This window comes from Christiangramia flava JLT2011 (assembly GCF_001951155.1).
Taxonomy (GTDB): Bacteria; Bacteroidota; Bacteroidia; order Flavobacteriales; family Flavobacteriaceae; genus Christiangramia; species Christiangramia flava.
The window spans coordinates 632,672-1,094,044 of sequence record NZ_CP016359.1 but is presented as its reverse complement, the minus strand read 5'-3'; the positions used below and the strand labels follow the sequence as shown (position 1 = coordinate 1,094,044).

General features: G+C 41.6%; 412 protein-coding genes, 3 tRNA genes, 1 other RNA gene and 2 pseudogenes (2 of these 418 only partly in view). 230 read left to right on the top strand and 188 right to left on the bottom strand.

Features of this window, described 5'->3' with window-relative positions; genetic code table 11:
* The 5 genes in view from GRFL_RS04635 to GRFL_RS04615 are tightly spaced (at most 33 nt apart) and all read left to right on the top strand, a layout consistent with a single transcriptional unit that may run on beyond the window.
* A protein-coding gene (locus tag GRFL_RS04635) for a glycoside hydrolase 5 family protein (protein ID WP_083643512.1) crosses the window boundary here: on the top strand, positions 1 to 1,185 show its 3' portion. 111 nt of this gene lie to the left of the window's left edge; only the last 1,185 of its 1,296 coding nucleotides appear in the window; its start codon lies beyond the left edge, outside the window; its stop codon occupies positions 1,183 to 1,185.
* A gap of 31 nt (positions 1,186 to 1,216) precedes the next feature.
* The gene (locus GRFL_RS04630; protein WP_423738280.1) at positions 1,217 to 2,821 is read left to right on the top strand and encodes a sulfatase family protein; all 1,605 of its coding nucleotides are present in this window, start codon (positions 1,217 to 1,219) and stop codon (positions 2,819 to 2,821) included.
* A gap of 5 nt (positions 2,822 to 2,826) precedes the next feature.
* Positions 2,827 to 3,942, top strand: a complete 1,116-nt coding sequence (locus GRFL_RS04625; protein ID WP_083643510.1) for an ROK family protein — start codon at positions 2,827 to 2,829, stop codon at positions 3,940 to 3,942.
* 9 nt (positions 3,943 to 3,951) lie between these two features.
* Positions 3,952 to 4,953, top strand: a complete 1,002-nt coding sequence (locus GRFL_RS04620; protein ID WP_083643509.1) for a LacI family DNA-binding transcriptional regulator — start codon at positions 3,952 to 3,954, stop codon at positions 4,951 to 4,953.
* Between the two features lie 33 nt (positions 4,954 to 4,986).
* Positions 4,987 to 6,486: a glycoside hydrolase family 30 protein gene (locus GRFL_RS04615; RefSeq protein ID WP_083643508.1), complete on the top strand. Its 1,500-nt coding sequence runs from the start codon at positions 4,987 to 4,989 to the stop codon at positions 6,484 to 6,486.
* 105 nt (positions 6,487 to 6,591) lie between these two features.
* Here GRFL_RS04615 and GRFL_RS04610 read toward each other — a convergent pair whose 3' ends face one another.
* Positions 6,592 to 7,443, bottom strand: a complete 852-nt coding sequence (locus tag GRFL_RS04610) for a M57 family metalloprotease (RefSeq protein ID WP_083643507.1) — start codon at positions 7,441 to 7,443, stop codon at positions 6,592 to 6,594.
* A 209-nt stretch (positions 7,444 to 7,652) separates the two neighbouring features.
* On the opposite strand from GRFL_RS04610, the gene GRFL_RS04605 reads away from it, so the two are divergent.
* The 3 genes from GRFL_RS04605 to GRFL_RS04595 all read left to right on the top strand — a co-directional run bounded on the left by GRFL_RS04605 (position 7,653) and on the right by GRFL_RS04595 (position 10,579).
* Positions 7,653 to 8,186 carry a hypothetical protein gene (locus GRFL_RS04605; protein ID WP_083643506.1) on the top strand — a complete coding sequence of 178 codons (534 nt, stop codon included), beginning with the start codon at positions 7,653 to 7,655 and terminating at the stop codon, positions 8,184 to 8,186.
* 384 nt (positions 8,187 to 8,570) lie between these two features.
* The gene (locus tag GRFL_RS04600; protein WP_139839264.1) at positions 8,571 to 9,956 is read left to right on the top strand and encodes a tetratricopeptide repeat-containing sensor histidine kinase; all 1,386 of its coding nucleotides are present in this window, start codon (positions 8,571 to 8,573) and stop codon (positions 9,954 to 9,956) included.
* Positions 9,953 to 10,579 (top strand): response regulator, encoded by a 627-nt coding sequence (locus tag GRFL_RS04595; protein ID WP_083643504.1) that lies wholly within the window; start codon positions 9,953 to 9,955, stop codon positions 10,577 to 10,579. Before GRFL_RS04600 ends, GRFL_RS04595 begins: the two co-directional genes overlap by 4 nt.
* Positions 10,580 to 10,890: 311 nt before the next feature.
* On the opposite strand, the gene GRFL_RS04590 is transcribed toward GRFL_RS04595, so the two are convergent.
* The 3 genes from GRFL_RS04590 to GRFL_RS04580 form a co-directional block, all read right to left on the bottom strand.
* On the bottom strand, positions 10,891 to 11,247 hold the full coding sequence (locus tag GRFL_RS04590; RefSeq protein ID WP_083643503.1) for a hypothetical protein: 357 nt from the start codon (positions 11,245 to 11,247) through the stop codon (positions 10,891 to 10,893).
* Complete coding sequence (locus GRFL_RS04585; RefSeq protein ID WP_236995878.1) at positions 11,214 to 12,191, bottom strand: HNH endonuclease; 978 nt, start codon at positions 12,189 to 12,191, stop codon at positions 11,214 to 11,216. Before GRFL_RS04585 ends, GRFL_RS04590 begins: the two co-directional genes overlap by 34 nt.
* A gap of 194 nt (positions 12,192 to 12,385) precedes the next feature.
* Positions 12,386 to 12,622 carry a helix-turn-helix domain-containing protein gene (locus GRFL_RS04580; RefSeq protein WP_083643501.1) on the bottom strand — a complete coding sequence of 79 codons (237 nt, stop codon included), beginning with the start codon at positions 12,620 to 12,622 and terminating at the stop codon, positions 12,386 to 12,388.
* A 355-nt stretch (positions 12,623 to 12,977) separates the two neighbouring features.
* On the opposite strand from GRFL_RS04580, the gene GRFL_RS04575 reads away from it, so the two are divergent.
* The 4 genes from GRFL_RS04575 to GRFL_RS04560 are packed head-to-tail and all read left to right on the top strand — an operon-like array spanning position 12,978 to position 18,796.
* Positions 12,978 to 13,784 (top strand): TonB-dependent receptor domain-containing protein, encoded by an 807-nt coding sequence (locus GRFL_RS04575; protein ID WP_083643500.1) that lies wholly within the window; start codon positions 12,978 to 12,980, stop codon positions 13,782 to 13,784.
* The gene (locus tag GRFL_RS04570; RefSeq protein WP_139839263.1) at positions 13,765 to 14,514 is read left to right on the top strand and encodes a SusC/RagA family TonB-linked outer membrane protein; all 750 of its coding nucleotides are present in this window, start codon (positions 13,765 to 13,767) and stop codon (positions 14,512 to 14,514) included. Before GRFL_RS04575 ends, GRFL_RS04570 begins: the two co-directional genes overlap by 20 nt.
* A gap of 10 nt (positions 14,515 to 14,524) precedes the next feature.
* Positions 14,525 to 15,922: a RagB/SusD family nutrient uptake outer membrane protein gene (locus tag GRFL_RS04565; RefSeq protein ID WP_083643498.1), complete on the top strand. Its 1,398-nt coding sequence runs from the start codon at positions 14,525 to 14,527 to the stop codon at positions 15,920 to 15,922.
* Positions 15,923 to 18,796 (top strand): M16 family metallopeptidase, encoded by a 2,874-nt coding sequence (locus tag GRFL_RS04560; protein WP_083643497.1) that lies wholly within the window; start codon positions 15,923 to 15,925, stop codon positions 18,794 to 18,796.
* Between the two features lie 47 nt (positions 18,797 to 18,843).
* On the opposite strand, the gene GRFL_RS04555 is transcribed toward GRFL_RS04560, so the two are convergent.
* The 3 genes from GRFL_RS04555 to GRFL_RS04545 form a co-directional block, all read right to left on the bottom strand.
* Entirely contained in the window at positions 18,844 to 19,110 is a 267-nt protein-coding gene (locus GRFL_RS04555; RefSeq protein WP_083643496.1) for a DUF6520 family protein, read from the bottom strand.
* Positions 19,111 to 19,253: 143 nt separating this feature from the next.
* On the bottom strand, positions 19,254 to 20,174 hold the full coding sequence (locus GRFL_RS04550) for a helix-turn-helix domain-containing protein (RefSeq protein WP_083643495.1): 921 nt from the start codon (positions 20,172 to 20,174) through the stop codon (positions 19,254 to 19,256).
* A gap of 20 nt (positions 20,175 to 20,194) precedes the next feature.
* On the bottom strand, positions 20,195 to 20,563 hold the full coding sequence (locus GRFL_RS04545) for a DUF7793 family protein (protein WP_083643494.1): 369 nt from the start codon (positions 20,561 to 20,563) through the stop codon (positions 20,195 to 20,197).
* A 217-nt stretch (positions 20,564 to 20,780) separates the two neighbouring features.
* On the opposite strand from GRFL_RS04545, the gene GRFL_RS04540 reads away from it, so the two are divergent.
* From GRFL_RS04540 to GRFL_RS04455, 18 genes are all read left to right on the top strand, one after another.
* Positions 20,781 to 23,189: an aminotransferase class I/II-fold pyridoxal phosphate-dependent enzyme gene (locus GRFL_RS04540; RefSeq protein WP_083643493.1), complete on the top strand. Its 2,409-nt coding sequence runs from the start codon at positions 20,781 to 20,783 to the stop codon at positions 23,187 to 23,189.
* Positions 23,190 to 23,272: 83 nt separating this feature from the next.
* A complete protein-coding gene (locus GRFL_RS04535; protein ID WP_083643492.1) occupies positions 23,273 to 24,103 on the top strand; it encodes an RteC domain-containing protein in 831 nt (276 codons plus the stop codon).
* Between the two features lie 432 nt (positions 24,104 to 24,535).
* A complete protein-coding gene (locus GRFL_RS04530) occupies positions 24,536 to 24,826 on the top strand; it encodes a helix-turn-helix domain-containing protein (RefSeq protein WP_083645955.1) in 291 nt (96 codons plus the stop codon).
* On the top strand, positions 24,823 to 25,509 hold the full coding sequence (locus GRFL_RS04525; protein ID WP_083643491.1) for a hypothetical protein: 687 nt from the start codon (positions 24,823 to 24,825) through the stop codon (positions 25,507 to 25,509). Before GRFL_RS04530 ends, GRFL_RS04525 begins: the two co-directional genes overlap by 4 nt.
* The gene (locus GRFL_RS04520; RefSeq protein WP_083643490.1) at positions 25,493 to 26,155 is read left to right on the top strand and encodes a P-loop NTPase family protein; all 663 of its coding nucleotides are present in this window, start codon (positions 25,493 to 25,495) and stop codon (positions 26,153 to 26,155) included. Before GRFL_RS04525 ends, GRFL_RS04520 begins: the two co-directional genes overlap by 17 nt.
* A gap of 278 nt (positions 26,156 to 26,433) precedes the next feature.
* Entirely contained in the window at positions 26,434 to 26,724 is a 291-nt protein-coding gene (locus tag GRFL_RS04515; RefSeq protein ID WP_083643489.1) for a hypothetical protein, read from the top strand.
* Positions 26,725 to 26,738: 14 nt separating this feature from the next.
* The gene (locus GRFL_RS04510; protein WP_139839262.1) at positions 26,739 to 27,017 is read left to right on the top strand and encodes a hypothetical protein; all 279 of its coding nucleotides are present in this window, start codon (positions 26,739 to 26,741) and stop codon (positions 27,015 to 27,017) included.
* Positions 26,995 to 29,406, top strand: coding sequence for a TraG family conjugative transposon ATPase (locus GRFL_RS04505; RefSeq protein WP_083643487.1), 2,412 nt, complete (start codon positions 26,995 to 26,997; stop codon positions 29,404 to 29,406). The genes GRFL_RS04510 and GRFL_RS04505 overlap by 23 nt, the downstream gene beginning before the upstream one ends.
* Entirely contained in the window at positions 29,403 to 29,981 is a 579-nt protein-coding gene (locus GRFL_RS04500) for a conjugal transfer protein (RefSeq protein ID WP_083643486.1), read from the top strand. Before GRFL_RS04505 ends, GRFL_RS04500 begins: the two co-directional genes overlap by 4 nt.
* 15 nt (positions 29,982 to 29,996) lie before the next feature.
* Entirely contained in the window at positions 29,997 to 30,821 is an 825-nt protein-coding gene (locus GRFL_RS04495) for a hypothetical protein (RefSeq protein WP_083643485.1), read from the top strand.
* A 10-nt stretch (positions 30,822 to 30,831) separates the two neighbouring features.
* Entirely contained in the window at positions 30,832 to 31,449 is a 618-nt protein-coding gene (locus GRFL_RS04490) for a conjugal transfer protein TraK (RefSeq protein ID WP_083643484.1), read from the top strand.
* Positions 31,450 to 31,469: 20 nt separating this feature from the next.
* Entirely contained in the window at positions 31,470 to 32,393 is a 924-nt protein-coding gene (traM, locus tag GRFL_RS04485) for a conjugative transposon protein TraM (RefSeq protein ID WP_083643483.1), read from the top strand.
* A complete protein-coding gene (locus tag GRFL_RS04480) occupies positions 32,386 to 33,222 on the top strand; it encodes a DUF4138 domain-containing protein (RefSeq protein ID WP_083643482.1) in 837 nt (278 codons plus the stop codon). Before traM ends, GRFL_RS04480 begins: the two co-directional genes overlap by 8 nt.
* A 475-nt stretch (positions 33,223 to 33,697) precedes the next feature.
* Positions 33,698 to 34,045: a single-stranded DNA-binding protein gene (locus GRFL_RS04475; protein WP_083643481.1), complete on the top strand. Its 348-nt coding sequence runs from the start codon at positions 33,698 to 33,700 to the stop codon at positions 34,043 to 34,045.
* Between the two features lie 68 nt (positions 34,046 to 34,113).
* Positions 34,114 to 34,563: a JAB domain-containing protein gene (locus GRFL_RS04470; protein ID WP_083643480.1), complete on the top strand. Its 450-nt coding sequence runs from the start codon at positions 34,114 to 34,116 to the stop codon at positions 34,561 to 34,563.
* A 381-nt stretch (positions 34,564 to 34,944) separates the two neighbouring features.
* On the top strand, positions 34,945 to 35,298 hold the full coding sequence (locus GRFL_RS04465) for a BfmA/BtgA family mobilization protein (protein WP_083643479.1): 354 nt from the start codon (positions 34,945 to 34,947) through the stop codon (positions 35,296 to 35,298).
* Positions 35,299 to 35,303: 5 nt separating this feature from the next.
* A complete protein-coding gene (gene mobB / locus GRFL_RS04460; RefSeq protein ID WP_083643478.1) occupies positions 35,304 to 36,332 on the top strand; it encodes a MobB family relaxase in 1,029 nt (342 codons plus the stop codon).
* Between the two features lie 10 nt (positions 36,333 to 36,342).
* Complete coding sequence (locus GRFL_RS04455) at positions 36,343 to 37,947, top strand: type IV secretory system conjugative DNA transfer family protein (protein WP_083643477.1); 1,605 nt, start codon at positions 36,343 to 36,345, stop codon at positions 37,945 to 37,947.
* Between the two features lie 73 nt (positions 37,948 to 38,020).
* On the opposite strand, the gene GRFL_RS04450 is transcribed toward GRFL_RS04455, so the two are convergent.
* The 3 genes from GRFL_RS04450 to GRFL_RS04440 form a co-directional block, all read right to left on the bottom strand.
* Positions 38,021 to 38,437, bottom strand: coding sequence for a hypothetical protein (locus tag GRFL_RS04450; protein WP_083643476.1), 417 nt, complete (start codon positions 38,435 to 38,437; stop codon positions 38,021 to 38,023).
* Positions 38,438 to 38,459: 22 nt separating this feature from the next.
* Complete coding sequence (locus GRFL_RS04445) at positions 38,460 to 38,873, bottom strand: hypothetical protein (protein ID WP_083643475.1); 414 nt, start codon at positions 38,871 to 38,873, stop codon at positions 38,460 to 38,462.
* A gap of 65 nt (positions 38,874 to 38,938) precedes the next feature.
* Entirely contained in the window at positions 38,939 to 39,976 is a 1,038-nt protein-coding gene (locus GRFL_RS04440) for a serine hydrolase domain-containing protein (RefSeq protein ID WP_083643474.1), read from the bottom strand.
* Between the two features lie 174 nt (positions 39,977 to 40,150).
* Between GRFL_RS04440 and GRFL_RS04435 the strand changes: the two genes are divergently transcribed.
* Positions 40,151 to 41,299, top strand: coding sequence for a zinc-dependent alcohol dehydrogenase (locus GRFL_RS04435; protein ID WP_083643473.1), 1,149 nt, complete (start codon positions 40,151 to 40,153; stop codon positions 41,297 to 41,299).
* A gap of 60 nt (positions 41,300 to 41,359) precedes the next feature.
* Here GRFL_RS04435 and GRFL_RS18330 read toward each other — a convergent pair.
* The 8 genes and pseudogenes from GRFL_RS18330 to GRFL_RS04325 form a co-directional block, all read right to left on the bottom strand.
* Positions 41,360 to 42,096, bottom strand: a pseudogene (locus GRFL_RS18330) (DUF3891 family protein).
* Positions 42,097 to 42,187: 91 nt separating this feature from the next.
* Positions 42,188 to 42,673: a hypothetical protein gene (locus tag GRFL_RS04420; protein ID WP_083643470.1), complete on the bottom strand. Its 486-nt coding sequence runs from the start codon at positions 42,671 to 42,673 to the stop codon at positions 42,188 to 42,190.
* A 640-nt stretch (positions 42,674 to 43,313) separates the two neighbouring features.
* Positions 43,314 to 43,475: an OmpA family protein gene (locus tag GRFL_RS04415; RefSeq protein ID WP_083643469.1), complete on the bottom strand. Its 162-nt coding sequence runs from the start codon at positions 43,473 to 43,475 to the stop codon at positions 43,314 to 43,316.
* A gap of 486 nt (positions 43,476 to 43,961) precedes the next feature.
* Positions 43,962 to 52,487, bottom strand: a complete 8,526-nt coding sequence (locus GRFL_RS04410) for a PKD-like domain-containing protein (protein WP_158091644.1) — start codon at positions 52,485 to 52,487, stop codon at positions 43,962 to 43,964.
* 1,095 nt (positions 52,488 to 53,582) lie between these two features.
* Positions 53,583 to 55,469, bottom strand: coding sequence for an OmpA family protein (locus tag GRFL_RS04405; protein WP_083643467.1), 1,887 nt, complete (start codon positions 55,467 to 55,469; stop codon positions 53,583 to 53,585).
* Positions 55,470 to 55,485: 16 nt separating this feature from the next.
* Entirely contained in the window at positions 55,486 to 56,397 is a 912-nt protein-coding gene (locus GRFL_RS04400) for a PorP/SprF family type IX secretion system membrane protein (protein ID WP_083643466.1), read from the bottom strand.
* 11 nt (positions 56,398 to 56,408) lie between these two features.
* Entirely contained in the window at positions 56,409 to 65,465 is a 9,057-nt protein-coding gene (locus tag GRFL_RS18005; RefSeq protein WP_157492993.1) for an HYR domain-containing protein, read from the bottom strand.
* A 20-nt stretch (positions 65,466 to 65,485) separates the two neighbouring features.
* Positions 65,486 to 65,965, bottom strand: a complete 480-nt coding sequence (locus GRFL_RS04325) for a hypothetical protein (RefSeq protein ID WP_083643465.1) — start codon at positions 65,963 to 65,965, stop codon at positions 65,486 to 65,488.
* A 507-nt stretch (positions 65,966 to 66,472) separates the two neighbouring features.
* On the opposite strand from GRFL_RS04325, the gene GRFL_RS04320 reads away from it, so the two are divergent.
* The 6 genes from GRFL_RS04320 (at position 66,473) to GRFL_RS04295 (ending at position 71,853) form a co-directional block, all read left to right on the top strand.
* A complete protein-coding gene (locus GRFL_RS04320) occupies positions 66,473 to 67,255 on the top strand; it encodes a hypothetical protein (RefSeq protein WP_083643464.1) in 783 nt (260 codons plus the stop codon).
* A gap of 75 nt (positions 67,256 to 67,330) precedes the next feature.
* Complete coding sequence (locus tag GRFL_RS04315) at positions 67,331 to 67,798, top strand: hypothetical protein (RefSeq protein ID WP_083643463.1); 468 nt, start codon at positions 67,331 to 67,333, stop codon at positions 67,796 to 67,798.
* Position 67,799: 1 nt separating this feature from the next.
* Entirely contained in the window at positions 67,800 to 68,540 is a 741-nt protein-coding gene (locus GRFL_RS04310) for a CsgE family curli-type amyloid fiber assembly protein (protein WP_083643462.1), read from the top strand.
* 11 nt (positions 68,541 to 68,551) lie between these two features.
* Entirely contained in the window at positions 68,552 to 68,959 is a 408-nt protein-coding gene (locus tag GRFL_RS04305; RefSeq protein WP_083643461.1) for a curli production assembly/transport component CsgF, read from the top strand.
* Between the two features lie 5 nt (positions 68,960 to 68,964).
* Positions 68,965 to 70,350: a CsgG/HfaB family protein gene (locus tag GRFL_RS04300; protein ID WP_083643460.1), complete on the top strand. Its 1,386-nt coding sequence runs from the start codon at positions 68,965 to 68,967 to the stop codon at positions 70,348 to 70,350.
* A 6-nt stretch (positions 70,351 to 70,356) separates the two neighbouring features.
* Positions 70,357 to 71,853, top strand: a complete 1,497-nt coding sequence (locus tag GRFL_RS04295; RefSeq protein ID WP_083643459.1) for a carboxypeptidase regulatory-like domain-containing protein — start codon at positions 70,357 to 70,359, stop codon at positions 71,851 to 71,853.
* A gap of 185 nt (positions 71,854 to 72,038) precedes the next feature.
* Here GRFL_RS04295 and GRFL_RS04290 read toward each other — a convergent pair whose 3' ends face one another.
* From GRFL_RS04290 to GRFL_RS04275, 4 genes are all read right to left on the bottom strand, one after another.
* Entirely contained in the window at positions 72,039 to 73,676 is a 1,638-nt protein-coding gene (locus tag GRFL_RS04290) for a hypothetical protein (RefSeq protein ID WP_139839200.1), read from the bottom strand.
* Between the two features lie 728 nt (positions 73,677 to 74,404).
* Positions 74,405 to 75,148: a sensor histidine kinase gene (locus GRFL_RS04285; protein ID WP_083643457.1), complete on the bottom strand. Its 744-nt coding sequence runs from the start codon at positions 75,146 to 75,148 to the stop codon at positions 74,405 to 74,407.
* Positions 75,149 to 75,193: 45 nt separating this feature from the next.
* Positions 75,194 to 75,526 (bottom strand): RsbRD N-terminal domain-containing protein, encoded by a 333-nt coding sequence (locus GRFL_RS04280; protein ID WP_083643456.1) that lies wholly within the window; start codon positions 75,524 to 75,526, stop codon positions 75,194 to 75,196.
* Between the two features lie 125 nt (positions 75,527 to 75,651).
* Positions 75,652 to 76,128, bottom strand: a complete 477-nt coding sequence (locus GRFL_RS04275) for a cupin domain-containing protein (protein WP_083643455.1) — start codon at positions 76,126 to 76,128, stop codon at positions 75,652 to 75,654.
* Between the two features lie 311 nt (positions 76,129 to 76,439).
* Between GRFL_RS04275 and GRFL_RS04270 the strand changes: the two genes are divergently transcribed.
* The 4 genes from GRFL_RS04270 (at position 76,440) to GRFL_RS04250 (ending at position 81,569) form a co-directional block, all read left to right on the top strand.
* A complete protein-coding gene (locus GRFL_RS04270) occupies positions 76,440 to 78,791 on the top strand; it encodes a PAS domain-containing sensor histidine kinase (RefSeq protein WP_083643454.1) in 2,352 nt (783 codons plus the stop codon).
* The gene (locus GRFL_RS04265) at positions 78,792 to 79,133 is read left to right on the top strand and encodes a response regulator (protein WP_083643453.1); all 342 of its coding nucleotides are present in this window, start codon (positions 78,792 to 78,794) and stop codon (positions 79,131 to 79,133) included.
* Positions 79,134 to 79,382: 249 nt separating this feature from the next.
* Positions 79,383 to 79,919, top strand: coding sequence for a hypothetical protein (locus tag GRFL_RS04260; protein WP_341475766.1), 537 nt, complete (start codon positions 79,383 to 79,385; stop codon positions 79,917 to 79,919).
* Positions 79,920 to 80,807: 888 nt separating this feature from the next.
* Positions 80,808 to 81,569: a DeoR/GlpR family DNA-binding transcription regulator gene (locus GRFL_RS04250; RefSeq protein ID WP_083643450.1), complete on the top strand. Its 762-nt coding sequence runs from the start codon at positions 80,808 to 80,810 to the stop codon at positions 81,567 to 81,569.
* Here GRFL_RS04250 and GRFL_RS04245 read toward each other — a convergent pair.
* The 3 genes from GRFL_RS04245 to GRFL_RS04235 are packed head-to-tail and all read right to left on the bottom strand — an operon-like array spanning position 81,566 to position 85,433.
* A complete protein-coding gene (locus GRFL_RS04245; RefSeq protein WP_083643449.1) occupies positions 81,566 to 82,300 on the bottom strand; it encodes an MIP/aquaporin family protein in 735 nt (244 codons plus the stop codon). The two genes, GRFL_RS04250 and GRFL_RS04245, sit on opposite strands and share 4 nt — an antisense overlap.
* 6 nt (positions 82,301 to 82,306) lie before the next feature.
* Positions 82,307 to 83,794 (bottom strand): glycerol kinase GlpK, encoded by a 1,488-nt coding sequence (gene glpK / locus GRFL_RS04240; protein ID WP_083643448.1) that lies wholly within the window; start codon positions 83,792 to 83,794, stop codon positions 82,307 to 82,309.
* Entirely contained in the window at positions 83,787 to 85,433 is a 1,647-nt protein-coding gene (locus GRFL_RS04235) for a glycerol-3-phosphate dehydrogenase/oxidase (protein WP_083643447.1), read from the bottom strand. The genes glpK and GRFL_RS04235 overlap by 8 nt, the downstream gene beginning before the upstream one ends.
* A 258-nt stretch (positions 85,434 to 85,691) precedes the next feature.
* On the opposite strand from GRFL_RS04235, the gene GRFL_RS04230 reads away from it, so the two are divergent.
* The 9 genes from GRFL_RS04230 to GRFL_RS04190 all read left to right on the top strand — a co-directional run bounded on the left by GRFL_RS04230 (position 85,692) and on the right by GRFL_RS04190 (position 96,927).
* The gene (locus GRFL_RS04230; RefSeq protein ID WP_083645953.1) at positions 85,692 to 88,850 is read left to right on the top strand and encodes a SusC/RagA family TonB-linked outer membrane protein; all 3,159 of its coding nucleotides are present in this window, start codon (positions 85,692 to 85,694) and stop codon (positions 88,848 to 88,850) included.
* Positions 88,851 to 88,861: 11 nt separating this feature from the next.
* Positions 88,862 to 90,295: a SusD/RagB family nutrient-binding outer membrane lipoprotein gene (locus GRFL_RS04225; protein WP_083645952.1), complete on the top strand. Its 1,434-nt coding sequence runs from the start codon at positions 88,862 to 88,864 to the stop codon at positions 90,293 to 90,295.
* Complete coding sequence (locus GRFL_RS04220; protein WP_083643446.1) at positions 90,288 to 91,871, top strand: calcineurin-like phosphoesterase C-terminal domain-containing protein; 1,584 nt, start codon at positions 90,288 to 90,290, stop codon at positions 91,869 to 91,871. The genes GRFL_RS04225 and GRFL_RS04220 overlap by 8 nt, the downstream gene beginning before the upstream one ends.
* A gap of 172 nt (positions 91,872 to 92,043) precedes the next feature.
* Positions 92,044 to 92,823, top strand: coding sequence for a glycerophosphodiester phosphodiesterase (locus GRFL_RS04215; RefSeq protein ID WP_083645951.1), 780 nt, complete (start codon positions 92,044 to 92,046; stop codon positions 92,821 to 92,823).
* Entirely contained in the window at positions 92,813 to 93,739 is a 927-nt protein-coding gene (locus GRFL_RS04210) for an HAD family hydrolase (protein ID WP_083643445.1), read from the top strand. The genes GRFL_RS04215 and GRFL_RS04210 overlap by 11 nt, the downstream gene beginning before the upstream one ends.
* 19 nt (positions 93,740 to 93,758) lie before the next feature.
* Entirely contained in the window at positions 93,759 to 94,442 is a 684-nt protein-coding gene (locus GRFL_RS04205) for a GDSL-type esterase/lipase family protein (protein ID WP_086047653.1), read from the top strand.
* 779 nt (positions 94,443 to 95,221) lie between these two features.
* Complete coding sequence (locus GRFL_RS04200) at positions 95,222 to 95,470, top strand: SOS response-associated peptidase family protein (RefSeq protein ID WP_083643444.1); 249 nt, start codon at positions 95,222 to 95,224, stop codon at positions 95,468 to 95,470.
* Positions 95,460 to 95,591, top strand: coding sequence for an SOS response-associated peptidase family protein (locus tag GRFL_RS18380; protein WP_158091608.1), 132 nt, complete (start codon positions 95,460 to 95,462; stop codon positions 95,589 to 95,591). Before GRFL_RS04200 ends, GRFL_RS18380 begins: the two co-directional genes overlap by 11 nt.
* 220 nt (positions 95,592 to 95,811) lie before the next feature.
* Entirely contained in the window at positions 95,812 to 96,927 is a 1,116-nt protein-coding gene (locus GRFL_RS04190; RefSeq protein WP_083643442.1) for a glycosyltransferase family 2 protein, read from the top strand.
* Here the strand turns inward: GRFL_RS04190 and GRFL_RS04185 are convergent.
* The 4 genes from GRFL_RS04185 to GRFL_RS04165 all read right to left on the bottom strand — a co-directional run bounded on the left by GRFL_RS04185 (position 96,864) and on the right by GRFL_RS04165 (position 101,333).
* Positions 96,864 to 98,174: a bifunctional PIG-L family deacetylase/class I SAM-dependent methyltransferase gene (locus GRFL_RS04185; RefSeq protein WP_083643441.1), complete on the bottom strand. Its 1,311-nt coding sequence runs from the start codon at positions 98,172 to 98,174 to the stop codon at positions 96,864 to 96,866. The two genes, GRFL_RS04190 and GRFL_RS04185, sit on opposite strands and share 64 nt — an antisense overlap.
* Positions 98,171 to 99,226: an acyl-CoA dehydrogenase family protein gene (locus GRFL_RS04180; RefSeq protein WP_083643440.1), complete on the bottom strand. Its 1,056-nt coding sequence runs from the start codon at positions 99,224 to 99,226 to the stop codon at positions 98,171 to 98,173. Before GRFL_RS04180 ends, GRFL_RS04185 begins: the two co-directional genes overlap by 4 nt.
* A gap of 74 nt (positions 99,227 to 99,300) precedes the next feature.
* Positions 99,301 to 100,305, bottom strand: a complete 1,005-nt coding sequence (locus GRFL_RS04175) for a helix-turn-helix domain-containing protein (protein ID WP_083643439.1) — start codon at positions 100,303 to 100,305, stop codon at positions 99,301 to 99,303.
* Positions 100,306 to 100,643: 338 nt separating this feature from the next.
* On the bottom strand, positions 100,644 to 101,333 hold the full coding sequence (locus GRFL_RS04165; protein ID WP_083643437.1) for an NUDIX hydrolase: 690 nt from the start codon (positions 101,331 to 101,333) through the stop codon (positions 100,644 to 100,646).
* 161 nt (positions 101,334 to 101,494) lie between these two features.
* Between GRFL_RS04165 and GRFL_RS04160 the strand changes: the two genes are divergently transcribed.
* A complete protein-coding gene (locus tag GRFL_RS04160; RefSeq protein ID WP_083643436.1) occupies positions 101,495 to 102,742 on the top strand; it encodes an NAD(P)/FAD-dependent oxidoreductase in 1,248 nt (415 codons plus the stop codon).
* 215 nt (positions 102,743 to 102,957) lie between these two features.
* On the opposite strand, the gene GRFL_RS04155 is transcribed toward GRFL_RS04160, so the two are convergent.
* Entirely contained in the window at positions 102,958 to 105,357 is a 2,400-nt protein-coding gene (locus tag GRFL_RS04155) for a TonB-dependent receptor (protein WP_083643435.1), read from the bottom strand.
* A gap of 416 nt (positions 105,358 to 105,773) precedes the next feature.
* Between GRFL_RS04155 and GRFL_RS04150 the strand changes: the two genes are divergently transcribed.
* From GRFL_RS04150 to GRFL_RS04140, 3 genes are all read left to right on the top strand, one after another.
* On the top strand, positions 105,774 to 106,661 hold the full coding sequence (locus tag GRFL_RS04150; RefSeq protein ID WP_236995875.1) for a sensor histidine kinase: 888 nt from the start codon (positions 105,774 to 105,776) through the stop codon (positions 106,659 to 106,661).
* Positions 106,661 to 107,389, top strand: coding sequence for a LytR/AlgR family response regulator transcription factor (locus tag GRFL_RS04145; RefSeq protein WP_083643433.1), 729 nt, complete (start codon positions 106,661 to 106,663; stop codon positions 107,387 to 107,389). The genes GRFL_RS04150 and GRFL_RS04145 overlap by 1 nt, the downstream gene beginning before the upstream one ends.
* Before the next feature lie 59 nt (positions 107,390 to 107,448).
* Positions 107,449 to 107,523 (top strand) — tRNA-Val (locus GRFL_RS04140).
* Positions 107,524 to 107,556: 33 nt separating this feature from the next.
* Here GRFL_RS04140 and GRFL_RS04135 read toward each other — a convergent pair.
* Both GRFL_RS04135 and gldJ read right to left on the bottom strand, forming a co-directional pair.
* Positions 107,557 to 108,867: a UDP-N-acetylmuramoyl-tripeptide--D-alanyl-D-alanine ligase gene (locus GRFL_RS04135; RefSeq protein WP_083643432.1), complete on the bottom strand. Its 1,311-nt coding sequence runs from the start codon at positions 108,865 to 108,867 to the stop codon at positions 107,557 to 107,559.
* Positions 108,868 to 108,932: 65 nt separating this feature from the next.
* Positions 108,933 to 110,615: a gliding motility lipoprotein GldJ gene (gene gldJ, locus GRFL_RS04130; RefSeq protein ID WP_083643431.1), complete on the bottom strand. Its 1,683-nt coding sequence runs from the start codon at positions 110,613 to 110,615 to the stop codon at positions 108,933 to 108,935.
* 398 nt (positions 110,616 to 111,013) lie between these two features.
* Here gldJ and porV point away from each other — a divergent pair, with 398 nt between their 5' ends.
* From porV to GRFL_RS04085, 9 genes are all read left to right on the top strand, one after another.
* On the top strand, positions 111,014 to 112,168 hold the full coding sequence (gene porV / locus GRFL_RS04125; RefSeq protein ID WP_083643430.1) for a type IX secretion system outer membrane channel protein PorV: 1,155 nt from the start codon (positions 111,014 to 111,016) through the stop codon (positions 112,166 to 112,168).
* A 77-nt stretch (positions 112,169 to 112,245) separates the two neighbouring features.
* Positions 112,246 to 112,728, top strand: coding sequence for a cytidine deaminase (cdd, locus tag GRFL_RS04120; RefSeq protein ID WP_083643429.1), 483 nt, complete (start codon positions 112,246 to 112,248; stop codon positions 112,726 to 112,728).
* Positions 112,729 to 112,840: 112 nt separating this feature from the next.
* Complete coding sequence (gene pdhA, locus GRFL_RS04115; RefSeq protein WP_083643428.1) at positions 112,841 to 113,842, top strand: pyruvate dehydrogenase (acetyl-transferring) E1 component subunit alpha; 1,002 nt, start codon at positions 112,841 to 112,843, stop codon at positions 113,840 to 113,842.
* Between the two features lie 4 nt (positions 113,843 to 113,846).
* A complete protein-coding gene (locus tag GRFL_RS04110; protein WP_083643427.1) occupies positions 113,847 to 115,520 on the top strand; it encodes a pyruvate dehydrogenase complex dihydrolipoamide acetyltransferase in 1,674 nt (557 codons plus the stop codon).
* A 62-nt stretch (positions 115,521 to 115,582) separates the two neighbouring features.
* Positions 115,583 to 116,548, top strand: a complete 966-nt coding sequence (locus tag GRFL_RS04105; RefSeq protein WP_083643426.1) for a M28 family metallopeptidase — start codon at positions 115,583 to 115,585, stop codon at positions 116,546 to 116,548.
* Entirely contained in the window at positions 116,548 to 117,228 is a 681-nt protein-coding gene (locus GRFL_RS04100) for an SDR family NAD(P)-dependent oxidoreductase (protein ID WP_083643425.1), read from the top strand. The genes GRFL_RS04105 and GRFL_RS04100 overlap by 1 nt, the downstream gene beginning before the upstream one ends.
* Entirely contained in the window at positions 117,228 to 117,827 is a 600-nt protein-coding gene (locus GRFL_RS04095; protein ID WP_083643424.1) for a SprT-like domain-containing protein, read from the top strand. The genes GRFL_RS04100 and GRFL_RS04095 overlap by 1 nt, the downstream gene beginning before the upstream one ends.
* Position 117,828: 1 nt before the next feature.
* Complete coding sequence (locus GRFL_RS04090) at positions 117,829 to 118,920, top strand: mannose-1-phosphate guanylyltransferase (RefSeq protein WP_083643423.1); 1,092 nt, start codon at positions 117,829 to 117,831, stop codon at positions 118,918 to 118,920.
* A gap of 2 nt (positions 118,921 to 118,922) precedes the next feature.
* Positions 118,923 to 120,353, top strand: coding sequence for a DUF389 domain-containing protein (locus GRFL_RS04085; protein ID WP_083643422.1), 1,431 nt, complete (start codon positions 118,923 to 118,925; stop codon positions 120,351 to 120,353).
* A gap of 1 nt (position 120,354) precedes the next feature.
* Here GRFL_RS04085 and GRFL_RS04080 read toward each other — a convergent pair whose 3' ends face one another.
* A complete protein-coding gene (locus GRFL_RS04080) occupies positions 120,355 to 121,116 on the bottom strand; it encodes an ABC transporter ATP-binding protein (protein WP_083643421.1) in 762 nt (253 codons plus the stop codon).
* Position 121,117: 1 nt separating this feature from the next.
* On the bottom strand, positions 121,118 to 121,855 hold the full coding sequence (locus GRFL_RS04075; RefSeq protein ID WP_083643420.1) for an MlaE family ABC transporter permease: 738 nt from the start codon (positions 121,853 to 121,855) through the stop codon (positions 121,118 to 121,120).
* Positions 121,856 to 121,968: 113 nt separating this feature from the next.
* Here GRFL_RS04075 and pafA point away from each other — a divergent pair, with 113 nt between their 5' ends.
* Complete coding sequence (gene pafA, locus GRFL_RS04070; protein WP_083643419.1) at positions 121,969 to 123,609, top strand: alkaline phosphatase PafA; 1,641 nt, start codon at positions 121,969 to 121,971, stop codon at positions 123,607 to 123,609.
* Here the strand turns inward: pafA and GRFL_RS04065 are convergent.
* The 4 genes from GRFL_RS04065 to gcvP form a co-directional block, all read right to left on the bottom strand.
* On the bottom strand, positions 123,601 to 124,449 hold the full coding sequence (locus GRFL_RS04065) for a glycosyltransferase family 2 protein (RefSeq protein WP_083643418.1): 849 nt from the start codon (positions 124,447 to 124,449) through the stop codon (positions 123,601 to 123,603). The genes pafA and GRFL_RS04065 overlap by 9 nt on opposite strands.
* A 22-nt stretch (positions 124,450 to 124,471) precedes the next feature.
* Positions 124,472 to 124,993: a class I SAM-dependent methyltransferase gene (locus GRFL_RS04060; RefSeq protein ID WP_083643417.1), complete on the bottom strand. Its 522-nt coding sequence runs from the start codon at positions 124,991 to 124,993 to the stop codon at positions 124,472 to 124,474.
* Entirely contained in the window at positions 124,994 to 126,052 is a 1,059-nt protein-coding gene (locus tag GRFL_RS04055; RefSeq protein WP_083643416.1) for a 3-oxoacyl-ACP synthase III family protein, read from the bottom strand.
* Positions 126,053 to 126,145: 93 nt separating this feature from the next.
* Positions 126,146 to 128,995 (bottom strand): aminomethyl-transferring glycine dehydrogenase, encoded by a 2,850-nt coding sequence (gene gcvP / locus GRFL_RS04050; protein WP_083643415.1) that lies wholly within the window; start codon positions 128,993 to 128,995, stop codon positions 126,146 to 126,148.
* A gap of 139 nt (positions 128,996 to 129,134) precedes the next feature.
* On the opposite strand from gcvP, the gene GRFL_RS04045 reads away from it, so the two are divergent.
* Positions 129,135 to 129,953 (top strand): UbiA prenyltransferase family protein, encoded by an 819-nt coding sequence (locus GRFL_RS04045; protein ID WP_083643414.1) that lies wholly within the window; start codon positions 129,135 to 129,137, stop codon positions 129,951 to 129,953.
* Here the strand turns inward: GRFL_RS04045 and GRFL_RS04040 are convergent.
* The 5 genes from GRFL_RS04040 to GRFL_RS04020 form a co-directional block, all read right to left on the bottom strand.
* The gene (locus GRFL_RS04040; protein ID WP_083643413.1) at positions 129,937 to 130,203 is read right to left on the bottom strand and encodes a hypothetical protein; all 267 of its coding nucleotides are present in this window, start codon (positions 130,201 to 130,203) and stop codon (positions 129,937 to 129,939) included. The two genes, GRFL_RS04045 and GRFL_RS04040, sit on opposite strands and share 17 nt — an antisense overlap.
* Positions 130,204 to 130,205: 2 nt before the next feature.
* On the bottom strand, positions 130,206 to 130,757 hold the full coding sequence (locus GRFL_RS04035) for a sigma-70 family RNA polymerase sigma factor (protein WP_083643412.1): 552 nt from the start codon (positions 130,755 to 130,757) through the stop codon (positions 130,206 to 130,208).
* Between the two features lie 94 nt (positions 130,758 to 130,851).
* Positions 130,852 to 132,882 carry a M3 family metallopeptidase gene (locus GRFL_RS04030; RefSeq protein ID WP_083643411.1) on the bottom strand — a complete coding sequence of 677 codons (2,031 nt, stop codon included), beginning with the start codon at positions 132,880 to 132,882 and terminating at the stop codon, positions 130,852 to 130,854.
* Between the two features lie 221 nt (positions 132,883 to 133,103).
* Positions 133,104 to 133,589 carry a 5-(carboxyamino)imidazole ribonucleotide mutase gene (purE, locus tag GRFL_RS04025; protein ID WP_083643410.1) on the bottom strand — a complete coding sequence of 162 codons (486 nt, stop codon included), beginning with the start codon at positions 133,587 to 133,589 and terminating at the stop codon, positions 133,104 to 133,106.
* Positions 133,590 to 133,592: 3 nt separating this feature from the next.
* Positions 133,593 to 134,753, bottom strand: coding sequence for a 5-(carboxyamino)imidazole ribonucleotide synthase (locus GRFL_RS04020; RefSeq protein WP_083643409.1), 1,161 nt, complete (start codon positions 134,751 to 134,753; stop codon positions 133,593 to 133,595).
* A gap of 122 nt (positions 134,754 to 134,875) precedes the next feature.
* Here GRFL_RS04020 and GRFL_RS04015 point away from each other — a divergent pair, with 122 nt between their 5' ends.
* Genes GRFL_RS04015 through GRFL_RS04005 form a run of 3 tightly spaced genes read left to right on the top strand, consistent with a single transcriptional unit; the run spans position 134,876 to position 137,583 of the window.
* Entirely contained in the window at positions 134,876 to 135,991 is a 1,116-nt protein-coding gene (locus tag GRFL_RS04015) for an adenylate kinase (RefSeq protein ID WP_083643408.1), read from the top strand.
* 4 nt (positions 135,992 to 135,995) lie between these two features.
* A complete protein-coding gene (gene obgE / locus GRFL_RS04010) occupies positions 135,996 to 137,003 on the top strand; it encodes a GTPase ObgE (RefSeq protein ID WP_083643407.1) in 1,008 nt (335 codons plus the stop codon).
* Positions 137,004 to 137,061: 58 nt separating this feature from the next.
* Complete coding sequence (locus tag GRFL_RS04005) at positions 137,062 to 137,583, top strand: DUF4136 domain-containing protein (RefSeq protein ID WP_083643406.1); 522 nt, start codon at positions 137,062 to 137,064, stop codon at positions 137,581 to 137,583.
* 92 nt (positions 137,584 to 137,675) lie between these two features.
* Here GRFL_RS04005 and GRFL_RS04000 read toward each other — a convergent pair whose 3' ends face one another.
* The 3 genes from GRFL_RS04000 to GRFL_RS03990 are packed head-to-tail and all read right to left on the bottom strand — an operon-like array spanning position 137,676 to position 144,653.
* Positions 137,676 to 139,352 carry an OmpA family protein gene (locus GRFL_RS04000; RefSeq protein ID WP_083643405.1) on the bottom strand — a complete coding sequence of 559 codons (1,677 nt, stop codon included), beginning with the start codon at positions 139,350 to 139,352 and terminating at the stop codon, positions 137,676 to 137,678.
* Positions 139,353 to 139,364: 12 nt separating this feature from the next.
* Positions 139,365 to 140,297, bottom strand: a complete 933-nt coding sequence (locus GRFL_RS03995) for a PorP/SprF family type IX secretion system membrane protein (RefSeq protein WP_083643404.1) — start codon at positions 140,295 to 140,297, stop codon at positions 139,365 to 139,367.
* A 24-nt stretch (positions 140,298 to 140,321) separates the two neighbouring features.
* Positions 140,322 to 144,653 carry a T9SS type B sorting domain-containing protein gene (locus GRFL_RS03990; RefSeq protein WP_158091607.1) on the bottom strand — a complete coding sequence of 1,444 codons (4,332 nt, stop codon included), beginning with the start codon at positions 144,651 to 144,653 and terminating at the stop codon, positions 140,322 to 140,324.
* Positions 144,654 to 144,994: 341 nt separating this feature from the next.
* On the opposite strand from GRFL_RS03990, the gene GRFL_RS03985 reads away from it, so the two are divergent.
* The 8 genes from GRFL_RS03985 (at position 144,995) to GRFL_RS03950 (ending at position 152,953) form a co-directional block, all read left to right on the top strand.
* Positions 144,995 to 145,873: a tetratricopeptide repeat protein gene (locus GRFL_RS03985; RefSeq protein ID WP_083643402.1), complete on the top strand. Its 879-nt coding sequence runs from the start codon at positions 144,995 to 144,997 to the stop codon at positions 145,871 to 145,873.
* Between the two features lie 61 nt (positions 145,874 to 145,934).
* Positions 145,935 to 147,287: a UDP-N-acetylmuramate--L-alanine ligase gene (locus GRFL_RS03980; protein WP_083643401.1), complete on the top strand. Its 1,353-nt coding sequence runs from the start codon at positions 145,935 to 145,937 to the stop codon at positions 147,285 to 147,287.
* A gap of 51 nt (positions 147,288 to 147,338) precedes the next feature.
* Positions 147,339 to 148,034, top strand: coding sequence for a RadC family protein (gene radC / locus GRFL_RS03975; RefSeq protein ID WP_083643400.1), 696 nt, complete (start codon positions 147,339 to 147,341; stop codon positions 148,032 to 148,034).
* Positions 148,035 to 148,046: 12 nt separating this feature from the next.
* Positions 148,047 to 149,336, top strand: coding sequence for a DUF7033 domain-containing protein (locus GRFL_RS03970; protein WP_083643399.1), 1,290 nt, complete (start codon positions 148,047 to 148,049; stop codon positions 149,334 to 149,336).
* Positions 149,323 to 150,012: a YjjG family noncanonical pyrimidine nucleotidase gene (locus tag GRFL_RS03965; protein WP_083643398.1), complete on the top strand. Its 690-nt coding sequence runs from the start codon at positions 149,323 to 149,325 to the stop codon at positions 150,010 to 150,012. The genes GRFL_RS03970 and GRFL_RS03965 overlap by 14 nt, the downstream gene beginning before the upstream one ends.
* Positions 150,013 to 150,055: 43 nt before the next feature.
* Positions 150,056 to 150,607, top strand: a complete 552-nt coding sequence (locus tag GRFL_RS03960) for a hypothetical protein (RefSeq protein WP_139839199.1) — start codon at positions 150,056 to 150,058, stop codon at positions 150,605 to 150,607.
* Between the two features lies 1 nt (position 150,608).
* Positions 150,609 to 152,024 carry a DUF5723 family protein gene (locus GRFL_RS03955; RefSeq protein WP_083643396.1) on the top strand — a complete coding sequence of 472 codons (1,416 nt, stop codon included), beginning with the start codon at positions 150,609 to 150,611 and terminating at the stop codon, positions 152,022 to 152,024.
* Positions 152,021 to 152,953, top strand: a complete 933-nt coding sequence (locus GRFL_RS03950) for a hypothetical protein (protein ID WP_083643395.1) — start codon at positions 152,021 to 152,023, stop codon at positions 152,951 to 152,953. Before GRFL_RS03955 ends, GRFL_RS03950 begins: the two co-directional genes overlap by 4 nt.
* Here the strand turns inward: GRFL_RS03950 and GRFL_RS03945 are convergent.
* Positions 152,950 to 154,224, bottom strand: a complete 1,275-nt coding sequence (locus GRFL_RS03945) for a replication-associated recombination protein A (protein WP_083643394.1) — start codon at positions 154,222 to 154,224, stop codon at positions 152,950 to 152,952. The genes GRFL_RS03950 and GRFL_RS03945 overlap by 4 nt on opposite strands.
* Before the next feature lie 79 nt (positions 154,225 to 154,303).
* Between GRFL_RS03945 and GRFL_RS03940 the strand changes: the two genes are divergently transcribed.
* Positions 154,304 to 155,026, top strand: a complete 723-nt coding sequence (locus tag GRFL_RS03940; protein WP_083643393.1) for a rhomboid family intramembrane serine protease — start codon at positions 154,304 to 154,306, stop codon at positions 155,024 to 155,026.
* On the opposite strand, the gene rlmB is transcribed toward GRFL_RS03940, so the two are convergent.
* The 3 genes from rlmB to GRFL_RS03925 all read right to left on the bottom strand — a co-directional run bounded on the left by rlmB (position 155,027) and on the right by GRFL_RS03925 (position 160,512).
* Positions 155,027 to 155,755, bottom strand: coding sequence for a 23S rRNA (guanosine(2251)-2'-O)-methyltransferase RlmB (gene rlmB, locus GRFL_RS03935; RefSeq protein WP_083643392.1), 729 nt, complete (start codon positions 155,753 to 155,755; stop codon positions 155,027 to 155,029). It lies immediately after the preceding gene.
* A gap of 83 nt (positions 155,756 to 155,838) precedes the next feature.
* Positions 155,839 to 157,275 (bottom strand): SusD/RagB family nutrient-binding outer membrane lipoprotein, encoded by a 1,437-nt coding sequence (locus GRFL_RS03930; RefSeq protein ID WP_083643391.1) that lies wholly within the window; start codon positions 157,273 to 157,275, stop codon positions 155,839 to 155,841.
* A 15-nt stretch (positions 157,276 to 157,290) separates the two neighbouring features.
* Positions 157,291 to 160,512, bottom strand: coding sequence for a SusC/RagA family TonB-linked outer membrane protein (locus tag GRFL_RS03925; protein ID WP_083643390.1), 3,222 nt, complete (start codon positions 160,510 to 160,512; stop codon positions 157,291 to 157,293).
* Positions 160,513 to 160,902: 390 nt separating this feature from the next.
* Here GRFL_RS03925 and rpsL point away from each other — a divergent pair, with 390 nt between their 5' ends.
* The 39 genes from rpsL to ctlX all read left to right on the top strand — a co-directional run bounded on the left by rpsL (position 160,903) and on the right by ctlX (position 186,641).
* A complete protein-coding gene (gene rpsL / locus GRFL_RS03920; RefSeq protein ID WP_010230128.1) occupies positions 160,903 to 161,277 on the top strand; it encodes a 30S ribosomal protein S12 in 375 nt (124 codons plus the stop codon).
* A 23-nt stretch (positions 161,278 to 161,300) separates the two neighbouring features.
* Positions 161,301 to 161,777, top strand: a complete 477-nt coding sequence (rpsG, locus tag GRFL_RS03915) for a 30S ribosomal protein S7 (protein WP_083643389.1) — start codon at positions 161,301 to 161,303, stop codon at positions 161,775 to 161,777.
* Between the two features lie 9 nt (positions 161,778 to 161,786).
* Entirely contained in the window at positions 161,787 to 163,898 is a 2,112-nt protein-coding gene (fusA, locus tag GRFL_RS03910) for an elongation factor G (protein WP_083643388.1), read from the top strand.
* A gap of 10 nt (positions 163,899 to 163,908) precedes the next feature.
* A complete protein-coding gene (gene rpsJ, locus GRFL_RS03905; protein WP_010519396.1) occupies positions 163,909 to 164,214 on the top strand; it encodes a 30S ribosomal protein S10 in 306 nt (101 codons plus the stop codon).
* A 150-nt stretch (positions 164,215 to 164,364) separates the two neighbouring features.
* Positions 164,365 to 164,976 (top strand): 50S ribosomal protein L3, encoded by a 612-nt coding sequence (gene rplC / locus GRFL_RS03900; protein ID WP_083643387.1) that lies wholly within the window; start codon positions 164,365 to 164,367, stop codon positions 164,974 to 164,976.
* Entirely contained in the window at positions 164,976 to 165,602 is a 627-nt protein-coding gene (gene rplD / locus GRFL_RS03895; protein WP_083643386.1) for a 50S ribosomal protein L4, read from the top strand. The genes rplC and rplD overlap by 1 nt, the downstream gene beginning before the upstream one ends.
* A gap of 8 nt (positions 165,603 to 165,610) precedes the next feature.
* The gene (gene rplW, locus GRFL_RS03890) at positions 165,611 to 165,901 is read left to right on the top strand and encodes a 50S ribosomal protein L23 (protein ID WP_083643385.1); all 291 of its coding nucleotides are present in this window, start codon (positions 165,611 to 165,613) and stop codon (positions 165,899 to 165,901) included.
* Positions 165,902 to 165,910: 9 nt separating this feature from the next.
* Entirely contained in the window at positions 165,911 to 166,747 is an 837-nt protein-coding gene (gene rplB / locus GRFL_RS03885; protein WP_083643384.1) for a 50S ribosomal protein L2, read from the top strand.
* A gap of 6 nt (positions 166,748 to 166,753) precedes the next feature.
* Positions 166,754 to 167,032 (top strand): 30S ribosomal protein S19, encoded by a 279-nt coding sequence (rpsS, locus tag GRFL_RS03880; RefSeq protein WP_083643383.1) that lies wholly within the window; start codon positions 166,754 to 166,756, stop codon positions 167,030 to 167,032.
* An 8-nt stretch (positions 167,033 to 167,040) separates the two neighbouring features.
* Entirely contained in the window at positions 167,041 to 167,448 is a 408-nt protein-coding gene (gene rplV, locus GRFL_RS03875) for a 50S ribosomal protein L22 (RefSeq protein ID WP_083643382.1), read from the top strand.
* Between the two features lie 8 nt (positions 167,449 to 167,456).
* The gene (gene rpsC, locus GRFL_RS03870; protein WP_083643381.1) at positions 167,457 to 168,176 is read left to right on the top strand and encodes a 30S ribosomal protein S3; all 720 of its coding nucleotides are present in this window, start codon (positions 167,457 to 167,459) and stop codon (positions 168,174 to 168,176) included.
* Positions 168,177 to 168,195: 19 nt separating this feature from the next.
* Entirely contained in the window at positions 168,196 to 168,615 is a 420-nt protein-coding gene (gene rplP, locus GRFL_RS03865; protein ID WP_083643380.1) for a 50S ribosomal protein L16, read from the top strand.
* Positions 168,616 to 168,626: 11 nt separating this feature from the next.
* Positions 168,627 to 168,818, top strand: coding sequence for a 50S ribosomal protein L29 (rpmC, locus tag GRFL_RS03860; protein ID WP_083643379.1), 192 nt, complete (start codon positions 168,627 to 168,629; stop codon positions 168,816 to 168,818).
* An 18-nt stretch (positions 168,819 to 168,836) separates the two neighbouring features.
* On the top strand, positions 168,837 to 169,094 hold the full coding sequence (gene rpsQ / locus GRFL_RS03855; RefSeq protein WP_083643378.1) for a 30S ribosomal protein S17: 258 nt from the start codon (positions 168,837 to 168,839) through the stop codon (positions 169,092 to 169,094).
* Between the two features lie 2 nt (positions 169,095 to 169,096).
* Complete coding sequence (gene rplN, locus GRFL_RS03850) at positions 169,097 to 169,465, top strand: 50S ribosomal protein L14 (RefSeq protein WP_083643377.1); 369 nt, start codon at positions 169,097 to 169,099, stop codon at positions 169,463 to 169,465.
* A gap of 12 nt (positions 169,466 to 169,477) precedes the next feature.
* The gene (gene rplX / locus GRFL_RS03845) at positions 169,478 to 169,789 is read left to right on the top strand and encodes a 50S ribosomal protein L24 (protein WP_083643376.1); all 312 of its coding nucleotides are present in this window, start codon (positions 169,478 to 169,480) and stop codon (positions 169,787 to 169,789) included.
* A gap of 2 nt (positions 169,790 to 169,791) precedes the next feature.
* Complete coding sequence (gene rplE / locus GRFL_RS03840; protein ID WP_083643375.1) at positions 169,792 to 170,343, top strand: 50S ribosomal protein L5; 552 nt, start codon at positions 169,792 to 169,794, stop codon at positions 170,341 to 170,343.
* A 2-nt stretch (positions 170,344 to 170,345) separates the two neighbouring features.
* Entirely contained in the window at positions 170,346 to 170,615 is a 270-nt protein-coding gene (gene rpsN / locus GRFL_RS03835; protein ID WP_083643374.1) for a 30S ribosomal protein S14, read from the top strand.
* A 63-nt stretch (positions 170,616 to 170,678) separates the two neighbouring features.
* Positions 170,679 to 171,077 carry a 30S ribosomal protein S8 gene (gene rpsH, locus GRFL_RS03830; RefSeq protein WP_083643373.1) on the top strand — a complete coding sequence of 133 codons (399 nt, stop codon included), beginning with the start codon at positions 170,679 to 170,681 and terminating at the stop codon, positions 171,075 to 171,077.
* A 13-nt stretch (positions 171,078 to 171,090) separates the two neighbouring features.
* On the top strand, positions 171,091 to 171,633 hold the full coding sequence (gene rplF / locus GRFL_RS03825) for a 50S ribosomal protein L6 (protein ID WP_083643372.1): 543 nt from the start codon (positions 171,091 to 171,093) through the stop codon (positions 171,631 to 171,633).
* A gap of 12 nt (positions 171,634 to 171,645) precedes the next feature.
* Entirely contained in the window at positions 171,646 to 172,002 is a 357-nt protein-coding gene (gene rplR / locus GRFL_RS03820) for a 50S ribosomal protein L18 (RefSeq protein WP_083643371.1), read from the top strand.
* Positions 172,003 to 172,008: 6 nt separating this feature from the next.
* On the top strand, positions 172,009 to 172,533 hold the full coding sequence (gene rpsE, locus GRFL_RS03815) for a 30S ribosomal protein S5 (protein ID WP_083643370.1): 525 nt from the start codon (positions 172,009 to 172,011) through the stop codon (positions 172,531 to 172,533).
* A gap of 12 nt (positions 172,534 to 172,545) precedes the next feature.
* On the top strand, positions 172,546 to 172,728 hold the full coding sequence (gene rpmD, locus GRFL_RS03810; protein WP_083643369.1) for a 50S ribosomal protein L30: 183 nt from the start codon (positions 172,546 to 172,548) through the stop codon (positions 172,726 to 172,728).
* 8 nt (positions 172,729 to 172,736) lie between these two features.
* Entirely contained in the window at positions 172,737 to 173,189 is a 453-nt protein-coding gene (gene rplO / locus GRFL_RS03805) for a 50S ribosomal protein L15 (RefSeq protein WP_083643368.1), read from the top strand.
* A 12-nt stretch (positions 173,190 to 173,201) separates the two neighbouring features.
* Positions 173,202 to 174,539 carry a preprotein translocase subunit SecY gene (secY, locus tag GRFL_RS03800; RefSeq protein ID WP_083643367.1) on the top strand — a complete coding sequence of 446 codons (1,338 nt, stop codon included), beginning with the start codon at positions 173,202 to 173,204 and terminating at the stop codon, positions 174,537 to 174,539.
* A gap of 2 nt (positions 174,540 to 174,541) precedes the next feature.
* A complete protein-coding gene (infA, locus tag GRFL_RS03795; protein WP_083643366.1) occupies positions 174,542 to 174,757 on the top strand; it encodes a translation initiation factor IF-1 in 216 nt (71 codons plus the stop codon).
* A 115-nt stretch (positions 174,758 to 174,872) separates the two neighbouring features.
* Positions 174,873 to 174,989: a type B 50S ribosomal protein L36 gene (gene ykgO / locus GRFL_RS03790; protein WP_015361145.1), complete on the top strand. Its 117-nt coding sequence runs from the start codon at positions 174,873 to 174,875 to the stop codon at positions 174,987 to 174,989.
* Positions 174,990 to 174,991: 2 nt separating this feature from the next.
* The gene (gene rpsM, locus GRFL_RS03785) at positions 174,992 to 175,366 is read left to right on the top strand and encodes a 30S ribosomal protein S13 (protein ID WP_083643365.1); all 375 of its coding nucleotides are present in this window, start codon (positions 174,992 to 174,994) and stop codon (positions 175,364 to 175,366) included.
* An 8-nt stretch (positions 175,367 to 175,374) separates the two neighbouring features.
* On the top strand, positions 175,375 to 175,779 hold the full coding sequence (gene rpsK / locus GRFL_RS03780) for a 30S ribosomal protein S11 (RefSeq protein WP_083643364.1): 405 nt from the start codon (positions 175,375 to 175,377) through the stop codon (positions 175,777 to 175,779).
* A gap of 83 nt (positions 175,780 to 175,862) precedes the next feature.
* Positions 175,863 to 176,468, top strand: a complete 606-nt coding sequence (rpsD, locus tag GRFL_RS03775; RefSeq protein ID WP_083643363.1) for a 30S ribosomal protein S4 — start codon at positions 175,863 to 175,865, stop codon at positions 176,466 to 176,468.
* Positions 176,469 to 176,490: 22 nt separating this feature from the next.
* Positions 176,491 to 177,483, top strand: coding sequence for a DNA-directed RNA polymerase subunit alpha (locus GRFL_RS03770; RefSeq protein WP_083643362.1), 993 nt, complete (start codon positions 176,491 to 176,493; stop codon positions 177,481 to 177,483).
* 87 nt (positions 177,484 to 177,570) lie between these two features.
* The gene (gene rplQ / locus GRFL_RS03765; protein ID WP_083643361.1) at positions 177,571 to 178,080 is read left to right on the top strand and encodes a 50S ribosomal protein L17; all 510 of its coding nucleotides are present in this window, start codon (positions 177,571 to 177,573) and stop codon (positions 178,078 to 178,080) included.
* Between the two features lie 114 nt (positions 178,081 to 178,194).
* Positions 178,195 to 179,307: a glutamine-hydrolyzing carbamoyl-phosphate synthase small subunit gene (gene carA, locus GRFL_RS03760; RefSeq protein ID WP_083643360.1), complete on the top strand. Its 1,113-nt coding sequence runs from the start codon at positions 178,195 to 178,197 to the stop codon at positions 179,305 to 179,307.
* 128 nt (positions 179,308 to 179,435) lie between these two features.
* Positions 179,436 to 179,993 (top strand): DUF3575 domain-containing protein, encoded by a 558-nt coding sequence (locus tag GRFL_RS03755; protein ID WP_083643359.1) that lies wholly within the window; start codon positions 179,436 to 179,438, stop codon positions 179,991 to 179,993.
* A 198-nt stretch (positions 179,994 to 180,191) separates the two neighbouring features.
* Positions 180,192 to 181,481 (top strand): phosphopyruvate hydratase, encoded by a 1,290-nt coding sequence (gene eno, locus GRFL_RS03750; protein WP_083643358.1) that lies wholly within the window; start codon positions 180,192 to 180,194, stop codon positions 181,479 to 181,481.
* 157 nt (positions 181,482 to 181,638) lie between these two features.
* Entirely contained in the window at positions 181,639 to 183,186 is a 1,548-nt protein-coding gene (locus tag GRFL_RS03745; protein ID WP_083643357.1) for a glycogen synthase, read from the top strand.
* A 243-nt stretch (positions 183,187 to 183,429) separates the two neighbouring features.
* On the top strand, positions 183,430 to 184,716 hold the full coding sequence (locus tag GRFL_RS03740; RefSeq protein WP_083643356.1) for a citrate synthase: 1,287 nt from the start codon (positions 183,430 to 183,432) through the stop codon (positions 184,714 to 184,716).
* Between the two features lie 85 nt (positions 184,717 to 184,801).
* Positions 184,802 to 185,713, top strand: coding sequence for a dimethylarginine dimethylaminohydrolase family protein (locus tag GRFL_RS03735; RefSeq protein WP_083643355.1), 912 nt, complete (start codon positions 184,802 to 184,804; stop codon positions 185,711 to 185,713).
* 1 nt (position 185,714) lies between these two features.
* Positions 185,715 to 186,641: a citrulline utilization hydrolase CtlX gene (ctlX, locus tag GRFL_RS03730; protein ID WP_083643354.1), complete on the top strand. Its 927-nt coding sequence runs from the start codon at positions 185,715 to 185,717 to the stop codon at positions 186,639 to 186,641.
* Positions 186,642 to 186,657: 16 nt separating this feature from the next.
* Here the strand turns inward: ctlX and GRFL_RS03725 are convergent, their stop codons facing one another.
* Both GRFL_RS03725 and GRFL_RS03720 read right to left on the bottom strand, forming a co-directional pair.
* Positions 186,658 to 188,148: a BCCT family transporter gene (locus GRFL_RS03725; RefSeq protein WP_083645949.1), complete on the bottom strand. Its 1,491-nt coding sequence runs from the start codon at positions 188,146 to 188,148 to the stop codon at positions 186,658 to 186,660.
* A gap of 18 nt (positions 188,149 to 188,166) precedes the next feature.
* Positions 188,167 to 189,603, bottom strand: coding sequence for an SDR family oxidoreductase (locus GRFL_RS03720; RefSeq protein ID WP_083643353.1), 1,437 nt, complete (start codon positions 189,601 to 189,603; stop codon positions 188,167 to 188,169).
* A gap of 70 nt (positions 189,604 to 189,673) precedes the next feature.
* Between GRFL_RS03720 and GRFL_RS03715 the strand changes: the two genes are divergently transcribed.
* Positions 189,674 to 189,877: an LPXTG cell wall anchor domain-containing protein gene (locus GRFL_RS03715; RefSeq protein ID WP_083643352.1), complete on the top strand. Its 204-nt coding sequence runs from the start codon at positions 189,674 to 189,676 to the stop codon at positions 189,875 to 189,877.
* Here the strand turns inward: GRFL_RS03715 and GRFL_RS03710 are convergent, their stop codons facing one another.
* Complete coding sequence (locus tag GRFL_RS03710) at positions 189,878 to 190,510, bottom strand: MarC family NAAT transporter (RefSeq protein ID WP_083643351.1); 633 nt, start codon at positions 190,508 to 190,510, stop codon at positions 189,878 to 189,880.
* Between the two features lie 102 nt (positions 190,511 to 190,612).
* Positions 190,613 to 191,038, bottom strand: a complete 426-nt coding sequence (locus GRFL_RS03705; protein WP_083643350.1) for a hypothetical protein — start codon at positions 191,036 to 191,038, stop codon at positions 190,613 to 190,615.
* A 99-nt stretch (positions 191,039 to 191,137) separates the two neighbouring features.
* On the opposite strand from GRFL_RS03705, the gene argS reads away from it, so the two are divergent.
* From argS to GRFL_RS03690, 3 genes are all read left to right on the top strand, one after another.
* Entirely contained in the window at positions 191,138 to 192,916 is a 1,779-nt protein-coding gene (argS, locus tag GRFL_RS03700; RefSeq protein WP_083645948.1) for an arginine--tRNA ligase, read from the top strand.
* 111 nt (positions 192,917 to 193,027) lie between these two features.
* Positions 193,028 to 194,356, top strand: coding sequence for a signal recognition particle protein (ffh, locus tag GRFL_RS03695; protein WP_083643349.1), 1,329 nt, complete (start codon positions 193,028 to 193,030; stop codon positions 194,354 to 194,356).
* Positions 194,357 to 194,401: 45 nt separating this feature from the next.
* Positions 194,402 to 195,298, top strand: a complete 897-nt coding sequence (locus GRFL_RS03690; RefSeq protein ID WP_083643348.1) for a bifunctional 5,10-methylenetetrahydrofolate dehydrogenase/5,10-methenyltetrahydrofolate cyclohydrolase — start codon at positions 194,402 to 194,404, stop codon at positions 195,296 to 195,298.
* 35 nt (positions 195,299 to 195,333) lie between these two features.
* On the opposite strand, the gene GRFL_RS03685 is transcribed toward GRFL_RS03690, so the two are convergent.
* The 4 genes from GRFL_RS03685 to rluF all read right to left on the bottom strand — a co-directional run bounded on the left by GRFL_RS03685 (position 195,334) and on the right by rluF (position 198,143).
* Entirely contained in the window at positions 195,334 to 195,786 is a 453-nt protein-coding gene (locus tag GRFL_RS03685) for a YkvA family protein (protein ID WP_236995874.1), read from the bottom strand.
* A 17-nt stretch (positions 195,787 to 195,803) separates the two neighbouring features.
* Positions 195,804 to 196,823, bottom strand: coding sequence for an AI-2E family transporter (locus GRFL_RS03680; protein ID WP_083643347.1), 1,020 nt, complete (start codon positions 196,821 to 196,823; stop codon positions 195,804 to 195,806).
* A gap of 36 nt (positions 196,824 to 196,859) precedes the next feature.
* Positions 196,860 to 197,282, bottom strand: a complete 423-nt coding sequence (locus tag GRFL_RS03675; RefSeq protein ID WP_083643346.1) for a VOC family protein — start codon at positions 197,280 to 197,282, stop codon at positions 196,860 to 196,862.
* A 120-nt stretch (positions 197,283 to 197,402) separates the two neighbouring features.
* Entirely contained in the window at positions 197,403 to 198,143 is a 741-nt protein-coding gene (gene rluF, locus GRFL_RS03670) for a 23S rRNA pseudouridine(2604) synthase RluF (protein WP_083643345.1), read from the bottom strand.
* A gap of 134 nt (positions 198,144 to 198,277) precedes the next feature.
* On the opposite strand from rluF, the gene GRFL_RS03665 reads away from it, so the two are divergent.
* The 4 genes from GRFL_RS03665 to dnaG all read left to right on the top strand — a co-directional run bounded on the left by GRFL_RS03665 (position 198,278) and on the right by dnaG (position 202,803).
* Positions 198,278 to 198,841, top strand: a complete 564-nt coding sequence (locus GRFL_RS03665; protein WP_083645946.1) for an RNA polymerase sigma factor — start codon at positions 198,278 to 198,280, stop codon at positions 198,839 to 198,841.
* Positions 198,828 to 199,604 (top strand): hypothetical protein, encoded by a 777-nt coding sequence (locus tag GRFL_RS03660; protein ID WP_083643344.1) that lies wholly within the window; start codon positions 198,828 to 198,830, stop codon positions 199,602 to 199,604. Before GRFL_RS03665 ends, GRFL_RS03660 begins: the two co-directional genes overlap by 14 nt.
* Before the next feature lie 99 nt (positions 199,605 to 199,703).
* Positions 199,704 to 200,741: a hypothetical protein gene (locus tag GRFL_RS03655; protein ID WP_083643343.1), complete on the top strand. Its 1,038-nt coding sequence runs from the start codon at positions 199,704 to 199,706 to the stop codon at positions 200,739 to 200,741.
* A gap of 100 nt (positions 200,742 to 200,841) precedes the next feature.
* On the top strand, positions 200,842 to 202,803 hold the full coding sequence (dnaG, locus tag GRFL_RS03650) for a DNA primase (protein ID WP_083643342.1): 1,962 nt from the start codon (positions 200,842 to 200,844) through the stop codon (positions 202,801 to 202,803).
* On the opposite strand, the gene GRFL_RS03645 is transcribed toward dnaG, so the two are convergent.
* Positions 202,796 to 203,434, bottom strand: coding sequence for a response regulator (locus GRFL_RS03645; RefSeq protein WP_083643341.1), 639 nt, complete (start codon positions 203,432 to 203,434; stop codon positions 202,796 to 202,798). The genes dnaG and GRFL_RS03645 overlap by 8 nt on opposite strands.
* Before the next feature lie 114 nt (positions 203,435 to 203,548).
* Positions 203,549 to 204,340 (bottom strand): NAD(+) synthase, encoded by a 792-nt coding sequence (nadE, locus tag GRFL_RS03640; protein WP_083643340.1) that lies wholly within the window; start codon positions 204,338 to 204,340, stop codon positions 203,549 to 203,551.
* 106 nt (positions 204,341 to 204,446) lie between these two features.
* On the opposite strand from nadE, the gene gldB reads away from it, so the two are divergent.
* The 3 genes from gldB to GRFL_RS03625 are packed head-to-tail and all read left to right on the top strand — an operon-like array spanning position 204,447 to position 206,101.
* Positions 204,447 to 205,406, top strand: coding sequence for a gliding motility lipoprotein GldB (gldB, locus tag GRFL_RS03635; RefSeq protein WP_083643339.1), 960 nt, complete (start codon positions 204,447 to 204,449; stop codon positions 205,404 to 205,406).
* A complete protein-coding gene (gldC, locus tag GRFL_RS03630) occupies positions 205,406 to 205,741 on the top strand; it encodes a gliding motility protein GldC (RefSeq protein WP_083643338.1) in 336 nt (111 codons plus the stop codon). The genes gldB and gldC overlap by 1 nt, the downstream gene beginning before the upstream one ends.
* Positions 205,742 to 206,101 (top strand): GTPase, encoded by a 360-nt coding sequence (locus GRFL_RS03625; protein ID WP_083643337.1) that lies wholly within the window; start codon positions 205,742 to 205,744, stop codon positions 206,099 to 206,101.
* Here GRFL_RS03625 and yihA read toward each other — a convergent pair.
* Entirely contained in the window at positions 206,098 to 206,706 is a 609-nt protein-coding gene (yihA, locus tag GRFL_RS03620; protein WP_083643336.1) for a ribosome biogenesis GTP-binding protein YihA/YsxC, read from the bottom strand. The genes GRFL_RS03625 and yihA overlap by 4 nt on opposite strands.
* A gap of 11 nt (positions 206,707 to 206,717) precedes the next feature.
* The gene (locus GRFL_RS03615; RefSeq protein ID WP_083643335.1) at positions 206,718 to 207,482 is read right to left on the bottom strand and encodes an alpha/beta fold hydrolase; all 765 of its coding nucleotides are present in this window, start codon (positions 207,480 to 207,482) and stop codon (positions 206,718 to 206,720) included.
* 291 nt (positions 207,483 to 207,773) lie between these two features.
* Here GRFL_RS03615 and mraZ point away from each other — a divergent pair, with 291 nt between their 5' ends.
* The 13 genes from mraZ to ftsZ are packed head-to-tail and all read left to right on the top strand — an operon-like array spanning position 207,774 to position 223,225.
* Positions 207,774 to 208,241, top strand: coding sequence for a division/cell wall cluster transcriptional repressor MraZ (gene mraZ / locus GRFL_RS03605; RefSeq protein ID WP_083643333.1), 468 nt, complete (start codon positions 207,774 to 207,776; stop codon positions 208,239 to 208,241).
* Positions 208,228 to 209,124, top strand: a complete 897-nt coding sequence (gene rsmH, locus GRFL_RS03600) for a 16S rRNA (cytosine(1402)-N(4))-methyltransferase RsmH (protein WP_083643332.1) — start codon at positions 208,228 to 208,230, stop codon at positions 209,122 to 209,124. Before mraZ ends, rsmH begins: the two co-directional genes overlap by 14 nt.
* Before the next feature lie 7 nt (positions 209,125 to 209,131).
* On the top strand, positions 209,132 to 209,449 hold the full coding sequence (locus GRFL_RS03595) for an FtsL-like putative cell division protein (protein WP_083643331.1): 318 nt from the start codon (positions 209,132 to 209,134) through the stop codon (positions 209,447 to 209,449).
* A 5-nt stretch (positions 209,450 to 209,454) separates the two neighbouring features.
* On the top strand, positions 209,455 to 211,446 hold the full coding sequence (locus GRFL_RS03590; protein ID WP_083643330.1) for a penicillin-binding protein: 1,992 nt from the start codon (positions 209,455 to 209,457) through the stop codon (positions 211,444 to 211,446).
* A complete protein-coding gene (locus tag GRFL_RS03585; RefSeq protein WP_083643329.1) occupies positions 211,443 to 212,909 on the top strand; it encodes a UDP-N-acetylmuramoyl-L-alanyl-D-glutamate--2,6-diaminopimelate ligase in 1,467 nt (488 codons plus the stop codon). Before GRFL_RS03590 ends, GRFL_RS03585 begins: the two co-directional genes overlap by 4 nt.
* A gap of 1 nt (position 212,910) precedes the next feature.
* Entirely contained in the window at positions 212,911 to 214,143 is a 1,233-nt protein-coding gene (gene mraY / locus GRFL_RS03580; RefSeq protein ID WP_083643328.1) for a phospho-N-acetylmuramoyl-pentapeptide-transferase, read from the top strand.
* A gap of 1 nt (position 214,144) precedes the next feature.
* On the top strand, positions 214,145 to 215,482 hold the full coding sequence (gene murD / locus GRFL_RS03575) for a UDP-N-acetylmuramoyl-L-alanine--D-glutamate ligase (protein WP_083643327.1): 1,338 nt from the start codon (positions 214,145 to 214,147) through the stop codon (positions 215,480 to 215,482).
* Between the two features lie 18 nt (positions 215,483 to 215,500).
* Positions 215,501 to 216,709 carry an FtsW/RodA/SpoVE family cell cycle protein gene (locus tag GRFL_RS03570; RefSeq protein WP_083643326.1) on the top strand — a complete coding sequence of 403 codons (1,209 nt, stop codon included), beginning with the start codon at positions 215,501 to 215,503 and terminating at the stop codon, positions 216,707 to 216,709.
* A complete protein-coding gene (gene murG / locus GRFL_RS03565; protein WP_083643325.1) occupies positions 216,706 to 217,800 on the top strand; it encodes an undecaprenyldiphospho-muramoylpentapeptide beta-N-acetylglucosaminyltransferase in 1,095 nt (364 codons plus the stop codon). The genes GRFL_RS03570 and murG overlap by 4 nt, the downstream gene beginning before the upstream one ends.
* Position 217,801: 1 nt before the next feature.
* A complete protein-coding gene (gene murC, locus GRFL_RS03560) occupies positions 217,802 to 219,160 on the top strand; it encodes a UDP-N-acetylmuramate--L-alanine ligase (protein WP_086047647.1) in 1,359 nt (452 codons plus the stop codon).
* Positions 219,150 to 219,866, top strand: a complete 717-nt coding sequence (locus tag GRFL_RS03555; RefSeq protein ID WP_083643324.1) for a cell division protein FtsQ/DivIB — start codon at positions 219,150 to 219,152, stop codon at positions 219,864 to 219,866. Before murC ends, GRFL_RS03555 begins: the two co-directional genes overlap by 11 nt.
* Before the next feature lie 3 nt (positions 219,867 to 219,869).
* A complete protein-coding gene (gene ftsA, locus GRFL_RS03550) occupies positions 219,870 to 221,225 on the top strand; it encodes a cell division protein FtsA (protein WP_083643323.1) in 1,356 nt (451 codons plus the stop codon).
* Positions 221,226 to 221,251: 26 nt separating this feature from the next.
* Positions 221,252 to 223,225 (top strand): cell division protein FtsZ, encoded by a 1,974-nt coding sequence (gene ftsZ / locus GRFL_RS03545; protein ID WP_083643322.1) that lies wholly within the window; start codon positions 221,252 to 221,254, stop codon positions 223,223 to 223,225.
* 67 nt (positions 223,226 to 223,292) lie between these two features.
* On the opposite strand, the gene GRFL_RS03540 is transcribed toward ftsZ, so the two are convergent.
* The 5 genes from GRFL_RS03540 to dacB all read right to left on the bottom strand — a co-directional run bounded on the left by GRFL_RS03540 (position 223,293) and on the right by dacB (position 228,181).
* Positions 223,293 to 223,496, bottom strand: a complete 204-nt coding sequence (locus GRFL_RS03540; protein WP_083643321.1) for a hypothetical protein — start codon at positions 223,494 to 223,496, stop codon at positions 223,293 to 223,295.
* A 218-nt stretch (positions 223,497 to 223,714) separates the two neighbouring features.
* Positions 223,715 to 224,272 (bottom strand): hypothetical protein, encoded by a 558-nt coding sequence (locus GRFL_RS03535; RefSeq protein WP_083643320.1) that lies wholly within the window; start codon positions 224,270 to 224,272, stop codon positions 223,715 to 223,717.
* 16 nt (positions 224,273 to 224,288) lie between these two features.
* Complete coding sequence (locus GRFL_RS03530) at positions 224,289 to 225,809, bottom strand: helicase HerA-like domain-containing protein (protein WP_083643319.1); 1,521 nt, start codon at positions 225,807 to 225,809, stop codon at positions 224,289 to 224,291.
* Positions 225,810 to 225,815: 6 nt separating this feature from the next.
* On the bottom strand, positions 225,816 to 226,862 hold the full coding sequence (locus tag GRFL_RS03525) for a S66 peptidase family protein (RefSeq protein WP_083643318.1): 1,047 nt from the start codon (positions 226,860 to 226,862) through the stop codon (positions 225,816 to 225,818).
* A 5-nt stretch (positions 226,863 to 226,867) separates the two neighbouring features.
* Positions 226,868 to 228,181 carry a D-alanyl-D-alanine carboxypeptidase/D-alanyl-D-alanine endopeptidase gene (dacB, locus tag GRFL_RS03520; protein ID WP_083643317.1) on the bottom strand — a complete coding sequence of 438 codons (1,314 nt, stop codon included), beginning with the start codon at positions 228,179 to 228,181 and terminating at the stop codon, positions 226,868 to 226,870.
* Positions 228,182 to 228,303: 122 nt separating this feature from the next.
* On the opposite strand from dacB, the gene GRFL_RS03515 reads away from it, so the two are divergent.
* A complete protein-coding gene (locus GRFL_RS03515; protein ID WP_083643316.1) occupies positions 228,304 to 229,758 on the top strand; it encodes a M14 family zinc carboxypeptidase in 1,455 nt (484 codons plus the stop codon).
* 35 nt (positions 229,759 to 229,793) lie between these two features.
* Positions 229,794 to 230,426 (top strand): 7-carboxy-7-deazaguanine synthase QueE, encoded by a 633-nt coding sequence (locus GRFL_RS03510; protein ID WP_083643315.1) that lies wholly within the window; start codon positions 229,794 to 229,796, stop codon positions 230,424 to 230,426.
* A gap of 43 nt (positions 230,427 to 230,469) precedes the next feature.
* Here the strand turns inward: GRFL_RS03510 and GRFL_RS03505 are convergent, their stop codons facing one another.
* A complete protein-coding gene (locus GRFL_RS03505; RefSeq protein ID WP_083643314.1) occupies positions 230,470 to 231,033 on the bottom strand; it encodes a DUF2911 domain-containing protein in 564 nt (187 codons plus the stop codon).
* A 261-nt stretch (positions 231,034 to 231,294) separates the two neighbouring features.
* Here GRFL_RS03505 and asnB point away from each other — a divergent pair, with 261 nt between their 5' ends.
* The 5 genes from asnB (at position 231,295) to secDF (ending at position 240,340) form a co-directional block, all read left to right on the top strand.
* Positions 231,295 to 232,905: an asparagine synthase B gene (asnB, locus tag GRFL_RS03500; RefSeq protein ID WP_083643313.1), complete on the top strand. Its 1,611-nt coding sequence runs from the start codon at positions 231,295 to 231,297 to the stop codon at positions 232,903 to 232,905.
* A 179-nt stretch (positions 232,906 to 233,084) separates the two neighbouring features.
* A complete protein-coding gene (gyrB, locus tag GRFL_RS03495) occupies positions 233,085 to 235,025 on the top strand; it encodes a DNA topoisomerase (ATP-hydrolyzing) subunit B (protein ID WP_083643312.1) in 1,941 nt (646 codons plus the stop codon).
* Between the two features lie 113 nt (positions 235,026 to 235,138).
* The gene (locus GRFL_RS03490; RefSeq protein WP_083643311.1) at positions 235,139 to 236,146 is read left to right on the top strand and encodes a DUF6588 family protein; all 1,008 of its coding nucleotides are present in this window, start codon (positions 235,139 to 235,141) and stop codon (positions 236,144 to 236,146) included.
* Positions 236,147 to 236,231: 85 nt separating this feature from the next.
* Positions 236,232 to 237,158, top strand: a complete 927-nt coding sequence (mdh, locus tag GRFL_RS03485; protein WP_083643310.1) for a malate dehydrogenase — start codon at positions 236,232 to 236,234, stop codon at positions 237,156 to 237,158.
* A gap of 167 nt (positions 237,159 to 237,325) precedes the next feature.
* Positions 237,326 to 240,340, top strand: a complete 3,015-nt coding sequence (gene secDF, locus GRFL_RS03480; RefSeq protein ID WP_083643309.1) for a protein translocase subunit SecDF — start codon at positions 237,326 to 237,328, stop codon at positions 240,338 to 240,340.
* 760 nt (positions 240,341 to 241,100) lie between these two features.
* Here secDF and GRFL_RS03475 read toward each other — a convergent pair.
* Genes GRFL_RS03475 through folE form a run of 5 tightly spaced genes read right to left on the bottom strand, consistent with a single transcriptional unit; the run spans position 241,101 to position 244,894 of the window.
* Complete coding sequence (locus tag GRFL_RS03475; RefSeq protein ID WP_083643308.1) at positions 241,101 to 241,595, bottom strand: DUF192 domain-containing protein; 495 nt, start codon at positions 241,593 to 241,595, stop codon at positions 241,101 to 241,103.
* Positions 241,592 to 242,413, bottom strand: a complete 822-nt coding sequence (gene lgt / locus GRFL_RS03470) for a prolipoprotein diacylglyceryl transferase (RefSeq protein ID WP_083643307.1) — start codon at positions 242,411 to 242,413, stop codon at positions 241,592 to 241,594. The genes GRFL_RS03475 and lgt overlap by 4 nt, the downstream gene beginning before the upstream one ends.
* A 44-nt stretch (positions 242,414 to 242,457) precedes the next feature.
* Positions 242,458 to 242,706: a membrane protein insertion efficiency factor YidD gene (yidD, locus tag GRFL_RS03465; RefSeq protein ID WP_083643306.1), complete on the bottom strand. Its 249-nt coding sequence runs from the start codon at positions 242,704 to 242,706 to the stop codon at positions 242,458 to 242,460.
* A gap of 4 nt (positions 242,707 to 242,710) precedes the next feature.
* The gene (gene cysS, locus GRFL_RS03460) at positions 242,711 to 244,195 is read right to left on the bottom strand and encodes a cysteine--tRNA ligase (RefSeq protein ID WP_083643305.1); all 1,485 of its coding nucleotides are present in this window, start codon (positions 244,193 to 244,195) and stop codon (positions 242,711 to 242,713) included.
* A gap of 21 nt (positions 244,196 to 244,216) precedes the next feature.
* Complete coding sequence (gene folE, locus GRFL_RS03455; RefSeq protein ID WP_083645944.1) at positions 244,217 to 244,894, bottom strand: GTP cyclohydrolase I FolE; 678 nt, start codon at positions 244,892 to 244,894, stop codon at positions 244,217 to 244,219.
* A 147-nt stretch (positions 244,895 to 245,041) separates the two neighbouring features.
* Here folE and GRFL_RS03450 point away from each other — a divergent pair, with 147 nt between their 5' ends.
* The gene (locus tag GRFL_RS03450) at positions 245,042 to 246,877 is read left to right on the top strand and encodes a T9SS type B sorting domain-containing protein (RefSeq protein ID WP_083643304.1); all 1,836 of its coding nucleotides are present in this window, start codon (positions 245,042 to 245,044) and stop codon (positions 246,875 to 246,877) included.
* A gap of 26 nt (positions 246,878 to 246,903) precedes the next feature.
* Here the strand turns inward: GRFL_RS03450 and GRFL_RS03445 are convergent, their stop codons facing one another.
* Both GRFL_RS03445 and GRFL_RS03440 read right to left on the bottom strand, forming a co-directional pair.
* A complete protein-coding gene (locus GRFL_RS03445; RefSeq protein ID WP_083643303.1) occupies positions 246,904 to 248,409 on the bottom strand; it encodes an OmpP1/FadL family transporter in 1,506 nt (501 codons plus the stop codon).
* Positions 248,410 to 248,477: 68 nt separating this feature from the next.
* Positions 248,478 to 249,587 (bottom strand): hypothetical protein, encoded by a 1,110-nt coding sequence (locus GRFL_RS03440; protein ID WP_083643302.1) that lies wholly within the window; start codon positions 249,585 to 249,587, stop codon positions 248,478 to 248,480.
* A gap of 107 nt (positions 249,588 to 249,694) precedes the next feature.
* On the opposite strand from GRFL_RS03440, the gene proS reads away from it, so the two are divergent.
* The 4 genes from proS (at position 249,695) to rpsT (ending at position 251,742) form a co-directional block, all read left to right on the top strand.
* The gene (gene proS, locus GRFL_RS03435; RefSeq protein ID WP_083643301.1) at positions 249,695 to 251,173 is read left to right on the top strand and encodes a proline--tRNA ligase; all 1,479 of its coding nucleotides are present in this window, start codon (positions 249,695 to 249,697) and stop codon (positions 251,171 to 251,173) included.
* A 77-nt stretch (positions 251,174 to 251,250) separates the two neighbouring features.
* Positions 251,251 to 251,322: transfer RNA gene (locus GRFL_RS03430), tRNA-Glu, on the top strand.
* Positions 251,323 to 251,390: 68 nt separating this feature from the next.
* Positions 251,391 to 251,462, top strand: a tRNA-Glu gene (locus GRFL_RS03425).
* 31 nt (positions 251,463 to 251,493) lie between these two features.
* A complete protein-coding gene (gene rpsT / locus GRFL_RS03420; RefSeq protein ID WP_083643300.1) occupies positions 251,494 to 251,742 on the top strand; it encodes a 30S ribosomal protein S20 in 249 nt (82 codons plus the stop codon).
* A gap of 69 nt (positions 251,743 to 251,811) precedes the next feature.
* Here the strand turns inward: rpsT and GRFL_RS03415 are convergent, their stop codons facing one another.
* Positions 251,812 to 252,726, bottom strand: coding sequence for a glutaminase (locus tag GRFL_RS03415; RefSeq protein ID WP_083643299.1), 915 nt, complete (start codon positions 252,724 to 252,726; stop codon positions 251,812 to 251,814).
* Positions 252,726 to 253,427: a dipeptidase PepE gene (gene pepE, locus GRFL_RS03410; protein ID WP_083643298.1), complete on the bottom strand. Its 702-nt coding sequence runs from the start codon at positions 253,425 to 253,427 to the stop codon at positions 252,726 to 252,728. Before pepE ends, GRFL_RS03415 begins: the two co-directional genes overlap by 1 nt.
* Before the next feature lie 123 nt (positions 253,428 to 253,550).
* Here pepE and GRFL_RS03405 point away from each other — a divergent pair, with 123 nt between their 5' ends.
* The 7 genes from GRFL_RS03405 (at position 253,551) to GRFL_RS03375 (ending at position 259,818) form a co-directional block, all read left to right on the top strand.
* Positions 253,551 to 254,360 (top strand): carboxypeptidase-like regulatory domain-containing protein, encoded by an 810-nt coding sequence (locus GRFL_RS03405; protein WP_083643297.1) that lies wholly within the window; start codon positions 253,551 to 253,553, stop codon positions 254,358 to 254,360.
* On the top strand, positions 254,353 to 255,123 hold the full coding sequence (locus tag GRFL_RS03400) for a peptidase associated/transthyretin-like domain-containing protein (RefSeq protein WP_083643296.1): 771 nt from the start codon (positions 254,353 to 254,355) through the stop codon (positions 255,121 to 255,123). The genes GRFL_RS03405 and GRFL_RS03400 overlap by 8 nt, the downstream gene beginning before the upstream one ends.
* A complete protein-coding gene (locus GRFL_RS03395) occupies positions 255,116 to 255,934 on the top strand; it encodes a peptidase associated/transthyretin-like domain-containing protein (RefSeq protein WP_083643295.1) in 819 nt (272 codons plus the stop codon). Before GRFL_RS03400 ends, GRFL_RS03395 begins: the two co-directional genes overlap by 8 nt.
* 87 nt (positions 255,935 to 256,021) lie before the next feature.
* Positions 256,022 to 256,522: a DUF6702 family protein gene (locus tag GRFL_RS03390; RefSeq protein WP_139839198.1), complete on the top strand. Its 501-nt coding sequence runs from the start codon at positions 256,022 to 256,024 to the stop codon at positions 256,520 to 256,522.
* Positions 256,523 to 256,584: 62 nt separating this feature from the next.
* Complete coding sequence (locus tag GRFL_RS03385) at positions 256,585 to 258,888, top strand: M1 family metallopeptidase (protein WP_083643293.1); 2,304 nt, start codon at positions 256,585 to 256,587, stop codon at positions 258,886 to 258,888.
* An 80-nt stretch (positions 258,889 to 258,968) separates the two neighbouring features.
* Positions 258,969 to 259,250, top strand: a complete 282-nt coding sequence (locus tag GRFL_RS03380) for a Sec-independent protein translocase subunit TatA/TatB (protein WP_083643292.1) — start codon at positions 258,969 to 258,971, stop codon at positions 259,248 to 259,250.
* A gap of 10 nt (positions 259,251 to 259,260) precedes the next feature.
* On the top strand, positions 259,261 to 259,818 hold the full coding sequence (locus GRFL_RS03375; protein ID WP_083643291.1) for a phosphatase PAP2 family protein: 558 nt from the start codon (positions 259,261 to 259,263) through the stop codon (positions 259,816 to 259,818).
* Here the strand turns inward: GRFL_RS03375 and GRFL_RS03370 are convergent.
* Positions 259,815 to 260,462: an O-methyltransferase gene (locus GRFL_RS03370; RefSeq protein ID WP_083643290.1), complete on the bottom strand. Its 648-nt coding sequence runs from the start codon at positions 260,460 to 260,462 to the stop codon at positions 259,815 to 259,817. The genes GRFL_RS03375 and GRFL_RS03370 overlap by 4 nt on opposite strands.
* A gap of 88 nt (positions 260,463 to 260,550) precedes the next feature.
* Between GRFL_RS03370 and kynU the strand changes: the two genes are divergently transcribed.
* Positions 260,551 to 261,834: a kynureninase gene (gene kynU / locus GRFL_RS03365; protein WP_083643289.1), complete on the top strand. Its 1,284-nt coding sequence runs from the start codon at positions 260,551 to 260,553 to the stop codon at positions 261,832 to 261,834.
* 30 nt (positions 261,835 to 261,864) lie between these two features.
* Here kynU and GRFL_RS03360 read toward each other — a convergent pair whose 3' ends face one another.
* The 9 genes and pseudogenes from GRFL_RS03360 to GRFL_RS03325 all read right to left on the bottom strand — a co-directional run bounded on the left by GRFL_RS03360 (position 261,865) and on the right by GRFL_RS03325 (position 268,827).
* Positions 261,865 to 262,548 carry a hypothetical protein gene (locus tag GRFL_RS03360; protein WP_083643288.1) on the bottom strand — a complete coding sequence of 228 codons (684 nt, stop codon included), beginning with the start codon at positions 262,546 to 262,548 and terminating at the stop codon, positions 261,865 to 261,867.
* Between the two features lie 32 nt (positions 262,549 to 262,580).
* Complete coding sequence (locus GRFL_RS03355; protein ID WP_083643287.1) at positions 262,581 to 263,339, bottom strand: SDR family oxidoreductase; 759 nt, start codon at positions 263,337 to 263,339, stop codon at positions 262,581 to 262,583.
* Positions 263,340 to 263,401: 62 nt separating this feature from the next.
* Complete coding sequence (locus tag GRFL_RS18000; RefSeq protein WP_139839197.1) at positions 263,402 to 263,557, bottom strand: lmo0937 family membrane protein; 156 nt, start codon at positions 263,555 to 263,557, stop codon at positions 263,402 to 263,404.
* A gap of 141 nt (positions 263,558 to 263,698) precedes the next feature.
* A pseudogene (locus GRFL_RS03350) lies at positions 263,699 to 265,245 on the bottom strand (cryptochrome/photolyase family protein).
* On the bottom strand, positions 265,230 to 266,534 hold the full coding sequence (locus GRFL_RS03345) for a DASH family cryptochrome (RefSeq protein WP_083645943.1): 1,305 nt from the start codon (positions 266,532 to 266,534) through the stop codon (positions 265,230 to 265,232). Before GRFL_RS03345 ends, GRFL_RS03350 begins: the two are co-directional and overlap by 16 nt.
* A complete protein-coding gene (locus GRFL_RS03340; protein WP_083643286.1) occupies positions 266,513 to 266,653 on the bottom strand; it encodes a DUF2256 domain-containing protein in 141 nt (46 codons plus the stop codon). Before GRFL_RS03340 ends, GRFL_RS03345 begins: the two co-directional genes overlap by 22 nt.
* Complete coding sequence (locus tag GRFL_RS03335; RefSeq protein ID WP_083643285.1) at positions 266,653 to 267,303, bottom strand: flavin reductase family protein; 651 nt, start codon at positions 267,301 to 267,303, stop codon at positions 266,653 to 266,655. The genes GRFL_RS03340 and GRFL_RS03335 overlap by 1 nt, the downstream gene beginning before the upstream one ends.
* A gap of 76 nt (positions 267,304 to 267,379) precedes the next feature.
* Entirely contained in the window at positions 267,380 to 267,625 is a 246-nt protein-coding gene (locus GRFL_RS03330) for a hypothetical protein (RefSeq protein ID WP_083643284.1), read from the bottom strand.
* Positions 267,626 to 267,720: 95 nt separating this feature from the next.
* On the bottom strand, positions 267,721 to 268,827 hold the full coding sequence (locus tag GRFL_RS03325; protein ID WP_083643283.1) for an alkene reductase: 1,107 nt from the start codon (positions 268,825 to 268,827) through the stop codon (positions 267,721 to 267,723).
* 198 nt (positions 268,828 to 269,025) lie between these two features.
* On the opposite strand from GRFL_RS03325, the gene GRFL_RS03320 reads away from it, so the two are divergent.
* Positions 269,026 to 270,390 (top strand): FAD-dependent oxidoreductase, encoded by a 1,365-nt coding sequence (locus GRFL_RS03320; protein ID WP_083643282.1) that lies wholly within the window; start codon positions 269,026 to 269,028, stop codon positions 270,388 to 270,390.
* Positions 270,391 to 270,422: 32 nt separating this feature from the next.
* On the opposite strand, the gene msrA is transcribed toward GRFL_RS03320, so the two are convergent.
* The 4 genes from msrA to GRFL_RS03300 all read right to left on the bottom strand — a co-directional run bounded on the left by msrA (position 270,423) and on the right by GRFL_RS03300 (position 273,722).
* Positions 270,423 to 271,085: a peptide-methionine (S)-S-oxide reductase MsrA gene (msrA, locus tag GRFL_RS03315; protein ID WP_083643281.1), complete on the bottom strand. Its 663-nt coding sequence runs from the start codon at positions 271,083 to 271,085 to the stop codon at positions 270,423 to 270,425.
* 1 nt (position 271,086) lies between these two features.
* Positions 271,087 to 271,659, bottom strand: a complete 573-nt coding sequence (locus GRFL_RS03310) for a hypothetical protein (protein WP_083643280.1) — start codon at positions 271,657 to 271,659, stop codon at positions 271,087 to 271,089.
* Between the two features lie 187 nt (positions 271,660 to 271,846).
* The gene (locus GRFL_RS03305) at positions 271,847 to 272,626 is read right to left on the bottom strand and encodes a zinc ribbon domain-containing protein (protein ID WP_083643279.1); all 780 of its coding nucleotides are present in this window, start codon (positions 272,624 to 272,626) and stop codon (positions 271,847 to 271,849) included.
* 1 nt (position 272,627) lies between these two features.
* Positions 272,628 to 273,722 (bottom strand): Nif3-like dinuclear metal center hexameric protein, encoded by a 1,095-nt coding sequence (locus tag GRFL_RS03300; RefSeq protein ID WP_083643278.1) that lies wholly within the window; start codon positions 273,720 to 273,722, stop codon positions 272,628 to 272,630.
* Between the two features lie 102 nt (positions 273,723 to 273,824).
* Here GRFL_RS03300 and lpxK point away from each other — a divergent pair, with 102 nt between their 5' ends.
* On the top strand, positions 273,825 to 274,838 hold the full coding sequence (gene lpxK, locus GRFL_RS03295) for a tetraacyldisaccharide 4'-kinase (RefSeq protein WP_083643277.1): 1,014 nt from the start codon (positions 273,825 to 273,827) through the stop codon (positions 274,836 to 274,838).
* 97 nt (positions 274,839 to 274,935) lie between these two features.
* Here the strand turns inward: lpxK and GRFL_RS03290 are convergent, their stop codons facing one another.
* The 6 genes from GRFL_RS03290 to GRFL_RS03265 form a co-directional block, all read right to left on the bottom strand.
* Positions 274,936 to 277,170: a hybrid sensor histidine kinase/response regulator gene (locus tag GRFL_RS03290; RefSeq protein WP_083643276.1), complete on the bottom strand. Its 2,235-nt coding sequence runs from the start codon at positions 277,168 to 277,170 to the stop codon at positions 274,936 to 274,938.
* Positions 277,171 to 277,210: 40 nt separating this feature from the next.
* Positions 277,211 to 278,218 carry a type I glyceraldehyde-3-phosphate dehydrogenase gene (gene gap / locus GRFL_RS03285; RefSeq protein WP_083643275.1) on the bottom strand — a complete coding sequence of 336 codons (1,008 nt, stop codon included), beginning with the start codon at positions 278,216 to 278,218 and terminating at the stop codon, positions 277,211 to 277,213.
* Between the two features lie 3 nt (positions 278,219 to 278,221).
* Positions 278,222 to 279,103, bottom strand: coding sequence for a lipoyl synthase (gene lipA, locus GRFL_RS03280; RefSeq protein ID WP_083643274.1), 882 nt, complete (start codon positions 279,101 to 279,103; stop codon positions 278,222 to 278,224).
* 78 nt (positions 279,104 to 279,181) lie between these two features.
* Positions 279,182 to 279,751 (bottom strand): RNA polymerase sigma factor, encoded by a 570-nt coding sequence (locus GRFL_RS03275; RefSeq protein WP_169833967.1) that lies wholly within the window; start codon positions 279,749 to 279,751, stop codon positions 279,182 to 279,184.
* On the bottom strand, positions 279,742 to 280,845 hold the full coding sequence (locus GRFL_RS03270) for a glycosyltransferase (protein ID WP_083643273.1): 1,104 nt from the start codon (positions 280,843 to 280,845) through the stop codon (positions 279,742 to 279,744). The genes GRFL_RS03275 and GRFL_RS03270 overlap by 10 nt, the downstream gene beginning before the upstream one ends.
* A 5-nt stretch (positions 280,846 to 280,850) precedes the next feature.
* The gene (locus GRFL_RS03265; protein WP_083643272.1) at positions 280,851 to 281,057 is read right to left on the bottom strand and encodes a membrane or secreted protein; all 207 of its coding nucleotides are present in this window, start codon (positions 281,055 to 281,057) and stop codon (positions 280,851 to 280,853) included.
* A gap of 162 nt (positions 281,058 to 281,219) precedes the next feature.
* Here GRFL_RS03265 and GRFL_RS03260 point away from each other — a divergent pair, with 162 nt between their 5' ends.
* Positions 281,220 to 281,846 carry a fasciclin domain-containing protein gene (locus tag GRFL_RS03260; protein ID WP_083643271.1) on the top strand — a complete coding sequence of 209 codons (627 nt, stop codon included), beginning with the start codon at positions 281,220 to 281,222 and terminating at the stop codon, positions 281,844 to 281,846.
* Positions 281,847 to 281,901: 55 nt separating this feature from the next.
* Here GRFL_RS03260 and murB read toward each other — a convergent pair whose 3' ends face one another.
* The 3 genes from murB to GRFL_RS03245 form a co-directional block, all read right to left on the bottom strand.
* On the bottom strand, positions 281,902 to 282,915 hold the full coding sequence (murB, locus tag GRFL_RS03255) for a UDP-N-acetylmuramate dehydrogenase (RefSeq protein WP_083643270.1): 1,014 nt from the start codon (positions 282,913 to 282,915) through the stop codon (positions 281,902 to 281,904).
* A gap of 4 nt (positions 282,916 to 282,919) precedes the next feature.
* Complete coding sequence (locus tag GRFL_RS03250) at positions 282,920 to 284,110, bottom strand: pyridoxal phosphate-dependent aminotransferase (RefSeq protein WP_083643269.1); 1,191 nt, start codon at positions 284,108 to 284,110, stop codon at positions 282,920 to 282,922.
* Positions 284,111 to 284,258: 148 nt separating this feature from the next.
* Positions 284,259 to 284,669, bottom strand: a complete 411-nt coding sequence (locus GRFL_RS03245; protein WP_083643268.1) for a DUF1573 domain-containing protein — start codon at positions 284,667 to 284,669, stop codon at positions 284,259 to 284,261.
* A gap of 126 nt (positions 284,670 to 284,795) precedes the next feature.
* Here GRFL_RS03245 and GRFL_RS03240 point away from each other — a divergent pair, with 126 nt between their 5' ends.
* Positions 284,796 to 287,426: a valine--tRNA ligase gene (locus GRFL_RS03240; protein ID WP_083643267.1), complete on the top strand. Its 2,631-nt coding sequence runs from the start codon at positions 284,796 to 284,798 to the stop codon at positions 287,424 to 287,426.
* Between the two features lie 48 nt (positions 287,427 to 287,474).
* On the opposite strand, the gene GRFL_RS03235 is transcribed toward GRFL_RS03240, so the two are convergent.
* From GRFL_RS03235 to rsfS, 6 genes are all read right to left on the bottom strand, one after another.
* The gene (locus GRFL_RS03235) at positions 287,475 to 287,750 is read right to left on the bottom strand and encodes an acyl-CoA-binding protein (protein WP_083643266.1); all 276 of its coding nucleotides are present in this window, start codon (positions 287,748 to 287,750) and stop codon (positions 287,475 to 287,477) included.
* Between the two features lie 6 nt (positions 287,751 to 287,756).
* Positions 287,757 to 288,413 carry a phosphatidylserine decarboxylase family protein gene (locus GRFL_RS03230; RefSeq protein ID WP_083643265.1) on the bottom strand — a complete coding sequence of 219 codons (657 nt, stop codon included), beginning with the start codon at positions 288,411 to 288,413 and terminating at the stop codon, positions 287,757 to 287,759.
* Complete coding sequence (locus tag GRFL_RS03225) at positions 288,403 to 289,206, bottom strand: phosphatidate cytidylyltransferase (RefSeq protein WP_083643264.1); 804 nt, start codon at positions 289,204 to 289,206, stop codon at positions 288,403 to 288,405. Before GRFL_RS03225 ends, GRFL_RS03230 begins: the two co-directional genes overlap by 11 nt.
* 3 nt (positions 289,207 to 289,209) lie before the next feature.
* Positions 289,210 to 289,821, bottom strand: a complete 612-nt coding sequence (locus GRFL_RS03220; RefSeq protein ID WP_083643263.1) for an LUD domain-containing protein — start codon at positions 289,819 to 289,821, stop codon at positions 289,210 to 289,212.
* 97 nt (positions 289,822 to 289,918) lie between these two features.
* Complete coding sequence (ftsH, locus tag GRFL_RS03215; protein ID WP_083643262.1) at positions 289,919 to 291,973, bottom strand: ATP-dependent zinc metalloprotease FtsH; 2,055 nt, start codon at positions 291,971 to 291,973, stop codon at positions 289,919 to 289,921.
* A 24-nt stretch (positions 291,974 to 291,997) separates the two neighbouring features.
* The gene (rsfS, locus tag GRFL_RS03210) at positions 291,998 to 292,369 is read right to left on the bottom strand and encodes a ribosome silencing factor (protein WP_083643261.1); all 372 of its coding nucleotides are present in this window, start codon (positions 292,367 to 292,369) and stop codon (positions 291,998 to 292,000) included.
* A gap of 94 nt (positions 292,370 to 292,463) precedes the next feature.
* On the opposite strand from rsfS, the gene GRFL_RS03205 reads away from it, so the two are divergent.
* On the top strand, positions 292,464 to 293,198 hold the full coding sequence (locus GRFL_RS03205; protein ID WP_083643260.1) for a biotin--[acetyl-CoA-carboxylase] ligase: 735 nt from the start codon (positions 292,464 to 292,466) through the stop codon (positions 293,196 to 293,198).
* Between the two features lie 26 nt (positions 293,199 to 293,224).
* On the opposite strand, the gene GRFL_RS03200 is transcribed toward GRFL_RS03205, so the two are convergent.
* Together GRFL_RS03200 and pyrE are read right to left on the bottom strand one after the other, a co-directional pair.
* Complete coding sequence (locus GRFL_RS03200) at positions 293,225 to 293,617, bottom strand: SRPBCC family protein (protein WP_083643259.1); 393 nt, start codon at positions 293,615 to 293,617, stop codon at positions 293,225 to 293,227.
* Positions 293,614 to 294,261 (bottom strand): orotate phosphoribosyltransferase, encoded by a 648-nt coding sequence (gene pyrE / locus GRFL_RS03195; RefSeq protein ID WP_083643258.1) that lies wholly within the window; start codon positions 294,259 to 294,261, stop codon positions 293,614 to 293,616. The genes GRFL_RS03200 and pyrE overlap by 4 nt, the downstream gene beginning before the upstream one ends.
* A gap of 8 nt (positions 294,262 to 294,269) precedes the next feature.
* Here pyrE and GRFL_RS03190 point away from each other — a divergent pair, with 8 nt between their 5' ends.
* A complete protein-coding gene (locus tag GRFL_RS03190; RefSeq protein WP_083643257.1) occupies positions 294,270 to 294,893 on the top strand; it encodes an NUDIX hydrolase in 624 nt (207 codons plus the stop codon).
* On the opposite strand, the gene GRFL_RS03185 is transcribed toward GRFL_RS03190, so the two are convergent.
* On the bottom strand, positions 294,861 to 296,618 hold the full coding sequence (locus tag GRFL_RS03185) for a M14 family metallopeptidase (protein WP_083643256.1): 1,758 nt from the start codon (positions 296,616 to 296,618) through the stop codon (positions 294,861 to 294,863). The two genes, GRFL_RS03190 and GRFL_RS03185, sit on opposite strands and share 33 nt — an antisense overlap.
* Before the next feature lie 170 nt (positions 296,619 to 296,788).
* On the opposite strand from GRFL_RS03185, the gene GRFL_RS03180 reads away from it, so the two are divergent.
* Complete coding sequence (locus GRFL_RS03180; RefSeq protein ID WP_083643255.1) at positions 296,789 to 298,069, top strand: PQQ-dependent sugar dehydrogenase; 1,281 nt, start codon at positions 296,789 to 296,791, stop codon at positions 298,067 to 298,069.
* Positions 298,070 to 298,074: 5 nt separating this feature from the next.
* Positions 298,075 to 300,345 carry a TonB-dependent receptor gene (locus tag GRFL_RS03175; RefSeq protein WP_236995873.1) on the top strand — a complete coding sequence of 757 codons (2,271 nt, stop codon included), beginning with the start codon at positions 298,075 to 298,077 and terminating at the stop codon, positions 300,343 to 300,345.
* Here GRFL_RS03175 and coaD read toward each other — a convergent pair whose 3' ends face one another.
* Positions 300,346 to 300,798, bottom strand: a complete 453-nt coding sequence (gene coaD / locus GRFL_RS03170; protein ID WP_083643253.1) for a pantetheine-phosphate adenylyltransferase — start codon at positions 300,796 to 300,798, stop codon at positions 300,346 to 300,348.
* 30 nt (positions 300,799 to 300,828) lie between these two features.
* On the bottom strand, positions 300,829 to 301,806 hold the full coding sequence (locus GRFL_RS03165) for a D-alanine--D-alanine ligase (protein WP_083643252.1): 978 nt from the start codon (positions 301,804 to 301,806) through the stop codon (positions 300,829 to 300,831).
* Between the two features lie 104 nt (positions 301,807 to 301,910).
* Here GRFL_RS03165 and GRFL_RS03160 point away from each other — a divergent pair, with 104 nt between their 5' ends.
* From GRFL_RS03160 to GRFL_RS03145, 4 genes are all read left to right on the top strand, one after another.
* On the top strand, positions 301,911 to 302,546 hold the full coding sequence (locus GRFL_RS03160; protein WP_083643251.1) for a PASTA domain-containing protein: 636 nt from the start codon (positions 301,911 to 301,913) through the stop codon (positions 302,544 to 302,546).
* Positions 302,533 to 303,594 carry an RluA family pseudouridine synthase gene (locus tag GRFL_RS03155; RefSeq protein ID WP_083643250.1) on the top strand — a complete coding sequence of 354 codons (1,062 nt, stop codon included), beginning with the start codon at positions 302,533 to 302,535 and terminating at the stop codon, positions 303,592 to 303,594. Before GRFL_RS03160 ends, GRFL_RS03155 begins: the two co-directional genes overlap by 14 nt.
* A 106-nt stretch (positions 303,595 to 303,700) precedes the next feature.
* Positions 303,701 to 304,462 (top strand): peroxide stress protein YaaA, encoded by a 762-nt coding sequence (gene yaaA, locus GRFL_RS03150; RefSeq protein ID WP_083643249.1) that lies wholly within the window; start codon positions 303,701 to 303,703, stop codon positions 304,460 to 304,462.
* A 2-nt stretch (positions 304,463 to 304,464) separates the two neighbouring features.
* Complete coding sequence (locus GRFL_RS03145) at positions 304,465 to 305,130, top strand: uracil-DNA glycosylase family protein (RefSeq protein WP_083643248.1); 666 nt, start codon at positions 304,465 to 304,467, stop codon at positions 305,128 to 305,130.
* A gap of 62 nt (positions 305,131 to 305,192) precedes the next feature.
* On the opposite strand, the gene GRFL_RS03140 is transcribed toward GRFL_RS03145, so the two are convergent.
* From GRFL_RS03140 to GRFL_RS03090, 12 genes are all read right to left on the bottom strand, one after another.
* Positions 305,193 to 305,327 carry a 30S ribosomal protein THX gene (locus GRFL_RS03140; protein WP_083643247.1) on the bottom strand — a complete coding sequence of 45 codons (135 nt, stop codon included), beginning with the start codon at positions 305,325 to 305,327 and terminating at the stop codon, positions 305,193 to 305,195.
* Positions 305,327 to 305,470: a hypothetical protein gene (locus GRFL_RS18075; RefSeq protein WP_169833966.1), complete on the bottom strand. Its 144-nt coding sequence runs from the start codon at positions 305,468 to 305,470 to the stop codon at positions 305,327 to 305,329. The genes GRFL_RS03140 and GRFL_RS18075 overlap by 1 nt, the downstream gene beginning before the upstream one ends.
* Positions 305,471 to 305,541: 71 nt before the next feature.
* Positions 305,542 to 306,312, bottom strand: a complete 771-nt coding sequence (trpA, locus tag GRFL_RS03135; protein WP_083643246.1) for a tryptophan synthase subunit alpha — start codon at positions 306,310 to 306,312, stop codon at positions 305,542 to 305,544.
* A gap of 15 nt (positions 306,313 to 306,327) precedes the next feature.
* Positions 306,328 to 307,509, bottom strand: a complete 1,182-nt coding sequence (gene trpB, locus GRFL_RS03130; RefSeq protein WP_083643245.1) for a tryptophan synthase subunit beta — start codon at positions 307,507 to 307,509, stop codon at positions 306,328 to 306,330.
* The gene (locus GRFL_RS03125) at positions 307,506 to 308,219 is read right to left on the bottom strand and encodes a phosphoribosylanthranilate isomerase (RefSeq protein ID WP_083643244.1); all 714 of its coding nucleotides are present in this window, start codon (positions 308,217 to 308,219) and stop codon (positions 307,506 to 307,508) included. Before GRFL_RS03125 ends, trpB begins: the two co-directional genes overlap by 4 nt.
* 16 nt (positions 308,220 to 308,235) lie before the next feature.
* Positions 308,236 to 309,018 carry an indole-3-glycerol phosphate synthase TrpC gene (trpC, locus tag GRFL_RS03120; RefSeq protein WP_083643243.1) on the bottom strand — a complete coding sequence of 261 codons (783 nt, stop codon included), beginning with the start codon at positions 309,016 to 309,018 and terminating at the stop codon, positions 308,236 to 308,238.
* Positions 309,018 to 310,022, bottom strand: coding sequence for an anthranilate phosphoribosyltransferase (trpD, locus tag GRFL_RS03115; RefSeq protein WP_083643242.1), 1,005 nt, complete (start codon positions 310,020 to 310,022; stop codon positions 309,018 to 309,020). Before trpD ends, trpC begins: the two co-directional genes overlap by 1 nt.
* 1 nt (position 310,023) lies before the next feature.
* Positions 310,024 to 310,650 (bottom strand): anthranilate synthase component II, encoded by a 627-nt coding sequence (locus GRFL_RS03110; protein ID WP_083643241.1) that lies wholly within the window; start codon positions 310,648 to 310,650, stop codon positions 310,024 to 310,026.
* Positions 310,647 to 312,041 carry an anthranilate synthase component I family protein gene (locus GRFL_RS03105; RefSeq protein ID WP_083643240.1) on the bottom strand — a complete coding sequence of 465 codons (1,395 nt, stop codon included), beginning with the start codon at positions 312,039 to 312,041 and terminating at the stop codon, positions 310,647 to 310,649. The genes GRFL_RS03110 and GRFL_RS03105 overlap by 4 nt, the downstream gene beginning before the upstream one ends.
* Before the next feature lie 215 nt (positions 312,042 to 312,256).
* On the bottom strand, positions 312,257 to 312,826 hold the full coding sequence (locus GRFL_RS03100) for a YceI family protein (RefSeq protein ID WP_083643239.1): 570 nt from the start codon (positions 312,824 to 312,826) through the stop codon (positions 312,257 to 312,259).
* 18 nt (positions 312,827 to 312,844) lie between these two features.
* Positions 312,845 to 313,498: an NAD(P)H-dependent oxidoreductase gene (locus tag GRFL_RS03095; protein WP_083643238.1), complete on the bottom strand. Its 654-nt coding sequence runs from the start codon at positions 313,496 to 313,498 to the stop codon at positions 312,845 to 312,847.
* Positions 313,482 to 313,934 carry a MarR family winged helix-turn-helix transcriptional regulator gene (locus tag GRFL_RS03090; protein ID WP_083645941.1) on the bottom strand — a complete coding sequence of 151 codons (453 nt, stop codon included), beginning with the start codon at positions 313,932 to 313,934 and terminating at the stop codon, positions 313,482 to 313,484. Before GRFL_RS03090 ends, GRFL_RS03095 begins: the two co-directional genes overlap by 17 nt.
* A gap of 139 nt (positions 313,935 to 314,073) precedes the next feature.
* Here GRFL_RS03090 and GRFL_RS03085 point away from each other — a divergent pair, with 139 nt between their 5' ends.
* The 3 genes from GRFL_RS03085 (at position 314,074) to GRFL_RS03075 (ending at position 316,668) form a co-directional block, all read left to right on the top strand.
* Positions 314,074 to 314,385 carry a rhodanese-like domain-containing protein gene (locus GRFL_RS03085; protein ID WP_083645940.1) on the top strand — a complete coding sequence of 104 codons (312 nt, stop codon included), beginning with the start codon at positions 314,074 to 314,076 and terminating at the stop codon, positions 314,383 to 314,385.
* A gap of 181 nt (positions 314,386 to 314,566) precedes the next feature.
* Entirely contained in the window at positions 314,567 to 315,799 is a 1,233-nt protein-coding gene (locus tag GRFL_RS03080) for a S8 family peptidase (RefSeq protein WP_083643237.1), read from the top strand.
* Positions 315,800 to 315,966: 167 nt separating this feature from the next.
* On the top strand, positions 315,967 to 316,668 hold the full coding sequence (locus GRFL_RS03075) for an outer membrane beta-barrel protein (protein ID WP_083643236.1): 702 nt from the start codon (positions 315,967 to 315,969) through the stop codon (positions 316,666 to 316,668).
* Between the two features lie 51 nt (positions 316,669 to 316,719).
* Here the strand turns inward: GRFL_RS03075 and GRFL_RS03070 are convergent, their stop codons facing one another.
* The 5 genes from GRFL_RS03070 to GRFL_RS03050 form a co-directional block, all read right to left on the bottom strand.
* Positions 316,720 to 318,300, bottom strand: coding sequence for a DHA2 family efflux MFS transporter permease subunit (locus GRFL_RS03070; RefSeq protein WP_083643235.1), 1,581 nt, complete (start codon positions 318,298 to 318,300; stop codon positions 316,720 to 316,722).
* 4 nt (positions 318,301 to 318,304) lie between these two features.
* Positions 318,305 to 319,387 carry an HlyD family secretion protein gene (locus GRFL_RS03065; protein ID WP_083643234.1) on the bottom strand — a complete coding sequence of 361 codons (1,083 nt, stop codon included), beginning with the start codon at positions 319,385 to 319,387 and terminating at the stop codon, positions 318,305 to 318,307.
* Positions 319,388 to 319,397: 10 nt separating this feature from the next.
* Positions 319,398 to 320,723, bottom strand: coding sequence for a TolC family protein (locus GRFL_RS03060; RefSeq protein ID WP_083643233.1), 1,326 nt, complete (start codon positions 320,721 to 320,723; stop codon positions 319,398 to 319,400).
* Positions 320,713 to 321,336 (bottom strand): TetR/AcrR family transcriptional regulator, encoded by a 624-nt coding sequence (locus GRFL_RS03055; RefSeq protein WP_083643232.1) that lies wholly within the window; start codon positions 321,334 to 321,336, stop codon positions 320,713 to 320,715. The genes GRFL_RS03060 and GRFL_RS03055 overlap by 11 nt, the downstream gene beginning before the upstream one ends.
* 103 nt (positions 321,337 to 321,439) lie before the next feature.
* Positions 321,440 to 322,417 carry an acyltransferase family protein gene (locus GRFL_RS03050; protein ID WP_083643231.1) on the bottom strand — a complete coding sequence of 326 codons (978 nt, stop codon included), beginning with the start codon at positions 322,415 to 322,417 and terminating at the stop codon, positions 321,440 to 321,442.
* 746 nt (positions 322,418 to 323,163) lie between these two features.
* Here GRFL_RS03050 and GRFL_RS03045 point away from each other — a divergent pair.
* The gene (locus GRFL_RS03045) at positions 323,164 to 324,039 is read left to right on the top strand and encodes a DUF808 domain-containing protein (protein ID WP_083643230.1); all 876 of its coding nucleotides are present in this window, start codon (positions 323,164 to 323,166) and stop codon (positions 324,037 to 324,039) included.
* 4 nt (positions 324,040 to 324,043) lie between these two features.
* Here GRFL_RS03045 and GRFL_RS03040 read toward each other — a convergent pair whose 3' ends face one another.
* On the bottom strand, positions 324,044 to 325,384 hold the full coding sequence (locus GRFL_RS03040; protein ID WP_139839196.1) for a hypothetical protein: 1,341 nt from the start codon (positions 325,382 to 325,384) through the stop codon (positions 324,044 to 324,046).
* Between the two features lie 3 nt (positions 325,385 to 325,387).
* Positions 325,388 to 326,401, bottom strand: a complete 1,014-nt coding sequence (locus tag GRFL_RS03035) for a c-type cytochrome (protein ID WP_236995872.1) — start codon at positions 326,399 to 326,401, stop codon at positions 325,388 to 325,390.
* A 326-nt stretch (positions 326,402 to 326,727) separates the two neighbouring features.
* Between GRFL_RS03035 and GRFL_RS03030 the strand changes: the two genes are divergently transcribed.
* A complete protein-coding gene (locus GRFL_RS03030) occupies positions 326,728 to 330,792 on the top strand; it encodes a hybrid sensor histidine kinase/response regulator transcription factor (protein ID WP_158091606.1) in 4,065 nt (1,354 codons plus the stop codon).
* Between the two features lie 68 nt (positions 330,793 to 330,860).
* On the opposite strand, the gene GRFL_RS03025 is transcribed toward GRFL_RS03030, so the two are convergent.
* The 5 genes from GRFL_RS03025 to GRFL_RS17995 form a co-directional block, all read right to left on the bottom strand.
* On the bottom strand, positions 330,861 to 333,050 hold the full coding sequence (locus GRFL_RS03025) for an endo-1,4-beta-xylanase (protein ID WP_086047644.1): 2,190 nt from the start codon (positions 333,048 to 333,050) through the stop codon (positions 330,861 to 330,863).
* A 25-nt stretch (positions 333,051 to 333,075) separates the two neighbouring features.
* Positions 333,076 to 334,434, bottom strand: a complete 1,359-nt coding sequence (locus GRFL_RS03020) for a glycan-binding surface protein (protein ID WP_083645938.1) — start codon at positions 334,432 to 334,434, stop codon at positions 333,076 to 333,078.
* Positions 334,435 to 334,447: 13 nt separating this feature from the next.
* Positions 334,448 to 336,085: a RagB/SusD family nutrient uptake outer membrane protein gene (locus GRFL_RS03015; protein ID WP_083643226.1), complete on the bottom strand. Its 1,638-nt coding sequence runs from the start codon at positions 336,083 to 336,085 to the stop codon at positions 334,448 to 334,450.
* A gap of 10 nt (positions 336,086 to 336,095) precedes the next feature.
* Entirely contained in the window at positions 336,096 to 339,263 is a 3,168-nt protein-coding gene (locus GRFL_RS03010; protein ID WP_236995871.1) for a SusC/RagA family TonB-linked outer membrane protein, read from the bottom strand.
* A 394-nt stretch (positions 339,264 to 339,657) separates the two neighbouring features.
* The gene (locus GRFL_RS17995; RefSeq protein WP_157492992.1) at positions 339,658 to 339,801 is read right to left on the bottom strand and encodes a hypothetical protein; all 144 of its coding nucleotides are present in this window, start codon (positions 339,799 to 339,801) and stop codon (positions 339,658 to 339,660) included.
* 236 nt (positions 339,802 to 340,037) lie between these two features.
* Between GRFL_RS17995 and GRFL_RS03005 the strand changes: the two genes are divergently transcribed.
* The 4 genes from GRFL_RS03005 to GRFL_RS02990 all read left to right on the top strand — a co-directional run bounded on the left by GRFL_RS03005 (position 340,038) and on the right by GRFL_RS02990 (position 343,905).
* Positions 340,038 to 340,451 (top strand): HYC_CC_PP family protein, encoded by a 414-nt coding sequence (locus GRFL_RS03005; protein ID WP_083643225.1) that lies wholly within the window; start codon positions 340,038 to 340,040, stop codon positions 340,449 to 340,451.
* Between the two features lie 64 nt (positions 340,452 to 340,515).
* Entirely contained in the window at positions 340,516 to 342,846 is a 2,331-nt protein-coding gene (locus tag GRFL_RS03000; RefSeq protein WP_083643224.1) for a multicopper oxidase domain-containing protein, read from the top strand.
* Positions 342,847 to 342,866: 20 nt separating this feature from the next.
* Positions 342,867 to 343,406: a DUF3347 domain-containing protein gene (locus GRFL_RS02995; RefSeq protein ID WP_083643223.1), complete on the top strand. Its 540-nt coding sequence runs from the start codon at positions 342,867 to 342,869 to the stop codon at positions 343,404 to 343,406.
* 28 nt (positions 343,407 to 343,434) lie between these two features.
* On the top strand, positions 343,435 to 343,905 hold the full coding sequence (locus GRFL_RS02990; RefSeq protein WP_083643222.1) for a DUF305 domain-containing protein: 471 nt from the start codon (positions 343,435 to 343,437) through the stop codon (positions 343,903 to 343,905).
* Between the two features lie 66 nt (positions 343,906 to 343,971).
* Here the strand turns inward: GRFL_RS02990 and GRFL_RS02985 are convergent, their stop codons facing one another.
* The 3 genes from GRFL_RS02985 to GRFL_RS02975 all read right to left on the bottom strand — a co-directional run bounded on the left by GRFL_RS02985 (position 343,972) and on the right by GRFL_RS02975 (position 346,527).
* Positions 343,972 to 344,217 (bottom strand): hypothetical protein, encoded by a 246-nt coding sequence (locus tag GRFL_RS02985; RefSeq protein ID WP_083643221.1) that lies wholly within the window; start codon positions 344,215 to 344,217, stop codon positions 343,972 to 343,974.
* Positions 344,218 to 344,284: 67 nt separating this feature from the next.
* Positions 344,285 to 346,000 (bottom strand): serine hydrolase domain-containing protein, encoded by a 1,716-nt coding sequence (locus GRFL_RS02980; RefSeq protein ID WP_083643220.1) that lies wholly within the window; start codon positions 345,998 to 346,000, stop codon positions 344,285 to 344,287.
* A gap of 98 nt (positions 346,001 to 346,098) precedes the next feature.
* On the bottom strand, positions 346,099 to 346,527 hold the full coding sequence (locus tag GRFL_RS02975; protein ID WP_083643219.1) for a VOC family protein: 429 nt from the start codon (positions 346,525 to 346,527) through the stop codon (positions 346,099 to 346,101).
* Between the two features lie 157 nt (positions 346,528 to 346,684).
* Here GRFL_RS02975 and GRFL_RS02970 point away from each other — a divergent pair, with 157 nt between their 5' ends.
* From GRFL_RS02970 to GRFL_RS02950, 7 genes are all read left to right on the top strand, one after another.
* A complete protein-coding gene (locus GRFL_RS02970; RefSeq protein ID WP_083643218.1) occupies positions 346,685 to 347,554 on the top strand; it encodes a helix-turn-helix domain-containing protein in 870 nt (289 codons plus the stop codon).
* An 87-nt stretch (positions 347,555 to 347,641) separates the two neighbouring features.
* A complete protein-coding gene (locus GRFL_RS18325; RefSeq protein ID WP_139839195.1) occupies positions 347,642 to 348,100 on the top strand; it encodes an LbetaH domain-containing protein in 459 nt (152 codons plus the stop codon).
* Positions 348,051 to 348,194, top strand: a complete 144-nt coding sequence (locus GRFL_RS17990) for a DapH/DapD/GlmU-related protein (RefSeq protein WP_139839194.1) — start codon at positions 348,051 to 348,053, stop codon at positions 348,192 to 348,194. The genes GRFL_RS18325 and GRFL_RS17990 overlap by 50 nt, the downstream gene beginning before the upstream one ends.
* 18 nt (positions 348,195 to 348,212) lie before the next feature.
* Complete coding sequence (locus tag GRFL_RS02960; protein WP_083643217.1) at positions 348,213 to 348,752, top strand: cupin domain-containing protein; 540 nt, start codon at positions 348,213 to 348,215, stop codon at positions 348,750 to 348,752.
* A 23-nt stretch (positions 348,753 to 348,775) separates the two neighbouring features.
* Positions 348,776 to 349,174, top strand: coding sequence for a (R)-mandelonitrile lyase (locus GRFL_RS02955; protein WP_083643216.1), 399 nt, complete (start codon positions 348,776 to 348,778; stop codon positions 349,172 to 349,174).
* On the top strand, positions 349,174 to 349,296 hold the full coding sequence (locus GRFL_RS18195) for a tautomerase family protein (protein ID WP_236995870.1): 123 nt from the start codon (positions 349,174 to 349,176) through the stop codon (positions 349,294 to 349,296). The genes GRFL_RS02955 and GRFL_RS18195 overlap by 1 nt, the downstream gene beginning before the upstream one ends.
* Positions 349,297 to 349,425: 129 nt before the next feature.
* On the top strand, positions 349,426 to 350,283 hold the full coding sequence (locus GRFL_RS02950; RefSeq protein ID WP_236995869.1) for an aldo/keto reductase: 858 nt from the start codon (positions 349,426 to 349,428) through the stop codon (positions 350,281 to 350,283).
* Between the two features lie 83 nt (positions 350,284 to 350,366).
* Here GRFL_RS02950 and GRFL_RS02945 read toward each other — a convergent pair whose 3' ends face one another.
* Complete coding sequence (locus tag GRFL_RS02945) at positions 350,367 to 350,978, bottom strand: superoxide dismutase (protein ID WP_083643215.1); 612 nt, start codon at positions 350,976 to 350,978, stop codon at positions 350,367 to 350,369.
* An 84-nt stretch (positions 350,979 to 351,062) separates the two neighbouring features.
* Here GRFL_RS02945 and GRFL_RS02940 point away from each other — a divergent pair, with 84 nt between their 5' ends.
* Positions 351,063 to 351,695: a helix-turn-helix transcriptional regulator gene (locus GRFL_RS02940; RefSeq protein WP_083643214.1), complete on the top strand. Its 633-nt coding sequence runs from the start codon at positions 351,063 to 351,065 to the stop codon at positions 351,693 to 351,695.
* 5 nt (positions 351,696 to 351,700) lie between these two features.
* On the opposite strand, the gene GRFL_RS02935 is transcribed toward GRFL_RS02940, so the two are convergent.
* The 6 genes from GRFL_RS02935 to GRFL_RS02910 all read right to left on the bottom strand — a co-directional run bounded on the left by GRFL_RS02935 (position 351,701) and on the right by GRFL_RS02910 (position 356,114).
* Entirely contained in the window at positions 351,701 to 352,222 is a 522-nt protein-coding gene (locus tag GRFL_RS02935; protein ID WP_083643213.1) for a hypothetical protein, read from the bottom strand.
* 75 nt (positions 352,223 to 352,297) lie between these two features.
* Complete coding sequence (locus GRFL_RS02930; RefSeq protein WP_158091605.1) at positions 352,298 to 352,651, bottom strand: nuclear transport factor 2 family protein; 354 nt, start codon at positions 352,649 to 352,651, stop codon at positions 352,298 to 352,300.
* 31 nt (positions 352,652 to 352,682) lie between these two features.
* A complete protein-coding gene (locus GRFL_RS02925; RefSeq protein WP_083643211.1) occupies positions 352,683 to 353,249 on the bottom strand; it encodes a GNAT family N-acetyltransferase in 567 nt (188 codons plus the stop codon).
* A complete protein-coding gene (locus tag GRFL_RS02920) occupies positions 353,246 to 354,091 on the bottom strand; it encodes a bifunctional transcriptional activator/DNA repair enzyme AdaA (protein ID WP_083643210.1) in 846 nt (281 codons plus the stop codon). Before GRFL_RS02920 ends, GRFL_RS02925 begins: the two co-directional genes overlap by 4 nt.
* Before the next feature lie 121 nt (positions 354,092 to 354,212).
* Positions 354,213 to 355,379, bottom strand: coding sequence for an alpha/beta hydrolase-fold protein (locus GRFL_RS02915; protein WP_083643209.1), 1,167 nt, complete (start codon positions 355,377 to 355,379; stop codon positions 354,213 to 354,215).
* Between the two features lie 63 nt (positions 355,380 to 355,442).
* Positions 355,443 to 356,114 carry a carboxypeptidase-like regulatory domain-containing protein gene (locus GRFL_RS02910; protein WP_083643208.1) on the bottom strand — a complete coding sequence of 224 codons (672 nt, stop codon included), beginning with the start codon at positions 356,112 to 356,114 and terminating at the stop codon, positions 355,443 to 355,445.
* 368 nt (positions 356,115 to 356,482) lie between these two features.
* Between GRFL_RS02910 and GRFL_RS02905 the strand changes: the two genes are divergently transcribed.
* The 12 genes from GRFL_RS02905 to GRFL_RS02850 all read left to right on the top strand — a co-directional run bounded on the left by GRFL_RS02905 (position 356,483) and on the right by GRFL_RS02850 (position 382,165).
* On the top strand, positions 356,483 to 359,455 hold the full coding sequence (locus tag GRFL_RS02905) for a SusC/RagA family TonB-linked outer membrane protein (protein WP_083643207.1): 2,973 nt from the start codon (positions 356,483 to 356,485) through the stop codon (positions 359,453 to 359,455).
* Positions 359,456 to 359,466: 11 nt separating this feature from the next.
* Complete coding sequence (locus GRFL_RS02900; protein WP_236995868.1) at positions 359,467 to 361,062, top strand: RagB/SusD family nutrient uptake outer membrane protein; 1,596 nt, start codon at positions 359,467 to 359,469, stop codon at positions 361,060 to 361,062.
* Between the two features lie 153 nt (positions 361,063 to 361,215).
* Positions 361,216 to 363,468 (top strand): S9 family peptidase, encoded by a 2,253-nt coding sequence (locus tag GRFL_RS02895; RefSeq protein ID WP_236995867.1) that lies wholly within the window; start codon positions 361,216 to 361,218, stop codon positions 363,466 to 363,468.
* A gap of 57 nt (positions 363,469 to 363,525) precedes the next feature.
* Complete coding sequence (locus GRFL_RS02890; protein ID WP_236995866.1) at positions 363,526 to 366,552, top strand: beta-L-arabinofuranosidase domain-containing protein; 3,027 nt, start codon at positions 363,526 to 363,528, stop codon at positions 366,550 to 366,552.
* Positions 366,553 to 366,578: 26 nt separating this feature from the next.
* On the top strand, positions 366,579 to 368,273 hold the full coding sequence (locus tag GRFL_RS02885) for a DUF885 family protein (protein WP_083643204.1): 1,695 nt from the start codon (positions 366,579 to 366,581) through the stop codon (positions 368,271 to 368,273).
* A gap of 15 nt (positions 368,274 to 368,288) precedes the next feature.
* Positions 368,289 to 370,610: an alpha-L-arabinofuranosidase C-terminal domain-containing protein gene (locus tag GRFL_RS02880; RefSeq protein ID WP_083643203.1), complete on the top strand. Its 2,322-nt coding sequence runs from the start codon at positions 368,289 to 368,291 to the stop codon at positions 370,608 to 370,610.
* Between the two features lie 2 nt (positions 370,611 to 370,612).
* Positions 370,613 to 373,312, top strand: a complete 2,700-nt coding sequence (locus GRFL_RS02875; RefSeq protein WP_083643202.1) for a DUF5695 domain-containing protein — start codon at positions 370,613 to 370,615, stop codon at positions 373,310 to 373,312.
* A gap of 15 nt (positions 373,313 to 373,327) precedes the next feature.
* Entirely contained in the window at positions 373,328 to 375,007 is a 1,680-nt protein-coding gene (locus tag GRFL_RS02870; RefSeq protein WP_083643201.1) for a M1 family metallopeptidase, read from the top strand.
* A gap of 25 nt (positions 375,008 to 375,032) precedes the next feature.
* On the top strand, positions 375,033 to 377,276 hold the full coding sequence (locus tag GRFL_RS02865) for a S9 family peptidase (protein WP_083645934.1): 2,244 nt from the start codon (positions 375,033 to 375,035) through the stop codon (positions 377,274 to 377,276).
* 5 nt (positions 377,277 to 377,281) lie between these two features.
* Positions 377,282 to 378,622, top strand: coding sequence for a DUF6055 domain-containing protein (locus GRFL_RS02860; protein WP_139839193.1), 1,341 nt, complete (start codon positions 377,282 to 377,284; stop codon positions 378,620 to 378,622).
* The gene (locus GRFL_RS02855) at positions 378,612 to 380,564 is read left to right on the top strand and encodes a glycoside hydrolase family 97 protein (RefSeq protein ID WP_158091604.1); all 1,953 of its coding nucleotides are present in this window, start codon (positions 378,612 to 378,614) and stop codon (positions 380,562 to 380,564) included. The genes GRFL_RS02860 and GRFL_RS02855 overlap by 11 nt, the downstream gene beginning before the upstream one ends.
* Positions 380,565 to 380,602: 38 nt before the next feature.
* Positions 380,603 to 382,165 (top strand): M61 family metallopeptidase, encoded by a 1,563-nt coding sequence (locus GRFL_RS02850; protein ID WP_158091603.1) that lies wholly within the window; start codon positions 380,603 to 380,605, stop codon positions 382,163 to 382,165.
* Here the strand turns inward: GRFL_RS02850 and GRFL_RS02845 are convergent.
* A complete protein-coding gene (locus GRFL_RS02845; RefSeq protein WP_083643197.1) occupies positions 382,162 to 383,004 on the bottom strand; it encodes an AraC family transcriptional regulator in 843 nt (280 codons plus the stop codon). The two genes, GRFL_RS02850 and GRFL_RS02845, sit on opposite strands and share 4 nt — an antisense overlap.
* A 128-nt stretch (positions 383,005 to 383,132) precedes the next feature.
* Here GRFL_RS02845 and GRFL_RS02840 point away from each other — a divergent pair, with 128 nt between their 5' ends.
* Genes GRFL_RS02840 through GRFL_RS02820 form a run of 5 tightly spaced genes read left to right on the top strand, consistent with a single transcriptional unit; the run spans position 383,133 to position 389,100 of the window.
* Entirely contained in the window at positions 383,133 to 384,050 is a 918-nt protein-coding gene (locus GRFL_RS02840) for a dihydrodipicolinate synthase family protein (RefSeq protein ID WP_083643196.1), read from the top strand.
* A gap of 51 nt (positions 384,051 to 384,101) precedes the next feature.
* Positions 384,102 to 385,601, top strand: a complete 1,500-nt coding sequence (locus GRFL_RS02835; protein WP_083643195.1) for an aldehyde dehydrogenase (NADP(+)) — start codon at positions 384,102 to 384,104, stop codon at positions 385,599 to 385,601.
* A 22-nt stretch (positions 385,602 to 385,623) separates the two neighbouring features.
* Positions 385,624 to 386,631 (top strand): 4-hydroxyproline epimerase, encoded by a 1,008-nt coding sequence (locus tag GRFL_RS02830; RefSeq protein WP_083643194.1) that lies wholly within the window; start codon positions 385,624 to 385,626, stop codon positions 386,629 to 386,631.
* Between the two features lie 4 nt (positions 386,632 to 386,635).
* The gene (locus tag GRFL_RS02825) at positions 386,636 to 387,883 is read left to right on the top strand and encodes an NAD(P)/FAD-dependent oxidoreductase (RefSeq protein WP_083643193.1); all 1,248 of its coding nucleotides are present in this window, start codon (positions 386,636 to 386,638) and stop codon (positions 387,881 to 387,883) included.
* Between the two features lie 2 nt (positions 387,884 to 387,885).
* On the top strand, positions 387,886 to 389,100 hold the full coding sequence (locus GRFL_RS02820; protein WP_083643192.1) for a M24 family metallopeptidase: 1,215 nt from the start codon (positions 387,886 to 387,888) through the stop codon (positions 389,098 to 389,100).
* Between the two features lie 507 nt (positions 389,101 to 389,607).
* On the opposite strand, the gene GRFL_RS02815 is transcribed toward GRFL_RS02820, so the two are convergent.
* The 4 genes from GRFL_RS02815 to GRFL_RS02800 are packed head-to-tail and all read right to left on the bottom strand — an operon-like array spanning position 389,608 to position 398,552.
* A complete protein-coding gene (locus GRFL_RS02815) occupies positions 389,608 to 390,273 on the bottom strand; it encodes a DUF4391 domain-containing protein (protein ID WP_083643191.1) in 666 nt (221 codons plus the stop codon).
* Complete coding sequence (locus GRFL_RS02810) at positions 390,274 to 393,507, bottom strand: helicase-related protein (protein ID WP_083645933.1); 3,234 nt, start codon at positions 393,505 to 393,507, stop codon at positions 390,274 to 390,276. It abuts the gene before it with no gap.
* A complete protein-coding gene (locus GRFL_RS02805) occupies positions 393,494 to 396,649 on the bottom strand; it encodes a type III restriction-modification system endonuclease (protein WP_083643190.1) in 3,156 nt (1,051 codons plus the stop codon). Before GRFL_RS02805 ends, GRFL_RS02810 begins: the two co-directional genes overlap by 14 nt.
* 1 nt (position 396,650) lies before the next feature.
* Positions 396,651 to 398,552, bottom strand: a complete 1,902-nt coding sequence (locus tag GRFL_RS02800) for a site-specific DNA-methyltransferase (protein WP_173850089.1) — start codon at positions 398,550 to 398,552, stop codon at positions 396,651 to 396,653.
* Positions 398,553 to 398,929: 377 nt separating this feature from the next.
* Between GRFL_RS02800 and GRFL_RS02795 the strand changes: the two genes are divergently transcribed.
* Complete coding sequence (locus GRFL_RS02795; protein WP_083643189.1) at positions 398,930 to 399,826, top strand: DUF5655 domain-containing protein; 897 nt, start codon at positions 398,930 to 398,932, stop codon at positions 399,824 to 399,826.
* A 32-nt stretch (positions 399,827 to 399,858) separates the two neighbouring features.
* Here GRFL_RS02795 and GRFL_RS02790 read toward each other — a convergent pair whose 3' ends face one another.
* The 6 genes from GRFL_RS02790 to GRFL_RS02765 all read right to left on the bottom strand — a co-directional run bounded on the left by GRFL_RS02790 (position 399,859) and on the right by GRFL_RS02765 (position 405,185).
* Positions 399,859 to 400,539 (bottom strand): hypothetical protein, encoded by a 681-nt coding sequence (locus GRFL_RS02790; RefSeq protein WP_083643188.1) that lies wholly within the window; start codon positions 400,537 to 400,539, stop codon positions 399,859 to 399,861.
* Entirely contained in the window at positions 400,536 to 402,140 is a 1,605-nt protein-coding gene (locus tag GRFL_RS02785; protein WP_083643187.1) for a type IV secretory system conjugative DNA transfer family protein, read from the bottom strand. The genes GRFL_RS02790 and GRFL_RS02785 overlap by 4 nt, the downstream gene beginning before the upstream one ends.
* 11 nt (positions 402,141 to 402,151) lie before the next feature.
* Positions 402,152 to 403,177, bottom strand: coding sequence for a MobB family relaxase (mobB, locus tag GRFL_RS02780; protein ID WP_083643186.1), 1,026 nt, complete (start codon positions 403,175 to 403,177; stop codon positions 402,152 to 402,154).
* A gap of 12 nt (positions 403,178 to 403,189) precedes the next feature.
* Positions 403,190 to 403,717 carry a BfmA/BtgA family mobilization protein gene (locus GRFL_RS02775; RefSeq protein ID WP_083643185.1) on the bottom strand — a complete coding sequence of 176 codons (528 nt, stop codon included), beginning with the start codon at positions 403,715 to 403,717 and terminating at the stop codon, positions 403,190 to 403,192.
* Positions 403,718 to 404,300: 583 nt separating this feature from the next.
* On the bottom strand, positions 404,301 to 404,750 hold the full coding sequence (locus tag GRFL_RS02770) for a JAB domain-containing protein (RefSeq protein ID WP_083645931.1): 450 nt from the start codon (positions 404,748 to 404,750) through the stop codon (positions 404,301 to 404,303).
* A 75-nt stretch (positions 404,751 to 404,825) separates the two neighbouring features.
* Complete coding sequence (locus GRFL_RS02765) at positions 404,826 to 405,185, bottom strand: single-stranded DNA-binding protein (RefSeq protein ID WP_083645930.1); 360 nt, start codon at positions 405,183 to 405,185, stop codon at positions 404,826 to 404,828.
* Positions 405,186 to 406,152: 967 nt separating this feature from the next.
* Here GRFL_RS02765 and GRFL_RS02760 point away from each other — a divergent pair.
* The 5 genes from GRFL_RS02760 to GRFL_RS02740 all read left to right on the top strand — a co-directional run bounded on the left by GRFL_RS02760 (position 406,153) and on the right by GRFL_RS02740 (position 410,380).
* On the top strand, positions 406,153 to 406,362 hold the full coding sequence (locus GRFL_RS02760) for a helix-turn-helix domain-containing protein (protein WP_083643184.1): 210 nt from the start codon (positions 406,153 to 406,155) through the stop codon (positions 406,360 to 406,362).
* A 7-nt stretch (positions 406,363 to 406,369) separates the two neighbouring features.
* On the top strand, positions 406,370 to 406,696 hold the full coding sequence (locus tag GRFL_RS02755) for a HipA N-terminal domain-containing protein (protein ID WP_083643183.1): 327 nt from the start codon (positions 406,370 to 406,372) through the stop codon (positions 406,694 to 406,696).
* Position 406,697: 1 nt separating this feature from the next.
* The gene (locus GRFL_RS02750; protein ID WP_083643182.1) at positions 406,698 to 407,681 is read left to right on the top strand and encodes a type II toxin-antitoxin system HipA family toxin; all 984 of its coding nucleotides are present in this window, start codon (positions 406,698 to 406,700) and stop codon (positions 407,679 to 407,681) included.
* A 655-nt stretch (positions 407,682 to 408,336) separates the two neighbouring features.
* Complete coding sequence (locus GRFL_RS02745) at positions 408,337 to 409,707, top strand: sensor histidine kinase (protein WP_083643181.1); 1,371 nt, start codon at positions 408,337 to 408,339, stop codon at positions 409,705 to 409,707.
* Positions 409,708 to 409,723: 16 nt separating this feature from the next.
* Positions 409,724 to 410,380: a response regulator transcription factor gene (locus GRFL_RS02740; protein ID WP_341475765.1), complete on the top strand. Its 657-nt coding sequence runs from the start codon at positions 409,724 to 409,726 to the stop codon at positions 410,378 to 410,380.
* Between the two features lies 1 nt (position 410,381).
* On the opposite strand, the gene GRFL_RS02735 is transcribed toward GRFL_RS02740, so the two are convergent.
* The 5 genes from GRFL_RS02735 to GRFL_RS02720 all read right to left on the bottom strand — a co-directional run bounded on the left by GRFL_RS02735 (position 410,382) and on the right by GRFL_RS02720 (position 416,288).
* Positions 410,382 to 412,985 carry a carboxypeptidase-like regulatory domain-containing protein gene (locus GRFL_RS02735; RefSeq protein ID WP_083643179.1) on the bottom strand — a complete coding sequence of 868 codons (2,604 nt, stop codon included), beginning with the start codon at positions 412,983 to 412,985 and terminating at the stop codon, positions 410,382 to 410,384.
* 61 nt (positions 412,986 to 413,046) lie between these two features.
* Entirely contained in the window at positions 413,047 to 413,841 is a 795-nt protein-coding gene (locus GRFL_RS02730; protein ID WP_083643178.1) for a GLPGLI family protein, read from the bottom strand.
* Positions 413,842 to 413,901: 60 nt separating this feature from the next.
* Positions 413,902 to 414,075 (bottom strand): hypothetical protein, encoded by a 174-nt coding sequence (locus GRFL_RS17985; protein ID WP_157492990.1) that lies wholly within the window; start codon positions 414,073 to 414,075, stop codon positions 413,902 to 413,904.
* Positions 414,076 to 414,418: 343 nt separating this feature from the next.
* Complete coding sequence (locus GRFL_RS02725) at positions 414,419 to 415,516, bottom strand: hypothetical protein (protein WP_083643177.1); 1,098 nt, start codon at positions 415,514 to 415,516, stop codon at positions 414,419 to 414,421.
* 1 nt (position 415,517) lies between these two features.
* Positions 415,518 to 416,288, bottom strand: a complete 771-nt coding sequence (locus GRFL_RS02720; RefSeq protein ID WP_083643176.1) for an RNA polymerase sigma factor — start codon at positions 416,286 to 416,288, stop codon at positions 415,518 to 415,520.
* Positions 416,289 to 416,723: 435 nt separating this feature from the next.
* Between GRFL_RS02720 and GRFL_RS02715 the strand changes: the two genes are divergently transcribed.
* The 4 genes from GRFL_RS02715 (at position 416,724) to GRFL_RS02700 (ending at position 421,275) form a co-directional block, all read left to right on the top strand.
* A complete protein-coding gene (locus GRFL_RS02715) occupies positions 416,724 to 416,978 on the top strand; it encodes a hypothetical protein (RefSeq protein ID WP_083643175.1) in 255 nt (84 codons plus the stop codon).
* A gap of 153 nt (positions 416,979 to 417,131) precedes the next feature.
* Positions 417,132 to 418,580 (top strand): P-loop ATPase, Sll1717 family, encoded by a 1,449-nt coding sequence (locus GRFL_RS02710; RefSeq protein ID WP_083643174.1) that lies wholly within the window; start codon positions 417,132 to 417,134, stop codon positions 418,578 to 418,580.
* 156 nt (positions 418,581 to 418,736) lie between these two features.
* Positions 418,737 to 420,785, top strand: a complete 2,049-nt coding sequence (locus tag GRFL_RS02705) for an ATP-binding protein (RefSeq protein WP_083643173.1) — start codon at positions 418,737 to 418,739, stop codon at positions 420,783 to 420,785.
* 76 nt (positions 420,786 to 420,861) lie between these two features.
* Positions 420,862 to 421,275 (top strand): hypothetical protein, encoded by a 414-nt coding sequence (locus GRFL_RS02700; protein ID WP_206601048.1) that lies wholly within the window; start codon positions 420,862 to 420,864, stop codon positions 421,273 to 421,275.
* Between the two features lie 190 nt (positions 421,276 to 421,465).
* Here the strand turns inward: GRFL_RS02700 and GRFL_RS02695 are convergent, their stop codons facing one another.
* The gene (locus tag GRFL_RS02695; RefSeq protein WP_083645929.1) at positions 421,466 to 422,725 is read right to left on the bottom strand and encodes a site-specific integrase; all 1,260 of its coding nucleotides are present in this window, start codon (positions 422,723 to 422,725) and stop codon (positions 421,466 to 421,468) included.
* 248 nt (positions 422,726 to 422,973) lie between these two features.
* Positions 422,974 to 423,372: a transfer-messenger RNA gene (gene ssrA / locus GRFL_RS02690) on the bottom strand.
* Between the two features lie 373 nt (positions 423,373 to 423,745).
* On the opposite strand from ssrA, the gene GRFL_RS02685 reads away from it, so the two are divergent.
* The 3 genes from GRFL_RS02685 (at position 423,746) to GRFL_RS02675 (ending at position 427,853) form a co-directional block, all read left to right on the top strand.
* Positions 423,746 to 424,975, top strand: a complete 1,230-nt coding sequence (locus GRFL_RS02685; RefSeq protein ID WP_083643172.1) for an NAD(P)-dependent oxidoreductase — start codon at positions 423,746 to 423,748, stop codon at positions 424,973 to 424,975.
* On the top strand, positions 424,959 to 425,795 hold the full coding sequence (locus GRFL_RS02680) for an endonuclease/exonuclease/phosphatase family protein (protein WP_083645928.1): 837 nt from the start codon (positions 424,959 to 424,961) through the stop codon (positions 425,793 to 425,795). Before GRFL_RS02685 ends, GRFL_RS02680 begins: the two co-directional genes overlap by 17 nt.
* A 69-nt stretch (positions 425,796 to 425,864) precedes the next feature.
* Positions 425,865 to 427,853, top strand: a complete 1,989-nt coding sequence (locus tag GRFL_RS02675; RefSeq protein ID WP_083643171.1) for an alpha/beta hydrolase family protein — start codon at positions 425,865 to 425,867, stop codon at positions 427,851 to 427,853.
* Here GRFL_RS02675 and GRFL_RS02670 read toward each other — a convergent pair.
* The 15 genes from GRFL_RS02670 to kdsA form a co-directional block, all read right to left on the bottom strand.
* On the bottom strand, positions 427,821 to 428,216 hold the full coding sequence (locus tag GRFL_RS02670) for a ribosomal maturation YjgA family protein (RefSeq protein ID WP_083643170.1): 396 nt from the start codon (positions 428,214 to 428,216) through the stop codon (positions 427,821 to 427,823). The two genes, GRFL_RS02675 and GRFL_RS02670, sit on opposite strands and share 33 nt — an antisense overlap.
* Positions 428,203 to 428,844 (bottom strand): DUF1361 domain-containing protein, encoded by a 642-nt coding sequence (locus GRFL_RS02665; RefSeq protein WP_158091602.1) that lies wholly within the window; start codon positions 428,842 to 428,844, stop codon positions 428,203 to 428,205. Before GRFL_RS02665 ends, GRFL_RS02670 begins: the two co-directional genes overlap by 14 nt.
* 1 nt (position 428,845) lies before the next feature.
* Complete coding sequence (locus GRFL_RS02660) at positions 428,846 to 429,568, bottom strand: DoxX family protein (protein WP_083643168.1); 723 nt, start codon at positions 429,566 to 429,568, stop codon at positions 428,846 to 428,848.
* A 2-nt stretch (positions 429,569 to 429,570) separates the two neighbouring features.
* Complete coding sequence (creD, locus tag GRFL_RS02655) at positions 429,571 to 430,947, bottom strand: cell envelope integrity protein CreD (protein ID WP_083643167.1); 1,377 nt, start codon at positions 430,945 to 430,947, stop codon at positions 429,571 to 429,573.
* A gap of 18 nt (positions 430,948 to 430,965) precedes the next feature.
* Positions 430,966 to 431,739 carry an oxygenase MpaB family protein gene (locus tag GRFL_RS02650; RefSeq protein ID WP_083643166.1) on the bottom strand — a complete coding sequence of 258 codons (774 nt, stop codon included), beginning with the start codon at positions 431,737 to 431,739 and terminating at the stop codon, positions 430,966 to 430,968.
* Entirely contained in the window at positions 431,736 to 432,035 is a 300-nt protein-coding gene (locus tag GRFL_RS02645) for a hypothetical protein (protein WP_083643165.1), read from the bottom strand. Before GRFL_RS02645 ends, GRFL_RS02650 begins: the two co-directional genes overlap by 4 nt.
* A 12-nt stretch (positions 432,036 to 432,047) precedes the next feature.
* Entirely contained in the window at positions 432,048 to 432,332 is a 285-nt protein-coding gene (locus GRFL_RS02640; RefSeq protein ID WP_083643164.1) for a hypothetical protein, read from the bottom strand.
* Positions 432,329 to 432,538 carry a hypothetical protein gene (locus tag GRFL_RS17980; protein ID WP_139839191.1) on the bottom strand — a complete coding sequence of 70 codons (210 nt, stop codon included), beginning with the start codon at positions 432,536 to 432,538 and terminating at the stop codon, positions 432,329 to 432,331. Before GRFL_RS17980 ends, GRFL_RS02640 begins: the two co-directional genes overlap by 4 nt.
* Before the next feature lie 64 nt (positions 432,539 to 432,602).
* Positions 432,603 to 432,920: a winged helix-turn-helix domain-containing protein gene (locus GRFL_RS02635; RefSeq protein WP_083643163.1), complete on the bottom strand. Its 318-nt coding sequence runs from the start codon at positions 432,918 to 432,920 to the stop codon at positions 432,603 to 432,605.
* Entirely contained in the window at positions 432,921 to 433,559 is a 639-nt protein-coding gene (locus GRFL_RS02630) for a hypothetical protein (RefSeq protein ID WP_083643162.1), read from the bottom strand.
* Between the two features lie 118 nt (positions 433,560 to 433,677).
* Complete coding sequence (locus GRFL_RS02625; RefSeq protein ID WP_083643161.1) at positions 433,678 to 435,606, bottom strand: TlpA disulfide reductase family protein; 1,929 nt, start codon at positions 435,604 to 435,606, stop codon at positions 433,678 to 433,680.
* A 119-nt stretch (positions 435,607 to 435,725) separates the two neighbouring features.
* On the bottom strand, positions 435,726 to 436,580 hold the full coding sequence (locus GRFL_RS02620; protein WP_083643160.1) for a universal stress protein: 855 nt from the start codon (positions 436,578 to 436,580) through the stop codon (positions 435,726 to 435,728).
* Positions 436,577 to 438,205 (bottom strand): BCCT family transporter, encoded by a 1,629-nt coding sequence (locus GRFL_RS02615; protein ID WP_083643159.1) that lies wholly within the window; start codon positions 438,203 to 438,205, stop codon positions 436,577 to 436,579. Before GRFL_RS02615 ends, GRFL_RS02620 begins: the two co-directional genes overlap by 4 nt.
* A 16-nt stretch (positions 438,206 to 438,221) precedes the next feature.
* The gene (locus GRFL_RS02610; RefSeq protein WP_083643158.1) at positions 438,222 to 439,364 is read right to left on the bottom strand and encodes a hypothetical protein; all 1,143 of its coding nucleotides are present in this window, start codon (positions 439,362 to 439,364) and stop codon (positions 438,222 to 438,224) included.
* 128 nt (positions 439,365 to 439,492) lie between these two features.
* Complete coding sequence (gene kdsA, locus GRFL_RS02605; protein WP_083643157.1) at positions 439,493 to 440,311, bottom strand: 3-deoxy-8-phosphooctulonate synthase; 819 nt, start codon at positions 440,309 to 440,311, stop codon at positions 439,493 to 439,495.
* A gap of 114 nt (positions 440,312 to 440,425) precedes the next feature.
* Between kdsA and GRFL_RS02600 the strand changes: the two genes are divergently transcribed.
* From GRFL_RS02600 to GRFL_RS02590, 4 genes are all read left to right on the top strand, one after another.
* On the top strand, positions 440,426 to 440,911 hold the full coding sequence (locus GRFL_RS02600) for a DinB family protein (protein WP_083643156.1): 486 nt from the start codon (positions 440,426 to 440,428) through the stop codon (positions 440,909 to 440,911).
* On the top strand, positions 440,901 to 441,068 hold the full coding sequence (locus GRFL_RS17975; RefSeq protein WP_157492989.1) for a hypothetical protein: 168 nt from the start codon (positions 440,901 to 440,903) through the stop codon (positions 441,066 to 441,068). The genes GRFL_RS02600 and GRFL_RS17975 overlap by 11 nt, the downstream gene beginning before the upstream one ends.
* An 88-nt stretch (positions 441,069 to 441,156) precedes the next feature.
* Positions 441,157 to 442,959 (top strand): translational GTPase TypA, encoded by a 1,803-nt coding sequence (gene typA / locus GRFL_RS02595; protein WP_083643155.1) that lies wholly within the window; start codon positions 441,157 to 441,159, stop codon positions 442,957 to 442,959.
* A 62-nt stretch (positions 442,960 to 443,021) separates the two neighbouring features.
* Complete coding sequence (locus tag GRFL_RS02590; protein ID WP_083643154.1) at positions 443,022 to 443,264, top strand: YgjV family protein; 243 nt, start codon at positions 443,022 to 443,024, stop codon at positions 443,262 to 443,264.
* Between the two features lie 96 nt (positions 443,265 to 443,360).
* Here the strand turns inward: GRFL_RS02590 and GRFL_RS02585 are convergent, their stop codons facing one another.
* The 3 genes from GRFL_RS02585 to GRFL_RS02575 form a co-directional block, all read right to left on the bottom strand.
* Entirely contained in the window at positions 443,361 to 443,858 is a 498-nt protein-coding gene (locus GRFL_RS02585) for a carboxypeptidase-like regulatory domain-containing protein (RefSeq protein WP_083643153.1), read from the bottom strand.
* A gap of 220 nt (positions 443,859 to 444,078) precedes the next feature.
* Complete coding sequence (gene ppgK / locus GRFL_RS02580; RefSeq protein WP_083643152.1) at positions 444,079 to 444,825, bottom strand: polyphosphate--glucose phosphotransferase; 747 nt, start codon at positions 444,823 to 444,825, stop codon at positions 444,079 to 444,081.
* Between the two features lie 75 nt (positions 444,826 to 444,900).
* Positions 444,901 to 445,584, bottom strand: coding sequence for a cell division ATP-binding protein FtsE (locus GRFL_RS02575; RefSeq protein ID WP_083643151.1), 684 nt, complete (start codon positions 445,582 to 445,584; stop codon positions 444,901 to 444,903).
* A gap of 159 nt (positions 445,585 to 445,743) precedes the next feature.
* Here GRFL_RS02575 and GRFL_RS02570 point away from each other — a divergent pair, with 159 nt between their 5' ends.
* Together GRFL_RS02570 and GRFL_RS02565 are read left to right on the top strand one after the other, a co-directional pair.
* Positions 445,744 to 448,764 (top strand): tetratricopeptide repeat protein, encoded by a 3,021-nt coding sequence (locus GRFL_RS02570; RefSeq protein ID WP_083643150.1) that lies wholly within the window; start codon positions 445,744 to 445,746, stop codon positions 448,762 to 448,764.
* A gap of 28 nt (positions 448,765 to 448,792) precedes the next feature.
* Complete coding sequence (locus GRFL_RS02565; protein WP_083643149.1) at positions 448,793 to 450,514, top strand: TonB-dependent receptor; 1,722 nt, start codon at positions 448,793 to 448,795, stop codon at positions 450,512 to 450,514.
* A 63-nt stretch (positions 450,515 to 450,577) separates the two neighbouring features.
* Here GRFL_RS02565 and GRFL_RS02560 read toward each other — a convergent pair whose 3' ends face one another.
* Both GRFL_RS02560 and amrB read right to left on the bottom strand, forming a co-directional pair.
* On the bottom strand, positions 450,578 to 451,954 hold the full coding sequence (locus GRFL_RS02560; RefSeq protein ID WP_083643148.1) for an amidohydrolase family protein: 1,377 nt from the start codon (positions 451,952 to 451,954) through the stop codon (positions 450,578 to 450,580).
* 9 nt (positions 451,955 to 451,963) lie between these two features.
* Positions 451,964 to 453,019 carry an AmmeMemoRadiSam system protein B gene (amrB, locus tag GRFL_RS02555; protein WP_083643147.1) on the bottom strand — a complete coding sequence of 352 codons (1,056 nt, stop codon included), beginning with the start codon at positions 453,017 to 453,019 and terminating at the stop codon, positions 451,964 to 451,966.
* Positions 453,020 to 453,151: 132 nt separating this feature from the next.
* Here amrB and GRFL_RS02550 point away from each other — a divergent pair, with 132 nt between their 5' ends.
* Genes GRFL_RS02550 through GRFL_RS02535 form a run of 4 tightly spaced genes read left to right on the top strand, consistent with a single transcriptional unit; the run spans position 453,152 to position 457,489 of the window.
* On the top strand, positions 453,152 to 454,282 hold the full coding sequence (locus tag GRFL_RS02550) for a hypothetical protein (RefSeq protein ID WP_083643146.1): 1,131 nt from the start codon (positions 453,152 to 453,154) through the stop codon (positions 454,280 to 454,282).
* Between the two features lie 9 nt (positions 454,283 to 454,291).
* A complete protein-coding gene (locus tag GRFL_RS02545; RefSeq protein ID WP_083643145.1) occupies positions 454,292 to 455,923 on the top strand; it encodes an amidohydrolase in 1,632 nt (543 codons plus the stop codon).
* Positions 455,924 to 455,954: 31 nt separating this feature from the next.
* Entirely contained in the window at positions 455,955 to 456,887 is a 933-nt protein-coding gene (locus GRFL_RS02540) for a peptidylprolyl isomerase (RefSeq protein ID WP_083643144.1), read from the top strand.
* 59 nt (positions 456,888 to 456,946) lie between these two features.
* Positions 456,947 to 457,489, top strand: a complete 543-nt coding sequence (locus GRFL_RS02535; RefSeq protein WP_083643143.1) for a YfiT family bacillithiol transferase — start codon at positions 456,947 to 456,949, stop codon at positions 457,487 to 457,489.
* A 14-nt stretch (positions 457,490 to 457,503) separates the two neighbouring features.
* Here GRFL_RS02535 and GRFL_RS02530 read toward each other — a convergent pair whose 3' ends face one another.
* The 3 genes from GRFL_RS02530 to GRFL_RS02520 form a co-directional block, all read right to left on the bottom strand.
* Positions 457,504 to 457,779 carry a YciI-like protein gene (locus GRFL_RS02530; RefSeq protein WP_083643142.1) on the bottom strand — a complete coding sequence of 92 codons (276 nt, stop codon included), beginning with the start codon at positions 457,777 to 457,779 and terminating at the stop codon, positions 457,504 to 457,506.
* A 2-nt stretch (positions 457,780 to 457,781) separates the two neighbouring features.
* The gene (locus GRFL_RS02525; protein ID WP_083643141.1) at positions 457,782 to 458,423 is read right to left on the bottom strand and encodes a peroxiredoxin; all 642 of its coding nucleotides are present in this window, start codon (positions 458,421 to 458,423) and stop codon (positions 457,782 to 457,784) included.
* A gap of 90 nt (positions 458,424 to 458,513) precedes the next feature.
* Entirely contained in the window at positions 458,514 to 459,071 is a 558-nt protein-coding gene (locus GRFL_RS02520; RefSeq protein WP_083643140.1) for a thioredoxin family protein, read from the bottom strand.
* Positions 459,072 to 459,111: 40 nt separating this feature from the next.
* Between GRFL_RS02520 and GRFL_RS02515 the strand changes: the two genes are divergently transcribed.
* The gene (locus GRFL_RS02515) at positions 459,112 to 459,453 is read left to right on the top strand and encodes a tRNA-binding protein (RefSeq protein WP_083643139.1); all 342 of its coding nucleotides are present in this window, start codon (positions 459,112 to 459,114) and stop codon (positions 459,451 to 459,453) included.
* Here the strand turns inward: GRFL_RS02515 and GRFL_RS02510 are convergent.
* Together GRFL_RS02510 and GRFL_RS02505 are read right to left on the bottom strand one after the other, a co-directional pair.
* Entirely contained in the window at positions 459,450 to 460,157 is a 708-nt protein-coding gene (locus tag GRFL_RS02510) for a potassium channel family protein (protein WP_083643138.1), read from the bottom strand. The two genes, GRFL_RS02515 and GRFL_RS02510, sit on opposite strands and share 4 nt — an antisense overlap.
* 10 nt (positions 460,158 to 460,167) lie before the next feature.
* On the bottom strand, positions 460,168 to 461,373 hold the 3' portion of the coding sequence (locus GRFL_RS02505; RefSeq protein WP_083643137.1) for a TrkH family potassium uptake protein. It continues 585 nt past the right edge of the window; the window shows 1,206 of its 1,791 coding nt (coding positions 586-1,791); its start codon lies beyond the right edge, outside the window; the stop codon is at positions 460,168 to 460,170.

Here is a 461,373-nt window from a genome sequence, read left to right as displayed (position 1 = left end):
CACTATTTAGGCACCAATTTCTGGTACGGTATGAACCTTGCCGTGGCGGATGAGCAAAGACTAATTCGTGAATTAAACCGACTTGACAAATTGGGAGTGAAGAACTTACGAATTATGGCGGCTTCAGAAGGTTCTATAAATGCTCCCTGGCGTATGCAACCGACCGTTCAGATCCGACCGGGAACGATAAATGAAGACATGCTTCAGGGACTTGATTTTCTTCTTAATGAAATGAAGAAAAGAGATATGCTTGCAGTGGTATGTTTGAATAATTTTTGGCCCTGGTCTGGTGGGTTTTCACAATATGTGTCCTGGGCTAATGATGAGGAAGAAATTCCTTTTCCACCACCCGCAGCATTGGGAGATTGGAGAGTTTATCAGGAATATGCTGCACAATTTTATCAAAATGAACAAGCACAGCAATTGTTCATGCAGTTTCTGGAATTGATTCTGGAGAGAAAAAATTCTGAAAATGGCCTGCTTTATAAAAATGATCCTACGATTATGTCCTGGCAATTGGCGAATGAACCGGAGGGGGTCAATAAACCGGAATTATATCGAAAATGGATTTTTGAAACGGCTGACCGGATCAAGGAATTAGATGCAAATCATTTGGTATCTATTGGGAGCGAAGGTAATACCCCATCTGCCAAAAACGGAACGGATTTTTATAAAGATCATGATCACGCGTCAATCGATTACTGCACTTTTCATTTATGGGTACAAAACTGGGGATGGTATGACCCACTAAATGCAGAGAAAACTTACAGTTCCGCAATTATAATGGCTTCGCAATATATTTTGGATCATCTCAATACGGCCAAAAAATTACAGAAACCACTGGTTTTGGAGGAATTTGGAATTTCCAGAGACCAGAATAGTTATAGTGATACCTCCAAAGTTACGTATCGCAATCGGTACTATGCCTTTATTTTTCAATCGCTATTAAACTATTCTGAAAACCTTCCACAAATGGCAGGAGCGAATTTTTGGGCCTGGGGAGGAGAAGGTCGACCGGAAGAGCCAAAAGCGATATGGAAACTTGGAGCAGATTTTATTGGAGATCCACCGCACGAATACCAGGGTTGGTATTCTGTATACGATCAGGATATTACGACCCTGTTAATCATCCGGGAGTTTGCTGAAAAGTTTAGTGCACTGGATCAAAATAAATCTTTGAAATAAAAATGCCATGAATAACTTGAGCAACTCGAAATTGAAATGTCCAACCAGGACCCACAAAAGGTGCTGGACATTACTTCTGCTTTTATTAGGTATTGCCTGCAAGCCGGTAAAAACGGATTCAGCGTCTGAAAAAAATCAGCAAAATAGACCAAATATCCTTTATATTATGGCAGATGATTTGACCATACAAGCCATTAGCGCCTACAAAGGCATTTACCAAGAATTGGCGCCTACCCCTAATATTGACCGTATTGCTCAGGAAGGCATGCTTTTTTATAACGTGTTATCGACTAATGCTATCTGTGGTCCGAGTAGAGCTTCGATCCTCACAGGCAATTACAGTAATGTACACGGATACTATAAAAACGAAAGTGGAGGAAAGTTTAATGCAGATCTTTGGACCTTTCCTCAGGAATTTCAGAAGAACGGTTACAAGACGGCCTTGTTCGGTAAATGGCATTTAGGTTCCAAACCAAAGGGTTTTGATACCTATGCTTATCACAATGCAGTAGTACAACAAGGAACCTATTGGAATCCAGTTTATAATGAGAATGGGGAAAACCGGATAGAGAAGGGATATGCGACGAACCTAACTACTGAATTTGCGTTGGACTGGATGGAAAATGTAAAAACGGATAACCAGCCATTTCTCCTGATGCTTCAGTATAAGGCACCCCATCGGCCCTGGCGGAGAGATACAGTGTATTCCAGTCTGTGGGAGAACCAAGATTTTCCCTATCCAGCAAGCTTCAATGATTCCTATAAAGGAAGAGAATTAACAGCCGGGGATACAGAAATGACGCTAGATTATCTTACTAGAAATGATTTAAAACTTACTCCACCACCTGATTTAGAAGGAGAGTCGCTTAGGGTTTGGAAGCTCTATGGGTTAAGGTCTTCCGAAGTAGTAAAACCCGACTCACTGAATGTGGAGGAAGGTAAAAGATGGCGTTACCAAACTTATATAAAGGATTATTTAGCCTGCGTCAAATCGGTGGACGATAATATCGGGAAGGTGTTAAACTACTTGGAAGAAAATCAATTACAGGATAATACCATCGTGATACTTACCTCCGATCAGGGTTTTTATTTGGGAGATCATGGTTTTTTCGATAAACGATTTATTTATGATGAATCCATTAAAATGCCTTTTATGGTTCGATATCCTGAAAAGATTCAACAAGGTAGTGTGAATAAAATGCTTATTGCAAATATCGATATTGCGGAAACTTTACTGGATCTGGCGGATATTCAGAATTATCCCGATACTCAGGGAGAAAGCTTTGCACCAATTCTTTTTGGAAAGGATTTATCTCAATGGAAGGAAAGCGTGTATTATCATTATTACGAATTCCCTTACTGGCATCATGTCCAGCCTCACTACGGAATACGAACCCAGAAATATACGTTGGCTCACTTCTATTATAATATGGATCAATGGGAACTTTATGATCTCGATAAGGATCCTAATCAATTACACAATGTGGCTAATGATCCTGCATATAATGAGGTCATGGAACGATTAACAAAACGATTGAAGAAAGACATGATTCATTATCAGGATTATCAATCCTTGACCAATTTTAAAACGATTACTGACACTGATTTTGGTGCAATCACCAAGGAAAAAAATTAAAAATTATGAATAAAGAAGCACCTATTGTTTTAACGTTGGATGCCGGAGGGACTAATTTGTCCTTTATGGCTATCCAGGATGATTTATTTCTAACCCAGACGGTTACTAAAGAAACGGATTCAAGTGATCTTGATAATTGTCTACAAACAATTACCGAAGGATTTTACGAACTAATTGCTTTGATCGGTAAGCAACCTGACGCAATAAGCTTCGCCTTTCCCGGACCTTCAGATTACCTCGGAGGAGTCATTGGAGACTTGATTAATATACCATGTTTTAAGGGAGGGGTTGCCCTTGGTTCTTATCTTGAAAATCAATTTAAAATTCCAGTCTTCATAAATAATGATGGCGATCTTTTTGCATATGGAGAATATATGAAAGGTTTTCTTCCAGAGTTGAATGCCGAAATTCAAAATACCAACAGTCGTAGAACATATAAAAGTTTATTTGGTATCACACTGGGAACAGGATTTGGCGGGGGGCTGGTGATTAATGGTCAGCTTATTACCGGTGAAAATTCGGCTTCCAGTGAAATATGGTTGATGAGGCATTTTCAAAACCAGAAGGTTTATGTTGAGGAGGGCGTTAGTGTGCGTTCGATTAAATCTGATTACGCTGCTTACAGTGGGGATCATCGAGAGCTATCACCAGAGGATATTTTTGCCATAGCCAAAAAAACCAAAGATGGAAATCAAAAAGCCGCTTGGAAATCCTTTGAGAACACCGGAATTAATATCGGGGAAGCCCTGGCTAATGTGATCGCGCTGTTGGACTGTCCAATAGTTATTGGCGGAGGTCTGTCCGGAGCTTCTGAAATTATTCTTCCTACCATTATCCGACATTTGAATGGTGCTATTGAAACAAAAGATGGCAATAGAATTCCGCGCCTGGTTTCTACAGCCTACAATTTCGATAACAATGTAGAACGCACAAAATTTCTTAAAAACTCTTTTAGAAAAGCAAAGGTTCCTCACTTTAATAAAGAGGTAGGATATATAGAAGAAAAGAAAATTCCCCTGGGGCTTAGTAGATTAGGAACCAATAAGGCCACCGCACTAGGTGCGTATCATTTTGCCAGGAATATTCTTACTCAGGACTTACAACTAAATCGTTTTATTTAGTTCACGATTATGCAGCGGAAAACAACCTTGAAAGAATTATCGAAATCGCTGAACCTATCCATCAGTACGATTTCCAAAGCTTTAAACAATAGTCCGGAAATCAGTAAAGCTACAGTAGAGAAAGTAAAACGGTCAGCTGCCCTTCATAACTATATTCCCAACTTTGCAGCTAGAAATTTGAAGGCCGGGAATAGTGGAACTATTGGTATAGTATTACCCACCATGAGCAATCCTTTCTTTTCCAGTGCATTTGAAGGAATAGAAGCCGCATTAATGAAGAGAGGCTACAAAAGTCTGGTTTTTCTTTCTCATGAATCTTTAGACCTAGAGCGAACAGGAATTCAGAAACTGGTAGAAACCCAAATTGACGGACTGATTATTTCCCCTGCCCACGAAACCATTAATTCAAAGAGTATTCAGCACTTAACACAATTAAAATCTCTGCATATCCCTATTGTCACTCTGGACAGAACCTTGCATGAAATAGCCTGCGATTCCATTACTACCGATGAAGAACTAAAAGCAGAAATCGCCATTAGTAATATGCAAAAAAGTGGATGTAAAAACATCATTTTTCTGTCTGGTACGATAGGTGCCACACGAAAAACAGGTTATAAACAGGCTTTGAAGTCAGTAGGCCAGGTTACCCGTATCATGGAGTACCATAGTGATTTTCCAAAAGATGAACTCTTAGAGATGCTGCTTGCAAAATCAATTGATGGCATTATGGCCTGCAGTGAACATTGTGCGATTCAAGTCATGAGCTTTATCTTACAAAATGGGTTTTCTATACCACAAGATGTATCAGTAATCAGTTATCATAACAGCTCAATAGGACAGTCTTTCTGGCCGGCACTCAGTACCATTGATTTAAAACCTGAAGAACAAGGAAATCTCGCCGTCCAAACATTATTTGATAGAATAAATGGCCTGCTTCCCTCTGGGAAAATAAATTATCAATTGGATTCAGAAATTATTCAACGCAGCTCTACCAAACCGATAAGAAGTTAATTGAAGCAATTGTAACCCAATAACAAACATATCATGAAAAAACAAAAAACTATAAAGTACCATTTGGTACTTATTTGCTTCTTAGCTATTCCTTTCTTGCACTTTGCTCAGCAAAAACGAGTAATCCATTCTTGGATTACTACCCAAGATCGAAGCATGCTTTTTCAAGCGCAAGATTCTATTATTCCATTCTCCAAGTCAACGAATCCAAGGTATCCGGCAATAATCGTGGATCCAGTCCATCGTATGCAAGAGGTGGATGGATTTGGGTTTGCCCTTACCGGAGGTAGCGCAGAATTGCTGATAGGTATGAATCCGGAGAAACGAAAAGTCATCCTGCAAGAATTATTTGGAATGCATAATGATGATATTGGCATCAGCTTTATCAGGCTAAGCATTGGCTCTTCTGACCTAAATAGTTACACTTTCTCCTATGATGATCTGGAGAACCGTGAAACCGATACGGAGTTAAAAAGCTTTAATCTGGGGCAGGATCTTCAGGATGTGGTACCCGTCATGAAAGAAATTTTAGCGATTAATCCAGATATAAAAATCATGGGATCACCCTGGTCAGCTCCAGTATGGATGAAAACCAATCAAAATATTCGCGGTGGAAAGCTTAAAGAAACCTATTATGAAGTGTATGCTGATTATTTTGTGAAGTATATCTTAGAAATGGAAAAGCAGGGTATTCCTATACACTCGATTACCATCCAGAATGAGCCGATGAATTCGCGTAATACTCCGAGCATGTCTTGGTACTGGTATGAGCAGGCGGGTTTTATAAAAAATTATCTGGGCCCCAAATTTCAAGAGTATCAGCTCGATACGAAGATTATTATTTTTGATCATAATACCGATCGACCAGATTACCCCTTAAGTATATTGCAGGATAGTTTGGCCAGTAAATATGTCTATGGTTCTGCATTCCACAATTATCGCGGCAACATGGAAACCATGTCTATGGTACACCGGGCACGTCCCGATAAACATATTTTCTTTACTGAACAAATGGTGACTGAAAAACCTAATAATAGTACTATAGGAATTACAGATCCCTTTAATCGCCTCATTATTCAAGGAATGAACAACTGGAGCCGAAATGTCATATTATGGAATCTTGCAGCAGATCCTAATAACGATCCGCATACCGATAACGGCGGTTGCTCCATGTGCCAAGGTGCCCTCACCATTGCAGGGAATACAGTTTCCCGCAATCTGGCTTACTACACAATTGCGCATGCGTCCAAATTTGTAAGACCCGGGTCCACCCGTATTCATACGACTCAACCTACCGATCCAAGTGTGTATTTATATGAAGATGAACAAAGAGCTAAGGTTAACAGAGTATGGGAAAGTCAGAGCAGCCCTCTATTGCCTAATGTGGCTTTTGAAACACCGAAGAACAATATCGTGCTGATTGTTTCAAATACTAGTTCCGATCAACACTCGGTGAAGATTCAATACAAGGGAGAATATGCAAACGTACCTCTTGAACCAGGATCTGTCGGTACATTTGTATGGAACCAATAAATAAAAAATTTTCTTTTTAAAAATATCAATTAAAAATGCCACCATTTCTGGTGGCATTTACGCTTGCTTACGGTTAATAGATCAAAAAATATTCAAGCGTGATTTTTAATATAGGTAGTCAAAAGCAACTGTGTCATAATATCCGAAGTTTCCATCTTCATTTGCACCAAAGCATGCAAGCATAATGGAATTGGAGTCATATCCATAAGGAGTGCCAGGAATATGTACAGCTCCATCATTACCGGCTGCTTCACCTGATTGTCCACAACTGGCCCTAGTATCCCAATCAGTATGTCTCATTCCAAGAGTGTGACCAATTTCATGGGTAATAACGTGTTGATTTGTTGCAGTACTATAATTTTCCATTCCAGAGAAAATTTGTACATATTTATAAGGGTTTCCATTAGACGGGAAACCGGCTACTCCACCAGCTTCTCCATTCGGTTCTTGAAATACTACAATATCATAAGGAGAAATGTTTGTTCCAAACGTCAGGGTGAAGTTCAATCCTATATTTAGGGAGTTATAATTTGCAACAGCTGCCTGTAAAGCATTTCTTTGTTTAGCAGATAAATTTTGACCATAACCTGTACCGGTATAGCCAATAACATTTATCGTTCGGGGACTGCTTACAAGATTGTATGTGCGATATTGCTTTGAATCAATACGAAGTGGCTTCATTTCTTTGAGCTGTTGAGGTGTCATGGCAATATCCCCTTCAATTAAAATACGCATTTCACTCTCACCACCTGGTAAAGTAAAAGATTCGTATTTAACTTCATTTGCATTTAAATGGAGATCACTGATTTTTTGTAATTCAGTATCGGATAGTTCTCTTACTTGTTTTTTAGCTGATGTTGGTTCTTCATGAATTTGGTCCATTTCATCTTTATTACATGATGATAGTGAAACAAACATAACTGCTAAAAGCAGGAAGTTGATTTTTTTAAAATTCATAATATTGGTGTTTAGGGTTATTAATGATCTCAATTTACCTCCATTGCTTATTTAATCAAATTGATTGACCGTAAGGATTTTACGGGATTACCGTAAAACGTCCTTAAATACCCTTGACTGGGTATTCTTCGGTATGGATATGGTAAGTACTTTAGCTGCCAACAAATGAAAATTTGTAAATTACGGCACTAACCAATTAAAACTTGATTATGGACTCTTACCCGATTCTCGGTTCTTTTACTGAATTTAATTCTAGCTTTAAATTTGATATAGCTTTAGCGGTGCCGCCCTTCAGTAATGATAGAAAACCAGGAAAATTGATTCTATCTATTGTTGGATCCTATGAATCAAGTGTGAGCGACGGTGTGCCAAATAAAATGACGCTTCCTGTGTTGTTTTTAATCGTAAATGGAAATAGACAAATTCCGAGAAATGCTAATGAGGTACCAGATAATTCGCTTCCTGATTGTTTGGATTTTAGTGAGATTAAGACTACCAGAAATAAATCTACAGTTTTAAAAGCAAATACATCCCAGGTGCTTACTATTGTTTTTCACTCTGATCAAGATCCTGATAACATTATTGATTGTTTTAAAACCTATTTGGATAAGGAGCTTTATCAGTTTTATTTAGGGAAATCAGTTGGAGAAAGTTTTGCATCCTATTATCGGGCAAATTGCATGAAAGGCCTGGAACTTGCTCAACCGGAGACTTCTGGAGGGGGAATTTTAGTTGGAGGATAATTGAGATTATCTATTCGTTATATTGTTTTCAATGCAGCAAGTTTGTTACTTGCTGCTTTTTGCTATTCACAGCAGCCAGATTTATCTACGGTTGACAGTCTAGTATCTGTTGGGGACTATTCGCAATCCGAGCTATTATTACAAGAAATCGATACCACTAAATTATCCAGGACCGAACTGGCGCAGTTTCATTTTCTTTTCGGACAAATACAAATTAATGTCAATAGTTCTGATGAAAGCCTAGATCAATTTTTAAAGGCTAAAAGAATATACTCTAGTCTGGATAGTCTTAATAATGTTGCTATTATTAATCTAAAAATCGCCGAATCCTTAAATGCCTTAAACAACCCGGATCTCGATCCGCAACCTTATATAAACGAATATTTGGAATACGCAGAGGATAATGGAGATCCAGCGCTACTATCAAAAGCCTATATGCAACTAGGTAAGATTTATATTAATTCAGACCCGGACAAAACCATTAAATTTTTCAATAATGCACTGGATCAAAACTCACGGATAAATGATAGCCTGATGGACGCAAAAATCCATCATAACCTGGGTGTGGTATATGGTGAAATACTGAAACAAAAAGATTCTGCCCTTTATCATTACGATATAGCTTTAAAGCAATATCAAAAGGAAAATCTGGAAGATTATATCTCTTATATCTTTAATAATAAGGCATCACTATATCGGAATCTTGGAGATTATGATGCTGCAATCGCCTGGTATCAAAAAACTGATAGCCTGGAGATGCGACAGTATGAATTGGGTACCCGCCAGTTTTTATATAAAAATATGGCCGAGACCTATGAGCTCAATCAGGATTACGAAAATGCGCTTCGCTATCGCAAATTGGAAAACAGCTATCGGGACAGCATTAACCAGGCAGAACAGGATAAGGCCTTGTTGGATGTCAATACTAAATACCAGGTAGAAAAAAAGGAGAATGAGAATTTAAAGCTCAAGCAGCATCAAACCATTCTCTGGATTTTATCTGGAATTTTACTATTGCTGTTTCTGATTGCATACCTCGCTTACCGCAATGCCCAGTCCAGAAAGAAATTGCTGGTAAAAGATCATGAGATAGAAAAGGAGAGACTGGAAAAGTCTTTGAAAGATCAGCAGCTATCCGGATTGGATGCCATGATTGAAGGTCAGGAAAAGGAACGCCAGCGTATAGCAAACGATTTGCATGACAACCTGGGCAGTTTATTGGCGACACTAAAACTTCATTTTCAAAATTTAAAAGTCAGAAAGGACAGACTGAAAGAGGAGGAAGATCGATTGATGAAACAGACTGATGAGTTACTCGATGAAGCCTACCAGGAGGTGAGAAAAATTGCCCATGTAAAGAATGCCGGTATGAAAGGACAGGAAGGTTTAGTGCCGGCTATAATGAATTTTGCCAGTAAGGTGTCTGCTTCCAGTAAATTAATAATTGAGGTGGAAGATCACGGTATGGATGAGCGGATGGAAAATAGCCTGGAAATCATGATCTTTCGATTCATTCAGGAGCTTGTAACCAATATTATAAAACATGCAGAAGCAAGTCGTGCGATCATTTATCTGACGCATCATGGCGATTCTTTAAATATAATGGTGGAAGACGATGGAAAAGGTTTTGAACGAAATCAGATCAAGCCAAAAGATGGCATGGGAATCCACTCTATCCAAAAAAGGGTGGAATTGCAGGAAGGAACGGTCGATATTGAATCGGTTCCGGGAAAAGGAACTACAGTTATTATTAATATTCCAATACAATGATAAGACTAGCCATTGCAGAAGATCATACTTCGCTTATAGACGGGATCAAAGTTTTCTTTGAATATGAGGAGGATATTGAATTCCTGGGATTCGCGACAAACGGCAAAGAATTGTTAGAATTGGCAAAAAATAAAAGGATCAATTTCGTGATTACAGATATTCGGATGCCAATAATGGATGGGATACAATTAACCAGAGCCTTAACAGAACAATATCCAGAAATTAAGGTTTTGGCTTTTACCATGTTTGACCAGGATGAGGCTGTAAAGCAAATGCTAAATGCTGGAGCCAAGGGTTACATACTAAAAAATGCAGGCCTGAAGGAGTTGTTATACGCCATACGGACAATTCACAAAGGAGAGAATTATTTTGACCATAACATTCAGGTGCCAGACGATGAAAATTTAAAATCAGGCCGACGAGAGAAAGGCTTGCTTACAAAACGAGAGCTGGAGATCTTAAAGCTAATTGGTGTTGGGAAAATCAATCAGGAAATTGCCGATGAGTTATTCATAGGGAAGACCACAGTTGAAACACACCGCAAAAATATGATGAGAAAGCTAGATCTCTCTGGTTCCGGTGAGTTGTTGAGGTATGCGCTTCAGCACAAGTACGATTTCTAAAATCTACCCTTGGCAGGGTATGTTTTTCGTTGTGATTCGGGGATATATTACAACTATTAAACTCTCGAATTCATGAAACGCTTTATACCAATTATTCTTTTTGCTTTATTCCATTCTAGTACCTTTTCTAAAAGGATTCGAGTTCGAGGTGAACATAATTATCGAATGATTGAACCAAAAGGTGAAATATCTACTAGAGATGAATCTAAGATTATTACAAGTGATTGCATGTACTTAATTTGTCTTTAAGACTGGATTGATTAATTTGAAATTCTAATGAATTCGTCAGGAAAGTGTGGTGATCCTGATATTTAAAAATCTCCTTGTACGATATCTTCTTTCGAAAGCTGTACAGCTATACTTAAGGTCTCAAGATCATACTCTTGTTTAATCGTTGTAACATCGCTTTGAATGACTTCCAAAGCTTTTTCTCTTGAAATGCCGTCATTAAAACTTGAAACCCAGGTATGATCCATGGATTCTATTTTTGACCATTCTTTTTCCTGCATCGCTTCATTAAAATGATTTATTTTTTCCGAAGAGTTCGTTTTTAGATCAATTGAAATTAGTGCATTCAGCCCCATAAAATTTTCATTTTTGAAGTTAGATAAGGTTACGTAGTAAAACTTCTTTACTATTCGTTTATAAAAATGTTCTCCTGGTGCCATTTTATTGATTGAACAGATGGAAACCAAGATTTCTTACTGGGCAATAATAAATCTTTCCCATCAAACTGGGTTAAAGTGAACTTGGAATCTTTGTCATTAACGAGGCTTGAAACCTTTACTTTATAATCTTCGGTAATACTAATTAGACCACGATCGAAAGCCCGGTGAAGGGTAGGAGAGAGTGCGATACCATTACTTACTGTGTCATCGTTGGAAAGACTGAAAGGATGAATATGGCAGGCATCAATCATCTGAATGTTTGGTGGCCCCATAATGCGCATACCCGAGATACTGCATTTATAATCGTAAATTCTTGGAATACTCCGCTTAAACAGACCACCACGTATAAAAATTTCTTCTTGGTAGCTGCTATCGTCCAGTTGTGATTTTAGTGAAAGTAATCGTTCCCTGTATTCCTTTCCCGATTCATTTTGGATTTGGTACTCCAGCAACGATTCTTCGGCTGAATTTAAATCATTCCAGTAGTTACTCCGGGTATCATAAAAATAGTACTGTAGCAATTGTTCTTCCAGAACCTGGCAGGTTTCTGACTGTTGTAATAAAAGAAATAACTCGGCATCAATAACTGCAAAGGCAACGGTTTCCCGTAAATTTTTAAAGCTGCGGATGCTTCCCGACCGTGTAATCCCTATCTCCATACCGGGTTTTGCGATCAAATCCCAGAACGGCTCTGACCGCAAATGGAAAAAAGGAAGGGCAAAATTCTCAGTATGGCCGGTATCTACAAGCTGTTTCCAGGTCTCGCGGAAATTTAAAAGCAACTCGGGTGTTATGAAAACTTTGTTGTTAGTAATATGACCTTTTCTAATGCCATTTATTATGGCGAGAAGCATTATCGGTTTATGAGGAGCTTTAGTAAGATTTGCACTAACTCCACGTTTTAATTTTTTAAAATACCACAAGTATTTACTTAAATTAGGCAATGGTGCTTTTTTATATATTGTGAAAAATTAAGGGTAAAATATTAACTCTAATAATTTACGTGACTTGTCAGAATTGTAAATCTATGAAATACTCAAAATAATTGACAAGCGTAATTCTATATTTAAATCAATTATTTCTTTGTGGTAAATTTTTTACTAACTAAGAATTTGAAAAAACATAGTATTAAATTATTTCAATCAAGTTGAAAGTGAAATAATTCCTTTGGATGAAGTTCTAATCCTTTTGCAAGTTCTAAAACGGTAGATAGTTGAATATTTATTTCACCTTTTTCTATTCGGGAAATGTGACTGTAATCAATATCACATCGTTGGGCTAGTTGGCGATAGGAAAGTTTTTTTTCTAATCTAGTTTCTTTTAAGTTGTTTCCAAAGACTTTTAAAAAATCTTCTTTTGATATTTCTTTAGCCATTTCCACTGCTTTCTCGAAGCAATCTGAAAATATTTAACATATTTATTGTGGCATTAAAATACCACACAGGAAAATTTTATTTATATTTGATTCATAATTAATATATTGCGAACTTCTTAAAATATTAGAAGCATTCGCTTTGAGTCTCGCTATCAAAAACTGGTAATTTTTAAGCAACGAGATGATAAGTGTGAATGCTCACGACCCGGGCGTGGGCTCTCTTATCGTTGTGCGGTATACCAGTACCTTGATAGCATAAGTTGAGTTTCGCGCCTGTTTTTTTGCGCTTTATTCTTCTTTGCTCCAGGCGTTTTACTTCCTAAAGACATTTCGCTAGTACCACAGTAATGAGTTATTGAAGCGTCCGAAAAGATCATTCAGTCCGGCTAGTCAGGCTAATATTGAAAATCGTTCTAATCATTTATTCCTTGAAAGAAAATCATTTATCGCAGAACCACAATTAGATTACCATCATACTATCGGTAAGGCAAACTTTAATATGTTGATTGGTACGACCTTCCAGGAAAGTCGATCGGGGCTTACAAATTTACAAGGAACCGGTTATGCATCGGAGGGCCTAATCGGAAATTTAAATGCTGCACAGAATATAATATCACCTGCTGATGAAAATACGGAATATCGCTATAGCGCAATTTTCAGCCGGATCGGATTGAACTGGGATAAACGCTACTTTTTAAACCTTACCGGAAGACGTGATGGATCATCAAGATTTGGAGACGGAAAACGACTGGCCAATTTTGGCGCGTTAGGTGCAGCTTGGATTTTCTCAGAAGAAAGTTTTATTCCTAATTCATCTTCGTTTTTGACATTCGGAAAATTGAGAGCGAGTTATGGAACAACTGGAAGTGATCAAATAGGTGATTATGGATATTTAGATACATATTCTCCAACTTTGGGACCTGGAGGTTTATTTCCAAACCAATTGTCCAATCCTGATTATTCATGGGAGGTGAACAAAAAACTGGAAGCTGCGATAGAACTTGGATTTTTTGATAATCGAGTGAATATTTCAGCGAGTTGGTATCGCAACCGTTCTTCTAACCAACTGGTTGGTTTTTCTTTACCGGCAATTACCGGCAATTACCGGATTCACAAGTGTACAGGCAAATTTACCGGCTACTGTGCAAAATACGGGCTTTGAGATGGTACTCGCTTCAAATCTGGTTTCAGGCCAAAATTTTGAATGGAACACCAATTTTAACTTCAGCATTCCGAAGAACGAACTTTTGAGATACCCGGGATTACAAGAATCTACCTATGCTAATAAATATGTCGTAGGAGAGCCACTCAACATAGAATTACTTTACCAATACACAGGTCTGGATCCCGAAACAGGTTTTTACAGTGTATTAGATAGGAATGACGATGGAAGCCTTGACTATGAAGATAGAAAAATCGCCTTGGATAAAAGCCCAAGTTTCTTTGGGGGTTGGAATCATGAATTAAACTTTAAAAACTTTAGCCTGCAATTCTTATGGAGATTTGTAAAGCAGGAGGGTACTCTTGAATTATTTAAAGCAGGGTTTCTTCAAAATCAACGCGCAGAGGTAATTGATGCCTTAAACACTAATACCCAATATCAGCTGGTTTCAAGAAGCACTGCGGCTTCAAGGGCTTATAACAATGTACTTAATTCAAATTATACCATAACCGATGCCTCTTTTTTGAGATTACAAAACCTCAATTTGAGCTATGATGTACCAAAGAATTGGTTGAGACCACTGGGTATGAAAAGCGCTACGCTCTTTTTTACCGGGCAGAACCTAATTACTCTGACCTCCTATAAGGGGCTGGATCCAGAAATACCAAATGGAGGAATTAATTTCAATTCTTTGAGAAGTATTACAACCGGCCTTAATCTCAAATTTTAAAATTTTAGCAATGAAAAATCTATATAAAAAAATTAGCATAATGATTCTTTCAGGTTTCCTTACCATTTCCTGTGAGGATTATTTGGAAGTGGATTCCCCAGCGTATAAAATAGGGAGAAGGGAAGTTTTCGATGAAGACGCCACCGCTGAAAGTGCCATGAAAGGTATTTATAATCAACTTTTTACAGCAGCCTTTAGTAGTGGATATGAGAATAGCGTCACCGTATTAGCAGGATTGTCTTCTGATAACATTCAAAGTCTTCGGGAAAATGATCTGCTTCTAAGGGAATTTGATCAGCATTCGATTTCGCCGAATAATGAAAGAAATCTAGCCCTTTGGTCCAGTACCTACCAGGTGATTTATATGACAAATTCATTGCTGCAAGGCCTGGAAGATTCTCAAAACTTAACTCCTGAGATTGGTGACAGGCTTAAAGGAGAAGCCTTAACAGTTAGAGCCTTTACCTATTTTTATTTGGTAAATCTTTATGGACCTGTTCCATTAATCCTTTCGACGGATTATAGGGACAACTCGACGGCTTCCAGAAATTCGGTTGAATTAGTATATGATCAGGTACTATCTGATCTAATGGTTGCCCGGGACTTGCTTACTGACGAATATCCAAACGGAGATCGAACCCAAATCAACAGAAATGTTGCCAATGGATTATTGGCAAGAGTTCACTTATTTCTTGGAGATTGGCAGGAAGCAGAAATTTATAGCACACAAGTAATAGAAAGTAATTCTCAATATGAGTTATCGGATGACTTAAACGCTGTATTTCTAGCGAACAGTAAAGAAGCGATTTGGCAGCTAACTCCTGAGGGTAGAGGAGGGCCAATAGGCTATACTAACGAAGGCAGTATCTTTATATTTCTATCTTTTGCACCTTGTTTTACAAAAGTTTCACTGACAGATGACTTGGTAGTGACTTTTTCTGAAGCAGACCAACGTCTACAAAACTGGATTGGTTTTAATGAACAAACCGAAAAGTATTTTCCTTTTAAGTACAAGGATAGAAGCTCCTTTAATGAAATTAAAGAGTTTTCTATGGTTCTAAGACTGGCCGAACAATATTTAATTCGCGCTCAAGCCAGAAATATGCTTAATAATTCTTTGGGTGCTCTGAATGATTTAAATAAAATAAGGGAAAGAGCTACAGTTGATCTCCTTTCAAACGAGCAATCCTATTCTCAGGAGGAACTTAGCGATTTAATCTTTCAAGAACGCAGCAAAGAATTATTTGCCGAATGGGGACACCGATGGCTGGATTTAAAAAGAGAGAAAAGAGCAGAATCTATTTTGGGTGGTGTCGGTAATGATTGGAGTGCTGAGGATGCATTATACCCAATTCCGGCACAGGAGAGAGCTAAAAACGTGAACCTAACTCAAAATCCGGGATATTAAATGAAACTATATATCAAATTAATACTCGCACTTTTCATAAGTAGCCATATTCTCGGGCAAGAAAAATTACTGACAGAATCTAAGGTTCAGTTGGATGAAAGTATCCGTCAGGGAAAGTTGAAAAATGGAATGAATTATTTTATTAAGAATTTACCCGCTTCGAATAACAAATTAGCTATGAGGTTATACGTTAAAGTAGGCAGGTATCAACAACAACAAGATGAGTTCGAATTCATTCATTTTTTGGAACATATGGCTTTTAAGAAAACGAATAATTTTCCAGATGGGATATTTCAGTATCTCGAAGAAAATGAGAATTTAAATCTTAGTAAATATGCTGTCAATGGTCATACGGGTATTAATCATACGGAGTATGTTTTTGATGGCAATTCGGACGATTTTAATTCCATAAAGACCGGCCTTATGTGGTTTAAAGATATTGTCGATGGACTAGCTCTTGAAGCGGAAGAAATAGAAACTGAAAAAGGTGTCATTATACAGGAAACGATTATGAGGTCAGGTGATAATTTTCCCAAATTCTATAACGATCTCAAACTGCAAAGAATTTTCTACCCCTGCGTTACGGATGGCTCAAATTTTTTAGGAAAAATAAGAGGTATTAAAACTCAGGCTATACGAAATTTTTATACCAAGTGGTACCAGCCAAAAGATATGGCTATAGTCCTGGTAGGAAATATTCCAGATATTGAACGGGTCGAGAAAAAAATCAGATCTGTTTTTTCAGAAACTGAAAATAATTCTCATCAAGTTCAAAAGAATAACTGTGACTCACTCTTTTTGAAGCGACCACCTCAATTTAAAACCTTTGTAAAAGAAACCGATGAAAGGTTGAATTCAGATAGTCAAATTAACATTTTGTACAGGAGTACAAAAAGGAGTATTAAAAGAAGTAATCTCGAGGCACAATGGAAAATGCAATTTGAACTATTCTTAATGATATTAAATCAACGTATTACGGAGAATAATAGGAATTATCATAATTTTTTTAATGCTCTATGCAACCATACCGAGAATGCTAACAGATTCCCTGATGCCCTGGAAATAAAACTATCAGTTGAACAGGGAAAGGAAAGGATGGCCTTGGAGGATGTTTTTGCTGATATAGGTCAGCTTATTCGTTATGGGGTTTCGGAAGCGTATTTTGAAAAGGCTAAGAATGAATTTTCAAAAAACCTTCAAGACAAGGATTTGAGTGATTCAAAGTTTTGGTTAATGGGAATTCAGGATTATTTCATTGATGATATTCCATTTAATAAAAATCAAATTCAAATTGTTCAGAATTGGCTTGCTGATTATGATCTACATTCTTTTAATCGATTTATAAAAGAACTTGAACTAGGTGTCCCGGATGATATTGCAGTTATGATTTCTACTAATGATCCAGTGCATAAATTCCAAGAAGATGAAATTCGAACCTTGATATACGAGTCTTATAAAAATCCTGTAGGTCCGTATGTAGTCCCAAAAACTCCTGAGAGTTTGATGAGTGATCAGGCTAAAAGAAATTTGCAAGAGAAGGGAATACTATACATGAACTCTGGTCGAAAGAATATTCAGGAATTTAGATTGGCTAATAATATTAGGATAATCCTTAGTTCATTTAAGTCAACGCCGGGAAGTCTTCAAAATAGCATTTATATTCATGGGTATAAAAAGTTAGGAGCTTCTAGCCTTAAACCTGAAGATTATTTCTCAGCCGTATCTGCACCGGACCTTATTAAAAACGGAGGAATAGGTGATCTTGATAAGTTTGAATTTCAGCGATATGCAGAAGGAAACAGTTTAGTTTGGCAATTGATACAACCATATATCAGTAATTTAGAATCTGGAATTACAATTAGTGGGTCAGAAAAGGATTTTGAAAAAATGCTTCAGACAATTTTTTTATTACTTACCAAACCGATAAAAAATGAAAAAGTTTTTAATGACTGGTTAAAAGATGAAAGCAAAAAACTGAATAATGCGATCGCTAATATCAACGATTCCTATATGAGGTCGAGTATCGAAAGATTAACCGGGAATTATACTTTACGCGGGGATATGGTTGAAAGACTTCAAGGACTTGATAAAGTGAGCTATGAAAAATCCTACGATATTTTTTCAAATATTCTGGGAAATGCTAATGGATACACTTTTATTATTACAGGAGACTTTTCAAGTAGTAATTTGATACCACTGATAAATAAATATTTAGGAAATATCCCAAAAATAGATAACAATCAATCGTCATTTGAAAACCTAAATAAGTCTCCGAAGTTACCAAAGGGTCCGGTAAAAGTAGAATTACCAGTTCAAGAAGCCAAAACCAATAATAAACAATATGCAGTAAAATTTATATCTCCCGGGAATAAAAATAATTGGAAGGAACATATTAGGGTTAAAGCCCTCGGCTTTGTAATATATAATGAACTCTACAAATTACGGTTCGAGAAGGATCTATCCATCTACTCTGTAAGCTCAGGTGGTCAATTCGATTTTAATACGAATCAATACATTATTGGACCAAATTTGGATGTTATTCCTGAAGATTATGAAAAAATAAAAAAAGAGTTTTTTAAGATTGTTGAAATGCTGAAAACTGATTTAATTACGGAAGAAGCTTTAAGCCAAAGTTTACGAATTTTACAATCCTTCACAGATGAAAAATTAAGAGCTGGAAATAATTTAGCTAAAAGTCAAAAAATATATGATCACTATTATTATGATCTTGATTGGGTTGATAATAGAGAACTTGTTGAATTTATAAAAACTATTAAACCCGAAGATATCAAGTTAAGCGCTCGAAAATACCTGAAGGATGAGAATTTATGGGAATTTGTTCAAAAAAATAATACTGGCAAACTTGAAAATTAAAATAAAACAAACCGGGATTAACCCGGTTTGTTATTTTTAAATTACAATTAAAGTTGCTTTATACTACCATCGCCTAATTTAGGCATCGAAAGGGCTGCATCATCATAAACTTTATAAATTGGACCATCTTCTCCGAATTGAACCCTACATTGGGTGCTTCCGGTACTGCAATTCTGCTCTGGAATGATAACTAACCCCTGCGGAGTTTGTACATAATCATTGTTTGGATCACTTTGTGGCTTTGAAAATGCAAATAGCATTCCCAATGAAAAAATGAAAGCAATCATCGGTAATATGATTTTTTTGAAATTCATAATATTAAGTTTTACATTAAACAAATACCTAGTTTTATACAGGTAGGCTGCTCCTGTACCTTGCGCAATAGTGTTATAAAGTTCACTATTTATATCCCTGGGTATTTGCCTTGGCAGTATTTAAATTAGTCTTTGCTGGTCTTTCATTCGGATTTTCGCGCTTCGGTGGGTGTCATACCATATTCCTTTTTAAAGGATCTGGAGAAGTGAGGAAAGCTTATAAAGCCACATTCCTCTGCAATTTCATTGATTGGTAGACTGGTATCCTTGATCATGGAATAAGCATTTTCTAGCCTTTTTCGCAAATGATAAGCGTAAATTGTATCACCATACACCCTTTTGAAAATCACTTTTATCTTACTTTCACTGGCACCAACCTCTGTAGCAATCACGGATAGTTTCTGCAATTTTCGGTCTAGTCGTTGCGTAATATACTTGTGGATTTTTCTGGCCAGCTTGCGCTGATCCTGCATTAATAAACTGCGGTATTCGCTAGGATATGTTTTGAATCCATAATCTTTACTACCCGATTTCTTTTTTAGCTTTTCATTCTGGTAAACCGATTTGAAAACAGATAGAATATAGGAGGTGTTACCATTGCCTTGAATATAATGTATGTAAGCATTTCCAGTCCAGTAGTATCCATTCTTGTGCTGTAATTCAATAGGGAAAGATTGGTTTTGTGTTGTTCTACTTTGGAGTATCTCCTCTATCTTTTCATATAGTTGTGTTTCTTTTCCCAGAAGCACTTCAATGGATTGATGAAGCATTTCTTTTTTTGTGAGTCCCAATACTTCTTCAACGTTATTAGAGTAGGCTTTGATAATGAAACTACTGTCCAGGTGGAAAATAAGGTTTTGAATAACCTCCCTGCTCTTATCATGGTTGATCTGGTGAACTACCGTATCTATTTCTTCCACCATGGTATTTAACGAAACGACGATCTGTTCCAACTCGTTTTTCTGGTTTCGTAAGGGCAGGGTGTAAGTGTATTTTCCCAAGGTGATTTCTGTTATAAAATCAAGAATTTCCTGCACCCTGTTTTGAGAGTATGAATTATACATAGTATTTAGATTTTCGATGCTTAGTTGTAACGACTCAAAAAGCTCAATGCCTCCGCAATGGTGGTAAACGCTTTTGTAGGGACAGAGGGATTACTGATGGTGATAAAAGCTTTAATAAGGGTTCCTGAGTATGCCTGATCAATGACAAATGCTACGGCAAGGGTGTTAATACAACCTTTTTCCGCCAGGTATTCTCTTGCTCCTTTACTGGCGGTTTTCATCAGCCTTACATCACATAAAATGGGATATGGGGTTCCGTTTTGAAAACGGAGCCTGGTCTTGACAATTGCCCTGGCAGCTTCAAGATCAATGACGGTATTCGGTTTGTAAACAAAGTGGAGTATACCCTCTTCGATCCAGAGATGTGCATAATCTTCACCTCGTATCATAAGGAACCCTATTAGTAATCCTAATTTACGGAATAAAAGCTTATGCCTGAACGTGTTTAAACTCCTTTAAAACAGTTATTGCTTTGTGAGTCATTGTATTTAAAGCTGTTTGCATCAATTTGCCTTTAAATTCAATCATTTGCCTTAAAAGGCTAAGGAATTAGTATTACTCAATTTTACTAATTGTTTTTAGTAGCTTAAATAGAAATATGGAATTATGGCAAAGATCAGACACAATAATATACTCAATACGGTTATCGATGTAATGACCAATGCTAAAGACTCTGGTGCGTTACATTTATACGCGGAAGATGAAAACCTGGACGGCAGGCACATTCAGATCAATAGGAGAAAATTGTTCCATTTTGGTACCACTGGTTACCTCGGACTGGAACATGATCAGCGGCTAAAACAGGGCGCAATAGAAGCCATTAACGCCTACGGTACACAATTCCCGCTTTCTAAATCATATATCTCGAATCCATTATACGCGGAGCTCGAATCACTACTAACACAAATATATAATTGTCCGGTGGTGCTAACAAAGAATAGTACACTCGGTCACTTAGGAGTCATACCAACTGTAGTCAATGATGGGGATGGAGTAATCCTTGATCATCAGGTGCACTGGAGCGTTCAAAGTGCAGTAAATCCATTAAAGCTGCGCTCCGTGCCGGTGGAAATGATCCGGCATAATAATCTGGACATGTTGGAAGATAAGGTACGTAAGTTACAATCAAAATGTAATAAGATTTGGTATATGGCAGATGGAATGTATTCCATGTTTGGGGATTATGCCCCAATACAAGAATTAATGCAGCTCATGGATAAATATCCACAGCTTCATATTTACTTTGATGATGTACACGGTATGAGCTGGAAGGGTGCTAACGGTAGCGGTTATGTAATGAGCGTATTGAAGAAGTTACCAGACAGAGTTATTCTATTTGGCACATTAAGTAAAACGTTTGGTGCGAGTGGTGCGGTCGTAGTTTGTAACGACAAAAAAATACATCAACGTATTAAGAATTTTGGTGGGCCATTGACATTTTCAGTTCAGTTGGAACCGGCATCTATCGGAGCCGCTATCGCATCAGCAAAAATTCATCTCAGTGATGAGATCTACCAATTGCAGGAAGACTTGTCTAATCGTATTGCATATTTCAGTCAGTGTGTCAGAAATACAAATTTGCCATTGATCGTTGAAAATGACTCTCCTATATTTTATATAGGTGCGGGCATGCCGGACACAGGATTTAACCTGGTGAGGAGGCTCATAGATGCAGGGTATTATGTGAATACCGGAATTTTCCCAGTGGTTCCGGTTAAAAACACCGGTCTTCGAATAACCATATGCCGAAATAACGAACAGGAAGAAATGAAAGGTCTCGTGGAGGCCATAGTTGAGAACTTTCCAAAAGCCTTGGCAGATACTCATACCACCCTCGACAGGGTAAACTTCGCATTTAGAAGAGGTATGTCAAAGAATTTAAAAGTGGTTGGTAACAAATCAAATCTTTCAATTGAATGCTATTTAACCATTAAAAAGATCCCCTCTGATTTATGGAACAAAACAGTGGGAGATCATGGATTCTATGATTGGGATGGTCTTCGGGAGATGGAGGATATTTTTTGTGAAAATGACTTGCCTGAACATAATTACAAGTTTTTCTATTACCTGGTTAAAGATGTGAATGGAAAATGCAATCTGGCAACATTTTTCACTTTTGGCCTATGGAAAGAAGACATGCTTGCACCGGACTCAGTTTCAAAAAAAATAGAAAAGCAACGGGAAACTAATTCCTATTACCATACCAGTACCTGTCTTTGTATGGGATCAATGATTACAGAGGGAGAACATTTGTACCTGGATCGAACCAATCCTAACTGGCAGGAAGCTTTTGATCTTCTTCTATTGGAAATTGAAAATATTGAAAAGAAATTGCAACCTCAGTATGTGATTTTGAGAGATTTTAAAAGTGATGATGAGACCCTGAAGGAATACCTCCACCAGAAAGGTTTTGTACAGGTGGCTATGCCCGAAGCTGCCGTTTTATCGAGTTTAAATTTTACCACCACAGAAGAATATATTAATTCGCTTAGCAAAAGTTCCAGAAAGCATTTTAGGAAGGATATTGAAGCCTTTTTTAATATACTGGACGTATCCGTTAAATCAACTTTGAAGAAAGACTTACTGGATGAATGTTACCAGCTCTATCTTGAAGTTAAAGGGAATAACATAGGGTTAAATACGTTTACTTACCCGTTCCGTTTGTTTGAGCATATGAGTTCCTGCGAAAACTGGGAGTTTATCTTAGTGAAGCTTAAAACCGAGAGTTCAGTAATTATTGGCGTGATGTGCTGTTATCGTAATAGCAATAATGTCTACACACCAGCAATTATCGGGATGGATTATAACTATTCCAGAAAATTTAATACATACCGACAGCTGCTTTTTCAAACCGTTATGCGAGCCAATCAACTAGGTTGTAAGCGGATTGATTTTGGCCTAACCGCCGGTTTTGAGAAACGAAAAATAGGTGCTACCGTTATAGAGAAATGTGCCTATCTGCAAAGCCGTGATAATTTTGCACTGGAAAGCCTGGAATGGCTTAGAACAGATTAAATTCAGATTGCCCTGCCATAATCCTGTACATATTGAAAAAAGCCCAACAAAGGTTTTACCTGTTTTCAATTAATACTAACCCAATGTTCGAGGAGGTGATGACGTTGTTTTCGAATAAACTGGACCTGATTGTCAGGTCTGCAAACTCCCATTTGAAGAAGTCGGAGAAGGGGATACAACTGTGTAATAACACCATTTCGCAATTACAGCATTTAGTGGAACAGGAAGACTTTGAGAATACAGGCGAGGAAATTAACTTTTTTAAAAATATCAAACCTTTTCCGATGAGTTACCTAATTTACTTTACGGAAATCAGAACTTGTGAATTGAGTATCCCGAAGGTGGGCAAAACGCATAAAATTAGGTACCTGGAGAAAGAGGTTAAAAAGGTGAACAAGTTTTTTGCCCGCAACAACGATTTTGTGCACTATATGGAGCAGGATTATGGGTATCTTGATCACCAGTTTTTTTGCAGAAACTACCGGAATAATTTTCCATTTACTCCAACGATTAACTATTATCAGTATCCGGAGTTTACCACCTCCCATGATATGCTATGGGCGAAAATTCAGGCTTTATACAGGTTCATTCATTATTTACGAGAAAGATTACAGGAACTCGAACCAGGAAATGACTATCTGTATCAGGAAAAAAGACCGACTGTACTTGTATGGTCCGGTTCTAAAACAGCCCTGGTGGAACTGGTCTATGCATTATATGCTAGCCAGGATATTAATCATGGAACTGCAGACATCAAAACCCTGGTTGCTGCTTTTGAAGACTTTTTTAATATCCGATTGGATAATTTCTACAAGACCTATTCGGAAATTAAAGCCCGTAAAAAGGACAGAACAAAATACCTCGCTACTCTTATGCTGAAACTTGAGGAGAGAATCTATCGGGACGATCAATGAAAAAGGCGACAGTAGGGTGCCGCCTTTTTCCAAACAAACTATTCTTTTTTCTAAAACTATTTCTGTGGAGGTTCTTATAACCAGGTAGAAATAATACCAATTATAGTTATGACCGTTAGAAATTAAAAAGGTTTAATAGCTATCATACAAATTACATTTTCCTCCATTCATCTTTTAAATGCCAGGTTCGAATTTTAGAACGTGCAAATCTTTTTTATACCCTTTTTTCCTCTCCATTCTAAGCTGCCAGCTGACAAATGCCGCTAGTGCATGAAAGCCAGCCTGTTAAACTTTTTCGTAGTACGCGGGCTATTGGGAATAAATATGCCTGTAGCTTTTCAAATTTGTCATGAAAGTCAATTCAACTCAATCCCACTGCTATTTTATGGAGATCGGAAATCCTGGCAGTGGGATTATTTAAAACAAAAAGTTATGCCAACAAGTATTATTACAACCGATGATCTTCGAGAGTTTAAAATCGAACTGCTGGAAGAAATTAAATCCTTAATGGAAAAACAATCCGAAGGTACACTGAAAAAGTACCTGAAGTCCGCTGATGTTATGGAATACCTCCAGGTCAGCCCTGGTACCCTGCAAAACCTTCGCAATAACGGAACCTTGCCGTATACCAAAATCGGTGGAATTATTTATTACGAAACCGCAGCTATTCTTAGGGTAATGGATCAGAATAAGGTCCAGCACAACATCGGTTTTGGAAGATGAATTACATCAGGCAATTAAACGAAGTCTTTAGCCTGTTCGATAAGGATGATCGCCTGAATCCCTCTCATATCAGCCTTTATATGGCGCTGTTCCAGGAATGGAACAGCTCCCGGTTTTCAAGAGGCTTCTGGATTAACCGTCGGGAAATGATGAACGCCGCTAAAATCGGTGCAAAATCCACCTATCATCGGTGTATTTGGGATCTCCATAACTGGAATTACCTGGTGTATATTCCTTCTAATAACCCTTATAAGGGCAGTAAGATCAACATGTCCGTATTTGGGACAACTGCCGAACCGGTGGAGGAACAGTGCCGTTCCACTGTAGGACAGCTCATGAACCGCAGCAGTTCCAATAACGGACAGGTACAGGGACATAATATAAACAGTTACAAAGAAAAAAATAACCTAAAAGAGAAAGAGCCCATGCACCCGGAGGAAATGATTTTATTTTTTAAAAATAGAAAGCGATCCAAAAATGAAGCGTTGACATTTTATAATCATTATGAGGCCATTGGCTGGAAAATGAGCAGTGGCATGACCATCATCAACTGGAAAAATGCCGCGGAAAAGTGGATTCTTAAACTGGAAAATAGCCAGGCGTCCCAGGAGAGAACAGGTTTAGCACGGCCATCCGAAAACCTGCGAACAACGAAGATCAAGAATTATGGAGAACCGCTCTAGCATACGGGAGGGGGGCGTGGAATACAGCCTCGGACATTTCGATGGCCGGTTTATGCAGTATGATTTTAATAAGATGCTGATTTACCTGGACGCCAAAGGTAAATTACTCTTTGGAAAAAAATTCTGTATTCATAAATCTGACAGACCGATCATCAAAAGGTTATGTGCCTATATCATTGGAGATAAACATAGTTGTAAAGTTTATGAAATCGACCTTGAGAAAGGGATCATGCTTACCGGCCCGGTCGGGTGCGGGAAGACCAGTCTGATGAAATTGATACCTCACTTAGTTCCTTCGAGACCAGCTTATGAGTTGATTTCTACGCGTAACGTGGTATTTAGTTTTCAACACCTGGGGTATAAAACCATTGAAGATTATGGGGACAGTGGGACCTTTTGTTTTGACGATCTCGGGGCGGAGCCCATTGGCCGTTTTTATGGAGAAAATTGTAATGTACTAGGGGAAGTCCTGTTGTCACGATATGAACTTTTTCGAACTACCAAAGGAAGAATCAAAACGCATGCAACGACCAATCTGAATGCCGACGAACTGGAGGATCTGTACGGAAACCGGGTCAGAAGCCGTATGCGGGAATTATTTAATCTGATCGATTTTGATAAAAATGCATGCGACAAAAGAACATGATCTCCCCGTTGAAAAATGAATTGACAAGCAGGCTTTTCAACGCATTTTTTTCCAATTAGTAAGGCGATCTGACTATTTCTGTTCATTTTTTCCATGCCCGATTTTCTTTTATGAACACCGCCCGGAGGTTGTTGCCTGAAAATCATAGCCATGTATGCCATTTTACAGGCAAATGATTTCAAAGTAAATGATATCTACAAAATATTAATAACCAGGTTTTTAGGGGTTTATTTTCATACTTTTTTAGGTGTAAACATTACTCACTAAAATCTGATAAAATGAAAAAGTCACCTCACTTTTTATGGGCTGTATCACTGATCTATTCAGCTTCTGCATTTGCCCAGATCGGGGGAATTGAAGATTCTGTATCCGATATATCCGATACTATCCGGGCGATATTCCCAATCCTTCTGGGAGTCATTTTCTTAGTAGGCTTCCTATTTAATGCCGGCCATTTTTTTGGTGAAAATGCTGACCTGAAAAAAGGAATCAGCAGGGTGCTGGTATTCGTTTTAATAACCGGGGCCGTGGTTGGAATTTTCACGTATCTCATAAGTATGTCTGTTTGATGAAACGTTATACGATGTATAGGGATATACGAAAGGAAGCTTTGATTATGGGACTTCCCGTGATGCTCTTCGGTGTCCAGATCGTGGCCTTAGTGCTATCACTGTTCCTGCTGATTTTTTCTTTTTCTCTGGTCGTGTTATTAGCCATTCTGCTGGGAAATATTGGTTTGTATCTCGGTTTATTGCGGTATGTCAGCCGGAACAAGAGCGTAACTTTTTTCCGGGTCTTTCCTAAAGAGATCAGCAATAAGGCTATTAATAAATTACCTTATGAAAAGAATAAATTTATATAGTTTTCCACCCCTTGCAGATGTCTCAGGGAACCATGCCTTTATTAGTAACGGCAACATGATTCTGGGTTATAAGGTAGTACTGCCCGAGGTGTTTTCACTCTCGGAAAAAGACTATGAATCTCTCCATGCAACCTGGTTCCGGGCTTTTAAAAACCTACCTGCACATACCGTCATACATAAGCAGGACATCTACCTGAAAACAGCATTTGATGCGGAAAACCTTCCTGATACATCCTTCCTGGAAAAAGCTACACGTAATCATTTTTGCGGAAGACAATACCTTGGTCACCAATGTTTTCTATTCTTTTGCTGGCCGGCTAATAGAAGCTTTCATAAAGCACGATTTATAAACCCTTTTACTCAGGCAAAGAAAAAGACTGTCCATGCGGAAAACGAGAAACTTCGTCGTTTTTCCCAGGCTATTCAGGAGTGTGTGAATTTTTTAAATCAGGATCGAAATCTGCAATTATTTCCATTAGAGGAAGCGAAGATTCAAAACCTGACCGGTCAATACTTTAACGGTTATAACGCAGATATTGATACGGACGTGATCCTGGGGGATCATTCCATCCGGATAGGGAAGAACTATTGGGATGTAATGGCACTGCAACATGAAACAGCCTTTCTCGAGGAAGTGCAGACAAGTCGGCCGGCCAGCAGGTTTACTTCTGATGAATTTAGTTTCCATCAGGGATTTATTGATGGGATTGGGCTGGAGTTGTATGAAAATCATATGGTCAACCAGATACTGGTGATGGATGATAATACCCGTTGGAGAAAACAACTGGAAAAGAAGCGTGAAACGCTGAAAAAAAGTGCCGGCTTTGGAACGCAGAATCTGGTAGTACTGGAAAAAATTGAAGCTGTATTACAGGCGATGAACCAGGATGAACAGGCGCGGATTGTTCGGGGCCAGCTGAATATTCTCTACTGGGATCAGGATCCTGCCAGGTTATCTAGTATTGCCGGTGAGATTAAGACCTGTTGCAAACAACTGGATATTCGTCCGTATGCGCCGCAGGGAGAAGCCAGGAAACAGTATTTTCTCAACACGTACTTTGGATTTACTTCTAATTTCACCGATGAAGATCTCTATGTATCCGACCTGAAACATGCCTTATGTATTTGGTTGCATAGTGCTAATTATAAATCGGATGACCATGGAATCATTATTAACGACCGGCAATTTAATATTCCGGTTATTAAGGATGTATGGGATGAACGTAAAAAGAGAATAAAGGCGCGCAATTTTGCCATTTTCGCTCCTACCGGTGAAGGAAAATCCTTCCTGGCCAATAGTATTTTACGACAGTTCTTTGAACAGGGTGTACGGCTGGTCATTATTGATCTTGGAGGTTCCTACACAAAATTTGCCGGTTTATATGCGGATGCATCTGTTGTATTAAGATATCAGCCGGGACAATCCCTAGGTATAAATCCCTTTTATCTGCCCGTGGGTGCCGTTCCTACTGCAGAACACCTGGAAGAATTGGCCATTTTTCTTTTTGAACTGACTTCGCCGGGTGTAGCGGTAAAAAAGGAAGAAAACGTAGCCCTCAAAAAAATGCTCCAGGTCTATTATACAACTACTGCCTGCGGGTATGACCTACAAGGGTTCTATAATTTTATTGACAAAGAGCAGGATCTCATACTGCAAAAAGCCGGAATAAAACCGGAATATTTTGAGGTAGCCCGATTTCTTCACATTCTCTCGGAATATGTCGGAGATGGAATCTATGGCTACCTGTTCCGGGATCAGGGTGAACATACCTACCGCATGGAAGACAAGCGCCTGATCATTTTTGAACTGGATGAGGTAAAAGATAATCAGGAAATTCTATCGGTTATGCTGAAGCTTATAAAATCAGCAATCCAACGTTCCATCTGGCGTAACAGGGTTGAGAAAGGGATCATCCTATTTGACGAGTTTGCCAAGCAATTAAAATTTTCCAATGTATTGGAAAGCGTAGAATTTTATTACCAGGCGATCCGTAAGCAAAATGGAGCCATAGGCATTGTCCTGCAATCGATAAACCAGCTTCCGGAAAATAGCACGGCGGCAAGTATTCTTGAAAACACCCAGGTGATTTACAGCCTGCGGAATGAAAAAGGCTATGACGACTTGGTTTCCAGGTTGAAACTCTCCGCGCATGACCTGAACCAGTTAAAGTCCATCACGAATAACCTTAGTGGCTCCCAGAAATATACCGAAGTATTTATCAAAATAGGGAAACAGAGCAATGTCTATAGGCTGGAAGTGCCGGCGGAGGCATATGCGGCTTACCTCACAGACGGTCCCGAAAATGAGACTATCCTAAAATTATTCAAGGCTTCCGGGAATATGGAATCTGCTATACGGAATTACCTAACTCAAAAAAAATCACGATGAAAACAAAAGCTACGATGTTGATCATGGGTATCTTCTTACTGATAGGTTCCTATAGGGCATCCGCACAGGGAATGCCAGTATATGACAATACCAATTTTATCAGCCTGGCCAAACAGCTGATTGAATCCGCTAAACAAACTTCGCAATTATTGAAGACAGTACAATTCCTTAAGCAGCAAAAGGAAAATATAGAGAAAGTGAATGCTGTGATCAAACAGCTGAAAGCCGTTCGTCAACTGACACAAAACCATGAAAAACTCTATAATCGGATACATCAGGATGTCAGAAGTTTATTGAATTCTCCCTATATACGACCGGACGAGTTTGACAGAATCTCAGGTTCCTTTGATGCCATGATAGACCTTTCTCTCAAGGATCTGGAGTTTATCGACCAAATCCTGTCGAGCGATCTCTTGCGAATGACCGATACGGAACGAGCGACCCTTTTACTAGAAAAAACGAAGCAATCCGATCTGTTACTATACCAGGTAGAGCAGCAAATTCAGCGCTATCGCGATATTATCAGTTTTCGACAAATGCAGGAGCAATTGAATACCAGGAGCTCTGGATGGTAGGTCAATTTTAAGATCATGGAAATAGGTTTAGAATACATCAATGCAGTATTTGAAACTATAAAAACGGATGTTTTTATGGAATATACGCTAGTGGGAATGAAAAGTCTTGCGGTACTGCTCTTCCTGATTAATATTTTAAAAAAATACCAGGAGGGGATGACTGAGCAAAATGGAGTAACCTGGGGACTGCGCCCGATGGATCTGGTTCGGAATATCACCGTGATCTTATTAGTTTTTAGTGCACCCCAGATCCTTGGATTCTTGGACCAGGTACTGGTGAGTATCGAATCCCGATTTGTAGATACGGCTCCGGCTTTAATTCCATTACACCTTAATGAACTGGAAATCGAAAATGATCCCGGAGTCCTGGATGTTATGACCAAGGCGATGTCGGCGCTTTACGAAGCGTTGCTTACACCGCTTTATTCCGTTAAAATGCTATCCTTTATACTCAGTATATTTCTGTGGATGCTGGACCTTTTTATATACCCGCTGTTCCTGGCAGAACGATTTTTTATTCTAGGAATTATGCAGGTGTTTTTTCCACTCATCATAAGTCTTTCCACTTTTGAAAGATTTCGGTCAATGGCTTATTCCTTTTTTCGTTTGTATGTAGCAGTGTATATGCTGGTACCGGCCTTTTTCCTGGTGAATATATTCGTGAATGCGCTGTATGGCCAGATCAATACAAACTTCTGGAGCCACCTGGTCGGAAGTCCTTCCGATAATCAGGTTATTCTTAACCTCATAGAAGCTGGATCTATAGGCTTTATCATACTGCTGAAATTTAAACTGTATAAACGGGCGACCTCCTTTACACTGCGCTTGTTTACTTCATAATCATATCCTTATGGCTGAAAAGACATCAATTTATCGAAATATCTACCAGGTTTTAGGACTCAATAGAATGATTAGTATCAGTGTGAGCATCGGAGCATTTTGTGCCTGTATGTTTTCCTCTTATCTCGTCTATAAAATGCATCGTGAGGTGGTAGAACATGCATTTGCCATCAATACCAGTGGAGAAGTGATTCCCCTGGCCTGGAAACTTCGCAGGGATAACCTGGAAGTGGAAGCCAAGGCACACCTGCAACTGTTTCATCAGTACTTCTATGGTTTGTCTCCCGGTAATTATGAACAAAATCTGGAGAAGGCGCTCTGGTTGGGGAATAGCTCGGTGGATAATGTATATCGACAAAAAAAATCGGATGGGGTCTATAATCGAATCATCCAATACGCACTCGTACAGGAGATCGATACAATTTATTCGGAAGTGAGTCTGGATACTCTGCCTTATCCATTCCGAACCCGTATGGTTTTTCGAATCAATAGGGGGAGTGTGGAAGATACGTATGAACTGATTACCACAGGAAAATTACTTCCAGTAGAACGACAGTTCCCGAAAAATACCCATGGCTTATTAATCACGGACTTTTTTGAAAAGCGTCTTCGAAAACTGAATCCCTAACTATATAAAACCCGTTGATAATGAAAATAGACAAAAAGAAAGTGGTTTTTGGATCTGTGCTGGTCTGTATACTCGCTTTTATCATCGCTTATTACCTGATGATGTTTGCCAGTGATCAGGATTCAGACAAGAACCTGGATTCTAATCCGCAGGTTCCAGGAGTTCAGGAGCCTGACAGAACATATCAATCCCGGATTCAAGCGGTTAATGATTTGGAAGCGCGCAAACCGCTGACCGCACCGAGCCTGTACGAAGACATAAATATCGACTCCCTGCCGGAAGCCGAGGAGCGTGACAAGTCTATGGATAGTCTTTCCTGGACCATGAAGTCCTGGTCATTTAATACCGAACAACAGCGAGATTCTGTGCCTGTAACCTCGGATGGTATGGATAAGAATCTTTTAAAGGATTCTATAAAAGTTGGACCCGATGTGTCATCCGAGGTATTGGCACTGGTTCAGGAAGGCTTTTTTGCGATAAACCATGCAAATATGCCTGGTTCTAATCCTGACAAGGCGATACGAGTATTTGTTGATGGCGATCATATAGTACGAGAAAATTCACGGGTACGGATGCGGTTGGATACCGCCATGGTGATTCAAGGGACATGGTACGAAAGGCTTACTCCCATTTATGCCTTTGTTCGCTTCGGGCCGAACCGCGTGTTCCTGAACATTGAATATATCCAGCATCACCCCGTCACTTTGCAGGCCTATGATCTGGCAGATGGTAATAAAGGGATATATACCGAAAACAATTTTAGGGCCGATCTTTCTCGACAAATACTGGACGATGCCATTGATGAAATTAATATTCCCAGTCTCCCACAAGTCAATGGGATAAGTAGGTTGTTCCGAAAAAGTAATCGCCAGGTCAAAGTGAGTATTCCAAGTCAGTATACACTTCTGTTAAAACGCGATCTTAAAAATCAATCTTATGAATAATAAACTTCAAATTATGGTATGGGTAGTCGTACAGCTGGCCTTAGGGTGGATTCCACTTCAGGCCCAGGAAACGCGAATCTCAGACACCCTGTATGCGAATGATCAAAACCAGGTGGCACTATTTTTTCCCTTCCCGATACGACAGGCGATAACTGGAAATTCACAGGCGATCTTTACCTATAATAAGGATCGGTTACAACATTTTGGTTTGCTCCAGGCCCTGGAGGGGACAGAAACAAACCTGCTGGTGATAGATCAGCAGAACCTGATCTATTCTTACTATGTGAAATATAAAACTCAGCTTCCACAATACTTGCATTTTTTTCGCTCCAAAGATGCTGTTGGCTCAGCTATTCCCCTGGATCAGAAGCGTGATTCATTACCTGCCAGGGAAGATACTGCCAACTGGAAATCGGTTGCTGAAGGATTTTTAAAAAGCACGAACGGCAGGCTGCGTAGCAGCCAGAAAGCTGGTATTGTTCTTAGAACCTCCTCCATGATCTTGCACGAGGAAAGGTTCTTTTGTATTCTTGAAATAGAAAATAAATCGGCGATCAGCTACCAACCGGATCGCCTATTTGTGAGCCGTATGACCAGGAAGCAGGGAAAACGGGAATCTTCCCAAAACATCCCTTTAAAAATTTTGGAAACCTATTCGTTTCCGGATACAGTAGCGGCGGGGGACAACAAGCGGTTCATTATCATACTACCAAAATTTACCATCCCATCAAATTATAAACTCCAACTCAGCCTCTTTGAAAAGAACGGATCCCGGGAAGTGAGACTCAATTTGTATCCTAGGCATTTTAAAAAGGTTTTGCCTCAATAGCACCGTTTTGTGTGATGGTTTGAAATGACCCGGAATGGCGGCGTAGGTTACTGGCATTTCGGGTTTTATATTCGGAATGGGGACCTACCGGTATGATATATCTTGATCCACTCAATTAGATTATAACAGGAATTTTACTGCCTGCTTTTGAAGACTCTTCCATGACTTTTAGCATACCTCCGGGCGAAGTCCCTCTTTCCCTTTTTTGGTTCGCAAAGATACCAGGCTTTAGAAGTTAGACGCACTGCATAAGCCGCTTGCAGGCTCGCTTTTATAAGTGCTACCTAATTCTAAACCCTGTGATTGTATCTGCAACAAAAAAGGGAACAGCGACGGCACTACGGGAAGTAAATCTAAAATAATGGTCATGAAATCGAATTCAAACTCCAATAGGCAAATAAAATCCGGAAAATACAAAATGGGAAACGCTCCGGATACAATAAGTAAATCAATGTTTAATATAAATTTTTTAGTTATGAGTACGCTTAGAAACAATGTTCAGTTAATTGGGAATGTAGGAAACACCCCGGAAATTAAAAACCTTGAAAGTGGAAAGAAAGTGGTCAACTTTTCTTTGGCTACCAATGATTTTTATCGAAACTCCAAAGGAGAAAAAATGCAGGATACCCAGTGGCATAACCTCGTGGCATGGGGCAAAACCGCAGAGATCGTAGAGAAATATGTGAGTAAAGGTAAGGAAATTGCCATCGATGGAAAATTGACTTCCCGATCCTATGAGGCCGAAGATGGAACCATTAAATATGTGACTGAAATCGTGGTTAGTGAAATCCTGTTGTTAGGAGGAAATTCCGCTGCGGAATAGTAATTAAAAAAAGAGGGCTTGACCCAACATCTTGCCCTCTTTTCATTTAACCCTATAAAGATTAAACTATGAAAACCAAAGTTAATGAAATTTCTATTCGATACCGTGAGAAATTGTCCATGAAAGAGGCCCCGAAAATTACGTCCTCGCAATCCGCCTCCGATTTGTTTTACCAGAATTGGGATATTGATCAGCTATACTTACAGGAATCTTTTAAGGTAATGCTCCTCAATAACGCCAATCGGGTAAAAGGCATTTTTGAAGTCTCCAAAGGAGGAATTACCGGTACCCTGGTGGATGTCAGAATCATTTTTGGTGTTGCACTTAAATCCATGACGACCGCTATGATCCTGGCTCATAACCATCCTTCCGGCACTTTAAAACCCAGTATGCCCGATCGCACGTTAACTGTGAAAATTCAAAAAGCTGCCGAGTTTCTGGATATTAAACTCCTCGATCACCTGATTATTTCTCCCTACAGCGAGTATTTCTCCTTCGCAGATGAAGGAATACTGTAAATAATGAGCCGGTTCTTACCGGCTTTTTATTTAAAAAACGTATCTTTATTTAGATACTTTGTATCATTCCGATCTTCACAATTTAGTGCCTTTCTTACTGACTCTCGAAAGGCTGTTAATCATGTTGAATAATTCAACGGGAATTTAAAAAGCGACAGGCTGAGGTCTGGACCGCAAGGTTTTTCATCCGGCACGCCGGGGAAAAAGGATAAGCAAGAGGGTAACACGCTGCGCGATGTTACATTTTTGACCCTTTATTTAAGTAACTGATTATAAGTTTCTTAGATGCTGATGTGGTTGTTTCCATTTAAAACGATCATAACCTTTTTTACTAAAAACTCCTGCAAGGCCTGATTCCTTCGTTGATTTTTTACTAAAAAAATGGATAGGTCATACCGTAAAGAGCCCTTTGAAACCTTTAAGATCAAAGCCTCAGTAGGGAAAAGATTTCGAAAATATGCCAGGCAACTGGGATGCTCTCAGTCTGAAACGCTACTGCTGATGCTTGAATTTTTTGAACGGAATAAGCTTTCTCCACAAGAACAACTGGGGCCGCATATGCAGACACTGGAACAAAACCTGAAAAAACGAATAGATGCTTTAGTGGCTATTATTCGCAGTATTGAAAAAAGCCAGACAAAACCAACAGCGCTTATGTTGCAATCATTATTTGAAGAAACCCATTCCGAATCAGAACCAAAATTCCGTGAAAAGAAAATTATCGATAATACCTAAGTTCTATGTATATCACCATTTCACCTCAGAAAATAGGCGGTGCCTTTCCCAAAAGCTGCAGCGGATTCGTCCAGTATCTCGAAAAGGAAAATGAAGGGAAAAATCACACAGACCTGGAATATTTTTTTAATCAGACCCATGATCAGATAAGCGCCGAAACCGTTGTCCGTGAAATTGATGGGAATACCGCAAAACTTAAAAATTCGGAACCGAAATTTTATTCCATAACGCTCAACCCTAGTCAAAATGAACTGAAACACCTGCAGTCACCAGACCAGCTAAAAGAATATACCAGGGAAGTCATGAAAAAGTATGCAGAATGTTTCAATCGCCAAATAGAGGGTAGAAAAGTGCAGGTAGATGATCTGAAGTATTTTGCCAAATTGGAAACAGTACGTACCTATAAAGGTCATGACTGGAAAATAAAAGAAAACCAACCTTATGCCACCCGAATTTTAGAGCTTAAGAATGAGATGCGACGCATTAGCCACGGGGAAAGTACCGGGAACCTGAAGGTGCTCCAACGAGAGATGGATCAGTTGGAAGGGGCAGCGCCCCACCAGTTAAATGGAAAGCGTATCGTTCAGGGAACACTCAAAGAAGGTAATCAACAACATATTCATATTATCATTAGTCGGAAGGATGCCTCTAATCGCTACAGCCTCTCTCCGGGGAGTACCTACAAAGCCTCTCAGGTAACGATGAATGGGAAAATAGTCCATCGAGGATTTGATAGGGATCGCTTCTTTCAGGAAGCAGAAAAAGTATTCGATAAACAATTTGGATATCACAGGAACTTTGGAGATTCCTACCACAGTAGAAAACTATGGCGTCAAAACCCAAAAAGTTTTCTCCAGCAATTATCAAAACTGCCCACCCCGGAAAAAAAACTGGCCTTTAGCCTTATGCGAGCCAGTGGCTTTCCTAACCTGCCATCCATCCCTACCAGTAAAGTACAAGTAGCCCTGAAGACCTTTAAGCTTCTGAAAAGAGGTTTGGAAATCTCCGGAAAATCATCGGGAATAGGAATTTAAACCAAGCGTTATGACCATAGATCTGTTTCATCCACTCGTTATCCTGGCACTCTGGTTTTTTGCAGCTGGAGGGTTTTTTGTCGTTTTTCAATATTCTAAATACGGGTTTTGGTTCAACCTGGTGGTGCTCCTTATGCTATTGTGGCTGATCAGCTTGAGATATCCGTTGGAGGAACAACAGTTCCTGGTGATCATATGCTATGGCTGTCCTTTACTGTTGATTAATACCGCGATGTTCGCATTTCATGAGAAACAATTTTATAATCTAAAGGATCAAAAATATCGAGTAGTATTCCGAACAACCAAAGGTAAATTTGCAATTGAAAATGTGAGGAGAGGTGTTTCTATAATCGGAGCAGCCGGAAGCGGAAAAACTGAAAGTATCGTGTATCCCTTTTTACAGCATTTCAGCAAATACGAATTCTGTGGGATCATTCATGATTATAAGGATTTTGAACTAACCGAAATAGCCTACCCGCTCTTTAAAGATGGTCATCTTCCATTCTTCATTATTTCTTTTGATAAGCTCATCCATAGAGTAAACCCCATTGCACCACGATACCTGCCCAGTCAGGAAAGTGTCAACGAGGTGTCCAGGGTTTTGCTGGAGAATCTACTGGAACTTAAAGAAATTGGAAATTCTGGGACATCCCGCTTTTTTAACGATGCCGCAGAAGGTCTGATAGGCGGAATAATCTGGCGATTACGTACGGACTATCCGCAATATTGTACCTTGCCGCATTTAATTGCGTTATACCAGCTACTGGATACGGAGAGTCTTGTGGCATTTCTTTGTGGGGATCATACATCTAAAGCCATGGCCAGTGCTTTCATACAGGGGAAGGATTCCGACCGGCAAACCGCAGGTGTGAGAAGTACGCTGGCCAATGCTCTCAAAAAAATTACTACTGAGAAGATTTTTTATGTGCTCTCTGGCGATGAGGTCCCCCTGGATGTGAACAATCCGGAAAACCCAGCGGTGATTTCCGTGATCAATAACCCAAAATATGATGCGGCTTACAGCCCGGTGATCGCTACGATTATGCATACGGTAATCAAACAAATGAGCGTGCGAGGACAGGAATCTTCCTTTATCCTGCTGGAAGAGGCACCGACCATTCGACTTTTAAATATGCATCGAATCCCTGCTACACTTCGGAGTTACGATATTGCTACGGTTTATGTGATGCAGGATAAGATCCAGAATGATCTGATGTATGGTGATAAGGCGAGTAAAGCTATTCTTAGTAACCTGTCCTACCAGTTTTTTGGCAAAGCCAATGATCCCGATACTGCAAGGTATTATGAACGCTTTTTTGAGTTGGTCAAACAACCAACCAAGAGCATCAATAGAAGTCATAGTCTGGATTTTGATACACGTGTGACCACCGGAGAACGAGAAGTTTCAAAAATCCGAGCCAGTCGTTTTTTTAATCTCCAGACTGGGGAATTCGTCGTGTTTAAGGATGGTAAAGAAGCGGCGTATAAATTCCAACTACACCGCCGTTCAAAAAATAATTTGAAAATATCCGGGAAGAGTGAACAGTACCTAAAGAAATATTATGATCAAATTTTTGAGGATATCAATCAATTGTTTTCTTCGGATCCAGATTGATCATGGAAGTAAAATATGGTTTTGAAATAGTGCGAATTTCTAAAAGATGCTGCGAGGGTCACTAAAAAAGCGTTCAGTTTATAAAATACTTAACCGTAACCATGGGGGAATCCTGAAAAATATGGGAGATAGATGGAGCCTTTTTATGTATGATCGTTCGGAGTTTTCCCTCGGTATTGTAGATGAATTGGAAATTCCCCATTTCGGAAAAATCCCTACTCATCGATTGGACGTGAAAGATTTCCTGAGACCCCGAATGGTATTCAAAACTTTCCCGGTCAGTAATTTTCCATACATTCCGGCCTTGGGCCTGATCACTATAACGCGTAATAATAATGCGGTCTTTTTCCAGTTCAATTAAATGATCAGTCCATTCCAGAAAGGAATCATGATGATGCAAAGAATTATATTCCACTGCATTCGAGGTGAACGATTGAGCGGTAAGCTGGAAAGGCAACAGAATGATGAATGGTAGTAGCCTAATAATCATGTTGTTAAAATAAATATTTTATTTAAGAAAAACGATCTTTTCGGATATATAAATTGTTGCTTCCATCAATGCCGATCCTGTCACCCACGCATTCTGCCTTTGATGAAATAAGATGTCCTTCCTTTTCGACTATTAAGTCCCGTGTAATTCTTCGTATGATCAGATTATCATAACCCAAATGTGCTAAATGTTGACAAATTCTGTTGGAAATCACTTCTTTCCAGGGCTCAAAATGCCCGTGATGGCGTGTTAATAAACCGTAGGCATATCCCTGCTCATCAACTATTATAGTCCAGAGAGATAAAAAAATTTCTGATGATCTCCAGGCTTTCTTCGCAGTGAAGTAATAATCAAATTCAACTTCTCCTAATAAATTCTGTGGCTTTTGAAATTGCCGGTACTCTATGGTATTACCATTTCTATTATGTAAGCTCATCTTGGATTATTTCCAACAAAAATAGGAAATATTCCAAATGATAACCGAAGATGAGGTAGGGTTTTTTAATTTGATTTTTCCTGTCGTTTCAAAATGTTTAAGATTTTATGATACATGATTTCATGTAAACTCCAGTTGTATCCATCGAAATTGACCGTATTTGTAAACTGTATCATCACTATATCCAAATCGGGATGGTATTTGGCAATCGTTTGGTAACCTGGAATCAGTCCGGTATGTTCAAATTTATACAGGGAAGTGTATAGTGCTAACTCCTGTTGGTCCCGAAAAGCTGTTCCGTCATTTAAGGCTCTTATAAATTTGCCTAAATCCTCTGCAGTAGCTAACATCAGTCCGGTATCATCTGTTTTTAAATCCTCCTGATAACCTTCGTAATAGCCGCTCATTACATCATCGAGCCTGACATCATGAATAGATCCATAGGTATGGGTAAGCCTTAATGGAGTAAGAATAGTTCGTTGGATATATTCAAATTTTTTTTCCTTGGTGATCTTCTCGATTAACATGGATAGTAGTAAGTAGTTCGTATTACTATACTCATAATCGCTGTCAGGATTAAAATCGGCAGGTAGATCAAGAACTAAACTAAGTCTCTCCTGGTCTGTTTCCTTTGGATGAGCCCAATAGTTATTTACTGAAGTGTAATTAGGAATGCCACTACGATGCTGTACCATCATTCGAATTGTAATGTCCTTTGCATTTTCAATTCGTCCTATTAATTCAGGAAAATAATCTCCTAATGTGGCTTCTAGGGATAGTTCGTTGTCATAAGCCAGCTTGGTAATGGCTAAAGCAGTGTAAAGCTTGGTGACACTGGCTATTTTAAACAGGGAATTTGGATCTGCAGCCTCTTTGGAATCTCGGTCTTTATAACCGGCAGTATAAATTTTTGAGGAACCATCACCCTTGCCTATGTACACAATTATTCCATCAAATCCATAGTCATGAACTTTATCCACCTGTTCTTGAATGGATTTTGGACTAGGTGTGAGCCACGCTTTTAAGATAGGCCAGGGAATAAACCATAGGGATATTGCTGTCGCAATGAGTAATACCGCCTGTAAGATTTTTTTTCTCTTCATGTTGTGGTGGTTGCTAAATAGAGTTAGGTTCTCGACATTTTTCAAAATTACTCAATAATTTTTTTTAAGAATTATGCGTCTTTTTCATTCTAACATTCACAAAACCTTGGGAGCACTTAACATTTAGTTTATACAACCTCTTCCTACCTTTTTACCAACCTAAAAAATCAAATTATGAAAGCACTATGTTATCATGGAAAAGAAGATGTGAGAATTGATAATGTTCCAGATCCAAAAATTGAAGATCCCGGAGATATCATTATTAAGGTAACATCCACAGCTATTTGTGGATCAGACTTACACATTTATGGAGATCTTGTTCCTACTATGCAGGATGGAGATGTCCTGGGTCACGAATTTATGGGTGAAGTCGTGGAACTGGGAAAGGATGTGAAGAAATTCAAAAAAGGAGATCGAGTAGTAGTTCCCTTTATTATCGCCTGCGGTAGTTGTGAATATTGTAATCGTCAGGAATACTCACTTTGCGATGATTCCAATCCCAATGAAGAACTCTGTAGAGAAAATTTAGGACATCCTCTTGCAGGCTTCTTTGGATATTCCCATATGCTTGGCGGGTTCTCGGGAGGACAGGCTGAATATGTACGCATTCCGTATGCAGATATCGGACCGGTAAAAGTACCAGATTCGTTGACGGATGAGCAAAGCTTATTTCTTTCTGATATTTTTCCGACTGGATATATGGGCGCAGAGAATGCGGAAATTAAAGATGGAGATACGGTAGCCATATGGGGCTGTGGTCCAGTTGGACAATTTGCTATCCAAAGCGCCTGGATGTTTGGAGCAAAGAGAGTGATTGCCATCGATATTATTGAAGAACGCCTGAATATGGCTGAAAAATATGGGAAGGCTGAAGTTATTAGAACAGTCGATGCAGATGAAGTCTATGAGAAGCTCATGGAAATGACCAATGGACGAGGACCCGATTGCTGTATCGATGCAGTAGGAGCAGAGGCTCATGGAACAGAAGGATTTAACAAAGATCTCGATATGTCCCAACCTAACGCCCTGGCCCAAATATTTAAAAGCTGTAAAAAAGGGGGGAATGTTTCCATTCCGGGTGTGTATGTCGGAAAGGTGAAAGAGCTACCCTTTGGGATGGCAATGAACAAAGCCTTGAACCTAAAAATGGGGCAAACTCATATGCAAAAATATATGGAGCCGCTTTTGCAGAAGGTAGAAGAAGGTAAAATAGACCCCTCCTTTATAATTACTCATCGCATGAGTCTGGATGAGGCCCCGGAAGCCTATAAAACGTTTAGGAATAAAGATGATAAATGTATTAAAGTGGTTCTAAAACCTTAAAATAAAAACCAGTTGCCAATAATCCCGGTGAATAATACATCATCGGGATTATTTTTTACCTTATTTAGCAATAACCCATTCCCGGATTTTGACATCGCTTTTATTTAAAAGTGATTCAAACTCTTTATTACTGCCAAAAGAGGGTTGGGCTAGCAATTTATATTCCGCTGTGACGGAAAATTGTTCATTCTTAAAAATCCATGGGTCTATTTGAACAGTACCATTTTCTTTTTCCCGAATCCAATAGGTTTTGTTATTGATACTATGATTGATTTCCAGAGATCGTTGCATAGCCGGAATAGCGTTTTGACAGAGAATTAAGGAACACCTGTCTGCAAAAACCATAAGCTGATACATTTTCTGAACGTCCGTTTGAGTCAAACCATAACACTTCATGTAGGTTCTTTTCTTGCTTTCAAGAGTATCAAGATAGGTGGCCAGAGTTTTTTTTCTTTCGCCACATCTTTATAGATAAATTGCAAATGATGGATGATTAACATGGCAACCCATATAGATTTATCTTCTGCTTGCCGTAACAATCGATTTGACCGCTCAGTAATCTCTCCAACTTTTCGCTTTTCTAACAGAAAATCTCTAGGAGTACCCAGATCTGTCAGGTAATTCTTTTCACTGAAATGCAACTGCCTGTCATCGTGTTCGATGATGGCTGTTAAAGTCGCAGCCCAATTGTTACATTTATATTGGTCTTCAATTTCATTCGCTATTTTTCCGGCAAGTAGCCCATGACTGGAATGTGAGAATATTTCCCAACCTTCATTTACCTGGTTCACTATCATGATAAAGCATTTGATAATTTAAAAGACATTACAAAGAAACGAAAGCAAAATTGTAGACTAGGTAATATTGGGAGTTATATAACAAAACTGCCTATACCGCGCTGATCATTTTTAAATAAAGATTTGCCGCATATCCGCAGTAAATGACCAGTTCATTATAATTTATTGTTAGATTCGAATTTAGAATATCAATATGGAAATCATAGTTTAATTTACTCCATTTGTTTTCAGAACTCATAATTAAGATGCAATGACCATCACTGTCAAATAGCTCCATTTTAAATTTCCATATTCCTGAATTTTTTAAATAAAATGAGTGGGGAGTCTGATCTCTCCGGAAAAGATTGATGGTAATAAATCCTTTCGGGTTATAGGAGATATCACCGATTAACTGAAGCTCTTTTAAAATTTTTACTCTCCTGGTCCATAGGTTGGCTGGAGTGAGCTCTAGCTGGTGGCCATCTATAAAGGTACATGCAGAACCTTTTAGCCAGTTAGTATATATTACTTCACAAATTTCTTCCTCCTTATGGAATAGTTTAAAATTTCCCTTGATTCCGTTCGAAACTAATTTCATTTTGTTGTAAATTAAGTGGCTTCAACGTTCTACCAGTCAATCTTATCCTTTACAGTTATTGGTTCAAAATTCAGTAACAATCGAATGTACATATTGGATTGATACATGATTTAAGCTGTCTTTGGAACAATATTAATATAAATGAATAGTTTTGATCTTATTCCATGCATTCGATTTCTGCAAAAAAAATTAATTTAATTAATAAATCATGTAAAAATTTATTAATTAAATTTACTAGGGGAATTGAATAATTGTTTATTAATTACTATTTTTACCTTATAATACCTTCAAGTATAATTGTTAAATTCATTCAAAAACTTAAGGTTAGTAGATTTATATCGGTTCATATCGATAATTTGGTAAAAAAAAGGGAACCTGATGGGTTCCCTTTTTGTCTGTGAGGGGTACAGACAAAAATTTGGGGTTTCTACTTTGAATTATAGTTGAAATTTACTCAAAATTATTTTTTTACAAAACTATTCCATTTTACAAAACTATTCCATTTAGATGGGTTGAACATAGAATGATGGTTCATTCTGTAAGCCTATTCTGTACAACGTACACAGTTTAATCGCGGCTCGGTTTCTCTGTGAGCTTTATAATCTGCAATCCATTCCGGAGCAATTCTTTCAGAGATCAGTTAATCATAAGTTGATTTAACACGACGCTCGGCCAGTTTTTTGTTATAGGCATTAGTTCCTATGCGATCGGTATGTGAGTTGATTTCGATCAAGAGTTCCGGATATTCGGTTTGCATAAGGTCTACCAGTTTATCCGGTTCCTGAGCAGCGTCCGGACAAATATTCGTTTTTTTTTTATTTCACTAGGAGTCGTTTAATTATTAGCAATCTCAGTTTCATGATTTCCGTTCTGATTGTAAGGAATTATTCTTAATGGAACTCCAATCATGGCCAAGGAACAATGGCTTGCTTACATTCGTAGAGGTAATGGCGAAAATTTTTAAATGATAGAAATGGTCAGAAAAGTATATTTCTGGCTTCTCCAATAATAGAGGAGCCAGTTAACAACTAAAATACTTGTTTTTAGTAGAACAAAGGATGAGATAACCACTTGATTGATGAAAAAACAAACAGAACGAATTTCCATTCTAAATGTATCTCACTTCTAAAATGATAAATATCAAGTTTTTAGTGATCTTTGCTGAGAACTTAAATCCGGAAAATCCTAGGGAGTAAATTTTTAATCAGGATAATACAACTGACTATTAGTAAAATTAACGAGATCTAATTCTAATTTTTTCTCGATGATAAACACCCCAGAAAGTTTTCTATTTTTTGACTAAAAACTTTTTATTCAGTTCACCATTCTCTGAATACAATTTGATGATATATGTACCTATTGGAACATCTTCCATTTTAATGTTTACTTCTTTATTCGGCGTTATATCCTGATATCTTTTCAGTAGTTTACCGGTCAAATCGTATATCAAAATTTCATATATGGCCAACTGTTCCGGATTTTTCAGTTGTAAGATATCCGGATCATTATAATAGCCTATATCAAGTCTAGAATCAAGCTGGGGTAAAGGATCCTCGTTTTCTTCGAGGTTCGGATACTTAAAGATTATCGCAAAGCGATCATTAACCTCCCCGATACTATCTTTCGAGATATATTCACCATCTCTCAAATTGTGAACCGAATCAAGTTTTGTATCTTCTAGTAAAATTTCTTTGTATGCTCTCCAGTTTTCCAGGCTGTCAATTCTTATTGAAAAATCTTTATTCTCAGCAATCCTAACACCAATTGGCAATTTAATCTCTGGTTCAAAATCAGATACTCCCTGAATAACATATTTGGAATTTTCGATCAGCCAGTACATATCCTCCTTATTATTTTCGATCAATGGAGCGTCGTAACCCAAATCAAAGTCTTTGGAAGCGTTTAGATCAGCCGTGGCTAAAATTTGTCGGTGATACCCTTTTGGGGACTCAAATTTTAACCGGATCTTTTGACGTACATCACTTGTATTTTTCTTCGTCTGAATTCCTAGTTTATTGTTTTGCTCGGGAGCAAGAAATTGTGAATTTCCCGGATTTTCCCTGGCATACACCCGTTGATTATTTTTGAAGGTTAGTAAGCCACCGTCTATCCCAAAGTTATAGTTAGAATTTTCATCGATTGTGGCATTTACAAAAAATCCCTGGCCTACCGGTATGAACCTGTTTGGGCTCTTACTTCCTGCCTGGCCATTATTATTGATCCTGGTATCGTTGGATACTCCAGGAATACCTCCAGAAAGATTTAGTACCGCGTAACCTCCGACATACTCTGCCAGTATATGAGTATTTTGTTGACCAAAATGATCCCAAAAATAGAGACTACCATTGAAAACATTTTTGGAATTTCTTCCTCCACTGACATCTTTGATGTTATCTCTGATAAATTCTGTTGCATCAATAGCAGAAGGGTAAGGATTGCCTAAAAGCCTGTTTTCACCTTTAGAAATATTTAGAGATATATCCCCATTATTAGGCATTCCCCTGAAGGTATAGTTCTGTATATCTCTGATGTTAGCAAAGCCATGCGTACCTTTCATTGTATAACCTTCTCCGGTCTTAAGATGCGTGTTCTGATCTATTCCATGCCATTCGCTATAGTTATTGCCTCCACCATGAAAAACGTACATCCAGTAGGTGCTTAAGCGTAAATTTCCGCTGTAATTGTAATCTGCGTAATGGTATTGATTATTAAAAGAAATAGCACGATCATTTGCGTCACCATCTTTTAATACATGGTAGATATCAAAGCCCTGGTTCGATTTGTTACCAATTGAACTTACCGGGGATGTCCAGTAGTTATAATTAAAACTGTTCTTGGTCCCTTGTTGGTCACGATCTATATATCCGCTACTTTGAATATCAATGATACTGCCCTCTGGTTGTAGTAACTGGGACTCACCATTAAAATCAATGTAACCATTCAGCAACAGGTAATTAGAAATTTCTAGTGCATTACCACTGAAATTATTCTCCCCGTTCATTTGGAAGGTTCCTGATTCAGATAAAAGTCCTAAAAGTTTGATATGATTTTTATCATTTGGAGTGCCTTCATTTTTGATGTTATTCTTTAGAATCACAATATTCCAGTCAATTTTTACAGATGGTTTTACTCCATTACTATTTGGCGGATCCCATACATTCCTTTGAGTAATAGTTCTGCCATCGAGACTGGAGGGAAGTTCCCAGGAATTTTGGTCATACCATTCCCCAGCACTTGTATTGTACAGCATATATGGCAAAGGAGCAGTATTTTCCTGAAGGGTCTCGATATTTCGGAGCAATCCTGGGATTGGGTTAGATGAAACATCAGGAGTCGCCCCATTTGTCAATTCATCAATGTCCAGTTGGTAATATGCCTGCAGATCACTCCAGGAAATATTTCCTGGAATGTTAATTGGAATGATTTCGCCACGAACAGCACCATTGTTATTCAGAATTTTTTGATTCATCATAAAATGTAACTGATCCTGGGTCAGTGCTTTGTTCCAAATTCGTAGTTCCTGGATCCAACCATGATAGTAATTTACAGGTTTAGCCGGCTGATCTGCCTGAAACATAGCGCCTAGAAGGAAGGGAGCGGATTGGGATATGATATTTTCACTATTGAATGACTGAATCTTTATACCATCAATAAATAACGTTACTTCAGAATCATCTCCAGTAATCGACAAGTGATACCATCTATTTGTATCCAGTTTAAATGGTGATGTAACAGAGCGGCTATTATACCTGAATTCCGGTTTTCCATTGTTCAGAATAAGATCGTACCCACCCTCGTTGATATTTGCGGCATTTCTTTTGGATAAAATGGTCTGGATTCCCTGGATACCGTTTGGTTTTACCCATACCTCAATGGTGAAGTTTTGATCTAGTGCATAATGATCGCCCATGGTGACATAATCATTCTCACCATCAAAATCGAGTTTGCTGCATCCACTGGTTAAAGTGACTATCAACTGATCGGAAATAGGGGCGCATCCATTGGCGGGAGTAACTTGCCATTCCAGTTCATAGGTCTCGCCTGCTATTCCGGAAAACTGAGTGTATGGGTCCCCTGTAACTTCAAACGAGCCACCCTCACCTGAAACAATTGACCATTGTCCACTTCCCAAATTGGGATCGACAGGTAGTGCTTTCAGTTGAACAGAGGAAACTCCGCATTCGTCTGGGTTAATATCCTCACCAGCACTTACAACAATTTCAGCCGGCTGAATGAGGGTAATATTTCTGGATATGACGCTACACTCATTTTCCGTGGACACCAAAACAGTAAATGCTCCTGCCGGTAGGTCAGATATTTCGAAATACCCGTCCGCATTTGATTGATCTGCAAGTGTCGCACCGTTCTCCTTCAGGATCTTTACAGTATACACCACCGGGTCCTCTGGGAGATTCCCGCCAGATACTTCCAGGCTAATTATTCCGTCTGAAGCATCATAACAGCTAATATTTTCCGAAGTAAGAGTGATCAGTTGCAACGGACTTGGATCTTGTATGGTAAAAGCCTGAGAAGTACTACAACCCAATGCATCCGTAACAACTAACTCGTAATCTCCTGCAACCAAATCCGTTGCTGTTTCACCAGTCTGACCATCACTCCAGTTATAAGTATAGGGGGCAGTTCCAGAAATTACAGAAGCAGTAGCTGAACCAGAAGAACCTGCGTTACATTCGTTATTGGCAATGACGAGTTCTTCGATAATAGGCGTTGGATTAATAATAATTCTAACCGTATCGGTGCTAACTTCACAGGGGCTTTGAGGAGCATCCGAAGTCAGCACCAGATCGACGAATCCCATTTGAATATCTTCTTCAGAAAAGGAATAGGAAACATCCAAGCTATTAGGCGATGGCTCAAAAGATCCATTGGGGCCGCTCCAGGTACCACTAGTAACAGAACCTGAAATACTTCCAGTTAGATCTACTGATCGCATCTCCGCACAAACCTCCTGGTCTTCCCCGGCATCCACGATGGTTTCCGGGATCACTTCAACGGTAGTAGTTTTAACCGCGTTAGAACATCCGTAAAAATCAGTAATACTTAGCTGGTAATCCCCAGAATTATCAGTGGTGGCATTTTCAATTACCGGGTTTGCCTCAGAAGAAGAGAAACCATTTGGACCGGTCCATTGGTAGGTGATAGGATCACGACCACCTTCCAGATTGGCACTCAATTGAATGGTACCTTCCTGACATATCGGTCCATTATTTTGTGGATCGAAGGTAAATTCTACAGCATTGATTTCGGCAAATGAGATGTCATCGATTCCAAAGTCATTCCCATCACGAATAGTATTTTCATTAATGATCCGAAGTTTTACTTCTTCATAATCTCCGGAATTCCATACCTGCGAATTATAAAATTCGATCCATTCCCCGACATTTTGAAATCTGAGATCCCCAAGTGTCGATTCCGCTGCTACCTGCTGGCCATTTCCATTCCTAACTATGATTTGTAAACGTAGACGGGCATATTTGTCAGCCTCACTACGGGATACGAGATTGGTAGTCCAGGCCCCAAAATAATAATCAGTGTTTGGCTTTACTTCAAGAAATCCATTTGTTTCCCATACTACATTTCCCAGGTTAGGATCTCCATTGACAATCATAAAATTACCATCGCCTGTTGTATGGTCACCACTATCATTAAACGAATAATGATAAGGATTGGAATGAGGAGCGATAGCATAGGTTCCTTCAGGAACCAATTCATCCTGTCTTCCAGCACGGTCAGTCTGGTAGTTATACTGCGTAGAAAAGCCGGTATTGCCTGCTTCGAAATCTCCATTCTCAATAAGATTTTCAGAGATATCAATGGAAGAACTGCCTTCGCATCCATTTTCCCATACCCGAAGGGTGTAGCCTTGCGCGGAGGTTACATCAATAGATGATTGAGTACTGATTGTTTCCCCGGAGCTGGTCCATTCATAACGGTCATACGACCCTTCAACATACAGGCGAATTTTATTGGGTTCGTTAGGATAAGCACAATAATCTGCCTTTATAACGGGTTGTGGAGGATCTTTTACCACCACTTCGATCGATTTGGATCCCGGACATCCTGTATCCGGATCCACATAAGTGGCAGTGTAGATCGTAGAAATGGGGGGGGATACATCTTCAGGATTTTGCTGATTCGATGTCCAGTCGCTGTTATTGGTAGTCCATGTAACTTCCGGCTGGCTGCTACCATCTCCACCTATAATAATATTATCCACGGCCCAGTAATAATCTCCATTGGCATCATCATAGTTAAAACGGATTTGAACCTGGTTATTTCCAACAAGAGAGGAAATATCAATGGTTCGCTGTACAAATGAATCGGGCCCACCTTCTGTGGAGGTAAAATTTATATTATTAAGACTTCTCCAATTCCCGTTGCCAATTCGGTATTCCAAACGGCCGATATCGAGCGGATCATTTCGCCTACTACCACCATCACGGTAATAGTGCCAGAAGGAAAGGGATAACGAATTATACCCGGATGTACTAAATACCGGACTGGTTAAAGTCACGGTATTAAATCGACCGTTGGTTGCATTACTATTAACCAGAAAGAAGCTGGAATTATCATTTGAATGCAATTCGATGTCCTCACAGCGGTACTCATAGTTCCACCAATTAGGTCCTACGTAAACATACCCGCATTGGGTGTCCACAACTTCTCCGTTATTCACACGGTTCCAGTTTCGTTGCCCATTTCCACTAGTGGTCCAGCTATTTGAAGAATTGTTGAAGTTGGCATTTAAAATTTCTGTCGGTAAGCCACTATTATTAGGAATGGCCGTCTCTGAAAACAAATCGATACTTCCTCCCTGGCAGATTTCGATGGTTTCAGAAACTTTTTCTTCGCCGTTCTGAGAAGCATACACTTCCGTTTGTGGAGATGGAGTAACCGGAACTGTGATACTATAGGTTTGTGGATTAGTACAATTGTTAGAACTCAATTGATATTGATATGTCACAGCAAGCGTTTGATTCGTAGTGTTTTCTAGAGTTTCTGAAATGTTTCCGGTTCCGCTGGCTGCAGGGTTAGATATTCCCGCCACTTGTTGCCTTGTCCACTTAAAGTTGGTCCCGTTCACAGAACTTGAAGGGCTGTAACTAAATGGAGAGCCGCTACAAATAGATCCTGGAGATAAATCACTGGTAAGGATTGGGGTAGGTGTGACAGTGGTGGTAACACTAGCTGAATTCAAACAACCCTCCGGACTAATTAATGTAACTTCATATTTTACGGTTATCGGATGATTAGTGGTATTGACCAGGACTTCATCAATATCACCTTCATCACTGTTTGCAGGAGTGGAAATTCCATCGATCTGGGGTCTGGACCAATTAAAAGTCGTTCCAACGATGGAACTGTTGAATTCATATATAAAAGGTGTTTCCGAACAAAACCCAGCAACATTCGATTCACTAGTTAATTCCGGCAAAGGAAATTCTGTAATAGTTACTTTTTCTGAAATCTCACACCCGAACTCGTTGGTGGCTTTAATATAATAGGTGCCCGCAGATACCTTGCTCGGATCACTGACCGGGTTTGTTAAATTAGAATTTGTCCAGTACGAGAAATTCAGATTACTATCAGATCCCGCCGTTATCTCATTGCTGGTTAAATCTATTGAAGCTGGAGCGCATACGGTTTCTGGTTCTGTGATTTTAAGGTTTGGAACAGGATTAACCGTTACAGTTACAGGAACTGGGTTAATCCTACAGGAATCTGCTTCGGAATAAATCAGATAGGTGATCTTAGCCTGACTACCAGATTGGTTCGTTAAACTCTGTCTTATTTCATTTCCTGAGCCTTCACTGGCACCGATAACGCTATTTGCAGGGGTGACCTGTTGAATTTCCCATGAAAATTTCGCATTAGATACGGGACTGGAAATAATAATTGCTGTGTTCGATCCTGAACAGATCGTGGGATTCGCATTTGATATAGTGATGGAAGGAGCTGGATTAACGGTAATAGTAAAAGTAACTGTGTCGCCCTGACAACCTTCAGATACAGGAATTAAACTAATGGATTTTGAAATTGGAGTTGCGCTATTATTAATTGGTGTAAAAGAAGGAATTTCATTTTGGTTACTGCGATCAGCCAGTCCAATAGAGCTACCACCGGTAATACTAAAGGTGGTGTTGCCGGGTATAAGGCCAAGCGGAAGAGTTTCCGTTTTGACACCACTACATAAGGTTTGATCATCTGGAGCGGCCAGTTCTGGTTTTGGCTTAACGTTTATAATAAATGAAGACGCACTTCCCTGGCAGGAATTAGCTGACGGAATGATGGTAATCGTAGCCTGAATGGTTTTATTAGTGGGATTTAATCCAGTAAAGCTAGAAATATTACCCGTGCCCGAGGCTGGTAACCCAATTTCCGGATGATCATTAGTCCAACTTACCTGAGTATTGGAAACAGTATTTCCGGAAAAATTTATTGGCTGGGTTGAATTATCCTCGCAGATTGTTTGATCCGCGGGGGTATTGATAAACGGAGTAGGGTTGACCGTAATGGTAAAGTTGCGAGGTTCTCCTTCACAACCATTGGCGAGCGGTGTGACTTCAATGGCTGCCGTTATTGGATCCGATCCGTTGTTAATCGCTTTAAATTGTGGAATGGCATTAGTTCCTTCTTGAGATAAACCAATATTAGGATTATCATTAGTCCATTTATAAGTAGTTCCGGCAACAGAACTACCAGAAAATTCAAATTTTTCAATTTGCTCACCATTACAAACGGTTAGATCATCAAGATCACTTACAGTGGGTGTAGGATTGACTGTAATAGTAAAGGTTTTACTTTCTCCAGCGCAATCATTGGCTTTTGGTGTTACCGTAATAGTAGCAGTTATAGCGGAATTCCCCGGATTTATGGCCTGGAACGAATCAATGTTACCCATTCCCTGACTGGGGATACCGATATTGGTGTTGCTAGAAGACCAATAAAATAAATTTCCCGCAACTGCATTGTCGGTGAAATTTATTCCAGACACCGTTTCTTGATTACAAACAACAATGTCTTCTGGTTGATCAACTTCTGGGGTAGGATATACTGTGATTGAAAAACTTCGTGCTTCTCCTTGGCAATCATTAGCCACCGGTGTAACGGTGAGGTTGGCTGTAACCGGATTATTACCTGTATTAGTAGCAGTAAATGAATTAATCGTACCAGTTCCCTGGTTAGGTAAACCGATGCTGGTGGCAGAATTTGTCCAGAAATACTGAATATTAGATGTTTGATTGCCCGAAAAATTAATGGCATCGACTACCTCCCCGTTACAAATACCTATATTTTCCGGCCTCTCTACTGTGGGCGTAGGGTTTACAGTGATGGAGAATGATTTTGTCTCTCCCTGGCACTCCTTGATATAAGGCGTCACGGTGATAACGGAGGTAATAGGACTATACCCAGTATTTTTTGCTTTAAAGGAGGGTATGTTTCCGTTTCCGGAGGAACTCAAGCCTATATCGTTATTGGAAGAATTCCAAATAAAAGAATCAGCATTACCCAAGAAAGTAACATCTTCGGAGTTTTCGGTATTACAAAGAATAATATCATCGATTTCGGAAACCGTAGGAGTTTCATAAATAGTTACCTGTAATTGATTACTGGAGATTAGCTCTGTGTTATCAGAGCAGGTAAAGGTGACGTCAACGCTGACACGATCTCCATTATTTAAACTTGAAGAAGAAAAGGTGGAATTTGTTTGTCCAGTAAGTGGATTTCCATTCAATTTCCATTGAAAGGTGGAGCTCCATCCCGATGCATTGCTTTGCTCAGAACTGAACACGATTTCATCACCTGTACAAACTTCCAGTGAACTCGCCGAAACTGAAATAGAAGGGGTTGTATTACATTGAGCAGATAATTTATTTAAACTATAAAATAAGGTAAGAATAAATAAAATATACCTTATGAAGTAAGATATTCTATTAGACCAGAGCATAGAAATTTTATATAGAGTAATTTAATAGTTGAAAAAACTGACTAGAGAAAATTACTGTCCAAAAAAATTCCTTGAATTGAAAATCGACCGAGAATCGTTTCGATCGAAATAATAGTTATGGTTAACCATTTAATATAGATTTCGGGTTGCATCGACAAGATTACAAAATACTTTTTAAACTTGAAGAAAAAACTCACGAAATACTTTGATTTGTAGGAAATTACTTAAATAAAAGGTGCTCAATTGAGCACCTTTATTCTAATCAATTTAATCGAAAGAAAAATCCGACTGAATGACAATTTACAATTTATTCGGTCAACATTACAAGTAAGAAATTGAGGTTAATGGGTCAAATTTATTTTAGTCTTCTAATGGGAGATTTTTGAACCCTCCAATATTTTGTCCAAATCCGTTCTTAATATTCCTGAAATTCGACTATTCATTTATCATAAACTCAAATTGTGACCTTCAAGTTAATAATCGTGTTTATGGATTGTGTTATAACTTTTTACCTCATTTCATGAGTCTCATACGAAAACGAAGCCGGAATTTCGTGAAAAGGCAATCACCAGATTAAAATTAAGTTATTTGTATATTACTCTTTCCCGTCAGATTTTCCTAAAAGCTATTACGATTTTAGTCCATAATTCGAAGAGAAAATAAAGCAGAGACCCTACAGACCTGGTATTTTTTTGGGTCATATTGAGATAAGCTCAGGCTCCGTCACCAGTCATATTGAAGGGAATTGCTATGGATTACAACGTAAGATGTTTTAATAAAAAAAAAGGCATAATTTAGGGAGATTATGCCTTGGAAGGTTACAACTAAACATTTTTAAATAATAAAAAGTTCCGTGTGGGGCCGGAACTTTTTACTTTTAATTTGAGGCCTTCAAAGTTTTGGAATTAAATTTAGCTTTTAAAAATAATTGTCAGGTCTTTAATCATTATAAAATTTCGTTAATTCTTTCATTTGAACGACCTTAAACATCGAGCGACGGTTCAATTGGTGATCCTGTTCGGTACAACGGTCACAGTCTATTGCCGGCTCGGTTTCTCCGTGACCTTTGTAGTCTGCAATCCGTTCCGGAGCAATTCCTTTAGAGATCAGGTAATCATAAGTTGATTTAGCGCGACGTTCGGCCAGTTTTTCGTTATAGGCATTAGTCCCTCTGCGATCGGTATGTGAGTTGATCTCGATGACGAGTTCCGGATATTCGTTTTGCATAAGATCTACCAGTTTATCCAGTTCCTGAGCCGCGTCCGGGCGAATGTTCGATTTGTCAAAATCAAAGTAGATATTATTAATTTCAGCCAGGTAGTCTACATCACGAACAGGGTTCAGCTGAATGTCATAGACCATTTCATCCTGTTCATCACTGTCGTTTGTATTGACGGTACCGGTAAAAGTTTCATATTCGATTTCCTTGGCTTCGATTGGAATCATTTGATCACGTGCGACCTCGGTTTCATAATTTCCGTCCTCATCGGTTTCCAGGAAAGCAATCTGGTGATCTTCATCGTCCATCAGTCGAACAGTAGCCTGGCTTATAGGCTCTCCATTAACGGCATCGGTCACCGTTCCTTTCAGGACTAAAGGATTCAGCTTATTAAAAACATAAATATTGTCACTGCCACCATCACGGTTGGAAGAAATGTATCCCTGGCGGGAATCATTTACCTGGAAATAGGCAAAATCATCCATGTTGGAATTGATGCTCTCTCCAAGGTTCATGACCGTATCATTTTCTTTTTCGAGGCGGAAGAGATCAAAAAGTCCCAGGCCGGCATGCCCGTTTGATGAAAAATACAAGGTGCCATCAGTATCCATAAAAGGGAAGGTCTCATCAAATTCAGTGTTTACAGGCTCGCCAAGATTTTCAGGTGTTCCGAAGGAAAGACTGTCTACACTTACTTTATAAATATCTGTTCCACCCATTCCGCCTGGCATATCAGATGCGAAGTAGAGCGTTTTACCGTCTTTACTTAAAGTGGGGTGCCCTACCGAATAATCATCAGAATTAAATGGCAATTCTTTTACATCTGTCCATTCTCCATTTTTCCAGCTTGCAGAATACAGCTTCAGGTTATTGGTCCTGTCTTTATCTTTTTTTCCTTCTTTATTTCCAAGGATATTGTTTCTGGTAAAATAAATGGTTTTTCCATCAGGTGATATCACCACTGGGCCATCGTGTAGCTTGGTGTTTACATCACCTTTAATAGGACTAATGTTTCCGCTTTTCTGATCCAGCACGTATACGTCAAGAAACGGTTCACCGTTCCAGCTGTAGGTTTTCTTTTCGACATCACTATCCTGTGCGCGTGCCGATACGAAGTAAAGCATACTGTCTTTTGCGAACACACCAAAATCGCTTACTTCTGAATTCAATTCAGGAGAAGACTGAAGTTTGTAGGTGATCCCGGGACGGTATTCGTCTTTTTCGATCATTTTCTCGATCTCATCCGAAGAATTGCCACTTTCGAGGTACTTCTTCAGCCAGGTGCGAGATTCCTCGTAACGCTTCACCCCACGAAGAGCCTGAGCGTACTTATAATAATATTCGGGATCGATGTTGTCTTCTTCGATCACATCACCATAATAGTGAACGGCGTTTTCAGGGCTGCGCAACATCATGTAGGCATCGCCCAGCTTTTTGCTGTTTTCAGAAACCTGGTAGCCGTCTTCGATGAGTTCTTTGTAAACATCGGTAGCCTCCAGGTAAGCGAAATTGTTATACAGTTTATCTGCCTTCTTTTGCTTTCCGCTTTGGGCCTGCATCGATACCGACGCGATTAGAAGTATTAGTATGAAGTAAAGTTTTTTCATAATCCACAGGCTTTAATTAGAAGAAACGAGGTGATTTGTATCGAGTGTTTTTAAGTCTGATTTCATAGATCAGCAGGATTTCGTGTGAGCCACTGGTGTACGGGCGAATATCAGATATTGGATATTCATAAGCATAACCTGCACGAAAGCCGTTAAAGACCTGCACATCCAGGAAGGCACCAACCGCATCATCGATCCTGTAGGATCCGCCCAGATAGAATTTCTCATTGAAGATCGCAGTAGCCGTAAGGTCTACGGAAAGAGGCGCTCCTTTGGTCATTTTAACCAGGGTAGTGGGTCTTAATTTTACATTATCGCTCAGGTCAAACACATAACCTCCTGTTAAATAGTAGTGAACCTGCTCCAGAGCCAGATATTCGTTGAACTCGTTATTGTTATTGTTGATCAGTTTAGGAGCTGAAGCCCCGATATACCAATTCTGAGACGACAAATAAAAACCTAGCCCGAAATTTGGCGTCCAGCGGTTCAACCGATCCTGAAAAAACGGATCGTTCATAACTTCCGGCTCTGTGAACAGTTCTTCTTCAAGATTGTAATAGCTCGCACCTGCCTTTAATCCCATTCGCAGACTTACATCGGCACTCAGGTCAATGCGGTAAGCGAAATCACCATAAGCATAGGTGTAGTTTTCGTAACCCGCGTTGTCATTAATGATAGACAAGCCAAGACCTATCTTATTATTGCTGAGTGGCGAGTTGATCGATAGTGTTTGCGTTGTTGGTGCGCCTTCAAAGTCTGCCCACTGACTGCGGTGCAGCCCGATGATTGAAAAAGCATCCCGACTACCGGCATAGGCCGGGTTGATAGATATGGTGTTATACATATACTGCGTAAACTGAGGGAGCTGTTGCGAGAAAGCTGGGGCGGCAACAAGTATCACTAAAAAGATTAGAAATTGTTTTTTCATGGTTTCCCTTTTTATTTTGTTCCTAAATAGATGTATCCAGTTATTGGCTCGAAATCTGTATTTCTTACCTCGATCACGTAGTAGTAGGTACCTGACGGTAACTGGTTCGAACTTGTGAACGATTTCTCAGAGAAACCATCCCAGTTATTCTGATAGCTGGTGGCAGTGAAAATCTCTGCACCCCAACGGTTGAATATTTTCACATCATACGTAAAGTCACACTCGGTTCCCTGGCCAATTTCGAAATAATCATTTCGTCCGTCTCCATTTGGAGTTACCACTTTAGAGATGTTGTCGCGTACATCCTGAACCGTACAGGCCAATGGTACACAATCATCATTTATAGTTACCGTTACTGTTGTTACTGAAGGACAGTTGCCTTCGATCACGTAATCAAAAGTATAGGTGCCTAAATCTGCCTGTGAAGGATCCAGGAATGAATCGGTCAACGCTCCAGAATTGTCATTATCTATCCAGGTTCCGTTTTCGTCATATTCGCTTAGGAAAAGATCGAATAGGTCCAGCGTGGAATCATCAATACACAGCGTTGCATCAGTTGTTTCAATTTCCGCAGCTACAGCTTCATTAACAGTTACTGTTGTTGCTTCGGAAACCTGCCCGAATTCATCTTTTACTGTTACCTGATATGTTCCAGGAGCAACTTCAGAGAAGGTGTTGCTTTCCTGGTAGTTTTCACCGTCGATGCTGTAAGTAACACCTTCCACAGCGGTCACAACAATAGTTCCGGTTGGCTCGGCACAGGTGGCCTGCGTTACGGTTGTTCCAGGAGCTCCTGGTGGTTCCGGTAGCGGTTCTTCTTCTACCGTTACGGTAAAGCTACAGCTGGCTGTGTTTCCGGCGGCATCAGTAACAGTGTAGGTAACAGTGGTTTCGCCCACTGGGAATTCCTCACCAGAGGCAATTCCTTCTGTCATCTCCACAGTGGTTCCTTCGCAGTTATCAGTATAACTTACCATGGTATAGTTCACTATGACGCTGGAAGTTCCAATTTCCACCTGAATATTTATACTTTCTGGACACTCGATCACCGGAGCTTCATCATCAGTCACTGTTATAGTGAAAGTTGAAGTCGCTGTATTACCATTAGTATCAGTAGCGGTGTAAGTGATTGTTGTGGTTCCAATTGGGAATTCACTTCCAGGAGCAGCACCTTCAGTAAGTTCTACACTTTCAATTCCGCAATTATCAGTCGCTTCAGGAATTAGGAAATCTACCACAGCACCACATGTTCCAGGATCGTTGCTTACTTCAATATTTGAAAGTTGTTCAATCGAAGGACCTTCATCATCGTTAACAGTTACATCGAAAGAACATTCAGCAGTGTTTCCGGCAGCATCAGTTGCTCTGAAAGTTACAGTTGTAGTTCCCACAGGGAACACCTCTCCAGAAGCTGGACCAGCAATTTGCTCGATACTTACTTCTCCAGAATTGTCTGCAAATTCAGGCATGTCAAATTCCACTGTAGCTCCACAGATTCCAGGATCATTTGGAGTTACAATATTTTCAGGGCACGAAATCGAAGGATCTTCGCCATCTTCAACAGTAACAGTGAAGCTACATTCTGCCGTATTTCCAGAATTATCTGTAGCAGTAAACGTTACAGTAGTATCACCGATAGGGAAATGAGATCCTGATAATGGGCCAGCAGTTTGTTCTACAGTCACATCACAATTGTCAGTTGCAGTTGCGTCTGCAAACTCAACGATTGCGTAGTTCTGACCAGTAGTAGTTGTCACAGTCATGTCACCAGGACAGCTAATGATCGGGTTGGTATTGTCAACCACAGTCACATCGAAAGAAACTGTAGTGGTGTTTCCATGAATATCGGTCACGGTCCAGGTTACTGTAGTAGTTCCTACAGGGAATACTTCACCAGAAGCCAGTCCTTCAGTAATTTCTACAGATTCCAGTCCGCAGTTGTCATCAGCACCGATCATTCCGAAATCTACCACAGCACCACAGAATTCCTGTTCGGCGTTCACGGTGATGTTTTCCATCGTTTCAGTAGTTGGTGCTTCGGTATCATTTACCGTTACATCGAAAGAACATTCAGCAGTGTTTCCGGAAGCATCAGTTGCTCTGAAAGTCACGGTTGTAGTACCAACTTCGAAGAATTCACCTGAAGCAGGACCGGTTAGTTGTTCGATAGTTACCTGGCCAGAATTATCTGCAAACTCAGGCATAGCGAATTCCACAGCAGCGCCACATAATCCAGGATCATTTGGCTGAACAATATTTTCAGGACAGGTGATCGTTGGGTCTTCATCGTCTTCTACAGTGATCGTGAAAGAGCATACCGCAGTATTTCCAGAGGCATCAGTTGCAGTGTATTCAATAGTATGAACACCAGGACCGAACTCAGAACCAGAAGCCTGTCCGCCAGTTTGGGTAACAGTTACCTCACAGTTATCAGTTGCCGTAGCATCTTCGAAGGTAACTACCGCGAAGTTTTCACCTTCAGCAGTTGAAACCTCGATATTTCCAGGACAGGTGATCATAGGATCTTCGTTATCTACTACAGTTACTGTGAAAGTCATTGTAGACTGGTTGCCAGAAGCATCAGTTACCACATAAGTCACAGTAGTAGTTCCCACTGGGAATACCTGACCAGAAGGGATACCTTCGGTCATTTCGATCGACTCGATCTCACAGTTATCAGTAGCCTGAATAGTACCGTAGTTGATCACAGCACCACAGGTTTCCGGATCGGTATCGATATCAGTATAATTTTCTATTTGAGTCACAACCGGAGCTTCATCATCGCTAACAGTTACTTTCTGTACACAGGTAGCAGAATTTCCGTTAGCATCAGTCGCAGTCCAGGTTACCTCAGTAGTTCCAAGAGGGAAGATGGTTGGTGCATTGTTTGTAATGGTGATCTCACCTTCACAATTATCAGCAGCAGTAGCCATTCCCAGATCAAGGTTCGCTAAAGACACTCCACAAAGGCCATCTTCAGTAGTAATTTCAATATCTGCAGGACAGGTAATTTCAGGTGCTTCATTATCAGTAATGGTTACATCGAATGAACACTCTACAAAATTGTCATCATCATCAGTTGCTCTGAAAGTTACAGTTGTAGTTCCCACAGGGAACACCTCTCCAGAAGCTGGACCAGCAATTTGCTCGATACTTACTTCTCCAGAATTGTCTGCAAATTCAGGCATGTCAAATTCCACTGCAGCTCCACAGATTCCAGGATCATTTGGAGTTACAATATTTTCAGGGCACGAGATCGAAGGATCTTCGCCATCTTCAACAGTAACAGTGAAGCTACATTCTGCCGTATTTCCAGAATTATCTGTAGCAGTAAATGTTACAGTAGTATCACCGATAGGGAACTGAGATCCTGATAATGGACCAGCAGTTTGTTCTACAGTCACATCACAATTGTCAGTTGCAGTTGCGTCTGCAAACTCAACGATTGCGTAGTTTTGACCAGTAGCGGTTGTCACAGTCATATCACCAGGACAGCTGATGATCGGGTTGGTATTGTCAACCACAGTCACATCGAAAGAGACCGTAGTGGTGTTTCCATGAATATCGGTCACGGTCCACGTTACTGTAGTAGTTCCTACAGGGAAAACTTCACCAGAAGCCAGTCCCTCAGTAATTTCTACAGATTCCAGTCCGCAGTTGTCATCAGCACCGATCATTCCGAAATCTACCACAGCACCACAGAATTCCTGTTCTGCGTTCACAGTGATGTTTTCCATCGTTTCAGTAGTTGGTGCTTCGGTATCATTTACCGTTACATCGAAAGAACATTCAGCAGTGTTTCCGGCAGCATCAGTTGCTCTGAAAGTCACGGTTGTAGTTCCAACTTCGAAGAATTCACCTGAAGCAGGACCGGTTAGTTGTTCGATGGTTACCTGGCCAGAATTATCTGCAAACTCAGGCATAGCGAATTCTACAGCAGCGCCACATAATCCAGGATCATTTGGCTGAACAATATTTTCAGGACAGGTGATCGTTGGATCCTCATCATCTTCTACAGTGATCGTGAAAGAACATACCGCAGTATTTCCAGACGCATCAGTTGCAGTGTATTCAATAGTATGAACACCAGGACCGAACTCAGAACCAGAAGCCTGTCCGCCAGTTTGGGTAACAGTAACCTCACAGTTGTCAGTTGCCGTAGCATCTTCGAAGGTAACTACCGCGAAGTTTTCACCTTCAGCAGTTGATACTTCGATATTACCAGGACAGGTGATCATAGGATCTTCGTTATCTACCACGGTTACTGTGAAAGTCATTGTAGACTGGTTGCCAGAAGCATCAGTTACCACATAAGTTACTGTAGTAATTCCCACTGGGAATACCTGACCAGAAGCGATACCTTCGGTCATTTCGATCGACTCGATCTCACAGTTATCAGTAGCCTGAATAGTACCGTAGTTGATCACAGCACCACAGGTTTCCGGATCGGTATCGATATCAGTATAGTTTTCTATTTGAGTCACAACTGGAGCTTCATCATCGCTAACAGTTACTTTCTGTACACAGGTAGCAGAGTTTCCGTTAGCATCAGTCGCAGTCCAGGTTACCTCAGTAGTTCCAAGAGGGAAGGTGGTTGGTGCATTGTTTGTAATGGTGATCTCACCTTCACAATTATCAGCAGCAGTAGCCATTCCCAGATCAAGGTTCGCTAAAGACACTCCACAAAGGCCATCTTCAGTAGTAATTTCAATATCAGCCGGACAAGTAATTTCAGGAGCTTCATTATCAGTAATGGTTACATCAAAAGAACACTCTACAAAATTGTCATCATCATCAGTCGCTCTGAAAGTTACAGTTGTAGTTCCAACCGGGAATACAGATCCAGAAGCAGGACCAGCAACTTGCTCTACCGCAACACTTCCAGAATTATCAGAAGCATCTGGTGTTGCGAAAGTTACCACAGCACCACAAACGCCTTCGTCATTAATATCAGAGATGTCGCCAGGGCAACTAATTGTTGGATCTTCATCATCAACAACTTCAATCTTAAAAGAGCAGGTAGCGGTATTTCCAGAAGCATCGGTTGCAGTATATTCTACAGTGTAAGTCCCGATTGCCAGATCTGAACCAGAAGTTGGACCCGCAGTTTGTTCAACAGTCACATCACAATTATCAGTAGCTGTAGCATCGTTAAAGTTCACAATTACAGAATCCTCACCTTCGGCTGTTGGAACAACCATATCACCAGGACAGCTGATGATCGGTTTAGTATTGTCAACCACAGTCACATCGAAAGAAACAGTAGTGGTATTTCCATGAATATCGGTCACGGTCCAGGTTACTGTAGTAGTTCCTACAGGGAATACTTCACCAGAGGACAATCCTTCAGTAATTTCTACAGATTCCAGTCCGCAGTTATCCTCGGCACCAACTTTATTGAAGTTCACTGTAGCCCCGCATATAGTTGGATCTGCATTTACAGTAATGTTATCTGGTTGCTCGGTGGTTGGATCCTGATTGTCAACGACTGTTATTTTCTGGGTACAAATGGCGGTATTGTCCGCATCATCTTTTACTGTCCAGGTTACTGTAGTAGTTCCTACTGGGAATTGAGCAGGCGCATTATTGGTGATCTCCAAATTCGTATCGCAATTATCAGTAGCGGTAATGCTTCCTAAATCTACACCGGTCGCATAGCAGAAACCATTATCAGCATTAACTGTCTTGTCTGTCGCACAAGAAGTGATCACTGGATCTTCCGTATCAACCACGGTAACAGATTGTGTACAGGTGGCTATGTTTCCTGCTTTATCTTTTACAGTCCAGGTTACAATGGTAGTACCAGCCTGGAAAACAGTTGGAGCGTCATTTGTAATGGTAAGGTCAGTATCACAATTGTCAGTAGCCGTAATATTTCCCAGATTCACATTTGTTGCAGAACAGCTTCCTTCGTCGGCAGGCTGATTAGTAATATCACTGGCACAGGAAGTGATGACAGGCTTTTGAGTGTCTACAACAGTGATTGTTTGTTCACAGGTTACAGAATTTCCGGCATCATCAGTAACTGTCCAGGTAACTACTGTTTCACCTAAAGGAAATTCAGAAGGAGCATTATTGGTAATGCTAAGGTCAGCATCGCAATTATCAGTTGCAGTTACGCTTCCAAGGTTTACGTTAGTAGCAGAACAGCTTCCGTTATCTGCTGGCAGATCACTTATATCAGCAGCACATGCAGTAATAACCGGATCCTGATTATCGATTACAGTAATTTCCTGTTCGCAAGTAACAGAATTTCCAGCGTCATCAGTAATAGTCCAGATTACAGTTGTTTTTCCCGCTGGAAAAATTGCCGGAGCATTATTGGTAATGCTAAGGTCTGTGTCACAATTATCAGTAGCTTCCACCGATCCAAGATCTACTCCTGAAGCAGTACAAAGACCAGCATCGGCATTTACGGTTTTATCAGCCGCACAACTGATGATTTTTGGGTCCTGATTGTCTACGACCGTAACTACCTGGGTGCAGGTTGTGAAATTACCCGCGTCATCGGTGACGGTCCAGGTAACGGTAGTTGATCCAGCAGGGAATACGTTAGGCGCATCATTGGTGATGGTTAGGTTAGTGTCACAATTGTCAGTAGCGGTGATAGTTCCAAGGTTCACGTTCGTGGCAGAACAGCTTCCCTCATCAGCCGGCTGGTTGGTAATATCAGCAGCACATGCTGTGATCACTGGTTTCACATTATCCAGAGTTTCAGTAAGTTCGATGATAGTGGAATTTTGACAATTCTTATTATAGACCGTTAAAGAATAATTTCCACTAGCAAGACTGGGAAAAGTCCCTTCACCTGTTACTATTATTTCGTTTGCATCGCGTAGTACATATTCGTAGTTACTATTAACGTCAAAAGAAATACTTCCGTTATTTAAACCGCAGGTTGCAGGATCTACCGTTATGTTTGATGGCAATTCCGGTATTTCCTGCTCATCAAGAACAGTAATAATAGCAGAAATTATTTCACATCTTTCGCTAGTTGCTTTAATCCGGTATTGGCCAGGTTCAAGTTCTAAGAAAATTCCAGAATCAGAAATCGAAATTTCTGTTGGCGCATTGTTATTGTCTAATAAAATATATTGAATTGCGGGATCATAATTATCCACAGAAATACTACCGTAGCTATTGTCACAGGATTTTGAAAAAGCTGAGAATTCTATTTTCAATTCCTCAATTTGAAGAGTAAAAGGTATGTAGCAATCATTTACTCCAGGGAGTACAGCGAAATATGATTTTGTGGAATTAGGAAAAGGATTTTCAAAAGTATATTCAGTAGAAGATTGGGTTAAAGGAAATGAATCATAGAACCTTGTATTGACTGGAAATTCATCTGCAATGGAAGAAAAACTGATAGAAGATCCGCCATCGCAAAATTGGAATGTTAAATCATTTTCATTGCTGCAATTATCCTGAATAAACTGTGTGGAATCAATAGGAATAAATAAAGGATTACGAATTGGTTCTCCAATACAAGTCCCATTCGTTTGATAGCCCTGAATTAATTCAGTATTCTGAAAACCAACCCCGGTGATTTTACCTTTACCATTGAGAGCGCCAACAAAATTAATTCCCGAATTACCTTGACATTCTATATATTTTAATAAGGTACAGTTTTCTGTAGCCTTGACGGTGATATACAGCTCTGCTAATAAAGTGTTGTTGTTTTCTACCACGGGAAGATCTCCGATTTCCCATGTAAGCACTCCATTGCTACCTTGATTAGGATTATAATCAATGGAATTTGGAGTAGGATTCGGAGCGTAGTAAATATTCGTATATGCGGATTCTAAAACATATGTGGCATTATAAGGTATAGGAATATTTAAACTAACATTTTCCAGCGCTTCGGTACCTTTGTTTCGTAATTCTATTTTATAAGTCACTTCCTGACCGGGCTGAACAGTAGTGCCCGAGGTGTAATTCTGTCCGTTGATGGAACTGATGGAGCTTATTCCTTCTATTTCTGGCTGGTAAGCATCTACCGACATCGCTAATGAATATATGACATAGGTGTCTTGAGTAGATCCGTATTTAAAAGTTGTAGAGGTTTGATTATTGGTTACAACCGAATTATTTTCATTAGGTACATTAAGAATACTAATATCAATTCCTGTATTGTTTTTTAAATTAGGATTCCGCGGATCATCATTAACTATGGAGGAATTAAAAAAGTTATTGGAAGAGTTTTTAGAATGTTGTAAGGTTAAATATTGATTTGAAGAATGCTTTTTTATTTTAAAATAATCTCCTGAAATACCAACATCTCCTTCACTAGCAACCATGCCAAGCTTCATATTTACAGGACCTTCCTGAGAAGTGTGAAATCCCGAAATTGGAAGATTGTATTCGGCGACAACATTACCTTCAACGTAAGCATAACCATCAAAAACAGTAATGTCTCTGGGATTCATTTGACTATTCTGGTACACAACTATTAAACTCCAGCCGCCATAATATCCAGTACTACCACCATTACCAGTAGAAATGGCCATATCAGCAACCCAATAATCCCCTTGTCCTGCATTTTTTACTAAATCTGTAACTTCTGTATAGGCTACATACATATCTTCCTCTCCTGGAAATGCGATATCACCAGGCTTGGCAGTAACTGTTTGATATGAACCATTAGGCGTTTTAAATTTTATACTTCGCTTAATTGAATTTGATACTTGACTTTTAGTTCTTGCGCTCCAGTACAAACCGGCATATACAACCTCTGTGCAATCAGGATTCAAATTGTTTTCAATCGAATAATTTAGTTGAGCTGAGGAGCTGTTCGAGGTACTATTATCATTATCCGTGTCAACAGCTATCATAACATTATTACTATTTAGCCTGGTATCCGAATAATTTTGTAATGTCATATTGGTGTTTCCAATAATGGTAAAGTCACCATGAACATTATAAATGGTTTTCTCCGGCGTCTCCTGAGAGGAACGTGGTTGGAATTCTTTTATAATTTGCGCATTCAAATGAGTAGAAAAACCTACACATAGAACCACGACAAAAAGAAAGAATTTTGGAATTGAGATAGGTGAGTATTGTTTTTTCATAATATTATGGGTTCAAACAATTATTCATTTTCAGTGAACTGATATAGAATTATGATGGGGATAGTCTCGGTTACATACGCTTCGATATTCCCTCTGTTCCAGGTGCTTGGAGCCTCGATATAGATGTGCTTGAGACTAGGGAAAATTTTCAGGTAATCTAATGCTGGAAACGGTTGATTTTCAGAAACTCTGATTTTAAGAAGCTGAACGTTTCTACCGGCTGAGTTAATGGTCAAATAGTTTAACTGTTCAGCTTCAATGTCGGCAATTAACGGTGGGGTATTGCCAAAGGTCTTCATTTTACCATTCTCCAAAACTAGAGTAGGCTGAACGTCAAAAAGCAAGCTTTGCAAAGACGGATTAAGCTGGCTTTTTTGCATTTTTTGCGAACTTGATGAACTCTGTAAATAATCATTAAGTTCGATCAGTTGATTTTGGCCATATCCGGATATACTGAAAATACAGTATAATAAGATAGCCCAAAGAGTTAGATTTCTCATGGCTGAAAATTTTATTATTTATAAGAGGGGTAGTAAATGAATGCGCTGTGTGGGGGTGACATACATTAATTACGTAGTAAATGTAAACTACAGACAGATAACCAGCTGTATTTAAATTTATTTTTAGTTGAAAGACAGTATTTTATCGGTCAATTACTAAATACAGGAATTTTCTTTTCGATTATATTCAACAAAATTCAAAAGAATGTTAACGTAAAAGTGAGAAAAGCTGAAAGTGTGTCTAATATTTGATAAAACAAAGTTAACATTTATCATTTATTTAATAAATTGTTAGTAAATGTTCACTTTAACTATTAATTTGGTAATTCATCGATTAATTTTAGAATGGTATTTTTTTAATTCTATATTTGATATTGTTATAACGAAGGAAAATGATCCCTAACCGTTTTCCTTTAATTTTACCCTACCTCTTTTACCCCAAAATTGTTTTACGAAAGACATTCGAAGTTCTTTTATTAATTTTTAACCAATACTAATTTTTTTATTATGAAAAAAGCGATTTTTTGCGCGGGAGCGCTATTATTTGGGGCAATTGCTTTTGCTCAAGACAACGACAGTTTCGTGGTTCAATCAGGAAACAACAACGGTTCAACGGTGAACCAGGCAGGTTTAAATGATTTATCTTCTGTTTATCAGTCCGGTGATCATAACTCGGCGAACGTGGATCAAGGTGCTCAGGTTAACAAGGCCTTTATTGTTCAAACAGGGGATCATAATACTGCAACATCATCTCAGAATGATGATGGTCTTCAGGGACCTGGTGATAACTGGTCATTACAAATGCAATCAGGGAATCACAACGTAGCCACCGTAGATCAGGATTCGCCATATACTAATGGAGCTGGAGCAGGAACAACTGGTTCTTATGCTACTCAGATTCAGAGTGGAAACAATAATTCAGCTGATATCCAGCAATTGAATTCTGGCCATAAGTCACTGCAATATCAGTCTGGTGATCACAACATGGCTGATGACTTCCAAACTGGTGCAGGTCATGAATCTTGGACTTTCCAAACAGGTGATCACAATGATAGTTATGTTGATCAAAACGGATGGGGAGATGATGCATTCGCTCTGCAATCTGGAGATCATAACTATAGTGATGTATCTCAAAAAGGAGGTCAGAATGATTCATGGACTTTCCAAACAGGAAACCATAACTCTAGTACAGTAACACAAACGGCTGGACAACAATTTAGCTTTGTTTCACAGTCTGGAAATTTTAATACTTCTACTGTAACTCAAAGCGGTATTGTAATCGCAAACTAGGATTCCAGTTTAATAAGACTAATCAGGGGTTGCATGATTGAACCATGTAACTCCTGATTTTTAACGTTTAGTATCATGAAAACCATATTAATACTTGGAACCATATTGAGTTTCTCAATTTTTCAGAATTTATATTGCCAGCAGAATTTTGATGCCAGGATGTTGCAGGCTACAGTATTAGCTAATCAGTCAAATCCAACTTTATCTTCTGGGATCTACATTAATCAAATAGGCAATCAAAACGATGTCCAGATTGATGTTAGTCTTAAAAAAAATGATAGGCTTGAAGTTCAGCAAATAGGAGATCTTAATGAGGTCGTGAAGATTAAAAGAGTTAATTATCTTGATGAAAAAGTTGTTCAAATAGGACATCAGAATCGCATATATGATATGACAAACTCGCCAAGTATAGACTCACGGTCTCAATTAATTCAGCGTGGAAATTATCTTCAGATATATAAAGTAGGCTCAAACAGCATTTCAGAAAATCTCAAAATAAGTATGACCGGTAATTATAGGTCCATAGCCATTCACAATTTTTAACTTGCGGTTCCGAATACTTTTAGCAATATTATTTTTAAGTTTTTTTTCTTCAGAAATTTTTGCTCAGAATTTCAATAAAGAGGTATTACCTGAGATTAAAAAAGAATTTTCACATGAAACTAGAACTTATGACTTAACGCTTATAGCTAAAAATCAAACGGATCGAATATTTGGTTTGAGATATGAATGGAAATTTTTACTCCAGGATAAATCCGCAAAAGAAAATTCAAGGATTCTAGATGGACGGTTTACTTTGGAATCTTATGAGGTAAAAAAAATCGAAGAATTTCGCCTAGGATTACCACCTGCAGAGATGGTGCTTCTCGTTTTATTTTATGATGAGAATGACCAGCTAATTAGTACCCTTAGAGAAATTATTAAACCAAATTTAGATTCCGAAGATCCAGGTAATTTTTCCTATCAAAAACAAAATGAAGGAATCAAACTAGTGGGATTCGTTACTGAAGATACAAAGACCAAAGCAGGAAAAGATTTTTATGATCTTTTCTATCAAAAATACAATCTCTTGCCAGAAAAATCTGATCAGATAATCACTATCAGTGAAATGATCAATTTTGGTAGAACAACCAGGATTTTAATTAAAGTGGGTGATCAGATAATCTATCAGTTTTTTGCGCAACCGAAAATAGACTACCTCCGGGAACAAGTTGACATTAGTATTAAACAACTTGTTAAGTACTTAGAATACCTCAAGACCCGAAATCAAATGAAACAATACTAAGCTCTATCTCTATGAAAAAATTTTTTCTTTTAATTATATTATTATTAGCCACCGTGCAACTTACTACAGCGCAGGATTTGGTTTATAAACCAATTAACCCGGCGTTCGGAGGAGATACATTTAACTATCAGTGGTTACTTAGTTCGGCTCAGGCACAAAATCAATTTAAAGATCCCGATGCCGGTCTAGACGAACTCTCAGATCTCGATCTATTTGAACAAAGCATCAATTCACAGCTTTACAGTAAAATAACCAGTCAGTTATTTAAGGACCAATTTGGTGAAGGAGAGCTACAGGAAGGGCGATATACCTTTGGTAATTTAGCAGTGGATATTTACCCTTCGGAAGCTGGATTGGTGATAAAAATTTTAGATACCAGTACCGGTGAACAAACTCAAATTATCATTCCTAATAGCTAAGAATTATGTTTTATAGAAAACTGTTGATATTAGTAATGCTAATATGTTCATCCTGCAGTACTTATTTTAACCAGCCTACAAGCTTTACCGAAGCTCAATATGGTGAGTCTACAGGGATTACTAAACGCTTACAAAATTTACCTAAACCGGAAGAGAAGGTAGTAGTAGGAGTCTACAATTTTCGTGACTTGACCGGACAATACAAAGCTTCTGAGGCAGGAAGTACTTTTAGTACTGCCGTGACACAAGGGGGGACGGCCATTTTAATAAATGCCCTCGAGGAATCAGGCTGGTTTACCCCGATTGAACGTGAAAATATTGGAAACCTATTGAACGAGAGGAATATAATCCGTTCAACCCGTCAGGAATATGAAGGGAATGGAGAAAGTCAAAGCCAGTTGCCTCCTTTGCTTTTCGCTGGGGTTTTATTAGAGGGCGGTATAGTAAGTTATGATACGAATATAATTACGGGTGGAATGGGAGCCCGGTATTTTGGAGTGGGAGGCAGCACGCAATACAGGCAGGATAGAGTGACGGTATACCTACGAGCAATATCAACTTCTAGTGGTAAAATACTTAAGAATATTTATATCTCCAAAACAATATTATCTCAAGCACTCAGTGGCAACCTATTTAAATATGTGAATTTTCAAAGGCTCATGGAGGCGGAAGTGGGTTTCACCAGAAATGAACCTGTACAATTAGCAGTGAAAGAAGCAATTGAAAAGGCAGTGGAAGGCTTAATTATAGAAGGGTTGCAGGATGATTTATGGAAGACCAAAGATTGTGATGAAGTAAAAGATAAGCTCATTTCGGAATATAAAATCGAACTTGAAGACGTTCAAGAGGCTGGTTTATATAATAACAAATTTGTAGAACGGAGGTTTGGTAGTAGTTTAGGTGTTGGAATAGGTGGTTCTATCATAAGTGGAGACTATTCCCAGGAACGTCTGATGCCACTTGTGAGATTAAATTATGATAATAAATTCTCTAATAATTTTACTTTCAATTTGGCTCTAAGTGGTTTTACGTTAAAAAATTCAACTCAATTCGAACGCACCTTTTTAGGTTTTGATACCAATCTACAATATCTGGTATTACCTGATGATGACTTTACTCCCTTTATATATGGAGGGCCTGGAATTCTTTTTGGATTAGAGGATGATAAAACCCCATCTAATGCGCAATCCAGCTTCTTTAAATTGCAATATGGAATCGGTCTGGATTATTTTATAAATGAAAAGCTATCCTTTAAAATCTTTGGAGAACATTCTTTGTTACTCTCGGATGAGTTAGATTATAGAATAAATGGTAAGCGAAATGATTTTATTTACAATTTAGGTATTGGAGTTAGTTTTCATTTAGGTAAAACAGAACAACAAAAGAATTAAGATATTATGAAAAATCGATTATTATATATTGTAGCCTGTTTCATGTTACTATGTGGTTGTAGTGAGGATACAATTGATGGATATGTAACCGGTGATTTAACAGGGAAAGTGGTCAAAGAAGGCTCTAACGATCCTATTGAAAATGTTAGAATTAGTACGAACCCGACTTCCTCTACTGTTTTTACAAATGCAGAAGGAGAGTTTGTGTTGGAAAATATACCAGAGGGCGAATATTCAGTAGAGGCTAGAAAGGATGGATTATTGACAGCTTTTGAAGGGGCAACAGTTTACCCGAATAGTAATGTGAATGTAATATTTGAGATGAGTGTGGAATCGGCAAGTAATAGACAACCTACTACTCCCGATTTAATACAGCCTGAGGATGGGCAAGAAAACGTAGGTTTAGTAACTGAGTTCATGTGGAGCTCTAGTGATCCTGAAAACGACGAATTGACTTATCAATTAGAGTTGCGGAATGATCATGATGACCAAATCCAAATCTTTGAAGAAATAAAGGATACCACATTCACAGTCGATAACCTTAGTTATGGTTATAAATACTTCTGGCAGGTGAAGGTTTCGGATAGTATTAACCCAACAGTTATTAGTGAAATTAATACATTTTATACTGAAGAAGCTCCTGCTAACAGTATATTCTTCGTAAGAACTGTTGAGGGTAATAATGTGATCTTTAATTCAGACTTGAATGGTCAGGAATCTAGATTAACAGAACTAGGAAAAAATAGTTTTAGACCTCGGAAAAATTCTTCCATAAATAAGGTGGCATATCTAAGCGATGTGGCAGGTGAAACTCAAATATTTATTATGAACCCTGATGGTTCGCAGAAAAAGCAGGTCACCAGTAGCATACCAGTAAAAACAATTGATAAGGATAAAGTGGGGTATTCATGGTCAGAAGATGGAACCTACATTATTTATCCGCATCTTAACAAGTTATATAAGACTACTATAGAAGGCGGGGGGAAAGTTATTATCTATGACTCCGAGCCAGGTAGATATATTATGGATGTGGAAGAAAGTTATGATGGTAGGTTTATCCTAATTTTGGAAACTGATGTAGAAGGTTATAATGGTGAAATTTCCATTTTGAATTCATTAGGAGAAAAAGTGGAGACAGTCATAAATGGTTTTCAGGGAGTTTTAGATGGCATCGATTTGTCTGTAAACAATCGGTTAATTCTATATAGCAGGGATATTTCTGGGTATGAGAATCTTGCTTCAAGACAATTAAACTCCAAAATTTTTATTTATGATAGAGAAAGTGGTGAAACCTATAATTTGAGCGAGAGTAAACCGAATGGAACAAATGATATGGACGCAAGGTTTGCTCCAAACGAAGCAAGTGTGATTTTTGTGAATGGTGAAAATACTTTAGATAGTCAAAAGAATATTATACAAGTAAATATTGAAGAAGACTTATCTGTAGGTAATAATGATCGTAACATCGTAATGGAAAGGGCCTTTATGCCTGAATGGAATTGAGATTTTTTGATTAGAGATGATAAAAGGTGCAAATGCACCTTTTATCTTTTTAATTAAATACCAAATAACATCCTGACTGTACTCTAGATTTTCAACTAGCGTTATTATAAATGTAATTCCCCTCAAATCTAATTTTAGAGTCGATAATAGGAAATACCTATAAGGGATTTAATTGGATTGTTAACTTATAATTTATTAGAGGTATCCTGGTAATCACCAACAACCTGACTTCCGCTGTTACGTTTTACTCTTCCGTAGACATGTATTGTTGAATCACTGCCTACAAATTCCAATTTTGATCCACTATTCAGGTTCAGGTTCCCGTAGATTGTTAGATTTCCATGAATTTTTAAAACTGACCCACTGTTTATATTTAAGTCATAGTTTTTACCGTATCTCCCAACAGCAAGAGATCCGTACATATTGAATATACCATTACTATTTATATTGACAGAATGAGCAATATTCAGAGAACCACAGTAGGTAAGTTCCCCTCCAACATTAAGATTTTTTAAAGTTGTAGCTCCGCGATAATTCAAGACCTCATTACTATTTACATTTAGATTAGCATGACCTCTATATAAAGGATATTCATTGCAATTGGCGAATTCCTCACTGCCGGAACTTGTTTGAATTTTAATGATTTTCAGACCTCCTTTTCCGGAAGCTAAAAAGATATATTTGTTTGTCCCTTTTACATAATTAACAGAACCGTCAGTATCTAGAACTCCTGCCTCTAGAACTGTATTATCTAATGTATTTATTTTGGAGATACCTAATCCAGCACCCCCATTTGCCATAAACACGAAATTATCAGTGGTTGTTACCGCATTTGTGACAATGTCATTTGAATCATAAACTTCATCACTTAAAACTTGGATCGGTAAACTAAGCGTTCTGTTCGGAACATTCCAATTATAAATTCCTACTCCATTTGACCCTTCTGAAACTAATATTTGTTCTCCAAAGAAGCTAATAGTCCTCTTTGATTCCGGAGTTAATTCGTGCGTTTGAATTGCTTGCTGTACCTCCAAGGTCTGTGGATTCAAAAGAAGTAATCCTTTGTTGCCACTTAAAACAGCAATTTTTTCATTAGCTATTGCAATTGAACGTAAGTCTTCAATTGGGTTTTCTAATTGAATATTGAACAAATCAGTGCCTATCTTAGTAACACTACCGTTGCTTCCACTTAGAGCAATTATAGAGGATGCGTTTAACGGTGCTACATCTACGGCGGCGTAACCAGATAATGGCGTTATCCTCAGATTGTCTATAGAACCATCGGAATTCACATAGACCTCACCTAGATTAGCGTAAGCTGTCAAATATGGATTGGATTCTACATCAGCAGCCAGTGTAAATAATAATTTCGAATCATTAAATTTAATGGAGGTGAAATCTGCCTGATCTGAGGTGATTCGGGAAATGATTTTAGGATCCTTTTCATTACTAATGTCTATAATGTCAATTCCACCTAAGTATTCAGGACCTTCTTTCATATAAGATACGAAAACCAGGTTATCATGGAAATCTACATGGCTGGCTCTGAGTAATACACCATTTATTGATGGAGGAAGTATTTCCGCAATTTGTTCAAACGTAATATCATTGAGAGATAATTCTCCTTCTTCTCTTCCAATATTTATTTGGCGATTAGAAACGACACCATTAAATTGCTTATCCAGGGATTGATTCAATTCCGTTAAATCTTTTTGAACATTTAAATCTAGCGAAACTGGATTTTCAATCTGATCTTCATTATTAGAACATGAATAACTCAGTAAAACCATTAGAATGGTACAAACTTTAAAAAAATTTCTCATTTTGATTTAGATTAGGGCAGTATTTAAATAAATAATTATGCCTTTAAGGCGGAGCAAAAATGCTAATTATGTAGGTGAATGCCTATTAATAGAAGTGAAAAAAGGTGTAAAATCTTCAAACGGTATTAATATATCGGTGAAAGGCAGGCTTTTATTAAGCAGATAACAATCTTATACAGTAGGTATTCTATAATATATGGGAAAATTTGAATATTACAAATGTTGATAATGTGGAAGTACGTTCACTAGGCATTTGGAAAAAAGGACTTTCAAGACATGATTTAATTATATAAATATCGTTTTCAAAAGTCGAAGTTGAATGCCTTATCAGGGTTTTATTTTATAGTATTCTTGAAAGATTATTGAGTGCAATAATACAATTTTACTGGAACTTTAGTCTATTATTCTTCACTAAGAAAAAATTCACTTTAAAAGGGTCCTAACCAATATGATTTATTCGTAAATTATTGTGCTTCAGTACTCTACCGGTCAATTTTTTCCTTTTACGGTTTTTGGTTCAAAATTCAGTAACACTCAAATGTTTACGTTTTGAAAATATATAACTCTTAATTATAGGTCATGATTGAAGATTATACCAAATATTACAGAACCATTTTATTAGCGTTTAGCGTTGTTCTCGCAGTTTATATTGTGAATCATTACTTCGGATAAGCTAATGCTGAGATACATAGAACATAGCACTCCCCGGTCTATTATTTAAGGAATAATTATTCCTTCGGTAAGGTTATTATAAAAGTTGTTCCAGTCTGAGGAGTACTTTCTACATGAATTTCACCCTGGTGACCTTCGACTATTTCCTTTACGATCAATAATCCTAAACCGTAACTATTCTCTTTGAGTTCATTTTTATTACCGCTAGTAAACCTTTCTTTAAAGATTTTTTGCAGTACTTCCTGAGGAATGTGGGAGCCATTATTATGAACGGCAAATTCAGCATGCCTTTCATAGTTTCGTAAAGTAATTTGTACTGTGCCGGTGGAACTTCCATGTTTGACGGCATTGGTTATTAAATTATTCATCATTTGGGATAATCGTAGCCTATCCCAGTTTCCATGGATGTCATCGTCAAAACTGAGTACAAATTCGATTTGAGGATAGGCTAGTTCATGCTCATGAATAATATTTTGGGACAGTTCAACTAGGTCAATAGGGACTTTTTGGAAACTCATTCCCTTACCCAGACGTAACTCGGTTAGTTCTAGTAGATTATTGATGAGGCTAGTCATTCGATCCACACTCACCTCGGTATATGCCAGGGTTTTTTTTCCTTTCTCCGATAAATTTTCTGAGAGTTTTAATAAGGAATGGGCTCCTTTAATGGTGGAAATAGGATTTCGTAAATCGTGACCCAAAATTCCAAGGAAGAGGTTCTTGCTTTCATTTAATTTTTCTTGAAATCGAGTTAGTGAAATCATCCAGATTTCATCCACCGCTTCATTGAAGCGAATCATTTCATAAAAATCCGTTTCCCAGTTGTCTGCTCTGGCTTCTTTTGCTCATAATCGCAACACGCTAGCACGTAGCGCACGGAATTCGGCACTTAACTGCATGAAATCAAAACCTGCATCCAAACGTTGCTCTCCATGATCGTTTGCAGCTTGAGTTTCAGCCATGTTCAGAACCTTATTTCCCTGTGACTTAATTTTCTGCTCGACATCTGACTGGGAACTGCGCATATCATAGATGATTCGATCAAGAATTTGAATCACATGATCCTTAATATCCTCTCGATTCATTTGCTTAGTAAGGAGAATATTTTTCTGAGCAAATTTTATCCACTCTTCTGCAATAGCTGATTTATTATCAGCTATAAAATCTACTAAATTCATTTGGTTGGCAGTTTAATAGTGTTCAACCATGTAACAATTGTAAATACATTGATAAATGATTAGGCTGAGCCAATTTTTTCGCATTCATTTTTAGTGTAACTCGGCACGAAAATCTTGGCGCAATTTTAATTCGTGCTGAGCGTTTTAGCTACTTTATCATACTCATCCTGAGTAAGTACGGCTGTCCATTCCGTAGGTTCTTTGCCGCTATATATGGCCAAATAGGTAACATTAGAATTTTTTGTCGAGGAATGCCAGTGCTCAATATTTTTATCGCATCGAATAATATCTCCTGTTCTTAAAATTACCGGAGATTTATCTCTTTCCTGGTAATAGGCTTCGCCCTCTACAATTATCAGAATCTGGACCGACGAATGTTTATGCCAATCTAACGTAGAATTCGCCTTAAATTTTGCTTTTGTAATGTTATAATTAAAATCATCATCATCATGTAGAATCGGATGAAGCCAGGCTTCACCAATGTAATGAACATTCGGCGCCTTGGTGCCTTCTTCTTTATAACTTGAAATACTATATTCTGAACTTTGAGCTATTACCATAGTTGGCAAAGTAAAGAGGATCAATCTGATTAGTAGCTTCATAGGTGTCATCAGTTATATTGAACAATCGAAGTTTAAAAATACTAAAACTTATATATATGATGGACTTTTCTTATACGGGTGAAGTACTTCGAGAGGAATAACAGGTAAACTGACTGAATTTTAGAATATCGAAAAAATTTATGATTCATTGGTTACAGCGCTTTTATAGCTGCCTTTGTAGCTATAGCTGGATCGTTGTAAATTTTTGTTAAACCCATATTAATTATGTATTTGGATCAACAACTCTTAAGACAATTTTTAATATTTGTTTAACCTTAAAAAATTCGATTTCTAAATATGATTTTCTGAAGATGGAGTTTGAACCAAGTGCAGAAATACTGAAATGTTCACCGATCCCGTACTACCACTGCGATATAAATGGCAAAATAATAAGCTATAATGATGCCGCAAAAAATGTATGGGGACGGGAGCCAAATCTTGCGGATGATCTATGGTCCGGAGCTTTAAAAGAATATTATTACGATGGAACGCCGGTACAAAAAGCGGAGCATCCAGCGGCACAAATACTTCAAAAGTCAGCGTTCGATACTAGGACGGAATTGCGAGTAGAACAACCTAATGGTAGCCTTAAATATATTCTTCTGGTTGCTCAGCCATCCTTCAACAAATCTGACCTGGTCGGGGGGTATTTTTATATGCTTGATTTTACGGAATTCCGAGTGAATAATATAAAAAATGCCAGCCTTTCGACCATAATTGAGACCTCCGACGACGCTATAATTACAAAAGATTTACAGGGGAAGATTACCAGCTGGAATCAGGCTGCCGAAAGGATTTTTGGGTATTCGGAAAAAGAAGCAATAGGAAAACCTATCACTATGTTATTCCCAAACTCACGACTTCACGAGGAGGATGTGATCATTTCTCAGTTGAAAAGTGGGCAAAGGATTGACCATTTTGAAACGATAAGGTTAAATAAGGATGGTAAACCAATAGCGATCGAACTGAATATCTCTCCAATCAAAAATGTTCATGGAAAAGTCATTGGAGCATCCAAAGTGGCCAGGGATATTAGCGAGCATATTTCTAGTCATGAAAAGAAAGAAATTCTTTCCGCAATCGTAGAGTCTTCGGATGATGCTATTATTAGCAAAAATCTGGACAGCATCATAATTAGCTGGAATAAAGGGGCGCAAAAAATATTTGGTTATACAGAGCAGGAGGCCATCGGAAATTCAATAACCATGCTGATTCCTGAAAACAAGCTCTCCGAGGAAGTTGAAATTCTTTCCAAAATAAGAAAAGGTGAAAAGATTGATCATTTCGAAACAGTTCGAAAGCATAAATCAGGCAGGGATATAACGGTTTCCATTACGGTATCCCCATTGAAAAACCATAAAGGAGAAATTGTGGGAGCCTCGAAAGTAGCACGGGATATCACACAACAGGTGGAATATCAGAAAGCCCTGGAGAAATATAACAGGAATTTAGAAATACTGAATTCAATTGGGAAATCAATTTCAGAAAAAAACGATTTTAAGGAAGTATTGCAATGGATTGTAGATACCACCTATAGATTGACCAATTCTCAATTGGTAATGTTTTTTTATGAGGTGAAATCAAGACATAAGGTGCATAGTTACGCGGCAGTGTCTGGCAGAAGTAAGCACTTTTTAGAAGATATAGGTGTTTCAAGATTTAAGGATATAGTTCCAAAGTCGAATGCACAATCCTTAATTTTTAATCTGAATGATGAAGTTGAAATTTTAAATAAAAGAAAATCGATTTATGAGAAGCTGCATTCTCTTTTAGGATCTAGTAATTTCATGGTATTGCCATTATCATCAGAGCATCATGCTGCGGGAGGTGGATTTATTTTCTGTAGTAATCAACCCGATTATTATCGTTCGCAGGATCTTTTGTTAATTCGAAATATTGCTAGCCAGGTTTCTGCAACCCTTCAAAATTCCTATTTATTTGAAAAAATAAAACAACTCAATGCAAAGAAAGATGAGTTCATTGCCGTTGCCAGTCATGAATTGAAAACTCCTCTTACTTCCTTAAAAGGATATCTTCAATTACTACAACATACTAATCAAAATCCCGCAACTGACGGCTTTATTGATAAGTCTTTAACCCAGGTGGAACGGTTAAATGGTTTAGTAGATGATCTCCTAAATATGTCTCGTTTGGACAGTGGGCGACTGGATTTTAAAAAGAGAATTTTCGATTTAAATAAGGTTATAATTGATGTAGTTGCCAATTTCAAATATACTCATCCTTCCCATGAAATTTTATTTGATGTTCAACAGGAACTTCTGGTATTTGGTGATGCTCAGCGCATCGAACAGGTAATTATCAATTTAATTTCTAATGCCATTAAATATTCTCCTTTTTCGAATACTATCGAAATAACCGCTACAAAATCTGTTGATAGTATTATTGTTTCAGTTCGTGATTACGGAATAGGAGTGAAAGAAGAACATCAAAAATTTTTATTTGATCGCTTCTATCGTGCAGAAAACTCTACTGGTATTGGTGGCCTAGGTATAGGACTTTACTTGTCTAAAGAAATTATTAAAAGGCATAAAGGGGAAATTGGATACCGCAAACCACCAGGTTCTGGCTCAGAATTTTATTTCACTCTGCCTTATGTTGATGACTTTAAGGAAACAAATAATGACATAACTAAATTGAATTAAATGGAAGTAGTTCTAGTCGAAGATGATTCAAGCATACGAGAACTTATAGAATCATTATTAGAAATTAACGGATACCAAGTACATAGTTTTGCGAATGCGAAGGAATTTCAACGCGTAAACGATACTTTATTCCCCGATGTATACCTTATAGACTATATGCTGCCAGATGGCAATGGCCTGGATCTCTGTAAAAGCCTTAAAGCAAACGAAAGAACCGAAAAGCTTCCCGTAATTGTTATGTCTGCCCATCCCGATTTATTTGAACTTAAGGGAGCGGATGAATTCTTAGCAAAACCCTTTGATATTAAAGACTTGATTAATTGTATCGAAAAACAATTATAAAAGCCTTCTGTACATATCTAATACAGGGTATAAGCCAGGATTATTAACTACAACTAAGGTTAAAAAATTCGTTTCACCTGAATTCTGAATCATTAAAGCCAGTACCTTAAGTGATTTTCAACCTGTTTGAGTTTAGAAATTTGAGTTAAACCTTTCATAAGGGTTTAGATTTCATCAAAAATTACCGGAATAGCGCACTCCATTGATATAGATTCTCAGGAAATTGAGAAAATTTTTCGATTCATTGATATGGAAATGCAAATTATAAAAGAAAATAAAAAGGCTATTTATGGAGGGGTGGTGACTACCTTGTTTACAGCGCTCGGAGTCTTTCTACTTGGAAGAATTTCTGGTTATGAGGCCAAACATTTAATCACCGCTTCACATGAGGGGATGAACATGCTCTGCAATACCATCATCCTGGCTTCCGCAACTATTTTAACTTTGTTGTTGACCTTACTGGGAATAAGTACTGGGACAGAATCAAGCCTGAAAAAGGATCATTATTATCAGGTATTGGATATTGCAAAATTCGATACAGTTTTGCTGGTTGCGGCTCTAATTATGTTCCAGCTATTTAATATACCTATTACCCGTGCAAATAATGTTCCCTTACACTGGTACTCGGCTGTATACTGGAGCAGCTTGTTGTTCTCTTCCATCCTTAGCGGAACCATGATCACGGTGGTATTGATGTTATTCAGGACTATATCAAATATTATTCATATTGCTGGATTAAAGAAAGATCATCACCTGGTTTCAAAGGAAAAAAGGAATAATGGCTAATTGGTACATATTCTAATGTATATGGGAATCACCCCAACAAACCTTGATTATATTTTGGAAAATGGAGAACTGAAAGGCCGAGAAAATACTTATTAGAAAAGGGCAATTGGATGATTGAATAATAAGCTACCCTCCCATATGTAATACTGTTGATGTAGTGACTTGGGTTGAGGAATTTCCGAAAATAAATACCTTTTCCATTTTTTAGAAACACTTCCTGAAGGCGCTTTTTTATTACGATTTGATTAGGGTGGCCTTTGTCTATTCTAGCAATTTAATTGAGTGTCTTGTCTTTAAATCTGCCCCTGATTATTGCAAATATCATCAGGCCTATTCCCAAACCTTCCAGAAGGCCAATTAGAAAATCATACGATTCATTTGCATTCAATATTCGATTCAATAACTGGGCAATTATTAAAAGTATTATACCGGAAATGATGAATAAAAAGGTTTTTTTTCGCGTAATATCACTTATTGAAGTAGGTTTATTCTTTAAAAGAATAGTTCACAATTAGATTTAATTTGCCTTGTATACCAGGTAATTGTAGGGAAAGAAGACCTAGGGAGTTAGCATTTCGTTGCGCAATGTAAGTAATTAATTTCTTTCTAACGCTAAGAGGTGTTATGAGATTATCTAATGGGCTTTCAAGCTTGTGATCTTATTCCTTGTCATCTTAGATAATAGAATGGGGGAAAATCTGTATAATCATGAATATGGTGCTTGATTGGAAGTAGGTAGAATTGTGATATACTATTGAAGGTATGATGCTCCATGGAAATCGAATTATTATGATACATAGGTTCCCTAGATGTATTTAACTCCATAATCAAGTAGTTAAAATTGATTAACTTACGTAACTAAATTATTTCTAAAAAATTTAAAATCAGATGAATACGGTTGAGCGGCATAAAAAAATTATTGATAAAATTAATCAAGAAGGCCAGGTAAAAAGCCAAGTGCTATGTGATGAGCTGGATGTATCTTCTGTAACCATACGAAAAGATTTAAAATTTTTAGAAGAAAAAGGGATGCTGTATCGGATGCATGGGGGAGCCACCCTTAATAATCCTTACGCAACAGATCGCCATGTGAGCGAGAAGGAAAAAATGAATTTATCTGAGAAGATGATGATTGGTAGTGCTGCTGCCAAATTAGTTACTGCCAATGATTCCATTTTGATTGCCTCCGGAACTACTGTTCTCGCTTTAGCAAAGAGTATCAAACCTTTGGAAAACTTAACCGTAATAACCAGCGCCCTGAATGTTGCCTTAGAACTAAATAAACATCTGGAAATAGAGGTTATCCAATTGGCCGGGATCTTGAGAAAAAGATCTTCCTCTGTAACTGGTATGTATGCAGAAGGGAATCTTCATGATTTTTCGTGTACTAAATTATTCTTAGGAGTAGATGGTATCGATTTAGAATTTGGACTTACGACCGCGAATGTAATGGAAGCACGATTGAATCGTGAAATGATAAAAGTTTCGCAGAAGACCATAGTTCTTGCTGATTCCAGTAAATTTGGCAAGCGAGGATTTGGCAGAATCTGCGGTTTTGACAATATAGATGAAATTATTACCGACAGTAAGATTTCCAATTTCACTAAAAGTGAACTGGAAGAATTCGGAATTAAGGTTACAATAGTTTAATTGTCCAAATACAAATACATCATTGCAGCCAGTGTTGCTCCAAGGATTGGCGCCACTACAGGAATCCAGGAATAACTCCAATCGCTATCTCCCTTGCCTTTTTGGGGAATAATGGAGTAAACAATTCTTGGTCCGAGATCTCTCGCGGGGTTGATGGCATACCCCGTGGTACCTCCTAAAGCTAACCCGATTGCCCATACCAAAAAAGTTACGGGTATAGCTCCTAAAGATCCCATGCCAATTGGAGTTTCTGTATCGCCACCCATTACCGGATCGGTAACATAGAAGATCACAAAAATTAAGGTGAATGTTCCGATGATTTCACTCAGTATGTTGGATCTAATATTCCTTATGGCCGGGGTGGTACAAAAGACAGCTCGCTTTAGGAGGGGGTCTTCTGTTCGATCGAAATGGTCTTTATACATTAGCCAAACAATAAAACTCCCTGCCATCGCTCCTAGCATTTGCGCTAAAATAAATTTCGGAACCAATGCCCAAGAAAATTCCCCGGCAATTGCCAGGCCGAGCGTTACCGCTGGGTTTATATGTGCTCCGCTGTATGGAGCAGCTATTACAACACCTGTGAATACCGCAAAAGCCCAACCAGTAGTTATAACGATCCAACCACTATTGAATCCTTTTGTGTCTTGAAGAACAACATTAGCAACCACTCCATTGCCAATAAGCATTAAAAAGAGAGTTCCAACAAACTCTGCAACAAATTGTGACATATATTTCTAATTTGATGACCATGAATTGGCAGCTTTAATGGCTCTTTTCCATCCATTTATAAGCTCCTCTAAATTGATGTTTTCTGGGTTGTAGGCTCTACTTTCTTCCCATTTTTCCTCCACTTCTGAAATGTTTTTCCAGTACCCCGAACCAAGTCCTGCGAGATATGCAGCCCCTAAGGCAGTCACTTCTGCAGTTTGAGATCGAAGAATTTTTGTTTTTAGGATATCTGCCTGAAATTGCATTAATAAATCGTTTTCGGTAGCACCTCCATCAACTCTTAATTCCTTAATTTCTATATTGGCATCTGCTTCCATAGCTTTTAGAACATCATAGGTCTGAAAGGCTATACTTTCCAGAGCAGCTCTGGCAATATGATTTTTTGTACTACCCCTGGTTATACCAGTTATCGTGCCTCTGGCGTGCTGATTCCAGTAGGGGGCACCTAAGCCAGTAAAGGCCGGAACGAAATATACACCATTTGTATTGTCTACCGCACTGGCGAGATCTTCGATTTCACTTGCAGAAGAAATCATTTGCATCCCATCCCTTAGCCACTGAACTACCGCACCAGCAATAAATATGCTACCTTCTAGCGCGTACGAAACCTTACCGTTTATTTTCCAGGCTATGGTTGTGACCAAACGATTTTCAGAAACTATGGGTTTCTCACCAATGTTCATCAGCATAAAACAGCCAGTCCCATAAGTGTTTTTGATCATTCCGGGCTTAAGACACATCTGGCCGAAAAGAGCTGCGTGCTGATCACCTGCAATACCAGTTATCGGAATTTTTTTGGAGAAGATTGCTCCTGAAGTTACAGCAAGAGGCCCGCTAGACTCTACTACGGTAGGTAACATTGAACTGGGAATCTCGAAAAGTTTTAATAACTCATCATCCCATTCAAGTGTTTGAATGTTGTAGAGCATGGTTCTGGATGCATTAGTAATATCGGTAATATGACTTTCGCCTCCGGTCAGGTTCCAAACCAGCCAGGAATCAATTGTTCCGAATATTAAATCTCCATTGTCCGCTTTACTTCGAGCACCTTCAATATTGTCAAGAATCCATTTAACCTTTGTGGCTACAAAATAGGCATCGATAACCAAACCGGTTTTTTTCCTAACCATATCTTCATAACCTTGTTCCCTGAGTTCATCGCAATAATCAGATGTTCTTCTATCCTGCCATACAATTGCATTATAAACCGGTTCACCTGTGTTTCGATCCCAGACTACCGTTGTTTCGCGCTGGTTGGTAATACCAATGGCTTGAATGTCTTCAGATTTTAGTTTACTTTTTGAAACGGCTTCTGCAGCTACTCCAATCTGTGTTGACCAGATTTCATTAGGATCATGTTCTACCCAACCTGGTTTAGGAAAAATTTGTTTGAATTCTCTTTGAGTGGTGGAAATAGCCTTTCCCTGATGGTTGAAAATTATTGCTCTGGAACTCGTGGTTCCCTGGTCAAAAGCTAAAATGTATTTAGACATGATTATTAAGCTTAGTAGTTATTTTATTATTAAGAGCTGTGGTTAACTTAGGTGTTCGAGGTAGGTAATTCGCTGCGATTGATTTAAAATCAGCTAGTTGTTGATCCTTCCATTTAGAATCCTTAGCCAATTCCTTTCTTAAGATTTCGGCAATTTCAGGAGCCAAATCAATAGCTGCCTTCGCATTTAGAAACAAAATTCTCAGTCTTCTAGCCAGAATATCTTCTACTGTACGCGCCATTTCATAACGTATGAACCATATGACTTCGGCTAGTATATGAGGGAAGTCCGGATGCAATTTTTGCTGAAACCTTATGTCCTCATTAACTAGATTTCGAATTTGCGTTGCATCACTACCGTAGATATCCAAATGATCTTCTATATCTTTTGTTTCAGTAAATCCATGGATTTTCAGGTCTTCCGTTTTACATTTTATTTCAGGAAGATTGCCAACCTGAATGGCTTCATCTACGGTATCTTCAGCCATTTTTCGATAAGTAGTCCATTTGCCTCCGGTAATAGTAATGAGGTTTGTTTTGTCGATGATCAGTTTGTGGTCTCTGGATATTTCCTTCGTCCCTTTATCAGTATCTCTTGGGACTACAAGAGGTCGCAACCCCGCAAAAACGCTTAGAACGTCATCAATGGTTGGCGGGACAACCAGGTAACTTTTCAAAGTTTTTAATATAAACTGAATTTCTTCTTCCAAGGCCTTTGGTTGAGTCGTAGGAACTTTCATGGGGGTATCAGTAGTTCCAACTAGTAGGTGATCTTTCCAGGGGACGGCAAATAATACGCGACCGTCAGATGTTTTTGGGATCATTAAGGCATCACTGCTGGGTAAAAACTCTTTCCTCAGCACTAAATGTATTCCCTGACTTACCTTTATGATCGGTTTGGCCGTCTTGTGATCCAGAGCCAAAATACTATCAGCAAAAACTCCCGTAGCATTAATAACAACATTGGCGTTGATCTCAAAAATTTCATTATTCTCCAGATCTTTTGCGATCACTCCAACTACTTTCCCGTCTGATTTGATAAGATCACTGACCTCAAAATAGTTCAGTAATACGGCGTCATGTTCGACACTTGTTTGCGCGATATTTAACGCTAACCGAGCATCGTCAAATTGCCCGTCATAATATATCACCCCGCCATTTAAACCTTTTAAATTAAGGTTATCAAACAGACTTCGCACCTTCTTATTATTGATGAGTTCTGTTTTTCCTATGCGGAAATGTTGAGCCATCCAGTCATAAATTTTCAAGCCTATGCCATAATAAAACTTTTCCCACCATTTATAACTGGGGATTACAAAAGGTAGCAAATGAACTAAGTGGGGTGCATTCTTTAGCATTAATCCTCTTTCTTTTAAAGCTTCTTTGACTAACGCTATATTGCCCTGAGCAAGATATCGGACCCCACCGTGTGCTAGCTTTGTACTTCTACTAGATGTCCCGTTAGCAAAATCGCCTCTTTCTAAAAGTAGTGTTTTGAAGCCTCTACTGCTCGCGTCAAGCGCGACTCCTAAACCCGTAGCACCTCCACCAATAATGATGATATCCCACTTAGCATTCTCTTTAAGTTTTCTTAAAGCAGACTCGCGATTTAAATATTGTGAACTAGAATTTCCCATCATATTTCGACTAATTATCGAAACAAAAGTAAAATTAAATTGAACAAAACAAAACCTTTCGAAACTAAAAATAAGTAATTTTTTGTTTTTTACTCTTATTTTTTATTACATTCGCATCAGTAAGGTACAAAAATTATCACTTTGTTAATGGTTTATGTTATAAATAGCGAAATCGAAACCTTTTGTTAATACGTACTTAAACAACTATTGCTGAGAAAAAGGAAGATTTGCAATGAATTCAAAAAACAAAATTCAATCTCAATGAAAAAAAAGATCCTTTTATTAATTTTCACTTTATTATGTTGTGTTTCAAATACTTTTGCACAACAATTTGATGCAAAAGGAAAAGTGGTTGATCAGGAAGGTTTGCCGCTACCCGGTGCCACCGTAATGGAAAAGGGTACTAACAATGGTGTTTCTACCGACTTTGATGGAAACTTTACTATTACGGTTTCCAGTGAAACCGCCATACTGGAAATTTCATTTTTAGGTTTTCAGTCAAAGGAAATTCCGGCTTCTGATCCAGGAATCTCGGAAATTACTTTAACTGAGGATGAAAACGCCTTGAGTGAAGTAGTTGTAACCGCCTTGGGGATTAAGAGGGAAGAAAAAAAGCTTGGGTTTTCCCAGGCGACAGTAAATTCCGATAAGCTTTCCCAGGCTGTACCTACCAACTGGTCTTCAGGATTAAAAGGGAAAGTTGCAGGACTTAATATTGTCTCGGCTGGTTCTGGACCGGTGAATTCTCAGCAAATCACATTACGAGGCAATAATTCATTGAATCCGAATGGCAATGCTGCACTTATTGTGGTTGATGGTGTGCCTGTAAGTTCCGAAATGACCACTTCAGGTTCTAGTAGCGCTTACACCGGGAACGATTCCCCAATTGACTACGGAAATGCGATATCAGATTTAAACACCGATGATATTGAAAGTGTAACTGTTTTAAAAGGACCTGGTGCTACAGCCTTGTACGGTAGTCGCGCAGCAAACGGAGCGTTGATCATTACTACGAAATCAGGTAAGCAGTCAAAAGGCCTTGGAATAACTTATACCTCCAGCGTGAGTTTAGATGTAATTCAAAGATGGCCAGATTGGCAATATGAATATGGTCAGGGAACGGGAAAATCGTTTGATGAAAATGGCGATCCTTATTATTCTTATGGGTCTTCCGAGGATGGGAATAATACGGGTAGTACCAGTAGTGCCTGGGGACCAAGGTTTGAAGGGCAAAATTTCTTTCAGTATGATCCTGAATTAGAGGGTCAGGGATTAGAACGTACGCCATGGAGACCTTATAAAGATAATCGTAAGGCATTTTGGAGAACAGGGGTGACTTCTATAAATAATATATCGCTGCAAGGTAGTAATGATAAAGGTAGTATGAGAGCTTCTGTAGGATATACGGATAATGAATGGATCATGCCTAATACAGGCTATGATCGTGTCACTGCTTCAGTAAATGCCAATTATCAAATTTCTGACAGGATTAAAGTGAATTCCGTCATCAACTATAATACGAGGAATAGTGATAACCTTCCTAGTACAGGATACAATAATGGGTCGATCGCTTATTTTATGATTTTCCAGAATCCAAACGTAGACTTGGATTGGTATCGTCCAATCTGGCAGGAGGGACAGGAAAATATTCAGCAAATTCAGCCATTTAGTTCGTATATAGATAATCCCTACTTGATTGCTTATGAAGCCACAAATTCATTGGCAAGTAGTCAGATAGTTGGGAATCTTTCCGCAACTATAAACCTCGCTCCGAATCTGGATCTGTTATTAAGAACTGCGTTGAACACTTATAATCAGGATCGAGAGCAACATAGACCTTATAGTATTAATCGATACGCAAAGGGATATTTTGAAGCTCAGGATATATGGAAGCAGGAAGTGAACTCAGATTTCTTATTGACTTATAATAAGGATGTTTCAAAAGACTTTTCTATTAATCTTTCGGCTGGAGGAAATATGCGGGACTATAAATATCGTAGAACTGATGCATCCGTAGAAGGACTTGTGGTTCCTGGGGTGTATAAACTGGCAAACGGAATCAATTCACCGATTATTAATACATACGATCGCAACAAGAAAGTAAATAGTTTGTATGGTCTTGCTTCATTCTCCTTTAGAGATTATATTTTCCTCGACTTAACAGGCCGTAATGATTGGTCAAGTACATTGCCGGTAGAAAACAATTCGTTCTTCTATCCTTCGGTAAATACGAGTTTTATTCTTTCAGATATGTTTGATTTCAAGAGTGAGAAATTCAATTACCTGAAATATCGTTTTTCTTTTGCTCAGGTTGGTAATGATACAGATCCTTATAAAACAAGCAAATATTATAGTCAGAATGCTTTTCCAAGTTCAGCAACAGTTCCTACAACACTGTACAATCCTAATTTTAAACCAGAGATCACAACAAGTTTTGAAACCGGTATAGAATCCCGATTTTTTGGAAATCGTTTAAATTTTGATGGGACTGTTTATCAGACCACTACTAAAAACCAGATTATTTCGGTGCCTTTGGATATTACCACGGGATACAGTTCTGGAGTATTGAACTCGGGAGAAGTTCGCAACAGGGGAGTGGAATTAACACTTACTGGAAAAATCGTAAGCAATGATAGATTCAAGTGGACCTCTACTCTTACCTGGTCTAAAAATTGGAACGAAGTTCTGGAACTGGCCGATGGAATTGATAACCAACAAGAAATTGGATCTGGGGGCAACGCAACCCTAATTGCCAAAGTAGGTGGTACGACCACGGCAATTTATGGATATGGTTTTGTAAGATCTCCTGATGGGCAAATTGTTTATGATAAAGGTGGTTTGCCAGCATATCCAGATGAGATTCAATATATCGGGGATGCTAGTCCGGATTGGGAAGCAGGACTTTTCAATAGCTTTCAATTGGGGAACTTTACCTTAAACGTCATGCTTGATGGAAAGTATGGAGGAATCATTTACTCACAAACACATCATAAATTAACTCAGCAAGGAAAATTGCGTTCTAACTTCATGGGTAGAGAAGAAGGATTCATAGTTGGAGATGGAGTGGTTGAAAATGAAGATGGAACCTTCTCTCCAAATACGACTGAAGTATTGCCTCCAGACTGGTATAACAGGTACTATCGCAGAGCCAACGTAGAGTCAAATTCTTTTGATGCCTCTTACCTGAAATTAAGAGAATTGAGCCTGCAGTATAATTTCTCTAAAAAGTTGCTACAGAATACCCCAATCAGAGGTTTGAATGTTTCGCTTTTCGGAAGAAACCTTGCCATGATCACTGATTTCCCAATTTATGATCCTGAAACGGCTGCCTTGAACGGTGATACTATTTTACCGGGTATTGAAATGGGACAGATGCCTTCTCCTGCCACCTACGGATTTAACCTTAAAGTGAATTTATAATCGATTCAATGATGAAAAATATTAAATACTTAATCACAGGTATACTTTGTTCTTTGATTCTCTTTGGTTGTACTGGAGATTTTGAAGAAGTGAATGAAGATCCAAACAGGATCGCTCAAATTAGCCCAGGAACATTAATCAATCCTATTATTTACGGTCTGGCAAGTCATAATGCCGATAGAAGTGCCAGTATCACATTCGATTTGATGCAGGTTTCCTTGCCGTTCCCAAGTGTTTCGGGTGGATTGCATAGATATGATGTTAGCCAGAATATCGGGAATTCCAGCTGGTACTGGTATTATAGATGGTTGAATAATATTGATGAAATGCTGGAAGCTTCAGTGGCTGCTGAAGATGAGAATTATGAAGCAATTGCCTTGACTTTTAGAGCCATGGTTTTTGCTAATCTTACCGATATGTTTGGACCCATTCCGTTTACGGAAGCAACCATGGGAGAAGAAGGGAATTTTTATCCTGCCTTCGATTCACAGCAGTTTGTGTACGAGTCGATTTTGGCAGACCTTGAAAGAGCCAACGAGCTTTATAATTTAGATGAATCAATGGTTTATGCTGATGATATCCTGTTTCATAATGATGTCTCAAAATGGCAGAAATTTACGAATTCACTGCATATGCGTTTGTTGTTAAGGATTTCAAATAGATCAGAAACCAATGCATTTCAGAAGCTTACCACTATAATCGATAATCCTGACATGTACCCGGTTTTTGAAAGTACCGAAGAATCGGCTATTCTGGAAGTGACGGGCGAAACGCCAAATGTTTCCCCTTGGGGACGACCTCAGGATTTCAGATTAAGCGTTAAAATCGCTGAATTTTTTGCAGAAAATCTGAATAACTGGGAAGATCCGCGAAGACCATTTATAGAAACCATGGCACAGGATGAAGATGGAAATAGCATTGGCTATAAGGGTATACCGAGTGCTTACGCAGGTGCAGAATCTCAATTTACTTACAATGCATCCACTTTTAATATCGAACAGGTCACCAACCCAATGGAGATAATCTTATTACCTTATTCTGAAGTGGAATTTATAAAGGCGGAAGTGGCCCTGAGAGGATATACTTCAGGCGCGGAAGAGCATTATATGAATGGAGTGAAAGCTGCCATAGAGCAGGTAGGAGCTGAAGTGCCTGATGGATATTTTGATAATCCGGAAGTGGCCTACGACGGGACATTGGAGCAGATCATGCTTCAGAAATATTATGCGCTCTATTTTGTGGATTACCAGCAGTGGTTTGAATACCGGAGAACAGGACTTCCGGAATTGCCTACAACTACTGCAATGGAAAATGACGGTGTAATGCCGGCAAGATTCTACTATCCGCAGGATGTACAGATCAACAACTCTGAGAACTATCAAAAAGCCCTGGATCTTCTTGGAGGACCAGACGATATTAATACAAAAGTATGGTGGGATGATTAAGACAGGAATTAGCCTTCTGTGTAAAAGTCTAGTAGTTTCAGTTTTCATGGGTATTTCCTTCTTAGGGAATACCCAAACTGTTGCTAAGGGAACCGTTTTTTTAGACAACAATCAAAATGGAAAAAAGGAATCTTCTGAAAAAGGAATTTCTGAAGTAGCGGTAAGTAATGGATCTGATGTGGTGTTGACCGATGCGACCGGTAGTTACGAATTGCCTGTTGAGGACGATGCCATCATTTTTGTTATCAAACCAACCGACTATAAAGTTTCCAAAGGGAAAAATAGTAGTTCCAAATTTTACTATATCTACAAACCAGACGGATCTCCTGAAGCAAAATATAAGGGAGTGGAACCAACTGGGAAACTGCCTAAGAAAATTGATTTTGGCTTGGTGAGACAGGATGAAAATGAAGATTATACTGCCTTAATTTTTGGGGATCCACAGCCAAGAAACCTGGACGAATTAAAATACTTCGAAAAAAGTGTGGTCCAGGATATTGATAAAAATACCGAAATCGCATACGGGATTAGTTTGGGTGATCTGGTCTGGAATGACCTGAGTCTTTTTGAACCATATAAGAAATCCATTGCCTCGCTGAATATCCCATGGTATGACGTTATGGGGAATCACGATATGAACCTGGATGCAAAAAACGAGGATGATTCTGATGAGACCTTTGAAGCGTACTTCGGGCCAGCGACGTATTCTTATAATTATGCAAAAACGCACATTTTAATCCTGGATGATATACTATATCCAGATCCCCGTGATGGCAAGGGTTATTGGGGAGGCTTTACAGAAAAGCAATTAAAGTTTATTGAAAATGATTTAAAGCTGGTTCCGAAAGATTATCTGGTAGTTTTAAACTTTCACATACCTATTAGTGAGCCGGAAGGAGATTCTTTTCGCGATGAGGACCGGAATAATTTGTTTGAGATCTTAAAAGACTTCCCGAATACACTATCAATTTCGGCGCATACACACATCCAGCGCCAGGATTTTTTTAGTGCAGAAGATGGCTGGAAGGGAAAGGGCTTACATCATCATTTTAATGCGGGAACTACCTGTGGCGATTGGAATTCCGGTAAATTTGTAGATGGTATTCCAAAGGCTGACATGCGAGATGGAACTCCGCGTGGTTATGCATTTTTGAAGGTTAAGGGCAACCAGTATGTTATTGATTACAAAGTGGCCGGCGAAAATGAAGATTACCAGATCAAGCTTTTTGTTCCGAAGGTGATGAAGCAGGGACAGTATTCCAAAGCAGGAATTTATGCCAACTTTTTCATGGGGTCCAAAAGCGATGAGGTATTTTTCCGCGTCGATAAGGGTGATTGGAAGAAAATGGATTATATAGAAGACCACGATCCTAATTATTCCAATATGGTTTATGACTGGGATCTTTCCGATACGTTAATTGATGGAATACGACCTTCAAACCCTATTGACAGCAAACACCTATGGCACGCAAGAATTCCTACCAAAATTGAAAATGGGGAGCATCTTATTGAAGTTAAAGCAACAGATATGTTTGGTCAGGTTCATATGGCTGAAGCCAGTTACCGACTGGAATAAAATTATATTAGAATTGCATGAATGAAATAGATTCAGAAAATGAAATATGTTTAAAAGTAAAAAAGAAGAAAATAAAGAAAGGATGATTTCTAATTTCCCATGGATGCTGGTCGAGGCAGGGTCATTGAATAAGAGTCTTCCAATTAGACTACAAATAAACAGAATATACAAAATGAAAAAGCTGATATTCCTTCTTCTGGGTGTGATGATCATTTCATGCTCAGGCGGTCCTAAACCTAAATTTCATGATAACATTGTTATTGCTCACCGCGGAGCCTGGAAAGCAAAAGACCTGCCGCAGAACTCACTGGCTTCCTTAAAAGAGGCGATAGCTATTGGAGCCCACGGTTCTGAATTTGATGTTCATATCACTGCAGATGATAGTATGGTGGTAAATCATGATGATGATTTCAATGGAATGTTGATCGAGGAAACTACATATGGTGATCTTGTTAAGGTGAAATTACCGAATGGTGAAAAATTACCAACTTTACGTGAATATCTGGCAGAAGGTATGAAGCAAAAAACCACGAAACTGATTCTGGAAATAAAGAAAGCAGAAGACCAGGAACGTACTCTTGAGCTTACGCGGGACGCGGTCGCATTAGTTAAAAAAATGAACGCCGAAAAATGGGTTGATTATATCACCTTTGATTACGAAGCAGGGAAATTAGTTCATGAACTTGCTCCGAATGCGGAAATTGCCTATTTGAATGGAGATGTAGCGCCTGCCATAGCGAAAGCAGATGGCTACACAGGTCTGGATTATCACTTCAGTAAATATAAAGAGAATCCCGACTGGATTTCTCAGGCTCATAATATCGGATTGTCAATCAATGCATGGACAGTAAATACTGAAGAGGATATGAAATATTTGATCGATCAGAACGCGGAATTTATTACAACAAATGAGCCGGAACTTCTACTTCAATTGCTGAACAATGCGAAGTAAAATGCTCGTTTTTATATTCTGCGTTATTGCTTTCTCAAGTTTTGCTCAGGAATTTCATAAAATTTCTGGGTGGAATGAGGACATCAATAATAAGCTGGAAACTTTCCTGGAAGGGAGTAGAATCATTAAAGAAAGGAAAGTGGCCGTGTTTGATTGTGACGGAACTTTATTAGGTCAGTCACCATACTATCTGGCAGATGAAGCACTTTATAATTATGCAGGAACTCATTTTTCCGATAAAAAGGATAGTCTTTCGATTGCAAAAATGGCCGTTATTGATTCTTTGCTGAATGGCAATAATGTGGGAATGGACTATGTGCAAAAAAGGATCAGTTTTCTATCTGGCCTAAGCGCAACAGAAGTTCAACAAATAGGAGAAGAGATGTTTCAGGAGAAATACCAAAACAAATTCTATCCGCAGATGAAACAATTGCTGGCAAACCTGGAAGATTATGGTTTTGAGATCTGGGTGGTCACAGCGTCACCAGAAGTCTTATATCAACAATTTGTAAGTGAAAATACTGGAATTCCATTGAATCGGATCATCGGAGTGAAATCTGTCATCCATGATGGGAAGGTAACCAGAACCTTGGTTCAGCCGGTTCCGCAAGATGCGGGGAAAGCCGATGCTATCCAGACTTTCATTAAAGCAAAGCCCTTATTCGTTGCCGGGAATAGTCGAGGTGATTGGGAAATGATGAATGAATCTGTCGGTTTAAAAATGATCATTAATCCAGATGATTCGAAAAAATTGCAACATGAGGAAGATTCGAGTTTAAATGGTCAAACCTTAAAGGAATACTGGGAATCTCAAAAAGCTTTAATCGTCACCTGTGAGGATCTTCCTGAAGGAGATCATTCATATATTTCAAAAGATCTGAACATCCGAAAGAATGCAGAACATGAAAATAATTAGGATTAAAATGAATTTATTAATGATGAAGAGATATGTTTTTTTAGTGGTAATTTTGACGGTGACTGTCGGGATGGCTCAAAATGAAATTGATACGACCTACCGACCAAAGACGTATCCCGTTCAGGTGAGGCAGTTCAGAACTTATCCTAATGATACTTCAGATATTATCTTTTTGGGAAATAGTATCACTGCAAGAGCACATTGGAATGAATTGCTCCAAATTCCAAAGGCTAGAAATAGAGGTATTTCTGGTGATACGACTTTTGGAATACTAGAAAGACTCGATGAAGTCACCGAAGGTCATCCAGCTAAAGTATTTCTTTTAATCGGTATCAATGATATATCTCGCAACTTCCCCGATGAAATCATTCTTCAAAATTATAGAAAAATTATCCATCGTATTCAGAAAGAATCGCCCGAAACAAAGATCTATATTGAAACAATTCTACCGGTAAATGCTTTGTTTGAGGTCTACGAACGGCATTACCATAAGGATGAGCATATTATCCATATTAATAAAGAGCTGAAGAAACTGGCAAGGCAGACTAGTGTTACACTAATTAATATTTACCCCGAATTTCTGGATGCTCAGGGACGCTTAGATCCCGATTATACGGATGAAGGGTTGCATCTGAATGAAAATGGTTATCTAAAATGGGCCGATATTCTAAAGCCTTACTTAGTAAATATTGATAAGAAGTAAAGTAGGCTTGTAAAAGATTTTGAGAAAAAACCTGACGATGCATGTTACATAATTTACATTTCTAAATAATTTCTTAAATTTGAAATAATATATACTTTTTGGCTTAATCTATTTTGTTGGGGTTTTGGTATCAAGTATATGATGTTGAGGGTTTGGAGGTGGTAAACCCTCTAATTATGAATTCGTGTAATAGGGGTATTGCCAGAATTCAACCTAAGGGTGAGCCCTGCCTCACCCTTTTTTTTTTAACAAATGTTTGGGCTTATTTAATAGTATTAAACTCTTTAAATTATTAGCTTTCAGAGTATTTAATTTTTTAGTTTCAATAAATAATTGAATAACTATGGATGAGTTGATAATTATTGCAGGTTTGACATTAGGTTTAATTATTGGCGCAACCATTATCTATCTCAATTCTATGGAAATTGAAGATTAGGTTAAGGCTTAACAGCGTAAGGCAATGCACATGCATTGCCTTTTTTCCTTTACTAAATAATTATTCATGCAACCCTTAGCTGATTTATAGCAATTGCCCTACGAGATGGTACATTGATTCGAAAAAAGGTGAATCAAAGCATACCGGCATACTTTGATTTTTATAATCGGCAATTAGAGGATTTTCATTTACCGGATGAAAATAATTAGTCCACAGCGGATATAAGCGAATTACAAGACCAATTTCATAAGGTTCTTATTGATTTAATGGAATTAAGTCTTTCTACAAATAAATTAGTTCATAAACCTGGAAGTACATATCCAACCATACAATAAAAATTAAATTGTGTTATAAAGGAACGCTCACAACGCAAGAAAGAAAGTTAAAAGGATATGGCTCAAAGGGGAATAAAGGGGTGAAACCTATTAAATTAAGTCATCATATTAATGCTTTCACCAATCCAACTATTCCAATTATTGCACAGGAAAATCCTGAGTTTGAAATTTCTGCTACGTGGGGATTAGTTCCATTTTGGGGTAAGAAGAATCCAAGTGAATTCTTAGCTAAAAATTCTTATACATTTGAATGCTAGGGGGGAAGATTTTTGGGAGACTAAATCTTATAAGAATTATATACAGGAGGGTAGATGCCTAATTTTATTTGACGGGTTTTATGAACCTCATACTATTGGTAAAAAAAAGCAAGCTTACTAATATTGAAGCAATGCAAACTAAAATAATTAAAAAGCTAATTATATTTTCCACCTTTTTATCATCCATTATAATCAGATCTATATCTACTATTAGTAAACCTATAAGTATATATTCTCACAATGTAAAGATGTTATCAAAACTAACAATTAGTTAATTGTATAAAAATTATGATACCTGTTTACAGGAACATTTTAATTTCATTAATGGAACTTAAACATTGATGGAAAAAATAGAACAACTCGAGCCTTATAATTTGAAAGAAATCGTTATTACTATTCCCGCAAGGAATGAAGAGAAAACTATTTTAAAAACTCTGGAATCAATTAAAACACAAGAGCCTATAGACAAGGAATTTCTGGTAATAGTGTTTTGTAATGGATGCTCTGATAGCACTGTCAATCTCTGCAATCAATTTAAAAGTACAAATCCGACCTTTCCCATCGAAATCCTTATTAGTAATGAAGATTTTATCAATAATGTGGGAATAGCCAGAAAAATTTTAATGGATTATGCGAGTAATAAAATCAAAGGGAGTGGATGGATTATAATGACTGATGCTGATACGGTTTTTCATTCCAGTTGGTTGGCGGCTTATAATCAATTATTGAAAACTAATTTTGATTTAATTTGTGGGATAATCATTCCACAAACAGATAAGCTATCTACCCTACAGCTTAAGTACATTAAGCTTACCCGTACATATTTAGAATATGTAGCGAAACTCCAGAGAGAATTATATGCCATTGATATTGAGGGAGGGCCTGATCATTCGCATAATTCTGGACCTAATATGGCTATTAGAGGAAAGGTTTACAAAAAGATAGGGGGAATACCTCCGTTAGCATGTTTGGAAGATATTGCATTATATAATCGTGTTTTAGAATCGGGTTTGCGTATAAAACATTCTCATTCCCCCATTTCTTTCACTTCCGCTAGAATTAATTCTAGAGTACGAGGTGGTTTTGGGGATGAATTAAGGAATGTCGAAAATTGCATCAGTAAGAAAGTAGAGGGAGTCCAGGGGCTAATTTCGAAGTTTGAGGCTATGAGTGAAATAAAGGACAGATATCAGCATCGGGATTACTACGATTTAGAAGCATTAAGCTCCAAACTATGTATAAGTTCAGCGAAATTAAAGGATTTGTTTAGCACCTATAAAACTTACCAAGGAATCAATCTACAAATTGATTGCTATTTACAATCAAATAAAGATTGGAATTACAAATATCCAAAGATTCAATTAGAGAAAGCAATCGGCCAGTTTGATTACTATTATCGTTTTTCCCAAACTACGATTTCATACAATTCAGAGCGATACATAGATCGCAACCTGTAATTTGTGCTGAAATTTTCATCAAATATCATGTGAACCTCTCGTCCAGTGAGTGAATAACTTGCCACATATGGTGTCCAATGAACCATCACAAAATGACCTTTTATCACTAAACTTCTATCAATCTTAGAAAGAATTTTTAGAAGCGTTTCTTTATTAAAATAATAACCTACTTCGGAAAATATTATCAGGTCATATTGTCCATCGGGAAAATAAGATTTTAGATCTCCTATAGTAAAATTTATATTTTTTAATTCTTTGCATCTCGATTTTGCAGCATTCAGTACCTTTTGGTTATGATCGAAAGCGAGCAATTTTTTACATTTAGTGCTTATCAATTTTGTTAGAACGCCGTTTGAACAACCAATTTCCAATGCATTATTGTAATAGTTATTGGGCAATGATTTGATAGTTTGTTCATATTTATCTTTTTCATACGTACTTGTCTCAAAATTCCAAGGGTCGTCCGTCTGATCATAGATCTTATCGAAATATTCTTCTGGAACATTAGGTTTCTCCAATTTAGGGAAGAAATAATATTCGTAATTTCCCATAAAAGGTTTCAACAATTTAGAAGTTAGTCGAAAACCATTATGGTCGTCTTTAATCAAATTAGTTGTCTGACTTCTATGTTGAAAGATTGCACGTTTTTTATAAGAAAAAACGTCTTCTATATTTAATTTGTATGGCAAAATTTCATCCGTTTCAGGCCAATCGGAATCTATACCTTTATTCCATAACCATATCGGGTATTCAATTGTTTGAATATGCTCTGGAAGAATTTTTCTAACTAATTCATTGGTGGCAATATGATCGATATGATGATCTCTTCTCCAGGGCATAAGAACCGTTTTAATATTCTTACTTGAAAAGATCTTGTTAAAGAGTTTAGCGTTTCTTTTAAACTGATTGTATGAATTTTTAATATTACCGTCTCCACAATTTAAAAAATAGACATTAGAATTCTTCACTCCTAGTATTTTACATGCGTCCATTGCTTCTTGCTGTCGCAGCATTCCTAAAATATCTGGTGGATAAATCCTTGAATTAGTATGACTTTTTTCCCCATTGGTAACGAATATAACATAGACATCAGAATGAGAATTGGTTAATGATTTAATAAGGCCCCCGCAACCCAAACTTTCGTCATCAGGATGAGGAGAAAAGATCACACAATTTCCCAGATCTTCAGCAATTTTTTGTTTGTTAAAGTCTGGTGCGTTTTTTAATTCTTCTGCTGTATATTTCATTCCATTGTTTGGTTAACGCCATAAAGACCAATATTATGAGAAACCATATCCGGATTAGGCTGTCTCACATAAACCATTAAATCTCTCAGTTTTTGTTCTACAGGATGTCCATTCATGTATGCTGGAAGACCGATGGATTTAGTGGAAAGCAGCAATATTTTTTCGCAAATAGTAGTAGTGACATTTCTCATCATATTACTAAAGTCAACTATTTCGGGAGAGCTATAACGGTTAGCATTGCCGTAGACTTCTTTAGCTTTATTAATCCAAAGTTTTCCGGTCTCGATTTCTACTCTCATCTGTGAAATCCGATCCAGTTGTTGAGAATTTTCATGCCTCCCTTTTCTTCTTAAATGTTCTATTGTTTCTTCATACAAAGAGGTGGCACCTCCAATTTGTGCAGCACAAAAACGGATGGAGCCTCCAGAAAACCATGGTTGTAGTTCATAATCATTAGGGTTTCCTAGTTGTACATTCTTTTCTATGTGATAATTTGTAAAAGTAAGCTCCGTGCTTCTGGAGTTTTCCATTCCCATTGCCTGCCAGAATGCATAATTTTCCTGAACAGAAGTCCTAGAATTTATTGGTACTACCGCCATTTGTCTATTGCTACTCGAGCCATAGGTGACGATAGCATAATCAATCCTATATCCTCCAGAACAGAATATTTTGGAACCATTTAATTCCATTTTTGTCTCAGTAAATGAGGCTTTCAGTGGATTTTTGGGAGCATCTGTATTCCACACGCCAAAAATTTTTCCCTTTGAAACTTCATTGAAATAAAATGCTCTTTGAGATTCAGTCCCAAAATCCTTAATCAGCTTGATGGCATTAACATGTCCTTCGTATACTCTAGCTACTGACAAGTCTGTTTTACCGAAATGAAATAATAGGTTGAAAAGATTCTGAGACCAGGAGTATAAATCATCATTAGGGGGGATAGCTGTAACTAAGTAATTGTTGCTGCTTAGAAAAGTTGTAAGTTTATCAATGAAGTTTTTTTGCCCATTAAACCTACTTACAATTCTTTCTAATTCTGCAGTATGTTTCATAGGCAATTTTTTTAATAAAAATAGAGGAAAGCGGTCGCCATAATAGTTAAGAGCATACTAAAAATGTCGGAAATTTAATCCTTAGTTTTATTAGAAATTGAGTTCATCTCCAATAACTTACTAGGATAATAGCCATATTTGTTTTTAAATATTTTAGAAAAATAGCTTCTACTAGTTAATCCTATTCGATATACAATGTCAGAAATTGTAGTTTTTCCCTCATTGATATGATTCCAAGCATATTTTAGCCTATAATTTTTCAAATACTCATTAATCGTCTGTCCTTCGCAAATTTTAAATAGGTGTTGTAAGGAATTAATAGGTAAATTGATTTGATATGCAATTTCCTGGATTCTTTTTATTGTATGAAAATTGGCTTCAATGTAATTTTTAGCTTCTTGTAACTTATTATATTCATAGGAAGAAATTCCCTGTAGCTGTAGGTCACTTTTTCTATTAAAACTACTTTGTGCCATGGAGATAATCTCCAGAACTTTGGCCTGGACATATATCTGTCTTCCTGAATTGAAGCGATTTATTTTGGCTAGTTCTTGTCCAATTCTAATTAAACTTTGATTGCAACTTTCCTCAATCACTAATTTGTCTGAATGCGGAATTTTGACTAGTTGCGAATAAAGAGGGAATGGAGTATGATGTCTTGATTTTTTTTTCTTAAAAATTTGAATATAGCTGTATTGGAAATTACAATTTATTGGTGGGATGAAAGAAATCTTGGAATTCTGTAAAGGATTGAAAATTAACTGCTGATATGGGTATAAAACTTTTATTTCCTGCTCAGGTACAAAGTATAATTGACCTACAAAAGATTGAAATAAGTTAAAGGGCCAACCTTTGGGGAAATTAAAGGTGATTTTGATTGATTGATTTATTTTTCCAGTCCACCTATAATAATTTAATTCTTCATTTAGCTTATAAAATTCAATTACACCAGTGCCAAGGTCTTGTGGTAAATTAAAGATCTTAAAATTTTCCTCTTCTTTATAAATATCTCGCTCGGAAGATAATGAATCAAAAATGCACGAATTTCCCTCTATTTCGAAAGAAAAGGTTTTCATCATTTTTAAGGATTGGTTGGTATTTAAAGTTGCTAACTTTTATAAAAAAATGGAAGTTGTTGATATTGAAAAAAATTATAATGGATTAAAACGAAATTATTATTCTTTCAATTTTTCATGGTTAATTACACCTAATTTTTTAATATAAAATGATTATATTTAAATGACGATTGTAAAAGATTCTAAATCGGTCTATTATGCGGTTACTTATTTCGATAGATAAGATCAAAAGGTTACTAAAAATAGGCGTTGCCAGGGAGGTTCATGGTCCCTTCGCGCCCACAGAAAAAGCCTCACAGAAATGTGAGGCTTTTTTATTTACCTGATTTTGTGATTGTAGTTTATACCTTAAAGTCGAATCCTTTCGCCTTTTTCTTTTCGTACTTCTCATGGTCGAATTGGTGAAGAAAAGAACCCTTTCGTGACGAGCTCATATCTTTCTCCTCCAGTTTGATGAGAATATCCATTGAGTTGATCTTGTTAATGAAATTTCTTTTGTCCAGCTTTTCATCCAGAATAGACTCATAGAGCTTCTGTAACTGGCGCATGGTAAATTTTGGAGGTAATAGCTCAAAGCCGATCGGTTCCTTAGAAGTACGGTAGCGCAATCTGCTAATCGCATGTTTAACCATGCTGTTATGGTCGAAGATCAGTTCCGGAGCTTCGGCGATACTAAACCATTGCGCGCTGTATTGCTCAATAAGTTCCTCATTGTGTTCCTGGATATTGATCAGTGCAAAATAAGCTACAGAAATAGTACGCTGTGCGGGATCACGATCTATTTTACTGTAGGAGTGCAGCTGTTCCATGTACACGTTGTTGATCCCGGTAAGGTTTTCAAGAATTCGGTTGGCGGCTTCGTCGAGGTTTTCGTTTTTCTTTAAAAAGCCACCCATCAGGGACCATTTACCTTTTTCAGGTTCAAAATCCCTTTTGATCAGGAGAATTTTCAAATCTTCTTCATCAAATCCGAAAATGATACAATCTACCGCGAGTAGTACTTTGTCTTCGGAAGAATAACTATCTATCATGAAATGTGTAATATTAGAGAGGAAAGTCGCTTGAAAGAGCAGCTTTCGATCTTACGAAGTTAACTAATTCGATTTAATGAAACAGATTTTGTAGCTTAACAAGCGGCCAACAGCTATATTTTAATTAAAATTTAGAATTAACCTTAATCTCAATACTCAAAATGTCAAAAAACTGTGTGATCATTGGCGGCGGAATTATTGGTCTTTGTACGGCCTATTACCTTCATAAGGAGGGGCACCATGTGCAGGTGTTGGAAAAGGGGAATATGGACGGCGGTGCCTCTTACGTAAATGCCGGTTATATCACCCCGAGCCACATTATTCCTTTGAGTTCGCCTGGGATTATTGCCAAAGGACTGAAGTGGATGCTGAATAGCCGGAGCCCGTTTTACGTGAAACCAAGGCTGAACGGACAGTTTTTAAAGTGGGCCTGGAGTTTTAAGAAATCTGCCAATTTTCCGAAGGTGCAGAAGTCGGTTCCGGTGATCCGCGATATCAATCTCCTGAGTCGGGAATTATATGAAGATATGAAGAAAGCCCAGGAATTTCCTTTTGCTTACGAACGCAACGGCCTGCTTATGTGCTACCAGACGAGCAAGGGGGAGCAGGATGAAGCCAGTATTGCGGAAATGGCCGAAAGAGAGGGTATGAAAGTGATGCATCTCACCAGCGAAAATCTTCAAAATCAGTTTCCTGATGCTCATTACAACGTGCGGGGCGCGTGGTATTACGATTGCGATGCACACATGACGCCCAATGAATTTATGAAGCAACTGAAGAATTATCTCCTCCGAAGCGGTGTGAAAATTCATACAGGTACGGAAGTGACTAATTTTAATTTTTCGGGTGACCGGATCAGTGAAGTGAAAAGCGGGGATAAAAAATGGCAGGCAGATGAAGTCATTCTGGCTGCCGGTTCTTGGTCTCCAGTACTGGCCCGCCAGTTAGGTCTCAAGATTTTAGTGGAGGCGGGCAAGGGCTACAGTTTTAATGTGTACCGGGATACTGGTATAAAATTACCTTCGATCCTGGTCGAAGCCAAGGTGGCCGTTACTCCTATGCATGGATTTACGAGGTTTGCAGGAACCATGGAACTGGGTGGGATCAATAATATCGTAAATCCGGTTAGGGTGAATGCGATTGCAGATGCAGCAGAAAATTATTTTTCCGGTTTAAAAATCTCCTCTACGGAAAAGGAAAGTGTGAGCACCGGTCTGCGACCCTGCTCCCCAGATGGGCTACCTTATATTGGTCGTTCAGCCAAATGGAAAAATCTCAGTATTGGTACAGGTCATGCTATGATGGGGTGGAGTTTGGGCCCGGCGACCGGAAAACTGATTTCCGAGATTATCGATAACAAAAAACCTTCTCTGGACCTTCAGCCATTCCAACCGGAGCGGAAATTTTAGTCATTTTTCTTTTTTGAGTTAATAATACTTCCAATGCGGTTCAAGTACTGCGAAATTTGGAACATGCTTTGTTTCCAGTATGTTAGGTTAATTACGAAAAAAGGAGGTGAATATGATGAAAAAAAATGATCAATGAATTAATAGATGGAAAACTATTTGTTTAATCATTGAATTAGCCTAACAAAAAGCCGGAGCAGTCCTCCGGCTTTGTTGATTTATTGAATTCGGCTGCTTTCATCTTCCAGGCCTGTTTTACGATCCCTGGCTTTTTTGATCTGCTGGCTCCCGAAATTATAGCTGAGGCTAAAAACGATATTTCTTGAATCGCTACCTCCCTGACCCTGAATATATAAATTTCCGTACCTCGTATTACCGCGCCATGGGGCAGTATATAAAATATCATTCATCGCGATCTTTGCGCTGAGGTTCTCATCTAAGAATTTTTTCTGAAAAGCGAGGTTTAATGATCCAAGCGCTTTCGTTTGGTAAGTTCCGCCCCAAACCGTTGGGGAACTATACCATCCACTAATCTCCATGCTGATTTCCGCAGGAAGGGCAATCGTGTTTTGGGCATAAAAACTTAAAGTTTCCTGTGAAATTGGCTGAAAGTCTGGGTTGTCTGATTTGTATGAATTGGTGCTTCCATTTAAGCTAACATAAACATTCCACCATTCCTGTAATTTGAATGGCCAGGAAATACCTAAATTCCATACTTCCTGATTTGCGATATTTCGCTCCATTATATAATTTCTTCTTTCACCTTCTGCTTCGGTAATCTGGGCAAAAAAGTCGGAAACGTGGCTGTACGACAGAGAAGTTGTGAACTTGTATTTATAGGTGTGACTTAGTTTTAAATTATTCGTGTATTGCGGCTGAAGAAAAGGATTTCCACGACGATAGGATAACTCATCTATCTTATATTCAAACGGATTTAAAGATTGATAATTCGGCCTTTCGATCCTTCGGCTATAATTAATGGCGAATTGATTGATCCGGTTCAATTGATAGGTAAAACCTCCACTGGGAAAAAGATTGGTATAGTTTCGTTTTACTGTTTGATTCTGATTATTCTGTGCGCTGCTGAGGTTGCCTTCAGAAATGGTTTGTTCCACTCTTAAACCTCCCTGGAAACTCCATTTTGCCCACTTTTTATTGAAAAAAATATATCCGGCATTAATATTTTCACGGTATTCAAATCTATTGCTTCGATCTTTATTTAAACTTTCAATTGAATTCTCGATATCATAAAATTGAAAATTATTGTCTGTTACCACGCTTGAAAATTTAAAACCTGACGCCAGTTTTCCATTTAAAAAATTAGTTTCAAAGTCGGTTTTAGCGGTCCAGACATCGATGTTTGTTGGGGTAAGCTGCCTGGTGATGTTCTGGTTCAATATTTCCATTTCATCACTTCCGTAGTAGATATTCGGTTGAAAAGCATTTCCATCGCGATCGTATTTTCCGTAATCAAGATCAATATTCAGGCTTCGGCCTAGCGTATCACTGTATCGATAATTTAAATTCGTGCTAAGATTTTTGGAAATCGTATGAGACCTGTTATTAGCAATAAGGATCGAATCAAATGAAGTCTCACCAATTTGGCGTATAGGCGTACGCGAATTATTGTCACTGAAAAAATTATTGAAATTCGTCTGTACTATCGCGCCAATGGTACTTTTGTCTGAAGCAAAAAAGTCATAGCCAATTCTGAAATTATTTGAGTTACTATCGAAAACCGAATTGGTTTTTGCGTCAAACTCAATTCCATTCTGTTGCCGCAGTAAATAAAGATAGTTGGTGCTTTTTCCGAAGCGGTTACTATAACTGCCGTAAAGATTATGACCTTTCTCTCTGTTATTGAAACTAAGGCCATTATTAATCCTGGCATAATCTCCAATGGTGAGACTGGAATTCATATTTCCATTCGTTCCCAGACTTTTGTTCTTTTTCAATTTAATATTAATGATCCCGGCATTACCTGCTGCATCATATTTCGAAGATGGCTGGGTAATGATTTCCAGCGATGCAATATCATCTGCCTGTAAACCCTTCAGGAATGATTGCAGGTCATCACCCCTCAGAACTGATGGTTTATCGTTTATGTAAATCTGAACGCCAGCCTTACCTTCTACTATAATCCCACCGGAGTTATCTATCAAAATTCCCGGAGCTTTCCGCAATAATTCAAAGGCATTGGTGCCTGTTGTATTCAAGGTGTTTTCCACGTTGAATACGGTTTTGTCGGCAAGTACCTGGACTATTGGTTTCTCTGCTTCTACCAGGACTTCGTCCAGTGTTTCTTCAGATTGCGTCATGGAGATCTCACCTAGGTTTGTTGTTCCTTTTAACTGGATCTGTTTTTCAAATTTTGCATATCCAATACTGGAAATTTCTAGTTTATAGGATTTGGGTTTTAGGTTTTCCATTAGAAATACCCCTTCGATATTGCTTATAGTTGCCTTGATCAACGTGTCATTCTCTATCGTTTTTAAAAGAATGGTCGCCCCAGCCAGGGGCTGGTTTGAATCGTCTTTGACAGATCCGGTAATTGAAAGTTCCTGTGCCTGGCTAATTGAATAGGCAAAGAAAAGCAAGATGAGTAATGTTCGTTTCATGATTTGAATATTTAAAGCAAACTTCAGGCTTTACATTTTCGTCGGAAATAAAAATCTGCTGAACTGGTACAAAGAGGGGCTGAATTGACTCCGGACCATTCGACTGCTTATAGGTCCGTTCATCTGAATTTAAAAGAAACTTGCAATTGACTATCCTATTTTTACTCTTGTAAAAAATTGAATTATGGCTATTTTGGTACTGATGTTTCTGGAATGGATTACCCGAATTATAATTGGTTGAGGAGATGAACGCTTATTTAAAAAAAAGGAGGATATTAGAGTGTCTGGCAATTTTTGTCTTTTACATTTTCTTTTCATCTCTATATTATCTAACACTTTTTGTTAACCAGGGTTCTTTACAGAGTCAAGGGTTCTGGGCTATTTTCAGTCTAAGAAGTTACTGGGGCACAGCGGGGATGCAGTATTTTTTATTCTTCCTGGCAACGCTACCTCTATGGTTCCTGATTTTTCGAATTTTAGCAAATAAGCCATTGCTCCTTCGTCTGGCAGCGCTATTTATTCTTATTGTACCACTATTGTATCTTATAAGGTTTATCCATTATTCCATTAATGACTATAGGGGGTGGGGACATCTTCAGGGTACGGGAATGGTTTGGGATATTTATATACCCGGCTTGTTTATGATGATCCAGTTCGGTTTTCTTTTCGCTTATGAGCATTACCGGGAAAATCAGAAGAAATTACTGGTTGAGGGAGAGCTTAGGCAGGCGGCTTTAAAAAGCGAGCTAAGTGCGATCAAAGCACAATTGAATCCGCACTTTTTGTATAATGTATTCAATACCATCAACGCCTCTGTTCCTGCTGAAAATGAAAAAACAAGGCAACTTATAGCCGAGCTGTCTGATCTTTTTCGTTATCAGCTTCAGGCAACTAAAGAAGATCTCGTTCCGCTTCGGGATGAAATCTCTTTCGTAAAAAAATATCTGGATCTTGAAAAAGCCCGTTTTGAAGAGAGGTTGAGGGTTGAGATCGATGTGGAAGATGGATTGATGCAGGAAAAAGTGCCGCCTATGATCTTGCAGCCATTAGTTGAAAATAGTGTAAAACATGGATTGAGTTCTTTAATTGATGGTGGAAAAATTACTATTCGGATTTTCAGAAAAGAAGGCAAATTGAAATTTGTTATTTCCGATACCGGCGTGGGAATTCAGAATAAAGAAGCAATTTTTCACTCTGGAATTGGTTTGCAGAATACCCGAAAAAGGCTTCAAAAAATGTATAATTCAACCGTTGAAGTTTCAGATAATGAACCCAGCGGACTCACTATAAGTTTTTCGATATAATGAAAAAAGTAGCGATCATTGATGATGAAAGCGCTGGCAGAAAATTAATTCGAGAGTATCTCGAGGATTTTCCAGATATGATCATTGTTGCGGAAGCCAATAATGGGGTGGACGCGGTTCGGGAAATCAATAAATTTAAGCCCGATCTGGTTTTTATGGATATCCAAATGCCTGGAATGACAGGCTTTGAAGTTTTGACTAGGCTGGAAGAACTTCCACAGATCATTTTTTCTACTGCTTATGATAAGTACGCTTTACAGGCATTTGAAGTACATGCCATCGATTACCTTTTGAAACCCTATACAAAAGAACGCTTCAAGATGGCGCTCAGTCGAATTCCGAATTCTGATGGCAATTCCGGTCTGGCTCCTTTAACCAATAGTTTGCTCATGGATACCACAGATTATCCTGAAAGGATCCTGGTGCAGTTTCAAAAAAAGCTTGTTACCGTAGCTGTTAGCGATATTGTTTGGATCGAAGCATACGGGGATTATTCCAAAATACATGCAGGTGAAGAGGTGTTTGTTTCAAATTACGGGATTTCAATTCTGGAAGAAAAAATGGACCCCAAGATCTTTTTGCGCGTGCATAGATCAGCAATTATAAATTTGGATCAGATCAAGTCTGCTGATAAATATGGAAAAGGTTACCAGCTTTTAATGAAAAATCAGGAAAAAGTAATGGTGAGCAGGGGATACAAGGATAAATTACAGCAATTTATTTTTTAGAAATTCTGGTTGGTTTTTCGAGGATATTATCAGGAAATTTTTAGCTTTGAAATCGAATTGGAGTGTTAGCTCAGTTGGTTCAGAGCATTACCTTGACAGGGTAGGGGTCACTGGTTCGAATCCAGTACACTTCACAAAAAATCTCGCTTATGGCGGGATTTTTTATTTTATTCTGACGGATAATTTTTCTTCTCAATGGAATCAAGCACTCTTTCTAAAGCCATACCCCTGGAGCCTTTTATCAGGAAATAGCAATTTTTGTAATTGATCTCCGAAGTGTGTTTTTTCAGGGCTTCCATGTCCCGGAATTTAAAAGTGGTATTGTTGCTGGTCGTAGTATTCCTGAAATTTTCTCCTAGCAGATAGGCTTCGGAAAAACCTGCATTTTCCACAAAATTCACGATCACCTGGTGCTCGGTGGCGGCAGAGGGTCCCAGTTCGAACATATCACCTAAAATCACGATTTTCTCTTTGGAGGTTTTTAGTTTGCTGAAATTGTCTAATGCGGCCTGCATGCTCGTAGGATTCGCGTTGTAAGCATCCATAATGATCGTGTTGCTGTCACTTTGAATGGTTTGTGAGCGATTATTTCCGGGTTCATAGGAAGCAATGGCCTCTTTTACCGAGTTGAACAGCACTTTGAAATATAAACCAATGCAGATCGCCGCCGCCATATTTTTGGCGTTGTAGTTTCCGGTTAAACGGCTGGTAAATTCGGTTTGATTATAAAAAACCTTTGCCGTAGCATCGCCTTCAGGATATTGAACGGTAATATGGGCATTTTGGTCCTCGCCAAATGTAAAAACATGATTGTAATTGGCGTGTTTTTTCTGAACTTCATCATCCAGATTCAGGAATAGTAATTTGTGCCTTTTTTGAATATCGCGGTATAATTCGGTCTTCGCCTGAATGACACCTTCCAGGCTCCCGAAGCCTTCAAGATGGGCCTTTCCGAAGTTGGTGATATAACCGTAATCCGGATTTGCAATACTGCACAGAAATTCTATTTCCAGCGGATGATTAGCGCCCATTTCGACAATCCCGAATTCCGTTTCCTCGTCCATAGATAAAAGAGTCAATGGAACTCCTATATGGTTGTTGAGGTTGCCTTTGGTGGCTACGGTTTTGAATTTCCTGGAAAGAACGGCGTTGATCAGCTCCTTGGTGGTGGTTTTTCCGTTACTGCCTGTAATGGCCAGAATTGGGATTCCTAGATAATTTCGGTGAAAAATGGCCAGTTTCTGTAGACTCTCCAGGCAGTTCTTCACCAAAATATAATGTTCCTTATCCCTGGCACATTCTTTTTTGTCTACCACGACGTATCGAGCGCCTTTATTTAAGGCTTCTTCCGCGAATAGGTTTCCATTAAAATTATCGCCTTTCAAGGCAAAGAAAATACTGTCTTTTCTGATCTTTCGGGTATCGGTGTCAACGCCCGAGCAAAGCAGGTAGCGTTGATGTAACTGGGCTGTGTTCATAGATTAAAGCTATAAAAAAAGCCCCGAATAAATCAGGGCTTTAAGTATATTTTAAATAAGCGGGCTTATTTGGTATTGCGCGCTGTTTTGTTCTTGTTGAGGGATTTTGAACCTACACGGGACATTGCATTTCTGAATCCGATATAATCGGTTGCCATGTCCTGAGGGAAAAATCTCCTTTGTGCTGGATCCAGCCAGTAAGCTCGATCTCTCCAGCTTCCTCCTTTATACACGCGAACTTCGTTACTGATCAAAGTGGTACGCTCTTCTTTGTCGTAACCTTTGTTCTCCACGGTATCAGTAGAATCACTAATTGTAAAGTTGTCGTAAGTAGGAGAGTTGTACATTCTTTTTGAAGGATCATCTACATCCTGGAAAGGCTGATAATACCTGGAAGAAGACTTGTCTCCATCGCGGTAGTCTCTCTGATCGCTATCAGTGAAATTCGTTCTCATATACGTATCGTCGGCATTAATAGCTTCCTGGGCTATCTCGCCCGGAAGGTTTTTAGCTACCAGCTTCCCGTTGCTTAGGGTGTCATATTCCACGTCATCCACGCCCAGAACTTTTACAGTTCCGTCAGGGTTAATGGCATTTTTGGTGTAAACGTTCCCACGATAGTAGTTAAAATCGTTGAATTCATCATCTACAATCGGTCTGTACACGTCGGCTACCCACTCTGCAACGTTTCCGGCCATATCATAAAGACCAAAATCGTTAGGCTCGTAAGATTTTACTTCCGCAGTAATGTCGGCTCCGTCGTCACTCCATCCAGCGATCCCACCATAATCTCCATCTCCTTGTTTGAAGTTGGCTAACTGGTCGCCCATGTTTTTAACGTCGCCATTACGCGTATACATCCCATCCCATGGATACTTTTTTCTTCCGCGGTAGACATTGTAATTTCTAATTCCTACCAGACCTAAAGCAGCATATTCCCATTCTGACTCGGTTGGAAGGCGATATTCAGGATAGATCATCCCGCTTTCTCTTCCTGGGTAGACCTTTTTGATTGGATTTCCATTTTCGTCGGTATCTTCCAGACGATCCTGAACTTCTTTTCCGTCGATCATTTCAGTATTACCACCGTAGACTTTAGTAGGTGCATTGATATAGGTTGCGGTGTTGAAGGTTGAAGCGGCTTCCGTGCTGTATTTCGCATTTTCTGCAATAAAACCTTCGTCCTCCAACTGTTTTTCATTAACACGATCTGTCCTCCATTTACTAAATTCAGTAGCCTGAATCCAGCTAACGCCTACTACCGGATAATCTGCGTACGCAGGATGTCTCAGGTAATTGGTCACCATGGTTTCGTTATAACCAAGGCGGTTTCTCCAAACAAGTGTATCTGGAAGAGCACCATTATAAATGTTTCGATAATTTTCGTTTGTAGGCGGGAAAACTCTCTTCAGCCAGTCGAGATATTCGAGGTACATTTTGTTGGTCACCTCGGTCTCGTCCATATAAAAAGACTGAACATGTTGCTGAGTTGGCGAGTTGTTCCAATCGTGAAGAGGGTCGTCTGCCACTCTTCCCATCGTGTAGGTTCCTCCTTCCACAAATACCAATCCCGGTGCGGCTTCCTGCTCTTTGTAATCTGAATTAAACTGAAAACCTCCGTCTTTGGAATTGATGTCCCAACCCGTTGCACGAGAGGTGTTTTTATAATTGTTAGAATTATTACAGCTTACGATACCAGCGCCACAAACAACAGCAATAAGGGCTTTTAAAGCTATATTCGATCTCATAGTTTTCCTTTCTTTATGATAGAAATTTAGGCCTTGCAATATACTAATTAACGCTAAATGTACAAGTTTATTTTGTTATTTATAAAACTGCTGAAATTCGTATAACTGTCTGATATATGAAGTGATAACTCGAAAACTTCAGTAACTGAAACTTAGTGTTTTAGGATTTTTTGCGGCATGAAGGAATCGAAGACTTTTCAGGCTGACTATTATTTTGAAGAGCTAGTGGAGGGATTGTACAATAATTTGACTAATTTACAGTTTTACAAAGTGGTGCAAACTGCTGTCTGCCTGTAATCTATGAAAAGCTTGGACCGGTGTGCTCGTGGTATTTTTCCCTGTCAGTTCTTTCTTAACAGGAATATTACTATATATTTGTTTTATCATTAATTAGCATAATGAAGAAAATTACATATCTATTAATCGGAGCTTTTCTGATCTCCGGTTTTTCTATGAAGGCTCAGGAAGAAGATAGAAACAGGGTGATTACTACTGCTGTTCCATTTTTGTTAGTAGCGGCAGATGCTCGTGCTGCGGGTATGGGAGACCAGGGTGTGGCTACTTCCCCAGACGTTTTTTCCCAGCAATGGAACCCTGCAAAATATGCTTTTGCCAGTCGCGAAAATGGTATTTCTGTTTCTTACACTCCTTATTTAAGTGAAATCGTTAATGATATTTTCCTCGGAAGTTTAAACTACTATCATAAACTAGACGACCGCAGTGCGCTGGCAGGGAGCCTTCGCTATTTTAGTCTGGGGTCTATTGAAACAAGACAATACTTCGAGCAAAACCCAATTCTGGTAAACCCGAATGAACTCACGTTCGACCTTTCTTATTCCTTGAAATTGAGCGAACAGGTATCGATGGCGGTGGCTGGTAGGTATTTGCGTTCCGATCTTGGGCTACAGGATGAGGAAGACCTTGGTGCTGCTTCAACCTTTGGAGTCGATGTTGCGGCCTACTATGAAAGTGACCAGATCACTATGAGTAGTTTTGACGGCCAGTGGAGATTGGGTGCGAATATTTCGAATATTGGCCCGAAGATGAAATATGACGATGCCGGGCAGGAAAATTTCATTCCTACCAACCTGAAAATTGGAGGGGGCTTCGATTTTATATTTGATTCTGAAAATAAACTGGGAACTTACCTGGAAGTCAATAAACTGCTGGTTCCAACCCCGCAGGATTTTGATGGCGATGGAGATATTGATGGAGAAGATGACGTAGAGTACAATAGTATTGGTTCCATTGAAGGAATTTTTAAGTCTTTTGGAGATGCTCCTGATGGATTTTCAGAAGAGCTAAAAGAATTTACTTTGGCTCTGGGAGCAGAATACTGGTATCGTGAAAAATTCGCGCTTCGCGCAGGATATTTCAACGAAAGCGATCAAAAAGGTTTCCGTAAATTCTTTTCCCTGGGAGCAGGGTTTGCCTACCAATCGGTTGTCATTGATGCTTCTTACCTTTTTAATACTTCCAGTGTGCCAAGCCCGTTAGAAGGAACCTTACGCTTTGGATTGAGCTTCAATTTCGGAGATAACTACGCGAATTAAGACATACTCTTAAAAGTATCTTATCGGTATTGGAAAACGCTAAGCTTTCCGTTACCTTGTATTTCCAATAAAAGTATATGAAACCACTTACGATAACTTCCCGCCTGGAAGTTTACGATTCTCTGGACGAATTACCGGAACATATTCAGTCGCTTATGAAACAGGCGATCGAAACCCGAAATACGGCCTATGCGCCTTATTCCAGTTTCCAGGTTGGCGCTGCGATGAAATTAGATAATGGCCAGGTGGTGGTTGGAAGTAACCAGGAAAATGCCTCGTATCCGTCGGGTCTTTGTGCCGAGCGTACGGCTGTGTATGCCGCGGGGGCCCAATTTCCCGGAGCGCAAATAGAGCACCTGGCTATTTCGGCCAAATCACTGAAACACCAGGTCGTGTCTCCTGTTCCACCATGTGGCGCCTGCAGGCAGGCTTTGGTCGAGTATGAAGTGAAGCAGGAAAAGCCTATTGAGATCTATTTTATGGGGGAAACAGGAAAGGTGGTCAAGGCGGAATCGGTAAAAGATTTACTGCCGTTGGTTTTTGATAATTCCTGTCTATAAGGTTTTCGTAATTATTTTGCTGAAAAACTGTTTTTGATTCTTATTGAAAATAGTATTTTTGTTATCCGCTTGGCAAAACCATTCTGTCTGGCCTTTAAAATAGAGTTTTTAAATGAAGAAAGTTACAAAAGCCACGTATCTGAAGTGGTATGAGGATATGCTGTTCTGGCGCAAATTCGAAGACAAGCTTGCGCAGGTTTACATTCAGCAGAAAGTAAGAGGTTTTTTGCATTTATATAATGGTCAGGAAGCCATTTTGGCTGGAGCATTGCATGCGATGGATACAGATAAGGATCGTATGATCACTGCTTATCGTAACCACGTTCAGCCAATTGGTCTTGGAGTTGATCCCAAGAAAGTGATGGCCGAGCTTTACGGTAAAAAGACCGGGACTTCGATGGGGCTTGGAGGATCCATGCACATTTTCTCAAAAGAACATCGTTTTTATGGTGGTCACGGGATCGTTGGAGGTCAGATTCCTTTAGGAGCTGGATTGGCTTTTGCTGATAAATATTTCAAAAGAGATGCCGTTACCCTTACATTTATGGGGGATGGTGCCGTGAGGCAGGGGTCACTTCATGAAACTTTGAACATGGCCGTAAACTGGAATCTTCCGGTGGTTTTCTGTGTGGAGAACAACGGGTACGCGATGGGAACTTCTGTGGCCCGTACTTCTAAAGATACCGAGATTTGGAAACTGGGGCGTGGCTATGAAATGCCTTGTGGGGCGGTAGATGCGATGAACCCGATTAAAGTGGCGGAAGCTCTTGATGAAGCGATTACTCGAGCTCGTAAAGGTGAAGGACCTACTTTCCTTGAGTTAAAAACATACCGATACAGAGGTCATTCTATGAGTGATGCTCAAAAGTACCGAACCAAAGAGGAAGTCGCAGAATATCAGAAGCTGGATCCTATCACCCAGGTTTTAGACGTGATCAAGGAAAAGAAATACGCTTCAGAAAAAGAAATTAAAGCAATAGAGAAACGCGTTAAAGACAAGGTTTCTGAATGTGAGAAATTTGCCGATGAGTCAGATTTCCCTGATGCAAACGTAATGTATGACGTAGTTTACCAACAGGAGGATTATCCATTCCTGGCGCATAAATTAGACTAATAATATGGCAGAAGTTATCAAAATGCCACGTTTGAGTGACACCATGGAAGAAGGTGTTGTGGCGAAGTGGCTGAAGAAAAAAGGAGATAAAGTAGAAGAAGGAGATATCCTGGCCGAGATCGAAACCGATAAGGCTACGATGGAATTTGAATCTTTCTACGAAGGAACTTTGCTGCATATAGGTGTGGAAGAAGGTGACGGGGCACCCGTTGACGAACTTCTGGCAATTATTGGCGAAGAGGGAGAAGATATTTCTGACCTGATCAACGGTGGTGCTTCGGAAGGTTCTTCTAAAAAGGAGAGTGCCGAAGATGATACCGATAAAGACGAGTCTGAAGACGAAGAAACGGAGGAGGATACTGAAGACGCTTCCGAAGAGGAAAGCGGAGGCGGTGAAATTCCGGAAGGTGTGGAGATCATCAATATGCCGCGTTTGAGCGATACCATGGAAGAAGGTACCGTTGCCTCCTGGTTGAAGCAGGAAGGCGATAAAGTGGAAGAAGGTGATATCCTTGCCGAGATCGAGACCGATAAGGCGACCATGGAATTTGAATCTTTCTATTCCGGAACCCTTTTGAAAATTGGGATCCAGGAAGGCGAAACTGCCAAAGTAGACAGTCTTCTGGCAATCATTGGGCCTGAAGGGACTGATGTTTCCAGTATCAATACTTCCGGTAAAAAGAAAAAAGCCAAAAAAGAATCTGCTAAATCTGAAGCAAAAGAAGAGCAGACAGATGCTGCAGAATCTTCAGAAGATTCGAAAGAGAAATCTTCTTCATCAAACGACGGAAAACGCATTTTTGCTTCTCCGCTAGCCAAAAAAATGGCCGAAGATAAAGGAATCGATCTGTCGAAGGTAGAAGGTTCAGGAGAGAACGGAAGAATCGTTAAAAAAGATATCGAAAACTTCAAAGGAGAAGAAAAACCTGCAGAAGCTAAGAAACAAACCGCAGAACAAACCACTGCTGCCGCTCAGCCATATACTCCGGCAGGAGAAGAGAGTTTTGAGGATGTGAAGAATTCTCAAATGCGTAAGACCATTGCGAAGCGACTGGGAGAATCTAAATTCACCGCGCCGCACTATTATCTTACCATTGAGGTTGACATGGCTAACGCGATGGCTTCAAGGAAATATATCAACGAAATGCCTGATACAAAGGTGTCTTTCAATGATATGGTAATCAAAGCTTCAGCAATGGCGTTGAGAAAACATCCTCAGGTGAACAGCCAGTGGACAGGTGATAATACGCGTATTGCCAAGCACATTCACATGGGTGTGGCAGTAGCCGTAGAAGAAGGTCTTGTGGTGCCGGTATTGAAGTTTGCTGACCAGATGTCGCTTACGCAAATCGGGTCGAACGTAAAAGACCTTGCCGGGAAAGCCCGAAACAAGAAGATCCAGCCGAGCGATATGGAGGGGAGTACCTTTACCGTATCAAACCTGGGAATGTTCGGAATCGTGGAATTCACCAGTATCATTAACCAGCCAAATTCCGCGATCCTTTCAGTGGGAACGATCGTAGAAAAACCGGTGGTGAAAAATGGTGAAATCGTGGTTGGAAATACCATGAAATTGACACTTGCCTGTGATCACAGGACTGTTGACGGTGCAACCGGAGCAGCATTCCTTCAGACGCTTAAAACGTATCTGGAAAATCCCGTGACGATGCTGGCTTAATTTTAAGCCGACTCTATAATTCAAATCCCGCTATTTTGCGGGATTTTTTTATCTTTAAACTTATGCGGAAAAACAACATTTTAGTTCGGTTATCGATGGTTTTTGCCAGTGTTTTACTGGTTGCCTGTAGCAGCCAGTCGGTTAAGAAAACACTGAAGCCAAGTATCTCTTCTGAAAGTATCGCGGAGTACATAAATTATCTGGCTTCAGATGAACTCGAGGGCCGAAATACGGGATCTGAAGGAATTGATAAAGCCGCTGATTTTATTCAGAATACCTTCGAAAATGCAGAAATTCCACCATTCTTTGAAACCTATCGGGACAGTTTCCAGGTCGGGGAGGTGACCGGTTTCAATATTCTCGGGGTGATCGAAGGAAGTGATCCTGCGCTGAAGAAAGAATATGTATTGGTAGGTGCCCATTACGACCATATAGGAAAGGCGAGCCCCGTAGAGGGTGACAGTATCGCCAATGGCGCTAATGACAATGCCTCCGGAACTGTGGGTGTGCTGAAACTGGCAGAAGCATTTGCTGAAAACAGGCAAAATAAGAGGACCCTGATTTTCGCACTATTTTCCGGGGAGGAATTGGGTTTGAGAGGTTCGGCCAGTCTCGCGCAACATTTGAAGGAACAGGGATTAGATTTATATACCATGGTAAACCTCGAAATGATTGGCGTTCCTATGAAAGCCAAAACCTATGAAGCTTATCTAACGGGTTACAAAGAATCTAATATGGCCCAAAAAATGAACAAATATGCAGGGATGGAACTGGTTGGTTTTCTGCCTCAGGCGGGCCAGCTGAATCTTTTCCGTAGAAGTGATAATTACCCGTTTTACCAGCAATTTCATATTCCTGCGCAAACGGTATCGACTTTCGATTTTTCCAATTATGATTTTTACCATCATGTAGATGATGAGGCGCCATTTATGAATACCGATCATATGGCCAACCTGCTGCAAGATCTGTATCCTGCGATCCTGGAAATGACGCGCACATCAGAACGGGAAATAAAAATGAACGAATAATGAAGAATATAGTGATTACCGGTACCAGCCGGGGAATCGGTTTTGAGATGGTTCGGATATTTTCTGAAATGGGACACCGGGTACTTGCCCTATCCCGAAATGAAGAGCCCATTCTTGCACAACAGCTCGAAAATGTCCATGCATTTTCTTTTGATATCACCTCTTCCGAAGCAATTTCCAGGGTCAGTAGTTTTGTGGCTGAAAACTGGGGCAGTGTGCATGTGCTCATCAATAACGCAGGTGCTTTGGTAAATAAGGCTTTTGAAGAGCTTAGTCTTGCAGACTTTCGCAAAAGTTACGAAGTGAATGTTTTTGGCGTTGCGGAAGTGACCCGTGTTCTGTTACCTTTTATGGAGGCCAATTCCCATGTGGTAAATATCAGTAGTATGGGTGGGGTACAGGGTAGTATGAAGTTTCCCGGTCTTGCCGCCTATAGTAGTAGTAAAGGAGCGCTGATCACCCTTACCGAGCTCCTTGCTGAAGAATATAAAGACGGAGGCCCTTCTTTCAACGTGCTTGCTCTTGGTGCGGTTCAAACAGAAATGCTGCAGGAAGCTTTTCCTGGCTATGAAGCTCCGGTTACCGCCACGCAAATGGGGGAATATATCGTGAATTTCAGTCTTAATGGCCACAAATTTTATAACGGGAAGATCATGCAGGTTTCCAACAGCACTCCTTAATGAGAGATATTCTTGCGAAATATTTGCCTTCTCACGCGGTGGAGCCGGTGTCTGAGCTCATTAAAATGAATTCGGTGCATCTGAAGATCGTGAACGAACGGGTGACCCGGCATGGTGATTACAGGAGGATGCCAGACGGTAGCCAGCAGATCACCGTGAATGCAAACCTTAATAAATATCGGTTTCTGATCACTACGGTGCATGAGATCGCACACCTGGTTGCTTTTGAAAAGTATGGGAGAGCGATCAAGCCACATGGAGCCGAGTGGAAATTCTGTTTTCGGAATCTGATGCTGCCCTTTATCAGGCCGGAAATCTTTCCGAATGCTTTGCTACCGCTGATCGCAAGACATTTCAAAAACCCGAGAGCCAGCAGCGATACCGATGCCCAATTATCGGTAGCATTGAAATCTTTCGATCCGGAAAATGATAAGAGTTATATCTTTGAAATTCCGATGGGAGCACTTTTCCGAATTTATAATGGTAAAACATTCAAAAGAGGTCCCAGGAAGATCAAAAGGTATGAATGCCTGGAAGTAGATACCGGAAGAATATACCTTTTTCAGCCAAATGCTGAAGTACAATTAATCAAGGCTTAACATGAGTGAGAAAAAAAATGGGAATTATTATGCAATTGTGATGGCAGGTGGCGTTGGATCGCGGTTCTGGCCTTCAAGCAAGGCGAAAAACCCGAAACAGTTCATCGATATTCTTGGTGTGGGCGAGACCTTGTTTCAAACAACCTTTAAGAGGTTAAGTCAGCTTATTCCGAAAGAAAACATTTATATTCTTACAAACAAGGCTTACGTAGGACTGATCAAAGAACAGGTGCCACAGATCATCGATGAGCAGATCGTCCCCGAGCCGGAAATGAGAAATACGGCACCCAGCATTCTGCTAGGTTCCATGAAAATATTTCTGAAGAATCCTGATGCCATTACGGTCATTGCGCCAAGTGACCACTGGATCGAAGATCAGGATGCATTTACCGAGTCCCTGAAAATGGCATTTTCTGCTGCTGAAAAAGAGGATCGTTTGATCACATTGGGATTCGAGCCTACCTATCCCAATACCGGATACGGCTACATCCAATTTGAAAAAGGAGATGCAGCGGAGGTGCGAAAAGTGCTTCAGTTTACTGAAAAACCAAACCTGAAAAAAGCGAACCAGTTCCTGAGTGAACGAAATTACTTGTGGAATGCCGGTATTTTCATTTGGAGTGCCAAGTACATTCTGGAATGTTTTAAACAGTTCGCCCCAGAAATGTACCGACTTTTTGAAAAGGGAAAAGACGTTTACAATACCAAACACGAAAAGGCATTTTTAGAACAATATTATAAGACCGCTGCCAATATTTCTATCGATTATGCGGTGATGGAAAAATCAGACGCCATTTATGTGATTCCGGTTTCTTTTAAGTGGAGTGACCTGGGCACCTGGTCTTCGGTGAAAGATCATCTGGCTAGCGATGAAGAGGGGAATACCATCATTAACAGCAGGCTGGTTGCTGAAAACGCTGAAAATAATATCATCTCCGGATATGACCGGAAAATTGTAGTTTTAAAGAATATTTCCGATCTCATTATCGTGGAAGACGAGGAGGTCCTGATGATCGTTCCCAAGGAGGACGAACAGGATATCAAATCTCTAAGGGAAGCGGTGATGAAGAAATATGGTGATGATCTGGGTTAAATATGACAAATACAACGAATACCAACGAGCCGGAAAAGAAAGAAGATAAGAAACTGGCTGATGATGCCATCCGAATTGGTTCGGAAGCGCGTAGTTTTATTAGCAGGTTACTAGACATTCGTCCGGATACCGATCGGGAATCTACCCTGGAAGCGGTTAAAAAAGATATTTCCTTTAAAGGCCATAATGCCTGGATCCTGATATTTTCCATTTTCGTGGCCTCGATCGGGCTGAATGTGGGAAGTACCGCAGTGATAATCGGTGCGATGCTTATTTCACCATTAATGGGGCCGATCGTGGGTATCGGGATGTCTGTGGGGATCAACGATGTGGAAACATTGAAGCGCTCCCTGGTCAACCTCGGGATCATGGTTGGGCTGAGTGTGCTCACTGCCACTTTATATTTTTTCATTTCACCTTTTAAAGGAGAGAACGCAGAACTGATGGGACGCACCTATCCCACGATCCTGGATGTGCTGGTGGCTTTATTTGGCGGACTTGCCCTGATCGTTGGAAAAACCAAAAAAGGCACGATTGCCAGCGTGATCCTTGGTGTAGCCATTGCTACGGCTTTGATGCCTCCTCTCTGCACCGTGGGTTACGGAATTGCCAATGCGAAATGGGATTACGCAGCCGGCGCTTTGTACCTGTTTTCGATCAACGCCGTTTTCATCGCTCTTTCAACCTTCCTGGTGGTGAAATTGCTCGGTTTTCCGCTGGTTCGATATGCGAACAGTAAGCGAAGGAGAAGGACCGCACAGATCGCTTCAGCCGTTGCCATTATCGTCATGATTCCCAGTATTATCTTATTTGTAAACCTGCTTCGGAAAACGGTTTTTGAAGCCCAGGCCGATAGTTTCGTGAACGATCACGTCATGTACGATGGTACCGAGATCATTAAATTTAACCGTGATTATGACAGTAAGGTGATTTCGGTTTATATGATCGGGGAACAAGTGCCTGAAAAGACGATCAATACCTGGCGGGATCAGTTGCTGAATATTGAACCTCTGAAAAATGCCAAACTAGTGATTCATCAGGGAATGGGCCAGGGTGAAGATATCAATGTGCTTTCCACACAGCTTAGAAGCGGAATTCTGGAAGATCTGTATGTCAAAAATCAGGAGGCGCTGGAAGATAAGGACAAACGCATCCAATTGCTCGAAAATGAACTTTCCAAATACCAGGCGAGCGGATTTTCTTTTGTAGATATCAGTAAGGAAGCCAAAGTGAATTACGAGAATATCGAACAAATTGGGTATTCCAATGAAATTTCGACCAATTTCAGCAAAATTGATACGCTGCCTACTTTTACCGTTCAGTGGAATTCAGAAGTATCCGGAAAAGACTTGCGCCAGCAACAGCAGAAATTCGGGGAATGGTTGAAGTTACGACTGAAACTGGATACGCTGGCGATCAAAAATATTCGTTAGGCTAGCCTTTCAATTGTGCGGCACGCACCTGCTGAAAAAGATCTGAGGAATATACAAATTCTGTCACCGCTTTATCGTCGGTTTTAAAGATTTCCTCTTTCGTGCCTTTCCAGGCAAGAACTCCGTCTTTTAAGAAAGCGATTCGTTCTCCAATTTCGAGTACTGAGTTCATATCGTGCGTGATCAGCACCGTGGTAATATCGTTTTCGTGCGTGATCTGCTGGATTAAATTATCAATTACCGTGGCAGTTTTTGGATCCAAACCAGAGTTGGGTTCATCGCAAAAAAGGTATTTTGGTTTATTAACGATCGCGCGTGCGATCGCCACCCGTTTCTGCATACCACCGCTAATTTCGGAAGGCATTTTTTGATTGGAACCTTCCAGGTTTACTCGTTCCAGTACTTCCTGTACGCGCTCCCTCATTTCCTTTTTCCGCTGATTGGTAAACATTCGCAGCGGAAACATCACATTTTCTTCCACGGTCATGGAATCGAACAAAGCGCCACCCTGAAACAGCATTCCGATCTCTTTCCGGAGTTCACGCTGTTCTTCATCTGAAAATGAAGAATAAGGCTTTCCGTCGTAGGCAATCGTACCTTCATCAGGTTTAAAAAGGCCCAGCATACATTTCAGAAAAACACTTTTCCCAGACCCAGACTGGCCAATGATCAGGTTGGTCTTTCCTCTCTCAAAGACATAGTCGATCCCTTTCAGCACCTGCTGACCGCCAAAAGACTTATGTAGATTCTTCACTTCAATCATATCAGCTCAACAATAATTGGGTTACGGTATAGTTCGTAATAATCAGGATCACACTGGTCCAGACAAATGAAGTCGTGGCGGCTTCACCAACTTCAAGCGCTCCACCTCTCATATAATAACCGTGATAGGCAGGCACCGTTGCCAGAATAAAGGAAAACATGAAAGTTTTGATGAAGGCGTATATTAAATGAAACGGTATGAAATCGTCCTGCAAACCACTAATAAAATCATCTGAAGTCACAAAATTTCCCAAAACTGCTGCGCAATAAGCGCCTAAAATGCCGAGGAACATCGAAATGGCGATCACAAATGGATATGTAAGCATCGCGATGATCTTGGGGAAAATAAGGTAGTTCTTACTGTTAATCCCCATCACTTCCAAGGCGTCGATCTGTTCCGTCACCCTCATGGATCCAATGCTGGAAGTGATGAATGAACCAACTTTTCCAGCCATGATGATAGAAATAAAAGTTGGGGAAAACTCGAGAATTACCGATTGTCTTGCGGCGTAAGCCACCAGCGAGGACGGTATGAGGGGATTGTTCAGGTTGAGTGCAGTTTGAATAGCGACTACTGCCCCGATAAAGAAGGAGAGAAATGCTACAATTCCCATCGATCCCATGATCAGGTCATTTATCTCTTTAAAGATCAGGCTGCGGAGAACAGATGCCTTGGTCATCCTTCCAAAAACTCCTTTGAGCATTAAAAAATATTCCCCAATCGAGTGCAGGTACGTCATCAAATCATTTTTGTGAAGCTAAAATACTAAATTTTAATCCGAAAGTATTTAACGCTTATTTAAAGTTTAGCGTTCTGAGTTTCGTATTTTTGGGAGTCTCAAAAATTATTTCAATGAAACGCTTTTATTTTCTTCTTTTTATATCATTTCTAGTAGTGCAGGCACATGCACAGGAAACTCAGGATAAACCAAAACTGGTGGTGGGAATCGTTATAGACCAGATGCGTTATGATTACCTTCAGAAATTCTGGTCAAGATTCGAAGACGGTGGTTTTAAGAGGATGATCAACGAAGGCTATAATTTCAAAAACAATCATTACAATTATGCCCCTACTTTCACCGGGCCTGGTCATACTTCTGTATGGACCGGGACAAGCCCCATGAATCACGGGATTATTGGAAATGACTGGTACAGTAAATTTGAAGATCAAATGGTTTACTGCGCGGGCGATGATCGCGTAGACCCGGTGGGAACCGAATCAGCTGCAGGGAAAATGTCTCCACACCGAATGGTTTCCACTACGCTGGCCGATCAGAACAGGCTGCACACACAGTTCCGTGGGAAAACCATAGGTGTTTCCATTAAAGATCGTGGTGCTATTTTGCCAGCCGGTCATACAGCAAACGCGGCCTACTGGTTCGTGGGAGGTGATGAAGGGAAATTTGTGACGAGCTCGTACTACATGAATGAATTACCACAGTGGGCTAAAGATTTTAATAATTCAGGTAAGAACAAGAGTTATCTGAAAACCTGGAATACGCTTTATGAAATTGATTCTTATATCATGAGCGGCCCAGATAAGAACAATTTTGAGGGAGGTTTCAAAGGAAATGAAACTGCTGAATTTCCCTATGAACTTGGAAAGATCAATAAAGACAATGGTCGTTACAGCATCATCCCGCAAACACCTTATGGCGATGATATTACCTTAGATTTTGCCGAAGCGGCTATTTTGGGAGAACAGTTGGGGCAGGATGCGGATACTGATATTCTTGCTTTAAGCTTTTCTAGTACCGATAAAGTTGGTCATAATTTCGGGGTGAATTCCAAGGAGCTGGAAGATACGTATCTTAGGCTGGATAAGAATATTTCAGACCTGCTGACATTCCTCGACCAGAATGTGGGTGAAAATAATTATACCGTTTTTCTTACTTCAGATCATGCAGGAAATCACGTTTCCGGTTACCTGGAATCAGTGAGGATCCCTACCAATAACCTCGAGTACGGAGATTTTATAGACGCGATGGAAGTTTTTCTTCAGGAAAAATATGATACGGAAGGCCTGATCAGCAATGTTTCCAATCAGCAAATATTCTTCAATTATAAAAAGCTGGAAGAAGAGGAGATCAATACGGAAGATTTTGAAAAGGTCATCTCCGCATACCTTTTACAGCAGCCAGGGATCTATAAAGTATTTACAAGAACAGAGCTTACCAGCGGTTCATTTGATTCGGGTGTGGGCTACGTGGTTCAGAATGGGTTCAACCAGAAACGCAGCGGGGATATCGCTTTTGTGAAGTATCCTGGCAGCGGCTTTGAAAAAGGCTCGATGCACGGGAGTGTTTGGAATTACGATACGCACGCGCCTTTGCTCTTCTTCGGAAAAGGAATTCCGCACGGTAGTACTTTTGAACGAACTGAAATTATCGATATCGCACCAACAATGGCTGCCCTATTGGGTATTGAATATCCGAATGCGACCAGCGGAAAACCGCTTTTCCAAATGCTGGACCTGCCTGCAGAATCAGAATAATTTCTTCCGAATATTCGCCCAGCGAAGTTTACGAATAAAACGGCCTTCTTCCGCAGAGACGAGAAAAGGTCGTTTTTTCTTTGCGGCCCTTAGGTAGCCGCCAACATAATGAAGAAAAGCGAATGGGTTCATTTTCATTGCCGCCAGTTTCGCGGAAGCGATCAGTGTAAGACTGAAACCATATCGCAAACGATAAAAAGCTTCTCCCTGGCGGTAACCGGAATGTTCGAAATAGCTCATGCCCGTAGGGCGAAGATGTTTGACCAGCAAGCGCTCGTCGGTCACCACTTTCCAGTCGTGATAACGTGCCAGCAATTCGTCAGCAGTGTCCCAACCCATTGCAGGTTTCAATTCCCCGATCTGTATAAAGCAGTGTTTGCGGTAAGCTTTCAAAGCGCCGCGAATATGGTCTTTCCCGGTGAGGTTTTCGGTTTGCCAGTGAGTTCCTTTCTGAATACTGCAAAAGCCTCCGGCCATTCCAATTTTGGGATCGCTTTGAAAATGCCTGGCAATGGTTTCCAGGTAATTGTTTGGGAAAATCAGGTCAGCATCAAATTTGCAAATAACGTCAAACTGATCGTCGAGCTCGTAATAGCCTTTGTAAAACGCATTGATCACCTTGCTGCCAGGCGCGTGTTCCGCTTCCGAATGATTCTGAACAACTTGTATAAAACCATAATTCTTAGCAAATGCCTGTGCTACTGAAAAAGTGTCATCGCTGGAATTATCGTCTACCACCACAATTTTTTCCGGAAGTTTGGTCTGGTTTAACAGGGATTCCAACGTCTCACCGATGAAATTTGCTTCGTTATGCGCGGGTATGACAATGTAGATTCTCAAAAGGATGGATCAAATTTACAGCTCAAATCTTTTCGGCGTAAACAGCGTAGTATCGCGGAGTAAAATTCCGAAGGATGGGCCGAATTCCCAGTTTTTTTACAGGGTGTGCCCATTTGATCGAATCTTTAATCTGCCAGCCGCTTTTTTCCAGAAGCCAGTTGAATTGCCAGTCTTCAAATTCATGATAATGCCGGTCCCACTTATCGCTTTTGCTTCGGTAGGCAGGCGAAAACCACAATTTCAGCGGGATCGATGTTACGAGTTTTTCAGCCTGTATTTCCTTCAGAATATTATAGGGAGCCAGTAGATGTTCAAAGATTTCAAAAGCGGTTACCACATCGTATTCACCGGTTTGTACCGCATGAAAATCATCGTCCAGATCTTCTCCGGTAGTATTCTGCACCTCATAACCTTCGGCCTTCATGATCTCGGAAAACGGATTGCTCACGCCAAGATCCAGGATTTTAGCCGGCTGCGGAATATGTTTTTGTAAAAATGCCAGCGTTTTGTTGAAGCGCTTTTCCGGATAGGTATTTTCGTACATTTAAACCTGGTATGTGATGGCGTTGATGTTCATTCCTGCACCCACACTGGCAAAAATCACTATATCTCCTTTTTCCAGGTGTTGATCGGCGATTTTTCCTTTATTGACCAGGTCAAAAAGTGTCGGGACAGTGGCCACACTGCTGTTTCCAAGTTCCTGAATGGTCATAGGCATCACGTTTTCGGGTGGCGCCATTTTGTACTGTCGGTAAAAGCGTTTGATGATCTCATCGTCCATTTTCTTGTTGGCCTGGTGGATAAAGATCTTTTTAACCTCTTCAATGTTTTTTCCGCTTTGTTCCAGGCATTCTTTCATGGCCTTGGGAACATTTACCAGCGCAAATTCATAGATCTTGCGGCCATTCATCTTGATGTATCGTACGTCTTCCGGTGCTTCGGAATGATTGGATTTGCCAAAATAGATATATTCCGCTTCCTGAAAGGAAAATGTGGCGGTCTGGTGAGAGAGGATTCCACCTTCTTCCGAAGAAGCTTCCAGAATCGTAGCTCCGGCGCCATCAGAAAAGATCATCGAATCCCTGTCATGCTTGTCAACAACCCTTGAAAGTGCTTCAGCACCAATGACCAGGCATTTTTTAGCAATCCCGGCTTTGATGAAAGCATTGGCCTGAATCATTCCTTCGATCCAGCCCGGGCAGCCGAACAGCACGTCGTATCCCACGCATTTCGGGTTCTTTATGCGCAGTTTGGACTTGACGCGAGTGGCCAGGCTCGGCACAGTGTCGCTCTGGATGCAACCGGCTTTCACATCGCCATAATTGTGCGCCACGATAATGTAATCCAGGGTTTCCTTATCAATGCCGGCATTTTTGATGGCATCCTCGGCGGCGATCACCGCAATATCGGAAGTGTTGAGCTTGTCGTTGATGTAGCGACGCTCCTCGATGCCGGTGATGGCTTTGAATTTCTGAATGGTAGCTTCATTATCACCAGGGAAAAGGCTGCCATCAGAATTTAAAAATTCATGTTGCTGAAAGTGGTCATTTTTGGTGACTACTGAAGGGATGTAACTTCCGGTTCCGGTAATTTTGCAGGACATTTTCAGAGTTTATTGTGAATCAGACAATTTAACAAATCTGGTTAGAAAATTAGTCGTTTCATAAAAAAACCTGTCCGAAGACAGGTTTTATTTTTAAGCTTCCATGTATTCTTCAATCGGCGGACAGGTACACATGAGATTTCGGTCTCCAAATGCCTCGTCAACTCTCCTGACACTCGGCCAGAATTTATTTTCATGAAGATGCGCCAGCGGATAAGCCGCTTTTTCGCGCGAATATGGCAGTTTCCATTCATCAGAAGTCAGCATATGAATCGTATGCGGAGCATTCTTCAAAACATTGTTCGGTTCATCAGCTGAAACTTCATCAATTTCCCTCCTGATGGAGATCAACGCATCACAGAAACGATCCAGTTCTGCCTTGCTCTCACTTTCCGTAGGTTCGATCATCACGGTTCCGGCCACAGGGAACGAAACGGTAGGGGCGTGGAACCCGTAATCGATCAGTCTTTTGGCGATATCGGTCACCTCAATTCCTTTTTCCTTGAACGGGCGGCAATCCACGATCATTTCGTGAGCAGCACGACCGCGTTCCCCGGAATACAGTGTTTTATAGTGATCTTTCAGTCGTTCTTTGATGTAATTAGCGTTCAAAATGGCATATTCCGTAGCCTTCTGAAGTCCGCCAGTTCCTAACATTTTGATGTACCCGTATGAGATGAGGCAAACCAGGGCCGATCCCCATGGCGCCGACGAAATCGCACCTATCGCATTTTCTCCTCCGGTTTTAATGATAGGATTTCCCGGAAGGAAAGGTTTCAATTGTTCAGCAACACAAATGGGCCCAACGCCAGGTCCACCACCTCCGTGAGGGATGGCAAATGTTTTATGCAAATTCAAATGGCAAACATCAGCACCAATTCGTCCAGGATTGGTGAGTCCCACCTGGGCATTCATATTGGCACCATCCATATAAACCTGTCCGCCATTTTCGTGGATGATATTGGTGATCTCTCGAATGGCTGATTCGAATACGCCATGAGTAGACGGGTAAGTCACCATCAATGCGGCAAGGTTGTCTTTGTGCTTGATCGCTTTTTCACGCAGGTCTTCTACGTCGATATTTCCGTTTTCGGTAGCTTTGGTGACCACTACCTCCATTCCAGCCATAACGGCGGAAGCAGGATTGGTTCCGTGAGCCGATGAAGGGATCAGGCAAACGTTCCTGTGACCTTCGCCGTTGGCCTCGTGGTACGCACGAATAACCATAAGTCCTGCATATTCTCCCTGTGCACCAGAATTTGGCTGAAGAGAGGTTGCGGAAAATCCGGTAATTTCAGTAAGATTGGCTTCCAGTTCTTTTAAAACCTCCTGGTAACCTGCTGCCTGCTCTACCGGAACAAAAGGGTGTAAATTTCCCCATTGCGGGTTGGATAGCGGAAGCATTTCCGAAGCTGCGTTCAGCTTCATGGTACAGGACCCAAGAGAGATCATGGAATGATTCAGCGAAAGATCTTTACGCTCCAGTTTTTTGATGTAGCGCATCAATTCAGTTTCTGAATGGTAAATATTGAAAACTTCGTGGGTTAAAAATTCAGTCTGGCGTTGTAGATCGGCCGGAATCCTGGAATTTTCAGAAAGTTCATCGGTTTCTTTAGCGTCTTTTTCGGCCAATTCAGCAAAAACAGAAATGATCGCATTCAGATCGTCTAAAGTGGTTGTTTCATTAATAGCGATACAGGCGCTTTCGGCATCTGGATAGAAGAAGTTGATCTCGTGACTTTCAGCAATCTCGCGAAGTTTTTTCGCATCTGCTTTCACATGAATGGTATCGAAATAAGCCGAATTTAATTGTTCAAATCCGAGTTCTTTCAGGCTTTCTTCCAGGCTCACTGCCGTATGATGAACCGTATCAGCGATATATTCTAGGCCTTTCGGACCGTGATAGACCGAATACATTCCTGCCATAACTGCCAGCAATACCTGCGCTGTGCAGATATTGGAAGTAGCCTTGTCTCTCTTAATATGCTGTTCACGGGTTTGAAGCGCCATTCTCAAAGCATTGTTCCCATCAAGATCCTTGGTTACCCCAATAATTCTACCCGGAAGGTTTCTTTTATATTCTTCCTTTGTTCCGAAGAAAGCGGCATGAGGCCCCCCATATCCCAAAGGAATTCCAAATCGTTGAGTGGTTCCAACAACTACATCCACACCCAATTCACCCGGCGCCTGCAATTTTACCAGACTTAAGATATCGGCAGCAAAAGCAGTTTTAATTCCTGCATCCTGACATTTTGAAACAAAGTTGGCATAATTAAAAACCTGACCGAATTTTCCCGGATACTGCACTAAAGCTCCGAAATAGCCTTCACTAAAGTCAAATTCTTCGTGATCACCAACTACCATTTCAATTCCGAGAAAGTTCGCGCGGGTTTCCATCAAAGAAATGGTTTGAGGAAGTACCTGCTGCGAAACGAAAAATTTATTGTAATTCTCTTTCTTTTGCTTGCGGTCACGAACAGCGAAAAGCATTCCCATCGCTTCGGCAGCCGCAGTAGATTCATCTAAAAGCGAGGCGTTGGCGATTTCCATCCCGGTAAGATCGCTTACCATCGTCTGGAAATTCAATAAAGCTTCCAGTCGGCCCTGGGCAATTTCAGCCTGGTAGGGAGTATAGGCGGTATACCATCCCGGGTTTTCCAGAATATTTCGCTGGATCACAGCCGGCAAAATTGCCTGATGATATCCCAAACCTATATAGGTCTTGAAGATCTTGTTTTTTTCAGACAGTTTTTTGATGTGTTCCGCGTATTGATTTTCGCTCATGGCCTTTGGAAGATCCAGCGGCTTTTCCAGGCGAATATCATCTGGAATGGTTTCGTAAATAAGTTGATCTACCGATTCAACGCCAATAGTATCAAGCATTTCCTGAAGGTTTTCTTCCTTAGGGCCGATGTGGCGAAGAGCAAAAGAATCTGTTCTCATTAAACTTTAAAGTTGTGTGTTTTTTAACGCTGCGAAAGTACATAATTTCAGGCTAATAATTTGCATATTCCAATTGCACAGTTGTTAAGATTTAAGCGGTTCCAAATTCAGCCTGAAATTAATAAGTATCTTAGCTCTTATGAACTGGTTCCAAAAGGTTTTCAATCTCTACATCAGTAGCAGCATTCATGTTTCCCTGGCGATTTTATCCTTCAGTATTCTCACGTATTTTGAACATGGACTTTCTTTGGATAGGAATTTCCTGCTTTTTGTCTTTTTCGCCGGAATTACCGGTTACAATTTTGTGAAATATTCCGGTATTGCGCAACTGCATCATTTGAGCCTGACGCCAAACCTGAGACTCATCCAGATTTTCTCTTTCTTCTGTTTTATTGCGATGTGTTATTTTGCCTGGCATCTCGCCTGGAGAACCTGGGTTGCCGGTGGGATTTTAGGACTGCTTACGGCTTTATATGCTGTGCCCGTTTCAGGTAAAAACCTTCGGAATTTATCCGGAATGAAAATTTTTATCATTGCGATTGTCTGGGCCGGGAGTACCGTGATTCTGCCATTGATCGAAGCCGATAAATTACTGGATATGGAAATTCTGGTAGATTTCGTTCAGCGGTTCATGCTGGTGCTGGCCTTAACTCTTCCGTTTGAAATCCGCGACCTGAAGTTCGACGATGAAGAGCTGGGAACGATTCCGCAACAGCTCGGGCTTTGGGAGACCAAAATTTTCGGGACCATCCTTTTCCTATTGATCTTTTTGATCGAACTTTTTCAAAAGGACTTCAGTTCTGATTATTTTATCGCGACGAGTTTTGTGTGTTTATTAGGGGCTTTTTTTCTATGGAATTCCAGGCTGGACCAGCATAAATATTATGCATCTTTCTGGGTGGAAGCAGCGCCCATTGCCTATTTAGGCTTTTATTGGTTTCTCAGGGATTTTCTTTAGCGTATTCCTTCTGAATGGCATCTTTCCACTGTTTTTTCTGAGCCTCGGTACAGCGTTCAATCCTTGAGTTCTCCATCAGCTTTGTTAACTTCTTATTCTTGGAAGTGTATTTCCGGCAGGCCTTACAATAAGCCAGATGCAGCATGAGCCTGCATTTATCGAAAAAATTGGCGTTTCGGTACTGGGCTTTATCGCAGCAATTATTCGCTTCAGCGCAGTCTATATGAAACAGCTTTTGTAAAAACCCCATAATTAAAACCAGTTTTTTTCCAGGCAGGCAGCCAGTGCGGTCCTGGCCCTGTGAATGATAACCCACAGGTTAGACGGAGTGATATTGAACTCATTACAGATCACTTCAGTCTCAGCGCCATCAATAGTTTTGCGTTTAAAAATTGCAGCGTGTTTTTCGTTGATCGAATCCAGGCAGTCCAAAATGGCCATTCCCAACTCGTTGTTTTCCATTTCGTCTTCGGCCGTGCGATCGCTAAGATCTGCTACCTGTTCTTCCAGCCATTCGCCCTGGTTTTCCTCGTCTGAATAGTCGATATGTACCTCGGCTTTGCCTTTATTAGAATTGATTTTTCGGTAGTAATCTATGATTTTTCTCTTTAAAATCGAAATCAGCCAGGTTCTTTCGCTGGCTTCACCTTTGAAATATTTGGCTGATTTCAATGCCGATAAAAAGGTTTCAGAAATGATGTCATTGGCCACCTCACGATTGTTCACCCGAACGATCGTATAGTTAAAAAGATAATCTGAATAGCGATCTACCCACTTATCCGGATTTAAAGTATGTGTTGCCATAGACTTTCGGTGCCTAAACCTCAAAAATAGCAAAACTCCCACTAGGGAAAGTTATAGAAAAGATAAGATTTGGCGATCGATTCCCTTTCTGCTCTTATTTGGCGAGTAATCCGGCTCTTCGCAGGAGCGCTTCGGGATTCGGTTCCTTTCCGCGGAATCTTTTATACAATTCCATAGGATGTTCCGTGCCTCCGCGTGAGAGAATGTTATCACGAAATTTATCAGCGATATTTTTACTGAAAATGCCATTTTCGGTAAAATATTCAAAAGCATCGGCATCCAGGACTTCCGCCCATTTATAGGAATAATATCCTGCGGAATAACCGCCCTGGAAAATATGGGAAAAAGCGGTGCTCATGCAATTGCTTTCCACATCAGGGAACAGTTTGGTTGGTTCAAAAACCTCTTTTTCGTGAGCTTTTACATTATTGACGTTTGTAGGGTCAATCCCGTGCCAGCTAAGGTCCAGCATCCCAAAGCTCAATTGTCTAACGGTAGCCATTCCCTCCAGGAAATTGGCAGATTCCTTGATCTTGTCTATATATTCCTGTGGAATGGTTTCTCCGGTTTTATAATGTCTGGCAAAAAGCTGAAGCGCTTCTTTCTCGTAACACCAGTTTTCCAGGACCTGGCTAGGCAATTCTACAAAATCCCAGTACACATTTGGTCCTGATAAACTGGGGTAAGTCGTGTTGGCAAGCATCCCGTGAAGCGCATGTCCAAATTCATGGAAAAGTGTGGTCACTTCATTAAAGGTTAGGAGAGAGGGTTCTTTTTCTGAAGGTTTGGTGAAATTGCAAACAATAGAAACATGTGGGCGCTCATTTTGGCCATTTTTGATATACTGATTTTTATAGATCGTCATCCATGCACCGTCGCGTTTCCCAGAACGAGGATGAAAATCGGCATAAAACAATGCGATATCTTCCCCGTTTTCATTGGTTACTTCATAGGTTTTTACATCTTCATGATATTTGTCTACCGTGTCGATTTCCTGGAATTTAAGACTGTAAAGTTTGTTGGCAACAGTGAACACTCCGTTTATGACATTTTCAAGCTTGAAATAAGGCTTTAGTTTTTCGTCATCCAGATTGAATAATTTCTGCTTCAGTTTTTCGCTGTAATAAGCCGAATCCCATTTTTGCAGCTGGTCAATACCTTCAAGATCCTTGGCGAAATTTTCCAGTTCCCTGAATTCTCTTTCTGCAGCCGGTTTTGCTTTTTCCAGTAACTCATTCAGGAAGGAATTGACTTTTTCAGGAGTTTCTGCCATACGCTCCTGCAACACAAAATCAGCATGTGTTTTAAAACCCAAAAGTTGTGCCCTCTGGTAACGTAATTTGGCAATCTGTAGCACATTTTCCTGGTTGTCCAGTTCGTCATTATGAAAAGCTCGAGAACCAAAGGCTAATGCCAGCTCTTTCCGTAAATCCCTGTTTTTGGCATATTTCATAAAAGGAATGTAACTCGGGTAGTCGAGTGTGATCACCCAGCCATCTTTTCCTTTAGATTTTGCCACGCTGGCCGCTTCGTCTTTGAACCACTCCGGAAGACCTTCCAATTTTGATTCTTCGGTGATCGGTAATTCATAGCGGTTGGTTTCTGCGAGCACATTTTCGCCAAATTTCAGTTTTAGGCTTGCCAGCTTCTTATCTATTTCCCGAAGTTCCTCCTGCTTTTCTTTGGGTAAGTTTGCGCCATTTCGGGTAAAGGCCTTGTATTTTTTGTCGAGTAGCATCAGCTGTTCGGTATTCAGGCCTAGATCGTCTTTTTGCTGATAGACAGTTTTAATCTTTTCAAAAAGGGCTTTATTCAGAATGATATCGTTTTTGAATTCCGAAAGCACCGGTGATATTTCCTGTGCGACCTGTTGAATCTCCTTATTGGTTTCCGCAGAATTAATATTGAAAAAGATGCTGGTGATACGATCCAGTTTTTCTCCTGAAAATTCCAGGGCTTCCACGGTATTTTTAAAAGTAGGTTCCGCCGAATTAGTTACAATGTCATCAATCTCCTGCCTGGCCAGCTCCACTGCTTCCAAAATAGCCGGTTTGTAATCTTCGGTTTTGATTTTAGAGAAAGGGGCGTATTCAAAATCCTGTAATAAAATGTTGGAATTACTCATGTTTTAAGATGGTTTAATAACGTTTTAGGTTTTTTTTATAACGTTATAAGAAAGGTTTAAACTAAATTTAACTAACTTAGCCGCTTTAATTAAATTCAGGTAACCTTCAGGTTATTTAAAATACAGTAGTTTCAAAAGTTCTGGTTTACTATTTAGAATGGTTAATAAATAATTTACAGATTCAAAAACTACTTCGAAAGAGACCGTGACGACGGTCTCTTTTATTTTTTAAGAGATTTTGCGCCTTCGATCACTTTATCCTTTAGGCCTTCTTTATACTCAACGATCTTTTCGAGCAGATTCTTATCTGAAGCGCCAAGGATCTGAGCGGCCAAAATGCCGGCATTTTTTGCTCCATCCAGAGCAACGGTGGCAACGGGAACACCGCCCGGCATTTGTAAAATTGACAGTACCGAATCCCAGCCATCAATAGAATTTCTGGATTTTACAGGTACGCCAATGACGGGAAGCGGAGACATGGAAGCAACCATCCCTGGAAGATGCGCGGCACCACCGGCACCGGCTATGATCGCTTGGATACCGTTTTTATGGGCATTTTTGCTGAATTCAAAAAGCTTTTCCGGAGTGCGATGAGCCGAAACGATATCGGTTTCTACCTCAATACCGAAGCTTTCTAAAATCTCGATCGCGTCTTTCATTACCGGCATATCGCTGGTGCTTCCCATGATGACTGCAACTTTTCCCATAATTTATCTTTTGCTGATTACTTTAATGCTGTTCTTTACTTTTTCGGCAGTTTTGCGAGCTTCGCTGATATCTTCGTTCACAATCGTGACATGACCCATTTTTCTGAAAGGCCTGGTGATCTTTTTTCCGTAGATATGAGGAGTGACGCCGTCCAATTTCATGATCTCGGCAATATTTTCGTAAACCACTTCTCCTTCATGCTCTTTGTCGCCAACCAAATTTACCATAATTCCACCGACTTTACTATTGGTGTTACCCAGTGGCAGATCGAGTATAGCGCGGATATGCTGTTCAAACTGATTGGTGTACGAAGCCTCGATGCTGTAATGCCCACTATTATGTGGTCTCGGTGCGACTTCATTTACCAGGATCTCGTCATCTTTCGTCTGGAACATTTCTACGGCTAAAAGGCCAACATGATCAAATGCTTCGGAAACCTTCTCTGCTGTTTTTCTGGCTTTTTCAGCAACCGAATCATCGATCCTTGCCGGGCAAATTACATATTCGACCTGGTTGGCGGTAGGATGAAATTCCATTTCCACAACTGGATAGGTTTTAATTTCTCCGGAAGGATTTCTGGCTACGATCACAGCCAGCTCATTTTTAAACGGCACCAGTTTTTCAGCGATACATTCACCATCAGGCAGCTCATCCAGGGCATCTGTAATTTTGATCACCGAAACGCCTTTCCCGTCGTAACCGCCGGTAGCGCTTTTCCATACAAATGGAATGGAAACTTTACCTGAACTAACCGCATTTTTCAAATCTGTGATGGAATCCAAAACTTCAAAATCGGCTGTTGGAATTTCTTTCGATAAATAGAATTTCTTCTGTGTAGCCTTATTCTGAATCTTCTCCAGGGTTGCAGCCGAAGGATAGGTTTTTATTCCTTCAGATTCCAGTTGTTTCAAAGCATCTACGTTCACGCCTTCAATTTCAAAGGTGACCACATCTGCCTGCCTTCCAAAATTTAGCACAGTGTCATAATCCCTCAGGTCTCCCTGCTGAAAATGATTACAGGAAATTTTACAGGGTGCTTCGCTACTGGGATCCAGAACAAGCGTTTGTATATCGTATTTTCGGGTTTCGTAAAGCATCATTTTACCCAGCTGTCCGCCGCCGAGAATGCCTAACTTGAAATCTGAAGAAAAGTAATTGACCATAAAATCAAGGCTTTCCGCAAAAATAATTTAAACTAGTTTGACGGCAATGTAGAATCGGGAATAAATCAAGATGGGCGGCTGAATGCAATTCCTTATCTTTGCGTCTTTAAATTTCATCCGCTTTGGTAAAATTACATGATCTTGAATTCGAGCCGTTTATTTCAGAAGAAGAAATAGAAAACGCGATCGATGGTCTGGCGAAACAGCTGAACGAGGAATTTGGGAATCAGAATCCGGTTTTTATAGGGGTTTTAAACGGAGCTTTCATGTTTGCTTCAGAAATTATCAAACGTTTTAATGGTGATTGTGAGATCAGTTTTGTTAAAATGGCTTCCTATAAAGGAACCGAAAGTACTGGCGATATTAAGAATCTGGTCGGGTTAAACCAGGATATCGAAGGCAGGACGGTGATCCTTCTTGAAGATATCGTTGATACCGGAAATACTTTAGAGGAGATAGATAAAATGTTACTTTCAGCTAAAGTAAAAAGATATGAAGTGGCAACGCTTTTCTTTAAACCGCAAGCTTACAAAAAGTCTATAGCCGTGAATTATCGCGGGATGGATATCGAAAATAAATTCATAGTGGGTTATGGCCTGGACTACGATGGTCTTGGTAGAAACCTGCGACAGGTATATAAACGCAAAGAGCAAAAAATGACAAATCTTGTATTGTTTGGCCCTCCGGGAGCAGGCAAAGGAACACAGGCAGATATTTTAAAGGAAAAGTATAATCTGGTACATATTTCAACCGGGGATATTTTCAGGTACAATATTAAAAACCAGACCGAACTTGGGATCAGTGCCAAGTCTTTTATTGATAAAGGCCAGCTGGTGCCAGATGAGGTGACCATTAATATGCTGAATGCTGAAGTGGAAAAAAATGAAGGCTGTAACGGATTCATTTTTGATGGTTTCCCAAGAACTGAAGCCCAGGCGGAAGCTTTGCAGGTGTACCTGAATTCAAAAAGTACGGAAGTTCATGCCATGATCGCTTTGGAAGTTGATGATGAGATCCTGGTACAGCGTTTACTGGAACGCGGGAAAACTTCAGGTCGCGTAGATGATGCTGATGAGGCCGTTATCAGAAACCGGATTAAGGTGTATTATGCGGAAACTGCCATTCTGAAAAATTTCTATAAGAAACAGGATAAGTTTTACGGAGTTGATGGTGTTGGAACTATACAGGAAATTACAGATCGTTTGAGCGCTGTGATTGATGAATTAATGGAAAAATAATAAAATGACAGAGGGGAATTTTGTTGATTACGTAAAGGTGCATGTATTTTCCGGAAAAGGAGGTAAGGGTTCTGCTCACCTTCACCGGGAAAAATATATCGCCAAAGGTGGACCCGATGGAGGAGATGGAGGTCGTGGCGGTCACGTGATCGTAAGGGGAAATGAGAACCTCTGGACATTATTCCATTTAAAATTCAAAAGGCATATTCGCGCAGAGCATGGTGGTGACGGAGGGAAACAACGAAGTACCGGTGCCAATGGCTCTGATGAATATATTGATGTGCCTTTGGGAACCGTTATTCGCGATACCGAAACCAATGAAATCCTGAAGGAAATCACCGAGGACGGGCAGGAATTTATTGTTGCCGAAGGTGGAATGGGTGGCCGCGGAAACTGGCATTTTAAGACCTCGACCAATCAAACCCCGCGTTATGCACAGCCGGGAATTGATGGGCAGGAGGTGGATATTACTCTGGAATTAAAAGTGCTAGCAGATGTTGGCCTGGTTGGTTTTCCAAATGCTGGTAAGTCAACACTGCTTTCGGTTATTACGGCCGCAAAGCCGAAGATCGCTGACTATGAATTTACGACGCTGAAACCAAACCTTGGAATCGTAAAATATCGCGATTTTAAAACATTTGTAATTGCTGATATTCCGGGTATTATTGAAGGTGCTGCGGAAGGTAAAGGTCTTGGACATCGTTTTTTAAGACATATTGAAAGAAACTCTACATTATTATTCCTGATCCCGGCAGATGCCCCGGATGTGGCGGAGCAATACGAAGTACTGTTGGATGAGCTGCGGCGTTATAATCCTGAATTGATGGATAAAGACCGCATCATCGCCATTTCTAAAAGTGACCTGTTAGATGAGGAACTAAAAAAAGAACTTGGGCAGGAACTTGATGAAAAACTGCAATTGCCCTATATCTTTATCTCTTCGGTGGCTCAAACGGGCTTGCAGGAATTGAAGGATAAACTCTGGGAAATCCTGAATAAGAATCCTGTTTAAATCCTGTTAAACAATCTCTTATAGAGCTGAATTTGCTTAATTTTAGTAAAATTCAGTTATGAAATTATCCAAATATTTTTTGGTATTGCTGGTCTTTGCGGCCTGCAATACTCCGCACGCGGTCTATGATTATGACCAGCAGATCGATTTTCAGCAATATTCTAATTATGCCCTGTTTCCGGATTTCCGATCGGGACTGAGTCAGCTGGATGAAAACAGGCTCCTTAACAGCCTGGAAACGGCGATGCAGCAAAAGGGTTTTATAAAGTCTGAAGAACCCGGCATCTATATTAATGTCTACACGGAAGAATTTCAGCAGGACAATCGTAGCAGAGTAGGTGTTGGTCTTGGTGGTGGCGGTGGAAACGTTGGAGTAGGAGGATCTGTGGGTATTCCGCTAGGACAAATGAATACTTATCTTAAGCTGACTTTTGATTTCATCGATGTCAAGAACGATAACCTGGTTTGGCAGGCGGTAGTGGAAAGTCCGTTCAATTATGACGCGTCTCCTGAAAAAAGACAGGCGCAGTTTGATAAGATTGTGGCAAAAGCCCTGGAAGGGTATCCTCCGAAGAAATAGCTTTCAATAATTATTGGAAATAAAAAAGCCCCGGAATTTCCGGGGCTTTTCAATTTTTGATTGGTTAGTTGGAATCAAAAACGGGAAGCGGTTTAGTTGCCGTCTTCCATATCTTCCTCCATTTCGGTATCATCCATATCACCAGCAGAAGTGTTTCTGTTAGATACTACGAATGTACTTCTACGGTTTTTAGCATATTGCTCGTTGGTACAACCAGTTGGTTCTGTACAGTCGTTAACAGGCCTGCTTTCTCCATAACCCTGAGAAGTTAACCTTGATCTGTCAATACCATGCTCAACAAGGTAATCAACAGTTGCAGCGGCTCTTCTTTCAGAAAGATCCATGTTGTATTTGTCAGTTCCACGAGCATCTGCGTGAGATTCCACTTTTACGTTGATGTTCGGGTACTGGTTCATGTATGTTACAACGGAATCAAGTACTGGTTTAGATTCTGGCTTGATAGTGGCTTTATCGAAGTCGAAATAGATCTTGCTACCATCAACAGGGATAGTCTGGTTTCCTGAAGTTGGATCGGTCTTCGTTGGAGCCGGGATCAATTCGTTGTCTTCGCGAACGAATTGGTACAGGTTATCTGTTCCTCTTCGGTTGGAAGCAAAAAATCCTTTTTCCTGATCTTCCTTGATCACGAAAGCGAAATCATCACTTCCGCTATTGATCGTTTTTCCAAGGTTTTCAGATTCAGAAAAATCACCTCCACTTTTGTAGATATCGAGATTTCCGAAGCCCTGACGACCATCAGAAGAGAAATAAAGCGTATCCTGTGAACTGATGAATGGGAATTGATCGCGGTGTGCGGTGTTCACTCCCGGGCCAAGGTTTCTTGGTTCTCCATAAGTTCCGTCCTCGTTCACATCTACCACGTAGATATCAAAAGAACCGCTGCCACCTGGCATGTCGCTGGAGAAGTACAGCTTGCTACCATCTGCGCTAAGGCTTGGATGCTCTACTGAATAATTCTCGCTGCTGAAAGGCAGTTTTTCTACATTGGTCCATTCGTCATCTACTTTTTCAGCACGATACATGCTGATGTGGGCGATACGGTTACCTTCTTCGTTTTTCACGCGGTCTTCGTTCGTTCTGTCGAAGAACATCACGGTACCGTCAGTACTGAAAGTCGCAGAACTCTCATGCTCGTCGGTATTGATCGCATCAGAAAAAAGAACGATATCAGAAAGTTCTCCTTCATCATCAACGGCAGCGCTGTAAAGATCCAGGGTTGGAAGTTTGTTCCAAGGATAGATCGGGCGCTCCTGGTTTCTGGTTGAAGCGAAAGCTACGCGGTCGCCATAGAAACCAATTCCGAAGTCTGAAGAACTCTGGTTGTTCATAACCTGGTCGTATTTGAACTGGTGAGGTGCAACGGTATCAAGATTGCTGGCCCATTCTTCATGGTTCCAGTTTTCACCGGTTACCTCGTTCATATACTTATCAGCTTTTACATAATTTCCGGTTGCCATTAAAGCGTGAGCGTAACGGAATTTATATTCCGGTGTGGTCTCTGCTTCGTGACGAAGGAATAAGAGGTCGTATACTTCAACAGCATTTTGCATCTGGTTCGTATAGAAATACGAATCTCCCAGGTTTTGAAGTACTTCTTTAGATTTATCGTTTACTTTTTCATAGGCAGTCGCTGCGTCTACATAAGCAGCCTGGGCGAAGTATTTGTCGCCTTCCCTGATGTCAGAGCGCTGAGCAAAACTCGTAAAGCCTATTGTTAAGATTAAAAGTGTACTATATAGTTTTTTCATGTTAGTCGGGTTTTAGAAGAATCTCGGTGATTTGTCATATCCTTTCTTAAGACCGAACAAGTCAAGATCAAACAACAGCATGATTTCGTGTGATCCGTCTTCGCTCAGGTTATAAGTTGGGTAGTCATAAGCATATCCTACTCTTAAGGAAGGACTGATTCTGAAGTTTACCAGACCGGTAACGCTTTTGTCGAAACGATAACCAACTCCTGCTTCCAGACGATCGTAAAGCAAAACGTTTGCATTGACGTCTATAGAAAGCGGTGCGCCTTGTACTCCTCTAGCCATGAAAGATGGCTTTAATTTGAAGTTATCGCTTAAACCGAATACGTAACCCCCAGTAAGGTAGTAGTGAATTTCTTCAACTCCTAAAGCCTGAAGCCCGTTAATGTTTTCGATGTGTTTTGAAGTGAACAGGTTAGGAGCAGAAATACCTAAGTAATGCTTGTCTCCAAACCAGAAGGCTCCAACACCAAAAACCGGAAATACTTCACTTTGATTTTCAAAAGCAGGATCGTTCGGGTCATTCAGGATAATTCCGTTGAAATTAGCACTGTATGTAGAAAGTCCTCCTTTGGCACCAAAGGAAAGTTTGGTGGTTTCACTGGCAGGGATCACATACGCGAAATCTGCCGTGATATTGTTCTCTTTTACCCAGCCTCCAATTTCGTCATGAACTACGGTTAGACCAAGTTCTACACGTTCGCTAACGGGAGTGTGGGCAAAGAAGTTGAGGGTGCGTGGTGCACCTTCAACATCTGTCCATTGAGCTCTGTAGATCCCTCCCAGGTTTAGCATACCTGGATCATCGGTAGCATAGGCCGGGTTTACCACACTCATGTTATACATATACTGAGTGAAGAGAGGGTCTTGCTGGGCAATACCTTTTATAGAGAAAAGGATAATGCCTGCGAATAATAAATATTTTGTGATTAATTTTTTCATTGCTTTCTCTTGTTTATCCTTTTATTATCTGCTTAAGTAAATTTTTCCTCTACGTGGCGCAGTTGCTCCATCGTTGAATTCAAGTAGGTAAAAATATACTCCCACAGGTAAAACGTCGTCGCCAAGAGATCCTGACTGAGTGTTTGTACCATCCCAATCTGGTGTGCTGGCGTTTCCTTTGTACACTACATCACCCCAACGGTTGTAGATTTCAATAGTGTAGTTAGGATATTCTCTATCAATATTTTCGATAGTGAATGTGTCGTTCATTCCGTCTCCGTTAGGTGAAATTCCTTCTGGGAAAACTAGCGGGCAGCTTTCAATTGAAACTGTTACAGCCAGTCTCACTGCACTTTCACATCCTGAATCAGGATCGGTATAAGAAGCGTAGTAGATAACGCCGTCTTGCAGTGCAGTTCCAGTGCTTAGCATCTCTCCTCCAGTTGCAGCATCGTACCAGGTGATGTTATCAGTCTGGTCAATGGCATCTGTCAGGTCAAGTACTGTAGCATCATCGTACTCACAGAATGAAACAGCAGGATTATCAATAGTTGGAGTTGCTCCGTCATTTACAACTACTTCAAAAGAAGCAGCGTCAGACTCACAACCTTCGTCATTAGTTCGCTGTGTTACGTAATAGGTTCCTGTCATCAAGGCGTCTTCAGGCATTACCATGGTATTCATTTCAGCATCTGAGTAGAACATCAGGTTGTCTCCGGTAGCAGTAAGATCAGCACCAGTTGGCATCTCGCTTGCGCAGAAAGTTAGATCTGTAGCCGTAGGTGCGTCTGCAGCTTCCTGAACGGTAATGTTGAACGTAGCGGTGTCATCTCCACAATCGTTGATTGCTTCTACGGTATAGGTTACTTCATAAGTTCCAGCGGCAAAATCCATCGGATCCATCATTCCGTCTGCGATTGCATCTCCATCAAGAGTGAATTCTCCGGTAGTATCAGCATCTGCTGAAAGGAAGTCGAATAGATTCTGAACTCCTGCATTCATACAAACCGAAAGATCCATATCCTCACCGGCGTTTGCAGCATCTTGGATAGCTAGTGTAATTATTGCGGAATCTGAGCAGTTTCCGTCGGAACTACTAACTTGATAGGTTAAGACGTAGTTGCCAGCTTCATAATCTCGAGGATTTAATATAGAACTATTTAGTTGGTTACCATTAATGCTGAATCGACCGTTTGAAGCAGCGTCAGAACTTAATAAATCTAATAAATCAACAGATTCGTCGTTTTGGCAAAGCTCTAAAGTGTTATTGGCACCTGCTTCAGGAACTGGTCTAATGTTCAAAGTGATTGTAGAGATATCTGTGCCACAATCGTTTTCTGAAGGAACAGTATATATAATAGTATAACTTCCCGGAGCAAAGTCGGATGTAATTAAAATCCCATCTTCGACCTCTTCGCCATTATAGGTGAAAGATCCTGAGTCGTCAACTGTATCTCCTAATCTGTTATACAAGTTTTGATCTCCGGCATTTTGGCAAGCAGTAACTGTAAAGTTCTCCCCTGCATATGCAGAATCCTGAACGGTAATCGTAAAGCTTACAGAAGCGGTTCCTGTTACGCAAGAGTCAGTATCTTCACTTAGGGTGTAAGTGATTTCATAAGTTCCAGGTCCCATCATTCCAGGATCGAACATTCCGTCTTCGTAGCCATCAAAGCTTCCGAATGTTGGATTGTCGCCAAGGAAACTGGTTAAATCCTGCATTCCTGCATTCTGGCATAGAGTGACATCATCAACCTCTTCAAGATCTTCTGTATTGAAGTTTTCTCTGATGGTTACTGTAAGTTCTACTGAGTCTTCGCAGGTTCCATCTCCAACAGTATAGGTAGTAGTGAAATCTCCGGTCATCATTCCTCCTTCATACATACTTACCAATTCGGCGATACTTGGATCGAAGTCTCCTGTGGTAGGAACATCATCTCCAAGTAGTCCCATATAGTAATCTGAAAGATTAGCTTCTGTAAAGAAGTCGTCTGCAAGATCATTTTCACAGATTACGATTGTGACGTCGTCTCCGGCGTCTACGCCTTCAACTACAACGATGGTGATTGTGGCAGTAGATTCTCCTTCTACACATGGATCATCATCTCCATTAGCGGTATATGTCACTTTAAAAGTCCCAGCACCTTCAGCAGAAGGGTCGAACATTCCGTCGGTCACATCAGCGTCATCGCTCATGAACATTCCGCCCATTGTAGCTCCGTCACCTAAATAATTTGAAAGATCCATTTCTCCATCAGTAGTACAGAAGGTTACCTCCTGGTCTCCGCCAGCATCAGCTTGAGTGTTCGGAGTTACGGTGATAGAGTAGGATGCAGCGTCTGTACAGTCATCATTGCTCACAGTGTAAGTAGTGGTGAAAGTAGCAGGGAAAGCGTCAGCTTCTGAAACGGCAGCATATTGAGCTAAAAGTGTTGCTAAATCATCATCGCTGAACATTCCTCCAGGAGTAATTGTTGGGTCAAGTTCGTTCAATAATTCTATTCCCATTCCGGAAGGATTTGCAGCAACAGCAGCTGCTAAAGCTTCAAATTCACCCTGGCAGAAAGAGTAATCTCCTCCAGGTCCTGCGTTTGGTGCCTGATTCACCAAAATGGTAAATTCAGCAGTATCTGTGGTAGATACACAGGCGGTTTCAGGAGAAACGGTGTAGGTGATCGTGTAAGATCCGGCACCTTCTTCCATTGGGTCAAAAGTTCCGTCGGCTACATCAGCATTGTCACTTGAGAATGCTCCATCAGGGTTCGCGTCTCCGCTCAATAGAGTGAAAAGGTTGACTGCTTCTTCATTAGAGCAGTATTCCTGATTGGCGATTGTGCCGGCTTCGGCAGGAATCGCTGCTGTAACAGTTAATGTGGCGTTCGCGCTTGATGGCTCGCATTCTGAACTGCTATCTACTGTATAGGTTACTCCGAAGTCTTCAGAAGGTTCTGATACCCCGTCGTTGTAATTCGCAATTAAAGTAGAAAGATCAGGAGAAAAAGTTCCATCTGAATCTTCAGCTCCTAACAAGTCTACATAATAGGCTCTAAGAGTTTCTTCGCTATCGAAAATCCCTCTGTCATCCACATCGCTTTCGCAAAGTTGCTCTGAAGCATCCTCACCTGCGTCATTAGCAGATTGTACATTCAGGGTTAAAGTGGAAGAATCCATGCATCCGCCATTATCTACTGTATAGGTAACCGTGTAAGTTTGAGGGAATGCATTATTATTGAAATCTTCATTAATCTGATCAAAAAGATCTGCAATCGAAGGAGAGAAAGTTCCATCAGGAGTGATATCTGTTCCTTCTATATAGGCCATGATCGCCTCTTCGGCCGCAGGAACAAAAATCGGATTTAATGGAAGGAAACTTTCAAAATCTGTAATACAAACCGTTTCTTCCGTATCTTCTCCTGCATAAGGGTCTTCCTGAACGGTCACTGCCAGTACTACATCATCAGTACATCCAGCATCGAAAGTAGCGGTATACGTTGTTTCGAAATAGCCGGTTTTGGTTCCGTCGTTATAATCAGCAACGATGTCAGCTATAGTAGCCATATCAAAAGTTCCATCAGTAGGAACTCCATCTTCTAAAAGACTGATGAAATAGGCCCTAGCGTTGGTAGTATTGTTCAATTGAGAATCTGCATCAGAAACACAAAGTACGTTATCTGTGCTGTCTTCACCTGCATCAGCAGGGATAACTTCTACTGTAACAGGAGTTCTTTCCACGCTCTCACAAGGTGGTCCATCTACCGGTACAATTTGAGAAGCATAGTATGTGGCACCATCTTGAACTTCAAAATCGTCTGGCAATGCAGGGTTGGAAGTTGCAGTACGATACCAGCGGTTGGTACCTTCGGCCTCCAGTTCACTAACAGTTGTTCCTTCACAAACAACCTGTGGACTTGTTGCGGCCGGAGCGTTTGCTTCTACCGTTTCAAAACGCACAGGAGTACGGTCTGACTGGCAGGCATCTTCATCACCTTCACCATCAGCATCATAATACCCTGCGAAATAATTAGTGCCGCTTACCAGTTCAGTTCCATCAGCAATTGGCATATCGTCTTTACCATATTCGGTTGAGAAGATTTCCAAAGTGTAACCGGCTGGAGCAGCAGGAGCATCAATAGCTTCCTTTAGGTCTGTAATTGTGTAGGGTCCACCTCCTGAACATGGGGTGAAGAAATCGTCCTGAACATCTGGTGCGTCAGGAGAAGTAAGGGTTACCGTAACAGATTGTCTTGTCCCGGTACAGTCAGGTGCTCCGGCGAAGTAATCTTCTCCGTCCTGAAGCACTTCATCAGCAGGTAGTGGAGTGTCATCCCCTGCTTCGTCATACCAGTCTGCAGACATTGGCATTAGATCAGCAACAGTTGCAAGACCGTTACAGAAAGTCTGACTTGTCTCGCTGACTGTTGGACACGATTGCCCGTACATTGAGGGCAAACTTCCGATAAGAATAGTTAAGGTTAAAAGGTAAAACAGCTTACCCTTAAACCTTAAAGTAGAATTTTGCATAGGCTAGGTGTTAAATTCAAATTAGTATTAGTTATTTTAGAATTATGCACAAATATTAAAATAATTTTTAAAACCCTCAGTTAAATGAACTAGGAAGTTTTACTTAAAAATGGGTCATTTACTAACATTTGAGATGCATTTTTAAAAATCGGTTTAAATTTAGCAAAATTTTAAATATGTTAACATTTTTTAAGCCTTTCATCGGTATTTTTTTACTTTTTGCCGGGCAACTTATGGCTCAGCAAGGTGTGGATGAGGGTGTTGAATTACTAAAAAATCACAAAATTGAGGAGGCTCGTACGATCTTTCTCACATATAAAGATTCCCCGGTTGCCCGGGAATACCTGGGTGATATAGCCTGTTTTCGCAAAGAATGGGACCGCGGAATCGACTATTACAAGACTCTTGTCAAAGAATATCCAGATTCAGCCGATTATCACTTTAAGCTGGGAGGCGCCCTTGGCATGAAAGCCTACTATGGCTCCAAGTTCGAGGCTGCATTGATTCTGGGTGATATCAAAAAACACCTGAAAAAAGCAGCTGATCTGGATCCGGGGCACCTGGAAGCGAGAAGAGCATTGGTAGAGTTGTATGCTCAACTTCCTGAGATTATCGGGGGGAGTAAAACCATTGCTGAAAGTTACGTGGCTGATCTTGAAAGGCTTAATGAGTTGGATGCACTAATGGCTGAGGGTTTTATTTATCGGGAAGATCAATACGACGAATTGGCTTCTTTAAAATATCAACAGGCATTACGGACTGCTATAAAAAAACCGGAATTGATCGTTCGGAATTACCTGAAATATGAAATTGGCGAAGCAGCAGCAATTTATGAGCTGGAACCAGAGGCGGCAACGGCACTTCTGAAAGATTATATTGAAAACTACGGCTACCAGGATCTGAAGTCGCCGGCCTGGGCCTATTACCGCCTGGCGCAGATCCAACGGGCTCAGGAAAATAAGGCCAACGCGATGAAATATATCAATCAGGCACTGACCATAGACCCGCATCTGGAAAGAGCCGACGAGGAGAAACGCAAGATCATGGCAATGTAAACTTTTGCCTCGAGACTTTATCAGCCCTTATTCTTCAATTATATTTGCGGAAATCTTTTCTATGAAAATTCATTTTATTGCTATTGGAGGAAGCGCCATGCACAGTTTAGCTATTGCTCTTCAGGAGAAAGGTTACGAGATTAGCGGAAGTGACGATGCCATTTTTGAGCCTTCTCGCTCGCGGCTCGACTCGAGAGGCCTGCTTCCGAAGGAATTGGGCTGGCACCCGGAAAACCTGAACGATTCTATAGATGCCGTGATCCTTGGGATGCACGCAAAAGCTGATAATCCTGAATTACTGGCTGCACAGGACCTTGGTTTGAAAATCTTCAGTTATCCGGAATTCCTTTTTGAACAGTCAAAATTCAAAACCCGGGTGGTGATTGGCGGCTCTCATGGTAAAACGAGTATTACCTCCATGATCCTGCATGTGATGAATTATCACGGAAAAGAAGTCGATTATATGGTAGGTGCCCAGCTGGAAGGCCTGGAAAACCCTGTAAAGCTTACAGAAGAAAACGATTTTATCGTGATCGAAGGAGATGAATACCTGTCTTCTCCAATAGATCGCCGGCCAAAATTCCATCTCTATCAGCCTAATATTGCGCTGTTGAGCGGGATCGCCTGGGATCATATCAATGTATTTCCAGATTACGAGAACTATGTTGATCAATTCAGAATTTTTATCGATAGTATCGTAAATGGCGGAATACTGGTGTATAATGAAGAAGATGAAGGACTGAAAAAACTGGTTTCTGAAACAGAAAATCCAATCAGGAAACATCCTTATTCCACGCCAAACTATCATACAGAGGCTGATGTGACCATTTTAGATACTCCGGAGGGTGACTTGCCGCTGGAGATCTTCGGAAAACACAATCTCAATAACCTTTCCGGTGCTAAATGGATCTGTCAGCATATGGGAATTGACGAGGATGATTTTTATGAAGCGATTGCCACCTTCCGCGGAGCTTCCAAAAGATTGGAGAAATTAGCGGAATCATCCTCTTCCGTTATTTTCAAGGATTTTGCCCACAGTCCTTCAAAAGTGGCTGCAACCACTGCGGCTGTGAAAGAACAATATCCAGATAAAACGCTGATAGCCTGTCTGGAATTACATACCTATAGCAGCCTGAACGCCGATTTTCTCAAGAATTATGCGCATACGCTCGACCAGGCAGATCAAGCTTTGGTTTTTTATTCCCCGGAAGCGATCGCGATCAAAAAACTGGAATCCATCAGTAAAGAGGATATTAAGAAGGCTTTTGAAAGAGACGATCTGGAAGTATTTACGAACAGTGAAGATTTCAAACAGGCGCTATTTCAGAAGGAGTTTTCGAATTCCGCTCTTTTGATGATGAGCAGCGGCAATTACGGTGGCCTGGATCTGGAGGAAGTTAAAAAGTTGATCTGAATTTTTTCCTGCTGATTTTTGCTGAAGTTCTTTGTGTATATTTATCTGTAAATGGATAAAAACGAAAAACTTAGCATCAAGAACTGGGCGCAGGATGATCGCCCCCGGGAGAAATTATTGCAGAAGGGAAAACTGAGTTTGAGTGATTCTGAACTTATTGCGATCTTACTGGGATCTGGCAGTAGAAATGAAAGCGCGGTCGAACTCGCACGGCGTATTCTAGTCGCTTCGAAAAATAGCCTGAATGAACTCGGTAAATTATCGGTCCAGCAACTTTGTAATTTTAAAGGAATTGGACCTGCCAAAGCGGTTGGTATTGTCGCAGCCCTGGAGCTGGGACGAAGACGCCGGCTGGAAGAGGCGGTTACGAATTTGAAGATTTCGTCGAGTCTGTCGGTTTTCGAGATGATGCAGCCCGTAATCGGGGAATTACCGCATGAAGAGTTCTGGATTCTATACCTTAATAATAACAATTCGGTGATCGAGCGCTTCCAGGTAAGCAAGGGCGGGATTACCGGAACACTGGTAGATGTTCGTATTACTTTGCGGAAAGCACTCGAACTGGGGGCGGTAAGCCTCATCTTATGCCATAATCACCCATCCGGAAATTTGAAGGCCAGCGATGCTGATAAGCAACTCACCAAAAAACTGAAAACAGCAGCCGAGAGTCTTGATATCAAAGTCCTGGATCACCTCATTGTAACCGAAAAATCATACCTTAGCTTTGCCGACGAAGGCATCCTATAAGCACATTTTTGCATGTTACTGATCTATACCCAAAAAGTCACTCCGCGTATTCTTTATACTTTCAAGCATATTTGTACGCATTTGCTGGGTATCCCGATCAAGTTCACCTCTAAAATTGAAGAATTTATCGCTCATGATGGACCGAAAATGTCCTATGGGAAACAACCTATGGGAAACGAATTTTTTATTCAGAAGGTCGATTTATTGATGGAGCAGGGATTTTCAGATTTTGAGATCAAAGTGCTTCCCTGGGAAGACACGGTGTGTTTTTTTGCGGTCCAGGATGCCAGCGAACTGCCATTCGATATTTTTGCGGCTTCGTTCTACCTGCTCAGCAGGTATGAAGAATACCTTCCCCATGTGAAAGATAGCGCGGGCAGATTTCCGCCTGCGGAAAGTCTTGCGGCGCAGGAAAGTTTTCTGCATCAACCGGTGGTGGATATCTGGGCACTGAAATTTCGGAATATTTTGCTGGAACGTTTTCCGGATCTGGAATGGAAAGAACGTCGATTCAATCCCAATTCGATTATTTCCGTAGAACATACTTTTATTTTCAGGAATAAAGGGTTTTTACGAAGTTTTATCGGGTTGCACAAAGACCTGCTGAAACTGGACTTTCAAAAAGTTATAGACCGCATACAGGTATGGCTGCGGGTTAAGGAAGATCCGCACGCCGTTTTTGATGATTTGACCCGTCTTATCAAAGAATATCGCCTGGGCATGCTTTTTATGTTTCAACTGAGTGATTTTTCCGTTCACGATCGCAATATCAGCTACAACAGGATCACCCATCGCGCAGTGATCAAATCGGTGGCAGATTATGCCCGGGTTGGACTGCTGATGGGCTATTACGCGATGGACGAGATCAAAACGCTGCGTAGGGAAAAATTACGAATGGAAGAAATCGTTCACAGCCCACTGGAACACGCGATGAACTCGCGCTTCAATCTTCAGCTGCCAGATTATTATAACAATCTTACCGAGTTGGAGATCAACCATGACTATTCGATGGGTTATCCAGATATGGCCGGTTTTCGAGCGGGTACCTGTAACCCGTATCTCTTTTATGATATCAATATGGAGGTGACCACGCCATTGAAATTACACCCGTACGCCTTTCATTCTTCGGTGGCCGATCTGGTTCCGAAGGGAAAACTGCGTGAAGACCTTACCAGGATGCTGGCGGAAGTTCGGGAAGTTGGGGGCGATTTCTACGCAGTTTTTAAAAATCAGGATTTTTCAGAATATGCAGAATCCAAGTTTTACTACTCTCTTTTAAATCAGGTTTATGGACTGGAATAATATCACTCATATCTTTTTTGATCTGGATCACACCCTTTGGGATTTTGAAAGAAATTCGGCCCTGGCCTTTCGGGATATTTTTGAAAAGCATGAGATTGAGCTCGATTTGGAAGCTTTTCAAAAGATCTACAAACCTATCAATTTCAAATACTGGGAGTTGTATCGCAATAATTCGGTTTCCAAAGAGGCCTTGCGATATGGGCGCTTAAAAGACAGTTTTGACAGCCTCCAATTCGAAGCTACCGATGCCACCATCAACCTGCTGGCCGAGGATTATATCCATTATCTTCCGAATAATAATCATTTGCTCGAAGGCAGTTTGGAAGTTCTGGACTATTTATTTCCGAAGTATCAATTGCATATCATCACGAATGGGTTCGAGGAAGTGCAGCAGCGAAAGATGAAAAGTTCCGGAATTTGGCCGTATTTCTCCACCATCACGACTTCGGAAGAAGCCGGAGTGAAAAAACCGCATCCGCAGATTTTTGAAAAGGCACTTTCCAAGAGTCGCGCTCTTCCGGCAGAATCGGTGATGATCGGCGATAACCTGGAAGCCGATATTATCGGGGCGCACCAGTTTGGTCTGAGGACGATTTTCCTGAATTCTGAAAAAGAGCAGCCAGCTGTTGAATTTCCCCAAATTCAAAAGTTAAAAGAACTTCGAAATTATTTATAACAATAAAGATTAGGTATTTTCGTTTGGCAAAGAAAGTGCTTAAGTGTCTCATTTGAAGTCGGTAATAAGGGTTGGGTTTTTTGCGGTGAGCTTTTTGCTGGCAACCTCCTGTGTCAAAGATGTAGACCTCGAACAAGCTCAGGATATTACACTGAATCCAGATATTGATGTGGATCTGGTACAATATCAGCTCAACGAGAATGACTTTATTGATTCTGAAACCGGTGAATTTACACCCGTGATCAGGGATACGGTGCGGCTGGAATTTTTGAACGATACATATGTACAGGATGCTTTGCAGTATGCTGAATTTCGGTTTCGGCATGAAAATACCTTTCCGTACAGTATATCCAGCAAGATCAGGTTTTTAAGCGATAATGGCAGGGAACAATTTTCGGTAAATTACGAGATCCCGCCGGGTGCTGAAAACGTCCCGGGAATCATCGATACGTTGCATGTAGTGGGCTCAGGCGATATCAAAAAAGTGAGGCGCAGCATACAAATGGCGCTGGAACTGCAGCTCAACGGGGGAGATAGTAAAATCAAAGGAGGACTCGACTTTCTGTCAAAAGGGCTGTTCAAGTTTGAGTTTTGATATGCGGAAAATACTTCTGTTTATGTTGTGGATGGCAGGCCTTTCAAGTTTCGGTCAAAACCGCCCGCTGCTTTACAATGTCGATGATCTTCCGCAGTCTCTATTGCAAAATCCGGGTGCGCGCATCGATTTTACCAAACACCTTGGAATCCCTTTCTTTTCTCAAATTCATTTTTTTGCCGGCAGTAGCGGTGTGACCCTCCACGATATTTTTGATGATTCCAATTCGAATGTGAACGAAAAAGTGCAACGAGCGATGCGGAAACTTACTTCGAACGATTTCTTCTCGGTCAACGAGCAGCTCGAGATATTTTCCATTGGCGGTAAAGTGGGTCAGAAAGCCTATGTTTCCGGAGGTATTTACCAGGAATTTGATGTTTTTGCCTATTTTCCGAAAGACCCCGCAGTGCTGGCTTTTGAAGGAAACGCTGATTATATTGGTGATAATTTCCATTTTTCAGATGTAAGCTTTACCGGGGAGGTGTTAACAGTGTACCACGCCGGACTGAATTATAACGTGGACGGAAAACTCACCGTGGGAGGAAGGCTGAAGCTTTATTCAGGAATTTTTAATGCGGAAAGTACCAATAACACCGGCACCTTTCGCACCGATGTGACTGAAAACGGTCCTAATTTCTACCAGCATTCTATTGATAACGTGAATGTGACCGTCAACACTTCGGGTTATGCTTCTCTGAAGAACGAGGAAAATATGACGGTGGATAAGGCCATTCGCGAATTACTAAGCCGCTCATTTTTCGGGCAGAATGTGGGAGTGGGGGTGGACCTTGGTTTCAGTTACCGGGTTTCCGAACAACTGGCAATTAGCGGTTCTGTACAGGATTTCGGACTCATGTTTCATCAGAAGGATACTGAAAATTCGATTTATTACGGTTCGTATCAAACCAGTGGCCTGGAACCCCTGTTTCCGGAGCTGAACGATAACCAGCGAACGATCCCGTACTGGGAAATTTTTGAAGAGGAACTCGATGCCAACCTGATCGATGAAACCACGCACAACGAATACAATACCTGGAGACCCATGAAATTCAATGCCGGTTTTCAATTTGGAACCGGAAAGTCTATTTTGCCCTGTGATTACCTGATTAGTAAAAAACCGCGTTTTATGAATCTCTTTGGCCTGCTGGCTTCCGGTGTGGTGCGCCCTAAAGGCCCCACGTATGGCGTCACTGCCTACTGGGATCGAAAAGTGAACGACAACCTACGATTTCGGGCGGCCTATGGTGTTGATGAATTCACGATGACCAAATTAGGTCTCATGGTGACCAACCGATTTAAGAATTTTAATGTGTACCTTGCGGTAAACGATATTTTGGGTTATACCAACCTGGCCAAAGCGAACTCGGCATCGCTGCAATTGGGGATGCAATTTGTCTTTAAGAATTTTGAATTATGAAAAAACTTGTTGCTTTAGTACTGCTTTTTGGAGGAATGATCTCCCTTCACGCGCAAAATGTGAATGCATATAAATATGTAGTCGTTCCTGAGACTTATGATTTTACCGGGGAAATAGATGAATACCAGTTGAATTCCCTAACCAAATTCCTGCTGGAGCAGGAAGGTTTCGAAACAGTCATGCGAAAAGGGCAAAAACCAGCTGACCTGAGAGATAATCCCTGTAAAGGCCTCAATGTGGCAGTAGATAATAATTCCGGTATTTTTTCGACTAAACTCACCATTCGTTTGGAAGACTGCTACGGAAAAACGGTTTTCACCAGTGCGGAAGGAAAAAGCCGCGAGAAAGACTACAAAGCGGCCTATCATGAAGCGCTTCGCGACGCTTTCGAATCGGTTAAAGAATTGAATTATGAGTATGCTGAAGGCAAGGTGGCAGAAAATGATCGAAGAACAAGGCAATTTCCGAAGGAGAAAATTGAAGAATCTGATGCGGTAATGGCTAAAAAAGCCGAAGAAGTTTCTGAAAAAGAAGAGCTGGAAGAAGTGGCTGAAACCATGCAAGAGCCAATGGAAGATCCGGAAGACGTTGCGGAAGCCGAAATGCCGGAAGATGTTGAAGAGGAAGAAGTGGCTGTCATTGAGGAAAAGCTTTCCGAGGAGCCGACAGCGGAACCGTCAGAAAAATCGTATTCCTATAACGGTCAGAAGTATAAAATTTCTGAAAATGAGCAGGGATTTGGATTATATCCAGCTGGAGGGCAGGAGCCTATTGCCATGCTTATCAAAAGTGGGAACGGCAGTTATATTTACAATTCATTGACGAACCAAGGAATTGCCTATTTTGATAATGATGGCAACCTGGTCGTGGAATTCTTCAATAAAGCCGAAAATAAGAAGGTACAGGCGGTATACGAACTTCAGAATTAATAATCATACTTCTTTTGCCAACGCTTTTTAAGGAATTCGCGCTGAGCATTTTCCCGTGAATTGTTGCCTGGATCGTATAGTTTTGTGCCCTTGATCTCATCGGGCAAAAATTCAGCGGCGACGAAATTGTTCTCATAGCTGTGTGCGTACTGGTAATCCTTTCCGTAGCCAATATCTTTCATCAGCTTGGTTGGCGCATTCCGTATGGCCAATGGCACCGGTAGATTCCCGGTTTTTTTTACAAGACTCTGCGCGTGATTGATCGCCTGGTAAGAAGCATTGCTCTTTGGGGAAGTTGCGAGGTAGGTGACGCACTGGCTTAAAATGATCCGAGCTTCCGGGTAACCGATAGTATTGACGGCCTGGAAGGTATTGTTGGCAATGACCAGGGCCGTAGGATTGGCATTTCCAATATCTTCACTCGCAAGAATAAGCAGGCGCCTGGCGATGAACTTGACATCTTCACCACCTTCGATCATCCTGGCCAGCCAGTAAACGGCTGCATTGGGATCACTGCCCCTAATGGATTTGATGAACGCGGAAATGATGTCGTAATGCTGTTCGCCGTTCTTGTCATACAGCACAGTGTTCTGCTGGACTTTTTGCAAAACCATGTCATTGGTGACTTTTACCGGTTTTTCTTCGGAAGTCACGATCAATTCGAACATGTTCAGCAGTTTCCTTGCGTCGCCACCGCTGAGCCGCAGAAGCGCTTCCGTTTCCTGCAATGTGACATCCTTGCCGGCGATCTGTTCGTCTTCTTTCATGGCGCGTTCCAGCAAAGCGATCAGATCGTCTTTCGAAAAGGGTTTGAGGATGTAGGCCTGGCAACGTGAAAGCAGTGCAGAAATAACCTCAAAACTGGGATTTTCGGTTGTAGCTCCAATAAGAGTGACCCAGCCTTTCTCCACGGCTCCAAGCAGGCTGTCCTGCTGGGATTTACTAAAGCGATGAATCTCATCTATAAACAGGATGGGGCTGCGGGTGGTAAAGAGCCCGTCACTTTTTTTGGCTTTTTCAATAACTTCGCGAACGTCTTTCACGCCGCTGCTTATAGCGCTCAGGGTAAAAAACGGTCTTTCCGATTCATTGGCGATAATATTTGCCAGGGTGGTTTTGCCTACTCCCGGGGGGCCCCAGAAAATCATGGAAGGAATGATGCCCTGCTGAATTTGTTTCCGAAGTGCTCCTTTTTCTCCCAGCAAATGGTGCTGACTTAAATATTGGTCAAGTGATTTTGGTCTCAGTCTTTCTGCCAACGGCTCGTTCATTCTGCAATTTTTTATGACACTTTTACATCCACTTCAGTTTGGATGCTTTTTTGTAATATTAATTAAAATTGAATAAAATTTGAAGGCTTCTTCCTCTTTTGTTTTTACTACTGGAACGATCGGTTATCCGCTGCTTTTCGTGTTGCTGATCTGGATCGTCTTCTGGGTAGAGGTTCGTTTTCATGTAAGCCTGAATTCCTTTGGTGTTATGCCTCGGGAGTGGGTGGGTTTGCGAGGTATTTTGTTCTCGCCTTTTATTCATGGAGATATCAAGCATCTTTTCAATAATACCATTCCGTTATTCATCCTGTCACTGGCCCTTTTTTATTTTTACAGGCCCGTAAGCTGGAAAGTGTTGCTCATCGGGATGCTTTCTACCGGGTTACTCACCTGGTTAATAGGGCGGCCTGCCAATCATATCGGTGCTAGCGGTATCATTTACCTGCTTGCTGCATTTCTTTTCTTTAAAGGAATTTTTTCCAAACATTACAGGTTGGTAGCCCTCTCGATGATCGTGGTGTTTGTGTATGGAGGCCTGGTTTGGTATGTCACACCTATTGATCCAGAAATTTCCTGGGAAGGACATCTCTCGGGTTTGATCAGTGGTTTAGCTCTGGCATTTATCTTCAGGAAAGATGTGGCAAAACCTCCCAAATTTGAATGGGAAAAGCCCGATTATGAGGAAGAGAATGACCCTTTTATGAGGCACTTTGATGAAAATGGTAATTTTATTGAAAACCTGCCGGAAGAAACAGAAGACCCGGAATACCATTATATCTATAAGCCTGATGATAAAAACTGATCAGATCCTTTGTCTCACTGCTTCATAAAGTATGGCTCCGCAGGCAACTGAAACGTTCAGTGATGCAATTTCTCCTAACATGGGTAAACTGGCTTTTTGGTTGGCTGATTTCAGAATGGAATTAGACACGCCTTTAGCTTCATTTCCCATCACGATCGCGGTTGGCTTTTTCAGGTCGATATCGTAAATCGACTGGTCGGTTTTTTCCGTGGCGGCTACGACCTGAATATCATAAGTCTGTAAATGGAACAAGGCGTCTTTTATGTGGTTGACACGTGCAATAGGAACGCGGAAGACCGCGCCTGCTGAAGTTTTGATGGTATCTGCGTTTACCGGTGCGGCGCCGGTTGTAGGAATGATGATTCCGGAGACACCACAACATTCTGCGGTACGAATGATCGCACCAAAATTCCGTACGTCGGTTAGCCCGTCTAAAAGAAGGTATAGCGGGTTTCCTTCTTTATTTCGTTCTACCAATTCTTCGAGGCTTATATACTGAATAGGGGAAATATTGGCTATCACGCCCTGGTGATTGCCTTTGGATAATTTGTTCAGTTTTTCAACGGGAACATAAGAGATGTTGAAATCGCCCGATTTAAGGTGGCGATTGAGTTCCTGAAATAAGTTGCCAGAAAGACCTTTTTGAATAAAGATCTTTTCAATGGTTTCTCCGCTTTCGATCGCTTCAATAACCGCTCTGATGCCAAATATCCTTGTTGTATTTTCCATGGCCCAAAGGTACTCATATTCCAGAAGTACGGAAATAAAAAAACCACCCCGAAGGGTGGTTTAAAAATTTATGTTATCGGGGATTAGTTAACGTCCCAGAAAATTTTAGTGTAAAGATCATCAGATCCACCGATATTCTGTACGGCCGCCTCGTAGTTAGCTCTGTTTAGAGCAACTTCGTCTACCGGGTAGAATACTCTGGTTGGAACTGGAAGATCGGTAAGCGCAGAATTTACTAGGAAATCTGGCTCATCAAGTCTTCTGTACTCAGTCCATCCTTCGAATCCTCTGTTGTAAAGAGCGATCCATTTTTGAGTTCCGATTAATTCTTTCCAGTTAGCTGAATCGTAAGCTACTCCTGGTTGAGCAAGATATGCATCAGCCTCTTCCTGAGTTCCGTTGTAGAACATGATGTTGGCAGCTACAGCAGCTTCGTAGTGTTCCTGAGCATCTCCTGAGATAAATCCTCTTTCAACAGCTTCAGCTAAGAAAAACTCAACTTCGAAGTACTGAAGGATTGCTCCAGGATAAGTAGGATCAAATACAATGTAATCAGCAGGATGAGAGAAGTTAGCGTAAGAGTTGTTTGCCCCAATAGGACCTCCAACGTACTCTCCATCACCTGTCATTGTAAAGAAATCATCGATACGAGGATCATCTACAGATAATAGGTAATCTACTGAAGTTTTACCAGCTACGTAATCTCCAAAACGTCCTGAAAGTTCAAAAGTTGAGAAGATTGGGTTGGTATTTGGTGAAGCTCCTTCGTAATAGATAATAGCACTGTCATCTGAAGATTCCATCACACCAGCATCGTAAGCTGAACTTACTGTGCTAGAAGCAAGGCTTTCATCATAATCAGCAATTCTCATACCTAAACGCAATTGAAGAGAAGCAGCGAATTTAGCCCACTTTGAAGTGTCTCCACCGTAATAAATATCAGCAGCTCCCCAAGAAGCACCTCCGTTAGAAAGCGTGGCAACATCAGCACTTACACGGCTGATAAGGTCCTGGTAAATTGTAAATGCATCATCATAAGCAGGAGTGATATTGTCTACCACGTTCAATGCTTCAGAGTAAGGTACATCACCGTTAAGGTCTACTAGTGTTTGCATAGAGTACACCTCAATCACATCGATGATAGCTAATTGGTTTGCCTTTACTGCTTCAGAAGTGAAGTTATCAGCAGCGATAGCTTCTCTAGAAGATGCAAGGTCATTAAGGATCGTGTTATATACTCTTGCCCAGAAACCTGCAGATGGGTCACGACCAATGATGTCATAGTTCGCTTCATCGTTATAAGTGGTTTCTGTCCAGTGCTGAGTCCAAAGTTTCATTAGGTTTCGTCCTACAGAAATCTCTGTCATCAGATCTCCAAGAGCTTTTTCAGCATTTGTGAAAGTCACATCTGGTGTCACTTCCTCCGCCTCTTTTGGATTCTTGTTATAATCGGTAATGTCATCAGTACAACTAACCACTGACAGGCCGATCATAAGACTTAAAATTAGTAACTTTTTCATTATAGTTTATGTTTTTTAGAATTGTAATTGAACGCTAAGTCCGTACTCTCTAACAGATGGATAAGCACCAATCTGGAATCCTTGTACGTTACCGGCACCGAATGAATCTTCTGGATCAGCGTATGGAAGATCCTTGTCGATAATCCAAAGGTTTCTACCAGTTGCGGTGAACTTCACTCCAGTGAAAGGAAGAGTTTCAACAACTTCTGATGGAAGGCTGTAAGATAGGGTAGCTTCTCTTAGTTTTACGTAAGAAGCGTCGTATACGAACTGAGCATCAGGAGCGTTACCATAACGTCCAAGTGGGTTAGCGTAAGTAGCCATATCAGCTCTAACAGTATTTGTTGAACCATCTGCCTGTACACCATCAAGAATGATACCACCACTATCAGGTCCGTCAGTTACTGGATCCCTTTTTGGGTTTCCTAGGTCGTTAAGACCAGCTGTTTCTGGATAAAGTCCTGTAGCCATACCGAAGTAAAGGTCACCAGTAAAGATGCTACCACCTTCCTGTACGTCGATAAGGAAACTAAGATTCCAGTTTTTATAGCTGAACATGTTCTGAATACCAGCTTTGAAATCTGGGTTGATGTCACCAATGATTTCCTGTCTTGAAGTAGTCTTAGCATAAAGACCGTCTTCTCTTACCAATCTTTGACCATCTACATACTGGTAGTCTGTACCTTTGATAACACCGTAAGGCTCTCCTAGAGCAGCGTTCAATGTTACTCCAAAGAATGAGTTAACAAGAAGGTTTTCTGTATCACCAAACAACTTAGTTACTTTACTTTCGTAAGTAGAGTAGTTAGCGTTGATCTTCCATTCGAAATCTTCTGTTTTAATTGGAGAACCGAAAACATTCAATTCAAGACCTTTGTTTTCAACAACACCAGAGTTTACAACTTTAGTGTTGAAACCTGTTGCGTAAGATACCTGTACCGGAGTGATCAGGTTATCAGTCTCTTTCTTGTAAACCGAAGCGTCAAATCCGAAACGACCACTGAACCATGAAGTTTCAAGACCAATTTCCAATTCTTTTGTGCGCTCTTCAGTTAAGTTAGGGTTGTTAGCCTGAGAAGGGTTAGAGTATAAAGGCACTCCGTTAAAACCTGCTCCTGCTTCGAAAGTATTTTGTAGCTGGTATGCTTCTGCTCCGTTACCAACTTCACCATAACCAGCTCTCAATTTACCGTAAGTTAGCGCATTGCTATCGAACAGGTTAGAGAAGATAATACTGGTAGAGATTGCTGGATAATTGAAAGCGTTTTGCCCATCAGCCAAAGTAGAGAATGTATCTCTTCTCAACGATCCTTCCAGGAAGAATGTATTGTCATAATCGATACTTGCAGTTCCGAAGAGACCCAGAACACGAATATCCTGTTCTGATTCACCAGGGAAGTTGATTGGGTTAGCAGAGTTGCTCAAAGTGTACAGACCTTCGAAAACCAAACCTCCGTTAGTTGATGCAGCGATGGAATTTAAAGTAGTTTGTCTGTAATTAGTACCAAGAGTAGCATTCAAACCGAAATCACCGAAGTCTTGATCGAAATTCAAGAATAAATCGTAGTTGAATTCAGCGAAGTTGATATTTCTTCTTGTATAGTTAGCGATATCAACACTACCTACGTTGTTTCTTTCCTCGCGAATAGTACTGTAGCTGTCTACAGATACACGTCCTTGAACATCAAACCAGTCTGTGAATTCGTAACCAAGAGTGGTGTAACCGAACAACCTGTTTCTTTCATCGTTGTTATAGTTCTCATAACGAGTGAAATATGGGTTATCCCAGTAGATTGGATCTAAGTTATCCGGACCGTAAGGGTTCCATGTGATGTTTCTTCCAGTTGAGAAGTAAGCATCTCTCTGAGCAGCAAGGTCAGTATTAACTGCCCACCACTGGCGGAAGTTTGTCATTAAGTTTTCAGCATCATAACCAGTTCCGTAACGACCAAGACCATTTGTTTTCGTGTAAATAGCTTTGGCGCTCGCAGTCAACTTATCTGTGATATTCAAAGTACCAGAAAAATCAAGAGTGTTCCTGTTGATTTCAGAATTTGGCATAATACCAGTCTGGTTCAATCTTGTGTAACTAATTCTAGTGCTTCCTTGCTCCCCTCCAGTTGTAACAGATACGTTTTCGATATCTGTATAAGAAGTCTGGAAAATGTAAGAAGGATCGTTTGCTCCAGCCACATAAGGCATTGCCTGTTGGTAAGTATCTAAAGCAGGATACAATGATTCCCATCCGTATACCAATAGGTTTGGATCAAAGGCGCTACCGTAAGATGCATCTTCAGTTGTAGGAACTACAAGATCTGCATCGCCGTCGCCATTGATATCTCCTGAAAGGAAACCTGCACCAGGACCAGATCCATAGTAAGGACCGTATCCTTGCCCATATTCTTTCTGATATTTAGCGAAAGTGTCTGGGTCATATTTTCCAACAGTTACAGAAGTATTAACGGTTACGCCAATACCTTTAGATTTTGAACCTTTTTTAGTGGTGATGATTACCGCACCGTTAGCCGCACGAGAACCATAAAGAGCAGTCGCAGCAGCACCTTTCAGTACGTTTACGCTAGCGATGTCATCAGGGTTGATGTCAGAAGCAGCGTTACCGTAGTCATACCCATTTCCACCTGTAGACTGAGAACCAGTGTTAAAAGTGGAGTTGTTTACCGGCACCCCATCAATTACGAAAAGCGCCTGGTTGTTTCCTGAAATAGAAGAATAACCACGAATAATTACGTTGGTAGAACCACCAATAGACGAACTCTTTTTAATGTCAAGACCAGAAATCTTACCAGAAAGAGAGTTTACGAAGTTTCCTTCTTTTGCCGTGTTAACCTGGTCACCAGCAACTTCCTGAGTTGCATAACCAAGAGATTTCTTTTCTCTTGAGATACCAAGGGCGGTTACAACAACTTCATCTAATTGTGCTGAATCTGACTGCATGGTCACATCCAAAGTTGTTGAACTTCCAACGGTAACTTCTGTGGTCTCAAGACCAACAAAAGAAAATACCAATACATCACCCTGGCTGGCTTCGATAGAATAGTTTCCATCAAAGTCAGTTTGAGTACCAGTAGTGGTTCCCTTAATTAAAACGTTTACTGCAGGTAGTGGGAGTCCGTCAGAATCCGTCACCGTACCAGTAATCGTTTGTTCTTGTGCAAATGTTAGCTGCACAACAAACGCCAGTAATAGCGTTAAAATACTACTAAACTTTGTTTTCATTTTAAAATTTGTTTGAATTAGCCGTCGCCAAAAGTGGTAATAAATGGTTAATAAAACAAGTTTTTATTTTTAAAAAATAGGGTGTAGTATAAATTTTTTGTTAAAAAACAGTTTTTTCATTGATAAATTCTCAATTCGCGAATTCAGGCCTCAATTAAATGATGATTTTTGAAAGCTGAATGGAAATTAGAATTTGCCTCCAGGTAGCGTGATAATTGGGAGGGCTATATAATAAGGTATAGTGTTTTGTAGGATTCATTGCTAAGCTTGTTGGCTAAAGTGATGAAAAATAATAATCTAGGTATTTGATTATTATGGATTTATTTCTACCTTTGCAGACCCTTAAAAAGAGGGGAGTAAATTTTATTAATAATTAGTGTATAGGAAATTATGCCAACAATTTCACAATTAGTACGAAAAGGAAGAGCCAAAATTACCAAGAAGAGTAAATCGGCTGCTTTGGATTCGTGCCCTCAAAGGAGAGGGGTTTGTACACGTGTGTACACTACCACTCCTAAGAAGCCAAACTCTGCGATGCGTAAAGTTGCAAGGGTGAGGTTGACTAACGGTAAAGAGGTGAATGCCTACATTCCGGGAGAGGGTCACAATCTTCAAGAGCATTCGATAGTATTGGTTAGAGGTGGAAGGGTGAAGGATTTGCCTGGTGTTAGATACCACATCGTTCGTGGTGCGCTAGATACTGCCGGAGTAGAAGGTAGAACTCAGCGTAGATCTAAATACGGAGCAAAGCGCCCTAAGAAGTAATTAAAAACTTTTAATGTAAAGAAATGAGAAAAAGACAGGCAAAGAAAAGACCTCTTTTACCAGATCCTAAGTTTAACGATCAGCTTGTTACACGTTTTGTGAACATGATGATGTGGGATGGTAAAAAATCGGTTGCCTTTAGAATTTTCTACGATGCGATTGATATCGTAGAATCAAAAAAACAAGACGAAGAGAAGTCAGGTTTGGAGATCTGGAAAGATGCTCTTTCAAATGTGATGCCTCACGTAGAAGTGAGATCTAGACGTGTTGGGGGTGCTACATTCCAAATCCCAATGCAAATTCGTCCAGATCGTAAAGTGTCAACAGCAATGAAGTGGTTAATTAGTTTTGCTCGTAAGAGAAACGAAAAATCTATGGCTGCTAAATTAGCTGCTGAAGTTCTTGCTGCTGCCAAAGAAGAAGGTGCTGCGGTTAAGAAAAGAGTTGATACTCACAAGATGGCTGAAGCTAACAAAGCATTCTCTCACTTTAGATTCTAAAAAAACAACATGGCACAAAGAGATTTAAAATTTACTAGAAATATAGGTATCGCGGCTCATATTGATGCGGGTAAAACCACAACAACTGAGCGTATCCTTTATTATACAGGTATCAGTCACAAGATTGGTGAGGTGCACGATGGTGCGGCTACTATGGACTGGATGGAGCAGGAGCAGGAACGTGGTATTACCATTACTTCTGCTGCAACTCATTGTACCTGGCCTTACAGAGATCAAGAATATACTGTAAATATTATTGATACTCCTGGTCACGTTGATTTTACTGTGGAAGTAGAGCGTTCATTGCGTGTACTTGATGGAGTGGTTGCCTTATTTTCGGCAGTAGACGGGGTGGAGCCTCAGTCTGAAACTGTTTGGAGGCAGGCAGATAAATATCGTGTTCCACGTCTAGGTTTTGTGAACAAGATGGACCGTCAGGGTGCTGATTTCTTCAATGTTTGCCGTCAGGTTAAAGAAATGTTGGGAGGAAATCCAGTGCCGCTTCAGGTTCCAATTGGTGACGAAGCTGATTTTAAAGGTGTGGTTGATCTTATTTCTAAGAAAGCGATCATCTGGAATGATGAAGACATGGGTATGACCTATGATACTATCGATATTCCGGAAGAACTAAAAGCTGATGTAGATAAGTATCGTACTGAGCTTGTAGAAGCGGTTGCTGAATATGACGAGGCTTTGATGGAAAAATTCTTCGAAGACGAAGATTCTATCACTGAAGATGAGATCATTGCTGCCCTTCGTGCTGCTACTATCGATATGTCTATTATCCCAATGATGTGTGGTTCGGCATTTAAAAATAAAGGAGTTCAGGCAATGCTTGACGCAGTAATGCGTTACCTTCCTTCTCCTGTAGATGTTGAAGCTATTCAGGGAACAAATCCTGATACTGGTGAAGAAGAAAGCCGTAAGCCGAATGTGGATTCTCCATTTTCTGCGCTTGCGTTTAAGATTGCTACCGATCCTTTCGTTGGTCGTTTGGCATTCTTCCGTGCGTACTCAGGTACTCTAGACGCTGGTTCTTATGTATTGAATGTACGTTCGGGTAAGAAAGAGCGTATTTCTAGAATTTACCAGATGCACTCTAACAAACAAGAGCCTATCGATAAGATTGAGGCTGGAGATATTGGTGCAGCTGTTGGATTTAAAGATATTAAGACCGGTGATACGCTTACTGATCTTAACCACCCAATCGTTCTTGAGTCTATGACCTTCCCTGCGCCGGTAATCGGTATCGCTGTGGAGCCTAAGACTAAGGCTGATGTGGAGAAGATGGGTATGGCTCTTGGTAAGTTAGCTGAAGAGGATCCTACTTTTACTGTTAAGACTGATGAAGCTTCAGGTCAAACAATTATCTCTGGTATGGGTGAGCTTCACCTGGAGATCATTATCGACCGTATGAAACGTGAATTCAAGGTCGAAGTAAATGTTGGTGAGCCTCAGGTAGAGTACAAAGAAGCAATCACTAAGAATGCTGATCACAGAGAGGTTTACAAGAAACAGTCTGGTGGTCGTGGTAAGTTTGCCGATATTATTTTCGAAATGGGACCTGTAGATGCTGATTTTGAAGGAGAGGGTCTTCAGTTCGTAGACGAAATTAAAGGTGGACGTATCCCTAAAGAATTTGTTCCTTCTGTACAGAAAGGATTCCAGGAGGCTATGAAAAATGGTCCTCTTGCAGGATTTACAATGGACTCTTTAAAAGTTGTCCTTAAAGATGGATCTTTCCACCCTGTGGATTCCGATCAATTATCTTTCGAATTGGCTGCGAAGATGGGTTACAAAGCATCTGCCAAGAAAGCTGGTGCCGTAATTCTTGAGCCAATCATGAAAGTAGAAGTTGTTACTCCGGAAGAAAACATGGGAGATATTGTAGGTGACCTTAACAGAAGAAGAGGTCAGGTTAACAATATGAGTGACAGATCTGGTGCGAAGGTAATCAAAGCTGAAGTGCCACTTTCAGAAATGTTCGGTTATGTAACTACATTAAGAACACTTTCTTCAGGTCGTGCAACTTCAACTATGGAATTCTCTCACTACGCTGAAACTCCTTCAAATATTTCTGAAGAAGTTATCAAAGCGGCTAAAGGAGGAGTTAACGAATAATCTTAGGAAAATGAGTCAAAAAATTAGAATAAAACTGAAATCCTACGATCACAACCTGGTAGACAAGTCTGCTGAAAAGATCGTGAAAACCGTAAAAACTACGGGAGCTGTTGTTACCGGTCCTATTCCGTTGCCAACAAACAAGAAGATCTTTACTGTACTTCGTTCACCTCACGTGAACAAGAAATCAAGAGAGCAGTTTGAGCTTAGTTCTTACAAAAGACTTCTTGATATCTACAGTTCTTCTTCAAAAACGATCGATGCGTTGATGAAGCTGGAATTGCCAAGTGGTGTGGAAGTAGAGATTAAAGTGTGATAAAACAATATCCGGAAGCTTCGGCTTCCGGTTAACATGTCCGGCGCTTCGAGCAAAGGAAAAACGGTGAAAGATACAATTCAAGGCTGAAATGTATTTTTCGGCCTTAATTTTTGAGAATAAATAAAAACAATTAATAATTAATTAAGTATGTCTGGGTTAATAGGAAAAAAGATCGGCATGACTAGCATTTTCGACGAGAATGGGAAAAACATCCCTTGTACCGTGATCGAAGCTGGGCCATGCGTGGTTACCCAAGTCAGAACCAATGAGGTTGACGGGTACGAAGCACTTCAACTTGGTTTCGATGACGTAAAGACTGCAAATAAAGCTGCCGCTGGGCACGCCAAAAAAGCAGGAACCGTTGCAAAACGTAAGGTCGTTGAATTCCAGGGATTTGATGGTGATTTTAAACTAGGTGATGCGATCACCGTAGAACAGTTTAAAGAAGGTGAATTTGTTGACATTAGTGGCGTTTCCAAAGGAAAAGGCTTCCAGGGTGTTGTAAAAAGACACGGTTTTGGAGGTGTTGGACAGGCTACCCACGGGCAACATAACCGTTTAAGAGCTCCTGGTTCTATTGGTGCAGCTTCTTATCCTGCGAGAGTATTCAAAGGAATGAAGATGGCCGGAAGAATGGGTGGCGAAAATGTAAAAGTTGAAAACCTTAGAGTTTTAAAAATTGTGGCAGACAAGAATCTTCTTGTAGTAAAAGGATGTGTTCCTGGTCACAAAAACTCTTACGTAATCATCAGTAAGTAATGGAAATAGCAGTTTTAGATATTAAAGGAAAAGAAACAGGCAGAAAAGCAAAGCTTTCTGATGCTGTTTTCGCTATAGAGCCAAACGAACATGCAGTATACCTTGATGTAAAGCAATACCTTGCAAATCAGCGTCAGGGAACTCATAAGGCTAAAGAAAGAGCTGAAATTGCGGGATCTACTCGTAAGATCAAGAAGCAGAAAGGTACTGGTACCGCTCGTGCAGGTAGCATTAAGTCTCCTGTGTTTAGAGGTGGTGGACGTATTTTTGGTCCTAGACCAAAGGATTACAGCTTCAAACTGAACAAGAACCTGAAGCGTCTTGCCAGAAAATCAGCGCTTTCTATGAAAGCAAACGATAAGTCAATTATCGTAGTAGAGGATTTTTCATTCGATACACCAAAGACCAAGAATTTTATCGAAGTTCTTCAGTCTCTGGGGATTGAGTCTAAAAAATCATTGATTGTGTTGGGTGACTCAAATAAAAACGTATATTTGTCGTCGCGCAATTTGAAGACCTCTGAAGTCGTAAATAGCTCAGAATTAAGTACTTACAAAATTCTTAATGCTAACAACATCGTCTTTCTTGAAGGTTCTTTAGAAGGAATTGAGTCGAAATTAAGTTAATAAACGTTATGAGCATCTTAATTAAACCTGTTATTACAGAAAAAGCAACTGCAGATAGCGAAATGAATAATCGTTTCACATTTGTGGTTAGTAACAAGGCGAATAAGATTCAGATCAAAGAAGCGATCGAATCGGCTTATGGCGTTTCTGTTACTAAAGTTCGAACTATTAATGTCCGCCCGGATCGCAAGACCAGATATACAAAATCTGGTATGATCACTGGTAAAACTAGTGCTTTCAAAAAAGCAGTAGTACAGGTGGCGGAAGGTGAAACTATTGATTTATACAGTAATCTTTAAGACTAGAAAATGTCAGTAAGAAAGTTAAAACCAATTACACCTGGTCAGCGTTTTAGAGTAGTTAATGGGTATGACGCCATTACTACTGATAAGCCGGAAAAAAGCCTTTTGGCTCCGATCAAAAAATCAGGTGGTAGAAACAGTCAGGGTAAAATGACCATGCGCTACAAAGGTGGTGGTCACAAAAGACGTTACCGAGTTATCGATTTCAAACGTGACAAGCAGGGGATTCCTGCAACTGTTGCAACTATCGAATACGATCCAAATAGAACGGCCTTTATCGCTTTATTGAACTATCAGGATGGCGAAAAGAGGTATATCATTGCTCAGAATGGGCTTCAGGTAGGTCAAAACATCGTTTCTGGAAGCGAAGCTGTTGCTCCGGAAATTGGAAACGCCATGCCTTTAGCGAACATTCCACTGGGTACCATCATTTCTTGTATCGAGCTTAGAGCTGGTCAGGGAGCTGTTATGGCTCGTAGTGCCGGAGCTTTTGCTCAACTTCTTGCGAGAGAAGGGAAGTATGCTACGATCAAATTGCCTTCAGGAGAGATCAGAAGAATTCTGTCTACTTGTATGGCGACTATCGGGGCAGTTTCTAACAGTGACCATCAGCTATTGATCTCTGGTAAAGCCGGTAGAAAACGCTGGTTAGGTATCAGACCAAGAACAAGACCTGTAGCGATGAACCCAATCGATCACCCAATGGGTGGTGGTGAAGGTAGAGCTTCAGGAGGTCATCCAAGATCTAGAAAAGGTCTTCCTGCAAAAGGATTCAAGACCCGTTCTAAGACTAAGGCGAGTAACAAGTATATTGTAGAACGCAGAAAGACTAGAAAGAAATAATAAGATATGGCACGTTCATTAAAAAAAGGACCTTTCGTTCACTATAAACTGGAGCAAAAAGTTGCCCAGAATGTTGAGTCTGGAAAGAAAGCCGTGATCAAAACCTGGTCTCGTGCTTCTATGATTACTCCAGATTTCGTTGGACAAACCATCGCTGTGCATAACGGGAAGCAATTTGTACCTGTTTATGTAACTGAAAACATGGTGGGTCATAAATTAGGAGAATTTTCGCCAACACGTTCTTTTAGAGGGCATGCTGGTGCGAAAAATAAAGGTAAAAAATAATTGAAGCTATGGGAGTTCGTAAAAGAGAAAGAGCAGAGCAAATAAAAGAAGCCAAGCAACAGGTAGCTTTTGCTAAGTTGAATAACTGCCCTACTTCGCCAAGAAAGATGCGCCTAGTTGCGGATCTGGTAAGAGGAGAGAAAGTAGAAAAAGCGCTTCATATTTTGAAATTCAGCAAAAAAGAGGCATCAAACCGTTTAGAGAAGCTTTTGCTTTCAGCTATTGCCAACTGGCAGGCTAAGAACGAAGATGCTAGTATCGAAGATGCTGAATTGTTCGTGAAGGAGATTCGTGTGGATGGAGGAAGCATGTTGAAAAGACTTCGTCCAGCGCCACAGGGTCGTGCACACAGAATTAGAAAGAGATCCAATCACGTAACATTGGTGCTTGGAGCAAACAATAATACACAAAGCTAAGAGAGAGTATGGGACAAAAGACAAATCCAATCGGAAATCGCCTTGGTATCATCAGAGGATGGGAATCCAACTGGTACGGAGGAAACGACTACGGCGATAAATTAGCCGAAGACGATAAGATTAGAAAGTATATCCATGCACGTCTTTCTAAAGCTAGTGTTTCTCGTGTAATCATTGAGCGCACGCTGAAGCTTGTAACCGTTACTATCACCACTGCCAGACCTGGTATCATTATCGGTAAAGGTGGACAGGAGGTAGACAAGCTAAAAGAAGAGCTTAAAAAGATTACCGACAAGGAAGTTCAAATAAACATCTTTGAGATTAAAAGGCCAGAACTTGATGCTCACCTCGTAGCAGCAAGTGTTGCAAGACAGATAGAGAACCGTATCTCTTACCGTCGTGCGATCAAGATGGCTATTGCGGCTGCTATGAGAATGAACGCCGAAGGAATCAAAATTGAGATCTCCGGTCGTCTTAACGGTGCTGAAATGGCACGTTCAGAATCATACAAAGATGGTAGAATCCCTTTGTCAACTTTTAGGGCTGATATTGATTATGCTTTAGTGGAAGCTCATACTACTTATGGTAGACTGGGTGTTAAAGTATGGATCATGAAAGGTGAGGTATACGGAAAAAGAGAGCTTTCGCCTCTTGTTGGCCTTGCTAAGAACCAAGGAAAAAAATCCGGTGCCGGACGAGGTGGAAACAAATCACGTCGTAGAAAGTAATTTTTTAAAGTAAAAGGAAATGTTACAACCTAAAAGAACAAAATACCGTAAGCAACAAAAAGGCCGTATGAAGGGGCTTGCTCAAAGAGGGCATAGACTTTCAAATGGTACCTTTGGAATCAAATCTATGGATTCCAGCTTCGTGACCGCACGCCAGATCGAGGCAGCGCGTATTGCCGCTACTCGTTACATGAAGAGAGAAGGTTCTATCTGGATCAAAATTTTCCCAGATAAGCCTATTACAAAGAAACCTCTTGAAGTACGTATGGGTAAAGGTAAGGGTGCTGTAGAATACTGGGCAGCCGTGGTAAAACCAGGAAGAATCATGTTTGAAATTGGTGGTGTACCAATGGATATCGCTAAAGAGGCGCTTCGTCTTGCGGCACAGAAACTTCCTGTGAGAACTAAATTTGTTGTAGCTAGAGATTATCAAGAATAATTTTTTGAATTATGAAACAATCAGAAGTAAAAGAATTGTCTGTTGCAGAATTGCAAGAAGAGCTTGGTAAGTCTCGTAAAGCTTACGCAGATTTGAAGATGGCTCATGCTGTATCGCCTCTTGAAAATCCTATTCAGCTGCGCGCTGAAAGAAGAAAGGTTGCGAGACTGGCTACAGAGTTAACTAAAAGAGAACAACAATAATTGTTATTCTGCTGAAAGATGGAAAAAAGAAACTTAAGAAAAGAGCGTATTGGTGTTGTTACAAGTAACAAAATGCAGAAATCTATCGTGGTTTCTGAGGTGAAAAAAGTAAAACACCCTATGTATGGAAAATTCGTTTTAAAAACGAAAAAGTACGTAGCACACGACGAAAATAATGACTGCAACGAAGGGGATACTGTAAAGATCATGGAAACTAGACCTTTGAGTAAATCCAAGTGTTGGAGATTAGTAGAAATAATTGAAAGAGCGAAGTAATCATGGTACAACAAGAATCCAGACTAAAAGTAGCAGATAACACCGGGGCCAAAGAAGTTTTGGCGATCCGAGTGTTGGGAGGTACAAAAAAGCGATACGCTTCAGTTGGAGATAAGATCGTTGTGAGTGTGAAAGAAGCCACTCCAAACGGGAATATCAAAAAAGGAGCCGTGTCTACAGCTGTAGTTGTACGTACCACGAAAGAAGTACGCAGACCAGACGGATCTTACATCCGTTTTGATGATAACGCCTGTGTGCTTTTGAACCCTCAGGGAGAAATGCGCGGAACCCGTGTATTTGGTCCTGTAGCACGTGAACTTCGTGATAAGCAATTCATGAAAATTGTATCATTGGCACCTGAAGTGCTTTAATACATTAAGAAAATGACAAAGCTTAAAATCAAATCAGGAGATACTGTTCGTGTAATTGCCGGAGACCATAAAGGTCAGGAAGGTAAAGTACAGAAAGTACTTCGTGATAAAAATAAAGCCATCGTGGAAGGGGTTAACATGATCTCTAAACATGAAAAGCCGAGTGCTCAAAATCCACAAGGTGGTATTAAAGAGAAGGAAGCTCCTATCCATATTTCCAACCTAGCGCTTATCGATAATAACGGTAACACGACCAGAGTTGGTTTCAAAGAAGAGGATGGGAAGAAAGTGAGATTTTCTAAAAAATCTAATGAAGTAATTTAGTTATGGCATACTTACCAAGACTTAAACAGGAATACAACGAGCGTGTGAAGAATGCGCTTAGTGAGGAATTCAGCTACGCGAACGTAATGGAAATTCCAAAACTGGAGAAAATCGTCATCAGCCGTGGTGTTGGTGGTGCTGTAGCCGATAAGAAGCTTATCGATCATGCAGTTGATGAACTATCAGCTATCAGTGGTCAAAAAGCTGTTGCTACAATTTCCAAGAAAGACGTTGCGTCATTTAAGCTTCGTAAAGGAATGCCGATTGGTGCTAAAGTTACTTTACGTGGATATAGAATGTACGAATTCTTAGATAGATTGATTACTACCGCTTTACCGCGAGTAAGAGACTTTAACGGTATCAAATCTAATGGGTTTGATGGAAGAGGTAATTATAACCTTGGGGTAACCGAGCAGATTATCTTCCCTGAGATCGATATTGATGCAGTGAACCGAATTGCCGGTATGGATATCACTTTTGTGACTTCTGCCAATACCGATAAGGAAGCGAAAGCATTGTTAACCGAATTAGGATTACCTTTTAAAAAGAATTAATTATGGCTAAAGAATCAATGAAAGCCCGTGAGGTGAAGAGACAAAAACTGGTAAAAAAGTACGCTAAGAAACGTGAAGAGCTGAAAGAAGCTGGAGACTGGGAGGCGTTGCAGAAATTACCTAAAAACTCTTCTCCTGTTCGTTTGCACAACCGTTGTAAACTTACCGGAAGACCAAAGGGATACATGAGACAATTTGGAGTTTCCCGTGTAATGTTCAGGGAAATGGCTAATAAGGGATTAATTCCAGGGGTTAAGAAAGCTAGCTGGTAAGAATTATTTTTTAACTGGGAGAAGGTTCTAAATAGAGAAAACCACTTCCGAAATATTTTATAAATGAATACAGATCCTATTGCAGATTATCTAACAAGAATCAGGAACGCAAACGCGGCAAATCACCGTGTGGTGGAGATTCCTGCTTCCAATGTTAAGAAAGAGATCACCAAAATTTTATTCGATCAAGGATACATTCTTAGTTACAAGTTTGATGACGATACCGCTCAGGGAACCATCAAAATCGCTCTGAAGTATGATAAACTCACCAAAGAGCCGGTAATTAAGAAAATTCAAAGAATAAGTAAACCTGGTCTACGTAAGTATGCCGGCGCTAACGACATCCCAAGGATCCTGAACGGTCTTGGTGTGGCAATCGTTTCTACTTCTCATGGTGTAATGACCGGAAAGCAGGCGAAGGCTGAAAACGTTGGTGGAGAGGTATTGTGCTACGTATACTAAAAAGACGAAAAAGATGTCAAGAATAGGTAAAAGCCCAATTACAATTCCAGAAGGTGTAACGGTAGATTACAAAGACGGTGTTGTAACGGTAAAAGGAAAATTAGGAGAACTTCAGCAAACAATTACAGATATCGATGTAACCATTGAGGATAACACGATTTCTTTTGAGCGTTCTTCAGATAAAAGTGATCAGAAAGCAAAACACGGTCTTTACCGTGCTTTGGTGAACAATATGATTGAAGGTGTAACAAACGGCTTCACAAAAGAGCTGGAACTGGTTGGTGTTGGTTATCGTGCCAGCAACCAGGGAAACAAGCTTGACCTTGCCGTTGGTTATTCTCACAATATTGTAATAGATTTGGCTCCTGAAGTTAAAGTGGAGACTGTGACTGAGAAAGGTAAGAATCCTGTTGTGAAACTTACTTCTCATGACAAACAACTTGTAGGACAGGTTGCTGCTAAGATCCGTTCTTTCAGAAAGCCTGAGCCTTACAAAGGAAAAGGTATCAAGTTTGTTGGTGAACAACTAAGAAGAAAAGCAGGTAAATCAGCTTAATAAAAAGTAATTATGGCAGTTTCAAAACAAGATAGAAGAAATAAAATCAGAAGACGTATCCGTAAGGATATCGTTGGTACTGAGAGCCGTCCAAGATTATCTGTTTTCCGAAGCAATAAAGAGATTTATGCACAGATCATCGACGACGTAGAAGGAAAGACCCTAGCGTCAGCTTCTTCTAGAGATAAAGACATCGCTGCTGCAGCTTCTAGCAAGCAAGAGCAGGCGGCATTGGTTGGTAAGGCCATTGCTGAAAAAGCGAAGAAAGCCGGAATCGATACGATCTCTTTTGACAGAGGTGGGTATCTATATCACGGAAGAGTTAAATCATTAGCAGAAGGTGCTCGCGAAGGAGGACTAAAATTCTAAAAAGATATGTATCAAGATTATAAAAACGTAGAGCATGTAAAACCAGGAGGTCTTGAATTGAAAGACCGTTTGGTTGGAGTACAACGTGTTACGAAGGTTACTAAAGGTGGTAGAGCATTCGGTTTTTCTGCTATTGTAGTAGTAGGAGATGAAAATGGTGTTGTTGGCCAGGGACTTGGAAAGTCTAAAGAGGTTGCTGATGCTATTTCCAAAGCCGTGGAAGATGCCAAGAAAAACCTTGTTAGAATTCCTCTTCACAAAGGAACTTTGCCTCACGAGCAAAAAGGTAAATACGGTGGAGCCAGAGTGTTATTGATGCCGGCTGCTACTGGTACCGGGATCATTGCCGGTGGAGCTATTCGTGCGGTATTGGAATCAGTAGGAGTACATGATGTACTTTCTAAGAACCAGGGTTCTTCTAACCCTCACAACGTTGTTAAAGCTACTTTTGATGCCTTATTACAATTGAGAAGTGCTGAAACTGTTGCAAAACAGCGAGGTATTTCTTTAGAAAAGGTATTTAAAGGATAAATCAAGGAAAAGATGGGAAAGATTAAAGTTACAAAAACAAGAAGCGCCATCAACCGTACAAAGAATCAGAAGCGAATTCTTGAGGCTCTTGGTCTTAAGAAGATCGGTCAAACGGTTGAGCACGACGATACGCCAAACATCCTTGGTATGGTAAATAAAGTTAAACACTTAGTTTCTGTAGAAGAAACAAAATAATATCTCTCATGGATTTAAGTAACTTAAAACCTGCAGAAGGTTCAGTAAAAAAGGATGGCAAGCGTGTAGGCCGCGGAGAAGGCTCGGGTAAAGGTGGAACCGCTACCCGTGGTCATAAAGGGGCTAAATCACGTTCAGGTTATTCTAAGAAGATCGGTTTCGAAGGTGGGCAAATGCCTTTGCAGAGACGTGTTCCTAAGTTCGGTTTCAACAACAGAAATCGTAAAGAGTACCAGGGAATCAACCTGGATACACTACAAACATTAGTTGATAACGGTAGAATTAAAGATACTGTTGATATGGATGTTCTTGTAGAGAACGGTCTGGCTGGAAGAAACGAACTAGTTAAGATATTAGGTAGAGGTGAATTAAAGGCAAAGTTGAAAGTATCTGTTCATAAATTTACGGCCTCAGCGAAAGAAGCTATTGAAGCTGCCGGAGGTGAAGTTGTTACTTTATAATAGATATATCACATGAAATTCATCAATACGATTAAAAATATTTGGAAAATCGAGGAGCTAAAAAACCGAATTTTAGTAACCCTCGGTTTGCTTTTAGTGTATCGATTCGGTGCACAGGTGGTACTTCCGGGTATCGATGCAGCTCAATTATCAAATCTTGCAACCCAGACTGAAAACGGGTTGCTTGGTTTGCTGAATGCATTTACCGGTGGTGCTTTCTCTAACGCATCGGTTTTCGCATTGGGAATCATGCCGTATATCTCGGCTTCCATTGTGGTGCAGTTGATGGGAATCGCGATTCCTTATCTTCAGAAGCTACAGAAAGAAGGAGAGAGCGGTCGTAAGAAAATCAACCAGATTACAAGGTGGTTAACCATTGCCATTACGCTTGTACAGGGTCCTGGTTATATCTATAATCTGTTTGCAACCCTGCCGTCTGAAGCGTTTTTGCTTGGAAATAACTTAACATTTGTAGTTTCTTCAGTAATCATCCTTACCACCGGTACCATCTTCGCGATGTGGCTGGGTGAGAAGATTACTGATAAGGGTATCGGTAACGGGATCTCCCTGCTTATTATGGTAGGAATCATTGCCAGAATGCCTTTGGCTTTCGTTCAGGAGTTCGCCTCACGAGTTTTTGAATCGAACGGTGGTTTGATTATGATCCTTATCGAATTGGTGATCTGGTTCGCAGTGATCATGGCCTGTGTGTTACTGGTTATGGCTGTAAGACAAATACCGGTTCAGTATGCGAGAAGAACCGCTTCTGGCGGGTATGAAAAGAATGTATTCGGTTCAAGACAATATATACCTCTTAAGCTGAATGCATCTGGAGTGATGCCAATCATCTTTGCGCAGGCAATTATGTTCATTCCTGTAGCGATCGCCGGATTGTCTGATTCGGAAGCTGCTCAGGGTGTGACCGCGGCATTTAGAAATATATTCGGATTTTGGTATAATCTGGTTTTCGCTTTGTTGATTATTATTTTCACCTATTTCTACACAGCGATCACCGTTCCAACGAATAAAATGGCTGACGATCTTAAACGCAGTGGAGGGTTTATCCCGGGTATTCGCCCAGGAACCGAAACTTCCGAGTATCTGGATCGTATCATGTCTCAAATAACGCTTCCAGGATCTATCTTCCTGGCGCTAATTGCAGTGTTTCCTGCAATCGTATATTCACTGTTGGGTGTGCAGCAGGGATGGGCGTTGTTCTTTGGAGGTACCTCGCTTCTGATTTTAGTGGGAGTTGCAATAGATACTATGCAGCAGGTAAATTCTTACCTATTGAATAGACACTATGACGGATTAATGAAAACAGGTAAAAACAGAAAAGCAGTAGCTTAATTATGGCAAAACAACCACCAATTGAACAGGACGGAACAATCATTGAAGCATTGTCAAATGCGATGTTCCGAGTAGAATTGGAGAACGGCCACGTTGTAACGGCCCATATCTCTGGTAAGATGAGAATGCATTACATCAAATTGTTGCCAGGAGATAAGGTCAAACTGGAAATGAGTCCTTACGATTTATCCAAGGCTCGAATAACTTACAGATACTAAAAAGTAATTTTCAGGAGTTTATAAATTTTTTATACTTTTGCACTCTGAAAAATTTATGACGCCTAAATTTCACGGAATGGGATAACTCCCTGCCGGTGAACAAAAAACAGATAAGATGAAAGTTAGAGCATCAATAAAAAAGAGAAGTGCCGACTGCAAGATTGTTCGCAGAAAAGGGCGCCTTTACGTAATTAACAAAAAGAATCCCAAGTTTAAACAAAGACAAGGCTAATTATGGCAAGAATAGCAGGGGTTGATATACCTAAACAAAAGCGAGGAGTTATAGCATTGACCTATATCTTCGGTATTGGTAAAAGCAGAGCTCAGGAGATCCTGGCTGCAGCCAAAGTAGACGAAAGCAAAAAAGTTTCAGACTGGGACGATGACGAGATTGGTCGCATTCGTGAAGCAGTTGGTCAATACACCATCGAAGGGGAATTGCGTACTGAAGTTCAGATGAGCATCAAACGTCTAATGGATATTGGATGTTACAGAGGTATTCGTCACAGAGTGGGACTTCCACTAAGAGGACAGCGTACCAAGAACAACTCTAGAACTCGTAAAGGAAGAAGAAAAACAGTTGCTAACAAGAAAAAAGCAACTAAATAGTAAGTAGTATGGCAAAGAAGACAAATCAAAAAGCCGGAAAAACCCAGAAGAAACGTAAAGTTATCGTGGAGTCTAATGGAGAAGCTCACGTAACGGCGTCTTTCAACAACATCATCATCTCTCTTACCAATAAAAAAGGAGATGTGGTAGCTTGGTCATCTGCTGGTAAGATGGGCTTTAGAGGATCTAAAAAGAATACTCCTTACGCTGCGCAGCTTGCCGCTGAAGATGCTTCAAAAGTAGCTCACGAAGCTGGTTTGCGTAAAGTAAAGGTGTACGTAAAAGGTCCTGGAAATGGTAGAGAATCTGCAATCCGTTCTATCCACAATAGCGGAATAGAGGTTACAGAGATTATCGATATCACTCCACTTCCACACAACGGTTGTCGTCCACCTAAGAGACGTAGAGTATAAGTATTTTAATAATTAGGAGAGGAATTAGATTATCGAAGGACTAATGCCTTAATTCATAATCCCTTTCCCAAACAACTATAGTAATGGCAAGATATACAGGTCCAAAAACTAAAATAGCCCGTAAATTCGGAGAGCCTATTTTTGGTGACGACAAATCTTTTGAAAAAAGAAATTACCCTCCGGGACAGCACGGTAACAACCGTCGTCGTGGAAAAAAATCGGAATACGCAATCCAGTTGATGGAGAAGCAGAAGGCGAAGTATACGTATGGTATCCTGGAGCGTCAATTCCGTAATATGTTCGAGAAAGCTACCCGTTCTCAGGGAATTACCGGTGAGGTATTATTACAGCTTTGCGAGAGCCGTTTGGATAACGTGGTTTACCGTATGGGTGTAGCGCCTTCTAGAAGAGCAGCCCGCCAGTTGGTAGGTCACCGTCACATCACAGTAAACGGGGAGATCGTGAACATTCCATCTTATCACCTAAAGGCAGGAGATGTTGTTGGAGTTCGTGAGAAATCTAAATCTTTAGGTGTTGTTCAGGAATCACTGTCTAACAATAGCGCAGTGTATGAATGGTTATCTTGGAATTCAGAGAAAAAAGAAGGAACATTTGTTTCCGTTCCAGGAAGAGTTCAGATTCCTGAAAATATCAATGAACAATTCATCGTCGAATTATATTCGAAATAATAATTCACACAGAAGTCGAAATATGGCATTATTAAATTTTCAAAAGCCCGATAAAGTTATAATGATTGATTCTACCGATTTCGAGGGGAAATTTGAATTTCGCCCTTTGGAACCGGGTTACGGATTAACCGTTGGTAACGCTTTAAGACGAGTGCTTTTATCTTCTTTGGAAGGTTTCGCGATCACTTCAGTACGTATTGAAGGTGTAGATCACGAATTCTCTACCATTTCCGGAGTTGTGGAGGATGTTACTGAAATAGTATTGAATCTGAAGCAAATCCGTTTCAAAAGACAGATAGACGAGATCGATAACGAATCGGTAACCATTTCAGTTTCCGGAGAAGAGCAGTTAACTGCCGGTCACTTCCAGAAATTTATCTCAGGTTTCCAAATTCTGAATCCAGATCAGATCATCTGTCACATGGATAAGAAAGTGAGCCTGAACATGGAGATCACTATTGAGAAAGGTAGAGGTTATGTTCCTGCTGAAGAGAACAAAAAGCCTAACGCACCTCTTGGAACCATTTTTACCGATTCGATCTATACTCCGATTAAAAACGTGAAGTATAGCATTGAGAACTATCGTGTAGAGCAAAAGACCGATTATGAGAAACTGGTTTTCGAAATCATTTCTGATGGGTCTATTCATCCAAAAGATGCGTTAACTGAAGCAGCCAAGACACTCATTCACCACTTTATGTTGTTCTCTGATGAGAGAATTACACTGGAGGCTGATGAAATTGCCCAAACCGAGACTTATGATGAAGAATCTCTTCACATGAGACAGCTCCTGAAAACCAAACTGGTTGACCTGGATCTTTCGGTTAGAGCACTGAACTGCCTGAAAGCGGCTGAGGTTGATACCCTTGGAGACCTTGTATCTTACAACAAGAACGATCTGATGAAATTCAGAAACTTCGGAAAAAAATCTCTTACTGAATTGGAAGAGCTGGTAAGCAACAAAGGTTTGAACTTCGGTATGGATCTTTCAAAATATAAATTAGATAAAGACTAGTTGTAGCTTTCCAAGCTGCATAATATTTAACCATCATATTTTGCTCCCCAGAGCGGGTCGCAGCAAGATGATGAAACAAAAAACGTCATGAGACACGGAAAAAAGATAAACCATTTAGGTAGAAAAACAGCCCATCGTAAGGCAATGCTTGCGAATATGGCTTGTTCCCTGATCGAGCACAAACGCATCAACACCACTCTTGCCAAAGCAAAAGCTTTAAAAGTGTTTGTTGAACCAATGATCACCAAGTCTAAAGAAGATACTACGCACAATAGACGTGTAGTTTTTAGTAAACTTCGTAGTAAAGACGCGGTAAGTGAATTGTTCCGCGAGGTAGCTCCTAAAGTGGGAGACCGTCCGGGAGGATATACTCGAGTGATCAAGTTAGGTAGTCGTCTTGGGGATGCTGCTGAAATGGCCATGATCGAGTTGGTAGATTACAACGAAACTTACGGTGTGGATAAGCCGAAGAAAAAGAAATCTACCAGACGTGCAGGTAAGAAAACTTCTGAGGCTCCTGCTCAACCAAAGGCAGAAGCTCCTAAGAAGGAAGAAGCAAAAGCTGAAGAAAAGAAAGATGACAAAAAAGAAGAATAGAAATGCTTCTTATTTTAATCTGATATTTAAAAGGATAAACTTTTTTGGTTTATCCTTTTTTTATACCCTTTTGAGAATAAAAACTTTTAATTTTACGGCAACAACAATACAACTATGAAATATCAGCCACGCAAAAAAGCACTTATTTTACTGGAGGATGGAACTATTTTCTACGGAAAAGCGGTAGGAGATAAAGATGGTTCGGCAGTAGGAGAGGTTTGTTTCAACACCGGGATGACCGGCTATCAGGAAATTTTTACTGATCCTTCGTACTACGGCCAATTAATGGTTACCACCAATGCCCATATCGGGAATTACGGAACCAATGAAGACGAGAATGAATCAGATAGAGCGAAGATTTCCGGGCTAATTTGTAAAAATTTCAGCTACACGCAATCGCGACCAGCGGCCGATCAAACGCTGCTGGAGTTCCTGGATGATAGTAACCTATTTGCTATTTCAGATGTGGATACCCGGGCTTTGGTGACCTATATCCGTGAAAATGGGGCCATGAATGCTATTATTTCAACTGATGTGGAGAATATCGAAGGCCTGAAAGCGAAACTGAAAGAAGTGCCGAATATGAAAGGTCTGGAACTCGCTTCTAAAGTATCTGTGAAAGAACCTTATTTTTACGGTGATGAAAATGCTACCTATAAGATCGCTGCGCTGGATGTAGGGATTAAAAGGAACATCCTTCGGAATTTGGCAAAAAGGGACGCTTACATCAAGGTTTTTCCTTATGATGCAAGTTATGAAGATATGAAAGCCTGGAATCCGGATGGGTATTTTCTTTCAAACGGTCCTGGTGATCCGGAGCCTTTAGAAAGTGCTATTAATGCTACAAAAGATATTATTGAAAATAACCATCCCTTATTCGGAATTTGCCTGGGTCATCAAATCATAGCAATCGCTAATGGTATCCAGACTTATAAAATGCATCATGGCCACCGTGGGATCAACCACCCGGTTAAAAACCTGGTGAGCGGAAAAGGAGAGATCACTTCTCAAAACCATGGGTTTTCAGTAGATAAAGAGCAAACCGAGAATCATCCTGATGTGGAGGTAACCCATGTTTGTTTGAACGACGGTACTGTGGGCGGACTTGCCATGAAGTCTAAAAACGTATTTTCAGTACAATACCATCCCGAAGCTAGTCCGGGACCACACGATGCGAGTTATTTATTTGATGAATTTATTGAAAGAATAGCATCAGCAAGATCTTAATAATGAGATTATTATGTTAAAGCCGGCATCTGCCGGCTTTTTTTATTTGTTCAAATCCCGCACTACTGGCGGTTTTTGGAATGTTTTTTGTCTTTCGCAAAACTGTTAATAACCTAATCTAATTTTTTATGAGAAAAATTTTTATTCTGGCTCTCATGCTGGTAGGCATGAACAGTTTTGCCCAGGAGCAGGCAACTCAAAATTCCGGAGACCTTCCGCAAACCCAAGATCAGTTTTCCTTAAATTTTCTGGCACCTTCTGTGGAGTATGAATTGGCAATAGGGCAGCGTTCCAGTCTGGATTTTCTGGCCGGTCTTTATTTTGGATATGAAAAATGGATGGATGAAGATGCAGAGTTCGGGATATATCCTTTTTTTCAAACACAGTATCGCTATTACTACAATTTTGACAAGCGACTGGAAAAAGGGAAAAATATCCAAAACAATAGTGGGAATTATATTTCCGGAGTGGTGCTGCTGGATCCGGGAAAACCAATTATTGGAGATCTGGAACAATCTGGAGGTTTTTCCGGAGTTGTGGGGCCAGCCTGGGGACTACAACGGGTTTACGGCCGACATTTTAAGCTGAACCTGAATTTAGGTTTGGGTTACGGCTTTGACCAGGATGATTCTTACCTGGCGGGAATTTTAGGTTTCCAGCTAGGTTTTAAATTAGGTAAACAATAAGTAATCTAATTTCAGATTTTTAAATCTTCATATTTATGGGCATTTATAGTGATGAATTATAAATTTTTCAATGCGGTGTACGAAAACGATTGAAATTAATTTATCGTTATAAATGCCTTAAAACTACCGTCTTCACTCGCTTTTTAGCACTCGTCTTTGTATCTTGCAGAGAATTCAATTAACTAATTAAAAAAGATTATGAGTGCGATTTTAGATATTCACGCCCGCCAGATTTTTGACTCACGCGGAAACCCTACAGTAGAGGTTGATGTAGTTACTGAAAATGGTATTCTTGGACGTGCAGCAGTTCCTTCTGGAGCTTCAACAGGTGAACATGAGGCCGTAGAGCTTCGTGACGGCGGAAAAGACTACATGGGTAAGGGTGTTTCTAAAGCTATTGAAAACGTAAACGGAGAGATTGCAGAGAGATTGCTTGGGTTTTCGGTTTTTGAACAAAACCTGATCGACCAGACCATGCGTGATCTTGATGGAACTCCAAATAAATCCAAACTGGGGGCTAACGCCATCCTTGGTGTTTCTCTTGCAGTGGCTAAGGCTGCAGCCAATGAGCTTGGATTGCCGCTCTATCGCTACGTAGGTGGTGTAAGCGCCAACACTTTGCCGGTACCTATGATGAACATTATCAACGGCGGTTCTCACAGTGATGCGCCAATCGCTTTTCAGGAATTCATGATCATGCCTGTAAAGGCAAAAGATTTTAGCCACGCGATCAAAATGGGAACTGAAATTTTCCATAACCTGAAGAAAGTATTACACGATAGAGGTCTTAGTACTGCAGTAGGAGATGAAGGAGGTTTTGCTCCAACACTGGACGGAACGGAAGATGCCTTGGACACCATCCTGAATGCAATTGAGAAATCTGGTTATAAGCCGGGAGAGGAAGTGATGATCGCTTTGGATTGTGCTTCTGCGGAATTTTACGTGAACGGAAAATACGACTATACGAAATTTGAAGGAGATAAAGGTAAGGTAAGAACTAGCGAAGAACAGGCAGAATACCTTGCTGAGCTGGCTTCAAAATACCCAATTATCTCTATCGAGGATGGAATGGATGAAAATGACTGGGAAGGCTGGAAAGCGCTTACAGATAAAGTAGGTGATAAAGTTCAGCTGGTTGGAGATGATTTGTTCGTGACTAACGTAGAAAGACTTTCTCGTGGTATTGATGAGAGCATCGCAAATTCGATCCTGATCAAAGTAAACCAGATCGGTACACTAACTGAAACCATTGCAGCGGTAAATATGGCTCACAACGCCGGGTATACTTCTGTAATGTCGCACCGTTCCGGAGAGACAGAAGATAATACGATTGCTGATCTTGCCGTAGCTTTGAATACGGGGCAGATCAAAACCGGTTCTGCTTCTCGAAGTGACCGTATGGCAAAATATAACCAGTTGCTTCGAATTGAGGAAGAATTGGGAGATATGGCTTATTATCCTCAGGATAAAGCCTTCAAGATCAAATAAGGTTTTGAGTGAAATAGAATTGTAGAAAGCTTCCTTCGGGAAGCTTTTTTTATGGCTCGGGGTGAAATTCAGAATTCTTTTATTAACAATGATTTAATTAAAAATTATTAGTGAAAACGCTTGCTATTGCTTAATTTCAAGGAATTAACCAACGAAAATGAGTACCCGTTTTTTATTTGTCGCCGCCGAGAACGACGCCATTCCAAAATGCAAAGCCGGCGGGATGGGCGATGTGGTTCGCGATGTTCCTCGCCAGATCGCTTCCAGGGGTGATGAAGTCTCTGTGGTGTGTCCCGCTTATTCCAGATTGCATATCGATCAGCAAAAAGTTGCTGAAATTGATTTCACTTTTCGTGGGAGTCCGCAACGAGCTGAAGTTTTTGAAGTGGCCGGAAAAAAGGAAGTTCCGGGCATCAGGCATTATGTGATCCATCATCCCGAGATCAAATCGGGTGATATAGCCCATATTTATTTCAACGACCCGGAGCAGCCATTTTTTACTGATGCCAATATGTTCTCACTTTTCTGTACAGCGGTGGCTGCGACTATCACCCACGGTGTATTTGGGAAGATTCATATTGCGCACCTGCATGACTGGCATACCAGCATGTTGTTGTTTTTACGGGAATTCCATCCATCTTATCAGGATCTGAAAAAGATTCGGTTTGTGTATTCCGTTCATAATTTGGCGATCCAGGGCATTCGGCCATTCGATCATAATTATTCTTCTGTGAGGGCTTTTTTTCCGGAAGTAGCCTATAATGAAGAACTGCTTCGTGACCCGAGGTATACCGATTGTATCAATCTAATGGCTGTAGGGATCAGGTTGGCAGATGCGGTACACACCGTTTCTCCTTCTTATAAAGAAGACGTTCAAAAACCCAGCAACCCGCCACATTTTATTGGAGGAGAAGGGCTGGAAAATGATCTGAAACAGGCAAATAAAGAAAACCGACTCTTCGGAATTTTGAACGGTGCGAATTATGCCAATATCAATACGGTGGAAAAGGGCATATTGTTCCGGCAGTGCGTTCGTAGGTTTTTCCGCTGGCTTCAGGAAGAGAATAAAGATTATAAAGCTCATTATATGGCGCACACCGGCGAGAAGATCACTCGCTGGCAGGAGAAGTCACCAGATTTTATCTGTTGTTCCGTAGCCAGATTGACCGAACAAAAGTTTTATTTTTTCCGGGATGATCCACATTTGCTGGATTCTTTAATGGAAAAGCTGAATGAGGTAAACGGGGTATACATTCTTTTGGGTACCGGCGCCCCGGAATATGAAGTGCTTTTCCGCGAAGCGAGTTACCGCCATAAGAATTTCATTTTCATCAATGCCCAGTCTGAAAGCATCATCGATATGTTGTACCAGGAATCTAATCTTTACCTGATGCCGAGCCAGTTTGAACCCTGCGGGATCAGCCAGATGCTCGCGATGCGAAACGGCCAGCCCTGTTTGGTGCATCACACCGGCGGTTTGATAGATACGGTCAAACATATGAAAACGGGCTTTAGTTTTAGCGGGGAAACTATTGACGAGCAGAAACAGGATTTTGTAAAAGTTTTCCGGGAAGCGGTTGATATTTTCTTTCAGGATCGAAAAAAATGGAACCGAATTGCGGCGAATGCGAAAAAGGAGCGATTTACCTGGGAAAAATCAGTAGATCAATATTATGAGCAACTCTATTCGATAGCAGTTACTTAGCCATAATCTGCATCGTTGGCCTCATAGAATAATAATATCGAAAGCCTCATTTTTATATAATTTCTTAATCTGAACTTTATACTGTCACAATAATTAGGAGTTTAGCGTTATATGTTCCGGAAATATGAATATTTACGGGCTTTTGCTGAAATTTCAGTAGTCAGATTAGAATTATTTTAACACTAAATTTCGTAATTTAGCAATCCTTAAAAATTAAATCAAAAAAGAACAACATTTAATAATATGTCTAAACAAGCAACACTCGAATTTGACGGGAAGAAATATGAGTTTCCGGTTACTGTAGGAACTGAAGGAGAAATAGGAATTGAAATTAAGAAGCTGCGAGGTGAAGCTGGATTGATCACGCTGGATCCCGGTTACAAGAACACGGGTAGCTGCGAGAGTGCGATCACTTTTTTAGACGGGGAACAGGGAATTCTTCGTTACAGAGGGTATGCTATCGAAGATCTCGCCGAAAAAGCAGATTTTCTGGAAGTAGCTTATCTTTTGATTTTTGGGGAACTTCCGAATAAGCAGCAATTAGAGAAATTTACCACTGATATCAAAGAAGAGTCTCATGTAGACGAGGAGATGAAGAAAATCCTTGACGGATTCCCTAAAGCGGCTCACCCAATGGGCGTGCTTTCTTCATTAACCAGTGCTTTGATCGCGTTCAACCCGTCTTCCGTAGATGTTTCATCAGAAGAAGATATGTATAAGGCGATTGTCAAGATCATGGGGAAATTCCCGGTTCTTGCGGCGTGGACGCTTAGGAAGAAAAATAGCCTTCCGCTAAATCACGGTGACGATTCACTGGGTTACGTGGAGAATCTTCATAAAATGATGTTCGAAAAACCTGGTAAATCATACAAAGTAGATAAGGCTGTGATCGATGCACTGGATAAATTGCTGATCCTTCATGCTGATCATGAGCAGAACTGTTCTACTTCTACGGTGCGTATGGTAGGTTCTTCTCATGCCGGGCTTTTTGCTTCTATATCAGCAGGTATTTCTGCATTGTGGGGGCCGCTTCACGGTGGTGCTAACCAGGCAGTGATCGAAATGCTGGAGGGAATCAAGGAAGATGGTGGAGACACTCATAAATTCATGGAGAAAGCGAAAGATAAGGAAGATCCTTTCCGTTTGATGGGTTTTGGTCACCGTGTGTACAAGAATTTCGATCCTCGTGCGAAGATCATCAAAAAATCTGCTGATGAAGTTTTAGGGCAGCTTGGTGTGGAAGATCCAGTTCTGGATATCGCCAAAGGCCTGGAAAGAGAAGCCCTGGAAGATCAGTATTTTGTAGATAGAAAACTGTATCCTAACGTAGACTTCTATTCAGGAATTATTTATAGAGCGCTTGGTATTCCGGTGGAAATGTTCACCGTCATGTTCGCTCTGGGTAGACTTCCTGGCTGGATCGCTCAATGGAGAGAAATGAGATTGAAAAAAGAACCAATTGGTCGTCCAAGACAGATCTATATTGGTGAAAATCACAGAGAATTCAAGCCGCTGGGAAGCCGTTCATAGTTTTCCAGAACAGTACGAATAATAGACTTAAAAGCTTCATTCCTGTGAATGGAGCTTTTTTTATATTTGCCCAAAACAGAACAAAATGAACCTTCATATTACCAACGAAACTTCGCGTCTGCGTGCGGTGGTTTTGGGAACCGCGAAAAGTAACGGCCCCATTCCAACCCTAGAGGAAGCTTATGACCCGAAGTCAAAAGAACATATTCAGGCGGGAACCTATCCTGCGGAAGAAGATATGGTCAACGAAATAGAATCGGTCGCGGCAGTTTTGGAGAAATATGAAGTACAGGTTTTCAGGCCGAAGATCATCGAAAATTATAACCAGATCTTTACACGTGACATCGCATTTGTGATCGATGACAAACTGGTGAAATCAAATATTCTTCCAGATCGTGACCAGGAAATTGAAGCGATTGATCACGTGATTCGGCAAATAGATCCCGAGAAGATCATCAGGCTTCCGGAAGAAGCGCATATCGAAGGAGGAGATGTGATGCCTATGGGTGATTATATTTTCGTTGGAACCTATAAAGGCAAGGATTATAAAGACTTTATTACGGCCCGCACCAACATTCAGGCGGTGGAAGCCCTGAAAGAAATTTTTCCGAATAAAACAGTGAAAAGCTTCAGTTTGAAAAAATCGAACAGCATTGCCCGGGATAATGCGCTGCACCTGGACTGTTGTTTTCAGCCAGTTGGGAAAAACAAGGCCATTATCTATAAAGAAGGTTTCTTGATCGAAGAAGAACTGAACTGGCTCATTGATTTCTTCGGAAAAGAGCATATTTACGAGATCACACGGGACGAGATGTATCACATGAATTCTAATATTTTCTCCATTTCTGAAGATGTAGTGATTTCAGAAAAGAATTTTACCAGGCTGAATAGCTGGCTGCGAGATCAGGTAATGACGGTTGAAGAAGTACCTTATGCAGAAATTTCCAAGCAGGAAGGCTTATTGAGATGTTCCACTTTACCATTAATCAGAGATTAGTATGAGAACGAAGCAGATTACAGATACCATTTTGATGGTAAGACCAGTGGCGTTCAGAATGAATGAAGAGACCGCGGTCAATAATTATTTTCAAAAAAAACTGACCGATCTTGACGCAAATGCCGAAGCTCAGAAAGAGTTTGACCGTTTTGTGGAAAAGCTCAGATCAGTCGGCGTCAATGTTATTACGGTTGATGATGTGATCGAGGATAACACGCCCGATTCTATTTTTCCAAATAACTGGGTTTCTTTCCACGAAACCGGGAAAATCGCCTTATATCCCATGTTTGCTGAAAACAGGAGAAAGGAACGTCGCCTGGAATACTTTGCAAAACTCGAGGAAGCCGGTTTTGAGATCAAGGAGGTAATTGATTATACCAGTGCCGAGGAAGATGATGTTTTCCTGGAAGGTACCGGTAGCCTGATCCTGGATCGTGTAAATCAGAAAGCTTATTGCGCGTTGTCACCACGAGCCGATGAAGACCTGATGATCGAATTCTGTGAAGATTTCGAATTTACTCCGGTGATCTTTAATGCGTTTCAAACCGTAAATGGTAAGCGTCTTCCCATTTATCACACGAATGTCATGATGTGTGTGGCTGAAGAATTTGCAGTGGTTTGCCTGGATACGATCGACGATAAGAAAGAGCGAAAAAACCTTTTGAAGCATTTAAAGGAAGACGGCAAGGAGATCATCGCAATTTCTGAGGCGCAAATGCACGAATTTGCCGGGAATATGCTCCAGGTTCAGGGTGATAAAAAATACCTGGTCATGAGCGAACGAGCTCGTAAAAGCCTCAATCCAGATCAGGTTGCCAAAATTGAAAAGCACTGTGAAATTCTAAGTGCCGATCTGCCGACCATTGAAATTTGTGGCGGCGGAAGTGCCCGTTGTATGATGGCAGAAGTCTTTCTTCCGAAAGCCTGAACGAATGCAATTAAACCTAAACCTGTCTTTTCAATTTCCTGATAAAAAGGATGCTGATAAGGATCGTGAAAAAAGCGAATGGCAGGGACGTGATGATCAGTAGTTTCTGCATCGCGGTGAGCACATTTGTGTCCTGCCTCGCAGCGCCAAGGAGTATAATTGCCTCGCAGAATATGAAAATAACCGCGGCCCAGGCAAAACGGTATTTTTTAGAAGGTTCGGTTTTTCCTTTATCGGTGAACATGCTTAAAACATAAATGGCCGAATCTACAGAAGTTACCAGGAAGCTGATTAGCAACAGGATTACAACGAGACTGCTGAAAAGCGGGAATGGATAATTTTCCAAAAACAGGAAAATAGAAGTAAATACATTTCCAAAGTCATCCTGATAGCTAGAAGAGTTTTTGACGATCTCAAAAGCGGCATCTCCAAAGACACTGAACCAGAAAAAACTGCCTATTGACGGAATGAGCAACACCCCGATGATGAGTTCCCGGATGGTCCTGCCTTTAGAGATCCTGGCGATGAATACTCCGGTAAATGGAGCCCAGGCTAGCCAAAAAGCCCAGTAATAATAAGTCCATTCGGTTAAAAATGGCTTTCCGGGATCATATTTGTCAAAAGCGAGGCTCATCGGTACGAAATCGATGAGGTAATGGTAAAAAGAATTGGAAAAGCTCTCAAAAATCCCCGCAATATCGCTGAACAAAAAAATAAAAAGCAGCAGCGCAGTGGTAATATAAATATTCCAGTTCGAGATCAGGCTAATTCCTTTATGAATGCCGTACCAGGCAGATACGAAAGCCAGGCTGCAAATCACCAGTACTAATGCCATATTTAGCCCGAGAGAACCTGGTGGTTTCTGTATCAAATGACTAATTCCTCCTTCAATTTGGGTGGTTCCCAGGCCAACGGCGGCAACCAGACCAGTAATGGTGGTGATAATGGTTAAAATATCGATCAGTTTCGGAAGTCGTCCTGTGCTGCTTTTTTTTCCGAATAAACTACTGAGCCGAATATCTTTTTTAGTGACGAAAAGAGAATAGGCGATGATCAGGGCGAAAATGCCATAGAAAGCCCATGCGGTAAAACCCCATTGGTAAAAGGTGTATTCCAGGGCCATGATTTCGGCTGAAGTTCCGGTTTCCAGTGGTTGGTGCAGAAACATAAACACCGGTTCCTGGACCGCCCGTAGCAAAATGCCAGCGCCCATCCCGGCGCTGTACAGCATCGCGATCCAGGTAAGCCTGTTAAATTCTGGCGGAGCCGATCCCAGCCTGATGCTTCCGAAAGGGGAAAAACCGAGTGCCAGCGTTCCGATAACACAAACGAAGCCCAGCCACAAGTAAAAACTTCCGAAGTAATTTCGAACCCACAGGGAGCTGGTTTCAATAGCCTGGTAAAAATTTTCTGGAAAGAGAAAGATGCCAATTGAACAGACCAGCAGCGTTAACGCAGAAATGCTGAAAACTTTATTGCTGAATATCCCGGCCAAGCGCTCGCTCAAATTCAAGTTTTCTTAAAACTACTCTTTTTTGTGGCCTTTCGCAATGGTGTTGATCATTCCTTCAAAAATAAAATAATGAAACGGGTACATGGAATACCAGTATAAACGCCCGAGAATTCCTTTGGGGCGAAAAGTGGCGTTTTGATGCAGTATGTTCTTCTCATCGATTTTAAATTCGAGCCAGGCTTCTCCCGGGACTTTCATTTCAGCAAACAACAGCAGTCTTCTTTCCTCGCGATCCGCCAGCAGGACCCTCCAAAAATCCAATGAATCGCCGGCGTTGATCTTGTCGGGATGTGTGCGGCCTCTTCTTAGGCCTACGCCGCCGACCATTTTATCCAGGAATCCGCGAATCTTCCAGAGAAAATCGGCATAATACCAACCGTTATATCCGCCAATTGCCCAGATGCGATTGAGCACTTCCTCGGGATTTTCAATTTTCACTTCTTTTTTGTCATGCAAACAACCGTACTTGGGTAATTGCACATATTTGTTGAGGTCTTTACGGAAACGCCCGCTGCTCAGCGAATCCTTCCAGCTGGAGATCACTTCATTTTGTTCGATTTTATAAAATGCCATTTCGATGGCTTCACGATAATGTATCGGTTCAATATTGAGCAGTTCCTGCAGGCGGGTGTCTTTGGTGATCACTTCCACTTTCATACTGTCTACCAGGTTTTGAGCCAGCCGGTAAGACGTAGAGGTAACGAAATACAGCCAGTAGGAACTCAACCGCGGAGACATTACCGGTACATCCACGATCCAGATTTTTAGACCTCGCACATCGGCGTAGATCTGCATCATTTCCTTATAGGTGAGAATATCGGGCCCTCCCACATCAAAAGATTCATTATAACAGGCTTCCCGGCCTATAACACAGGTAAGATACTGGATAATGTTCCTGATGGCAATAGGCTGGCAACGCGTTTTGACCCATCGGGGTGTTACCATAGCCGGCAGTTTTTCACAAAGGTCCCGAATGATCTCAAAGGAAGAAGAACCCGAACCCACGATGATCGCGGCGCGCAGAACGGTGAGTTTAAAATCGCCTTTATACAGGATGTCTTCTACCTGTTTCCTTGATTTCAGGTGTTTGGAAAGCTCTTTTTCATTCACGATCCCGCTGAGATAAATCACCTGGTTAACCGAAGTTTGCTCCATCATCTGGTTGAAATTCCTTGCTGCTTCGGCTTCTTTCTCGTCAAAATCTTTAGTGGAAGCAGACATGGAATGGATGAGGTAATAGGCAACGTCGATATTCCTGATTTTCTCGGGAGCTTCCGTGTCTTTTAAAAAATCCAGTTCCACGATCTCCACCTTTTCGATCAGTTCTTCATTAGAGGTAAATCGAACTTTGTTGCGAACCGCGCAGATCACTTCGTGACCGTCGTCCAGCAATTTAGGAAGCAGTCTCATGCCTATGTAGCCATTTGCCCCGGTAAGTAATATGCGCATTTGAAGAATTTGAACTTCAAATTAGAAATTAAATTACTACTTTCACTTTCGATTAATAAAACTTTATAGAATGAATAACGTGCTAAAAGTGGTGCTGTTGGTCATAGGCGTAGGTCTTATAGCCTATGGTTTATATACGCTGATTACGCCGGAATTTTCGCTGGACGCCGGCCCGCTTAAGGTTAAGGCGCAGGGAGATAATACGCAGAGTTACGCGATGATTGGCTTCGGAATCCTGGCGCTTATTGGCGGACTCGCCTTTAAAAGAAGGTAATTACTTCAACAGGTTTTCGGCCAGGTTGATCACGGAAACCGAAACATATTCCACCCCGATCGCGATCACAATGAAACCGATGATTCGGGAGATGGCATTGATGCCTGAAGCACCCAGCATTCCTGCAATATAATGCGAACTTCTTAGCACCAGGAAAGTAGCCAGACAGACCGCGAAAATTGCCGAAACTGCCACCATCTTATCACTCCAGTTTACCTGCTCCTGGTATAATCCTATCAAAAATGAAATAGAGCCCGGGCCAGCCAGCATCGGGATCGCCAGTGGTGTAAGCGACACGCCTTCTCGCTGGTGTACATCTTCCTTCACCTTGGGTTTGTCCATTCCCTTATGTTTGGAGAACGTTCCCGTAAGGAGCGCGAAACCTGAGGATGCAATGATAAGCCCGCCGGCAATTCTCAGCGAATTCAGGCTAATGCCGAAAAAGTTCAAAATATACTTTCCGCTGAAGAAACTGATGAGTAGAATTGTGAAAATATTGACTGCGGTGAGCAGCGCTGTTTTCTGTCGTTCCTTTTTAGAATCCTCCTGCGTCAGTCCCACGAAGACCGGTACCGTTCCCAGCGGATTAATAACCGAAAATAAAGCTGCAAAAACGTAGATGAAAATTTCCATTTTTTGCCGCAAATTTCCATCAGAAGTGCGGTATGCAGGTTATGGCAAAATGACGTTTAGGTTAGCAGGCAGCAAATATTTGAGGTCCAATGTGAAGGGAATTTAAAGATCTTCGATCTGCGTAGGAGCATTGTCAGATTTATAATCGATGATCTTTCGGAAGAATTTATGAATCCCGGGCGTGTTAGCTTCCACTTTGATAAAATGATGATCTTTATAAATGCTGTACTCTTCGGCTTTGCCTTTATACAAATTCAGCTTAAAATAGGGAATCACGAGGGCGTAGGTTTCCAGCAGGGATCGAAACATCACGATGATGCCATCTTTCCGCATTTCCACATTACAAACATTCCGATTATTATCTAAAATCAGCAAGTTATGGATGTCAATACTCGTGCTGGTTATAAAAAGTTTTGGGGAGCCGGTTCCCTTCAGTTTTACCCGTTCCAAAAGTGTAAAGGGCTTGCCAACCGCTTTCTCGATCTTGGCTTTGATCTCCGGGCGATTGTAGGAAATATTCAGTAGCATCTCTTTTTTCCTAAATATAAGGAATTGAAGCTGAAGACAGTCGTTCGGAACTTCAATTCTTTTTATCTTTGCGCCTCCATTCCAAATAAAATCAAGGAAATGAAGATTGAAGCGATTCTGGCGACCAAAGTACAGGAAGCTGTTCAGAAACATTACGAGGTAACACCTGAAAACATCGAATTTCAGCCAACCCGTAAAGATTTTGAGGGTGATATTACACTGGTAGTTTTTCCCATGCTGAAGCAGGTAAAGACCAACCCGGCTCAACTGGCCGAAAATATCGGGAATTACCTGGCGAACGAAGTGGAAGAGGTAGCCGGTTTCAATGTGGTGAAAGGCTTTCTCAATATCGTGATTAACGACCAGTTCTACGCAAACTTTTTCAATGATGTAAGAGCCCGCGAAGATTATGGGATTCTCCTGCCACAAAGCGATGCCAGCGGGATCATGGTCGAGTATTCTTCACCGAACACCAATAAACCTTTGCATCTTGGGCACATCAGGAATAACCTGTTGGGATTTTCGGTTTCTGAAATTCTGAAAGCCGCCGGTAACGAGGTGTATAAAGTGCAGGTGATCAATGACCGCGGGATTCATATTTGTAAGTCGATGGTAGCCTGGAAAAAATTCGGAAACGGAGAAACTCCAGAGTCTACCGGGTTAAAAGGCGACAAGCTGGTTGGGAATTATTACGTGAAATTTGACCAGGAATACAAAAAGGAAATCGCGCAGTTACAGGAAGAAGGTAAAAGTGAAGATGAAGCAAAGGCCGAAGCGCCGATCTTTGTCGAGGCAAAAAATATGCTGCTGAAGTGGGAAGCCAATGATCCCGAAATCGTAAAGCTTTGGGAAATGATGAACAGCTGGGTGTACGCTGGTTTCGATAAGACTTACCAGGCTCTGGGTGTTGATTTTGATAAGAATTACTACGAAAGTAAGACCTATTTGCTTGGCAAGGATGAGGTTTTAAAGGGATTGGAAGAGGGTGTTTTTTATCAGAAGCCAGACGGTAGTGTGTGGATCGATCTAAGTGATGAAGGGCTGGATGAAAAGATCGTTTTGCGAAGTGACGGAACTGCGGTCTATATGACTCAGGATATCGGGACTGCGATCCAGCGTTTTGCGGATTTCAATATCAACCAGATGGTCTATACCGTAGGAAATGAACAGGATTACCATTTTAAAGTCTTGTTTCTCATCCTCAAAAAACTGGGTTACGACTGGGCTGAGTCCCTGTATCACCTGAGCTATGGCATGGTTGATCTTCCTTCCGGAAAAATGAAGAGCAGGGAAGGAACGGTCGTCGACGCTGATGATCTGATCGCGGAAATGACCGAAACCGCCAGAACGATTTCCGAAGAACTTGGAAAACTGGACGATTATAACGAAGCGGAAAAAGAAGAACTGTACCGAATGATCGGGCTGGGAGCCTTGAAATATTATATCCTGAAGGTGGATCCTAAAAAGCGCATTCTTTTCAATCCGGAAGAGTCGGTAGATTTTCAGGGGAATACCGGGCCGTTTATCCAGTATACCTATGCGAGAATCCAGTCGATCTTAAGAAAGGCTGATTTTGATTATTCCGGCGATCTTTCCAAAGATTTCCAGTTCCACGAAAAAGAAAAAGAATTGCTGAAACAGTTGCAGTTGTATCCGGAAACGATAGCCCTGGCGGCTGAAAATCACTCGCCGGCGCTCCTGGCAAATTATGTATATGAGCTGGTAAAAACCTTCAATTCTTTTTATCAGAATGTGCCAATTCTGGGAACGGAAGTGGAGGAGGATAAGATCTTCCGGGTGCAGCTTTCCAATCTGGTTGCGTATGTGATCAGATCTGGATTCAGGTTACTGGGAATTGATGTTCCGGAGAGAATGTAATAAGACAAAATTTGCTGCGGAAGTTTAAAATTTAAACTTTTGGCTTCAGCATCAAATCATTAAATTTGCAATCCGCTGTTTGCAGCGAATGTTATAAAATCACAGGAGAGTATGTTTGATAATTTAAGCGATAAGTTAGATAGTGCCTTTCACGTTCTTAAAGGACATGGCCAGATTACCGAAATAAACGTTGCGGAAAGCCTGAAAGAGGTGAGACGTGCGCTGGTAGATGCCGATGTGAACTATAAGATCGCCAAAGAATTTACCAGTACGGTAAAAGAGAAAGCGCTGGGGCAGGATGTATTAAAGACGCTGAAGCCAGGACAGTTAATGATCAAACTGGTCAAGGATGAGCTAACCGAGTTGATGGGTGGCGAAGCGGCCGGTATTAATCTGTCGGGAGAACCTTCGGTGATCCTCATGTCTGGTTTGCAGGGTAGTGGTAAGACTACTTTCTCCGGAAAACTGGCCAATTACCTGAAACGTAAGAAAACCAAAAAACCATTGCTGGTAGCCTGTGATGTATATCGTCCTGCGGCGATCAACCAGCTTCATGTAGTTGGAGAGCAGGTTGGTGTGGAAGTTTTTTCAGATGAAGGAAACCAGGATCCGGTTGCTATTTCTGAAGCAGCGATCAAATATGCCAAAGAGAACGGTCATAATGTAGTAATCATCGATACCGCCGGTCGTCTGGCTGTTGATGAGGCGATGATGACCGAAATATCAAATATCAAGCGAGCCATCAATCCACAGGAAACACTTTTTGTAGTCGATTCCATGACTGGTCAGGATGCCGTGAATACTGCAAAGACTTTCAATGAAAGATTGAATTTTGACGGGGTGATCCTTACCAAACTGGATGGTGATACTCGCGGTGGTGCGGCGATCTCGATCAAATCGGTCGTAAACAAGCCCATCAAATTCATCGGTACAGGAGAAAAGATGGATGCGATGGATGTGTTCTATCCTTCGCGTATGGCCGACAGGATTCTTGGGATGGGGGATGTGGTCTCCCTGGTGGAACGTGCCCAGGAACAATATGACGAGGAAGAAGCGCGAAAACTTCAGAAGAAGATCGCGAAAAATAAATTCGGTTTTGATGATTTCCTGAATCAGCTTCAGCAGATCAAGAAAATGGGATCTATGAAAGATCTTTTAGGAATGATTCCCGGAGCCGGGAAAATGTTGAAAGATGTGGATATTGATGATGATGCTTTCAAAGGTATTGAAGCTATCATCCATTCCATGACCCCAGCAGAAAGAAGTGAGCCGAAGATCATCAATTCCACCAGAAAGAAACGAATCGCAAAAGGTTCGGGAACCTCTGTGCAGGAAGTGAACCAGCTGCTGAAACAGTTCAACCAGATGGGGAAAATGATGAAAATGATGCAGGGTGGCGGTGGCCGTAAAATGATGCAAATGATGAAGGGGATGAAATAATTCCCTTTTTTCAATTATACACAACACTAACACACAACTAAAAAAATGACAATTCTCGACGGTAAAAAGGTCAGCAACGATATCAAGAATGAAATCGCTGCTGAGGTTACCAAAATCAAGAAAAGAGGAGAGAAAGTGCCTCATCTTGCTGCGATCATCGTTGGAAAGGATGGTGCCAGTCTTACCTATGTAAATTCCAAGGTTAAAGCCTGCGAACGGGTGGGGTTTGAATCCTCCCTGTACCGACTCCCGCATACGGTTAGCGAGTTGGAACTGCTAGATAAAATTGAAGAGCTGAACCAGAATAAGGATATTGATGGTTTTATTGTTCAATTGCCGCTGCCTCCACAAATCGATACACAGAAAGTATTGAACGCTGTAGATCCCGATAAGGATGTGGACGGTTTTCACCCTACTAACTTCGGAAAGATGGCCCTGGATATGACCACTTTTATTCCAGCTACACCATTCGGAATCCTGGAATTGCTGGAGCGTTATGATATCCCGACGAAAGGAAAGCATACCGTAGTTATTGGGAGGAGCTATATAGTTGGCCGCCCCATGAGTATCCTGATGGGCCGAAGCGGATTTCCAGGAAATTCCACGGTGACCTTAACTCATGAATTTACCAAAAATATTACCCAGGTAACATCCCAGGCTGATATTATCATTATTGCAGTGGGAATCCCAGATTTTCTGAAAGCCGAAATGATCAAGGATGATGCGGTGATCATCGATGTGGGAATTACCCGTGTGCCCGATGAGAATGCTGAAAGAGGTTATGTGATCAAAGGCGATGTGGATTTCGAAAATGTGAGCAAACGAGCTGCTTATATAACTCCCGTTCCGGGAGGTGTAGGACCAATGACGGTTTCCATGCTTCTGAAGAATACGCTGCTTGCCAGGGAAAGACATAAAAAGCGCCAGAAAGACGCGGAATAATTAAAAAGGGCTGAAAATTTCAGCCCTTTTTAATTTTATAAGTTTTCGATCGTGTCGCCGTTTTCGATCTTCCAGTCCAGGTAATTATGAATATCTGTCTGGATAAACCGGATTCCGAAGGTGAAAATGGCAAAATCATCAATATAACCCAGACCTGGAATAAAATCAGGGATGATGTCGAAAGGGTTCAGAATATATAAAAAGGAAAACGCGATCGTGGCGATCGTGAACCATGGCACCTTGTTGTATACGCCTTTGCGGTAATCTTTCATCATGCCGAATAAGACTTTTCCCAATTCTGAATATTTTTTGAGAACGTTGGAATTAAGGATCGTTTCAGAAATTTCTTCCTGGCTGTCCATCGTAAGCTTCACATCGTCGTCATCGATCTTGGCGACTTCAGTTTTAACATATTCCTTGTTTACGATTTCTTCTTTTTCCTCTGCAGCGGTGACGAGGTCATTCATTTTTTTCTTCAGTCCAAACATAATCTTAGTTTTAAATTTTATAAACGATGGTGGGCGTTTCCGTATTCTTTCTTATAAATCTTCAGAATTAACAGGAAGAGAGAAACGAGCAGTGGCCCAAAAATCAATCCTATAAATCCAAATAATGGTACTCCCACAATCACACCAAATAAAGTGATGAGCGGATGCACGCTGGCGAGTTTTTCCAGCACATACAGCCTGATGATATTGTCGCTGGAGCCTACCACCACAAAGCCATAGATGAGTAAGGCAATCGCCTGCCAGTTACTGCCCTGGGCATAGAGCAGGATTACTGCGGGCAGGATACCAATCGCGGTCCCAATGAACGGGATCATCGAACCTATGGCCGTGATCACGAACCAAAAAAATGGATCTGGAACACCGAAGATCAGGAAGCCTACCAGGGCAATCACTCCCTGTACGAAGGCCACCAGTGGAATACCCAGCGCATTGGATTTAACCAGCGCGTTGCTTTCTTCACCTATTATCCGCAGGTTATCTTTGCCTAAAGGAATGTATTCGATCAGGGATTCGCGCATGGACTGGCGGTTGATGAGCATATAATACAACATGAAATACATGATCCCGATCGCAATAAATGCATTGAAAGTACCGCCAGCAAGATTTTGAAGATTGGAAGATATCCAGCTGGTGATCGAAGTAGTGTCTATATTGGAACTTACGCTGTATCCAAGATCATGCTCCACGAGGTTGATCTGGTCTTTTACCGCCCGAATCACTTTTTCTGAATTATTGACCGCTTTCCCAATTTTAGCCGTTAACATGATGGTAATGAGGGTGACGGGTATCAAAATTCCCACGAAAGAACCGGTCATCAACAGGGCGGCGGCAATTGGAGGTTTCCATCCACGTTCCACCAGCCTTTTCATCCATTTTTTCATCAGGACGTATAAAGTGACCGCTCCCAGTACTCCGGAGAGGTACGGGATGATTTCCCGGAAAATTAAAACCGATAAAAATAAGATCAGTAAGAGCACGAATAATTGCCTTACTAAAGACGGTTTTAGTCTGTCCATTCTGATATTTGGTTAGTTAGTTAGTTAGTATTTCGATCAGGTTGCGAAAAGCTGGTCGATATTTTTAAAAGCTTTGAATTCAAGTGCATTTCCGCAGGGATCACGAAAGAACATGGTTGCCTGTTCCCCGGGTTTTCCTTCAAAGCGGATATAGGGCTCGATCACAAACTCGATATTCTTGCTCTTCAGTAATTTAGCAAATTCGTGAAAGACGTCCCATTGTAGCACCACGCCGAAATGAGGAACCGGAACTTCTTTTCCGTCAACAGGATTCGAGGTGGAAGCTTTGGTTTCTTCCGGCGCCTGGTAATGGATCACCAGCTGATGCCCAAAGAAATTGAAGTCTACCCAATGATCGCTGCTGCGCCCTTCGCCACAGCCTAAGGTTTCTTTATAGAATTTCCTGCAGGTCTCCAGGTCTGATACCGGGATCGCCAGGTGAAATGGCTGAATTTTCATAATAAGTCTTTTGTTATTGCTCCTTCTAAGAAGGGAGAATTAAAAATAGGAAGAAGACTTAAGACTTTGCTTAGAAATCCCGCTAATTCTCTGTTAAGATTTGAAATGCTGAAAATGGAACTATTTCGAAGCCTCTTCAGTTTTTGAAGAATCTTCCAGCAGCGAATTCAGGACTTTCAATTCCTGCTCAGTAATATCACGATATTCACCAACCGGGATATCCAGGCCAATGTTCATGATACGAATTCTTTTCAGGGCGGTTACCTCATAGCCAAGGTATTCGCACATCCTGCGTATTTGCCGGTTGAGTCCCTGGGTCAACACAATTCTGAAAGTATGTTGGCCCACCTGTTCCACTTCACATTTGCGCGTAACGGTATCCAGTATTGGAACTCCGGAAGCCATTTTTTTGATAAAATTTCTGGTGATTGGTTTGTTGACGGAAACGATGTATTCCTTTTCGTGGTTGTTTCGGGCACGAAGGATTTTATTCACGATATCACCATCGTTGGTAAGGAAGATAAGTCCCTCACTCGGTTTATCCAGTCGGCCAATGGGAAAAATCCGTTTTGGATAATTGATGTAATCAATAATATTGTCTTTTTCCACTCGCGTATCAGTCGTGCATACGATTCCTACCGGTTTATTGAAGGCGATGTATACATTTTCTTCTTTCAATTCGGCTTTGGAAACCGTTTTGCCGTCCACTTCGATATGGTCTTCTTTATTGACCTTTAGGCCCATTTCCGGCAACTGCCCGTTTACCTTGATCCTTCCCTGGTCGATCAGTTTATCTGCAGCTCTTCTGGAACAATATCCCAACTGACTCAAAAACTTATTAATGCGAATTTTTTCAGACATATTTCACTTTCTTTCGCAAAGATAGGAACTTTAATTCAGGAGTATTTTTCAGAAAAAATGAAAATTTTTAAAACCTCAGGCAACCTTTTGTAACTTTCTTTCGTCTATGTAAATAGAAGGCCTTTAGAAATATGGTGAAAGTCATCCAACTTTTTAAGAACGAACATGCTTTGATTAACAAAGCAGCTGCCGGAAGCCGGGAGGCGCAGCATCGTCTCTATGAGTTACATGCACCAAAAATGCTGAGCGTTTGCCGGCAGTATATCAAAGACCTTCAGCATGCGGAAGAAGCGATGTTAAACGGATTTTTTAAAGTTTTCACTCATCTGAGCGATTTTAAAAATGAAGGTAGTTTTGAAGGCTGGGTTCGGCGCATCATGATCAGGGAATCGATCTCGTTTTTGAGACAGCACAAAAAACTGGAATTCCAGGAAGATCAGTTTAATCCGAAAGAAGAATTTGAGAATAATATCAATTCTGAAATGGCGGTCAATGATATTCAGAAATTGATAGATAGTCTTCCGGAAGGTTACCGAATGGTTTTCGTACTGTATGCGATTGAAGGTTACAAGCATGCTGAAATTTCGAATATGCTTGATATTACTGAAGGGACCTCAAAATCCCAATTATTTAAAGCACGAAAAATGCTTCAGGAAAAATTAAAGAACGCAAATTCAACGGTCTATGGCACCAATTAAATTTGAAGATCATATCAGGGAGCAGCTCGAGGGCAGGAGAATCGAGCCATCTGCCGGAAGCTGGGAAAAGCTCAATCAAAGGCTGGATAAAGCTCCGGAAGGGAAGAAAAGTTTTGGCTGGTTATATATCGCAGCAGCGGCTGTAGCAGCGATTCTGATCGTGAGCGTTTTTTTTACAACTCATCAGAATACTGAAGTTGCCGCCCCGATAGTAGAGAATCCTGCTGAAACTCCGATAGAAAATCCTGCCGAAAAACAGGAAGCTCCTGCCAGTTTTGAGCCAGAAGAACGAATTGCGGTGGAAGAAAATACTTCCGGTCAAAAAGAGGAAATTTTAAAGCCTGAAATTCAGAAAAAACCGGTGATATCTTCGAAGGAAATTACCGGGGAATTCAGCCAGACTGAAGAAAATGTGGCTGAGGTCATCCCAAATAATGGGGTTTCCGAAGAACTAGAAAAAACAGAAAAGCCAAAACTGGAAGAATTGCTGCTCACTTCTAAAATTGAAGAGCTGGTGGCTGAGGTCGCTAAAAAAGAAGAGAACGGCACGGTGACTGACGCTGAAGTGAACGAACTGCTAGCGGAAGCTGCCAGGGAGATCAGCCAGCAAAGAAATTTTTATAACCGCGGAAAAGTGGACGCTGATGCGCTGCTGGCCGATGTGGAATCAGAAATCGATCAGTCCTTCCGAAGAGAAGTCTTTGAAATGCTGAAAGATGGGTTTCAAAAAGCACGGACCGCCATCGTTTCCAGGAATTACTGATACCTAAATATTTATCAACACCCACTGGGTCATTCATCAATCAAAATCTGATGAGGATGGTTATTGCCTGAATCTGACGAGCAAACTAAATCAAACACTATGAAAACTATTATTTTTTACATCGTTCTGGCCAGTTTTGGCCTGGCAACGCAACTTTCTCAAGCGCAAACAGATTCTACTGCCGTGGAAACCAAAAAGGAGTATCTACAGGAACAGCGGGAAAAGATCATCCAGGAAGAAAAAGATAAGCTTCGGGCCAAAATTGAAAGGATCAATGAGCGCCTGGACGAAGGGGAAATCACTAAAGAAAAAGCCGAAATGCTGAAAAAAGAGGCAGCGGAACTTCATGCCTTGAATATTGAAAATCGTGTGGCGATCCTGGAGAACGAGTATGAGTTCAATGCACGAAATGAAGAGGATAAAGGCGGGTTCATCGGGATGGGCGACAATAAAGTACTGACTTTCCAGGTGAATGCTGAGCGAAACCGCAAATACGATAAGCGCACCACTAGTGATATCGTGCTGGCCGCCGGTTTCAATAATGCCACTGCGGAAGGCCAGTCCCTGAACGATTCCGACTTCAAGATAGGCGGTAGCCGGTTCTTTGAAATTGGCTGGGCCTGGAAAACCAGGGTTTTCGATAATTCTAACTGGGTGCGATTAAAATATGGTTTTTCCTTTCAGTTCAACGGTTTGAAACCAACAGATAATCGTTATTTCGTAAATAACGATGATATGATTGCACTCGAAAAATTCGATTATGACCTGGATAAGTCCAAATTCAGAATGGACAATCTGGTGGTGCCGATTCATTTTGAATTTGGTCCTTCCGAAAGAAGAGAAACTGAAAAGACGCTGCGTTTTTCTACGGAAGATAAATTCAAAATAGGTCTTGGAGGTTATGCCGGTTTTGGAATTGGCGAACGACAGAAACTGAAATATTCCGTAGACGGGGATAAACAGAAAGATAAGCTAAAAGCCGATTATAATAGGAATGACCTAGTATATGGTTTAAGTGCCTATATGGGCTGGGGCGGCGCGGCGCTCTATGCAAAGTACGATCTCAACCCTGTCTTTAAGGATCAGCCAACCGATCTTCATAACTTTTCCATCGGTTTGAGATTCGACGTGGATTAGCCAAATAAATAGTTTAGTTTTGAAGGGCTTTAGAAGTATGGAAAAATCCATATTTTTGAAGCCCTGTTTTTGTTTTACCGAATAGAAAATCTGAAATAACTTGATCTCAAAAACCACCATCGATACCGTATTTGAAACCGCCCGTGTGGAAGAGGTGATCGGGGATTTTGTACAGCTGAAAAAATCGGGGAGCAACCTGAAAGGACTGAGCCCCTTTACTGATGAGCGTACACCGAGTTTTATGGTGTCACCGGTCAAGCAGATCTGGAAGGATTTCAGTAGTGGGAAAGGCGGAAATGTCGTGGCTTTTTTGATGGAACACGAACATTTCAATTACCCGGAGGCCATTCGGTACCTCGCCAAAAAATACGGGATCGAGATCGAGGAAACCGAGCAGACCGATGAGCAGAAGGAGCAGGCGAATGAGCGGGAAAGCATGTACCTGGTTTCAGAATATGCCAACAAGTTCTTTCAGCAGCAAATGCATGAGACCGATGAAGGCCTGGCGATTGGTTTGAGCTATTTTAAAGAAAGAGGTTTTACGGCCGAAACTATTAAAAAATTCCAGCTGGGATATTCGCCAGATGAGTGGGAGGCTTTGACCAGGGCAGCTTTAGAGGAAGGTTACCAGTTGGAATACCTCGAAAAAACAGGGCTCACCATTGTAAAAGAGGAACGTAAATTTGACCGATTTAAAGGTCGGGTGATGTTCCCAATCCATTCCATGTCTGGTCGCGTTCTGGGTTTTGGAGGTCGTATCCTGAATAATACGAAGAAAGCAGCCAAATATTTAAACAGTCCGGAAAGTGATATTTACCATAAAAGCAAAGTTCTTTACGGGATTTATTACGCCAAGCAGGAAATAGCCAAAGAGGATAATTGTTACCTGGTAGAAGGTTACACCGATGTGATCCAGTTTCACCAGAGTGGAATAGAAAATACGGTTTCTTCTTCCGGAACCGCCTTAACCCCGGAACAGATCCGACTAATCAACAGGCTCACGAAAAATATCACGGTGCTCTTCGATGGCGATGCGGCCGGAACGAGAGCTTCGCTCCGCGGGATCGACCTTATCCTGGAACAGGGGATGAACGTGAAGGTTTGTACGTTTCCCGATGGCGAAGACCCGGATAGTTTTGCTAAATCCAATAGTGATGAGGAGCTAAAGGAATACCTGGAAGAGAACTCCCGGGATTTTATTAGCTACAAAGCTTCATTACTGGTTGAGGAAGCTAAAAATGATCCTGTAAAGAAGGCTGATCTTATTCGGGATATGGTCAACAGCATTTCGAAAATTCCAGATTCCATTCAGCGCGAAGTATATCTGCAGGAGTGTTCGAGAATCATGGATATTTCTGAAAATGTGCTGTATGCGACCCTGGCCCAGCTTCAAAAGGCAGATGGAAAAAAGGTCGATCACCAGCCACGACAGCAAAATATGGAGGTTGTTCGCGAAGAGCAGGTCCCAAAAGTGAAAGTGGATCGCCTGTACATCCTGGAAAAGACCATCATTAAAATTCTAATGCTTTACGGTAGCATGGAGGAAGATTTTGAAGATCTGCTGCTGAAACAAAATGAAGAAACCGGGGATCTTGTCCTGGAACCGGAAACACATCATGCCAAGGTTTTTGAAAAGATTTTTCTGGATCTTCAGGAAGATGAAATTGCACTTTCCAATGATGAGTTCCGTGAATTGTACCAGTTACTTATCGACCGTTTGAATAAAGGGGAAGAAGTTGCTGTGGAAACGCTTGTGAACGAGATCGAACCAGATAAAGCGGCAAAAATCACCGATATCCTGATGGAGGAGGAGCAGTATGAGCTGCATAACTGGCAAAAGCATGATATTCTTGTGAAGCTGAAGGAACACAGCGTTAGCCAGTGGGTGAATCAAACTATATTAAACCTGCGCCGTCACTTGATTGATCTCAAGATAGGGCAGCTGCTGGAGGAAATAAAAACGGTTGAAACCGAGGAGGAATCAACTGATATTAAAAATGAAGTAATGGGTTTTAATAACCTTAAAATGCTTCTTTCTGAAAGGTTAGGAAGGGTTACGTAACATTCAGCTGTAAGAGCCTGCTCTGTGTGATCAGGTCTGCCACGTTATCTACCTTCAATTTTTTCAGTAGCCGTGTTTTATAGGTGCTTACCGTCTTTTCATTGATATCTAAAGCTTCTGCGATATCTTTATTCCTTTTTCCGGAGGATAACAGGTTCAGCACTTCAGATTCCCTGGTAGAAAGCTTTTTGAATTTTGTAATCAAACTCTTACCTCGGGAAATCCCGGAATTCAGTTTTTCGGTGATCTTCCTGTTCAGGTAAATACCACCTCGGGCTACCTGGTAAATGGCTTTTTCCAGCGTCTCGCTATCGGTATGTTTGGAGATGTAGCCGGCAGCACCAGCTTTAATGGCACTCAAAGCATACATTTCCTCGGGATGCGAGCTGAAAATCAATGTTTTAACTTCAGGGTATTCCTGTTTAATGCGTCTAATGGCGTTGATCCCATTAATTTGCGGAAGATCGAGCTCCACAATTAGAACATCTGGTGCATCTTTCTCTAACTGGCTGAATAGCTGTGTCCCACTGCCAACTCTTGAGGTAACTTGCAAAGCCGGGTTGTTCCTTAATACGCATTTAACTCCTTCGTAGATTATGGGATGATGATCTGCGATTAATACTCGGTACATGATTTAATTAGATTATGGAAACAAGCAGGGGGATCTTGTTTGTTGTTTCTTAAACCTAAATTAAGGCATTGAACCATTATAAAATAGTACTCGCTAATTTAATCGATAAGATGTTTATTTCTTCAGGTGAACGGGTATCTCACATACGGGGATTGGAACCATTTTGTGCCTGTTCGCGGTATTCAATCTTCGGTAAATTTCAAAAACTTCGCGTTCTCTTCCTGAAAAATGATCGGCTTTTTTGCCATTTTCATAGGCTTCCATCGCCCACTCCAATTCATCATAACTGGCGCCAAGCTGGTCTTCATCTGTGCGGCTGTCTCCAAATAAACCATCCGTAGGTTTGGCTATCATGATCTCCTCGATCACATTCAGGTAATCACCCAGCGCATATACTTCAGATTTTACAAGGTCTGCAATTGGGCTGAGGTCCACGCCGCCATCACCATATTTGGTATAGAAACCTACGCCAAAATCTTCGACTTTGTTTCCGGTTCCTGCAACCAGGTATTTGTGAAGGCCTGCAAAATAGTAAAGCGTTGTCATACGCAGGCGAGCGCGGGAATTAGCAAGGCTCAGGTCCAGATTCGCCGATTCTGGTTCTTCCGGGAGTACCTGCTTGAAGACCTCATAGACCTTGGTGAGATTCACTTCCAGGCTGCTCACATTGGCAAAATTATGCTCTAATTCTTCGATATGTTTACGGGCTCGGGAAATCTGGTTTTTGTCCTGGTGAATTGGCATTTCCAAACATAAAACTCTCATTCCGGTTTTGGCGCATAAAGTAGAAGTGACGGCTGAATCAATCCCGCCGCTTACGCCAACCACAAATCCGTTCATATTGGCATTAGTTGCATAATCTTTTAACCAGTCTATGATGTGATTGGCCACTTTTTCGGTCTGCATAATTTTGGGTGATTAAGTTTGTAAATGATACCTTTGCCCCACAAATCTAATACTAAAACCCAATTTTTGAAAGGTACTGGCGTTAAAGCCTTCACAATAGGATAGTATGCTCAAAAAAATCAGTGTTTTTTTAGTAATTCTTCTGTTATTGGCCTGTGACCGGCAGTCAGAAACCGAAAAACAGATCGAAAAAGTTCCAGTTGATCTCGAAATTAGTCGATTTGACCAGGAATTTGCTGCCGCTACTCCGCAAGATCTTCCGAAGTTGAAAAACAAATATCCTTTTCTTTTTCCAGAGCAGTATCCGGATAGTGTCTGGCTTGCCAAACTTCAGGATACCATTCAGCTGGAATTGAATACTGAAGTGGCCAAGGCTTTTCCTGATTTCAGTCTGGAGGAAGATAAGTTGCACGCGCTCTTTCAGCATGTGAAATATTATTTTCCGCAGTTCCAGGTGCCGGAGGTGATTACCATCACTTCTGAAGTGGATTATAAAAATAAGGCCCTGTATACCGGCGACTACCTGTTCATTGCGCTGGACACCTACCTGGGTGAGGATCACCAGTTTTATATCGGGATACAGGATTACCTGAAAAAGAATTTTAGAAAAGCGCAGATCCTGCCCGATGCGGCCAATGAGATCGCGGAAACATTGGTGCCACGTGCCGATTCCCGCACTTTTCTCTCGCATATGTTGTACTACGGAAAATTGCTCTACCTGAAACAGCTTTTTATTCCGGCGGAAAGCGATGCGGAAAAAATGGGGTATACCGCGGAAGAACTGGATTGGGCAGCTGCCAATGAAGACCAGATCTGGCGTTATTTTATCGAAAATGAGCTGTTGTACGATACCGATTCTGAATTGTATTCCCGGTTTCTGTACCCGGCGCCATTTTCAAAATTTTACCTTCAACTGGACAATGAATCACCGGCCCGGTTAGGGCAATATATAGGTTGGCAGATCATCAGGTCTTATATGGAGCACAACGAGGTTTCCGTGAAACGAATGCTGAAGACGCCTTCCGAAGAAATTTTTAATGACGCGAAATACAAACCGAAAAAATAATGGCTTACAAGAAATCTGAAATTAACATAGAGGTGGTAACCGACGAGAATCACATTCCGGAGGAAATGACCTGGAGCGCGGAAGATGGAAACGTTTATAAAGAGGAGACCAAGGCGGTAATGCTTTCGGTTTGGGATAGTAAACAGCAGGAAACCCTGCGCATTGATCTTTGGACCAAAGACATGCCGATGGATGAAATGAAGAAGTTTTTCCATCAAACGCTGGTGTCTATGAGTGATACATATTATCGTGCCACCCAGGACGATAAAATGCGTGATACGATGAAGGATTTCTGCGATTATTTCGCGGAAAAAACCGAGATCAAGAAACAGTAATTGGAAAAGATCATTTTTGTGTATAATGCAACATCTGGAAAGGCGAATGCTTTTCTGGATTCGTTGCATAAGATCATGAGCCCCGCTACTTACGAATGCCCTTTGTGCCAGTTAACGCACGGGCCGGTTTCAGAAAAAAGGCGGTGGAAAGAATTTCGGGAAAACCTTTCCCTGGAAACAGAATTTTTACACCGGGATGAATTTCAGAAGAGCTATGCCTCCAAGTTTGGGTATCAGTTTGAATTTCCGGTGATCCTGATGGCGCAGCCTAAAGGTCTGGAATTGCTGGTTTCAGCAGTCGAGCTGTGGAGTTTTGAAAATGTTGAGGAATTGATCCGGGTTCTAAACGAGCGAATTTAAGCGTTTTCCCGTAGTTGCTGGTTGATCGCCTCAATGTAGTCCAGGACTTCGTCTTTACCTGTTCCAGTGCTTGCTGAGGTGATGAAAAATTCTGGCATTTGCGTCCAGATTTCCAGCATTTCAGCCTGGTAGTTATGAATGTTCTTCTCTAAAACCTTTGGTTTCAGTTTGTCGGCCTTCGTGAAAATGATGCAAAACGGAACGTTGTGTTCTCCCAGCCACTGCATAAATTCCATATCGATCTTCTGGGGAGCATGCCTGGAATCGATCAGCACAAAGGCGCAGACCATTTGTGTGCGTTTTTCGAAATATGCGGTAATAAACTTCTGAAAGACCTTTTTGGTAGATTTAGAAACCTGGGCATATCCGTAGCCGGGCAAATCCACCAGGTGCCAGTTCTTGTTGATAAGGAAATGGTTGATCAATTGCGTTTTTCCGGGTTTGGCTGATGTTTTTGCCAGCGATTTCCTGTCGGTAAGCATATTGATAAGCGACGATTTTCCCACGTTACTTCTTCCGATGAAGGCATACTCGGGAAGGGCGCTGTTCGGGCATTGCTCTACCTTGGAGTTGCTTACCACAAATTCCGCCGATTTGATCTTCATATCAGTATGGTTTACAGCTGCTTTTGTTTCATCCAGGAATGCAGCACTTCGTTGAATTCGTCTGGGTGTTCCATCATGGCTGCGTGGCCACATTTATCGATCCAGATAAGATCGGAATCAGGCAACAGTCTATGAAAATCTTCTGCCACTTCTGGAGGGGTCACCGTATCATTTCTGCCCCAAATAATACAGGTAGGAGTTTGCATTTTTGGCAGGTCTTTGGCCATATTGTGACGAATGGCACTCTTTGCGATGGCCAGCGTTTTAACCAGTTTGTTTCGGTCGCTAACAGTCTCATAAACATCGTCCACAATCTCCTTGGTAGCTACTTCAGGATCGTAAAATACGGCCTGAGCCTTTTTCTTGATGAATTCGTAATCTCCGCGTCGTGGGTAACTTTCTCCCATCGCATTCTCATAAAGGCCAGAAGAACCAGTAATTACAAGGGCTTTGACCGCTTCAGGATACATTTTGGTAGCCAGTAGCGCAATATGCCCGCCCAGTGAATTTCCCAGTAAAATGGCGTTATGATATCCCTTAAAATCGAGAAATTCTTTGAGGTATTTTGCAAAAGTGCCCACACTGGTTTTGAGCAGGGACATGGAATAAAGGGGAAGCTCAGGGATCACGACCTTGTAGCCGTTATTTGGGAAGTAATCTACCACACCATCAAAATTGCTAAGCCCACCCATGAGTCCGTGTAAAATTACAATCGGAGTTCCTTCGCCTTTCTCAAGATAAGTGAATTTTCCCTCTTGCTTTAAGTGATCTTTCATTGAATGCCTTTGCGGTTAGCAATCGCAAATATAGCGATTTCGATACAAGTATAATCATTTTTGACCAACTGCAAAGAGATTTGTGCGGAGTGGGAATTTTGATCCCGAGCGCTCATTTCAATCGGTGTTCTCCACTTTTCTCCACTCTTTTTCAATTCGCTGAATAATAAGGAAATAGGGCTATTTAAAAGGTTTTCAGCAACATACAAACGCAAAACTTATCAACATTGTGGTAAAAAGTGGTAAATTGTGGTAATATTTTCAATATATTTGGCTCTATAAAGAATTTTAGTGGTAAATCTCATTGGAACATACGAATGCAAAGTTGATGCGAAGGGCCGTCTTATGGTTCCTGCTGCATTAAAAAAGCAGCTTGCTCCAATGTTGCAGGAAGGTTTCGTGATGAAGCGTTCTGTATTTCAGCCATGTTTGGAGTTGTACCCGATGAGTCAGTGGGATAAGCTGATGATGAAAATGAACGGTCTAAATCGTTTTAAGAAAAAGAACAATGACTTCATCAGGAGATTTACTGCGGGAGTAAAGACCGTGGAGGTAGATACTAACGGCCGGCTCCTCATCCCAAAAGATCTCACCGCTTTTGCGGGCATCGAGAAAGAGATCGTTCTTTCTTCTGCAATCAATATTGTGGAGATCTGGGATAAAGACAAATATGAAAACGCCATTGACGCGGCTTCCGATGATTTTGCTGAATTAGCGGAAGAGGTCATGGGCAACGACGATTTCGATGGAATATCATAATCCTGTTCTGTTAAAAGAATCGGTAGATGGTCTTAATATTCAGCCTGGAGGAGTTTACGTGGATGTCACTTTTGGTGGCGGTGGGCATTCCAGGGAGATATTAAGCCGACTGGGAGAAAAAGGAAAACTTTTCGCTTTTGACCAGGATAAAGACGCTCTTGAAAATACGATTAAAGATTCTCGCTTTACGCTGATCAATGAAAACTTCAGGTTTCTGAAGCGCTTTCTGCGATTTTATGGGGTGAAGCAGGTGGATGGGATCCTTGGTGATTTTGGGGTTTCTTCGCATCAGTTCAACGAAGCGGAAAGAGGTTTTTCAACCCGTTTTGACGCCAAGCTGGACATGAGGATGGATCAAACCAGCAAATTAAGTGCGTATGAAGTCATTAATGAGTATGATGAAACACAGCTTCGAGACCTCTTTTATGAATACGGGGAACTGAAGAATGCGCCCAAACTGGCTCGAACTATTGTCCACGAGCGAAAAGATTCGCCTATCGAAAATAGTGATAAGCTGAATGAGATTTTGAAGCCTCTGCTGTTTAAAGGAAGGGAAAACAAAATTCTGGCGCAGATCTACCAGGCGATTCGAATTGAGGTAAACCAGGAAATTGAGGTATTGAAGGAGTTTTTGCTTCAAACAGAAGAGATCCTGAAACCGGGCGGCAGGCTGAGCCTGATCTCTTATCACTCGCTGGAAGACCGGTTGGTAAAGCGATATATAAGGAGTGGGATGTTCAAGGGAGAGCCCGAGAAAGATATGTTTGGGAATATCTCTGTGCCATTTAAAAAAGTAGGGAAGTTAATCGTTCCTTCAAACGAAGAGATCAAAGAAAATAACAGGGCGCGAAGCGCCAAACTTAGAATAGCGCAAAAACTTTAGGAAGTAGATGAAAAAAGGTTTTTACAACATACTGAAGGCGAATTTTCTGATTAATGAAGATGCTGTAAAAAACTGGCGGTTCATAGTTTTTTGTACCGTACTGGCTATTATAATGATTGCCAGCTCGCATAGTGCCGAGCGAAAAGTACATGAGATCGCCAAGCTGACCAATGAGGTGAAAGAGTTAAGGAGCGAACACGTAGAAGTTCGTTCAGACCTGATGAAGCTGAAAATGGAATCTACCATCGCAGATCAAATGGCGCCGAAGGGAATTGCTCCTTCGAATACGCCACCCAATAAAATCAAGGTTTTAATTAAAGACTAAACCGAATGGCAACAACTGATAAAAGCATCCTGAACCGAATGTACTTCGTGGCCGGCTGCCTCTTCATCTTTGCGATCGCCGTTGGGTTTAAGCTGCTGAACATTCAGTTTGTGCACGGGGAGCATTATAAGGAGCTGGCAGAAGAGCGAACCATTCGTAATTTTACCATTCCTGCCAACCGTGGTAACCTCTACGATTCCAACGGAAGCCTTCTGGCAACCTCGGTTCCGAAATACGATATTCGCTTTGATGCGGTCACTGTTTCTGATAAAAACTTTGAAGAAAATATTGGTCCGCTTTCCAACGAACTTTCAAAAATGTTAGGAAAGGCACCTTCCTATTATTCCAGGAGATTGCGGGAGGCTAGAGCTCATAAGCAGCGTTACCTGCTCATCGCCAGAAACCTGGATTATTCCGAGTACATGAAAATGAAAAGCCTTCCCATGTTCAATCTGGGTGCTTATAAAGGTGGGATCATTACCGAGCAGCGAACAGTAAGAGAGCATCCGCTGGGGAAAATGGGAGAAAGAACGGTTGGTTACGAGCGCAGGGATGAAAATGGCTACTATACGCGCGTAGGTCTGGAAGGAGCTTTCAGTAGCTATTTGCGCGGAAAAGACGGTAAGCAACTGAAGCAGAAAATTGCCAAAGGACAGTGGAAGCCTATCAGTGATAATAATGAAGTAGAACCAAAAGATGGTTTCGACGTGATTTCCACCATCGATGTCAACATTCAGGATATCGCGCATCATTCTCTGTTGAGACAGCTCGAATATTTTGAAGCTGATCACGGCACCGTAGTCGTGATGGAAACCAAAACCGGAGAGATCAAAGCCATGTCTAATCTTGGTCGTACGGAAGACGGGTCTTATTACGAAAAAAGAAATTACGCGGTGTACGAAGCGCATGAGCCAGGTTCCACTTTCAAGTTGATGGCGATGGTGGCGGCACTGGAAGATAAAGTGATTGATACTTCCCAAGTCCTGGATACTGAAAACGGGGTTGTTCGCTTCTATGGTCGTGCCGTTCGTGATTCACACCACGGTGGATACGGTGAAATTTCGGCTGCCCGCGCATTCGAGGTTTCCTCGAACACTGCCTTTACGAAAATGATTACAGGAGCCTACGGAGATGACCCGTCAAGGTTTACTGATCGATTAGATAAAATGGAGCTTAACCATAAAATAGGTCTTGAGATCAAGGGTGAGGGATCCCCCCGAATTCCTCACCCACAAGACAAAAACTGGAATGGACTAAGCCTTCCATGGATGGCTTTTGGTTATGGCCTGGCAATCACGCCGCTCCAAACGCTTACTTTTTATAATGCCATCGCCAATGATGGTGAGATGGTAAAACCTCGTTTTATCAGAGAGGTAAGAGATCGCGACCGCAGTATTTTCAAACTGGAAAAAGAAGTGGTGAATCCTGCGATTTGTTCCAAAGAAACCGCGCATAAAGTGCGGGAAATGATGAAAAATGTAGTGGAGCGTGGAACCGCTTCCAATATTTATACTGAAAATTTTTCCATGGCAGGAAAAACGGGAACCTGTCAAACCGAATATTGGATCGAACCAGGTAGATATATAGCCTCCTTTGCCGGTTATTTTCCTGCGGAAGATCCAAAATATTCCTGTATCGTAGTGATCCATAAACCGAAGCGCAGCAAAGGATATTATGGAAATATCGTTGCGGCCCCGGTCTTTAAGGATATCGCCAGAAAGATCTATACCGATACCCCGGTGATGGATTCCCTGGAAACCCTGGAGATCGAGGATGAAAAGGCCGATAAAAACTACGAGCAGTATTACGCCAAGATCCAGAACGATAAGATCCTGATGCCCGATGTGACCGGGATGCCGGCCATGGACGCCGTATCGCTTCTGGAGAACCTGGGACTTAAAGTAAAGGTGCGAGGCGACGGCGTGGTAAAAAGACAGTCGGTAACGGCGGGACAGAAAATAGTAAGCAACCAACAGGTAAATCTGGATTTAAGTTGAAAGTACTCAAAGACATACTTTATAAAGTAAATATGAATACGGTTGCCGGTGATACCGGTGTGACCATCAACGAGCTGCATTTCGATTCCAGGAAGGTGAAGCTGAACGATGTGTTCGTGGCGATTCGCGGAAGTGTTTCTGATGGTCATGAGTTTATCAAGAAGGCCGAAAACCAGGGGGCGCTTGCCATTGTTTGTGAAGAAATGCCGGAGGAGCGTATTAACGGAATCACCTATATAGAGGTTGAAGATTCTAAAAAAGCGCTCGCCTATATGGCTGCCAATTATTACGACAATCCTTCGGAAAATCTGAAGCTGGTTGGGGTTACCGGAACCAACGGAAAAACCACCATTGCTACGCTGCTTTATAATCTTTTCCAAAAGGCCGGTTTCAAGGTTGGGTTGCTTTCCACCGTGAAAGTAATGGTTGGCGACGAGGAGTTCGAAGCGATTCGTACAACGCCAGATTCGCTAACCATCAATTACTACCTGAAAAAAATGAATGACGCCGGTGTGGAATTTTGCTTTATGGAAGTGAGTTCTCACGGAATAGATCAGCATCGAACCACCGGATTACGTTTTGTGGGCGGGATTTTTACCAACCTCTCTCATGATCACCTCGATTACCACAAAGATTTTGCGGAATATCGCGACGTGAAAAAGCGCTTTTTTGATGAATTGCCGGCTGCAGCCTTTGCGCTGACCAATATTGATGATAAAAATGGAGCGGTAATGCTTCAGAATACAAGGGCAAAAAAATATACCTACGCGCTGAAATCGTATGCCGATTATAAGGCGCAGATCCTGGAAAATCAGTTTACCGGACTATTACTGAAAGTAGACGATCAGGAAATCTGGTCTAAGCTGATTGGGAATTTCAATGCCTATAACGTACTGGCGATTTATGCGACTGCGCAATTACTTGGTCTTGAAACGCTCGAAATCCTTCAGATCATTAGTGAGCTGAATTCGGTAAACGGAAGGTTTCAATATACCATTTCAGAAAAAGAGAAGATTACGGCCATCGTGGATTATGCACATACACCTGATGCGCTGAAAAATGTGCTGGAAACGATTAATAGTATCCGCACAAAAAATGAAGAATTGATCACCGTGGTGGGCTGCGGAGGAGATCGCGATAAAACCAAACGTCCTAAAATGGGGCATATCGCATCGGCTTTAAGTACGAAGGTGGTCTTTACCAGCGATAACCCGAGAACTGAAGATCCTGAGCAAATCATCAAAGACGTGGAAGCCGGGGTGGAACCTCAGAATTTTAAAAAAACGATGAGTGTGACCAACCGGAAAGACGCGATCAAAGCGGCCTGCCAGCTCGCGGGCAAGAACGATATTATCCTGATCGCCGGGAAAGGCCATGAGACCTATCAGGAAGTGAACGGAAAGAAACTGGATTTTGATGATTTCAAGATCGTGAACGAACTATTAAAACAACTGGATAAATAAGATGCTGTATTACCTTTTTCAGTTTTTAGAAGATCAGTACCAGCTGCCAGGAGCTCAGTTGTTCGAATACCTGTCGTTCCGCTCGGCCATGGCCATTATTTTGTCGCTTGGAATTTCCACGATCTACGGAAAGCGGATCATCAATTATTTGAGAGCCAAGCAAATAGGGGAAAGCGTTAGGGAACTGGGCCTGGAAGGACAAAGCGAAAAAGCCGGTACTCCTACTATGGGAGGGATCATCATCATTATTTCTACATTGATCCCCGTATTACTGCTCGCTCGAATTGAAAATATTTACGTGATCCTGCTAATGGTGACCACTGTTTGGATGGGTGTGATTGGTTTTGTGGATGATTATATAAAAACCTTTAAAAAAGACAAGGAAGGTTTGAAAGGCAAATTTAAGGTCATTGGGCAAATTGGCCTGGGCCTTATCGTTGGCTGTACCATGTATTTCCATCCGCAGATCACGACAAAAGCGGTTGCTACGGAAACAGCCGCAACGGGCAATGCGATCGCCAGAACCGAAGTGGTCGATATGGGTCCTGAGGTGAAAAGTACCAAAACCACTATTCCTTTTGTGAAAAATAACGAGTTCGATTACGCGAGCCTGATCGATTGGATCAGTCCGGATTTGGTGAATTATGCCTGGCTTATTTTTATCCCAATCGTGATCTTCATCGTTACAGCAGTTTCAAACGGCGCCAATCTTACAGATGGAATCGACGGACTCGCTGCCGGGTCTTCCGCGATCATCGTTCTCACACTCGGGCTTTTTGCCTGGGTTTCCGGTAACATTATTTTTTCAGATTATCTGAATATCATGTACATCCCTCGCTCGGGAGAAATGACCATTTTCATCACCGCTTTCGCGGGAGCGCTGGTTGGATTCTTATGGTATAATACTTATCCGGCCCAGGTTTTTATGGGGGATACAGGAAGTTTGACAATAGGTGGAATTATCGCGGTTCTTGCCATTGCAACGAGAAAAGAATTGCTGATCCCGCTTTTATGCGGAATCTTTCTGATAGAAAATCTATCGGTCGTACTTCAGGTGGGCTGGTTCAAATATACCAAGAAGCGGTTTGGCGAAGGTCGCAGGATCTTCCTGATGTCACCGCTGCATCATCATTATCAGAAGAAAGGGCGGCACGAGAGTAAGATCGTGGTGAGATTCTGGATCGTGGGGATTTTCCTCGCTATCCTGACCATCGTAACCTTAAAAGTACGATAAGTTGAGCAGGAAGATCGTCATTCTTGGCGGAGGGGAAAGCGGTGTAGGTACTGCGATCCTGGCGAAAAAAGAAGGTTTTGAGGTTTTCCTTTCAGACAGGGGAAAGATCAAACAAAAATATAGAGACGTTCTTGAAAATATTGGAATTGACTGGGAGGATGAAAAACATTCCGAAGAGCGCATTTTTCAGGCTGATGTCGTGATGAAAAGTCCGGGTATTCCAGACGCTGCGCCTCTTGTTAAAGAACTTCGGAAGAAAGGGATTCAGGTAATTTCAGAAATTGAATTCGCCTCGTGGTTTACCAGTGTGCCGGTGATCGGGATTACCGGAAGCAACGGGAAGACCACTGTGACCAATCTCGTTCAGCACCTGCTGAAGGAAGGGGCGGTAAATTCAGAAATGGGCGGAAATGTCGGGAATTCTTTTGCGGAACTGGTGGCGCATACTGCACCCGACTGGTTTGTGCTGGAATTGAGCAGTTTTCAGCTGGATGGTATCGAAAAATTCTGTCCGAAAATTGCCGTTTTGACCAACATCACGCCAGATCATCTGGATCGCTATGAATACAAGCTCGAGAATTATGTCGCCTCGAAATTCAGGATTACTGAAAATCAGCAGGAAGATGATTATTTCATCTACGATGGGGACGACCCGATCATTGCAGACTGGTTGAAAGATCATCCCGTCAAAGCCAGGCAATTGCCTTTTTCACTGGAATACCAGCCGGAAGAGGGCGCATTTATAAAAGATAACGAACTAATTGTAAAAATTAATAATACCAAATTTACTATGCCAACATCTGATATTGCTCTTGAGGGCAAACACAACGCGAAGAACGCGATGGCAGCCGCTACGGTGGCGCAGCTTTTACGAATCAGGAAACAAACGATTCGGGAGAGCATGGCAAATTTTCAGGGGGTGGAACACCGTCTTGAAAAAGTGCTGAAGATTAACAATGTGATGTATGTGAACGATTCCAAGGCTACGAATGTGAATGCCACGTTTTATGCTTTGGAAAGTATGGAGACCGAGACCGTTTGGATCGTTGGAGGTGTGGATAAAGGGAATGTGTATGATGACCTGCTTCCGCTGGTAAATGAAAAGGTGAAAGCTATTATTTGCCTGGGAGTTGACAACGACAAGATCGTGAACACTTTCGGGAATATCGTGGAAACCATGGTGGAGACTACTTCTATGAATGATGCCGTACAAATCGCCTACAGGCTGGCAGATAAAGGTGATACCGTATTGCTTTCACCTGCATGCGCCAGTTTCGATCTTTTTGAGAATTACGAAGATCGCGGCAGACAGTTCAAAGAAGCCGTAAGAAATTTATAAAACAGGACGATAAGATCAATGGGTACGATTTTTTCACAATTAAAGGGGGATAAGGTTATCTGGGCAGTGGCCGGTTTGTTGGCAATATTTTCATTTTTGCCGGTTTACAGCGCCAGTAGTAACCTTGCATATCTGCATGGTGACGGAGGAACTTTTGGCTTCCTGATTGTGCATTTCTTCCATTTATTGTTGGGATTCTGCCTGTTGTTCGCTGTTCATAAAGTGCCGTATCATTACTTCCGCGGAATATCCATTTTATTGCTGCCGGTTGTGATTGCGCTTCTCATTTTTACCATTTTGCAGGGAACTACCATTGAAGGCGCTTATGCCAGCAGGTGGATCCGGATTCCGCTGTTAAACGTTTCATTTCAGTCTTCTACGCTGGCGGCCGTTGTTTTGATGGTTTACGTAGCCCGGTACCTGTCTAAAATCGTCGATCAGAAAGTCAATTTTAAAGAAACAATTATCCCGCTTTGGTTACCGGTATTTGTGGTATTAGCCTTAATTTTGCCGGCCAATTTTTCCACCACGGCCATTATTTTTTGCATGGTGCTGGTTTTGATGTTCTTAGGGGGGTATCCAATAAAATATTTAGCCGCGATCGTGGGGGCAGGGCTGCTGATGCTGTCGCTGTTTATCCTTACGGCTAAGGCATTTCCCGGGGTTTTACCTTCCAGGGTAGATACCTGGTCCAGCCGTATTGAAACCTTTTTCAGCAATGATAAAGAAACAGAGCAATATCAGGTTGAAAAAGCCAAAATTGCCATCGCGCAGGGAGGAATTACCGGCGTGGGGATTGGAAAAAGTGTTCAGCGAAATTTTCTTCCGCAGTCGTCTTCAGATTTTATCTATGCGATCATCGTGGAAGAAATGGGGCTGGTGGGCGCTTTTGCCGTGATGTTTGGGTACCTGTTGCTCTTATTCCGAATCGTTATAGTGGCTACGAAAGCAAATACGATCTTCGGAAAATTACTGGTCATGGGCGTGGGAATTCCAATGGTTTTCCAGGCACTGATCAATATGGGAGTGGCCGTAGAACTGTTCCCTGTAACGGGCCAAACCCTGCCGCTCATAAGTAGCGGGGGAACTTCGATCTGGATGACCTGTATTTCGCTGGGTCTTATCCTGAGCGTTAGTGCCAAAAGAGAAGAAGAAATTATTGAAAGTCAGAATAAAATTGAACCGGAAGAGGAAAATCCTCTTGATATCCTGAGTGAAGCCTTATGAAAAAGCCATTGAAGGTCATATTGTCTGGAGGAGGAACAGGTGGGCATATCTACCCGGCCATCGCTATTGCTGATGAGCTGAAAAAACGCCATCCGGATGCCAAATTTCTTTTCGTAGGAGCCAAAGACCGAATGGAAATGGAGAAAATTCCTCAGGCTGGATATGATATTGAGGGATTATGGATTAGCGGAATTGATCGAAAACTGAGTTTGAGAAACCTGGTTTTTCCTTTTAAGCTGATGAGCAGTTTATCCAAATCTCGCAAGATCATCAATAAATTCCAGCCGGATGTAGTAATCGGGACCGGTGGTTTTGCCAGTGGCCCCTTGCTGAGAGTGGCTATTTCAAAGGGAATTCCAACGCTTATCCAGGAACAGAATTCCATTCCGGGAATTACTAACCGGATACTCGGAAAATATGCTGATACGATCTGCGCGGCTTATGAGCAGGTAAAATCAGTATTTCCTGCTGAAAAAACGATCATCACCGGTAACCCAGTGAGGCAGGACCTTCTGAAAGTGGAACAGAACCGGGAAGAAGGTTTGAAGCATTTTCAGCTTGATCCCGCAAAAAAAACAGTGCTGGTCCTGGGCGGAAGTCTTGGAGCCAGAAGGATCAATAAACTGATCGAGATGCACCTGGCAGCTTTCAAAAATGAGCAAATACAACTGGTTTGGCAAACGGGGAAACTCTACTACGAGGAATATAAAAAATACGATTCCCAAAACATTCGGGTTTGTGAATTCCTGAACCGGATGGATCTGGCCTATGCCGCGGCAGATGTGATTATTTCCCGTGCCGGAGCCGGAAGCGTTTCAGAATTATGCATTGTAGGGAAACCGGTACTTTTTATCCCTTCCCCGAATGTGGCAGAGAATCATCAGGCGAAGAACGCGATGGCAATTGCTGACCGTGATGCGGCGCTGGTGATAACAGAAGATGAATTGAATGAACGCTTTGAGCTTTGTTTTTTTAGCCTGCTGAAAGACGAAACACGTTTAAAGCGGTTTTCAGAAAATATTAAAAAGCTCGCTTTACCGAATGCTACGACGGCGATCGCGGAGGAAGTGGAAAAATTAATAAACGAATAAGTTGATCAAACTAAACGACATACAGCATTTTTATTTCATCGGCATCGGTGGGATTGGAATGAGTGCACTGGCCCGATATTTCAGGGCCCAGGGCCTGGATGTCTCAGGTTATGATAAAACCGGCACACAGCTCACCCGCGAGCTGGAAGCTGAAGGCATTCAGATTAATTATCAGGATGAAATTGAGCAAATCCCACCTGCTTTTTTAAGAAAACCGGAAAAAAGCCTGGTGGTATATACGCCGGCCATTCCTAAAGATCATCAACAGTTTCAGCTTTTAAAAGAAAGAAAGTTTCCAATCGTTAAAAGAGCGGAACTTTTAGGCCTGCTGTCTTCGGAAAAATTCACGATGGCCGTTGCCGGGACTCATGGCAAAACTACAACTACTGCTATTTTAGGGCATTTGCTGAAGGAAACAGGAGCTCCGGTAACCGCTTTCCTTGGAGGTGTGAGTGAAGATATCCAGAGTAACCTGATCATGAAAGGGGATGAGGTTATTGTAGTGGAAGCTGATGAATTTGACCGCTCATTTCTTCATTTAAAACCCAATCTTGCTGCTATTACCTCGATGGATGCTGATCACCTGGATATTTACGGGGAAAAGGCCGAACTCGAGAAATCGTTCCGTGAATTCGCGGCAAAGGTTCCCGAAGATGGAAAGCTGTATGTGAAAAATGGGCTGCCATTGAAGGGTTACCGGATTGGTGTGGAAGACGAAAGCGAATTTTCGGCTCAAAATGTACGTATCCAAAACGGGGAATATTTATTTGACCTTCATACCCCAACGGGAACCATTGAAAATTTACAATTTAATCTACCCGGTAAACACAATTTATTGAATGCTATAACAGCCCTGGCGATGGCGATAGACTACGGCTCCCCAACCGTCGACCTTGGCAGGGCTTTGCATAGCTTCAAAGGTGTACGCCGTAGATTTAGCTATAGAATTAAAACCGGCGAACAGGTATTGATCGATGATTACGCGCATCACCCCACAGAGATTGCTGCGGTTCATCAGGCTGTTCGTGAAATGTACCCCAACAAAAAGGTTTTAGCGGTTTTTCAGCCCCACCTGTTTAGCCGTACCCGTGACTTTGCTGAAGAATTTGCCCAGAGCCTCTCGGTGTTCGATGAGGTGATGCTGATGGATATTTACCCTGCGAGGGAAATACCAATCGAAGGCATTTCTTCAGCCTGGTTGCTGGAAAAGATCGAAAATGAGAAAAAGCAGCTGGTTTCAAAAGAAGAGCTGGCTTCCAGTATCAAGAAATCTTCCGCGGAAGTGGTGATGATGATTGGTGCAGGAGATATAGGAGAAGAAGTGGAAAAGGTCCAAAAAGCATTGTTGAATGAAGCGTAGTTTACCCTACATAAAAGCCGGGTTTTTACTGGTATTGGTAGTGTTTCTTTTTGGTTTTGCTGAAAAAAGGCATTCAGCCAGAAAGATCAACGATGTGAAAGTGCATTTTACCGACTCGGAAAACCTCTATGTCCCTGAGGAAGTGGTTAATAAATTGTTAATACAAAATGATGGAGCCACCTCAGGTGAAGGGCTAGAAGCTTTAGATTTGAATAGGGTGGAGTCTCTTTTGAATGCTCACGACATGATTGAAAACGCAGAAGTCTATCTTACTCTGGATGGGCAACTTGCGGCAACCGTGAGCCAGCGAAAACCAATTGGACGAGCTATAGGAAATTCCTCATTTTACCTGGACCGGCAGGGAAAAGTGATGCCGTTATCGGCATATTATTCCGCAAGAGTGCCTTTGTTAACGGGTTTTAACGAGAAAAATGTTTCGGAAGTTTACCCGTTATTGAATCAGGTGGAGAAGGATGATTTTCTGAAAAAGCATATCACGGGAATCCATCGATTACCCGGTGGGAAGATGGAAGTACATGTACGGGGTTGTGATTTTGATGTGTACTTTGGAGATTCTTCCAGAACAGTTTTGAAATTCAACAATTTCAAGGCATTTTATAAAAAAGCGCAGAAAGACAAAAAGTTAAATACCTACAAAAAAGTGAACCTACAATTTGGCGACCAGGTTGTGTGCACTAAAAAATAGTTTATGGAACAAAACGATATTGCAGTAGGATTAGACATAGGGACCACCAAGATTGTGGCAATGATCGGCCGTAAGAATGAATACGGAAAAGTAGAGATCATTGGCATTGGGAAATCCAAATCTTTAGGGGTTCACAGGGGCGTGGTGAACAATATTACGCAAACCATACAGTCTATTCAGCAGGCAATACAGGAAGCAGAAGCAGATAGCGGATTGAAGATCAGCGAAGTGGTGGTTGGTATCGCGGGACAACATATCAGGAGTTTACAGCATAGCGATTATATCACGCGTCCTAACCCGGAAGAAGTGATCGATGCAGATGATATTCATACACTTTGCAACCAGGTTCACAAACTGGTCATGCTTCCGGGAGAAGAGATCATTCATGTGCTTCCGCAGGAATTTAAAGTAGACGGTCAGGCCGAGATCAAAGAGCCTATCGGGATGTACGGCGGAAGACTGGAAGCTAATTTCCACGTGGTAGTTGGTCAGGTTTCTTCGATCAGAAATATTGGAAGATGTGTAAAAAGTGCGGGGCTGGAGCTTTCTGCCGTGACTTTGGAACCTTTGGCTTCGGCCAATGCTGTTTTAAGTCAGGAAGAGAAAGAAGCCGGAGTTGCTTTGATAGATATTGGTGGTGGTACAACAGATCTGGCCATTTTTAAAGATGGGATCATCCGTCATACGGCTGTAATCCCTTTTGGAGGTAATGTGATCACTGAAGATATCAAGGAAGGTTGCTCGATCATTGAAAAACAGGCCGAATTGCTGAAGATCAAGTTTGGATCGGCTTGGCCTGGAGAAAATAAGGATAACGAGATCGTTTCGATTCCGGGGCTGCGTGGCCGGGAACCGAAAGAGATCACCCTGAAAAATCTTTCAAAGATCATTCACGCGAGAGTGGTGGAAATTATTGAACAGGTATACCTCGAGATCAAGAATTACGGTCACGAGGAACAAAAGAAAAAATTGATCGCCGGCCTTGTTCTTACCGGTGGTGGTGCCCAGCTCAAACATTTGAAGCAGTTGGCCGAATATATTACCGGGATGGATACGCGAATTGGTTATCCTAACGAACATCTGGCCGGTAACAACGATGCCGAAACAACCAGTCCTGTTTACGCAACCGCCGTTGGTTTGGTGATGAACAGCCTGGAGCATGGTAGTGGAAAATTTCAGGAAGAAGCGGTGCTTTCAGATAAAAGAGCTGAGCAAAAAGCGCAGATGGAACAGGAAGAGGAAGTCTATGATTCAGAAGATGAAATGAACGACGAGGAGCCTTCCAGAAAAGTTGCCCGGAAAAGCATTTTTGATAAATGGGCAGAGAAGTTTAAAGATTTTTTAGATAACGCAGAGTAAAAGATACAACCAGTAAAACAGAGTTTATGAGCAGTACAGAGTTTGGAGACATTTCATTCGATTTACCAAAGAATCAATCGAACGTCATCAAAGTGATTGGTGTAGGAGGCGGTGGAAGCAATGCCATTAACCACATGTTCCAGTTAGGGATTAAAGGGGTTGATTTCGTGGTATGCAACACCGATTCCCAGGCACTTGAGAACAGCCCGGTTCCCAATAAGATCCAGTTAGGGGTGTCCCTTACCGAAGGTCTGGGAGCAGGAGCGAACCCGGAGATCGGAGAGAAAGCAGCAGAAGAGAGTTTTGAGGAGATCAAACGCATGTTGGATACCAACACGAAAATGGTCTTTATCACCGCCGGAATGGGTGGTGGTACCGGTACCGGAGCAGCTCCGGTTATCGCCAAACAGGCAAAGGCTCTGGATATTCTTACCGTTGGGATTGTGACCATTCCTTTTCAGTTCGAGGGGAGAAATAGAAATGAACAGGCTCAGATCGGAGTGGAGAAACTGAGAAGCCATGTAGATTCACTTATCGTGATCAATAATAATAAGCTTCGTGAGGTCTACGGAAACCTTGGTTTCAAAGCTGGATTCTCAAAGGCTGATGAAGTGCTGGCAACCGCTTCCAGAGGTATTGCTGAAGTTATTACCCATCACTACACGCAAAACATTGACTTGCGAGATGCGAAAACCGTATTGAGCAATAGCGGGACCGCGATCATGGGTTCTGCAAGCGCTTCCGGTGCCAGCCGTGCAACCGATGCGATCATGAAAGCTTTGGACTCTCCGTTATTGAATGACAACAAAATTACCGGTGCTAAAAATGTACTGCTACTCATAGTTTCCGGAAATGAAGAGATCACTATCGATGAGATCGGGGAAATCAACGATCATATCCAGGCAGAAGCCGGGCACAGCGCCAATATCATCATGGGTGTTGGTGAGGATGAATCCCTGGAAGATGCCATTGCTGTAACCATTATTGCTACTGGTTTCAATGTGGAACAGCAAAATGAGATCACGAATACCGAAACAAAGAAGATCATCCATACGCTTGAAGATGAGCAAAAAGCTGAACATGACCTGAGCGCTAAAAAGACCGGCTATGTGGCTCCAATTTCGAGCGCGCCCGTGGAAGAAAAAGCGGAACCTATACAGGAACCAAAAAATGAGAAGATCGTTCATACGCTGGACGAATCTTTGGAAGAAGTGGATGAAGTAGGGAATATTCAAAAAAAAGTAGATGAAATCCTGAAAACTCCAGATTTTGCCCGAAAGCTGGACGTTTCTTACGAAGAAGTAGATCCAAATGATTTTATCATCAATGATACTTCGGAAGAAGTGAAATCAATGAACGTTCGGGATGCGGAAGAAGTAAGAGCTGAAAAAGAAGAACAATTCATGTTCACTTTCGATATGCCTGCTTCCGAAGAAAGAACTCCTTCAGAAAAATCTGAAAAGAAAGAAGAGGTTAGGAAATTCACTTTGGAAGAAACTGAAGAAGAAACCCGGAATATCAAGGTGAACGAAGCGATCGAGATTGTACCGGTGACGGAAAGTTCTGCACAGGGAATCAAGCGCTACAGCCTGGACGATTATATGGAAATTGAGGAAAGGCTCAATAGTTCCAAAGCTCCGAAGAAAGAAGAAGAGCAGGATGAAACCATCGCATTTGAGAAGAAAACGGTGGCTCCGGCTCAGCCTTCCAGGCATGGTGATGAAGATGATCCTTTTGACAATCCTATTTCCTCAGAGATTGTAAGACAACGCACTGCGGAAAGAAAGGCCAAAATGAAGGAATTCAATTATAAATTTCGCAACAGTTCTGCGCAGATCGATGAGATCGAAAAGCAGCCGGCATACAAGAGAGCGGGAATTGAACTGGATCATAGCAAACCGGGTGAGGGAAAGCTTTCCAGGATGAGCATTGAGCAGGGAGATGATAATGAACTGCACTTTAGAAAGAACAACTCGTTTCTACACGATAATGTAGACTAATTGTAACCTAGCCAATAAAAAAGGTGCCTTTTTCAAGGCACCTTTTTTTATTTTGAAATACGACTCTTTAGTTTTGTCGCTGAGCCTGAACTTCGTCAGTATCTTTTCGGTATTTCAACATGGAGATCCCGGCAACAAAAAATACAAATCCGAGGATTGTAAGTGCCCAGGGGCTTAACATCAGGGCAACGCTGCCAAAAATTCCTAAAACTCCCATTACCAGAGCGATCGCTCCGCCAATGGTCATTACTAGTGCTAAGATTTTAATCATAACATATATTATTGGTTATGAGCTAAAATTACCTAAAGTATTTATTATCAGTAGAATATTAACATATTTTAAAATTTATGCAGGTTCTTCAAAAAGCCATATTTTGAAGGCTGAACACTTTAATTTCAGCTAATTGAAGAAAATTTTGACCGTTTTCTGAAACAAAAAACGGCTCATTTTCAGGAGCCGTTTTTTAACTTTATTTTCAATGATGCAGCCTAATTCCAGTAGATCATGAAATATTTGATCCTGGCATTATCGGGAATTTGAGACGCCATGATCTTTGAGTCGGTATCATACCTCAGGTCTGCTGGAAGCTGTTTTTTATCAATGGTCACATAGGCGTTGATCTCATCTAAAAAGATCACCGCGGCATTTATAGTATTTTCGATCCTGGAGATCGTGAAATTCTCCTGGATATCCTGGAAGGTGCTTTCGGTATTCAGTCCGCTTTTCGTTTTGTAACGCGGGTCCAGGATTTGTATATAGCCAATGGTACTGGTAGAGTCAAATTCCTGAAGCGGTTCCAGGCTTAACAGGGCTTTTCCTTCCTTGTCAAAAACCTTGATGGCATGGGTAGATTTCAGGGTTTCCGGGCCGCTGGTTTGTTTAACGATACTGTCATCTTCGAAAATAGCCTCCAGCTGGTTGATGGTCACATCCTTCTTCAACGCGCCAACCTGGTTGGCAGTTATCAGGTAAGGATCATCTTCGTCTTTCTGGCATGATACTATGGTCGCGGCAATGGCCACGATCAAAATTGATTTTTTAAGCATTGTTTCGATTGATTTTCTATTTCATTAATTTATTCAGAATCCCGAGTACGCCCCTGATGAAAGTGGCGCTCGTCAAAACCTTGATGACCGCTCCTTCGGTACTGGATTTTTTTCTTCTGCTCGTAGGTTTTGCGATCTCCTTGCGCTCGACCTTTGCCTTTTCCTTCGCCTCTTCTTTTTCTGCCTGTTCGATTTTCTTATTCAGGATCTCGTAGGCACTTTCACGGTCGATTTCCTCATTATATTTCAGTGCAAGATTGGAATTTTTGATCAATTCTTTTCGTTCAGAATCACTTAAAATATCCATTCTACTCATCGGCGCTCGCAAATAGGTGGCTGCCAACGGCGTAGGACGACCTTTTTCATCCAGAGCCGAAACCAGCGCTTCTCCAATACCTAACGCGGTAAGGATGTTTTTGGTATCGTAATAATCTGATTCCGGATAATTTTCTGCGGCCAGCTTGATCGCACGTCGGTCTTTGGCGGTAAAAGCCCTTAATGCGTGCTGGATCTTCAGTCCCAGTTGTCCCAGGACATCTTCCGGAACATCGGCCGGGTTCTGAGTCACGAAATAAATTCCAACTCCTTTGGAACGGATCAATTTAACGATATTTTCGATCTGGTCCAGCAGGGCATCTGATGCTTCTTCAAAAATAAGGTGCGCTTCGTCTATAAAGAGGACCAGCTCCGGTTTTCCGCTGTCGCCCTGTTCCGGGAAGGTTGTATAAATTTCAGCAAGCAGGCTTAACATAAATGTGGAAAACAACTTTGGTTTATCCTGAATGTCATTCAGCCGAACAATATTCACATAGGCACTACCGTCATCTTTTTTACGAAGCAGGTCCTGAACGTCAAAAGAACGCTCACCAAAAAAGCGTTTCGCACCCTGTTGTTCCAGTGCCACGATCTTACGCAGAATGGCCCCCGTTGAAGCGGAGGAGATCCTTCCGTATTCCTCGGAAATTTCTTCTTTTCCATCTTCGGTGACCCACTGTAGCATCTTTTTGAGATCTTTTAGATCGAGCAGCGGCATCTGGTGGTCATCACAATATTTGAAGAGGATGGCCAGCACGCCGGTTTGTGTTTCACTGAGGTCCAAGATGCGCGATAGCAGTACCGGGCCAAATTCGCTCACAGTAGCGCGCAGCCTTACGCCATCCTGTTCAGAAAGCGTTAGCAGTTCGGCCGGTGATTTCCTGGGTGTAAAAGGGAAATTCAGTTTTTGGTGGCGTTCCGTAATGAAATCGGCACCCGGTGAAGGCTGGGCAATACCGCTCAAATCTCCTTTAACGTCCATCAATAGAACCGGCACGCCTTTTTCGGAAAGGTTTTCTGCCAGGATCTGCAGGGTCTTTGATTTTCCCGTTCCCGTGGCACCAGCAATGAGCCCGTGGCGGTTCATGGTTTTCAGCGGAATTTTCACGGCAGCATCGGCGAAAACTTCATTTTCGTAAATCGCCGCGCCTAAATAAATGTAATCTCCTTTTGGTTTGTAACCGTTGGAAATATGCTGAACAAATTCTTCAGTTTTACTCATGATCTTTTATTTCACAGGGGTTTCCAGTAATTGTATGCTTCCGTTTTCGGCGTCTATTTCCGCCGAAATACCGTTTGGAATGGTTGAATTATCTTTGATATGGCCAATCATCGCTCCTGAAAATGCCGGAATGCCGAGTGGCTTGATATAGTGATCTATGACTTCTTCCAAAGTGAGAGAACCGTAGCCGCCACCGGGATCACAATCGGTACATTTTCCGAAGATGAAACCGGTAATCTGGTCCAGTACTCCGCCCAGTTGAAGCTGAGACATCATGCGGTCTACGCGGTAGATTTTTTCTCCCACATCTTCAATATAAAGCAGTTTGTTTTCCCAGTTCTGCGGAAAATAAGGCGATCCCATAATGCCGGTAAGAACTGATAAATTTCCTCCAAGCAGTTCACCTTTGGCTTTTCCGGGCTGTATCGTCCTGATCCGATTATTGGTCTGGACAAGCTCATCGCCAATTTCTTCAGGGTTGGATAGCAACAGTTCCTTTCCATCAAACAGGATTTCCCGAAAATGATCGTAGGCAAAACTGTTCCAGGTAGAAGTCGCCATTGGTCCGTGATAGGTCACCAAGCCTGTATTTTCAAAAATTGCCAGGTGCAGTGCAGTAATATCGCTATAACCAATGAAAATTTTAGGATTCTGCCTGATCGCGTCATAGTCTATTAAAGGAAGAATTCTTGCGGCGCCTGAACCTCCTCGAAGGCAAATTACAGCATCGATCTCCGGGTCGCGAAACATATTGTTGAATTCTTCAGCGCGCTCCTCATCGGTCCCGGCTAAATGGCCATAGCGGCTTTTCGTAAATTTGCCAAATTTTACTTTTAAACCCATGGCCTGTAAGGATTCTTCCGCGATCTCGTATGGCTCACTGGTAAAAATGGCACTGGCCGGGCTCACGACTCCCACGGTATCTCCCTCTTTTAAACGTTTGGGTTTGATGATATTCTTAGCAGTCTCCTGACTCTTGCTCATGCTGAAGGAGCTCAGCGGAACGGCAAGTCCTGCCAGTCCCAGGCTATGTAAAAAATGTTTTCTTTTCATGGAGTTCAATAATTGTCGCGTATCATTTCAAGAATGTGTTGCATCTCTTTCTTCAATTCAGCCGATGGAATGGTGAAATTGCTATTCATAAAGCTGAAGATAAGGGTTTTTCCTGATTTCGTTTTTAAATAGCCGCTCAAGCTATGATTATTGCTGAGCGAGCCGGTTTTGGCAAAAATATAGGGTTCTTCTGCCTGGTAAAAATTTTTGATGGTCCCCGAATAACCTCCCGCTGGTAAGAGGTTAAAAAGTCGGTCTTCCGGCACTGTTTCTCTGATCTTTCGCAGCAGGGCCACCAGGCTTCTCGGCGTAAAAAGGTTGTAGCGTGAAAGTCCGGAACCGTCCCTCCAGACGGGTTCATCTGGCAGATCTTTCAGTTCATTTTCCTTCATATAGTTAATGGCAATCCTGGTTTTCAAGCTGTCGCTGAGCTTTTCAGAAACCATTAAAAGGATTTGCTCCGCGATAAAATTGTCGCTTACCTGAAGCATTTGTTTGTATAGACTGTCTGCTGAAATGCTGTACAGTGTTCGGTTTAGTTCCTTTGGGGCCTGTTTAGTGATTCTGACCGACTTTTTCAAAGTGTCTGATAACAGTTTTAAAAAGACTTCTTCAGAATATTTGATGGGTACCCATTTGCGGATTTTTTCTTTTTTCAGGGAAATTTCAAACCGGTTGTTTTCCAGATTTCGTTGAATAAGCGGATTGTTTTCTGAAACTTCTGAGTAATGCAGACTGTCCTTAAAAATTGCAGGAAGGACTTTATCCAGTTTTCCAGAATCATTGAAATCAAATTCCACCAGGCTTCCGTAAATCGGGAAAGCGAACCGCTCAGCCGAATAATAGTCGTTATAATCATCCCATGCCCATCCGGGGCCGAAAAATTTTTCAGTATAAGAAGGAGAGACATAAACCAGGTTTTCAGCTTCTTTCAGGAAGTTGTAAACTTTGCTTTCAGGCAGGTCGCGATTGAGAAAGGAAGGATCGCCGGTTCCTTGAATATATAAGGTGTCATTGAAATTGGCATATTTGAGAGCGGGAATGGAATCGCCCAAAACCTGTAAACCGGTATAAAAAGTAAAAAGTTTGGTGTTGGAAGCGGGCGTAAAATATTTGTCGGAATGGTACTCGTACAACATTTGGTCTTTTTCCGGATCGTATACCGCCAAGCCTGCGAAACCGTGCTCAAATGCCTGTGCTTTTTCAAATTCCTGATCGATTTTTTTGGGGAGCCGCGACGCTCCGCAGGAAATTAACAAAGCCGGAATCGCTAAAAGGAATAATATTTTGATATTTCTGAAAAAGAGTTGGGTTGGCATTAGTTACTAATATGGCGGTTTGGTATCCGAAATTTAAAAATAAATGCCTTGCCAGCCGAGAAACACCCGCGGAAAAGTGAGCTACGCCTAAAATTTGTATTTTACCAATCTAAATTCACGCTATGCAAAAGTTATATCTGATCGCTTTCCTTATTATTTCTGTTAGTTCGGCATGGAGCCAGGATTTTGAAGAAAAACTTTATGAAGATTATCAGGAATACAAGGAGCCGGAGATTACAAACAGGAGATTTAAACATGCCCTGGTAACCCAACTGCTGGATAAGCATCGCGATGGAATTTTTAAGATTCAACAGGTAGGAGAATCTATAGAAGGTAGGAGCCTCAATCTTGTAAGTATTGGAACGGGTGAGACCCAGGTCTTTCTCTGGTCGCAGATGCATGGCGATGAGTCTACCGCTACGATGGCCATTTTCGATATTCTTAATTTTTTTGAATCGGCAGGTTTTGAGGCAGAAAAGGAATTGATGCTGAGTAAGCTAAGCATCCATTTTTTACCGATGCTGAATCCTGATGGAGCCGAAGTGTTCCATCGTCGGAATGCCCTTGGTGTGGATATAAACCGGGATGCTTTGCGATTGCAGTCACCTGAAAGTCAAACACTGAAAAGGATCAGGGACAGCCTGGATGCTGATTTCGGTTTCAATTTGCACGACCAGAGCCGGTACTATAATGCCGAACGAACTGCGAAACCGGCGACGATCTCGTTCCTGGCAACAGCTTATAATTATAAAAAGGAAATTAATGATGTGCGGGCGCGGTCCATGCAGCTTATCGTGCAGATGAATAAGGTCTTGCAAAATTTTGCCCCGGGACAGGTTGGGCGCTACAATGACGATTTTGAGCCGAGAGCTTTTGGGGATAATATTCAGAAATGGGGGACAAGCCTGATGCTTATCGAGTCTGGAGGTTTTGCCGGTGATCGCGAAAAACAGGAAATCCGGAAACTCAATTTTGTAGTCATACTTTCAGCTTTAAAGTCGATTGCCTCAAAAAGTTATGAAAAGGAAGCAATTTCAGACTATGAGAAGATACCGGAAAACGATCGAATGCTTTTTGACCTGAAATTGAAAAATCTGAACTATGAGCTGGAAGGGAATTCGTATATCCTGGATTTGGGAATCAACCGAAATGAAAATGCCGCGGAGCATGAAAATGGCTTTTATTACACGGCTTCTGTTGAAGACCAGGGCGATCTTTCTACCAGTTATGGTTATGAAGAGCTGGATGCACAAGGTTTGACGCTGGAATTTCCGAAGATCTATCCGGATTTGATAGAAACAAAAGAGGCGCTGGGGCAGCTTAATGTTTCGGAATTGCTGAAGCAAGGCTATGCGTACGTCAGAACATCGGAAGAATTGCGGACTGGATCATTTTCGAATTTTCCGTTGAACATGGTTTCTGAAGATTTCCAGCTACGGAATATTTTACAGCCGGGTATTTCGGCAAATTTTATCCTTCGGGAAAAGGGGGAGGTGAAATTTGCGATTATCAATGGCTTTCTTACTGAGTCTGCAAACGCGGAAAAGAACATTCTAAATTCCCGAAATTATAATTAGAAGCCTCTGCCTTAGTTTGCTTATCTTTGCAGGCTATGATTTCAGAAGAGACAAAGGAACTGGTTGATAAGGGGATTATGCTGCCGCTGATGGAGGAATTTTATACCATCCAGGGTGAGGGCTATCATAAAGGTACTGCTGCTTATTTTATTCGGATTGGCGGCTGTGATGTGGGATGTCACTGGTGCGATGTGAAGGAGAGCTGGGATGCTGAAGTGCACCCGCCAACGCCTATCGGGCAGATTGTGGAAAATGCCACGAAATTCAGTAAAACGATTGTGATCACAGGAGGGGAGCCTCTTACCTGGGATATGACGGCGCTGACTTCCGCTTTGAAAAAACAAGGCTGCCAGATTCATATTGAGACTTCGGGAGCTTATGATATGACCGGAACCTGGGATTGGGTGTGCCTTTCTCCTAAAAAGATCAAGCTGCCCAAGCCTGAAATTTATGCCCAGGCCAACGAATTAAAAGTCATCGTTTTCAATAAGCATGATTTTCAATTTGCGGAAGAGCAGGCTGCAAAGGTTCATGAGGATTGCATTCTTTACCTGCAGCCCGAGTGGAGCAATCGCGAAAAGATGATTCCGCAGATCGTGGATTATGTGATGCAAAATCCAAAATGGAAAGTATCGCTGCAAACACATAAATACCTCAATATTCCATAAAAAAAGCGCCTTAAGGGCGCTTTTTAAATTTTTATTTTCGCGATTATTTCGCGTTTTTAAAAGGAACTTTCACGTAGCTGTTATCCCAGCCTATTAAAAGATTTGCTCCTCCAGGTGCTTCTTCGAATGCCATGGAAAGTGCTTCGATCGTATTCGGAGCCTGTCTTACGGGCACTGTAATGCGAACTTCGTCTTTGACATCAGTATACTCATAAGCTCCCCAGGTATTCGTGCTGCTGTTTAAAATGATGGTCCATTCTTTTTCATTCGGAATGGTGAAAAGGCTATAAGTTCCGGCCTGGATCACTTTATCGCCTACTTTCATGTTGCGGTATAAGGTAAGTTCCGTTGTTTCGTTTGCGCCGGTACGCCAAACTTTCCCGTAAGGCACCAGTTTACCAAAAACTTCTCGTTCACGTTTTTGAGGTCTGCTGTAGATCACTCTTGCTATGGGCGCATCTTCCTTATCTCGGTATAATGCCAAATCCATCGGGCTGGCATCTAGCTTTGAGAAATTTAAGCCGCTGTCTTTTTCAGTTTGAGCGTTCATTTGCGGGGTTAACATCAGGCAAAGAACACTGGCTATTCCTATTGCAATTTTTTTCATGTCTTCGGTTTTTTGAATTATTCTATTAGAACTTTAAAGATAGCTGAAGGCTTATGGTGATATTGTTAAATTATTACTTAAAAGCTGTTAAAATTTACAGGTTTTCAGATGTAAGCAGAAATCTTAAAATAATGAGCTGAGGATTTCATGTAATATTGAATTGTAATTTTTGTGTTTTCAAATGAAATCAATAATGATATTTATGTTTTATAAAGATAAGTATCTAATCATATTTGTATTGCAATATTAAACAAACAAGTCATGTGTGGAATTTTAGCAGTTATCGGAAAAGAACTTGACCAGGCCAAAATTAGCGGTTTGTCAAAAAGAATGTCTCATAGAGGGCCCGATGAAAGCGGATTGAAAATTACGGATAAAGGTTACGTGCTAGCGCACGAAAGACTTTCCATTGTGGATCTAACAACCGGAATTCAGCCAATTCAGGGAACCCGTTCAGCCTGGATGGTACATAATGGGGAGATCTATAACCACATGGCACTTCGAAATAATGAATTAAAGGATCACACTTTCCGTACAACCGGAGATTCTGAAGTGATCGTGCATCTATATGAAAAGTACGGTTATGACTTCGTGGATATGCTGGACGGTGTTTTTTCTTTTGTTGTGATAGACGGTGATGATTTCATCGTAGCTCGTGACCCGATTGGGGTAAAACCACTTTATTATGGAACTGATGAGACCGGTGCGATCTGGTTCGCCAGTGAAATGAAAGCTCTGGCAGATCATTGCGTGGAATTTTCAGCTTTTCCTCCTGGTCATTATTATACTCCGGAAACCGGCTTTGTAAGATATTATAAGCCAGATTGGTTTGAAGCTGATAAGGCTGTAGAGCCGGCAGATTTGGCAAAACTACGCCAGGCATTGATCGATGCTACCGAAAAACGCTTGATGGCAGATGTGCCGCTGGGCGTCTTGTTAAGCGGAGGCTTGGATTCTTCCCTTACTTCCTCTATCGCAGCCAGACTGATGGAAGATTCGGGTCAGAAACTACATTCCTTCTCTATAGGATTGGATCCTGATGCGCCAGATTTGAAAGCGGCCAGAAAAGTGGCAGATTTCCTGGGAACTGAGCACACCGATGTGTTCTTTACAGTGGAAGAAGGAATTGAAATTCTGGAAAAACTCGTATGGCATTTAGAGACCTACGATGTTACATCGATTAGAGCAAGTACACCAATGTATTTCCTTTCAAAGGTGATCGCTGAAAAAGGAATTAAAGTGGTGCTTTCCGGGGAAGGTTCAGATGAAATATTTGGTGGCTACCTGTATTTTAAAAATGCTCCTTCGGCTCCTGAATTTCAGGCGGAAACCATTAGAAGAGTGCAACGACTTTCTACTGCCGATTGTTTGAGGGCAGACAAGTCGACCATGGCTCATGGATTGGAAGCTCGTGTGCCGTTCCTGGATAAGCAGTTCCTGAAAACGGCGATGGAGATCGTTCCGGAAGAGAAGATGCCAGTAACCTATGACGGTGTGGAGAAATACATCCTTCGTAAAGCTTTTGATACTCCTGAAAGACCATTCCTGCCGGATGAGGTGCTTTGGAGGCAAAAGGAGCAGTTTAGCGACGGGGTTGGATACAACTGGATAGATCAGTTGATCGAGTACGCTTCAGCACGCGTGAGTGATGAGGAATTAGCATCTGCTGCGGAAAAGTTCCCAATCAACACGCCATCCACCAAAGAAGCCTATTTTTACAGGGAGATCTTCCATAAACACTTCCCTCAGGAGTCTGCCGCGAAAACGGTAAAAAAATGGATCCCAAAATGGCAGAAGGACCTGGATCCAAGTGGAAGAGCAAATGAAACTCATGTTGCCCCGGGAATGAAAAAAGAGCTTGCCAAAGTTTGATTTAGCCGGCAATCATTTTAATATCACCCGAACTGTGAATTATTTCTTAAAACAGTTCGGGTTTTTCCACATAATTTGTTGATAACTTAAGGGCTCAACGCTCGGTTCCAATCTGTTAAAAGTATGCGAATTGTTATATTTGTTCGTTATCGAAAAGAGACGAATTAATTAGCAAATATATGAGCGAAGAAGCTAAGAAGCATAATTATTCAGCCGATAGTATTCAGGCGCTGGAGGGGATGGAGCATGTGCGCATGCGGCCATCCATGTACATTGGTGATACAGGCGTTCGGGGACTTCATCATTTGGTTTACGAGGTGGTGGATAACTCGATTGATGAGGCGCTGGCCGGGCATTGTGATACCATTAAGGTAGATATAAACGAAGATAATTCCATTACCGTAGAAGATAACGGGCGTGGAATTCCGATCGACCTTCATAAGAAAGAAGGTGTTTCTGCACTGCAGGTGGTAATGACTAAAATTGGAGCAGGTGGAAAATTCGATAAAGATTCTTATAAGGTTTCCGGAGGTCTGCACGGAGTTGGTGTAAGTTGTGTAAATGCACTTTCTACCCATCTAAAGGCGACCGTTTACCGCGATAACCAAATCTGGGTTCAGGAGTATGAAATAGGGAAGCCACTTTACCCTGTAAAACCTACCGGTGAAACCGACCTGAGCGGTACAATTGTGACCTTTAAGCCGGATCCTTCCATTTTTCAACAAACTTTAGAATATAACTATGATACGCTGGCAAGCCGTATGCGCGAGCTGGCTTATTTGAATAGGGGAATTTCCATTACGCTTACTGATCGTAGAAATAAAGACGATAAAGGGGAATTTATTTCTGAAAAGTTCTATTCCGAAGATGGGTTAAAAGAATTCATCCGTTTTCTGGATGGAAACAGGGAGCCGATCATTGCAGATGTGATCTCGATGGAAGGAGAAAAGAATGACATCCCGGTAGAAGTGGCGATGGTTTATAATACTTCCTTCAATGAGAACCTGCATTCTTATGTAAATAATATCAATACCCACGAAGGAGGTACACATTTGTCTGGTTTCCGAAGAGGTTTAACGACCACTTTAAAGAAATATGCTGATGCTTCCGGATTGCTGGACAAGGTAAAATTTGAAATTACCGGGGATGATTTCCGTGAAGGTCTTACGGCAATTATTTCGGTAAAAGTTTCTGAGCCACAATTTGAGGGGCAGACGAAGACCAAACTGGGTAACCGTGAAGTTACTTCAGCAGTTTCTCAGGCAGTTTCCGAAATGCTGGAAAATTATCTGGAGGAAAATCCGAACGATGCTAAAACCATTGTTCAGAAAGTGATACTTGCTGCGCAGGCTCGTAATGCCGCGAAAAAAGCCCGTGAAATGGTTCAGCGTAAAACGGCCATGAGCGTAGGTGGTCTGCCTGGGAAATTATCAGATTGTTCTGAGCAGGATCCAACGCAGTGCGAGGTGTTCCTGGTAGAGGGTGACTCGGCAGGTGGAACCGCCAAGCAGGGGCGTGATCGTAACTTCCAGGCGATCCTTCCGCTACGAGGAAAGATCCTGAATGTGGAAAAAGCTATGTCGCATCGGGTTTTTGATAACGAAGAGATCAAGAACATCTATACGGCGCTTGGGGTGACCATTGGAACTGAAGAAGATAGTAAAGCTTTGAATCTTACGAAGTTGCGTTACCACAAGATCGTGATCATGTGTGATGCGGATGTGGATGGTAGTCACATCGAAACCCTGATTTTGACCTTCTTCTTCCGGTATATGAAAGAATTGATCGAAAACGGTCATATCTATATTGCAACGCCTCCGCTTTACCTCGTGAAAAAAGGAAGCAAAAAGCGCTATGCCTGGAATGAAAAGGAGCGTGACGCGATCGCTGCGGAATATAATGGAGGAGTTCAGATCCAGCGATACAAAGGTCTTGGGGAAATGAATGCGGAACAACTTTGGGATACGACCATGGATCCTGAAAGACGTAAACTTCGCCAGGTAAGTATCGAAAACAGTGGGGAGGCCGATCGTATTTTTTCTATGTTGATGGGAGATGAAGTGCCGCCACGTAGAGAGTTTATCGAGAAAAACGCGAAGTATGCAAATATTGATGCGTAAGACATAAATCTGTTTAAAACAAAAACCCGTACATATTTTGTGCGGGTTTTTTTCGTTACAATTTAAACAGGTTACTAAATTTTATATTTTTACCAACATTAAACCAGATCACCGTGAAAAATTTAAAACACCTTTTAATATTAGGCTTGATATTGCATGCAGGCTATTCATCGGCTCAAGCCATACCGGAAGAGGGCCGTCAAACAGTAGATGATATTTTGTTCCTGGCTGATGTGTTTGCAGCTCCTGCCGCCAGTAGTGCGGCTTACCAGGCAACCGCCGGATGGTTTACATCGGCAAGAGCTTTGGAAGAATGGAAGGTAGATATTTCCCTGCATGGAAACGCACTTTTTGTGCCTAAGAGTAAGCAGGAATTCAGTTTGAATAATTCAGATTTTAACGTGCTGAGAATTGGAGGAGGAAGCAATGGTGCTTTGATTCCCACGGCCTTCGGAAAAAAGAGCGATGTCTATTACGAGGGGAATATCGATGGAAATGATTTTCAGTTTGATGCGATCGATGGGATTGATAAGGAAGTTGTCTTTTATCCGTTTCCGCAAATATCATTGGGACTGCCTTATGGAACTGAAGTGGCTGTAAGGGCGTTACCTGAAATGAGCGTTTCCGGATCCAGGTTCAGCTCTTATGGTGCGGCTATCAAACACAATTTCAGCCAGTATTTCCGTTTTAACGAAGAAGAAGATCTTCAGGTTGCCGGGATCATCAGTTATAATCTATTCGATTTAAAATATAACGAATTCGATCCACTGGTTCTGGATTATGCTTTTAACGGGGCCAGTACCAACCTCATTACCGCCCGGATTATCGATGTTTCGGCTGATATGTGGATGTTCAAAGGAGTTGCTTCCAAACGCTATGAGAATTTCGAGATTTTCGGAGCCTTGGGCGTAGTTTCTTCTAATTTCGAATACAAATTGGGTGGTAGCGGAGCTTTGCTGGGTTATGCAAATGAGGAGCTCAAGACAATTGGTGGAAATGAAACGCAGTTTAAGGGAGATATCGGTTTCAACCTTTTGTTCGATCGTTTTAAGATCAGTACCATGGCGACGGCAGGTAATTACTTCAACATTAATATGGGGCTGCACTTCATTCTGAATTAGCATTTAACCATTCCTTATTATTAATACTGCGTCATTATTCGTAATTTCGCGGTGTTTAATAAATTGCTAATTAATACTTATTAATATGAAAGTTACCATAGTAGGAGCCGGTGCCGTTGGTGCCAGCTGTGCTGAATATGTTGCGATTAAAAATTTTGCTTCAGAAGTTGTGCTTCTGGATATCAAAGAAGGTTATGCGGAAGGTAAGGCGATGGACCTTATGCAAACCGCGACCCTGAATGGTTTTGATACTAAAATTACAGGAAGCACAAACGATTACTCGAAAACTGCCGGTAGTGATATCGCAGTGATTACCAGTGGAATTCCAAGAAAACCAGGGATGACCCGTGAGGAATTGATCGGTATCAACGCGGGAATCGTTAAGGAAGTTGCAACCAATTTGATCAAGCATTCACCTGATGTTACCCTGATCGTAGTGAGTAACCCTATGGATACTATGACCTATTTGGTGCACAAAGCTACCGGACTTCCGAAGAATAAGATCATCGGAATGGGAGGAGCTTTGGATAGTGCCCGTTTCAAATATCGTTTATCAGAAGCTTTGGAATGCCCACCATCAGACGTTGACGGAATGGTAATTGGTGGTCACAGTGATACCGGAATGGTGCCGCTTACGAGAATGGCTACCAGGAATTCGGTGCCGGTTACAGCATTCTTGTCTGAAGACAGGTTGAACCAGGTTTCCGAAGACACCAAAGTTGGAGGAGCAACCCTGACCAAACTTCTTGGAACCAGCGCCTGGTATGCTCCGGGAGCTGCAGTTTCTGGATTGGTGCAGGCAATTGCCTGTGATCAGAAGAAAATGTTCCCGTGTTCAGCGTTGCTGGAAGGGGAATTTGGACTGAATGATATTTGTATTGGGGTGCCGGTAATTCTTGGGAAAGATGGTATCGAAAAGATCGTGGAGATCGAACTGAACGATGCTGAAAAAGCCAAGATGCAAGAAAGTTCTGAAGGTGTAAAGAAAACCAACGGATTGCTTGATGTGTAATTGAACGTCAAAATCTTTTATAATATCTCAGAAAGCCACAGTATTTGTGGCTTTTTTGATATTCAGAAAAGTTAAAATTATCCAAAAAAAAATATTGGGATTTGAATATTGAAGTCCTATATTTGTCCGTTTTTAAAATAGACCTATAATCAATAATTTGAGGAATAATGCAGAATAAAGGACTGATTAGAGTTTTTGCGATTTTGTTCGGCCTCGTGTGTCTTTATCAGCTATCGTTTACCTTCATTACGAACGGTGTAGAAGAGAAGGCAGAGGAGTTTGCGGCCAGTAAATATGGCGAAAATGTTGAGAATTATTCAGAACTAAGAGATCAGGCTGAAGCCAGGTATCTGGATTCCGTAGCCAATGAAGATATCATTGCAGGAATCACCTACAGCGACGCCAAAGAAAAAGAACTGAATAAGGGGCTTGACCTTAAAGGAGGAATCAACGTGATCCTTCAAATTTCAGTTAAAGACATTCTTAGCGGGCTTGCCAACGATTCACAAGATCCTGCTTTTAGAAAAGCGCTTGCTGAAGCTGATGCCGCACAGAGCGACAGTCAGGAAAATTACGTAGACCTTTTCTTTGAGTCTTTCAACAAGATACCTGGAGCCAAATTGGCTTCTCCTGATATTTTTGCGAACAAAACGCTTAGCGACGAGATCAATTATAACATGAGCAATGATGAGGTGGAGCCTATCGTTCGCCAGAAAATTGATGAGTCGATCACTTCTGCATTTGAAGTATTGAGAAAGCGTATCGATAAATTTGGTGTTACTCAGCCAAACATTCAGCGTCTTGGAAACTCTGGTCGTATCCTTGTGGAACTTCCGGGAGCCAAAGACATCAGCCGTGTGAAGAATTTACTTCAAAGTACCGCTCAGCTGGAATTCTGGCATGTGTATAAGAGTGGGGAATTCGGAAATTTCCTCATGCAGGCGAATGCTATCGCAATGCAGATGGACCAGAAAACAGAGCAGGCACAAACTGCTTCTGAAGCCGATACTATTCAAACCAGTGGTGATTCAGAAATCGATGATCTTTTGGCAGATGCCGAAGACAGTACTTCAGTAGATACTCCACAAAGCAGAGGTTTGCTTGGAATGATGGTTTCTCCTGGATATCCCCAGGGACCGGTTCTGGCAACCTTTAAAGTTCAGGATACAGCCAAAGTGATGAATTACCTGAGAAATCCACAGGTTCGTTCATTGCTTTCTTCAGATATGCGTTACGCGAAATTCGTTTGGGGTGTGCCAGATGACGAGTCTCAGACTACCGGTCTTTATGCTCTGAAAGGAAACCGTAACATGGAGCCGCCTCTAAGCGGTAATGTGATTACTGATGCCAGCCAGCAATATGATCAGCTAGGACGAGTGGCAGTGGAAATGCAAATGGATGGTACCGGAGCTAAGATCTGGGAAAATATGACTGGAAAAGCCTCTGCGGAAGGTAGCCAGATCGCCATCGTACTCGATAATATTGTGTACTCTGCCCCTGGTGTATCCAGTGGTGCTATTGCCGGAGGTCGAAGTGAGATCACCGGAGACTTTACGATTACCGAAGGTCAGGATTTGGCCAACGTTTTAAGAGCGGGTAAACTTCCTGCTTCTGCAGATATTATTTCCAGTGAAGTAGTAGGGCCGTCTCTTGGACAGGAGGCTATTGATAGCGGTATGATGTCTTTCATCATTGCCTTAATCCTGGTACTTCTTTGGATGATATTCTATTACGGAAAAGCCGGAGCCTTTGCTGATGTGGCGCTTGCCGTAAACATTTTATTTATTTTCGGTATTCTTGCCGGTCTTGGTGCAGTTCTTACCCTGCCTGGTATTGCCGGTATCGTATTAACGATCGGTATGTCGGTAGATGCGAACGTGCTGATCTTTGAACGTATCAAAGAAGAAATGGCGAAGGGTAAAATTCAGCGTGATGCCATTAAGGATGGATTTAGCAACGCACTTTCTTCTATCCTGGATGCAAACATTACTACTGGTTTAACCGGTTTGATCCTTTTCCTTCTTGGAACAGGGCCAATTAAAGGTTTCGCAACGACCCTTTTGATCGGTATCGCTACATCGCTGTTCACTGCGATTTTTGTAACCAGGTTGTTTATTGATGGGTATGGTAAAAAAGGGAAGTCTCTAGATTTCTCTACGGCGATTACTAAAAACCTGTTTACGAATATGAATATCGACTTCCTGAAAAAGCGCAAGATCGCTTACGTTGTTTCCGGAATCGTGATTCTTGTTGGAATTGGTTCGCTTTTCGTACAGGGATTGAACCAGGGTGTGGATTTTGTTGGAGGAAGAACCTATACGGTTCGTTTCGCTGACGCGGTAAACCCTACGGAGGTGCAGAATGATCTTGTTGCGAAATTCGGAAGTGCGGAAGCAAAAACTTTCGGTCCCGATAATCAGCTGAAGATTACGACCAAATATAAAGTAGACGAAGATGGAGCTCAGGTTGATGAAGAAATTCAAAGAGGTCTTTATGACGCTCTTCAGTCTTACCTTCCTTCAGATCTTACTTATGATGACTTTGTAGATGGCTCTGATGCCAAGACTATCGGAATCATGCAATCTATGAAAGTGGGTGCAACCATTGCCGATGATATTAAAAATGCCTCTTTCTGGGCCGTACTTGGTTCATTGATCGTGGTGTTCCTGTATATCCTGTTGCGTTTTAGAAAATGGCAATTCAGTCTTGGTGCGGTAGTCGCGGTTTTCCATGATGTATTGGTGGTATTGGGTATCTTCTCATTATTGTACAAAATCATGCCTTTCAACATGGAAATTGATCAGGCGTTCATTGCAGCGATTCTAACTGTAATTGGTTACTCGTTGAACGATACCGTGGTTGTTTTTGACCGTATCAGGGAATATGTGAATGAGCACGGTTCCTGGACACTCCAGAGAACGGTGAACGCGGCGCTGAACAGTACATTGAGCCGTACCTTGAATACCTCGCTTACCACCTTGGTGGTTCTGCTTGCGATCTTCATCTTTGGAGGTGAAAGCATCAGAGGGTTCATGTTTGCGTTGATAGTAGGTGTGATCGTGGGTACTTATTCGTCCCTGTTCATTGCTACTCCTGTAATGTATGACAGTGTAAAAAAAGACAATAAAGACGTTCTGAAAAAGAAGTCTAAGCAAACTGAAGAAGAGGCTGCAACGGCCTAATTTTTCAGCTATGTACGATAAGAAAAGCCTTCCAGTTTTGGAAGGCTTTTTTGTTGGGCGAAATTTCCTGAATCAGCGTTATTTGAATTCCACTGTTTGTTCTTGAGAACTTGTCGGTATTAAGTTTCAATACCTCGGAAGGAGTTGCTGAAAAAAGGAATGTGCCTATTGAATTGATTCTGATGTAGCCTGCTTAGCCTTCGGAAGGAGGTATTCCTGATTTACTCATTTTCGCCTGGAGAACTAGCTACTATGGGTTACTTAAGATTCAAGCTCAGGATAGCTTAGTATCATTGAAATCCTTCGGAAGGAGTGGTTGAAAAAAGGAATGTGCCTATTGAATGGAAATTCTAAGGTAGCCTGCTTAATATTCCGAAGAAAGTATTCTTGATTTACTCATTTTCACCTGTATACTAGGTACTTTAGGTACTTAAAATTCAAGCTAAGAATAGCTTAGTATCATTGAAATCCTTCGGAAGGAATATTTGAAAAAAGGAATGTGTCTATTGAATTCAGATCCTAAGGTAGCTTACTTAGCCTTCAGAAGAAAGTATTTTTGATTTACTCATTTTCGCCTGTAAAAAGAGCTACTATCCATTTCTTAAAATTCAAGCCTAAGATTGCTTCGTTAGAAATATAAATCCTTCTGAAATTCGGAAGTAAGATTTGAGAAAGAGGTTGGGCCTTACTGCCAACCAACTAATTAAACATCAAAAAGCCTTCCGTAGAGAAGGCTTGTATTTTAAAAATATGTAGCTTTTTATTCGTTCTTATAAAAATATATCCGATCGCCCTGATCCAGTTTCCATTCTTCACTTAATCCAGCGTTGATCTCCAGGATGAATTGTGCAGGACCCTCAGAAGGAAGGGAGGTTTCATCGAGGGGTTTAGCGTCTTTTTGAATACTTGCCAGCGTACTGTCTTCCCCAAAATAGAGAATATCCAGCGGGATATAGGTGTTTTTCATATAGAAATTACGAGGCCGGGAATCTTCGTAGACGAACAACATGCCCTGTAATTTTTCCATGCTTTTCCGGTACATCAGGCCGGTCTGGTGTTCGTAATCAGTTTCGGCAAATTCGATAGCCAGTTTTGGTAACGTGTCGCCTTCTTTTCGAATAAGATAAAGCGAGCCTTCTTCGGAAAATGTAATAGGTTCTGTAGTTACCGTATGAGAATCTTTGTCCGTGTTTTCACAGGAATTCATTCCGATAAGAAAAGTTAACGCAAGAACACTAAGACTTTTCCTGATCATACCGTGGTCTTTTTGGTTGGCCGATACATAAAGTACAGCCCTGCGATTACGAAAGGAATACTTAGCCATTGCCCTGTATTCAGCAGCCAGGTTCCGCGTTCTTCCACCTGTGGCTCCTTGATGAATTCCACAAAGAACCGAACGGTCCAAAGCAGTACCAAAAACAGTCCAAAAAGATAACCTTGCTTAAAGCGTTTTTCCGTTTTCCAGTAGATAAACCATAAAATGGCAAAGATTACCAGGTAGCTAACCGATTCGTATAACTGCGCCGGGTGGCGCGGGAAATCTTCACCGAGTTTCGCGAAGATCACACCATAATCTGAATGTGTTGGTTTACCGATGATTTCAGAATTAATGAAATTCCCTATCCTCACAAAAATGGCTCCGCTGGCTACCGGGATGACAATGCGGTCCAGGATCCAGAGAACGGGCTTCTGCAAGACTCTTTTAGAATACAGGTACATTGCAACGATAATCCCGATTGCGGCACCATGACTGGCAAGCCCCCGGAAACCGGTGAATTCGAATTCCGGTTCAAATCGCACGGGTAAAAAGATTTCCAGGATGTGATGTTGGAAATATGCCCAGTCGTAGAAGAAAACATGGCCTAATCTGGCACCTATTAGCGTTGCCAGTACGGTATAGATGAAAAGGGAATCCAATTTTTCAATTTCGATACCTTCCCTGGTGTAGATGCTTTTCATGATATACCATCCCAATCCAAAAGCGATGAGAAACATCAGGCTGTAATAGTGTAAGGTGAAAAATCCTAAATCCAAGCCTTCACTTGGGTTCCAGGTTATGGCGCTAAAAATCATAATTTTGTTTCAGTTTGGTGGTAAATATACGTATTTGGCTTTGTTTAAGTCTTTTTGTCGGGTGTTTTTCCAGGCACAGGATCATAACCCGATCCACCCCAGGGATGGCAACGGGAAATTCTTTTAAGTCCCATCCAGAATCCGTGGAACGGTCCGTGTTTCTGAATAGCTTCCAGCATATAACTGGAGCAGGACGGTGAGTACCTGCAACTATTAGGGGTCAATGGGGAAATAAAGTTTTTGTAAAACTTTACAATGGCGATCAGGATGTTGCTGAGCCATTTTTTAAGCATGCTCTTAATTTATGGAAAAAGTTGTTCCTTCCTTGCCGTCCTTCAGCTGAATTCCAAGCTCCAGCAATTGGTCCCTGATTTGATCACTCAGGGCGAAGTTCTTGTTCATCCTTGCTTCAGCTCGTAATTTGATCAGCAGGTCGATCGTGCCCGAAAGTTTATCAGTATCCACGGAATTTGTTTCAACTGCATCGGTCAAACCTAAAATATCGAACAGGAAAGACTTCATGCTGCTTTTCAGTTCGTCACGATCTTCTGAAGTGATCTTCAAACTTCCTTCTTTTACAGAATTGATCATTTTCACCGCATCAAACAGTTTGCTGATCAGGATTGGGCTGTTAAAATCATCATTCATCGCATCGTAGCAGGACTGCTTCCAGGTAGCAAGCTCAGCTTCTGAAGTTTCAGCCACAGCTAGTTCATCGATCGCGTAGTAGGCATCCATCAACCTGTTGAAACCTTTTTCGCTGGCCAATAGCGCCTCACTGGAGAAATCCAGCACGCTTCTGTAATGCGCCTGCAAAATAAAAAACCGAACTACATTTGGGGAGAATGCTTTGGTCAGAATGTCATTGTCTCCTGAGAAAAGATCTTCCGGTAAAATGAAATTCCCGGTGCTTTTGGCCATTTTCTTTCCGTTTAAGGTCAGCATATTGGCGTGCATCCAGTAGTTTACCGGTGATTTCCCGGTAGCAGCTTCACCCTGAGCGATCTCACATTCGTGATGAGGGAATTTTAAATCCATCCCTCCACCATGAATATCGAACTCTTCGCCAAGGTACTTCGTGCTCATAACGGTACACTCCAGGTGCCATCCAGGAAAACCGTCGCTCCATGGAGATGGCCAGCGCATGATGTGCTGTGGCTCCGCTTTCTTCCAAAGGGCAAAATCCTGCGGATTTCTCTTGTCGCTCTGGGCTGCCAGCTCCCTCGTGTTTGCGATCATATCTTCGATCGCACGGCCACTAAGTTTACCGTAGGCGTGATCTTTATTGAACTTCAACACGTCGAAATAGACCGATCCGTTCGCTTCGTAAGCATAACCGTTCTCGAGAATGGTCTTGATGATCTCGATCTGCTCCACGATATGGCCCGTAGCAGTAGGTTCAATGCTCGGAGGCAGGTTATTGAATCGGTGTAAAATATTATGAAAATCAACAGTATATTTCTGAACCACTTCCATTGGTTCGATCTGCTCGAGTCGCGCTTTTTTGGAAATACGATCTTCACCGCTGTCGGCATCGTTTTCCAGGTGTCCGGCGTCTGTGATATTGCGAACGTATCGAACTTTATAGCCTAAATGCTTCAGGTAGCGAAATACCAGATCGAATGAAATGAAGGTTCGGCAATTGCCAAGATGCACGTTGCTGTACACCGTGGGTCCACAAACATACATTCCTACATGTCCTTCATTGATCGGGGTGAAAGTTTCCTTGTCACCGCTCATCGAATTATAGATCTTTAAGCTTTGTTGCTCGTATAGCGCCATGAAATATGCTGATTTTTGGTCTTAAAAGGTAGTGTCTAACTTGATGTAATCCAGAAATTCCCGGCGTACATCTTTTTTCTGAAAGGCTCCTCCAAACTCACTGGTTACGGTACTGCTTTCAATATCCCTGATTCCGCGGCTGTTCACGCAAAGATGTTTGGCGTCGATTACGCAGGCTACATCAGGCGTTCCCAGTACATTTTGCAATTCCTGAACGATCTGCATGGTCATGCGCTCCTGGACCTGTGGTCTCTTCGCATAATAATCCACAATTCGGTTCATTTTGGAAAGTCCCACAACCGTTCCGTTAGAAATATATGCAACATGCGCTTTTCCAACGATTGGAAGAAGGTGGTGCTCGCAGGTAGAATACACGGTGATGTTTTTCTCAACCAGCATTTCACCGTATTTATACTTGTTTTCGAAAACGGAAGCTTTCGGCTTTCTCTTAGGGTCCAGGCCGCCAAAAATTTCATTCACAAACATTTTCGCCACTCGCTGCGGAGTTCCTTTCAGGCTGTCGTCTTTCAGGTCAAGGCCCAGCGTATGCATGATATTGCGAACATCTTCCCTGATTTTTTCAATCTTTTCACTGTCGCTAATCTCAAAGGCATCTTCTCTTAGTGGAGTTTCCGCGCTTCCGCTGGCATGGGCGTCACCCATTTCCTCGATCTCATTCAAAATTTTATCTATTTTCATGCTTTTTTGCAATAGTAGTCGGTTAAAACCGTATTGACTTGCAAAGATACATATTTATAGCATTTTAGCATGCTTCAAAAATAGACTGCTTTTTACTGATTGGGCTGAATATTTCCTATTTTGCAAACTATAAGGTGATTTGGGAGCATGAAACTTAATTTTCGCATACTGCTGACCCTCGCCATGCTGGGTATGGTAGGTCTTGTCAAAGCCCAGGGATCCTTGTGTTCCAATATTGAACCTTTTTGTGCGGGCGACCAGAGACTGGTTTTTGCCAATTCCAATGAAGAAAATACCGATGTAGACGTGGCGGAAGAAGGCCCGGATTACGGATGTCTTTCAGAGCAGCCGTTTCCCTCTTGGTTTTTTATGCAGATCGAAAAGCCGGGCGACCTCAAATTTACTCTTGCACAAAATACGCAAGCCGATTTTTCCGGAGCCGATCTCGACGTAGATTTTATTGTGTGGGGACCTTTCGAAAGGACTGACGATTTTTGCTCATATGACAACCTCACGGAAGAAAACCAGGTGGGTTGCAGCTATTCCGAAGCGGCTACCGAAACCATGACGATCAATAACGCGCAGGCGAATGCCATCTACATCGTTCTCATTACCAATTTTGAACGCTTACCAGGATTCATCAGTCTGCAACAGCAAAACCCCAACGCCGCCGGCCAGGGCTCGACAGATTGTTCCATTTTAGGGAATGCCCTGGGGGACGATATTGCGGTTTGTGGGGAGCAAGAATATGTCCTGGACGGAACCAGTGATGAAGCAAGTGCTTATGCCTGGTACGAACGACTCGAAGGCGAAAATGAATATACCGAGATCGCGGGAGAAGAAGGGCCTACTTTAACAGTTACTCAAAGCGGAGATTACCGGCTGATCTTGACAGATGTTCTGGGTGATAATAGCGAAGCCGACGATGTTACGGTAACCTTTTATGATAACCCGGAGATTGGTGTTGCAGGTGACTTATATTCCTGTGATAGCTCCGGAACTGTAGATCTCACCGAAAATGATGATGATTTTATCGCTTCTCAGGGCAGTGGTTTTTCAGTTCGTTACTATGAGACCCAGGTTGCTGCAGAAGAAGATACAAGAATTTCCAGTCCGGCAACTTTTAATTTTAGTGGGGAGCAATCCATATATGCGCGTGTGGAGAATGATGAAACCGGCTGTCTTTCGGAAATTGGCAGTTTTGAGCTGCTTGCGTATGATTTTCCGCAGTTGAACTTACCCGAATCTGCAGCCCTTTGTGTTTCCGAAGAGGGGAATCTCGTGAATGACCTGGTGCTCGGAGCAGATGTGGGGACGCAATTTTCATACGAATGGCGGGCAGGAAGTACCATTTTGGGTAATTCCGCAATTCTCACCTTAACGGAAGATCCGCAAGTGACTTTCCTGGAACTAATTTTGACCTCACTGGAAACCGGCTGCGAAACGAATTACCAGGTCAATCTGGAACAGGTATATGTTCCAGAGAATCTATCGGTGAATATTTCAGGTTCCGGGTTTGGAGATGGTTATACGCTGGAGCCAATGTTGGAAGCCTCCCGGGATAATCCTTTTGCGGAATATGAATACAGTCTGGATGAGGGAGCCTGGCAGGCTGCGCCTTTTCGCAATGTGAGTGCAGGAAATCATACTATTCGTGGTAGGGAAGTGAATGGTTGCGGCCCTACTTTAAGCTTTCATGTTTACCTGGTAGGTTATCCTAAATATTTCTCTCCTAATGGGGACGGGATTAATGATTACTGGAATGTTTTGAATGATGCTGAAGGCAGTATCAGGCGGCTATACGTTTTTGATCGCTACGGAAAATTGATCAAGCAGCTGGACCCCAGGAATGGTAAAGGTTGGGACGGAACCTACAACGGGAAACAGCTCCCGGCAGATGATTACTGGTTCCGGGTGGAAGTGCAAGATGTAAAAACCGGCGAGCGTCAGGAATATATGGCAAACTTCAGTTTAATAAGATAAAAAAAGCGCCCGGAGGCGCTTGCATTTTATAATCCGAAACTGAGTGTAAGAACAGCTCGAGATAGCGTCCTGTCTATACTGGTTGGATTCGTGTAACCTGTTTCAAAAACAGGGAGATTCTCATCATATTGAGTTTGTGAGTAACCAAGGTCCAGGTTTACACTTCCGAAGTTGTAACCAATACCTGCGCTGTAACCGGTAAGATCTCCAACTTTTACACCGTCTTTGAAGGGGCTGTTTTCAAAACGATATCCTGCGCGGAGACTCACGCGCTGAATACGGTATTCTCCACCAAGCTTATAGCTGGAAACTGCCTGCATTTCACTGGCAATTCTCGCATTAAGATCACTAAAAGAAGGGTCACCCTGAGGCCTGAACTCGATCTTGGAATAATCCTGATAGCTGTAATCAAAACTGATCAAGCCAGACTTTCCAAAGATGTACGCTGCACCGGCTGAAATCTTGGAGGGAATCTGATATTTATATTCGGGATATACGTTGATAATATTTGGTGCCACGGAAACATATTCGTCCAAATCACTGTTGGTTTCCAGGTATTGCGAGGTTTCTTCTCTAATGGTATACCATTCCGGAGAATTATATGTCAAGCCCAGGCGGAAATTTTCGTTTGGTTTGAAAATACCTCCAAGCTGAAAGCTGAATCCATCGCCGTTGGTAGAAAGGCTGTTTCCGAAGTAGACTTCGGTGGTTTCGCTTCCCGTATTGTTGTTCAGTTCCGCAAATTCTGTGCGATTCTCATAACTGATCAGGTGTGAATTCAGGTTTACGCCCAAATACAGGAAATCTTTGAATTGTGTTCCAAGGTTTATACTTAATTTACCATTCGTCCCGGTGGCAGCATATTGATAGGTCTGGTCAAAATTTCCGGGTTGTATATAAGAATAATAACTCGAATTGTCTGGGGTGTCGTTTTGAGCTTCGATCACATAAGCCTGGTAACCTAAAAATGCCTGTTGAGCGGCAAATCCGTAGTTTTCGCCCAGAAAGGAATAAAGGTCAGAAATGCTTTCATTATCTCTTGTTTGCAGCAGGTCCAGCTCGTAACCCTGTGCATATCCTAAGAAATACTGGTCTATGGAATTCGAAGAATTTCCGCGTACGCTGAAACTTTCCTCATAATTGTTGGTAGGTGTGTAGTTCAGGCCTAGACTGATTTTTTTCCAATTACTGTCATTGTTACTGTTGAATACAAAAACTCCTCCCAGATTCCCGATATCAAAATCGCTGTTATCACTTTGATCAAGTCCTCCATTAAAACCGATAGTATTTTCATTCCAGCTGTAATCCAGACTTGCGGAAGCACTGCTACTCAGAAAAACTGCGGAGGAAGCCGGGTTGAGGCTAATAGCTGAAATATCGCCGCCAAGGGCCGTGAAAGCACCGCTCATGGATATATAACGGGCTGTTCCGGTGAGTTCTGTTTTAGAATAGCGATAAGCGTCATTCAGGGTCTGGGAATGACCCGCCACGGTAATTGCGAGAAAGGCAATTAGGCTATAAATCTTTTTCATTTCATTGTTTTTATAAAAAAACCTTACAGATGGAAACTGTAAGGTTTGTATTTAAATTTCATTTATTCTTAGATACCACCTCTGCCTCTTGAAGCGCCAGAACTTCTGGAACTACTCGAGCTTCGGCTGCTACTGCTGCTACTTGAACTTCTCGTGCTCGAACTTCTGGAAGAAGAACTGCTTCGCGTAGAAGGGGTGTAACTTCTATTGCTGCTGGAAGAGCTGGACCTGTATGTAGGACTGCTGTTTGAACTTGATCTGGAATAACCGCTATTAGATCTAGAGGGAATGCTGGTATCAGTTCTGCTGGTAGACCTTGTGTAGGTTCGATTGCTATTCACATTACTTCGAGTTCTACTGTATTCTGAAGAATTGGCAGAATTGCTGCGAATATCGCGAATACTTCTGGAGTAGGAGGTATTCCTGTTGCTTCTCGAAACCACGCCGTTTCTTCCGTCATAATTTCTGGAATAGTCATAGGTTGAACCTCTTCTTCCGGAGTGATAGGCCACATTATTTTGCCAGTATCTTCCGCCATAATAAGGATAATAACCTCTGTAAGGATTGTAGTAAGGATAGTTATAAGGACCATAGAAACCACCATAACCCCAACCAAAACCAACATTCCAGTAAGGTCCGTAGCCGTAAGCCATTGAGCTACCCCAATAGCCACCTCCCCAGTAAGGCCCACCGTACCATGGGTCAAAAAATGGATCATAGAAACCTCTGTATCCCCAGCCCCAACGGGAGCCGTAGCCATAATACCAAGGAGAATAAAATCCTCTATTATAAATATTGATCGTGTAAGTATCTGGTGAATTACCCCAAGGTGCATAACCTCCAACATAAGCCACATCACCGCCAGTTTCAGAATAATCGTCGTAACCGGTGTTCGAGGAATAGCTTTCTACATCTGTAAAAATATCTCCCTCCAGCATTTCTCCCACCATTTGAGATTGCTGGGCGAAAAGATTTTGATAATAGGTATTATTGTTGCTTGGTTTTACCTCGGTAGTTTGTGGAGCTTCCTGCTCCCAGATTCCAGGTCTTGCCTCTCCATAAATTCCATCAGCTTCATATCCGGAATACTGGTAAGAGCTGCATGATGCCAGCGCCAGAAGAAGTGCTGGGGCAAACAGCAGGCTTAAATGTTGTTTGAAAAAGTAAATTAGTTTCATCGGTAATTCTTTTTATTGTTGGGCAGGCTAAAAATAGTTAGTTTTGCCCGAACAGGTTAGCGTCCTTACGCTGAAGAAGATACAAGTTTTATGCCAAATAACAAGTAATGGGTAAAAATCTAACGAGTAGAAATCAGGATTATTCAAAATGGTATAACGAGTTGGTGGTGAAGGCCGATCTGGCTGAAAACTCGGCAGTTAGAGGCTGTATGGTGATTAAACCTTATGGTTTTGCAATCTGGGAGAAAATGCAGGCAGAGCTAGACCGAATGTTTAAAAAGACCGGGCATCAAAATGCCTATTTTCCTTTATTTGTTCCGAAGAGTTTATTTGAAGCGGAAGAGCAGAATGCCGAAGGTTTTGCCAAGGAATGTGCTGTGGTGACCCATTACAGGCTAAAAAACGATGAGGATAGACCTGGGAAATTAAAAGTTGATCCCGAAGCCAAACTGGAAGAAGAATTAGTGGTGCGTCCCACTTCTGAAGCAGTGATTTGGAATACCTATAAAAACTGGATTCAATCCTATCGCGATCTGCCTATCAAAATCAATCAGTGGGCAAACGTGGTAAGATGGGAAATGCGTACACGTTTGTTTCTTCGTACGGCAGAATTCCTCTGGCAGGAAGGGCATACGGCGCATGCTACCAGGGAAGAAGCTTTGGAAGAAACCGAATTGATGAATAATATCTACGCCGAGTTTGTAGAGAATTTTATGGCAATTCCGGTGATCAAAGGTGCAAAAACTGAAAACGAACGTTTTGCAGGCGCCATGGAAACTTATTGTATCGAAGCCTTGATGCAGGACGGGAAAGCCTTGCAGGCTGGAACTTCACATTTCCTGGGACAGAATTTTGCCAAGGCTTTTGATGTTAAATACGCGACTCAGAACGGGGATCTGGATTATGTCTGGGCCACATCATGGGGTGTGTCTACCAGGCTGATCGGAGCATTGATCATGACGCACAGTGATGATAATGGTCTGGTTCTTCCGCCTAAACTGGCGCCAATCCAGGTGGTAATTGTACCTATATATAAAGGAGAAGAACAGTTGCAGCAGATTTCCGAAGTTGCCCACGAGCTGGTGGAACAGCTGGAAGAAGCAGGTGTTTCCGTGAAATTTGATGATCGCGATACCCAGAAACCGGGTTGGAAATTTGCCCAGTATGAGCTGCAAGGTGTGCCGGTAAGACTGGCTCTTGGACCAAAAGATTTGGAAAAAGGAACGGTTGAGCTTGCAAGAAGAGATACTTTGACCAAGGAATTCGTTAATCGAGGAGAAGTGGTTGAGAAAATAAAAGGCCTCATGGTGGAAATCCAGGAAAGCCTTTTCAATAAAGCCAGAGATTTTCGCGATGAACACATTACAGAGGTTGATAGCTTTGAGGAGTTTAAAAAGGTCTTAAAAGAAAAAGGCGGATTTATCGCTGCTCACTGGGATGGAACCCCGGAGACTGAAAACAGGATCAAGGAGCTAACCAAAGCCACTATCAGATGTATCCCTTTTGACGGGAAAGAAGAGCCTGGAAAGTGCGTGCTTACCGGAAAGGATTCAGCTCGAAGAGTACTGTTTGCGAAGGCTTATTAAAAAATTCAATTTTTTTCAATCAATATTTGTAGCATTGAAAAATAGTTGTATTTTTGCATCCGCATTTGAAACAAAATGGTCCGTTCGTCTAGGGGTTAGGACGCCAGGTTTTCATCCTGGTAACAGGGGTTCGATTCCCCTACGGACTACAAAGCCTGAAAGCGGCTTATAGCTTTCGAAGTGAATGCAGATTTTTCTGCAAATTGAAATAAATAATGGTCCGTTCGTCTAGGGGTTAGGACGCCAGGTTTTCATCCTGGTAACAGGGGTTCGATTCCCCTACGGACTACAGTTAAAAATTTTTTAAATAATTTATTGTAATGGCAAATCACAAGTCAGCGTTGAAGAGGATTCGTAGCAATGAAAGCAAACGCCTTAGAAATCGCTACCAACACAAGACGACCAGAAATGCGATCAAGAAGCTTCGTGATTCTGATAAGAAAGAGGCTGAAGGTATGTTGCCTTCTGTAGTTAGCATGATCGACAAGCTGGCGAAGAACAATATCATTCATGATAATAAAGCTGCTAACCTAAAGTCAAAATTGACTAAGCACGTCGCAGCACTTTAATTATAGCAGTGTTCAATTTATAGAAAATGCTTCCTGTTTTGGGAAGCATTTTTTATTATTTTTTCTTTTTTAGAAGACCGATAAACCGGTTAAGGTGGTAAGCCGTTCCAGCGCTTTCATTCCTAATTCAGAATTTCCTTTTTTATTCAGTATCGGGCTCCATACAGCTACAGAATATTGTTCGGGGTGTATAGCTACAATTCCCCCGCCTACGCCACTTTTCCCCGGCAAGCCAACCTGAAAGCTGAATTCCCCTGCTTCATCATAAAATCCGCAGGTTTGCATCAGCGCATTAATCCTTTTTACTGATTTAGGCTTCAGGATCTTTTCATCGCTTTCAAGCAACCTTCCCCGGTTTGCGTAGATCATAAATGCCTGCGCCAGTTGTTTACAGGACATGGCAAGGGAGCACTGATGAAAATAGAAATCCACGATATCTTCCACATCACATTTGATATTGCCGAGGGCTTTGATGTAATTAACAAGAGCCACATTGCGATAACCTGTAGATTTTTCCGAAGAAGCCACGCTCCGGTCATAATCAATATTTTCATCACCGGTAATGTTGCGTACAAATTCCAGTAATTCCTTCTTGGGATCTTCCAGTTGATCAACCAGAATATCACAAATGACCAGCGCTCCCGCATTGATGAAAGGATTTCGAGGAATGCCGCTTTCATATTCCAGCTGTGTCAGGCTGTTAAACGGGTCACCCGAAGGTTCCACGGAAACGCGATCCCATAAAGACTCACCCATAATCCGCATAGCCATGGAAAGGGTGAAAACCTTGGAAATACTCTGGATCGAAAATTTTTCTTTGCTATCGCCAAAACAGAAATGCTGCTTTTCACCATTATAGATGTGCATCCCAAACTTACGATGGTCTACCTTGGCAAGCTCCGGGATATAGGAAGCGACTTTTCCGCGTACATCGCGGTAGCTCATTTCTTCGTAAATCGTATCTAAAATTTGTTGATAATCCATTAGTTGAGATTGGTTAGGTCAGTGCCGGTTTGAACTTCGTAAGCGTCCTGATCTTTTTCAAAAATCCTGGCATCCAATTTACCTTTCAGCATAACTCGATCGGTTATTTCCAGCCAGCTTCCTTCGCGTAATCCAACAACCGGCTGCGAATTGAGAGTATGAAATTCTTTAATTCGGGTTTCCCGTGTTTCGCCTTTATGCCTGGAATTTGGATCAGGGTCAAGGTAATGCGGATTAATATTGAAAGGAACTAAACCTAAAGTCTTGAAGGATGGCGGGTAAATAATTGGCATGTCGTTGGTAGTTTGCATACTGAGCCCGCCAATATTACTGCCGGCACTGGTCCCAAGATAAGGAGTTCCGTTTCTTACACTTTCCTGCAATACAGGCATGACCTTATTCCGATATAATTCGGAAACCAGCAAAAAAGTATTTCCGCCTCCAGTGAAAATTGCCGGTGCTTCCCGAACAGCCTCCGCGTGATCGTCAAATTCATGAAGGCCTTTCACCTGAATGTCAATTTTCGAAAAAGCCTGGCGAGCGGTTTCCGTATAATCTTCATGGGTAATACCGCCGGGCCTCGCATAGGGAATGAAAAGGACAAAGTCACAATTCTGAAAATGAGTTTTCAGTTCCGGTAGAATATATTCCAGGTAGGCCTGCCCATGAAGGGTGGAAGTGCTGGCTAAAATCGCTTTCATAGAATTCTTTTTTCTTCAGTAAAATTAGAGAATAAGCCTTTGAACTTAAAATTTTTGGGCCTTTAAAGGCTAAAACCTAAAAATGAGCGTTATAAAATTATCCGAAACCTAACCAACCAGTCATTGTCTTCAGTAAAAAGTATCACATCACTACTTTTCACGTTTAGCATTTTCTTTGGTGCCAAGGCTCAGGATTCATCAATTTTCAGGGGTTATATTCAATCAAAGAATGAGCAGCCGGCCGGTGGTGTGAACATCATCAATTACTCCACCGGTACCGGGACCTCCAGTGATGAAAATGGGTATTTTGCCATTCCCGCGAGGCTTGGCGACAGCATTTACTTTTCTTCCGTGCAGTTTGAAAATAAATTGCTCGCAGTGACTGCGGAAATGATTTCGGGAGAATGGATGATCGTGCTGGAAGAGCGACTCAATGAACTGGATGAAGTTCAAATCAGTGATCTGCGGTTAAGCGGTTACCTCGAAAATGATCTGGAAGCTATGCCTATTTTTAAAAGGGAAGCCTACGGAATCCCATTTCCTAAAAAATACCGAACTCCTGCTGAAAGAAGATTATTTGCTGCAACCACAGGAGCCGGAGGGACAAAGTTAAGCCTGGCTAATGCGTTGATGGGAACCGTTCCGCTGGATCCTATTCTGAATGCGATCAACGGTCGAACGAAATATTTGAAAAAACTGGACCGGCAGGATAAACTGGAAATAAGTGTCTGGAAAGGAATTAGCCTGTTTCCCGAACATTTTTTCACCGATCACCTCCATATTCCTAAAAGCGAGATCGAGAATTTCGTATTTTATTGTGCCTATCAGTCCACTTGTCAACAATTGCTGGCTGGAGATGACCTATTGGCCCTTGCCCGATTTTTTGAGGAGCAGCAGCAGGAATTTTTAAAACTTCGTGAAATTGATGAATAATTTTCGATATTTTTTCCTGCTATTGGTGCTATCATCGGCCATAAAAGTCTCGGCACAGGACACCCAGGTCTTCAGCGGAAGGGTGGTAGACGAAAGTAATATGGCCGTGCAAGGCATTAATATTATCAATCTCGATCGGGGAACTGGAACTTCCAGCCAGGAAGACGGTAGTTTTGAATTGCCTGCCCAACTCAACGATAGTATTTATTTTTCAGCTGTACAGTATGCCAATAAGACCGTGGTTTTTGAAGCTTTGATGATTGGCGGAAATAATGAGATCGTTCTGCAGGATCGGCTGGATGAGCTCGATGAGGTTTTGATCAGCGATATCAAACTATCCGGACATATCAGTCTGGATCAAAAAAACCGGGAGCTTTCGGTGTATGAAAAATTCGGAATTCCTTTTCCAACACCACCCCCGCCAATGATTGACCGGCAGCTGCAATTCATGCAGGGAGCGGGCGACCCGGTAAGTGCGATCATTTATTCGTTGAACGGAAAGCGAAAATTGATGCAAAAAGCCAAAGAAAAAGCAACAACCAAAAAGCTTGTGATGGAAGCTTACGGATTGTTACCTTTGAATTATTATCCGGATGAGTTGGGAATAGAAGAGGAAGAAATTCTGAATTTTCTATATTATCTCGCTGATTTTCCCGTTTTTAAGACTCTCGTTCAGTCTAAATTGCTGTTTGATTTGATGGATTTTATGAAAGAACATTCCGGGGGTTTCCTGGAAATACGAAATTTGCCTGCTGATGAATAAAATTACGCTCCTACTTTTGGCCATTTTTTTCCATTTTTCTGCCATCGCGCAGGATGGGATCAAGGGCCGTGTTGTCTCTCTGGAAGATCCTACAGGGATTGAAAACCTGAACATTCTGAACCTAAGCTCTGGCAAAGGAACCAGCAGTGATCGGGAAGGGTATTTTCAAATTCCGGCTTTGAGCGGGGATACGATCCTGTTTTCTTCCGTTCAACATGTAAACCGAAAAATAGTAGTTTCCGAAGCTATGCTGAAAAAAGGCAGTTTTGGAGAGATCTTGCTGGATGAGGAGATCAATGAACTGGCTGAAGTGCTGGTGGATGATATTGAACTTTCCGGATTTCTCCAAAGTGACATCAATAAGATTTCGGTCAAAGAGGTTGAGCGAAAAAACCAGATGCAGCAGATTTTGAGCGATGTGGTGAAAAAAGACCGGGAATTAAATCCATATAAAAAGCGCAACAGTATGGGCGGTCTGGATCTTAAAAAGGTCGCTGGTGTGGTCGCAGAGGCGCTGGAAAAGAAACAAATAGGAACACCGCTAATCAGCGATCCAAAAGAGTTGCGAGCCAGAGGTCTGGAAATGGCTGGTATGGCCTACTTCAGAAAAAGCCTTGGTTTGAATACTAACGAAGTGACGAATTTTCTGTTTTTCTGCCAGAAAAACCCCATTTTCAAAAAACTGGTGAATGACGACAACGCTTTTGCGCTCCTGGAATATTTTGATTCTCAAATTGATAAATTTCGGGAATGGCGAGGCACCGAATTCAATAATTCAGATTCTTTGAGAAAAGAAGTGGATTCGATTTAAACTTTTTTGTTGCTTTGTAGTCCTATACACGCATTCTGAAAAACCGGTCTTTGGTTTGATATTTGTTTCAGAATGGTAAAAAAGTTTATGAAAAGTTATATCCTCCTGTTTTTGTGTGTTTTCAGTCTTAGTTCTTTTAAGACTTCTTTGCACAAAACTTACCTGAGCGTTACAGAAGTGGAATACCGCGAGCAGGATCAACGCCTGCAGATCGTTTCCCGCGTTTTTATTAACGACCTGGAAGAGGTACTGAGTAAGCGCTATCAGGAACAGATTAGCTTATCATATAAGCAGGACCTGAAAACGCATCAGGATCTCATGCAGGAATACTTTTCCAAAAAAATGCACATCAGTGTAAACGGGAAGGAGCGAAAACTGAAACTTCTCGGCAGTAAATTTGATGCTGACCAGATCGTATTATTTATCGAGGTAGACGGGGTGGAAGATTTTCAGAAGATCCAGGTTCAGAATCTTGTGCTGACCGACCTTTTCGATACCCAGAAGAACATCGTGAATGTGAAGAAAAACGGCGAAACCAAATCGGTGATGCTGATGAAGGACGAGAGTACCGGGGTATTAAGTTTTTAAATTTTCCGTAAATCGAATTAGTTTAATTATTTTTAGCAATCTTTTAAAATAAAAACACTTAAATGAAGCGACTAAACTTGTTATGCTCTGCATTTTTGATGTTTGCTGTGATGGGAATGACCGCCCAGGAAAATGAACAACAGGAAACACCAAAGCAGGAAGGACACACCAACACTAACAAATTCCGGCAAATGTACCAGGAATTTGCTACTCCTAATCAATATCGCACCGCCTCAGGTGCTCCGGGGCCGGCTTATTACCAAAATGAAGCCGACTATAAGATGGATGTGACGCTGGATGATAAAAACGCCGTTCTAAGCGGTGAAGAAACCATTACGTATCACAACAATTCTCCGCAGGATCTTGAATATTTATGGTTACAGCTGGACCAGAACATCCGTAAGAAAGATGCGCCAGCTTTGGAAAGAGACGGTGATGCTGTAGCTCCGGCCAATTCCACTTCTAGGTTTGCTGATAAATATCTTCAGGAGCCATTCGACGGAGGTTTCAACATTGAAGCGGTTTCTCAAAACGGAAAGCCTTTGAAATACATGATCCATCAAACCATGATGCGAATCGATCTTCCGCAGTCTTTAAAGGCCGGAGACAGTTATACTTTCAGCATTAAATGGAATTATAATATTAATAACCACGTGACCAATCGTGCGCGTTCTGGTTACGAATATTTTCCGGAAGATGGGAACAGAGCTTACCAGATTGCTCAATTCTTCCCAAGAATGGCTGTTTACAATGATGTAGAAGGCTGGCAAAATATGCAGTTCTGGGGAAGTGGTGAATTTGCGTTGCCTTTTGGTGATTATGAAGTGAATATCACCGTTCCTGCAGACCATATTATGGAAGCAACCGGGGAACTTCAAAACAGGGGAGATGTGTACTCCAAAGATATGATGAAGCGTTACGACCAGGCCAAAAAATCTTTTGATAAGCCTGTAGTAATCGTTACTCAGGAAGAAGCTGAAAAAGCTGAAAAAGGTTTTTCCAATAAAACGAAAACCTGGAAATACAAAGCTGAAAATGTACGTGATTTCGCCTTTTCCACTTCCAGAAAGTATATTTTGGATATGATGGCCGTAGACGTAATGGGAAAAGATGTCATGGCAGTTTCGCTTTATCCAAAAGAAGGAAATCCTTTATGGGGAGACTGGTCTACCAAAGTAGTTGCCAGCACGCTTAGCAGCTATAGTAATCATACTTTCCAATATCCATATCATAAGGCGGTTTCAGTACACGCTAAGAACCAGGGGATGGAATACCCAATGATTTGCTGGAACTATGGTCGTCCAGATGAGAACGGCCAGTACAGCGACCGTACGAAATTCGGAATGATGAGTGTGATCATTCACGAGGTAGGACACAATTTCTTCCCGATGATCGTGAACTCTGATGAGCGCCAGTGGGGCTGGATGGACGAAGGGATCAATACTTTTGTTCAGTATATGGCTGAGCAGGAGTTTGGAGAGAAGTATCCGGAAGCAATTGCTCCGAACAGCAATTATCCTTCCAGAAGAGGAGAGCCTAGTAAGATCGTTCCTTATATGAAAGGCAACCAGGATTACATTGCGCCAATCATGTCGAATCCTGAAGAAGTTTACCAGCTTGGTAACAACGCTTACGGAAAACCGGCTACAGCACTAAACATCTTAAGAGAAACCGTAATGGGACGTGAGCTATTTGATTACGCTTTCCATACCTATTCTCACAGATGGATGTTCAAGCACCCAACCCCGGAAGATTTCTTCAGAACAATGGAAGATGCTTCCAGTATCGATTTGGATTGGTTCTGGAGAGGCTGGTTCTATACTACTGATAATGTAGATATCGGGATCAAAGAGGTGTCTAAATTCTACGTGACCGATCAGCCTACCGAAGCTGGTAGAAAAATGTTGGAACAATATGGAACAACTCCGGAGCAGGCTGATGCACTTTATGTAGTAAAAGAAGAGGACGCAGATTTCAAAGCCGATATGAAGAACAAAACCGTATTGGAAAATGCTGAAAAACTGAACCAGTACGTAATGGATAATTTCAGTGCGGAAGAACGCAGTAACATGAAAACACCAAAATACTTCTATCAGGTTACTTTTGAAAAGCCAGGAGGATTGGTGATGCCGCTGATTATCGAAATCACTTATGCTGATGGAAGTACCGAGAAAAAAACGTACCCGGTACAGGTTTGGAGAAAGAACGACGACGTGGTAAGCAAAGTAATGGCTACTGATAAGGAGATCACTAAGATCGTGGTAGATCCAGATATGGAAACGGCTGATGTCAACGTAGATAACAACAGCTGGCCTAAAACTGAAAACAAAAGCGAATTCGACGAATTCAAAGAAAGTCAGGATTAATTTTTCCTGAAAAAATATTAAGCCGACTTTAACGAGTCGGCTTTTTTTATGCTGATATTTGTAATTATATTTGATCTATTATGCTAAGTATACCGTTGTTCATAAGTGGTGCCGAGATCGCCTTTATCATGTTCATCTTAGTGATGGTTTTTGGTGCCGATAAAATTCCTGAAATTGCCAAAGGTTTAGGGAAAGGAATGAAAGCCATCAGGAATGCCTCAAACGATATTAAAAGTGAAATTCAGAGAAGTGCCGAAAAACAAGGTATTGATACAGATTTTACCAAAGATATCCGCGGCGAGATCGACAAGGTCAAAGAGGATATTGATGAGATTACCGGTTCCATCAAACGCAGAAACTAACTGTTTGTAAATGCTCGAAAAACTGCAGGATTGGGACAGGAGATTGTTCGTATTTCTGAACAATCTCGGGATTGAAAGATACGATTCCTTCTGGATATTTGTTACAGATCCCCGTCACTGGATACCACTTTATATCCTGTTCTTTGCTCTTTTCTTCATTGCTTATCACTGGAAAAAAGCAGTTTTTACCTCTTTGTTCTTATTGGCTTCGGTTTTTACAACCTGGGGTTTTACCAATCTGGTCAAGGGTTTTTTCACAAGATTAAGACCTAATAACAATCCCGATCTTTCAGATTTAATAAGAGTGCTTCAGGAACCTACTAATTACAGTTTCTTTTCCGGGCATTCTTCAACTTCTTTTTGCGCGACTACCTTCGTAGTTTTGGCCCTGAGGGAAAAATATCCCTGGATCTTTATTGCGTATCTGTGGCCTATCATCTTCGTTTTAAGCCGAATTTATGTGGGTGTCCATTATCCTGGAGACATCCTGGTGGGAATGATCGTGGGGATCAGTTTTGCATTTTTATTCTATAGGATCTATCTAAAGTCGGGTAGAAGGTTGTATTAGTTCACTTTTTTACGAGAAATCGTCAGGCCGTCGCGAATGGGCAGAATCACGGTTTCCAATCTAGGATCTTCCACCAGCAACTTGTTGTACTTCAGAAGCGCCTGTGTAGAAAGGTCGTCATCTTTCACATTTTCAATCACTTTTCCAGACCATAAAACATTGTCTGATAGAAGAATTCCGCCCGGATTCAGCTTCTCAATAATATGCTCGAAATAGGTTGGATAGTTCGGTTTATCAGCATCGATAAAAACCAGGTCAAATTTTTCCTGAAGCTTCGGAATGATTTCGGTGGCATCTCCTAAATGCTGAAAGATCTGTTGGCCGTATTCAGAAAGATCAAAATACTTTCGCTGCAGGTCATACAGCTCTTCGTTCACATCGATCGTGTGCAGCTGCCCGTTGGCGCTCATGCCTTCCGCCAGGCAAAGGGCAGAATAACCCGTATAAGTTCCAATTTCCAGAATATTGCCCGGATTGATGATCTTGGACAGCATACTGAGAACGCGCCCCTGGTAATGACCGCTCAGCATCCTCGGCTGCATGACCTTTTGATGTGTTTCGCGATTCAGTTTTGCCAGGAGTTCCGGTTCTTTTTCAGAATGGGCAACAATGTAGTCGTCCAGTTCTTCAGGTAAAAAATGCATGGAATAATTTTTCACAAAAATAAGGATTACCACCCAGAGCGAAACGGCTATTTCATTCAGAATTGTATTTTTGAAAAAAACTCCAAATATGCAGTTCGAAAACAGCCTGGAATTTGCTCAAAAGCTGGACCGGGAAGATCCTATGGCTACCTACCGCGACCAGTTCCTTTTTCCGAAGGTCAATGGAAAAGATGCGATCTATTTTGTGGGAAATTCGCTGGGACTTCAGCCGAAAATTGCCAAAGATTACGTAGACGAGATCATGAAAGACTGGGCCGAGCTGGGTGTGGAAGGGCATTTTTATGCCGATAAACCCTGGTGGGATTACCATGAACGTTTTTCTGAAAAACTTTCGAAGGTGGTGGGCGCTTCTCCTTCCGAAGTGACCGTCATGAACACCTTGACGGTCAACCTGCATTTATTGATGACCAGTTTTTACCGCCCCGAAGGCAAACGTTTTAAGATCGTTTGCGAAGAAAAAGCATTTCCCAGCGACCAGTATATGGTCGCGAGCCAGGTGCGCTTCCATGGTTACGACCCGTCAGAAGCCATCGTGGAACTGAAAAAGCGTGACGGAGAGCAAAATTTCAGGCTCGAAGATATTTTGTCAACCATCCGAGAGGTAGGAGAGGAGTGTGCGCTAGTGCTGATTGGTGGGGTGAATTATTATACGGGCCAGGTTTTCGATATGAAGACTATTACGAAAGTTGGTCACGAAGTGGGTGCGATGGTTGGTTGGGATCTGGCACATGCTGCCGGAAACATCGAGCTGCAGTTGAGTGACTGGGATGTAGATTTTGCCGCCTGGTGTAGTTATAAGTATATGAATTCTGGGCCGGGAAATGCTTCAGGTTGTTTTATCAATAAACGTTTCCACGGAAAAAAGGATATCCCAAGATTTGAAGGCTGGTGGGGCCATAATAAAGACCGAAGGTTTTTGATGGAGCCGGAATTTCAACCCGAACCAACGGCGAATGCCTGGCAGATCAGTAACGCCCCGGTGCTTTCACTGGCGCCATACCTTGCTTCCCTGCAGCTTTTCGATGAGGTAGGAATGAAAAAACTGATAGCCAAACGCAACCAGATCGTGGCTTTTTTGGAATATGTGCTGCATGATATCGACAGGCAGGTAGATAGCAATTTTGAAGTGATTACCCCGGCAAACCAGGAAGAAAGAGGAACACAGCTCAGCGTTTTTCTGCATGGAGAAGGAAAAGAGCTTTTTCGGTATTTGATGGATCAGGGAGTGATGTTGGACTGGCGTGAACCAAATGTGATCAGGCTGGCACCGGCACCATTTTATTGTTCTTATGAAGATGTTTTCCGGTTTGGGCAAATTTTAAAGGAAGGAATACTTTCTAAACAGAAATAAAAAAAGGCCTGATTTTTCAGGCCTTTTTGATTATTCACTTTTGTTTTTGGTCACTTCGATATCGGTAAAGAATAGCTCAAAATTGCCCTCTTTGTTCTTATGCGATCGTGCGATCTTGATGCCATCATAATTTTTATAATCTTCCCAGGTAGTGGCCATCTCCCGGCCACCATCAGCCGATTTGTATACCCATTCCTGGATCATCAGGTCATCATCGTAGTAAATGTCATAGCTATCACCCGGGGTGTAACCTCCTTCAGACGGGAAACTAACCGTAAGCATTTTCATTTGATCCCCGCTAATGGGAGCAGTAGCCTCTTTTGGGTCACTGATCTTGGCATTAGACCATTCCATCTGGAAAGGAAACAGCAACCAGTACGAGTCATTGATAAACTTGGAATCTATAGATTTTTCTGAATCGCCCAGGCTGTCTTTTTTCACGTAACTGCTTACCGAATCATTTTCCGTCAGGCTTATTTTTCCTGCTTTTCGGTTCCAGACCCAGTGCCGTTTGGATCGTACGGAATCTCCAACTTTTACGTTGAAGGTGAAGCCAATTTTTTCCACATCGTCAAACTCCTTAAAGCCGTTGGCTTCAGCAATTTTCTGATATTCCTTTGTGTTGGCATCTTCGACAACCGGTTCGTTTTTTTGGTCATTTTTGCAGGAAACCAAGGCTATTCCCAGGATCATGCTGTAAAGTATCTTTTTCATTTGCTGGTTATTAAGTGAATTAAAGGTAGTAATTAAATTGCATTGATGCTCATACCGCCATCGGCAATAATATTCTGGCCCGTGATATAGGAAGATTTGTCCATGGCGAGGAAAGCGATTGGCGCGGCCATTTCCGAGGCTTCTGCCACTCGTTTTAAAGGTGTTCTTTTCTGAATTAGATCCATCATTTCAGTATTTTCGAGATAGGTTTTAGTCAGCGGTGTTTTGGTAAACCAAGGCGAGACCGCATTCACACGAATCCCGAAAGTGGCCCATTCTGCGGCCAGGCTTCGTGTTTGCTGAAGGAGTCCTGCCTTAGACATCGCATAGGGAACACCCGTTCCCACGTCCTGGATGGCTGCGGAAGATGCAATGTTGATCACCGAAGCGTTTCCAGAATTTTTCAAATACGGAAAGAGTTTTCTGCTTAGGTCAAATGTTGCTATCAAATTGATCTCTAATACTTTTCTGAATTCTTCTTCGGAATAATCTATGGCCTTTTTCCGAATATTGATGCCGGCATTTTGTACTAAAATGTCCAGTTTTCCGAAGTTTTCCGCAATCCAGTCGGCCACTTTTTTTCTGTCGGGATCAAAAGAAGAATCTGCTCTCAGGCCCGTCACCTTATGGCCTTTATCCGTAAATTCCCTTTCAGTTTCCGTAATTTCTTCTTCATTACGAGCAGTAAAAACCACTTCCGCACCAAGTTTCGCAAATTCCAGCACGGTGGCTTTTCCAATTCCTTTGCTTCCGCCGGTAACCAGCGCTTTTTTTCCTTTTAGATCCCACATAATTTAATTTTCAATAAAAAACCCTTTGATCGCTCAAAGGGTTTTTTAATGTACCATTGATTTTATAGTCTTCTTCCTGTAAGTAATTTATACAGAATAAGAATTACTGCAAGAACAATTAAAATATGGATGATACTTCCAAGGTCTGGGAAGGCAAAATATCCCACAAGCCATCCAATAATTAATAAGACGATAATAAGCCAGATTAAATCTCTCATTTTAGGTTGATTTTTAGTACAACTTCTCGTTGCAATGGTTAATACTAAATCTTAGTTAGTCGCTTTTTGTTTAGCGTTGTACTAATTTAGATAATCGGTTTACCGCTTGTTGAGCATTTAACCTTGATTTAACGTAAACTCCTAAAAGTCTGAGGGGTTAGAAATAATCGCTTTCGCTCGGGACCGGATCTCCTCCAGTTCCTCGCTATCTTTCTTATTTAGAAGGCTCATCATCATATTCATTCGCTGATTATTTTTGAAATGTTCGCGTTTCGAATCCAGGAAGTTCCAATATAATGTGTTAAAAGGGCAGGCCTTTTCACCCTTCTTTTTACTCACGGAATAGTGGCAATCCTTGCAGTAATTGCTCATTTTATTGATATAACTACCGCTGGAGACATAAGGTTTTGTGGCAACCAGCCCGCCATCAGCAAACTGGCTCATTCCCCGTGTGTTGGTCATTTCCACCCATTCAATCGCATCTATATAAATGCCCAGGTACCATTCGTCTACCTGGTCTGGATGGGTTTCTGTAAGCAAGGCGTAATTACCCGTGATCATGAGTCGCTGGATGTGATGGGCATAGGCATTTTCCAGGCTATTCTTGATACTTTGATGCAGGCAGTTCATTTTAGTGTTCGCATCCCAGTAAAAAGGTGCAAGATCGTTTTGGTTTCGCAACTTATTGGTACGGCGATAGCCAGGCATTTCTTTCCAGTAAATTCCTCGCATATACTCGCGCCAACCCAGGATCTGCCTGATGAAACCTTCTGTTTGCGAGATATCGATCTCATCTTTATGATCGTAGTAATAATCTAATACCGAATCTATCACCTCCTTTGGGCTTAGCATTTTCGTATTCAGCGCAAAAGACAGCCGCGAATGGAAAAGATAAGCCTCTTCCGTGTGCATGGCATCCTGAAAATCTCCAAAATGCACGAGCAGGTTTTTACAGAAATAATTCAACACCTTCAGGGAATCTTCACGCGAAGTAGGCCAGTTAAAATTTTTGGCGCTTATCCTGCCAATGGTTTTTACACCTTCTTTTTCGAGAAGTTTTACCAAGTCACTTACATCTTTTCGGAAACCTTTTTCATGTGGAATCTCGGTTTTTTCATCCCATTTTTTCCTGTTTGATTTGTCGTAATTCCACTTGCCGCCTTCGGATCCTTGGCGTTGACCATCATGATGTCATATTTTTTGCGCATGTCGCGGTAGAAATATTCCATGGTCAACTGCTTTTTTCCTTTAAAGAATTTTTCAAGATCATCGCGCTGGGTCAGGAAATGTTCGGTGTCAAAAGATGCTGTTTCAATATGAAGATTATTACAGATCTCTTTCAGTTGTTCATCCAGGCGATACTCATCTGGAAGCTGGTATTCGAACTTTTCTATATGCTGTTCTTCAATTAATTGTTTCAGGTTCTTTTCCAGGTCCTGCTGATTTTGCTTATCGTCCAGCTTCAGATAGATCACCTCGTACTCCTTGGCTGATAAATATTCAGCAAAATTCCTCATGGCCCGGAAAAAACCTACCACCTTCTGAATATGATGTCGAACATAATCGGTTTCCTGTCGCATCTCCATGATGACGTACACGACCTTTTCCTGATCATCATCAAACCAACTATGCTGGTGATTGAGCTGATCGCCCAAAATGAGTCGAAGAGTCTTTAATTTTTCAGCCATAATTCCTGATATTCGCCGTCAGGATCATAGCGCTCTGCCTGACTTTTAATGTTAAATTTCCGGTCTCGCGGATCATTCCCCACTCCGCTGTTATACATCCAGTTGCCCCAATTGCTGTGAACATCGTAGTCTATGAGCACATTTTCAAAATACGCGGCCCCTTTGCGCCAGTCGTGGTGCAGTTCCTTTGCCAGAAAACTGTTCACGTTCTGCCGGCCGCGATTGCTCATGAAACCAGTAGCTGCCAGTTCTTTCATATTGGCATTGACGAAATCTTCGGAAGTTTCTCCAGCTACCCATCTCTTAAAATCTTCCTCCTCCTGATTCCACCGAGGATCTTTTTCCAGAATTCCACCAAGCCTGAAGATTGCATTTCCATGTTTTAAAGAGACGTATTTGAAGAAATCCCGCCAGATCAGTTCAAAAATGAGCCAGTAGGTGCTTTGGTTTTTCGTTTCGCCCTTTTCAAATTTTTTAACCTCGTGGTAGATCTGTCTGGGAGAAATGGAGCCGTTTGCCAGCCAGGCAGAGAGTTTGGAGCTGTAGTCGGTTCCAAGTAGTCCGTTACGCGTTTGCTTGTATTTTGCCAGGTTTTTAGATTGCCAGAAATAATCTGAAATACGTTTTTTAGCCTCGTTTTCTCCACCTTTAAAAGGAAACGCGCTCCGGGGATCGGGTTCAAAGTTTTGCAATCCCAGCGAATTTAAATCGGGGATTTCTGTAGTTTCGTTCAGTAAATTGGAAGCTGGTTTAGGATCTGGGCGCGGGATAAGTTGGCGCACCTCTGATTTTTTCTCGCAGGCTTTCCGAAATTCAGTGAAAATTTTTGGGATTTTGTTGATCTCAAAGGGAATATCTTCAGGGTGATATAAAAACTGCTGATAATAAGAACGAAAACTGACATTTTTCAGCTTTGCTTTCAGGGTATCTTCTACTTCTCGTTCTTCTGAAGTCCATTCCTTCTGGTAATAGATTGTGGAAATATCATAGTTTTCAACTAATCGAGAAAGGACTTCTTCCGGCTTTTCCTGGTATATAAGTAGAGAAATATGGAGTTTCTCCAGGTTTTGCCGTAGCTGAGAGATCGTTTCCAGGAGAAACTGCGCGCGGAATTTGCCGGTTTTCTCAAATCCCCAGCACGTCATTTGGTAATGCCTCGGATCAAAACAGTAAACCGCCAGGACCTTTTCGTGATGCTTACTTGCTTCAGCTAAAGATTCCAAATCTTCGGTTCGCAGGTCATTTCTATACCAGATGAGGCCAGTTTTCAGTTTTTGTTCCGTCGGCATTTTTCAGAGCAATAGGTTACTTCGTCCCAGTTCTTTTCCCATTTTTTCCGCCAGGTAAAGGGTTTTCCGCAAACAGGACAGATTTTTTGCGGTAAATGTTGTTTTTTGGTTCCTTTCATCAGGAATTTTCATGGCTGAAAAAAGATTTCACCTCTTGGTCGGGTCTCGCGTAATGGAACCGATCAAGCAAAGCGGGGAGGGCGTAGCCGTCCAAACCATTGATGGCTACACTGCCGGCGTCATCCAGTCTTAACCAGCCATCTGGCATCTGTATGCCTTCATCAAAATAAATGTGCTCGATGGCGGCAACGATCAGAAGGGTGTCGTTTTCTTTGATCTCGTATTCGTTTACATACTTACAACCCAGTTTGATCTCACTTTGTCCCACATAGGGTGCCGGGAAATCGTCCAGATATTCTTCTTCCAGACCGGTTTTGGCAAATTCAGAAATATGTTCGTCGTATTTCGCTGCTGTTTGATGAGCCTGCTCGATCATTTTTTCGTGAATATGATTTACCGTAAAGTACCCGGTTTCCCGGATATTCTTATAGGTATTGCGTTCTACCGTAAGCGGGCGAGTCACAAAACCAAGCAGGGCCGGATCGCTGCCTAAATGCGTTACAGAACTGAATACCGCCACATTCGGGTTCCCCTTCTGGGATTTGGTTGCGATGAGGTTTGCAGATTTGTACCCGGTACAACTGTTTACCAGGTTCAACCGGAAGATTTTTTCCATTTGCTGAATTTCAGCGGCTGTGATATGTTTCATAAAAAAAAGGTCAGTTTATTCAACTGACCTCAAGTTAGAAATTGCCCGTTTAATAGGCTGTTAACAGATTTTTAAATTAATCCTGAGTTTCTAATTTATTGATCCTCATTTCGTACTCTTCCATCGCTTCATTGATCTTTTCAGTATTTTCAGAAGCTGTTTGATGCGCGTCTTCCATGGCTTTTTCAAGTTCTTTGTCAGGATGCTGGAATAAATCTGTAATAACGTGATTGATTTTATCCAGAATACTTTCCTGGCTGTTCTTAATATCTTCCAGCTTGTTTAGGGTAGACCGCATTTGGTCAAGTTTTTCCTGCTCCATAATTTTTGTTTTAGTTAAACTAATTTACTTCATCTAAACCGGAGGAAGGCTGAATCTTAACAGCCTTTATAACAGGTTTATGGAAATTTTAGTAACTATTCCGTTTTTTCGTAGGCCGGATAATCGGTGTAACCTTTTTCACCGGGCGTATAAAATGTGTCCGCATCCCAGTCTGCCAGCGGCCAGTTATTTTTGAAGCGCTCCGGAAGATCAGGATTGGAAATGAACAATTTTCCGAAGGAAACCAGGTCGGCATCTCCTTCTTCAATGACTTTGTTTCCGCTTTCCTGGTCAAAACCGGCATTGATCATCAAAGTTCCTTTATAAATTCCGCGGTAATGCTTGGCTATTTCGCTTTCCAGGTAGGCAATGTCGCTCACATCGGTAAAAGGTTCTGAAAGGTGGACGTAAGCCAAGTCGTAGGCATTCAGTTTTTCGATGATATGGTCAAAGGTTGGAATGCTGTCTTCGGTTGCCGTAATCCCGAAAACACCGTTCAAAGAAGGATTAAACCTGCAGCCAATCTGGTTTTCCGGCCAAACTTCAGCAATCGCTTCAAGCACTTCGAAAAAGAATCGGGCCCGGTTAGCGATATCTCCCCCATAGTCATCTTTTCGTAGGTTTGACTTGCTATTAAAAAACTGGTGAAATAAATATCCATTGGATGAGTGAATTTCAACCCCATCAAAATTGGCATTTTTAGCCATTACCGCCGCGTGTTTAAATTCCTGGACGGTTTCCTGGATTTCCTGACGGCTCATCTCCTGTGGTTCCACCGTTTGCTCAAAACCATCAGGCGTGTACACTTTTTCTTCGGGGTTTACAGCGCTGGGAGCAAGTGGCTTGTCCCCATTGTGGAATTTGGGGTGAGAGATCCTTCCGCAGTGCCACAACTGGATAAATATTTTTCCACCTTCTTCATGAACAGCTTCAGTTACTTTTTTCCAGCCCTCCACCTGTTCTTCGGTATGAATGCCTGGTGTATTGATGTAACCCACCGCTCTTTCCGAAACCTGGGAGCCTTCCGTGATAATTAGGCCGGCACCGGCACGCTGACGGTAGTAGGTCGCATGAAGATCTGTAGGGGCATTTTGATCATTGTCTGCCCTGCTGCGGGTCATGGGAGCCATGACAACCCGGTTCTTTAGTTTCAGGTTTCCAAGCTGGTAGGTTTGCAACAAAGGCTGATTTTCATTTTCCATAGTTCTTTCTTTTTCAGTTTTTCCTTAAAATTACCCGATATGGCCGGTTCTGGCTGTTAATGAAATGATAAATAGGCCCAATCCTGGGGTTCGAAATTCAATAAAATCGGTTAGTTCCCGGCTGTTAGCCTATAATTAGCTAATTTCGTATTCGGAAAATAGCAGGGCTGTCTTTGCCCGGTTTATCGAATTAAGTTCATGCAGAAAAAGAAAAATATCGCCATTGTGGGTTCCGGACTTGTGGGTTCGCTACTTGCCATATATTTGAGAAAGCAGGGGCACGGAGTGACCGTTTTTGATCGCCGGCCAGATGTGCGAACCGTCGAATTTTCAGGGAGGTCCATCAATTTGGCCATGTCTAATCGTGGCTGGAAAGCTTTGGCTGAAGCGGGTATCGAAAAAGAGATCAGGCAACTGGCACTTCCGTTGGATAAACGGGCGATGCATGTGGTGGATAAACCGGTCTATTTTCAAAAATATGGAAATGACGGCGAGGCGATCTATTCTATTTCTCGAGGCGTCCTGAATCGAAAAATGATCGATCTGGCGGAAGAAGCCGGCGCAGTTTTCAGGTTCGAGGAAAAAGTTTGGGATGTCGATATGCGAAGCGCTCAGCTTTTCACCGGGGAATCTGAAAAAAGTGAGTGGAAAGAGTACCAGTTTGATCTGGTTTTTGGCGCCGATGGAGCCTTTTCGCGAATTCGGCATAAGATGCAACGCCAAAGTCGTTTCAACTATTCCCAGCATTTTATCGATGTTGGATATAAAGAGTTGACGATTCCTGCCAATGCAGATGGCAGCCACAAACTGGATAATGCTTCCTTCCATATTTGGCCACGCGGGGAGTTCATGCTCATCGCCATGCCGAACCTGGACGGCAGTTTTACCTGTACCTTATTTTTGCCTTTTGAAGGAAAAGTTTCTTTTGAAAGTCTGCAAACTGAAGAGCAGGCAGATGATTTCTTTGAGCGCTATTTTCCCGATATTAAAGATGAAATTTCCAATTTGAAGCGTGATTTTTTTAAAAACCCTACCAGCGCGATGGTTACGATCAAGTGCTTCCCCTGGTCGTACTATGATAAGATCACGCTCGTGGGCGATTCAGCACATGCGATCGTTCCGTTCTACGGGCAGGGAATGAATGCCGGTTTCGAGGATATTTCGGTGCTCTATTCCAAAATTGAAAAATATGGTGACGACTGGGAATCTATTTTTGAAGAATACCAGAACGAAAGAAAACCAAATGCTGATGCGATCGCGGAACTGAGTTATCGCAATTTCATAGAAATGAGCAGCAAAACGGCAGATCCATCTTTTTTGCTTCGGAAGAAAATAGAAAAAAAATTCACCAATAAATACCCCGAAAAATGGATTCCACTGTATTCCAGGGTCACTTTTTCAGATAAATCGTATTCTGAGGCTCTGAAAATAGGGGATTGGCAGCGGCAGGTCATGGACGAGGTCATGAAAATGCCAAATATTTCGGAAGACTGGGACCAGCCTGAAGTGGAAGAAAAAATACTGGAACTGATTCAAAAAAAGAAACCGGAATCAATTTCCTGATCCCGGTTATTTTCAAAAATTACTACGATTTTTTAGTGAGCACCTTCTTTTAGCAGCTCGGGGAATTTCGCTTTGAAGCGGTTTATTCTTGGTATGGAAACCTTTTGGATGTATGGATTTTCAGGATGATTCTCTTCATAGTCCTGGTGGTAATCTTCCGCTTTCCAGAATTTTTGGAAAGGGAGGATTTCCGCGGCAATTGGCTTATCATAATTCTGAGCGACCTCTGCCTTCACTTCTTCGATGATCTTTTTCTGTTCCTCATTCTGATAAAAAATAATAGAGCGATATTGAGAACCATGGTCTGGACCCTGGCCATTGACCTGGGTTGGATCCTGCGACCCGAAATAGACTCGCACCAGGTCCCGAAAGCTGATAATATTTGGATCATAAATCACTTCAACAGATTCGGCATGACCGGTTCTCCCGGTATTGCTCTGCTCGTAAGTGGGGTTTTTAGTATGACCTCCCGAATAGCCTGAAATAGCTTCGTCCACACCTTTTAGGCTTTCATAAACCGCCTCTACGCACCAAAAGCAACCGCTGGCAAAATAGGCATGTTCCAGGCCATTTTGTGCGGGAACCGTGACCGGTTTGGCATTCGCAATTTCATCAGGAGTAGCTGAATTTTGGGAATTGCCATTTCCGCAGCTTATAAGGAAAAGGCTTAAAAAATTGATCAGTAAAAATTTCATATTATTTTCTTTTATAAGTTCCTTCCAGAGTTTTCTTTCCCAGAATGGCGTAGTCTACAGCTAAGTCGCCGTCGATGCTAAAACCTTTCCAATCCAGGTCAAAACCCTCGGCATTTGGGGAAATTACTGCAATAGGAGTGCCGGTTTCAAATCGATCCCAGGGAATTTCAGAATTCGTGGTTTTGGACGATTTTCCAGTGTAGTATACCTCGATCTCATCGCCGTCCTGGGCATAGCGGGTATTGATATACAATTCCTGATCCTTCAGGCATAGTTCGCCGGTACCAGAAGTGGCCATATCGATGCAATAACAGGAACAACCAGAGTCTTCCGGATGATCTGTTTTGATATAAACTCCGGAATAGCCATTTTCAGGCATTGCCAGGGAATCTTTATCAGAAGCTTGCTGGTCACCTGTTGGTTCTTCCGCAGTCATTTTTCCGGAATCGGAATAATCATTTTCCGAAGTTCTTTCTGAAGCGGGAATATCGGTAGAGTCGGTTTTGGCTCCCTGCTGGTCTTTACAGGACCATAGGAGCAAACCGAAACAAATAATCATCAGTCTAACTTTCATCGTGTTTGGTTTTAAATAATTAAAGTTAGGCTATAATTGCTGTTTTAATGTGAAATTGCTGTTAATCCCTGATTCACTGGCTGTTCAGATCAAGTCATAAAAAAACTGCCTGAAAAGCTTTTGCTTCAGATCTTACGATCTTACTGTTACTTTCCAGACAGTTCTGTTTTATAAAAAAATGTGAAGTTTAGAACTTCTTGAACATACTGTCCATTTTTTCCTGTTCTTCTTTAGCCAGTTCTTCGTCAACAAGGATACGACCACTGTGCTCATCAGTAATGATCTTCTTTCTACCGGCAATTTCCATAATTACCTGCGGTGGAATGGTGAAGAAAGATCCTCCGGAAGCTCCACGTTCAACAGGAACTACGGCAAGACCGTTCTTAACATTGCTTCTGATGCGTTTGTAGGCTTTGACCAGGCGATCTTCGATATTCTTTTCGTATTCAGCTGATTTATCGATCAGGGCCTGCTCTTCTTTCTCCGTTTCTTTCAGGATCTCGTCAAGCTCTCCTTTTTTGTGCTTCAGGTGCTCTTCGCGTTCTGAAAGTTTTTCTTTGGTCTGGGCGATCACCTCTTTCTTCTGTTCGATTTTCGCCTTGTATTCTTTGATGTGCTTTTCAGAAAGCTCGATCTCCAATTCCTGGTATTCTACCTCTTTGCTCAGGGCATTAAATTCGCGGTTGTTGCGAACATTCTTTTGCTGCTCTGAATATTTCTTGATAGTAGATTTAGAATCTTCGATCTGATTCTTTTTATTCTTGATGTCGTTCTCAATAACCTCAATATCGGCATCCAGTTTTTCCAGACGTCTGTTCAAACCTGCTACTTCATCTTCAAGATCCTCTACTTCTAAAGGAAGCTCTCCGCGTACGTTTCTAATTTCGTCAATTCGCGAATCTACCAACTGAAGATCGTACAGAGCTCTCAGCTTCTCTTCTACAGTAACATCGTTTTTTTTCGCCATATTATAAATACTTGATAGGATTGGTGTTTGTATCTGCTAAAATAAGTGCAAAACTACTAATTTTTTTGCTAAGAAAAGAATATAGTAAATTTTTTGTAAACTGCTCGCTTTCATAGTGTCCAATGTCGGCAAGTACCAGTTTTTTCTCGGCTTTATAGAAGTCGTGGTATTTCAGGTCGGCAGTAATAAAAATATCTGCCCCGGCATTTTTAGCATTTTGGATCGCAAAAGCACCGCTTCCTCCTAAAACGGCCACTTTTTTTATCGGCTTCTGAAGCAGTGCTGAATGCCTGATGCAGCCGGCATAAAAGGTGTCTTTGACCATTTTCAAGAAATCTTCTTCTGAAGTGGTAGTTTCCAGTTCTCCGATCATCCCCATTCCCAAATGCTGATTTTCGTTTTCCAGCTGCTGGATCTCGTAAGCCACTTCCTCGTAAGGATGACTGCTGAAAAGTTTTTTAAGGATAGCTGATTCTCTATGCGCCGGGTAGGTAAGACCAATCTGGATCTCCTCTTCGAAATGCGTTTGTCCCTTTTCGCCAATCACCGGGCTGGACGCTTCGTTTCCTTTAAAACTGCCTTTCCCCAACACATTGAAGCTGCACTCGTCATAATTACCAATACTGCCCGCACCTGCTTCAAATAAAGCCTGCCGCACAGAATCAGCATTTTTAACGGGGACAAAAGTCGTTAGTTTCTTGATCGAATCTTTCCGCGGGATTAGAATTTTACGATTCTTAAGCTGTAGTTTTTCTGCGATCATGTCATTCACGCCTTTGTAATGATTATCCAAAGCGGTGTGAATGGCGTAAATGGCAATGTCATTTTTAATGGCTTTCAGTACGGCGCGTTGCACATAGTCGCTACCGGTAAGCTTTTTTAAACCCGAAAAAATGATGGGGTGGAAGCTAACAATCAGGTTGCAATTCCTGGAAATAGCTTCGTCCACGGTTTCTTCCAGCGTATCTAGCGTGATCAGCGCGCCCGTCACTTCCTGGTTTTGATCGCCCACGAGTAAACCAACGTTATCAAAACTTTCTGCGTAACGGGTCGGGGCAAAATCTTCCAGAATGGCAATTACCTCCTGTATAGTCATATTTTTAATAATTTAGCCACTGAAGTGTGGAATAACTCCAGGCTGTTGAATTTTTAGGCAAAAATGGCCAAATTCAAAGATAAAGAATAAAACAAGCTTGCCATGAAACACCTTAGGAAATTGCTTTACCCGTTTTCAGTGGTTTACCATGGGGTGACGGCAGCTCGCAACACGCTCTATGATCTCGATATCCTTTCTTCGGAAAAGTATGAGCTTCCAATAATCTGTGTGGGGAACCTGAGTGTTGGAGGTACGGGAAAATCTCCCATGATCGAATACTTATTGAATTTGCTGAAGACGGAAAAAGTTGCCGTGCTAAGCCGCGGTTATAAGCGAAAGTCTACGGGATTTCAATTGGTAGCGGTAAACGACAGTGTTTTGAAAAGCGGTGATGAACCCCTGCAGTTCAAGAATAAGTTCCCCAGGGCGATCATAGCAGTTGATGCCAACAGGCAACATGGTATTGCTGAACTTCAAAAATTCTCTCCAGCTGTGATCCTGCTGGACGACGCCTTTCAGCATCGAAAGGTGCAGGCGGGTTTTCAGATTTTGCTTACTCGATACGATGAGCTTTTTACGAAAGACTTAATGCTGCCAGCCGGGAACCTTCGCGAAAGCCGGGGCGGAATGCGGCGTGCCGATATCATCCTGGTCACCAAGTGTCCTTCTGAACTGAGCCAGGAAAAAATGCGGGAGATCGAAAGAGAAATCGCTCCGGCTTCCTACCAGAAAGTATTTTTTACCGGTATTGAATATGATTCGTCAGTTTTTAATAGTAAGGAAAGCATGCTTCTCCAGGATTTTATGAGGGAAAAGTTCACGCTGGTAACCGGAATTGCTAAAGCGACCCCGTTGGTGCAGCATTTAAACCGACTCTCCGGAAATTTTGAACACCTTGAATTTGGGGATCACCACGCCTTTTCAGAAGAGGAATTGAAAAAATTGCGAACGCATGAACGAATTCTTACTACCGAAAAGGATTTTATGAGACTTCGAAACTATTTTCCGGCGGAGCAGTTATATTACCTGCCAATCCAGGTGAAATTCCTAAACGGTACACAATCAGAATTTGACCAGTCCATCCAAAATTTTATAAATAAAAAAGAGACGCGGTGAGCGTCTCTTTTGTTTTGGCTAATTCAAACTATATAAGGTATGTCTTCTTTATATAATCCTACTAGCGTTATTTTTTACAAAGTCTGTACCAAAAGATCTAAACCGTTGTTTCTCTGGCAGCTAAATACTTATTGATCTTGTGGAAGAACTCTTCGGTTTTATAAGGTTTTGGAATAATATCATTAAAACCATTAAGGTAAAATTCATCCAGGCTTTCGTCCAGCGTGACCGCGGTTAAGGCGATGATCGGGATTTCCTCGTTGAATTTCCTGATCTGGATGGTAGCCTCAATCCCGCTGATGCCGGGCATGTGAATATCCATCAGGATAAGGTCAAAATGGTTGTTTTTCACTTTCTCTACGGCAATACTTCCATTGTCTGCCACATCACAGATCACCTTGTTCTTTTCAAGAATTTTACGGGTGATCATCTGGTTGATCTTGTTATCCTCCACAACCAGGATGCGTTTATCGATCATAATATCGTTCGTCAGCTTGCTTTCGTCAATAGAAGGTGCGACTGGTTTCTCAACGATTTCACCTTCCGGAGCTTCAAATTTCAGGTCAAAAGTAAACTGAGAGCCTTCGCCAAGTTCGCTTTCCAGTTCTACTTCGCTATCCAACAGGCTCAAAAGATTTTTCACGATAGAAAGCCCAAGACCGGTTCCGCCAAATTTGCGGTTGATCTGTGTAGAACCCTGTGTGAAATTTTCGAAAATGGCTTTTTGTTTCTCTTTGCTGATGCCTTCCCCATTATCCTTGATCTCGAATTGCAGGTAGACATTCTTATCCTGCTGCTTGATCTTTTTAACATTGATCCAGATGTCGCCATCCTCGGTAAACTTAATGGAGTTCCCGATAAGATTGATCAGAATTTGAGAAACTTTCAGCGGGTCACCAATGAGCTTCTTCGGAATGCTTTCGTCAAACTTGAAATGCAGCTTGGTTTTCTTTTCGTCGGCGGAATTTTTAAGGGCGATCAGCACGTCGGAAATGCGTTTCTCCAGGTTGAAGGTAGAGTTTACTACTTCCACTTTGTTGGCCTCAAGCTTGTTGAGATCCAGGATATTATTGATCAGTGACAACAGGTATTCTCCTGAAAATTTCAGGGAGTTCAGATGTTCTTTCTGACTTTCAGTCGGGCTTTCTTCCAGCAATAAATGGGTGAGTCCGGTCACAGCATATAGCGGTGTTCGCAGCTCATGGGTGATCGTGGAAAGGAATTGAGCCTTGGCCATCGAAGCTTTTTCAGCATTTTCTTTGGCAAGGGTTAATTCTGAATTCTTTTTCTGTAGTAGTTCGTTCGCCCGGGCTCTCAAATTGTTGTTCTTGTAGAGCGAAAGGGTCAACAGGGACAAAATGGTGATCAGGGCCACACTGAGAATGGTGGTGAGTTTGTTCACTTTCAGGGTGCGTTCCTGTTCTGCGTTTTGAATGGTGAGCTCATCTACAGTCGATTTCAGCGCGTCCACACCTAATCGTTCGTTGGTTTCGCTCGCCAGTGCTTCCTTGTTCATGTCGAACACTTCATCACGAACTGCATTAGCTTTTTTCAGATACTCCAGTGCCTGCTGTGGGTTATTCCGAAGTTCTGCAATGTCACTCAACATTCCATAAGAGTACATGGTCATCCCGATGAATCCATCACCCTGCGCAATACCAAGAGCTCCCTTTGCCACTTTTTCAGCTTCGGCATAATCGCCTTCCAGCATATGAATTCGGGCTTTATAATAATGCCAGCGGCTTAGCTCATAATTATTATTGCTTTCTTTTAACCGAACACGAGCATTGTCCATTAAATTATTGGCGAGGTCCCTTTTATCAGGCACATTCATGTACAGAATTGCCTTATTAAGATCGATAAGACCTAATTGTTCCTCGTTGTCATGTTTTTCAAAATAATCGGCTGCCAGGTCAAAATACTTGATGGCGCGGTCATAATTTTGTTTAGAATAGAAAAGTTTTCCGAAGAGCACATACGAATAGGCGAGACCTTCTTCATCGTTGATATTGCGCTGAATGGAGATGGCTCTTTCCAGTTCGGTCACTCCTTTGTCGAATTCATGCCGAACCTGGTACATCCTGGCCAGAATGCTGCTTACCAGTGCGATATAGCGCTTATGATCAATGCTGCGAGCCATTTCCAGAGACTGCGTGAGTTCTTCCTGGGCGCGATCGAACTGCATCGTATTGATGGAGTGCTCAGCCTTGTTCAAGAGTTCCTTTATTTCCTCAGGGGTAACCTTTTGGGCCGGTGTGGCCGCAGGATCCTGAAAACTAACTAATGTAAAGCAACAGAATAATAGTAAAATCGAGAGCTTTAAGTTCTTCATTAGGGATAATAGCAACTGGCTTTAATGTGGTTAAATATAGCTATTTATCGTTAACAAGTGAAATTAAATCGATAAGACGACTCGAATATCCAAATTCGTTGTCATACCAGCCTATTAGTTTAATGAGTTTCCCATCGATGACAGAGGTCATTTGTGCATCGAAAATACAGCTGAAAGGGCTGTCTAGAATATCTACCGAAACAATGGGGTCTTCAGTATACTGCAGGATTCCCTTCAATTCGTTTTCAGCTTTTTTTCTGAAAAGTGCGTTCACTTCCTCAATGCTGGTCGCTTTTTCCACGTTCAGCGTCATATCGGTCAAAGAACCGTTAGGCACCGGAACCCTGATCCCGCATCCCCCGATCACTTTCTGAAGATCAGGAAAAATATGGGTCAGTGCTTTAGCGGCACCGGTAGTTGTAGGAATGATGGATTGCGCGGCGGCCCTGCTTCGGCGTAAATCACGGTGAGGTTTGTCATGCAGGCTCTGGTCTGTAGTGTACGAATGAACGGTGGTAATATACGCCTGCGAAACTTTGAAATGTTCGTGGATCACTTGGAGCATTGGCGCGGCATTATTGGTCGTACACGAGGCATTGGAAATGATCTCTTCCGTACCGTCCAGCAACTTTTCATTAACTCCAAGTACCACCATTTTAATAGCTTCGTCCTGAGGCGGCACTGATAATATGACTTTTTTGACAGTCCCTTTCAGATGACCTTTTAACGAATCAGATGTTTTAAACTGGCCTGTCGCATCCACGACTATTTCCGCAGGGGTGTTTTCCCAAGGGATTTCCTTCGGGATCTGACTATTAAACAGCGGAATATTTTTCCCATTTACGATAATATGATCTTCTACGGAAGAAACTTCAGCAGGAAGCGTTCGGTGAATGCTGTCATATTTCAGCAAATGTGCCAGGGTTCTGGCGTCGCTAAGATCATTGATGGCCACCACTTCAATAGATGGATGGTTCAGCAGAAGCCTGAAAAGGCTGCGGCCTATTCTTCCGAAGCCGTTAATTGCAATTTTCGTCTTGCCAGCCATGGCTTAGTTGATATGTTTCTGGGCTTTGTAAGAGGAACGTACCAGTGCGCTGCTTTCTACATGGCGGAAGCCCATTTCCAGGCCGATCTCTTCGTATTTCTTGAATTGATCGGGTGTGATGAACTGTTTTACCGGCAAATGCCTTTTGCTGGGTTGTAGATACTGTCCTATGGTCACTACATCTACTCCGGCGCCGCGAAGATCTTCCAGGGTCTGGATCACTTCTTCTTCCTGTTCGCCAAGGCCCAGCATGATTCCAGACTTCGTCCTGTTGATGCCATTGTCTTTTAGGTATTTCAAAACACCAAGACTGCGGTCGTACTTCGCCTGGATGCGCACTTCGCGAGTGAGCCTTTTTACGGTTTCCATATTGTGAGAAACCACTTCCGGCATTACTTCGATGATTCGGTCAATGTTTCGTTCGTTGCCCTGAAAATCTGGAATAAGTGTTTCCAGAGTAGTTTCGGGATTCATTCTGCGGATAGCCTTTACGGTTTCCGCCCACATGATCGATCCCATATCTTTCAGGTCATCGCGGTCCACGCTCGTTACTACGGCATGTTTGATCTTCATCAACCGGATGGATCTTGCAACTTTTTCGGGTTCATCCCAATCTACAGTTTCTGGCCGCCCGGTTTTCACACCACAAAATCCGCAGGAGCGGGTGCAGATGTTTCCCAGGATCATAAAAGTTGCGGTTCCTTCGCTCCAGCATTCACCCATATTCGGGCAACTCCCGGAAGTACAGATCGTATGAAGATCGTATTTGTCTACCAGGCTGCGGAGTTCGGTGTATTTTTTACCGGTTGGAAGTTTTACCCGTAACCATTTTGGTTTCGGCTTTCTTTCGGTCTTTTCTTTGATTGGAGCAACTTCTGTATTCATAGCAAAAAACTGTGGTTCAAAGATACAATAATAAGCGTAAATGCATAAACTTAGGCGGGTAGAAAGACCAAACCTTACTTAGGCTTTTCGGCTTTCAATAATTTCGGCCAAAAGCTTTTTCGCACGGAGCAGTTTTACCTTGACGTTGTTCATGGGTTCGTCGAGGCTGCGAGCGATCTCTTTATATGATTTTTCCTGAAAGAAACGCAGGTTGATCACTTCCTGGTAATGTGGTTTGAGTTGCTTGATGTCTGCCAGCAATTGCTCCAGATGTTGTTCTTTAATCAGTTTATCCTCAATGCTGGGAGTTTCATCAATAATCTGGTGAAAATGTTCCTCGTCATGACTGGTCGTCTGGGAACGGATGGAGGCTTTCTTTTTCCGGATCTGGTCTACGTGGATATTTTTGGAAATGGCGATCAGCCAGGTACTGAAAGAGTAATTTTCGTCAAAAGTGTCAATTTTATTAAAAGCCCGTGAAAAGGTTTGTATAGTGATGTCTTCCGCTTCGTATTCATTGTGTAGTTTCTTCAGCTGAAAGCCATATACGTCGTTCCAATAAAGGTCTAAAAGGAAATTGAAAGCGGTCTGACTTCCGGCTTTTGCTTCCCTGATTTTTTTCAGAAGCTGCTCAGGATCTATTTCCAATGCGTTGGTTTTGATACAAGGTTGGAGATAAATATAGTTAATTGCAAATAGATGAGAAACAGGTCGAAAAAGGGGAATAACCAAACCACATCTTTTTCATCCAGTTTGCTGGCCGCTTTGAAATATACAAAACCTTCTACCAACAGTTTGAGTGCAAGATTTGCCAGCACGATCATCGGGTAGATCTTCAACAACAGTAAGGCGATAAATACCGGCCAGAACAAGAGCCTGAAAATATAGAAAATGGCCAAAAAGAACTGGTGCTTCGGTTTGTAATGTTTGGCTACGGAAACATGTCTTTTTTTCTGTTTAATCCAAGCTGAAAATGTAGCTTTCGGGATGCTTCGGGTAATCGCATCCTTTTCGAAACAGCTGGTGGTGTTCTGGGCCGTGGCCGCTTCGTTCACGAAAAGGTCGTCATCACCGCTGCGAATTTGCAAATGGCTGGCAAAACCTTTCAGTTCATAGAACCGGGTAGAAGTATAGGCCAGATTTCGCCCCACACCCATGTACGGAGAGCCCAGCCTGGCATATGAAAAATACTGAATGGCGGTGAGGAGCGTTTCAAACCTGATCAGCTTATTCAACAGCGATTTCTTATGCCTGAAGTAGCCGCCATATCCCAGGACGATCGCAATTCCCGGCTGAAAGTTGGAACTCATGCTCCTGATCCAGTTACGGCTTTGCGGAGCACAATCGGCGTCTGTGAAAAGTAGGTGTTTAAAACGGGCTTTTTTGATACCCAGAGTTAAAGCATATTTTTTATTGGCCCAGAAAGCTTCATTGTTTTCCACGTTCACGATGCGAATCCTGGGATCGATCTGCTGGAATTCTTCCATGACGTCCAGGCTTTCATCTGTAGAAGCGTCGTTGATCACTACAATTTCGAATTCCGGGTAGTCCTGCTCGAGGATGCTCGGCAAAAAGTTCCGAAGGTTTTCGGCTTCATTCTTGGCGCAGATAATAACGGATACCGGGACTTCTGGATGGATTTTCGTTTTGCTTTCCGCCGTGGCGAAAGAGAAAAAAACGAAGAAATAAATGAGATTAACCAGTGTGATGAAGAGAAATAATCCCAGTAGAAGTGTTGCCATTCAGTCTAACTCTTCTTGGATTCTCCAGAGCAGTTTTCCATTTCATTTGGCAATTTTCCGCAAAAACTACATGGTTCTCCAGATTTGTTCAACATCGGGTTCTGGCTGGCGCAGGTTCCTGCGAATTGCCCATCTTTCTTTCCCCATATTTTGATCGCGATGCCGGCGAAGGCCAGCGCTAATAACACGATACTGATCAATAATAACTTCATAAGATTAAAATCTATGCAAAAATAAGAATAAATAGGTGTTCAGGAAAATAGGACGCGACCTTAGTATAATCTTTACACTATTTAACTAAAATTTATAGGCTTCTTAAACTCCATCATCTTAATACACAATATCTTGCGGTGTTAAACCATAAAGCTATAATTATGAAAAAGAAAATCTTATTAATGGTATTTGCATTTGGTGCACTTACTTTTGTGGCCTGTAATGATGCCAATAAAAAGGAGGATAGCGCTGAAACCGAGCAGATGGAAGCCGAAAGACAGGCCCAGATGCAGGCAGAAAAAGAAAAGATGGAATTCGAATCCAACAGTATCGCGGCTAAGGCTGCTGATACTGACAGCCTGAGTTCTCTGAATGATGCGCTGCAATCAGCTGAAATGAATGAACTGCTAACGGTTAGTGAAGGACCTTACACGGTATTCGCGCCAGATAATGCGGCGTTTTCAAAAGTTGACAAAGCTACGCTGGATACTTTAATGAAACCTGAGAATCGTGAAAAATTCGCCGGACTCCTGGAATATCATGTAGTTGAGGATAAAATCACTGCGGAAGATCTGGCTAAAAAGATCGATGGTGATGATGGGGAATATACTATCGCAACTTTAAACGGTGGTGAACTGAAAGCAACCAAAGAAGGTGATAATATAGTTCTGACAGATGAAATGGGAAATAAAGCCACGATCGTTAAAACCGATATCGAAGCTTCGAACGGGATCATCCATATTATCGATGCCGTAGTCATGCCAAAATCTGAAGATACAGAGATTTAAAAACTGAAAATACAAGAAATAAAAAAGGGAATGACTACAATCATTCCCTTTTTTACTAAATAATATTGACTTCCGGTTCCAGCTCAATATGAAATTTCCGGTGGACATCGTGCTGCACCTTTCTTGCCAGTTCCAATATTTCGTTCCCGGTAGCCTTCCCGTAATTTACCAGCACCAGGGCCTGTTTTTCATGAACTCCGGCATCGCCCTCGCGGTATCCTTTTAGCCCGGCCTGGTCAATAAGCCAGCCTGCGGGAACTTTTACTTCTTCCTCTGAAATTTTATAACATGGCAGCTCTGGCCATTCTTCTTTAATCTTGTTGTAAGTTTTCAGCGAAATCACCGGATTCTTAAAAAAACTACCGCTATTCCCGATTTTTGCAGGATCGGGTAATTTTGATCTTCTGATTTTGATCACCGCTTCGGAAATATCCTGGATGCTGGGTTCTTCAATTCCCGCAGCATCTAGTTCCGCCTGGATCGCTCCATATTCTGAATGGATCCTGTGATTTTTTTTGCTCAGATGAAATTGAACCGACGTAATGATGAACTGGTGTTTCAGTTGATTTTTAAATACTGAATTTCGATAGCCAAAATCACAGTCTTCCAGGTTGAACCTTATCACTTCCAGTGTCTGCACGTTCATAGCCTCGCAGCTCACAAAACAATCTTTAAGTTCCACGCCGTAAGCCCCGATATTCTGAATAGGAGAGGTGCCTACATTTCCCGGGATAAGGGACATATTTTCCAGTCCGCCATAATCCTGGCTTAAGGTCCATCGCACGAAATCGTGCCAGTTCTCTCCGCCGGCGCCTTCAACGATTACTTCCTCTTCGGTCTGGCTTATGATTTTCTTCCCGGTTAGCGAAATATGCACAACCGTTTTTTGAATATCATGAGTTAATAGCATATTGCTTCCGCCGCCCAGAATAAAAAGATCATCTGCATAAGTTCTCCTAAGAACAGTCTTCAGCTCCTCAATGCTGGTCACTGAGACGAACCTTTCGGCTTTGACGTCAATTCCGAAGGTATTATAATTTTTCAGAGAGAAATTCTGCAGTAGCTGCATGCACCTAATTGTTGTATTTCTGTAAGGCTTTTTCTAATATTTCGATGGACCTGCTGAGGTCTTCTTTCTTCAGTACATAGGCGATTCGAACCTGGTTCTTGCCAGTATCTGGCGTAGAATAGAATCCGGCAGCCGGTGCGACCATCACAGTTTCTCCCTGATCATCAAAATCTTCGAGTAACCATTGCGCAAAGTCATCAGCATCTTCAACAGGAAGCTCTGCTATGCAGTAAAATGCTCCTCTTGGTGTCGCCACTTTAACGCCTTCGATCTTTTCAAGCCCTTCCACGAGGATATTTCTACGAAGTGTATATTCTTCGATGACTTCATCAAAATAAGATTGTGGAGTATCGAGTGCTGCTTCACTGGCGATCTGAGCAAAAGTTGGCGGGCTCAGTCTAGCCTGTGCAAATTTCATGGCCGTTTTCATCACCTCTTCATTTTTGGAAACGAGGCAGCCAATTCGAGCTCCACACATGCTGTATCGCTTGGAAACCGAGTCTACCATAATGGCATTTTCAGCAAGTTCTGGAAGGCTCATGATGGAATGATGCTCGGCACCTTCGTAGGCGAATTCCCTGTAAACTTCGTCTGAAACGATGAAAAGATCATGTTTTAGGGCAAGATCGGCGAGTTTTTTAACCTCTTCCTTCGTGTACAGGTAGCCCGTTGGGTTCCCTGGGTTGCAGATGAGGATCGCCCTGGTCTTATCCGTAATCAGTTTTTCGAATTCTTCAATAGGAGGCAGTGCGAAATTTGTGTCTATAGAAGCCTGGATTGGTTTTATGCTTACTCCTGAAGCTGTAGCAAAACCATTGTAATTGGCATAAAATGGCTCAGGAATGATAACTTCGTCACCAGGATCGGTTATGCCACCCATGGCAAAAAGCAACGCTTCAGAACCACCAGTGGTAATGATGATGTCCTTAGGTTCTACCGGGAGCCCCGTATTTTTATAATAGCCTGCGAGTTTGTTGCGGTAACTTTCAAAACCTGCGGAATGGCTGTAGGAAAGCACTTCGATCGAGTGGTTTCTAATAGCGTCGAGGGCTTTTTCAGGAGTTTTGATATCTGGCTGACCAATGTTCAGCTGGTAGATCTTTTTTCCCTTTTTAACCGCTGCTTCAGCGAATGGTACGAGTTTTCTGATAGGAGATTCGGGCATTTGCAACCCTTTGTTTGAAATCTTCGGCATAGCTTGTCATTTACAGGTTGCAAAATTGCAAAAATTAAAGCATAAATTGATGAGGTGTGGCAGGAATATCAGCAAAATTTTGACAGAATCTCAGGAAAATAAAAAAGCCTCCATTTCTGAAGGCTTTCAAGTAATTTTTCCGAAAGAGTTATCGTGTGCTGTCTTTAGTAGCAGTTTCAGTAGCCGCTGCGAGCACTGTTCCTTTTACCTTCAGCGCTTTTACTGGTTCATCAGTATTTGAATACACCGTCACCGTTTTACGGATAGGGCCTACTCTCGAAGTATCATATTTAATTTCGATCTTTCCTGTTTCTCCTGGTAAAATGGGCGCATCAGGTTTTTTGGGAACCGTACAGCCACAGCTGGATTTTACGTCCTTGATCACTAAAGGAGCATCACCGGTATTGGTAAATTCAAAATAACCAATCCCATCACTTCCTTTTTGTATTTCGCCATAATCAAAGGTTTCCGACTTGAATTCCATTTTAGCCGCTTTCTGGGCCTGCGCGCTTGCCAGTCCCACAACCATGAAAATAGCGATTGCAATAAACTTTTTCATAATGATGATAATTTAAGCAGAACTGTAAAGATAAACCTAAATCTTGATATTTTAATCGTTTCGGCAACTTTCATAATCCTGCATTAATATTTACTTTTGCCAATATTTCAAAAACTAGACCAAGAAATGGCAATTGCTTCCCAATATAGTTCAAAACAAGTAGAGGATAAGTGGTATGACTACTGGATGAAAAATAACTATTTTCATTCTGAAGTAGATGAACGAGAACCTTATACCATCGTGATCCCGCCACCAAACGTTACCGGTGTGCTGCATATGGGGCACATGTTGAACAATACGATACAGGATGTTTTGGTGCGAAAAGCGCGTTTGCAGGGGTATAATGCCTGCTGGGTGCCGGGAACCGATCATGCTTCGATCGCTACGGAAGCTAAAGTGGTTGCCAAATTACGAGACGAAGGCATCAATAAGGCCGATTTGAGCCGTGAGGATTTTCTACAGCATGCCTGGGATTGGACGCATAAACACGGCGGAATTATTCTTCAGCAGCTGAAGAAACTCGGAGCTTCCTGTGACTGGGAACGTACCAAATTCACGATGGACGATGATATGTCGGCCTCTGTAATTCGAGTTTTTGTAGATCTGTATAAAAAAGGACTGATCTACCGCGGTTACCGAATGGTGAACTGGGATCCTCAGGCAAAAACCACGCTTTCTGATGAAGAAGTGAATTATGAAGAGCGAAATGGAAAATTGTATTTTCTGAATTATCAGATCGAAGGTTCCGATGAAAAAGTGACTATTGCCACAACGCGCCCTGAAACGATTTTGGGAGATACCGCTGTTTGTATCAACCCAAATGATGAGCGTTTTGAGCATTTGAAAGGTAAAAAAGTGATCGTGCCCATTTGTAACCGAAGCATTCCCATCATTGAAGATGAGTATGTGGATATGGAATTCGGGACAGGTTGTCTAAAGGTGACACCAGCACACGATGAGAATGATAAAATGCTGGGAGAAAAGCATAACCTGGAGGTGATCGATATTTTTAATGATGACGCTACGCTGAATGCTGCCGGGTTGCATTATGAAGGCAAAGATCGCTTCGTGGTACGGGCAGAGATCGTGGAAGAACTGGAACTTTCTGGTCATGTTGCCAAAGTGGAAGATTATACCAACAAGGTGGGAACCAGTGAACGAACCGGTGCGGTTATAGAACCGAAACTCAGTGACCAGTGGTTCCTGAAAATGAAAGATATGGCCGAGCCGGCTTTAAAAGCCGTTTTGGAAAAAGACGTGAACCTGGTTCCTGAAAAGTTCCTAAATACGTATCGTCACTGGATGGAAAACGTGCGGGATTGGAATATTTCGCGCCAATTATGGTGGGGTCACCAGATTCCCGCCTATTATTACGGTGAAGGAAAAAATGATTTCGTGGTAGCTGAAAACCTGGAAGAAGCGGTGAAATTAGCTGCGGAAGCTTCAGGAAACAGCGCCATCACTGCGGAAGATCTTACTCAGGATAAAGATGTGCTCGATACCTGGTTTTCTTCCTGGTTATGGCCCATGAGTGTCTTCAACGGTATCCTTGAGCCTGAAAATAAGGAAATTCAGTACTATTATCCAACCAATGACCTGGTAACCGCGCCGGAGATTCTTTTCTTCTGGGTAGCGAGAATGATCATGGCCGGTTATGAATATCGTGGCGAAAGACCATTTAAAAATGTGTATCTCACCGGGATCGTTCGCGATAAGCAGCGCAGGAAAATGTCCAAATCTTTGGGTAATTCGCCAGATCCTATTGAGTTGATCGGGCAATATGGTGCAGATGGCGTTCGTGTTGGAATGCTGCTGAGTTCTCCGGCCGGTAACGACCTGATGTTCGATGAGGACCTGTGCAAGCAGGGGAGCGGGTTTGTGAATAAGATATGGAACGCTTTCAGGCTGGTGAAAGGCTGGGAAGTATCCGAAGCGGCGGAACAGCCGGAAACTGCGCAGAAAGCCATTGCCTGGTACCGGGCAAAGTTTCAGCTCAGTTTGAGAGAAATTGAAGATCATTTTTCAAAATACCGAATCAGTGATGCGCTCATGACGACCTACAAACTGGTTTGGGATGATTACTGCAGCTGGTTCCTGGAGATGGTAAAACCGGGTTACGGCGAGCCGATGGATGTTAAAACCTATAACGAGGTGATCGCAATCCTGGAAGATAACCTGAAGATTTTACACCCTTTTGTGCCTTTTGTTTCTGAAGAAATCTGGCAGAATATTACCGGGCGTTCTTCGGAAGAAGCGCTGATCATTTCAAAGTGGCCTGAAAAAGTGACTTTTGAGGAGTCATTGATCCGGGAATTTTCGTTTGCTTCGGAAGTGATTTCAGGCGTTCGAAAGATCCGTAAAGACAAGAATATCTCTTTTAAGAATGAGATTGCATTGAGCGTGATGAACAACGAAAATGTTTCGGAAGCTTTTGACAGCGTGATCGCGAAAATGGGGAATATTTCAGAATTAAATTATGTGGATAATTCGGTTGAGGGAGCATTAACCTTCCGCGTAAAATCAAATGAATATTACATTCCTGCAGACGGCGCGATCGATATGGAAGCGGAAAAGCAAAAACTGGAAGAAGAGCTGAAGTATACTGAAGGTTTTCTGGAATCAGTAGAAAAGAAACTATCGAACGAGCGCTTTGTGAATAACGCTCCGGAAAAGGTGGTAGCGATCGAAAAAGCTAAAAAAGCTGACGCGGAGGCGAAAATAGAAGCCTTGAAGGCGAGCCTGAAGAACCTGGGATAGAAAAACTAATCTGTAAAATTAAAAAGAGAGCTTGATCGCTCTCTTTTTTTATTCCGGGATAGAGCCTATGAGGCTTTCTACCATTTCTATATATTTTTCTCGTGCTTCTTCCTTCGTCATGTCTTTTACCTGCACCAGGGCGTTCATCTTGAAAGCTCCTTTCAGGTCACCTTCATTAGATGGGGGTATATAGAACCCATTTTTCTCCGTAGCTCTTTTGTAAAGCGCATAGAAGTGCAGCAATACATCTGGTGGAAACTGCCTGTTGGTCGTGCTGGCAAGTTCATGCGCACGCTGCAGTTTATCATTCAATTCTTCGGCCATTTCCTCTTAAGAGGCGACATCAGCGATCACGGTGATGCCTCCTTTCACTTTTTGATTAATCTCCACATTTACTTCAGTGCCAACGGGTAGGAACACGTCCACACGACTTCCGAATTTGATGAAACCGCTGTCGCTTCCTTGGGCAACCGTAGCGCCTACTTCAGCATAATTCACGATACGCTTGGCCATAGCGCCGGCGATTTGCCGGTACATGATCTCGCCCACGCGCTCGTTTTTCACAACCACCGTGGTTCTTTCGTTTTCCTCGCTGGACTTTGGGTGCCAGGCGACAAGAAATTTTCCCGGGTGGTATTTGCTGTAAGTCACCTCACCTCCAATGGGATGGCGGGTAACATGAACATTGATTGGGGACATGAAAACCGAAACCTGAATTCGGTTGTCTTTGAAATATTCTTTTTCGTAAACTTCTTCTATCACCACTACTTTTCCGTCTACCGGTGCGATTATGTGATTGTCATTCTGAAGCGTGTTTCTTTTGGGATTCCTGAAAAACTGAACGATCAGGAAAAACAATACCACTGAAACTGCCAGAATCGCAAAGCGTAACCAGTAGGTATTTATTAAACTGTACGATAGCAGATTTATTGCGATAAGTACTATCGCAGTAACAGTCATGATTTTGTATCCTTCCTTATGAAACATAATTCAACAAATATAAATAAGCATATACAAACGGACTGGCAAATATAATACTATCCAGCCTGTCAAACAATCCGCCGTGACCTGGCATGAGGCTTCCGCTGTCTTTTACACCGGCCTGGCGTTTGAATTTGGACTGGATCAGGTCGCCAAGCGTTCCGAAAATGCTCAGGATAATGGCGAGGCCTATCCAGGTAATTGCATCGAACATCCGGCCGTAATACCAGATGACAAAGCCCATGGCTACGCTGGCCACGAAACCGCCCATAAAACCTTCGATTGTTTTATTAGGCGAAATTTTTTCATACAGTTTGTGTTTTCCGAAGTTCTTTCCTATTAAAAAAGCAAAAGTGTCATTGGTCCAGATAAGCAGGAAAATCCCAATGATGAGCCTCGGAATAAAAATTCCTTCAATAGTTGGAATAAGCGTTAAAAAGATGGTAGAAGAAATGAGGTAAAAGATGATGATAATGTATTTCTTCTTTTCAAAAACCGGGATTTTTTTTACGATTATAAGGTCCTTTACCAGGAAAAGGTTGACGAAAATAGTAATGAAAAGCAGTAAAATCGTAGCGTCCTGATTAAATTTCAGGAAACTGAAAAGATAGAACAGTACGGCCTGCAACACGTAGAGCGCATAGCTTTTCAATCTCAGTAATTTTTGCATTTCCACCAGGCAAACAAGGCTCAGCAGGTAAAACAGCAAAATAAAGATTAATTCTGAAGATAGGATCGAGGCTACCAATATGGAAATATACAGTAAGCCTGAAATAGTGCGAATGACGGTCTCCCTCATAAATTAAAGATCTTCCAGCAGCAACAAATATAGGTTTTTTGTACTACTTCCATAGGTCATGAAATCATTCTCCTTTTGGGTTTCAAAATTCTTGATGGTCGTAATATTGGAAGGGATTTGTTGCTTGTTCTTGAATTTGATCCCTCTAAGGCCTTCGCCAATAGTGTCAATTAACTGACTTGTAGATGATAAAATGATGAAATTAGGCGGAAGTTCATGCAGTTTTCGTTCTTTGATCTGGTTTGAGGAAATCAAGATAGAACCATCATTGGCAACCAGGTATTCACAGGTGCAAAGAAAGAATTCGGCATTTGCAGATTTGTTGAAATCTAAATTATAAGAACTGAATTTATCTTTAAGGTTTGGATCGAAACAACAGCATTCCTTTTCGTACCAGTCATTTTCCAGCAGGATGTTATCAAAGGCATCCTGGATTTCCTCATCATTGATACAATACAGAAACTTTCCCCCGTTATTCTTGAAATTCATCATAAATCGCTCGTCTGTAGGGAGTTTTACCTCTGGCATATACTTTCCCCGCTCAGCGTTTTCAGGAAGATCCTGGTTTTCGTCTGATTTTGACTTTGGATTAAGGAATCTCTTAAATAGATTCATAGAGTTTTGGGTCTGGTTCTTACTGTCATTTTATCAAATTTAAAAAATCTGGAATTAACAAAAGTTCAATTCCAAATTTTTTAAATCGATTTCTACACTATTTATTAACCGAATCGTTTTCGGTCAATTTTCCCTCTGCATTATCAGTTCCTTCCGGAGTGGCGTCTACCTTTTCGCTATTCCCGGAATTATCCAGTCTGGAATGTTCTCTCACTGGTTTTCCTTCTTCCTGCTCTTTTTCGTGCGGTCTTTTTCCGAAGATCTTCTCCAGATCATCCTTGAAGATCACTTCTTTGTCCAGAAGAATTTCTGCCAGTTGAGTAAGTTTGTCTTTATTATGATCCAACAGGTCAATCGCTCTTTGATACTGGGTTTCGATAAGATTCGAAATTTCCTTGTCGATCAATTCGGAAGTTTTCTCACTATAAGGTTTGGTGAAATTGTATTCGCTCTGGCCTGAAGAATCGTAGTACGTAAGGTTTCCTACCACATCATTAAGACCATAGATGGTGACCATCGCTCGTGCCTGTTTGGTTACTTTCTCCAGATCGCTCAGGGCACCCGTCGAGATTTTATCAAAAATTACCTTTTCAGCAGCACGTCCTCCAAGAGCGGCACACATTTCATCCAGCATCTGTTCAGGGCGAACGATCAGGCGTTCTTCCGGTAGATACCAGGCGGCACCAAGAGATTGACCGCGAGGAACGATCGTTACTTTTACAAGAGGCGCAGCATGCTCCAGCATCCAGCTTACAGTTGCGTGACCAGCTTCGTGAAAGGCGATTGCTTTTTTCTCGTCGGGAGTGATGATCTTATTCTTTTTCTCAAGACCTCCAACAATACGGTCTACCGCATCCAGGAAATCTTGTTTTCCAACGGCCTTGTTGCCTTTTCTGGCAGCAATAAGGGCTGCTTCGTTACACACATTTGCAATATCAGCTCCGGAAAAACCTGGAGTTTGCTTGGCCAGGAATTCGATATCCAACTCATCTGAAACTTTTTTCAGGGGCTTCAGGTGAACTTCGAAAATTTCTTTTCTTTCATTAAGATCTGGTAGATCCACGTAGATCTGGCGGTCAAAACGCCCGGCACGCATCAGAGCTTTATCCAGTACATCTGCACGGTTGGTAGCGGCGATCACGATCACGTTCGTGTTCGTCCCGAAACCATCCATTTCAGTCAATAACTGGTTCAACGTGTTTTCGCGCTCGTCATTAGAACCTGAAAAATTGCTTTTTCCACGGGCCCGACCAATCGCATCGATCTCATCAATGAAGATAATAGACGGTGATTTTTCTTTGGCCTGCTTGAAAAGGTCGCGAACCCTGGAAGCTCCAACACCCACAAACATTTCTACGAAATCTGATCCCGAAAGCGAGAAGAACGGAACTTTCGCTTCACCTGCAACTGCTTTCGCTAAAAGGGTTTTACCGGTTCCCGGAGGTCCTACTAAAAGAGCTCCTTTCGGAATTTTACCACCAAGAGCGGTATATTTTTCAGGTTGTTTAAGGAAATCAACGATCTCCTGTACTTCTTCTTTCGCGCCTTCAAGCCCCGCAACATCTTTAAAAGAGGTCTTTACATCGGTATTCTGGTCAAATAATTTAGCTTTTGATTTCCCGATATTAAAGATTTGCCCGCCAGCTCCACCGCCGGCACCAGAACTCATTTTCCGCATGATAAAGATCCAGACACCAATGATCAGGATGAACGGAAGCAGGGACCAGAAAAGTTCACTCAACAGGTCGCTGGACTGGTCGTATGTAACGACAGTGTCCAGGTTGCCTTCTTCGATGGCATTATTCAGTTTGGGCTGAAAAACTTCCAGGCTACCAAACTGGAAACTGTACGAAGGGGTATCACCAGTAGGGAAAATTTCGGGTTCTGTGTGACCTTTGTGTTCCTTTTTCTGCTTAGCCTCGTCGGTTAAATATACTTTCGCAACGCTGTTGTTGATGATCTCAACTTTTTTTACGTCGCCATCTTTCAGGAATTGAAAGAATTCAGCCGGATTGGTCTTTGCTGGTTCAGAAAAACCATTTCCGCTGAAAAAGTTAATTCCTAAAAATATAATGATGATCGCAGCATAAATCCAGTATGCGCTGAATTTAGGCTTTTTGGGATCTAATTTCTTCTTTGAATTTGTCGCCATTCTATCGTGCTAAAAATTTAGATTTTAATAACTGGTTTCTATGGAAGTGATTTTGGCATCACCCCACAGGCTTTCAATATCGTAAAATTCCCTGATATGTTTCTGGAAGACGTGAACCACCACGTTCACATAGTCTATTAAAACCCATTCGGCATTTTCGCTGCCCTCCACATGCCAGGGTTTGTCTTTCAGGTTTTTACTAACGGTTTTTTGGATGGAATTTACTATGGCGTTTACCTGAGTGTTGGAGGTTCCGTTACAGATAATAAAATAATCACAAACTGTGTTTTCAATTTCTCTAAGGTCCAGGATATCAATGTCATTTCCCTTTACTTCCTCTATCCCTTTGATGATATGTGCAATAAGTTGATCGCTACTCGTTTCCTTTTTTGCCATTAAATTTATTTATTTTCGCAAATTTACCATTTTTTGCGCTCAATTAAGAGTTTGTAATGCAAGTTTTAATCGCCAAATCTGTTAGTCGTACTCCATGCGTATAATCAAAGTTGATGCCATTGACTCCACGAATACCTTTGTCAGGAAATTCTATGCGGGTACTTCAGAATTTGAACCGGTGTGCGTCACGGCTCGTCTGCAGCTGCAGGGACGAGGCCAGAGAGGCGCTATATGGAAGTCGGAAGCTGGGAAAAACCTTACATTCAGCATTCTTTATCCTCATCAGAAACTGGAAATTTCCAGGCATTTTCTGCTCAGCGCGCAAGTCGCCCTTTCCATCCTGAAGGTGCTCAAAGAGCTTCAGGTACCCCGGCTTTCGGTAAAATGGCCAAACGACATTCTGTCAGCCAATAAAAAAATCGGCGGGATTTTGATCGAAAATATTTTGAATAGCGATGGGATCGTGGCCAGTGTGATCGGGATCGGGCTCAATGTGAATCAGGTGGATTTTGGGGAATTCGGGAATGCCGGTTCGCTCTGTTCAGTCTCCGGAAAAACTTTTGATCTTGATGAACTGCTGAAGAATTTGCTGCAACAAATCGAAAATGATCTGCAGGAATTGCCGAAACGCCGCAAAGCTGAAATCCTGGAAGATTATGAAGATAAAATGTTTCGAATAGACCAGGTGAGCGTTTTCAGGCTTTTCAAAACAAATAAAGAGGTAAACGGAATTATTCGCGGTGTTTCCGGAGAAGGGAAATTGCAGCTGGAACTGGAAGATCTCGGATTGCTGGAATTCGATCTGAAAGAGGTGCAGTTGCTGTATTAAAAAAGGCCGGATAACCGGCCTGATATCTATAATTTTGATGCGTTCCCTGCCAGGGTGGCAATGAATTTCTTCAGCGGCCCTTTGATCATCATACTCATCATCGGGTTGAAATTTCCTTCGAATTCTAAATGAACCTGACTCTGATCTTCCTGAACCGGGGCCACGAAAATATCCAGGCTGAACGGGAATTTTTCAGCAGTAGAGCCTAAACGAACCAATTCGGGTCGCTTGGTTTCCACGATCTTTAGCCTGATTTCCGGCATTCCTTTCAGCTGGAAGAGAAACGTGTCTTCGCTCAGCGTTTCAAATTTTTCGGTGCTCTCGGGCATCAATTGTTTGTAATTGTGCACGTCAGTAAGAAAATCAAACATTTCTTCCTGACTTTTTGAGGTCGTTACTTTTTCGCTTTCTAATTTCATGATTCTGGTGTCCAGTTGGCCGGATCTTCTCGCCATTTTCTCAAAACCCCGGCTTCGTTCATACTAATATAATTGGTCTTTTGTGCAGTTTCGATCAAGTGTTCGTAATCACTCAGCGTGAAAACATCTACACCTGCTTCCTTGATATTGTCATCAGCGGCCTGGAAACCATATGTAAAGATCGCAAACATGCCTTTGACATTCGCTCCGGCTTCTTCCAGGGCTTTGACGGCATTCAGCGAACTTTTTCCTGTGCTTATAAGATCTTCGATCACCACCACGGTTTGTCCCTCTTCCAGGTTGCCTTCGATCTGGTTTTTTCTGCCATGCCCTTTCGGTTCTGGTCGAACATACGCAAAAGGGAGGCTCAGGTATTCTGCCACCAGCATCCCAATGCCTATGGCACCCGTGGCAACTCCCGCGATCACATCTGGTTTACCATATTTTTCCTCGATCTGTTTGGCAAAATGCTCTCTAACATAATTGCGGATCATAGGGTAGGAAAGCACGATGCGATTATCACAGTAAATCGGAGATTTCCAGCCGCTGGCCCACGTAAAGGGCTCTTGTGGTTCTAATTTTATTGCTTTAATTTGCAACAAAAGTTCAGCGGTCTTTTTCGCTGTTTCTTTATTCAAAATCATAGCTGCAAATGTATAAAGTTTTTGTGAATGATGTCCCTATAATTCTTTCGGCTGAAAAGGAAATAGATGATAAATACACCACTTTTCCTTTGAAAACAGTGAAGTTGAAAAAGGTGATCAGGAAAATCAATAAGGGGAAACTTTTATACGTACACCTCTACCATCCAAACGAAAATAAGCTGCTGAAGTTTCTTTTTAAAAAACTGAAGGTGGTAACCGCGGCAGGCGGGATGGTGAAGAATTCCAAAGACGAGATCCTCTTTATTTATCGCAACAAGCGCTGGGACCTTCCGAAGGGAAAAACTGAAAAACATGAAAGCATTCCGAATTCGGCCCTACGGGAAGTAGAGGAGGAAACGGGTGTGCAGGACCTGCAGTTGGGTGAATTTATTACCAAAACCTATCATGTTTTCAAGCGAAAGGGTAGGTTTAAACTGAAGGTGACCCACTGGTATGAGATGTACAGCGATTATGATGGGGAACTACAGCCCGAAGCCAGCGAAGGTATTGAAAAGGTAAAGTGGAAGAATTTCGAAAAGACCTGCAAGGCCCTGACGAAGTCTTACGCCAATATCAAAATGTTATTTCCGGATAAATATTTAGCGGGGCAGGCGGAAAACAGGATAGCGTAAATGCGCTTTTTCGTAGTGATCTGAATGTTTGTGCAGCCAGTCCAATTGTGAGTACCAGTTGCCTGCAAACTCACTGTCGGTTCTTTTCTTATCTTCAAATTCCTTCTTAAGATCTGGGTTATTTTGAAGTAAATCGGCTGCAATATCTTCAAAAACATAGGGTGAAAATCCTTCTTTTTGCTGCAGAACGGTGTCAAAGAAGTTCCAGTTGAAGAATGAATCCACGCCTTCTGGCTCCAGCGTTTCAATGAGATATCGCGCGCCATCCTGAAAGGTGGAGATCATGAAATCTCCTTTTCTGAAACGTATGTCTTCTGTAGTTTTGCTAACCTGTGTGTTGCTATGCAAATAATGACCTTCGTAAGCATTCTTCCCGGTTTGGAAATCTTCAATCTTATATACTTCCACCGTGATCGTGGTATCTCGTGCAAGCGGTTTCATTTTGATCTCATTCATCTTTAACCGGTCGATCACCGGCCACCAGCCCTGTGGAATAATGTAGGCACGCGGAATTTCAATTTGTTTGGAAACCTTGAAATTATCATAATATTCCACTTCTTTGGTAAAAGGCTTGCTACGATCATATTTTAGTCGCTGCTGGCCTGTTACCTCACTACTGATCATTTCTCCCTCGTAACCTTCGAATTCACGAATACTCGGGTTTTCCCGGTCAACCTCAAACTGAAGATTGTATGTTCTATCGGTCAAATATTCGCGCCTTGCCTGTTCGCGAAGATCTTTGATGACTGAAGTTTGATTCCCGGTGATCTGAAGCATGGACTTCATCAATTCATAAGTTCCCTGCACTCTTTTATCGTAAGGTTTCAGCATATGCGTTTCAACCATCATTCCCAACGTATTCCAAAGCGTGGTGTAGCCGGTTGAATAGCGGGGAGAATCCATGAACTGTGAAAAGCCTTTTTCAGGAACCTCGTTAAAAACATTTACATAAGGTGTAATATCCCAGTTCTTGGCCTTCAGGGAATCTTCTAGGGCCGGGCGTAAGGTTTCATCCAGATATTTTCCCAGGTTTCCTCCAAGTTTGTCATGCTGCGTGAACAAATGTGTCAAAGTGTACTGGTAATCGGCGCCGTTGCTCACATGGTTGTCTATGAAAACATCTGGTTTCAGGTAGTGGAATATTTCATAGAAACTCTGGGCGTTCCTGGTGTCAGCTTTAATAAAATCCCGGTTAAGGTCATAATTTCTGGCATTTCCGCGGAAACCGTATTCTTTCGGGCCATTTTGGTTGGTTCGGCTGGTTGAATTACGATTCAGGGCACCACCAATATTATAGACAGGAATGGTGGCTAGGATGACATTTTTGGGAGAAGCGATGGAATCGCCAGCCAGGTCGCGAAAGAGCATCATGGTGGCGTCGATACCGTCGCTCTCGCCGGGATGAATACCGTTGTTCACCATTAAAATGCTGTGATCTTCGCGAAGTTTTTCCAGATCGGTTTCTGCATCGCCGTCAGGATTATAAATGGCCAGGTGAAGCGGGTAACCGCTGTCTGTACTTCCAAATTCCTGGAGGGAAATGCTAGGGTAGGCATCTGCCAGTTCCTGGTAATACGCAATGACTTCGGAATAGGTTGCGGTTTCAGTTAAGCCAGATTTTTCGAACCGGGTCTCAAAATCATAATCTTTTACAAGTCGGTATTTGGATAGGTCACATGACAAAAAACTGATTGTTAGCCCCAGTATCAACCACCATTTTTTCATAAAAAAATCTAAAAAAGTTGGGGTAAACTTAATTAAAAAGACTGAGACCTGCGAATAGCGGTAAACTTATCTCCAAATTCACAATTGTTAAATATACATTAATGGAGCTGTAAAATTTCCGAAGCCTTCGGCAATCGCCTATTTTTAAATGAAAATTTGAAAGGAGAAAGATGAAAAGATTGACGCTAGCTGCGATCTTGTTAAGCTTCGGTTTGCAAGCGCAGGTAAACCAGAGTATTAGTAAAGAAAGACAGGCTGAATTAGCCAAAAGAGCACCAGATGTGGTGCAAACGACCATAGGGAAGGTTAGCCTTCCGCCGCCATACGCTACCAAACCAACGGCTAAAGGCAGTAAAATAACTGATTGGCCAGCGGGGGAAAAGCCCAAGGCACCTGCCGGTTTCAAAGTAGAAACCTTCGCTGATGATCTTCAGCATCCTCGTTGGACCTATATTGGTGAAAATGGGGATATTTTCGTAGTGGAAACTAACGACCGCCGTAAAAGTGCCAACCAGATCACGTTGTTGCGTGATACCAATGGTGACTCGAAGCCAGATGAACGCCATGTTTTTCTGAAGGATCTGAATCAGCCATTCGGAATGTTGATCCTGGACGGATATTTTTATGTGGCCAATGTAGACGAAGTGATCCGTTTTCCGTATCAAAAAGGAGCAAACTCCATTTCGGCAAAAGGAGAGCACGTGGCAGATCTTCCAGCCGGAGGATATAACCACCACTGGACCCGCAATTTACTCGCCGGAAAAGATGGGAAGAAAATTTATGTGACCGTAGGCAGTTCCAGCAATATCGGGGAATACGGTATGGACAAGGAAGAACGACGCGCTAATATCCTTGAAATGAATCCTGATGGTAGCGGAGAAAAAGTGTATGCTGCCGGTTTGAGAAACCCGGTAGGAATTGACTGGAACCCCATCACGGGAGAACTTTGGACGGCCGTGAACGAAAGAGATAATATTGGAGACAACCTGGTGCCAGATTATGTGACCAGTGTGCAGGAAGGCGGCTGGTATGGATGGCCTTACAGCTATTACGGTTCCATTGAGGATCCTCGCTGGGCAGATGATCCGCATACTGAAATGGTACAAAAAGCACTGGTTCCGGATGTTCCCGTTGGGGCACATACGGCCTCATTGGGCTTGGCATTTTATACTGAAAAAGCCTTTCCAGCCAAATATCATAACGGCGCCTTTGTGGGCCAGCATGGTTCCTGGAACCGGGCTAATTTTGCCGGTTACAAAATTTTGTTCATTCCTTTCGATAAGAATGGGAAACCACAGCAACCGGAAGATTTCTTAACCGGTTTCATCGCCAGTGATGATGCGGCCCAGGTTTACGGCAGACCGGTTGGAGTAACTGTGATGCCTGATGGATCCCTGTTGGTCAACGATGACGCCGGCAATAAAATCTGGAGAGTTTCCGCAGAAAAATAGGACTATTGAAAATAAAGATTTTAGCAGTTTTAGCAGCCATATTCTCTCTTCAGGATATGGCCGCTCAATTTATAAATGGGCAGGTAGTGAGTGCAGAAACCAGGCAACCCCTGGAAAATGTGCGTGTATTCCATGCCCAATCCAATTTACAGGTTTTTACAAACGCGGAAGGAGAATTTGAGATTAGGGCCGAAATTCCTACGAAACTTCAGTTCAGCTTACTCGGCTATACCAGCTATTCTGAAACAGTAACTGCTGAAAAGGTAAAAATTCAACTTCAGCCGGAAATTGGTCAATTATCTGAAGTTTTGATCCAGGCCGCAAATATCCCGAAATCGGTTAGAGAATTGCCAGCGTCTGTTAGTTTGATTCGTTCCGCAGAACTTTCAAAAACTGATAATTTTAACCTTGTACAGAGCTTCAACAAGGCTTCCGGAGTATTCGTAAACCAGGGTGCGCTCAACACCAATAAAATCACGATTCGTGGTATTGGCGCCCGCTCACAGTACAGTACCAACAGGATCAAGGCTTATTTGAATGGTATCCCGGTGACCACGGCGGAAGGGGAACTTACGCTGGACGACCTTGATCCCGAGATCATTGAAAAAGTGGAAATTTTTAAAGGCCCGGTTTCGTCGGTTTTTGGAGCGGGGCTTGGAGGTGCCATCAATTTGTACACAAAAGATGCGTTCGAAAATTCAGCCGGAGTGCAGTTTGATTACGGAAGTTTCCACACAAGGAAAATGGGAGCGCGTGCCGGTTTTTCTGAAAATGATCTCAGCGGGACTATCTTCCTTACGAATTTGAATAGCGATGGCTGGAGGCAGAATTCGGCTTATGAACGCTCTTCGTTTAACGGTAATTTTCAATTGGATCACACTGAAAAAACTCACTGGAACCTTTTTATTTCTGCAACCAACCTGAAGGCGTATATTCCTAGTTCGCTGAACCTGGAAGATTTTCAGAATACCCCGGAGAAAGCTGCTTTTACGTGGCGACAGGCGGCAGGTTACGAGCATTATAACCGGCAAATTGCGGGGATCTCTTTCTCGCATTCTTTTTCAGAAAAATTCAGCAATCTTTCTTCCGTGTTTTTTACGGCGAGAAATGCTTATGAGCCGCGTCCGTTCAATATTTTGGATGAAAACCGGCAGTCTTTAGGTGTGCGAACAAAATTTAATTATGAAAGTAGCTTTCTGGAGAGGCAGGCCAGTCTGAGCTTTGGAACTGAAGCGATGCGCGAATGGTACGAAACCGGAACTTTTCAAAATCTTTATGAAGAGCAGCAGGCTAATGGAAGCCTGGAGGGCGAGCGTTTGAGCCTGAATAACCAGCACCGGCAGTACCTTAATCTTTTTGCACAGGCGAATTGGATTATTACTGAAAAATTTCAGGCAGAAGCCGGTACAAGCCTGAATTTTACCGGTTATGAGCTGATCGATGATTTTGATGATTCGGTGGACCAGAGCGGAAAATATACCTTTTCCCCGGTTGTTTCGCCGCGGCTTGGAATTAGTTACGAGCTATTTGAGGAAAAGAACCTGTACGCGTCTGCCAGTCACGGTTTTTCCACGCCCAGTGTTGCTGAAACGCTTACACCTGAAGGTCTCATCAACACCGATCTTAAAACGGAAACCGGTTGGAATTACGAAATTGGCTTTAAGGGGAACTGGTTTCAGAAAAAATTATACACCGAACTGAATTTGTATTCCATCCAGGTACGAAACCTGCTGGTCGCAAGACGCGTGGATAACGACCAGTATGTTGGGGTGAATGCCGGAAAAGCCGATCATAATGGGGTGGAATTCACATCTGTTTACCAGGAAAATATAGATGAAAACTGGCAAATTCAACTTCGTCTTACGGGAAATCTAACCGATTATCACTTTGACCGGTTCGTGGACCTCGGCGAGAATTATTCTGGTAACGAGCTGCCCGGTGTTCCTGAATATTCGCTGATTCCATCGGCAGAGGTGGAATTTAAAAATTTTGGTTTCTATCTCAATTATCAGGCTTTTGGCAGGATTGCTTTGAATGACGCGAATGCGGCCTACACAGAAGCTTACCAGCTATTAAACAGCCAGCTGCGCTATTCCAATAATTTAGGGAAACTGGATTATTCGTTTAAGGTTGGCGCCAATAATTTGTTCGATGAGGCTTATGCAGCTAGTGTGGTCACCAATGCGGTGGGCTTTGGAGGTGCTTCTCCCAGGTTTTATTATCCCGGGAACCCTCGGAATTACTACGGAAGCATTAGTGTGAAATACCGATTTTGATCATTTTCTAACCACATCAGGAACCATGAATTCATAATTGCCCCCGTGGCGAATCACGTCTCGAACGACGGTGGAAGAAATGTGTGATTTTCCCGAACTCGAAATCAGGAAAACGCTGTCTATTCCTGCCATTTTAAAATTGGTTTGGCCTATTGCCTTTTCAAATTCCAGGTCCTGGCCATTTCGCAGGCCTCGAAGAAGAAATTGTGCATTTTGAGACTTACAGAAATTAACGGTCAAACCTTCATAGGTCATCACGGTCACTTTTGGTTCATTTTCATAAGTCTTTTCCAGGAAATGAAGTCGCTCTTCAAGATTAAACATATATTTCTTGCTGCTATTCGTCCCGATGGCGAGGATGATCTCGTCAAATAACGGAAGAGCCCGGTCAATAATATCGGTGTGTCCCAGGGTAAGCGGGTCAAAAGAACCAGGAAAGACAGCTTTTCTCATTGAGTTGATTTTCAGAATAAGATAAGAAAATTATGCTTTTAAGGCCGCTTCGATGGCGCTGCTGAACAATTCTGTCAAACTGATACCTGCTTTTTCTGCCTGCTGGGGCAGGATGCTTGCCTGGCTAATACCCGGCGTGGTGTTCATTTCCAGGAAATGCGGTTCGCCATTATGAAAAATAAATTCGGAACGGGTAAAACCTTTCATTTTCAGTTTGGTATAAATCATTTTTGCCAGTTCCTGCACTTTTTTCGTATCGGCTTCGGAAATTCTTGCCGGGGTGATCTCCTGCGATTTCCCAAGATATTTGGCTTCATAGTCAAAAAACTCACCTTCCGGAACAATTTCAGTTACGGGAAGTGCTGTCACTTCACCCTTGTAGGTGATCACGCCTACTGAAACTTCAGTGCCGTCCAGGAACGATTCGATGATGGCCTCGTCATCTTCTGCAAAAGCGGTTTTTGCAGCTTCTTCCAGTTCTTCCTTCGCCTTCACCTTGGTGATCCCAAAACTACTCCCGGCACGATTGGCCTTCACAAAACATGGCAGTCCCACTTTTTCCACGATTTCATCCGGATTAAGAAGATCTCCTTTATTCAGAAAATAATTTTCTGCGGTTTTGATCCCGTATGGTTTCAGTACACTGATGAGGTCGCGTTTGTTGAACGTGAGCGCCGCCTGGTAATGGTCGCAGCTGGTTTGCGGAATATTCAGCAATTCCAGGTAGGCCTGAAGGAGTCCGTTTTCTCCCGGTGTTCCATGAATGGTATTGAAAACACAATCAAAAGTGATGTTTTGATCATCAATGTTGACCGAAAAATTGCTTTTATTGATGGGATACGGCGTATCATCGGCCGCTACGACGAACCATTCGTTTTGCATGATGTGCACGCGGTACGGTTCATACAGGTCGCGGTCGAGATTTTTATAAACGATATTTCCGCTGTTGATGGAGATGCGGTATTCGCTGGAAAAACCGCCCATGGCAATGGCAATCTTTTTTTTCATATTCAATAATTGCGGTTAGGAGTCGTTAAACAAAAATATCACTAATTAGTGCACGTACCAAAATCAAAGCGTTTTATATCTTTGTCGCTTACTTAAAAACAATTATGGGTTTATTTCGGTTTATTTTTAGCAAGACGTTTCTGCTTCAGCTGGTGCTGGCGGCGGTGGTTCTTGTAGTTCTGGCCTTTTTGACGATGCAATGGCTGGATTTTTCAACCAATCAGGATCAGCGTATCGAGGTGCCAGATCTGGCAAAAATGAATCTGAATAACGTGGAAGATCGCCTGGAAGAACTGGATCTGGATTACGAGATCCTAGATTCGGCCAATTTCAATCCGGATTTTCCGAAGTATTCGGTGATCGATCAGGTTCCGGAACCGGGTAAGTTCGTAAAGGAGGACCGAAAGATTTACCTAACGCTGAACCCATCTGGATACCGAAAGGTAGAATTGCCAAATTTGATCCGGACCACCAAAAGACAAGCGGTGCCAACTCTTCGTTCCCTTGGGTTTGAAATCGGAGAGATCACCTATAAGCCGGATATCGCGGAAGATGCCGTACTGGAACTGCGCCATAATGGCCAGTTGCTGGAAGCCGGTGATGAAGTGATGAAAACTTCAGTTATAGACCTGGTTCTTGGCGACGGAAGCGGAAGATACCGGGGCACTTCAGAAGAAGAAATGAACGACGATACTAATACGGAAACACCTGAAGAAAACGAGATCGATGAATTCAGATAGGGACCAGCGGGAAGACATCGACGACGAGGGGGAGGAAGACGGCAATCTCTATGAGCATCATAAATTCACTGCGGAAGTGGGCCAGAAACCGCTTCGGGTGGATAAATACCTTATGAATTTCATCGAAAATGCCACGCGTAACAAGATCCAAAAAGCAGCAAAAAGCGGGAATATTTATGTAAATAATGAAACCGTTAAGCAGAATTATAAAGTGAAAGGCGGCGATGTAGTGCAGGTGATGTTTGAGCATCCGCCGTACGAATATTTGCTCGTGCCGGAAGATATTCCGCTGGACATCGTTCATGAAGATGAGGCTTTACTGGTCGTGAACAAACCGGCCGGGATGGTGGTCCACCCGGGGCATGGTAATTACAGCGGTACGCTTATCAACGCCCTGGTGCATCATTTTGAGAACCTTCCGAAGAACAGCAGCGAACGGCCCGGACTGGTTCATCGTATCGATAAAGATACCAGCGGACTTCTGGTTATTGCGAAAACCGAAGACGCCATGGCCAAGTTGTCCAAACAGTTTTTTGATAAAACCAGCGAACGCGAATACGTCGCGATCGTATGGGGAAATGTGGAAGAAGATGAAGGCACCATTGAAGGCAATATTGGTCGAAATCCAAAAAATCGGCTTCAAAACATCGTTTATGAAGGTGATGACGCTGAAAATGGGAAACCTGCCGTAACACATTTTAAGGTTATAGAGCGACTGGGTTATGTGACGCTGGTGTCCTGTAGGCTGGAAACCGGTAGAACGCACCAGATCAGAGTTCATATGAAGCATATTGGGCATACGCTTTTCAACGATGAGCGCTATGGCGGAGACCGAATTCTGAAAGGAACCACGTTTTCCAAATACAAACAGTTCGTAGAGAATTGTTTTAAGATCTTAACAAGACAGGCGCTACACGCGAAAACTCTTGGTTTTACACACCCTGAAACCGGGAAGTGGATGAGCTTTAATTCTGAGCTGCCGGAAGATATGGTACAATGTATCGAACGCTGGCGGAATTATGCCAAGAACCAGATCAAAGAAGAGTAATCTGGGGGGCAATAAAACGCTTCTATAAATCCATAAAGAACAAATTTCCCAGAACTTTCGGTTTTAGTGGGCTTCTTTTATCTTTGAAAGAAATAAGTGAAAAACCATGAAAATAGTCGTTTCTCCGGCCAAAACTCTTGATTACGAATCGAAATTGCCAACTACGCGTGGAACGCAGCCGCAATTTTTAGAGACAACCGTCAAACTGAACAGAAAACTTGGACGGCAAAGCAAAAAGGAAATTTCCAAACTAATGAGCATTAGTGATAAACTGGCTGATCTCAATTACACCCGTTACCAGGAATTTCAGGAAGAACACGACAAAAAGAATTCCCGCCCGGCGATGTACGCCTTCAATGGTGATGTATATACGGGCCTCGACGCCTACAGCATCCCAACTGATAAGTTAGACAAATTGCAGGATACCCTGCGAATTTTATCAGGAATGTACGGGATTCTAAGACCGCTGGACCTTATCCAGCCTTACCGACTGGAAATGGGAACGGATATCGGTATTGAGCGCAAAAAGAACCTGTACGAGGTCTGGCAAAAAAAGGTCACAGATTTTCTGAACAATGAGCTGAAAGACGATGAATTGTTCCTGAATCTCGCCAGTAATGAATACTTCAAAGCAATTGATACGTCAAAACTGAAGGTTCCCGTGGTCTCCCCAGTATTTAAGGATTACAAAAATGGCAAATTGAAGATCATCAGTTTCTATGCGAAAAAAGCCAGGGGCTCGATGGTACGTTATATCCTTGACAAAAACTGCCAAACGCTGAAGGATGTCAAAGGCTTTGATTATGATGATTACCGTTTTAGCGAGGAACATACCGAAAAGGAACACGAGCCAACCTTCATCAGGTAGATTTGGAATTTTTTCATCACAAACATCCGTACCCGCCATTCATTCCGGAAAATGCCACGAAGTTGATCGTGGGGACGCTTCCGCCGCCAAGGTTTACCAAAAGGCAATTTAAGCCCGATGATGTAGACTTTTGCTATGGAAGCAGGGATGGCTTGCTATGGATCGTGCTGGATCGAATCTTCGATCTCCACCTGAAATTTGAAAATACCGAAGAAGCTATTTTACAGCGCCAACAGTTTTTAAGGAACAGGGGAATCGGCATTTGTGACGTGGTGGAAAGTAGCAGGCGTGAGAAGATCGACGCTTCCGATCTGGGTATGCAAAAAGTGGAATTGCGGGATATGGTGAAAATTCTTCGGAAACACCCAAAGATTGAAACCTTGCTATTTACTGGCGGAAATTCTAAAAACGGACCCGAATATTTTTTCCGCCGCTATCTTCGGCAAAATCACCCGGAGATCAAACTGAAACTGGTTTCAAAAGAAGCTCCGAAAATCCATCAGTTTGTAATGGATGGCCGGCTTATCAATACTGTAAGTCTTATCGCGCCTTCCGGAACGGCCAATATCGCCGTGGGCAGTTCCGCACTCTACAAACAAATGAAAAAGAAGGACCCCAACTTCAATACGATAGACTTCCGCGTCATGCAATACCGTGAATTCTTTTAAATTTTTCAGAATTATCAGCATTAAAAAACCCCGAATTATCGGGGTTTATATTTTTTGATCAACTATTGCAGTTCTTTTCGGTCCTGCTCAGCCAGCGTAGTAGGCTTTACTTTGAATTTCTTCCGTTTCGGCCTAAGCTTTCCAGAGGTGCCGATGGCAATTTTTCCTCTTTTTGTTTTCTTATCACCCTTGCCCATTATTGCTTATTCTGTTGATCTTTAATGGTCTCGTCATTAAAATCCACCTCATTGGTCTTCTCATTCCGGTTTCCGGTAAGATTGGTAGGATTTTTTTGATCTTTCGTTCTTTCTCTGTGCTTATCTTCAATAGGTCCTCCCATAATTCGTGTTTTTTAGTTATATCACAAGATAGCCCGTTAGAAAGTAAAATACTCCTAATGCCCTGTTACAATTAGGTTAAAGGTTTCACATGATGGATGAAATGGGCAATCTTTTCGGTGCCATGTTCCTCCAGGTGTTTGATAAAAGCACTACCAATGATCGCTCCTTTGGCAAATTCGGTTGCCTGTTTAAAGGTTTCTTCATCTTTGATCCCAAAACCAACAATTTGCGGATTCTTTAGATTCATCCCATCAATTCTTCGGAAGTAAGCCCGAGTATCTTCTCCAAACCCGGAAGTAGAACCGGTCACGCTCGCGCTGCTCACCATGTAAATGAATCCGTTGGAAACTGAATCGATATAGCGAATGCGATCTTCCGAAGTCTGAGGGGTGATAAGAAAAATGTTTAGCAATCCATATTTCTCAAAGAGCGACTGGTATGCTTCGTGGAAAACATCTACCGGGAGATCTGGGATAATGAGGCCATCGATCCCACATTCCTGACATTTTTTGCAGAATTTCTCTACTCCATACTGTAGCATCGGGTTAAAATATCCCATGATGATCAACGGGATGTCTGTGCTTTTGCGAATATCCTGAAGTTGTTCAAAAAGTTTTTCCGTGGTCATGCCGTTGCGAAGCGCCTGGGTGGAACTTTGCTGGATCGTTGGGCCATCTGCCAGCGGATCACTGAAGGGAAGGCCAATTTCAATAAAATCAACTCCGTTTTTGGCCAGTTCCGTGATGATCTTTTGGGTATCGTTCATTTCCGGAAAACCCGCCGTGAAATAGATCGAAAGCAATTTTTTGTCTTCCTGAAGTTTTTGCTGAATTCGGTTCATAAAAGTTCCGCTGGTTTATAAGTTGAAAAAATCGATATACGTGTTGAGGTCTTTATCGCCGCGCCCGGAGAGGTTCACCACGACCACGTCGTCCTTCCGGAATTTCCGGCCTTCAAAAATAGCCAGTGCGTGCGAAGTTTCGATCGCCGGAATAATACCTTCCAGTTTGGCCAGTTCCAGTCCTGCTTTCATCGCGTCTTCATCAGTGATGCTGATGAATTCTCCGCGGCCGGTCTGGTAAAGGTTGGCATGCATCGGGCCTACTCCCGGGTAATCAAGCCCGGCTGAGATCGAGTAAGGTTCGGTGATCTGCCCGTCAGTAGTTTGCATTAGCAAGGTTTTGCTTCCGTGGATAATACCGGGCTTACCGAGTGCCGAAGTTGCCGCGCTTTCTCCCGAATGCACCCCTTTTCCGGCTGCTTCTACGGCGATGATTCCAACCTTGGGATTATCGAGATAGTGATAATAGGCACCTGCCGCGTTACTTCCGCCGCCCACGCAGGCCACGACAAAATCTGGATCTGTCGTTCCTTCTTTTTCTTTCAGTTGTTTTTGGATCTCTTCAGAAATCACACTTTGGAAACGCGCGACCATATCAGGGTACGGGTGTGGGCCCACCACTGAACCGATAATGTAATGCGTGTCCACCGGGTTGTTGATCCAGTCCCTGATCGCTTCGTTGGTGGCATCTTTCAGGGTTTTGCTTCCAGATTTAGCCGGGATCACAGTAGCACCGAGCATTTTCATTCGCGCGACATTAGGCGCCTGTCTTTCAATATCGATCTCGCCCATATATACGATACATTCCATACCCATAAGGGCACAAACCGTTGCGGTAGCAACCCCGTGCTGTCCGGCCCCGGTTTCAGCGATAATCCGCTTCTTGCCAAGGTGTTGTGCCATTAAGATCTGCCCAATAGTGTTGTTCACTTTATGAGCGCCGGTATGGCAAAGATCCTCCCGTTTCAGGTAAATTTTGGTCTGGTATTTTTCGCTGAGCCTGCTGGCAAAATAGAGTGGGGTGGGGCGACCCACATAATCTTTCAGTAAATTCTTAAAATCTTCCTGAAATTTTTCATCCTGCATCACCTGCAGATATTTCGAGCGAAGCTCTTCCACATTTGGATAGAGCATTTCCGGGATATAGGCCCCGCCAAAGTCTCCATAATATCCTTTTTCGTCTACCTGGTAGCTCATGAATTGATCTGTATTTTGAATTCTCTTAATTCTTTTAATTTTTTAAGTCCGGGTTTTAGCTCAAATTTACTGTTTACATCAACCGCGTAGAGCAATCCGGGTTTCCCGATGCGGTAAAAGTGGCTTTTGAGATCGGCGATCTGTTTGGCGTGTTCCGGGCCAATTCCCCCGCTGAGAAAAAATGGGGTGTTGGAAGGATAATTCTTCAGGATTTGCCAGTCAAATTCTTCCCCGTTACCACCGCGAAGCGCTCCTTTCGTATCAAAAAGAAAATAATCCACAATGCCCTCGTAAGCTTTGATAACCTGGAAACTGAAATCGGGTCCCACACTGAAAACTTTGATCATTTCAGGCGTATTTCCTGTTTTTTGAAGCGCGATCTTCAGGTCCTTACAGAATGCGGCCGATTCCTCTCCATGCAACTGTACGGCATTTAGCTGGTAACGGGCTACTCTTTCCAAGATAGCCTCCAGCGAAGCATTCACAAATACTCCGGTTTTTTTGATTTCTGATGGAATTGCGGGCATATCGCCGTCAAAATATCGGGGTGACTGGTCGTAGAAAATAAAGCCCATATAATCCGGCTGCAGTTCCGCTACCTGAAGCATGTTTCCGGGCTGGTTCATCCCGCATACTTTGAGGCTTAGGCCGGAACTCTGCCCCGAAGCCGGGGTAATCAGGGTTTTTCCTTCCATATTTTCTTGATTCATTGCTTGTGGTATTTGTCTAATCTAAGTCTTTTAAAAAGCTTTGGATCGCCCCGCCGGGATTTTCAGTTTTCATAAACGTTTCCCCAATTAGAAATCCGTCAAATCCGCTGCTCTTCAGTTTTTTGACAACTTCGGTGTCGCTCAGGCCGCTTTCGGCAACTTTCGTGAAACGATCTGGCAAATTTTTCGCCAGCCTGATCGAATTTTCAATATCCACCTCGAAGGTCTTCAGATTGCGATTATTGATGCCTATCATTTCAGCCTCGGTATGGATTGATTTATTCAGCTCTTCCTGGTTGTGGATTTCCAAAAGCACCTCCAGTCCCAGGTTTCTAGCCGTTTCTGAAAGTGTTTTTAATTCCGTTTTATCGAGTACGGCGGCAATCAACAGAATGACGTCAGCGCCATGGGCTTTGGCTTCCAGGATCTGGTATTCGTCGATCATAAAGTCCTTCCGAAGAATAGGTATTTCTACGGAAGCTCTCGCCAGCAGCAGGTCGTCCAGCGAACCGCCAAAGTATTTAGCGTCAGTAAGCACAGAGATTCCCGCGGCACCGGCCTTTTCATAAGAACTTACCACATTTTCCACACTCAGGCTCTGGTTGATGACCGATTTTGATGGAGAGCGGCGCTTATGCTCTGCAATAATGCCGAAGCTTGCCTGTCTAAGCCTGGCAGACAGCGATTGCCCCTGGCGATTAAACAGTACCGATTTTTCCAGCTGCTCGGTTGGGATCAACTGTTTCTTAAGCGAAACTTCCCGGCGTTTATCAGCGATGATCCTGTCAAGAATATTCATTATTTCTGAAAGTTTTTGCTGAGTTCCTGTAATTTCCTAAAACTGGCCAGCGCATTTCCTGATCTAATAGCTTCTTTGGCCAGTTCAAAACCTTCTTTTGGACCCAGATTCCTGGAAGTTGCAATAGCCATCCCGGCATTGGCGCAAACCACCTGTTCTTGTGGGGCTGTGCCTTTTCCGGAAAGGATATTCAGCAAAATTTCTGCAGAACTTTCAATAGATCCGCCACCGGCTATTTCCTCTTCCTTTAGAGGTTGTAGTCCAAAATCTTCCGCTTTCAGCATCTGTTCTGCATCGTTGCGGATGCATTTGGTGTCACCCGTGAGGGAAATTTCATCATAACCGTCCAAAGCATGCAAAATCGTATAATTCTTATCGGTATTTTGGTAAAGATACGCATACATTCTGGCAAGTTCGAGACTGAAAACTCCCACCAGCTGATTTTTGGGAAACGCAGGATTTACCATAGGACCGAGCATGTTGAAAAATGTTTTAACAGCAAGGCTTTTTCTAACCGGAGCAACGTTTTTCATTGCCGGGTGGAAAAGAGGCGCGTGCAAAATGCAAATATTGGCCTTTTCAATGCAATTTTTCAGGAAACCGGTATCGTTTGTAAAGGTGATTCCCAGGTGTTCCATGACGTTGGAGCTTCCACTAACTGAAGAAACCCCATAATTTCCATGTTTTGCGACCTTCACTCCAGCTCCGGCAGTCACAAAAGAGGCGGTTGTGGAGATATTGAAGGTATTTTTCCCATCTCCACCGGTACCGCAAAGGTCCACCGGTTCATATTCCGATAGGTCTACCGGAATACACAATTCCAGTAACGCATCCCGGAAACCTTCCAATTCTTCGATGGTAATGCTGCGCATCATGTAAACGGTCAAAAAAGCCGCAATCTGGGTTTCGCTATAGTGACCTTCGGAGATGTTGATAATCGCCTGTTTGGCTTCTTCCGCTGAAATGGTTTCGTGTGAAATAAGCCTATTTAGTAATTCTTTCATGTTACTTGTTTTCAGTGGGTTGTGCGACCTGTGTTTCAGATTTTTCCGAATGTTCGAAAGCCACCCAGTTCTGGATCATTTTTTTGCCTTCCGGAGTCAGGACAGATTCCGGATGAAACTGAACTCCACGAACATCAAAATCGCGATGGCGCAAAGACATGATCTCGTTCTTCTCATCGTAACTGGTTGCCTGGAGGACATCGGGTAACTGATTGTCTACCACCCAGGAGTGATATCGCCCAACCTGTAATTCCTGCGGCAGGTCTTTATACAGGTATTCATCGTCCACGCACACATCGATTTTTGTGGCCACTCCATGATAGACCATATCCAGATTATTCAGACGGCCGCCAAAAACTTCCCCAATGGCCTGCATACCAAGGCATACGCCGAAAATGGGTTTGGAGGGGGCATAAGTTTCGATAATTGGTTTCAGTAGACCGGCTTCTTCCGGAATTCCTGGGCCCGGAGATAGTAGAATTTTATCGTAATCCTCTACTTCTTCAAGGCTCAGGCGGTCGTTTCTTTTTACCGTAACCTCGCAATCCAGCTCTTCCAGGTAGTGCACCAGGTTGTAAACGAAGGAATCGTAATTGTCTATAACCAGAATTTTCGTTCTATTTTTCATATTTCTTCAGCAATTTCAAGGGCTTTCGTAAGCGCTCCGAGTTTATTAAACACTTCCTGTAATTCGTTTTCAGGTTTGGATTCGGAAACAATTCCCGCACCGGCCTGGTAATGCAATTCATGGTTTTTGCTCACGAATGAGCGTATGACGATGGCGTGATTGAAATTTCCGTTGAAGTCCATAAAGCCAATGGCTCCGCCATAAGCGCTGCGATTCACGTTTTCGATCTCTTCAATAAGCCGAAGGGCCATGGGTTTTGGAGCACCGCTCAAGGTTCCGGCGGGAAAGGTATCGGCCACAATCTGGGGCGTGTCAACTTCAGGATCTTTGGTTCCGGTGACCTTGCTAACCAGGTGGATCACGTGCGAAAAGAACTGAATTTCGCGATAGTTTTCCACTTTCACGTTGCTGCCGTTACGGCTGAGGTCATTCCGGGCCAGGTCCACCAGCATAACGTGTTCTGAATTTTCTTTTTGATCGGCTGCCAATTCTTTGGCAATTTCCGCATCTTTCTCATCGTTTCCGGTTCTTTTGAAGGTTCCGGCGATAGGGTGAATTTCTGCCTGGCCATCTTTCACGATCAGCTGCGCTTCGGGAGAACTTCCGAAGATCTTAAAATCGCCATAGTCAAAAAAGAAGAGATACGGTGATGGGTTCACATTTCTCAGAGCCCGGTACACATTGAATTCATCGCCCTTAAACTTTTGGGAAAATCGCCTGGAAAGCACCAGTTGAAATACATCTCCACGGTGACAGTGACCTTTCGCACGGTTCACCATTTCCATGAATTCCTCATCTTCGAGATTGGAATATGGTTCCTGTACGCGGTTAAAATTATAGGATGCAAAATTTTTAACTTTCAGTAATTGTTCGATCTGGTCGATATTCGAATCGCCTTGATAAGAATGGTCAAAAATATAGGCTTCATTTTTAAAGTGGTTGATGGCGATGATATTTTGGTAGACCGCGTAATAAATATCAGGAATCTGAAGATCTTTTTCCTTCTTGGTGACCTTCACGTTCTCAAAGTAGCGAACCGCATCATAGGCGATGTAGCCGAAAAGGCCATTATAGATAAACTTAAAATCTGAATCTTCCGTAGAGAAATTACGGGAAAAATCCTGAATAATTGCGGGCACCGAATCGCCCGGTTGCAGTTCCTGAATGGTCTTGCTGCCATCTGGAAACTCCCTGGTCACTTTTTCTTTCTCGATCTTGATGGAGGCGATGGGATTGCAGCAAATGTAGGAGAAGCTGTTGTCGCTGGCATGATAATCACTACTTTCAAGCAGCAGCGAATTGGGAAATTTATCCCGCAATTTCAGGTAGATGCTTACCGGTGTAATGGTATCTGCCAGGATTTTTTTATAAGTTGTTTTCAGTTTGAACATGCTTCGGTTTTTTGAATAAAAAAAGGCTTGTCGTGAGACAAGCCTAATGATTTTATAATATAAATGGCAAATCAGCTCACGACTTTTGACGTAAGTTTTTCCACCACCAGATATGATTTTCCGTTCTAAACATTGGGTCAAAGATAATTCGGCAATTTTTCATATTCAAATAAATTGCAAAAAAAATCCTGAGCGAGTGGCTCAGGATCATTTATTTAGAATTTCAGATCAACTTCCAGGTCAAAATTGTCATAAATCGTCTTGTCTCCAAGATTGTCAAAGAAGCTGCCTGATCCATATCTCACGTTGTATTTGGAACGATCGATTGTAAGTTTTGTAGAAGCGGCGTCGCCGTTCATGGTCAGATCAAAGGTCACAGGATGCGTATCTTCCTTGATCGTTAAGTTTCCTACGATGCCATACACACCTTCGCTTTTCTTGGCGGCACTGGTGATCACCAATTTAGCGGTTGGATATTTTTCCACGCCGAAGAAGTCTTCAGATTTTAAGTGTCCTTCCAGTTTTTGCTTCGATTCCCCTTCAAGATCGGTTACATTGATGCTGGTCATATCCATCACAAACTCACCACCGGTGATCTTTTCGTCTTCCATGGTGAAATAACCGCTTTTCAACTGGATATTTCCGTAGTGAGAACCGGTTACCTTTTCACCTTTCCAGTTTACCTGGCTTTCAGCTACGTTTACCGTTTTCTTTTCAGTAGTAAAAGCTACTGTTGTTAGCACAATTACAGAGGCGATAGTGCCTTTTAAAAATTTATTTTTCATGAGAATTTTTTTTGAGGGTTATACAAAATGAAATAAATCTGATTTACTTTTTCGAACTTTTTCCAGGTCCTGGTAAGAATCGTCTTCGCTGCGGTATCCTACCGGGATAATTACGGACGACTGAAGATTCTTTTCCTTAAGATTTAGGATTTCGTCAAATTTCGCATTATCGAAACCTTCCATTGGGCAGGTGTCAATTCGCATATTTGCAGCAGCGCTTAACAAATTTCCGAGAGCGATGTAGGTTTGTTTAGATCCCCAAACCTGTAGGTCTTCCTGAGGACGTGACAGGGTGGTAGATTTGATCATATCTTCCAGGCCTTGTAAATCCCCGCGAGAAACATTGCGTGTTTCGGCAATATTTTCCATATAAGCATCTACGTGCTCTTCCGTGATTTTTGCGTAATTGGCAAAGACGATGAGGTGAGAAGCTTCAGCTACCTGAGATTGGTTCCAAGCAGCCGCCTTTAGCTTTTCCCTGATGTCCTCATCAGTAATCACCAAAACTTCGTAAGGTTGCAGACCGTATGAAGAAGCTGAAAGGCGAATGCTTTCCAGTAATTCATTCAGGTCGTCTTCAGATAATTTTTTGGAACTGTCAAATTTTTTGGTAGCATAACGCCACTGTAAACTTTCCAGGTATTCCGGTTTTGTTTTAAGTTCTAAGTCCATTTAAATAGGCATTTAGTGATTCAATTTCTTTTTCAGTTAATTTTTCAGCAATTTCTTTCTCCACCTTTTCCATCAGGGGGTCAACTTTTTCTAGCAATTTTAATCCCTCCTGTGTGATGCGAATTTCGACTTTCCGTCTATTAGAAGGACAAACAATGCGTTCACACAGGTCGTTTTTCACCAACTTGTCTACCAGTCTGGTTGTATTGCTCATTTTGGTCACCATTCGTTCCTGAATGGTATAAAGGTTGGCCGGCTTGCCTTTTTGACCGCGTAGAATGCGCAACACGTTGAACTGTTGATTGCTAATACCGAAGGGTTTCAAAACTTCTACCACCTTTTCAGTCACATGATTGGCGGTAATGATGAGATTTAAAACCAGTCTTCTGGAATTAGGCAATTCTGCAGATGTCTTGATGATTTCTTCTATTTTCATTGTTACTACAACAATTGTATATACAAATGTATAATATTTTTTGGATTTAAAAATTAATTTTCTGTTAAAATCGGATGGGGGGCATGGGCGGTAACCCATGAAATTCCTTTATATTTATACTGTCAATAAAAATTTTATCATGAAAGAATTATCTCAAAAAGACTGGAAAGAGCAGCTGGAGAAAGATGAGAATGCCGTGATCCTCGATGTTCGGACTGACGAAGAAGTGGAAGAAGGGCATATCCCGAACGCCAAACAAATTGATATTTACCGCGGTCAGGGATTTATAGATGAAGTAGAGAAACTGGATAAATCCAAGAATTATTATATCTATTGCAGATCAGGAAAAAGAAGTTCCCAGGCCTGCACGCTATTGGATCAAATGGGTTTTGCCAATACTTATAATCTGGAAGGCGGATTTATGGAATGGGAGGGAGAAACCACCAGCTAGACATTCCTTAAAAATTTAACAATCACCGCTAAGTAGCATGAACACTGCTTAGCGGTTTCTTTTTATCATTTAGTGAGATTGCAGACTTTCACTTTTAAGTTAAAAAAATTTGCATTTAATCGAGTAAATTTTAGCTTTAGGCGATCTATTAACCTTTTTTTTAACTAAAATCTTAAACTAAATGAATTTAAATTCACTTAAAACCTTAAGTGTTGCTGCTTTTTCAGCAGCAATCCTCATGTCCTGTAACCAGGATCAGAATTCTGAAGCGCCATCTCTTGAAGAAAATATGGTCGCGCCATCTTCAGCACAGGTTATCGAAGGACAGTATATCGTCGTTTTCAAAAACGACGCTACAACCAACCAGGCCAGAATGGCCGAATCTTACCAGAAATCACAGGATATGGTGAAAGCCAGAACTTTGAAAATGGTGCAGGAAGCTGGAATTAAAGCCGATATCCTTAATATTTACAGTAAATCTATTAACGGTGCGACCTTGAAACTAAGCGCTGCTGATGCGGAAGCTTTAAGAGGACGCGAGGATGTGGATTATATCGAAGAAGATAAAATTGTGATGTTCGCCCCTCCTTGTGGAACGCCAAACGGTGCTCCTTGTGACGGAAATGGCGGTGGAGGTACCGGCGGAAGCCAGGAAACTCCTTATGGCATCACTCGTGTGAACGGAGGAGTTGCTTATGGCGGTTCAGGTATTGCATGGGTAATTGACACCGGTATCGACCTGGATCACGAAGATCTTAACGTTGATGCTTCCAAAGGTTTTAATGCGTTCACTTCCGGAAAAGATGGAAGATCCCTGGACGACGGTAACGGTCATGGTAGCCACGTAGCCGGTACAATCGCTGCAAAAGATAACAGCGTTGGGGTAATTGGTGTTGCTCCCGGTGCCACTGTTGTTCCTGTAAAAGTATTGGATAGCAGAGGTAGCGGGTCTTATTCCGGAGTTATTGCTGGTGTGGATCATGTTGCTGCGAATGGTAAAACTGGTGATGTGGCAAATATGTCTCTTGGAGGGCCGGTTTCTCAGGCATTAGATGATGCAGTAGTTGCAGCTTCTTCCAAAGTTAAATTCGCTTTGGCGGCCGGTAACGAAACTGATGATGCAAACAACCATTCTCCTGCAAGAGCTAATGGTCCAAATATTTACACTATTTCAGCAATGGATTCTAATGATGATTTTGCGTATTTCAGCAACTACGGAAATCCTCCTGTAGATTACTGTACTCCAGGTGTCGCTATTCTTTCTACCTGGAAAGGTGGTGGTTACAATACCATTAGTGGAACTTCTATGGCTTCTCCTCATGCAGCTGGAATCCTGTTATTAGGAAATCCAGCCAATGGAGGAACTGTGAATGGTGACCCTGATGGAAATCCTGATACGATCATGGTTCACTAAACTAAAACTATATTTAGATAGATCAGAAAAAGCACCAGGAAGCTGGTGCTTTTTTATTTTTCCATACTGAAGCACGTTTTTTTACGTTAAAAACATAATGCCATCAGTAGGATTGGTTTTTTAATTTGATATATTTAACCCCGATTGTCCGAGATTAACTTATAACTATGAACAAAAAGATTTATCTATTTATTCTGGCGCTATCCTTCTTTGGGCTTGCCAATGCACAGGAATTCAGTTTCGGAATAAAAGGTGGGCCAAGCTATGTTTCAGGAGGTCAGATCACCGGGAATAGTTCCGGAGGTATATATTTTGATGGAACTGTTGAAGCCGATTCCAAAATAGGTTTTCACGCCGGTGCATTTTTCGAATTGCGTTTCAATAAATTCCTGCTTAGACCAGAATTTATTTACAGCGCAATGGAAACAGAATTTCAATTTCCTACCGCTCCATCAGCATACGAGGTGAATAAGATCAGTGTTCCCTTGTTGTTTGGATATAATGTTTGGGGGCCAATTGATATTTACGGGGGGCCGGCGTATCAAAATATAATTGATTCCTCTTTGGAAGGAACAGAACCACCAGACCAGGTTATTGTTGCTCAGAATACACCTCTGGCAGGAATGGTTGGAATCAAGGCAGGTTTTGGTCGATTTGAGGTCGATCTGCGTTATGATCGTTCGTTGTCTACTGCTGAAACTCAGGATATCGATATTGTTAATACCACTTCCGGAGGTACGCAGGGATATGGGATCAATAAAGCCTATTTTGAAGATGCTCGTTTAAACCAGATCATGCTGAGTTTGAGTTTTAAAATATTCGATAGTGAAGCAAATGCCGGAAGGCGCCGTGGCGGTTGTTACTTCTAATATTTGATAGAACATAATAAAAAAGGCTTCCAAATTGGAAGCCTTTTTTATTTAATGCGCATCTATAGCCGGTTTTCCAGCTCGTTTCCCTGTTTTCTTAATCAGTAGTACGATTGGGGCGCACACAAGGAACAAAAGTCCCAGGTAGAGGAAAATGTCCATATACGATAATACGGTGCTTTGTTTCATCAAGCTTCCATTCAAAACAGCATAGGCCTTGTCGAGAGCTTCATTCGCACTGAAACCTTTAGCCATGAACATTCTTTTGATCCCATCAATACGTTGCTGCACTTTGAAATCGATCGCCGAAATATTCGGAAGCAGGTCTATTCGGTGTTGTTGTGCAAGCCTGGAAACCATGGTCGTAATAATGGCAATTCCGAAGCTTCCTCCCAGCTGTCTCATCATCCCGGTAAAGGCGGCGCCATCACCAATATCTTTTCCTTTTAAAGTAGAAAGCGAAAGCGTCGTTATAGGAACAAATAACAAGCCAAGCCCCACACCGCGAACCACCAGGGGCCAGAACATATGTTCCGAACCGGTATCCGGTGTCATTAGGGAATACATCCAGAAACTATAAATAAAAAATATCACGAATCCTGCTGATGCCAGGTATTTATGAGAAATTCCTCTTTCCAGCAATTTCCCGATGATGGGCATCATAAGTCCGGTAGTGATGGAACTGGGAATTAGTAATAATCCGGCATCTGTAGCCGTCCATCCTAAAATTGATTGCGTATAGATGGGAATAATAAAAGTGGAACCGAACAAACCGAATCCCAGTATAAAGGTCAGAATCGTACCAATTCGCAGGTTTCCATCTCTGAGAACCCGAAGGTTCACCACGGGATGTTCATAGGTGAGTTCTCGCCAGATGAACAGGATTAATCCAAAAACGGCGGCGACACTCAAACTCAGGATCAGGGAGTCTTCAAACCAATCATCCTGTTGACCATGTTCCAGCACAAACTGAAGTGAACCAATAAATGTAGCCAGTAAAATGATTCCCCACCAGTCCACCTGGTTGACTTTCAGCTTTTCCCCATATTTTGGACTCTTTACAAAGAAAATCGTCATAAAGGTGGCGATAATCCCAATCGGGATATTGATGTAAAAAATATACGGCCAGGAGAAATGATCTACCAAGTAGCCTCCAAGTGGTGGGCCTAAAGTAGGACCTACAATAACTCCCATTCCGTAAATGGCCTGCGCCATTCCTCTCTTTTCAACCGGGTAACTTTCAGTTATGATCGTTTGAGCCGTTACCAACAGGGCGCCACCACCCATTCCCTGGATAAATCGGAAGAGTACCAGTTCCCAAATATTGGTAGCATTTCCGCAGAGAAAAGATGCTATCGTAAAGATGATGATCGATGCTGCGAAATAATTCCTCCTCCCAAATTGTTTGGAAAGCCAGCTCGTCATCGGGATAATGATAACATTCGCAATGGCATAGGCGGTAATCACCCAGGCCACATCAGTAAGCGTAGCACCTAGACTCCCGCGCATATCGTTCAAGGCAACATTCACAATGGTAGTGTCTATGATTTCCAGCAAGGCGCATAAAATTGCGGTGATGGTGACCACCACTCTTCGGAAACCATATTCTACCAGGCTGTTTTCGTCCTGCATGGTTCTAGTTTAAATGTACATCTACCACCACGTTCATTCCGGAGCGTAGTCTTTGTAGTTTTTCTGAATCGTTACTATTGGTAAAATCGATCTTCACCGGCAGTCGCTGAACGGTTTTTACAAAATTTCCGGTCGCATTATCTGGCGGAAGCAGCGAAAACCTGGCTCCGGTTGCTGGAGAAAAAGCGCTAACCACGCCTTCAAATTCGGTTCCCGGGTAAGCGTCTACTTCAATTCCTACTTTTTGACCGATCTGCATCTTGTCTAACTGCGTTTCCTTGAAATTGGCAACAATCCACTTCTTATCTGTATTCACCAGGTAGAACAGTGACTGTCCCGGCTGTACAAATTGACCTGCCTGAAGATCCACGTTGGAAAGCTGGCCGTCAATAGGAGCCGTAACTACTGTGTAATCCATATTCAGCATGGCGGCGTTCAGCTGTGCTTCAGCACTTTTCAGATTTGCCTCAGCCACAGATACCTGTTTTTCTGAAATTTTTGTCTGTGAGGCGGCGGCGTTGCTTTGGCTGTTACTGGCCTTTTGCTGACTTTTCAGAATATCCAGTTGTTTTTCAGCTTCCTGTTTTGCAGCCAGCGCCTGCTCATATTGCTGTTCGGTAATCGAATGGCTTGTATAAAGGTTTTCATAACGCTTGAAATCATTTTCAGCCCGCCACAATTTGATCTTGGCGGTTTCGATACTTTCAGAAGCTGTAGTTACCTGCGCTCTGGAAGCAGCAGCATTCGCCTGGTATGACCCAATGCTGGCTTTAGCGACATTCAACTGACTTTCAGCCGCGGCCATCTGCGCACGGGCCTGTTCCAGTTGCACTTTATAATCGCGGTTATCAATAATGAACAGGGTGTCCCCTTTTTTAACTTTCTGATTGTCTTCAACCAAAACCTCCTGAACATATCCGCCAACATGAGGAATGATGGCGTTCATATTGGCTTCTACCTGGGCATCATCCGTCTCTTCATGAGAAAGCGAATGAAAATATTTATAACCTCCGTAGATCAGTCCAACGGTCACAAGAGCTGAAATGATCACGATGAATTTTTTATTGGTCTTCTTTTTCTGTTCCATTTTTTTCTGATTAGTCTTTTGTAAAATTCTGGGTCAAGCCACCTTTGGCTCTTAGCAATTCATAATATTTCTGGGCAATATTGGCTTTCGCATACGCCATATTGATTTTGGCCTGAAGTTGTTCCACATCAGCCTCCAGCAGGTCATTGGTATCTTCCAGGCCATTGTCGTATTTGTCTTTCACGATCCGAAAATTTTCCACAGCCTGCTCTTCAGACTGGGAGTATACATCCAGTTTTTTTAGCGCCAATTCATATTCTTTTTTGGCATTTTCTACCTGAATATGTACCTGGTCTTCTACCTGGTCTATTTGAAACTGCAATTCCCTGGCCCTGCTTTCAGCCAGTTTTACATCCTGTTTGCTTTTAAAAATGCTCGAAAGATTGTAAGATAAACCTACGCCGAAATTCATGGCGTTTGAAACAGTAAGCGCGTTGTGAACATCCAGGGCAATATAACCACCGGTAAGACCTATGGACGGGAAATAAGCACTTTTTGCAACCTCCACGCCGTTCTCGGCCGCTTGCTCCTGGAACTTTAGCGCCTCCAGGTCTTTTCGGCTTGTTTCCTCAGCTGAAACAACTGGAGTCATCAGGAAGGAAGCATCATCGGTTTGGACGATAGTTCCTTCAGGCAGGTTCAACTCTTTGATGAGCTGATAATTGATGATCTGCTCGTTCTTTCTGGCTTCTTCCAGGTTTAGGCGAGTGTTTGCCTGCTGCAACTGGGCTTTTAAAAGGTCATTCCTGGCCAGCAATCCGTTTTGTTCCATGGCGTTAAAATCGGTCACTCTCCTCTCAGCCCCTTTCAGGCTTTCTTCCAGTAATTCCACCGCTTTCCGGGCTTTGTAGAGCGATAGATAATCCTGAATTACTTGTAAAGCGATTTGTTCCTTCGAATTTTCTGCGGAAAAAGTTGCTGCTTTCAACCGGTTTTCATCGGCAGCGATCGCATTTTTCAGTTTGAATCCCGAAAATAGCGGCATGGAAACATTCGCCTGACCGAGCAATAACTGATTAATTTTGGGAGAACTTCCTGATTGCTGACCTTCTGAGCCTTCCGAAGAAGATGAACCGGTATTCAGCTTGAAATTTACATCAGCATTTGAAAGGTAGCTGTACTGGCCAGAAAGTTTGAAATCTGGGTACTGATTGTTTTTAGTGGTCTTTAATTGCGCAGCTGCAGTTTCCACGGTCTGGTTGGCCATTTTGGCTTCATCGCTTTGTTCGAGAGCCAGGTTTACCGCCTCTTCAATCGATAACTGGCGTTCTTGGGCGCTGAGTATTTGCTGCACGAACAGGCAGAAAATACTGATAATATACACCTTATACTTCATAGGTTAAAAGGGCTTTTATGGTTTGCTGAATATGCGGAATGAGTTCTTTTTCCACGTATTCTTCAAAGTTGAACTGGTCTTGCAGGTTGTGCATAGCCTGGAAGAATTTCTTGTTATAGTACAGGTTGAAATAGGATCCCAGGATCGTGGTCTTGATAAGAGGAATATTCACGTTTTTGGAGAATACCCCGGCTTCCTGGCCTTCCTGGATGAAGCGTTCGAGAATTTGAAAATTCTGCTTCTTGAAATTGATATAATTCTCGAAATCGATGGTTCGCCCCAGATTTGAGAATTCAAAATGCACAATTTTGTAGATCCTGCGGTTATTGTGGATACGGCGCACGACCATTTCCACCACCTGGTCGATCTTTTCCAAATATCCGTGATTCTCATTATAGAGGATGGTCTCGATCTGCATTTTAAAGTCAGACCCCCTGTAAAAGAGTAAGGCTTCCAGCAATTTTTCCTTCGAGCCAAAATAATAGGAGATCATCGCGATGTTAATATCCGCTTCTTTGGCGATCTGCCGAACGGAGGTGCCATCAAAACCATTTTCTGAAAACAGTTTTTCTGCCACCTGCAGAATGGCAATTTGTTTCTGATTTAATTCCACTTCTGAATTTTTTGCGCTGCAAATTTAAACAAATGTTTAAATTAAACGTTTGTTTAAATCAGGAATTTTTAAAATTATTCCCCGCGGAATTGTTTTTTCAGTTTTAAAAAATGTTTTTCAAACCAATGGAAGGATAGGTAGGCGGCCCGAAAATAAGCACAAGTTTAATAGGGATCGCCAATAAGAGCATATCGCTAATGGGGAGTTTGTTGATGAGAATAATGACAATTCCGCTGTACATGTATAATCCATAGGTGTATTTACCAAGGTATTCGGTCAGGGCTGTAACGGGATTAGTCGGAATTTTTCTAAAGAGGAATTCAGTAAAGAATATCATACTAACGAACCATACCGAAAGAATGATGTTAAAGAACCAATGATCGTAAGCCGTAAAATAAAGCAGCACGGATGAAATAAACAAACTTATGAAAGTAGCCGCTGGATTTTGGTAATTTTTGAAATATAGCCAGCCTCCTAACATACCGAATGAAAAGTTCGCGAGATGGAAGAAAACACTTTTATATTGCTGCCAGCCGAAATAAGCATCAATGTGAAAATACAGTAAATAGGCTACAGCCAGGCCCAGAATAACTCCCAATATATGCTTTCTGAAAGCCAGGCTTAGAATGAGAAACAAAAGATAAAATTGCTCTTCCACCGCAACCGACCATAAAAACTTCAGGGGCAAAATATAGGGGCTGTTCTCATAATTTGCCAGAAAGACCCAAAATAGCCATGGCCGTACCGGGAGTTGAGTTTCCAGACCTACTTGATTTCCAAGGAAGGGCAGCAACCAGAGACAGATGATTAAAACCAGGAAATAGAGAGGAAATATCCTGAGCACTCTTCGGAAGAAAAAGTTTTTTTGGGAAAAGCTCTTGTTAACTTCCAATTCGCGTAAAGCCAGATAGGTGAGAAGAAAACTCGATAAAACAAAGAAAAAATCTACGCCCAGAAACCCGAAATAGAACACCTTAGTGCTATGAAACAGGAAGACCATCAAAAATGCCAGAAATCTCAGGCTATCCAGCCCGGCAATATGTTTCTTTCTCTTCTTCTCTTGAAGTATCTGGCGCTCCAAATGTTTCAGTTAGGTGATTTTCAATAACAAAAAAAGGGATTCCGTAGTATCCCTTTTTGGTTGGTTAGTTAAAGAATAAGAGTTCATCATTTCGCCTATGCTTTAAACTTATTCCATAACCAAAACTTTGAATCTTAAAGATATTGTGAATTTCTGGATAAAACAAGTAAGGGCAATCCCTTAAAAATCTTCTATTTCTCACCTTCTTGCATTATAAATTTATCCAGTTCCGGCAGATCTTCACCATTCATCTTACCGTTTAAATAAACCTCTTACCGCTTATCGAATGAAACCTCTGTTTCACCGACAGTAAAATTCCATCTATCGAAATACTCTCTCCTCAAGTGCATTAATAATGATCTTTACGATGTGAATGAGAACATATTAAACATATTGATATTCAAATTTACCCAACAAAGCTTGACCTATCCTTTAATGGTAAGCGATAAGAGGGCCGGCACGTACCCTACCATTTTCATGACTTATGGCAATTTGAAAATGGCCGGCTTAATCTTATCGCCCATAAAAAGGAGAAGCTGAAAAGACAAGAAATCAAACAAAAAGGAAATAATTATTAAAAGACAATTTTGCGCTTAGTTTGTTGGTTAACTAAGTTTAAGGTGGTTAGGTGAAAAACAGGGGAGAGGTCCCCTGTTTTTGTTTTTGATTGCTAAATGAAGCATGTTCAAAATTTTATTTTTTTTTACGATAAAAAAATAGAACTTCACTCGCTCTAACTACCAATTATGGCTTCAGGAATTTTTGCATTATTAGACGATATAGCGACCTTGATGGATGATGTCGCGACCATGGGTAAAGTTGCCGGAAAGAAAACTGCCGGAATCCTGGGCGATGATCTCGCGGTAAATGCCGAAAAAGCTTCCGGGTTTCTATCTGATCGGGAACTGCCCGTTCTCTGGGCCATTACTAAAGGTTCTCTTTTAAACAAGTTGATCATTCTGCCAATTGCCTTCCTTTTAAGCGCCTTTGTTCCGGTGGTCATTAAAGTTATTTTGATAATTGGCGGAGTTTACCTGGCTTACGAAGGAGCTGAAAAAATCTACGAATACTTCGTACCTCATCCCCATGAAGACGTGCACGAGCTGGAAGATTTGAGCAGGGAAGACATGCTGGAACACGAAAAAAAGAAGATCAAATCAGCAATTTTGACCGATTTTATCCTTTCCGTAGAGATTGTCATTATCGCGCTGGGAACGGTGGCTGATGAAGCCCTTTCCACCAAGATCATCGTCGTTTCGATCATTGCCATTATCGCTACCATCGGTGTTTATGGAATCGTAGCTTTAATCGTACGCATGGATGAATTTGGCCTGAAACTGATCAACCTCAATGAACAGGATGATAGTTTTTCAGATAAAGTGGGGAAAATACTGGTAAACGCACTGCCGTGGGTGATCAAGGCACTGGGAATCATCGGAACCATCGCCCTCTTGCTGGTTTCGGGAGGGATTTTCGTTCATAACCTTCATTTTGTACATGAACTGGTACATTCTCTTCCAAGTATGCTGGGTGAATTTCTGACCGGCGTGGTGGCTGGAGCCCTTATTTTGCCAATTATTAACCTGCTGAAAAAAGCCTGGAAAAATATTTTTAAGAAATAGCCGACTAAAAGTTATAGTTCAGCACCAGGTTGATCTGGAACATATCGGTCTTATTGAAGAAGAAATTCGGATTTTCTGGAATATCGCCGCTGGCCAGTTTGGTAACCAGCAGCAGTTCCGGCTTCAGATTCCTTAATTTTCTGAAATGGAAAAAAAGGTCCCAGTTGATCTGAGTGTAATCGGGAACCGCATACTTGCTCTGTACGGGATCCAATACAGAAGGTTTCCACTGGTGACCAAGACTAAAAATTGACTGTATCCGCAATTGTTCTTCAGCCAAATCAAGGTCCTGATGATAATAGAAAACCAGCGCATGATTATTGGCCGAGCCTTCGCTACGCTCCCTTTTTTGAAAACTGAATAAAAATTCCCTTCCCCATTCACGCGGAGAAAGGTATTGCCCATTGCTGAAGATCCGATCGTAGGCCAGTGTAAAAAGCTTATTTTTTCCCGGTTTATAGCGTAACTGAAGCCCAATTAGGTCGGAATTTTGATCCTGGAAATACCGCAAGGAATCTACGGCATTCCCACCATTTCCTACTCGGGACTGATGCAGGTATTCGCCATGGATCCCAAATTTTCCAGATAGCTGCCATTCCGGTTTTAGATATATGGAATTGGACACATTTTCAGTAAAGTAATTCCAGGCTTTTAAATTCAGGTTTTTGCTAATTGACTGTTCGAGATGCGTGATGAACAAAAAATCTGATTCAGTTTGTCCTGCGTACGCCGCTGGATTTCCGCTTTGTGAACGGCCGACCGCATAGGTGCCGATACTTTCACCAATTCCGAAGAATTCACCGGTGGAGCGCGGAGCCACTTCGTTAAAAAGAGCCAAACCAATTCTGGTGTTTTCTGAATGGAACTGGTATTGAATACCTTGAAATAAACTGGGGATCATTCTCCCATCCTGGCCATTTACCAATGGCGAATGATATTTCATTCTTCCCAGTCTGAAATGGTGCTGCTTTTTTTGATAGCCCACGTATAACTCGCCGAGAATGGCAGTTACGCGTTGATCCAGGTTGAGCCTGTTAAATAAACCCTCTTCATACCGGCTGGTTTTTCGTGTGCGCGCATCAGGTTCTCTAAGATCTTCCAGCCCCATATTTGCGGTGGTATAAAGGGCCACACCAAATTCCCAGTTTTCAGCGAATGTGTTCTGATATTTCAAATGGCCACCGGTAGCGAGTGCATCGAAATCTTTCAGGTCTCCTTTATTGGAGGTATGCAGGTAAAAACTGCGAACCTGCCCGGACAATTTTCCCCAGTTGGAATTTTTGGTGCTATCCTGGGCCTGGAGTGTTGTACTCGCGATCAACAAGAAGAATAAGATTCGGGACATAAATTACTTGGTCTTGTTGAGGTCGTACTGTTTTTTATAGAATTCCATAATAGGCTGGAAAGGTCCAAACTGGTGTTGCTCTGCAGGGAAGTTATCTGCCCATGGCCCGTAAGGGGTCGAAACGGGTTTTAATTTGCGATCGGGAAAATCTTTTTCCAGGTTTGCTTTGTGAGGGCGCGAAAAATTGTTGATATAACCGGCCAGGTGATAAGCCTCCTCGTCGGTCAATTTTGGATTTTCCCAGGTTGCCTGGCCAAACGGCATATTGGATTTGATGAATTCTGCGGCGGTGATCACGCGGTGCATTCCGGCGCCGTCATTAAAACTATCAGGTCCCCAGAGTGGCGGGTACTGGTAGCCTTTGGTAGCATCTTTAAATTTTTGTCCCTGCCCGTTTTCCCCGTGGCATACGGCACACTCCTGTGCATATAGGGCTTTTCCTTTCTCGAAATCTACTGCCACTTCAGGCAGTTGGATCTTAGGGAAACCTTTGAATTCTTTTACGCGTTCTTCCGGGAGGTCTTCCCCCAACCATTCCATATACGAAACGATTGCTTTCATTTCTTTGGAATCTACCGGGAGCGGTTCACCGTTCATACTTCTGGCCATACAGCCGTTGATACGATCTTCAATAGTTCCCTGACTGTTTGATCTCGAGCGAAACTGCGGAAAACGGTCGGTCACTCCAATCCAGGATCCAGACCCCGCCTGGGTACCATTCTGAAGATGACAATTAGCACAGGCCAGGTTATTCCCGGCATAATGCATCTGGTCATCTGCGGCCATAGGACCAATGAAACTGCTGGTTTCAGAAATAAGCTGAAAACCATAGGCTACATCCGCAGGCATATTGCCGGACTCAAACAGACTTTCCGGCTCTTTGGGTGCCCATTCCGCAGCACTGATTTCATTTTTTATGAACCAGCCGGGATGTGATCCATAAAGATACACTCCTACGATGACTACTGCCAGCAGCAATAGGACCGACGTAAAAAGCCGCGCAAGCAAATTTGCCAAATGATGAAAGTTTTTCATAGGTATTGCAGGAAGGGTTTTGTTTTTTCCTATCTAAATAATTTTTCAAACTTATAGCTATTCCGCATGCCAACCAGTAACAATTGTTACAGTGAACCGGTAGGAGGTTAGAAGCATTTTCGGGCTGGATTTCCCTGCCGGAATTTTAAAATTATTGATTATCTTTCAGTTCCAGGCGTTCGAAAGAAATTTCCATAGAGGAAAATGTAATTTCGGCTCGCTCTCACCAGGAATTCATGCAGCAACAGTTAGTTCAAAACGTATTTCAGAAAGTTCTTTTTCTACTTCTTTTTTTGATTTTTTGCCAGGTGGCAAAAACCCAAGAAGCACCTTTTGCCAAATATCAATTTAAGCCTTTCGAAAATGTCCCAACCCAGCGGGCTGTGGCAACTATCGCACAGGACCAGCAGGGATTCATCTGGATGGGGACGAATGGTTTGGGCCTGAACCGTTTCAATGGGATCGATTACAATTCTTATCAGTACCACGAGAAGGATGCTGCCAGTTTGAGCAACAGCCTTATCCATGTGGTTTTTGTAGATGATCAAAATAATGTCTGGGTTGGAACCGAAGCCGGGCTGGATCTCTATAACCGTGAACAGGATAATTTTTCGCATATCAGGTTAAAAGGAAACCCGGATGAATATGGAATTTCAGTCCAGGCAATTCTTCAGAAACCCGATGGGAAGATTCTGGTAGGAACCCATGAAAACGGCCTTTTCGAAATCGACCCGCAAAACCTGGAAGCTGTATCCATTCCTTTTAAATCCCTGGGTGAAGTTCAGAATATCCTAATTAACAGTCTGTCGTATTTCGATGGAAAGATCGTTCTCGGCAGTAATCGCGGCTTGCTGGAACTGGGAAATGACCAGGTGATTCGCCAGCTGAATTTAATGACCAGCAGCGGGCGTGAAAAGATTTCAGTACCAATCAAAACCAGCCTGGTTGATGGGAAGGGGAGTATCTGGCTCGGGACCACTAATCAGGGACTATTTAAAGTGGACGAAAATGAGAATGGGCGATATAAAATTCAGCATTTTGATATTACTTCCAAGCGAATTTTGTCGCTCCTGCATACCCCGAGAAATACCATTCTCTGCGGTACAGAAAACGACGGTTTGTTTGAAATTTCCCGTAATGGCGAGGTGCTGAATACGTATAAAAACACTAAAAATAACGATCACGGTATCCGGTCGAATTCCATTTGGGCGTTGTTCGAAGACAATCAACAACGAATCTGGATCGCTTATTACAACAATGGCGTAGGGGTTTATGATAAGTTATACGACAAGTTTGGGGATATTGTAAGCCGGCCGAATGACAGCAATTCGCTGCAGGCAAGTTCGGTTACCGGGATCATCCAGGATGAAAATGGGCGTTTCTGGATCGCGATGGATGGTGGAGGCGTGGATGTGTATGATCCTCGAACACAGCAATTCACCCATTTGCTCAATACGGAAAACGCGATCGCGAACGGGTTGAATTCACCTGATGTTCAGACCATTTTTAAAGATAGCCGCGGAAATATCTGGGTGGGAACCTGGGACTACGGAATATATCTTCTAAAAAAAGGCTCGAATAAATTCCTCCATTTTTCTGCGGAAAATACCCGCGGCGGTATGGCCACGAATCGTATCCTGAGTTTTTCTGAAGATTCTAAAGGCATGATCTGGATCGGGACATTTTCTCGCGGGATTCAGTCATATGATCCAAAAACCGACAGTTTTCAGATCTATGATCACCAGGTTTTTCAGGATCAGCGAATCAGTTACAGTGACGTGCGTCGCGTGTATGTAGACAGTGAAGACCGGGTTTGGATTGGCGGGAATGCGGGGCTTTTTCGCTTGAAGGTCTCCGGAAGATACTTCCAGTTGCAGGCCATGTATCCCAGGATGTTCCAAAACGACCACTCGGTTAATAACAGTATGGTGCTGGATATTTATGAAGATTCAGCTAAAAATATCTGGATCGGGACCGATGGGGCAGGTCTTTGCCGTTATGATATGAAGAATGACCAGTTTCAGTGGATTGGTATGGAGGAAGGTTTGGATAAAGTGACGGTTTCGACCATCATTCAGGATGATCGCGGAGATCTTTGGGTGGCAGGAAATAACGGAGTGGCTCAGATCGATCATGAAACCACCGAAGTGCGGAATTATACCAAAAAAGATGGTCTTTTAAGCAATGACTTCAACAATGATGCGGCTTTTAAAGACAACCTCGGCAACTTGTATTTTGGTTCCTATGAAGGCATCAACTTTTTTAACCCGGAAGAATTACCAGTTCTCAGTAACACGCCTGCGGTTTATTTAACTGAATTGCGCATTTTTAATAAACCGGTACAACCCGAAGCCAAAGAAGATGCGACCCTGCATAAAATACTTTCAGAAACCGATCAACTCGTGCTGAAGCATGATCAGTCGGTTTTCACAATTGAATACGCCCCGGTCGATTTCACCCGGCCTGAAAAAATCCAGTATGCCTATTACCTGGAAGGATTTGAAAAAGACTGGAATTATGTGCAGAATTCCCGTAGTGCGACCTATACGAACCTGCCCGCCGGAAAGTATACTTTTCACGTCAAGGCCGCCAATAGCGATGGAATCTGGAATGAAAAGGCAACCGATCTCGGTATTCGAATTCTTCGCCCATGGTGGTTCACAAATTTTGCCATTTCCCTCTATATTCTTACTGTAATTGGCCTTTGTTACCTGGCCTTAAAAATTGTTAATTCCAGGGTGCAGGCCAAACGCGCCATCGCCCAGGAGCGGGAAAGACATTTGCAGGAAGAAGCTTTGAACGATAAAAAGATCCAGTTCTTTACCAATATTTCCCATGAGTTTCGAACACCTTTAACGCTTATCCAAAGCCCCTTGCAGGATATTCTGAATGAGCCATCTTTTTCAGAAAAAGCGAAGGAAAAATTGCAGATCATCAGTAAAAATACAGCCCGCCTGAAGCGCCTTATCGATGAACTAATGGATTTCAGGAAGCTTCAGTTCAATAAATTGCCGCTGCAGGTGCGTTGCTTTGAGATCAGGAAGCTGATCGATGAGATCGTGGAACATTTTCAGGAGGAAGCCGGGCAACGGAACATTCTCCTCTCCGTAGAAATGGAAGAAACTCTGGGCGTGATCTGGGCTGATGAGAATAAAGTGGAAAAGGTTATTTTCAACCTGTTATCAAATGCTTTTAAAAGCACTGCCAACAATGGCGTCATCAGCGTACATGTGCTTAGCGGAATGCATTTTTTCGAACATTTGCAGGAAAGCGAAGCCGTGAGAAGCCTGGAAATCGCTATTGAGGATACCGGGAAAGGAATTGCCCCTACTGAAATTGAAAAAATCTTTGACCGTTTTTACCAGATCAAAGATCGCAACGAAGAATATTACAGCGGGACGGGAATCGGGTTGGAAGTGGTTCGAAGCTTTGTGGCCCTGCATCGCGGAGATATTCAGGTGGAAAGTGAAAAAGGAGTGGGGACGAAATTCCGCATTTTGCTTCCGCTGGGAAAACAGTTTTACGAGGTCGAGGAAAAACCGGAGAGTGTTTCAGCTTCCGAAGTCAAAATATCCAGAAATACTCCCGTTGAGGTTGATAATCTTACTCCGGGCGGAAAGAAGAAAAGTTTGCTTATCGTGGAAGACAATACCGAGCTGAGAAATTATATCGCGAGGGAACTGAAAGAGGATTACCGGGTGTTGCTGGCGGAAGATGGACAGGAGGGACTGGCGAAAGCTCAAAAATATGTGCCTGATATCGTCATTACAGATGTGATCATGCCGAAAATGGATGGTCATGAATTTTGTAAAAATCTCAAAAATGAACTGAGTACCAGCCATATTCCCGTGCTGATGCTTACCGCAAAAGCGATGGCCGATGATTGGGTGGAAGGTCTTGAATCTGGCGCTGATGCTTACGTGAACAAGCCTTTCGAAATGAAAGTGCTCCGGTCCCAATTGAAACAACTCATCTATAACCGTGGACTTCTGTACGCGAAATACATGAGCGACCTGAAGTATACAGATGTGGCACCGGCCACTTCCAGTTTGGACCAGGATTTTATTTTGAACATCATCAATTACATCCAGGAAAATATTCGAGAAACCGATCTCAACGTGGAGAAACTGGCAGATGTCTTCAGTTTGAGCAGGAGCCAGTTGTACCGGAAAATCAAAGCGCTTACCGGACTTACGGCTAACGAACTCATACGAAAGATCAGGCTCGAGCGTGCCAAGGAATTACTGGAGCAGGCAGGACAGGTATCGGTGAGTGAAGTAAGCTACAGCGTAGGTTTTTCATCACCTTCTTATTTTTCAAAATGCTTTAAGGAATACTTCGGGATGCTTCCAAAAGAGGCCGGCGAAGAGTAAGGTATGGCCATAAAAAATCCCGGGAAACTCCCGGGATCTTCCAGCTGTGTTGCTAATTCAAGCTTAGGTTAGTACGCTAATTCTCCTGTAAAATCTTCGCTTACATCCCTGCCGGCAAGCCCATCGGCCACACCTTTATAAGCCGGTTTGCGGTCGTAGTTCGCATCCCACACATTTGGTGACTCATCAGGCAGCCAGTACTGGTGCTCGTTTTCGTTATCTGAAATATTCCAGAGCGTTGTGCCGTATTGTTGACTGGCGGGTACATTCTCCCGGAAAGAATCCAGGATGAACTGGTACATATCTGCCTGCTCGGCAAGTTGATCGGCAGTAGGAGAAGCCGTTCCCAGGCGCACGTCCAGTTCAGAGATTTTCACGAGTTTACCGGTGGCCGCCAGTTTCTGGAACATGCTTACAATGTTTTCTCGATTGGTATTTAGAGAAACGTGCATCTGGGTGCCAATTCCATCAACTTCAGCGCCCTGTCTTTCAATATACTTCACATATTCGATGAGACCGTCTACCTTCGCAGGACTGGATTCCAGGTTGTAGTCGTTGATGAAGAGTATATCACCGGGATTGGAAAGTTCCCTGGCAAGCTTAAAAGCGGTAACCGCATAATCCTGGCCTAGGTATTTTACCCAGTAAAAATCATCGCTGGCAGGATCTGCCACATTCCCATCTCTTACAGAGCCGCCTTCTGTCATGGGCTCATTGACCACATCCCAGGCATGGACTTCATCTTTATAATGATCCAGCATCTGCGTGATCCAGTCTTCCATGGCATCACCGATAATGCTTGCTTTTTCTTCTTCTGAAAGTTCTATGATCACCGGTTCGGAACCTGTATTCACTTCACCATCAGTCAGTATAATATCATCAATATAAAACGTTGTGGCTGATGTTCCGAAATCGAAGATGAAACGAACTCGGTCATCCCGGGTAGGAGTGAGCGTTCTTTCAATTTTGGTCCAGTTGGTTCCCACCTCCAGTGCACCGGAATACTCTGCAGAATAATCTTCACTCTGAAGTTCCACCTGGATCGTGGAAGCAACATCGGCTTTTATAAAAAAGGAGAAAGTATATTCGGTTCCCGCCTCAAGCGGTTCACTGAACTGGTAAACCTGTTGGGCTTCGTAAGCCTGTGCGGCAGTAGGATTGGTAAGCACCATCGCGTAACCGGCATCCCCGTAGCCTTCACCTTCCGCGGAGACACTTCTGGTAGAACTATTTCCGTAGCCATACCAGCCATCTAAAGCCCCGTTTTCAAAATCCCCATTTGCGATCAGATTAGTGGCAGTTACTTCCGCATCCAGGTCGGTTACGCTCAGATTGTTCACATCAATAAAATAGGTGACATCTGGCAGGTACCCGAGGTCAAAAGCCATTTGGAAGCTATCTCCCGTAAAATCGTTTACGCGGAATTTGACCTGCTGCCACTGGCTGGAAGTTTCAAAGGCTTCAGTCCATTCCCCGCCGGTATCGAACCAGTCTCTGTAGGGATAGTTATTCTGAAGGCCATTAAAGGAAATTCGACCTTTTCCCGGCTGATCGGAGCGGATGTAAAAGGAAATTTCATATTCGTGCCCGTTGATCACAGGAATCGCGGGGGTCACCACCTGCAGGTTATAAGGCTGCGAAGCGGAAGCGCTAGCCTCCATTTTTAATGCAGGGCTATTGGTTGCCAGGCCTTCGCCTTCGGCAATACTGATTCCGTCCCCGGGATTATTGAGCGACCAGCCACTAAGGCTACCGTCTTTCAAACCGGAAAGATCAAGTGCGTTGGCACCTGGTGAACCGGGAATAACAGTTGGAGCGATGAGCCCATTGAGGTAACTGGCATTCTGGTTGGCATGCCAAACCAGGGTATGCCCAAAAACATCGATCCCTGCAGCATTGGTTTTCGCGATAAAATCATCCACAGGTCCAAAATTGATGGAACCATCAGGCTGGACCATCGCGCCATGTTTCATGGCATAGCCCACGGTCACTTCATCAAAATTCTCATTCACCAGCGCGCTGTACGCGTCATTGTTCATATACAGGTCCATAACAATACCGGCACCAAGTACATAATCACTGTAGGTTTTCAACGCATCGTAACGGGCAATTTTCTCTTCCAGCTCCAGCGGAAGTTCGGCTGTCGTCACTTTCTGGTCTTCATCCAGGTCTCTCCATTCCATAACCTCCTTCTGGCAGGAGCTCAGGGTGAGAAGTGCCATGAGCGGGAGAAACATTTGTTTGCTATATTTTATCATATTTTATGTTTTAGTCAGGTTTTGGCTATTCTTCATCAGGGAAATCGGTTACGATTGGAGTTTCCAGGGACACAATGCGCCAGTTATCGGTATATACCTGCACAGAAGTTTCCAAAGAAGGAAACTCTACATCGGTAGCAGTGCCCGTTACATCACTTAGTCGTATATCTGAATTTTCGAAAAACATCCCGAAATTCTTATAGGTTGCTGATTCGCGGTATTGCAACACATCTTCAAAAGTATAATCGGCACCATCACTGAAAAGGTAAAAATCGGTTAAGGGAATGGTGACCGTTGTCCAGCCATCGGTCTGGAAAGGTTCGATTTCACCGTCCACGATCCAGGGCACATAATTGTAAACACCGCCGGTCCATTCGCCACCATTGAAATTGTTGATAAGCAGGATCTTCAGAAAACCACTTCCGGCCCATGCTTCAGGTACATAAATGTCAAACTGAAAGGCTACTTCTTCCAGCGGTGTACTGGCAGGGATGAATGGTGTGAACTGACTTCTCCAACTTTCGGTTCCTGAAGTAAATACTTCAGAAAGCCTGTTTTTACCAGGTTCAAAAGAGCTCACTCCTTCGGGGCGCATCGCTACATAATTGCCTTGTGATCTATTGTTTTCTCCAATAGGAGCCGATTCCAGCTGTTCCTGGCGAATCGTATTTCCAAATTCACCCAACACACCATTCCCGTCGAAATCCAGGATAATTCCGTCCTGCACATTGAAATAAGCGGGAGAATAAGCGGCGCCATTGGCAGTTTCCACATAGAGAGAACCACCCGAAGCAGAAACGCCTTCAGGCACGGTTACTGTGAAAAACTCTCCATCTTCTTCATCGTAGGTGATACCGCTGCTTACTTCCACATTTCCGGGAAAGATAACTTTGGTCACTTCAATCAGTCCGCTTCCATATACTATGATCTCTTCGCCGGCCTTCGGAAGGGTATTCGAAACACGGCTGATCGTTGGTGCAGACGAACGGATCTCGAAATCGATCGTGGTCTCACTGCCGTCTTTGACCAGCCTGATGGTATTACGCAGCTCTTCTTCCGCTTCGATCGTTGGAGTATCCTGAGAAACCCGGATGAGCATTGAAGTATCTGAAACATACACCGGGTTGAAGGACGTTTGAAAACCATTGATGTATACGCGTCTCAGGCCTTCAAAACCCGACCCTTCCAGCCTGATGAGCTGTCCCAAGCGCGCAAATTGCACCTGGCGGTCAGGGACCGAGGAATTTACGTCCTGAAGGTAGACCGCGTCCACGCTTATAGGCCCGCTTCCTGTTGAGTCGTCACTGGAGCAGCTTCCCAATAGAAGCAGGCTCAGGAAGAGAAAGCCATAGATCCAGCTGTTTTTAATCATTATATTTTTCATCGTAATTCGAAGTTTAGTCAAATAATTCATCGGTGATTCGTTCTTCAGTAAAATCGTAAGGAACTGGCGCGTCGCGGAGCAATGGGTTTTGAACGACCTCAGATTCCGGATAGGGAAGCAGGAAAATGCTCTCGTCTATCTGGCCAATTGCCCGCGGAGCAGCATCTCTTGTATCATCAACTTCCACACGGTTGTTCTCTTCATCATAAGTGAAAGGAATAACCGTTTCCCTGCCCTGATCATCTATATAATTCAGCATTTCCTGCTGTTCGTAATAGGCCCTGCGCACCATATCGTACCAGAACTGGCCTTCCATGCATAATTCCACTCTTCTTTCGTGGAAGATATCTTCGAATGTCAGGCTGGTTTTGGGAGCAAGCCCGGCACGCTCACGAAGAGCGTTCACGTACATTAAGGCGGTGGCGTCGCTGGTGGAACCGTTGTTACCCAAAACGGCTTCCGCATAATTCAGGTAAACTTCTCCCAGCCGAAGCATGTAGGTATTCAACCCGGAGTTCATGCGGGAAATAGACTGGTTGTCTTTATTAGAGCCTACCACTCCTTTTTTGACGTTTACATAGGTGTTTTCATGTTCTACAAGATAGCCGCCATTCGCCTGGCTGATCTCCGGGTAAAAATCACCATCTGCCATCCAGGTCGCTTTTCTGCGCGCATCATTGGCCTCGTATTCTTCCAGGATATCGAAAGAAGCTCTGGTAAAGTAACCCCAGGCCGCATCATCCCCGGTAATTTCAGAGCCCAGCGCGAAATAGGCCTGGTGTGTATTGTTCACGCCGTAATCGCCATTCGGGACCCATTGAAGGGCAAACATAGATTCTGAATTATTGTTGTTCTCGATGGTAAATAGTTCGGCGTAATCATCCAAAAGCATATACGGGCCTTCGTTAATGGCTTTTTCAGCAGCTTTTTTGGCGAGATCCAGCAGAGCCTGGTCGCGCGTTCCACTGTTTGGGTTGGAACTGAGCCCCGAAGCTGATAAATATAGCCTGGAAAGCATTCCGTAGGCACTGTATTTCGTAACTCGTCCTGACTGGCCGGCCTGCTCCGGAAGGTATTTTGCTGCATATTCCAGGTCGCGAATGGCAAATTCAAACACATCTTCACGCGGATTTTTATTCACCAATGGATTGTTGATGATCTCAGACTGGCTGGTGGTAATGATTGCATCACCCCAAAGCGACGCAATATACCAGTAAGCGGTCCCTCTCATAAATCGGGCTTCGGCGATATACTGAGCGCGAATTTCTTCGGAAACCGTGCTTTCTTCAATTGCCGCGATCGTGTTGTTGGACTGCTGGATAACAATGTAGAACGATCTCCAGGCTTCCACCAGCGGGCCGGTAAGTCCGGTTTCCGTAAGATCGCTAAACGGATAAATATAATCTGAATACGGTGCGTAGAGATTGTACGAACGACCGTCTCCCAGCCCGAAATAGAATTTATCATTAAATGAAAACCAGACCCGATTGTAAAGCGGAGCCGTGGCGGCCTTAAAGTCTTCTTCTGATTTGAAGAAATTCTCTTTGGCGATCTGATCATTCGGTTCAATTTCAAGGTCGTCGCTACAGCTCGAAATTCCGCAGAGCATCGCAGCGATCAGGGTTTTATAAAGTATACTTCTTGTTTTCATAGTCTTTCTTTTAAAAATTCACATTGATACCTGCAGTATAGATTCGCGGTGAAGGATAACGACCGTTATCGATTCCCGTGAGCAACGCATCCTGGTTGATCGCTCCAACTTCGGGATCGTAGCCGGAATAGTTCGTGAAGGTGTACACATTCTGGAAATTGGTGTAGATCTTGAAACTCAGCAAGCCGAATTTTTTCACAAAATCTCTCGGAAGGTTATAGCCGAAGGAAATATTCTGAATTCTCAGGTAGGAACCGTCTTCCAGGAAGCGGTCACTAAATCGAAAATTCGAGGTCGATGCGGCCGAAGAGGCTGCAATTCTAGGCATATATGGATCTCCGCCCACAATTTCCACGTTGCGATAATCGTTTGGTCCGTTCGGGTCTATCAAATCCAGTTGCGCGTAACCTAGAGCGGATCTCAGAAGATTGGTGTTCTCCCGGGGATTCTCCAAAAATCGTCTCTGGTAGTTCACAATCTCATTTCCGTAGACTCCCGAAAGCTGAATGCTCAGGTCAAAATTCTTATAGCTGAAGGAGTTGTTGATCCCGTAGCTGAAATCTGGTAGCGGATTTCCGATGTAATCGCGATCCTGTTCGTTGATGACCCCGTCATTATTCAGGTCGTCAAAAATGTAATCTCCAATCCACACGCCGTTTTCGCCAATTTCCATCCCTTCCGGAAGCGCTCTTGGTACAACGTCACCATTTTCATCACGATAATAGAAATCTGTAGCCTGTTCAAATCGGCCAATCACCTTATAACCGTAAAACTGGCCAATTGGTTTGCCTACAGCCGTACGGGTGATGATCGTAATATCTGATCCCTGCTGGATGGTACGGTTTAAAATACCGGTTTCCGTAGCAAGGCCTAAAACCTCATTTCGGTTCATGGTAAAGACCAGGTTGGAACGCCAGGTAAAATCATCTGTATCCACATTTACAGTATTCAGCGTAAGTTCAAGCCCGCGATTTTGCAAGGAACCAATGTTCACATATGGAGCGGAAGTGGCCCCGATTCCAGAGGTTCCTGAATAATCTGGATAAGGAGCAAGCAACAATAGATCTTCGGTCTTTTTGGAATACACATCAGCAATAAATTCCAGGCGGTTATTGAACATGTTCAGGTCCAGCCCAATATTGCTCGAATAGGTCGTTTCCCATTTCAGGTCGGGATTGGCGGTGTTGGCAGCTAGTAGCCCGGCACCAAAAGGTGTTGGGGAAGCTGCATAGATCGAGGTGTAGGCGTAATTTGGTACGCTCTGGTTTCCTACCGCACCGTATCCCAGTCTTAATTTCAGGTTATTAATAGTTTCACTGTCTTTCAGGAAATTTTCGTTGGAAAGCTTCCAGGCAAAGGCTGCGGAAGGAAACCATCCCCAGCGATTCTCCTTGGAAAATTTCGAGGAACCGTCATACCGAATTGTAGCGGTTAGCAAATATTTATCCTGAAAAGAATAGAAAGCCCTTGCGAAATAGGAATTCAACGCACTGTTGAAACTGGCGTTCGAGTTCCTTGCTGTGGAAGCATCCCCGGCGTTCAGATCGGTCGCGCCATTGGTAAGGTAACCGGTACGGTAACCATACAGGTTTTCATAGAAAGACTCCTGGAATTCCTGTCCTAAAATGGCATTTACCGTATGATCTTCTCCAAATGTGCGGTCATAAGTAAGCACATTGCGAATGTTGTAATACTTGCTGTAACTTTTCGTACGGGAACCTTCTCGAATATCGTTCACGATCGCTCCGAACTGGTAGGACGGATTAAAGGTGTAGCCGTTGGAAAAACCGTAATCCAGGGAATATTCTGAACGCAGGCTCAAACCTTCCGTAAAATCGATTTCGGCAAAAGCATTGGCACGAATATTCGTGTTTTCGTTCTTATTTTCACGGATCGAAGCCAGTCCTACCGGGTTGTTCTGCGTGAATTCATCAGTTACCGGGCCATCAAAGGAGCCATCAGCATTGCGCACTGCCACATTTGGCGTTTGTCTCAGGGCAGTTAAGATCAGGGACTGATCAGAAAAAGTAGTATTCTGCTTAATATTGCTAAAGGCGAAATTCACCCCCATCTTCAGGTACTCTTTTACTTGAGAATCGAAGACCCCGCGAAGGTTGAAACGGTCAAAAGCAGAACCCAGCGCGATACCTTCCTGGTCCAGGTACCCGGCGCTCATACTGTACGTACTTTTATCGTTACCACCCGCCATCGACAGGTTGTAGCTCTGCATGAAAGCCTGCTGGAACATTTCTTCCTGCCAGTTGGTCCCTTCGCCTAATAATTCCGGCCTGATAAAGTTGGCATCTCGCTGAACGATACCTAGGTCGGAACGCGTGTTTTTCAGGATCGCATATTCCTGTAAGTTTAAAAGCGGAAGATGCTTCGGAATTTCCTGGTAACCTGCATAGGAATTAAAAGTTATGGTAGATTCCCCATTCTGGCCGCGCTTGGTAGTGATCAGGATCACTCCGTTAGCTGCGCGAGAACCATAGATCGCGGTAGCTGAAGCATCTTTCAGAATATCGATGGAAACAATATCGGCGGGGTTGATAGACGAGAAGGCATTCTGCCCATTTTGCCCGGTATTACTGTCTACGATGACTCCGTCAATCACAAAAATTGGCTCATTAGAGCCGGTTATGGAACTAATACCCCGAATCCTGATCGAGGAACTGGCACCTGGGGCTCCACTGTTCTGCTGGATCTGTACTCCGGCCGCACGCCCCTGCAATACCTGGTCTACCGTTGTGGGAACCGATTCCTGTATGGCATCTTCAGAAACCGAAACCACTGCACCGGTCACATCGCTTCTTTTCATTTTTCCGTACCCAATTACCACTACTTCATCGAGAGAGGAAACATCCACTTCCATGGTCGTATTGATCACATTCTGGCTGCCGCTGTTGATCTCCTGCATCTGGTAGCCCACAAAGCTGAATTGTAGCACGGCATTTTCGGGAACCTGGTTAATGGTATAATTCCCATCAAAATCGGTCACCACCCCGTTATCGGTATTTTTCACCTGCACCGTAACGCCGGGAAGCGGGCCGTTATCATCGCGCACGGTCCCGGTCACTGTTCGTTGGGCCATCGCGGTAAAACTCCAAAGGCCCAGCATAACGAGCCAAAGACCAGGCCTTTTGAAGATGGTTTTAATCATAGAATAACTTGTCATCATAAGTTTGTAGCAGTTTAGTTTGTTTTCCTTATTTCGAGATTGAAAACGTTTTCGTAGAGTGAACCGAGATTTAGGAAATCGATTGTGTAACTCCTGAATTGTTAAAATTTTAAGGATTGATAACAAATATATCTGTCGGGGTGGAAATCGTCTAACACATATGTTGCAACTCCCTATCAATTTTGAAGCATTCCTTATGAATACTGGGATTGCTGGTAATTATGAAGCCTTATTCTGTCAAATTTGTAATTTTGAGGCGAAGGAAATGAGATATCCTGAAACAGCAGAATACCTAATTATGGTCTTAAATGCTTGCTGTTTTCACAGAATCGTTTGCGCATAAAAAATCCCGTCGGTAGCGACAGGATTAGAATATTTAGAGCAATATACTTTTTTAAGATTCGGAAGAGTCTTTCTTTTTTGCACCCTTTTCTTTTTTAGAGCTCATAATATCTTTGTCAAAATGCACGCCGTCCCCGTGCATATCTCCAAGCTGGGTGTTTTTTTGCCTTTCGGTTTTTCGATCATGATCTTTCATGGCTTTTTATTTCAATTTAAGGAAGTGAAAGGTTTTTCTAGTGGTATTTACAGAATATAGCTTTAGTTTAACGCTTGTTGATGAAGAAATAACTCCGATAAACCATGAGCGATAATAATTGTTGAAAAACTGTTAAATCACTCACAATGAATTATAAAAGTGAAAGGAAATTACAAAAATTTTAAATTTTATTGGTCTCGGTCCCGGTAAATTTGCACTGGTAAAATGACCAGTTCTTGAGAAAATTAGCCTTACATACCAAGTTATCTTCAGGCCTGCTGGCTTTCATTTTCCTGCTTTCTACTTTTTCATTTACGGCCTATAAGCATTACTGTGGAAATATTTTGGTGGAAACTTCTTTGTTTCTGACTGCTAAAAATTGCTGTGATAATGCAATGCCTGTCAACTGTATGGAAGACACAGCTAATTGCTGCAGTAACAAAATGCTCCAGATACAAGGTCAAAAGGATCTCAAGGATGCAATCTGGTCGGTTTCTCAAATAGCCTCAGTAGGCATTGCTGATCAAGCTTCCGCAGGAAAGCCTCTTTCAGCCGCTTGCTTTGCGGAAGTGACTTTCATAAAACATCTTTTTCCGCCACCTTTACTTCAACAGCCAATTTATCTGGTGAATGAAAGCTTTTTGATTTAATAACCTTTTTCAGAAAGGAAATGACCCATGGTCTTAGTTATTTAAAAATCAAAAGCTTTGAAAAATGAAAACAAAACTATTACTACTTCTATTATTTTTTGCCCTTCAGGTTAAGGCTCAAACGGCCAATGGTTCCGAAGAAAATATCAACAACTGGCCTGTTCACGAATACAATCTAACTATTGATTATGAAACGGTGAATGTTACCGGTAGAAAGGTAAAGGCTATGACCATCAACGGTGGAATCCCCGGGCCGAACCTGGTCTTTACAGAAGGTGAATTTGCGGTGATCAATGTGACCAATAAGATGGATCATGAGACTTCGGTTCACTGGCATGGTCTAATTCTTCCTAATTTCTATGATGGTGTTCCATATTTAACAACTCCACCAATTGAGCCAGGCGAGACTTTTCAGTATAAATTTGCCATTAAGCAGTCTGGAACCTACTGGTATCATTCCCATACCGGCTTACAGGAACAGCGCGGAGTTTATGGGTCTATTCAAATCAACCCGAAAAAGCAGGAGTTAGACTATGACAAGAACCTTGTTTTGGTCCTGTCAGACTGGATGGATGAAGATCCTGCAAGCCAGTTAAAGAATTTAAAACGCGGCAATGAATGGTACCTGATCAAAAAAGGCCAGGTACAAAGCTGGAATAAGATCGTGAGGGAAAAGGCGGTGAAGGCCAAGTTGAAAATGATCTGGCAACGTATGCCCGATTTTGCTATTTCAGATAATTTTTATGATCGCTTTTTTATCAACGGAAAAGCTGTGCAGGAATACCCGCAGTTTGAACCGGGTGAAAAAGTGAGGCTTCGATTTGTTAATGCTTCGGCCGCCAGTTATTACTGGCTCACTTTCGGTGGGAATAATCCCATGTTGGTTTCGGCTGATGGAAAGGATGTGGTACCAGTTGCGCATAATAAAACCCTGATCGGGGTTGCGGAAACCTATGACTTCATTGTCACTATTCCTGAAGACGGAAGCCTTGAAATTCGATCGATGGCGCAGGATGGTTCCGGTTTTGCAACAGCTACTTTAGGGACAGGCCCAGTTCAGAAAGCACCGATAGTTCCAGAGCCAGACCTCATCCAAAAAATGAAGGAGATGATGGCCATGGATATGAAAATGGGCGCTCCGGCATCGAAATTCCGCCCCCGTAGGAACGATTCCATAGAAGTGATGAAAAAATACAGCATGGATATGGGCGAAATGAAAATGCCGATGGGCAAAGCCTCTGAGATGGGCAGCATGAATGATATGAAAGCTGATTCCACTAAAATGGAAAACGGTGAAATGGCTGGGAATAATGAAAAAATGTCGATGAAAAAAGGCTATATGATTCCGGCAGATAAGGTGGTTGGTGATAATATGAAAACTGCAGGAAATCCGGAATTCAATTATAATTATCTGAAATCTCCGGTAAAAACCACTTTTGATGGAGATAAACCAGTGAAAGAAATGTTGTTCAACTTAACCGGTAATATGAACCGGTACGTGTGGAGCATCAATGGGGTGCCTCTTTCAGAAACCGATAAGATTAAGATCGAACAGGGAACGGTCGCTCGGATCACGCTGAATAACCTCACCATGATGCATCATCCCATGCATTTGCATGGCCATTTTTTCCGTGTTTTAAATGAAAATGGGGAATATTCTCCATTGAAACATACGGTAAATGTGGCGCCAATGCAGAAAGTGGTGATCGAGTTCGATGCAAGTGAAACTGGAGACTGGTTCTTTCACTGTCATATTCTTTACCATCTCAATAGCGGGATGGCCCGGATCTTTAGTTATGACACTCCCCGAGATGAACGGATGAAGGAACATGCGCTTTCCACTTTGACTACCGAAGCGAACCATTTGTACAGTTGGGGCGAGATTACTGCGGCAAGTCATATGACCGAACTTTACGCAACTGCGACCAACATCCGGAACCAGTTTAGCTTTGCAGGTGAGCTGGGCTGGAATAAAAATATGGAAGCTGAAGTGACCTACGAACGCTATCTGAATGATTATTTCAGGCTATTTGGAGGGGTCAACGTAGAGAATGAAATGGAAGATTCCCTGGAAGACCTGGAAACTGTAGCTATTGGCGGAGTGCGATACTTACTGCCCCTATTGATCAATTCCGAAGTGCGTATAGATAGTAAACTGCGCCCACAAATCGGTCTTTTCAAAGAGACCTTGATTTTTCCACATATCGCCGTGTACGGGGAATATGAATATCAAATGGATTTTGGCTGGGGAAATGATTTGGAAAACGGCGTAAATTATCAATCAGAAACTACCTGGCAGGTTGGTCTGGAATACATTTTTGCACGGAATTTTGCGCTGGTAGGCAGTTACGATAACCGATTTGGATTTGGAGGCGGAATTTCCGCATTATTTTAATACTAACTAAAAAGAGAAATATGAAACGAATTCTAGTGATTGCAGGCGTACTGCTGAGTCTAACGGCCTGCAAGTTTGGAGAAGAAAATCAGTCAGTGAAGATTGATACCCCAAAAGAGATCAAGCAAAAGGAAAAAACCACGGCTGATGTTGCCGACCAGGATTTTAAAGATGGAATGACCGGGAAGGTTTTTCACAATTACCTGGAGATTAAAATGGCACTGGGGAATGAAGATCCGGGACAGGTTTCAGATGTAGCCAAAAGTATGGCTGCCAGTTTCGAGACAGAAAGACCTGAACTGAAGCAGCTGGCGACGGAACTCTCTGAAGCTTCAGAAATTCAAGAACAACGACGCATTTTTGCAGAATTTACCAGCAAGGCGGGAGATATGTTCGAGGAGGCTCTTTCCGGGGGGACTATTTACAGGAAATTTTGCCCGATGGCTTTTAATAATGAAGGCGCCTACTGGTACGCCGATGTAGAAAAGGATACCAATCCTTACTTCGGCTCAAAAATGCCTGAATGCGGTGCCGTTGAGAAAACCATCACTAAAAAATAAGCGAAACTACTAACCAAAATCAAAAAAAATGAATTCACAAAAAGGTGCCAATTATGGCAAGTTTTTTCTCATGCTACTACTGTCGTTCATCGCAATGTACATTGTGATGTACCTCAATACCTATGAATTTGATCATGTTTATTTCAGTTTAACAAGGCTTTATATGACCTGCCTGGGAATAGCGGCTATGGCGGTGATCATGCTTTCGCTCATGCTGGGGATGTATAAAAACCAGAAAAAAAACCTGGCGATCTATGCTGGGAGTTTTTTGCTATTTATCAGCGCATTGTACCTGGTTCGGGCGCAAAAACCTATCGGGGATATTTTATATATGAAAGCTATGATCCCGCACCATTCTATTGCAATCATGACCAGTAAACGAGCAGATCTCAAGGATCCTGAAACCAAAAAACTGGCGGAAGAGATCATTGAGGCGCAGAAACGGGAAATTGCCCAAATGAAGAAGATCATTTACCGGTTGGAAAATGAAGAGAAATAAAAAGGCATAGAATCATTGCAAAGCGGGGGTGTTCGAATGGATTACTCCGCTTTGCAGTTTTCGGAACTATTTTTTCTCATCAGCTCTACGGGTCAGCACAAAATAGATCACGTAGAACCAGCTAAAAATGCCGTGGATGACGGCCCATAAAACCGACTTGTTTCGTTCCCATGACGTGACCGCAGCAATCACACTACCCAGGCTAATCCCATTGGTAATCACGGTTCTTGTGGTTTCTGAATCTATACGTTCCTGGCTGTAGGCCTGCGCAAATACTAATAGAAAGACCAGGATAAAATTTACTTTTTTCATAGTGAATGATTGATAGTGGATCAAGGAAATCGTATTAAAAGATAAGATTTTCCGCGTAATTCTGAGGTTATTTGCAAATATTCGTGACTGCTGCTGTTTCCTGGATCAGCTCGTCGATATCCAGATCATGCTCGTCTAAAAACCGGAATAGGATGACATCATTTGGCAGAAAAACAATGTAATTTTCTCCAAACCCAAGCATATAAGTGACATCGAATGCACATTTTTGAGAGGTGATTTTTTTAGACCAGAACGAATGCCGGTAATGGGAACCGCGGTAATCTCCAGAAGTGGCATATCCCGGCCATTCATTTTTAGAAAAAATCTGCTGCACTTTATCTTTATTCAGCAGCTGCCGATCCTTATAACGCCCCTCGTTTGCAAACAGCAAAGCGATCTTTGCAGCTTCGTCCAGGTTTGGTAAAGCGCCGTAGGCTAGGATCGGGATCGCTGTCTTTCCGGGTTCTTCTATGGTGTGTAATACCGAAAAGTTTTCTGCCTGCATGGGTTTTAACACATTTTCTTCCACCAGTTTCCAATAGCTTTCTTCAGAATTTTCCTTTTCTGAGACATATTGCTGAAGGGCATAGGAGAGCACAAAAAGGTTGGTGGAGGCATAATGGAACTTTTCCCCGGGCAGGGGAGGTGCGTCACCCAATTCCGCGATCTTTGCAATAGCTGCTTCCGCAGTTTTTGGCGCGATCAGTGTTTCAAAAAGCCGGGCGGCATCCTCACCGGCATTGGTTCCGGTAACCATATTCAGCGTATGCGAAAAAGTCACCCCTTTCCATTCTTCTTTAGTGGCCAAAGGGGGAACATAATCGGTAATCAGTTCGTCAAAAATCGCTTCTCCATATCGTTCCGCAAAATATAGCAGTGCGAGTGCACCGGCCATACTTTTAGTGACCGAATAAAGCCCGTGCCGCATCTCTTCGGGATAAGGATAGTTGCCGTGCCGGGTTTTTGGAGGGTGAAGGTATATCCTGCCGTCGTGATAGATCGCTCCAAGGCTGGTTGGCGTATTGGTGCTTCGGAAGGTATCGAAATACGAGGCAATTCTCCCTGATTGATCGAGCTTTTTTAACGGAAGAATCGGGATTTTAGAGGCTTGCCTTTTTTGAAAATTTTCGATAATAATAACGGAGTCTTCATTTTTTTGAGGCAGGAATGTGGCGGGTATCATTCCACTGATATTTCCAAGTTGCTGATCATCGATATCTGCAGTTTCCTGGCTGCACTGAACACAAACCGGGCTGATAGTATCTTTTTGATAAACAAAAGTTGCCACGCAGTTCCGGGCCTGGCCAACCCAGCGATCAGTAAGCGTGAGCGGAAAGGAAGCGCGATCCCATGCTCCATCTCCTTCCTCGTGCCAGATTTTACCGGTTCCCACAACCACATCCCAATAGCTGGAACTGTTCGTTTGGGTGCTGATCTTTTGCTGCTGAAGGGGAATCAGTTTGTTTTGATAACTGGTAAATCCAATTGGGAATGATGGAAAAAGATTTTCTCCCGGATAATATTCCTTGGCCTTTGGAAAATTAAGGACAGCCTCTGATAAACTGATTGTGCCTGAAAATGATTCTTTTGCCGGGCTGGCCCAGGAGGGTTGGGCAAAAAAGCTCATATCCAGCAATTCCTGGGCATCGCCTTTTAGTAATTCGGAAACCAAAAGTTTGGTGCGAGGTTGTTCCAGGATCTCGCCTTCCCAACTTTCTGGCTGATGCTCGCATCCCCAGATTAAAATGCATAAGAATGTGATAAGGTAGTGCTGTTTGAACATAGCAACCGGTTTAGCCGATTCAATTACCAGACGTTCATACCCTGAAAATGTTACAATTTTGGGTTGCTTTTGTGCTTTTTAAAGAAGCTAGAAAGGTATTATTTGGTACTATAATCGATCATCCATTCAATTCCGAATCGATCCCTGAACATCCCGAAATAAGAACCCCACGGGCTATCGTCCATCGGCATTTCCACAACACCACCTTTCGAAAGCCCTTCAAACAACCTGTTGGCCTCTTCCTTACTTTCCGCCGTAATGCTTATTTTACTTCGATTTTCATTTTCATTCACCGTTCCCAGGCTGGGAGGAACGTCGCTGGCCATCAAGATATCGTGTTCTCCAATAGGTAGTGCGATGTGCATGATTTTATCGCCAATTTCTGCCGGAATAGGGTATTCAGGATTTGGAGGCATATCTTTAAATCTAGCCAGGGAGACGAATTCTCCGCCGAATACCGATTTGTAAAACTGGAAGGCCTCTTCGGCGTTCCCATTATAATGAAGGTAGGGATTGATCTTTGCCATAATTTTTGACTGGATTAGGAAATTGTTTAATGAATTCGCAGCTTTGATAAAGCCATCTAAATTTACATCTTTTTGGCTTTGATCGGATTCAATGGTCTACTGAAAATACCTCAGTACACTCGTTTTTTTTAGGTTTGAATTTCTTATTTTTGAAAGGATGAGAGAAATTCCGAAAAGATCGATATCTGAATTCAATAGCAAGCTGAAACTTAAAGGATTCAATGTATTTCAGATCGAAGCCGATGGCAACGCGACCAAAGTGTATAGCAGGAAAGATTTTTATAAGATCTGCCTGACCACCGGAAAATCCAAAATCCATTATTCCGATCGTAGCTTTGAAGCTGAAGGAACCATTTTATTCTTCGGAAACCCGCATGTGCCATATTCCTGGGAAACGCTTTCTACGGAATATGTGGGGTATACCTGCCTTTTTTCAGAAGAATTCTGGAATGCTTCGCCACGGGCTGAAAGTTTGCAGAATTCTCCGCTTTTTAAACTCGGTGGAACACCCATTCTCGAAATTTCCGCGGAACAGCGCGACTTTTTAAATAGCCTGTTTGAGCGGATGATCAACGAGCAACAGTCTGATTACCAGTTTAAAGACGATCTTATTCGTGATTATATCAACCTGATCCTGCACGAATCTTTGAAACTGGAACCTTCAAAGAATTACGATCAGAAGAAAAGCGCGGCTGAAAGGCTCACTTCGGTATTTCTCGAACTCCTGGAAAGGCAATTTCCCATTGAGAGTCCTGAACAGCCACTTAGTTTGCGAACACCGGCTGAATTTGCCAATAGTCTAGCTGTGCACACCAATTACCTGAACAGGGTCGTGAAACAGGTGACGGGAAAAACAACTTCGCAACATATTTCAGAAAGGATCACCACCGAAGCCAAGGCCATTCTTACCAATACCAGCTGGAATACCGCTGATGTGGCCTACGCGCTGGGTTTTGAATATCCAACTTACTTCAATAACTTTTTTAAAAAGCAAACAGGTAACAGCCCTACGATGTTAAGGAAATAATAAGGTTTGAAAACCTTAACCTGAGGTTTGATATTCATTATAAAGACGCTCCTGTTCGAGCTATCTTTGTTTTACTAAAAAATGAAGATGCGAGCCAATATTTTTGAAAGGTTATTAGCAGGGGAAACGATCGATTTCCATGATCCAGATTATGCTGAAATTAGGAATGCCTGTGATGAAACCCGGAAGGCTGTCGTGACTTTAAACAACGCAACGGAACCGCTTGAAATCCGGAAGATTTTTGAAAAAGTGATCGGTGTCGGAATTGACGAAACCACCACGCTGTATCCACCGTTTTTTGTGAATTACGGTAAGAATATAAAGCTTGGAAAGCGGGTTTTTATCAATGCAGCCTGTTCATTCCTGGACCTGGGCGGAGTCGTGATTGAAGATGATGTGATGATTGGGCCCAAAGTGAATGTACTTTCGGAAGGGCATCCAACTGGTATTTCGAACCGTAAGCAATTGACTCCCGGTCGCATTCTCATCAGGCAGAATGTGGATTGGCGCGGGTGCCACTATATTAGCGGGTGTGGAAATTGGTGAAAATGCTGTTGTGGCCGCGGGTTCAGTAGTCACCGAAAATGTTCCGCCGAACGAGATAGTGGGCGGTACCCCTGCAAAATTCATCAAAAGCTAATCAATTAAACACTAACGTATGAATACAAGGAGATTTATTGGAACATTTTGCATCCTGGCTTTACTAAGTTGTAACGAGAAAACTTCAGAAAGTGCTTCTGAAAATAGCTCAGGAGAAGGAATTACCAATCAGGAACCTGTAAGAACGAATCCGGAAAAAGGGGATGTGGATTTTATCTTTCCGAAAGGCGAACAGGGGCCTGAAGAGAATTTTACCGGGAAAGCCTTCCATTATGCGATGGTGATGCCAGATTCCACTTATACAACGGCGGTGGGAAATGTGTATTTTGAACCTGGCGCTCGCAGCAACTGGCATTCTCATCCCGGTGGCCAAATTCTCATTATTACAGATGGTGTAGGTTACCACCAATTGGAAGGGAAACCGGTGGATACCATTCGCAAAGGGGATGTGATCAAATGCCCGCCGAATTTGAATCACTGGCATGGCGCCAGCGCAGAAAAGGGTCTTCAGCAAATATACCTTGTTCCGAATACCGAAAAAGGCATTGTTGATTGGAAGGAAGCTGTAACGGAAGAAGAATATCCCCAATCAAAATAAGAAAATCATTAAATCAAAAGCTTGTGGAAATTACCAGAAATAAAGACCTGGAGTCAGTCATTCCGCCTGAAGATTATTTTACAGGGAATGTGCGACTGGACCCATTATTTGGTCAGAAAGAAACTATTACGAAAGCCGCTGCGGCGATGGTCACTTTTGAACCCGGAGCTCGAACAGCCTGGCATACGCATCCATCGGGGCAGACCTTACTTATTACTTCAGGTTTGGGATGGGTGCAGCGGGAAGGTGGACCAGTAGAGGAAGTTGCCCCTGGAGATGTTGTGTGGTTTCCGCCTAACGAAAAACACTGGCATGGAGCTTCTCCAAATAAAGCGATGAGTCATATCGCGATCCAGGAGGAAAAAGACGGAAAGGTGGTTGAATGGCTGGAAAAGGTTTCAGATGAGCAATACCGTCGTTAATGCCACATTTTGAGATCAAACTGCTTGCCGGAAAATCTGAGGAGCAAAAACAGGAACTGGCCAGCGAGCTGGTAAAAACTGCACAAGATGCCTTGGTTATGGAGAAGAATCTTTTTCCGTGAGCATTCGGGACTATAGCCTGGAGGAATGGAAAAATGAAATCTATCCTGGAATCTTGGAAACGAAAGAGACCTTATTTAAAAAACCTGGTTATAAAATGTAGCCTTATGATGACTAATTAAAAATTGCAAATGATGATTTTAGCAGAAACTTATACACTTAATAACGGAGTAAAAATTCCAAAACTCGCTTTAGGTACCTGGATGATTGAAAATGGCCGGGTTGGTAAAGCCGTGGAAGAAGCGGTTCAATTGGGTTATCGCCATATCGATACCGCGCAGGCCTATCAAAATGAAGATGGAGTAGGAGCAGGTATCAAAGCCTGCGGAGTGGATAGAAAAGAACTATTTATCACTACCAAACTGGCGGCCGAAGTCAAGGATTATGAAGGGGCTAAAAAGGCTATCGACGAATCTTTGAAAAAACTTGACCCGGAATATATTGACATGATGATCATCCATAGTCCGCAGCCATGGCAGCATTTTAGGGACGGAGATTATTTTGAAGGCAACCTGGAAGCCTGGAAAGCCTTGGAAGAAGCCTACAAATCTGGAAAATTAAGAGCCATAGGACTCTCCAATTTTCAGCAGAAGGATATTGAAAATATTCTGAAAAACGGCACAGTAAAACCCGCGGTAAACCAAATCCTGGCTCATATTGGTAGAACTCCTTTCCAGTTGATGGATTTTGCGAATGAAAACGGGATGCTTACGGAAGCCTATTCGCCAATTGGTCACGGAGTGTTATTGAAACATGAAGAAGTGAGTAAGATGGCTGAGAAATATGGGGTCAGCGTGCCACAGCTGGCGATTCGCTATACGCTGCAACTTGGACTGCTGCCTCTTCCTAAAACCGCTAATCCGGAACATATGAAAGCAAACGCTGCTGTAGATTTTGAAATTTCCGAAAATGATATGGAGATTTTGAAAGCTGTTGAGGAGATTAAAGACTATGGAGAGGCCAATAAAATGCCAGTTTTTGCCAATTAATTTGGTGAGAATGTAAAAATTAAAAGGACGTCCATGACGTCCTTTTTTTTATGATCCCAAAATTCAGGATCTGACTTTAAAACTTATTTTTTCGCTGCAGAAAAACGTTTTTCCACTTCAGTCCAGTTCACGATATTCCAGAAAGCACTGATGTAATCAGGGCGTTTGTTCTGGTAGTTCAGGTAATAGGCATGTTCCCAAACATCCAGTCCCAGAATTGGCGTGCCTTTTTCTTCCGCGACATCCATTAACGGGTTATCCTGGTTTGGCGTAGCAGTTACTTTCACCTTATTCTCCTTATCCACGATCAGCCAGGCCCAACCTGAACCAAATTGCGTAGCAGCAGCTTTTTCAAATTCCTGTTTGAAAGCTTCGAATGATCCGTAACTGGCTTCGATAGCTTCGGCTAATGCTCCACTGGGTTTTCCGCCGCCTTCCGGGCTTAAAATCGTCCAGAAAAGGCTGTGGTTGTAAAAACCACCACCGTTATTCCTGATCGCCGGTGAAAGGGAGGAAACTCTTGCAAAAAGATCTTCCAACTTGATGCCATCATAGTCGCCATCTTCCAATGCGGTATTTAATTTATTGGTATATCCCTGGTGATGCTTGGAATGGTGAATTTCCATGGTCTCCGCATCGATATGTGGAGCAAGTGCATCATAGGAATAAGGTAATTCTGGCAAATTAAATTTCATAGCTAATTTTTTAGTGTTAGACTTTTACTTACCTTACGAATATACTACATTTACCTAATAAACCAAATAAACACTTTGTTTATTATGAATAATTTAATAGATGATCAGGAAAAGGCCTTGCAGATTCTTAAAAACAAGGGTGAAATCACCATCAAAGAACTTGCTGAATTATTAGGAATTACCACGGAAGGGGCTCGTTTCCAGATTATGAAATTAGATTCTAATGGCTTGGTAAAGTCGGAAAACCGCTCGAAGGGAAGGGGCCGCCCGAAACAATTTTGGTCCTTGACCGCTAAAGGTCATTCCCGTTTTCCTGATGCTCATGCTGAAATGACCGTAAAGCTTATTGAAAAGATCAGGACCAGGTATGGTGAAGCCATGTTGGAAGAGGTAATTAATGCTACGAGTGCTGATAACCGCGCGAATTATTCCAGACAGATCACGACAAATGATTCCCTGAGTTCCAAAGTGGAAAAACTGGCGGCGATTCGCGACCGGGAAGGATATATGGCCAAGGCCAGGGAGCAGGAAGATGGAAGTTTTCTACTCGTTGAAAATCACTGTCCCATTTGTTCTGCTGCGAAAGTTTGCCAGGGTTTTTGCAGGGCTGAACTGCAAACCTTTCGCGAAGTCCTGGGCGAAAATGTGGAGGTAGAGCGTGTGGAGCACATCCTATCCGGGGCCCGGCGGTGTGCCTATGTCGTGAAAGAAAAATAGGATATCTACTGGACCCTGTGCCAGTGGTTGCTGAGAAACGGACTAAAATTGCTGCCGTCCATCGCGATTTCAAAAAACTCCCTGAATTCGTTTTCTGAAAGTTTTTCAATCGTTAATCGCGCAACCCAATTACCTGGATTATTTTCAATTTCCCGGGTGACGAAAACAAGCTTTTCCGCGGAAGATTCTGCAGTATCCAATACGAAGATATTGGTGAAATTCTCAATATTGAAAGACCTGTAGACGACCTCCTCGCGATTGCTATTATAACTGAAGATCCCAATATCCCGATGGACTTCACCCCGGGGTTTTTTCTCAGACTTCGGAAAAGTGGACTGATTTTTCTCCATTATATAATGGGCGCCCAGTTCGAAGGTATACGTTCTGTATCCAATGCCTTCGCCAGCCACACCATTTTCAACTCCCTGCCAGTTTCCGATCAAAAATTCGAAATCCTGCCAAACCTCCTGGGAATAGCCCGAAATTATACTAAAAATGCTGAATAATGCGAATAAATAGTGCTTCATGTTGAATCTTAAAAGTGAGTAAAACTAAGGTTTTTTACAGAATTTGAAACGACTTCAGGTAAACTGCCGAAAGCGTTACTGCAACATTCTTTCCTGCCTGATTTCACCAATATGATAATGTGCAATAATTTTTTGAATGTTGCCATTTTCCAGGTAATACCATTCACTCACTTCCAGTTTAAAATCTTTTCCTTGCCTGGCGATATATCGAACGCATGCTCGGTTTTCCTCATAAATCTCGTCTTCGATCTGGAATTCGTAACCCAGGAATTTATCCTGATTATGTTCTACCAGTTCCAGATAGGCATTTTTGCCTTCAATTGTTCCAAAAGGGCTCGTGTGGCTAAACTCTTTGCTAAGCGGTAATTCCCGAAATTTCCCTTTTTCCCATTTTTCAAACCAGGTCCTGATAATTTCTTCCGTAGTCATAATTGGCTTATTTGGAATCATGGTCTTCAATTTAGGTAATTCCGGCAGGTTTTTCCGAGACTTGTGAGTCGCTGAACATCTTTTTCTGAAGGTCGATCTCAAAAAGACAGGCAGGAACGCCCTGATAATGGGCAGGAAGCTGATCGGTATTCTGAAGGTTAAACATTCCCAAAAATTCAAATCCAGCGGCGGTATAATGCTCGATCAGTTTTAGGTTGTTTCCCAGCGTATCCAGTCGCACAAAACGCCGGCCGGTCTCCAAAGCATAATTCTTCGCCCAGGCCACAATGACTTTCACAAAGTTGTGACCTCTGAATTTTGGCTTTGTGGCGATACGGTGAATATAGAGGGAAATCTCGTTATCCTTTTCTTCCCATATCTGCTCGTCAGAAAAAGTAATGGCCCAGACGCAGGCGATCTCGCCGTCGATCAGCAATTTCCATTGCCTTTTTTCCCGAATTTCCCTCTCAACCAGGCTTCTTTCAAATTCTGGCCAGACCACCACCGTTTTCTTGGCTTTTTGATAGGCCGAAGCTTCACTATATAGTTGAAAAATTTCTGCCATATCTCCGGAATGGCTATGTAAGATCGTTCTCATAATTCGGTTTTTTGTGTGGCCTCCCAGCCGATGATCGCTGTTTTTCGGGTTTGGTTCCAGCGATAGCCGCCCATTTCGCCAGTAGATTTAATGACTCGGTGACAGGGAATTATATAAGCGACCGGGTTCTTTCCTATCGCATTACCAACTGCCCGCGAAGAAGATGGTTTTTCGATCATATTCGCCACCAGATTATAGGAAACCAGTGAAGCCTGCGGAATTTTTAACAGCGCCTCCCATACTTTCAATTGAAAGGCAGTTCCTTTCAGATGGATCTTGATCTCGGAAATATCTTCAGAATCCTGGCTGAAAATTTTTAGTGCATTCTGCTGAATTTCATCCGGAGCCTGCCGAAAACTCGCCTTAGGAAATTCCGTGTTTAACAGTTTTAAAGCGGCCTCAGGTGTGCCTTCATAAAACGATAGCAAGCAAATTCCCTTTTTCGTGGAGGCAATCAGCAGCCTGCCAAATCGGGTTTTTGAAAACTGGTAGTTGATCGCCAGTTTTTCCCCGCCATTCTTATATTCTGCCGGAGACATCCCCTCGATTTTCACGAACAGGTCGTGAAGGCGGCTGGTCCCGGAAAGACCGGTTTGATAGGCCGTATCGAAAAGCGATTCATTTTGAGCAAGCTTCTCCTTGGCAAATTGCAAACTAACGTACTGCAGGAATTTTTTCGGACTCGTACCAGCCCAGTCGCTGAACATTTTCTGAAAATGAAAGGGGCTTAATCCCACATGCCGGGCGATCTCATCCAGTCCCGGCTGCTGCCTGAAATGCTGCCGGATGTAGGTGATCGCCTTGGCGATCCTGTCATAATTGTACTGCTGTGCGTCGTCCATAGAAAATCGTTACGCTGCAAATTTCGATGATATTCCAGTTTCGTGAAATCTGAATCTTGCGATTTTTGGCAAAATGGCTTAAACCAATTTTCCCTGAAGTAGGCTTTTCGTGGAAGGAAGCTTATTTTTTCAACTTCTCGATCTGCATTCGGGCATGTTCATTTTCAGGGTTTAGCTGAAGCGATTGCTGATAGTTTTCCAATGCCTTTTCAGAATTCCCGAAATTCGCGTAAGCTTCCGCCAGGCTGTCGAAGGCATTATAAGATTCGGGATAATTCTGTGTATTCATCCTGAAAAATTCCAGGGCTTGCGCTTTTTCAGTTTCATTATTACTGCGAAGTTTATTATAGCCTAACTGGTTCACGAGGTTTTCAGGAGGAAGGAATTCGGAAGAAAGTCGGTTGGAAATTTCAGTAAAATGTTCCTGGAGTTGTTTGGGATTGATCACTTCCCGGTAAGTGATTCCGTAACCATCAAAAATCGCAGAAATCCCTTTATAAAATGCGATTGGCGGAACCGATGCGTGGTTTTCGTTTTCGAAATACTCCAGTTGAACGGGGAATTCTTCTTCGCTTAAACGGTGCAACGATTCAAAGAAACGAACATGACGGTCGCGGTTGGTAATATTGCGCTTGCCCCAATTGGCCGTGGCGATATACAGGTAGCGTTGAAAGGATTCCGGAGAGAAATTGGCCAGTTTTTGGTCCATAACAGCGGAATCCCAGGTGCCAAAACTGGGATCTATAGCCAGGAATGCCTTGAAAGCGCTCGTGGGCTGCAAATAGGCGTGGGTCGTCAAGAGTCCGCCAAGAGAATGGCCAAAGAGTATTCGATAATCTGAGGTGCGGTAATTTTGGTCCAGTTCCGGGATAAGTTCTTCTTCCAGAAAACGCAGAAATTTTTTGCCGCCACCCGAGTTGTTTTCACGAACGGTCACAATTTTATCAGGAGTATAATCCCTTCTGCGGTCCACATTCGGAATGCCCACTACGATCATTTCTGGAATCTTCCAACTCCTGTACCGGTCGGAACTCATGTAATTCACCATTCCGCTGATCGATTGAAAGTGAATGTTTCCATCCAGAATAACTAAAATTGGATATTTTTTATAGGTAGAATTTTCGTTGGCATAAGAATCTGGCAGGCTGATCCAGTATTCGCGGTCTTCCTCTAAAATAGTGGAATGTAACTGGTGTTTTTCCCCGATTACGATCTGGCTGTTTTCCTGGGCATTAAATTGATTGATACCCATGAACAATACTAATAGCAACAAGAATTTTTGATCCATTGAATGGAATTTGGTGGATTAAGGCTGTTAAATTATTGAAATTTCAACAAATTTCAGGTTATTTCAGCTGCAGTTCTGGTGATTAGAAAAGAGATTATGAAAAAAATTGCCAATTCTATGAAACAGGTTGGGTTCTCCGGTTAAGATGACCTCTCCCATCAAAGAATGATCTTCTGTAAGGGTAATTTTGATATACCTGTTCTTCGGATAAAACGGATATTCCTGAGTTTCAAAACCAATAAATGAAAAGATGAGCCTGTTCCGATCTGCTAATTGCTCTTTAGCTATTGCCAGGGAATAGGAACCGTCATGATTTGTTGAGGTACCAATCGAAGTTCCTTTAAGCTGAACCATCGCCCCGGCTATGGGAGATTGATCTTTATCGATTACTTTTCCTTTGATCGTAATGGAATCTGATGGTTTTTGGAATTCTGGTTCTTGCTTCTGAAAGGAAGAAGGTTTTAATTCAGTTTGTTCTTTATGCGTATGGGCGGTTAACGGTTCTGCTAATCCTAAAATAGCACTTAATCCCAAGAAAAAACTGATTTTAGGGATTTGAAGGTTTCGGCCGGTTGGAGGCAGGTAGCTTTCGTTTAACTGATGTGGTTTTAATCTCCCGCAAACCTGATTGTTCGAGGATAGAAATTTCAGAATTTCATTACGGTCAGTATTGGTGAAGTCTATGACGTCTTTCTGGCAATGCTTGCAGAATTTTCCTTTTTCAGAGGAAGTCATTTTTTGCCAGTCCTGATGACAGGGTTCTAAAATTTTTAGTTTTTTCCGCACTCTTTAAATGTTGGTTCGAGGAAGGTTCAGTAAGGTATCGAAATTAATTGTAAGCTTTACAGATTATTTAATCTTGTTGCAAATTAGTGCTGAAAAGTTGTGATGGGGCGGCTATCCAAAAACCGATAATTTGTGATTTTTTTGATCCTATAATAATATATAATTACAAATTTTTCAAAATATCCGCCATATTGTTAATATAGTATAAGTAGCGGCTAAGATTTAGTTAAATAAATGTAAAATTCAATTCTAATTTTAGAAGTGTTTTAGAAACACCTTTTTAGCCACAGGCTATTACTAACTAAAATTAGAATTTTATGAAATCCAAAAACTTTACTTTCCCGCCACCCCTTCGCGGTAATAATTTTTTCCTTTTATTGTTTGGTATATTCTGGATGCTTTCTTCGCATACGGTCTTTTCTCAAACGCAGGTTACAGGTACGGTAACAGATACCGAAGGTATGCCATTATCGGGTGTGACCGTAATGGAAAAAAACACCAATAACGGTGTAATTACTGACTTTGATGGAAATTACTCCATCAGTGTTTCAGATGCTGCCATTCTTGTGTACTCTTTTGTTGGTTTCAAACAGGAAGAGATCAGCTTCACCGGGCAGTCTGCCATTGATGTTCAAATGGAAGAAGATCTCGAGGCACTTTCTGAAGTAGTTCTCATCGGTTACGGTTCTCAAAAGAAAGGTGATGTGACGAGCGCGGTCGCCAGTGTCAAGGCAGAAGATTTCATTCAGGGGAATGTAAAAGATGCGGCGCAACTTATCCAAGGAAAAGTAGCGGGTTTGACCATTTCCAATCCTTCCGGAGATCCTTTAGACGGGGCACAGGTTTTGCTTCGAGGGGTATCCTCCATCAATGCCAGTTCCACTCCTTTGGTTCTGGTTGACGGAATTCCCGGAAATCTCCAGACCGTAGCTCCGGAAGATATCGCTTCCATTGATGTCCTGAAAGACGGGTCGGCTACGGCCATTTATGGAACTCGGGGAACCAATGGAGTGATCATCATCACTACAAAAGGCGGGGATGGCGAGATTGTTCCAACGATCGATTATAATGGATATGTGTCCATTCAGGAGATTGCCAGAAAACTGGATTTTCTGGATGCTTCGGAATTGAGAGACCTCTATTCCCAGGGCTTCGAATTTACCGGGGCAAATGTGGAAGATTTTGGCGCGACGACAGATTGGGTTGATGAAATTACCCGTCAGCCAATAAGTACTGTTCATAACCTCACCTTTCGAGCGGGGAATAAGACTTCCAATATTACCGCTACGCTCAACTACCGGGATAATAAAGGGATTTTTATCAAATCTGATAATAAAAGATATACCGGTCGTATTGATGTAAATCATAAAATGTTCAATGATAAACTGAATTCTAATTTCCAGGTGATCGCCAGCGAACAGTCTTATTATGACTTTCCGAATTACGCATACAGGCAGGCGCTTATCAGAAATCCTACAGAACCGGTTCAAAACGAAGACGGAACCTGGTATGAGAGAGACGTTTATTTCTATGATAATCCCGTGGGGCTTATTGAAGAATCTTATCAGGACAACAGGCAGCGAAATCTACAATTTACAGGGAATTTCACGTATGAATTATTCCCAACCCTGAAGCTTCAGGCATTATATACGCGAAAAGGGAATTACGGTATTTTTGGATATTATGAAACTAAGAATCACGTTTCCACAACTAAAAACGGGATAGGGGGTTATGCTTCCAGATCTACCAACGATTATATTGGTAATTATGGTCAGCTAACCGCAAATTACGAAGAGAGCTTCGAAGATCATAAATTTACGGCCCTGGCGGGTTATAATTATGAAGATAATACCTACGAAGGTTTTTCTGCTAATAACAGGAATTTCCCGAGTGACGCCTATTCTTATAATAACCTGGGTATTGGCCAGGGACTGGAGCTGGGAGAAGCAGGGATGAGCAGTTATAAAAACTCGAATACCCTGATCGCTTTCTTCGGAAGGATCAATTATAACTATGATGACCGGTACCTTTTGATGCTGAGTTTGCGACATGAAGGATCTTCCAGGTTTGGTGAAAATAACAAATGGGGAAGTTTTCCTGGAGTTTCAGTAGGCTGGAGAATCAACGAAGAATCGTTCATGGAAGACGCCGATTGGATTGATATTCTGAAACTTCGTGGTGGATATGGAGTGACTGGAACCAATGCCGGTGCAAATTACCAGTCTCTGGCCAGTTTGAACTACGACAGTTATTTCCTGTATAACAACCGCTGGATCCGCGAATTGATCCCGGTAAGAAATCCAAATCCAGATTTGAAATGGGAGCGTAAGGAAGAAGTGAATATCGGGCTGGATTTTAGTTTTTGGGAGGGTCGCGTGAATGGTTCTTTTGACTATTATGACCGCACTACCAAAGATGCCCTTTACAACTATAATGTACCGGTACCACCATATCTTTACGGAAGTATCGTGGCCAATGTAGCTGAAATTCAGAATTCAGGTTTTGAGGTTTTGATCAACGTCAACCCGGTGCAGACTGAAGATTTTAACTGGGATGCCAATTTCACCTATTCCACCAATTCCAATAAGCTGGTTTCACTGTCTAACGACCAGTTCCAGGCGACCAATGATTTCTTCGACGCCGGCTATACCGGTGAACCAATACAAATCAATACGCACCGTACGATCGTTGGAGGACCCATCGGCAATTTCTTCGGATTAAAAGCTGTGGGGGTGAATGACGATGGAATTTTCCTGATCGAAACACCTGATGGAAATGTGATTCCCGCCACAGAAAGTACGAATGCAGACAGGCAGGTCATTGGGAATGGCCTTCCAAATCACTATGCATCCTGGAATAACCAGTTCCGTTATAAAAACTGGGATCTTAGCGTGAATTTAAGAGGAGCGTTTGATTACCAGGTGCTCAATTTCGCACGAATGTTCTATGAAAACCCGAATATCGCCTACAACACTTTGGATAGCGCCTATGATCCTGCCTATGGAACAGCAGTGATCAGTGACATCCAGCGATATACCAGTTATTACCTGGAAGACGGGGATTTCGTCAAAATAGACAATGCTACTTTAGGCTACACATTCGATACTGGGAATATAGACCTGGTCCAGAACTTTAGAATTTATGCATCTGGACTCAACCTTTATACTTTCACAGGATATAAAGGAGTGGATCCGGAGGTGAACCGACTGGGATTTGCGCCTGGAAATGATGAGAGAGATACCTATCCAAGTACCAGGACCTTCACCCTTGGTGTCAACTTAACTTTTTAAAACGAGCTACAATGAAAAGATTTATAACATTTATGAACGAACATTTCAGACAGCTTTTTATTGGTGCCTGTCTGGTCATGTCAGTTACCAGCTGTACCAATCTGGACGAAGAAGTGTTTTCTGAAATTACCGAAGACAGTTTTGTACCTGCCGATGAAGATATCGTTGCGTTGACCGCGTCGGCATACACACCATTGCGCTACATCATGGGATGGCAAGGCTTATTTGATGTGCAGGAAGAATCGGCCGACATTTTTGTGACTCCAACCCGCCCGAACGGTTGGGACGATGGTGGAACTTATAAAAGGATGCACCGGCACACCTGGAATGATGTCCAGTGGCAGCCAAGAAATACCTGGTTAACCTGTTTCAACGGGATCAATAGTGCTAACCGCGTAATATCCCAGATCGAAAGCGGTTCCCTGCCAATTAGTGAAGAGCAGGCGGCAAGTGTGATCGCTGAATTAAGAGGCGTAAGAGCTGTTTATTATTCCATTCTTCTGGATACCCACGGAAATGTGCCAATTATTAAAAATTTCAGCGATGAGGTTCCAACACAGGCGTCAAGATCGGAAGTGTACAATTTCATCATCAGTGAGCTGAATGAAGTCATCCCGATGCTGACAGAAACTGCAGATCAGACCACTTACGGAAGATTGAACAAATGGGGTGCCCTCGCTTTACAGGCAAGGGTATACCTCAATGCGGAAGTATACGTAGGGACCGCCGAATGGGATAAAGTAATTTCCAATACAGATCAGATTATCAATTCCGGAGCTTATATGCTGGACGATAATTACCGCGATGTATTTAGCACCGATAATCAGAATTCTCCGGAAATTCTTTTTTCAGTTCCCTATGACAGGCTTTATGGTCCGGAATGGAATCAGCATATGAAACAACTGCTTCCAAGCACCCGGGATGTATTGAATATGGAGGCCCAGCCATGGGGCGGTTCCAGCGCGAATCCGCAATTCATTGATTCTTATCAGGACGGTGATAAAAGACTGGCAGATAGCTGGTTCATGGGTGAACAAAGAGATGCTGATACCGGCGAAGTTCTTTACACCCTGGTAAATTATATGCCAAGCATTACCGGTTGTGAATTCTATGAAGGTTTAAGATTTAGAAAATACGAAATTCTGCCAGGCACCAACGCCAGCTTACCGGTAGATTTTCCTTATTTCCGATATGCCGATGTGCTGATGATGAAGGCTGAAGCTTTGCTTCGAACCGGCAATGCTGATGAAGCGGCTATGATCGTCACCGAGGTTAGAGAACGTTCATTTGATGATCCTGAGGCTGCAACCGTTACCGGTGCGGAATTGATGGGAGACAGTCTCTGGCAGTATGGTACACTTGCAGAAGATGGAAGTATCGCAGAACCCGGTGACCAAAGCCCCGTTCAGTATGGAAGGTTTCTGGACGAGCTGGGATGGGAATTCGTAGGTGAAGCCCGTAGAAGAACTGATATCATCAGGTTTGGTGTATACAGCACCAAGAACTGGTACAACCATACTCCGCAGGGAGAATACACAAAATTATTCCCGATTGGTTTAGAGGAACTCAATACCAATACCAATTTGACTCAGAACCCGGGATATTAAGAACTTCATAAATGGTTTATGTTGAGTTAGTGTTTAAAAAAAGAGGGCCTTTTTGGTTGGTCCTCTTTTAACTTTTTAAAAATTTTCAGTCGGAACAGGCCATTAAAACCAGATGGGCCAAAATGGTTAAATTGATAAAAAATTGCAGCTTCTATGATGGTGAATCCTAAAATCCTAAAATTCCTAATTATTGTATCTCTTTCGATTTCCTATGCCGGATATTGCCAGGGGACATTAGAAGATTATCAAAGAGCGGAAGCAATAGATACCCTGTATAGAAATAAGGTTTTCAACAATCCCTCAGAATTCCACTGGTTGAACGACAAAGAATTCTGGTATAGAAATAATGCGGAAACCGGAACGCAATACATTCTGGTAAATGCGGAAAGCAAGACGAAAAAAGCTTTTTTTGATCATTCCCTGATGGCCGGTAATCTCAGTGCCGCTCTTCAGAAAAATATCAATGAAAAAGAAATGGACCTCTCCGAATTTAAAATAGAGGAAAACCAGCTTATTTTTCAGAATGATTCCCTGAAATTCAAAATGGATCTCCAAAGCAAACAGGTTCTGGTCACAGATACCATCAAACGCGAACGCCGGAGCAGGGAATACTGGGGCAGACGAAATAGGGAAGATGAAGGCAAACCCGTTCTATCACCCGATGGACGCTATGAAGCATTTATAAAAAATGCCAATGTGTATATCAGGCAGCCAGACTCGGAAGAAGAATTTCAGCTGAGTTACGATGGAAATGAAGGCTTTTTTTATTCCCCGAACATGCTCTGGTCTCCAGATAGTAAAAAACTGATGGCGTATAAGGTCCGGCCGGGAAAAGAACATAAGATCTACTTCGTGGAATCTTCTCCGGAAGATCAGCTTCAGCCAAAATTACAATCCAGGGATTACCTCAAACCCGGAGATGAAATGGATTTCAGAAGTCCGCAACTTTTTAAAGTTTCAGAAAAGAGACATCTCCCCGTCGCGACAGATCTGTTCCTGTCGCAATTTGGACTATATAATTTTAAATGGGAAGAAGATAATAGTGCTTTCACTTTTGAGTTTAACCAGCGGGGCCACCAGGTCTATCGCGTCATTAAAGTAGATGCGGAAAATGGTAATGCCGCGGCGATAATAGACGAATCCAGCCCCACATTTATAGATTACAGCGGTAAGAAATTTCGTCACGATGTCCCCGGTAAAACTGAGATCATCTGGGCGTCTGAGCGCGATGGCTACAACCACCTGTATCTTTATAATTCCCAAACAGGCAAGGTCAAGAATCAAATTACTTCCGGAGAATGGCCCGTGCGCGAAGTAATTGCTGTAGACAACGAAAACAGGAAGATTTATTTTACCGCAAGCGGAATGGACGAAGACCAGGATCCCTATTTATTACACTATTGCAGTATTGATTTTGATGGTCGGAATTTTACCCGGTTGACCTCTGAGAACGGAAATCACCAGGTTAGCTTTTCGCCTGATAAAACCTATTATATCGACCAATTTTCACGGGTCGACCTTGCTCCGGAAGCGGTGCTGAAAAAGACTAAATCTCAGAAAATTGTCATGGAACTGGAAAAAGCTTCCATTAAAGCTTTGGAGAACACCGGATGGAAAATGCCGGAAGTTTTTACCACTGCCGGTAGAGATGGTGAAACTGATATCTGGGGAATTATAGTGAGGCCAACCAATTTCGACCCGAATAAAAAATATCCGGTGATTGAATATATCTATGCCGGCCCGCATAGTTCTTTTGTTCCCAAAAGTTTCCATTCTAACTTCTGGGCGATGAGTTCTCTGGCAGAACTTGGGTTTATAGTAGTGCAGATCGATGGGATGGGGACCTCTAACAGGTCAAAGGCATTTCATGATGTATGCTGGCAAAACCTCAAGGATGCAGGGTTCCCCGATCGTAAAATATGGATTAAAGAAGCGGCGAAGAAATATCCGTATATGGATGCGGAAAGAGTTGGAATCAGGGGTACTTCAGCAGGTGGTCAAAGCGCGGGAGGAGCGTTGGTTTTTAATTCCGATTTTTATGATGTGGCAGTTGCGTCCTGCGGATGCCACGACAACCGAATGGATAAAATATGGTGGAATGAGCAATGGATGGGCTATCCCGTAGGTCCGCAATACGCTGCCTCTTCAAATGTAGAACATGCTGATCAGTTACAAGGTAACCTGATGCTGATCGTGGGAGAGGTAGACGATAATGTGGATCCCGCATCCACCATGCAGTTTGCAGACGCGCTGATCAAAGCCGGGAAAGATTTTGAACTGGTGGTGTTGCCTGGGGAAAATCATACTTCAGGAGGAGAATTTGGGGAACGAAAAAGACGGGATTTTTTCGTGAAACACCTGCTTCATGTTGATCCACCATCATGGGACCAGATTTATAAGGATTAAGACCAAATTGTAGAATTAAAGATCTAAAAAATGATAATTTATAAAAGACTGATTTGTATGCTGACGGTATACATCTTTTGCAGTCAATCCAGTATCAAAGCTCAGGGCGATCAAATTCTTGATGGAATTGGAGAAACCGGTCTGATCGCCAGGTACGTTTTTGATAATGACCAAAAAGACTGGTCCAGAAACAATCTTCACGCAGAAATTCATGGCGACGCAAAGTTTGTGGAGGATGATTTTTTCAAAAAAGTCATTTCATTAAAGGATGGAGCCTATGTGTCTCTGCCATCAAATGTCTTAAATGGCCTGGAATCCATCAGCGTGGTGGGTTGGATACAACCTGAGGATAAAACCCCGGGAACTTATTTGTTTGACTTCGGAAAAAGCGATACCTCTCATTTTTTTCTGGTTCCCTTTGGAACAGCCAATTCAGCCGAATTCGAAGCCGGAATCATTTCGGGAAAGACTGAAAATGTCATTCTGAAGGCCCCTTCAGCAGCCATTGAAAAATATCCCTGGGCTCATATTGCCGTGGTGATCGATGTTTCTTCCGGAAGGCTTACCGCTTTCGTGAATGGAGCAGCGATTAAATCAGTTGAAAATATCAATATGGAACTGGAGGACGTTTTTGATATTGAAACGGAAGGAAAGAATAAGTTATTTATAGGCAAAGCGCTGGACGATTCCGCAAAGCCTTTACAGGCCAAACTTCACGATTTTCGGCTTTACCGGGTTGCTCTAAACCCGGATCAGGTTCAGCGAATTTTTGAAAATGCGATCAGGAAAAATAACGCGGTGGTGAACGAACGCAAAGAAGCCGAAGATAATCTCCCGAAGTTTACTGAAGAAACACCGCAATTGTACAATGAGTATTTAGTTTCCGTAGAAGATGTGAAACTACAAACCACGATAGGGAATTTGCCCAGATTACCAAGGCACCTGCCGGGGAAATACCAGGCTGGGATAAAAGGGCCTGAAGTAAGTGTATTATGGCCGGCTCCGGAGGATAATCATTCGGTTGCTGAAAAAGGTGTTTACACGATAACCGGCAGTGTTCCGGGAACAGATCTTAAACCCGTGGCCACGGTGGAAGTTTTAGACTCGCCTGAAGAAAACACACCAGCCCGAAAGCTGGAAAGTTTTGAACTGGACGAGGTGAGCCTTAAAGAGAACCAGGCAGGACAAAAGACGAAATTCATTGAAAATAGAGATAAGTTTATCCATACTCTGGCAGGTACTAATCCTGATTCGTTTCTATATATGTTTCGCAATGCATTTGGCCAGCCCCAGCCTGAAGGCGCAGAACCATTAGGAGTCTGGGATTCGCAGGAAACAAAATTGCGCGGCCACGCCACCGGACATTATCTCACGGCCATCGCCCAGGCATACGCCAGCACCGGCTATGATCCAGAACTTCAGCAGAACTTTTCTGATAAAATGGAGTATATGGTAAATGTACTTTACGAGTTATCACAATTATCAGGAAAACCTTCTGCTAAAAGTTCCGAATATGAAAGCGATCCCAACAAGATCCCTACCGGTCCCGGCAAATCACAATATAGCTCTGATCTTAGTGAAGAGGGCATTCGAACCGATTATTGGAATTGGGGAGAAGGCTTCATTAGTGCATATCCTCCAGATCAATTCATCATGCTGGAAAATGGCGCTACCTACGGAGGTCAGGAGAACCAGGTTTGGGCTCCTTACTACACCCTGCATAAAATTTTGGCCGGTTTGATGGATGTCTATGAAGTAAGTGGTAATGAAAAAGCACTTCGTGTGGCGCAGGGGATGGGCGATTGGGTACATGCGAGGTTAAGCCAACTGCCTACCGAGACGCTTATTAGCATGTGGAACCGCTATATCGCAGGCGAATTTGGTGGTATGAACGAGGCAATGGCCCGGCTGTACCGGATCACAGGAGAGCATTCGTACCTGGAAACAGCCCGGTTATTCGACAATATTAAAGTTTTTTTTGGCGATGCATCCCATTCCCACGGGCTGGCGAAGAACGTAGATACCTTTAGGGGTTTACACGCCAATCAACATATCCCGCAGTTTGTAGGAGCTTTGGAAATGTACCGGGATTCGAAGGATTCTGAATATTTTAAAGTGGCGGATAATTTCTGGTTTAAAGCCATGAATGATTATATGTACAGCATTGGCGGCGTGGCGGGTGCCAGAAACCCGGCAAACGCGGAATGTTTTGTGAGCCAGCCGGGCACGCTTTATCAAAACGGACTCTCGGCAGGAGGGCAGAATGAAACCTGTGCCACTTACAATATGCTGAAGCTCACGCGCAATTTGTTCTTATTTGAGCAACGCCCGGAGTTGATGGACTATTATGAGCGAGGTTTGTACAATCATATCCTGGCATCGGTAGCTGAAGATTCCCCGGCCAATACGTATCATGTGCCCCTGAGGGCAGGATCTATTAAACGTTTTGGAAATCCGGATATGACCGGTTTTACCTGTTGTAATGGAACCGCGCTGGAAAGCAGTACCAAATTACAGAACACCATTTACTTCCGAAGTTCTGATAATAGAGAGCTTTACGTCAATCTTTTTGTGCCTTCCACTTTGAACTGGAAAGAAAAAGGGATCGTTATAGAGCAAGAGACCAATTTTCCGAAGGAGGACCATACCAGTCTGAAAATAAACGGAAAAGGAAAATTCACTCTGAAACTGCGCATTCCCGGTTGGGCTGAAAAAGGTTTTGTACTGAAAGTGAATGGAAAGCCGGAAAAAATTGCTGCCGAACCAGGTTCTTATGTGAGCCTGGATAGAAAATGGAAAGATGGAGATCTGGTGGAATTAAAAATTCCTTTTAGTTTCCATCTGGATCCCATAATGGATCAGCAAAATATTGCCAGTATTTTCTATGGTCCTGTTCTTCTGGCTGCCCAGGAAGAGGGGCCAAGAGACAACTGGCGTAAGATCAAACTGAATGCAAAAGATATAGGCAGTTCCATCAAGGGAAATCCGGAAGAATTAACATTTGAAGTAGACGGAGTCCTGCTCAAACCTTTTTATGAAACTTATGGCCGCCACTCCGTATACCTGGATGTTAGCCTGGAATAAAGAAAATTTTTAACCGAAATAAGAGTATGAAATATAAGATCGTTTTTCTGATAATTTCCATGAGTATTTCCGCAACGCTGCACGCCAATGATATGATAGATGTGATTCATACTTACCGGGCAGACAGATATGCTTTAAGAAGTACCTATACCATGAGGGAATCACAGGAATATTACGAACGCCTGGGGCAATTCTACGAAGACTGGCAACAAAAACTGCAGAATATCGATTTTGAATCTTTATCACAAGATGGAAAGGCCGATTATGTGCTGCTGAAAAACCTGGTTCAAAAGGAACAGTATCAGTTGTCAAAAGACTTTCAGGATTTTAAGGAAGTAGCAGCTGTTGCCAATTTTGCAGAAGAACTCTATTCATTTATTCAGAAGAGGAGAAGAGGGGCACAACCAGATTCCAAAAAGCTGGCCATGGTTTTTAATAATGCAACAAAAGCGATTTCCGAAAAAACGCTGACCTTGGAAACCAAGCCATATGACACCTGGCTACAAGCAGAAAAAGCAGCTTCCGTGGTCAAATCATTGCATAAAGGTCTGGAAGAGGCTTATAATTTCTATTTTGACTATGATCCTGAATTTACCTGGTGGATGAAAAGCCCGTATGAGGAACTGGATCAAAAACTTACAGACTACGAAGAATTTTTAGAAAAGCATTATTCTAAAGAAGATCAAAAAGATGATGGAAGTGGGATCATAGGAAAACCTATTGGCAGGGAAGCCCTGATTAAGAGCCTCCAATACGAGTTCATTCCCTACACTCCGGAAGAGTTGATCAGGACTGCGGAAAAACAATTCGACTGGTGCAAAGCCGAGATGATCAAAGCTGCAAATGAAATGGGCTACGGTGATGATTGGAGAAAAGCCTTGGAACATGTGAAAGACACTTATGTAGCTCCAGGGAAGCAACCAGAAGCCATCAATGAGCTTTATGAGTATTCAGTTAAGTTCATCGAAGAGCGTGATCTTATCACCATTCCAGATCTGGCCAAAGAGACCTGGGGGATGATTATGATGACGCCCGAGCGCCAAAAAGTAAATCCATTTTTCACCGGAGGATGGGAGATTAGCATCTCGTATCCTACTCAGGGGATGACACATCAAGACAAACTCATGAGTATGCGGGGAAATAATCCAAATTTTTCCTTTCCAACAGTACAACATGAGTTGCAGCCTGGTCACAACCTGCAGTTCTTTATGAACAACCGGAATAAGCCTTACCGAGAAGCTTTCGGTACCCCGTTCTGGATGGAAGGTTGGGCACTGTACTGGGAAATTATCCTTTGGAATAAAGATTTTCCGCGAACACCTGAAGAAAAAATGGGAATGCTTTTCTGGAGAATACACCGCTGTGCGAGGATCATCTTTTCTCTGAATTATCAATTGGGGAACTGGACGCCTCAGGAATGTATAGATATGCTGGTGAACGAGGTTGGCCATGAATATGCCAACGCAGAAGCTGAAGTAAGAAGATCATTTGCTACTTCTTATACGCCGCCCTTATATCAATTGGCATACATGATTGGAGGCTTGCAGTTCTATGCACTGAGAGGAGAGCTACTCGAGAATGGATGGACCGAAAAACAGTTCCATGATCGCGTTATGAAAGAGAATAAGATGCCGGTAGCAATTTTGCGTTTGTTATTAAAAGACCAGGAAATACCTGAAAACTATGGTGCCCACTGGCGGTTTTCAACCGATTTTAAATAAGTGAGCCAAAATTCCATGAAAGGTATCCGTCATTTTTTTTATATCATATTGCTGCTGGCACTTACTTCTTGTGATCAAGAAGCCAATGGAGTTTTACTTTCCCCTTCCAAAGGGGTGCAGGCAAAAGAAGCCGATTGGAATTATGAACCCTGGAGCGCCCCGGAACACTATTCTGATACCGTTTCTGCGCAATTTGATAGTCAGGTACTGAAGTTGTCTTCAGATACGCTTAGCTTTGAGAGGTGGTTCCGAAAAATCCCGATAAAGCCCTTCGCAACCTACCGCGTAACCGGTTGGGTCAAAACTTCAGGCGTCGAGGGGGCACGCTCAGAAAGTGGTGCGGGAATTCGTTTGGGTATATTTGACTTCAGCGGGGATACCGTTTTCAAGGCTGATAACCGCTGGTCCCAGGTGGAAATGGAATTTTCCACCGAAATGGATGACAGCTTTATCCTGGAATTCGTATTAGGTAAAAATGGGCGTGCAAGAGGGGAGGTTTGGTTTGATAATTTTCGCTTACAGGAACTTTCAGCAAAAGAGCTGAAACCTGAGATCACGCTGAATTTTGATGAGCCGCGGGAAGCTATGTCTCCTTATATCTACGGGCAGTTTATAGAACATATGGGCAAATCTATTTATGGCGGCTTATGGGCTGAAATGCTCCTTGATCGTAAATTTTTTCATTTACCCGGTACTAAGAATTCAGCCTGGAAGAGTACTGTGGATACCAACAGCGTTCAAATAGATAGTTCCTTTACTTTCTCCAGGGGGCGATTGCCGGTTTTTCAGGTCCAGGATCAAATAAGCATCAGTCAGCAAGGGATAGCCCTTCAGGATTCTAAAAAATACGATGGGCGCCTTGTTTTTAAGGCTGGTCAAATCAGTAAGGTGAGGATCAGCTTAAATGGTAGTGCTAAAGATTTTGAGGTTTCTGGTATGGAATTTCAAACAATCCCATTTGAATTTGTTTCAGAAGAGGCTACGGAAAATGGGATACTGGAGATCACTTTCCTGGGTAAGGGAACTCTAAGTCTCGCTGCCGTTTCCCTGATGCCTTCTGACAATATTAAGGGTTATCGCCCGGAAGTGATCAAACTGCTCAAAGAATTGAATGCACCGGTCTATAGATGGCCCGGCGGTAATTTTGTTTCTGGTTACGACTGGAAGGATGGAATTGGCGATCCTGATCGAAGACCTACCCGGTATGAGAGGGCCTGGAACGGTTTGGAATATAACGATGTGGGCATACATGAGTTCATGGATCTTTGTGACCTGTTAAATGCCGAAGCAAATATTGCCGTGAATACTGGTTTAGGTACGGCCGAACTGGCTGCAGCAGAAGTAGCCTATGTGAATGGATTTCCATCTAGTACTATGGGTAAAAGAAGGGCTGAAAATGGCCACCCTGAGCCGTATAACGTAAAACTCTGGGCAGTTGGGAATGAGATGTTTGGTGACTGGCAGTTAGGACACATGCCGGTAGAAGATTATGTAGTCAAACATAATAAAGTAGCTGAGGCGATGTGGGCTGTTGATCCCAATATCGAGTTGATAGCGGTGGGCTATCCCGGAAAATGGAATGATTGGATGTATGAAAACTGTGCCGATCACATGACCTACATTAGCGAGCACTTTTATAAGCAAGACTGGCATGCCGGGGGTCTTTTAACACATGTGCAGCAAATGCCTGAAGTGATCGCTTCTGTTGCCGAAGAACATCGCAGGGCCAGAAGGGAGATTCCGGGACTGAAAGAAAAGAATATCAAAATAGCCATGGATGAATGGAACTATTGGTATGGCCCTCATGTATACGGACTTCTTGGAACTCGTTATTTCCTGAGGGACGCCCTCGGAATTGCGGCCGGTTTAAATGAATTCAGCAGGCAGTCTGATATATATTTCATGGCCAATTATGCCCAGACCGTAAATGTCATCGGGGCGATCAAAACAACCAAAACGGATGCCTGGCTGGAAGGTACAGGCCTCGTCCTGAAATTATACCGTAAAGAATTTGGAACACAGCCGGTATCAATAGAAGGTTCACCTGCGCCGCTCAACGTGGCTGCAACTTTAACTGAAAATGGCGAATACTTAACAGTATCGGTGGTCAATGCCACCCACGAAGACCAAATTTTAAAATTAAATTCTTTTCTGGATTCCGTAGAAAAAAGTGGGATGGCTTTCGTGATTTCCGGTGCGAACGATATGGTCTTCAATGACGAAAATAATAAGGATCGCATCAGTATTTCGGAGCAGGAAATTGATATTTCAGCAGAGCAGATGACCATCCCGAAAGAAAGCGCGGGAATCTACAAATTTAGAACACGTAAAAAGTGATTATGAAAAATACAGTTTACTTCTTTTTGGCATTCCTCTTTATCACTAACGGGCTACTGGCTCAGGATAAGCCAACCTACTGGGATAATATTAAAGAACGGGAATCAACTTTGGGAATCAGTGAGGGATTTTCTGAATTCAAGACCCGGGAATTTACCTTAAAGCTCGTGAATGCTTCACAAACGGTGGCCGGGCTTTATCCCAATTCTAATCCCGATTTCGATTTTACACCGGGTGAACGGATAGACATTCGAGATAAGGATAGTATTTACTATCTCGGGGATCTGAATTTCAGAATTAAAACGGAGCAGGGAGACTGGCAATCTTTTTCCACTGCGACGGAAAGAAAACAGGTTGAAAAACTATCGGTTTCCGGCAACCAGCTGGCAGCAGCAGACCTTACCAATACCCTTCCTGATTCCAATCCGCTGAAGATTAAAAGATTTTACGAGGAAAAAGATGGAGATCTGGTTCTAAGGTTTCAGATCACTAACCCAACTCAGAATTCAGTTGAAATCGGAGCTTTGGGAGCCCCTATGGCGTTTAATAACATTCTGGAAGGAAAGACTCTTGATCAAACCCACGCAGATAATGTATTTTTTGATCCTTATATAGGCCAGGATGCCGGTTATCTGGAGGTCAAGCATCTTACTGGCGAGGGCGAGGTGTTATTAGTTCTCCCGGAGGAAAATATGCCTTTTGAAGCGTATCGTCCCTTACTGGACGATCCAAGCCGGAGAAGCATCGTTTTTGAAGGAGTTCATGAATGGATGGCCCTCAGTAAAGCTTATACGGAAAATGAATGGAAGGATGTGCCGCAATGGAATCAGGCTTCTGCTGTGGTACTGGATCCCGGGCAAACGATCAATTTCGCACTGAAGTTCGTACTCGCACCCAGTATTGGCGGAATTCAGAATACCTTATTGCAAGAATCGAGGCCCGTAGCCGTTGGCGTGCCGGGTTATGTTCTACCAAATGATGTGGAGGCCCAATTATTTCTGAAGCATCATTCAGAAATCTCCAATATGCAGGTTTTCCCAACTGGAGCCTTAAACGTATCCGGTCCCGAAAAGAATGAAAAAGGCTTTTTTAAATATACGATCAGCGGAAAAAAATGGGGAAGAGCGCGGCTTCTAATCACCTACCAGGATGGCTTAACGCAGAGCATTAATTACAAGATTATCAAACCTGAAAGTGATGTGGTGAGTGATTTTGGTCATTTCCTCTTAACCGAACAGTGGTTTGATGAACCAGATAGCATCTTCGGAAGAACAAATTCGGTCATTTCATACGATTACGAATTGAAAAGACAGGTCAAACAGGACAGCCGGGCCTGGATAGCCGGCCTGAGCGATGAAGGTGGAGCCGGCAGTTGGTTGGGTGCGATGATGAAACAATTCATACAACCCGAAAAGTCTGAAATAGAGAAACTTCAGAAGTTTATTGATGAAACCTTATGGGGAGGAATTCAGTACCAGGAAGGGGATAAAAAATATGGTGTTCGAAAAAGTATATTTTATTACGAGCCTGAGCAAATGCCGGAAGGAACCTACAGCGATAGCATCAATTACAAAACCTGGGCTGCCTGGAACAAAAAAGGCGCTGATGATCCTGGCCGTTCCTATAATTACCCGCACGTGGCAGCAGCCTACTGGACGATGTACAGGCTTTCCCGTTACCATGAGAAACTGGTAGAGACCCACGACTGGAAGTGGTTTCTCGAGAACGCCTATCATACGGCGATGGCCATGACAGAGCTGGCTCCCTGGTATGCAGAATTTGGGCAGATGGAAGGCACCGTATTTCTGTATATACTTCAAGATCTTAAAAATGAAGGGATGCTCGATATGGCTTCTGCTCTGGAATCAGAAATGAAAAAGCGTGCAGATCACTGGAAATCTTTAAATTATCCCTTCGGAAGTGAAATGCCCTGGGATTCTACGGGGCAGGAGGAAGTGTTTATGTGGAGCGATTATTTTGGTTACGATCAAAAAGCTGAAGTGACCCTGAATGCTATTTTGGCCTATATGCCTACGATGCCTCACTGGGCCTACAATGGGAATGCCCGCCGATATTGGGATTTTTTATACGGGGGCAAACTCTCCAGGATCGAGCGTCAAATTCATCATTATGGATCTGGGCTGAATGCCATTCCCGTATTAAAAAAATACCGGGAAACACCCGATGATTTTTACCTGTTAAAGGTTGGTTATGGCGGACTTCTCGGTGCTATTTCCAATATTACCCAGGATGGATTTGGCCCCGCCGCTTTTCATTCATTTCCTTCCACACTGGAAATCGATTATCTTTCAGGTGATTATGGCTCGGGATTTTTTGGGTACGCAGTCAATTCAGCTACCTATATTGTGGAAAATGATGATTTTGGATGGCTGGCGTTCGGTGGAAATATAGAAGACCAGGCGAATGCCATTGAAGTGTCCATCACAACCGCTGCAAAAAACAAAGTTTTTCTGCAGCCCGAAAGTTTGTGGATCGAACTGGCTGCAGGGAAAATAGCTTCTTTTCGGTATCTGAAAGATTCCGGTAAAGTGTCAGTAGAATTGGAATCAAAAGATATTTATACGCCGTATGCTTACGTAAAAGTTTCCGAAGGCTGGCAAATGGATTTTCCAAAGGAAAGGGGCTATTATAAAATCCCTTTAAAGGAAAAGCCTTTGGAAATGGAAATAACAAGAGAGTAATTTCTAAAAACAAACATGATAGATAAGACCTTTTTGAAAACCTGCTTGCTGTTAATAGTTGCACTAATCATTCAAAGCAACGCGTTTTCGCAGGAATATACGCGTGCTGATACACTTCGTGGATCGATCACTCCGGAGAGAGCCTGGTGGGATGTCATGCGTTATGATATTTCCGTAACACCTGATTTTGATAAAAAATATACAGCCGGATATAACAATATCACCTACAAGGTTATCCAGGAAAAGCATCCTGATCGCATGCAAATTGACCTGCAGCAACCATTAGCTATCGATAGTATTGTATATGATGATAGCCGTTCTCTGAATTTCAGTAGAGAAGGGAATGTGTACCACGTTGAAACGCCTGTTCAAACAATGGGTTCGGAGCACCAGGTGAAAATTTATTTCAGTGGTAAACCTCACGAGGCCGTGCGGCCGCCATGGGATGGAGGCTGGTCTTTTAGTAGAGATGAGAAAGGCAGGCCGTGGATGACCGTGACCTGCCAGGGGTTGGGAGCTTCTATCTGGTATCCAAACAAAGATCATCAAAGCGATGAGCCAGATCGGGGCGCATCACTGAATATGCGGGTGCCGAAAGAGCTCATGGCTGTCGCAAATGGTCGTTTGATCGAAAAAATGGAACATCAGGATGGAACGACTTCTTATAAATGGGGTGTGGAAAACCCGATAAGCAATTATACCATTATCCCATATATTGGTCATTACAAGAATTTTTCAGAAGAATACACTGGGGTCAAGGGAAAGCTGGATTTGAATTACTGGGTTATGGACTATCACCTGGAAAAAGCAAAAAACTACATGCCCCCGGAAGTTCATAATATGCTGAATGCCTTTGAATACTGGTTTGGACCTTATCCTTTCTACGAAGACGGTTATAAACTGGTGGAGACCGATAATACCGGGATGGAACACCAGTCTAATGTTTCCTATGGCAACTGGTATGCCGGTGGCTATCGGGGGAGAGATGGCTCGGGCACCGGTCTTGGTCTAACCTGGGATTTCATCATCATCCATGAAAGTGGGCACGAGTGGTTTGGGAATAATATCACTACTAACGACCTGGCAGATATGTATATTCATGAAAGCTTCACCAATTACAGCGAAACCCTATTTCTGGATTACGTCTATGGCGAAGAGGCTGCGAATGATTATAATTTTGGTATTCGGCGAGGTATCCAAAACGATCGGCCTGTTATTCCTGCGTATGGAGTAAATGCGAAGGGAAGCGGTGATATGTACCCTAAAGGAGGCAATATGCTGCATACGATCCGTCATAGTATGGATGACGATAAGCTTTTTAAGAATATTCTTACCGGTTTGAACCTCACCTTCCATAACCAAACAGTAAACGGAGAAACGATCCAGGAGTATATTTCAGAAAAAGCGGGCTACGATTATGCTGGTGTTTTTGAACAGTATCTTACCACTACCAAAATTCCTGTTTTGCAGCTGTATATAGATGCACCAAACGATCAGATCTTTTATCGGTATCAAAATGTAGTAGATAACTTTAATTTACCGCTGGTTCTGAAAGGTTCTTCGGAAAAGTTAAACATCCAGCCTACGCGAGAATGGCAAAGCATTCCAATTACCAACAGCAACCAGTATCTCTTCACTCCTTGGAGGATTGAATATATGTACTATTTAAAAGTAGAAATCGTCAAGGAACGATAAACCTGAAATTTTCAATATGATCTACATGAAAAAAACCAGAATGATCCTGTTGCTGTTTTTGGGATGTATCTTCCTTAGCAACGCACAGGAAACAGATTCTCTTCTGAGCTTAGACCGTATATACTCGAGTTCGGAATTTAGAGGTGATTACGCCCGCCCTGTTTTCTGGATAGAGGAAGGGAATGCGTTTGTAAGCATCGAAAAAGATGCTAACGGGAATGATGAACTGATACGTTACGAAAGCAAGAACTACCAGAAAAGCGTCTTTTTAGCTTCAGGCAAACTCCAGGCAAATGGGCAGAATCTGGAAATAGAAGATTTTTCCCTCTCACCAGATGGTACTAAAGTGCTTATTTTTACGAATTCCAGCCGCTTGTGGCGTTCCAACACGAAAGGAGACTACTGGGTTTATGATTTCAGTAGCGGGCAACTGAAGCAATTAGGCAGAACGTTTCCCCCTTCCTCTCTGATGTTTGCGAAATTTTCTGAAGACAATCAATTTGTAGCCTATGTTCACCATTTCAATATTTATAAGGAAGATTTTCAAACTGGAGAACTTACTCAATTAACTGAAGATGGAACCGGAGATATCATTAACGGCACATTTGACTGGGTTTACGAAGAGGAGTTCGGTATGCGTGATGGTTTTATTTGGAGTCCCGATGCCTCCAAAATTGCCTTCTGGCAATTAAATGCTTCAGAGATCGGGACGTTCTATATGATTGATAATACAGATTCGGTCTATTCTGAACCGATTCCGCTTCAATATCCCAAAGCCGGATATGATCCCTCTTCGGCTAAAGTTGGCATTATAAACTCCAAGACTTCGGAAGTAAACTGGATCAACATACCGGGTGACCCTGTACAGCATTATTTGCCGGCCATGCAATGGATCGATGAAGATTTGTTGCTGATTCAGCAGTTAAACCGGAAACAGAATCAGCTTGTTATTTATACTTACAGACCTTCCTCAGCTGAATTACATAAGGTCTATACTGAAACGGAAAAAACCTGGGTCGACCTGCGGTATCCAGATATTTCTTCGAACCAGTGGGGAAATAACGACCAGTTGATCGTGGATCAGGGAAAGGCCTTTTTGAGAATGACCGAAACCGATGGCTGGAGGCATATCTATAAAATTGACCTGCGTTCGGGAAAGAAAAAATTACTCACGCCCGGGAAGTATGATGTGGCAAGCTATTACCAGACAGATGATAAAAACTTATATATTTCAGCCTCTCCGGAAAATGCGACCCAGCGCTATTTGTATAAAATCCCTTTGAATGGCAACGGAAAGTTGACGAAGATCACGCTCGGCAATTTTGAAGGGGTGAACACCTACAATGTTGCCCCAAACGGTCAGTATGCAATACATTCTTTTACGAATGCTCATACTCCAAGAACGGTGCAGCTGGTGAATCTTCCAGACCATAAATCGATAAAGACTTTAGTAAGCAATCAAAACCTGAAGGATCAACTAAACTCCTTAAAGCTTCCGGAAACTTCCTTCTTCCAGGTAACTACAGCATCTGGAATTGAGATGGACGCCAGGATGACCAAACCTTTGAATTTTGATCCTCAGAAAAAATATCCGGTGCTGTTTCACGTATATGGTGAGCCATGGGGAGTGGTCGCCACCGATCAATGGATTGGATTGTATGAAATCTATATGGCTCAACAGGGTTTTGTAGTCATCAATATCGATAATCGCGGTACACCAAGTTTGAAAGGAAGTAACTGGCGCAAAAGTATCTACCAGCAGGTGGGTGTCTTAAATACCAAGGATCAGGCAGAAGCAGCCACGAAGGTTTTGGCAACTTATGATTTTTTGGATGATCAACGCGTAAGTGTTTGGGGTTGGAGTGGAGGAGGTTCCATGACACAGAATCTATTGTTCCGCTATCCCGAAATATACCAGACCGGAGTGGCAGTTGCAGGAGTCGCCAATCAGCTGTTCTATGACAATGTCTACCAGGAGCGCTATATGGGCCTGCCTTCGGAAGACATGGCAAAATTCATCGAGGGCTCTCCTGTAACCTACGCTAAAAACCTGGAAGGGAATCTTTTGCTTATTCACGGCACCGGTGATGATAATGTGCATTATCAAAATATGGAATTTCTCGTCAATGAACTGATCCGCCAGAATAAGCAATTTGACATGATGGCGTACCCAAACCGTTCTCACGGGATTCGGGAAGGACAAAATACGTCGTTGCACCTCTTTACATTAATTACCCGCTACTTGCTGGAGCATAACGGGATGAATTGAAAATTTTGAAAAAAGTAGCTTTCTTCATATTGATAATACTGATGGTTTTTGGCTGCAAGAACCAGCAGGAGAACGCAGAAATTGCCACAAAAGTAGTCAACAAGAAACTGATCATTCCTGAGCAGGTATGGATGGTTCCAGATTCGAATGATTATGAAGACCCGGAAAGCATTTACAGTTTCTCCAGGTTCCGGGAATCTGAAAATATAGCGATCTTCTGGGATAAAGAATACGGGAATGATCCGGCCCAAAATGACGAGAGATCTAAGACGTTTAACGTGGATTCGCTGGTTATGGAAGGCGAACGATTTTTTAAATATTATGTCGAGGAACTTCAGTTTCTAGAAAAAGGAAAATCTACTACTGATACCACCAAAATCCTGATGTATGTCTTCGGGGGAGAAAATGGAACAGCTTATGGTTCAGGAAAGGATAGCATAGGAATGTTATGGTCGCCAGCTGTCCGCATCCATCAACCCCCTTATGGCGCACTGGCCCATGAACTGGGGCATTCGTTTCAGTATTTGACCGGCTCCGATGGCCATTTTGGTTTCAAAAATGGCGGAAGTATCTGGGAAATGACCTCTCAGTGGATGCTCTGGCAGGTTTATCCAAACTGGATCGAATTCGAGAATTATCATTTACAGGCGTTCCTGGATAACACCTACCGTGCATTTTTACATGAAGAAAACATGTATCACTCTCCTTTCGTTTTGGAATACTGGTCAACACTTCATGGGAAGACTTTTATCGGGGAACTTTGGAGAAGCTCAAAAAAGGGAGAAGATCCAGTGCTTACTTATCAGCGGTTAACAAATATCAACCAGGAAATCTTTAATGATGAAATTTTTGATGCTGCCAGGCGCTTTGTTACCTGGGACCTCCCAAGAATTGACAAGGTGAGCCGAAAATATGCCAATATTCATCATTCCGAATTATCTGCCCTTGAAAATGGCTGGTATGAAATTGCTGAAAAAGAGGCTCCGCAAAATTATGGTTATAATGCAATGGCCCTGGATGTTCCGGAAGACGGGGATGCAGTAGTGTATTTTGAAGCAATTACTGAAAGTGAAAAGTTCCATATAGTGAAACCCGAAATTGCCGGTTGGAGATATGGTTTTTTAGCAGTGACTCAAGACGGGGAGCGTCATTACGGCGAAGTTTATAGTGCACCTGAAAATAAAGTGAGCTTCAAAATCCCTGTAAATACCAGGCATCTGTGGTTTGTGGTGAGCGGTGCTCCAAAAGAACATTCCATTCACAAAATAGACGGTGACCCAGGCAACGATGAACAATGGCCTTACCGACTTAAATTTGAAAATACCGATCTCAAACATGAAAATTAGACTCCTATTTTTAGCATTTTTATTAATGATCTTCCCGCTGAAAGCGCAGGAAACGGTCTCTTCGCCTAATGGCCATATCAAGCTGGAAATCGAGCATGAAAATAGCATTCAGGTGAAGGTGTGGCTTAATGGAAAAGCTTTGATCGAGCATGTTCGCCCGAAAATGCAGTTTAGCAACGGTCATTCTTTCGGCGGAAGCGAGAAGCTACAGGAAACAGCTTCCGCGATAATTGATGAGGAAATTACGGCCAGTCTCCCGGTAAAGTCGGAAATCATCCAAGATCATTATAGCTTTCTAAAGATGAGTTTCAAAGACTACGATTTGGAAATTCGCGTGTATAATAATGGCTGGGCTTATCGCTTTGTTTCCAGACTCCAGGGCACGGTTGAGGTGGTTGATGAGCAACTGGACCTTAAGTTAGCCGAAGATTATACCTGTTATTTGCCGGAAGAAAAGAGCCTGATTTCTCATTTCGAGAACTATTATGAAAAAGTAGCCACTTCCGCAATAAAGGAAGGTACTATTGCGGGCCTGCCAACTTTGTTTACCAACGAAAAAGGAATCAGCCTTTCAGTTAGCGAATCAAATTTGTTTGATTACCCGAATCTCTTCCTGGAAAAGACCGAGACAGGGTTTCAGAGCAAATTTCCGAAGTATGTTTTAAAAACAAAAGAGCTGAAGGAAGGGCAGGACCGTTTGGAGGCTATTGAAGAAACAGCAGCATATATTGCCAGGACATCCGGGGAAAGGACTTTTCCGTGGCGGGTTTTTATGATCTCTGAGAATGATCGGGAGATTATCGAAAATAACCTGGTGTATCAATTGGCAAGTCCGCTGAAACTGCAGGATTTTTCCTGGGTAAAGCCTGGGAAGGTTGCCTGGGACTGGTGGAATGCGAATAACCTGTATGGCGTTGATTTTGAAAGTGGGATCAACACGGAAACGTACAAATATCATATCGACTTTGCTTCAGAGTTTGGGCTGGAATATATCATTTTGGATGAAGGCTGGTCCAAAAGCACGCTTAATGTGATGGAGCCGAATGATGATATTGATATGGAGGAACTGAGCGCCTACGCCAAAAGCAAAAATGTAGGTATCATTCTCTGGAGTTTATGGAGGCCACTGGATGAAAATATGGAAGCGCTTCTACCGAAATATGAAGAATGGGGCGTGAAGGGCGTGAAGGTCGATTTTATCCAGAGAGCTGATCAATATGTAACTAATTTTTATGAAAGACTGGCGAAAAGTGCCGCGAAGCATCATCTTTTAGTCGATTATCACGGGGGAATGAAACCTTCCGGAATGCAAAGGGCTTACCCGAATATTATCAATTATGAGGCGGTAAAAGGTCTCGAAAACGATAAATGGGAAGATAAGATCACCCCGGAGCATGATCTTACCATCGCCTTTACAAGGATGACTGCTGGAATTCTGGACTATACTCCTGGGGGTATGGATAATGCTCACCAAGAGAATTTTGCCGTGCGTTTTGACAGACCAATGACGCTGGGCACCAGGGCGCATCAAATTGCCTTGTATAACATTTTTGAAGCTCCTTTACAGATGCTGGCAGATACGCCGTCCAATTATTATCAGAATCGGGAATCTGCCGAGTTCATTTCAAAGATTCCGGTAATTTGGCAGGAAACGAAAGTCCTGGAAGCGAAGATCGATGATTACCTGGTAATTGCGCGCCGAAATCACGATTCCTGGTATTTGGGAGGAATTACTGATGAGGATGCGAGAACGTTCACTATAGATTTGTCTTTTTTAAAGCCTGGTACTACTTACCAGTTAGAATGGATGGAGGACGGAAAGAATTCTGATAAAGTAGCAAAAGATTATGCTAAAAGATCAAAAAAGGTCACTTCGGAAGATGAAATTGAAATCAATATGCATAAAGGAGGCGGTTGGAGTGGCATTTTTACAGAAATTTGACCTTGAACTTTTTCAGCATGATTTTTTAAAAAATGGCAATGAATCGATTTTTATCACTTTTACTTCTTGTAGGTAGCTATAGTTTTCTGGTGCCTTCAGCTTCAGCCTTCCAAAAAGATGCTGAATTAGCCTATATGATCTCTTTTAAAGAACCGGCCGCTCACTTTGCCGAAGTACAGCTGAAATTAGTTAGTTTGGATTCGGCAAGAACGACACTGGTCTTGCCGGTTTGGACTCCGGGATATTATAAGATCCTGGATAATCCCGCGCACATCATAGATTTTAAGGTAAGTACCATTTCCGGCGAACCATTACAATGGCACAAAATTGCAAAAAACAAATGGTTACTGGAAAATGGACAAAATGCCGAAGTCTTTGTGGATTACAGGGTTTACGCCAACCGAAAATCGGTGGCAGAATCAAATATTTCCGAAGAAAAAGCATTTATGGCCAACACCGATATCTTCATGTTTCCGGAAGGGAATTTGGATAAATCGGTAAGTCTTCAGGTACATTTACCGAAGCAATGGGACAAAATTGCCACAGGATTGACAGAGGTGGATCAGGGAAAGTTTTATGCCCCGGATTTTGATGTGTTATATGATAGTCCGCTATACCTGGGAAATCAGAAGATCATTGAATTTCAGGAATTGGAAAAAAAGATAACCCTGTCTATTGCTACGCCTGAAGGTCTGGATCAAAAGAAATTTGTGGCTGATCTTCGAAAGATCCTTCGCAGCACCACCAAATTGATGCAGCATATTCCATTTAATGACTATACTTTTATCATGATGGAACCGGGAGGTGGTGGTCTCGAACACTGGAACTCCCAGGCGGTATTCACGTACGGCAGTTTTAATTTTGAAAATGATCTTGCTTATAAGCGTTTTTTGAACTTTCTCACGCATGAATACTTTCATCTTTATAATGTGAAGGCCATCCGTCCCATCGAGTTAGGCCCTTTTGATTACAGCCAGGAAAATTATACCACCATGCTTTGGGTGGCTGAAGGTTTTACGGTGTATTATGAATATCTCATCATGCGAAATGCCGGTTTGTTGACGGCAAATGAAGTCCTCGAATTTTTGAGTTCCCATATAAAAGCCATTGAAAATAAATCAGGTAAGGATCACATGTCTTTGGAAAGATCCAGTTTTGATGTCTGGAACTATTTTTTGAATAATGATGCTATTTCAGCCGAAACAACTATTTCCTATTACCAAAAAGGACCAGTCATGGCGTTGTTATTAGACATTGCTATCCGGAATGATAGTGATAATGAGAAGTCGCTGGACGATGTAATGCGCTACCTGTATGAGGAATTTTATAGGAAGCAGGGAAGGGGTTACACGGAAAACGAGTTTTGGGACAGCGTAACTAAAATGGCCGGGAAACCGCAGGAAGAACTTCGAAAGTATGTGGAATCCACAGGATCCCCAGATTATGAGAAATACCTGAAGCTTGCCGCACTTTCACTGGATAGGTCCAGTGCCGATGATGAAAAAACTGAATTAGTTGAAAAGCAATATGACCTGATCAAAATAGTTCCGGAAAACGATTTGCAATTGAAGATTAGGAAGAGCCTGTTGCAGGAAAATTAATCTGTTTGCTGGCGATATTGAGTGGGAGTGATTCCCTTAAGTTCTTTGAATTTACGATTAAAATTGGCAATATTTTGAAATCCGCAAAGCTCGGAAATAGCTGAAACCGATAAATCCTGATCCCTGTAAAGCAATTTACACGCATGTTCAATTCGTATTTCTATCAGGAATTGAAAAAAGGTTTTATTGGTTCGTTTTTTAAAATACCGGCAAAAGGCATTTTTGCTCATGAATGCTACATCTGCAACATCTTCAAGAGAAATGGTATCCTGGAAATGATTCATCGCGTATTGAAACACATCGTTCATCCGTTTTCCTTCATCCTCGGTATATTTCTTTTGGTATACGAACGAAGAAAGGGGCTGGCGTTCCGCGTGAATCAATTCATTTAAAAGCAAGAGCAAACTGGCGATGCGCTCGATCCTGTTCTGGTGTTTCAAATTATGGAAAACGGCTCTTTTACTTTCATCAGCTTTGAATTTCATGCCGTATTCCGATTCATCAAAAAATTTTTTGATCGCACTGAGATCGGTGAGATTGAAGAATTCTTTTCCAAAAGATTTCGTGGTGAAAAACAGCGTGTACATAATCGAAACGGGATAAGCCTCCGGATCACTTCGGAACACATGCGGAATATTTTCCCCAATAATCAGTATGTCATCAGGCTTGTATTCATTGATACTATCTCCCACGATCAGAGCTCCGCTGCCTTCTTTTATAAAACTGATCTGGATTTCTTCGTGTTGATGCAATTTATCGTAAAAAACAGTCTCATGGTCTTCTTGATAGACCAGTGCCTCTTTTTCAGGTTTAGGGATTTTAAAAGGTAAGACTTTCATGTTTTTTTGTAAATATTACTAAAAAAAATATGATTTGTCAATTTACATGTTAATATTGTATCATGTTCAGCTAATACCTACAAACCGCAAGAGGGATTATGCTTTTATTTTTGTTAAAAATTTCACACATGGCTATAAAATGGGAAGGGGTAATGCCCGCAGTTACTACAAAATTTACGACCGATGATCAATTGGACCTTAAAATGTTCCAAACCAATATCGAAGCACAGCTTGATGCTGGGGTCAACGGAATTATTCTTGGAGGTACTTTAGGCGAGGCTAGCACCCTAACATATGATGAAAAACGGGAATTGACACGTTTTACAAAAGAACTCGTGGGGACAAAAGTTCCGGTAATTATGAATATTGCCGAGCAAACCACAAAAGGAGCTATAAAAGCTGCGGAAATTGCCGAAGAAGATGGCGCAAGCGGCTTGATGATGCTTCCCCCAATGCGATATTTGGCCGATGATCGTGAAACTACAGAATACTTCAAGGAAACCGCCAAAAGCACCTCTTTACCAATCATGGTGTACAATAATCCTATAGATTATAAGATCGAAGTAACGCTGGATATGTTTGAAGAATTACTGAAAGAGGATAACATCCAGGCGGTTAAAGAATCTACACGAGATATTTCCAATGTCACCAGGATCATCAACAGGTTTGATGACCGTTTAAAAATTCTATGCGGAGTGGATACCCTGGCCATGGAAAGTATGATAATGGGAGCAAACGGATGGGTAGCCGGACTGGTTTGTGCTTTTCCAAAGGAAACCGTGGCGATATACAAATTGGTTAAAGCAGGGAGGATTAAAGAAGCGCTGGAGATCTACAGGTGGTTTTTGCCGGTGCTGGAACTGGATATCAATCCAAAACTGGTTCAGAATATCAAGTTGGCTGAAGTAGCCACAGGAATAGGAACGGAGAACGTTCGAGCACCACGATTGCCGCTGGCAGGTGAAGAGCGCAAGCAGGTTCAGGCGATCCTGGACAAAGCTATGGCTACAAGGCCCGAAATTACATCAGAAGTACTGGTATCCTGAAATGACCAATCTTGGTGAAAAATCTACAGGAATTAAAATTAAATTGAGATCATGCTTACAGGAAAGAATTACGTAGCAGGAGAACTTACCGCTGATGAAACATCCGTTTTTGAATCGGTAAATCCTAAGAATAATGAGAAGGAAGCTAAATTCTATAACGCCTCGGAAAAGGATGTAGATGCTGCGGTAGAAAAGGCCGCTGAAGCTTTTCCGGAGTATTCTGCCTTACCTGCTTCCAGAAGAGCGGAATTTTTAAACGCAATAGCCCAGGAAATTCTGGAGCTTGGTGAGGAATTGATTCAAACCTATTGCTCGGAAAGCGGACTTCCAGAAGGGCGTGCCCAGGGAGAACGAGGGCGAACAGTTAATCAACTGAAAGCTTTCGCTGATTATATTACTACGGAAAATTGGAAAGACGAATATAAAGATGAGCCAAACCCAGAAAGGCAACCGCTGCCAAAACCGGGATTACTACGCACCAGCGTTGCAATTGGGCCGGTAGCGGTTTTTGGGGCTAGTAATTTTCCACTGGCATTTTCTACTGCGGGTGGCGATACGGCAAGCGCTCTTGCAGCAGGTTGTCCAGTGGTGGTGAAAGGACATCCGGCACATCCTGGAACGGGTGAATTAGTAGCCTCTGCGATTGTGAAAGCTGCTGAAAAGACGGGAATACCCAGTGGAGTATTTTCAAATTTGAACAGTTCGGGTATCGAAGTTGGAGAACTATTGGTCAAACATCCCAAAATAAAGGGAGTTGGTTTTACCGGAAGTCTTAGGGGAGGCCGTGCTCTTTACGATCTGGCAGCAAAACGAGAGGAGCCAATTCCTGTTTTTGCTGAGATGGGAAGCGTGAATCCTGTGATCGTGACAGAAACAGCTATCGAAAAAAGAGGAGAAGCCATAGCCAAACAAATCGCGGGCTCTTACACCCTTGGCGCAGGACAATTTTGCACGAATCCGGGAATCATTTTGAAGATGGGAGATAATACTGTATTTGAATCTCATTTAAAGCAATTCTCTGAAGAAATCGAAGCACAGTGCATGCTGCACTCTGGAATTAAAAAGGCTTTTCAGGAAGGAAAGAACCAATTGCTGGACGAAAAAGGCGTTCAGGTCCTTTCCGGTTCAGATGATACTGAAAACAATATGGCCGCGGGAACCATTGTAAAAGTATCTGCTGAAAATTTTATTCAGAATGAAAAATTGCAGACGGAAGTGTTTGGGCCCTTTACCATGATCGTCACCTGTAGCAATTTCCAGGAATTAAATTCAGCTTTGGAAAAACTGCATGGACAACTCACGGCAAGCATTATTGCGGAACCCGAAGATTTTTCTTCCTTGAAAGCTTCGGTGGCAATCTTACAGCATAAAGCAGGAAGAGTGATATACAACGCCATGCCAACTGGAGTAGAGGTTTCGCCGGCTATGACACATGGTGGACCGTACCCGGCTTCGACAGACAGTCGATTTACTTCCGTAGGAATACCTGCCATAAAAAGATGGTTAAGACCAGTAAGTTTTCAGGATTTTCCAGAAGAATTACTTCCATAATAAAAACACATTTGGATTGTAAATGATCAAACAAACCTTCGAATGTATAGATGCTCATACCTGTGGGAATCCGGTAAGGGTCATAAAGACCGGCGCACCTTTACTTAAGGGCGCTGATATGAGTGAAAAGAGACAGCACTTTTTAAAGGAATACGATTGGATTAGGAAGGGGCTGATGTTCGAGCCGAGGGGCCATGATATGATGAGCGGTAGTTTCATTTATCCACCACATAACCCGGAGAACGATTTTGCCATTTTATTCATTGAAACCAGTGGTTGTTTGCCTATGTGCGGGCATGGAACTATAGGCACCATCACTATCGCGATTGAAGAAGGCCTGATTCACCCAAAAGTCCCCGGGAAGATCAAGATGGAAGCTCCGGCCGGTCTGGTGGAGATCGAATATCAGCAAACTGGAAACAAAGTAGATTGGGTGAAGCTAACAAATGTAAAGAGCTACCTCGCTGCCAGAGGACTAACAATTGACTGTCCCGATCTGGGAGAACTTCAATTCGATGTGGCCTATGGTGGGAACTTTTATGCAATTGTAGATCCTCAAAAAAATTATAAAGGGCTGGAGCATTTTACGGCTTCGGAAATTATAGGGCTCAGTCAGTATTTAAGGCAGCAGATCAATGAGAAATATCCCGATCATTTTATCCATCCCGAGAACCCAACGATCCGCGATGTGAGCCATATGTTATGGACGGGCAGAACCATCGACCCCAATTCTACGGGAAGAAATGCCGTATTTTATGGCGATAAGGCAATAGACCGTTCTCCTTGCGGTACGGGGACTTCAGCCAGAATGGCCCAGTTATACACTAAAGGTCTCTTACAACCAGGAGAAAATTTTATTCACGAAAGTTTTATAGGATCTAAATTCATCGGGAAGATCGAAAAAGAAACCAGCATTGAACACTATCCTGCGATCATTCCCAGCATTCAGGGTTGGGCTCGCGTCTTTGGGCATAACACCATCACGATTGATGAAGAAGACCCGTATGCATTCGGATTTCAGGTAATATGAGGGTATGGGGAAGAATTGCGTAGTCATAGGAGGCGGGATCATTGGTTTGTGTACAGCCTATTATTTGTTAAAGGAAGGCCATAAGGTTACCGTGCTGGAAAAGGGAAATATGGCCGGTGGAGCATCGTACGTGAATGCCGGTTACATTACTCCCAGTCATTTCATACCCCTGAGTTCTCCCGGAATAATTACGAAAGGTTTAAAATGGATGTTGAATAATCAGAGTCCGTTTTATGTAAAACCGAGATTAGAACGAAATTTCCTGAATTGGGCCTGGGCTTTTAAGAAATCAGCTACTTCATTCAAAGTCCAGCAGGCCATTCCCGTTTTGAAGGATATCAATTTGTTCAGTAGAGCCTTATACGAAGAAATGCAGGAATCTGGAGATTTCTCTTTCAGCTATGCCCGAAAAGGCTTGTTGATGTGTTATAAAACCGAGCATGGTGAAAGGGAGGAGCATGAGGTTGCCGAGATCGCCAAGAAGGAAGGTATGGGAATCAGGCATTACAGTACTGCCGAGCTTGCCAAAGAATTTCCGAAGGCCAATTACAACGTAACTGGTGCATTTTATTATGATACCGATGCTCATATGACGCCAGATGATTTTATGCAGCAGCTAAGAGAGTTCCTGGAAAGAGCCGGTGTGGACATACATCAAAACTGCGAGGTAAAAGGTTTTGAAGAGAATGGAGAGATGATCCAAAAAGTAACTACCAGTAATGGTAGTTTTGAAGTGGAAGAATTGATCCTCGCAGCGGGAACATGGACTCCTTTTTTGGCAAAAAAACTGAATATTTCAGTTTCTATCGAAGCCGGGAAAGGTTATAGTTTTGATATTAAAAGACCAACAGGCATCGAAATTCCTTCAATTTTAACCGAAGCGAAGGTGGCCGTGGCGCCTATGGACGGTTTTACAAGATTTGCCGGAACCATGGAATTAGGAGGAATCAATAATCAGGTAAACCCAAATAGAGTGAATGCCATTGCCTTGGCTGCTGAAAATTATTTTGATCAGCTTCAAATTTCTTCAGAAGAACGGAATTCCGCAAGGTCCGGTTTAAGACCCTGTTCTCCAGACGGACTTCCTTATATAGGCAGGCCAAAAAAATGGAAAAATCTAATCATTAATTCGGGACATGCGATGATGGGTTGGAGTTTGGGACCTGCCTCCGGGAAACTCGTGAGTCAAATTATAGATAAAAAATCAACCAGCTTAGATATGGCATCTTTTAACCCTGATAGAAAATTTTGAAAATGAACAGCAACAGAAAATATGGGATAGGAGGGAGTACCGCACAGGCTGAACTGGAGAAGTTACGAAGGCCTTTGAGGCAGCCTGAAGAAATACCTTCCTCTGAATTTCACAAAAGAATAGACAGAGCCTGCTCATTGATGAAAAAGAATGGAATTGATGCATTATATCTAAATGCAGGCACAAATCTTTATTATTTCACAGGTACCAGCTGGCATCCTTCTGAAAGGTTGGTCGGCGCTGTAATCTTTAGCGATGGTTCCCTTTTCTACCCGGTTCCGGAATTTGAAATTGGCACTTTCAGCGAATATATCGATCAAAAAGGAGAAATACTCTCCTGGCAGGAACATGAATCCCCGGTAGACAAAATCGTAGAATTATTTGCTGATAATGCAACGCTGGCGGTAGATGATTCTACTCCTTTCAATATTGTAAACAGGTTTCAGAATGCCGGGAAATTGAAGATATTGAATGCAGAGAATCTAATCAGAAGTATCAGAATGATCAAAAGCCCGGCTGAGATCGAACAGCTGCAATATGCAATGGATCTGACCATGCAGGTACAACGGGCCGCGGCACGAATTCTACAACCTGGAATTACGACGTTGGAGGTGGTAGAATTTATAAATGCAGCGCACAAAAAGCTCGGCATAGCCTCTGGATCTTATTTCTGTATTGTATTATTTGGAAAAGATACCAGTTTTCCTCACGGAGTTAAAAACCCTAAACCCCTGGAAGAGGGCGATATAGTTCTGGTTGATACAGGTTGCAGGTTTAACGGTTATTTGTCAGATATCACCAGGACGTATTGCTATGGAAAGCCCACCCAGAAAGAAACCGATATCTGGAACATTGAAAAAAAGGCACAGTTTGCTGCGTTTCATGCCTGCCAGATAGGTGGGTCCTGCGGAAATATAGATGAGGAAGTAAGAAATACCTTGATTAAGAATGGTTTGGGTCCTGGATATGAATTACCCGGCCTGCCACATCGTACGGGTCACGGAATTGGTTTGGAAATTCATGAGCATCCTTACATCCTGGGAGGAAATGAAACCCTGCTTCAGCCAGGCATGACTTTTAGCATTGAACCCATGCTCGTAATTCCAGATAAGTTCGGAATTAGATTGGAAGATCATGTATACATGACGGAAGATGGTCCAAAATGGTTCAGTGAACCGGCTTTAAGCATTGAAAATCCTTTTGGAACAGCTATTTGACCAGAATTTTTTAAACAACAATGAAGGCAATATGCCAGCCATTTTAAATAAATAGACCCTACGCAATTCATTTTTGACGGTCTGGCATTGCTTGCCTTTTTCAATACAAAACTTGAACAATTAGTCACCCAATTTGCCAATGCAAAATAAAAAACCCCGTAAACACAATGCTTACGGGGCTATATAGTGGAGTCGGAGGGGCTGGCTTCGCCTCAACCTTATTCTCCGATCCTGTAAATGCATCCGGCTGTCCTTAACGTCCAGGCGTCTTAATACAAAAAGATCTGCTCAGGAAAATACCTGGCAGATCTTTTAAATTTTAATCCGCAGCCCGGCTGCGCTTAATTGTGGAGTCGGAGGGAACGACCATTTTACAATTTTCATGGTGTTTATAGGGCTTTCCAGAGGTCATGAAAAATTGGTCACCGGATTGGTCTCGCTTTAACAAATTTTAACTTTCATGTCAATTTATCTAAATAAACCGTATGAAATAATATTATCTACAAATTAATTCTGCGGTTTTACTCTTAAATTTTCCAACTCTCTTTTTTTCTTATTCAACTCCTGATTAAGCTCCACTTTTTCATTGAACTGTTTAGACCTCCTAATTTTTTTATCTAGTTGTTCAATGCTATTCCTGAGCGAATTAAGCTTCTCCTGATGTTCCACAATATCTTCCAAAGAAGAGTTTGGAGTATTTTTCTCCTCAGATAACTGTAGACAGAATTCTTTATAAACATGATCTAAACTACGGTTAAGATTAATAGAGACCTGAGAAAATTCATTTTCATTTAACCAATCAGTCTTAAAATTCCAATCAATAACACTGATGTTATTATTAGTAGGATGAGCATGCTTAGTTGAAGTAGAATAGTAATATTCATTTTTCCAGTTGATCAGGAATATGATGGGGTAAGGGATGGCATTATCTACAATATCCAAAACCTCTTTAATCTCCTTCTGTTCCTTTAGTTCGACATAAAATATTTGAATTTCCTTTAATTCCTTACCTGTAAGATTAGAGGTCGCTTCTGAAATTTTATATTCCCAGGTTATTCTTTTTATCAGGTCGGTAAAAAGTTGCTTTTGTTTTGAATTAGTGTAAGAATCAAAAGCATTTTTTGGAATAACTCTCCCAACTCTCATTCTTTCTGGTAAATCGAAAATATCCATCTACTTAACTATTAAAAAAGAAACTAATTTAAAGTCCTCAATGCCCTTTATTTTGTCTTGAAGAGCTGTTGTACCACCAGGCTGAAATAAGCTCATTACATCCTTTTCTTCCTCCCGTTGTAGTACAGTTCCAATGCTTTGCTTAAGTAAATTGGAAAAGAAATCCATTTCCTGGTATTCATCTGTCTCATTGCTTAGCTCTTTACATGAGTTTACTAAGGGCTTGTTGATTCCTTTACAAGCCATTCGCATAGAGTCTAATATCTTTTTTGGCTCTACATGATTATACGCAACTTTTGAGTCATTCTTGATATAGACCATGTAAAAAGGATGCAAACGGTTAAGTTTATTAATATTAACACTGGTATTAATATTCTTTAATACGAAAATTACTCCAGGTGGTAAATGCTCGTTAGATTTTACTACTGCATGTAATCCTTCAGGGATATTCTTAAGTTCTCCATTAGTCTTGATCATGTTGGAGAGGTCAATCCTGAAATCGTTTAAACCCAGGTCTGTTATGCTAACTCCTTCTTTTAAATCCTCTAGGTCAATTACTTCATCCTGTAATCTCTGTAGCTGAATTTTCCTGTACTCAAGATCTTTTTCATCAGTATTTAATATGTTATCATCCCCTGTACTTGCCAGGTTACCTATGAGCATTTTATTTTCTACACGTTGCTTTAAATTAATGTATGAATCTAAGGTTATATCTGGCCAGAAATTGATCATGCGAATACTATCATTCTTGGAACCAATACGATCAATTCTTCCAAAACGTTGGATGATACGTACAGGATTCCAATGAATATCATAATTCACAAGAGTATCACAATCCTGGAGGTTTTGACCTTCAGAAATACAATCGGTGGCAATTAGTAGATCTACTTGCTCATCAATCTTAGGATATAATTGTGCCTTACCTTTTGATAAAGGAGAAAAGCAGGTTAAAATTGCATTGATATCTGGAGGTATTTTTTTGGCAGTAGTAATTTTTCTAGATCCAGTTATCAACGCACTGTTTAGTCCATATTTTGAACTAAAATAATCTTTAATGTGCTCGTATAAATAATTCGCAGTATCAGCAAAAGCAGTAAAAATGATCACTTTTTTGTTATCTGCATTAAAAGGCTTTTCTACCTTTTTCTCTAAAATCGAAATTAAACGTTGTAACTTCTCATCATCCTTACCGGTTATGTCTACTATCTGATTCCAGAGATTATGTAGGATAGAAAGATCCTCTTCGAGGTCTTCCTTCCATTCTACAGTATCCATATCTGCCAGGTGAACTTTAATTTTTTTCCCAATTACCTGCTCCTCATCACCCCAATCTGATTCCCAATCGAAATTTTCATCATTTATTCTCGATTGTATGCCTTCATAATCTCCGTCGTTACCTTTCTCAATTGCTTTAATTGCTGATTCGATCTGAGAGATTATCCCTTCAAGAGTTATTCTGAAGGAATCTACGGAACTTTCTAAACGCTTTAAGAGATTGATCCTCATCAACACTCGTAAGCTATTATCCCGGTCCATTTGTGATAATTTACCTGAGCCAGATCTTACTTCTTTATCGTAAAGATCAGCATATAGTTGGATCTTACTTTTCAGAATATAATTAAGAGGAGTATATATTGAAAGATTTAGCAGAGTAAGACTTTCTGCAATGTATTCATAGGTGGTATCAGCTGTAGAAGAAAGAGAGCTTCTTATAGATTCAGGTTTTTCTCGTTCCGGGAACTTTCCTATATCTGCTGTATCGTAATAAGTAGTTATATGTTTTCTCGACCTAGCAATAGTAAGTGAATCCAATATTTCAAAGAAATCGAAGTCCAGCATGTCCAGAAGTCTTTCTGTGGTCCTCTCTTCAGTTTCAAATTTGCTCCACACATTGAATGCCTGTTGCGCACGACGAAAAATTAGATCAATGCTTGAAGTAGTTTCTAAACGCTGGTCAATATTATGGGCTTCACCTTCATAGGCTAAAGCAAGCTGATTTTTTAAATCGTTAAACCTATTATTAACCGGAGTAGCAGAAAGCATTAAAACCTTTGTTTCAATACCCTCTTTAATAATCTTCCTTAATAATTTCTGATAACGATTCTCTCGTTCTTTATTAGGATTATTATTTCTGAAGTTGTGGGATTCGTCAATTACAACTAGACCGTAATTTCCCCAATTAACGTTTTCTAGTTGCCTGCCGTTACTAATACCTCTTTCACGAGTAAGATCAGTATGAAATAAAACATCATATCTTAATCTGTCTTCTGCCAGAATATTGTTCTTGTCGTTATGACGAAAGGTATTCCAGTTGGCTTCAAGTTTTTTAGGACATAAAACAAGGACATCCTTGTTCCTCATCTCATAATATTTGATAACTCCAAGTGCGGAGAAGGTTTTACCCAGACCTACGCTATCAGCTAAAATACAGCCCTTGTATTTTTCCAGTTTGTTGATTGAGCCTATTACAGCATCCTTTTGAAAATTATAAAGTCTATCCCAAATAACCGTTTCTTTAAATCCTATCTGATCATTTGGCAGGGTTTCTAAGGAAATATCATCTAGGAAATCATTAAAAATATTATAGAGGGTAATAAAATAGATGAACTCAGGACTGTTCTCTTTATATGCACTCTCAAAATAATCCTGTACTTTTTCGGTAACGTCGGAAAGGTCTTCATCATTTTCCCAAATCTGATTAAACCACTCTAAATAGGCTTTACTATCCGGATATTCCGTTTTTTGAATTAGAGTAGGGAAACCCTTTTTACTGGTAATACCTAAATCTGAAGTTGTGAAACTATTTACATTGATATAAGAGAATTCTTCATCTTCTTTGTTCTTAAGATGAATCATTCCATTTAGCTGCTGGTTGCTATGTTTATTTGATTTGAAAGTAACTTTTTCCTGAACCCATTTTGAACATTCCTTTGCAATAGCCCTTTGGTTTAGCTGGTTCATAAGCCTAAGCTCAAAATCTCCACCACAAAGTTCAGATTCCTTTACGATATGAGGGATATAGAACTTTCTACTATCTTTTTGGAAATGCTCTTCAATAAAGGTAGGCGAGGTAAAAATGAATCGTAAATCTTCGATCTTAACAAGTTCCTTTTTTAAGGCCTCGAACGCATAGATAGAAAAAGATGCAGCAGCTATACTTAGCTTACTTCCTTTTTTAAGGGTTTGTTTTAGATCGTCGCCTAAATGAGAATTTACATTATCAATTAACTTCATTCTCATGTTTTAATTGAACAATCTCCATAAGCTTTTCGTAGCTGCTTATTTTTTCAAATTTCACCTGGTCGCCACTTATTTCCTTGAAATGTTCTGTAGCACAGTGAATCTTAAGTTTCTCTATTTCTCTAAGATCCTGGTCTGAGTCAGATCCTTTGGTTTCTGCAACAAAATAAATTTGCTTCACTTTATCTTCATCAAAAACTATTGCCCAGTCTGGACTGTAATTCGCTACAGGCGTGGAGATGGAAAAGCTTTTAGGGAGTTTGGCATAAACCACTACCTCAGTGCTGTTTTCAAGAGCCTGAGCAAATCTGGATTCTATTTTAGAGTCTGTAGTAAGGAAGTCGTAAATATGCTTTTGTAGAAGCTCAGAATCCCTTAAGGCCGACTTGTCATTAGTAAATACAGTTTTAGCATCGTGCCTTTCATCAGTTTTATGGTAGATGATATTGTTGATTATCAAACTGGCTTTTACCTCATTGATAAGCTTGCTACATTTCGAGATAAATTCTTCAGGGTTTTTTCTAAGTAGCAGGAATTTTTCTTCTTTAATAGATTTTAAAATTTCTACTATGGTTCTTCTGGTAAGATTGGAATGGACTTCTATTTCCCCTACAATGTCGTATAATGTATGAGTGTAAAGATCATTCTTCAATTTTAGATATTCCCTGTTGGATTCTTTTACAAGATTGCCTTCCTCCATTTCTTTTTTGGTGCCATCCTGTAGTTCACCAGTTTTTACCTCGTAGATTCTATCGCCGATATTAAGCTGAGCATTAATCTTGATCTTACTATCTTCTATAAGTTTTTCGGTATCAAATTGAACCTCATATATGGTTTTGAGATTAATCTTTTCCCAAAGCTCCTGAAACTCTTTTTTGCTGAAATTCTTATTGGGATTTAGAACGACGGTTTTTCTTTCATCCTCAGGTTTGAATTCTTCCCCGGTGTAAACAGTTTTCAATAATTTGTTGACTGCTTCTTTATATGGTTTTAACTGATCTGGGACCGGTACTTCTTCTTTTTCAATTCTTTCACGGCCTTCCTCGGTAATTTTATCATCTATATCAATAATCCCTTCCGCAAATAAAATTTTATTTAAGTGTTTAGCCTCCACCTCAGTAATTCGATGCTCTTCTTCTTTTTCATTGGAGACTAGTTTTCCGGTAAAGAATTTAACTTCTGCTTTTTGAGGTCTGTCTTTAAGAGTGTCGGCAATTTCTTTTTGCAATCCTTTGGCGAAGGCTTCGTAGCTTTCCGAAGCAATTACCGTTAACTTATTGATCTCATGAACCTGGTCTCCAACCATGTCATAATCCAGGCGAGTACCATTTTTATTCACACTTAAACGCATTCCACGCCCTACTTCCTGTCTACGTCTTGTAAGACTGCCGCTTTCTGGATTTTTAAGGGCACAAATTTGGAACACATTAGGATTATCCCAACCTTCTTTTAAAGCAGAGTGGGAGAATATGAATCGAGTAGGTTCTTCAAAACTTAAAAGTCTCTCCTTATCCTTCATGATAAGATCATAAGCACTAATATCATCTGAATCTTCTGAACCTCTCTTTACCTTGGGATCTGTTAGCCTGTTCTTTTTATCAATAGAGAAATATCCCTGGTGAACTTCATCTGCATCATCACGCTGAAGGTATTCTTCATACTTGGTTGACATATAGCCTTTATGAATTTTAGAAGGATCGGTATCCCTTAAATAATCGTTATAATCCTGTTGGAAAAGGTCGAGAAACTCACTCCGTACCTTATTATATTCTTCTTCAAAAATCCTGGCGTATTCTCCTAGAGCCTGTTCGCCATCTTCATCATACACCCTATATTTTTCTACCGTATCTATAAAGAACAGGGATAATACCTTAATTCCTTTTTGATACAGTTGCTTTTCCTTCTGTAAATGGGACATGATACATTCCCGAATCTGTACTCTCCTAAAGGCATTTTCATCCTTATCATTCAGAATGTCTCCTGGGTAAATATCCTTGCCTCCAACTACTATCTTATTGAGATAACCATTGATCTCTGTGATGGTCTGGTTTTTATAGGCTGGCATATTACCGGAATGCTCATATAAATTGAAACCTTCTTCAACCTTTCTTCTTTCTTTTTTAATAGAGCCAGAAGTAGTTCTCTTCTCAAATTCAATTACAGCATAAGGTGGTTTAGAGGTACTTAAGCTAATCTGTTCCAGGTACAGATACCCTGAAGTTCCTGTAGAGCCTTTTAAATTAATCCCCTTAACCTGAATTTTCTTTACCAAACGTCGGTTATAAGCATCCAAAGCATCTAAGCGATAGATCTTATTATATTCTACTTTATGAGTAGCAGAATAACGGATAGTAAACAAAGGATTAAAATCCTGCATACTTTCCAGCGTTTTCTTACCATCTACAGATTGGGGTTCATCTATTATAAGGATAGGATTCGTCTGAGATATGATCTCAATAGGCTTTCTGGTACCAAATTGATCCAACTCCTGGTAAATCCTCCTGGCATCTTTTCCTCTGGCATTAAAGGCCTGAGTATTAATGATCATAACACTAATCCTGCTATCTGAAGCAAAATTCTCTATGTCCTGGGGTTGACTGGAATTATATATAAAAGGGTTGATCTTATGACCATAAAGCTCCTGAAAATGTTCCTGAGTTACCTCGAATGATTTGTAGACTCCTTCACGGATAGCTATACTAGGAACGATCACTATAAATTTACTCCAACCATACTTTTTGTGAAGTTCATACATGGTACGAATGTAAGTGTAGGTCTTACCAGTACCTGTCTCCATCTCAATGGTTAGGTTGTAGCCAAGTTTTACTCCTTTAGGTCGCTCAATCTTCTGGCTTTCGTGAAGATCATTTTCTTTCTGAACCTTTTGAATGTTCTTTAGAACCTGATTTTCTGAAATAGCCACATGACTATTTCGGTACCCGATATCTTCCAGAACTTCTCCTTCAAATACTGAAGTTTGGGTGCCTCCAGCTGCTGCTAATTTTGCCTTTTTTAGAATATCCTTACTTCTTTCTAAAGTAAAGCGATTTGTTTTTAAAGGCTGACCCTGAAAGCATTCTACTACTGCTTCAACTGCCTGAACCTGAAAATCCTGTTCTTTAAATTGTAACTTCATCTTAAATCACTTTCATTTCAGTTTCTGGACTCAACTGTTTAAGCAGTTGCTTTACATTGGTTTTGGCCGTATCATTTTTAAATCCACTATCCTTAAAAACTATTCTAAGTGGTGAATCATTAGCTATTTCCTTAGCAAACTCTTCATCGATACCTTTATCAAAGCAGGCATAAAGTGAGTTTTCGGCCACCTTGAATACTTCTTTCCCTTTAATATCTATACGTTCGATCTTTAAAGAAAGTGGTAGTCCCCAGTCGATCATTACCTGGGCAAGAAGATCATCTGAAGTTCTGTCTGGTTTTACATTATCTGCAAAAGCATCCAATTGTCCCTGGTCATATTCTTGAGGTTTATAGTAGACATCCTGCATATTGCTTTCATCCAGGCGGTAGACTCTAAATCCATAGTCAATATCTGCTTTTGTTTCCTCTTTAATTTTTTTGGCTGCTCTACGAATACGCTCTTTGCCTATTTCGCAGATACTATTATAACCTTCTTTAAATGCGTCACTTTTATCATCAGTTGGTTCAGGAATTTGAACCTGAATATATTTTCTCCGGAAATTGTCCTCTGAATTTGCTTTTAAAACTGCTTGTGCAGAAGATGCAGATCCTGAAAAGAAATCAAGTAGTATGTCGTTCTCGTTTGAACCGATTTTTAGAAGATTATATATCAAATTCGTGGGTTTTGGATTAGAGAATATTCCTGTTCTATTAAATAGGTCCTTTGCTTCATTAGAAGCATGAGTATTTAGAATTCCCTGAATGATATTTTTGTATGGGGAACTTCTTTTCTTTGGGTTTCCTTCATTATCCACATTCAAATAGATTTTATAATAAACTCCCCAACCACAGTCTTTTGAAGAGGATTCTTGAACCTCAATAAAGCCATTGTTTAATCCCCACTCCAATTTCTTTTTACCCCATTTCCATCTCCAACCATCATTTAATTTCTTAGTTCTTCCATTTGGAAATGCTAACCCACCGTTTGGAGTAGGTATGCCATAGTCAAGAGATTCATGATAACCAAGCGTTCCTCTATCAAGATTGTCATAGTAAAAAGGCCCTCTTTCCTCGTAGTACTCATCTTTATATTTGTAACGAGCATTATCATGGGCATCTTCATCTTGGTTGAAGGCAAGAGAAGTAATTTCTTTTGAGTAAATAATTACATATTCCGTTATGGTAGCGATATTCTTAGCATCAGAAGAACCTGTTTTCTTTTGCCAAATTAATTCAGCCACAAAATTTCTTTCTCCAAAAATTTCATCACAGATTTTACGAAGATTGTGATTTTCGTTTTCATCAATTGAAACAAATACAGCTCCATCCTGAGTAAGAAGGTTTCTAGCTAATTTCAATCTAGAATACATCATGCTAAGCCAATCAGAGTGATAACGTCCAGCAGTGTCCGGATTAGTTATTAATCGATTTTTATATTCATCTGTTTGGCCGCTCTCTAGAAGTTCTTTTTCTTCATCTTTGCTGAAATTGTCTTTATAAATAAAATCTTTCCCAGTGTTGTAAGGAGGATCTATGTAGATCATTTTGATTTTATTCAAATAGCTTTCCTGGAGAAGTTTAAGAACTTCGAGATTATCCCCTTCTATGTAGAGATTCTCAGTATTGTCAAAGTCAACAGAATCTTCCCTTACTGGTCGTAAGGTTTTTGTGGTAGGTAAATTTGCAGTTACGATAGCCTCTCTTTTTCCAGGCCATTCTAAACGATATCTTTCTTTATTGCCTTCCACAACAGAATCACTTAATTCCTGTTTGAGGAGATCGAAATCTATGGCCTTGCCTTTGCTGCTTTCAGTTACGCAGTTCGGAAATAAAGCGGCAATTTTTTCAATATTTTCATTTACAAGATCAGGAGATGCAAGGTCAAGTTTTTCCAGGCTCATATAGCAGGTTGATTAGTACAGGATTATATTCCAGAAATGCCGGGTAGGGTAGGGCATTCCAATTCACACAATTTTAAGGTTAATTTAGGACTTCTGCAATTCTATTTATATAGATGTAAATCTGTTACATAGTAATGAATAAACAACTAGAAAAAAAAGCAGAAAAGGTTAGAAGATAAGCTAAATGTAGGTTTTTTCTTAATTAAGGTTCATTTCAATATATTTACCTTCCGGAACCCTACTTCCAGAATAAGATATTTCTAAGTGATCTATTTTATCATCCAAACATTTTTTGGCTAGGCTTTTTTAAGCCTTATTTAGATTCAGGGTAAAATCACGATGCCTGAATTTTCATTTACAATTAGAAATTATAAGGTATGGCAGATATACGTTTATACAGTGTTAATGGTGTAAGAGCAGAGGCAAAAGCTCCAGTAGATTTTAAATTAGAAAGAGAAATTCAAAAGCTGTGCGAAGCCAATCTGGATATTTTCTTTGGAGTGCGTTTTCTTGCATCTGAATATTACACCGGAATCAAACATAAGGGTAAAATTGATAGTCTGGGAATAGATGAAAATAACTGTCCCGTTATTATAGAATACAAGTTAGATAGTAAGGAGAACGTAATTAATCAGGGACTTTTTTATCTGGATTGGCTAATGGATCATCAGGCTAATTTTGAAATGCTTTGCATGAAAAAGTTAGGCAAGAAAACAGATGTGGATTGGACTAACCCCAGACTATTATGTATAGCAAAGGATTTTACCAGATATGATGATTACGCTATCGGCCAAATAAATAGAAATATTGAGTTAGTACGGTACCGGTATTTTGAAGGACATAGTGTGATTTTTGAACTTGCTGGAACATCTCAAAAGCAGGAAAAGTATAAAGCTGCAGGTGAAGGTGTGACCAAATACAGAAATATGGATGATGCTATTAATGCAGCATCAGAAGATCTTATAGAGTTATACGAAGCGCTAGAGGATTTTATTACCTCCTTGGGGGATGATGTTCTAAAGAAGGAACTTAAATATTACCACGCATATTCCAGGATTAAGAATTTTGTTTGCACGGAGATCAGAACCAAGAAAAAGGAAATCCTTCTTTATTTAAAAGTAGATTTTCAATCTATTGATATAAGCGGAGTGAAAATCCGTGATGTTTCAGAAATTGGTCATTACGGCACTGGTGATACTGAAGTAACCATTAAAACTCTTACCGATCTTGAAAAGGTAAAACCTTTAATTGAGGAGTCCTATAATATGAGTTAATCATTTATAGATAAAAAGTAATTAGGACATTTTTACAACGGCTCTCCATAATTCTTATTTCTACCAGACTGGAACCTGTCCTTAATTTGGGACAGTGCCTTAGAATTTTGATCATTTTTTATTTCATCCGCTTTAATCATCCAGTTTTGAGCACAGGCTTTCCAATTAGTGATCGGATTTTTTCCATTCAATTTCCAGCCTATGGATTCGTAAAAATTGTAAAATTTTCTAGCTTCCAAAGAACCTCTTTTTTCAGATTTAAAATAAGTTATAACTACTTGTTCATTTTCTGGACAGGATTGTTTAAAAGAGTTTAATATCCGTTTATTAATATGTTTATTAAAAGAGACCATTTTTTGAACAGGTAGTTGTTCAGTTTCTGAACTAATCCTGTCCATTTTTTGAATAATTGGAGTATCAAATCTGAACATTTCCACAAGTGATCCATTTTTGGGACTAGTGGAAGGATGGTATTGCAAATACCCCCACAATTTAAGTTCCTGAAGCAGTTTGTGATAAGTAGTCCTGGAGCGTATTTTGGCTATTGCCATCACTTGTTTACTGTTTATCATAATTGTTTTCGGAAAGTGTTTCTGATTCCAAAGCTCAAAGAATGCCAGGTATAAACTGCGATGTGAAGGCGATATCCTATCATCCTTATAAAATTTCCTTAAAACTCCATTTAGATGAAGTATATAATTGACTGGTTTCATTTCTTAATGCTTTCAGATTTATAAATCGCCTTTGCCTCCCTATAAATTTTCTGAAAATTCAGCTCCATATCTTTTGATGAAAATTCATGCTTTGGAACGGGTAATTCTTTTGACCAGTTCGGGGATGAAAATTTCACCTTCCGGTCTTTTCCATCGGCGAAACTTACGAACTCCCCAGGTTTCAATCGGAAGAAAACATCGGCCCTGATTTTAGCGACTTCCCGTTCACTTTTGGTGGTGCGGGTATCGAAATTTAGGTTATCACTTTTGCTAACACTGATACTTTTTCGCTTGACGATCTCAAAGAAACTCTCGTAGTATTTCGCGGTATCGGGGTCATTCACCTTTCCAAAAAACTGATAGGATAAATTGCTTAGGATCGCTTTTCCTGCCTCTCTGCCATAGAGAATATCATTCTGTATTTTATCCTGAATAACGTACACAGTAGCTATATTATAGCTTCTAAGAGTAGCAGGTATACGATGCATGTTGAGTAAACGGATCGTGGAGGCTTCCTCCATGAGGATAAAAGATCCAAGCCGGTCATGTACACTCATCTGTTTGGTAATACTGTGAATAATGGTTGCTACAATAGGAGAGTAGGCCGATTCAAATTTAGGATTGTTTACCACAGAGATTACTCCCGGATTATTCGCATTATTGATGTCTAAAGGAATCTTATCATCGGACAACGCCATAAAGATTCGCTGCGTACTTATTTTTTTGAACGCATTAGAGAGTGTACTTTTTACCGAGGCGGTCTGTTTTTCAGAATCCACGCCATTTATAAAGGCATTGGCCATCGCCCGGGAATTAAGGTTTGAACTTAGAAACTCTGCTAATTCATAAGTTGTTAATTGTTGAAATAATGCAATGAGATGAGGCAGGGTACAATAGCCGGGATGATCGGTTTTAAGCTTCCATATCAGGCCTCCGATAATTCCTTCCGCGGCATCGTTAAAAAACTTGGAACTCCCCGAAGAACTACTTTCTTTCTTCTCTAGTAGATTTTCCAGTAATACCCGAGAAATCTCATTGACGCTCTCTTCATCCTGCATATAGCGAGGGGCTATAGGATTCACTTTATGGTAGATCCTGTCAAAGGAAATAAGGTAGAAAGGCATGTTACTTTCCTTGAATAGAGGATAGGCAATCCTGGAGAGTTCAAAGTTCTTATAGTCATGGATAATTCCACAAAAAGTTCGCTGGCTAAAGTATTTTAGAAACTGAGCCACAACACTTTCTGTTTTTCCACTACCTGCCGCTCCAATGATGGAGATCCCGCGGCGGACATCTTTGATTTTGACGGAGCCGGATGATAGCGGCATGCGGAAGGTATATTGCCTGGTTGATTTATCCTTCTCCATTTTGAGTAGCCATTCATTTAGTAAGACATTCATGGCTATAAGGGGAATAAAGTATCGAATAGCCAGCACTCCGAATAGATCAAAATGAATACCTGAAGGAAAGCTGATAAAAATCAGCAAAAAGATAAATAGAAAGTTGATGATAAAACCCCAGGAGGTGTTTTTCAAGCTATAGTAAAATAGGCCACCCATGGCAGCATTTAAAAACAGGATCAACAATAAATTAGCATTCATAATACATAAGTTTAATAACCAATAGAGCTTGCCTTGACGCTAGCTTCGATGATTTTTTTGAGTTGTTTGTAAGCAAAGCCCACTTTATTTTGAGGGAGATGTAATACAGGAAGTTGTAGTCCTGTTTGACGGATCATTTTAAAAGCAATCTTTTTCTCATTGATACCGAGTTTGCCTAAGGATAGAAAGTACTGTTTGGGATCTTTTGTAAGCATTTTCTTGGCCGCATAGCTTTCCACATAGTTTCGGTTATACTGAAATAGCCTGTCAAACGCTTTTTCAGAATTTTGAATAAACCGGTCCCGCTCAAAACCCCTCTTGACCATTTTACCATGCATTTTCACTTCTGAAGCTTTGTATTTGCTACCCGGGGAAAGGCTATACGAATTAGATGCGTCTTTTCGACTAACAATGATATGGATGTGGCTCTGGGAGCCTTCTTTCTTCATGCCCGGTTCCACTACCTGTCCACGAATTTTATAGGGAGCCTCCCGGACCAGTTTTCGGATGTCCTTTTCAATTTGCAAAGCATTTCCGAGGACTTCACCGCGCTCCACTTTCCGAAGCTCATTTTTTAAGTGCGCTATTTGATTGCTGTAGGGCTTATTTTCCCGAATGGCTATATCATTACTTTTATAGGTCCGCTCATGTTCCAGTTTGGCGAAATATTTAATATCATCCACATTGATAGGTTTGCCATTGATTTCCCGATGGAAGGAGCTGGCATATTCTTTCATGGCTTCCCGGACAAAAGCACGAAGTTTTTCCGGGTTGTTGTGAATATGTTTTAATTCGTACTGGCTGGGGTTGATGGTGATGGAGTAATACTTGGGCTCTTTGAGTTTTAACTTGGCCGTGTTTCCATCGATCTCCTTAATAACTTGGTAGGGCTTAATTTTATCCTCATACTGATTAAAAAAATATTCTTTATCCAGCGGATCCTTTCCCTGGTTTTCCTTTTCCAGGTAATTCACGAAATCACCTGCGCTTTGGGAAAAAGCCCCACCTAGTTTCTGAGGAGTGATGGTGATATACATGTAATATTCTTCTTAGGTTCTTCGTTTTAGAGCCACTTTGAATTGCTCGAATTCTGTCCGTGGGATATTTAGTTTCAGGTAATCTGAGCCGAATGCGTTCCCCTTTACTTCCACATGTTCCAGTAGGTATTCCAAATCTTTCAAGGTGGATTTCAGAACATCCTCCAGTCGTGAGATTTCCAATGCCAATTGTTGCTGGGTTTTATCTTCAGCAGGGGGCATCTTTTTCTTTTCCATTTTTGCAGGTTTGGAAATGGAACGTTCTTCTAAGAGTAAATTCAACATGAGCAGTCCGGGTTTGGTTTGAGTCTTTTCAATATTTTTAAGGATGGCTATCACGGCATCGATCCTTTTTTTAATGAGCTGTTCCAGACTTACTTTGGAAGGCACCAGAGTTTCAAAAGGGGAGAGGTTATTTTTCTCAAAAAAGTCCAGCATCAGGTCCAAAGTTTCCGATTGATTGCTGTTATTTTTCTTAGAGAAATCCCGAAACCGTTCTGCAGTTTTTAAGGATAGCTGAAGTCTTGATTTCACGGTCATGGATACTATTTTTATAAATACTGGTTATAGCTTGCTTGATTTTACTGGTCTTTTTAGAGAGGTGTATCCACTAGGGTGGATATCATCGCCATTTCACTAATTCGAAAAGCCTTATACCATGGGGCTTTCAGAATTCCATCAATCGTATAACACCGCCTCGCGTGTTACCGTCTTGCTCTTCGATTTCGTCCCGCCTGCGGGACAAAATTTTTAGACAAGTTGGTTTGCACCAACTGCTTTTTTTAAGATTTAAAAAATCCATGTATCATTTTTTGGGTATGCTAAAAGGAAGATCAAATCACCCGGATTTCTGAAGCTATACCTTTCAGAAAGTCACCACTTTAAGTTAGTATTTCAGCCTGTTCCAGTCAACTGAAATTTTCATAGGATCTGGTGCCAATTGGATCGATTTGAACTAAAAATCTCCTTTTGTGTCAATTTTAAAATTTCGCGATAGCAGATTTTCAAATTTTTCGGACAGAAAGTGATCAAAAATTGATTGCCTCAGAGGAGTCATAAAAAATATAAAAAGAAAAAAGGTGATCTATTAAGACCACCTTTTAAAGTAAGGGACAAAAAAGGATCATAGCATTCCTTCATCAGCAAAGGAATAGTAGTCTCCATCCGGGGTTAAAATCAGGTGATCGAGGAGTTTGATATCAAAATACTGGCAGGCAGTTTGAATTTTTTGAGTGATTTTCTGGTCTGCTGTACTTGGACGAAGTGTTCCTGATGGGTGGTTATGACCAAGTATGACAGAAACCGTTAAGCTTTTGAGTATAACAGCAAACAAAATACGAATGTCGACCAGGGTCCCGGTGATTCCGCCTTTGGAAACCTCATAGATGCCTTTTACTTTATTGGCATTGTTCAGCAAGATGACTTTAAAACATTCCTGCAGTCCGATCTGGTCTTTATCCCAGTTATTAAACAGGATAGTAGCGGCGCTCTCAGAGGAAGTAATTTTCGGAGCCTGATTGATTTTAAAATTCCCCTGATATCTTATGGATATTTCATTAACTTTAGTTTTCATAAACATAATTTTTAGATGTCAATTGTTTAGAAGTTAAATAGAGGGCGTAACGAGCAGTCACCGCCCTCTATCTTTTTAAGATCCTGGTTCATTCTTAGAACCCGCATTTCCTAAAAGAAGAATTTCATTGGCTACTATTTCGGTAACATATTTTTTTTCCCCTTCGGTAGTCTCGTAGGATCGAGAGGTTAATTTTCCCTCAATAGCAATTTCTTTTCCTTTGCCTACGTATTGTTCTACGATCTCGGCAGTTTTACCCCAGGCTACGATATTGTGCCACTGGGTATTTTGGACTTTCTCGCCTTGCGAGTTTTTAAAGAATTCGTTGGTAGCAATGGAGAAGGAAGCTACTATTTTGCCATTTTCTAGATTTCTAACTTCGGGAGCATTTCCCACATTTCCGATTAATTGAACTTTGTTTCTGATAGTACTCATAACGTTTAGTATTATGGCCTGTAGACAGACCTGATTAATAAAAATTGATTTACTTTTTATATCCGGAGCTTTTCCTTTTTGATTTTTTCTTCTGATTGCAGATATGTTTCTACTAAGTGATCTCATGATATTCTTATTTGATTTACTTCTTACAGAGCCGTATGCTTATTCCTTTTTTGATGCAGGTACCGTTTCAGGATATAGAATTAGAGAGGGATTATAAAAGGGAGGGTGCAACCGACCGGCTTATGCAGCCCGGCTAACTTCTATATCCTGGTATTTCGCATATAGAAAAAGGAAAGCCTACCGGGCGATTAGAAGTTGAGAAATGGAAAGATGAGAATATAAGAGTTGGCTAAAAACAGAATACTACTGCAAGATGTTCAGATTAACGATAGAAACAATTTAAAACCGGATCTACATTATCGACGAATATCCCTATAAGGATTAATTTTCATAACCCTCTATTGTATCTTCAAATCCTTGCTTAGGATGACACGATTGGAATCCGGAACCAGCGAACTTCTTTGAAAATCTTCGATCTGAAATGATGCGTTTCGATTTTTCTTCGGGTTAGCATTTATGGAAATCGAAGTTTTTAAAGGTGTTCAAGATCTTTTGAGAGAAGCGTTTTTCCCGGAATGCAGCTTTCGCGCAATGAAGCGGAAATGGGCTGAGCGGATATTCAATATGTATCGCTAAGAAAAGTAAGTAAGGGAAAATAGTATGCTATTAATCAATTTTTTAGGCCAGCGTTATATGCAATTGAATCGAAAATGAAATTAATAAATCTCTTCAAAATCACAGTATAGTGTGATTTTTAACCGGGAATTATATGATTTGAATAAAAATACAATGTAATTCACATTAAAGTGTGGAAATTAATGTATTTTTGATTTTGTTTTTAAATTTGTAATTATATTTCACAGTATAATGTGGGTTCAAAGAGAAAAATAATAAAATATTTATGACAGCGATCCAACAGATTGGTCAAATAATTCAAGATCGGCGCGATCATATGCGCATCACCCAGAAACAATTAGCTGATATGGCCAATATCGGGATCAATACATTATATAAAATCGAGACTGGGCAGGCCAATCCTACCCTCGAATCCTTACAGAAGATAACAGATATTCTGGGCTTAGAAATCACATTGCAGGTTAAAAAAATTTAAGTTTTAAATGCGACAAGCCAAGGTACTCTATAAAGGGAAAGAAGCTGGAATTTTGGAACAGCATAATGATGGAAGCTTTAGCTTCCGGTATCTCGATACATGGTTGGCAGATCCGGGAAATCCTTCCATAAGTCTTACACTGCCCAGATCCCAACCGGAATATCAATCGGACTTTCTATTCCCTTTCTTTTATAATATGCTTCCAGAAGGGACCAATCGCCAAACAGTATGTAAGGCCAATAGATTAGATTCAAATGATTATTTTGGTATCCTTATAACCACTGCTCGTTATGATACAGTTGGGGCGGTCACTGTAAAAAAAATAAAGGACTAGAATGAAAATAGACCATTGCCCTGGAACCTTGGCAGAAGGATATCAGACTTACAACAGGACATGTCTAAATCGTGTATTTGATGGTCGCAAGGTTTCTCATTTGCTACCCTATGATGCACCGAACTCGAACCAGCAAACCGATGAACTTTTTGAAGAGAATCAAAGACGCATCTCTATATCAGGAGTACAGGAAAAATTTTCCGTTCTCCTAGAGAAAAATAAGCTTCGTCTTATCAAAGAAAGGGAACAGGGGACCTATATCCTTAAACCGATTCCCCATGCAGGGAAGAGGCGTGATCAAATGCCCGCCAATGAGCATCTAACTATGCAGATCGCCCGGCAGGTATATAATATTGAAACTGCCGAAAATGCGCTTATATTTTTTAAAAATGAAGCTCCAGCATATATAACCAAACGATTTGATGTAAATCCTGACGGCTCGAAGAAAGCTAAGGAGGATTTTGCAAGCCTTGCCGGCAAAACTCCTCAGACTCACGGTGAACATTATAAATACGAAGGAAATTATCTGGACTTATTTCATCTAATGAAAAAATTTCTCCCGGCCTATCGTATAGAAACTCCAAAACTATTTAAGCTGCTCGTATTTAATTACCTCTTTTCAAATGGTGATGCCCATTTAAAAAATTTCGCTATCCTGGAAACTCCCATGGGGGATCATCGGCTAAGCCCAGCCTATGATTTACTCAACACCCGAATTCATGTGGATGATAGTGAATTTGCTCTGAATGGAGGACTTATTCCTAAAAAGATGGCTCAAACAACTGTTGCAGGACAATTCAAGATTCTGGCAGAGCAGGTTGAATTAAAGCCTAAACAACTGAACCAGATTATGGAAACCATGCTGGATAATTCGGAAGAAATTATTCGATTATCTGAAGCTTCCTTTTTAGAGGAATCCACTAAGAGAAATTACATACAGGATTATCAGTATCGTTTAAAGCAATTGCAAAAATTTCATGCTTAGCTCAGGTTCATAAGCTTTAATTTTTATTTTGAGCTCCAGCCGAACATGTCAGAAGCCAATTCGCAATTCGCAATTCGCGAATCGCGAATTGATAAAACATCATTGTTTTGTATCCAAGTGGTAACTGAATTAACTAAATAGGTGAACCCATGTTTCTGTTTATGCTCCAATACATTCAGTGAGTTTATTTTTAGACCGCGCTCTGCGAGTATACACGTGCCCTCTATTTTAAGATTTATCTTTCACTTTAAGCCCGACTACCTTCTATATCCTGGTATTTTTTATGTAGAAAAAAGGAAAGCATTCTATGCACTTAGAATTTAAAAAGAAAATTTAAGCGAATTAGTAGCGGGCTAAAATCAGAATATTTGGAATGGTGGAGAGTGGGCATTTATCCTGGCAAAGTTCCTTTGAGGGTGAGGTATGCATTTAATATTGTCTCTGTTTGTCCTAAATAATGGGAAATTGAATCAGTGAAGTTTAATTAAAATCCCGAGTTAATAATCGTTTACGATCTATATTGAACTGGCAAATGAGGATACGAATCTTGAGGGTATTCAGAATTTTTAAAGGAAGTGCTTTTCCTTGAATGATGTTATACACAAACTTAGGGGTAGCAATTACCTAATTTGAGAATTTCTTATCTTCCCCTGCGATGAAAAAGCTGTATAATCGAATCCCATACCTTCTAAGCGTTGTTATAGTTGCCATAATAGGGATTCAAATTATTTGGAGTTATACAGAGTATCAGAAAAACACTATGGAATTTAAAAGTGATATTCAAAAAGCCCTGGATGTTGCTATTGATAATTACTTCATAGATTTCGCAAAAGACAATTCTGTTTCATTAAGGGTCAACAACGCAGGAGATTTCAATTCTGAAAAAATCACAATTAAAGGTCAGAATAGACAAATTATCGATAAAATTAACGGTGATAGTTTAAGCTCTGCTTCGATCCCTAAGGCTTCTGATAGTCTCAAAATGTTAAATAATATTAGGGATATTTATATATCCATCAATGAAGATTCTATCAATTTTACAAAATTAAAAGGCTTATTAAATTCGGAACTGGATAGGAAAAATTATGATATTTCCTATAAGTTGAATCACCTTAAGAATGATTCAATTTATGCGAGTTCTAGGACTGAAAATTTTACTTCTGGGGATTTTACGGTGCAAGGCAAATCTACCTATTTGAAATCACGGGAAAGTATTGAATTGTTATTTCCGAACGCTATTATAATAATTTTGAAAAAAAGTCTTTTCAGTATAGTAATTTCTTTACTGTTGATGGTTTGTATCCTATTTGCTTTATTTTATATGCAATGGGTTATCAAGCAACAAAAGCAACTTTCAGAAATCAAAGATGACTTAATCAGCAATATCACCCATGAATTTAAAACACCTATATCCACGATTGGGGCAGCTTTAGAGAGTATACGATATTTTAATACCAATAATGATATCGAAAAGACAAATAGATATCTTGACTATTCTGATCAACAATTAAAAAAACTGGAGACTATGGTAGATCAGCTTATGGATACCGCTCTTTTAAAAACTGAAAATTGGATTCTTGAAAAGCGACAGGTAAATATTCATAATTGGGCTGCAGAAATCATAGACAATTATAAAATGAACGCCCAAAAAAAAGCAATTCTTTTAAATATTTCTAAAGATTCTAAAAGCGAAGCATATATTGAACCTTTTCATTTGGGAAACTGCCTCGGTGCACTTATCGATAATGCTGTAAAATACGGAGGTGATAAAATTGAAATTTTAATTGATAATGGTGAGTCTTTAACCCTTCAAGTTATTGACGAACCTGGTCATTTGACGAAAAATCAGTCCGAGAAAATTTTCGATAAATTCTATCGTGTTCCCCAAGGGAATTTACATAATGTAAAGGGTTATGGAGTGGGGCTTTATTATGTAAAAAAGATAGCGGAAAAACATGGTGGAACAGCTGAAGTAATTTTAAAAAACAATTCCACATCATTTATTATCTCTGTACCTAATGAATAAAACGAGACTTTTATTAGTGGAAGATGAGATCACCCTGGCCCAGATTATTAAGGAAAGTCTGGAAACTAGAGATTTCATTGTGTTTCATTCTCGCGATGGAAATGAAGCATTGCGGATATATGAAGCAAACTCTATTGATATTATTGTAACAGATATTATGATGCCCGTAAAGGATGGGCTTACTTTAGCAAAAGAGATAAGGAAGAATGACCAAAAAACACCCATCATCTTTCTTACTGCTAAGTCTCAGCCACAAGATGTGGTAACGGGGTTCGAATCAGGTGGCAACGATTACCTCAAGAAGCCTTTTAGTATCGAAGAACTCATTGTTAGAGTTAAAAATCTTATGAATTATAATCGCTCCATCAAAACCGAAGATAGATTGCAATTGGGGCAATACCAGTTCAATCCGAAAAATCAAACCTTACAATATAAAAATGAAAAGGTTGTAACCCTATCAGGACGAGAAAATCAGTTGCTTTTATTGTTAACAGAGAATAAAAATAAGATAGTCGAACGGGATACGGTTTTAGATTTAATGTGGCCGAATAATGATTTTTATGCTTCGAGAAGTATGGATGTCTTTATCAGTAAACTCAGGAAATTGTTGATTAAGGATAAAGAGGTAAAGATTCTTAATGTAAGAGGGGTCGGTTATAAATTGACGGTTTAAATTAAAATCTGTACTTCAACTTTAACAGAGCATATGCTGGAACTAGATTAATTCTCCTTTGGTAGGATTTAAAAGAACTGATTCGTTGTATCAAATATTCCTTTTCATCCAACAGGTTATTTAAAGTAAGGCTTGCAGACCATCTTTTTTCCTTCGGCTCGAAAAGTATTTCGGCATTTGAAAAAAAGTATTCTTCATTATTTTGAAAGTAAAATTCATTATTAAGATTGACCTTAAGTGACTGACCCAATTTCGTTTCAAAATCTGCAAATACTTTGGTAGTGGTGAATTCGTTGGAGTTGGGGCCTACTTCCGACTTGGAAAATCGGTATTGAACTCCGCTTGAAAAATTTAGCCATTTATCAAAGTAAGAGCTGACAGAAAAGGAATAAGTACCCGAATAATTCTTAAGACTTAATTCTTCGGTTTGATCTAAAAATAGGGGGGATCTGATAAAACTTTGATTAGTATCTGAATTAGTTGCCAGCTGAAGGGTGCTGAAATAATTAGTAAATGCTAAATTGGCAAGAGTGGTATGTCCTTTGGAGGTAGGCAGCAGACTATTAAAAATAAAATTTTCGTTTGCAAAAGTATTCGATGCGTAACCGTCATGGATTACCGTATGCAAAAGAGAGCTATTTATGGAAAATCCTTTAAGATCATTATACAGGCTGTAGTTTAGAGAAAAAATTGAATTTTTCAATTTGGTGATTTCGTCCGATCCGCTATTAAAACTTTGATAAGAAGTTATGGCATATGCAGGTAACAAAAATTTCAGCCCTGGTAATTCTTCTTTGTAAGTATAACTTAATCGAATAACCCCATACTGCTTAAGTTTATGCCTGAAAGTGAAGTTGCTATTATTTAACAAATAGTTCTTATTATTAAACCAACGCTCTTTTAAAGCCAAACTACCTTTCAAATAACTATCATTCTTCAATTTATATTTTAAAGAATTACTGAACCCTATAAAAGAATCATTGATCTCTAAATTGTTACTATAGCCTTCAAAATTTGGTTGAGTTTCCGTAAAGAGCCTGCTATTAGCTGACTCCGTTTCATTATGGACCTGTAATTGTAAGTCGTTTTCCCACTTGTTGTATTTTGAAATTAGGGTACTCTGAAGGCCATAATAAGTAAATCTATTTCCAACTTTTTGATAAAAGGAATTCTCCTGAACCGGAAATAGATCACGCAAACCTGGATAAATTATTTGCGCTATTTCATTAGAGTTCCCATAACCAAAATAAAGGTAGTTATACAGACCACTTGTTTTTGATAATAAATAGGAGTGCTCTAAATGATTATAAAAAGTTTCCGATGTAATTTCATTATTCTGAGAAATTTCCTGATCGCTTAAAATTATCGAATTAGATGCTTCGTGAGGATTTGAGTAATAACTAACCGTATTGCTAAAGTAATTTTTCGCATCTGGAGAAAATTTAAATTCAATTTCTGAGGAAGCAATCCTGTTTTTATTCGCGTAAGTACTGGTTTCAAAAAATGAAGAACGACTGTTGCCTGTAAAATATTCAGTCAAAGCCTGGTAGTCCTGACTAGTTTTATCTGCTATTATATTGACATCACCCCTTAAGGTTAATTTCTCATTGAATTTGGTAGATGCTCCTAGGGAGTGGAGCATGGAGTTATTAAAAACACTTCTGGAATTGAAAACATCTTCTTCTTGCTGGTCAATAGAAAATATTGTAAAAGGCTTTTTTTCGATTTTCTGAAACATTTGAGATAGATCAATGATTGTTTGCTCGCTTTGCAATAATCGCGATCCTTTATCTCCGATATTATTAAAATTACTAAACTCCAGAAATTTTATTTTCTTTCTTAATAGCCCCAGAGTCATAGCTGCTTCATAGCGATCTTTAAGGCCATATCCTCCGGAAACATTTCCAAATAGAACATAGTTGTACTCGTCTTTGAGCTTTAGGTTTAAAGCGACTTTTTCTGAATTTGATAACTGTTTAAATATGGGATTCTCTTCGTAGTTATCTAAAATCTGTACTTCTTCCAGAGTCTTGGCGTCCAGGTTTTTGGATAAAACCTTGTAATTATCATCAAGTAAATTCTCGCCTTCTATTAATAAGCTTTCAATTGGTTTTCCATGTGCCTTGATACTTCCGTCTTCTAAAACCTCAATTCCAGGTAATCTTTTTAGGATGTCTTCCACTGTTTGCTCATTATCCGTGGTGTATTGTGAAACACGAATAAAGGTAGTGTCAGAACTAATTCTGATTTTTTGATGACCTTCCACAAGTACCTCCTTTAGAAACTCTGTTTTTTCCTCGAGGATGAAGTCAATATCATGTATGACTAATTCCTTTTCGATATGTAGTTCTCTTTTTTGGGATGTATATCCCAGACTGGAAGCCTCTATTATTATAGGATTATCATCACTATTAAACAGCAATTCGAAATTTCCGGAATCATTGGTGTACGTATAATCTAATACCTCGTTCTGCAAATTTCTCACCTGCACCAAAACAGTTTCAAGAGGTTTGGACTGCTTATCGTAAGAAGTACCTGTGATGCGAATTTCTTGAGCATAATTACATGCTGATATCATAAAAAATAGTAGAAAGATTCTCATCATACAGGGATAAACTAAAACCCCATTATGAATGGGGTTGGAATAGTAATAGTAAGCGATCTATTTAGTCAAAAAGCTCAACGCTTAGAGTCTCAACTCCGCCAGGATTGACCGTCACATCGCCACCCATTTGCTTTGCAATCAGTATCGCCTTTGTTTTACTTCTTTCAGCTAGCTTCTCCAGTGTCTGTTTGTACTCGTCAATTGACAACCATGGATATTCTTTATCATCTCTGGGTTTTTCTAACGGGCCTACACTTAATTCTCTATCTGTTGGATATTCTACAGATTTAAAATACATGTACATTTCTTTGTCATCATCATAGGCTTCAAGAATCAGTCCTGGTAAGCCTTGTAATTTCCACGGGCCATAGGGTAGGGGGATAGCATCGGTGTACCAGGCAGTATAATTTTTACCCCGAAATGAACCGGTAGCTTTATGACACGTGAGTCCTCCAAAAGATTTTGTTTCTGAACCTAAAACCCAATCGATTTTTGTTCGCTTCTCCCGTCCATATACTGGTTCTTTATATTTTTTATTCCACCAAAGGCTATCCTTTTTACGATTGTAATACACTTGCTTTCCCTGGGCAAGAGTATGCTTGCCTAAGTAAATTTGTTTGGTCCCATTTACTTCTTTAATCTTTTTCTCTTCTAGTTCTGACTGATTCTCTAGCGAGTCTTTTGCCGTAACATAATAGGATGCTTCTTTATTAAATACCAGGTAAGCATTAAAATCCAGTCCTACGGGTCCACCTTTTCCTGGACTTTCAATATGTCCATAATAAACTATTCCCTTTTCCTGTGCTTGAGAGAGACTAATGAAGGTTATGAAGAAAAAAAATAATAAAAATCTCATTTTAAAAGTTTTAGAGTAATAAAAACCTTCCTCTCAAAAATGAGAGATAGGCTGTTTTGGTTAGGCACATAGAGCCATGGCAATTCCAATTAGTTGGGAAGTACTACAGCTATCACAGCTAACAGTGTAAGATGATCCATCCTCGCAGTTTACGATAATCTCTGCTCGAAGGGCAGCATTCGCTGTCTCATCGTCAGAGGTCTCTATAGATGTTTCAATAGTTTCGGTCTCCATTGTTGAGAATTCCGTTCTGGCTTAATCGTTAGAAGCAAATGCCCTAATAGACATTAATCCAAATGCAAAAAGTAATGAGAACTTTTTCATAAATAAAAGATTAGTGATTAATAATGCACTAAAACAAATAATTTCATTGCCGAATAAGCGTTAACCTGTGTTACTTAATGTTAATTAGTGTTAATACTCATCGGGCTAATACAGTATGATGACCTTTTCAGAATATAGGAAAACATCATTCCTACTAATACTTTAGTGAGCCCACGCGCTGTAAATGCCGAAGCATTTAGTGAGTGTCACTGACCTCACCTTACGGGTGTACAGGCACCCTCGAAACTAAACTTTAGTCTATTATTAATTCAATACCAACCTTCTCTGCCTTGTATTTGATTTTTGTCATAAGGTCATAATAACTCCAGTTTCGCAGCAAAAACTCTTCATTTTTTGCAATCCCGATTTTTGCTTCCTGGTTTAATAGTATCAATGTTCCGGCCTGGTGGCGGATGCAAAAATCAATAAGCTTCCTGGTATAGACATGGATGCGGTTGTTTACGTAGTTTCTTTCCCTATCTTGAAATTTGGCCATAGCCTTGGTTTTTCTGGCTTTTCCGTGACCACCCCGGGTATAAGTAGCGCCTTTCTGCGCTCTTTTGCATGCGGCCTGAATGGCAAGTCTCCTGTATAGAAATTCTTCTCTTGAGCCGATCGTCAACTTCGCCCTAACGGTCTTCACTACGATTGGGTGTTCTAAAGACAAGGTAGCTTCGGCAACCACGTTTGGTTTTAGTTGGTGATTTTCTTTTTCGATCTCAAATACCGGGAGCCAGAAGATCTTCCCATCCTTCAGTTTGATATGTGAGGAGCATAATTTTACTTCCCCCTTGATCACCCTTTCCAATAAAATCTTTTTATCGGTAAAGTCTTTTCCTAAATAAGTTTTAAGCGGCATTTTAAATAACCGGAAACAGAAGGCTTTTTTCTCTTCGTCGTAAATCATTTTACTCATACCTTCAGTATCAAACGGAAAAGCCATATCTCTTTTGAAGTTCTTTAAAGATCGTTCTCCTTTCCAGTATTCAAGCTTATTCCGGTTGAAAGAGCTATATAAACTGCTTTTAAGATTTGTCAGGATATTGGTGGGTAATTCGCCTTTAAACCGGTTGGAAACCACCCGGTAGATGGTGTTAATACGCGAACCGGTTAAAATTCCTAGTTCATCTTTTTTCTCGTCGGCTATTTTGTATTTCACTCCTTCAGAGAGATACAGAAAATCTTTGATCATTTCCTGGACATATAGATGAGTCACCATGTGATTAGCTGCTCGATACGCCCGGTTCTGCCATTGGTATAGCAAATCGAGAGCTTCCTTTCGTTCTTCCTTGGTTGGAAGATCGACCAGTAACTGGATCTTCCTGGTAAGTTTCATGGTTCGCTTTTTCATCTCAGGCTGATTCTAATTCTCTATCATTTTTTTCCTGCATCACTTTATATGCAGCAGTAAAAGCCGCATGAACTTCCTTTTGAGTGAGATTCAACTCATCAGCAATCTCTGGAAAGGAATATTGCTTTTTACAACGCAGTTCGAATACCTTTCGTTGGTCTACATTGATTGCTTCTGAGGCATTAGTAGTAGTTTCTAAGATTGTTTTATCCTCGTTCAGTATGGCTTTAAGTAACTGGATCGCTTTTCGAACATCGTGATAAATTTCTGTTGTACTCGTTCCCATAATACCAGCTATAATTTTATACTGGAATCCATATTTTAAACACAGCTCTATCACTTGTTTTTGAGCAGGATCAATTAGGTGCAATGCTTCTTTTAACCTTTTAAGGTCATTTTCCTGCTGATCATGTTCTTTTATGATTTCCGACTCTTCTAAAGCATCATGACCGGCAAAATAATCCTGGTGGTTATCATAATTCTCTAGGTGACCCAGCTGCCGATAAAATTTATTCCTGGGCCTGGTGTAATAGGAAATACATTCACGTTTCATCACGAAGCGCAGGAAAAATAAGATATGATCTGCCGACTGTATAGTATCCCGATGCTCCCATAACTTTAAAAAGCAATCCTGGACCAGGTTTTCTATAACAAATTCATCTCTGATGAGTCGCTTACCGATCCAAAATATCCGACTACTATATTGTGCATGAATATTGACCAGGGAATCTGGATGTCCCTGTTTTAGTAAATGGAAATTATCGTCCCGCATAACAGATAACTTTAGAATGTTAGAATTTAGGCTTCATGTAGGGAGTGAAGCTGCGGCTATAATGTCAAATCCAGGAGTGGACATAACTAAATAGCTATGCGAGTTCTAAAATTTTTTAAAAGAAGAAAGCCTTGAAAAAAGGTTGAGAAGAAATGCGCTTTTTCTACAAGTAAAAAGGCGTGGAGTCTCAACTTGCCGATCTAAGGTACTGGTATACCGTGCAACAACAAGCAAGCCCACGCCCGGGTCGTGAGCATTATGCTTATCATCTCGTTGCACAAAAATTACCAGTTTTTAGATCGAGATTCAAAGCGAAATGCTTCTAATATTTTACTTTAAGAAGTTTCGCAAATATATTAATATGAGGTAAATATAATAATTATTTTCTAATTGTGTCAAACTTGACAATTTTTTTCGACTGTTAGATTTGATATTGTGCTGGTGAAGGAATGGCAAACATCATATCGAAAAAAGTTTAGTGAGCATCTCAGAAAATTGATCGATGAAAGCGATCGGGATATCGTAACTATTGCTTCTATTGGAAATATTGAAACTAAAGCAGTTTATAGAGTTCTGGCAGATGAAAATGAACCCAAAATTACTACACTTTTGCCTATTGCAAAAGGCTTAGGTATTCATCCAATGGAACTATATAATTTTACTTTTCCATTAAGTGACTTAGAAAATTAAATTTCTCCAGCTACTTCTTTTCTGCCCCTTTTTAATTAATACATTCTATTCATTTTAAATCACCAAAAGATGATCATCTTCATTAGCCTTGTTATTTTTTAGATATAAGAGTTATATTGCCGAGTATATAACTTATTTCGTTAATATAAAACTATGGTAATATTTGAAAATGATTTTCAGAAAGTAAATTGGGGTCCAGATGAAGCTAAGGGTGATCGCCAATTAAAAAAATACTTTGTTAAAATCCCTGAATATGAAGGAATTAAAAATGGTGAGTATAGATATATTATAGGAAGAAAAGGCACTGGTAAAACTGCAATTATAGAGCAAATAGCTAATGAAGCTTCCTCAGAATACAATTCATTTGTAAAATATTTATCTTTAAGAAATTTCCCTATACAAACAATTAGAGAATTAAAAGATAGATCATTAGGAAACAAATCTCAATTTGTTCCAATTTGGACTTTTTTAATTCTGACTGAATTAGGAAAATTAATAATTAAAGATAATAGTATCATTTCATGCGAATCTGTAAATAAATTACAGCAATTTTATAAAATAAACTTTCCATCTGATTTAGGTTTTACAGAAACATTAAAAAATTTAAAATCAAATGAAAATAAAGTATCAATTATTACTAAATGGTTAGGATATGAAAATAAAATAGGTTCCTCAGATGAAGTGATGACTAGTGTTCACTACCAAAAAGCATCTGAAATTTTAATGAAGTTGATTAAAGACACTACATCAGATTGTTATTTCTTTCTTTTATTCGATGAGTTGGATGAAGGTTACTCAGCTAATGATAAAAATCTTAATCTTTTATTATTATCTCTATTTAGAGCAGTTGAAAATACATTTTTAGATTTAAAGGATAATCTAAATATAAGACCAGTTTTAGCACTGAGATCTGATATATTTAATAATCTTGAAGATAATGATTTAAATAAACTCGATGATTATATCATAAATTTAAAATGGACCAAAGAGTTTTATGCTAGTTATTCTTTATATGATTTAATAAATGCTCGAATAAATGCTTCTATAAATGTAAAGTATCCTGAAAAAGCTTGGGAGCAAATAACTATCAATAATGATAGAAATATACCTAGAAAAATAAATAGTCTTTGGGAGTTTATTTACAACAGAACTTTTGAAAGACCTCGTGATATCATCAAATTCATGAAATATTGTAAAAGGCAAAATCCCAAAGGTAAGTTAGATTTCAAGACAGTAAAAAAAGCTGAAGTCGAATTTTCAGAATGGTTTTTCAGAGAATTTAGAGATGAAATCCAAAGTCACCTTCCAATTTGGCAGGAGGCTTCACAAGCATTTATTAAGTTAAATGAAGGAGTATTAACATTTGATGAGATTAGAAATGAATTTGAGAATGACTCCAAAATTGTAAACTACTTACAAAGTAACAATAAAAATCATGAAGATATACTGGAAGTACTTTTTAATTTTGGTTTAATAGGCACTTTAAGCGAATCTAAAAGATGGTTTTTCAAATACAAAGACGACGACCTACCTTTTAACCATAACCAAAAAATGATTGTTCATTTTGGATTTACTAGGAAATTTAGGATGAAAGTGTATTGAAAAAATATTAATAACTACAGCAATTCATCCCAATAACGGAAATTGTTGAAAAATTTAATTTTAAAATCAAGAAAGAAAATAGTTGAGCTTACAAGTCTACGTTTCTCGGCCCGAAACTTATTATAACCTTACTTCAATCTTACTAACCTCGTAAAAATGAAATCAACAACCAAAAAAATAACTACAAATACCAGGGTTATAAAAGAACTTCTAACAAAGTATAAAGATACATTTCAAGCATTTCGTGAGCTAATAAATAATTCGATTCAAGCTGACTCAAAAAATATTGAAATCAACCTTGAATACGTAAATGAAGCAAATATTAAGTCACCAATAAAGAGGATTGAAATTAAAGATGATGGTTATGGAGTTCCTTTTAACGAATTCGATAATAGAGTTTTAGAAATAGGAACAACTGTAAAAGCCAGTGGACAAGGAATAGGTAGGTTTAGCGCTCTTCAAATTGGAGAGTTAATGCATATTGAAACTATCGGATTTGATAGTGAAAAAAAACAATTTTCCAAAACGAAATTCAGTATTGATACCTTAGATTTTAATGATGCACAATTACAGGAAACTGAATTTAAGGTTGATTACGAGTATCTTGAAACGAAACAAAACCCTTATTACAAAGTAATAATTGAACAATTACATCATAATAAGCAAGAAAATATTGCAAAAAGGAATAGAATACACGAAAACTTCCTTCAGCAAAATATTAGTCAAGCAATTTTCGAACACTACCCATACGAAATATTCCACAACACTGTAAACTTTATTATCAATGGACACATACTCAGAAGAGAACAGTTCGTTATTGGTAAACCATCGAAAAAGACAATAAATTACACTGATAAAAAGGGTAAAACCCATCAACTTAATTTTTACTTCTACAATATTAAATCATCACTTAAAAAAGTAAAAGTGTTTTTTCAAACTGATAATGCAGGTTTAAAAAGTGTAGCGCATGAATACACATATTCTTCGGATTGGTATACGCCTGATCTAGGTACTTGGTTTATATATATTGAATCGGCAATGCTTAATACAGATTTGTTCAGGAATTTGGATATTGAAACACTTGGCGAAACAGAAATAAAAAATCTCAAAAATACAATTAAAGAAGCCATCAACCATTTCTTTAAAGCTAAAAACAAAAGATTTGAAAAATTCTTAAATAGCCTAGAAAGAGATAAATATTATCCCTATCAAGATAATAGTCAACCAGCATCTAAATCTCAAGAAGTACTATTCAAGAAAGTTGCATACCTGTTGGAAGATGAGCATAGATTAATCCAGAGAGATGACAAAATTCGGAATTTCTTATATCCCTTATTAGACAAAGCTATATCAAATGGTAATATCGAATATATATTTAAAAAACTTTTGAAACTATCAGATGAAAATTTGGAAAAGTTCCATAATCTACTGGAAAAAACTGATCTCGAAGATGTTGTGCACTTTGCTAGTGTAGTAGCACAGAAATCCGAATTTCTTGATTTTCTTCATGAATTGACCTATGGTGGGATCTCAAAACATTTAAAAGAACGAAGTCAACTTCATAAAATAGTAGAAAATGAATTGTGGCTTTTTGGAGAAAATTATAATGGGATTCCTCAATTATGGTCGGATAAAAAAATAGGAAATATTCTAGAAGAATTAAGAACAAAGTTTTTCAATTATGAACCTACAGAAGAGGACGATAATTTGATTGAATTAGACGATCGAGGATTAAATGATATTACAGATTTATTTTTTTTCAATGAAAAAATAACTGATTCTAACGTAAAAGAAATAATGGTGGTAGAATTAAAGGCTCCAAAATGTTCTATAAGTAAAAAAGAATTAAATCAAATCGATGAATACGCTTTTACAATTGAACAACATTCTGCCTTACCTAATGAAAAAGTTAAATACAAGCTATTATTGATTTCATCGAAACTTACTAAATATGCTAAATCTCAAGTTAAATCCAGGAGAGCGAATTTTCCAGATAAGCCTTATTTATATGATGTGAAAACCGAGAAAAACATTGAAGTTTATGTGATGGAATGGTCTGAATTAATTGAACAGAACAAACGCAAATTAGGATATCTTTCAAATAAACTAAACATTAAAGACAAATCAGTTAAAACCAAATTTGAAGATGAATATTCCGATTTGATTGATGAAAAAATTTCGTCTCAGTTAAGATTGGTTAAATAATAAGCTGGAAAACAATGGTTAATCATTTAAAAGGATATTACAGAAAAAGGTTAATTATAGAATCACAGAATAAAATATGAAGTTTCAATTTCAATATAGATTATCTAAAAATCAAAAGAGTGAAATAGCTCAAAATCTAATTGAAATTTTACAGAAAGATGCTAAGATAGCTGAACAAACTATAACATTTATTTCTAATTGGATTCTTACTGGGCCTGAAGAAAAAAGGAAAGCATTCTTCGACGTATGGGATATTGTATTAAAAAACTATTTACCAACAACAAGACCGATCTTGTTTAGGTCCTGTGAACGAATTAGCAAAAGAAATAAAATAACTAGTTTCACGGGACGATTAGAATCTGCAAAAAGATTTAGTGAAGGGACTGGTGCGTTGATAATATGTGATACTAAGAAAGCCTTAGATTTGAAGAGGAATTGTACAGGGCAGGGAATTATAAACATACATTCTACCCACTCGTTAGTATCTTAAAAAAAGCAAAAAGTTCTGGAGGTTGTGGATTTTCTGAAATAATTTTGAATAATCATGTAAGGGAAGACGAATGCATTATGAGAATGGAGTTCGAAAATATGTCAAAATTAAGATGGATTCAAAATAACTTTTAAAGAAAATAAGCTAACCTATAATGTTAGTTAAAACCTTATAATGAAAGATTAGAATTTTATTTCTTTCTATTTTTTTTGAAAGAAGGATTCTTAGCTTCTTTTCTCGCCAATTTAAGTTTCAACATCTTCATATCATCACTAATCTTCCGGTCCACGATTTTAGCATAATGCTGGGTGGTTCTAAGATCCTGGTGGCCCAGCATCTTACTTACAGATTCTATTGGGACACCATTAGTAAGAGTTATGGTTGTGGCAAAAGTGTGACGGGCCAGGTGAGTGGTTAGCGGTTTCTTTATGCCACATAGTGCCGCAATCTCTTTTAAAAAGGCGTTGGATTTCTGGTTGCTTAAAACTGGCAAGACATACTTCCCGTCTTTAACTTCCGGGTGGTCTTTATAACGATTCAGAATTTCTTCGGCAACGGGTAGGAGAGGGATGCTGCTCAGCGATTTGGTTTTGGTTCTTTTAATTCGAATCCATTTCCCGCCGTCTATGCCTTTGGTAATATCTGCACGGCTCAATTTTTTAACGTCAGAATATGCCAATCCGGTATAACAGCTAAACACAAACATGTCCCTCACCAGTTTTAGCCTATCCAGGTGAAGATCTTTATTGATTAGCTTCTGTACTTCCTCTTCATTTAAAAATTCCCGTTCCACCGTTTCAAACTGCACTTTATAATTATAGAAAGGATCACGATCCATCCACTGGTTAGCCAGGGCGATTCGAATGATCTTTTTGAAATTGTTTACATACTTCAGGGCAGAGTTATGGTTACATTCTCTTTTAGTCTTAAGAAAATACTCGAATTTGGTGATAAACTGGTGGTTGATATCATTCATCGGGTAATCTGGAGCTTTCAATTCTTCATTTATGAATTGCTCTACATGGTTATAACAGGTCCAGTATCGCTTTGCGGTGCTTTTGGAGATGCTTTTACCAGAAAGCCGATCCATTTGTTCATTATGCTCATTAAATACCTCCAGGGTCATTTTAGGCTTCTTTTTATTTACTCCTTTAAATTCATCAAGTATGCTTTTTGAAGAAATAGATTTTTTCTTTTCAATGAGTTCCTGGTGTATATTCTTGATTCTATTCTTAATTACATTGATATAATTATTCAATTCTATCGCTTCAGGGCTTTTTCCCAGCATTTTTTCAGATTTCGAATGCCATTTCCTGGGATCCACTTTGCGGTTAATAGTCATGGCAGATCGCTTATTATCTACCGATATTCTTACGTAAATATCACTCTCAGAAGATTTGTTGCTTCTGCTTTTTCGAAGGTAAAAACTAAGTTGGTAAGAAGTGCTCATATTTTTGGTCATAAAATTGGCACTTAAAGTAGTGAAAAATGATATACGAAATGAAACTTTAATATTTTGTAAAGAATTGAAATTAAGGGGTTTTGGGTGGTTCTGGTTACCAATTTTGTTGGAAAAAATTGGTAACCGGATTGGTCACCAAAATTGTGCAATTATTTGATATTAAAAGACATCCTTAAAAATGAAAAACCCCGTAAATCCTGGGATTTCGGGGTTTTTGATTGAGATTGATACTCAAAAAGTGGAGTCGGAGGGGTTCGAACCCTCGTCCAAACAAGCAATTCAGAAGCTTTCTACACGTTTAGTTTTCATTTGATTGTCGATGCAAAGCCGGCCGAAAACCACCAACTCTACACGTATCCTCCATTAAATTTCAGAAACTCATCAAGGCCCTGAGCTCCCTATATTTACTTTATCGGTGCCTCTGGTGCGGGCGCCGTAAATCAAGGCTCCCGCGAGACATCTTGGCTCTCTACCTTGTAGAGACTAAGCAAAACCTACTATGATTCGGTTACGCAGCCAAGGCGTAGTTATTCTCGCCGTTTAAAAAGTGTGAAATATGAGATTTACGAGCTATATCCCAGCGCTCGACGTGCTTACAACTCAATTAGACTCGCTGTCAAAACCAAGTCGACCCCATAAAATAATGAACATCTTCTTTGCCGCTATAATTATAATTATGCGGGCGTTCCGCTCCGGCTATCGCCGTCGCGGCGGGCTATTCGCTTCAATCTTTAAAGATGATTTTTCGCTTTAGCTCAAAATTACTGTGTAATTTCTCGCCTTCGCTCGCAATACCTTTAAAGAATTTCCGCTGCTATCCCTAACGCAAAATTTTTAAACAGGATTAGAAACTAAAATTTTCAGCCTGCCTGTTAGCAGAAAAATCCTGTTCAAAACTCCAGATTTTCAAAGAATACCAACCAGAGATTCCGGTTGGGCCAGCAAAGATACAGATTTAAATTCATATCTTTGAGACACTTCATAATTGAACAAAACCTATACCAGAGTATGATCACATTTGCCCTTATCAAAGAGCGAAAGACTCCACCAGACCGTCGCGTCGTATTTTCACCAAAGATGCTTAAAAAAGCAGCCACGAAATTTCCTGAAGCACAGTTCATTGTGGAGAAATCTGATATTCGGGTATTTACAGATGCCGATTATGAAAAAGAAGGTTTTCAGGTACTGGAAGATGTGTCAGGTGCCGATGTCATGATTGGTGTCAAGGAAGTTCCGTTACCGGCACTCATTCCAGATAAAAAGTATTTCTTCTTTTCTCATACCATTAAAAAACAGCCTTATAATCGTGATCTGTTGCGAGAAATCCTGGCAAAGAATATCGAATTATATGATCATGAAGTGATCACCGACGAGAAGTCTGCCAGGCTCATCGGTTTCGGTCGGTATGCCGGGCTGGTAGGTGCCTATAATGGCATCAGGCTAATTGGGATAAAAGAAAATCTATTTAACCTGCCAAAAGCCGAAAGTCTGCCAGACCTTGATGCCATGCTATCAGAATTGGATAAAATTCAGTTGCCAAATTATAAGTTCGTTTTGACCGGAAGTGGTAAAGTGGCTCATGGAGCAAAAGAGATTCTCGACCATATGAACGTGCGAAAAGTTGAGGTAACCGAATACCTGGAAAAGGATTTTGATGAGCCTGTTTATTGCCTTATCGATGTGTTGGATTACGGTAAAAGAGTAGATGGTACTACAGGTTCGCGTGAAGAATTTTACAAGCATCCGGAAAATTATGTATCCGACTTTTTCAAATTTGCCAAAGTGAGCGACGTTTTTATTGCGGGACATTTCTACGGGCAGGGCGCGCCGGTATTTTTTACACCGGAGGAAGCAAAAAGCAAAGACTTCAGAATAAAATATGTAACTGACATTTCCTGCGATATTGCCGGTCCGGTAGCTTCAACCATTCGGCCGTCCACCATCGCAGAGCCATTTTACGGCTACGATTCACAGACAGAGGCAGAATGTGATTTCCGTAATGAAAATGCGATCGCGGTGATGGCAGTAGATAACCTGCCGTGTGAACTGCCAAAAGATGCCAGTGAAGGTTTTGGGCAAATGTTCCTGAAATCTGTCATTCCAGCCTTTTTTAATGATGATGAAAACGGAATTCTGGAGCGTGCGCGTATGACGCAAAACGGGAAACTAACCTCAAGATTTGAATACTTAGAAGATTATGTACAAGGTAAAATCCACGAACATGAAGGTTTTGAATAAACTCATATTAATTTTAGCGATCCTGATCACCGGTTCCATGCTGGGGCAGGAGGTAAAATTGATGACCTATAATATCAAATATGCTAATGAAAATGATGGTGAGAACAGCTGGTCGAAGCGCCAGGAATTTATCACCAATCAGCTGAAATTCTATGAGCCGGATCTGTTCGGGGTTCAGGAAGCATTAAAAGTACAGATGGATCATTTTAAAGATTCACTGAACGGCTATGATTATATAGGAGTGGGCCGTGAAGATGGTAAGGAACAGGGAGAATACTCGGCAATTTTCTACAAAGCCGATCAATATAAAGTTCTGGAGTCGGGAACATTCTGGTTATCTCAAACTCCTGAAAAAGTTTCCACCGGCTGGGATGCGGCCTTGCCAAGAATCTGCACCTATGGCCTTTTTGAAGAAACTGAAACAGGTAAAAAATTCTGGTATTTCAATACCCATTTCGATCATATTGGAGTGGAAGCCAGAACGAACAGTGCACAACTGATCCTGGATAAAATTTCAGCGATCAATACGGAAGATCTTCCGGTATTTCTTTCAGGAGATTTCAACCTCGAACCAGATTCAGAAGGAATTCAGCTTATCAAGAAGACTTTAGGTGATTCCAAGGAAATCGCTAAAACAGTATCTTACGGATCTGACGGTACTTTTAACGGATTCAATTTTGAAGAAGCAGTGACCAGGCGAATCGATTACATCTTTGTAAATGATCAAGTCCAGATCGAGAAATACGGTGTGCTCAGTGATTCCAAAATGAAGCTGTATCCATCTGATCATTTTCCGGTGATGATCATTTCGAAAATATGATTTTTTAGCCCTGTGAGTTAGTTTCGGGTAATTGTTTCAAATTCCTATATTTGGCCATATTTAAATCTTATGGTCAAATATTTACTGGCACTGCTCATTTTGAGCACCAATATTTTATTCGCGCAAAAAGATTCAGTATCCAATAAAATTCCCGCTGATCTCTTCTTCGAAAAAAATCTCAAATCGGAATTCTGTATATCTCAAGACGGGAAACTATATGCTGAAATCTTTGAGAATAATAATAGCTTTAAGTTGCGGGTTATAGATATCGATGATTATGTTGTTCTGGAGACTATTCCGTTGAGTGATAAAAAAATTTATAATCTGAATTGGCTCAATACAAACACCCTTATTTTTGAAACATACGGAAGAATTTATGTGATCGATAAGGACGGCTCTAATATGAGGATGTTAGCCGGTAATATTGATTATGAGAATAGCAGCAGTAATTTCAGTAAAAAAATTCGCTTTACAGAAATTCTGCATCTATTGCCCGAGAAGGAAGATGAGATATTGATTGAGGCTCATGATTTTTATGGCTATTCTAATGTTGAAACATTGAATCTCTTTACTGGTGAACGTACAGTTGTTGCCAATGGTAGAGATAATGACATGAATACCTGGTTTATTGGACCAAAAGGCCGTGTTCGCCTTGGAGCAAAACTAACAGAGGAAGGGTTTGAGTATTTTCAAAAGGATTACCATTATGATGAAATGCAACCGGTAAAATTTCAGATCAATTCCAAACATTACAGCATGGATACTAAAGGCAAAAGTATCATGAATAGGGAATTGAGCTTGGAAGAATTTGGTTATGATGAGAATGTTGTTTATCTCAATTCTACTATAGATTCAGATAAAAGAATTCTGATCAAGTATGATCTTCAGAAACGAGTGGTCATTGATACAATCATGAAAGATGCAACGTATGATGTTGGTAACTTTTACGGAAATGACTTGAATCTATTTTTCAATGACGACACACAATCGCTTGCGGGATTAAGGTTTGAAGCAATGACTCCAAGTTATAAATGGTTTGATGCTAATTATGAGAAAGCACATACTATTTTGCTTAATAAATACAGCGCCTATTTCCATGATTTTATTGGTGTAGATGATAGTCGGGAAACTTTTTTGGTACATCAATGGAGCGAAAGAAGGCCTGGAAATATTTGTGTACTAAAAACAAAAGATTCTTCTTACACAGTAATGGCAGTAATGAACGAGGAGCTAAGCAAATATAACTTAACCTCTGTAAGACCATTTGTTTTCAAAACAAGAGACTCTGTTCAGGTTTCTGGTTATATCAATTTACCAGATGATTATGCGAAGGGAAAGCCTGTTTCACTAGTAGTGATACCTCATGTTTGGCCTTGGGCACGCGATTATTTTAATCTGGATGGATTCTCTCAATATTTTGCGAATAGAGGTTATGTTACCCTAAGGGTTAATTTTCGCGGTTCTATAGGTTTTGGGAAGAAATTTTTAGAAGCAGGAGTAGGGGGATTGGACAGTGTGATGATAGATGATATCATAGATGGAACAAAAGCGGCTATTTCCAGTTACCAGATCGATGCGTCAAATGTGTTTATTTTTGGTCATAGTTATGGCGGCTATGCGGCTTATATGAGTTTGATTCGTTACCCCGGAATCTTCAATAGTGCTGTGATACTTTCAGCGCCTACAGATCTAAAATTGGCCATGAAAGAAATGAAACAGGAAGATATTCGTTTCGGATATGATTTCTGGAATACCGCTCTTGGAGATAAGAATAATAAATATCTAAAAGAAATTTCACCAATTAATTATGCTTCAAAACTTAATGCGCCAATGTTAATTATTCATGGACGCTTTGACAAAACTGTTTCACTGAGCCAGGCTGAAAATATGGAAGAGGCTTTGAAAGCGAACAATAAAGATGTGGAATTGAGAATAATTGAGAATGTTGGTCATAGTCTGGAAGACAGTAAAAGCATGGGATATATTTTAGAGATGTCTGATCAGTTTTTTGAAAAGCATACAGATTCAAATTCTGCCAAAACCATTTCTGGAAAATAAAAATTCCAGCAATCCCGTAAAGACAATTCCAAGAAAATAAGCCAGCAGATCCCAGGCAGAAAAGCTGCTTCCGAGGATGATCATGACGATCTTCGGTGGTTGGTATTGCAGTACTTTGACGATATTGATCAATTGGAAAAATTCAACAGCAAACGAAAAAAGCAATACTGCGAATAAGCCTTTTACAACTGAAATCCTGCTGATCATCATCAAAAAAGTATAGATCAGGATCACCACCAGGAAATCACCTAAATATGGTCTTACAAACTTATCTCGTACCCAAACTGCAATAAAAATTTCGATGATCAGCAGTACCATACAAGCTGCAAAATAGGTTTTTTTAGACTTTCTATTCAGAGGCATTTTTTGGGTTTAGGTGCAGATAAATATAATAAAGACCGGTAAGCATCAGCCCGAAAATTAAAGTGAACAGCCAGACTTCGAGATGGCGAACAGGAAATCTTAAGAAACTGAAACAGTCCTCCAAAAGATTGTAAGGATCGCTCAGAAGATTCCAGGAATTGTACCGTAAAAATCTTCCGAGGTAAATTCCGAAGGAACAGAGAAACAGCACACCAATTTTTATAAGCCAGCTTATAGTTTTGGGAATCAGTATTTCAAATTTTTGTTCCATATGTTGTATCGATTTGAAACCAAGCCAGCAGCAGAGTACTGCGAAACTGCCAATTATGAAAACATCAAAATAGGGCCGATTGGAATTTTGCAGATGGATCAGGTTTGTCACCACATAAAAACTGTTCGGGAGGAACAGCAGCCACAGCATGCCCAGTATACCTGTTGCCATGAAATTTTCGGTTTTGCTTATAAACTCTGAAAGCAAAAAAGGGATTCCTGCCAAAAATAAATTCCAGATCAGGAAAAAATAATAATATTCCAGGCTAATAACAAAGCGGAAAAGCACCAGGAAGCAACAGCAACTTCCGGCCAGAAGCAGTGTTTTATGACGGTTGAGATAAGTATATACGTTCATGTTATTTGGAAAATTTGGTTCCGTATGCTTCCAGGCAGTTCTCGAGAGAATTGCCATTTTCGTGGATGCACTCACAAAAAGATTTACAGGCCTCCGGATTACTGCTGTCAGGGCATTGCGTTAGGCATTCCGGAAAAGAATTTCTCGGCATATTCGCTTTTTGGCTCATGGTAAAAATTAGTCCTACCACGATCACTAAAGTCACCAAAATCATAGTCAGAAATTTGAAAGGAAATCGATTCGTTTGGCTGTAGATTTCGGGAAAGGCAGCTTTTATAGTTGTGGGTCTATGCGGAAGCACATACTTCCAACGATGAAAATCCCAGCAGATCAGGTATAAATTTGCCAAAACCATTAGCGGAGTGGTGAGCACAGAACCTTCAAATCTTACCGCGTAAGAAAGAATACAGATATTCAGAATGATCGGGAAATAAAGTATGGCTCCAAGCAATGCCGTGCGGGGGACCAGGAGCAACAGGCCGGCGAGCATTTGCGCCACACCAATAAAGGTGTAGTAAAAACCCGTGTGATAAAGTGCCTCCAGGTAATGCCCCATCGGGTGGTTATTGGAGAGCGAGGTAAATCGCTCTCCAATAACCTTTGTGAGACCGGCCATCAAAAATGCATAGGCCAGGGCTATCCGAAGAAAAGTGGTGAAAAACCGCATCCATTTATTTCTTCTGATATCGCCATGGAATTGCTCAAAACTGCTTAGAATATTCATTTTTAATAATTATTCCAGTCAATTTTTCTCGACACATACATCACACCTGCAAGGATACAGAACAGGCCAATGCTGCCAACCAGCAGGGCATAACTCTCCAGCTGAATGATCACGTAAATGAACGAATAGAGGGCTAGCAGGGAAATACCAATGAAAATTGGGAATTTCCAGGTTTGCAGGATACTTTTGGAGTAAAGGCTGATCATCAGGATCACAGAAATTCCCGCAATAAGGTAAGCTTTCAGGAAACTGCTATGTTCAGAAATGGAAATCAGTAAGGTGTAGAACATCACGAGTCCCAGGCCGATCATTAAATACTGGAACGGATGAATCGGGATTTTACTTAATGTCTGGATCAGGAAAAATAGCAAAAATGTGAGACCTATTACCAGGAATCCGTATTTCGTAGCCCGTTCGCTTTTCTGGTATTCATCTACCGGAACCATGAAATTCACCCCGAAGGCATATTCGGTAAGATCGGGTAGAGTTTTGTTGAACTCCTGCGGAAATGGCCGATTGATATCCAGGATCTTCCATTTGGCGGCAAAACCTTCCTCGCTCAGCTTGTCTTCATTATACGGAAGGAAATTTCCAGTGAAACTGCTGGTTTTCCAGTTCGACTGTATATGTGCTTCCGTGGTTTTTCCAACCGGAACAAAAGCGATCTCGTTGCTGCCGTTCACCGAAAGTTCCATCCGGAACTCCAGCGCTTTTTCTGAAGTAAGCTTGGTTTCAGCCAGCACCGGACTTTCCATCAAATGCAGTTGGCGATTGGCCGGAGATTTTCCAGATTGCTGGTAGCGCGAAGTAAATTCATAATCTTTCCCATTAAATTTGATCTGTAACTGGTCATTTACCCCTTTCAAATTGGAAGTTTCAAATATCACCCGCGCCTTTTCCCATAATATATGCTCCTGCGGAATATCTTCTTCTGAAACTTCAGGCAGTTGAAAATTCCCGGAAAGGATGGTATGACTGGTATACACCGCGGTTTGATAGATTCCGCGTTTTTTGAGCTGTGGATCAACTTTGGAATCGATTTTCAGTTCTTCAGGAAATACATATAAATAATGAATCTCTGCCACGCTCTCCACCGAAGTGTCTTTATTGGCATTAATGATCTGTTTTTCGCGGAAACTGCGATAAGGGATCTTCAGAACAGGTCCAAAAACAGTGAGTTCTTCACCCCATTTATCGCTGATCTCCCCCACGACTTCCTGCTGTCGTGCCGCGCGTTCCCTGATGAGGTCCTGTACCATGAACAGCGGGATCATGAGAATGAGCGTAAGCATGCCCACCACGAACATCCTCGCGGTAATAGAATTCTTGAGCCAGTGAACAAAGCGGTTTCCATTCGGTTTTTGATTGAAATCGTTCATAATTGTTGATTTTGATGGTTAATGAGTACTGATGCGGTCAAGCGCGCGGATCTCTTTTTTATAATCGGAAGGCAGGATCATAGCCTTCAGAAATTCGTCCAGGTGAAAATTTCTGCTGAATTTGTAAGCGAATAGGAACAGGCTCAGGATTGAAAATTTCCGAAGTCCCAGCTGCTTTCTTACCACTTCCGGAAGGATGAGAATTTGAGTTTCCAGCAGCATCCGGTAGCGTGTCCAGCCTAAATGTTTGCGGTACTGCCGGTACAAATCATCTGTGAATTCTCCGCGCAGCAAATGCTGCTGAAGATGAAGGCTCCTGGATGTTTGATAATATTCAAAATTGACCGGGAGTTCCTGGATTCCCATTCGCAGGCCTACTTCCCAGAAAACTTTGAAAACTTCCTTTTTTTCAGAAATTTCCAGTGGTCTTTCCAGCAATTCGTAGGCTTTGATCGAATAGTCAATGAGCATAAAAAGTACGTCCCGGTAAGCCCACTGCGGGATATGGCTGCCGCGTTGCTGCCCTACGGAGGCGTGGATGCGATTCATATTTTCAATGGCACGCAGGGCTGTTTCTTTATCGGAAAAAACAATTTGACGTGCATAATCTACGGTGGAAAAAAGTCGGCCAAGCGGATCTTTCGGAAGTCTTCCCGTAAAATACAGCCAGTCTACGGCTTTATTCAGTGCAAATTCAGCTGAAGCTCCTGCAAATATGAACAGGATGGTATCGCTTTTTCCCCAGATTTCACGAACGATGGAATCTTCGGCTACAAAAAGTTCTTTTTTCATAATGTTTGATTGGATGAGATAAATGGTATTTCCGGATAATAACCTTCGGCTAAGGCACCGTAATGAAAGCAAATCCAAAGGAGCAAAAAGGCTAAGGCGATTTTGACAAAATTCGGGATCTGTATAGCAAACAGGTCCCGAAGTACGATGCTGGTTACCGGAAAGAATATGATCGAAAGGCACATGAACAGGATCCCGAGTGCCACATCATTTCCGCGGATTATGTTTAAAATACCAACACTGAGTAGCACCAAGGCCATCAACCTGCTCCAGATGTTTGAAAGATGAATATGCATGATCAGGCGTGTTTAGCTCCCGGCGAAAGGCGTTCCGAATATTCCAACTGCAAGCTCTGCCCAGATTAGAAAGAGGGCGAACAGGATGATCCCGCATGCAATAATGCGGCTTTTAGTGCTCGAGAATTTCCGAAGCGCCAGTTCAATGATGAGTGCCGTACCGAAAAGAAGGATTCCCATGATCACGAAATCACTGCTTTTCCAGTCGACTTCTGAAGTGAATTGCATCGCGATTAGCGGAATTAGCAGGATTCCAGCAGCTGCGGTTAGTAATAAAGGTAGTCTAAGAGTTTTCATAATTGTCTGTTTAATATTGAATGATGCTTGAAATAGGGGAGTAGGATGTAGATTCCTACCAGGAAAATGGCACCTGTTAGTATGGTGAGCGTTTGCGCGGATGGAAATTCCCAGTACGACGCGAGTGACACGTAGATCAAAAACCAAAGGATGAAAAGTTGGAAAACCCCAACCGCTATCAGTTTTAATAGTATGGATATTTTCATAGTTTCTTTTTATTTCAGTTTAATTTGAAGTACTTTGAAATTCAAAGTAAATAATTAAAAAAATTTAGTTCTTGTTCTCCAGATCTTTTGGTGCGCTGAGCAATTTCTCCAGGGCTTCCAGGTGTTCCTGGAAAGCTTTCTTGCCTTTTTCCGTAGCCAGGTAACGGGTATTGGGCTTACGGTTGATGAACGATTTTTCTACCTGTATGTAATTCTTTTTTTCCAAAGCCTTCGTATGACTGGCAATATTCCCATCTGTCGCTCCGAGCAATTCCTTCAGTGTTTTAAAGTCGGCAAATTCGTTAACCATAAGCACGCTCATAATCCCCAACCTGATGCGGTGGTCGAATGCTTTATTGATATTGCTGATGATATTCTTCATTTACGCGGCTTTCGCTTCGTATTTTCGGTACATCCAAATTCCGTAGACGATATGAAGGATTCCGAAACCGAGAGCCCAAAAATACAATCCATATCCCACAAACTGGGTAGCAATGATACCCAAAATCATATCTGCCAGGCCTAAATTCTGAAGATCGCCAAAAGTATACTTGCTGGCATTCATCAGGGAAATTCCGTAAAATATCAGCATTGCCGGGGCGATAAGTCCAACGATTCCCTGCTGAAGCAGAACCAGGCAGAAAAATCCGCCGGCGGCCAGTGGCACAAAAAAGTTGAAGAGCAGTCGCCTGCTCGTCGCATCCCAGATCTTTTGATTGTTTTTCCTGGCTTTCCGCGTCGTAAGGATCACCGCCGTCAAAATGGCCAGAACCATGACCCCAATCGCTACCAATACCAGCAAGGTCGTGAGGTCTGAATCGATAGGATGATCAATTGTTTCATAACTGGAAACGCTGGAAAATTTATAATTTTTCAGAATATATTGGGCAATAAGGGCTCCAATGATCGCATAGATCCCAGCGAATACTCCGGAAAGCCCACTCAGGGAAATGAATCGGGATGAGCGATTCATCATTTTTTTGATCTCTGAAATGTCCTGCAGATACTTTTCGTTATTCATTTTAAAGTACTTTGAAAAACAAAGTAAATAAATTTATTTGAATTTTACTTCCACCTTTTCAAAATTTTTAAAAAAAAAGCCCTCCGGTAGAGAGGGCTTCTTTTATTTCAGCAGGAAATCAGGCTTGTGGGGAAACTGGTTCTTCTAACAGTTCGATCATCATACCGATCTCCTGAAGCAGCTGGTCGTTGTTGCCATTATAACCCACCAATTTAAATTTCATTTTTCCATCGGGTCCAATAATAACCTTGGTAGGTATGCCGGTAATGGCGTAGTCACTGGCCGTCTTATACTTGTTACTGGTCTCGCTCGTCTTCTGGTCTATCACCACATGGAACGGATAGTCATTTTCAGAAATGAAATCGCTTAACTTATCCTTTCGGTCGGGCATATCTTCAAAAGTATCTACGAACAGGAACTCTACATTTTCGTCATTTCCATATTGTTCCACGGCCATCTTCATACCGGGAAAGGAGCGCTTGCAAGGTCCGCACCAGGTTGCCCAAAAATCCAGGATAACGGTTTTTCCTTTTAGATCGGCCAGGGTGATCTCGTTGCCTTCCAGGTCTTTCATCGTGAAAGCAGGAGCTTCTTCATCCAGCATTTGGTCCACCAGTTCTTCCTTGGCGTTTTCATTTGCCCGATCCTCGATCCCAGCCAGGTAAGTATCAAAATCTGCTTCAGATCCTTCATTTTGGATATAAGATTCCTTTAAATACTCCTTAATCTTTTCGGTTCCGCGATTCTGAGCCAGGATTTCTTCGGCTTTTTCCTGCGCCTTTTCATAGTTCTCGTTCGCGATCAGGAACTGTATATAACGCTCAGTCATCTCACCGGAAATCTGATCGGTATAGGCCTCTTCCATAATTTCCAGGGCTTTCTCCTTGTTACCCAGTTTGAACTCCGCAAAAGCATGGGTATCCTGGAACATGCGGGTGTTGTAATCCAGATCGTCTTCAAACTGACTTTTGGTATAAGATTCTGACTTTTCCTTCGGGTCATCTTTGACCTTTTTCAAAAGAGCTACCGATTTTTCTGAAATTTCCGCTGCCTGTTCAAGATCTTTATCCTGCGTCACCAGGTCCCATGCGACAGCGTTATAAAGTGAGGCGCGCAATTGCCGGTTTTCGATAGAATCAGCATAAGAGTAGAATTTTTCATAGTTCTTGTCTGCGGCATAATCGCGTGCGAGGTAATACGTCATGAATTCATAGGTCCTGTCTTTCGCTCCAACTTTTTCATTGAATTCGGCCAGGATTTTTTCGCGGTTGGCAATACCTTTTGTTTTGTAGAATTTGTCCTGATAATCGCTTTTTGCCAGGTCGCTCTTCGGAAAATTTTTGATGCCCAGTTGCGTGATAGAATCTGATTTGGATCGCTCGTTGTGCATTCGGTAAAACGTGGCAAGTTTGCTGTAATCTTCAGCCTGAAGAGAATCCTTACTTTCATAATAGGCAATTCTGGACTCGGTAAATTTTTGCCCTTTTTCTGAATTTTCGTTGTTGAGCAGGTATCCGTAGCGGGCATCATTTTGGTTCAGAAAATCTTCATCGCTTTCCATTTGTTTGGAGATCATGGCAACGGCTGAATCATTCTTGATATTATAGCGTTCTCCCTGGGAGGCGTAAAAGAATCCCATGCTTGCGTGGGCGCCGGCAACCGGTTGATTTTCCTCATCTTCCAGTGCGACGACGTAGCCTTTTTTATCGTTGGATTCCCATTTTTCGCCCCTCTTGAAATGGAAGCTTACAGCCTGAACACTATCTGGAATTTGCAATTTTCCCATCCATTTGGCAGAAGAATCTTTCAGCTCAATATCAACTGGATAGTAATTGGAGCCTACAAGATAGTAGGCATAGGCTTTAGGCGCCTCGGAGGAATCTCCATCTCGCTGGTAAGCAATTTCCACCTGGTCACCGGGTTTTAAATGGCTCTTTGACAGATGTAATTTGCCTATTTCCCTGCCCTGATCTTCTTCGGGTTGATCATTACAGGATACGGCGGCTGTTAGCAGTCCTGCCAACGCCAGGTAAGTCAATTTTTTCATAACGAATGGTATAGGTTGATGATTCCTAAAACTACAACTATTTAACGGCTTTCCAGCATTTTAACTGTTGCGATTAAAAATTATTATGAAATCGACTTATTTCTGCCAGAATTTTTGAATTATTTACAAACCCAGAGGGGAAGCGGAAGGTCGCTGTCAAAAAGTTCATCAGTCACACTTCCAACCAGTAAACTGGAAAAGATGTTCCCGCCTTTGTCACTTACCACCAGCAAATCGGCCTCATTTTTCATGGATTCTTCCAGTAACCTGGTCGAAACGCTGCTGTCTCGTCCGCGAATTATACGGGTTTCCATCAGGTCTTCGTTGTTTTTGCTCAGGAATTTGCTGAACTTTTCCCGGGTGTGTTTTTCGATCTTCGGAAGCATTTCTTCTTTGTCCAGATAAGGCGAAAACTGAATGGGCACATTGAAGACGTGAGCGGCCGTAAGCTGGGCCTGCAGTTTGTCTTTCAGAAAACGTCCAAGCTGTAAACTTTTTCGCGATTCTTTTGAAAAATCGGTCCCGATCCAGATGTTTTCGAGTTTTTCCGAAGCATTTTTAGGTATTGCCAGAATATCACATTTCATAAGCCGAAGGAGTTTGTCTGGAATCACGCCGGTACCGGTTTGATGGTCCTTATTCCCAACGATGAGCAGGTCAATAAGGTACTTGTTGGCGACATAATTAATGAGTGATTCGGTATAATGATCTTCAGAGATCAGGATTTCGGTTTCTGAAGTGGCCGAAAAATGGTTTTTCAGTTTGTCTTCAATTTCTTCGGTGATCAGCCCGTCCAGGTTTATGTCCTTCAGCTGCTCGGCAAAGAGTTCTGAAATTTCATATTTCTTGATGTTGTGAACAAAATAAACTTTTTCCAGCGAGAGTTTTTCCGCTAAAAAAGAGGCATATTCGATCAATTTCGTGTCTATTTCTGATAAATCTAAAGCGACCAGTACGTTTTTGATGTTTTTCATTGCTTTTCGGTATTAGTGGTCTTCAAATTTCTTTTTTTGACGATCTCCTGGACGATCTCTTCATAATTTTCCATCTGTTTCTGATCTTTCTTTTCATCCAGTTTCCGCAGGTCTTCCCGCAGGCCTTTATACAGGGAATAGCACATGATGAGTAGGATAATGGCAAATGGCAAACCGGTCACGATCGTAGCGGTTTGTAAGGCCTGAAGCCCCCCGCCAAGCAGTAAGGTTGCAGCCACCGCGCCTTCTGTGAGTGCCCAGAAAATACGCTGGCCCACCGGGGCATCTATCTTTCCGCCGGAAGTCAAACTGTCTATCACCAGCGAACCTGAATCAGAAGAAGTGATAAAGAAACCGGCGATGAGCAGAACGGCAACGATATTGATCACTGTGGTTAGAGGATAATCCTGGAAGAAAACAAACAGCGCCGTAGCGATGTCATTATCGATCGCCGTGGTGAGCGCATCATTCCCGCCCATAACCTGTTCTATCGCCGCGCTTCCAAAAGCCGACATCCAGAAAAAAGTTACCAGCGATGGTACGAGCAGTACTCCTAAAATAAATTCTCTAATCGTTCTTCCTTTGGAAATTCTCGCGATGAACATTCCCACGAAGGGAGACCATCCAATCCACCAGCCCCAGTAGAATACTGTCCAGTCATTTTGCCAGGAGGAGCCGGTAAAGGTTTCGCTCCAGGTTGCAAGGTGAAGAAAATTATACAGGTAGCTCCCCGTGTTTTCGATAAACGATCTAAAAATGAAAAGCGTTGGACCCAATACCAGTGCGAGAAGCAGCAGGACTACGGCAATTCGCATGTTCCATTCACTAAGCACCTTGACGCCTTTGTCTACTCCCAGAACTACGGAAGTGGTCGCGATAAGGGTAATCCCGGCAATGAGTAAAATTTGTGTGATGATCCCGTCTGCCAGCCCGAAAACATGGTTAAGACCGGAAGCGATCTGCTGCACACCAAAACCCAGCGAAGTCGCCAGGCCGAACAAAGTCGCCAGCACTGCAAAAATATCGATGATGTCACCGGTCCTTCCGTAGATGCGATCTCCAAGAAATGGGTAGAAAATAGAACGTATGGTGAGTGGCAAACCTCGAGAATAGGTAAAATAGGAGAGTGCCAGCCCCACGAGTGCATAGACTGCCCAGGGGTGTAATCCCCAGTGCAAAAAGGTGAAATTCATGGCTTCTTCCGCGGCTGCTGCGGTACCGGCTTCTGCCATAGGCGGACTGTTAAAATGCATCACCGGTTCACCTACACCGAAAAAGAGCAGGCCTATTCCCATTCCCGCACTGAAAAGCATCGCGAACCAGGAAAGTGTTTTGAATTCCGGTTTGGCTTTTTGTCCGCCGATCCGAAGATTTCCGAAGCGACTAAACGCCAGGAAGATCAGGAAAACCAGGAAGACGTTCACCGCCAGGATATAGAACCAGTCGGCATTATTGGCGACCCCGGTCTGGAGATCGCTAAAAAAACTTTCTGCACTTTCTTTAAAGATCAGTGTGAGAACGATACTTGCAACGATGATGATCGCCGAGGTAAAGAACACCGGGCCGTTTACCTCGAGACCGAAAATAGATTTCTTTTCATCGCTTCTGGTAATTTTTTCTGCCATAGTTTAATTTTTCAGATTAGAAATAATAGCCAATATTGATATTGAATCGGGCTTCCCATTTCGCATTGGGGTCGCCGGCCGCGAAATCGTCTACGAAATTTCCGCCTAGCCAGGAATGATTGTAACCCGCAGCATAGTCAATATAAGTATAAAGATGCCCCGCTGTCACCAGGACACCGGTAACGTTCATAAAAGAATCTTCGAAACTTTGCGGTTCCTTATCCATATACCCAAAATCATTATAGAATTGCAGGTTGGATACAGGTCCCCAGCTTACCGGAACATTTCTGGAGATTGCCGCAGTATAGACCTTGAAATTTGCGGCTACCTCGTAAGGCACGCCGTAAGCACCCATCTGGATTACTTGGTCGCTTGTTCCCGGAGCGTTTTTTGGATCATGGCCGGCTTTGATAGCCTGTAATTTCAGGTTCCAGCGTTGATAATTGACCTCGTAATGAGCAGCCAGCCCATAGTGTGAACCGGTTTCTTCTGTGTCCAGGTTATACAATCCTCCAAACTGAAGGGATGCGCCGAGACGCTGTTCAAAGGTTTCTCCAAATTTGTAGACCAGTTTTCCGTTGATTTGGTTCACCTCTTTGTTGCGCCCTACCACGTCGTAGGCATATCGCGAAGACGAAGATTCAGTCGTTCCGCCGAATTGTAATTCTTCGGAATTTTTATAAAAAGCCAGGTTATATTCGAAGTTTTCTCCTACATGGAGGAACTTCACGCCCATGTCGTGGTCGTCTTCCAGCCCCATATAATAGGTGATATTGAAAAACCAGTTATGAGAATTGTATTGCTGAATGCCAAAAGGAACCTGGTGCAACCCCAGCTGAATTTCATCGGTTTCGCTGAAGCGGTAACCCATCCAGCCCTGTTTTAAAAAGCCGCCCCCAAAGGCTTCAGAATAAATCCGGTATTCGGCGTTTAGGTAAACATCTTTCCAGGAAGCATCAAAATTGACCCGGAACATGTCATAACCAAAATCACCGCCGCGGTTTTTCTGGCCTTCCTTCCAGGAAGAAAGGTTGTAGTTGAATCTTAGGGCTCCGCCAACATTTATTTTTGGCTTTTCCTGCGCTTCCAGTTCACCCAGCGGTAGGATGCATAAAAGGAACAGGCTTATTTTCTGAAGACAAGTAGTAGTTGTTCTCATGTGTTTGAATAAAGCTGTCTTTTTTAAGTTAGCACAGATTTACGGCAACCACATGGCTTTTAATTAAAAATTAGTATTTGGAGCTAAACGTTAGGAAAGAAAAAACTCTCCCGAAGGAGAGCTGTATTTTAAAGGCTTTTGATCGTTTTCCTGATCGCTGTGAGATTGCTTAGGAGTTTTTCCAAATGCGAGAGATCCAGCATATTGGCACCGTCACTTTTAGCATTGGCAGGATCGAAATGGGTTTCAATAAAGAGACCATCTACATGGTTTACCACACCAGCGCGGGCTATGGTTTCGATCATATCTGGTCTGCCGCCGGTTACCCCGCTGCTCTGGTTAGGCTGTTGCAGGGAATGGGTCACATCAAGTACCACTGGCGCGAATTCTCTCATGGTAGGGATCCCGCGGAAATCCACTATAAGATCCTGATAGCCGAACATGGTGCCACGATCGGTTACCATCACCTGCTCGTTCTGGCAATCAGTTACCTTCGTGACGGCATGTTTCATACTTTCCGGACTCATGAATTGTCCTTTTTTCAGATTGACGACTTTTCCCGTTTCTGCTGCCGCGACAACCAGGTCGGTCTGGCGCACCAGGAATGCCGGGATCTGCAGGACATCCACATATTCCGCAGCGAGTTGAGCGTCGCTGATCTCATGAATATCAGTCACTGTTGGAATATCAAAAGTTTCAGAAACCTTCCGAAGGATTTTCAGGGCTTTTTCATCTCCGATCCCGGTAAAACTATCGATGCGGCTGCGATTAGCCTTTTTGAAGGAACCTTTGAAAACATAAGGAATTTCCAGTTTATGGGTAATTTCGACCACACGTTCAGCAATTCGCATCGCCATATCTTCACCTTCAATGGCGCAGGGGCCACATAACAAAAAGAAATTATCGCTGTTTTGGTGTTTGATCTTCGGAATTTTGGAAAGTTTCATATACTCAATTTGTGAGCAAAGATAATTAATCGGCTTCTGAAAATGATTTTTTCAGGAGCCCGATTCTGGCAATTTCCGTAACTTAGGTCTTAGAATCAACAAATCTCATCAGTCATGAAAATCCAAGAGTTTTTAATTCCGCAGCTGAAACAGGAAGTAGCTTTGACCGAAAAATTCCTGAAACGAATTCCAGAAGACAAAATGAGCTGGAAACCGCATGAAAAATCGATGAGCATGCAACAACTGGCCAATCATCTTGCGGAAATTCCAGGGTGGATCACCGGAACGATGGAAGCCGGCGAATGGGATCTTACCGGTTACGAAGCTCCTAATAAAAAGACTGTTTCAGAGATCGTAGCTGATCTGAAAGACAATGCGGCTGCCGCCGAGAAAGCTTTGGAAAAACCCGATGAGGAATATTCTAAAACCTGGAAAATGACCAAGGGTGAGGAGACTGTTTTTGAAATGCCCAAGCTGCAAACTTTGCAAACGGTTGTGATGAACCAGTTCCCGCACCATCGTGCTCAGCTGGGGGTATATTTCAGGTTGTTGGATATTTCGGTGCCATCATCCTACGGGCCTTCGGCAGATGAGCAGTAATAAGGCTTCTTTTTACCTGGTTAGTTTCTTCATGGTCATTGCTTTAGCGCTATTTCTATACTGGCGCGCGGGCATTGGCTGGCAGATTTATGTCCTGCTTTTGGCTGCGGTGGTCTATCTGGTACTCTTCTTTCTGAAAATTTTAAATCTTAAGTAGTTTTAAATCAATTGATTAAATATAATTTCAGAAATAGATGGAATAGCAAAAAATAGCTGTACATTTGCAGCCTGAAAAAATGGGCTATATGTCATCTATTAGAAACATCGCAATTATTGCACACGTTGACCACGGGAAAACTACCCTGGTTGATAAGATTATGTACCACTGTCAGCTTTTCCGCGATAACGAAAGTACCGGAGAACTTATTCTTGATAACAATGACCTGGAACGCGAAAGAGGTATTACCATTACTTCCAAGAACGTTTCGGTTACGTATAAAGACACGAAGATCAATATTATCGATACTCCTGGTCACGCCGATTTTGGTGGTGAGGTAGAGCGTGTATTGAATATGGCAGATGGTGTGCTTCTTTTGGTTGATGCTTTTGAAGGGCCTATGCCTCAAACGCGTTTCGTATTGCAGAAGGCGATCGATCTTGGATTGAAGCCATGTGTGGTGATCAATAAAGTTGATAAGGAAAACTGTACTCCAGACGAGGTTCATGAAAAGGTTTTTGACCTCATGTTCGAACTGGGTGCAGAAGAGTGGCAGCTGGATTTCCCAACCGTTTATGGTTCGGCAAAAAACAACTGGATGAGCGAAGACTGGCAGGATCAGACTGAAAATATTGAGCCGCTTCTGGATATGGTTTTGGAACACATCCCTGAGCCAAAAGTTTCTAAAGACGGAACACCGCAGATGTTGATCACTTCCCTGGATTTCTCTTCTTTTACCGGTCGTATCGCGATTGGTAGACTGCAAAGAGGTATCCTTAAGGAAAACCAGCAGGTTTCTTTGGTGAAACGTGATGGTAGCATCAAGAAATCTAAAATTAAAGAACTACATATTTTTGAAGGTCTTGGTCGCCGTAAGGTTGAGCAGGTGGAAGCCGGTGATATCTGTGCGATCGTTGGTCTGGAAGGATTCGAAATTGGTGATACTGTGGCCGATATCGAAAACCCTGAAGGATTGAAGACCATCGCGATCGATGAGCCTACGATGAGTATGCTTTTCACGATTAACGATTCTCCTTTCTTCGGAAAAGACGGAAAATTCGTGACTTCCCGTCACATAAAGGAACGTTTGATCAAGGAATTGGAGAAAAACCTGGCTCTTAGAGTGGAGGAAACCGATAGCGCCGATAAATTCATGGTTTATGGCCGTGGGGTACTGCATTTATCTGTTTTGATCGAAACTATGCGTCGTGAAGGTTATGAATTGCAGATCGGTCAGCCTCAGGTGATCATTAAGGAAATTGACGGAGTGAAATGTGAGCCGGTTGAAGAGCTTACGATCGATCTTCCGGAAGATGTTTCTGGTAAGGCCGTGGAAATGGTGACCATGAGAAAAGGGGAGATGTTGAGTATGGAAGCTCGCGGTGATCGTATGAATATCCAGTTCATCATTCCTTCAAGAGGAATCATTGGTTTGAGAAACCAGTTGCTTACGGCTACTGCCGGTGAAGCGATCATGGCTCACCGATATAAAGAATACCAGCCAATCAAAGGTGGAATTCCGGAGCGCCAGAATGGTTCTTTGGTTTCTATGGAAAAAGGTAAGGCAATTCCTTATTCTATCGATAAACTTCAGGACCGTGGAAGATTCTTCGTGGATCCGGGAGAGGATATTTACGAAGGGCAGGTTATCGGTGAGAACTCACGCCAGGATGATATGGTGGTGAATATCACGAAAACGAAAAAACTTTCGAACGTACGTTCTTCAGGAGCCGATGAAAAAGCGAAGATCGTTCCGGCGATCAAGTTTTCTCTGGAAGAAGCTTTGGAATATATTCAGAAAGATGAGTATGTGGAAGTTACTCCAAACCACCTGAGACTAAGAAAGGTTTTATTGACAGAGAACGAAAGAAAAAGATCCAAAGCGATCTAACATTGTTGAAATAATACTGACTAAGCCTGCCTTCGGGCGGGCTTTTTAATGATTTTTACCGAATGGAATTTGTAGGAATTACTCTGACTGAATGGATTGGCTACCTCGCCTCGTTTTTTGTGATGATCTCTTTCTTTATGCGCAACATCATCACCCTGCGTTACGTGAACAGCGTAGGTTGCAGCTTTTTTATCGCCTACGGAATATTATTGGGCTCCTGGCCGGTCATTATCACCAACGTGGCAATTCTGGCTGTTAATTTTTACTATCTTTTCATCAACAAGAGAAAACCGGAAACCACTTAGGAATTCGTTTTGGAATCGATTTAAAAGATTTTTCTTCCTTCCTGGAAGCGGAAATAGCTTAAAGTAGCCTTGATCCTGAATAACAATTTCTGAAAATCAGTTGCTGAAATAGTGTGTTTTTCGTTTCTGGTTTTGCAGTTTGATTTGCTTCTTCAATAAACCGGCTGAGCGGGTTTCGTAGAAGATATCCAAATCTTCATTTCCAAGGTATGCACTGATTAGAATTTTTTGCCCGGCAAGTACAAGCAGGCTGTCTTTTACAATTCTGAAAAAGTCTCTATACACTGTAATTTGATAGGTGCCCGCTGGAATTTCCAATTGAAACCTTCCAAGCGAATCGGTTGCTTGCTGGTACAAAAGCGCTTCTTCTTGAATAATTTTAATGGATGCATTTTCTAGCGGAAGCGAATCTTCCCGGTTTAAAACGAGACCTTCCAGCCATCCGTTTTGGGACCGATTTTGAATCTTCTCCTTTTCGATGGTTATTTCAGAAGGTAATCCAACCACATTCAAACAAACCGATCGCTTTCTATTGAATACGGAACAGCTGGAGAGGAGCAGGAAAAGCAATAAAATTTTTACACATTTATTCATACAATAATTACCGAATCCACAGCTGAAATGTTCAAAATAAAGTCATCTTCTTTAAAAGTACACTAGCTTCCATTTCCGGAGATAGTAAAAGATGAACAAAAAAAAGATTCCTGAAAATAGGCCATACTTCAGGAAGACAATTTAAAATCCTTTCGAAAGCAAGAATATCAGCACTGGAATTCAAATATCACAGGCCGTTCACGTTTTTTGGTACTATCTATCAATATTCCACTTTTTCGGCAGCCGCTACAGCAGCGCCGATAATTCCGGAATCATTCCGAAGTTTTGCCGGGATCATTCGCACGTCCTGGTTGAGAAAATGTACGAATTTGTCCCAGTCGTTTGAAATTCCGCCGCCAATGATAAGGAGATCGGGACAAATAATTCGCTGGATGTAGTTGAGAAACGTATCAAACCTTTTTCCCCATTCCTCGTAACTGAGATTCTGTGAAGTCTTGATGGAGGAAGCCGCCCAGTCTTCAATTTTGATGAATTCCTTGTAGGGGATCTGTCCCAGTTCGAAATTCGGAATGAGCTCGCCATTGAGGTAAGCGCCACTTCCGAGGCCCGTTCCCACGGTAATCGTAACCACGAGGCCTTTTTCATTTTGCCCGGCACCAAATCTCATTTCCGCAATTCCGGCGGCATCGGCATCGTTGAGCATGGTAAATGCCTGGCCGGTGACTTCCTGGAATAATTTATCTACGGAAACTCCCACCCAGTCTGCATGAAGATTGCCGGGATGCTTGCACACCCCATTCTTGATGATGCTTGGGAAACCGCAGCCTACCAATCCCGAATAATTGAAATGATCGAGCATTTCATCCACGCTTTGAGCAATATCTTCGGGTTTACGGGAATTGGGGGTAGTGATGCGATGGGTATCACCGTTAATTTCTCCGGTTTTAATGTTAACCAGTCCGCCTTTCAGGCTCGAACCTCCGATGTCTATTCCCAGTATTTCCATAAATTCAGTAGATGATGATCACAATTTAGGAAAAAGAAAGTTTCCCGCCATAGAAACCGGCAGGGCAGTATGCTATTAAACCGATTTCTGTACGACTTCAAATACTCGTTGCCCGTCACATTTCAGGGTTTTTGAAGGGTATTTCAGCAACAGGGCGTAATCATGGGTGGCCATGAGAATGGTATTTCCGTTTTTACTGATCTCCTGCAACACTTCCATCACTTCCACGGAAGTTTGGGGATCTAGGTTTCCGGTAGGCTCATCAGCCAGAATGAGTTCGGGTTTGTTCAGTAGAGCGCGGGCTATGGCCACACGCTGCTGTTCCCCACCAGAAAGCTGGTAAGGATATTTGAAACCTTTGGTTTTCATTCCAACCTTGTCCAGCACCTCGTCTATACGATGATCCATCTCGCTTTTGTTCTTCCAGCCGGTAGCTTTCAGCACAAAAAGCAGGTTGTCTTTCACCGTACGGTCTGTGAGCAATTTAAAATCCTGGAAGACCACGCCCAATTTTCGACGTAAGAACGGGATGTCTTTTTCCTTTAAAGTTCTGAGGTTATAATCCACAATATGGCCCTCTCCTTCTTTCAGCGGCAGGTCGCCATACAGTGTTTTCATGAAACTGCTTTTCCCGGTTCCCGTCTTCCCGATAAGGTATACAAAATCACCTTTATTTACGGTAACATCAACTTCAGATAAGATCAGACTTTCACGCTGGTAGATCGCCGCGTTCTTTAATTCCAGGACAGGTTGAGACATGAATTATTTTTGGATTAGGATTGTAAAGGTATTTTCAAAAATACAGATTTCAAAAATGCCTGGCACACTTTTTTCTTCGTTAACATAATTATAGAACTTAATGCACGTTATAGGTTAGCGCATTAATTTATCTTTGAATTCCAATCTAAAACGCAATAAATGACAATTAAGAAAGCTTACCTGCTGGTCTTTTTTATTTCTCTTTCGTTTACCGCACTGGCACAGCAATCGGCGGCTTATACCCATGAGCTGGTCGACTTCAACCGGGCGCTGGAATTGTACAATAATGAGCAGTTCCTCGCTGCCCAGAACCTTTTTGATAAGGTGAAAGACAATACCGAAGACGAAAAGATCAAAGGCGACTGTGCATATTACATCGCCAATGCTGCAGTAAGGCTGAACCAGCCCGGGGCCGATGACCTGATGGAAGATTTTGTGACCCGTTATCCTACCAGCACCAAGACCAATTCGGCTTATTTAGATGTGGCCGATTATTATTTTAAAACCGGAAAATATCCGCTTGCACGGAGATGGTACGACCGCGTGGACGAAAAGGCAATGAGCCGAAAGGACCGTGAACGCTTCTACTTCAATAACGGGTATGCTTATTTCCGTTCGAATGATAAGGAAAAGGCGGAAACTTATTTCAATAAGGTTCGTGATTCCAAAGAGTATGGAGCGCAGGCAAAATATTATTTAGGCTACATCGCTTACGAAGGCGACGATTATGAATCGGCGAATGAATACTTTGAAGAAGTGAAAGGAAATCAGCGTTATTCTGAAGACCTTTCCTATTTCCAGGCAGATATGAATTTCAAGCTAGGAAATTTCCAAAAAGCGATCGATCAGGGACTGGAGAATCTTCCGAAGTCCAATCCGCAGGAAAAATCCCAACTGAACAAGATCATCGGGGAAAGCTATTTCAATTTAGGACAATATGACCAGGCCATTCCGTATTTAAAAGAATATGGCGGCATGCGCGGAAAATGGAACAATACCGATTATTACCAGCTTGGATATGCTTATTACAAGCAGGGCGATTTTGAAGCCGCGATCAATGAATTCAACAAGATCATAGACGGGCAAAACGCGATCGCTCAAAATGCCTATTATCACCTGGCTCAATCTTACCTGAACCTGGACCAGAAGCAACAGGCGCTGAATGCTTTTAAAAATGCCAGCGAAATGGAATTTGATGTGAAAATTCAACAGGATGCTTTGCTGAATTATGCCAAGCTGAGTTATGAGATCGGGAACTCGTACGAGAGTCCGTCGCAGGTTTTGATGACCTATATCAATAAGTATCCTGAATCTGAACATCGCCAGGAAATGGAGAGTTTATTAATCGATTCTTTCATCACTTCCAAGAATTATGAAGAGGCGATGAGGTTACTGGAGAATAACCGAAATTTCAGCGATAAACAAGCTTACCAGAAAGTGGCTTATTATTACGGACTGGAATTATACGAGCAGGGAAATTATTACGATGCGATCAAGAATTTTGACAAGGCCTTGAGCGAACCTCGGGACCAGGTAATTACTGCCAAAGCAACTTTCTGGAAGGCGGAAAGCGAATACAACGTAAACCGTATGGAGGATGCGATCCTTGGCTACCGGGAATTCCGTGGAATGACTGCTGCTAAAGGAACCGATGAATATAAAGACCTCGATTACAATATTGGTTACGCGTATTTCAAAAAGAATGATTACGCAAAAGCCATTGATTATTTCAAATCTTATTCTTCCAGCGCAGAGGCTCAGGGCTCTAAAAAGAATGATGCACTATTGCGTTTGGGAGATACCTATTTTGTGAACAGCCAGTACTGGCCGGCGATGGAAACTTACCAAAGGGCGATCGACAACGGGGTGACGAATGGTGATTATGCAGCCTTTCAGAAGGCGATCAGCTACGGATTTGTGGGCAGGAACGATACCAAAATCGAAGAGCTGAACAGCTTCCTAAACCGCTACCCAAGATCTTCTTACCGTGATGATGCGATGTTCGAACTGGGAAACACCTATGTGGCGAACAATAATACTTCCCAGGCGATCCAGGCTTATAACAGGTTGATTCGCGATGTGCCGGAAAGTGCTTTGGTACCAAAGGCCATGTTGAGACAGGGATTGATCTATTATAACGGGAACGAGGGAAATAAAGCCTTGGAACGTTTAAGAAAAGTAGTAGCTGAATATCCAAATACTCCGGAAGCCAAGCAGGCAGTTTCCACCGCGAGAAATGTGTACGTGGATCTTGGTCGTACCGATGAGTATGCAAGCTGGGTTCGAAATATCGATTTTGTGGAAGTGAGCGATGCCGACCTGGATAACACGACTTACGAGGCTGCGGAAAATCAATATTTGAACGACAATACGGCGCAGGCAATTTCGAATTTTGAAAAATATGTACGGGATTTCCCGAATGGAATACATTCCATTAATGCCAATTTCTACCTGGCGCAGTTGTATTACCGCGACGGAAAAGTGGATAAATCAATTCCACATTATAAATATGTGACCACCAAACCGAAAAATGAGTTCAGTGAGCAGTCGCTGGCCAGACTTTCAGAAATATACCTAGAGAAGAAGAATTATGCTGAAGCCTTGCCATTGCTGGAAAAACTTGAAAAGCAGGCCGATAATGATCAAAATGTGGTTTTTGCTCAATCAAATTTGATGAAATCGTATTACGAAACCGGCAATTTTGCGAAAGCCAATCAATATGCCGAGAAGGTATTGAGTAACCCTGCTTCCGAAGAAGCGGCTAAAAATGATGCGCGGGTGATGGTGGCAAGAGCGGCAATCCAGTCGGGTAATGAAAGCAAGGCACGTTCGGCTTATAAGGAAGTTCAGAAAACGGCCAAAGGGGAACTGGCGGCAGAAGCACTGTATTACGATGCTTATTTCAAAAATAAGGACCGCAATTATGAAGCTTCCAATGCAGCAGTTCAGATCCTGGCAAAAGATTTTTCAGGTTATAAGCTCTGGGGAGCGAAAGGACTGGTCCTGATGGCCAAGAATTTCTATGCGCTCGATGACGCATACCAGGCCACTTATATTTTGGATAACGTGATCAAGAACTTCCAGAAATACCCGGAAGTGGTAGCCGAAGCGAAAGCAGAACAGGCCCGAATCAAAACCCAGGAAGCGAAGACCAATTCTTCCGTAGAAACAAATAACTAAACTTAATCTCAACTAGATTCTTAGCTATATGCGATCAAAAGCAATCAGGAAAAGTCTCCTACTATTCATTTCTATCTGCGGCGGAGTTCTTTACGCGCAGGATCCAATAGGCAGCGAGACCGTAACAGTGGTCAAACCGTATACGCCATCAGTAAAAGATGCGAACAAGATTCGTGAAACTCCTACTCGCAGTGACTCGGTCACGCTTCAGAAAAAACCGGTGAAATATTCCATATTTTCGGTGCCTGTGGCTTCGACTTTTACTCCGGCAAAGGGACGTGCCACGGTCGTTGAACGCGAACATCCACCAAAAGTGTATGATAATTATGCCACGCTTGGCTTCGGAAATTATTCGAATGTCCTGGCCGAATTCTACTCGAATCTCGAGATAGATCGCGGCAGCAATTTTGGGATATTCATGAACCACAATTCATCTCAGGGCGGCATTGACGGCGTGGAACTCGAAAATAAATTCTATGATACCGAGCTCAATTTGAGTTACAATATGCGGGATCGCGATTATTCGTGGATGACCGAAGTTGGCGGCGAACACCAGCTTTTTAACTGGTATGGGCTTCCCGAAAACAACGGTTTAAGCGAATCACAATTACTGGCGATCGATCCCGGCCACAGTCTTTTTTCAGCCTATTTAGGCGGCGAAATAGATTTGTATGACTCCTTCTTTAAATCGGCAGATGCGAAATTGCGTTATACCGGCGATAGCTACGCTACTTCCGAACTGCGTTTTACAGCTAATACTGATCTGGAGCTGGAAATTGCAGAAGAGCTGATCTCGATCGATCTCGGAGCCGATATCCTGAACGGAAGTTTTGAGGATGGGTATTTTACCAGTCCCGGTGATGAATATACCTATCTGAATTTTTCTGCGACTCCCAGTTTACTGATTTTACGCGATGATTTGAGCATCAATCTGGGAGTTTCTTTTGTATACGGAATGGACACGAAAAATAGCGATAACAGCTTTTACCTGTATCCAGCGGTTACCGCGAGTTACCGACTCGCTGGCGATTATTTCACCGCTTATGCCGGTCTGGAAGGTGGGCTGAACCAGAACAGCTATTACGACCTGTTTCAGGAAAACCCATATGTGTCACCAACGCTGGATATCATGCCTACTGATAATGAATACAACGGATATTTGGGCGGTAAAGGGAAGCTGAGCAACGCATTCTCCTACAACCTGAGAGCCAGCTATAATTCAGAATTCAATAAGCCACTTTTCCGAAGAAATTATGATGCTTCTTCGCTTGCGGCGGAAGATTATACTTATGGCAACAGCTTTGGAGTGGTGTATGACGATGTGAAAACCCTGTCATTTTTTGCCGAAATCAACGTGGATGTAAACAATGATTTCCGTTTAGGTCTAAGCGGGGAATTCTTTGATTATTCTACTGATGAGCAGGTCGAAGCCTGGAATTTGCCAAATATGAAGGCCAGCCTGAATGCCGATTATCAGATCACTGATAAATGGTATACCGGTGCCAATCTATTCTATGTGGGCGAGCGAATGGACCAGTATAGTAGTGTGAATGACGCTTCGGCGCCAATGACTGTGACCTTAGACAGCTATTTTGATGTGAATGCTCATCTGGGCTATCGCTTCAACGACCGCCTGTCAGCATTTCTTAAGGGAAGTAACCTGTTGAACAATAATTATCAGAAATGGATGGATTATGATGTTCAGGGAGTGCAGGTGCTTGCCGGAGCCACCTATAAATTCGATTTCTAACTCTGAAATTAGAAGTTTACAGCATCAAAAAACCTTCAGAAAAACTGAAGGTTTTTTTCGTTTCTAGTCTGCCAGGTCACGAGGTTTCATCGTTTCTCCGTTTTTGATCACGTAAATGATACTACTGGTATTTTCAATATCTTCCAGCGGATTCTTATTCAGGATCAGGATATCTCCAATTTTTCCTTTTTCGATAGCGCCGTAATCTTTTTCCAAACCGAAGAATTTCGGTCCGTTGATGACTGAAGTTTGCAGAGCCTGGGCAGGTGTAAGACCTGCATCAACCAGGGCTTTTAATTCAGCGTGCAGGGATTGGCCGGGATACACGAAGGAGTTGTAAGCGCCGCAGTCTGATCCCGCGACGATATTTACTCCGGAATTGAACATGGGGACGATCATTTTTTCACTGAGTTCCTGGACTTTGCTTCGCATGGTATTGCCAGAGGCTTTTGCCTGTTTTGCGGCATCTATCCTGCGCTGGTATGTCTTCCTGATGCCTCTGCCAATATGTTCCAGGGTACTGTCCTGTCCATGATCGGTATCGGCCAGCCCGGAAAGTACTTTGCCTATATGAAGGGTAGGAGTAATACTGGTTTTCTGAACCTTCAGTTTCGAAAAGACCATATTGGCCAGGTTCTCATCATAAGAATCTACCAGGTCGTTCATCATTCCGTAGCCCAGGCCAAGATTGCTCAGGCTGTCAGCTTTCGGGGAGCAGGCTTTGATGATATAATACATATGTTCACTCCCGTCGAGACCGTAATCTACTGCGGTAAGGAAATTGGCATCCATCGGCATATGACCTGTGGTTTTCATTCCGCGTTTTTCAGCCTCCTGGATGATCTTGTAAAAATTTTCAGGAGTGATACTTCCGTCGTAGATCTTTACGAAATCTACCTTCATATCCTGAAGCGAATCCAGAGCTTGCTGAACATCCTGGTCGCTGACTACTGAAATCGAACCTTCCCAGGCAGGATCTTTCCCATCCAGTTTCGGCCCGGAGGTGAAAATTCTGGGGCCTTCCAGTTTTCCGCTTTCAATATTTTTTTTCCAGCTCAGGAGCTGTGGTGTAATATCTCCACCGGCATCCCGAACGGTAGTGATTCCGTAGGAAAGGAACAATTTTAGGAAATCCTTGTTTTCTTTTGCAAGTTGCTCTCCGCCGCGGAAATGAACGTGCATGTCCCACAACCCAGGAATGAGGAATTTACCCTGTGCGTCCAGCGTTTCCGAAGAGTCATAATTGTCGCGACCGCTCATGGGGCCGGTGTAAGCGATCGTATCATCTTTGATCCCGATCATCTGGTTCCTGATGACCTGGTTGTTCTTCACATCCACGATATTCGCGTTGGTGATGAGCAAATCATAATCCCCACGACTGTTATCGTCGCAGGAAATCAGAAGGATGGAAAATAGAAGTAGAATATGTAGTTTTTTCATAGTGCAGGTTTACTGGTAGCTCATTCCGAGATAAGCGACCCAATGTGTTGGTTTTGCGGGAGCGGTGGTTCCCATCCCTAGATCGGTGACCGGGATATGTTCATTGTAAAGGCTGGAACGGTAGCCAATCAGGCTGCCATTCAGGTTCTGGTGGTTTAGCATCATGTTCAGTTTATTAGCAAATAATAAACCAAACGGGACCGAGTACCTTCCGCACCAGGTCCAATCGTACTGTTTATAATTATTTCCATCAACCGTGTACTGGTTGAACTGCTTAATTTTTTCTTCGGAAAGTGTTCCTTTTAGGGTTTCTTCAATAATCTTTTCATCTTTCTGGTGGGCCCTGGCATTGCCAATACTGTCGGTCCCAAAAGGCGCCAGGTCACTGCCGCCCCAATCTTCACTACCGTAATGTATCGCGTCGTTGGAAATGACGATGGCGACATCCTGGCCAAACTCCAGCTGCTCTGTTATTAATACTTCCTTCGTCGCCCTGGCGAGTTCTTCGGAAAATTGCTGCATATCGCTGAATTTCATGTAGGGTACCAAAACGGGAATGATTTCCACATTCTTGTCTTTTTTCTGAAGAAACGGCACTATGGCTTCCAGGGAATGCTCGAGTTGCATCATCGAATCATGGACGATATAGACTTCTGGATCCAGGTTTTTCAGGATCTTCTCCCTTAGGGCTGAAATTTTTACTTTTCCGTAGGGCGCTTCCCAATTATCAAAATCGCCAAAAATCAGTTGGTCTGCCAGGTCGTAATTTTTCGCTCTGTGTGCAACGCCCACCAGGATGACGGTTGACGCCTGGATGCCGGAAAGCGTCCTGGCATATAAACCACCGGCATAGGTGTAATCATCGTGGGGGTTGATCACCGCTTTGTAGATTTCGTGGTTGGGCATCTTATCTTCGGAAGCGATTCTGGCGTAGACACTATCCATTTGCCAGGCGTGTTTGGCAAAACCTATGGAATCATGAAAATGCCTGGTTCTTTCTTCCGGTTGCTGGGCGAACACCACCGAAAAAATAAAAAAACAAACTATCGAAAGCCTGAAATTCATGTAGTGGTAATTTGCCCTAAATTAGGCTTTTTTGGGCAATTTTCGACTATCTCGCGTCCTGTCCATTTTTTAAATTATGGTGAAAAGCGGGAAAAAGTATATTTTAGTCGCCTAACTGTATAGCTAAAATACATGGCCAAAAAATTCAGGCGGATTAACCGCGACCGACCCTACCTGAACCTCCTTGACGTCCTGGTAAAAGAAAAAACATTCCTTTCCATCGTGATCGTGGGAATCATTCTCGCAGGAATCATGACCGGTTACCCGCGTGGGGCCATGTGGCTGGGCTTTTTCTTCGCGGCTTACGCAACCGTAGCCAATGACAGTATTCAGTCTCTCGGGACTTTTATTGAAAGTAATAAAGCCAAGAAATGGTGGATCTTATGGCTTTTTGTGGGAAGCATTTTCGTAGCAACGGTGGCATTCAGCTGGGTGTATTTTGATGGGGATGTAACCTATCAGCGTTTGTTGAATCCTGACGGGACTTCAGATTATCCACATCCGGAGCGGTTCAGTTTCTTTCAGATCATCGCCCCATTGGTGCTGCTCATCCTTACTCGTTTAAGAATGCCAGTTTCTACTACTTTCCTCATCTTAAGTGTATTTAGCGCTGATACTTCCGGGATCACATCGGTGATCGGGAAAAGCTTATCGGGTTACGTACTGGCATTCATCCTGTCTTTTGCCGTCTGGTATTTTTCCTATAATATCATCAGGAAATATTTTAAAAGCCGCAATGCTAGCAATGTCTGGACCGCCGTTCAATGGATCGTTAGCGGAACGCTCTGGGCTGTCTGGGTGATGCAGGACGGCGCCAATATTGCAGTGTTCCTGCCTCGCCAGCAAAACCTCCTGCAATTCATCATTTTTGCCATTACCATTTTCATGGGCTTAGGCCTGCTATTCTATCTACGTGGCGACCGTATTCAGGAAGTGGTCAGCGAGAAATCCCGAATTTCAGATATTCGCGCCGCCACACTTGTAGATTTCACCTATGTATTGCTCTTGATCTATAAACTTTTTATCAGCACCGTGCCAATGAGTACAACCTGGGTGTTCCTGGGTGTTATTGGCGGTAGGGAAATTGCGATTAGCCTGGCCCGTAAGAAAAAGGGCAAAAAACATCGTAATAAAGCTTTTAGGCTCATTACCAGGGATTTTGGCTATGCCTTTTTAGGGTTGATCATTTCCGTAGCGCTGGCCGCAGCAGCCAACCAAACCATTCGCGATACGATTCTCAATGCCTTATCTTCCATTTTATAAAAACATTTCATGAATAAAATTAGCTACATTCTTCTACTTTCTTTCCTCCTTGTTTCCTGCAATTCAAAGGAAAAAGCCGATTTACTGGTTTATAATGCAAAGGTTTATACGGTTGATAGCAGCTTTAGCAAACAGGAAGCTTTTGTTGTGAAAGACGGGAAATTCCTGGCCGTGGGAACTTCTGAAGACCTGAAAGAACAATACGATTCCGATAGCACGTATGATGCCGGCGGAAAAGCCATTTTTCCCGGGCTGATTGATGCACACGCCCATTTCTATAATTTCGGGTTACAACAACGCCGCGTGGATCTCACAGGGACCAGCAGCTTTGCAGAAGTTGTGACGAAAATCGTGAGATTTCAGAATAAATACCAGCTGGATTATATCACCGGTCGTGGCTGGGACCAAAATGACTGGGAGATCAAGGAATTTCCTGTGAAAGATACCCTGGACCAGCTCTTTCCAGATACTCCCGTCGCCATCTCCCGCATCGACGGCCACGCGATATTAGCCAACCAGGCAGCACTGGACCTTGCCGGCATTACCACGGAAACCGATTTTGAAGGTGGCGATATTGAACAAAAAGAGGGGAAACTTACCGGGATCCTGATTGATAATCCCATGGAACTGATCGAAAAAAGCCAGAAAGCACCTGATTTTTCGGAAAGAAAAACAGCCTTACTTGCTGCTGAAAAGATCTGTTTCTCTTACGGTTTAACCACCGTGGATGACGCAGGTCTGGATCGCCAGGTGATCGAAACTATTGACAGCCTTCAGAAAACCGGGGAACTGAAAATGCGGGTGTATGCCATGGTGGCTAATACCCCGCAAAACCTTGATTATTACCTTGATCGTGCCCCTTATAAAACCGACCGCCTGAATGTTCGCTCGGTAAAATTCTACGGGGATGGTGCTCTTGGTTCTCGAGGCGCGGCATTGAAAGAGGAATATTCAGACAGGCACGGGCATTTTGGTGCTTTGCTTTCGCCCGTTTCCGAATTTAAAAAGATCGCCGAGCGCGTGGCAAAAAGTGAATTTCAGATGAATACCCATGCGATTGGAGATTCGGCAAATTACCTGGTGCTGAAGACTTATGATTCACTTCTGAAGGATTCGCCAGACAGGCGCTGGAGAGTGGAACATTCCCAAGTGATCGATTCAGCAGATTTTCATTATTTCAGCAAGAATATCATTCCCTCTGTCCAGCCTACACATGCCACGAGCGACATGTATTGGGCAGAAGATAGATTGGGCGAAAAGAGGATCAAAGGCGCTTACGCTTATCAGAAATTACTAGACCAGGCGGGACTGGTGGCGCTGGGAACTGATTTCCCGGTTGAAAAAGTGAGTCCGTTTTTAACGTTTTACGCAGCGGTTGCCCGCCAGGACACCCAGCAGTTCCCGGAAAACGGATTTATGCCCGAAGAAGCGCTGAGCCGGGAAGAAACTTTAAAAGGCATGACCATCTGGGCCGCTTTTTCCAATTTCGAAGAGAATGAAAAGGGCAGTATCGAACCAGGGAAACTGGCAGATTTCGTGATTCTTGATCGCGATATTATGGAAATTGCCATAGACAGCGTTCCTCAAACGCAGGTCGTCAGAACTTATCTGAATGGGGAAAAAGTTTATGGATCAAATTAGGTATCTTTGCCACTCATAAAAATCTACAACAATGCAAGACGGATTATACGCTAAATTTCATACTTCGAAAGGCGAAATTTTAGCTGAACTGGAATTTGAAAAAACACCGGGAACGGTGGGGAATTTCGTTGGTTTGGCTGAAGGAAAAATAGAGAACAAGGCTAAAACAGCGGGAGAGCCTTATTATGACGGACTGAAATTTCACCGGGTGATCCCAGATTTCATGATCCAGGGAGGTGACCCGAACGGAACCGGAGCCGGTGGCCCGGGTTATAAATTTGATGATGAGATCCATCCGGAGCTCAAGCACGATGCACCCGGAAAATTGTCTATGGCTAATGCAGGTCCCGGAACCAATGGAAGTCAGTTTTTTATCACTCACGTGGAAACTCCATGGTTGGATGGGAAGCACACGGTCTTCGGAAATGTAGTGGAAGGCCAGGATGTGGTAGATAAAATTCAGCAGGGAGATAAAATCGAAAAACTGGAAATCATCAGGCAGGGTGCAGCTGCGGAAAATTTTGACGGAGCTGAAGCTTTTAAAGACTTTCATGCTACCAAAGCCAAAAGGGAAGCCGAAGCTAAAAAAGCTGCTGAAGCAGAAGTTGAGAAACTTGCTGCCGGTTTTGAAAAAACAGCTAGCGGGTTGCGATATAAGATCATCCAGAAAGGCGACGGAATTCAGGCAGAAAAAGGAAAAACCGTATCGGTTCATTATAAAGGTCAGCTGGCCGACGGAACCGTTTTCGATTCTTCTTATAAAAGAAATCAGCCACTCGAATTTCCCATTGGAGTAGGGCATGTGATCCCGGGTTGGGACGAAGGTATCCAGTTGTTACAGGTTGGAGACAAGGCCAGGCTGGTCATTCCTTCAGATCTGGCTTACGGTGAAAGAGGTGCTGGAGGTGTTATTCCACCCAATGCGGTACTGATTTTTGATGTAGAGCTGATGAACGTAAAATAAATTCTTCAGAATTTGATATTTAAAGCGCTGGTATTCCCGGCGCTTTTTTATTTTTATATATGGAAGAACAAGAGCTAGAAAAACTGAAATTCCCGGTTGGGAAATTTGAATGGCCTGCCAATTTCAACGCTGAAGAGCATGTTGCTGCCTGGCAGAAAGATATCGAAGATTTTCCGCTTTCGTTGATCAGTGCGGTAGACGACTTTAGCGAACAGCAATTTGATACACCGTATCGCCCGGATGGCTGGAGCGTGCGGCAACTCATCCATCATATTTCAGACAGTCACTTAAATGCATTTTTACGTTTTAGGTGGACGCTAACGGAAGATACTCCAACCATTAAAACCTATGATCAGGATAAATTTTCCGGCCTGGCTGATTATCAAATGCCGGTAGGTTCCAGCCTGGATCTTATCCTGGCGCTTCATAAAAAATGGGTCTACCTGTTAAAACATATGGAAGAAGCCGACCTTCAAAAAGAGTTTCACCATCCTGAAACTGGGAAAAATGTGAGTTTGCTTACCTGTTTGGGGATGTATGCCTGGCATAGCCGGCATCACCTGGCACATATCCAGAATTTGAAGAAAAGGAAAGGCTGGTAAAACCAGCCTTCATATTATTCGATCACTACCGTCCACTCGCGAACCGACCAGTTCTTGATGAGCCCGTTCTGAACGTAGGGATCATTTTTGGCAAATGTTTCTGCGATTTCCGGGGAATCACTTTTAAAGATCAGTGCTGCACCATCTGCGGGATTAGCAAAAGCTCCCGCTAAAACCAGATGCCCATCTTTTTTAGCGTTTTCGGCATGCTTCAGATGAACCTGCCTGTAAGTTCCCCGTTTTTCGAGATAGTCATCAACTGTTTCGTAAAATAAGATGAAATAGGCCATTTTTACGCTTTGTCCGGTTGCGGAGTCATTCTCAAATATGACTTCACCTTTTTATAGCCTTTCGGGAACATCTTATCTGCATCTTTATCTGAAACTGAAGGGCTGATGACCACATCTTCGCCATGTTTCCAGTTTGCCGGAGTCGCCACTTTCTGGTAAGCCGTAAGCTGAAGAGAATCGATTACGCGCAGCAATTCATCAAAGTTCCTTCCGGTACTCGCCGGGTAAGTGATCATCAGTTTGATGGTCTTATCTGGCCCGATCACGTAAACCGAGCGAACGGTAAGTGTATTATCGGCATTTGGGTGTATCATTCCGTAAAGATCAGAAACCTTACGGTCCTCATCTGCGATAATAGGGAAATTCACCTGTGTATTTTGCGTTTCATTGATGTCATTAATCCATCCTTTATGAGATTCCAGCCCATCTACACTCAGGGCCATCACCTTTACGTTGCGCTTTTCGAATTCATCCTTATAGCGAGCCACGGTTCCCAGCTCGGTGGTGCAAACCGGTGTGTAATCTGCAGGATGGGAAAATAAAATCCCCCAGCCATCTCCCAGGTAATCGTAGAAATTGATCGTACCTTCTGAAGTTTCAGCATCAAAGTTTGGGGCTTTGTCTCCTAATTTCAAATCACTCATAATTCAATTTTTTTAAATTAAACCCTATAAAATCTATAGGGTTATAAAATTACTAAAAATGAAGGGTTTTCGTTTTAAATTCAGGTTAAATTATCCGGCCCATTTTATATTGCAGCCAATGCTTGGTTTTTGATTGGCGGAAACGGGACGGTTGTTCAAGACCGCATCCATCGCCTCGCGCAAATCCCTACCGGAAGGATGAATGCCATTTCCTGGCCGGCTGTCATCCAGCTGCCCGCGATAGATCAGTTTCAGGTCTTCATCAAAAAGGAAAAAATCGGGTGTACACGCCGCGTGATAGGATTTAGCGATCTGCTGCGTCCCGTCATAAAGATATGGAAAGGAATACTGATGTTTCATCGCGACTTCCTGCATTTTTTCCGGGGCATCATCGGGATAATTTACCACGTCATTACTCATGATCGCTGCGGAACCAAAGCCTAAAGGCCGATAATCGTTCGCCAGCCTAACCAGTTCATCGCTAACATGTTTTACGAACGGGCAGTGGTTACAAATGAACATGATGAGCGTTCCTTTCTCTCCCCGCACATCCTTCAGGCCCAGGAGGTGTCCCGTACGCACATCCATTAATTTAAAATCTGGCGCTTGGGTGCCCAGTTCCAGCATGACCGATTCTGTTCTTGCCATCTTTTTTCTATAAATTTAGCCAATAAAACTTGGAAATACTATGGAAAATGATCTGAGCTGGCAGGAATTTGATCGGGTAGAAATGCGAATAGGAACCATCGTCGAGGCTTCGATTTTTGAAGAGGCACGAAACCCGGCTTATAAACTGAAGATCGATTTTGGAGAAAAGATTGGCTATAGGAAATCATCGGCACAGATCACCAAAAGATATCAGCCTGAAGAGCTTATCGGGAAACAGATCGTGGCCGTTATCAATTTTCCGAAGAAACAAATTGCAACATTGATGAGCGAATGCCTCGTGTTGGGATCGGTTGGGCAGGAGAATGATATTGTGCTGCTTTCCAGTGACCTGCCGGTAGAAAACGGCCTGCGGGTAGGTTAATTAGCCTCCTTGAACTTTTTGTGTTCTTCCAGCAGGCTGCGAATATCTTTGTTGTGACCGTACAGCACCATGATATCACCTTTATTCAGTTTGGTGCTGGCGCGGGCTATTCCCTGTACCGCCGTGCAATCCTTGTCGATACCAATCTCGCTCTTTTCGTTGGTCACCTTCATCGTGGTCAAAACTATGAGGTTGAATTCTTTTTTAATGCCGATCTCTTCTACCGTCTTGCCGTCATATTCCTTCGGAATTCGAGTTTCAATGATGCTGTAATCACCGTCCAGTTCAAAACTGTCTACCACGCCCTCGAGATTTAGCCGTTTTGCCCAGCGATCGGCCGTTTCCTTTTCCGGGTGAATGATCTCTGTCACGCCCATGGCTTCAAGCACCATGCGCTGCAGGGGGTCAACTGCCCGGCTAATGAGCCTTTTTACGTGCAGCTGCTTCATGAGTGCCGCGGTCATGATATTGGCTCCCTTGTCTTCCCCAATTCCTACGATCACTACATCGGTATCGCGAAGCGGCAGATTTTTAACGGCTTCAGGATCTGTCGCGTCCAGGCTGATCGCATGAGTGATCTTTTCCTTGATGCTTTCCACCTTACTCATTTTAATGTCCACTCCAATCACTTCGTTGCCCATGCCTGATAATTTTTCAGCAATCGAAGCTCCGAAAATTCCTAAACCAATCACGATATATTTCATAATGCTCTATTTAGTTGATTAAAATCTCATCGGTAGGATAGCGGTAATTCTGATGTTTTACCCGCCTTAGCAGTGCAATCATAATGGTAAGCATGCTAACCCTTCCTATGAACATGGTAAAAATGATGACGATTTTTGAGTAAGCCGAAAGATCGGCCGTTATGCCGGTAGACAATCCCACCGTGCTGTATGCTGAAAAAGATTCAAAAGCGATGCTAAGCAGGGTTTTATCCTCGTCGAAACTAGCGATCAGGAAAACCGAAAATCCAATGACCATCAGCGACAGCGAAATAATTGCAAATGCTCTTCTAACCGAAGCATTCGAAATTTCCCTTTTATAGACCTCGATCCTGTTCTTTCCCCGGGCCAGACTGAAAAAGTTCAGCGTGGCAATGGCGATGGTACTCGTCTTGATCCCACCACCGGTAGATGCTGGAGAAGCCCCGATCCACATCAGTAAAAAAGTGAGCATCAGCGTGCTGAAATGCAATTGCGTCATGTCTACGGAATTGAAGCCTGCAGTACGCGGAGTGGCTGCTCCAAAAAAGGCCACTACGATCTTCCCAAACCAGTTATGCTCGGCCAGCGTATTGTTATATTCAAAACCGTAAAAACCAATCGTTCCCACCGCCAGTAAAATAGAGGTGGTCACAATCACGATACGCGTATTGAGGTTGATCACCCAGGGAGAATAAACGAGTTTGTCTTTGCGGGTAAATCGCAATAGAAAATTTTTAATGCTATACGTGCTGTATTTATATAGATTCAGTACGATGGGGAAGCCAATTCCGCCAAGGATGAAAAGTGCGGCAATCACCAGCTGTAGAGGGTAATTAAACCGGAAAGCAGGTTCGTAAAGGCTGTTTTCCAGGGTGGAAAAACCAGCATTACAAAAACCGCTTACCGCGTGAAAAAGGGAAAAGAAAATGCGGTCTGAAATCATACCGATCTCTTTTTTGCTCAGGCTGATATAAATTAGGAAAGCTCCCACGAGTTCCACAATAATGGTGATGTACAGGATCTTTTTCAACACCCCGATGACCTCGCCGATCTTCTCCGAATTCGTGGCGTCTTTCAGCATTAACTGACTTTTATAGGAGGTCTGCCCCCTGAAAAAGTAACTGAAATAACTGGCAAATGTCATGATCCCGAGTCCGCCAAGTTGCATCAGCAGCACCAGCACACCCTGGCCAAAGGCAGTAAAATAAGAGCCCGT

Bases quoted from the DNA above. Each gene is read 5' to 3' on its own strand.
- rpsN (WP_083643374.1), top strand. From the start codon at position 170,346: ATGGCTAAAGAATCAATGAAAGCCCGTGAGGTGAAGAGACAAAAACTG.
- GRFL_RS04295 (WP_083643459.1), top strand. From the start codon at position 70,357: ATGAAAAATCGATTATTATATATTGTAGCCTGTTTCATGTTACTATGT.
- GRFL_RS03570 (WP_083643326.1), top strand. From the start codon at position 215,501: ATGGGTACGATTTTTTCACAATTAAAGGGGGATAAGGTTATCTGGGCA.
- GRFL_RS04280 (WP_083643456.1), bottom strand. From the start codon at position 75,526: ATGAATTTAGTAGATTTTATAGCTGATAATAAATCAGCTATTGCAGAA.
- ftsZ (WP_083643322.1), top strand. From the start codon at position 221,252: ATGAGCAGTACAGAGTTTGGAGACATTTCATTCGATTTACCAAAGAAT.
- GRFL_RS03205 (WP_083643260.1), top strand. From the start codon at position 292,464: ATGCGTATAATCAAAGTTGATGCCATTGACTCCACGAATACCTTTGTC.
- GRFL_RS02885 (WP_083643204.1), top strand. From the start codon at position 366,579: ATGAAATATAAGATCGTTTTTCTGATAATTTCCATGAGTATTTCCGCA.
- yaaA (WP_083643249.1), top strand. From the start codon at position 303,701: ATGAAAATAGTCGTTTCTCCGGCCAAAACTCTTGATTACGAATCGAAA.
- GRFL_RS04555 (WP_083643496.1), bottom strand. From the start codon at position 19,110: ATGAATTTCAAAAAAATCATATTACCGATGATTGCTTTCATTTTTTCA.
- GRFL_RS03715 (WP_083643352.1), top strand. From the start codon at position 189,674: ATGAATAACGTGCTAAAAGTGGTGCTGTTGGTCATAGGCGTAGGTCTT.
- GRFL_RS02985 (WP_083643221.1), bottom strand. From the start codon at position 344,217: ATGAAAAAAGTAAATTTTATCCTGGTCTTTCTATTAGTATTTGCGCAG.
- GRFL_RS03330 (WP_083643284.1), bottom strand. From the start codon at position 267,625: ATGGAGCAGGAAAAACTTGACCAAATGCGGTCTACCCTAAACAAGCTG.
- GRFL_RS02575 (WP_083643151.1), bottom strand. From the start codon at position 445,584: ATGTCTCAACCTGTCCTGGAATTAAAGAACGCGGCGATCTACCAGCGT.
- GRFL_RS04035 (WP_083643412.1), bottom strand. From the start codon at position 130,757: ATGGCAACACATACTTTAAATCCGGATAAGTGGGTAGATCGCTATTCA.
- GRFL_RS02800 (WP_173850089.1), bottom strand. From the start codon at position 398,552: ATGAGCCTGGAAAAACTTGACCTTGCATCTCCTGATCTTGTAAATGAA.
- GRFL_RS02990 (WP_083643222.1), top strand. From the start codon at position 343,435: ATGAATTCACAAAAAGGTGCCAATTATGGCAAGTTTTTTCTCATGCTA.
- GRFL_RS03710 (WP_083643351.1), bottom strand. From the start codon at position 190,510: ATGGAAATTTTCATCTACGTTTTTGCAGCTTTATTTTCGGTTATTAAT.
- mdh (WP_083643310.1), top strand. From the start codon at position 236,232: ATGAAAGTTACCATAGTAGGAGCCGGTGCCGTTGGTGCCAGCTGTGCT.
- GRFL_RS02570 (WP_083643150.1), top strand. From the start codon at position 445,744: ATGACAATTAAGAAAGCTTACCTGCTGGTCTTTTTTATTTCTCTTTCG.
- asnB (WP_083643313.1), top strand. From the start codon at position 231,295: ATGTGTGGAATTTTAGCAGTTATCGGAAAAGAACTTGACCAGGCCAAA.
- GRFL_RS02940 (WP_083643214.1), top strand. From the start codon at position 351,063: ATGAATAATTTAATAGATGATCAGGAAAAGGCCTTGCAGATTCTTAAA.
- rplW (WP_083643385.1), top strand. From the start codon at position 165,611: ATGAGCATCTTAATTAAACCTGTTATTACAGAAAAAGCAACTGCAGAT.
- murB (WP_083643270.1), bottom strand. From the start codon at position 282,915: ATGCAGCTACTGCAGAATTTCTCTCTGAAAAATTATAATACCTTCGGA.
- GRFL_RS02520 (WP_083643140.1), bottom strand. From the start codon at position 459,071: ATGGCAAGAACAGAATCGGTCATGCTGGAACTGGGCACCCAAGCGCCA.
- GRFL_RS04440 (WP_083643474.1), bottom strand. From the start codon at position 39,976: ATGAAGAGAAAAAAAATCTTACAGGCGGTATTACTCATTGCGACAGCA.
- GRFL_RS02785 (WP_083643187.1), bottom strand. From the start codon at position 402,140: ATGAATGCTAATTTATTGTTGATCCTGTTTTTAAATGCTGCCATGGGT.
- GRFL_RS03310 (WP_083643280.1), bottom strand. From the start codon at position 271,659: ATGAAAGTTAGACTGATGATTATTTGTTTCGGTTTGCTCCTATGGTCC.
- GRFL_RS02725 (WP_083643177.1), bottom strand. From the start codon at position 415,516: ATGAAAAAGCGAACCATGAAACTTACCAGGAAGATCCAGTTACTGGTC.
- GRFL_RS04245 (WP_083643449.1), bottom strand. From the start codon at position 82,300: ATGTCACAATTTGTTGCAGAGTTTGTTGGAACTCTCTTTTTAATGCTT.
- GRFL_RS02930 (WP_158091605.1), bottom strand. From the start codon at position 352,651: ATGACTACGGAAGAAATTATCAGGACCTGGTTTGAAAAATGGGAAAAA.
- GRFL_RS03325 (WP_083643283.1), bottom strand. From the start codon at position 268,827: ATGGAAAATGAAAATCAGCCTTTGTTGCAAACCTACCAGCTTGGAAAC.
- GRFL_RS03345 (WP_083645943.1), bottom strand. From the start codon at position 266,534: ATGCCGACGGAACAAAAACTGAAAACTGGCCTCATCTGGTATAGAAAT.
- GRFL_RS03105 (WP_083643240.1), bottom strand. From the start codon at position 312,041: ATGTTCAAACTGAAAACAACTTATAAAAAAATCCTGGCAGATACCATT.
- GRFL_RS04315 (WP_083643463.1), top strand. From the start codon at position 67,331: ATGAAAACCATATTAATACTTGGAACCATATTGAGTTTCTCAATTTTT.
- GRFL_RS04480 (WP_083643482.1), top strand. From the start codon at position 32,386: ATGAATAATAAACTTCAAATTATGGTATGGGTAGTCGTACAGCTGGCC.
- GRFL_RS03675 (WP_083643346.1), bottom strand. From the start codon at position 197,282: ATGAAAATTCAGCCATTTCACCTGGCGATCCCGGTATCAGACCTGGAG.
- GRFL_RS02755 (WP_083643183.1), top strand. From the start codon at position 406,370: ATGCGACAAGCCAAGGTACTCTATAAAGGGAAAGAAGCTGGAATTTTG.
- GRFL_RS03100 (WP_083643239.1), bottom strand. From the start codon at position 312,826: ATGAAAAATAAATTTTTAAAAGGCACTATCGCCTCTGTAATTGTGCTA.
- GRFL_RS03245 (WP_083643268.1), bottom strand. From the start codon at position 284,669: ATGAAAAAGTTTATTGCAATCGCTATTTTCATGGTTGTGGGACTGGCA.
- GRFL_RS03265 (WP_083643272.1), bottom strand. From the start codon at position 281,057: ATGAAGTTATTATTGATCAGTATCGTGTTATTAGCGCTGGCCTTCGCC.
- GRFL_RS02730 (WP_083643178.1), bottom strand. From the start codon at position 413,841: ATGAGATTTTTATTATTTTTTTTCTTCATAACCTTCATTAGTCTCTCT.
- GRFL_RS02775 (WP_083643185.1), bottom strand. From the start codon at position 403,717: ATGACCGTGAAATCAAGACTTCAGCTATCCTTAAAAACTGCAGAACGG.
- GRFL_RS04580 (WP_083643501.1), bottom strand. From the start codon at position 12,622: ATGGCTAAAGAAATATCAAAAGAAGATTTTTTAAAAGTCTTTGGAAAC.
- GRFL_RS02565 (WP_083643149.1), top strand. From the start codon at position 448,793: ATGCGATCAAAAGCAATCAGGAAAAGTCTCCTACTATTCATTTCTATC.
- rplF (WP_083643372.1), top strand. From the start codon at position 171,091: ATGTCAAGAATAGGTAAAAGCCCAATTACAATTCCAGAAGGTGTAACG.
- GRFL_RS03980 (WP_083643401.1), top strand. From the start codon at position 145,935: ATGAAAATTCATTTTATTGCTATTGGAGGAAGCGCCATGCACAGTTTA.
- GRFL_RS03020 (WP_083645938.1), bottom strand. From the start codon at position 334,434: ATGAAAAATATAATGATTAAAAACAGCTGGATCTATGGCTTTCTCTTC.
- GRFL_RS03535 (WP_083643320.1), bottom strand. From the start codon at position 224,272: ATGCTTAAAAAATCAATTTTGATCGTGGCCATTGCCGCGACCATAGTA.
- GRFL_RS03965 (WP_083643398.1), top strand. From the start codon at position 149,323: ATGGACTGGAATAATATCACTCATATCTTTTTTGATCTGGATCACACC.
- GRFL_RS03085 (WP_083645940.1), top strand. From the start codon at position 314,074: ATGAAAGAATTATCTCAAAAAGACTGGAAAGAGCAGCTGGAGAAAGAT.
- GRFL_RS03450 (WP_083643304.1), top strand. From the start codon at position 245,042: ATGAAACTTAATTTTCGCATACTGCTGACCCTCGCCATGCTGGGTATG.
- GRFL_RS02680 (WP_083645928.1), top strand. From the start codon at position 424,959: ATGAAGGTTTTGAATAAACTCATATTAATTTTAGCGATCCTGATCACC.
- typA (WP_083643155.1), top strand. From the start codon at position 441,157: ATGTCATCTATTAGAAACATCGCAATTATTGCACACGTTGACCACGGG.
- GRFL_RS04160 (WP_083643436.1), top strand. From the start codon at position 101,495: ATGTCAAAAAACTGTGTGATCATTGGCGGCGGAATTATTGGTCTTTGT.
- pyrE (WP_083643258.1), bottom strand. From the start codon at position 294,261: ATGATTTTGAATAAAGAAACAGCGAAAAAGACCGCTGAACTTTTGTTG.
- GRFL_RS17995 (WP_157492992.1), bottom strand. From the start codon at position 339,801: ATGAAAGATCATGATCGAAAAACCGAAAGGCAAAAAAACACCCAGCTT.
- GRFL_RS03530 (WP_083643319.1), bottom strand. From the start codon at position 225,809: ATGAGTAAAACTGAAGAATTTGTTCAGCATATTTCCAACGGTTACAAA.
- lipA (WP_083643274.1), bottom strand. From the start codon at position 279,103: ATGAATACAGAAGTTGCTCCAATCAAAGAAAAGACCGAAAGAAAGCCG.
- GRFL_RS04225 (WP_083645952.1), top strand. From the start codon at position 88,862: ATGAAAAATATTAAATACTTAATCACAGGTATACTTTGTTCTTTGATT.
- rpsL (WP_010230128.1), top strand. From the start codon at position 160,903: ATGCCAACAATTTCACAATTAGTACGAAAAGGAAGAGCCAAAATTACC.
- GRFL_RS02660 (WP_083643168.1), bottom strand. From the start codon at position 429,568: ATGAATATTCTAAGCAGTTTTGAGCAATTCCATGGCGATATCAGAAGA.
- rpsE (WP_083643370.1), top strand. From the start codon at position 172,009: ATGTATCAAGATTATAAAAACGTAGAGCATGTAAAACCAGGAGGTCTT.
- GRFL_RS17980 (WP_139839191.1), bottom strand. From the start codon at position 432,538: ATGAAAATATCCATACTATTAAAACTGATAGCGGTTGGGGTTTTCCAA.
- GRFL_RS03155 (WP_083643250.1), top strand. From the start codon at position 302,533: ATGAATTCAGATAGGGACCAGCGGGAAGACATCGACGACGAGGGGGAG.
- GRFL_RS03250 (WP_083643269.1), bottom strand. From the start codon at position 284,110: ATGCCGAAGATTTCAAACAAAGGGTTGCAAATGCCCGAATCTCCTATC.
- GRFL_RS02620 (WP_083643160.1), bottom strand. From the start codon at position 436,580: ATGAAAAACATCAAAAACGTACTGGTCGCTTTAGATTTATCAGAAATA.
- GRFL_RS03140 (WP_083643247.1), bottom strand. From the start codon at position 305,327: ATGGGCAAGGGTGATAAGAAAACAAAAAGAGGAAAAATTGCCATCGGC.
- rpsG (WP_083643389.1), top strand. From the start codon at position 161,301: ATGAGAAAAAGACAGGCAAAGAAAAGACCTCTTTTACCAGATCCTAAG.
- gldC (WP_083643338.1), top strand. From the start codon at position 205,406: ATGGCTTACAAGAAATCTGAAATTAACATAGAGGTGGTAACCGACGAG.
- GRFL_RS02980 (WP_083643220.1), bottom strand. From the start codon at position 346,000: ATGTTCAAACAGCACTACCTTATCACATTCTTATGCATTTTAATCTGG.
- rplN (WP_083643377.1), top strand. From the start codon at position 169,097: ATGGTACAACAAGAATCCAGACTAAAAGTAGCAGATAACACCGGGGCC.
- GRFL_RS04510 (WP_139839262.1), top strand. From the start codon at position 26,739: ATGTATAGGGATATACGAAAGGAAGCTTTGATTATGGGACTTCCCGTG.
- GRFL_RS03070 (WP_083643235.1), bottom strand. From the start codon at position 318,300: ATGCAGGACGAAAACAGCCTGGTAGAATATGGTTTCCGAAGAGTGGTG.
- GRFL_RS03970 (WP_083643399.1), top strand. From the start codon at position 148,047: ATGTTACTGATCTATACCCAAAAAGTCACTCCGCGTATTCTTTATACT.
- GRFL_RS03945 (WP_083643394.1), bottom strand. From the start codon at position 154,224: ATGAACGAGCCGTTGGCAGAAAGACTGAGACCAAAATCACTTGACCAA.
- GRFL_RS02745 (WP_083643181.1), top strand. From the start codon at position 408,337: ATGAAAAAGCTGTATAATCGAATCCCATACCTTCTAAGCGTTGTTATA.
- GRFL_RS02920 (WP_083643210.1), bottom strand. From the start codon at position 354,091: ATGGACGACGCACAGCAGTACAATTATGACAGGATCGCCAAGGCGATC.
- rlmB (WP_083643392.1), bottom strand. From the start codon at position 155,755: ATGGAAAATACAACAAGGATATTTGGCATCAGAGCGGTTATTGAAGCG.
- creD (WP_083643167.1), bottom strand. From the start codon at position 430,947: ATGAACGATTTCAATCAAAAACCGAATGGAAACCGCTTTGTTCACTGG.
- infA (WP_083643366.1), top strand. From the start codon at position 174,542: ATGGCAAAACAACCACCAATTGAACAGGACGGAACAATCATTGAAGCA.
- GRFL_RS02895 (WP_236995867.1), top strand. From the start codon at position 361,216: ATGATGGTGAATCCTAAAATCCTAAAATTCCTAATTATTGTATCTCTT.
- rpsQ (WP_083643378.1), top strand. From the start codon at position 168,837: ATGGAAAAAAGAAACTTAAGAAAAGAGCGTATTGGTGTTGTTACAAGT.
- trpD (WP_083643242.1), bottom strand. From the start codon at position 310,022: ATGAAAGAATTACTAAATAGGCTTATTTCACACGAAACCATTTCAGCG.
- GRFL_RS03475 (WP_083643308.1), bottom strand. From the start codon at position 241,595: ATGATCAGGAAAAGTCTTAGTGTTCTTGCGTTAACTTTTCTTATCGGA.
- GRFL_RS03645 (WP_083643341.1), bottom strand. From the start codon at position 203,434: ATGTACCGAGTATTAATCGCAGATCATCATCCCATAATCTACGAAGGA.
- GRFL_RS03320 (WP_083643282.1), top strand. From the start codon at position 269,026: ATGCAGAAAAAGAAAAATATCGCCATTGTGGGTTCCGGACTTGTGGGT.
- GRFL_RS03340 (WP_083643286.1), bottom strand. From the start codon at position 266,653: ATGAAAGGAACCAAAAAACAACATTTACCGCAAAAAATCTGTCCTGTT.
- GRFL_RS02765 (WP_083645930.1), bottom strand. From the start codon at position 405,185: ATGAGTACTATCAGAAACAAAGTTCAATTAATCGGAAATGTGGGAAAT.
- GRFL_RS04175 (WP_083643439.1), bottom strand. From the start codon at position 100,305: ATGATGAAAACCTTTTCTTTCGAAATAGAGGGAAATTCGTGCATTTTT.
- GRFL_RS03165 (WP_083643252.1), bottom strand. From the start codon at position 301,806: ATGAAAAAAAAGATTGCCATTGCCATGGGCGGTTTTTCCAGCGAATAC.
- GRFL_RS02835 (WP_083643195.1), top strand. From the start codon at position 384,102: ATGCTTACAGGAAAGAATTACGTAGCAGGAGAACTTACCGCTGATGAA.
- GRFL_RS04590 (WP_083643503.1), bottom strand. From the start codon at position 11,247: ATGGCACCAGGAGAACATTTTTATAAACGAATAGTAAAGAAGTTTTAC.
- gldB (WP_083643339.1), top strand. From the start codon at position 204,447: ATGCTCAAAAAAATCAGTGTTTTTTTAGTAATTCTTCTGTTATTGGCC.
- GRFL_RS02830 (WP_083643194.1), top strand. From the start codon at position 385,624: ATGATCAAACAAACCTTCGAATGTATAGATGCTCATACCTGTGGGAAT.
- GRFL_RS03370 (WP_083643290.1), bottom strand. From the start codon at position 260,462: ATGCATTTTTTACCTGAAGAACTGGACGACTACATTGTTGCCCATTCT.
- rluF (WP_083643345.1), bottom strand. From the start codon at position 198,143: ATGTCTGAAAAAATTCGCATTAATAAGTTTTTGAGTCAGTTGGGATAT.
- proS (WP_083643301.1), top strand. From the start codon at position 249,695: ATGGGTAAAAATCTAACGAGTAGAAATCAGGATTATTCAAAATGGTAT.
- nadE (WP_083643340.1), bottom strand. From the start codon at position 204,340: ATGCAGACCGAAAAAGTGGCCAATCACATCATAGACTGGTTAAAAGAT.
- GRFL_RS04265 (WP_083643453.1), top strand. From the start codon at position 78,792: ATGGAAGTAGTTCTAGTCGAAGATGATTCAAGCATACGAGAACTTATA.
- GRFL_RS03110 (WP_083643241.1), bottom strand. From the start codon at position 310,650: ATGAAAAATAGAACGAAAATTCTGGTTATAGACAATTACGATTCCTTC.
- GRFL_RS04250 (WP_083643450.1), top strand. From the start codon at position 80,808: ATGAATACGGTTGAGCGGCATAAAAAAATTATTGATAAAATTAATCAA.
- rpsM (WP_083643365.1), top strand. From the start codon at position 174,992: ATGGCAAGAATAGCAGGGGTTGATATACCTAAACAAAAGCGAGGAGTT.
- GRFL_RS02700 (WP_206601048.1), top strand. From the start codon at position 420,862: ATGAAGTTTCAATTTCAATATAGATTATCTAAAAATCAAAAGAGTGAA.
- GRFL_RS03010 (WP_236995871.1), bottom strand. From the start codon at position 339,263: ATGATGACAAGTTATTCTATGATTAAAACCATCTTCAAAAGGCCTGGT.
- GRFL_RS18000 (WP_139839197.1), bottom strand. From the start codon at position 263,557: ATGAGAGATTTAATCTGGCTTATTATCGTCTTATTAATTATTGGATGG.
- GRFL_RS02640 (WP_083643164.1), bottom strand. From the start codon at position 432,332: ATGAAAACTCTTAGACTACCTTTATTACTAACCGCAGCTGCTGGAATC.
- GRFL_RS03415 (WP_083643299.1), bottom strand. From the start codon at position 252,726: ATGGATTATCAACAAATTTTAGATACGATTTACGAAGAAATGAGCTAC.
- GRFL_RS04505 (WP_083643487.1), top strand. From the start codon at position 26,995: ATGAAAAGAATAAATTTATATAGTTTTCCACCCCTTGCAGATGTCTCA.
- GRFL_RS02970 (WP_083643218.1), top strand. From the start codon at position 346,685: ATGAGAGAAATTCCGAAAAGATCGATATCTGAATTCAATAGCAAGCTG.
- GRFL_RS02945 (WP_083643215.1), bottom strand. From the start codon at position 350,978: ATGAAATTTAATTTGCCAGAATTACCTTATTCCTATGATGCACTTGCT.
- secDF (WP_083643309.1), top strand. From the start codon at position 237,326: ATGCAGAATAAAGGACTGATTAGAGTTTTTGCGATTTTGTTCGGCCTC.
- GRFL_RS03515 (WP_083643316.1), top strand. From the start codon at position 228,304: ATGCAAAAGTTATATCTGATCGCTTTCCTTATTATTTCTGTTAGTTCG.
- GRFL_RS03355 (WP_083643287.1), bottom strand. From the start codon at position 263,339: ATGTGGGATCTAAAAGGAAAAAAAGCGCTGGTTACCGGCGGAAGCAAA.
- trpB (WP_083643245.1), bottom strand. From the start codon at position 307,509: ATGAGCTACCAGGTAGACGAAAAAGGATATTATGGAGACTTTGGCGGG.
- GRFL_RS04150 (WP_236995875.1), top strand. From the start codon at position 105,774: ATGCAGTATTTTTTATTCTTCCTGGCAACGCTACCTCTATGGTTCCTG.
- GRFL_RS02515 (WP_083643139.1), top strand. From the start codon at position 459,112: ATGGAAAATGATCTGAGCTGGCAGGAATTTGATCGGGTAGAAATGCGA.
- GRFL_RS03615 (WP_083643335.1), bottom strand. From the start codon at position 207,482: ATGAAAGATCACTTAAAGCAAGAGGGAAAATTCACTTATCTTGAGAAA.
- GRFL_RS03400 (WP_083643296.1), top strand. From the start codon at position 254,353: ATGAATAATTTTCGATATTTTTTCCTGCTATTGGTGCTATCATCGGCC.
- folE (WP_083645944.1), bottom strand. From the start codon at position 244,894: ATGAAAATAGATAAAATTTTGAATGAGATCGAGGAAATGGGTGACGCC.
- GRFL_RS03125 (WP_083643244.1), bottom strand. From the start codon at position 308,219: ATGAATCAAGAAAATATGGAAGGAAAAACCCTGATTACCCCGGCTTCG.
- GRFL_RS02540 (WP_083643144.1), top strand. From the start codon at position 455,955: ATGCAAGACGGATTATACGCTAAATTTCATACTTCGAAAGGCGAAATT.
- GRFL_RS18195 (WP_236995870.1), top strand. From the start codon at position 349,174: ATGCCACATTTTGAGATCAAACTGCTTGCCGGAAAATCTGAGGAGCAA.
- coaD (WP_083643253.1), bottom strand. From the start codon at position 300,798: ATGAGAAAAGCTGTCTTTCCTGGTTCTTTTGACCCGCTTACCCTGGGA.
- GRFL_RS02805 (WP_083643190.1), bottom strand. From the start codon at position 396,649: ATGAAGTTACAATTTAAAGAACAGGATTTTCAGGTTCAGGCAGTTGAA.
- rplR (WP_083643371.1), top strand. From the start codon at position 171,646: ATGGCAGTTTCAAAACAAGATAGAAGAAATAAAATCAGAAGACGTATC.
- GRFL_RS02790 (WP_083643188.1), bottom strand. From the start codon at position 400,539: ATGAAACCAGTCAATTATATACTTCATCTAAATGGAGTTTTAAGGAAA.
- GRFL_RS02720 (WP_083643176.1), bottom strand. From the start codon at position 416,288: ATGCGGGACGATAATTTCCATTTACTAAAACAGGGACATCCAGATTCC.
- GRFL_RS03375 (WP_083643291.1), top strand. From the start codon at position 259,261: ATGCTCGAAAAACTGCAGGATTGGGACAGGAGATTGTTCGTATTTCTG.
- GRFL_RS04615 (WP_083643508.1), top strand. From the start codon at position 4,987: ATGAAAAAACAAAAAACTATAAAGTACCATTTGGTACTTATTTGCTTC.
- GRFL_RS03690 (WP_083643348.1), top strand. From the start codon at position 194,402: ATGACAATTCTCGACGGTAAAAAGGTCAGCAACGATATCAAGAATGAA.
- GRFL_RS02560 (WP_083643148.1), bottom strand. From the start codon at position 451,954: ATGAAAAAACTACATATTCTACTTCTATTTTCCATCCTTCTGATTTCC.
- rpmC (WP_083643379.1), top strand. From the start codon at position 168,627: ATGAAACAATCAGAAGTAAAAGAATTGTCTGTTGCAGAATTGCAAGAA.
- GRFL_RS02630 (WP_083643162.1), bottom strand. From the start codon at position 433,559: ATGAATAACGAAAAGTATCTGCAGGACATTTCAGAGATCAAAAAAATG.
- GRFL_RS03290 (WP_083643276.1), bottom strand. From the start codon at position 277,170: ATGAAGAACTTAAAGCTCTCGATTTTACTATTATTCTGTTGCTTTACA.
- GRFL_RS03735 (WP_083643355.1), top strand. From the start codon at position 184,802: ATGAACCTTCATATTACCAACGAAACTTCGCGTCTGCGTGCGGTGGTT.
- GRFL_RS03000 (WP_083643224.1), top strand. From the start codon at position 340,516: ATGAAAACAAAACTATTACTACTTCTATTATTTTTTGCCCTTCAGGTT.
- GRFL_RS03555 (WP_083643324.1), top strand. From the start codon at position 219,150: ATGAAGCGTAGTTTACCCTACATAAAAGCCGGGTTTTTACTGGTATTG.
- GRFL_RS04110 (WP_083643427.1), top strand. From the start codon at position 113,847: ATGGCAGAAGTTATCAAAATGCCACGTTTGAGTGACACCATGGAAGAA.
- GRFL_RS04530 (WP_083645955.1), top strand. From the start codon at position 24,536: ATGCCAACAAGTATTATTACAACCGATGATCTTCGAGAGTTTAAAATC.
- GRFL_RS03770 (WP_083643362.1), top strand. From the start codon at position 176,491: ATGGCATTATTAAATTTTCAAAAGCCCGATAAAGTTATAATGATTGAT.
- GRFL_RS04055 (WP_083643416.1), bottom strand. From the start codon at position 126,052: ATGTCCTGCAAAATTACCGGAACCGGAAGTTACATCCCTTCAGTAGTC.
- GRFL_RS04165 (WP_083643437.1), bottom strand. From the start codon at position 101,333: ATGATAGATAGTTATTCTTCCGAAGACAAAGTACTACTCGCGGTAGAT.
- GRFL_RS04030 (WP_083643411.1), bottom strand. From the start codon at position 132,882: ATGAGTAATTCCAACATTTTATTACAGGATTTTGAATACGCCCCTTTC.
- GRFL_RS02890 (WP_236995866.1), top strand. From the start codon at position 363,526: ATGCTGACGGTATACATCTTTTGCAGTCAATCCAGTATCAAAGCTCAG.
- GRFL_RS18325 (WP_139839195.1), top strand. From the start codon at position 347,642: ATGCGAGCCAATATTTTTGAAAGGTTATTAGCAGGGGAAACGATCGAT.
- GRFL_RS02670 (WP_083643170.1), bottom strand. From the start codon at position 428,216: ATGCCTCTGAATAGAAAGTCTAAAAAAACCTATTTTGCAGCTTGTATG.
- ftsA (WP_083643323.1), top strand. From the start codon at position 219,870: ATGGAACAAAACGATATTGCAGTAGGATTAGACATAGGGACCACCAAG.
- rplQ (WP_083643361.1), top strand. From the start codon at position 177,571: ATGAGACACGGAAAAAAGATAAACCATTTAGGTAGAAAAACAGCCCAT.
- GRFL_RS04190 (WP_083643442.1), top strand. From the start codon at position 95,812: ATGGAAAAAATAGAACAACTCGAGCCTTATAATTTGAAAGAAATCGTT.
- GRFL_RS03680 (WP_083643347.1), bottom strand. From the start codon at position 196,823: ATGGACAGACTAAAACCGTCTTTAGTAAGGCAATTATTCGTGCTCTTA.
- GRFL_RS03200 (WP_083643259.1), bottom strand. From the start codon at position 293,617: ATGAAATTAGAAAGCGAAAAAGTAACGACCTCAAAAAGTCAGGAAGAA.
- GRFL_RS03395 (WP_083643295.1), top strand. From the start codon at position 255,116: ATGAATAAAATTACGCTCCTACTTTTGGCCATTTTTTTCCATTTTTCT.
- GRFL_RS03305 (WP_083643279.1), bottom strand. From the start codon at position 272,626: ATGGCGAAAAAAAACGATGTTACTGTAGAAGAGAAGCTGAGAGCTCTG.
- GRFL_RS03060 (WP_083643233.1), bottom strand. From the start codon at position 320,723: ATGAAGTATAAGGTGTATATTATCAGTATTTTCTGCCTGTTCGTGCAG.
- GRFL_RS02915 (WP_083643209.1), bottom strand. From the start codon at position 355,379: ATGGATCAAAAATTCTTGTTGCTATTAGTATTGTTCATGGGTATCAAT.
- rplP (WP_083643380.1), top strand. From the start codon at position 168,196: ATGTTACAACCTAAAAGAACAAAATACCGTAAGCAACAAAAAGGCCGT.
- GRFL_RS04445 (WP_083643475.1), bottom strand. From the start codon at position 38,873: ATGAGCTTACATAATAGAAATGGTAATACCATAGAGTACCGGCAATTT.
- GRFL_RS04610 (WP_083643507.1), bottom strand. From the start codon at position 7,443: ATGAATTTTAAAAAAATCAACTTCCTGCTTTTAGCAGTTATGTTTGTT.
- GRFL_RS03075 (WP_083643236.1), top strand. From the start codon at position 315,967: ATGAACAAAAAGATTTATCTATTTATTCTGGCGCTATCCTTCTTTGGG.
- lpxK (WP_083643277.1), top strand. From the start codon at position 273,825: ATGAAACACCTTAGGAAATTGCTTTACCCGTTTTCAGTGGTTTACCAT.
- eno (WP_083643358.1), top strand. From the start codon at position 180,192: ATGAGTGCGATTTTAGATATTCACGCCCGCCAGATTTTTGACTCACGC.
- porV (WP_083643430.1), top strand. From the start codon at position 111,014: ATGAAGAAAATTACATATCTATTAATCGGAGCTTTTCTGATCTCCGGT.
- gcvP (WP_083643415.1), bottom strand. From the start codon at position 128,995: ATGAGAACAGATTCTTTTGCTCTTCGCCACATCGGCCCTAAGGAAGAA.
- GRFL_RS03720 (WP_083643353.1), bottom strand. From the start codon at position 189,603: ATGCGCATATTACTTACCGGGGCAAATGGCTACATAGGCATGAGACTG.
- GRFL_RS04450 (WP_083643476.1), bottom strand. From the start codon at position 38,437: ATGATTATTAGGCTACTACCATTCATCATTCTGTTGCCTTTCCAGCTT.
- GRFL_RS04040 (WP_083643413.1), bottom strand. From the start codon at position 130,203: ATGGGGTTTTTACAAAAGCTGTTTCATATAGACTGCGCTGAAGCGAAT.
- GRFL_RS03300 (WP_083643278.1), bottom strand. From the start codon at position 273,722: ATGACTATACAGGAGGTAATTGCCATTCTGGAAGATTTTGCCCCGACC.
- GRFL_RS02675 (WP_083643171.1), top strand. From the start codon at position 425,865: ATGGTCAAATATTTACTGGCACTGCTCATTTTGAGCACCAATATTTTA.
- GRFL_RS04085 (WP_083643422.1), top strand. From the start codon at position 118,923: ATGACAAATACAACGAATACCAACGAGCCGGAAAAGAAAGAAGATAAG.
- rplC (WP_083643387.1), top strand. From the start codon at position 164,365: ATGTCTGGGTTAATAGGAAAAAAGATCGGCATGACTAGCATTTTCGAC.
- GRFL_RS02545 (WP_083643145.1), top strand. From the start codon at position 454,292: ATGAATAAAATTAGCTACATTCTTCTACTTTCTTTCCTCCTTGTTTCC.
- rpsK (WP_083643364.1), top strand. From the start codon at position 175,375: ATGGCAAAGAAGACAAATCAAAAAGCCGGAAAAACCCAGAAGAAACGT.
- GRFL_RS02850 (WP_158091603.1), top strand. From the start codon at position 380,603: ATGAATCGATTTTTATCACTTTTACTTCTTGTAGGTAGCTATAGTTTT.
- pafA (WP_083643419.1), top strand. From the start codon at position 121,969: ATGAAACGCTTTTATTTTCTTCTTTTTATATCATTTCTAGTAGTGCAG.
- GRFL_RS04325 (WP_083643465.1), bottom strand. From the start codon at position 65,965: ATGAGAAATCTAACTCTTTGGGCTATCTTATTATACTGTATTTTCAGT.
- obgE (WP_083643407.1), top strand. From the start codon at position 135,996: ATGACAGAGGGGAATTTTGTTGATTACGTAAAGGTGCATGTATTTTCC.
- rpsC (WP_083643381.1), top strand. From the start codon at position 167,457: ATGGGACAAAAGACAAATCCAATCGGAAATCGCCTTGGTATCATCAGA.
- GRFL_RS04595 (WP_083643504.1), top strand. From the start codon at position 9,953: ATGATAAGACTAGCCATTGCAGAAGATCATACTTCGCTTATAGACGGG.
- GRFL_RS04100 (WP_083643425.1), top strand. From the start codon at position 116,548: ATGAAGAATATAGTGATTACCGGTACCAGCCGGGGAATCGGTTTTGAG.
- GRFL_RS17985 (WP_157492990.1), bottom strand. From the start codon at position 414,075: ATGGAGACCGAAACTATTGAAACATCTATAGAGACCTCTGACGATGAG.
- GRFL_RS03015 (WP_083643226.1), bottom strand. From the start codon at position 336,085: ATGAAAACAAGAAGTATACTTTATAAAACCCTGATCGCTGCGATGCTC.
- GRFL_RS03510 (WP_083643315.1), top strand. From the start codon at position 229,794: ATGATTTCAGAAGAGACAAAGGAACTGGTTGATAAGGGGATTATGCTG.
- GRFL_RS03955 (WP_083643396.1), top strand. From the start codon at position 150,609: ATGCGGAAAATACTTCTGTTTATGTTGTGGATGGCAGGCCTTTCAAGT.
- rpsJ (WP_010519396.1), top strand. From the start codon at position 163,909: ATGAGTCAAAAAATTAGAATAAAACTGAAATCCTACGATCACAACCTG.
- GRFL_RS04305 (WP_083643461.1), top strand. From the start codon at position 68,552: ATGAAAAAATTTTTTCTTTTAATTATATTATTATTAGCCACCGTGCAA.
- trpA (WP_083643246.1), bottom strand. From the start codon at position 306,312: ATGAACCGAATTCAGCAAAAACTTCAGGAAGACAAAAAATTGCTTTCG.
- GRFL_RS04270 (WP_083643454.1), top strand. From the start codon at position 76,440: ATGGAGTTTGAACCAAGTGCAGAAATACTGAAATGTTCACCGATCCCG.
- GRFL_RS03990 (WP_158091607.1), bottom strand. From the start codon at position 144,653: ATGTCTGCAGACTGGTATGACGAAGCAGGGGATGACACTCCACTACCT.
- GRFL_RS04185 (WP_083643441.1), bottom strand. From the start codon at position 98,174: ATGAAATATACAGCAGAAGAATTAAAAAACGCACCAGACTTTAACAAA.
- GRFL_RS04500 (WP_083643486.1), top strand. From the start codon at position 29,403: ATGAAAACAAAAGCTACGATGTTGATCATGGGTATCTTCTTACTGATA.
- GRFL_RS03390 (WP_139839198.1), top strand. From the start codon at position 256,022: ATGAAAAGTTATATCCTCCTGTTTTTGTGTGTTTTCAGTCTTAGTTCT.
- GRFL_RS02995 (WP_083643223.1), top strand. From the start codon at position 342,867: ATGAAACGAATTCTAGTGATTGCAGGCGTACTGCTGAGTCTAACGGCC.
- rsmH (WP_083643332.1), top strand. From the start codon at position 208,228: ATGGAATATCATAATCCTGTTCTGTTAAAAGAATCGGTAGATGGTCTT.
- GRFL_RS17975 (WP_157492989.1), top strand. From the start codon at position 440,901: ATGAGCAGTAATAAGGCTTCTTTTTACCTGGTTAGTTTCTTCATGGTC.
- GRFL_RS04020 (WP_083643409.1), bottom strand. From the start codon at position 134,753: ATGGTCAATTACTTTTCTTCAGATTTCAAGTTAGGCATTCTCGGCGGC.
- GRFL_RS03240 (WP_083643267.1), top strand. From the start codon at position 284,796: ATGGCAATTGCTTCCCAATATAGTTCAAAACAAGTAGAGGATAAGTGG.
- GRFL_RS04145 (WP_083643433.1), top strand. From the start codon at position 106,661: ATGAAAAAAGTAGCGATCATTGATGATGAAAGCGCTGGCAGAAAATTA.
- GRFL_RS03235 (WP_083643266.1), bottom strand. From the start codon at position 287,750: ATGGCCGAAGAATTGAATGATAAACTGCAGCGTGCGCATGAACTTGCC.
- GRFL_RS02795 (WP_083643189.1), top strand. From the start codon at position 398,930: ATGGCAGATATACGTTTATACAGTGTTAATGGTGTAAGAGCAGAGGCA.
- GRFL_RS02735 (WP_083643179.1), bottom strand. From the start codon at position 412,985: ATGATGAGAATCTTTCTACTATTTTTTATGATATCAGCATGTAATTAT.
- GRFL_RS04515 (WP_083643489.1), top strand. From the start codon at position 26,434: ATGAAAAAGTCACCTCACTTTTTATGGGCTGTATCACTGATCTATTCA.
- fusA (WP_083643388.1), top strand. From the start codon at position 161,787: ATGGCACAAAGAGATTTAAAATTTACTAGAAATATAGGTATCGCGGCT.
- GRFL_RS03380 (WP_083643292.1), top strand. From the start codon at position 258,969: ATGCTAAGTATACCGTTGTTCATAAGTGGTGCCGAGATCGCCTTTATC.
- GRFL_RS02865 (WP_083645934.1), top strand. From the start codon at position 375,033: ATGAAAAAAACCAGAATGATCCTGTTGCTGTTTTTGGGATGTATCTTC.
- ftsH (WP_083643262.1), bottom strand. From the start codon at position 291,973: ATGGCGACAAATTCAAAGAAGAAATTAGATCCCAAAAAGCCTAAATTC.
- GRFL_RS02880 (WP_083643203.1), top strand. From the start codon at position 368,289: ATGAAAGGTATCCGTCATTTTTTTTATATCATATTGCTGCTGGCACTT.
- GRFL_RS04420 (WP_083643470.1), bottom strand. From the start codon at position 42,673: ATGAAATTAGTTTCGAACGGAATCAAGGGAAATTTTAAACTATTCCAT.
- GRFL_RS02925 (WP_083643211.1), bottom strand. From the start codon at position 353,249: ATGAGAACGATCTTACATAGCCATTCCGGAGATATGGCAGAAATTTTT.
- GRFL_RS02665 (WP_158091602.1), bottom strand. From the start codon at position 428,844: ATGAACGTATATACTTATCTCAACCGTCATAAAACACTGCTTCTGGCC.
- rpmD (WP_083643369.1), top strand. From the start codon at position 172,546: ATGGGAAAGATTAAAGTTACAAAAACAAGAAGCGCCATCAACCGTACA.
- cdd (WP_083643429.1), top strand. From the start codon at position 112,246: ATGAAACCACTTACGATAACTTCCCGCCTGGAAGTTTACGATTCTCTG.
- GRFL_RS04205 (WP_086047653.1), top strand. From the start codon at position 93,759: ATGATGAAGAGATATGTTTTTTTAGTGGTAATTTTGACGGTGACTGTC.
- rplE (WP_083643375.1), top strand. From the start codon at position 169,792: ATGGCATACTTACCAAGACTTAAACAGGAATACAACGAGCGTGTGAAG.
- rpsS (WP_083643383.1), top strand. From the start codon at position 166,754: ATGGCACGTTCATTAAAAAAAGGACCTTTCGTTCACTATAAACTGGAG.
- GRFL_RS02750 (WP_083643182.1), top strand. From the start codon at position 406,698: ATGAAAATAGACCATTGCCCTGGAACCTTGGCAGAAGGATATCAGACT.
- GRFL_RS04495 (WP_083643485.1), top strand. From the start codon at position 29,997: ATGGAAATAGGTTTAGAATACATCAATGCAGTATTTGAAACTATAAAA.
- GRFL_RS04550 (WP_083643495.1), bottom strand. From the start codon at position 20,174: ATGTATAATTCATACTCTCAAAACAGGGTGCAGGAAATTCTTGATTTT.
- GRFL_RS02820 (WP_083643192.1), top strand. From the start codon at position 387,886: ATGAACAGCAACAGAAAATATGGGATAGGAGGGAGTACCGCACAGGCT.
- GRFL_RS03045 (WP_083643230.1), top strand. From the start codon at position 323,164: ATGGCTTCAGGAATTTTTGCATTATTAGACGATATAGCGACCTTGATG.
- glpK (WP_083643448.1), bottom strand. From the start codon at position 83,794: ATGTCTAAATACATTTTAGCTTTTGACCAGGGAACCACGAGTTCCAGA.
- GRFL_RS04535 (WP_083643492.1), top strand. From the start codon at position 23,273: ATGTTCGAGGAGGTGATGACGTTGTTTTCGAATAAACTGGACCTGATT.
- kynU (WP_083643289.1), top strand. From the start codon at position 260,551: ATGCAGTTCGAAAACAGCCTGGAATTTGCTCAAAAGCTGGACCGGGAA.
- GRFL_RS02615 (WP_083643159.1), bottom strand. From the start codon at position 438,205: ATGGCAGAAAAAATTACCAGAAGCGATGAAAAGAAATCTATTTTCGGT.
- GRFL_RS04005 (WP_083643406.1), top strand. From the start codon at position 137,062: ATGAAATTATCCAAATATTTTTTGGTATTGCTGGTCTTTGCGGCCTGC.
- GRFL_RS04525 (WP_083643491.1), top strand. From the start codon at position 24,823: ATGAATTACATCAGGCAATTAAACGAAGTCTTTAGCCTGTTCGATAAG.
- GRFL_RS03660 (WP_083643344.1), top strand. From the start codon at position 198,828: ATGGCACCAATTAAATTTGAAGATCATATCAGGGAGCAGCTCGAGGGC.
- GRFL_RS02975 (WP_083643219.1), bottom strand. From the start codon at position 346,527: ATGGCAAAGATCAATCCCTACCTTCATTATAATGGGAACGCCGAAGAG.
- GRFL_RS03655 (WP_083643343.1), top strand. From the start codon at position 199,704: ATGAAAACTATTATTTTTTACATCGTTCTGGCCAGTTTTGGCCTGGCA.
- GRFL_RS02840 (WP_083643196.1), top strand. From the start codon at position 383,133: ATGGCTATAAAATGGGAAGGGGTAATGCCCGCAGTTACTACAAAATTT.
- gap (WP_083643275.1), bottom strand. From the start codon at position 278,218: ATGGCTGGCAAGACGAAAATTGCAATTAACGGCTTCGGAAGAATAGGC.
- GRFL_RS04135 (WP_083643432.1), bottom strand. From the start codon at position 108,867: ATGAACACAGCCCAGTTACATCAACGCTACCTGCTTTGCTCGGGCGTT.
- cysS (WP_083643305.1), bottom strand. From the start codon at position 244,195: ATGGCGCTATACGAGCAACAAAGCTTAAAGATCTATAATTCGATGAGC.
- rplX (WP_083643376.1), top strand. From the start codon at position 169,478: ATGACAAAGCTTAAAATCAAATCAGGAGATACTGTTCGTGTAATTGCC.
- GRFL_RS02585 (WP_083643153.1), bottom strand. From the start codon at position 443,858: ATGAATAAATGTGTAAAAATTTTATTGCTTTTCCTGCTCCTCTCCAGC.
- msrA (WP_083643281.1), bottom strand. From the start codon at position 271,085: ATGAAATTTTTACTGATCAATTTTTTAAGCCTTTTCCTTATAAGCTGC.
- rplD (WP_083643386.1), top strand. From the start codon at position 164,976: ATGGAAATAGCAGTTTTAGATATTAAAGGAAAAGAAACAGGCAGAAAA.
- GRFL_RS03335 (WP_083643285.1), bottom strand. From the start codon at position 267,303: ATGAAACATATCACAGCCGCTGAAATTCAGCAAATGGAAAAAATCTTC.
- GRFL_RS02635 (WP_083643163.1), bottom strand. From the start codon at position 432,920: ATGAAGAATATCATCAGCAATATCAATAAAGCATTCGACCACCGCATC.
- traM (WP_083643483.1), top strand. From the start codon at position 31,470: ATGAAAATAGACAAAAAGAAAGTGGTTTTTGGATCTGTGCTGGTCTGT.
- GRFL_RS04545 (WP_083643494.1), bottom strand. From the start codon at position 20,563: ATGATACGAGGTGAAGATTATGCACATCTCTGGATCGAAGAGGGTATA.
- GRFL_RS04180 (WP_083643440.1), bottom strand. From the start codon at position 99,226: ATGAAACATACTGCAGAATTAGAAAGAATTGTAAGTAGGTTTAATGGG.
- GRFL_RS03590 (WP_083643330.1), top strand. From the start codon at position 209,455: ATGGCAACAACTGATAAAAGCATCCTGAACCGAATGTACTTCGTGGCC.
- GRFL_RS04215 (WP_083645951.1), top strand. From the start codon at position 92,044: ATGAAAAAGCTGATATTCCTTCTTCTGGGTGTGATGATCATTTCATGC.
- GRFL_RS03995 (WP_083643404.1), bottom strand. From the start codon at position 140,297: ATGAAAAAATTAATCACAAAATATTTATTATTCGCAGGCATTATCCTT.
- GRFL_RS04435 (WP_083643473.1), top strand. From the start codon at position 40,151: ATGAAAGCACTATGTTATCATGGAAAAGAAGATGTGAGAATTGATAAT.
- GRFL_RS02610 (WP_083643158.1), bottom strand. From the start codon at position 439,364: ATGAGAACAACTACTACTTGTCTTCAGAAAATAAGCCTGTTCCTTTTA.
- ppgK (WP_083643152.1), bottom strand. From the start codon at position 444,825: ATGGAAATACTGGGAATAGACATCGGAGGTTCGAGCCTGAAAGGCGGA.
- GRFL_RS03505 (WP_083643314.1), bottom strand. From the start codon at position 231,033: ATGAAAAAAATTGCAATAGGAATAGCCAGTGTTCTTTGCCTGATGTTA.
- GRFL_RS02870 (WP_083643201.1), top strand. From the start codon at position 373,328: ATGATAGATAAGACCTTTTTGAAAACCTGCTTGCTGTTAATAGTTGCA.
- rplB (WP_083643384.1), top strand. From the start codon at position 165,911: ATGTCAGTAAGAAAGTTAAAACCAATTACACCTGGTCAGCGTTTTAGA.
- GRFL_RS04220 (WP_083643446.1), top strand. From the start codon at position 90,288: ATGATTAAGACAGGAATTAGCCTTCTGTGTAAAAGTCTAGTAGTTTCA.
- GRFL_RS03740 (WP_083643356.1), top strand. From the start codon at position 183,430: ATGTCTAAACAAGCAACACTCGAATTTGACGGGAAGAAATATGAGTTT.
- pepE (WP_083643298.1), bottom strand. From the start codon at position 253,427: ATGAAAGCGATTTTAGCCAGCACTTCCACCCTTCATGGGCAGGCCTAC.
- GRFL_RS02710 (WP_083643174.1), top strand. From the start codon at position 417,132: ATGGTAATATTTGAAAATGATTTTCAGAAAGTAAATTGGGGTCCAGAT.
- GRFL_RS04090 (WP_083643423.1), top strand. From the start codon at position 117,829: ATGAGTGAGAAAAAAAATGGGAATTATTATGCAATTGTGATGGCAGGT.
- GRFL_RS02625 (WP_083643161.1), bottom strand. From the start codon at position 435,606: ATGAAAAAATTGACTTACCTGGCGTTGGCAGGACTGCTAACAGCCGCC.
- GRFL_RS02910 (WP_083643208.1), bottom strand. From the start codon at position 356,114: ATGACTTCCTCTGAAAAAGGAAAATTCTGCAAGCATTGCCAGAAAGAC.
- pdhA (WP_083643428.1), top strand. From the start codon at position 112,841: ATGAAGAAAGTTACAAAAGCCACGTATCTGAAGTGGTATGAGGATATG.
- GRFL_RS03065 (WP_083643234.1), bottom strand. From the start codon at position 319,387: ATGGAACAGAAAAAGAAGACCAATAAAAAATTCATCGTGATCATTTCA.
- GRFL_RS03160 (WP_083643251.1), top strand. From the start codon at position 301,911: ATGGGTTTATTTCGGTTTATTTTTAGCAAGACGTTTCTGCTTCAGCTG.
- lgt (WP_083643307.1), bottom strand. From the start codon at position 242,413: ATGATTTTTAGCGCCATAACCTGGAACCCAAGTGAAGGCTTGGATTTA.
- GRFL_RS04400 (WP_083643466.1), bottom strand. From the start codon at position 56,397: ATGAAAAAACAATTTCTAATCTTTTTAGTGATACTTGTTGCCGCCCCA.
- GRFL_RS02600 (WP_083643156.1), top strand. From the start codon at position 440,426: ATGAAAATCCAAGAGTTTTTAATTCCGCAGCTGAAACAGGAAGTAGCT.
- GRFL_RS03950 (WP_083643395.1), top strand. From the start codon at position 152,021: ATGAAAAAACTTGTTGCTTTAGTACTGCTTTTTGGAGGAATGATCTCC.
- GRFL_RS04455 (WP_083643477.1), top strand. From the start codon at position 36,343: ATGACCATAGATCTGTTTCATCCACTCGTTATCCTGGCACTCTGGTTT.
- GRFL_RS03090 (WP_083645941.1), bottom strand. From the start codon at position 313,934: ATGAAAATAGAAGAAATCATCAAGACATCTGCAGAATTGCCTAATTCC.
- GRFL_RS04320 (WP_083643464.1), top strand. From the start codon at position 66,473: ATGAAAAAAGCGATTTTTTGCGCGGGAGCGCTATTATTTGGGGCAATT.
- GRFL_RS02845 (WP_083643197.1), bottom strand. From the start codon at position 383,004: ATGAAAGTCTTACCTTTTAAAATCCCTAAACCTGAAAAAGAGGCACTG.
- GRFL_RS02645 (WP_083643165.1), bottom strand. From the start codon at position 432,035: ATGCATATTCATCTTTCAAACATCTGGAGCAGGTTGATGGCCTTGGTG.
- GRFL_RS04060 (WP_083643417.1), bottom strand. From the start codon at position 124,993: ATGTACGAAAATACCTATCCGGAAAAGCGCTTCAACAAAACGCTGGCA.
- GRFL_RS04235 (WP_083643447.1), bottom strand. From the start codon at position 85,433: ATGATGGGAAATTCTAGTTCACAATATTTAAATCGCGAGTCTGCTTTA.
- GRFL_RS02650 (WP_083643166.1), bottom strand. From the start codon at position 431,739: ATGAAAAAAGAACTTTTTGTAGCCGAAGATTCCATCGTTCGTGAAATC.
- rpsT (WP_083643300.1), top strand. From the start codon at position 251,494: ATGGCAAATCACAAGTCAGCGTTGAAGAGGATTCGTAGCAATGAAAGC.
- GRFL_RS02685 (WP_083643172.1), top strand. From the start codon at position 423,746: ATGATCACATTTGCCCTTATCAAAGAGCGAAAGACTCCACCAGACCGT.
- GRFL_RS02760 (WP_083643184.1), top strand. From the start codon at position 406,153: ATGACAGCGATCCAACAGATTGGTCAAATAATTCAAGATCGGCGCGAT.
- GRFL_RS02510 (WP_083643138.1), bottom strand. From the start codon at position 460,157: ATGAAATATATCGTGATTGGTTTAGGAATTTTCGGAGCTTCGATTGCT.
- GRFL_RS03385 (WP_083643293.1), top strand. From the start codon at position 256,585: ATGAAGCGACTAAACTTGTTATGCTCTGCATTTTTGATGTTTGCTGTG.
- GRFL_RS03040 (WP_139839196.1), bottom strand. From the start codon at position 325,384: ATGTCCCGAATCTTATTCTTCTTGTTGATCGCGAGTACAACACTCCAG.
- GRFL_RS04475 (WP_083643481.1), top strand. From the start codon at position 33,698: ATGAGTACGCTTAGAAACAATGTTCAGTTAATTGGGAATGTAGGAAAC.
- GRFL_RS04560 (WP_083643497.1), top strand. From the start codon at position 15,923: ATGAAACTATATATCAAATTAATACTCGCACTTTTCATAAGTAGCCAT.
- GRFL_RS02935 (WP_083643213.1), bottom strand. From the start codon at position 352,222: ATGAAGCACTATTTATTCGCATTATTCAGCATTTTTAGTATAATTTCG.
- mobB (WP_083643478.1), top strand. From the start codon at position 35,304: ATGTATATCACCATTTCACCTCAGAAAATAGGCGGTGCCTTTCCCAAA.
- GRFL_RS04565 (WP_083643498.1), top strand. From the start codon at position 14,525: ATGAAAAATCTATATAAAAAAATTAGCATAATGATTCTTTCAGGTTTC.
- GRFL_RS02905 (WP_083643207.1), top strand. From the start codon at position 356,483: ATGAAATCCAAAAACTTTACTTTCCCGCCACCCCTTCGCGGTAATAAT.
- purE (WP_083643410.1), bottom strand. From the start codon at position 133,589: ATGGGAAAAGTTGCAGTCATCATGGGAAGCACCAGCGATATGCCGGTA.
- kdsA (WP_083643157.1), bottom strand. From the start codon at position 440,311: ATGAAACTTTCCAAAATTCCGAAGATCAAACACCAAAACAGCGATAAT.
- GRFL_RS04105 (WP_083643426.1), top strand. From the start codon at position 115,583: ATGCGGAAAAACAACATTTTAGTTCGGTTATCGATGGTTTTTGCCAGT.
- GRFL_RS04620 (WP_083643509.1), top strand. From the start codon at position 3,952: ATGCAGCGGAAAACAACCTTGAAAGAATTATCGAAATCGCTGAACCTA.
- GRFL_RS03705 (WP_083643350.1), bottom strand. From the start codon at position 191,038: ATGCTACTGAATATTTCCTACAATCGCCCGGAGATCAAAGCCAAGATC.
- GRFL_RS03930 (WP_083643391.1), bottom strand. From the start codon at position 157,275: ATGAAAAAGTTACTAATTTTAAGTCTTATGATCGGCCTGTCAGTGGTT.
- GRFL_RS03180 (WP_083643255.1), top strand. From the start codon at position 296,789: ATGAAAAGATTGACGCTAGCTGCGATCTTGTTAAGCTTCGGTTTGCAA.
- GRFL_RS04045 (WP_083643414.1), top strand. From the start codon at position 129,135: ATGAACTGGTTCCAAAAGGTTTTCAATCTCTACATCAGTAGCAGCATT.
- GRFL_RS03360 (WP_083643288.1), bottom strand. From the start codon at position 262,548: ATGAAAAAGATACTTTACAGCATGATCCTGGGAATAGCCTTGGTTTCC.
- mobB (WP_083643186.1), bottom strand. From the start codon at position 403,177: ATGTATATCACCATCACTCCTCAGAAACTAGGTGGGGCTTTTTCCCAA.
- gldJ (WP_083643431.1), bottom strand. From the start codon at position 110,615: ATGAGATCGAATATAGCTTTAAAAGCCCTTATTGCTGTTGTTTGTGGC.
- GRFL_RS03595 (WP_083643331.1), top strand. From the start codon at position 209,132: ATGAAAAAAGGTTTTTACAACATACTGAAGGCGAATTTTCTGATTAAT.
- gyrB (WP_083643312.1), top strand. From the start codon at position 233,085: ATGAGCGAAGAAGCTAAGAAGCATAATTATTCAGCCGATAGTATTCAG.
- argS (WP_083645948.1), top strand. From the start codon at position 191,138: ATGAAGATTGAAGCGATTCTGGCGACCAAAGTACAGGAAGCTGTTCAG.
- rplV (WP_083643382.1), top strand. From the start codon at position 167,041: ATGGGAGTTCGTAAAAGAGAAAGAGCAGAGCAAATAAAAGAAGCCAAG.
- GRFL_RS04260 (WP_341475766.1), top strand. From the start codon at position 79,383: ATGGAAATGCAAATTATAAAAGAAAATAAAAAGGCTATTTATGGAGGG.
- GRFL_RS03260 (WP_083643271.1), top strand. From the start codon at position 281,220: ATGAAAAAGAAAATCTTATTAATGGTATTTGCATTTGGTGCACTTACT.
- GRFL_RS02530 (WP_083643142.1), bottom strand. From the start codon at position 457,779: ATGGCCTATTTCATCTTATTTTACGAAACAGTTGATGACTATCTCGAA.
- GRFL_RS02825 (WP_083643193.1), top strand. From the start codon at position 386,636: ATGGGGAAGAATTGCGTAGTCATAGGAGGCGGGATCATTGGTTTGTGT.
- GRFL_RS03745 (WP_083643357.1), top strand. From the start codon at position 181,639: ATGAGTACCCGTTTTTTATTTGTCGCCGCCGAGAACGACGCCATTCCA.
- GRFL_RS03440 (WP_083643302.1), bottom strand. From the start codon at position 249,587: ATGAAACTAATTTACTTTTTCAAACAACATTTAAGCCTGCTGTTTGCC.
- GRFL_RS04210 (WP_083643445.1), top strand. From the start codon at position 92,813: ATGCGAAGTAAAATGCTCGTTTTTATATTCTGCGTTATTGCTTTCTCA.
- GRFL_RS02705 (WP_083643173.1), top strand. From the start codon at position 418,737: ATGAAATCAACAACCAAAAAAATAACTACAAATACCAGGGTTATAAAA.
- GRFL_RS04290 (WP_139839200.1), bottom strand. From the start codon at position 73,676: ATGAGAAATTTTTTTAAAGTTTGTACCATTCTAATGGTTTTACTGAGT.
- GRFL_RS02950 (WP_236995869.1), top strand. From the start codon at position 349,426: ATGATGATTTTAGCAGAAACTTATACACTTAATAACGGAGTAAAAATT.
- GRFL_RS18075 (WP_169833966.1), bottom strand. From the start codon at position 305,470: ATGGGAGGACCTATTGAAGATAAGCACAGAGAAAGAACGAAAGATCAA.
- GRFL_RS04155 (WP_083643435.1), bottom strand. From the start codon at position 105,357: ATGAAACGAACATTACTCATCTTGCTTTTCTTTGCCTATTCAATTAGC.
- GRFL_RS04275 (WP_083643455.1), bottom strand. From the start codon at position 76,128: ATGAAGCTACTAATCAGATTGATCCTCTTTACTTTGCCAACTATGGTA.
- GRFL_RS04405 (WP_083643467.1), bottom strand. From the start codon at position 55,469: ATGAAAAAACTTTACTTCATACTAATACTTCTAATCGCGTCGGTATCG.
- GRFL_RS04000 (WP_083643405.1), bottom strand. From the start codon at position 139,352: ATGAAAAAACTATATAGTACACTTTTAATCTTAACAATAGGCTTTACG.
- rpsH (WP_083643373.1), top strand. From the start codon at position 170,679: ATGAATACAGATCCTATTGCAGATTATCTAACAAGAATCAGGAACGCA.
- GRFL_RS02535 (WP_083643143.1), top strand. From the start codon at position 456,947: ATGGAAGAACAAGAGCTAGAAAAACTGAAATTCCCGGTTGGGAAATTT.
- radC (WP_083643400.1), top strand. From the start codon at position 147,339: ATGGATAAAAACGAAAAACTTAGCATCAAGAACTGGGCGCAGGATGAT.
- GRFL_RS04605 (WP_083643506.1), top strand. From the start codon at position 7,653: ATGGACTCTTACCCGATTCTCGGTTCTTTTACTGAATTTAATTCTAGC.
- ffh (WP_083643349.1), top strand. From the start codon at position 193,028: ATGTTTGATAATTTAAGCGATAAGTTAGATAGTGCCTTTCACGTTCTT.
- murG (WP_083643325.1), top strand. From the start codon at position 216,706: ATGAAAAAGCCATTGAAGGTCATATTGTCTGGAGGAGGAACAGGTGGG.
- GRFL_RS04470 (WP_083643480.1), top strand. From the start codon at position 34,114: ATGAAAACCAAAGTTAATGAAATTTCTATTCGATACCGTGAGAAATTG.
- carA (WP_083643360.1), top strand. From the start codon at position 178,195: ATGAAATATCAGCCACGCAAAAAAGCACTTATTTTACTGGAGGATGGA.
- GRFL_RS02875 (WP_083643202.1), top strand. From the start codon at position 370,613: ATGAAAAATACAGTTTACTTCTTTTTGGCATTCCTCTTTATCACTAAC.
- GRFL_RS04285 (WP_083643457.1), bottom strand. From the start codon at position 75,148: ATGATTCGCTTCAATGAAGCGGTGGATGAAATCTGGATGATTTCACTA.
- GRFL_RS03185 (WP_083643256.1), bottom strand. From the start codon at position 296,618: ATGAAAAAATGGTGGTTGATACTGGGGCTAACAATCAGTTTTTTGTCA.
- GRFL_RS18005 (WP_157492993.1), bottom strand. From the start codon at position 65,465: ATGAAAAAACAATACTCACCTATCTCAATTCCAAAATTCTTTCTTTTT.
- trpC (WP_083643243.1), bottom strand. From the start codon at position 309,018: ATGAATATTCTTGACAGGATCATCGCTGATAAACGCCGGGAAGTTTCG.
- GRFL_RS03445 (WP_083643303.1), bottom strand. From the start codon at position 248,409: ATGAAAAAGATTTATAGCCTAATTGCCTTTCTCGCAATTACCGTGGCG.
- GRFL_RS04075 (WP_083643420.1), bottom strand. From the start codon at position 121,855: ATGACGTACCTGCACTCGATTGGGGAATATTTTTTAATGCTCAAAGGA.
- GRFL_RS03925 (WP_083643390.1), bottom strand. From the start codon at position 160,512: ATGAAAACAAAGTTTAGTAGTATTTTAACGCTATTACTGGCGTTTGTT.
- GRFL_RS02525 (WP_083643141.1), bottom strand. From the start codon at position 458,423: ATGAGTGATTTGAAATTAGGAGACAAAGCCCCAAACTTTGATGCTGAA.
- GRFL_RS04625 (WP_083643510.1), top strand. From the start codon at position 2,827: ATGAATAAAGAAGCACCTATTGTTTTAACGTTGGATGCCGGAGGGACT.
- GRFL_RS02815 (WP_083643191.1), bottom strand. From the start codon at position 390,273: ATGGATATTTTCGATTTACCAGAAAGAATGAGAGTTGGGAGAGTTATT.
- mraY (WP_083643328.1), top strand. From the start codon at position 212,911: ATGCTGTATTACCTTTTTCAGTTTTTAGAAGATCAGTACCAGCTGCCA.
- GRFL_RS02550 (WP_083643146.1), top strand. From the start codon at position 453,152: ATGGCCAAAAAATTCAGGCGGATTAACCGCGACCGACCCTACCTGAAC.
- GRFL_RS04520 (WP_083643490.1), top strand. From the start codon at position 25,493: ATGGAGAACCGCTCTAGCATACGGGAGGGGGGCGTGGAATACAGCCTC.
- GRFL_RS03190 (WP_083643257.1), top strand. From the start codon at position 294,270: ATGTATAAAGTTTTTGTGAATGATGTCCCTATAATTCTTTCGGCTGAA.
- GRFL_RS03080 (WP_083643237.1), top strand. From the start codon at position 314,567: ATGAATTTAAATTCACTTAAAACCTTAAGTGTTGCTGCTTTTTCAGCA.
- GRFL_RS04490 (WP_083643484.1), top strand. From the start codon at position 30,832: ATGGCTGAAAAGACATCAATTTATCGAAATATCTACCAGGTTTTAGGA.
- GRFL_RS17990 (WP_139839194.1), top strand. From the start codon at position 348,051: ATGTGGATTGGCGCGGGTGCCACTATATTAGCGGGTGTGGAAATTGGT.
- GRFL_RS02855 (WP_158091604.1), top strand. From the start codon at position 378,612: ATGAAAATTAGACTCCTATTTTTAGCATTTTTATTAATGATCTTCCCG.
- ctlX (WP_083643354.1), top strand. From the start codon at position 185,715: ATGAGAACGAAGCAGATTACAGATACCATTTTGATGGTAAGACCAGTG.
- GRFL_RS03985 (WP_083643402.1), top strand. From the start codon at position 144,995: ATGTTAACATTTTTTAAGCCTTTCATCGGTATTTTTTTACTTTTTGCC.
- GRFL_RS02900 (WP_236995868.1), top strand. From the start codon at position 359,467: ATGAAAAGATTTATAACATTTATGAACGAACATTTCAGACAGCTTTTT.
- GRFL_RS03225 (WP_083643264.1), bottom strand. From the start codon at position 289,206: ATGAGGGAGACCGTCATTCGCACTATTTCAGGCTTACTGTATATTTCC.
- GRFL_RS03220 (WP_083643263.1), bottom strand. From the start codon at position 289,821: ATGAATCTATTTAAGAGATTCCTTAATCCAAAGTCAAAATCAGACGAA.
- dacB (WP_083643317.1), bottom strand. From the start codon at position 228,181: ATGCCAACCCAACTCTTTTTCAGAAATATCAAAATATTATTCCTTTTA.
- GRFL_RS02810 (WP_083645933.1), bottom strand. From the start codon at position 393,507: ATGAAGTTAATTGATAATGTAAATTCTCATTTAGGCGACGATCTAAAA.
- GRFL_RS03525 (WP_083643318.1), bottom strand. From the start codon at position 226,862: ATGAAAAGAAAACATTTTTTACATAGCCTGGGACTGGCAGGACTTGCC.
- GRFL_RS04540 (WP_083643493.1), top strand. From the start codon at position 20,781: ATGGCAAAGATCAGACACAATAATATACTCAATACGGTTATCGATGTA.
- GRFL_RS02590 (WP_083643154.1), top strand. From the start codon at position 443,022: ATGGAATTTGTAGGAATTACTCTGACTGAATGGATTGGCTACCTCGCC.
- GRFL_RS04095 (WP_083643424.1), top strand. From the start codon at position 117,228: ATGAGAGATATTCTTGCGAAATATTTGCCTTCTCACGCGGTGGAGCCG.
- amrB (WP_083643147.1), bottom strand. From the start codon at position 453,019: ATGAATTTCAGGCTTTCGATAGTTTGTTTTTTTATTTTTTCGGTGGTG.
- secY (WP_083643367.1), top strand. From the start codon at position 173,202: ATGAAATTCATCAATACGATTAAAAATATTTGGAAAATCGAGGAGCTA.
- GRFL_RS04080 (WP_083643421.1), bottom strand. From the start codon at position 121,116: ATGATTGAAGTGAAGAATCTACATAAGTCTTTTGGCGGTCAGCAGGTG.
- rpsD (WP_083643363.1), top strand. From the start codon at position 175,863: ATGGCAAGATATACAGGTCCAAAAACTAAAATAGCCCGTAAATTCGGA.
- yihA (WP_083643336.1), bottom strand. From the start codon at position 206,706: ATGAAGATCAAATCGGCGGAATTTGTGGTAAGCAACTCCAAGGTAGAG.
- GRFL_RS04300 (WP_083643460.1), top strand. From the start codon at position 68,965: ATGTTTTATAGAAAACTGTTGATATTAGTAATGCTAATATGTTCATCC.
- GRFL_RS03540 (WP_083643321.1), bottom strand. From the start codon at position 223,496: ATGATTAAAATCTTAGCACTAGTAATGACCATTGGCGGAGCGATCGCT.
- GRFL_RS03025 (WP_086047644.1), bottom strand. From the start codon at position 333,050: ATGATAAAATATAGCAAACAAATGTTTCTCCCGCTCATGGCACTTCTC.
- GRFL_RS03095 (WP_083643238.1), bottom strand. From the start codon at position 313,498: ATGGACTTAGAACTTAAAACAAAACCGGAATACCTGGAAAGTTTACAG.
- ykgO (WP_015361145.1), top strand. From the start codon at position 174,873: ATGAAAGTTAGAGCATCAATAAAAAAGAGAAGTGCCGACTGCAAGATT.
- GRFL_RS02960 (WP_083643217.1), top strand. From the start codon at position 348,213: ATGAATACAAGGAGATTTATTGGAACATTTTGCATCCTGGCTTTACTA.
- rsfS (WP_083643261.1), bottom strand. From the start codon at position 292,369: ATGGCAAAAAAGGAAACGAGTAGCGATCAACTTATTGCACATATCATC.
- GRFL_RS04465 (WP_083643479.1), top strand. From the start codon at position 34,945: ATGGATAGGTCATACCGTAAAGAGCCCTTTGAAACCTTTAAGATCAAA.
- rplO (WP_083643368.1), top strand. From the start codon at position 172,737: ATGGATTTAAGTAACTTAAAACCTGCAGAAGGTTCAGTAAAAAAGGAT.
- GRFL_RS03230 (WP_083643265.1), bottom strand. From the start codon at position 288,413: ATGTTTCATAAGGAAGGATACAAAATCATGACTGTTACTGCGATAGTA.
- GRFL_RS02770 (WP_083645931.1), bottom strand. From the start codon at position 404,750: ATGAAAACTAAAGTTAATGAAATATCCATAAGATATCAGGGGAATTTT.
- GRFL_RS03755 (WP_083643359.1), top strand. From the start codon at position 179,436: ATGAGAAAAATTTTTATTCTGGCTCTCATGCTGGTAGGCATGAACAGT.
- GRFL_RS02695 (WP_083645929.1), bottom strand. From the start codon at position 422,725: ATGAGCACTTCTTACCAACTTAGTTTTTACCTTCGAAAAAGCAGAAGC.
- GRFL_RS04230 (WP_083645953.1), top strand. From the start codon at position 85,692: ATGAAAAAAAAGATCCTTTTATTAATTTTCACTTTATTATGTTGTGTT.
- GRFL_RS03685 (WP_236995874.1), bottom strand. From the start codon at position 195,786: ATGTTTGGACTGAAGAAAAAAATGAATGACCTCGTCACCGCTGCAGAG.
- yidD (WP_083643306.1), bottom strand. From the start codon at position 242,706: ATGCTTAAAAAATGGCTCAGCAACATCCTGATCGCCATTGTAAAGTTT.
- GRFL_RS03270 (WP_083643273.1), bottom strand. From the start codon at position 280,845: ATGGCAACACTTCTACTGGGATTATTTCTCTTCATCACACTGGTTAAT.